Here is a 461,373-nt window from a genome sequence, read left to right on the forward strand (position 1 = left end):
TCCATCTCCGAAATCATGCGCGAGGCGGCCGGCTGTGAGATGTTCATCACCTGGGCGGCGGCGCTTACCCGGCCGTGATCGTCAAGCGCTGCGATCATGCGCATGTGGCGCAGGCTGAGCCCGCTGCGCAGAAGCGTTTCGCCGTCGCCCGGAAGTTCGTCGTAAGTGCCTGATACGCCATCAGGATTGCGCAGTGCCGCCATGCTTTGTCTCCGCTCCCGCGACGCCTTCGTCGACTTTCGCTATATACCAGTTTCGGTATAGCAACCATCAAAGATCGCATTTGACAGTTATGTCAAAGGGACACACCCTTCGCGCGTCCCGTGGCATGACGGTCGATGACGAGGGAGATCGTGTCGATCGAAATCAGCGTCGCGGGGCCGATTGGGAGGATACCGGAGATCGATAGACGACAGCAGCGCAGCTTGCGCTTCTGCTCGCCTGCGCGGCCCGCGAAGCCCCGAGGTGTCGCGTCCATCAACCAGGGAGAGTTACTGTGAAAATCATCAAGACACTGGCCGCCGTGGCGGCCCTTGGCATCGCGGCCATGACGCTGCCGGCGCATGCCGGCGAAGGCCTTGTCGGCGTGCTGATGCCGACCAAGACCTCGCAGCGCTGGATCAATGACGGCGATGCCGTCAAGTCGCAGCTCGAGGCTCTCGGCTACACCGTCGACCTGCAGTACGCGCAGGACGACATTCCGAACCAGCTCAGCCAGCTGGAAAACGAAATCACCAAGGGCCCGAAGGCGCTGATCATCGCCTCGATCGACGGCACCACCATGGCCGACGCGCTGCAGAAGGCCAACGACGCCGGCGTCGTCGTCGTCGCCTATGACCGCCTGATCAAGAAGACCGCCAACGTCGACTACTACACCACCTTCGACAATTTCGGCGTCGGCGTGATCCAGGCGAATTCCCTGGTCAAGGGTCTCAAGGAGCGCTTCCCGAACACCAAGCCGTGGAACGTCGAGCTGTTCGGCGGCTCGCCGGACGACAACAACGCCTTCTTCTTCTACAACGGCGCCATCTCCGTCCTGCAGCCGCTGATCGACGACGGCTCGATCAAGATCAAGTCCGGCCAGACCGGCATGGACAAGGTCGGCACGCTGCGCTGGCTCGCCGCCACCGCCCAGGCGCGCATGGACAACCTGCTCTCGGCCAACTACTCGGACGGCAGCCGCGTCGATGGCGTTCTGTCGCCCTATGACGGCCTGTCGCGCGGCATCACCGCCTCGCTGCGCGCCGTCGGCTACGGCACCGACGCTCAGCCCTGGCCGATCGTGACCGGCCAGGATGCCGAGACCGCCTCGGTCAAGCTGATCATCTCGGGCGAGCAGTACTCGACCGTGTTCAAGGACACCCGCGAACTGGCCAAGGCCACCGTGCAGCTGGTCGACAAGGTGCTCTCCGGCGGCAAGCCGGACGGACTCGACGAAAAGACCTACAACAACGACGTCAAGGTCGTTCCCTCGATCCTGCTGACGCCGCATGACGTCGACAAGTCGAACTACCAGGCGCAGGTCGTCGATTCCGGCTACATCAAGGCCGACGAACTGAAGTAATTTCGGTTGCAAAGACAGGGGTCCTGCGCAACGCAGGGCCCCTTTTCGTTAACCAGCGGGACCGGTATTGTTTTTGCCGACCTGGTAGGAGTTTATTTCCCGATGACCTCGACGATTTTGGAGATGCGCGACATCACCAAGACGTTCCCCGGCGTGAAGGCGCTGTCGAACGTCAACCTCAGCGTCGAGGAAGGAGAGATCCACGCCATCGTCGGCGAGAACGGCGCCGGCAAATCGACCTTGATGAAGGTGCTGTCGGGGGTCTATCCGTCCGGCACCTATGAGGGCGACATCGTCTTTCGCGGCCAGGAATGCCACTTCAAGGGCATCCATGACAGCGAGCACATCGGCATCGTCATCATCCACCAGGAGCTCGCCCTGGTGCCGATGCTCTCGATCGCGGAGAACATCTTCCTCGGCAACGAGCACGCGACCTATGGCGTCATCGACTGGAACGCCAACGAGAAGCGCACCAAGGCGCTGCTCGACAAGGTCGGCCTCAAGGAAGACCCCAAGACGCTCATCACAAATATCGGCGTCGGCAAGCAGCAGCTGGTCGAGATCGCCAAGGCGCTGAGCAAGGAAGTGAAGTTGCTGATCCTCGACGAACCGACGGCTTCGCTCAGCGAAAAGGACAGCCAGGCGCTGCTCGACCTTCTGCTCGAGTTCAAGCGCCAGGGCATGACCTCGATCCTGATCTCGCACAAGCTGAACGAGGTGAACCGGGTCGCCGACAAGGTCACGGTGATCCGCGACGGACGCACCATCGAGACCTTGCCCAGGAAAGACATCAGCGAAGACCGCATCATCACCTCGATGGTCGGCCGCTCGCTCGACGACCGCTATCCGCCGCGCGAGCCGCAGATCGGCGAGGTCGTCTTCGAGGTCAAGGACTGGTCGGTCTACCATCCGATCCACGCCGAGCGGCAGGTGATCAAGAACGTCAACCTCAATGTGCGCAAGGGCGAAGTGGTCGGCATCGCGGGGCTGATGGGCGCCGGCCGCACCGAATTCGCGATGAGCCTGTTCGGGCGCTCCTATGGCCGGCACATCACCGGCGAGGTTTTGCTCGAAGGCAAGCCGATCGACATTTCGTCGGTGAGCAAGGCGGTGGAGAACCGCATCGCCTATGTCACCGAGGACCGCAAGACCTACGGCCTCAACCTGATCGACCATATCAAGCACAATGTGACTTTGGCCAATCTGGGCGGCGTCTCGAGCCGCGGCGTCATCGACGACATGCGCGAAATGAGCGTCGCCAACGACTATCGCAAGAAGACCAACATCCGCGCGTCCAGCGTCTATCAGCTGACCGGCAATCTTTCGGGCGGCAACCAGCAGAAGGTGGTGCTGTCGAAATGGCTGTTCGCCGACCCGGAACTGCTCATCCTCGACGAGCCGACGCGCGGCATCGACGTCGGCGCCAAGTACGAAATCTATACGATCATCGCCCGTCTCGCCGCCGAGGGTAAGGCGATCATCGTCATCTCGTCGGAAATGCCGGAGCTGCTCGGCATCACCGACCGCATCTATGTCATGAACGAAGGGCGAATGGTCGGCGAAATGGCGGCAAGCGACGCCAGCCAGGAAAAGATCATGCGCGCCATCGTTCGCGGAGAAGGAAAAAAAGCATCATGAGCACAGAAAGCGCTCCCGCGCCGCAGAGCGGCGCAGCCGAAGACGTCAAGCAGGGTCCGCGCATCGCCGTCTCGGCGCTGACGACGAACCTGCGCGAATACGGCCTGATCATCGCGCTGATCGTCATCATGCTGTTCTTCCAGTACACGACCTCGGGAACGTTGTTCAAACCGGTCAACCTCTCCAACCTTGTGCAGCAGAACTCGTTCATCATCGTGATGGCGCTGGGCATGCTCTTGGTCATCGTGTCCGGCCACATCGACCTCAGCGTCGGTTCGGTGGCGGGCTTCATCGGGGCGCTGGCGGCGATGATGATGGTCATCTGGCCGCTCGGCCCGCTCAGCAATCCGCTGGTGGTGTCAATCATCTGCCTGATCGTCGGCGGCGCCATAGGCGCAGCACAAGGCTACTGGATCGCCTATCACCGGATACCGAGCTTCATCGTGACGCTGGCGGGCATGCTGATCTTCCGCGGCATCTGCCAGGCGCTGCTGGGCGGCGGCTCCTCGGTCGGCCCGCTTCCCGACAGCTTCAAGGCGCTGAGCTCGGGCTTCATTCCCGACGTGATCGGCCCGCTGACGCTAATCCCGCCGACGGTGAATGCCGCCGGCAAGACCATCCTCGGCAGCGGCCTTACGCTGCACATGACGACGATCGTGCTCGGACTGATCGCGGTGCTCGCCTATGCCTATTTCGGGCTGCGGGCCCGCCGCAAGCGTGAGCGTCACGGCTATGAGGCCGAACCCTTCCCGCTGTTCGTCATCAAGACCCTGGTCGGCAGCGCGCTGGCGCTGTTCCTGGTCGTCCAGTTCGCGAGCTACAGGGGCCTGCCGGTGGTGCTGCTGGTGATGGGCGTGCTGATCTCGCTGTTCGTCTTCGTCACCAAGCGCATGACCATCGGCCGCCGCATCTATGCGATGGGCGGCAACGCCAAGGCGGCGCAGCTCTCGGGCATCAACACCGAGCGGCTGACGCTGCTGGTGTTCATCAACATGGGCGTGCTGTCGGCGCTCGGCGGCCTGATCATCGCGGCGCGCCTCGGCCAGGCGGTGCCCGCCGCCGGCCTCGGCAGCGAGCTCGACGTCATCGCGGCCGTCTTCATCGGCGGCGCCTCGGCGATGGGCGGCGTCGGACAGGTCATCGGCGCCGTAGTCGGCGGCTTCATCATGGGCGTCATGAACAACGGCATGTCGATCATGGGCGTCAATGTCGACTGGCAGCAGGTGGTCAAGGGCCTGGTGCTGCTCGGCGCCGTGATCTTCGACGTCTACAACAAGAACAAGGCCTGACAGGAAGCAATTCCGGGAAAAGCGCATAGCGGTTTTCCCTCGGGATTGCGCAGAGACAAAATATTGGGAGCGGGTCGGCAGCTCAAAGCCGAACCGCTCCAGGCGAGGAAGGCAGGAGGCATACGGGTCTAGATCGCGATGCTGCCGGCAACCCGCCGGCGCCAAGAAGTCCCTGAGGACCGGGGCTCGCGAGCGCAATCCGGACGAGCAGTTTCAACCGTGGCGCGGAACCGTTCCGGGCCGCGACGGTCAAGGTCTGCCGATCGGCGGCCGGGCCAAGGCAAAAGAGAGAGGGTTCATCATGCTGATCTCCCAGATCCTCGACGACGCCGAGACGATCCGCGTCGTCGCCCGCAACGGCGGCAAGACCCGGATCATCAACGGCGCCCGCAGCGTCTATTCGCTGGCGATGGAGGCGGCGCGCACCGGCACCGGCCTCGTGGCGCTGATCGAGCGCAAGGGTCTTGGCGAAACCATCGACCTCGACGCCGCCTACAAGAAAGGCCGGGTGGTGTCGCCGATCAATCATCCGGATCCGGCGCATCTGCATCTCACCGGCACCGGCCTGACGCATCTCGGCTCCGCCGCGACCCGCGATTCCATGCACAAGAAGCTGAGCAGCGACGGCGAGGAGCAGCTCACCGATTCCATGAAGATGTTCCGCATGGGGCTGGAAGGCGGCAAGCCGGCGAAAGGCCAGATCGGCGTCCAGCCGGAATGGTTCTACAAGGGCAACGGCACGATGGCGGTGGCGCCGGGCGCCGCGCTGATGTCGCCCGCCTTCGCGCAGGACGCCGGCGAGGAGCCGGAGATCGCCGGCATCTACGTCATCGGCGACGACGGCGCGCCGTTCCGCGTCGGCTTCACTTTGTCGAACGAATTCTCCGACCACGTCACCGAGCGCGTGAACTACCTGTTCCTCGCGCACTCCAAGCTGCGCAACGCCTCGTTCGGACCGGAGATCCTGATCGGCGACCTGCCGGCGGACATCAGGGGCTCATCGCGCATCTGGCGCGACGGCAAGCTGCTATGGGAAAAGCCGTTCCTGTCGGGCGAGGCGAACATGTCGCACACCATCGCCAATCTCGAGCATCACCACTTCAAATATTCGGCCTTCCGCCAGCCAGGCGACGTGCATGTGCACATGTTCGGCACCGCGACGCTCTCCTTCGCCGATGGCGTCAAGACCGAGGCGGGCGATACTTTCGAGATCGAGGCGAGCGATTTCGGCCTGCCGCTGCGCAACCCGCTGGAAATCGAGAAGCCGGTGAAGGTGGCGGTGAAGGCGCTTTGAGCGCATTCTCCTTCTCCCCTTGTGGGAGAAGGTGGCCTCGCGAAGCGAGGTCGGATGAGGGGTGCTCCAGCTTGGCAAAGACGGGTGATCCGTCACCTACCCCTCATCCGTCTCGACGCTGCGCGCCGATCCACCTTCTCCCACAAGGGGAGAAGGCAAGGCCTGCGGCAGCTCCAACCTCAATAAATATCGAAGTCGAAGTACTTAGCCTGGATCTTCTTGTAGGTGCCGTCGGCGACGATGGCGTCGATCGCCGCGTTGAGCTTGTCGCGCAGCGCGGTGTCTTCGAGACGCACGGCGATGCCGGCTTCCGTCTCGGTGCCCTTGACGTCGCCGACCAGCTTGCAGCAGCCGTCGCTCGACTTCTTCAGCCAGTCCACCAGCACGAACTTGTCCGAGATGACGGCATCGAGCCTACCGTTCTGGAGATCGGTGATCGCCTCTTCCTGGGTCGGATAGAGCTTGGCTTCGGCGCCGGCCTTGCCGTAGACGTCCTGGGCGAAGTCGGCCTGGGTGGTCGATGCCTGGGCGCCCACCGTCTTGCCGGCGAGCGCCGCCGGGTCGGTCGAGGTCAGTTCGCTGTCCTTCGGCGCGACCAGCGCAAGCGGCGTCGTATAGTATTTGTGGGTGAAGGCGACCTGCTTCTTGCGTTCCTCGGTGATGCTCATCGAGGCGATGATGGCGTCGAATTTCTTGGCCTGGAGGGCCGGAATGATGCCATCCCAGTCCTGGGTGACGATCTCGCATTCGACCTTCATCTGCGCGCACAGCGCATTGGCGATGTCGATATCGAAGCCCTCGACCTTGCCGTCCGGCGTAATGGTGTTGAACGGCGGATAGGCGCCCTCGGTGCCGATCTTGATCTTTTCGGCGGCCTGCGCCGACAAGGCGCCGGCGCCGAGCGTCAGCATGGCGGCAGCGGCTGCCGATAGGATCCATCTGGATATCTGCATTTTCGTCTCCCTCTGTCAGGTTCTGGACCGGTGGCGCCAGCCAAGCATGGCGCGCGGGACCGGGCAAGCGGAGTCTGACGCGGGCGACGGGTCAGCGCGCGGCGCGGAAATGCTTGGAGAGCTTCAAGCCCTGCGCCTGGTAGTTGGAGCCAAGGTCGGTGCCGTAAAGCGCCTGCGGCCGCTTCAGCATGTGCTCGTAGACCAGCCGCCCGACGATCTGGCCGTGATCGAGGATGAACGGCACCTCGTGGCTGCGCACTTCGAGCACCGCCCGGCTGCCGGTGCCGCCGGCCGCCGAATGGCCGAAGCCCGGATCGAAGAAGCCGGCATAGTGAACGCGGAATTCGCCGACCAGCGGATCGAAGGGCGTCATCTCGGCGGCGTAGAGCGGCGGCACATGCACCGCCTCGCGGCTGACCAGGATGTAGAACTCGTCGGGATCGAGCACCAACTCGCCGGCGCCGCTCTTGTAGAGCGGCTCCCAGAAGTCGACGACGTCCTGCGCGGCGCGCTTGTCGACATCGACGAGGCCGGTGTGGTGCTTGCCGCGATAGCCGACCAGCCCGTCCTTGTCGCCGTCGAGATCGATCGACAGCGCGATGCCGCCGCCGGAAATGTTGGGCGGCTCGGTGGCGACCAGCATCTCGGCATGGTGGAGATCGCGCAACTCGCTTTCCGACAGCAGCGCATTGCCGGTACGGAAGCGTATCTGCGACAGGCGCGAGCCGGCGCGCACGACGATCGGGAAGGTGCGCGGGCTGACTTCGAGATAGAGCGGGCCATGATAGCCGGCGGCGATCTTGTCGAACTCGTGGCCGCGATCAGTCATCACCCGGGTGAAGATGTCGAGCCGTCCGGTCGAGCTCTTCGGATTGGCCGAAGCGGACACGTCCGAGGGCAATGCCAGGCCTTCCAGCAGCGGCACGATATAGACGCAGCCCGTCTCCAGCACAGCACCGTCGACGAGATCGATCTCGTGCAGCTTCAGCCGGTCGAGCTTGTCGGCCACCAGATGATCGGGGCCGGGCAGGAAGGAAGCGCGCACGCGGAACGCCTTGTCGCCCAGCCTGAGGTCGAGGCTGGCCGGCTGGATCTGGTCGGCATCGAGCACGCGCGGCGACTTCAGCGCGCCGGACTGGAACAGCGCGGAAATGTCCTGATCGGGAAGAATGCCTGTCTGCCGCAAGGCTCCGCTCCAAGGCCGCTGGTACAAACCTCTTAATGAAGCCGGCAATTGACGCAAGCGCGGCGCGGGTCTAAAGGGTCGTTATCCCGTGGTGATTTGGCCGGTCGGCTTGCAGCCACGTTAAACAAGTCGCTAAAGGACCGTCGGGCCGCAAGGCCGTATGGACCGGTTGCGACTTTTCGCGGCCGGTTTTTTTGTATCTGGAAGTAGAGCGATGACCAAGAAGCGTGACTGGAAGCCTCAGACGGCACTCGTGCATGGCGGAACGCTGCGTTCCGGCTTCGGCGAGACATCAGAAGCGATGTTTCTCACCCAGGGCTATGTCTACGAGACGGCGCAGGCCGCCGAAGCCCGCTTCAAGGGCGAGGAGCCGGGCTTCATCTACTCGCGCTACGCCAATCCCACGGTCGACATGTTCGAAAAGCGCATGTGCGCCCTGGAAGGCGCCGAGGACGCGCGCGCCACGGCCTCCGGCATGGCGGCGGTGAGCGCCGCGCTGCTGTGCAGCGCCAGGGCGGGCGACCATATCGTGGCGGCGCGCGCGCTGTTCGGCTCCTGTCGCTGGGTGGTCGAGACGCTGGCGCCGAAATACGGCATCGAGGCGACGCTGGTCGACGGCACCGATATCGCCAACTGGGAAAAGGCGGTGCGGCCGAACACCAAGCTGTTCTTCCTGGAAAGCCCGACCAACCCGACGCTGGAAGTGGTCGACATCGCCGCTGTCGCCGCGCTCGCCAATTCGATCGGCGCCAGACTGATCGTCGACAACGTCTTCGCCACGCCGCTGCAGCAGAAGCCGTTGCAGCTCGGCGCCCACATCGTCGTCTATTCGGCGACCAAGCACATAGACGGACAGGGGCGCTGCCTCGGCGGCATCATCCTGTCGGACAAGAAGTGGATCGACGAGAACCTGCACGACTATTTCCGCCACACCGGGCCGAGCCTGTCGCCGTTCAATGCCTGGACGCTGCTCAAGGGCCTGGAGACGCTGCCGTTGCGCGTGCGCCAGCAGACGGAGAGCGCCGGCAAGATCGCCGACTTCCTCGCCGAACGGCCGGAGATCGCCCGCGTCATCTATCCGGGCCGCGCCGACCATCCGCAGGCCGAGATCGTCAGGAAGCAGATGTTGGGCGGCTCGACGCTGATCTGCCTCGACGTCAAGGGCGGCAAGCAGGCGGCCTTCGCCTTCCAGAACGCCCTCGACATCGTGCTGATCTCCAACAATCTCGGCGACGCCAAGAGCCTGATCACCCACCCGGCGACGACCACGCACAAGAACCTCAGCGACGAGGCGCGCGCCGAGCTCGGCATCGGCCCGGGCACGCTCAGGCTCTCCGTCGGCCTGGAGGACACGGACGACCTGCTTGCCGATGTCGAGCAGGCGCTGAAGGCAGCGAAATAGAGGACCTGGGCGAAGGCCCGGTCAGGCGCTCGAGGGCGTCTCTTCCAGTTCGGCCACCTTGGTGCCGATGGTCATGGCGTTGCCGCGCCAGTCGACGGCGCCGCCCAGCCAGCCGCGCGCCCATATCGCCGGCAGCATCGCGTCGCGCACGATCATCGCCGCGACCGTGCGCGGCGACAGGTGCCAGCCGTTGGCCCATGCGAGGGCGCATTCCGGCAGGTAGGCGAGTGCCAGCACGCAAAGCGTTGTGGCCGGCAGGCTGATGCCCAATTGGGCCGCCGCTACCAGTGCCAGGACAAGCGGCACCGCCGCACCGGTCAGGATCTCGGGCGCGAAGAACAGCGGGAAGGTGACGCGGCGCAGCCGCGCCCAGCGCGCCTGGCGCGACCAGATCTCGCCAAGCCTGCGCTCGCCGAGCGGCTGCTCGAAGGGCGAGGCGACGAGATGGACGCGAAGGCCAATGCCGTTGACCAGCTTGGTCGCCGCGGCGTCCTCGGCGATCTCTGCGGCAAGCGCGCGGATGCCGCCATTGGCGTCGAGCATGGGCTTGTTCCACAGCATGCTCTTGCCCTGGGCGAAGCCGAGGCCAAGCGCCTCGCCGGCATATTGCCAGCGCGCCTGCAGCGTGTTGAGGAAGGCGCATTCGACCTCGGCCCAGAAGCCAGCCGGCCGTGAGCCGACCGGGGTCGAGCAGACGAGGCCGGTATCGGACCTCCACGCGGCCATCAGCTTATGGATATAGTCGCGCGGCATCAGCACGTTGGAATCGGCAAGGATCACCCAGTGGTGGCGCGTCGCCTCCCAGCCCTTGACGCAATTGTTCAGCTTCGGATTGGCGCTGACGCGGTCGTCGCCGACCAGCAGCCGGGCCGGCACCTCGGGAAACCGGGCAATTGCCCTGTTTATCAGCTTGACCACCGGATCGTCGGCATTGGCGACGCAGAAGATCAGCTCGTAGCGCGGCCAGTCGAGCGAGAAGGCGCGCTGCAGCGTCTCCGCGGTAAACGGCTCGATGCCGCGCGAGGGAATGACGATCGACACCGGCGGCGTCCTGCCCACGGGCGCGGCCATGCCGCGCGGCGGCTTCAGCCGGCGCGCAGCAAGCAGGATGCTGGCGAGATTTGAGAGAAGCAGGGCTATGGAAAGCAGGGCGGCGGCCATGGCGATCAGTTCCATCGAGATCTGGTCACTCCGGAAAAGCCGGCCAGGAGATGGCCATTTTGAACAGGTCGACAGAGCGCTTGAGTCGCCCAGCACGGTCCGTGCACACCATCATTGTCGTGTGTCACTTAAATGACATTGTTTGCCGGCAGGTGCGCATAAGGCGGAAGGGACAGGCGTCACGCATCGTTGACCCGACAGCGGAGTGCGCCGAAAGTTCCCGAATTGTTGGGGTAGCTCATGTATCGCGCCGTCACGCGCAACATCGAAGTGCAGGTCAGGCCGTTCTATCTGGAGGATCGCTCCGATCCTTCGGAGAACCGCTATGTCTGGGGCTACCAGGTGACAATCGACAACCGCTCGGACGAATTCGTGCAGCTGCTCTCGCGCTACTGGCACATCACCGACGGCAGCGGCCGGGTGGAGGAGGTGCGCGGCGCCGGCGTCGTCGGCGACCAGCCCGAACTCAATCCCGGCGACAGCTACCAGTACACCTCGGGCTGCCCGCTTTCGACGCCGTCGGGCATCATGGTCGGCCACTATACGATGCGCAACAAGCGCGGCGAGACGTTCAATGTCGCCATCCCCGCCTTCTCTCTCGACCTGCCGGGCACGCGGCGGACGGTGAACTAGTGGCCGCGTACGCTTGGCCGCCACCCCAACCGCACGCCAGGCAGCGGCTTGATGCACAGAATTGAAACAGGGTTGTTTCTGGGTCGGCTGCCGTTCGCAAGAGTTGGACAAGGACCGGAAAGCCTTCTCATCATCAACGGCGGTCAGGGGTTCATGATGAAACCCCGGCCATCCAGACTGGAAAAGGATGCCGGACGGCTCATCCGTATCCTTCCACCCAACACGAGCTTCGTGCTGATTGGCTACGATCCCGCTCCAAAAGCCGATCCATCGCTCGAGGGCATGGCCAGAGACATCGCGGAGAGATCATCGGCGCCGACTTCAAGGAGCCAGCGAGCCTAATGGGCATTTCCTATGGCGGCGTTGTCGCCACGCAGGTGGCCGCGCGGTACCCGGACCTTGTAGGCAAGCTGATCCTGCTGGCGAGCGCGCATGGCTTTTCGGCCGATGGAAAAAGGCGGCTCAGGAAACAGATGCAATTCGCACAGGCCGGACAGTTTCACGCTTTGCTGAAGGAATTCGCAACGGTGTTCCGGCGGCCCTGGCTGAACCTTCTTTTGCGTCTTCGACTGAGGTTCGAAGCACGCAGCCTGGTTGCGCGGATGGGGGCGCCGAGCACGATCGTCCGCTATCTCGAAGCAATGCTCGACGACGGTGTGACGGAAGAAGACCTCCGCAACATCTCGGCGAGGACTTTGATCCTCGGCGGTGAAAGGGACCAGTTCTTCGGCGGGATGATGGAAGCCACCGCGAGCGCGATCAGCGGCGCGAAGCTCATGGTGCTCGGAAACGAAACCCACATGGCTCCCGTCGAACGAGCCTCGGATGTGCGCAGGCACCTCCAGGAATTCATTTCACGCGGAGATCGGTGCGGCGCCTAGAGCGCGTCGCGCTGAAATAGATCAGGCGACGCGCTTGGTCTGGAAAGTGACCCTATTGAGCCGCGGCGAACTCTGCCGGGTCGAAGTCGTACTGCGTCGAGCAGAACTCGCAGGCGACATGGATGCCGCCCTCCTCGGTGCTGTCCTTGATCTCCTGGGCGGAGAAGCCGGCGAGGATGCCGCGGATCTTCTCGCGCGAGCACGAGCACTGGTCGGCAACCGGCACGCCGCCGAAGACGCGCACGCCGTGTTCGTGGAACAGCCGGTAGAGAAGGCGTTCGGCACCGACAGTCGGATCGATCAGCTCGGTCGGCTCGATGGTGCCGAGCAGCGCGAGCAATTCCTGCCAGGAATTGTCGGCCGGCTCATGGACCGCTTCGCGCGGATCGCCGTCGCCGCCGGAAATGTCCGGCACGCGCATGCGTTCCGGCGCCTTCGGCAGGAACTGCGCCAGAAGGCCGCCGGCGCGCCATTGCTCGCGGGCGCCACCGGGACCGGGCGTAACCAGCTTGGCCACCGACAGCCTGATGTCGGTCGGGATCTGCTCCGACTGGCGGAAATAGGTGCGCGCGGCCTCCTCCAGTGAGGAGCCGTCGAGCTGGACGATGCCCTGATAGCGCTGCGTGTGAACGCCCTGATCGATGGTCAGCGCCAGCACGCCGTTGCCGAGCAGCGTCTGCTGCGAGACCTCGCCGGCGGCGGCCAGCGCCTGCAACCGGTCGGCATCGAAGCGCGCATAGCCGCGCAGCGCATGCGGCGTTGAGAAATCTGCCACCAGCATGTCGACCGGCCCGTCGGTGCGGGTCTGCAGGATGAACTTGCCCTCGAACTTGAGCGAGGTGCCGAGCAAAACCGTCAGCACGCAGGCTTCCGCCAGCAGGCGCGCGACCGGCTCGGGATAGTCGTGGCGGGCAAGAATGGCGTCGAGCATCGGCCCGAGCTGCACGGTGCGGCCGCGCACGTCGAGCGGCGCGACCTCGAAGGGCACGACGTGATCGTCGCCGGCGTAGCCGAATTCGCCGAGTTGCGGGTGATGTTCAGTCACTTGACGGGTTTCCAACATGACAAAGCTCCGGGGCGCGGCCATGCCACCCTTTGGGGTGCATGCGTCCAAACGCGCTCGATTTGCGTGATGCGCCGCAGATAGGCATCACACCTCCGGAGATCAAGCTCCCAGACACCAGGCCAAAACCGCCTTCTGGGCATGCAGGCGGTTCTCGGCCTCGTCGAACACCACCGAATGCGGCCCGTCGATGACCTCGTCGGTCACCTCCTCGCCGCGATGCGCCGGCAGGCAGTGCATGAACAGCGCGTCCGGCTTTGCCTTCGCCATCAGCGCCGCATTGACCTGATAGGGCAGGAAGACGTTGTGGCCGCGCGCGCGATGTTCCTGGCCCATCGACACCCAGCAGTCGGTGACGACGCAGTCGGCCTGATGGACGGCCTCCTCGGCCGAGCGGGTGAAGTTGAGCTTGCCGCCATTGGCCTTCGACCAGCCGATGTGCTTCTCGTCCGGCTCGCTGCCTTCCGGCACCGCGACGTTGAGGTTGAAGCGGAAACGCGCCGAGGCTTCGAGCAGCGAATGCAGCACATTGTTGCCGTCGCCTGTCCAGGCGAAGGTCTTGCCGGCCACCGGACCGCGATGCTCCTCGAAGGTCATGATGTCGGCCATCAGCTGGCACGGATGGGTGTCGTCGGTCAGCCCGTTGATGACCGGAACGGTGGCGTTCTCGGTCAGCTCCAGCAGCCGCTCATGCGAGGTGGTGCGGATCATGATGGCGTCGACATAGCGCGACAGCACCTTGGCGGTGTCGGCGATGGTCTCGGAGCGGCCGAGCTGCATCTCGGTGCCGGTCAGCATGATGGTCTCGCCGCCGAGCTGGCGCATGCCGACGTCGAAGGACACGCGCGTGCGGGTCGAGGGCTTGTCGAAGATCATCGCCAGCACCTTGCCCTCGAGCGGCTTGGTGTGCTCGCCGGCCTTGAGCCTGGCCTTTCGCACCATCGCGTCGTCCAGCATGACGCGCAAATCGCCTTCGGAAACGGCGGACAGGTCGGTAAAATGGCGAACGGACATCGGCAATGGTTCCGGAACTACTTCGCGGCGGCCGAGGCGATGGCATCCGCCAGGCCCTGGGCGCCGGCGCGGATGCGGTCGAGCGCTTCGCCGATCTCGGCATCGGTGACGGTGAGGGGCGGCAGCAGGCGAATGACGTTGTCGCCGGCCGGAACTGCGAGCAGATGCTGGTCTCGCAGCGCCATGTTGACCTTGGTGTTGGGCATCACGCATTTGAGGCCGAGCATCAGGCCAGTTCCCCTGATGCCTTCGAGGACCTCGGGGAACTCGTCGGCGACGCCGGCCAATCCCTGCTTCAGGAGCAGTGCCTTGCGCTGGACATCCTCGAGGAAGCCTTCCTCCAGCACCACGTCGAGCACCGCGTTGCCGACCGCCATCGCCAGCGGATTGCCGCCGAAGGTGGTGCCGTGCACGCCGGCGGTCATGCCGACCGCAGCCTCGTCGGTGGCGAGGCACGCGCCCAACGGGAAGCCGGCGCCGATGCCCTTGGCGATCGCCATCAGGTCCGGGGTGACGCCGGACCATTCATGCGCAAACAGCTTGCCGGTGCGGCCGATGCCGCACTGGACCTCGTCGAAGATCAGAAGCAGGCCATGCTGGTCGCAAAGCTGCCGCAGCCGCTTCAGCGACTGCGTCGGCACCGGGCGGATACCGCCCTCGCCCTGCACCGGCTCGATCAGGATGGCGGCCGTCTCCGGCGTGATCGCCTTCTCGGCCGCGTCGATGTCGTCGAAGCCGACCTGGTCGAAGCCTTCGACCTTGGGGCCGAAGCCTTCCAGATATTTATACTGGCCGCCGGCGGCGATCGTCGCCAGCGTGCGGCCGTGGAAGGCGCCTTCGAAGGTGACGATGCGGAAACGCTCGGGATGGCCCTTGACGAAATGGTAGCGCCGCGCCGTCTTGATGGCGCATTCCAGCGCCTCGGCGCCCGAATTGGTGAAGAACACCTTGTCGGCAAAGGTCGCCTCGACGAGCCGCTCGCCGAGCCGGCGCTGCTCCGGAATCTCGTAGAGGTTGGAGACATGCCAGAGCTTCGCCGCCTGCTCGGTCAGCGCGGCAACCAGATGCGGATGGCTGTGGCCAAGTGAATTGACGGCGATGCCGCCGGCGAAATCGAGATATCGCTCGCCCTTGTCGGTGACCAGCCAGGTCCCCTCCCCGCGGTCGAAGGCCAGGGGTGCGCGAGCAAAGGTCTCGTAAAGCGCCGAACCGCTCATTATATGCGTCTCCGGAACCGGAAAATCAAAAAAGCCGCCAAAGCGGCGGCCTTTGCGGCTTATCGTGTTTTTCGGCCATGAAGTCAACGAAAACGTCGCGCATAGGCGCGCGGCACGCCCCCGACGGGATGCCGGTTCATAAGCAGCCGGCAAGTTGGGGAAAACCGGAAAAACCGATTCGTGTTGCCCTGGGGACTCTTGTCACCGAGTCAGCGCATGAGGTATTTGTAGTCGAGAAATAACTAGATTTCGTGCGGCGGACCTAATCACCCGATATATGTGGTGTTGTCTGCCCGGCGGGAGCCGGGACGGGAAGGGATTCCGATCGCCGCACGCCTCAGCAGGAGCGCGGTCTCATGAACTGGACTGACGAGCGGGTAGAACTTCTCAGGAAACTGTGGTCGGAAGGGCTGAGCGCCAGCCAGATTGCCGCACAGCTTGGGGGCGTCAGCCGCAACGCGGTCATCGGCAAGGTGCATCGCCTGAAGCTGTCGGGCCGCGGCCGCGCGACGGCAAGCCCGGCGCGCCAGAAGAAGACCGTGCAGGGATCGTCCATCCAGAAATCGGTATCGCGGGCGGCGACCGCCACGCGCCACGTCACCACCTCGATCGGCGCGACCGCGCTGCAGGCGCAGTTCGACGCCGAGCCGGTGGCGCGGCACTATATCCGACCGGTGGAAAACGTGGTCGTGCCGATCTCGCGGCACCTGCAGCTGGTCGAGCTGACCGAGCGCACCTGCAAATGGCCGAATGGCGACCCGCTGTCGGAAGACTTCAACTTCTGCGGCAACGACGCCGCCGAGACCGGCCCGTACTGCAAATACCACTCCCGCGTCGCGTTCCAGCCGGCGGCGGAGCGGCGCAGAAGCCGCTGAGCGAATAGCGAATAGCGAATAGCGAATAGCGAATAGGAACGGCTTGGCTTCCGTGACAGGGAGCAAGCCGTTTTCGGTGTTCTCTATTCGCTACTTCCTGTTCGCTGTTCGCTCTGCCTTCACAGCCATCCATTCTTCCTGAACCGCCAGTACAGGAACGAGCAGATCAGCGCGATCGCAACCAGCACGGTCGGGTAGCCATACTCCATATGCAGTTCCGGCATGTCGTTGAAATTCATGCCGTAGATGCCGGCGAAGGCCGTCGGCACCGCCAGGATGGCGGCCCAGGAGGCGAGTTTTTTCGAGATCGCCGTTTCCTGGCTCTGGCCGACCAGAAGACTGGCTTCGAATGCGAAGGCCAGCACCTCGCGCAGGCTGTCGATCTTTTCCTGGACCGTGCGGATATGGTCGGTCACGTCGCGGAACAGCGGGTGCATCGAAGCATTGATCTGCGGCAGATCGGCGCTGGTCAGCCGGCGGCAGACCTCGACCAGCGGCAGAGCCGCGTTGCGCAGCCGCAGGAGATCGCGGCGCAGCATATAGAGCCGCTCGATGTCGGAGCCGGTCATCGGCCTCAGCAGGACCTTGTCCTCGATCGCCTCGACCTCGTCCTCGATCTGCTCCAGCACCGGCATGTAGTTGTCGACGATGAAGTCGAGAATGGCATAGAGGACGAAGTCCTCGCCTTTGGCGAGCGAATGCGGGCAGGTTTCCCAATGCTGACGGACCGCGGCATAGGATGTCGAGGGTCCATGCCTGACGCTGACGATGTAGCCGGCGCCGACGAACAGATGCGTCTCGCCGAAGGTGACGCGGCCGTCGATGAGCTGGGCGGTGCGCGCGACGATGAACAGGGCATCGCCATATTGCTCGATCTTCGGCCGCTGATGCGGATGCTCGGCATCCTCGATCGCCAGATCATGCAGATGGAACTGCGCCTGGACGCGCAGCAGAAGATTGCGGTCCGGCTCCAGAAGTCCGATCCAGACGACATGGTCCGGCTTCTTGGCCCAGTCGCCGGCCTCCTCGATCGGAATGTCCGCGACGCGGCGGCCGGCCGTATAGACGCTTGACGCGATAATGCCGGACGTCGGCGCAGGAGCCGGCGTGAGGTTCCGAACGTTTTCCATGGCAACCTCCTGAGGCACGGCCACTGAGCAGGATTCAGGAACGTTCGCGGGAGCTTAGCCTAAATTAGCGCGGTGTTCGAGAGGCGGCCGTTCACTTCACCGGCAGCGTGCCGGGAAGCACGATCTTGTCCGTCTTGTCGCCCTTCGGCCGCTCAGCCGGCATCTGGTCGCCGGTGACGATGTAGTAGATGGTCTCGGCGATGTTGGTGGCGTGGTCGCCGATGCGTTCGATGTTCTTGGCGCAGAACAAAAGATGCGTGCAGGGCGTGATGTTGCGCGGATCTTCCATCATGTAGGTCAAAAGCTCGCGAAACAGCGAGGTGTACATGGCGTCGATCTGGTCGTCGCGGTCACGCACGAAGCCGATCTTCTCCACCGAGCGCGAGGCATAGACGTCGAGCACTTCCTTGAGCTGCGTCAAGGCGAGGTCGGCGAGCGCCTCGAGGCCGCGGAACAGGCTGGTCGGCTGGCGCCCGTCGATGACGGCGGCGACGCGCTTGGCGACGTTCTTGCCGAGGTCGCCGACGCGCTCGAGGTCGGCCGAAATGCGGATCGCGCCGACGATCTCGCGCAGGTCCGTCGCCATCGGCTGGCGCTTGGCGATGATGACGATCGCCTTGTCGTCGATCTCGCGCTGCCCCTCATCGAGGACCACATCGTCCCGGATGACCTTCTGGGCGAGGCCGGGATCGGCATTGACCAAGGCGGTGATCGCCTGCTCGACCATGCGCTCGGCATGTCCACCCATCGCAGCGATCCGCTTCGACAGGTATTTCAGCTCTTCGTCATAGGCGCTGACGATGTGCACGGACTGCATGGACGAAATGCCTTCCCCATGGTCTTGCGACCGAGTCGTTTCCTCGAATCCTGCGCTGATACGCTAGCCGGATGACAGAAAAAAGAAATGGCCGGTTAGTAGATAGTACGACCTCAGGCGGCCGGCAAATGGACCGAGAACGCCGCGCCCTTGCCGACTTCCGACTTGATCGACAGCCTGGCATTGTGGCGCGTCAGTATGTGCTTGACGATCGACAGGCCGAGGCCGGTGCCCTTCTGGGTGCGGCTGCTCTCGACATCGACCCGGTAGAACCGCTCGGTGATGCGCGGGATATGCTCTTCGGGAATGCCTGGACCGTAATCCCTGATGGTGACGTCGATCCCCGGTTCGGGGCCGGTCCCGTCGCGCTCGATCGACACCGTGACGCGCCCGCCCGACTGGCCATACTTGCAGGCGTTCTCCAGGAGGTTCTCGAAGACCTGGAAAAGCTCGTCGCGGTCGCCCGGCACGTCGAGCGGGCCATCGACGAAATCGCGCTCGATGGCGACGCCGTTCTCGCGCGCAAGCGGCGCCAGCGAGTCGATGACGCTGTCGATGGTCTGGCGCAGATCGACCTCGGTTCCCGGCTTCAGATAGGGCTTCATCTCCAGCCGCGACAGCGACAGGAGATCGTCGATCAGGCGCGCCATGCGGCCGGTCTGGTTCTGCATGATCTGCAGGAACTGGTCGCGCGCGGCGGGATCACCGCGGGCCGGCCCGCGCAGCGTCTCGATGAAGCCCGAGATCGAGGCAAGCGGCGTGCGCAGCTCATGGCTGGCGTTGGCGATGAAATCGGCCCGCATCCTGTCGATCCGGCGCGCCTCGCTCTGGTCCTTGAACACCAGCACATAGAGGTCGGTGGCATGACCGACAGAGGAGGCGCTGACGCGGTAGGCGCGCTCGACCGGCAGCTTTTCGGTGTAGTCGACAATTTCGGATGCGACCGTGCCCGACAGGACGCTGTCCAGCAAGGCCTGCATTTCCGGGGCGCGGAACTTCAGCGACAGCGACATGCCCGGCGCGAGGCCGCCGAAGGCGGCGAAAGCGGCGGCGTTGGCATGGACGATGGTGGCGGTGCGGTCGAAGATGATCAGGGGATCGGCGACGGCGGCGGCGAGATACTCGCCGGAAAGGCGCTGCAGCCCGCCCGCTTCCATGGCCGCGGCGTCCTCGATCGATTGACGGGCGCCGCCCGACGGCAGCAGCGCCGCCGCCAGCAGCAGGACAATCGCCGCCAGCACCACATAGGCCGAAGCGCCGGCAAGACCATGAACGGCGAGGACGGCGACGATGCCGGCGGCGAGCAGCCAGCGGTTCGCCCACAGCCGCGCGGCCGCCGGTTGCACCGTGCCTTTGTGCTCCGCGTTCAGCTCAGCCATTCGCGCGCTCGCGCCCCATGCCTTTACCCCCTGTCGCCGGTCGCGAAACTTCCGCTCGACCGGCCTGGAGTGCTACAGCGTCATTTGCGCATCCAGACGGGGGCGCGGCGCCGTTGAGGCTCCCAATAGCATGAGTCCGCAAGCTGGAAAGGTTCGTCTCGATGAAAAAAGCCAAGGAAAGCCCGGCACCGGCACCGGCACCGACACAGGGCCCGCTGAAAATCAGGATTGGCGGCAAGGAGCGGGAGTTCGACATCGAGAACCCGGTGCTTCCCGACTGGATCGAGGACAACAAGCTGACCGCCGGCGGCTATCCTTACGACAAGAAGATGAAGAGCGAGGAGTATGACGAGACGCTCGAGCAGTTGCAGATCGAGCTGGTCAAGGCGCAGGCCTGGCTGCAGGCGAGCGGCAAGCGGGTGATGGCGCTGTTCGAGGGCCGCGACGCGGCCGGCAAGGGCGGCACGATCTTCGTGCTGCGCCAGTACATGAACCCGCGCACCGCGCGCAATGTGGCGCTGACCAAACCGACGCCGACCGAGATCGGGCAGTGGTATTACCAGCGCTATGTCGCCCACTTCCCGACGTCGGGCGAATTCGTCACCTTCGACCGCTCCTGGTACAATCGCGGCGGCGTCGAGCCGGTGATGGGCTTCTGCACGCCCGAGCAGCACGCGAAATTCCTCGACGAGACACCGCATTTCGAGCGGATGATCTGCAACGAAGGCATCCATTTCTTCAAATTCTGGCTGAACATCGGCCGGGAAACCCAGCTCGAACGCTTCCACGACCGCCGCTGGAGCCCGCTGAAGAACTGGAAGTTCTCGCCGATCGACGTCGCCGGCATCAACAAATGGGACGACTACACGAAGGCGCGCGACCTCATGGTCGAACGCACGCACAAGGAGTTCGCGCCCTGGATCGTCGTGCGGGCCAACGACAAGCGACGGGCGCGACTGGCCGTGATCAGGCGCATCCTGTCGTCGCTGCCCTATGACGGGCGCGACCTCGAAATCGTCGGCAAGGAAGACAAGAAGATCATCGGCGAAGGGCCATCATTCCTGGAGAAGTAGGCCCCATTTCGCCGACGATACGGTGGCTGGCGGCCTAGAGCCGGATGATTTCAGGTCGACTCGACCTGAAATCTGAATCCGGCTCTAATCAAAGAGATAGAGCATGATGTCGTCCGAAAACCGCTTCACACTTTTCGGCATCATGCTCTAGGCCGCCAGCCGGGCAATGCGCTGCAGCCGCTTCAGGGTCGTATCGTCCTGCAGCGCCTGCTGGAACAGCGATATCTCCTGGTCGATGCGGTCGCAGAGCGCACCGGTGTCGCCCTTGAGCAAGCCGCGCGTCTGCAGGAGTGCCGCGACCGGCTTCTTGGCAAGCTGCCTCGCCCTGAGAAGGGCCGCTTCCTCGGCGCTGCCGTCGGCCACGATCTCGCCGACCAGGCCGAGCGCCTTGGCATCCTCGGCATGCAGCGTGTCGCCCAGGCAGAAGAAGCGGAAGGCGCCGGCATAGCCAAGCTTCTGCGGCGCCAGGATGCTGGTTGCCGCGTCAGGCACCAGGCCGAAATCGACGAACGGCACCCGGAACGTGCTTGCGCGCGAGGCGATCACCATGTCGCAGTGGAACAGGATGGTGCAGCCGACACCGACGGCATCGCCGTCGACACAGGCAAGGACGGGTTTTGGAAAGGTCGCCAGCGTGCGGAACATGTCTGTGACGGCGGCGATCAGCTCCCGATGCTTGGTGGCGTCGAGGAATTCGGAAAAGTCGCCGCCAAGGCAGAAACAGCCTGCCAGGCCGCGCAGCACGACGACACGCACATCATCGTTCACGGCGGCTTCGTGGAAGGTCCTGGCCAGGCTGGCATAGGCGCGTCTGTCCAGCACCGGCCGGCCGTCGTGCGAGGAGACAGTGACGACCAGCGTGTGGCCGCGTAATTCTGGTTGCGGGTGGATACTCATAACAAAACTCCAATTACGATGCCTGCCGCAGGCCGAGCCTGTCGGGATATCCTCTGGCCAGCACAGGGGCGAAATGGTTGCGGCGCGCGCGGACCACGTCCAACGTGTGTTCGGTGAAGGTGAGCAGCGTGGCGACGACCTGCTGGTTGCCGTAGGTGCGCTGGTAACCGAGGGGTGTCGCCAGGAAGTGCAGTTGCAGCGCGCGCAGCACCCACATCGGCTCGAACTCGATGATGACCTGGTTGATGTTGCGCTTGAGACCCCATTCGACGAAGCCGGCGATCAGCTCCGTGCCGACCGTCGACACGCCGCGCTTGCCGTCCCGGAAGCCTGGCGCGACCGCGTAGCGGGTCAATTCCCAGACACCCGGTCCCGAGGGCGGGGTGCCTTCATAGAGGTCCTGCAGCACGTCGGTCAGCAGATGTGCCCGTGTCGTCGGCAGCATCCGCTGATAGCCGGCAAGCTCGCCATTGCGGATGACGAGTTGATGCACCGCTTCGTCGTGGTCGAACTGGTCGATCTCGAGGCCGTCGGGACGCTCGAGATCGGTCCAGCCCATCTCCTCGACGAAGATCCTGTAGCGCAACCGATGGACGGCTTCCCAAAGGTCGGGACGCTCCATCAATTCCTGGGTTGTTAGGGAAAAAAGCATTAGCCGTCTCCTGGTTTGAATAGGAAGATACGGCCGGGCTTTCCCGAAAAAATTACGCGATCGCGTAGGCAAGAATTTCTAGGCCAGCTCGGCCGACCTAGCTAATATAGCCGCGCCTAATCGCTTCGGCGACGGCTTGCACCCTGTTGACGGCACCGAGTTTGCTTTTGGCGTTAAGAAGGTGTTTCTCGGAAGTGTGTTCCGAAATGCCTAGAATTTGAGATATTTCCCATTCGGACTTGCCGACGGCAGCCCATTGCAGGCATTCGCGCTCGCGCGGCGTCAATTCGATGTGATCGATGGTCTTGGCGGCCATCGTATGGAGCTGCATGGCGCGGCCGATCGCATAGGTCGACGCCAGCGACACCATCCCGAACTCCGCTTCCGACAGCTCGACCGCCTCGCCGCCGAGCGACACCATGACGATCTGGCCGTCGAGCGTGATCAGCGGGAATGCCAGGCCGTCGCGCAGCTTGAACTCCCTGGCGTCGCCCATCACCTCGCCGCTGCTCTTGTCGATGCGGATGCTTTCCGAGGCCTCACGCCACTGGAACGGCGCCTGAAGCTGCTTCATGTGGCTGACGACGGGATCGTGGTCGACGTAGTTGCGCGCCACATAGCGCTCCAGCCATTCGCCCGGCCAGTCGCAGAGCAGCACGTGGTCCTTCTGCTGGCCGCGCGGCGTGCCCGGATGCGGCACGGTTCCGGCCATCAGCGCCGTCAGGCCGAAATTCGACGTGACGCCAAGCAGCCTTTCGCAGACCGCGGCCGCCGTGTTGGCATGCTGCAGCTGATCGATGTATTCCAGTGTGCGATCAAAATGACCCATCGCAACATCTACCCCATGTTGCCTTCCGCATCAGAGATCGATGGTAGATGCCTGACCCGCGCTTCGCCATCAACCCCGGATTGCAAAGCTGCACCGCTTTAGCGACCGGGTGATTGACCCCCTTTCAGCCGGCGCCGCGGAGCGTATTTGCAAACTACCTAAACCATACGCTTAAATTCGCAGGTTGAAATCAAAAACCATTGTGCCGGCGCTATTTTCGTACGAAAAGCCCAAGGACATGACTGGGCGGAGCCTTCTTGTGACATTGCGACGGATGGTCATCGCCCTGTCGATGCTGGCGGCGGCGCAGTTTTTTGCCGGCGTTACATTTGCCGCCGAGCCGCAGGTGCCGGTGCTGTGGGACGCCAAGGAGCGGTTGCCGAAGCCCGACCTCTCGGCGTTGCCGCGCCTCAGGTTCCTTACCACCACCGACTTTCCGCCGTTCAACTTCCTCGACAGCGCGGGCAAGCTGTCCGGTTTCCATGTCGACCTGGCGCGCGCGATCTGCGCCGAGCTCGGCATCGCCGAGAAGTGCCAAATCCAGGCGCTGCCCTGGGGCGAGCTCGACGAGGCGCTGCAGAAGGGCGAAGGCGAGGCGATCATCGCCGGCATCGCCGCGACGCCGGAGACGCGGACGAAATACGCCTTCTCGCGCTCCTATCTGCAGTTCCCGGCGCGCTTCATCATGCCGAAGGCGAAAGCCTTCGCGGAGCCGATCCTCGACAAGTTGCGCAGCAAGCGGGTCGGCGTCATCGCCGGCTCGGCGCATGAGAAAATGCTGCGCGAGTATTTCGGCACCGTTCAGGTCGTGCCCTTCGACGCGCCGGAAGCGCTCTATGGCGACCTCAAGTCCGGCAAGATCGACGCCGCCTTCGGCGACGGCATGCGCTTTGCCTTCTGGCTGGGCGGCACCGATGCCTCCGGCTGCTGCCGCTTCGCCGGCGGACCCTATCTGGCCCCGGAATATCTGGGCTCGGGCATGGCGATCGCCACCCGCGTCGGCGATCCGGCGCTGGCGGCGGCCATGGACTACGCCTTGCAGGAGATCTCGGTGAAGGGCACCTTCGCCGAATTCTACCTCCGCTATTTCCCGGTCAGCTTCTTCTGAGGACCGCAGCACGGCCAGGGCTTGTTGAGGTTGAGCTCAGGCCGCGCCGATAGTGGTGGCTTCCGAGAACCGGAGCGGAGCGTACTTGAGTACCTGAGCACCGGAAGCGCTGGAGACCGCCATTCGCAGGCCGGCCTCACCTGAATATCGACCAAACCTAAGTCAGCGTGCGCAGACGCGCCTTCGCCGCGCGGGCGATCGCGGCGACGGTCAGCGTGTCGAGATCGAGCTTGAGGCGGATCAACTGCAGCACCCGCACTTCTTCCATGCGCATTTCGAGATCGACGGCGGCGACCTCGAAAGCGGCGGCATAAGCGGTGTCGCGCAGCCGTTCGGGCAGCGCCCCTTCGACAAGTTCGAGCACGCCTTCCAGTCCGTCCTCGGCGTTCAACGCCTTCTGGCAGGCCTGAGCGACGGCAACCAGCCTGTCCTGGTTGAAATCCACGAATACCGGCCATGAGCGGACGACGTCGCCGATGCGCGCAAGCTCGACATCGGTCATGTCGCGGTCGGAAGCCGAAGTGATGACCATCAGGTAGATCAGGGCTTCGTGTGGCGTCAAAGGCATTCAAAACTCCTTGATAATGCGCCCCGAAGGTAGGGTCGCCAGGTGGACGCCGCAAGGAAAACCGCCGCAAATCGTTGACGCTCCGGCCTGTCGCGCCTAGAGGACCGGTTGAAAATCTTACCTCCGCCGGCAAGCCGGCCGATAGCTGGAACTTTTGACATGACGGGATCAAACATCATCGATCTCAATCCCGAGATGCTTGCGGCCGCCGCCGAGAGCAAGGCCTGGCCGTTCGAGGAAGCCAAGAAGATCATCGCGCGCTACAAGAACGCCGCGTTTCCGGACACCGTCCTGTTCGAGACCGGTTACGGCCCGTCCGGCCTGCCGCATATCGGCACGTTCGGCGAGGTGGCGCGCACCTCCATGGTGCGTCACGCCTTCCGCGTGCTGACGGAAGACAAGGTCAAGACCAAGCTGCTCTGCTTCTCCGACGACATGGACGGCATGCGCAAGATCCCCGACAACGTGCCGGACCGCGCGGCGTTGGAGCCGTATCTGCACATGCCGCTGTCGTCGGTTCCGAATCCGTTCGGCGGCGACTATGCGAGCTTTGCCGACCACAACAACGCGATGCTGTGCCGCTTCCTCGACACGTTCGGCTTCGACTACGAGTTCGCCAGCGCGACGCAGTACTACAAGGCGGGCCGCTTTGACGAGGTGCTGCTGCGCGCCGCCGAGCGCTACGACGAGATCATGGCCGTCATGCTGCCGACGCTCGGCGAAGAGCGCCAGGCGACCTACAGCCCGTTCCTGCCGATCTCGCCGAAGAGCGGCCGCGTGCTCTACGTGCCGATGAAGCATGTCGACGCCAAGGCCGGCACCATCACCTTCGACGATGACGGCACCGAGACCACGCTCTCGATCAAGGGCGGCAAGGTGAAGCTTCAGTGGAAGCCGGATTTCGGCATGCGCTGGGCGGCGCTCGGCGTCGATTTCGAGATGTTCGGCAAGGACCATCAGACCAACGCGGTGATCTACGACCGCATCTGCAACATCCTTGGCGGACGCGCGCCGGAGCATTTCGTCTACGAGCTGTTCCTCGACGAGAACGGCCAGAAGATCTCGAAGTCGAAGGGCAACGGGCTGACCATCGACGAGTGGCTGACCTATGCGCCGACCGAGAGCCTCGGGCTCTACATGTACCAGCGGCCACGGCAGGCCAAGAAGCTCTATTTCGACGTCATTCCGAGGGCCGTGGACGAGTACTACACCTTCCTCGGCGCCTATCCGCGGCAGGACTGGAAGGAACGGCTCGGCAATCCGGTCTGGCACATGCATGACGGCAACCCGCCGGCCATCGACCTGCCGGTGCCGTTCGCGCTGCTGCTCAATCTGGTCAGCGCCTCCAATGCGCATGACAAGGCGGTGCTGTGGGGCTTCATTTCGCGCCACGCACCTGGCGTGACGCCGGCGACGCATCCCGAGCTCGACCGGCTGACAGGCTACGCGATCCGCTATTTCGACGATTTCGTGAAGCCGACCAAGGTTTTCCGCGCCGCCGACGACGTGGAGCGCGACGCGCTGGCGAAGCTTTCGGACGCGCTCGGCGCGCTGCCGCAGGGCGCCGACGGCGAAGCGATCCAGAACGCGGCGCTCAACGTGGCGCGGCGGATCGAGCGTTATCAGGACCATTCCAAGCAGAGCCCGGAAGGCGGGCCCGGCGTTTCGGTCGCCTTCTTCCAGATGATCTACCAGGTGCTGATCGGACAGGAGCGCGGTCCGCGCTTCGGCTCCTTCGCCGCCCTCTACGGCATCGCCGAGACGCGGGCGCTCATTGAGCGGGCGCTGGCTGGTCAGCTAGCGGCGTAAGGATCCCATCCTCTTCCTGCAGGATCGAACTCGGCGCGGAGGGCGCCGGGGGCAGGGCGGCAGGAAGTGACGGCACGCCCGAAAGATCCGGAGCCGCGCCGAAGATGCCTTTCCTTGCGGTGCGCGCTTTCTCGCCCGCCTCGACATAGGGCCCGCCTGCGGCGGCACGCGCCCAGCCGTTTTGCACCAGCCATTCGCCGACATCCTGATTGCCGACGCGGCATTCGGCGGAAATGGTGTCGCGGCCGCCCTCGGGCGGCACCGTGCAGACCACCGTGCGGCCGCGCAGGAAAGCGCGGAACGCCGTCCTGGCGCGGATGCCGCAGGCCCAGGATTTGCCCTCGTCGCCACAGGTCTCGTCCTGCCTGAGGACATCGACGCCCGAGACGGCGACGGCGTAGCCTTTCGCCTCCATCAGGCCGGCGGCGGCGGCAACGGGCTGGAACAGCTTGGTCCCGTTCCAGTCGTCCGGCATCTTCAACTTGGGCGGCTTGAGCGGGCCGGCGAGCGCGAGATCGCTGAGCGGCGCGCGGGGCTCGACCCGCTCGAGCGCTTCGGCGGAAAGCTGCGGCGGCGCCACGACATCGGGATCGATCGCCCTGGAATGGGCGGGAGTCCTCACCGGCTGCGGTGCCGGAATGGCTGCCGTGGCCGGTGCTTCGGGCTGCATGTCGGCGCCCTGCCCGGCGATCGTGCCGGCGGCCGGATCGATCCGGTCAATCGTGACGATGCTTTCGTTGCCCTGCAGCGTGCGGCCTCCGGCGGCGACGAGCGCCGCCATCGCCGGCACCGCCAGAACCGCCACGGCAAGGTGAGGTAGCCGCACCTACTGGCTGGCCCAGACGATGCGCGCCACCCATTCGACGTCGCGCATCGGAATATCGCGGTCGGGATGATCGGGATTGAGGGAGACCAGCAGGATCGACTTCGCGGTCTGGCGATCGAGCACCTTGGCCATCACCTCGCCCGCGGCGGTCTTCACGACGACGCGGTCGCCCTTGCGAGTGGCTGCCCCCGGCTCGACGATCAGCACGTCGCCGTTGCGGTAGAGCGGCAGCATGGAATCGCCCTGCACTTTCAGCGCATAGGAGGTCGCGGTCGCCCGCGCCGGCAATTCCACCAGATCCCAGCCCTGCCCCGCCGGATAGCCGGCATCGTCGAAGAAGCCGCCGGCGCCGGCTTGGGCAAAGCCGAGCAGCGGCACCGAAGACCTGCGTGGCTGCGAAGCGGTCCCACCGAGGCCTTCGACCAGCCCGGTGAACTCCTCCAGCGAGGCGCCGGTGGCCTCGATGATCTTGGCCAGCGATTCGGTCGAGGGCCAGCGTGGCCGCCCGTCCGAGGACAGGCGCTTCGACTTGTTGAAGGCGGTGGAGTCGAGACCGGCGCGCCTTGCCAGACCTGACGCCGACAGCGAATAACGCTCGGCGAGTGCGTCGATGGCAGCCCAGACACGGTCGTGCGAGAGCAATCGAGCTCTCCTTCAAAACAGGAAAAAATGCCTCTTCCTGTCTACCGCGCAACCGCCCCAATGTCCACCGAGGAAGCGCGGGATCGCCAACGATCAGGCCTTTTTGGCAAGTTCCCGCAAATTCCGGTGCGACGCCATGAATGCCTGCTCGGCCTCGGTCGGTGGGCGCGGCTGAGCAGAACGGCCAAGCGCGGCGACAACCTCGGCGATGTCGAGAAAGCGGCGATTGCGGCGGTCGTAGACGCCGCCGGTGGTCATGATCAGCGCGGCCGTATCGCCGCTGTCGAGGACGAAGCGGTGCCTGCCGATCACCGAGGTTCCCTCCCAGGTCTCGATCGAGGATATGACCTCGAAGCGCCGCCACAGCCGGATCTCGCGCACATAGGCCACCTGCAGCCCGCCGATCATCGGCGCCCAGCCGTTCTTGCGCGCCAGCGCGATCAGGCCGGCGCGCAGGAAGATGTCGATGCGGCCGAGGTCGGCGAGCATCATGTAGCGGGCATTGTTGAGATGCAGGTTGAAATCGATGTCGGTCGGCAGGCAGCGGAAGGCAAGCCGGCTGTCGCCGCCGACAAGGTAAGGGCCACGGCTTCGCGCCGTGGCCATCATGCGCGCCATGCGCGCCCAGACATACATCCGCGTCGGCCGTCAGGCTGCCTGCTTGACCTCGCCCTTCGCGTACGGGTCGAAGCGCTGGTAGAAGGTTTCGCCCTTTTCGGCCATGTCGAGGAGCAGCTTGGGCGCCTTGAACTCGGCGCCGTACTTCTTCTGCAGGCCCTTGGCGATCTTGACGAACTGCTGCGCACCGATGCCGTCGATGTAGGACAGTGCGCCGCCGGTGAAGGGGGCGAAGCCGAAGGCGAGGATCGAGCCGACATCGGCCTCGCGCGGATCGGTGACGATACCCTCTTCCATCACCCGCGCCGCTTCCAGTGCGATGGTGACCAGCAGGCGCTGCTTCAGCTCCTCATAGTCGATCTTCTCCGGCTTGAGCTGCGGGTAGAGATCCTTGAGGCCCGGCCACAGCTTCTTCTTCGCCGGCTTGGCCGGATAGTCGTAGAAGCCCTTGCCGTTCTTGCGGCCGAAGCGGCCATGCGTGTCGACCATGGTGTTGATCAGCGCCATCTGCTTCGGATCGACTGCCTTCTCGCCGATATCCCTGATCGTCTGCTTCATGATCTTCTGGGCAAGGTCGATCGCCGTCTCGTCGGTCAGCGCCAGCGGACCGACCGGCATGCCGGCCGCCTTGGCGGCGTTCTCGATCATCGGTGCCGGGACACCCTCGATCAGCATCTTGTAGGCTTCCGACATGTAGCGCAGGACGCAGCGGTTGACGTAGAAGCCGCGCGTGTCGTTGACGACGATCGGCGTCTTCTTGATGGCCCGCACGAAATCGATGGCGGTCGCCAGCGCCTTGTCGCCGGTCTTCTTGCCGAGGATGATCTCGACCAACATCATCTTGTCGACCGGCGAGAAGAAGTGGATGCCGACAAAATTCTTCGGTCGCGCCGAATTCTTCGCCAGCGAGGTGATCGGGATGGTCGAGGTGTTGGAGGCGAAGATCGCCGACGACTTCAGCACCGCTTCGGCCTTTTCGGTGGCGCTCTTCTTGACGGCGGAATCCTCGAACACGGCCTCGACCACCAGATCGCAGCCGGCGAGGTCGGCATAGTCGGCCGTCGGCGTGATCAGCGACAGCAACTTGTCCTTCTCTTCGGGCTTGGCGCGGCCCTTCTTGACCTGATCAGAAATCAGGCTGTCGGAATGCGCCTTGCCCTTTTCTGCCGACTCCATGTCGCGGTCGAGCAGCACGACGGGAATGCCGGCCTTGGCCGTGACATAGGCGATGCCGGCGCCCATGAAGCCGGCGCCGAGGATGCCTATCTTCTTGAACTTGGTGTCCGGCACGCCGGCCGGACGACGCGCGCCCTTGTTCAGTTCCTGCAGCGACACAAACAGCGAGCGGATCATCGCCGCCGCTTCCCTGGTCTGCATGATCTCGGTGAAATAACGCTGCTCGATCCTGAGCGCGGTGTCGAACGGCACCAGCAGGCCCTCATAGACGCATTTCAGGATCGCCGCGGCGGCCGGATAGTTGCCGAAGGTCTCGCGGCGCAGGATGGCGATGGCCGGCGGCCAGAGATTGGCGCCCGCCGCCGAATAGACCGGGCCGCCGGGCAGCTTGAAGCCCTTCTCGTCCCAGGGCGCCACCGGCTTCAGGCCGTTCTTGATCATCGCCTTGGCGGTCTCGACCAGCTTCGAAGGCTCGGCGATCTCGTGGATCAGGCCCATTGCCTTGGCCTTCTGCGGCGTGAGAGTCTGGCCGGTGGTCAGCATCTGCAGCGCCTGCTGCGGGTCGGTCAGTCGCGGCACGCGCTGGGTGCCGCCGGCACCCGGGAAGATGCCGATCTTCACTTCCGGAAGCGCCATCTTCACCTTGTCGGAATCGGCAGCGACGCGGCCGTGGCAGGCGAGCGACATCTCGAAGGCGCCGCCCATGCAGGTGCCGTTGATCGCCGACACCCACGGCTTGCCGGAAGTCTCGATCTTGCGGAACAGGCCGGTCATGACGCCGGCATTGTCGAACAGGGCTTTGGTCGCCTTGCCCAAATCCTTCGCCTTGTCGGCGGCGAAGGCGCCCAGCATCTTCTGCAGCAAGGTGATGTCGGCACCGCCGGAGAATGTATCCTTGCCGGAGGTGATGACCGCGCCCTTGATGGCCGCGTCGCCGGCGACATGGTCGACGATGGCGTTAAGCTCCCGCATCACCTCTTCGGTGAAGACGTTCATCGATCGATCCGGCATGTTCCAGGTGACCAGCGCAATGCCGTCGGCGTCGATGTCGAGGGTGAAATTGGTGTAGCTCATCTTCTCTCTCCCCGTCAGACGCGTTCGATGATGGTGGCGGTGCCCATGCCGGCGCCGATGCAGAGCGTGACCAAGGCGGTGTTCAGGTCACGCCGCTCGAGCTCGTCGAGCACGGTGCCGAAGATCATGGCGCCGGTGGCACCGAGCGGATGGCCCATGGCGATCGCGCCGCCGTTGACATTGATCTTGTCGTGCGGGATCTCGAAGGCCTGCATGTAGCGCAGCACCACCGAGGCGAAGGCCTCGTTGAGCTCGAACAGGTCGATGTCCGACAGCTTCATCTTGGCGCGCTGCAAGAGCTTTTCGGTGACGTCGACCGGGCCGGTCAGCATCAGCACCGGCTCGGAGCCGATGTTGGCGAAGGCGCGGATGCGGGCGCGCGGCTTGATGCCCATCGCCTTGCCGGCCTTCTTGGAGCCGAGCAGGACGGCAGCGGCGCCATCGACGATGCCGGACGAGTTGCCGGCATGGTGGACGTGGTTGACCTCCTCGACTTCCGGGTGCTTTTGCACGGCAACCGCATCGAAGCCGCCCATTTCGCCAGGCATGACGAAGGACGGGTTGAGCGAGGCCAGCGATTGCATGTCGGTCGCCGGTCGCATGTGCTCGTCATGGTCGAGGATGGTCAGCCCATTCTGGTCCTTGATCGGGATCACCGAATTCTGGAAGCGGCCCTCGGACCAGGACTTGGCGGCGCGCTTCTGGCTCTCGACGGCATAGGCATCGACATCGTCGCGGCTGAAGCCATACTTGGTGGCGATCAGGTCGGCCGAAATGCCCTGGGGCACGAACCAGCCGGGCAGGCCGACGGACGGATCCATGAACCAGGCGCCGCCTGACATGCCCATGCCGACGCGCGACATCGATTCGACGCCGCCGGCGATGACGATGTCGTCGGCACCCTGCGCGATCTTGGCGGCGCCGAAATTGATGGCGTCGAGACCGGAAGCGCAAAAGCGCGAGATCTGCATGCCGGGCGCCTTGGTGTCGTAGCCGGCCTCGAAGGCGGCGGCGCGCGGAATTACCGAGCCCGCCTCGCCGACCGGGTCGACGCAGCCGAAGATGATGTCGTCCACAGTGCCGGTGTCGAGGCCGTTGCGGTCGCGCAGCGCCTCGAGCGTTTTGGCGGCGAGCCGCACCGCCGGCACCTCGTGCAGCGAGCCATCCTTCTTGCCCCTGCCGCGCGGCGTGCGCACGGCGTCATAGACGTAAGCTTCGGCCATTTTCCTGCTCCTTGGGTTTGCCGCTCGGCGCGCTCAGAGCGAGCGCCCGATCAGCAATTTCATGATCTCGTTGGTGCCGCCGTAGATGCGCTGGACGCGCGCGTCGCGGTACATGCGGGCGATCGGGTATTCATTCATGTAGCCATAGCCGCCGTGCAATTGAAGGCACTCGTCGACCACCTTGCCCTGCAGGTCGCTAAGCCAGTATTTGGCCATCGAGGCGGTGACCGGATCGAGGCCGCCATCGATGTGGCGGGCGACGCAGTCATTGTAGAAGACGCGGCCGATCGTGGCCTCGGTCTTCAGCTCGGCCAGCTTGAACTGGGTGTTCTGGAAATCGATGACCGCCTTGCCGAAGGCCTTGCGCTCCTTGACGTAGTCGATGGTCAAGGCGAGCGCGCGTTCGATCATGGCGATCGCGCCGGTACCGATCTGCAGCCGCTCCTGCGGCAATTGCTGCATCAGCTGGACAAAACCCTTGCCTTCCTCGTGGCCGAGCAGGTTCGAGGTCGGCACGCGCACGTCGTTGAAAAACAGTTCGGAGGTATCGTTGGCCTTCAGGCCGATCTTATCGAGGTTGCGGCCGCGCTGAAAACCTTCGACCTGGTCGGTCTCGACGACGATGAGCGAGGTGCCCTTGGCGCCCTTTTCCGGATCGGTCTTGGTGACGACGATGATCAGGTTGGCGAGCTGGCCGTTGGTGATGAAGGTCTTGGAGCCGCTGATCTTGTAGTGGTTGCCGTCCTTCTCGGCGCGCGTCTTGACGCCCTGCAGGTCGGAGCCGGCGCCGGGCTCGGTCATGGCGATGGCGCCGATCAGTTCGCCGGTCGCGAGCTTGGGCAGCCATTTCTTCTTCTGCTCCTCGGAGCCGTAATGGAGGATGTAGGGGGCGACGATCGAATTGTGCAGGCCGATGCCGAAACCGTCGACGCCGACATGGCCGATCGCCTCGATGATGGCGCTCTCATGCGCGAAGGTACCGCCGGAGCCGCCATACTCCTCCGGCATCGAGGCGCAGAGCAGGCCGGCCGCGCCTGCCTTCAGCCAGCTCTCGCGGTCGACCATCTCGTTCTTCTCGAACTCGTCGTAGCGCGGCGCGATCTCTTCCGACATGAAGCGCGACGCCATGTCGTAGAGCATGCCGACCTCGTCCGCCGCCCAGGCGGGTTTTGGCAAGCCAAGAATTTCGGCTGGATTTGTCGCCACGATTTCCTCCGCGTTCCGACAGTTGTGGGCCGGCCTTGCCGGCCCGCCGAACCTAGAACGCTTCCGCCGGCAGCGCCATTAGCGTGTCCGCGCCACTGGAAATGCGGGCAAGCCGCGTCGCCGTCTCCGGCATGATCCGCTCCATGAAGAAGCGCGCGGTCGCCAGCTTGTTGTCGTAGAAGGACGCGGCGCCATTGGCGCCTTCCGCCAGCTTGACGCCCGCGGCCCTGGCCATCTGCGCCCACATATAGCCCAGCGCCACCAGGCCGAAGAGATGCATATAGTCGGTCGAGGCGGCGCCCGCATTGTCAGGCTTGGCCATGGCGTTCTGCACCAGCCACATGGTCGCCGCCTGCAGGTCGTTGAGACCTTTCTTCAGCGCCTTGGTGAAGGGCGCCAGCTTCTCGTCGGCGCGGTTCTCCTCGCAGAACTCGGCGACCTCCTTGAAGAAGGCCTGCACCGCGCGGCCGCCATTCTGCGCCAGCTTGCGGCCGACGAGGTCGAGCGCCTGGATGCCGTTGGCGCCCTCGTAGATCATGGCGATGCGGGCATCGCGCACGAACTGGCTCATGCCATGCTCTTCGATGTAGCCATGGCCGCCGAAGACCTGCTGCGCCATCACAGCGTGGTCGAAGCCCTTGTCGGTGAGCACGCCCTTGACCACCGGCGTCAGCAGGCCGGTGTAGTCGTCGGCCGCCTGGCGGTCCTTGTCGTCGCCGGCGCGATGGGCGACGTCCGACTTGATCGCGGTCCACAGCGCCAGCGCGCGGCCGGCCTCGTTGAAAGCCTTCATGGTCATCAGCGAGCGACGGATGTCGGGATGGACGATGATCGGGTCGGCCTTCTTGTCCGGCGCCTTGGCTCCGGACAGCGAACGGCCCTGCAGCCGGTCCTTGGCGTAGGAGACGGCGTTCTGGTAGGCGATCTCCGACAGCGAAAGCCCCTGCAGGCCGACGCCGAGCCGGGCCTCGTTCATCATCGTGAACATGGCCTTCAACCCGCCATTGGCCTCGCCGAGCAGCGTGCCTTCGGCCTCGTCATAGTTCATGACACAGGTCGAATTGCCGTGGATGCCCATCTTTTCCTCGATCGAGCCGCAGGAGACGGTATTCCTCTGGCCGGGGTTGCCCGAGGCATCGAGCTTCAGCTTCGGCACGATGAACAGCGAAATGCCCTTCACGCCTTCCGGCGCCCCTTCGATGCGGGCCAGAACCAGGTGGACGATATTGTCCGACATGTCGTGCTCGCCGGCGGAGATGAAGATCTTCTGGCCGGAGATCCTGTAGGTGCCGTCGCCGTTCGGCACCGCCTTGGAGCGCAGCAGGCCGAGATCGGTGCCGCAATGCGGCTCGGTGAGGTTCATGGTGCCGGTCCAGGCGCCCTCGACCAGCTTCGGCAGCCAGGTCGCCCTCTGCTCGTCGGTGCCGTGGGTGATGATGGCGGCGATGGCCCCTTGCGTCAGGCCCGGATACATCATCAGCGCCATGTTGGCAGAGACCATATATTCGGAGACCGCCGTGTGGACCGTGTAGGGCAGTCCCTGGCCGCCGAACTCGGCAGGCGCGGCGAGCCCCATCCAGCCACCCTCGCGATACTGGTCGAAAGCCTCCCTGAAGCCCTTGGGCGTCGTCACCGAGCCGTCGTCATGGCGCACGCAGCCTTCCATGTCGCCGACACGGTTCAGCGGATGCATGACGTTCTCGGCAAGCTTGGCGCCTTCGGCAAGGATCGCCTCGAGGACATCGGGCGTCGCGTCGGAGAAGCCGGGAAGGTTGGAATAGCGCTGATAGCCCAGCACGTCGTTGAGCACGAACAGCGTGTCCTGGATCGGCGCCCTGTAGATCGTCATGCCTTCCTCCACCCTTGCGGTCTGGCCCTGCCTAGCAAGTTCTCGATCAAAGCGCAGATCGGAGGCTGAGCCAATGTCGACGCCCCGATAGCAAATATTGACGTTTGCGTAAACGTCAATCTTGTCGCAGCCGGAAAATTTTCGATGCGTGGCCAGCAAAAGATAAAGAGCCGCGCGACCCAGGTCGCGCGGCTCTCATTCGTCATCTGCTTTGCCGGAAAGCGGCGAAGCGATTAACCGGCGGCGCTCGCCTGCGGCGCGCGATCCATCAGCATCTGGCGCACCGCCGTCATCGACGTGCTCAATTCGTTGATGGCGTCATCGATCAGCGCCCGCTGCTTCTGCAAGCGGGCGAGCTGCTTCTCGGACTTGTCGAGCGCCAGCCGCAACTGCTTGGTGTTGGAGCCGGTCGGATCGTAGAGATCCATCATCTGCTTGACGTCGCGCAACGAGAACCCGACCTTGCGGCCGAGCAGGATCAGCTTCAGCCGTGCCCTGTCCCGGCGCGTGTAGAGACGGGTCGAACCGTCGCGCTTCGGGTTGAGCAGGCCCTTGTCCTCGTAGAAACGCAGCGTGCGCAACGTCACGCCGTATTTCTTGGCCATCTCGCCGATGCGGACAAGGTCCTCGCCGGTTTCAGTCGATATGTCATTGGTGTTGGCCGCGGCTTCGCCGGCCGAAACAAGTTTCATGGTCACTGGCTTTCCCCGTCTGGTGGCGCCGCGGTCCCGGACCTTGCGTCGCCTGAGTGGAAGCGGGGGCGTGCTTCCAGTCGTGGTTTCAACAAAAAAATCGCAAAAGGCGGGATCTGCGCACCTCTTACGTTTACGTCAATTCTATACCGATTGCCGGCTCATGACGCAAGGGCGTTCTAGGCTAAGAACGTTATGCCGCACCCATTGGCGCGCGATCCTGAAATCCGGAACGGTTTTTGCGGAGGCGCTCCGGGAACGGAAAGGCATATGCAAGTTCTTAAGCTTGGTTAACGCGTTGTTTACCACGTTGGGTGAAATGTGCGCATGTCGGTCACCCGTGGTTATCCTGTAGCGAATTTTTCACGGTTTTCGAAGCGCGGGCGAAAGCCCGGGAGGCTTGGCCTCCGCCGCAGCAGAACCGCGCGGTCGCCTTCGTCCCGGCGGGACTTTGGGGAATCCGGCCAGCAGCCGGCCATTCTGAACACGGGCGCATCGATGAACAGCAAGCGGTCCTATCTCGATACTCTCAATGCCGGCAGGCAGCGCAGGCCGCACACCACGCTCGAGCAGCTGAACCGCTCGCTGGAAACGCTGGAGCAGCGGCTGGAGCGGACGCGCGAAGACACGGCCGAGCGCCTCGACCCTCGCCGCCAGCCGGAACCGCGCTACGCCAGCGCCCAGCCCTTTGGCCAACAGCCGCGCTGGTATGACGACCCGCAGCCGGCACCGCGGCCAAAAGCGCCGGCGCCGGCGGCGCCCGCCTTCGAACAGAACTACCAGGCGATCGCCCGCGACATCGACCGCGTGCGCGGCCAGGAGGACAGCGTCGCCGTGGTCGGCAAGATCGCCGGCGAGCTGCGCGGCCTGCGCGAGGAATTGCGTCACCAGATGACCGCCGGGCTGAAGCGCGAATTCGACGCGCTGCGCCAGGACATCGAGCGCGCCTTCCAGGCAAATGGCCAGGCAGGCAAGGGCAGCGCCGAGCTCGGCCTCGAATTCGAGCGGCTGTCCGGCGCCATCCAGACGCTGGCCGAGAAGAGCGACGACCGGAGCGTCAACCTGCTCAGGCTCGAGCTGGAGCAGGTCAAGGGCGCGCTGGACACGCTGGCGCGCGAGGAAAGCGTGCGCGCGGTCGACCGCCGCTGGGACGATTTCGACCGCCGCTGGAGCGCCTTCGAGGATCGCGTCGACGCCGACCAGCGCCAGCGCTCGGACAATCCGGGCCTGTCGGCGCTGACCGACCGGCTCGAGCAGATCAGCACTGCCGTCAACAACCTGCCGGAATCGCTGTCGCTGCGCTCGCTGGAAGAAAAGGTGCGCACGCTTGCCGGCGCCGTCGACCAGTTCGCCAGCCAGCAGGGCAATCGCGCCAGCGATACGTTCGGCATGATCGACGAGCGGTTGGACGAGATCTCGCGCGCCATCGTCGCCTCGACCGTCGCCGCGCAGGCCAATGCCTTCGACCCCGAACCCTTCGAGCGCATCGAGAAGCGGATCGCCTCGCTGGCGCAGCAGATCGAGGAAGTCACCCAGGCTCAGCCGGGCCGGGAGGTGATGGATCGGCTCAATCTCCTGTCGAGCCGCGTCGATGAGCTGGCCGCCCGCGCCAACCTGCCTGAGCAGGCGATGGACCGGCTCGGCAAGCAGATCGCGATGATCGCCGACAAGATCGACCACGCGCCGGCCATGCCCGACGCCGACTACATCTTCCAGGGGCTGGAACAGCGCTTCGACGCGCTGTCGGGGATGATGGAACGCCGGCAGGGCGACGCGATCGAGCAGGGCAACATGCTGTTTCGCGATCTCGAACGGCGGCTGGACGAAGTTGCCGACAGGCTGGATCAGCGCATGCCGCAGGCCGACAGCGCCGGCATCATGGACGCCATCGATGCCCGCTTCACCGCGCTCGCCAAGCGCCTGGAGACGCGCACGCCAGACCCCGCCAGCGAATTGGCGATCCGGGGCCTGGAAAGCCGGCTCGAAGACATCTCCAGCCGGCTGGAAACATCCGCCGCGCAGGTCGCCGGTATCGACCCGGCGCTGATCCGCAGCCTGGAGGCGCAAGTTTCCGGGCTTTCGGCGCATCTCACCAAGCCGGGCACGCCGCTGCCGGAATTCGAGGACATCAGCCCGCGCCTCAACGAGATCGAGAAGTCGCTGGCCGGAACGCGCGATTCGATCCTCAGCGCGGCCCGCGAGGCGGCCGAGAGTGCTGTGCGTTCGATGGCTGACACCAGCGCCAACACGGCGGCGGTCAGTGGCCTCGCGCAGGACCTCAAGACGCTCGAAGCTTTGACGCGCCGTTCCGACGAACGCAATTCGCGCACTTTCGAGGCCATCCACGACACGCTGCTCAAGATCGTCGACCGGCTGGGGTCGCTGGAGACCAGCGAGCCGGTGGAAGCCGTCAGCGAGCTCATCGATCCGCAGCCGATGGGCAAGCGCGCAGGACGCGGTTCCAAGATCGCGGTGCAGGATGCGCCGTCGATGGATATCGACCAGCCGCTGCCACTGGCCGGAGATATCGCGGATCTCGACACCCGCGCCGCCGCGATCCTGCGCAACGAACCGGTTGCGCGCGAAGAGCCGGCGCCACGTTCGCCGGCTGAAGCGGCGGCGGCCGCCGCCATGGCGGCGCTCGGTTCGGACACGATCACCGAAAAGAGCGAGAAGGCCGGCAAGAAGTCGATGTTCGGCGGACTGGCGCGCGCCTTCAGGGGCAAGAAGCAGGCGGAGACGCCGCCGCTTGCCGGTTCGGCGCCCGACGTCGACGCCCCGAGCGTCGACCTCGACGAACCGCTCGATCCGAAATTCGCCAACCGCCCGCTGGAACCCGGTTCCGGCGCACCCGATCTCACCGCCATCATGAAGCGCGTGCGCGATGAGCGGGGTCCGCCGGTCAAGCGCAACGAGAGCGATGCGGCAAAGTCCGACTTCATTGCCGCGGCAAGGCGCGCAGCGCAAGCCGCTGCCGCCGAGGCCGACGCGCTGAAGCGCCAGTCGACGATGGGCGGCCCGGTCAAGGCGCTCAGGATCGGCGACCTGCTCAAGGCGCGGCGCAAGCCGATCCTGATGGCAGCGGCCGCGATCATGCTGGCGCTTGCCGGCCTGCAGCTTGGCAAGGCCTTCTTCTCCGATCCCGCGCCGGTCGCCAGCAACGATGCCGCGCCGATCGTTGCCGCGCAGCCCGTGGAGACCGCTTCGCTCAATGCCACGGCCGAACCGAAGACCAACGCCGCGCCGAAGATAGAGACCGCCGCCGAGGACGCGCCGGCGCGCGCCGTGCGGCAAGCGGAACCGGTGAAGGATGCGCCGCCGGCGCAGACCGCCGCCGCGCTGCCGATGGACGCAAATACGGTGATGGATGCCGCGCCCGCCGCCGCTGAACCGGCGCCGGCGCCGATGGTTTCGGCCGCGCCGGCTGCGACCACGGCACCTTCACCGGATGTCACCGCCTCGGCGCCTGCGATGCCGGCTACGGATGCCGACGCCGACACCGCGCCGATGGCCACGGCGCCGGCCGCCTCGCCGACGACCCCCGACACCACGGGCGCTGTTCCGCCCGCCGGCAGCACGCCCCAGGCGGCCGCGAAGATCGACATTCCGGCCGACGCCGGTCCTCCGGCCCTGCGCGACGCCGCCGCCGGCGGCGATGCCAAGGCGCTGTTCGAGGTTGGCTCGCGCTATGCCGAATCGCGCGGCGTCAAGGAGGACATGAAGGCCGCGGCCAAGTGGTACGAGAAGTCCGCCGAGCTCGGCTTCGCGCCGGCCGAATACCGCATCGGCAATTTCTACGAGAAGGGGATCGGCGTCACCCGCGACATCAAGAAGGCCAAGACCTTCTACCAGCTTGCCGCCGAACAGGGTAACGCCAGCGCCATGCACAATCTCGCCGTGCTGTTCGCCATGGCGGCGGATGGCGTGACCGACAATGAATCGGCGGCGCACTGGTTCCAGGCGGCGGCCGACCTCGGCGTCAAGGACAGCCAGTTCAACCTTGGCATCCTGGCGGCCAAGGGCGTCGGCATGAAGCAGAACCTGGAGGAATCCTACAAATGGTTCGCGCTCGTCGCCAAGACCGGCGACAAGGATGCTGCGTCCAAGCGCGACGAGATCGCCAATGCGCTGCGTCCGGAGCAGTTGGAGCGGGCGCGCGCCGCCACGGAGCTGTGGAAGCCGAAGCCGATCGACCAGGCGGCCAACTCGGCCGACATCCCCGAATCCTGGCAGGACGGCACGCCGCAGACGACCGCCAGCATCGACATGAAGAAGGCGGTCAAGAACATCCAGCTGATCCTCAACAAGAACGGCTATGAGGCCGGTGGCGCCGACGGCGTGATGGGCGACAAGACCAAGACCGCGATCATGGCCTTCCAGACCGACAACAAGTTGAAACCGACCGGCGAGGTCGACGAACAACTGGTCAAGGCGCTGCTGGCGCGCAAATAACGGCAGATGCGTCGCTTCCGCGATGCCTTGCCACACATTTGCCTGTTAACTGATTGAGATGCTTTTTTGTTTCGACGCGGCGGCGGGGTTTGCTCCCGCCGCCGCGTCGGCGCAAGAAAAAATTGGCTTTTCGGTGCGAGACTGCACGCTGCGGCTGCATCGCCGACAGGCAAACTGATCGAGACTGACGGGTGGGCATCTATCTCCCGATCGCGGAAATTTCCGTCAACGTCTTCGTGCTGCTGGCCATGGGGGCGGCGGTGGGTTTCCTGTCGGGCATGTTCGGGGTGGGCGGTGGCTTCCTCATCACGCCGCTGCTGATCTTCTACAACATCCCGCCGGCGATCGCCGTCGCCACCGGCGCCAACCAGGTCATCGCCTCCTCCTTCTCCGGCGCGCTGTCGCACATGAAGCGCGGCACGCTCGACTTCAAGCTCGGCGGCGTGCTGCTCGCGGGCGGTATCGTCGGCTCGACCGGCGGCGTCTATGTCTTTGCCGTGCTGCGCCGGCTCGGCCAGCTCGATCTCTTCATCTCGCTGCTCTACGTCGCGCTGCTGGGCACCGTCGGCGGGCTGATGCTGGTCGAGAGCGTCAATGCGCTGCGCGCCACCCGCAGCGGCGCCGCGCCAGTGCTGAAGAAGTCCGGCCAGCACAACTGGATCCACCGGCTGCCGCTGAAGATGCGCTTCCGCGCCTCGAAGCTGTTCGTCAGCGTCATCCCGGTGCTCGGGCTCGGCGCCGGCATCGGCTTCCTGTCGTCGATCATGGGCGTCGGCGGCGGCTTCATCATGGTGCCGGCGCTGATCTATCTCTTGAAAGTGCCGACCAACGTCGTCATCGGCACCTCGCTGTTCCAGATCATCTTCACCTCGGCCTACACCACCCTGGTGCACGCCACCACCAACCAGACGGTCGACGTGATGCTCGCCTTCCTGCTGATGGCGGGCGGTGTCGCCGGCGCGCAATATGGCGCCAAGGCCGGCCAGAAGCTGCGCGGCGAGCAGCTCAGGGCATTGCTGGCGCTGTTGGTTCTCGCCGTTGCCATCCGCCTGGCGATCGATCTCTTCGTCACCCCGCCCAATCTCTATTCGCTTTCCGCGGCGGGCCTGAACTGATGGCGGGGAGGAAGGGGTTTGCGGCCGCCGCCTTGCTTCTGCTCGTCGCTGCCGCGTCGCCGACGGCGGCGCAAACCCCGCCGGTCGAAGGCATCCAGATCGGCCTGTCGACCGACGCCGTCTCGATCACCGCCGGGTTTTCCGGCGCCGACCTCACCATCTTCGGGTCGCTGGAAAATCCCGATCCGCTGGTCGCGCGCCAGGGGCGCTACGACGTCATCGTCGTGCTCGAGGGGCCGCCGCGACCGGTGGTGGTGCGGCGCAAGGACCGGGTGCTCGGCGTCTGGATCAATCTGGAGTCCGAGACGTTCGAGAATGTGCCGGTGTCCTATTCGGTGGCCACGACGCGGCCGCTGCAGGACATAACCGAACCGAACAGCTACAAGCAGCTGTCGCTCGGCTCGGCCAACCTCTACATGAAGCCCGCCGACGAGACCGACAGCCCAGCGACGATCGAGGAGTTCACCGCCGCGCTGCGCGATCGCAAGAAGGCGACCGGGCTCTACAGCGAAAATGTCGGCGGCGTGCAGTTCCTGTCGCAGAACCTGTTCCGCGCCACGGTCAGGCTGGCGCCCGACGTTCCGGTCGGCACCCACAAGGCGCGCGCCTTCCTGTTCAAGAGCGGCATGTTCATCAAGGAAAGCTCGGCCCAGCTCGAAATCCGCAAATCCGGTTTCGAGCAGTCGATCTTCCGCGTCGCGCACGATTATTCCTTCCTGTACGGCGTGTTCGCCGTGTCGCTCGCCATGCTCACCGGCTGGCTCGGGCGGCTCGTCTTCCGCAAGGATTGATACAGACGCGGGAAAGGGGCTTTCCCTTTTCCCGGTTTTGCGATAAATCGCCGCCTCCCAAGTCAGGGGCAAGCACACACATTCATTTTTTGGCAGAGCGGTCCGGCCACCCGGATGACGGCGCGTTTTCCGATGCCGGCGACCCGCTGCGGCGAAACCAATGACAGGAGGCTGCTATGCAATCAGCATTCGGCGGCATTGATTTCGGCACGTCCAATTCCACCGTGGGCGTGATCCGGAACGGGCAGGCGCGACTGGTGGCGCTGGAAGGTGAACAGCCTACATTGCCAAGCGCTGTCTTCTTCAACTTCGAGGACGGCCATACCTATTTCGGCCGCCGCGCCATCAGCGACTACACCGACAGTATCGAGGGGCGGCTGATGCGGTCCCTGAAGAGCGTGCTCGGCAGCTCGCTCGCTCACGAGAAGACCCGCATCAAGGCACGCCTGATCGGCTTCACCGACATCATCGGCTTCTTCATCGCCCATCTGAAGCAGCGGCTGGAAGAGGATGCAGGCTCTTCGGTCGAGACGATCGTGCTCGGCCGCCCCGTGCAGTTCGTCGACGATGACGCCGAGGCCGATGCGAGAGCGCAGGGCGAGCTTGAAAAGGCGGCGCGGGCGCAAGGGTTCAAGCACATCGCCTTCCAGTTCGAGCCGATCGCGGCGGCGCTCGACTACGAACAGAAGGTTGCACGAGAGGAACTGGCGCTGATCGTCGACATGGGCGGCGGCACGTCCGACTTCTCGGTGGTCCGGGTCTCGCCCGAACGCGCGCGCTCGACCGATCGCAAGGGCGACATCCTGGCCAACCGCGGCATCCATATCGGCGGCACCGATTTCGACCGGCTGCTCAGCATCGCCCATGTCATGCCCGAGCTCGGCTATCTGACGCCGACCAAGGACGGCAAGCGCAACCTGCCGGCGAGCTATTTCATCGACCTGGCGACCTGGCAGCGCATCAACCTCGTCTATACTGCGAAGGCGATGACGGACCTGAGGCAGATCCGCTTCGAGGCCGAGCGCGCCGATCTCGTCGGCCGATTCATCCATATCGTCGAGCACCGCTACGGACACGCGATCGCAGGCCTGGTCGAAAGGGCCAAGATCGCGCTGACGGATCAGTCCTCAGCCGAGGTGAGGGTCTCGCTGCCCGGCGCACGCTTCGCGGCCGAGATCACGCGCGGCGGCCTGGAGGCGACGATAGGGGACGACATCGAGCGGGTGACCGCGACAGTCCGGCAGACGATCGCCGACGCCGGTGTCGACGCCTCCGCCATAACCGCCGTGTTCCTGACCGGCGGCTCGACCGCGATCCCGCTCGCCAAACGCCAGATCCTTTCGCTGGTGCCGCAGGCCTCCGTCATCGAGGGCGACATGTTCGGCTCGGTCGGGCTCGGGCTGGCGCTGGATGCGCAGCGGAAATTCGCCTGAGACGCTTCTTCCCGATCAGCCCCTGCTCAGCGGCGGCAAGTCCGCTTTTCCACCCAGATGCGCCCGCAGCGCCATCTGGGCGAGGCTCGGCTGGCGGTCGCGGTGGGTGATGATGGCGAAGTCGCGCTTCGGCAGGTCGATCGGCACCGACCGCAAGCTGCCTTCGGCCACGGCGCGGCCGACGACGAGTTCCGAGATGATGGTGGCGCCGGCGCCCGCCTCGACCGCCTGGCGGATCGCCTCGTTGCTCGGCAGGACGAGGAATATCCTGAGATCGGCGAACGGCACCGCCTCGCGGCGCGCGAGGTCTTCCAGCGCCTCGCGCGTGCCGGAGCCGCCTTCCCTGATGATCCAACGCAGCTCCCTGATATCGGGGTGGCCGCGCCCATGTTCGGCGATTTTCGGGTGCGTGGGGGCGACGACCAGCAGCAGCCGATCCACATCGACCTTGGCGCGGCGCAGGATGTCGGATTCGGTGCGCCCCTCGACCAGGCCGAAATCCGCCGTGCCGTCGAGCACATGGGTCTCGACCTGGCTGGTGTTGCCGATGCTGACATTCAGCCTGACGGCAGGATAGGCCTCGTGGAAGGCAGCCAGCCGGCGTGGCAGCCAGTAGCTGGCGATGGTCTGGCTGGCAGCGATCGACAGGCTGCCGGTGACCGTCTGAGAGACATGCTCCAGCACATTGCTGGCGGCGGCAGCGCGCTCCAGCACCGCCTTGGCCTCGGGCAGGAACCTGCGCCCGGTCTGCGCCAGCTCGATGTTGCGGCCGACGCGGTCGAACAGCCGCACCCCATGCTGCTGCTCGAGCGCGCGGATGGCAGCCGAGGCGGCCGACTGCGAGATGCCCAGAAGCTCGGCCGCCTTGGTCATGTGGCCGCGTTCGGCGACGGCGACGAAGATGCGCAACTGTTCAAGAGTCATGCGCAATTAAGAAGCAAAATCGATCGGAATTACAAGAGCAACTTGTTAGACAGATCGATTGCTTTGTTCTAAGTTTTCACTGGAAGTTGGAAAAAATTGGCGGCCGCGCCGCAAGAGTTGGAAATGATGGGGCGCTTCAAATCGCTGTTCGCGCACTGGACCCGTGGCCTCAAGCGGCGGCTCGCCAGCGATCGCTACCACCCTGAACAGCACTATATGCGCGGTCCCGGACCGAAGACGAAAGCCAAGATCGCGAGCCGCCAGAGCATCCGGGAACAATGAGCCACGGCGCGCCGCGCGGCGCAAATTCCGCCCCGTCGCAGCGGCCGCTGGCCGACACGCGTGCGCCCGACGAGGGCGACGGCGTCGACACCTCGCCAGGCGTCTCCGACCGGATCGCCAAGACCACTTGCTATATGTGCGCCTGCCGCTGCGGCATCGACGTCCACATCAAGGACGGCAAGGTCCGCTACATCAACGGCAACAAGGACCATCCGGTCAATCGCGGCGTGATCTGCGGCAAGGGCAGCGCCGGCATCATGCAGCACTACAGCCCGGCGCGGCTGAAGAAGCCGCTGTTGCGCAGCGGCCCGCGCGGCTCGGGCGAATTCCGCGAGATCGAATGGGAGGAAGCCTTCTCGATCGCGACCGAGCGGCTCTCGGCGATACGCCGGAGCGATCCCAAGAAGCTCGCCTTCTTCACCGGACGCGACCAGTCGCAATCGCTGACCGGCTGGTGGGCAAGCCAGTTCGGCACGCCGAACTTCGCCGCCCATGGCGGCTTCTGCTCGGTCAACATGGCGGCCGGCGGCCTCTACACGATCGGCGGCTCGTTCTGGGAGTTCGGCGAGCCCGACTGGGACAACACGAAGTACTTCATGCTGTTCGGCGTCGCCGAGGACCATGATTCCAACCCGATCAAGATCGGCCTCGGCAAACTCAAGGCGCGCGGCGCCAAGGTCGTCTCGATCAATCCGTGCCGCACCGGCTACAACGCCATCGCCGACGACTGGATCGGCATCAGGCCGGGCACCGACGGCCTGTTCGTGCTGGCGCTTGTCCACGAGCTGCTCAAGGCCGGCCGCGTCGATCTCGACTATCTGCTGCGCTACACCAACGCCCATGTGCTCGTCATCCAGGAGCCGGGGGCGGCCGATGACGGGCTGTTCGTTCGCGACGCCGCCGGCCATCCGCTCGCCTGGGACAGGGTTGCGAAGACCACGGTCCGGGCTGCCGACCCCAACGCGAAACCGGCGCTGACCGGCAGCCATACGGTCAACGGCCGCCGCTGCGTTCCGGTCTTCCAGCTCCTTGCCGACCGCTATCTCAACGACAGCTATTCGCCCGACGCCGTCGCCGGCCGCTGCGGCGTCAGCGCCGACACGATCCGCCGGATCGCGGCGGAGCTGGCGCATGTCGCCTTCGAGCAGGCGATCGAACTGCCGGTGGCCTGGACAGACTGGGCCGGGCGCCGGCACGAGACGATCAAGGGGCGGCCGATCTCCATGCACGCCATGCGCGGCATCTCGGCCCATTCCAACGGTTTTCACACCTGCCGCGCCATTCATCTGCTGCAGGTGCTGCTCGGCACCGTGGACGTGCCGGGCGGCTTCCGCTTCAAGCCGCCCTATCCGCGCCCGGCGCCGCCCGGGCCGAAGCCGGCCGGCAAGGACGTGCGGCCGATGACGCCGCTGGAAGGCATGCCGCTCGGCTTCGTCTGCGGGCCGGATGACCTGTTGGTCGACGGGGCCGGCACGCCGACACGCATCGACAAGGCCTATTCCTGGGAGGCGCCTTTAGCCGCGCACGGCCTGATGCACTCGGTCATCCGCAATGCCTGGGCGGGTGATCCCTACCCGATCGACACGCTATTGATGTACATGTCGAACATGGCTTGGAATTCCTCGATGAACACGGTCGAGACGATTCGTATGCTGACCGACAAGGATGCGTCGGGCGACTACAAGATCCCCTTCATCATCTATTCCGACGCCTACTACTCGGAGACCGTGCCGTTCGCCGATCTGGTGCTGCCGGACACCACCTATCTCGAGCGGCATGACTGCATCAGCCTGCTCGACCGGCCGATCAGCCATGCCGACGGGCCAGGCGATGCGATCCGCCATCCCGTCGTCGAGCCGGATCGCGACGTCAGGCCGTTCCAGTCGGTGATGATCGAGCTCGGCGCGCGGCTCGGCCTGCCCGGTTTCGTCAACGCCGACGGCTTGGCCAAGTACCGCGACTATGCCGACTACATCGTCAACCACGAGCGCACGCCGGGCATCGGTCCGCTCGCCGGCTGGCGCGGAAAGGACGGAAGCTCGATCGGCAGAGGCGAAGCCAATCCCGATCAATTGCAGCGCTACATCGACAATGGCGGCTTCTGGCACCACGATTTTTCCGCCGACCAGCGTTATTACAAGATGGGCAACCGCGCCTATCTCGACTTCGCGGCTGAGATGGGCTTCATCGCCAAGGCCGAGCCAATCGTCTTCCAGCTCTATTCCGAGCCGATGCAGCGCTTCCGGCTGGCCGCGCGCGGCCATGGGAAAGTGCAGCCGCCGGCGGCTGAACGCGGCCGCATCGAAGCCTACATGGACCCGCTGCCGTTCTGGTACGCGCCATTCGAGGAAGACGCCGTCGACCTCGAACAATATCCGCTGCATGCGCTGACGCAGAGGCCGATGCACATGTACCATTCCTGGGGCTCGCAGAATGCGTGGCTGAGGCAGATCACCAGCCAGAACCGGCTGTTCGTGCATGCCAAGACCGCCGCAGATCTCGGCCTTGTCGACGACGACTGGGTATGGATCGAGAGCGTCAACGGCCGGGTGAAGGGACAGATCAAGCTGGTCGACGGCGTCAACCCCGACACGGTGTGGACCTGGAACGCCATCGGCAAGCGGCGCGGCAGCTGGGGACTGAAAGACGATGCGGCGGAGAGCAATCGCGGCTTCCTGCTCAACCACATCATCGGCGACCAGACCGCGGCGGACGCCAGCGGCAAGCGCTATTCGAACTCCGATCCCGTGACGGGACAGGCGGCATGGTTCGACGTCCGGGTGCGGATCGTCAAATGCGCGGCGGAGGAAGCGGGCTTCACCGAGCCGCAGTTCGAGCGCTTCCGAGAGCCGCCGCGCTTCCAGCCCTCGCCTGACATGCTTCAGTTCGGCGCCGAATTCCGCATGAAGAGGGAAGCCGCCGAATGACCTGCCTTCCCGCGCAAACCGACAAGAAGCTCGGCCTGGTGATCGACCTCGACACCTGCGTCGGCTGTCAGGCCTGCGTCACCGCCTGCAAGGAATGGAACACCGGCGGCCATATGGCGCCGCTGACCGATATCGATCCCTATGGCGGACATGTCGACGGCGTCTGGTTCAACCGCGTGCACGCTTATGAGCACACGACCGAGATGGGCGGGCGCACCGTCAACTTCCCGCGCTCCTGCCTGCATTGCGAGACGCCGGCCTGCGTCACCGTCTGCCCGACGGGCGCCTCCTACAAGCGGGCGTCGGACGGCATCGTGCTGGTCGACGAGGACAAATGCATCGGCTGCAAACTGTGCAGCTGGGCCTGCCCCTACGGCGCGCGCGAGTTCGACACGCAGGTCGGCGTGATGAAGAAATGCACGCTCTGCGTCGACCGCATCTACAACGACAATCTGGCCGAGGAGGACCGCGTGCCGGCCTGCGTGGCGGCCTGCCCGACCAGCGCCCGCCATTTCGGCGATCTCGGCGATCCGGCGTCAGCCGTATCGCAGCTGGTGACGGCGCGCGGCGGCGTCGACCTGATGCCGGAACTCGGCTACCGCCCGACCAACAAGTATCTGCCGCCGCGCGCCCATACGGAACGCGCCGCCAAGGTGCCGGCGCCGGCGCTGGAGCCGGTGCGGGCCGAAGGCGGCTTCCTCGGCTGGATCGACCGCATGCTTTCGAACTAGCATCCCGGCCATGCATCCCGCTTTCTCCGTCGTCTTCTTCACCACTGCCACAGGCGCCGGCTACGGCCTGCTGGCGCTGCTTGGCGTGCTCGGCGGGCTGGGCTTTGTCGAACCCGACTTCTGGCTCGGGCTCGTCGGCATGGGACTGGCGCTCGGCCTGATCGCGGCCGGCCTTCTGTCGTCGGCCGGCCATCTCGGACGACCGGAGCGCGCCTGGCGGGCGTTCTCGCAATGGCGCAGTTCCTGGCTGTCGCGCGAGGGGGTCTCATCGGTGGCGACTTTCATCCCGGCGGGACTGTTCGGCATCGGCTGGGTGTTCTTGGGCCGCAGCGGCGGCTGGGTGGCGGTCGCCGGATTGCTGGCGGCTGTCGGCGCGGTCGCCACGGTCTGCACCACCGGTATGATCTATGCCTCGCTGAAGCCGATCGCGCAGTGGCACAGCCGCTTCACCCTGCCCGGCTACCTGATCTTCTCGGCGATGACCGGCGGCGTGCTTTTCAACGCGTTGCTGCAGGGTTTCGGTGGCGGATCGAGAGCCGTGCTGGCGTTCGCGCTGGTCCTAACCTTGCTCGGCTGGGGCTGGAAGCTGGCGACGTGGCGGCACAACGACGAACTGGAAATCCCGACCACGGCCAACACCGCGACCGGGCTTGCCGGCGGCACGGTGCGGTCGCTCGAGTGGCCGCATACCGAAGAAAACTATCTGCTTAAGGAAATGGGTTTTCGCATCGCGCGCAAACACAGCGCGAAACTGCGGCGGATCACGCAGGCCCTGGCCTTTGCCCTACCGGCCCTGCTGCTTGCCGGAGCGTTCGTTCTGACCTGGCCGGCTGCCGCTGTGCTCTCGGTGATCGCCGCTCTGCTGCAGCTCGCCGGCATGCTGGTCGAGCGCTGGCTGTTCTTCGCCGAGGCGAAGCACACGGTCACCCTCTATTACGGCCGGTAGCGCGTTCTCCCCGTCATGCGGCCCGTGCCCGTGACGCAGCCGGCAAGTCCTTCAGCAATATTTCGATCGCGGCATCGACGACGGCTGTCCGTCGGTCGTGTGCGTAAAGACCGTATTGGACCGTAAGCGTGTCGGGAACGCCAGCCGATGTCTTCAGCACCCGCATCGAAGCAGAGCGCACCGATTCGGGTGGAAGCAGACCGACGCCCAGCCCATTCTCGATCGCTGCCTGCAGGCCGGTGACGCTCTGGCACGACAAGCCGATCCTGTGCTCCCTGCCGGCGGCAAGCAGCGCCTCAATCATGCGCCTGCGCCAAGGGCAGGTCGCGCCAAAGGCGACGAGATCGAGCGGCCGCTCCGCATCCAGTTCGTAGTCCTGGGCGCAGACCCACTGCAGTTCGACGTTCCACGTCGTCAGGGCATCGGCCGCGACGACGGACGTCGGGGCGATCATGACGTCCAGCGCATCCTCACTCCAAAGCCGTCCCAGCGCGACGCTGTGCTCGACCGTCGCGTCAATGCTGATGTCGGGATAGGTGCGATGAAGCCGACCGAGCGCTGCCGACAGCGCCGCCGTCGTGACCTCCTCGGCGAGGCCGATGCGCACCCCGCCGCCTATGCCGGCCTGCTGCAGGCGCGCCACCGCCTCGTCGCCCAGAGCCAGGATGCGGGTCGCGTATCCCAGAAAAAGTTCCCCCTCCGCGGTTGGCACGACGCCGCGGCCGGTGCGTCGGAACAGGTGCCGTTGCAGCAATCCTTCGAGCCGCCGCATCTGCATGCTCAGCGACGATTGGGTTCTGCCGGTCTGCGCCGCGACCCTGCTCAGGCTGGCCTGCCGGCAGACCGCCACATAGGTGCGAAGAAGGTCGATGCCAATCTGGTCAGATATCATGATCCTTGAACTCTGATGTCATGGGTATCAGCCTACAATGATATCGCGCCACGCGCTATCTCCCTGCCACGAGACAGCGCAAGGAAGAAATCCATGAAAGCGATCCGCGTCCACCGCCATGGCGGCCCAGATGTGCTTGCCTATGAAGATGTCGACATCGTCCAGCCCGGACCCGGCGAGGTCCGCGTGCGCAATCGGGCGGTCGGCCTCAACTTCGTCGACATCTATTTCCGCACCGGCGAATATGCGCCGCCCGCTTTGCCATTCACGCCGGGCAATGAAGGCGCCGGCGAGATCGTCGCCGTCGGCGAAGGGGTGAGCGGCTTTGCGCCCGGCGATCGTGTCGCCTATGTCGAGACGCTGGGCGCCTATGCCGAGGAACGCATCGTGCCGGCGCATTTTGTCGTTCACCTGCCCGACGCCATCGACTTCGAGACCGGCGCGGCGATGATGCTGAAGGGGCTGACGGCGCAATATCTGCTGCGCCGCACGTTTCGCGCCGAGGTGGGCCACACCATCCTCGTGCAGGCCGCGGCGGGCGGCGTCGGCCTCATCCTGACGCAATGGGCAAAGCATCTCGGCGCCACCGTCATCGGCACGGTCGGTTCGCCAGAGAAGGCTGAACTCGCGCGCGCCAATGGCTGCGACCATGTCATCGACTATGGCAGGGAAGACCTTGCCGCGCGGGTGAGGGAGATCACTGGCGGCGAAGGCTGTCACGTCGTCTACGACGGCGTCGGCAAGGCGACCTTTCCCGCCTCGCTCGATTGCCTGCGGCCCTTTGGCACCTTCGTCAGCTTCGGCACGGCGTCAGGATCGATCCCGCCGTTCGACATCATGCTGCTGATGCAGAAAGGCTCGCTGTTCGCCACCTGGCCGTTGTTGTTCCATCATCTCGCCAGGCGCGAGGACGTCGTCACCATGAGCGAAGAACTCTTCCGCGTCGTGCTGAGCGGTGCCGTGAAAATCCCCGTGCACGCCCGGATGCCGCTCGCCGAAGTGGCCGAAGCGCATCGCCGGCTCGAAGCGCGGCAGACGACCGGCGCAACCGTGATGCTTCCCTAAAGCAATTTTCAGCTCAGCCCGGCCGCAGCATCGAGCCGGCAATGGCGAAGGTGCGCTCGGCGCCGAGCATATAGGCCATCAGTGTCTCGCGACGGAACAGGCCGGCATAGGCGCGGTCGAGCACGTTGAGCGAACCGGTATAGGCGCCGAAGGCCGGCATGATCATGCGGCCGCCGTCGGCGGCGAAGCAGCGCCGCCGCACCGAGCGCCCTTGCTGGACGATCCGGGCGCAAGGATGGAGGTGGCCTGATATCTCGCCCTCCACGCGCACCTTGGACGGCTCGTGCCTGAAGAGCAGAGACCCGATGGCAAGCTCGCGCACGGTCTCGCCGGGCAGGTCGGCCGGCGCGTCCGGATCGTGGTTGCCGGCGATCCAGAACCAGTCGCGGCCCGCGATCAGGCTTTCCAGTCGCTCGCGGAAGCTTTCGTGCATACGCGCCGCGCCGCCGCCGTCGTGGAAAGAATCGCCAAGGCTGATGACGATCGCCGGCTGGTAATCGGCGATCACCGCCTGCAGCCTGAGCAGCGTCGCACCGGTATCGTAGGGTGGGATCAGCGCGCCGCGCCTGGCGAAGGAGGAGCCTTTCTCCAGATGCAGATCCGACACCGCGAGCAGCCGCAGATCGGGGAAATAGAGCACGCCGCGCGGATCGCAGACCGCGCGTTCGCCGGCGATGCCGACAAGATCGGCCTCGGCGATCAGCGATGCGCGTGTCAGCGAAAAATTCATGCCTCGCTCATTCCCGGCCCCATGGCCTCCTCGACCAGCGTCGCCGCATCCATCAGCAGTGTTTCGTCCGCTTCACCATGCACCGGCATCTTGCCGATCTCGAGCATGATCGGCACGGCAAGCGGCGATATCTGCTCGAGATTCTTATGCACGATTCGACCCTTGATGCGCGAGAGCATCTCGGCAAGCCTGCTGACATCGAGCAAACCGGTCGCCGCATCGGCACGCGTCGCCTGCAGCAGGATATGATCGGGCTCGTGGCTGCGCAGCACATCATAGACGAGATCGGTCGATACGGTGACCTGACGGCCGCTCTTCTCCTTGCCCGGGTGGCGTTTCTCGATCAGTCCCGAGATCAGCGCGCAATTGCGGAAGGTGCGTTTCAGCAGCCAACTGTCGGCGAACCACGCCTCGAGATCGTCACCCAGCATGTCCTGGTCGAAGAGGGTGGGCAAGGAGGGTGTTTTCGCCCTGAACATCATGCCCATGTCGGCCAGCGACCATATCGCAAGCGCATAGTCGGTGGCGACGAAGCCGAGCGGCCTGGCGCCCGCCCTGTCGAGCCGGCGGGTGAGCAACATGCCGAGCGTCTGGTGCGCCAGCCTGCCCTCGAACGGATAGGCGACGAGATAGTGGCGGTTGCCGCGCGGAAAGGTTTCTATCAGGAGATCATCGCGTTTGGGCAGCACCGACTTGTCGGCCTGGAAGCGCAGCCAGTCGGCGACCTGCTCCGGCAGCTTCTTCCAACGCTGCGGATCGTCCAGCATGGCGCGCACCTGCTCGGCGAGATAGGTCGAAAGCGGAAACTTGCCGCCGCCATAGTAGGGCACCTTGGCATCGCTGCCGGGCGCGTTCGACACGAAGCATTCATTCTCGCGAATGCCTTCGAAGCGCAGCACCTTCCCGGCAAACATGAAGGTATCGCCATGGGTCAGCGTCTCCAGGAACGCCTCCTCGATCTTGCCGAGGACCCGGCCGCCGCGCGAAGCCGACCCTTTGCTGCCGGCCTGCACGTAGCGCACGTTGAGCGCCGGCACCTCGATGATGGTGCCGACGTTCAGCCGGTACTGCTGGGCGACGCGAGGATTGGATACGCGCCACATCCCGTCCTTGTTCAGGCGGATGCGGGCGTAGCGCTCGTAGTTCTTCAAGGCGTAGCCACCGGTGGCGACGAAATCTATCACCCGGTCGAATGTCGGCCGGTCGAGGCTGGCATAAGGCGCCGCCGATCTGACCTCCTCGAACAGCGCGTCGGCGTGGAATGGCGCGCCACAGGCGCAACCCAGGACATGCTGGGCCAGCACGTCGAGCCCGCCATCGACCAGCGGCGGCGTGTCCTGCGCGCCAAGATAGTTGGCGTCGAGGGCGGCCCGGCACTCCAGCACCTCGAAGCGGTTGGCGGGGATCAGGATCGCCTTCGACGGTTCGTCCATACGATGGTTGGCGCGGCCGATCCGCTGCGCCAGCCGGCTGGCCCCCTTCGGCGCGCCGACATGAACGACCAGATCGACATCGCCCCAGTCGATGCCGAGATCGAGCGTCGAGGTGGCGACGATGGCGCGCAGCGCATTCTCGCCCATCGCCTTCTCGACGCGGCGGCGCTGCGCGACATCCAGCGAACCGTGGTGCAGCGCGATCGGCAGCGTGTCCTCATTGACCCGCCATAATTCCTGGAACAGCAGCTCGGCCTGGCTACGCGTGTTGACGAACAGCAAGGTCGTCTTGTGGCGCTTGATCTCGCGATAGATCTCCGGCGTGGCGTAACGGGCGGAGTGTCCCGCCCACGGCACGTGCTCTTCCGAATCGAGGATGGAGATTTCCGGCTTGGCGCCGCCGGTGACAACGATCAATTCGGCCATGTCATCGGGTGGATTCTGGCTGACCAGCCAGCGCCGCAACTCGTCCGGTTCGGCCACCGTTGCCGACAATCCGATCGTCTGCAGTCCGGGCACAAAGTTGCGCAGCCTGGCCAGGCCGAGCGCTAGGAGATGGCCGCGCTTCGAAGTCACCAGCGAATGCAGCTCGTCGAGCACGACATAGCGCAGATCCTCGAAGAAGCGCCGGGCGTCGCCGGCCGCGATCAGCAGCGCCAATTGTTCGGGCGTGGTGAGCAGGATGTCGGGCGGCGCCAGCTTCTGCCGATGGCGCTTGTGCGAGGGCGTGTCGCCGGTGCGGGTCTCGATGGTGACAGGCAGGCCGATCTCCTCGACCGGCTTGCCGAGATTGCGCTCGATGTCGACGGCGAGCGCCTTGAGCGGCGAGATGTAGAGCGTGTGGATGCCGCGATGCGCCTGGCCGGGTTTCCGCCTGGGACGGTTGGCGAACTCAGTGAGCGAGGGCATGAAGCCGGCCAGCGTCTTGCCGGCGCCGGTCGGCGCTATCAGCAGCACCGACTGGCCGGCCTGAGCCCGCGCCAAAAGCTCGAGCTGATGGGCACGCGGCGCCCAGCCCTTTTCAGCGAACCATCTGACGAATGGTTCGGGCAGGACCACTGCGGCATTCTGTTCGGCAAGGCGCGGCTGCTCTGTCACCCGCCAGAGGTAGCGCGACGGCGCGCGAACGCCAAGGAAAATCGGAACAAAAGGGGATCATCCTTCCTCGCCCCGTTTACGGGGGGAGGATGCCGGCAGGCAGGTGAGGGGCGGCGCCGGCGATCAGAGGTTGGTCGTCAGCGCGAACAATCAGGGGTTCGCGCCGCCCCTCATCCGCCCTTCGGGCACCTTCTCCCCGTGAACGGGGAGAAGGAAAGATCACGGTCGCCGGAACCCCGTCGGACCGCCATAGAGATAGCCGATGCGGGCGACGGCGTCCTTCAGTCCCTCGCGCGAGACCAGCATGGTGTGGCCGTTGGCGTGGATCATGGTGGAGGCATCGGTCATGATCGCGACATGGCCTTTCCAGAAGACGAGGTCGCCGCGCCGCATGCCGGTGAAGTCCGGCCCCGGATCAAGCGGCTTGCCGATCGAGGCCGCCTGCATGTCGGAATCGCGCAGCACGTCCCTGCCGGCCATGCGCATCGCCAACTGTACGAGGCCGGAACAATCGATGCCGAAGCCCGAGACCCCGCCCCACAGATAGGGCGTGCCGAGAAAACTTTCCGCCACCGAAACATAGTCGGCCGCAGTCTCGCCGGCAGGCTGCAGATGGGCCGCGATGAGCGCCTGGCCCGACGACAAGAGAGCATAGTGCGTGCCGCGCGTTTCAGCGGCGCCGGTCACTGTCACCGCCGATCCCATCGACAATTGGGCGGTCACCGGGAAGCGCAGGTCGGGGCCGGGATACAGAAACGTGCGCGGCACCGAAACGATATGGGTCGGCGCCTGCTCGCGTGGACCGAGCACCGTGTCGGCGACATAGCCGACATAGCCGTCACGCTCGGCCTGGATCCAGGCCCAGCCTGCGCTGTCCTCGAAAACGAGCACGTCGTCGCCGAACAAGGCTTGCGTGTTGACGCCGGCATCCGGGCGCGGGGCCTTGCGCAGGTCGGCGACGGACACCGAGATCCGTGCCGGCCGGCCGGCGACGAAACGATCGGCTGAAACCTCTCCCTTCAGCCTGGCATCGGCGAGATCGGAACGGAAGGCGTGAAGGCGGGCATCCCTGGCGGTCAAATCGAGCACTCGGTCAGATGGACAATCGGTCAGATGGGCAGTTCATGGGCCCTGGCGATGATACCATCGCCGAAACGCTCGACAAAGAGCGCGCCCTCGACCGTGCGCCGGATCAGGACGTTGCGCTTGTCGAGTTCGTCGCGGTGGCGCGACACCAGCTTCAGCGCCCCCATCGTGTCGAGCGCGCGGGTGATGACCGGCTTGGTGACGTTTAGCCGGGCGGCCAGCCCACGCACCGTGTGCGGCGGCGGGTCGAGATAGATGGTGAACAGGATCGCCGTCTGGCGCATGGTAAGATCGGGCGAGCCGTCGCGCACCTGCGACAGCATCACCTGCTGCCACAGTCTGAGGGCCTGGCTCGGGCGCATCGAGATCGACATCGCGCCAGCATGCCGGCAAATTGTTTCGGTTCCGTTTCAGTGGCGGCATCTTGCCGGCCGTCCCGGATGCGTCACGCAAATCGCTTCGAGATGATCCGCTCCAGCGCCCGGATGCCTTGCGCCTCGCCGCCGGTGATGCCGTATGGGCGATCGGACGGGTTCCAGGCGAAGATGTCGAAATGCGCCCAGCGCGGCGTCTTCTCGACGAAGCGCTTGAGGAACAGCGCCGCCGTGATCGAACCGGCGAAGCCGTCGGTGGTGACGTTGTTGATGTCGGCGATCTTCGACGACAGCTTTGCATCGTAAGGCCGCCACAACGGCATGCGCCACAGCGGATCCTCCACGGCGACGGCGGCCGCCGACAGCTCGGACGCCAGCGTATCGTCGCCGGTGTAGAAAGGCGGCAGGTCCGGGCCGAGCGCGACGCGAGCGGCACCCGTCAACGTCGCCATGTCGACCAGCAGCTCGGGCTGCTCGTCGTCGGCGAGCGCCAGCGCGTCGGCCAGCACCAGCCGCCCTTCGGCATCGGTGTTACCGATCTCGACGGTGATGCCCTTGCGGCTCGTCAGCACGTCGCCCGGCCGGAAGGCGTTGCCGGCAATCGAATTCTCGACCGCCGGGATCAAGACGCGCAGCCGCACGTTGAGCCTGGCAGCCATGATCATCGAGGCCAGCCCAAGCACGTTGGCGGCGCCGCCCATGTCCTTCTTCATCAACAGCATGCCCGCGGACGGCTTGATGTCGAGGCCGCCGGTGTCGAAGCAGACGCCCTTGCCGACCAGCGTCACCTTCGGCGCATCCGGCGAGCCCCAGAGCAGGTCGATCAGCCGCGGCGCGCCGGATGAGGCGCGGCCGACGGCATGGATCATCGGGAAATTCTGCTTCAAGAGATCGTCGCCCTTGATCACCGACACCTCGGCGTCGTGCGCCGAGGCCAGCGTCCGCGCCGCCCTTTCCAGCTCGTCCGGCCCCATGTCGCTGGTCGGCGTATTGACCAGATCACGGGTCAGGAAAACGCCATCGGCGATGCGGCGGACATGCGCGGCATCGGCACCCGCCGGCAGCACGAAGCGCAGCGCCTTGCCGGGCTTCTTGCCGTAGCGGGTGAAGGCATAGCCGCCAAGCACCAGCCCGGTCGCGGCCAGATCCGGCCAGGCCGGCTCGGTGGCGAAATGCCAGTCGCCTTCGGGCAACGCCCTCGCCAGGGCGCCAACGGCAAGCGTGCCCTCGCCGTCGCCAAGGCCGAACAAGGCGCCGGCGAGCGCGCCGTCTTCGCCGGGCAGGGTCAGCGTCCTGCCGGCCTCGCCGGAAAAGCCGTTGGCCCTGGCCCAGGCAATCGCGGCCGGCACGAGGCCGGCGGCCTCGAGGCCGCCGCCGGTGACCAGATGAACCGGCAGCGCGGCCGTGGATTTCGTCTCGACGAGTTCGACTGGCATTCGATGGTCTCCGGCTAAGGACGCTTGGTCATTGTTCACTGGCAGAAGCGCCAGAAAAATCCAACGAGAATTCGGGCGACGGCGCCGGCCAGCGTATCGTCCGTTCGACCCCGCGCAACGGTGGGCCTGCCCCAACAGCAGGGACAATGGGAGCTTCAGGGGCCTTTCTTAACTGTCCGTTAGGGTTAACAGAATATTTCTTCGGGAGGGAAGACGGCCACGCAAGGCCGCAGATGGATGGAGGCCGCAGGCCGATGCTGATCAACGGTTTGATGAACACCACGGGCAAGCGGCTGATCACCACGGTCTTCATGGCAGCACTCGCGGCAAGTGTCGCCGGCTGCGGGACCAGCAAGTTCACCACCGGCTCGATAACGCGCTCCAACAGCAAGCCGCTGGAGACCATGTCGGCGACCGAGTTGCACAGCGCAACGACCAGGCTTGGCGAATCCTATGCCAAGAACCCCACCGACAAACGGATCGCCACCAACTACGCGGCGGCGCTGCAGATGGACGGCGATGCCGACCAGTCGCTTGCCGTCATGCGCAAGCTGGCGATCGCGCTGCCCAAGGACCGCGACGTCCTCGCCGCCTACGGCAAGGCGCTCGCCGCCAACGGGCAGTTCGAGCCGGCGCTGGACGCCGTGCGCCGCGCGCAGACGCCGGAATATCCGGACTGGCGGCTGGTGTCGGCGGAGGCCGCGATCCTAGACCAGCTCGGCCAGCGGGACGAGGCGCGCCAGGACTATCGCAAGGCGCTCGACCTCAAGCCGAACGAACCGTCGATCCTGTCCAATCTCGGCATGTCCTATGTGCTGGAAGGCGATTTGCGCACGGCCGAGACCTACATGCGCTCGGCGGCCCAGCAGCCCAACGCCGACAGCCGCGTGCGCCAGAACCTGGCGCTGGTCGTCGGCCTGCAGGGCCGCTTCGACGAGGCCGAGAAGATCGCCTCGCAGGAACTCTCGCCCGACCAGGCGCAGGCCAATGTCGCCTATCTGCGCCAGATGCTCGCCCAGCAGAACGCCTGGAGCCAGCTGAAGGACCAGGACAAGGACAAGGCCGCGACCAACTGACGGCAACGCCAGCGCGTCAGCCGATTCTTCAAGGTCATCAAATGCAAAAGCCGCGCGACATCGTCAGCGCGGCCTTTTCGTCAGCTTGCGAGCTGTTCCTGCCCTACTGGCTGCTGGTGTTGTGCTGATCGCCGAAGATGCCGCGCTGGCTGACCTGGATGCCGGCCGGTCCCAGGATGATGGCGAACAGCACCGGCAGGAAGAACAGGATCATCGGCACGGTGAGCTTGGGCGGCAGGGCGGCTGCCTTCTTCTCGGCCGCATTCATGCGCATGTCGCGGCTTTCCGAGGCCAGCACGCGCAGCGCATGCGCGACCGGCGTGCCGTAGCGTTCGGCCTGGACCAGCGCCTGCGTCACCGACTTGACCGATTCCAGGCCGGTGCGGCTGGCGAGGTTCTCGTAAGCCACCTTGCGCTCCTGCAGATAGGAGAGCTCGGCGTTGGTAAGCACGAATTCTTCCGCGAGCGCCACCGACTGCCCGCCGATCTCGTCGGCGACCTTGCGCAGCGCCGCCTCGACCGACATGCCCGACTCGACGCAGATCAGCATCAGGTCGAGCGCGTCGGGCCAGGCCAGCTGGATCGACTGCTTGCGCTTGGTGGCGCGGTTGTTGACGTAAAGGATCGGCGCGTAGAAGCCGCCATAGGCAACCACGACACAGACGAACAGCTTGATGAAGGGCGGCTGCAGGGGCAGGCCGCCGAGCACGAAAAGGTAGACGGCCGCCAGGGCGAAACCGACAAAGGGCAGAACCAGGCGGAAGAAGAGAAAGCGCGTCAGCGGATTCTGGCCACGAAAACCCGCCACCTTGAGCTTCTGCAGCGTTCCCTCATCGGCCAGCGCGCGCCGGAGATCCAGCCGCTCGACGATGTTGCGCATGCCGATCGACTGTTCCTCGCGCAGGCCCTTGCGGCGGCGATCGGCTTCGTTGGCCAGCCGCACGCGCTGCTTGGCGCGCAACTCCTCGCGCTCGAGCGCCACCGATTTCATGCGCGACTTGAGCTGGTTGCCGCCGAGCGCGGGCAACAGCGTGAAGACCGTCGCGAACACCGCGATGCCGACCAGCAAGGCGATCAGGAAGGCGGGATCGGTAAGCGATTTGACGACCTGGTCCGTCATGGACGCCCCCTAGACTTCGAAGTTCATCATCTTGCGCATCACCAGGATGCCGATCGACATCCAGACCAGGGAACAGCCGATGATCAGGTTGCCTGTGCTGGTGGTGAACAGCGGCATGATGTAGTTCGGGCTCGACAGATAGACGAGGAAGGCGACGACGAAAGGCAGGGCGCCGATGATGACGGCCGAAGCCTTCGCCTCCATCGACAGCGCCTGCACCTTGGCCTTCATCTTCTTGCGGTCGCGCAGCACGCGCGAGAGATTGCCCAGCGCCTCGGAGAGGTTGCCGCCGGCCTGCGACTGGATCTGGATGACGATGCCGAAGAAGCCAGCCTCCGCGCACGGCATGGTTTCGGACATGCGCATGGTGGCATCGGGGATCGACATGCCCATCTGCTGCGAATCGATGATGCGGCGGAACTCGGTCCTGACCGGCTCCGGAGATTCGTTGGCAATCAGACGGATGGCGTCGTTGAGGGGCAGGCCCGACTTGACGGCGCGCACGATGATGTCGAGGGCGTTGGGAAACTCGTTGAGGAATGCCTTGACCCGGCGGGTCCGGCGGAACGAGACGAACCAGCGCGGCAGGCCGAGGCCGCCAGCCAGCAATGCGCCAGGCAGCACCAGCAAGGGCGCGGTGGCCAGATAGGCGAGCACCGTGAGCACGATGCCGCAGATCGCCGAGTAGATGTAGAAGCGTTCGATGGAAACCTGCATGCCGGCCTGGCGGATCTGCACCTTCAGCGGCGGCTTCTTGACGATGCGATCGTTGGATCGCTGCTTCTCGTCGAGCTGCTTCAACGAATCCTGGAGGGATTTTCGCCGCTTGACCGCCTCGGCGGCGCGGTCGCGCGAGGCCTTGACGACGGAGCGGTCGGTCTCGGCGGTCTTGATGGTCTCAAGCCGCTTGCCGACCTGCTTCTCGTTGCTGATGCGGTTGAACAGGAAAGCATAGGCCACCGCCCCGGCGCTGAAGCCGGCCAGCACGACAAACGCCAATACGGTGCTGTCAATTCCGAACATCGACCAGAGCCCCTACGCCTCCAGATACCTCAGCCAGCGTTTTTCTCCATGGCCTCGAGCGCGGTCGCGAGGCGCTGCTCCTCGCCATAATAGCGGGCACGATCCCAGAAATGCGGGCGGCCGATGCCGGTCGATACGTGCTCGCCGATAAGCCTGCCGCTCGCGTCCTCACCCTTGATGTTGTAGAGGATGAGGTCCTGGGTGATGATGACGTCACCCTCCATGCCGATCACCTCGGTGATGTGGGTGATGCGCCGCGATCCGTCGCGCAGGCGGGCTGCCTGGATGATCACGTCGACGGAGCCGACGACGATTTCGCGCACGGTCTTCTGCGGCAGCGAGTAGCCGCCCATCGCGATCATCGATTCGATACGGTTCAGGCACTCGCGCGGGCTGTTGGAGTGGATCGTTCCCATCGAGCCGTCGTGACCGGTGTTCATCGCCTGCAGCAAGTCGAACACTTCCGGTCCGCGCACTTCGCCGACGATGATCCGCTCGGGCCGCATGCGCAGGCAGTTCTTGACCAGGTCGCGCATGGTGACCTCGCCCTCGCCTTCAAGATTGGGCGGACGGGTTTCGAGGCGGACCACGTGCGGCTGCTGCAGCTGCAGTTCCGCCGAGTCCTCGCAGGTGATGACCCGCTCCTCGCGATCGATGTAGTTGGTCAGGCAGTTGAGCAGCGTCGTCTTGCCCGAGCCGGTGCCGCCCGAGATGACGACATTGCAGCGGACGCGGCCGATGATCTTGAGGACCTCGGCGCCCTGCGGCGAGATCGCGCCGAACTTGACCAGCTGGTCGAGCGTCAGCTTGTCCTTCTTGAACTTGCGGATGGTGAGCGCGGTGCCGTCGATGGAGAGCGGCGGCGCGATGACGTTGACACGCGAACCGTCGGGAAGGCGGGCGTCGCAGATCGGGCTCGATTCGTCGACGCGGCGACCAACCTGGCTGACGATGCGCTGGCAGATGTTGAGGAGCTGCTGATTGTCGCGGAAGCGGATGCTGGTCTGTTCGACCTTGCCGTTGACTTCGATGTAGACGTTCTTGGAGCCGTTGACCATGATGTCGGCGATGTCGTCGCGGGCAAGCAGAGGCTCCAGCGGACCGTAGCCGAGCACGTCGTTGCAGATGTCCTCGAGCAGTTGTTCCTGCTCGGCGATCGACATCGCGAAATTCTTGATCGCGATGATGTCGTTGACGATGTCGCGGATTTCCTCGCGCGCGCTTTCGGGATCGAGCTTGGCGAGCTGCGACAGGTCGATCGTGTCGATGAGGGCGGAAAAGACCTGGCTCTTGGTGTCGTAGTAGGTCTCGCTGCGCTCGCGCTGGACCTTCTTCGGCTCCGGCGCCAGCGGCGGCGGCTCGACCGGGCGACGGGCGGGCTGGGCGGCCAACTCTCCCGACTGCGCCGGCGCGGCGGGGCGCGCAAGAACAGCCGTATCCGCCGATCCCGGCGCCGCGGGGCCCGGTGCCGGCTGGCGAAATTCCGGCTTGGACCGGTTGCCGTCGTCAGAGCCTCTCTTACCAAACATGATCGACTACCAATTCCGCCCGGAGCAGGATGCCGAAAAGTGTGAAGCGGCTTTCGGACGACATCATGCTCTACTTTCTTCGATTTAGAGGCGGATTCAGATTTCAGGTCCATTCGACCTGAAATCATCCGCCTCTGGGTGCGTCACTTCTTGTTGCGCGAGAGCTTGCCGAGAAGCGAGCCGAGGCCCGCCTTCTTCTTGATCTTGATTTCGCTGCGCCCGGTCAGCACATGCGCGATCTCGTCGATGATGCCGACGATCGGGCTCTTGGCGTCCATCTCGCCCAGCATGCGGCCGTTGTTGGCGGCGTTGCCGAACAGCAGCGGTTCGAATTGGATGACCGCCATCGGCGTGATGCCGAGCGGTTCGGAAAAGTCCGTCGGTCCGATCTCGGGACGCTTCGGAACGCCTGCCTGATTGATGACAAGCCTTGGCGGCGGATCGTTCGGGCGCAGCCGTTTCAGCATGTCCACCATGTTCTTGGTGTTGCGCAGATTGGCCAGTTCCGGCGTCGCGGTGATGACCACCTCATCCGCCTTGACGAGGATGCTCTTGCTCCAGCCTGACCAGATATGCGGCACGTCGAGGACCAGGAGCGGTGCGCTGCGCTGGGCGGTGTCGATGAGCTGCGAGAAGGCATCGGGATCGAAGTCGTAGACCCGTTCGAGCGTGGACGGAGCGGCGAGCAGCGACAAATGCTCGGCGCATTGCGCAAGCAGCCGGTCGAGATAGACCTCGTCGACACGCTCAGGCGAAAACACCGCCTCGGCGATACCTTGCGCCGGATCCTGATCGAAATTGATGTTGGCGGTTCCGAAAGCAAGATCGAGATCGGCGACGACCACCTCGGACTTGAACAGCGACGACATCGCCCAGGCGACATTGTGCGCGATGGTCGAGGAACCGACGCCGCCCTTGGCGCCGATGAAGGCGATCGAGCGGCCGATCGGTTCGGCCTCCGGATCGACGAAGATTGACGAGACCACGCTGACGATGTCGGTCATCGACACCGGCGCGATGACATATTCGGAAATGCCGGAGCGGATGAGCTCGCGATAGAGGCCGACATCGTTGTAGTGGCCGATCACGACGACCTTCGAGGACGGATCGCAATATTCGGAAAGCTGGGCGAGCTGCTCCAGCAGCTGCTTCGGCTCGCTGCGCGATTCCAGCAGGATCAGGTTCGGCGTCGGCGCCGACTGGTAGAACTCGATCGCCGTGGCGATGCCGCCCATATGAACCTTCAGATGGGCCTTCGCCATGCGCCGGTCGTCGCCGGCGAGGCGGACCGGACTGGCGACGCCCTCGGTCTCGCAAAATGCCTGGATCGAGATGCGCGGCACCGGCCGCAATGCCTGCATCGCGGCGATGTCCTGTTGCGATGTATCGCCGCCATCCACAGGCGCGTCATAGGCAAGATTGCTCATTGTCATGCTCTCTTCCTGACTTGCGCCACTCAGTAGGTCACTTCCGAGTTGCCGAGGAATTCGTTCGAAATGCCTCTTGAGCGGTAAAGGTCGATCACCGCGCCGCGATTTTCGGCGTCGATGTCGGATTGCTTGCGCGGCCCGAGCAGATCGTTGGGATTGGCCATCTGGGCGGCGAGGTTGTTCTGGTACGAGCAGCCGAAATCGGCGTAGTGCTTGTTTTCCGAATTCTGCAGCAGGTCTTCCGGCCAGCGGCCGCATCTGTCCGTCTGCGCCCTCACCGCCACGAAGGCGACGCGCACCGGCGCCGAAGCTTCCGGAACCGCCGACTGATACGACGTCATGACGATGCGGCCGCGCTTGACGCCGGAGGCGGCGGCGACCCGCGCGAAATCGCGACCGGCCACCAAGGCCGCCACCTCGTTGGCCGAGCCTCTCGGGACGGCGATGGTCAGCGACGGGGCCGCACTCTTGTCATAGCCGTCGAGGAAGCCGAGCAGCGTGTCGCGCTGGGCGCCGGTCATGCCGCGATCGCCGGCGCCGACGGGAAGATCGATCTTCTGGTTCTTTTCCGCGATGACGATCGGATGGGTGGTGCGATAGTCGTCGGGGATGGCGCCGACCGTGACGCTGTCGCGTTTCCAACCGGCGCAGCCGGCGAGCGATGCGGCGAGCAGGACGGCCAGGACCGGGGCTACGGAGCGGCGGATCCGCTCGCGACCGGACCTTGCCGGCGCCGCGGTGGTGTTCGATGTCGACTGAAACATGTCCGCTTCCCCGCTCACTTGTAGATGAACCCGACAACGCCGTGATAGCGGCCGGCGGGTCTGTCGGTCTGCATGGTGCCGTAGACGCGATTGACGCGGCCAAGGAACATGCCTGCGCCGTCGCTCGGGGCGTTGAAGTTGTCGTCCGGCTTGGCAAGTTCGTTGCGCGCGACCGGCTTGGCCAGATAGGGCGTGATGATGATGACGAGCTCGCTCTCGTTGCGGACGAAGTCGCGGCTGCGGAAGAGCGTGCCGAGCACCGGGATCTTGGTCAGGCCGGGCAAGCCGTTGACGGCCTGCCTGACGTCGTCGCGGACGAGGCCGGCGATCATCATCGACCCGCCGGACGGCAGTTCCACCGTCGTATCCGCCAGGCGCTTGCGCAGCGACAGCGCATTCATGCCCTGGCTCCTTCCGCCGGCCGACAGCGACACCGATCCCTCCGTGGTCGGCTCCGATACGGAGGTCCTGACCTTCAGGCTGATGCGACCGGGCGACAGCACCACCGGCTGGAATTCCAGGCCGATGCCGTATTCGATCTTCTCGATCGAATAGGTTCTGTTGCCCGTCTGGTTGTCGGTCGAAACGTTGGCGCTGACGCTGTTGACCATGTTGTACTCGCCGCCGACCTTGAAGGTCGCCTTCTCGCCGGATACGGCGGTCAGCGTCGGCTCGGCCAGGGTCTTCATGACGCCGGCCTGTTCCATGGCGTTGATGTAGGCCTGGATCGCCGAGGTGCCGACGTTGAAGCCCGAGTTCGAGATCGGCTTGCCGAGGCCGCTGAACGTATCGCCCAGCGCGCCCCAGGAAATGCCGTTGCTGCCGCCGCTGCCGACCATGTTGACGCCGAGCTGCTTCATCACCGAGCGGCTGACCTCCGCCACGGTCACCTTCAGCGTCACCTGGTCGTCGCCGATGATCTGCAGCAGGTTGACGATCTTCGAGACGCGGCGGTCCTGGTCGGGGTTGTTGATGTCGACGCCGCCATTGGCCGATCCGCCGGCGGCGGTCTGCGAATACTGGCCGGTCGTGGCTTCACCGCCGGACACGAAGATGGTGGCCAGGTCGACGGCGCGCTTGGCGTCAAGAGGCGTGTCCACGCTTCCCGTCAGAACGACGTTGTCGTTCAGCAGTTCGACCTTGATCTCGGACGTCGGCAGGAAGCGCTTGAGGTAGTCCTCCAGCCCGGCAACGTCGCGTTCGACCGCCAGATCGAGGCTGACGATCTGCTCGCCATTGGGGCCGAAGACAAAAATGTTGGTCTCGCCCACGGCCTTGCCGAACAGATAGATGCGCCGCGCGGTGCGGGTGACCGCATCGGCGACCGCGGGATTGGCGACCAGGATGTCATAGGCATCGCTCGGCAGGTCGATGACCACCGACTTGTTGAGACCGAGCTTGACGCGTTGTGTGGCGGTGGACGCCGACACCTGGGCGTTCCGGTTCGCGGCCTTCGCCTCGACCATGCCGGGCGCGTTGGTGCCGAGCAGGAACAGGCCGATCGCCGCTGCCGCCATGAAGGGCAGTTTACCCTTTAGCCTCATTTCCTTGCTCCCACTTCGGAAACTTCGCCCGACTTGATCATCCGCACCGTGCCACGCCGGCCGTTGCCGGAAACGAGATAGTCGGCCTCGCCCAGATTCTTTTCGTGAGCGTCCGTGATCGGACGCAGCGCCAGGGTCAGGCGATCGGCCATCTGCTGCGCGACCGTGATGATTTCGGCCTGCTGCGGCGACAGCTCAAGCGTGGCGGTCTGACCGACCCTGGTCTTCTTGCCTTCCTCATCCTCCTGGATGGTCTGGTCGATCGCCAGGACGCGGATGTTCTTCAGGATGGTCTCGGTGGTGAACCCGCTGCCGCCCGTTCCGGTGTCGGAACGGCGGGTCATGATCACGTCGACGAAATCATTGGGGAGGATGAAGCCGCCGGCCGATGTGTCGGCCGATATCGCGGTGGCGACGGCGCGCATGCCGCTGGGCAGGATCGACGACATGAAGCTCTGGCCCTCGCCGATCAGCTTGGAGCGCCTGAGCGGCTCGCCCGTGTACATCGCCACGCGGGCAACGGAGCCCTTCAGCTTGTCCACGGCATCGGGCTCCGCGGCGCGGGTGATGAAATTCGCGTTGATGCCGTCGGCCGGCCACGACTCCCAGCTGATGTTGTTCTCCAGCGGGCTGCCCATGGCGACATCGCCGGACAGAACGAGCACGTCCTGCAGCGCTATGGCCGGCGCCTGGGGGCTATCGACGACGACCCGGGGCGGCGGAACCGCCACCATGTTCTTCGCGACATAACCCGCGCCGCCCGCCGCGGCCACCGCCACGCTCAGTATTATAAGTCGGGATGCTGGCATCTGTCCGAACCCTCGCCTATGGCAAACCACCTAGCCAAGGCGGACTTTGCAGCCGCAATCGTCAAAACAAGGTTAATGCAATGCTTACGATCGTGATTAATTTAAGGTTTACATAAATTAGAACGAACCCCCCTCCGGGATGCGAAAAGGGCGGCCAAGCCGCCCAGTCCAAAATCGGATAACTCGTACGCGCGATGGCAGGGCGGCTAGGCGGCCAGCCTTTCCAGCGCCCATACCATCAGCGGAGAATCCGGAAAAACGATCAGACCGCCGATGCCGAGCGCGATGCCGTAGGGAACGCCGGTCGTCTGGTCGGCGAAATGGCGCAGGAAGGGATTGTGCCCGGTAAAGTCCGCCAGTGCCGATTTCCGGTAAGCAAGGATGGCGACCGTCAGCAGCCCGCCGATGAAGGTCGAGATCACCAGATATTCGACAAGATGGATGTTGAAGCCCATCCACAGCGCGGTGGCGGCAAGCAACTTGGCATCGCCGCCGCCCATGCCGCCGAGCGCGAACAGGCCAAAGGTCACGGCCAGCACCAGGAAGCCCGCCGCGAAATGCCAGCCATAGGCGGCCCAATCCATCCCCGTCAGCGGCGCCACCAAGGCAAAGACCACCACCAGCAGCACCGACACGCGATTGGCGATCGTCATCGACAGCATGTCGGAGATCGCGGCAAACAGCATGCAGAACGGAAAGACGACGAAGATGAGGGCTTCAAGCATGGGCGCGGTGCCTGCGGTCGAGTTCTAGCCGGTACAGCCTAGGCATGTTCGATTAACGATTGATGAGGCCGGCCAGTCAAAATCGCCCGCCTCGATGAAAACGCGAATGACGAAAAAAGGGCCGCCAGACGAGGCGGCCCTTTCGCTTGAAGAAGCTAATTCGCTTCAGGTATCAGGAACCTTCAACCTTGTTGGCGATGGCGTCGAACTTGTTGTTCAGCGCATTGCCGAGGGCGCCGGCGCCGACCATGATGGCGAGCGCGATGAGAGCGGCGATCAAGCCATATTCGATGGCGGTCGCACCGGACTCGTTCTTCACAAAACGTGCAATGAGGTTAGACATTCGAGAGCTCCTACTCCACGTGTTACAGCACTTCCGTCAACTTCTCTTGCCGGTTGATCGGATGCTGCCAATCTAGGGAGAAGGCCTTTCGATCGGCTTAATAAACAGCCTTACCGATTCCTTTCCGGTCTCGAACCCGTTGCTTGGTTAATCGTCAGCTAAAGTACCGGCGAGCCGCCTCGCCGCCCGCAAAGCAGCGGCAGAGGCGGATTCCCGGCGACTGTCGCAGGGAGGGCCATCGCCCGCCGCGGCAGGCAGTCGAACGCCGGCCTTAATCGTGCTGAGCAGGGGCTTAACCGTTGGTTCACCAATCTCGTTCATGTTCCGTTGAACAGTTTGCCGCCTTGGAGCGTCCAGATGACCGGGTTGAGATCGTCGTTTCCAGTTGCCGTGCTTGTCGCCGCCGCTGCCTTCGTCCTGCCGGCCAAGGCTGGGCCCGGCATCGAAGTCACCATGAACCAGGCCAAGATCGTCAAGCTGTCCCGTTCGGCCGACACCATCGTCATCGGCAATCCGGCGATTGCAGACGCCTCCGTGCAGGATGCCTCGACCATCGTGCTGACCGGCAAGGGATTCGGCGTCACCAATCTGGTCGTCCTCGACCAGGACGGCAGCCCGATCATCGACGAACAGGTCACCGTCGTGCGGCAGGATGCATCCTCGGTCAGAATCTACAGGCGCTCCGAAATCCAGACCATGTCCTGCACCCCGTATTGCGAAAGCTCCTACAAGAGCGACAGCGAGAAGGCCTCGGAAGCCGAGATGAGCGCCGGCCACTGAGCTGCCGGCCTATTTTGGCGACTACGGTTAGCGGCCGGCTAACGGCGCTTCGACGAATTTAACGGTCATCCAAACCGGGCTTCAATGGGTTTTCGTTAATGTCCCGGCCGACATCACAAGGATCGGCAGGGAGTGGGCATGAACAGGAAGCGAGCGCCCGAGGACGACAATCGCGGCAACGGGTGGACACGGCTCCGCGCCCGCTTTCTTGGTGATCGGCGCGGCAGCACGGCGATGGAATTCGCGATGCTTGCCTTGCCTTTCGCCCTCCTCGTCTTCGCCATCCTCGAAAGCTGCATTTCATTTGCCGGCCAGGAAGTGATGGCCAACATCACCGACGACATCGCCCGCAAGTTGCGCACCGGCCAGCTGAGGCCGGCCGACGTGAGCGGCACCAAGTTGCAGGACATGATCTGCGCCAAGCTGGAAATCATTGTCGCCAACAAGTGCCCGGGACTATCCGTGGACTTGCGCGAATATGCGACCTTCGCGGACGCCGCCACGGCGAGCTACAAGATCGTGAACAACCAGATCGTGCTGACTCAAGGCGCGAACTCGACGGCTTTCGGCGTATCGCCCGGGCTGGCGGAAACGAAGAACATGTTGCGCGTCTTCTACAAATGGCCGGTCATGACCGACTTCATGTCCAAGTCGATGACCAATATGACCGACGGCACCGCGCTGCACTTCGCGTCCGTGACGTGGCAGAACGAGCCGTTCGACAACTGAGATTGCGGGCATGCTTCGGCAAAACGGGGGTAAGGGCATGTATCGTGCGGGGGCACATCGGGGAATTTTGGCGGTCTGGACACGAGCGGTGCGGTTTGGCGCCGATCGCCGCGGCATCGCGGCGATCGAGTTTGCCTTCATCGTGCCGCTGCTGCTCGTCATGTATTTCGTGACCATGGAGGCCTCGCAGGCCATCGAGACCAGCAAGAAGGTCAGCCGCATCGGCAGCATGGTGGCGGACCTCGTCACCCAGCAGAACACCATCACCAAGGCCGATCTCGATGCGATCATGAAGATCGGCAACTCGACCCTGAAGCCCTACAACCGGTCGGATCCCAAGATCGTCATCACGGCGATAGAGGTCACCACCGATACGACGCCTAAGGTGCAGGTCGTCTGGTCGCGCAAGCTGCTCAACGGGGCCACCAGCCCCGATGCCGCGAAGACCAGCACCACCACGATTCCCACCGCGCTCAATGTCAAGGGCACCTTCCTCATCCGCGTCGAGAGCGACCTCGCCTATGAGCCGATCATCACCTGGGCGGCGGACAGCAAAGAGCGGCTTGGGCTGACCTCGGCTTTCAGCCACATTTCGATGAGCGAGACCTACTATCTGCGGCCGCGCCGGAGCACGACGATCCCTTGCGGCGACTGCTGAGAATTGCACGGCGCCGCTTCGCCGGGATTATTGCCCGCCCTCTTTGCCCGACACCATGCGCACGATCGCAGCCGCCATCGCATAGTCCTTTTGCGAGGAGACGGTGAAGCCGCCCGAATGCGTCGTCTCCAGAAGATCGTAGACATCGGGCGTCATCGACTTCAGGTTGGTGAGAAACACGGTGAGCCGGCGCTTGGCCTCGGGATCGAGATCGCTGCGCACGGCATGCGGGCCGTATCTGAGCAGGCCTGACGTCCACACGATCCGCAGCGCCGCCTTCGAAACACCCGCCGCCTCAAGCCGCGCCATCGTGCCGTTCGGATCGGCCGAGTGATCGCCCGCGCCGGCCGGCTGGCCTGCCGGAAGGGCCGGCGGACTGTCGGCCGCGGCCGGATTGCCGTCCGCCAGCGCCGCTTCCCAGCCGAACAAAGCATCGGCCTCCCCGTCGACCAGCATTGCCTCGGCGGCTGCGGCCGTGCCGGCATGCACGAGATAGGGTGAATCCTCGCTGATCCCGACGCCTGCCGCCGTCAGGCCGGCGAGCGGCAAAAGCGAGCCGCCGACGCTGTCGGCAGGCGCCATGGCGATGCGATGGCCCGGCATGGCCGCGAGATCCGACACCTTGCCGTCGCGCGTCACAAGGAGCGAGCGGATGCCGGCGGCGCCATCGGTATCGACCGGCGCCACCAGCGGCTCGACGCAGCCGCAGCGCTCGGACGCGGTCGCATAGGCGACGGCTGAATAGACGGCATACTGAATCCGTCCCTCCACCTGCGCCTCGATCAGCGCCCGGTAGTCGCGGGCGACGACAAACTCGACCTTCATGCCGAGTGCCTTGGTGTAGGCGTCGGTGAGCAGCGCCAGGCCCGGAACGGTGTTGCCGGCTCCAGGTTCGGCGACGATTCCGACGCGGAATGTGCCGATGTCGTCGCGCCAGTCGGCGCTGGCCGTATCCGGCCAGGACGCGGCCAGCAATGCCAAAGCAGCCATGCAGGCAGGCCTTGCCGAAAATCCGCCGCGCCTTCCCATCCCTGCCCCGCCCGTACCGGCATCCCGTCTCGCCCGACTATCGCGCCGAGCGGTTGCCGTTTGGTTTCCGAATTGCCAATGGCGATGCGGAACCCTATGTCTGGAGCCGCAGACAGGCAACAATGATCCCTTTGATGGCGCGCGCTTTCCTCTTTGTCCTCGACTCGTTCGGCATCGGCGGCGCCGCCGATGCCGAACGCTATGGCGATGCCGGCGCCGACACGTTCGGTCACATCGCGCTCGCCTGCGCCGAGGGGCGCGCGGATCGCGAGGGCCTGCGCAAGGGACCGCTCGCCGTGCCCAACATGGTCTCGCTTGGGCTGGCGGGCGCGGCGGAAACCGCGACGGGGTTCCGCTTCGGCAATGGCGGCACGGCGCCGATCGCGGCGGCTTTCCATGGCGCGGCGCAAGAAGTGTCGAGCGGCAAGGACACACCGTCCGGCCACTGGGAGATAGCCGGCCTGCCGGTGCGTTTCGACTGGGGTTATTTTCCGCAGACGGTGCCCGCCTTTCCGGCCGAACTGACCGAGGCGATGATCAGCGAGGGAAAGGTGCCCGGCATTCTGGGCGATTGCCACGCGGGAGGAATCGAGATCATCGAGCGGTTCGGCGAGGAGCATATCCGGACCGGCAAGCCGATCTGCTACACCTCGGTCGATTCCGTGCTGCAGATCGCCGCCCACGAAACGCATTTCGGCCTCGAACGGCTCTACGAATTCTGCAAGACGGTGCGCAGGCTGGCCGATCCGCTGAACATCGGCCGGGTGATCGCGCGGCCTTTTGTCGGGGAAACCGTCGCCACCTTCGAACGGACATATAACCGCCGCGACTATGCCGTGCCGCCACCCGAACCGACGCTGCTAGACCGGCTGACGGGGCGCGGCAGCAAGGTCATCGCGGTCGGCAAGATCGGTGACATCTTCGCGCATCGCGGCATCTCGGAGGTGCGCAAGGCCGCCGGCAACATGGCGATGTTCGACAAGGCGCTCGGCGCGATGGACGATGCCGACGACGGCGACCTGGTGTTCGCCAATTTCGTCGATTTCGACACCGAGTTCGGCCACCGGCGCGATGTCGCCGGCTATGCCGCGGCGCTGGAGGCGTTCGACCGGCGCCTGCCCGAAGCGCTGGCGAAACTGCGACAGGGCGACCTGCTCATCCTCACCGCCGACCATGGCAACGATCCGACCTGGCGCGGCACCGACCATACGCGCGAACGCATCCCGGTGATCGGCACCGGACCGGGGCTGGCAGGCGGCGACATCGGCCTCAGGCCGACCTTCGCCGATATCGGCGACACCGTCGCCGAGCATCTCGGGCTGGCGCCCGGCCGTCACGGCACCTCCTTCAACAAGGCGATCGGCGGTCATGCCCGAACTGCCTGAGGTCGAAACCGTCCGGCGCGGGCTGCAGCCGGTCCTGGAAGGCGCTCGCCTGGTCAGGGTCGAGGCGCGCCGGCCCGATCTCAGGTTTCCATTTCCCGCGCGTTTCTCCGAACGCCTGACCGGCAAGACCATCACCGCGCTCGGCCGTCGCGCCAAATACCTGACCATGCATGTGGATGGCGGCCCGGTGCTGATCTGCCATCTCGGCATGTCGGGCTCGTTCCGCATCGAAGCCGCCGATGGCGACGAGACGCCAGGCACCTTCCATCACGAGCGGTCGAAGAGCTCCACGCACGACCATGTCGTTTTCGATGTCGAGACGGCCGCGGGCGCCCGCTCGCGCGTGATCTTCAATGATCCGCGCCGTTTCGGCTTCATGCTGTTTGCCGAAGGCGTGCCCGATACCCATCCGATGCTGACCGGCCTGGGCGTCGAGCCGACAGGCAATGCGCTGGACGGCGCCCTGCTCGCCTCGCTGCTCAAGGGCCGCAGATCGCCGTTGAAGGCAGCGCTTCTCGACCAGCGGCTGATCGCCGGGCTCGGCAATATCTATGTGTCCGAAGCGCTGTGGCGCGCCGGCCTGTCGCCGCTGCGCGAAGCAGGCACCATCGCCAAGGCCGGCAAGAAGGCCAGCGAGCAGGCCGAACGGCTGGCCGAGGCGATCCGGTCGGTCATCGCCGATGCGATCGCCGCCGGCGGATCGTCGCTGCGCGACTATGTGCAGACCGATGGGTCGCTCGGCTATTTCCAGCATTCCTTCGCCGTCTACGACCGCGAAGGCGAGCCATGCCCGAAGCCTGGCTGCGGCGGCCATATCGAGCGCATCGTGCAGAGCGGCCGCTCGACCTTCTATTGCCGGACCTGTCAGCGGTGAGCTAGACCGATCTCCTTAATCGGAACGAGGAGGCGATGCCATGACCTATGAAACCATCATCGTGGAGACGCGCGGCAAGGTCGGGCTGATCACGCTGAACCGGCCGAAGGCGCTCAATGCGCTGAACACCGAGGTCATGAGAGAAGCGGTCGAGGCGGTGAACGGGTTCGGCGCCGACCCCGGCATCGGCGCGATCGTCATCACCGGTTCCGAGAAGGCCTTCGCCGCGGGCGCCGACATCAAGCAGATGCAGTCGATCGCCTTCGTCGATGCCTACACGCAGGACTTCTTCGTCGGCTGGGAGGAGCTTACGCGCGTGCGAAAGCCGATCATCGCGGCGGTCGCGGGTTACGCCCTTGGCGGCGGCTGCGAACTGGCAATGATGTGCGATTTCATCATCGCCGCGGACACCGCCAGGTTCGGCCAGCCCGAGATCACGCTCGGCGTGATGCCCGGCATGGGCGGATCGCAGCGGCTGACCCGGTTCGTCGGCAAGTCGAAGGCCATGGATATGTGCCTGACGGGGCGGATGATGGATGCGGCGGAGGCAGAGCGCTGCGGGTTGGTCTCGCGAGTCGTGCCCGCCGGCGACCTCGTCGAGGAGGCGCTGAAGGCCGCGGCAAAGATAGCGGAATTCTCGCTGCCCTCTGTGATGATGACGAAAGAGGCCGTCAACCGGGCCTATGAGACGACGCTTGCGGAGGGTTTGCGGTTCGAGCGGCGGCTGTTCCATTCGCTGTTTGCGCTGGACGACCAGAAGGAAGGCATGGCGGCCTTCGCCGAGAAGCGGAAGCCCAATTTCACCAATCGATAAGATGGCCGGGCGCCAGCCTCAAAAAGAAGGCAAAGCGGCGTTGACGCGCCGGAAAAGCTGAACTATAAGCCGCACCAACCGAGGCGGCCTGTGGCTGCCCGTTTGTTTTTTGCGCCCTGCGATACTGCTGGCGCCCACCAGATCAGAAGAGAGGCATCATGGCCAATACCTCCTCGGCCAAAAAGGCAACGCGCAAGATCGCCCGCCGCGCCGCGATCAACAAGAACCGCCGCTCGCGCGTCCGCACCTATGTGCGCCAGGTCGAAGAGGCGCTGGCCTCGGGCGACAAGGCCGCAGCACTCGCCGCCTTCAAGGCCGCCGAGCCGGAATTGATGCGCGCCGCGACCAAGGGCGTGATCCACAAGAACACGGCATCGCGCAAGGTTTCGCGGCTGGCGCACCGGGTCAAGGTACTGACCGCCTGATACGCCTACCCTAGACTAGCGTTCTTCGAACCCGGCGGATGACGCCGGGTTTTTTCGTTTGCCGGCAAGTACTTAAAAAGAACGCCCGGAGATCGCATCCGGGCTGGATTTCAAAATCCAGATTGTTTTGCCGGCATATACATGCGCACTGATATTCCGTTATGTCGAAAGCGGGTGCGCACCCAGATTCAGCTGTCAGAAATTATCCATACATTTCAGTCACTTGCAGACGGTGATCCACAGCTTGTTCACATCGAGTTCGAGCTGCGGGGGACAAGTAGCTGTCAAGCGAATTATTTCAGAAAATTTCCTGCCGGGTGGCCTTTTTCATATTCGCCGGAAAAGGGTTTGAATCACAATGGCTTTGTCAAAATATGCCGTTGCGGCACCTGTTGCAGACCCGCCTCCGCTAACCAGATTTGTTAAAAATCCGTTAGTCGTGGCCTTGCCCTATCCACAGCGATTTCGGTAATGTCCATCCATCGAAGGGACGGGCTCTTGGCCCCCAAACCCAGCCTGAATTGGCCACCACAAAATGGCAGAATTCATGACGTGGAGCAATTCCGCGAACGGGTTTGATTTGTCTTTTCGATGCGGGTAGGGGACTGGCGTAATTTTTACATGGCAGGTCGATGGCGCGCCGGCGTTTTCGCCGGGCGGTAGAGCTTTGCCTTGTTCAGAAAAACGACCCGGCTTGCAAGGGCCGGGACCGGTCCCTTGTGTAGAACGAGGCGGCATTCACCACCAGCGGCGGTGGCAGTGTCGCAGCGAAGATACGGTCGCCGGAAACATGGATGCAGGAGGCGCATCCCCGGCGGGAAACAGGTACAAACAGGCAAGGAACGCGGTCATGCAGAGCGGCATCGAAAGGGAGCTAACGAGCGAACTCCCATTTCAAGCAACTTTTGTCGGAGGGGGCGACATGGTGGCATCCAGCGACGCGGAACAGAAGTTCGAGCGGGTCAAGACCCAGCTGAAGGCGCGCTTGGGAGCCGAGGTGTATTCCAGCTGGTTCGGCCGGATGAAGGTCGCCGAGGCGTCCCGGGGCATTGTCCGCATCTCGGTGCCCACGGCCTTCCTGCGGTCGTGGATCAACGGCCACTATCTCGATCTGATCGCGGAACTGTGGAAGCACGAGGATCCCGAGGTCCTGAAGATCGAGATCGTGGTGCGCACCGCCACGCGCCAGACGCGCAACGGCGTCGAGCCCGAAGTGGCGCCGGCGCGCAAGATGACCAGGCAGACGCAAACGGCGCTCGCCGCCGGCACCGCCGGATCAGGCAGGGTGGAGCGGGCACCGGCGCCGCGCCAGGGCGCGCCCGCCGAAACGGAGTTCCGGCACAATGTGCTGGGGTCGCCGCTCGATCCGCGCTACACGTTCAATTCCTTCATCGAAGGCCCGTCGAACCGGGTGGCTTTCGCCGCGGCAAAGGCGGTGGCGGAATCGCAGTCGAGCGCGGTGCGCTTCAACCCGCTGTTCCTTCATGCCACGGTCGGTCTCGGCAAGACGCATCTTCTGCAGGCGATCGCGGCGGAATCGCTGATGCACAACCCGAAATCGCGCGTCGTCTATCTGACGGCCGAGTATTTCATGTGGCGCTTCGCTACCGCGATCCGCGACAACAACGCGCTGACGCTCAAGGAGCAGCTGCGCGACATCGACCTGCTGATTATCGACGATATGCAGTTCCTGCAGGGCAAGTCGATCCAGCATGAATTCTGCCATCTCATCAACATGCTGCTCGACAGCGCCAAGCAGGTGGTGGTGGCCGCCGACCGGCCGCCGTCGGAGCTGGAATCGCTGGAGCCGCGCGTCCGCTCGCGCCTCAATGGCGGCGTGGCGCTGGAAATGTCGGCGCCGGACTTCGCCATGCGGCTCGGCATGCTGAAGCTGCGTCTTGCGACGGCCAAGGTCGACGACACCTCGCTCGATATTTCGGAGGAGATCCTCAACCATGTCGCGCGCACGGTGACGGGCAGCGGGCGCGAGCTGGAGGGCGCCTTCAACCAGCTCCTGTTCAGGCAGTCCTTCGAGCCGCAGATCAGCATCGACCGCATCGATGAGATCCTCGGCCACATCTATCGCTCGGGCGAGCCGAAGCGGGTGCGCATCGAGGACATCCAGCGCATCGTGGCGCGTCACTACAATGTGTCGAAGACCGAGCTTCTGTCCAACCGGCGCACGCGCACCATCGTCAAACCGCGGCAGGTCGCCATGTACCTGTCGAAGGTGATGACGCCGCGTTCGCTGCCGGAGATCGGACGGCGGTTCGGCGGCCGCGATCATACGACGGTGCTGCACGCGGTGCGCAAGATCGAGGACCTTTCGGGCGCGGACAACACGCTGGCGCAGGAACTGGAACTCTTGCGAAGGCTGATCAACGACCAGGCTTGAGCGCCCGGGAAAAGCCGGATCGGGGACTTCGCCGGCTTTATCCCCAGAAAGCCCGCGCAACCGGTCCTAACCGGTGGCGCGGGCTTGCGTTTGCAGGCTTTTTCCTGTCAGCTTAAGCAGATTCTGAGCCTGTTCAGACCTTTCGCGGGGCGCCGCTCGCCGGAGACCCGCTCATCCATTCAAGCGAGCCTGTTTCGTCATGCGTGTTATCCTGGAACGGTCAAATCTCCTGAAGTCGCTCAACCATGTCCACCGCGTGGTCGAGCGGCGCAACACCATACCGATCCTGTCCAACGTGCTGCTCAGCGCCGAGGGCGCCAGCCTCGAGATGAAGGCGACCGACCTCGACCTGGAAGTGACCGAAGCGACGCCCGCCAAGGTCGAGCGCGGCGGGGCGACGACCGTTCCGGCGCATCTGCTCTACGACATCGTGCGCAAGCTCGCCGACGGGGCGGAGGTGATGCTGAAGACCGACGAGGACGGCAATGCGATGACGGTCACCTCGGGCCGTTCGAGCTTCCGCCTGCAGTGCCTGCCGCAGTCCGATTTCCCGGAGCTTTCGGCCGGTTCCTTCTCGCACATCTTCCGGCTCGATTCGCTTGACCTGAAAGGCCTGATCGAAAAGACGCAATTTGCCATCTCCACCGAGGAGACGCGCTACTACCTCAACGGCATCTACCTGCACACGCACGAAGCCGGCGGCAAGCTGAAACTGCGCTCGGTGGCGACCGACGGCCACCGCCTGGCGCGCGCCGAGATCGACGCGCCGGCAGGGTCCGAAAGCATGCCGGGCATCATCATCCCGCGCAAGACGGTGAGCGAGCTGCAGAAGCTGGTCGACGACCCGGATGTGGCCGTGACCACCGAACTTTCCGACACCAAGATCCGCTTCACCATCGGCAGCGTGGTTCTGACCTCGAAGCTGATCGACGGCACCTTCCCGGACTATCAGCGCGTCATTCCGACCGGCAACGACAAGAAGCTGATCATCGACCGGCAGAGCTTCGCCGCGGCCGTTGACCGCGTCTCGACCATTTCGTCGGAGCGCGGCCGGGCGGTGAAACTGTCGATCGCCGAGGGCCAGCTGACGCTGGCCGTCAACAATCCGGATTCCGGCAGCGCCACCGAGGAACTGGCCGCCGACTATTCGGCCGATCCGATCGAGATCGGCTTCAACGCCAAGTATCTGCTCGACGTCGCCGCGCAGCTCACCGGCACGGAGGCGAAATTCATGCTCGCCGACGCCGGCTCGCCGACGCTGATCCACGACATGGCCGACGAGACCGCGCTCTACGTGCTGATGCCGATGCGCGTCTAGAGCATGATGCCGAAAAGTGTGAAGCAGTTTTCGGACGACATCATGCTCTATCTCTTTGATTTAGAGCCGGATTCAGATTTCAGGTCGATTCGACCTGAAATCATCCGACTCTAGGCTGCCAACGAGGCGATTTTGCTGCCGTGACCGCAGGTGCAACACAGCTCCAGCAACAAACGCATATAAGTAAGCTTACACTTACGAATTTCCGCAACTATGCGGCGCTATCCATCGGCCTGTCGCCCGGAGCGGTGGTGCTGTCCGGCGACAATGGCGCCGGCAAGACCAATCTGCTGGAAGCGATCTCGCTGCTGACGCCCGGGCGCGGACTGCGCCGCGCACCCTATGCCGACCTGGCGCGCGAAGACGGCGATGGCGGTTTTGCGCTGCATGCCCGCATCGAAGGGCCGGAAGGCCAGGCCGAGATCGGCACCGGCATTGCGGGCGGCGACAGCGGCGAGAGCGGCAGACGGGTGCGGATCAATGGCGCCGCGGCGCGGTCGTCCGAGGATATGCTGGAGTGGCTGCGTGTCGTCTGGCTGACGCCGGCGATGGACGGACTGTTCCCCGGGCCGGCGGCCGACCGCCGGCGCTTCCTCGACCGGCTGGTGCTGGCGATCGATCCCGGCCACGGCCAGCGCGCGCTCGACTACGAGAAGGCGATGCGCGGGCGTAACCGCCTGCTTACGGAAGGATCTCGCGACGGCAGCTGGTTCGATGCCATCGAGACGCAGATGGCCGAGACCGGCGTGGCGATCGCGGCGGCCCGCGCCGAGCTGGCGCGCCTGCTTGCCGCCATGATCGAGAGGCTGCCGTCCAGCGGACCGTTTCCGCAAGCCGACATCAGCCTCGACGGCGATCTGGAAAACGCGCTCGGCAGCGCGCCGGCGGTCGATGTCGAGGAGCGGTTTCGCCGCGCGCTGGCCGATGGCCGCGATCGCGACCGCGCCGCCGGCCGCACGCTGGACGGCCCGCATCGCTCCGATCTCGTGGTGCGGCATAGGCCCAAGGCAATGCCGGCCGAACTCTGCTCGACCGGCGAGCAGAAGGCGCTCCTGGTCGGCATCGTGGTCTCGCATGCAAGGCTGACCGGCGAGATGTCGGGGATGACGCCGATCCTGCTGCTCGACGAAATCGCGGCGCATCTCGACGCCGGCCGGCGCGCCGCCCTGTTCTCGATCCTGGAGGAGCTGAACTGCCAGGCGTTCATGACCGGAACCGACGCGGCGCTGTTTTCCAGCCTCGAAGGCCGCGCGCAGTTCCTGACGGTCGACCACGGCACGGTTGGGCCAACCGAAGACCCCTGACAAGGTTTTTGCGCCACGATAAGGTCTGGCCATGACCACGCTTTCCGACGAAGAACTCGAGCGTTACGCGCGCCACATCGTGCTGCCGGAGATTGGCGGCGCCGGCCAACAGAAACTGAAGCGGGCGCGGGTGCTGGTGATCGGCGCCGGCGGGCTCGGCGCCCCGGTGCTCGAATATCTCGCCGCCGCCGGCGTCGGCACGCTCGGCATCGCCGACGACGACACGGTCTCGCTGTCCAACCTGCAGAGGCAGGTGATCCACGGCACGGACGCGATCGGCATTGCCAAAACCGACAGCGCGTCCGCGGCGATAATGCGCATCAACCCCAATGTGGCGGTCGAGCCGCATCAGCTCAGGCTGACGGCGGAGAATGCCCCTGCCCTCGTCGCACGATACGACATCGTGGTCGACGGCTCCGACAATTTCGAGACGCGTTATGCGGTGGCCGATGCCTGCGCCGCGGAAGGCAAGCCCCTGGTGCACGCCGCCGTCGGCCGCTTCGACGGCTCGCTGACGGTTCTGAAACCGTTCGAGACCGGCGCCGACGGCAAGCCTAACCCCGGCTACCGCGACCTTTTCCCGGAAGCACCGCCGGAAGGACTGGTGCCGTCCTGCGCCGTCGCCGGCGTAGTCGGCGCGCTGACCGGTGTGATCGGAACGCTGCAGGCGATGGAGGCGATCAAGCTGATCACCGGCATTGGCGAGCCGCTGGTCGGCCGGCTTTTGCTTTACGACGCGCTCAGCGCGCGCTTCGACACGATCCGCTACAAGAGAGCCTGATCGCATGGACCGGCCGACGGGCGTCTTCGTCACGCAAATTCCTCCCGATTTCGGGCAATGGGACGAGTTGCATTCGCTGATCATGCGCGCCTTTGCCTATATGGACGGCGTCATCGATCCGCCGTCCTCGGCGCATCTGCTGACCGCGGCAAAGCTCAAGGAAAAGGCAAAACAGGAGACGGGTTTCCTGGCCCTGCAAGGTGCGAGGATCGTCGGCTGCGTTTTCGTGCTGGAAAGGCAGGACGATTTCTACATCGGCAAGCTCGCGGTCGAGCCGGACTTTCAGGGGCAAGGCATCGGCAGGCTGCTGATGCGGGCCGCCGAGGAAATTGCTGTGAGCCGCGGCAAGGGCGCCATCGAACTGCAGACGCGCATCGAGCTCTCCACAAATCACAGCGCCTTCGCCCGGCTGGGCTTTGGCGAGACCGAACGCACGGCGCATGAAGGCTACGATCGGCCGACCTCGATCACCATGCGCAAGGTGCTGCCATGAGCCTCGCCCTCAGCGCGGAAGAACAGGCGATCGCCGCCGGCAAGGACGGCGCCGCGATGGCGATGCGCATCGTCGCCGAAAGCGCCCGGCTGCTCGGCGCGCCGCGACTGATCCCGATTGCCTCGACGCATATAGACGGGGCGCTCTATCACGGCGATTCCGGCACGCTGTTCGCCGAGAGGCTGGTCGAGGGCGGCGCGCGCGTCGCCGTGCGCTCGACGCTCAATGTCGGCGCGCTCGACCTGATGGGCTGCGCGCGCATCCGCCTCGAGGAGCCGGCGCGCGGCATGGCGCGGCGGATGATGGAGGCCTATCGCAAGCTTGGCTGCGAGCAGAGCTGGACCTGCGCGCCTTACCAGGCCGGGCACAGGCCAGCGCTGGGCAGCGACGTCGCCTGGGGCGAATCGAACGCAGTGGTTTTCTGCAATTCTGTGCTGGGCGCGCGCACCAACCGCTATGGCGATTTCCTCGACATCGCCTGCGCCATCACCGGCCGCGCCCCGGACTACGGCCTGCATCGCCTCGAGAACAGGCGGGCGCGACTGGTGTTCGATGTCTCCGGCCTCTCGCCTTCCTTCCTGGCATCCGAAATCGCCTGGCCGGTGCTGGGCAGCCTCTATGGTCGCGAGGTCGGCAACGCCGTCGGCGTCGTCACCGGCGTAGCCAAGCACCCCGGCGAGGATGCGCTCAAGGCATTCGGCGCCGCCGCGGCCTCATCCGGCGCGGTCGGCCTGTTCCACATTGCCGGCGCGACGCCGGAAGCGCCCGATGCGAACACCATTCTCGCCGGCACGACGGCGGAGACGGTGATCCGCGTCACGTCTGAAATGGCCGCGAAGGCACGTGCCGGGCTGTCGACGGCGGCGGCATCGAAAACGATCGATGCGGTTGCAATCGGCAGCCCGCATCTGTCGCTCGCGGAATTCGACGCGCTGGAGCGGCTGATCGCCGGCCGCCGGCTCCTCGTGCCGATCTATGCCTGCACCGGCCGCCATGCGCTGTCCGGCCTCGAGCAAGGCGGCCGGCGCAAGGCGCTCGAGGCAAGCGGGGTGATCATCGTTGCCGACACTTGCGTGGTGGTGACGCCGATCATGCCGGAGCTCAGCAACGGGGTGCTGATGACGAATTCGGGCAAGTTCGCGCACTACGCGCCGGGCAACACCGGCTACTCCGTGCTCTACGCCTCGCTGGCCGACTGCGTCGAAAGCGCCGTTCTTGGTAAGCCACGATTTACGGATATCGCAGCATGAACGCCCGAGCCGAGATCCTGGTGCCTGGCAAGGGCGGCGAAGGCGAGGCGCTGGTGCTGACGGCGCCGATCAGCTTCTGGGGCGGCGTCGACCCGAAGAGCGGCCGCATCGCCGATGTCCGTCACCCACAGCATGGCGAGACGATTTCCGGCCGCGTGCTGTTCCTGCCGGGCACGATCGGCTCGTCCTCGGCTTCTGCCGTGCTGATGGAGCTTGTCCACAATGGCCGGGCGCCGGCCGCACTGGTGCTGCACGAGCCGGACGCGATCCTCCTGCTCGGGCTGATCGTCGCCAGGGAAATGGGCTGGGAAACGCCGATGGCGGTCCAGCTCGAGCGCGATATCTTCGAGACCTATCGCGGAAGCATTGCGAAAATCGCTGAAGACGGCGCCCTCACCATCGCCGGCTGAAGACCGCAAGTCGTCAGGTCCTCAGCGGCAGCACCCGGTCCGGCGGACGGTGGCCGTCGAAGAAGGCGCGGATGTTGATGATCACCTTCTCGCCCATGTCGATGCGGCCTTCGAGCGTCGCCGAGCCCATATGCGGCAGGAGCACGACCTTGCCCTTTGCGGCGAGCTTCAGCAGCTTGCTGTTCAGCGCCGGCTCGTGTTCGTAGACGTCGAGGCCGGCGCCGGCGATCTTGCCGTCATGGATCAGCTTGATCAGCGATTCCTCGTCGATGATGTCGCCGCGCGCGGTGTTGACGATGTAGGCCGACGGCTGCATCAGCGCCAGCCGCCGCGCCGAAAGCAGATGGAACGTCGCCGGCGTCGACGGGCAGTTGACCGAGATGATGTCCATGCGGGCCAGCATCTGGTCGAGGCTCTCCCAATAGGTCGCTTCCAGCTCGTCCTCGACCGCCGGCAGCACGCGGTGGCGGTTGTGATAGTGGATCGACAGACCGAAGGCCTTGGCGCGCCTGGCAACCGCGGTGCCGATGCGGCCCATGCCGACGATGCCTAGCCGTTTGCCCCAGATGCGGCGACCGAGCATCCAGGTCGGCGACCAGCCGGCCCATTTCTTGTCGCCGGTGAGCACGTTGGCGCCTTCCGCCAGCCTGCGCGGCACGGCCAGCATCAGCGCCATGGTCATGTCGGCCGTGTCCTCGGTCAGCACGTTCGGCGTGTTGGTGACGGTGATGCCCTTCTTCGCCGCCGCCGCGACGTCGATCTTGTCGACGCCATTGCCGAAATTGGCGATCAGCTTGAGATTGTCGCCGGCCTGGGCGATCAGCGCCGCATCGATATGATCGGTGATCGTCGGCACCAGCACATCGGCTTCCTTGACCGCGGCGACCAGCTCCGGCTGCGTCATCGGCCGGTCCTCGACGTTCAGGCGCGCGTCGAACAGCTCGCGCATGCGGGTTTCGACCGGGTCGGGCAGCTTGCGTGTGATGACGACGAGGGGCCGTTTTTTGCCTGCCATTTTATCCCCGAAGCTTCCTCGTAACCGATCTCGTTGAGACCTCTTTAACCAAGACAGGCGAAACTTGGAGCCAATCGCGGTATCCGCCCACTCCTGTAACAAGCGGTGCTGCCGAAGACAAAGAAAAAGGGGCGCCGGGGCCGACGGGCAGGCGCCGAAAGGAAACAAAGTGTCTGGTTTCGCGACGCTCCGCCTGGCTTTCAGCGCAGCAGTCCTCGGCGCTCTTCTTTACTCTCCGCAGCAAGTGTCGGCACAGGGCGCCGCCGCTCCCGGGCAGACGATCACGCTCGGACCGAGCGGCCTGCCGCTGCCGCGCTTCGTCAGCCTGAAATCGGGTCGCGTCAATTCGCGCGTCGGCCCTGGCGCCAACTATTCGGTCGACTGGATGTACATGAAGGCCGGCCTGCCGATGGAAATCATCCAGGAGTTCGACACCTGGCGGCGCGTGCGCGACGCCGACGGCTCGGAGGGCTGGATCAACCAGTCGCTGCTGTCGGGACGCCGCACGGCGATCGTCGCGCCCTGGCAGCGCGGCAAGGGCGGCCGAATCAACCTGCTCGACGATAAGGACAAGGACGCCGGCGTGGTGGCCATCGTCGAACCCGGCGTCATGGGCGCGATCAAGGCCTGCGACGGGCAATGGTGCGAGATGACCTTCGAGGGCCATACCGGCTGGCTGCCGCAGTCGGTCGTCTGGGGCGCCTATCCAGGCGAACGGGTCAAGAACTGATCCGGCCTGACACTAATCCGGCGTGACAGGCGCCGGAAGTTCGCGGCGTCCGATACGGCCGAGATGGGTATCCTGAAAACCGCTGGGCAGCTTCAGGCCGTAGCCGAGCGCGCGGTCGATAGCGATGTGGGCGATCCAGATCAGCGCGACCGCTGTGGTCATCGAGCTGCCGAGGACGTGGCCGCCCAGCGCCAGGACGAGCGGGACAATCAGCATGTGCAGGGCGTTATAGGCGACGGCGCCGACACGCGGTCCCGCCAGGTACCCCAGCATCGACAGATCCGGCGCCAGGATGAGCAGCGCGAACAGCCACCAGGAAGCGCCAGTCATCGCATAGAGGACGACGGAAGCCGCCGCGGCGACCCACCATTCCAGCTTTACCGCGAGATCGACAAGCCGCATCGCAAACGGATCAGTCGCGGCGCTTCGGGCGCAGCCTCACCACGATATCGACATTGGCGATTTCCATGCCCTGCGGAGGCTCCGGCAGGTTGGAGACCGTCACCGGGCCGCTGGCGATATCGAAGATCCTGTTCTCGCCTTCGATGTAGAAATGATGGTGGTCGGAGGTGTTGGTGTCGAAATAGGTCTTCGACCCCTCGACGGCGAGGATGCGCAGCAGACCCGCCTGGGTGAACTGGTGAAGGGCGTTGTAGACGGTGGCCAGCGACACCGGCACGCCGGCGGCGATCGCCTCCTCGTGCAGCTCCTCGGCCGAAAGATGGCGGTCGCCCTTGGCAAAAAGCAGATCGGCCAGCGCAACGCGCTGACGTGTCGGCCTCAGGCCGGCCTCGCGAACCCGCTTGTCCACAGCGACATTGTCCTTCCGGCTGCCCTGATCCATCTATCCCGTCGAAGCTCGCGCTTTCGGCCCAAAAACACGTCCAGAGTGGCGAAAAGACGTCATCGGCCGAAACTGGACACGTTCCGACATATATTCTGTCGGCCGAATGCGATCAATAGAGCAAGACGCTTGTGCGCAGGCGCGCATTGACCCGGGCAGACGGGCAGGTTAAGCGCAAACGCCGGTTTCCGGCCTTGGAAAGATTGTGTTAGGAAGCCAACGACAAGGGCGCCCCACCGCCCGGGACGATCACGGGGACGAAATTCATGGCGGGTTCGAAGTCCAGCTACGAGTATGAAGAACTGCTTGCCTGCGCCCGCGGCGAGCTGTTCGGACCGGGCAACGCGCAGTTGCCCTACCCGCCGATGCTGATGTTCGACCGCATCACCGAGATCAGCGAGACCGGCGGCGCCTTCGACAAGGGCTTCATCCGCGCCGAGTTCGACATCAAGCCGGACCTTTGGTTCTTCGCCTGCCATTTCATCGGCAACCCGATCATGCCGGGCTGCCTCGGTCTCGACGCCATGTGGCAGCTGACAGGGTTCTATCTCGGCTGGCTCGGCGAGCCGGGCAAGGGGATGGCGCTGTCGACCGGCGAGGTGAAATTCAAGGGCATGGTGACGCCGTCGGTCAAGAAGGTGGAATACGGCATCGACTTCAAGCGCGTGATGCGCGGGCGTCTGGTGCTCGGTATCGCCGATGGCTGGCTGAAGGCGGATGGCGAACCCATATACGCGGCGACGGATCTGAAAGTGGGTCTGTCCAAGCAATCGGCGGCGGCTTGACCGGCGCCACCACCGCGCCATGCACCCTTTGCATGCGGGACCGCATGGCGCTTTGATTTTGCGTATGATCGTTTGCGAATTCCGATCACGGTTTTCGACATCATGCGCCGGAAGGAGTTGCGAATGAGACGGGTCGTAGTGACGGGCCTCGGCATCGTGTCGTCGATCGGCAACAACGCCAACGAGGTGCAGGCCTCGCTGCACGATGCCAAATCAGGCATCAGCTTTTCCAATTCCTTCGCCGAACACGGTTTCCGCTGCCAGGTCTGGGGCGCGCCGACGCTCGATCCGTCGGCCATGATCGACCGGCGCGCCATGCGCTTCCTGTCGCAGGGCGCGGCGTGGAACCACGTCGCCATGGACCAGGCGATTGCGGACGCCGGGCTTGGCGAGAGCGACATCACCAACGAACGCACCGGCATCGTCATGGGCTCGGGCGGCCCCTCCACCCGGACCATCGTCGAGGCGGCCGAAACCACGCTCAAGAACGGCAGCCCCAAGCGCATCGGCCCGTTCGCGGTGCCGAAGGCGATGTCGTCGACCGCATCGGCGACGCTTGCCACCTGGTTCAAGATCCACGGCGTCAACTACTCGATCTCGTCGGCCTGCTCGACCTCCGCGCATTGCATCGGCAACGCCTATGAGCTCATCCAGTGGGGCAAGCAGGACGTGATGTTCGCCGGCGGCCACGAGGATCTCGACTGGACGATGTCGGACCTGTTCGACGCCATGGGCGCGATGTCGTCGAAGTACAACGACAAGGCATCCACCGCTTCGCGCGCCTATGACGTCAACCGCGACGGCTTCGTCATCGCCGGCGGCGCCGGCGTGCTCATCTTGGAGGAGTTGGAGCACGCCAAGGCGCGCGGCGCCAAGATCTATGCCGAGATCGTCGGCTACGGCGCGACCTCCGACGGCTACGACATGGTGGCGCCGTCGGGCGAAGGCGCGGTGCGCTGCATGCGCCAGGCGCTCGCCACGGTGTCTACGCCGGTCGATTACATCAACACGCACGGCACCTCGACGCCGGTCGGCGATTCCAAGGAGATGGGCGCCATCCGCGAGGTGTTCGGCGACAAGATGCCGTTCATCACCTCGACCAAGTCGCTGACCGGCCATTCGCTGGGCGCGGCCGGCGTCCAGGAATCGATCTACTCGATCCTGATGATGCAAGGCGGCTTCATCGGCGAGAGCGCGCATATCGAGGAGCTCGACCCGGAATTCGCAGGCATGCCGATCGTGCGCAAGCGCATCGACAACGCCAGGATCGACACCGTTTTGTCGAATTCCTTCGGTTTCGGTGGCACCAACGCAACGCTGATTTTCCAGCGCTATTCCGCATAAGGATCGCCAGTCATGGACGGACTGTTGAAGGGCAAGCGCGGGCTTGTCATGGGTGTCGCCAACGATCATTCGATCGCCTGGGGCATTGCCAGGAAATTGTCCGAACACGGCGCCGAACTCGCCTTCACCTATCAGGGCGACGCTTTCGGACGCCGGGTCAAGCCGCTTGCCGACAAGCTCGGCGCATCGCTGGTGGTGCCTTGCGACGTCGAGGACAGCGCGTCGGTCAGCGCCACGTTCGAGACGCTCGGCAAGGCTTGGGGCGGGCTGGATTTCGTCGTCCATGCCATCGGCTTTTCAGACAAGAACGAGCTCAAGGGCCTCTACGCCGACACCAGCCGCGACAATTTCGTCCGCACCATGGTGATCTCCTGCTATTCCTTCACCGAGGTGGCCCGCAACGCCGCGCCGCTGATGACGGATGGCGGCTCGATGATCACGCTGACCTATGCCGGCTCGGTGCGGGTCATGCCGAACTACAACGTCATGGGCGTCGCCAAGGCCGGGCTGGAAGCCAGCGTGCGCTATCTCGCCAATGACTACGGCCCCCGCGGCATCCGCGTGAACGGGATTTCGGCAGGCCCGGTGCGCACGCTCGCCGGCGCCGGCATTTCCGACGCCCGCCACATGTTCTCCTACCAGCAGCGCAACTCGCCGCTGCGCCGCACGGTGACCATCGACGAGGTCGGCGGCTCGGCGCTCTATCTGCTGTCCGATCTCTCTTCCGGTGTCACCGGCGAGATCCACTATGTCGATTCCGGCTATCACATCGTTTCCATGCCGACGCTCGACGAATTGAAGCAGACCGACGGCGCCCGGGAATAATCCCGCGGGAAATACTCGGCTTCCGGTAAAATTGGATGCATTGGCGGAAACTCATTTTAAGGAGATTTCCGCTAGAACGTCCCGCAACTTAGGGACTCTGCATGTCTGCTGCTGCCAGCAACCCGAAGCGAACACCGTTGTTCCGGCTGCTCACCATAGCAAGCTCGGGCATGGGCAGCTTTATCCTCGGCATCTGGGGGCTGAAATTCGGTTTCGGCGACGGTCTTGCCGGCATGCCGGCGGAAACGATGGCCGGCATCATCGCTGCGCTTTGCGCGCTGGCGGCGGCGGGTGCCGCCCTCTCTTTCTTCGCCGGTGTCGATGAATCGGAGCAGTATGTCTTCAACGAGACCAATTTCGACAAGCTGACGGGCCTGCTGGCGCGTCCGGCGATGGTCGGCAAGATCGCCGAGGCGGCCTCGGCGACGATCCGCACCGGCGAGCCGGTGTTCCTGATCGACATCGACATCGACCGCTTCAAGCACATCAACGACGCCATCGGCTACAGCTATGGCGACGAGCTGATCCGCGCCTTCGCCGAGCGGCTCAGGGACCGCATGCCGGAGGGCGCGGTGCTTGGGCGCATCGGCGCCGGCGAGTTCGCGGTGCTGCTGGCGGACCGCGAGCTGAAGGGCTCGGTCGAGAAGACGATCGAGAAGCTCATCGACGAGATGATGGAGCCCTATCAGCTCAATTCGCATCAGCAGTCGGTCAGCCTGTCGGTCGGCATCGTGGCGATGCCCAAGGACGGCGTCGACCCGGTCCTGGTGCTGCGCCGTTCCAATCTGGCGCTGCAGAATGCGCGCGCCGGCGGCGTCGGCAACTGGTCGGTCTTCCATAGCGACATGGGCCGGGTCGCCGACTATCGCCAATGGATCGAATCCGAACTGCATACCGCGTTCGAGCGCGGCGATTTCGACCTCCACTACCAGCCGCAGCTCGACCTTCCGAGCGGCCGCATCATCGGCTACGAGGCGCTTATCCGCTGGAAGCACCCGGAACGCGGCATGATCCCGCCGATCGAGTTCATACCGATCGCCGAAGAGACGGGCATGATCAACCCGATCGGCGAATGGGTGCTGCGCAAGGCCTGCAGCGACGCCCAGTACCTGCCCGAGGACTGCTTCGTCGCCGTCAACATCTCGCCGGTGCAGTTCATGACCAAGGATTTCGTCGGCCTGGTGCGCGAAACGATGGTCGCCACCGGCATCAAGCCGTCGCGGCTCGAGCTGGAAGTCACCGAGACCGCAATGATGCAGGACCGCGACCGCGCCGCCGTCATCCTGCAGCAGCTTGCCGAGATGGGCATCTCGGTGGCCGTCGACGATTTCGGCACCGGCTATTCCAATCTCAGCTACCTGATCGATTTCTCGTTCGGCAAGCTTAAGATCGACCGTTCCTTCGTCAGCCGCATCGACACCGATTCCAACTCGGGCGCGGTGGTCTCGACCATCGTCGGGCTGTCGCGCGCGCTCGGCGTCGGCATCATCGCCGAAGGCGTCGAGACCGAAAACCAGGCGACGCTGCTCAGGGCCGCCGGCTGCGAGGTGGTGCAAGGCTACCTGTTCGGCCGGCCGGCGCCGCTCAAGGTCGGGATGGGCGAAGCGCGCTTCGTCGAAAAGCGCGAGGCGCGCATCGTCAGCGTACATTAAGGCGTCCGTTATCGGCGCCCCGACAGCACCTTGAACATGCCGTCGCGGGCGATCTCGGCATGGCTTGAGAAGGCCGCCGCCAGCACCGCTTCGTAAGGCAACTGGCGGTTCGCCACCATGAACAAGCGTCCGCCCGGTTTCATCGCCTTCGCCGCCGCCCGGATCATGCCGGCGCCGATCTCCGGCTCAGCCGCCCGACCGCGATGAAACGGCGGGTTCATGAGGATGGCGTCGTAGCGCCGCTCGACCGGCTCGCCGAGCAGATCGGTCCAGAAGAAACGCGGCTCGACCGACGTGCCGGCCACATTGGCCTTCGCCGCCTCCAGCGCCTCGAAATCCGCCTCGAAAAGATCGAGCCCGGTGAGCCCCGGGAAGCGCGACGCCGCCTCGGCCGCCACATAGCCCCAGCCGGTGCAGAAATCGGCAACGGCGCCCTTGATGTCGCCCGGCAGGCTATCCACCAGCAGTTTCGAGCCGGCATCGACCCGATCGAAGGAGAACATGCCCGGGGCCGTATGGAAGCGGCCTTCTACGACAACCGCCGGATTGGCCGACCGCAGCACGGCCGCCGCGCCGACGTCCGCGGGCCGGCGGAACCAGAAGGCGACGCCGTGATGCTTCGGCAAATGGCCGTCGAGCGGCACAAGCTCGTCGACACGCTTGCGCAGGCTAGCGATACCATCCTCCTTGCCGCCCGCGACCAGGATCAGCCCACCCGACGCCACGCGTTCGATCGCTTCGGCGACCCGCAGCTCGTTCTGGCCGCGGTGACGGCCGGCGATCACGAGCGCGGCATCGAAGCCAGCGCCGTCCGCTCGCGGCGTGACGTGAAAACCCGCCGCCTGCAGCGCGCGAAAATGCGGGCGAAAACCCTGCACGAGATGGAGCGCGGCTGCGAAGCCCCCGGGCAAGCGGAAACCGGGTTCGGCGCCGAGGAAAAGCACGCGCTCGCCCTCTTTCGGCAAGTCGAGGGCCTCAGCCTCATACGAATGGAACAGCGTCTTCAGCGGCTCTGCCGACATTTCCTTGCCCCGCGGGAAACACGCCCCCTAAACGAAAACGGGCGCGACATAAGCCGCGCCCGTCTCAACTGTCTGGTCAGCCCGATCAGGCAGCGTCTTCCTCGCCGCCTTCAGCCTTCTTCTCGCGCACGATTTCCTTGCCGGTGGCCTGGTCGACGACCTTCATCGACAAGCGGACCTTGCCGCGCTCGTCGAAGCCCATCAGCTTGACCCAGACCTTGTCGCCTTCCTTGACGACGTCGGAGGTCTTGGCGACGCGCTCGTTGGCCAGCTGCGAAATGTGAACGAGGCCGTCGCGCGGACCGAAGAAGTTGACGAAGGCGCCGAAGTCGGCGGTCTTGACGACCGTGCCTTCATAGATCTCGCCGACTTCCGGCTCGGCAACGATGGTGTGGATCCACTTCTTCGCCGCCTCGATCTCCTTGGCGTTGGCCGAAGCGATCTTGATCGTGCCGTCGTCCTCGATGTTGATCTTGGCGCCGGTCTTCTCGACGATCTCGCGGATGACCTTGCCGCCGGAACCGATGACGTCGCGGATCTTGTCGGTCGGGATGTGCATGACTTCGATGCGTGGCGCGAACTCACCGAGTTCGGGGCGAGCGCCGGTCAGAGCATGCGCCATCTCGCCGAGGATATGCTGGCGGCCATCCTTGGCCTGGTCCAGCGCGATCTGCATGATCTCCTCGGTGATGCCCTCGATCTTGATGTCCATCTGCAGCGAGGTGATGCCGTTGGCTGTGCCGGCGACCTTGAAGTCCATGTCGCCGAGATGATCTTCATCGCCCAGGATGTCGGAGAGCACCGCGAAGCGCTCGCCTTCCTTGATCAGGCCCATGGCGATGCCGGCAACCGGCTTGGCCAGCGGCACGCCGGCATCCATCAGCGCCAGCGAGGTGCCGCAGACGGTCGCCATCGAGGACGAACCGTTGGACTCGGTGATCTCCGAGACGACGCGCAGCGTGTAGGGGAACTGGTCGGCGGAGGGCAGCATCGGCCGGATGGCGCGCCAGGCAAGCTTGCCGTGGCCGATCTCGCGGCGGCCCGGCGAGCCCATGCGGCCGGTCTCGCCGACCGAGTAGGGCGGGAAGTTGTAGTGGAGGAGGAACTTCTCCTTGTACATGCCGGTCAGCGAGTCGACATACTGCTCATCCTCGCCGGTGCCGAGCGTGGCGACGACCAGCGCCTGGGTCTCGCCGCGGGTGAACAGCGCCGAACCGTGGGTGCGCGGCAGGACGCCGACTTCGGAGACGATCTTGCGGACCGTCTTCAGGTCGCGGCCATCGATGCGCGAGCCGGTGTCGAGGATGTTCCAGCGCACAACCTTGGCCTGGAGTTCCTTGAACACGGAGCCGATCTGCTCCGACGTGTACCTGGCTTCCTCGCCTTCGGCCGGCGCGAACGCCGCCTTCACCTTCGCCTTGACGGCGTCGACGGCGGCATAGCGGGCCTGCTTGTCGGTGATCTTGTAGGCATCGCGAAGCTCGTCGCCGACGATCTTCAGCATTTCGCCTTCGAGCGCGGAATAGTCCGGGGCGGTGAAGTCGCGCGGATCCTTGGCAGCGACCTCGGCCAGCTTGATGATGGCCTCGATCACCGGCTGGAAGCCCTTGTGGCCGAACATGACGGCGCCGAGCATCAGCTCTTCGGAGAGTTCCTTGGCCTCGGATTCGACCATCAGCACGGCATCGGTGGTGCCGGCGACGACGAGGTCGAGCTTGGATTCCTGCATCTCGTCGATATGCGGGTTAAGCACGTACTCGCCGTTGATGTAGCCGACGCGGGCGCCACCGATCGGGCCCATGAAGGGGACACCGGACAACGTCAGCGCGGCCGAGGTGGCAACGATCGACAGGATGTCCGGATCGTTCTCGAGGTCGTGCTGGACGACGGTGACGACGATCTGGGTGTCGTTCTTGTAGCCATCGGCGAAGAGCGGGCGGATCGGGCGGTCGATCAGGCGGGAAACCAGCGTTTCCTTCTCGCTCGGACGGCCTTCGCGCTTGAAATAACCGCCCGGGATCTTGCCGGCGGCGTAGGTCTTTTCCTGGTAATTGACGGTCAGCGGGAAGAAATCAAGGCCGGGCTTCGGCTCCTTCATCGAAACGACGGTGGCGAGGACCTTGGTCTCACCGTAGGTGGCGAGCACCGCGCCGTCAGCCTGGCGCGCGATCTTGCCGGTTTCCAGAACGAGCGGACGGCCGCCCCACTCGATTTCCACTTTGTGGTGATTGAACATGTCTTGTCCTTCATATGCGGAAAGGGTCGCGCGGCTTGTCGTGCGCGGATGCCCTTTCCCCTGGCTTCTTTTCTCGGGCAGCCACGGGCAAGACAACGGGACGCTCGCATCAATCCCGGCACGCTGGCCGCACGAGCATCCTGCAATCCTGCCCCATGACCGTCCATGGGCGGTTCCAAGCAGCCCTTTGCTGGCTCGAAACCGGGTCTGGCCGATCGATCCGACCGGCCTTGCGCATGACCTGAAAGCCGCGGCTCTCGGAACGGCCCTGCGCAAATGCCAACTTCGCGAAGCGTCCGTTTGCGTATCCGATCGATGCGCGGCGCTTCATCCTGTCACTGGTGCACTGGAGCGATCCGATGCACCAAATGCGCGACCGGCGGGCTCTCCCGAGGAAAGCCCGCCGGTCAATTCGTCAACGGCGCAGACCGAGCTTCTCGATCAGCGTCTGATAGCGCGCGTCGTCCTTGCGCTTGAGATAGTCAAGCAGGCTGCGGCGCTGGGAGACGAGAGCGAGCAGACCACGGCGGGAATGGTTATCCTTCTTGTGGTCCTTGAAGTGGTCGGTCAGGTTCTTGATGCGCTCGGAAAGGATGGCCACCTGGACTTCCGGAGACCCGGTATCGCCCTTGGCGGTTGCGAATTCACCCATCAATTCCTTCTTGCGCTCGGCAGTAATCGACATCGTGTTTTTCCTTATCTGTTGGAGGAAACGGGACGCCCTCAGCCGGGATGTCGTCCAGCAGGGGCCGGTGCAAGCAACGCGACAGGGCGCGAAGCTGCCGGGCATATAGTGCAATTCCCCGGAAAAGACCAGCCCAATTCACAAGCCGGCTTGTCGCAGGCCTTTTCCCTGAAAACTGAAGATTTGCGTTCGACTACAACCACTTCTTCCACTTGAAGAAAGCAATCAGCCCGGCGGCAACGAGGGCCATGAACAGCAGCGCCGTGGGGTAGCCGTAATAGGCCTTCAGCTCCGGCATGTTCCATGGCGAGGTATCGGGGTCGAAGTTCATGCCCCAGACGCCGACCAGGAAGGTCAGCGGCATGAAGATCACCGAGACGATGGTCAGATAGGAGATGACGTCGTTGGTGCGCGCCTGGCTCAGCGACAGGTGCATCTCGATCAGCCCGGTCAGCATGTCGCGCTGGGTTTCGACCAATTCGATCAGGCGCAGCGAATGATCGAGCGTGTCGTTGAAGAAGACCTTGGTCTCGGCCTTCACGTAGGGCACGTCGTTGCGGATCAGCGTCGCCAGCGCATCGCGCATCGGCCAAAGCACACCCTTCAGCACGTTGGCGTCGCGCCGCAACTCGTGCAGTTGCCGCATCTGCTGCTTGTGCGGCGCGCGCAGCATCTCGTCCTCGATGCCGTCGACCAGTTCGCTGGCGGCCTCGATCGGCGGGAAATAGCTGTCGACGATGGCATCGATCAACGCATAGGCGAGATAGTCGGCGCCGCGCGCGCGCAGCCGGTTCGGCACCGAGCTGGCGATTCGCTTGCGAACCGGATTGAACGGATCGCCCTCGCGCTCCTGGAAGGTGACGACGAAGTTGCTGCCGAAGAAGACCGCGATCTGCTCGTAGCGATGGGCCGTGACATCGTCGATCATACGCATAACGACAAAAGCATGGTCCTCGAAGAAGTCCACCTTCGGCCGCTGGCCAGTGTTGACGACATCTTCAAGTGCCAGCGGATGCAGGCTGAAGATGCGGCCGATCTCCTCGATCAGCGGGATGTTGGCGAGGCCGGTGCAATCCAGCCAGACGACGGGCCACTGGTCGCAATGGGCATTGAGATCATCGATGCTGGCGTTCTCGATGGTCTCGAATTTGTCGGGCGAGATCAGCGTCAGCCGAAGCTCGCTGCGCCGTGCCGCCGGATCGGCGATCAGTGTGCCCGGCGAGGCGCCGACTGGTGGCCGGCGCGTCTTCATCGGCCCGCGCTTCGTTGCCGTCTCAGCCTTTGCCATTTCCCCCTGCCCCCAATGCCGAACCGAAACTAGCCGAGCGCCGTCATCCGGCAAAGACCCGCTTGGGCTTGAACATGCCCTGCTCGATGGCGCCGATGGCGACCAGCCTGCCACGCACCGTGGCGCAGGCTTCCTCGGCCTCGACCGGAGCGTCGCGGCCGCGGATGATGACCGGATTGCCGAGCCGGATTCTGGTCGCCGCGTCGTCGCTGACGGTGACCTGCGGCAGGCACTCGAGCGCTGCCGCGGTGTCGACCAGCAGCGCGTCGATGGCATCGAAGTCGACCGGCGCGTCGGATGCGTCGTCATCGCCCGCCACCTCGCCGCGTTCGCCGAAACGGGCGGCTTCGAGTTCGGCGACGGTGACGAAGTCCTCCGGCGTGAACGGCTCGACCTCGACACGGCGCAGCTCCGCGATATGGCCGAAGCAGCCGAGGTCGCGGCCCATGTCGCGGGCGAGCGAACGCACATAGGTGCCTTTGCCGCATTCGACCTCGAAAACGGTGCGGCCGGCGTCGTGCTCGACAATATCGAGGCGGCCGATCTCGATCTCGCGCGCGGGGATGTCGACCGTCTCGCCCTCGCGGGCGAGGTCATAGGCGCGCTCGCCGGCGATCTTGATGGCGGAGAACTGCGGCGGCGTCTGCATGATGACGCCGGTGTATTTCGGCAACAGCGCCTTCACCTCGGCCTCGGCCGGACGGCGCTCCGAGCTGTTGGTCACCGGGCCCTCGAGATCATCGGTCGAGCGCTCCTCGCCCCAGGCGACGGTAAAGCGATAGACCTTGGCGCCGTCCTGCACGTAGGGCACGGTCTTGGTCGCTTCGCCGAGCGCGATCGGCAGCATTCCCGACGCCAGCGGGTCGAGCGTGCCGGCATGGCCGGCCTTCTCGGCCTGGAACAGCCATTTGATCTTGGAGACAGCCTCGGTCGAGCCCATGCCGACCGGCTTGTCCAGAACCACCCAGCCGGAAACCGGCCTGCCCTTCTTCTTGCCGCGACGGCCCACTATTCGCTGTCCTTCTTGTCGTCTTTGTCTTTGTCGTCGTCGTGGCTGAGATCCCGCGCCACTTCCGGCGACTTCAGCAAATCGTTGATGCGGGCGAAATTGTCGAAGGACGTGTCCAGCCGGAAGCGAAACTCCGGCATGTACTTCATCTGCCTCAGCGCGCCCGAGACACGGCCGCGGATGAATTTCGCATGCTTGTTGAGCGCTTCGACCACTGCATTGTCGTCGCTGGCGCCGAGCGGCGAGACGAAAGCGGTGGCGATCTTCAGATCGGGCGACATGCGGACCTCGGAAACCGAGATCACGCTGTTCTCGACCAGCGGATCGATGATCTCGCCGCGCTGCAAGGTTTCGGACAGCGCGTGGCGCACCTGCTCACCGACACGCAGCATGCGCTGGGACGGGCCTGACGTGGTTGAACGGGACATTTTCCTCGGTCCTGAAATCGTGATGCGCGGGATGGGACCGCGCCGCATGTCTCATGTGATGTGGGCGGCGGCCTTGCGACCACCGCCCGGACTTCTCGATGCGATGCTCGAACTCAGAGCGTGCGGGTTACCATCTCGATGCGGAAGCACTCGATGACGTCGCCGACGCGCATGTCCTCGTAGTTCTGGAAGGCCATGCCGCACTCCTGGCCGCCCGGCACTTCCGAAACCTCGTCCTTGAAGCGCTTCAGCGTCTTCAGCGTGCCTTCGTGGATGACGACGTTGTCGCGGATCAGGCGCACGCCGGCGCCGCGTTCGACCTTGCCTTCGGTGACACGGCAGCCGGCGATCTTGCCGACCTTGGTGATGTCGAAGATCTCGAGGATCTCGGCATTGCCGATGAAGGTCTCGCGACGCTCCGGCGAGAGCATGCCGGAGAGAGCCGCCTTCACGTCATCGACGAGATTGTAGATGATCGAGTAGTAGCGGATCTCGATGCCGGCGGCCGCGGCGGCAGCACGTGCCTGCGTATTGGCGCGGACATTGAAGCCGATGATCGCGGCACCGGAGGTCTCCGCCAGCGACACGTCGCTTTCGGTGATGCCGCCGGCTCCGGCATGGACGATGCGCGCGCGCACTTCGTCGTTGCCGAGCTTCTCGAGCGCGGCGCTGATCGCCTCGATCGAGCCCTGCACGTCGCCCTTGATGACCAGCGGGAACTCCTTCAGCCCGCTCGTCTGCAACTGCGACATCATCTGCTCCAGCGAGCCGCGCTGGCCGGCATGCTTGGCCACCGCCTTCTCGCGCGCCAGGCGCTGACGGTATTCGGTGATCTCGCGGGCGCGGGCCTCGTTGTTGACGACGGCGAAGCGATCGCCGGCCTGCGGGGTGCCCTGCAGGCCCAGCACCTCCACCGGCATCGCCGGCGGCGCTTCCTTGACGTGCTCGCCACGATCGTTGACCAGCGCGCGCACCCGGCCCCACTCGTTGCCGGCGACGAGGATGTCGCCCGGCATCAGCGTGCCGGTCTGCACCAGCACGGTGGCGACGGGGCCGCGGCCCTTGTCGAGCTGCGCCTCGATGACGACGCCCTCGGCGGTGCGGTCCGGATTCGCTTTCAGGTCGAGGATTTCGGCCTGCAGCAGGATCGCTTCGAGCAGCTTGTCGAGATTGGTGCCCTTGGTCGCCGACACTTCGACGTCCAGCACCTCGCCGCCCATGGATTCGACGAAAACCTCATGGCGCAGCAGTTCGGAACGCACCTTTTGCGGGTCGGCGTCACGCTTGTCGATCTTGTTGATGGCCACGATGATCGGCACGCCGGCCGCCTTGGCATGGCTGATCGATTCGATCGTCTGCGGCATCACGCTGTCGTCGGCCGCAACCACCAGCACGGCGATGTCGGTCGCCTGGGCGCCGCGGGCGCGCATCGCCGTGAAGGCGGCGTGGCCGGGCGTGTCGATGAAGGTGATCTTCTGACCGTTCTTCTCGACCTGGTAGGCGCCAATGTGCTGGGTGATGCCGCCGGCTTCGCCGGAGACGACATTGGCGTTGCGAATGGCGTCGAGCAGCGAGGTCTTGCCGTGGTCGACATGGCCCATGATCGTGACCACGGGCGGACGCGCCACCAGGTCTTCGGCACGGTCGGCGATGTTGAACAGGCCTTCCTCGATGTCGGACTCGGCGACGCGGCGCACAGTGTGGCCGAATTCAGTGGCCACCAGTTCGGCGGTGTCGGCGTCGATGACGTCGCCCGGCTTCATGATCTGGCCCTGCTTCATGAAGAACTTGACCACGTCGACGGCGCGCTCGGACATGCGCTGCGCCAGTTCCTGGATGGTGATGGTTTCGGGCAGGATCACTTCGCGCATGACCTTCTCGCGCGGCTCGTTATGCATCGCGCGCTTGAACTTCTCTTGACGGCGGCGCATCGACGACAGCGAGCGAGCGCGCGCATCCTCGTCGGACAGCGCCGAATTCAGCGTCAGCTTGCCGCGGCGACGATCTTCCTCGCCCTTGGTCGGCTTGGCTGGACGTGCCACTTCGGGCGTAACCAGGCGGCGCACGGGGGCGCCTGCGCCACTGGTGCGCTTCGGCTTGACCTCTTCCTCATCGTCCGGCGTCGCCAGCTCGGCGGCCTGCGGCGCGCGGCGGCGCGCCTCTTCCTCGGCGCGACGCCGGGATTCGGCCTCGGTCTGCAGTCGCGCTTCTTCCTCGGCCTGGCGGCGCGCGGATTCCTCACGCTCGCGACGGCGACGTTCCTCGTCATCGGCGCGGCGCTTGGCATCTTCCTGGGCACGCTGGCGATCTTCGATCTCGCGCGCCTTGGAGCCTTCGAGCGCCCTGCGGCGGGCTTCCATCTCGCCGCGCGACAATTCGTTGAGCACCATGCCGCCACGCTCGGCTGGAGGCGGCGGCGGTGGCGCCTTCGGCGCTTCCTGGACAGCGGGCGCCGCCGCGGCGGCGGGCTTCGGCGCGAAGACGGACACGGGAGCGGCCGCCGGCTCCGGCTTGTCGCCGTGCAGCGAGAACTTGCGCTTCTTGGTCTCGACGACGACCGCCTTGGTGCGGCCGTGCGAGAAGTTCTGGCGCACAGTGCCCTGTTCCATGCCGGGGCGCTTCAGCGTCAAGGTCTTCTTCGGCGTAACGCTCAACGTCTTGTCGTCGCCCGATTTCGTATCGCTCATTCCATATCCTCTGCGGCATCATCTTCGTCAGCAACGTCCGCAAGCATTGCCAGATCGTCCGGGGTACCGCCCCGATACCGGTCGAGCGCAACCATGCGCTTCTCAACCGCCCTTCCCGCGTCTTGCGCGAGGACGGCAGCATGTATCACATTTGTACCCCCCAATGCCAAGCTCAACTCGGCCTCGGGGAAAAGTTTGTAGGCAGGGATGGCGGGGCCGCCGAGATGAACGGTCGCCCGCCGCGCCTGGCTGATCTTGCGAACGCCGTCATCCGATGCTTCGGTCGCATGAAGCACCAGCAAAGCCTGACCGTCGCGCACCGCGTTCTCGACCTTGGCAGCGCCGAGCACGACCGCGCCGGCCTTGCGGGCTAGGCCCAGCATACCCAGCGCGGATCGGGAAAGCAGCCCGTCGACCATGCCGCCGAGATCGGCGGGAACGTTCACCTGCGCCTTGAAGGCGCGGGCAAACAGGTTTTTCGCCGCTGCCTTGTCGACATGTAGGCGTTCGGCGCTGACCCAGCAACCGCGGCCGGGCAGATTTCTCTTGAGGTCCGGGACGACGGCCGAATCCGGGCCGACGACGAAACGGATCAGTTCATCCGGTTCGGCCTGCTTGCGGGTGACGATGCAGGTGCGATCGTTCATCTCGTCCGGGGGCGGGTTCTGTGCGATGCGGTTTCACCTCACGCACCGACGGCTTCGTCAGCCGGCGCTTCCTGCGCGGCAAGCTCGTCCTCGGTGATCCAGCCGGCCTTGAGGCGCGCAGCCAGAACCATCTGCTCGGCATCGGCGCGCGACACGCCGTGGCTGGCGAGCACGCCCGGATAGACCTTGGTCTCGCCGTCCTTGCGTTCCTTCCAGCCGGTCAGGTCGTCCGCGGCATAGCCGGCGAAATCCTCGATCGTCTTCACGCCGTCCTCGCCGAGCGTCACCATCATGGCGGTGGTGATGCCGGGGATCTCGCGCAGTTCGTCCTCGACGCCGAGCGCCTTGCGCTTGTCGTCATGCTCGGCCTCGATCTTCTCCAGATATTCGCGGGCGCGGGTCTGGATCTCCGAAGCGGTGTCCTCGTCGAAGCCATCGATGGAGGCGATTTCGCCGGCATCGACATAGGCGACTTCCTCGACGCTGGTGAAGCCCTCGGAGGCCAGCACCTGGCCGACCATCTCGTCAACGTCGAGGGCTTCCATGAACAGCGCCGAACGCTCGACGAATTCCTTCTGGCGGCGCTCGCTCTCTTCCTGCTCGGTCAGGATATCGATGTCCCAGCCAGTGAGCTGCGAGGCAAGGCGGACGTTCTGGCCGCGACGGCCGATGGCCAGCGACAGCTGGTCGTCCGGCACCACGACCTCGATGCGCTCGGCATCCTCGTCGAGCACCACCTTGGCGACCTCGGCCGGCTGCAGCGCGTTGACGATGAAGGACGCGGCCGACGGCGACCACGGAATGATGTCGATCTTCTCGCCCTGCAGTTCGCCGACCACCGCCTGGACGCGGCTGCCGCGCATGCCGACGCAGGCGCCGACCGGATCGATCGAGCTATCGCGCGAGATGACGGCGATCTTGGCGCGCGAGCCCGGATCGCGGGCCACCGACTTGATCTCGATGATGCCGTCGTAGATTTCCGGCACTTCCATGGTGAAGAGCTTGGCCATGAACTGCGGATGGGTTCGCGACAGGAAGATCTGCGGGCCGCGCTGCTCGCGGCGCACGTCGTAGACATAGGCGCGGACGCGGTCGCCGTATTTGTAGTTTTCGCGCGGAATCAGCTCGTCGCGGCGGATGATCGCCTCGCCGCGGCCGAGATCGACGATGACGTTGCCGTATTCGACGCGCTTGACGGTGCCGTTGACGATCTCGCCGATGCGGTCCTTGTATTCGTCATACTGGCGGTCACGCTCGGCCTCGCGCACCTTCTGGACGATGACCTGCTTGGCCGACTGGGCGGCGATGCGGCCGAAATCCATCGGCGGCAGCTGTTCGGCGATGAAGTCGCCGAGCTGGGCGTCGGGGTTACGCTCGCGGGCCGAGGAAATGGCGATCTGCGTGGCGTAGTCCTCGACCTTCTCGACCACTTCCATCAGCCGCTGCAGCTTCATCTCGCCGGTGTTGGCGTTGATGTCGGCGCGGATGTTGGTCTCCTGGCCATAGCGCGAGCGCGCAGCCTTCTGGATCGCATCGGCCATGGCGGCGATGACGATCGACTTGTCGATCGACTTTTCACGCGCGACCGCGTCGGCGATCTGCAGCAGTTCCAGTCTGTTGGCGCTTACAACCATTGTCTTTCTCCCGAGCCTGTTGCCGGACCTGTCGCCGGGCGGCTCAAATCAATTGTCCTGTTCGGTTTCGTTTTCCGTATCCGCGGCAGCGTCTTCCGCTTCGCCGCGACGCTTCTTGGCTTCCTTGCGCGCCCTGTTGTCCTTCGACAGGGCGTCGCGGATGAGATCGTCGGTCAGCACCAGCCGGGCATCGGCGATCGCATCGTAAGGCACGCGCACCGTCGGCTCCTCGCCATAGGCAGCCTTGTCGCGGGCGATCAGCACGCCATCATCGTCGCTCTCGGCGATCTTGCCCTTGAAGCGCTTGCGGTCGCCGACCAGAACCGAGGTCTCCATCTTGACCAGATGGCCGGTCCAGGTGGTGAAATCCGACTTGCGCACCAGCGGCCGGTCGATGCCGGGCGAAGACACTTCGAGATGATACGCCTTTTCGATCGGATCTTCGACATCGAGTGCGGGCGAGACGGCGCGGCTGACTTCCTCGCAATCCTCGACCGTCATGGTGCCGTCCTCGCGTTCGGCCATGATCTGCAGCGTCAGCCCGTTCTGGCCCGACAGATGCACCCGCACCAGGCGAAAGCCGATCCCGCGCAGCACCGGCTGCACGATCAGCGCTATGCGCGCATCGATCCCGCTTTCGCGGATGATACGGTCGTCGGCGTCGATTGCCGCTGCGCTCATCAGGTCCCTGTCGCTCTTTTTCGTGGCTGGCCGGCAGGTAATAAAAAAGAGCGGGACCGGGTGGACCCACTCTTCGTCATACCGACCAAGAATTTGAGGCTGATATAAACGATCCCGCTCGGCGTTTCAAGCCTGCCGTGAGGAGCGTCGCAAACGCGGCGCTCTTGCTGCTTACCACCGGCAGATGGAGGCCGGCACAGGCAGCCTTGCGCCCGGCGCATGGCGTCCATGCGGCAACGCCTCTGTGATCCCAGGCGCGACGTGCCTATCTATGTTGCATCGCACAACAAGAGAAATTGCGCGCGGTGGCGCGCGAAAGGTTGAAAATCATGGGTAGCCGCAAGCTGTTTTCCGCCATCGGCGACATCTTCACCACCTTCGGCAGTGCCGTTGCCGCGTCGCGGTCCGTCGAAGCCGGACGCAGGCCGCGCGCCAGCGATCTGCGCAAGCTCGGCATGGACCCGGCCGCCTTCGGCAGGATGGGCCGCTTCTGAAAGATCGGGCGCTTCTGAAGCCCGCCTGGCGCGGTTAACCGTATCGCGCCGGGCCTACGTCCTGACGAAAGTCAGATAGGCGGGCCGGCGGCCCTCACGCAGCGCCTTGGCCTCATAGCGCGTGCCCGGCCAGCCATCATAAGGCCGATGCCAGTCTGCCGCTTCGCGCGCCTGCCATGCAAAGGCGCCGTGCGCCCGGCAATGCAAAAGCGTCCAGTTCACATAAGTGTCGATGTCGGAGGCGAAGCGGAATTTTCCGCCCGGCTTCAGCACATGGGCGAAACGGTCGAGATTGACCGGACCGACGAAGCGTCGCTTCCAGTGCTTCTTCTTCGGCCAGGGATCGGGATAGAGCAGGTCGATGCCGTCGAGCGAAGCCGGCGGCAGCCAGTCGAGCAGCCGCGTGGCGTCGTCGTCATGAACCCTGAGATTGGCCAGCGGCTTTTCCCGTACCGCCATCATCAGCTTGGCCATGCCGTTGACGAAGGGCTCGACGCCGATGAAGCCGGTCTGCGGAGCCGCCGTCGCGCGATGCAGCAGGTGCTCGCCGCCGCCGAAACCGATCTCGAGTTGGACGGCGGAAACGTCGGCGGCAAACAGCGTCCGCAATTCGGCCGGCGGCGCGGCCGCCAGATCAAGCCTGTAAGTCTGAAACCCGCTTTCCAGCGCCGCGGCCTGCTGCGGACGGATGGTCTTGCCGCGCCGGCGACCGAAAAAAGCTTCGGTCGCGCGGCTCGGTCTGTCTTTTGGATCCATGGACAGGTCTGCAGTCGCCGTCAGGCGGCGACCGCATCCTTCAGCGCCTTGGCGAGATCGGTCTTCTCCCAGGAGAAGGAACCGTCGCGGCCGGCCTTGCGGCCGAAATGACCATAGGACGAGGTTTTCGCGTAGATCGGCCGGTTGAGGTCGAGGTGACGGCGGATGCCGGATGGCGACAGGTCCATGACCGAGCGCAGCGCATCCTCCAGCCTCGCCTCGTCGACCTTGCCGGTGCCGTGCAGGTCGACATAGACCGACAGCGGCTGGGCGACGCCGATGGCGTAGGACAGCTGGATGGTGCAGCGGTCGGCGAGCTTGGCGGCGACGACGTTCTTGGCGAGGTAGCGCGCCGCATAGGCTGCCGAGCGGTCGACCTTGGTGGTGTCCTTGCCGGAGAAGGCGCCGCCGCCATGCGGCGCAGCGCCACCATAGGTGTCGACGATGATCTTGCGCCCGGTGAGGCCGGCGTCACCATCCGGACCGCCGATGACGAACTTGCCGGTCGGATTGATGTACCAGTTGCAGTCCTCGGCGATCTTGAGATCGCCCAAGGCCTCGCGGATATAGGGCTCGACGACCTTGCGGACCTTCTTGGAATCCCAGGTCGCATCGAGATGCTGGGTCGACAGCACGATCTGCGTCGCTTCCGCGGCCTTGCCGTCGACATAGCGCACGGTGACCTGGCTCTTGGCGTCCGGCCCGAGCTTGCCGGCATCGCCGTCGCCTTCATGGCGCGCGGCGGCCAGGAGTTCGAGTATCTTGTGGCTGTAGTAGATCGGCGCCGGCATCAGGTCCGGCGTCTCGCGGCAGGCGTAGCCGAACATGATGCCCTGGTCGCCGGCACCTTCCTCGCCCTGGCGGTCGGCGGCGCTGTCGACGCCCTGGCCGATGTCGGGCGACTGGCCGTGCAGCAGAACATCGATCTTCGCCGTCTTCCAGTGGAAGCCGGCCTGCTCGTAGCCGATCTCGCGGATCGCCTTGCGGGCAACCGACTTGAACTTCGCCGGATTGACGACCGGATGACCGGCAGCGTCCTTGAGGATGTTGCCGGCCTTGTCTTTCTTCAGCAGCGTCTCTGGAACCCGGACCTCGCCGGCGATGACGACGCGGTTGGTCGTCGCCAGGGTCTCGCAAGCGACACGGACTTTCCACGGGTCCATGCCGGTCTTCTTGGCCTCGCGATAGACCAGATCGACGATTTCGTCGGAGATACGGTCGCAAACCTTGTCGGGATGGCCCTCGGCAACGGATTCCGAGGTGAAGAAGTAGTTCAGCCGCGTCACGGGTGTCCCCTCTTGAAGAAAGATCGGCAGGTTGCCGATTTTTGGCGCGCCACGTGTTAGCGGTGCCGGGCGCCGCTCGTCAAGCGCTGCCGCGGTTCCGGCATGAATGTGAGCACAGTTTGTCTTGTGCCACCACCAGCGGGGCGCCGCCGGTGGCACAAGTCCCCTGGATCAGTCGGCGTCGTCGGTAGAAAGCGATTTCACCAGATCAATGATCCTGCGACGCACCTTGACGTCGGCAATCTTGACGAAGGCGCGGTTGAGCTGAAGCCCTTCCGGACTGCCGCAGAACTCGACGGCGAATGCCATCGACGGGTCTTCGGCGAATCCTCGGTTGCCCACGGCCTCCTGACCCGGGGCATCCTCGAAAAAGAAGGCTACGGGCACGCTGAGGATGGACGCTATGGCCTGCAAACGGCTGGCGCCGACCCGGTTCGTGCCTTTCTCGTACTTCTGGATCTGTTGAAACGTGATGCCGAGATTCTCACCCAGCTTCTCCTGGCTCATTCCAAGCATATTGCGCCGAAGCCTGATGCGACTTCCGACATGGATGTCGATCGGATTCGGTTTTTTCTTATTTTCTTCTGTCATTTTCTCCTCGCCGAATTTTTCCGGCTTTTTCTATTTTTTCTTGCCCAAACGAAGCCGGAGCCAACTGCCCCAACAGAACCTCCAACCGACTTCGAGAAATTTCAGGCGCTTACAGTATGAGTTTCTAATGTGTCGGCTGTCAATTCACCCGTAGCCGTAGCCTTACATTCGATAGGAGTGCTCCCAGCGCGAACAGGAACATGATCATCAATCCGTTAATTCGCCGCTGGCGGGCGGAAATGAGGGCGCGCCCAGAAATCGGCACATGCGCATCGATTGCGCCGCGCGCATTGACGGCGAGCGCGTCGACAATACGGCCGCGCGGATCGACAATGGCGGAAATGCCATTGTTAGCCGCACGCAACAAAGGCAATCCATTCTCCACCGCGCGAATCTGGGCCTGCCTGAAGTGCTGGTATGGGCCCGGCGTATCACCGAACCACGCATCGTTCGTGACGTTCACAATAAGCTGAGCTGACGTTGCGTCAACTGCCACAAGGTCGGGGAAGATGACCTCGTAGCAAATGAAGGGGAGCGCGCGGACGCCATCCGGCAATACGATCGGATGGCGCTCGTTGCCGGGCGCGAAATTCATCGGGCCGGCGACCAGCTGCTCGACCCCGAAGCGGTCGAAAACGTCGGCGAAAGGCAGATATTCGCCGAACGGCACCAGATGGATCTTGTCGACGGCGTCGGCGATCTCGCCCTTGTCGTTGATCGCCACCACGGAATTGTAATAGCGGCTGCCGGCGCCTGCCGCCGAGCCGCCCTCCTCGCGGACGACGCCGGCGATCAGCATCTGGCCTTCGCCGAGCATGTCGCCCAGCGCCGTCAGCGCGTCCGGGCGCTCGGTGAACAGGAACGGCACCGAGGTCTCCGGCCACAGGATCAGCTGCGGCCTGGCATGGCCGGGTTCCGGCGCCTTGCCCGACAGGCCGAGCAAGGTGGCGAAGATGCGGTCGCGAACCGAAGCGTCCCATTTTTCGCTGAGGTCGACGTCCGGCTGGACGATGCGGACATCGACCGAACGGGTCGCCGGCTCGAGCGGAGCGGCAAGCCTGACATAGCCGAAGCCGACATGGGCGGCGACGAGGATGCCGAGCAGCGCGAAGCCCAGGCGAAGCTGGCGCCGCGCAGCGACCAGCGCGGGCAGCGAAAAGACGAAGACGGCGAGCGCGTTCATGCCGATCATGCCGGTCACGGACACACTCTGCATCAGCAGGGGAACCGGCATCGCCGCATAGCCGACGGCGTTCCAGGGGAAGCCGGTGAACAGGAAATCGCGCAGCCATTCCGCCAGGCCGAAGCCGAAGGCCAGTGCCGCGATGCGGCCGATGCCGTTGCTCCACAACAGCCGCGCCACGACCGTGGCGAAACCGTAGAAGAAGGCGAGCCCGAAGGGGATGCCGACCACCGCGAAGGGCAAGGCCCAGGCGAAGCTGTCGGCCTCGACAAGCAGCGCCTGGCCGATCCACCACAGGCCGGCGAGAAAATAGCCGAAGCCGAACCACCAGCCGATGGCGAAGGACGGCTTCAGCCGCCTCAGCCAGCCGTCGGAAGCCTCGCCGGTGGCGCCGTCGAGCAGCCAGACCAGCAGCGGGAACGAGATGAAGCAGACGGCGAAGAAATCATAGGGCGCCTGGGCGAGGACCGCCAGCGCTCCGGCGAGAAACGCCACCAGCGCCCGCCGCCACCCCCAGAGCAGAATTATCCGGCCGGCCAGGCGCTGCATTGAGGCTTCCGAGTCGCGCGAATCACGGCAAAAGATTTATCAGGCCGCGGTCCGCGCTCCAAACATCGATAAGCGCAATCTGATGTTATCGGTGCCAGCCCTCGATGCTGAGGCCGCTCAGCCGCTCAGCCTCCTCGCGCGGCACCGCGCGCAAGGTCTGCGTGAAGGTCCAGACATGGCCTTCGGGGTCGCGGGCGCGGTATTGCCGTTCGCCATAGAACTGGTCGGTCGGTTCCTGGATGATCTCGGCCCCGGCCAGCCGCGCCTGCTCGCAATGGGCGTCGAGCCCGTCCTTCAGCCGGATATAGACAGACTGGGTGTTGCGGCCACCGACGGAAGCGGGGCTGGCGACATGGTCGGCCCACTCTGAATCGACGACGATGTAGCCGTCGCCGAAGCGCATTTCGGAATGGACGAGGCGGCCCTCGGCATCGCTGACGACCATGCTCGGCTCGAAACCGAAGGCCGCTTCAAGCCAGGTCAAAGCCGCACGCGGGTCCTTATAGAATATGCCGGACCCAAGGACGGCATGCTTGAACGGATCCTCGGCCGTCATCAGGCGGGTTTCAGGCCTGCTCGGTGCGGGCGGCGCGGCGGCGGCGCTCGCCCTTCTGGACCTGCACGATGCGCACGCGCTTGACGCGGCGCGGATCGGCGTCGAGGACATGGAACTCGAAGCCGGGTATGGCCTGCACCACCTCGCCGCGGGCCGGCACGCGGCCGAGCGTGTTGAAGATCATGCCGCCGATGGTGTCGACATATTCGCCATGCTCACCGGCGGTGAAATCCTCGCCGATCATCTTGGCGACCTCGTCGATCTCGGCCTTGCCGTCGACGATGAAGTTGCCCTCGCCGGACTGGGTGATCATCGGCTCATCGTCGTCATGCTCGTCCTCGATGTCGCCGACCACCATCTCGACGATGTCTTCCAGCGAGGCGAGGCCGTCGGTGCCGCCATATTCGTCGATGACCAAGGCCATCTGGGTGCGCGTCGTCTGCATGCGGCCCATCAGGTCGGAGGCAAGCATGGAGGGCGGCACGAACAGCACCGGGCGGATCAGGTTGAGGTCGCCGATGGTGCGGGCGAGATCGACCTGGGCGAGGTCGAGAAGCGCCGCGGCCGGCGTCTTGCGGCTGGTGCGACCCTTCTTGACGCGGGCAACCTTGGTGATGTGGGCGAGCACGTCGCGGATGTGGACCATGCCGCGCGGATCGTCCAGCGTCTCGGAGTAGACCGGCATGCGGGAATGACCGGACTGCTCGAACAGACCGAGCAGATCGCCCAGCGTCGTCGTGATCTCGACCGCCTCGATGTCGGCGCGCGGCACCATGACGTCCTCGACGCGGACTTCACGCAGCCGCAGGATGTTGTTGAGCATGGCGCGCTCGCCGGGGGAGAAGGCGCCGGCATCGCTCGCCGTTTCGGCAAGCGCGCCGGCGATCTCCTCGCGCAGGCTGGTGCCGTTGCGCTGCCTGAACAGGCCGAGCACGCGATCGAACAGGGAAGGACCGGCAGGCGATGGCTCGCTGGCGATGCTGCCGGTCGTGGTACTCGGACTCGAGCCCTCTTCCGTCTTTTCGGAAGGCTTGGCCGCACTGCCGGCGTCGGGGCGGGCGGCAGTCTCTGGTTTGTCGTTCATCGTCGTCCGGTCAATTGGTCTTTTTAGTTACGCGTAGGGATCGGGAATGGCAAGCCTTGCGAGCGCCGCGCGCTCGATCGCTTCCATCTCCTCGGCCTCGGCGTCGGTCTCGTGATCGTGGCCCAGAAGATGCAGCAGGCCATGGATGACGAGATGGGTGATATGGTTCGCCAGCGGCTTGTCTTCCAGTGCCGCTTCCCGCGCGACCGTCTCGGCGGCGAGCACGATATCGCCCAGCATCGGCGGCAGCGGAGCGCCCTTCGGGAACGGAAAAGCCGGGAAAGACAAAACGTTGGTCGGCTTGTCCTTGCCGCGCCAGCCGGCGTTCAGCGTGCGGATGTGGGCGTCGTCGGAAAAGACGATGCTGAGCTCGGAAGCGCCGTCGACGCCGGTTTCGGCAAAGGCGGCAGCCACGGCGCGATCGACCAGGCGCGTCAGCCCCGCCTCGTCGGGCCAATCGCCAGCCTCAATCGAAATATCGATGTCGACGGGCAGGCCGCCGCCTGGTTTCCTGTCTTCAGCCATGCGGCTTTTTCGTCAGCTTTCCGCGCCCAGGCCCCTGGCCAGCTTGCCGTCGCGGTCATAGGCCTTGACGATCTCGGCGACCAGCGGATGCCTGACGACGTCGCCCTCGTTGAAGCGCACCGTCACCATGCCGGTGACGCCGTCGAGGATGCGAAGCGCCTCGACCAGGCCGGACTTGGTGTTCGGCGGCAGGTCGATCTGGGTCGGATCGCCGGTGACGATCATGCGCGAATTCTCGCCGAGACGGGTGAGGAACATCTTCATCTGCATCGGCGTCGTGTTCTGCGCTTCGTCGAGGATGACGGCGGCGTGCGCCAGCGTGCGGCCGCGCATGAAGGCCAGCGGCGCGATCTCAATCACTTCGGCCGCGATCGCCCGCTCGACCTTGTCGGCCGGCATCATGTCGTAAAGCGCGTCGTAGAGCGGCCGCAGATATGGATCGACCTTCTCCTTCATGTCGCCGGGCAGGAAGCCCAGCCGCTCGCCGGCCTCGACCGCCGGCCGCGACAGCACGATGCGCTCGACCATGCCGCGTTCGAGCAGCATCGCGGCATGCGCCACCGCCAGATAGGTCTTGCCGGTGCCGGCCGGGCCGATGCCGAAGACGAGCTCGGAGCGCTCCAGCGCCCGCATATAGGCGTCCTGGTTGAGCGAGCGGGCGTAGATGGTCTTCTTGCGCGTCGCTATCTGGGCGGCGGACATCTTGCCCTTGCGCTCCAGCGTCGGCAGCGTCAGCTGGTCGTCGGCGGCGATCGCCATGCGCACGGCGCCGTCGACGTCGGACTGGCCGATGTCGACGCCCTTCTGGAGGATGCCGTAGAGGTTGTCGAGGGCGCGGCGCGCCTGCTCGGCGGCCGAGGCCGAGCCCTTGATCGTCAGCTGGTTGCCGCGCGAGCGGATGTCGACGCCGAGCTTCTGCTCGAGCCGCGCCAGGTTCTCGTCGAACTGGCCATACAGGGCGCTGGCAAGCTTGTTGTTGTCGAAGGTCAGAACGATGTGCGCCATGTCGGAAGCCCCGGATGCCTGGTTCGGGGGCAGGTTCTTCAGTTCAGCAGCGCTCAACCGTCTCTCCTCATCTGCCGAGGCTTGTGGCTATGCATGTCGTTGTCCCAACGGGCACAATTCCAGCGACATGCATCAGGCCAACTCGGCGAACAGGCTATTGTAGCCCGTCCTTGTGATTCGTACCTCGATAATGTCACCGATTTCGCCGGCCTTTTCATCAACAATAACGGGCTGCAGCCAGGGCGAACGGCCGACCTTCTGGCCAGCCTGGCGGCCGGGCTTCTCGATCAGCGTGCCGATGGTCCTGCCGACCAGGCTGGCGCCGAAATCCTGCTGTTGCTTCAGGAGCAGGGCCTGCAGGCGCTGCAGGCGATCGTCCTTGACCGCTTCCGGCACGTGATCGGGCATTTCGGCCCCTGGAGTGCCCGGACGCGGCGAATATTTGAACGAGAAGGCCGAGGCATAGTCGACCTCGCGCACCAGCTGCATGGTCGCCTCGAAATCGGCTTCCGTCTCGCCGGGGAAGCCGACGATGAAATCGCCGGACATGGCGATATCGCCGCGCGCGGCGCGAATGCGATCGATCAGCGCCAGATAGTCGCGCGCCGTATGCCTGCGGTTCATCGCCTTCAGGATGCGGTCGGGGCCCGACTGCACCGGCAGATGCAGATAGGGCATCAGCGCCGGCAGGTCGCGATGGGCAGCGATCAATTCGTCATCCATGTCGCGCGGGTGGCTGGTGGTATAGCGCAGCCGCGCCAGGCCAGGGATCTCGGCCAGCCTGAACAGCAGGCGGCCCAGCCCCCATTCCTCGCCCTTTTCGCCCTCACCGTGCCAGGCATTGACGTTCTGGCCGAGCAGCGTCACCTCGCGCACGCCGGCCTCGGCCAGGCGTTCGGCCTCGGCAACGATCTGCGCCACCGGTCGCGAGACTTCGGAGCCGCGCGTATAGGGCACGACGCAGAAGGTGCAAAACTTGTCGCAGCCTTCCTGGACGGTGAGAAAGGCGGTGACGCCGCGCCTGGCGACCTCGGCGCGCTTCGGCTGCGGCAGATGCTCGAACTTGTCCTCGACGGCGTAGTCGGTCTCGACGATCTTCTCGCCGCCGCGCACCCTTGCCAGCACGTCGGGAAGCCGGTGATAGGTCTGCGGGCCGATGACCAGGTCGACGGCCGGCGCGCGGCGGATGATCTCGGCGCCTTCGGCCTGCGCGACGCAGCCGGCGACGCCGATCAGCAGCTCGCGGCCGGTGCCGGCCCGTTCGGCCTTCATGTCGCGGATGCGGCCAAGCTCGGAATAGACCTTTTCCGCCGCCTTTTCGCGGATATGGCAGGTGTTGAGCAGCACCAGGTCGGCATCATCGACCATATCGGTCGCGACATAGCCGTCGGCCGCCAGCGCATCGGTCATGCGCTGCGAGTCGTAGACGTTCATCTGGCAGCCATAGGTCTTGACGAAGACCTTCTTCGCCGCCGGAGCGGCAGCCAGGCTGTCGGCAGCGATGCCGATCTCGTTGCGTTCTGTCGTGTTCAGGTCCATCGGGCGGCTTCTAACGCCTTTCAGTGACAAAAAACAGACGATTCTGCGCCCTTGCGCCGTGCCCCGAGCGCGCGAAGGGTCGCGTCAGCGGCTCGGGCGCGGCTCGGCAAGCGCCGCCTGCACCATCTCGCGCACCCGGCTTTCCATCAGCCTTGCCGTCTCCTTGCGGTTCGAGCCCTTGGAGAAGGCAATCGGCTCGCCGAAATGCAGCTCGACATCGAGCGCGCCTTCGGCGAGCAGCACCTTGAGATGCGGCATCAGGTCCTCGTCACCGATCCAGGCGGCGATCGGCCGGTGGCGGCGGCCGAGCGGCACGCCATGCAGCCTGGTGTAGACGATCGCCACCGGCTGGATGAACACTTGCTCGGTCGCCCCTTCCGAAATCGCCATCGAGGCGGCGCCGAACAGCGTGCTCTTGAAGGGCAAAAGCAGGTTGCCGTCGCCGGTCGAGCCTTCGGCGAACAGTACCATGGCGTCGCCATTGGCCATGCGCCCGGCGATCTCGCTGGCCTGGTCGCCCGAGCTGCGCTTGCGCTCGCGCTCGATGAAGACGGTGCGCTGCAGCTTCGACAGCATGCCGATCATCGGCCAGTTCGCCATGTCGGCGCGGGCGATGAACTTCACGTCGACCCTGGAGCCGAGCACCATGATGTCGGTCCAGGAGATGTGGTTGGACGCGACCAGCAAGGGGCGCCTGGCCGACAGCGCGCCCTTGACGTGGATGCGCAGGCCGAGCGCCCTGGCGATCATCCGGTGCCAGATCTTGAGGATGAAGGTTTCCGGCCACAGCCCGGTCTTCATCGACAGGATCTGCAGCGGCACCAAGACCAGCGAGCCGGCGACGACCAGAGCAAGCGCCAGGAAAATCCGTAATTTCTTGATCATCAGCGCGCAGGCCCTGTCCCGGCGTGTCGCTAGCGAAGATCGCGGCGCATGACAAGCGCGCCGGTCGGGCCGCGCTCGGGCGATCTGTAGTAGTTGGCGCGCTTGCCGACCTCACGGAAGCCGAGCCGCCGGTAGAGCGCGATGGCCGCGACATTGGTCTCATCGACCTCGAGGAACAGCGCCTCGGCGCGCTGCGCGTGCAATTCGCGCAGCACCGCGTCCATCAATTGCCAGCCAAGCCCCTGGCGGCGGTGGGAGCGGGCGACGGCTACGGTGAGAATCTCGCCCTCGCCTGCCGCCAGCCGCGCCAGCACGAAGCCGACCGGTGGCTTGCCGCCCTGTCCGGTTTCGCGCGCGGCATAGCCGAATACGGTGTCCTGTTCGAGCAAAGCCGCGAACTCGCCGTCGCTCCACGGCCGCACAAAGTCCTCCTGATGCAGCACCGAGACAGCCTCGCTGTCGGCAACCGTCAGCGGCTGAAGCGCATAGTCCCTGCGGCGCGGCTGAAAGAAGGGAATGCGCATCAGCTCTTTTTTCCTTCCGGACCATGATCTTGCCCAAAAACCGGGGCCCGCTTTTTGGGATCATGGTCCTGTCTTGGAAGAATGAAGCCGGCCTGCGGCCTGGCATCGGCGCCGCGCAGATAGAGCGGCTTGGGCTTGTCGCCCACGCCCTTTTCAGCGGCCAGCCGGGCATAGGCGGCGATGTCGGCGGTGGCGCCGGTCGGCCCGATGTCGAAGGCGCGGCCGGCCGAGGCGGCGATCTTCTCCGCGGCGGTGCCGGCCAGCACGGTGGACGTCTCCACGGCAATGGCGGTGGCTTGCGCGAGCGTGGCCACCGCCGGACCGTAAGTCAAAACTAACGCTTTGTCATAGGCGGCAACATGGATCTCCTCGCGCCCGGCGTCGAGGGCGGCGAGCACGGCACGACCGGGAAAGAACTCGGCCGCCTCCGCCGCCAGGGCCTCGAGAGTGGTCACGCCGATTGCCGGGATCTTCAGCGCCAGCGCCAGGCCGCGCGCGGTGGAGACGCCGACGCGCAGGCCGGTGAAGGAGCCGGGCCCGACGGAGACGGCTATGGCGTCGAGGCCTGCGTAGCCCGTGCCGGCCGCTTTCAGCGCCGCGTCGATGACCGCCATGAGATGCTCGGCATGGCCCTTGCCGAGGTCGAGCACCTGGCGGCCAAGCTCGCGCCCGGCCGCGGCGTCATAGACGCTGGCGGCGCAGAGAGTGGCGGCACAGTCGATGGCAAGCAGCTTCATGGTTCGCCGGTTAACGCCCTGGGTCGAAAAACAATTCCCTGTGCCCGCCACGGCCCGTCCCCGCAAGGGGCAAGGTGGATATTTGTTATGCGGCTTGGCATGGCCAGGGTCGGGAACGTCCCTTCAACGATTCGCGGTGGCTACGCCGGCTCTGCGATGCGCAGCATGTGATTGTCCCAGACATAGTCGGGCTCGGAGCGCCTGGCGCCATTGTCCTCGACGATCTCGCCGGCGCCTGTGCTGGCGATGAAACCGGTGCCGTCGGGCGCCAGGCCGCAGACCTCGACCAGCGCCGTGGTGGCGACGACGTCGCCGCTGGCGGCGTCGATGACGGCGAGCGAGTTGCCCTCAGGCGAGGTGACGGCGACCGTGCCGGCAGCCGGATTGGCGGCGACCGAGCCGATATAGTTGCGGAAGCCCGCGAGCACGTCCTGCGGCATGTCGAGCAACTGCAGGTCCTTGCCGCGCGCCGCGCGGCCGATCAGCAGCGGCCGGTCGGCCGCCGGGCCGCGATACTGGCAGCCGAACCAGACCGTGCCGGCCTGGTCGCAATCCATGTGGCGGATCGACAGCTGGTGGAGCGCCGACGGCAATTCGTGCTTTTCGATCAGATCGCCGGTGATGCGGTCGACCAGCACATAGGACGGTTTCATGGTGGCGATGTTGAGCTCGGCGCGGCCGTAGTCCGGATGGGTCTCGATGCCGCCATTGGCGACCGCGATCGTCCGGCCATCGCCGAGCAGAAGCAACTCATGCGGCCCCATGCCGTAGGTCGGGAATTCGCCGATGCGCTTGAAGCCCGAGCGCGCGTCATAGACGCCGACGACGCCGGCGGCATTGTCGAAATCATTCTCGGTGGCATAGAGCAGAGCGCCGTCGGGCGAGAAGACGCCGTGGCCGAAGAAATGCCGTCCGGCGACGCTGGCGATGGTCAGCGGCTTGTCGCGGCCGGTGTGGTCGAACACCACGGCAAAGGTGCCGGGCTGCCGGGCAAAGACCACAGAGCGCTTCGAGACCGGGTCGAAGGTGACGTCGTGGCCACGGTCGGGCAGGTCGATCGCATGCAGCACATCGCCTGCCTCGGACAGCACGGCGGCGCCATAGCTGCCGTCGCGCTTGACGAAGGCGGTGGCGAAGACCGCGTCGGCATCAAGCGTCTTCGCCCAGGCACGCGGCGTCATCGCCGCCATGAAGCCGGCGCCGGCGGCCCTCAGGAAATCGCGACGGTCGAGCAGCGGCGTGCGTACCGCAGTCATGGCTCAATCTCCGTCCAGGGACGAAAACCCGGCGGTGAGGCCGAACTCAGAGGTCAGCCTGGTGCCGATCAGGGTGGTCAGGCTGGAGGTGATAAGCGCGAAATGATCGAGCTTGCCGCGCAGCACCGGATCGGCGAGCGCCTTGTCGATCGGACCGGTGACGGATTTGGCGGTCGCGACGCCGTTGGCGAGCTGGATGTGGATGGACTCGGCCATCCATTGCGCATCGGCCGGAAGCGCATCGCCAAGCTTCGAAGCCACGAACAGCGCATCGATACCGGACAAATTGCCGGCCAGGGAATTCGTCGTATTTTGCGAGCGCCAATAGATCGCCTGCCTGGGCTTGTCGCCTTCCGGCTTGCCGCCCAGGAACCCTTTGAGGCGCACGTCGCGGACCATCTCCAGCTCGTTGATGAAGTCGCCGACAAGTTCGGTCACAGCTTCGGTGCCGTCGCGGTAGAGCGGGTTCTGCGGTCCCGGATTGGCCCAGAGTGCTGCAAATCCGTCGGGCTTCCTCCAGGCCTCGTCAACCTCGGCGGCCATGGTTTCGATATTGCCTGCGACGGCCGCGCCATAGCCGCAGCGATAGGGATCGTCCTTACCGGCAAGAGCGTCGCCGCCGTCGCCGTAAAGCACGAACTCGAGCGCGCCGAGTCCCTGCATGGCGACGCTCTTGCCCGCCAGCTGCGCCGGATCGCTGGCGGTTGAGTCCTTGCCGGCCAATGCCGCCTGCACCTGCTTCAGGCCGATACCCTTGCGGTCCGGCCAGTAGAGCATGCGCTCCAGCCGGTTGTTCTCCTTGATCGGCCCGAAAGCGATGATTTCAGCCGATGACCAGGCTTCGACCGTGGCCGAAAACTCGGCACGCGCCGCCTCGAGGCCGCTTTGCGACGGCGCATCGCAGAGCGCCCGCACGGCCTTGGTCAAGCTGCCGGCATGGTCGCGCAGGTTGGCATAGGCAGGACGGATAAAACCATCGATCGCCCGCTGGATGACAGCGGAGGCCCTCACCTCAGCCGATGCCGGGGATGGGCCGACCATCGCCAGGGGAAGAAGGAGAGCAAACGCAAGACGCTTCGACATCACAGGGACTCCAGGAATTTGACCAGCGCATCGCGGTTCGCCGCATCGGCGGCGGCAAAGCGGTCGCGCGCCTTCTGCCCCTCGCCGCCATGCCAAAGGATCGCCTCGGCGAGGGTGCGGGCGCGCCCGTCATGCAAGAAGAACATATTGCCGTTGACCGTTCCGGTCAGGCCGATGCCCCACAGCGGCGGTGTGCGCCATTCGCTGCCGGTCGCGTCGCCGACAGCCTGTCCATCGGCGAGACCCGGCCCCATGTCGTGCAGCAGGAAGTCGGAATAGGGCCAGATCAGCTGGAAGGCCTGCGCCTTGTTGGGCGTGCCGCGCAACGTGACGAATTTCGGCGTGTGGCAGGAAATGCAGCCCATCTCGTAGAACTGCTTCTTGCCGGCGAGCACCTGGCTGTCGTCGATGTCGCGCCGGGCCGGCACGGCGAGGTTCTGCGAATAGAAGGTGACGAGGTCCATCACCGGCGGCGGCGCCTCGACCGGGCCGAGCCGCTGCTGCACGCCGTTCGGCATGGCCAAGCAGGCCTTTTCGGCCGCGGTGCAGTCGCCCCAATGCTTCGGCGCCTCCGGCGTCGAGATGCCGATGTCGCCGGCGAAAGCGTCCGCCGCCTGCTCGCGAATGGACGGCGTCTCAGCCTTCCAGCCGAAGCGGCCGAGCGTGAGCCCGCCGCTGGCGCCATCGCCCACGATGTTGGGACGGCCGGAAATGCCGTCGCCATCGCGGTCATCCGGATCGGCGCGGGCGAGGATGTCGGCGGGCGCGATCTGCTCGATCAGGCCGAGGCCGATCATCGGCGGCGTCAGGCGCGGCGACAGCGTGGTACGCGGATCGAGCTGACCGTAGCCGAGGCCGTCGACGGAATAGCCCGGCTTGCGCAGTGAGACCACGGAGCCGCCGGCGAGCGTCACCTTCTCTTCCTGGTAGTCGACGCGCATGCGGCCTTCGCCCTTGAGGCCGGGAACCGCCAGCCCCTGCAATTGCGAGCCGTAGACCGGATCGGGGAAGTTCCGCAACTTGCGGGCGGCAAGCTCGGCTCTCTCTTCCTCGTTGCTTGCATCGCGCGCCAGGCGCAGGAACATCGAGGTGGTGCCGGCGCCGCCTTCCGGCGGCCGCCCGCGGCCGTCCTTCAGATGGCAGTTCTGGCAGGCGCGCTCGTTGAACAGCGGCCCAAGGCCGTCCGATGCCTGGGTCGAGGAGGGTGAGGACACCCAGTTCTTGCGGAAAAGCGCATTGCCGAGCCTGAAGGTGCCTTCTTCCTCGAAGGTGATGTTGGCGGAGGGCTGCGAGAAGGCGTCGCGGCTGACGTCCTTGCGCGACGTGCCGGCGCCACCCTGCATCAGCTCGAACGGCTCGGGTTTGGAGAAATCCGCGGTTGGCCTGGTGACGGCGATGACACGCGCCAGGTCCTTCGGCGCCAGATCGCTGCGCGCGGTGGCAAGGCCCGCGGGCAGCGGGTCTCCAGCCAGCGCCGAAGCGGTGGCCACCACGGCGGGAATGAAAGAAAGCCCGCGAACCAGCCAGGCCAGCGAGCTTTTCCTGGAAAGCGAGGAAGGCGAGCCTTCGGCCCGCAGCGAGCGGCGCTGGAAATCTAGGCGGCGCCGCATTCCCGCATGTCCTTACTCCGCCTCGTTGGCCGAGTCGGCATTGAGCTGGCCGTATTTCTCCTCGCCGATCGAGGCGAGCAGGTCGAGCTGCGTCTCGAGGAAGTCGATGTGACCTTCCTCGTCGGCAAGCAGTTCCTCGAACAGTTTCATCGACACGTAGTCGCCGGCCTCCTGGCAGATCTCGCGCGAACGCTTGTAGGCGGTGCGCGCGTCATACTCGCCGGCAAGATCGGATTCGAGCACTTCCTTCACGTTCTGGCCGATGCGCAGCGGCGCAACTGACTGAAGGTTCGGATGCCCCTCGAGGAAGATGATGCGGGCCACCAGCCGGTCGGCATGCTGCATTTCCTCGATCGATTCCGCCCGTTCCTTCTTCGCCAGCTTGGTGTAGCCCCAGTCCTCGAGCAGCCGGTAATGGACCCAGTACTGATTGACGGCGCCCAGCTCCAGAAACAGGGCTTCGTTAAGCCGCTCGATGACCTGCGGTTCGCCTTTCATGGGTTCTGCTCCCGTATTGGCCGCGCAAGCCTCTGACGCGGTCCAGGTGTGAAACGATGTCGGCGCCGCTCGCCTCCGAACGGGCGTGGTAGTGCTCGGTGACCCGAATGATCGTTTCCACCACATTTGGGAAGCAGCCGCAACAGCGACCGCGCTTGCGCATGGCATGGTAGACTTTCGCCGGCACGATCAGCTGCCAGGGATCCTCATCCAGCAGGCCGACGATCGTCTGCTCGATCTCCTTCTCAGTGATGATGTTGCAATGGCAGATCAGCATTCACTTGCCCTGGCTGACGGCGCCGCTCCGGCGCCGTTTGGCTTGTTTCTCATTCGAGCATGATCTTGTCCAAAAACCGACTACCCCTTTTGGGGATCATGCTCGCGCCTTACTTGAACACCTTGTCCGGCGCGTCGAGGCTGTCGGAACCTTCGAAGGCGATGTCGTTGAGCTTCAGGGAGCCGACGGCGCGCTCGATCGACTTGGTCTGGTCGATCAGCGCATCGATCGCCGCCTGCACGGTGGCGTTGCCTTCGGCGTTGCCCTCGGCGATCTGCTGGTCATAGGCCTCGCCGGCGCGCGCGCGCGCCTTTATCGCCTCCATCCTGGCGACGGAGACGTCGAGCTTGTCCGACAGTTCCTTGCCGATCGCCGGGTCGGCGGCCTTGACCATGTCGGACACGGAAGGTCCGGAAACCACCGTGCCGTCGAGCCGCGTGTAGCTGGCATGGTAGGCGGCGCGGATGCCGACGGCGTCATAGAGGTGCGAGTTGTAGGTGTTGTCAGAGAAGCAGTCGTGCTCCTCTTCCGGATCATGCAGCAGCAGGCCGAGCTTCATGCGCTCGCCGGCGAGTTCGCCATAGGACAGCGAGCCCATGCCGGTGAAGATGGTCGAGATGCCGGCATTGGCGTCGCCATCGACCAGGTTCTTGCGGGCAGCGCCGCCTTCCTTCCAGTTGTCGACCATCTCCTGCAGGTCGGAGACCAAAAGGTCGCTCGCCGACTTCAGATATTCAGCGCGGCGGTTGCAATTGCCGCCGGTGCAGTTGGCGAGGTCATAGTCCGTGTAGGGTCGCTCGCCGGCGCCGGGACCGGTGCCGTGCAGATCCTGGCCCCAGAGCAAGAACTCGATGGCGTGATAGCCGGTCGCGACATTGGCCTCGACGCCGCCAGCCTCCTGCAGCGTGCCGGACAGGAATTCCGGCGTCAGCTTCGAGGCGTCGACCTTCTTGCCGTCGATCTCGATCTCCTTGTTGGCGATCACGTTGGCGGTATAGAGCGAATTGGTGTCGGACTCGCTGCCGTAGCTCTTGGCGACATAGTCGATCAGGCCTTCGTCCAGCGGCCAGGAATTCACCTTGCCTTCCCAGTCGTCGACGATCTTGTTGCCGAAGCGGTAGACCTCGGTCTGCTGGTAGGGAACGCGCGATGCCTTCCAGGCTTCGCGGGCGGCGTTCAGCGTCTCCGCCGACGGCTTGGCGAGCAGCGCGTCGACGGCCTTGTCGAGCGCCTGCGCGGTGGTCAGCGAATCCTCGTATTTGGCGAGCGCGATGTCGGCATAGGTCTTGATGACCGCCTTGGCGTCGGTTGCGGCCTTGGCCGGCAGCACGAACACCGCAGCGGTCAGCGCGGCAGTCGCGCAGATAGCAGCGAGCCTGCCGCCATTACGTGCTGTCATCATCGTTCTCCAGTTCCTTGGGAATTCGCTAAAGGGCGCGCGTGCCAGCCCGCGCCGAGGCATGGGCATGCCGCCGGGCACAACATGGACCGCGCCGTTGCGCGGCTCGTGGAAGAAAGACACCGAAATGCCTCCAATCGAAAGGGTTCAAGGCCCAGACATCAAAGGGATGCGCTCGTCGCGCGAGCCCCCATAAAGCGGCGAAGGGGTTGGAAGTCAACAGGCCTATCCAAGAAAATTCAATTGAAACAACTGTTTAGAATAATTCTAAACTGTAACTATCAACTTTAAGCCTTTGCCGACGCGACGTAATCGTGGAATGCGGCGATTGACAGGTGACCATTCCGGGTGCGACCCGGACCGGGGCGATTGCGGCGGCGGCAGACAATCGCCACCTGGCGGAAGATCCTAGATTTGAACGCAAAAAGGGCTGCGATGAAGAACGGGGTGGTCATTGTTGGTGCGGGTCACGCTGGCGTGCAAGCGGCGGCGAGCCTGCGCGAGGAAGGTTACGACGGCCCGGTCATCCTGATCGGCGACGAGAGCGAACTGCCCTACCACAAGCCGCCGCTGTCGAAGACCTTCATCAAGGACCCGAACGCAAAGCCGCAGCCCCTGCGCGGCGAAGCCTTCTATTCGGGCAGCGCCATCGACTACCGGCCGGGCGTCCGCATCGAGGCCATCGATGCCGGCGCCCGGAGGCTGGACCTATCGGGCGGCGGATCGCTCGCCTTCGATCACCTTGTCCTGGCGACCGGCGCCCGGCCGCGCCTGCTCAAGCTGCAAGGCTCGGAGCTTTCCGGCGTGGTGTCGCTGCGATCGCTGGCCGATGCGCGGCTGATCCGCGAGTTCAGCGCCCAAAGCGAGGATGTCGTCATCCTCGGCGGCGGCTTCATCGGCCTCGAGATCGCCGCCACGCTCAGGGCGGCAGGGCGCAATGTCACCGTCGTCGAAGCCGTCGACCGGCTGCTCGGGCGGGCGGTGGCGCCGGTCATCGCCAGTCATGTCAGGCAGCGCCTGGAAGCGATCGGCGTGCGGATTCTTACCGGCACCACCGTTGCCGGCCTGGAAGGCGAAGGCGGCCGTGTCTCGGCCGCGATCACATCCGGCGGCGAAAGGCTGCCGGCGCAGATGGTCATCATCGGCATCGGCGTGGTGCCGAATGTCGAACTGGCCGAGTCCGCCGGCATCGCGATCGCCAACGGCATCCGCGTCGACCAGCAGATGCGCAGCTCGGTACCGGATATCCTCGCCATCGGCGACGCCGCCTCCTACCGGCACTGGTTCACCGGCGCCGATGTGCGGCTGGAATCGGTGCAGAACGCCACCGACCAGGCGCGGCTTGCCGCGCGCACCATCCTTAACCACGCGGACGCCTATTCGGCAGTACCCTGGTTCTGGTCGGATATCGGCGACATGAAGCTGCAGATGGTCGGGCTGACCTCGGGCGGCGACAGCCATGTGGTGCTGGGCGACCTGGCCGAGAACAAGTTCTCGATCTACCACTATGCGGGCAGCCGGCTGCTCGGCATCGAATCCGTCAACCGCCCCGGCGACCATATGCTTGGCCGCAAGATGCTCGGCGCCGGCTTCTCGCCGACGCCGCAGGCCGTTGCCGGCGGGCCCGATGCGCTGAAGGCGGCGCTTGCCGCCTTCCAGGAGGAGCCCGCCAGGGCTGCAGGCTAGACGCTCCAACCTCTCCCCGTGGAAGGGTCGCTGCGAAGCGACGGGGGGCATCAGCCCCACCCGGACCTTCGGTCCGACCTCCCCACAAGGGGGAGGCAGGGTTGGCGCTACGCGGCGCGCGCCTCGCGGATCGAGCTTTCCAGAATGTCGAGCGCCTCGTTCATGACGCTATCCTGGATGGTGATCGGCGACAGGAAGCGGATGACGTTGCCGTAGACGCCGCAGGTGAGCAGGATCAGGCCCTTGTCGAGCGCCTTGAGGCGCACCGCATTGGCGATTTCGGCCGAAGGCAGGCCCTTTTTCACATCGTTGAACTCGACCGCGTTCATGAAGCCGGGCCCCCTGATGTCGACGATCTCCGGCACGTCCTCGCGGATCGACTGCAGCCGCTGCTTCAGCCTGCTGCCCAGCGCATTGGCGCGGTCGCAAAGCTTTTCCTCCTCGATGACGTCGAGCACGGCGTTGGCGGCGGCGACGCCGATCGGGCTGCCGCCATAGGTGCCGCCGAGTCCGCCGGGGCCGGGCGCATCCATGATTTCGGCGCGTCCGGTGACCGCCGACAGCGGGAAACCGCCGGCCAGGCTCTTGGCCATCGTGGTGATATCGGGCGCCACCTCATGATGGTCCATGGCGAACATCTTGCCGGTACGGGCAAAACCGGTCTGCACCTCGTCGGCGATCAGCAAAATGCCGTGCTGGTCGCAGACCTTGCGCAGCGCGGTCATGAAATCACGGGGCGCCTCGTAGAAACCGCCCTCGCCCTGCACCGGCTCGACGATGATGGCGGCAACGCGGGCGGGATCGACATCGGCCTTGAACAGCCTGTCGAGGGCGGCGAGCGAATCGGCGACCGTGACGCCATGCAGCGCCACCGGGAACGGCGCGTGGAAGACATCGGCCGGCATGGCGCCGAAGCCGACCTTGTAGGGCACCACCTTGCCGGTCAGCGCCATGCCCATGAAGGTGCGGCCGTGGAAGCCGCCGGAAAAGGCGATGACGGCCGGGCGGCCAGTGGCGTTGCGGGCGATCTTGACCGCATTCTCGACCGCCTCGGCGCCAGTGGTGACGAAGATCGTCTTCTTGTCGAACTTGCCGGGCAGCAGGCCGTTCAGTCGTTCGGCCAGCCTGACATAGCTCTCATAGGGCACGACCTGGTGGCAGGTGTGAGTGAAGCGGTCGAGCTGCGCCTTGACCGCCTCGATCACCTTGGGGTGGCGGTGGCCGGTGTTGACGACGGCGATGCCGGACGCGAAGTCGATGTAGCGGCGTCCCTCGACATCCCAGATTTCCGAGTTCTCGGCGCGATCGGCATAGATCTGCGTGGTCATGCCGACGCCGCGCGAGATCGACTGGTTCTTGCGTTCGGAAATGGCTGAATTTTTCATCTCATCCCTCATCGGGCCATCCCTCGTCGAGACTAGGCCCGTTCTCGTTTGATGCCGTTGGCACCCGTTCTCGCCTTATTTAGCGTTTTCCTCAAGTCGGCACCATCGCCGGGCAATTGGGCCTGCTCGGCACGGTCGCTTGAACATAACCAGTCCGCCCCTGCGGCAGGACAGAGGTTTTCTTTTTTCGGAGATCGACTATCCTCGCGATCGTCCGCGGCGCCTGCCGTACCGGAGCGGCCCGCGCGGTTGAGGGAACCATGAGCAGGAACGCGACGCCTTCCGTCCGGCCGCTTCCGGTCAACGCCTTAAAACTGTTTTCTTTTCCTGGTTCCACGATGCTCGCCTGCGCCCTGGCGGCGCTGTCGCTCGCTGGGTGCCAGAAGCAGGAGGCAGCGGCAAAGAAATTGCCGATCATGGTGCGCGCCGAAACGGTCAGGATCGCCGACTACGCGCCACGCACCTCGCTGACCGGCGTGATCGCCGCGCGCACGCTGAACAACCTGTCTTTCCGGGTCGGCGGCCGGATCGCCGAGCGGCTCGTCGACGTCGGCCAGCATGTCGACAAGGACGCGGTGCTGGCCCGCATCGATCCGCAGGAGCAGGAATCCGACCTGCGCTCGGCGCAGGCCGATCTCGATGCCGCGCAGGCGCAGTTGACGCAGGCCGCCGCCGCCTTCGAGCGCCAGAAGACCTTGCTCGGCCAGGGTTTCACGACGCGGCGCGACTATGACACGGCCGACCAGACGCTGAAGGTGGCGCAAGGCAGCGTCGATGCCGCGCAGAGCGCCTTCGCGAATGCCAAGGAGAACCTGTCCTTCACCGAGCTCAAGGCCGGCGCGGCGGGCTTCATCACCGCCCGCCAGGTCGAAGCCGGGCAAGTGGTGCAGGCGGCGCAGACCGTCTTCACCATCGCCGAGGACGGCGATCGCGACGCGGTGTTCAACGTCCAGGAAACGCTGGTCGCGCGGACGCCGCAAACGCCGGCGGTGACGATCACGCTGTTGTCCGACCCGCAGGTCAGGGCGATCGGCAAGGTGCGCGAGATCTCGCCGGCGGTCGATCCGGCCTCGGGATCGATACGGGTCAAGGTCGCGATTCCCGACACGCCCGCCGCCATGCCGCTGGGCGCGGCCGTGATCGGCTCGGCCAGCGCCAAGCCGATCAAGGCGATCCTGCTGCCCTGGCAGGCGCTGACCTCGACCGACGGCAAGCCGGCGGTCTGGGTGGTAGACCCATCGACCAAGGCGGCGACGACGACGCCGGTCGTGGTGCTGGCCTTCGATTCCGGTGTGGTCGTCATCAGCAGAGGGCTTGAGGCAGGCCAGAGTGTCGTCACCAATGGCGGCCAGTTGCTCAGCCCCGGACAGGCGATCGAGATCGCGGGAGCAGGCCAATGAAGCGGCTGCCGCCCGTGCTTGTGCCGGTCCTGCTGTTGCTTGCGCCGCTCGCCGGCTGCTCGCAATCGGAAGACAAGCCGCCCGAGATCATCCGGCCAGTGCTGTCGGTGGTGATCGAGCCGCGCACCATCCAGACCTTCGGCTTCGCCGGCTCGATCGAGCCGCAAGTCAGCGCCGACCTCTCCTTCCGCCTGCTCGGCCGCGTCGTCGCCCGCGACGTCAAGGTCGGCGACATCGTCACCAAGGGCACGACGATCGCAGCCCTCGACCCGACGGCGCTGGAGCTTGCGGTGCAGGCGGCCAAGGCCGAGCTTTCCAACGCCGAGGCGCAGTTCGCCAACGCCGCCGCCAGCGAGGAGCGCCAGCGCCAGCTGCTGGCCGCCGCCAACACCTCGCAGGCCGTCTTCGATGCCGCCCAGCAGGCGCGCAAAGCGGCCGAGGCCGGCGTCGAGCGGGCCAAGGCCTCGCTTGCCAAATCGCAGGAGCAGCTCGGCTATGCGCGCCTGTTCTCGGATTTCGACGGTGTCGTCACCGCCGTCGGCGCCGAGGTCGGCCAGACCGTGTCGCCGGGTCAGACGGTGGTCACCGTGGCGCGCTCGGACCTGCGCGAAGCGGTGGTCGACATCCCCGACCAGCTGACCGGCGACCTCGCCGCCGGCACGCCGTTCGAGGTCATCCTGCAATCGCTGCCGACCATCCAGACCGAGGCTAAGCTGCGCGAGATGGCGCCGCAGGCCGAGGGCTCGACCCGCACCCGCCGCGTCCGCCTGACGCTGACCGATCCGCCGGTAGCGTTCCGGCTCGGCTCGACGGTGACGGCGACACGCATGACCAAGGTCACACCGACGATCGAACTGCCGCTGTCGGCGCTGCTCGAGAAGGACGGGGCCGCCAAGGTCTGGATCGTCGACCCGAAGACGTCGAGCGTCAGCGCGCGCGAGATCAAAGTGGCTGCCAAGGGCGCCGCCACCTTCACGGTCAGCGAAGGGCTCGAGGCCGGCATGCGCGTCGTCACCGCCGGCGTCCACAGTCTCGCCGAAGGACAGCTGGTCAAGCTACAAGAAGGGGGAGCCATATGAAGGGCTTCAACCTCTCCGACTGGGCGCTCAACCATCGCTCGCTGGTGTGGTACTTCATGCTGGTCTTCGTCGCGGCCGGCGTGTCCGCCTATCTGAACCTAGGCCGCGAGGAAGATCCCGCCTTCACCATCAAGACCATGCTGATCCAGGCCAATTGGCCCGGCGCCTCCGTCAACGAGACGGTGATGCAGGTGACGGATCGCATCGAGAAGAAGCTCGAGGAGCTCGACAGCCTCGACTATACCAAATCCGTCACCACCGCCGGCAAGACCGTCATCTTCGTCAACCTGAAGGACACCACCAAGGCGCGCGATGTCGTGCCGACGTGGATTCAGGTGCGCAACATGGTCAACGACATCTGGCCGCAATTCCCGCAGGGCGTGGTCGGGCCGTTCTTCAACGACCGTTTCGGCGACGTTTTCGGCAACATCTACGCCTTCACCGCCGACGGGCTGACGCCGCGCCAGCTGCGCGATTATGTCGAGGATGTCCGCACCAAGATCCTGACCGTGCCGAACGCCGGCAAGGTCGACCTTGTCGGCGCCCAGGACGAGGCGATCTACCTCGAATTCTCGAGCCGCCAGATCGCGGCGCTCGGCCTCAACCAGCAGGCGATCGTGGCGAGCCTGCAGGCGCAAAACGCCATCACGCCGTCCGGCGTCATCCAGTCCGGACCGGAGCGCATCAGCGTGCGCGTCGGCGGCCAGTTCACCTCGGAAGAGAGCCTGCGCGCCATCAACCTGCGCGTCAACGACCGCTTCTTCCGGCTGAGCGACGTGGCGACGATCAGGCGCGGCTATGTCGACCCGCCGACGTCGCTGTTCCGCTTCAACGGCCAGGACGCCATCGCGCTCGCCATCGGCATGAAACCCAACGCCAATCTGCTGCAATTCGGCGAGGCCTTGCACGAGGAGATGAATAAGGTGCTGGCCGACCTGCCGGTCGGCGTCGGCGTGCATCTGGTCGCCGACCAGCCGGTGATCGTCGAGGAAGCGGTGTCGGGCTTCACCCGCGCCCTGTTCGAGGCGGTGGCCATCGTGCTTGCGGTGTCCTTCATCAGCCTCGGCATGCGCGCCGGCTTCGTCGTGGCGCTGTCGATCCCGCTGGTGCTCGCCATCACCTTCACCGTCATGGCCTATCTCGGCATCTCGCTGCAGCGTATCTCGCTGGGCGCACTGATCATCGCGCTCGGCCTGCTGGTCGACGACGCCATGATCGCGGTCGAGATGATGGTGGCGCGGCTGGAGGTCGGCGACAACCTGCGCAAGGCGGCGACCTACGTCTACACCTCGACCGCCTTCCCGATGCTGACCGGCACGCTGGTGACGGTCGCCGGCTTCATCCCGATCGGCCTCAACAACAGCGCCGCCGGCGAATACACCTTCACGCTGTTCGTCGTCATCGCCGTGTCGCTGCTGGTGTCATGGATCGTGGCGGTGCTGTTCGCGCCGCTGCTCGGCGTCACCATCCTGCCGGCGACGATGAAGGCCAAGCATCACGACCAGCCCGGACGCTTCACCTCGATGTTCCGGCGCGTGCTCGTCCTTTCGGTTCGCCGGCACTGGCTGACCATCATCGCGACGGTGCTGCTGTTCGCCGCCTCCATCGCCGGCTTCGGCCTCGTCCAGCAGCAGTTCTTCCCGCCGTCCGACCGGCCGGAGCTGATCGTCGACTGGAACCTGCCGCAGAATTCGTCGATCACCGAGACGCGCGACCAGATGGAGCGCTTCGAAGGGCGCGCGCTGGTCGGCAATCCCGACATCGACCATTTCTCATCCTATATCGGCCAGGGCGCGGTGCGCTTCCTGCTGGCCTATGACGTGCAGCCGGCCAATCCCTATTTCGGCCAGACGGTCATCGTCACCAAGAGCATCGAGGCGCGCAACCGGGTCAAGCCGGCGCTGGAAAAGCTGCTGCGCGAGGAGTTCGTCGGCACCGATGCCTTCGTCAAGCCGCTCGAGCTCGGGCCGCCGGTCGGGCGCCCGGTGCAGTACCGTGTCGGCGGTCCCGACATCCAGACGGTGCGGGACCTGGCGCAGGAGTTCGCCGGCATCATTTCCGCCAACCCGCAGCTGGCGGCGCCCACTTTCGACTGGAACGAGCCGCAGCGTATGCTGAGGGTCGACGTGCTGCAGGACAAGGCGCGCCAGCTCGGCATCACCTCCTCCGACATCGCCAGCGCGCTGAACAGCACGGTCGGCGGCGCCACCATCACCCAGCTGCGCGACGCCACCTATCTGATCGATGTCGTGACGCGCTCGCGCGAGGCCGATCGCGGCTCGGTCGCAACACTGCAGAACATGCAATTGCCGACCGGGACCGGCGATGCCATCCCGCTCGCCGCGGTGGCCAACATCCGCTACGAGCTCGAGCAGCCGACAGTGTGGCGGCGTGACCGGATTCCGACCATAACCGTGCGCGCCGGCCTGGTCGGCGACGTGCTGCCGGCCACTGTCGTCAACGAGCTGAAGCCGTCGGTCGACGCGTTCATCGCCAAGCTGCCGCCGGGCTATTCGGTCGAGACAGCGGGCTCTGTCGAGGAAAGCGCCAAAAGCCAGGGGCCGATCGCGGCCGTCGTGCCGTTGATGCTGTTCGTCATGGCGACCATACTCATGGTGCAATTGCAAAGCTTCCAGCGCCTGTTCCTGGTCGTGGCGGTGGCGCCGCTCGGCCTGATCGGCGTGGTGGCGGCGCTGGTGCCGAGCGGCGCGCCGCTCGGCTTCGTCGCCATCCTCGGCGTGCTGGCGCTGATCGGCATCCTGATCCGCAACTCGGTGATCCTGATCGTGCAGATCGAGGACCTGGTCGCCGAAGGCAAGGACCGCTGGGCCGCCGTCATCGAGGCGACCGAGCACCGCATGCGGCCGATCGCGCTGACGGCAGCGGCGGCCAGCCTGGCGCTGATCCCGATCGCGCGCGAGGTGTTCTGGGGACCGATGGCCTATGCCATGATGGGCGGCATCATCGCCGGGACGGCGATCACGCTGCTGTTCCTGCCGGCGCTTTACGTGACGTGGTTCCGGATCAAGGAGCCGAAAGACCGGCGGCAAGACGGCGTGCATAGCGAGACGGTGTCAGAGAGTGGTGCGGCGCATTTGTGAGTCAAGTTGCGCGGCACAGAAGCTACGCCCTCACAAACCCCTCACTCGCCCTCAGCAGGTTGCGCGTATAGTCCTCGCTGACCCGGTGGCCGATCAACTGGCTCGCGGTCAGCGTCTCCACTGCCTCGCCATTCTGCATCACCATCAGCCGCTCGCACATATGGGTGATGATGGCGAGGTCGTGGCTGACCATCAGGAAGGTCAGCTTGCGCCGCCGCCGCACCTCTTCGAGCAGGTTCAGCACCTCCGCCTGCACCGAGGCGTCGAGCGCCGAGGTCGGCTCGTCGAGGAGCAGGATCGAGGGTTCGAGGATCAGCGCGCGGGCGATGGCGACGCGCTGGCGCTGGCCGCCGGAGAGCTGGTGCGCGTAGCGGAAGCGAAAACCATTGCCGAGACCGACCTCGTCCAGCGCGCGTTCGATGCGCTTCTCGCCGTCGGCAAAGCCGTGGATGGCGAGCGGCTCCTGCAGCAGGCGGTCGACTGTCTGGCGCGGATGCAGCGAGCCATACGGATCCTGGAAGACCATCTGCACCTCGCGGTAGAAGCCCTTGTCGCGTTTCTTGCCCAGGGTCTTGCCGTTGACGGTGATGCTGCCGGAGGCGATCGGCGCCAAGCCGGCGATTGCCCTCAGAAGCGTCGATTTGCCGGAGCCGCTCTCGCCGACCAGCCCGTAGGACTCGCCTTCCCTGACCTCGAGGCTGACGCCCTTCAGCGCGCGAAAGCGATCGAAGATCACTTCCACTCCGTCGACGGAAAGCGCCGCGGTCATGCAGCCCACTCCGGCTTGCGGTCGAGCACCGGCAGCGGATGGCGCTCGAAGCCGATCCTCGGCATGCAGTTGAGCAGGCCGCGCGTATAGGGATGCCGGGCGTCGCGCAGCTCGGAAGCCTTGAGCTGCTCTACCACCTTGCCGGCATACATGACGATCACCCGGTCACAGAAGGACGAGACCAGGCGCAGATCGTGCGAGATGAAGATCAGGCCCATGCCGCGCTCGGCGACCAGCCTGTCGAGGATGTTCAGCACGTCGAGCTGCACGGTGACGTCGAGCGCCGAGGTCGGCTCGTCGGCGATCATCAGCTCCGGCCCGGCGATCAGCATCATGGCGATCATGGCGCGCTGGCCCATGCCGCCTGACACCTCGTGGGGGTGGAGGTCGAAGACGCGTTTGGGATCGCGGATCTGGACCGCCTCCAGCATGGCCAGCGCCCGCTCGCGCGCTTCGGCCCTGGATACGCGCTCGTGCGTGCGCAGCGTCTCGACGATCTGGCGGCCGATGCTCATCACCGGGTCGAGCGAATATTTCGGATCCTGCAGGATCATGGCGATGCGGTTGCCGCGCAGCGCCCGGCGCTGGCGCGACGGCATGGATAGCAGGTCGATGCCGTCAAAGCTGAGCTTCTTGGCCGAGACCTCGGCCTGCGGCGCGGTCAGGCCCATGATGGCGCGGCCGGTCTGCGATTTGCCGGAACCGCTCTCGCCGACGATGCCCAGCCGCTCGCGGCCGAGCGAGAAGGTGACGCCGCGCACCGCCTGGACCAGGCCGGTGCGGGTCGGGAAGGTGACCCGCAAATCGTCGACGTCGAGGAGTGGCCCCTTTGACTGCGCGCTCATTGGTCGCCGCTCCTCGGATCGAGCGCGTCGCGCAGGCCGTCGCCGAGCAGGTTGAAGCCGAGGCTGACGATAAGGATGGCGGCACCCGGCGCCGCGGCCACCCACCACTGGTCGAGGATGAAGCGCCGGCCGGACGCGATCATCGCGCCCCATTCGGGCAGCGGCGGCTGCGCGCCGAGGCCGAGGAAGCCGAGGCCGGCGGCAGTCAGGATGATGCCGGCCATGTCGAGCGTCACCCGGATGATCAGCGAGGAGATGCAGAGCGGCATGATGTGGCGCAGCACGATGCGGAACGGCGAGGCGCCCATAAGTTGCACCGCCTTGATGAAATCCGAATTGCGCACCGTCAGCGTCTCGGCGCGCGCGATGCGGGCGTAAGGCGGCCAGGAGGTGATAGCGATCGCCAGCACGGCGTTCTCGATGCCGGGGCCGAGCGCGGCGACGAAGGCCAGCGCCAGCACCAGTTTCGGGAAGGCGAGGAAGATGTCGGTGATGCGCATCAGGACGGCGTCGGTCCAGCCGCCGGCGTAGCCGGCGACCGTGCCGACCAGAAGGCCAATCGGCGCGGCGATGATGGCGACGAGGATCACCACATAGAGTGTCCAGCGCGAGCCGTAGACGATGCGGGAGTAGATATCGCGACCGAGGTCGTCGGTGCCGAACCAGTGCGCGGCGCCGGGCGGCAGCAGGCGCGCATTCTTGAGGTCGCCGACGGTCGGCGAATAGGGCGCCAGCACGTCGGCGAAGGCGGCGACCACCAGCAGGGCGATGATGATCAGCAGGCCGAGAACCGCCAGCCGGTTGGCGGAGAAGCGCCGCCACGCCACATAGGCGCGGCCGAGCCTTGCCTGCATGCGCGAGGCCGGCCGCTCGCTGAGCAGCCATTCGCGACGGCTCTGGATGGTCTCGGCGCTCATGCAGCCTTGGTCCTCGGGTCGAGAAGGCGGTAGAGCAGATCGGAGAGAAGATTGATGCCGATGAAGACCGAGCCGATGATGATGGTGCCCCCGAGCACCGCATTCATGTCGGCGTTCTGCAGCGAATTGGTGATGTAGAGGCCGATGCCCGGCCAGGAGAACACGGTCTCGGTCAGCACCGAGCCTTCGAGCAGGCTGGCATAGGAAAGCGCGATCACCGTCACCATCGGCACCGCTGCGTTGCGCAGCGCGTGGCCCCAGATGATGCGCGTTTCCGACAGGCCCTTGGCCCGCGCAGCGACGATATATTCCTGCGCCATCTCGTTCAGCATGAAGGAGCGGGTCATGCGGCTGATGTAGGCGAGCGCGAAATAGCCGAGCAGCGAGGCCGGCAGGATGATGTGGCGGAAGGCGTCGTAGAAGACATCCCATTGCCCCTGCATCGCCGCGTCGAGGAGGTAGAAGCCGGTGATCGGCGTGAAGGTGTATTCGTAGACGACGTCGAGCCGCGCAGGAAAGGCCACCCATTGCAGCTTGGCGTAGAACAGGACGAGGCCGAGCAGTCCCAGCCAGAAGATCGGCACGGAATAGCCGATCAGTCCGATAATACGCACGATCTGGTCGATGAGACTGCCCCGCTTCACCGCGGCCAGCACGCCGAGCGGCACGCCGATGACGGCGCCGATGATCGTGCCCAGCGTCGCCAGTTCGATGGTCGCCGGGAAGACGCGGCGAATGTCGGACATCACCGGATTTGTGGTCAGCACCGATGTGCCGAAATCGCCGCTGAGGGCGCTTTTGACATAGATGAAGAACTGCTCGATCAACGGCAAATCGAGGCCCATCTCGCGACGCGTGCGCTCGACGACGGCGGTGGGAGCCCGGTCGCCGAGCACGGCCAGAACCGGATCGATCGGAATGACGCGGCCAATGAAGAAGGTCACCGCGAGCAGACCGAGATAGGTCGTCACCGCGATCACCAGGAAACGGCCGAGCGACGACAAAACGGCTCGGGCGCTGCCGCGCCCCGCCGCCGCCTGGGTTTCAGCCGCGCTCACGCGGCGTCCGCCGACACTATTCCTTCGAGACTGCGCCGACGAAATTGGTATCGAAGCTCGGGCCGAGCGCGAAGCCCTTGATGCTCTTGCGCAGACCAGCCACTTCCAGTTGCTGGTGGATGATGACGAAGGGGCTGGTGTCGACGATCTTCTTCTGCAGGTCCTTGTACATATCTGCGCGCTTGCCCGAATCCTTCTCCAGAAGTGCTGCCTCAGTCTCCTTGGTCAGGTCCGGAATGTCCCAGGCATTACGCCAGGCGAGCGTCTTGATCTTGGCCGCGTCGGAATTGTCCGGGTTCGAGGCGAAGGTCTGGGCGTTGGAGTTCGGATCGAAATAGTCCTGGCCCCACTGGCCGATATAGATGTCATGGTTGCGGGCGCGATACTTGGTCAGCGTCTGCTTGCCGTCGCCCGGAATAATCTCAAGCTTGATGCCAACCTGACCCAGCGTCTGCTGGATCGACTCGGCCATGCCTGTCTCCGGCTGTTTGCTGCGCACGTCCATGGTCACGCTGAAGCCGTCCGGCAGGCCCGCCTTGGCCAGGAGTTCCTTGGCCTTGGCGACATCGAGCTTGAACGGATTGTCGTCGATGGCGCCGAGGTCGCCCTTGGGCAGGAAGGACTGGTGGATCTCGCCGATGCCCTTGAGGATGGTCGAGCTCAGGGCATCGTAGTCGACCAGATATTTGAACGCCTGGCGAACCTCCGGCTTGGCGAGGTTCGGGTTCTTCTGGTTGAGGCTGATGTAATAGACCGTGCCCTTGGGCGCGCTGGTGGTGGTGAGGTCGGCGTTCTTGGCGACGGCGTCGAGGTCGTTCGGCTCGAGGTTGCGGGCGACGTCGATATCGCCGGCCTCAAGCGCCAGACGTTGCGCCGCGCTTTCCTTCATGTAGCGGTAGATGACGCGGGCGAGCTTGGCCTTCTCGCCATTGTAGTTGTCGTTGCGCTCCAGAACGACGGCCTCGTTGGCGCGCCATTCACGCAGCTTGAACTGGCCGGAGCCGGCGTAGCCGGTCTTCAGCCAGGCATTGCCGAAATCATTGTCCCATTTGTAGTCGGCGCTGGGGGTGGCGGCGGCGACATGTTCCTTGACCAGCTTGCTGTCGACGACTGAGGCGACGGTGGCCGACAGGCAGTTCAGGACGAAGCTTGGCGCATAGGCCTTGTCGACCACGAACTGGAAGGTGGTGTCGTCGACGGCCTTGGCCTTTTCGGTGACATTATCGCCGCTGATGCCGAACTGGTTGATGATGAAGGCCGGGCTCTTGTCCAGCTTAATGGCGCGCTCGAAGGAATAGGCGACGTCGGCAGCAGTGATCGGGTTGCCGGAGGCGAACTTCATGCCGGGCTTGAGTTTGAAGGTATAGGTCAAGCCGTCATCGGAAACGGCCCAGCTCTCGGCGAGATCGCCCTTGACCTTGGAGGTGTCGCTGAGGTCGAGGCGGACAAGCAGATCATAGGTGTTGCCGGTGACCTCGGCGGTCGACAGTTCGAACGCCTCGCCCGGATCCATGGTGATGATGTCGTCGAACGCGAAACCTTCGACCAGCGTGTCGGCGGGCGTCACGGCGAAGGCGGGCGCGGCGAGCAGCGCAGATATCGCCACACCCGCAAGCAAGCTACGCAGAGCAAACTTTTCCAGCATCATGGTGATCGTTCCCTGTTCTGTTGGTTGTTGACCTGAGTTCCCGGCTCAGGATTGCGAAATTCTTTTCTAGGTCGCGCGTTTTCCGGGCGCTACCGTCCTGTTTTTTGTCCAGTTGGTCAACACCATATCGGGCGGTGCCGAAGCCCGCAACGCGCATTTGCGGACCTCTCTATTGGACCAGAACGGGTGGTGGCCGGGCGACGCATGAGCCGGCCAATTGGCGCCGCCAAGGGGGAAAATCTTGCTATTTTTGCCGCTACTTCAGCGCGGCGACCAGGGCGGCGTCGGGGAAGCAGGTGGCGGCGCGACCGTTCTTTGCCTGCCAGTCGCCGATCGAGCGGCGCGTCTTGAAGCCCGGCAGGCCATCGGCGCTGCCGACGTCGTAGCCCTTGGCCTCCAGCGACCTCTGCAGGGCGGCGATGTCGGAGCGGTGGAGGTCGCCGACCGGCCCCCAGTTTGCGGTAAAGGTGGCATCCCCCCTGGCGATGCGATCGGCGGCATGACCGATGAACAACGCGTAGAGGTCGCTGGTGTTGTATTGCTTGAGCACATAGAAATTCGGCGTGACAATGAAAGCCGGTCCGCTGCGGCCGGCCGGCATCAGAAGTAAGCCTTCGGCCTTGAGCTCGCTTGCCTGGAACGCCTTGTTGTCGGCGCGCCTGATGCCCATCGCCACCCAGTCGGCAATCTTCTTGCCTTGGTCGGGTCCTTCGAGCGAGCAGGATACTTTGGCAGGCACGATCACCTCGGTTCCCCAGCCGCGGCCCCTGACCCAGCCATAGTGGACGAGATAGTTGGCGATCGAGGCCAGCACATCCGGCGTCGAATTCCAGATGTCGGGCCGGCCGTCGCCGTCGAAATCGACGGCATGCTTGAGGAAGGAGGTCGGCATGAATTGCGGCTGGCCGAGCGCGCCGGCCCAGGACGATTTCATCGCGTTGACCGGTGCCAGCCCGCGCTCGACGATCGCCAATGCCGCCAGCACCTCGGTGCGGAAGAAATCCTTCCTGGTCGACATGAAGGCCTTGGTGCCCAGCACCTCGAAGGCGTCATAGGGCATCTTGGCCGCGCCGAAGCCGGTCTCGCGGCCCCAGATCGCCAGAAGCACCTCGCCCGGCACGCCGTAGCGTTTCTCGATCAGCCCCAGCACCCTCGCATTGGCGCCCTCGCGGGTCCGTCCGCCGGCGGTGACGGCGCGAACGGTCTTCTCGGCGAAATAGGCGCCGGGCGGCCCGAACTCGGCCTGGTGCTGCTTCTCGGGCGTCGTCGGCTTCTCGCCGGGCATGACGAGGTCGGGCAGCTTCAGGTTCGGCTTCACGCCGATGAAGGCCTCGTCGAAGGTTTTCCTGGAGATGCCCTTGGCCTTGGCTTCCGGCCAGAGGTCGCTCTGCAGCCAGGAGCGAAACTGGTCGTCGACGGAAGCGGCGCGGGTTGGGAAGGTGAGGAGGAAAATGAACAGAGCCGCGAAGAGGGAAAGCGCAGCCAGTTTTGAATGTTTGCGTTCTGTCGCGCCCCCCTCTGTCCTGCCGGACATCTCCCCCACTTGGGGGGAGATTGACCGTCGCCTTGACTTTCGCCAATCGCCAACGCTGAAGGAAGAACGCCGCGAGCGAAGCTGCCAATCTCCTCCCTTGTGGGGGAGATGTCCGGCAGGACAGAGGGGGGCGCGAAGGAATGCTGTCATTTCCAGGCTACCTCCTCGTTGAAGCCCTCAAAACGCTGTCCTGGACCTCAGCGCGGCGGCCAGCGTGCCTTCGTCGAGATAGTCGAGTTCGCCGCCGACCGGAACGCCATGCGCGAGCCTTGTCACCTTGACCTCGAAGCCGGAGAGCTGGTCGGTCAGGTAGTGCGCCGTGGTCTGGCCTTCGACCGTGGCGTTGACGGCGAGGATCACCTCCTTGACCTCGCCGCCGGCGACGCGGTCGACCAGCGCGCGGATGTTGAGCTGGTCGGGGCCGATGCCGTCGAGCGGCGACAGCGTGCCGCCGAGCACGTGGTAGCGCACATTCATCGCCGCCGCGCGCTCCAGCGCCCAGAGGTCGGAGACGTCCTCTACGACGATCAGCGTGCCGGCATCGCGGCGCGGATCGGTGCAGATCATGCAGGGGTCGGAGGTGTCGACATTGCCGCAGGTCGAGCAGATGCGCACCTTGTCGACCGCCTCGCCCATGGCGGCGGCGAGCGGCTCAAGCAGCTGCTCCTTCTTCTTGATCAGATGGAGCGCGGCGCGCCTGGCCGAACGCGGCCCCAACCCCGGCACCTTGGCCAGGAGCTGGATCAGGCGTTCGATCTCTGGACCGGCGATTCGTTTCGACATCGCACTGATCTAGGATTTTTCAGAGCGGTTTGGAACATGCACCAGCGGGAATGATCCGCCATGCTGCCAGGCGGACCATCGATTGCCGGTCAGATCAGTAGGCTTCGAGCGGCCGGCTCTGGCTGACGATCATCGCGCCGATGGCATCGGTGTTCTCGGGCGTCGACTGGAAACCCATCGCGGCTTCCTGCGGCGCGCTCGGCACCGAGGTGATGTAGCGGTTGTTCAGGGCGCCGCCGAAACGCGAAGCATCCGGCTCCGCCATCGGCTCCTGCATCGCCACCACAACCGGTTTCGCCGCGACGCGGCCCGCCTTCGCCGCAGGCGCAATGGCGGCGGTCACATAGGTTTGCTCGGCAGCACCGGCTCGGTTCGTTGCCGTCCGGGCCGCGGACGCGGGCTCCACGGCAGCGGTCATCAAGGCCTGCTTGGCCGGATCCGGACGGACAATCGTCTTGACCACCGGCTCGGCGGACGCGACCAGCACCGGGGCGGTGGCAGGCGCCGGCTGCCTTGGCGTGGCCGAGGCCATGGCGATCATCGGCTCGTCCGGCAGCGGCTGCCAGTTGCGGCCGCGCTTCTCGTAGAAGGCGTTGCCGCCGGCGACCATCGTGTAGTGCATGTTCTTGTAAGGGAAGCGCAGGCCGGCGGTGTGGAAGAACATGGTGTTCTTCAGCTTGGCGTTGCGCTCGCCCTTGAGCACGGCGTCGGCGGCCTCCTCGACATCGGGCATCGCCCTGGAATTCATCGGCCGCGTCATCACGCCGGGGGCGAACTGGCCCCGCTCGCCGACGACCTCGCAGATCGTGCTGCCGTGCTGACCCGAGCGCAGCCGGTTCATGACGACCGTGCCGACGGCGATCATGCCGTCGCGGCTCGACCGGTTGGATTCGAAGAACATCGCCCTTTGAAGGCATTCCCTGTCCTTGGGGGTGGCGCCGTAGGAGCGCGAGCTCAGGAAACTCGGCGTGATGGCATCGGTCAGCTTGGCCACCGACATGCCGTGCGAAGTGGTCTGGCTGCAGCCGGCCAGAAGCAAGGGGGAAGTGACGATGCCGAGGAACAGCAGCGGCGTCTTCCATCGCGTCGCGATCAACAAAAAAGCCTCATTTCCAGATGCCAGCCCGCCCCGAGATGTGGCAAGAATGAGACTCTTAAAGGCAAAAAGATGGCTAAAGGATTAGCATTCGTGCAGCATAGGTAAAACTTTATGAATGGCTGGAAACGACCGCGTGAACAAAGCCGGGGAATGTCTTAACAACTGCCCCGGCGCCCGATTTCCGTTCACAATCAATTAACTGGAGGCAGCCGGCTCAGAACGGCAATTTCATTCCGGGCGGGATCGGCAAGCCTGCCGTGAGCGCCTTGGTCTTTTCCTGCATGACCTGCTCGACCTTATTTTTGGCGTCATTGTGGGCGGCGAGAATGAGGTCCTCGACGATCTCGGCCTCATCCTCCTTGAGCAGCGACGGATCGATCTTCAGCACCTTCATCTCGAACTTGCCGGTCAGCGTCACGCTGACCAGACCGCCGCCCGCCTGCCCGGTGGCTTCGAGCGTAGCGATCTCATCCTGCATGGCCTGGAACTTGGCCTGCATTTCCTTCGCCTTGCCCATCAGGCCGAGAAGATCCTTCATCCAAATGTCCTCTTCAGTTCATTGTTGGAGCATGATCTTGTCCGAAAACCGGTTCCCACTTTTCGGGATCATGCTCTAGATTTCGTCGTCATCCGCCGCCGGATCGACCGCCAGGTCGGCCTCGGCCTCTTCCACTTCCGGCACGTCCGGAATGCGCACATCGATGATCTTGGCGCCGGGGAAGCGGGCGAGGATGGCGGCGACCGTCGGGTCGCTCTTGGCATCAAGGAAGGCGATCTCGCGCTTCGTCGTTTCCATCTCCGCCAGCGTCTGCCCGCCATCTTCCTTCGACAGCGAGACCAGCCAGTTGCGGCCGGTCCAGGCACGCAACTTGGCGGTCAGGTCGTTGAGCAGCATCTTCGGCGCATCTTCGGTCAGGCTGACGTCGAGGCGGCCGGGCTCGATGCGCACCAGCCGCACGCAGCGCTTGATCAACACCTTGAAGGCGATGTCGCGATTGGCATCGGCAAGGGCGGCAATGTCGGCCAAGGACTTCACCGGCACGGCAGGCGTTTCGACGACCGGTTCCGGCGCCGCGACAAAGGCCGCGGGCACGGGCTGCGCCTCGACCAGCCGCATCGTCTGCGCGCCGCCGCCGGCGGACGGCATGCGCGCCTGCGCCACAGCGCTGGCGCCGCCATTGCCGGGGCTTGCCGGCGCCCCGTTGGCGCGCGGCGCGCCATTCGGAACCGGCGAAGCGCCCTCCAGCGATTTCAGCGCCTCGTCCAGCGTCGGCAGGTCGGCGGCATGCGCGAGCCGGATCAGCACCATCTCGGCGGCGCTCACCGGCCGGTTCGAAGACTGCACTTCGGGGATGCCCTTCAGCAGCATCTGCCATGTCCTGGACAGCACGCGCACCGACAGCGTCCCGGCGAAGTCGCCGCCGCGCCGGCGCTCATCCTCGGAGAGCGATGCATCGTCGGCAGCCGTCGGCACGAAGCGCAGCCTGGTGACGAGGTGGTTGAATTCGGCAAGGTCGGTGAGCAGCGCGGCCGGATCGGCGCCGGTGTCGTACTGGGCGCGGAATTCGGCCAGGGCCGCCGCGACGTCGCCCTTCATGACATGCTCGAACAGGTCGACGATGCGGGCGCGGTCGGCGAGGCCGAGCATGGCGCGCACGGCCTCGGTGCTGACCGTGCCGCTGCCATGGGCGATCGCCTGGTCGAGGATGGAGAGCGAATCGCGCGCCGAGCCTTCGGCGGCGCGCGCGATCATCGCCAGCGCGTCGTCGTCGACCGAAATGCCCTCCTTGGCGGCGATCGCCGACAGATGCGCGACCAGCGCGCCGGCATCGATGCGCCTCAGATCAAAGCGCTGGCAGCGCGACAGGACCGTGATCGGCACCTTGCGGATCTCGGTGGTGGCGAAGATGAATTTGACGTGCGGCGGCGGCTCTTCCAGCGTCTTCAACAGGCCGTTGAAGGCCTGGGTGGAGAGCATGTGCACTTCGTCGATGATGTAGACCTTGTAGCGGGCCGAGACCGGCGCGTAGCGCACGCGCTCGATGATGTCCCTGATGTCGTCGATGCCGGTGTGCGAGGCGGCGTCCATCTCGATGACGTCGACATGGCGGCCCTCCATGATCGCCTGGCAATGCTCGCCTGGGATCGAAAGATCGACCGAAGGCTGGTCGACGGTGGCGGTCTTGTAGTTCAGTGCCCTGGCCAGGATGCGCGCCGTGGTCGTCTTGCCGACACCGCGCACACCGGTCAGCATCCAGGCCTGGGCGATGCGCCCGGAGGCGAAGGCGTTGGTCAGCGTGCGGACCATCGGCTCCTGGCCGATCAGCTCGGAGAAATTCGAGGGGCGGTATTTGCGGGCCAGAACCCGATAGGCGCCTGCCTTATCCGTCCCCAAGTTTCCGGCTTCGCTCATTCGCCGTCAAAGCTCCCAGGACCACGACGGAAGGCGGTCCGATACCTGCGCATAGTTTCGCCCGCACGGCTTGGCGCCGTCAATGTCGCGAGAGAAAGGCGAAGAGGCGGGAGGCTGGAACAATGACCCGTTCCGGGCTCGTTAGGGCTGCTTCCTTCCGGACCTGACCCGGTTGGCGAGTGGATCGTCCACCACCAACCTCCCGCGCTCCATATCGGCAATTCGGCGATGAAATGCAAGGGCAGACCTGATTGAGCAGCCCAAACCGGATGTGCCGCGGGGCAGCAAGACCTTCAAATCCGCAATATCGGCCAATGATTCGCTTGCAGCCCCATTGCAGCCGCTCTAGCGTTCATGGCTCAAAAGACGCTGCAATGCCCACAAAAGTGAAGGAAACGCCAATGCTGCCGGGCCTCAAGGCCGGATTCACGCTCGACGCCAGGCTGGAGGCGGACAGCGAGCAGCTGATGTGGCTCGGCCTGTGCGAACTCAGGCTGATGAACGATTGCCGCTGGCCATGGCTCATCCTGGTGCCGCAGCGGCCGGGCGTGGAGGAAATCCATGACCTGACGCCGCTCGACCAGGCGATGCTGACCTTCGAGACCAACATGGTGGCGCAAGCGCTGAAGAAGGCGACAGGCTGCACCAAGATCAATACCGGCGCGCTGGGCAACATCGTGCGCCAGCTGCACATCCATGTCATCGCCCGTTCGGAGGGCGATGCGGCCTGGCCAGGGCCGGTCTGGGGGCATGGCCTGCGCGAGCCCTACAGCAGTTCCGAGATCCGGCGGTTTGCCGAAACGATCAAGGCGGCGCTATAAGCTGACCTCGTGTCCATCCCCGAAGCCCTGAGTCCCCATGACCTTCCGCCTGTTTGACGCGCCCTTGCGGGAGCCGAGCCAATTCGTCGGCTTCGCCGGCAACACGATCGACCGGCAGTCGGAGACGCGCGCCGACGACTCGGTCGAACAGGCGCTCGCCGATGCCGCGACGCGGCTTCTCTTGATGCATGGCGGCCGGCTCTACCTGAAACTCGACGGCGACAGCTTCGACCCCTGGTTCGCGGCACCGGAAAGCCAGCCGTTCAAGGTCTCGCTCGACCAGGGTGTGCTGCTCGGCTTTTCCGACGCCGGCCCGGTGCTGGCGGTGCCGGCGGGCATCGAGCCGGAAGAGCTTCCCGAGACCGTCAAAGCGATCGACTACCGCTCCGTCTACATGCAGGGCCTGATCGACGAGGCGGCGGCCGGCGCTCTGGCGCAAGGGGCGGCTCTTCTTGCCTGGCATGCCAGCCACGCCTTCTGCTCGAAATGCGGCAACCGTTCGGAAATGCGCGCCGGCGGCTACAGGCGGCACTGCCCGGCCTGCGGCACCGATCACTTCCCGCGCACCGATCCGGTGGCGATCATGCTGACGGTGACGGCGGACAAATGCCTGCTCGGGCGCGGCCGGCATTTTGGGCCCGGCATGTATTCAGCACTTGCCGGCTTCATCGAGCCCGGCGAAACGATCGAGGCGGCGGTGCGCCGCGAAACGCTGGAGGAGGCCGGCATCCGGCTCGGCCGCGTCGTCTACCACGCCAGCCAACCCTGGCCGTTCCCCTATTCGCTGATGATCGGCTGCTTCGGCGAGCCGCTCAACGACGACATCCAGGCCGATCTCAACGAGCTGGAGGACTGCCGCTGGTTCTCGCGCGACGAGGTGCGCCTGATGCTCGACAGGACGCATGCCGATGGCTTGATCACGCCGCCCAAGGGGGCTATCGCGCATCACCTCATCCGCGCCTGGGTCGACAGCGAATAGGAGCAGAAGAATGATCCGTCACACCGTTGTGTTCACGCTGAAGCATCCCTTGCAGTCGCTGGAAACGAAGCGCTTCCTGCACGACGCCAAAAAGATCCTCACCGGGATCAAGGGCGTCACGCATTTCGAGCAGTTGCGGCAGGTGAGCCCGAAGAACGACTACCAGTTCGGCTTCTCGATGGAGTTCGCCGACCAGGCGGCCTATACCCGCTACAACGAACATCCCGACCATGTCGCCTTCGTCCGCGACCGCTGGGTGCCCGAGGTCGAGAAATTTCTCGAAATCGATTATGTGCCGCTTGGCTTTGGCTGAGATTGGATCGAGCGCCAACGTCTGAGATTAGCCCGGACCTTCATGAGGTCGTCATCCCAGGGCGGAGCGACGCACCAAAGGGCAGCGCTCGACTGTAACGGCATGGATCCTCGGGTCTGCGTGCGTCGCTTCGCTCCTTGCTTCGCCCGTGGATGACGAAGCGTCTCGCCTGACCTCGCAGGCGCAGCCAGCTAATCCGCGACCTTCCACTGCTCGCGCGACGCGCTTGCCGGATAGACGCCGAGGATGCGCATCTCGCGCGAGAAGAAGCGCAGCTCGTCGAGCGCCATCTTGACCAGCGGATCGTCCGGATGGCCCTCGATGTCGGCGTAGAACAGCGTCGCGGTGAAGGCGCCGAGCTGGTAGCTCTCCAGCTTGGTCATGTTGATGCCGTTGGTGGCGAAGCCACCCATCGCCTTGTAGAGCGCGGCCGGCACGTTGCGGACGCGGAAGATGAAGGTGGTCATCATCTTGGCATCGGCAGACGGCCGCTCGGCCCACTGCTTGTTCTTGGTCAAAACGACGAAGCGGGTGACGTTGGAGTCGGTGTCCTCGACGTTCTTCTCGATGATGTCGAGGCCGTAAAGCTCGGCGGCGAGCGCCGGCGCCAGCGCCGCCATGGTGCGATCCTTGACCTCGGAGACCATCTTCGCCGAGCCGGCCGTGTCGCCGGCGACCACCGGCTTCCAGCCATTCTTGCGGATGTATTTGCGGCACTGGCCGAGCGCATGAATGTGGCTGTGCACGGTCTTGATCTCTTCGCGCTTCACCCCCGGCAGCACCATCAGCTGGAAATGGATCGGCAGGAAATATTCGCCGACGATGTGCAGCTTCGATTCCGGCAGCAGGTGATGGATGTCGGCGACGCGCCCGGCAATCGTGTTCTCGATCGGGATCATGGCGAGCTCGGCCTTGCCGGTCTCGACCGCGTTGAAGGCATCCTCGAAGGTCGGGCACGGCAACGGCTCCATCGACGGGAACATGTTGCGGCAGGCGGTGTCGGAATTGGCGCCCGGCTCGCCCTGGAAGGATATTCTGTTGGTCTTTTCAGGCATGCCCAATATCTCAGTTTGAAAGGATTTCCCTGGCGCGCTCCAGGTCGTCGGGCGTGTCGACGCCGAGCGGCACGGACTGCACGATCTCGGCATCGATGCGCATGCCGGCCTCTAGCGCCCGCAGCTGTTCCAGCCGCTCGCGTCGTTCCAGCGGCGACGGCTTCAGCGCGACGAAGCGCTCGAGCGCGGCTCGCCGATAGGCGTAGAGGCCGATATGGTGATAGAGCGGCCCCTCGCCCCAGGGGGCGGTGGCGCGGGTGAAATAGAGCGCCCTGAGCCGTGTCGCAGACAGCGGCGAACCGACGATCTTGACGACGTTCGGATTGGTCTTCTCCTCGTCGCGGACGATCTCGACGCCGAGCGTGGCGATGTCGACCGATTTATCCTCGAGCGGCCTCAGCGACGCGCCGATGATCTGGGGATCGATGGTCGGCAGGTCGCCCTGCACGTTAACGATGGTTTCGACCTTTTTCTCCGGATCGAGCGCATTCAGCGCCTCGAAAATACGGTCGGAGCCGGACTGGTGATCGTCACACGTCATCACGGCCTCAAAGCCGTGCGCGCGCACCGCTTCCGCCACCGCCTCGGTGTCTGTCGCCACCACGACCCGGCCAAGCCCGGCCTCGGCGCCGCGGCGGGCGACATGGACGATCATCGGCGCGCCAGAAATGTCGGCCAGCGGCTTGCCCGGCAGGCGGGTCGAGGCCATGCGGGCCGGGATAAGGATGAGCGTGGACATCGGTGCGACGGGGCGTTGGAAAAGGGGGCTGGCGAAAGTGGCAAAAGGTCTCACTGGAAGCGCCCTTATAGGTGTTGCAACGCCGGAGCAAAAGACCTAGTTTCCGCCCGATTTGACCGGCCTGAGAGGTCGGTTCGGGATACCGACGGACGGAGTGGACGGATCGGTCCGCCGGAAAAGGGAGCAAGGGGCGTATGGATTCCAACGAAGTCAACAAGCTGCTCGCCGGTCTCCTTGGCACCGTCTTCGTCGTCTTTTCGGTCGGCATCGTGTCCGACGCACTGTTTGCCTCGCCCGCACCCGAGAAGCCCGGCTTCGCCATTGAGGCGGCAGAGCCCGCCGAAGGTGGCCCGGCCGCCCCGGCCGCTGAAGCCAAGCCGATCGCCGACCTGCTCGCCACCGCCAATGTCGAGGCGGGCGCGGCCGTGTTCAAGAAATGCCAGGCCTGCCATTCCGGCGAGAAGGGCGGCCCGAACAAGGTCGGCCCCGATCTCTGGGACATCGTCGACCGTCCCGTCGCCGAGCATGAGGGCTTCGCCTATTCGGCCGGCATGAAGGATTTTTCCAAGGGCGGCGCCGAGAAGTGGACCTACGACAACCTCAACCACTTCATCACTTCGCCGAAGAAGTTCGTGAAGGGCACGGCGATGGGTTTTGCCGGCCTGCCGAAGGACGAGGACCGTGCCAACGTGATCGCCTATCTGCGCACGCTGTCGGACAGCCCCAAGCCGTTGCCGGCGCCGGGCGCTGCGGCCGAAGCCAAGCCTGCTGAAGGTGCCGCGCCGGCCAAGCCGGCCGAGGGCGCAGCCCCCGCCAAGCCGGCGGCACCCGCTCAATAAACAATTTGTCATAACACATCCTCAGAAAAGCCGGGTTCGTCCCGGCTTTTCTGTTAGGAAAACCGCATGTGTGGCGACAAAGCCTGCGCATTGCGGTTTTCACGGTCGTCAAATGATCTAGATTGCCGGTGGGGATTGTTCGCTAGAGGAGAACGCATGACGGTTGGCCGAACTGTTCTCAAATCCGCACTGATCGCGGCCGCCCTTGCTGGCAGCCTGCAGGCCGGCTTCGCGGATGAATGGCGCACCACCTCCTCGCTGATCGGCGACTCCAAATACGGCGACAACTTCCAGCACTACGATTACGTCAATCCGGACGCGCCGAAGGGCGGCACCTACAATTCCGTCGTTCTCGGCACCTTCGACAGCTTCAACCCCTACATCGTGCAGGGCTCGCCGGCCGCGGGGCTGGTCGGCTTCGGTGGCGGGCTGCTCTACGACACGCTGATGGAGCAGTCGACCGACGAAGGCAGCACCAGCCATCCGCTGATCGCGGACGCTTACAAATATCCGGCCGACTATTCCTCGGCGACCTACCGGCTGGACCCGAGGGCAAGATGGCATGACGGCCAGCCGATCACCACCGACGACGTGATCTGGTCGTTCCAGGTGCTGAAGGCCAACAGCCCGCAATACAGCCGCTATTTCGAGAACGTTACCGACGCCGTCGCCATCTCGGACCGCGAGGTCGAGTTCCATTTCAACCAGAAGGGCAATCGCGAGCTGCCGAAGATCATCGGCGACCTCGCCGTGCTGCCGAAGCACTGGTGGGAAGGCACCGACGCCAACGGCAAGAAGCGCGATGTCACCAGACCGACGCTGGAACCGCCGCTCGGCTCGGCCGCCTACAAGATCGCCAGCTTCAAGCCGGGTTCGGAAATCGTCTGGCAGCGCGTGCCGGACTATTGGGCCGCCAAGCTGCCGGTGAAGATCGGCCGCGAGAATTTCGATACGCAGCGTTTCACCTACATCCTCGATGACAATGCCGCCTGGCAGGCCTTCACAAAAGGCGGACTTGACGACATCAAGCCGGAAAACAGCTCGAAGCGCTGGAAGACGTTCTATAATTTCCCGGCGATCCAGGCCGGCGACGTCATCAAACAGGAGTTCAAGACCACCTCACCCGAGCCGATGCAGGCCTTCATGCTGAACCAGCGGCGTCCCCTGTTTGGGGATCGCCTGGTGCGCGAGGGACTGACCTATCCGTTCGATTTCGAGACGATGAACCGCACGCTTTTCTATGGTTTCAACACCCGCACGCAGAGCTATTTCCAGGGCACGGAACTGGCATCCAGCGGCCTGCCGCAGGGCAAGGAGCTGGAAATCCTGGAAAAGTACCGCGACAAGCTGCCATCCGAGCTCTTCACGCAGGAATTCAAGCTGCCGGTCTATGATACCCCTCAGGCCGAGCGGAAATATCTGAAGCAGGCGGTCGAGCTGTTCGCCAAGGCCGGCTGGGTCATCAAGGGCGGCAAGATGGTGAATGCCAAGACCGGCGCGCCATTCAAATTCGAGATCCTCGGCTGGAACGATACCGACCAGGTCATCGCCAGTCCCTGGATCGCCAATCTGCGTAAGATCGGTGTCGATGCGACGCTGCGCATCATCGACCAGACCCAGTATGTCAACCGCGTCAACAATTTCGATTACGACGTCATCATAGGTCAGCTCGGGCAGTCTGAATCGCCCGGCAACGAGCAGCGCGACTTCTGGAGCTCGAAGGCCGCCGACAAGCCTGGGTCGCGCAACTATGCCGGCATCAAAGATCCGGTCGTCGACGCGCTCGTCGACCGCATCATCTTCGCCACCGACCGCGACGACCTCGTCGCCGCCACCCACGCGCTCGACCGGGTGCTGCTGTGGAACTTCTATGTGGTGCCGCAATACTACCGCGCCGTGCTGTGGCTCGCCTACTGGAACAAGTTCGGCATCCCGGAAAAGCAGCCGACCTATAGCGGCGCCGACCAGAGTTCCTGGTGGATCGACCCGGCGAAGGAAAAGGCGCTGGCCGCCAAATACAAGAGCAGCAATTGATGGGTCGACAACCGACGATGGCGCTCTCCCGCCGCGATGTCCTGGCGCTCGGCGCCGCCGCCACGGCCGCCGCGCTATTACCCGGCCGCGCCTTCGCCGCCACTCCGACGGGCGTGAAACTGCACGGACTGTCGGCGTTCGGCGACTTGAAATACAAACCCGACTTCACGCATTTCGGCTACGTCAATCCGGACGCGCCGAAAGGCGGCCAGATGAATTTCGCGCCGCCGAACGCCACCCTGAATCAGAGTTTCCTGACGTTCAACACGTTGAACTCCCTGGTGCTGAAGGGGGATTCGCCACCGCGAACCGAACTCTGTTTCGATTCGCTGATGACAAGCGCGCTCGATGAACCGGACGCGGTCTATGGCCTGCTTGCCGAGACCGTCACCTTGTCGCCGGACCGCAACGGCTTCCGCTTCAACCTGCGGCCGCAAGCGCGCTTTCACGACGGTTCGCCGCTCACCGCCGCCGACGTAGCCTTCGCCTTGAAGCTCTACAAGGAGGCCGGCCATCCGAATCTTTCCCAGCCGCTGCGGTTCATGACGGACGCGATCGCCCCGGATCCCGTCACCCTGGACTTGACCTTCAACGGCGAACAGTCCGCGCAGAACATCCTCTCGGTCGTCGCGATGCCGATCGTGTCCAAGGCCTTTTACACCGCCAATCAATTCGATGCCTCGACGATGACGCCGCCACTGAGTTCCGGACCATACAGACTGGGACGCGTGGTGGCCGGACAAAGCGTCGAGTATGACCGCGTCGCCGACTATTGGGGTCGCGATCTCGCCGTGAACCGTGGTCTCAACAATTTCGATCGCATCCGCATCGACTTTTACCTCGACCGCCAGGCGGCGTTCGAGGCCTTCAAGAAGGGCGACACGCATTTTCGCGAGGAGTTCACCTCGCGGGTATGGGCAACCGGTTATGATTTTCCGGCGCTCAAGGACGGCAGGGTCGTCAAACGGGAATTTCCCGGCGAGAAGACACCCGACATGCAGTCCGTCGCGCTGAACCAGCGCCGTCCGCAATTCCGCGATGTTCGCGTGAGACTGGCGATCGCCAATTGCTTCGACTTCGAATGGACCAGGCGCGCCCTGTTTTTCGGTTCCTACGAGCGTTCGCAATCGAATTTCGAACGCTCGGACTACAAGGCCGAGGGTCTGCCCTCGCCTGAGGAATTGGCCTTGCTGGAACCGTTCCGGGCCGAGTTGCCGCCAGAAACCTTCGGCGAGCCGGTCATGCAGCCTGTATCCGACGGTTCGGGCCGCGACCGCAAACTGCTCGGCAAGGCCTCGACGCTGCTTGCCGAAGCCGGCTGGAAGCGGACGGGCGACTTCGTCGTCAATGAAAAGGGCGAGCGCCTGCGTGTGGAAATGCTGGCCGAAGATGATGGCATCGTCCGTCTCTTGACCAAATGGTCCGAGAACATGAAGGCTATCGGGATCGACGCGTCGATCCGGCAGGTCGATTCGACACAATATGAACAGCGGCAGAGTGATTTCGACTTCGATTTCAACCTTCTCCATTGGTCGATCGGGGCAACGCCCACTGCCGATGGACTGGAGATGCTCTACGATTCCCGAATGGCGAAAACGCCGGGGCAGCGCAACTATCCGGGCACCGAAAGCAAGGCCATCGACGCGCTGATCGTGGCCGCAGGCAAGGCGAAAACCAGAACGGAACTCGTCACGGCGCTGAGGGCGCTCGACCGGGTCTTGCGCGCGCGGCTAGACTGGATTCCAACATATTATCTCGCGAATCACCGCGTCGCCTATTGGGACATGTTCGGCTTTCCGGAACAGAAACCCGATTTCGGCTTTCCGGTCGAAACGCTGTGGTGGGTCGACAAGGGCAAGGCGGCAAAGATTGGCAAAGGGTGAATTTCTTGCGGGCGTTGGCGCCGCCCCTCACCTGCCTGCCGGCATCCTCTCCCCGTATGGTAACGGGGAGAGGGAGGCCTTCACCAATGGTTTCGCCAATCGCAAGCGTCGCAGCGAAAGCGCCGAGATTGGGGCCAGCCCCTTTCTCCCCGTCTCTATACGGGGAGAAATGTCCGGCAGGACAATGAGGGGCGGCGCCGGCGTCGACAATTGGTCTGAAGCGACTGCCTTGGCGACGCTTTCAGGTACGGCGGGCCTACTCAAGAAGGACGATGCCTGATGGGCGCCTATATACTGCGCCGCATCCTGTTGATGATCCCGACGTTGTTCGGCATCATGGCGATTTCCTTCGCCGTCATCCAGTTCGCCCCCGGCGGGCCGGTCGAGCAGGTCATCGCCAGGCTCACCCACCAGGGCGGCACCGACCGCCTGGGCGGCGGCGGTGGCGATGCCGGCGGCGGTGGCGGCAATGTCGATGTCGCCGGCGACGTCAGCTCGAAATATCGCGGCGCGCAAGGGCTCGATCCGGAATTCATCAAGAAGCTGGAAAAGCAGTTCGGCTTCGACAAGCCGCCGCTCGAGCGCTTCGGCATGATGCTGTGGAACTACGCCCGCTTCGATTTCGGCGACAGCTATTTCCGCGACATCTCGGTGCTCAAGCTGATCCTGGAAAAGATGCCGGTGTCGATCTCGATCGGCCTGTGGATCACGCTTCTGTCCTACCTGATCTCGATTCCGCTCGGCATCCGCAAGGCGGTCAAGGACGGCTCGGCCTTCGACGTCTGGACCAGCGGCGTGGTCATCGTCGGCTACGCCATTCCCGGCTTCCTGTTCGGCATCCTGTTGATGGTGCTGTTTGCCGGCGGCTCGTTCTGGGACTGGTTTCCGCTGCGCGGCATCGTCTCGGACAATTGGGACCAGCTCTCCTGGCCGGACAAGATCGTCGACTATTTCTGGCACATGACCTTGCCGCTGACGGCGCTGGTGCTGTCAGCCTTCGCCACGACGACGCTGCTGACCAAGAACTCCTTCCTTGAAGAAATCCGCAAGCAGTATGTGGTGACGGCGCGCGCCAAGGGCCTGTCGGAGCGCAAGGTGCTCTACGGCCACGTCTTCCGCAACGCCATGCTGATCGTCATCGCAGGCTTTCCCGGCGCCTTCATCTCGGCCTTCTTCACCGGGTCGCTGTTGATCGAGAACATCTTCTCGCTCGACGGGCTCGGCCTGCTCGGCTTCAAGTCCGTCGTCGACCGCGACTATCCGGTGGTGTTTGCCAACCTCTACATCTTCTCGCTGCTCGGCCTGTTCATCAATCTTCTGTCCGACCTCATCTACACATGGGTCGATCCGCGCATCGATTTCGAGCGGAGGGACGTCTGATGGCGGAAGCCGCTGCCGCAACGACGCCCGCCCGCATCGCCCGCCCCTGGCTGTCGCCGCTCAACCAGCGGCGCCTGCAGAACTTCAAGTCGAACCGGCGCGGCTTCTGGTCGTTGTGGATCTTTCTCATCCTGTTCGTGCTGTCGCTGTTTTCCGAGTTCATCGCCAACGACAAGCCGATCATCGCCTCCTACAAGGGCGAGATCCTGTTTCCGGTGCTGGTCGCCTATCCGGAAGAGAAATTCGGCGGCTTCTATGCCGTGACCGATTATCGCGACCCCGTCATCCAAGACGAGATCAACGCCAATGGCTGGATGATCTGGCCACCGGTGCGCTACTCCTACCAGACGGTCAACAACGCCATTCCCGAGGCGGCTCCGACCAAGCCGTCCTGGCTCTACGACAAGAAGACGCTCTGCAACCAATACCCGCAAGGCGCGGCCGACCCGAACTGCTCGGTCGGCAACTGGAACTGGCTGGGCACCGACGACCAGGCGCGGGACGTGCTGGCGCGGCTGATCTACGGCTTCAGGATATCCGTCCTGTTCGGCCTGATCCTGACCGTGGGATCGTCGCTGATCGGCGTGGCGGCCGGCGCCATGCAGGGCTATTTCGGCGGCTGGACGGACCTTCTGTTCCAGCGCTTCATCGAGATCTGGTCGGCAATCCCGGTGCTCTATCTGCTCCTCATCGTCGCCGCCATCTTGCCGCCCGGCTTCTTCATCCTGCTCGGCCTGATGCTCTTGTTCTCCTGGGTGGCGCTGGTTGGCGTGGTCAGGGCCGAGTTCCTGCGCGCCCGCAACTTCGAATATGTCAACGCCGCGCGCGCCCTCGGCGTGCCCAACCGCACGATCATGTTCCGGCACCTGTTGCCCAACGCCATGGTGGCGACGCTGACCTTCCTGCCCTTCCTGCTCTCCGGCTCGATCTCGACGCTGACCTCGCTCGACTATCTCGGCTTCGGCCTGCCGCCGGGCTCGGCCTCGCTCGGCGAAATGCTTAAGCAGGCGCAGCGTAACCTCAACGCGCCGTGGCTCGGCATTTCCGCCTTCATCGTCATCTCGCTGATGCTGTCGCTGCTGGTTTTCGTCGGCGAGGCGACGCGCGACGCCTTCGATCCGCGCAAGACGTTCAAATGAGCGAGCCCCTGCTTTCCGTCCGCGATTTCAGCGTCGCCTTCGCGCAAGGCGGCAAGCAGTCGCTGGCCGTCGACCACATCTCCTTCGACATCGCCAAGGGCGAGACGGTGGCGCTGGTCGGGGAGTCCGGTTCCGGCAAGTCGGTCTCGGCGCTGTCGGTGCTGAAGCTCCTGCCCTACCCGACGGCCAGCCACCCGTCCGGACGGATTCTGTTCCAGGGCGCCGACCTGTTGGCCATGGACGAGAAAGCGCTGAGGCGCGTGCGCGGCAACAAGATCACCATGATCTTCCAGGAGCCGATGACCTCGCTCAATCCGCTGCACACAATCGAGCAGCAGGTCGTCGAGGTGCTGAAGCTGCACCAGGGGCTCGGCGACAGGCAGGCTCGAGCGCGCACGCTGGAACTGCTCAACGAGGTCGGCATACGCGACCCGGAAAAGAGGCTCGACGCCTATCCGCACCAGCTTTCCGGCGGCCAGCGCCAGCGTGTCATGATCGCCATGGCGCTGGCCAACGAGCCGGAGCTTCTGATCGCCGACGAGCCGACGACGGCGCTCGACGTCACCGTGCAGGCGCAGATCCTCGAGCTGCTTGCGAAGCTCAAGGCCCGCAAGGGCATGTCGATGCTGTTCATCACCCATGATCTCGGCATCGTCAGGAAGATCGCCGACCGCGTCTGCGTGATGACCAAGGGCAAGATCGTCGAGAGCGGCCCGACCAAGGACATCTTCGCCAATCCGCAGCATGCCTATACCAAGCACCTGCTGGCGGCCGAGCCGAAAGGCAAGCCGCCGGCTGCGAATACCGACGCCAGGGCGGTGATGATGGGCAAGGACATCAAGGTCTGGTTCCCGATCAAGCGCGGCTTCTTCCGCCGCACCGTCGACAATGTGAAGGCGGTGGACGGGATCGACGTCACCGTGCGGGCCGGCCAGACGCTCGGCGTCGTCGGCGAATCCGGCTCGGGCAAGACGACGCTTGGGCTGGCGCTTGCCAGGATGATCTCGTCGACCGGAACCATCCAGTTCGACGGGCGCGACATCAACCAGCTCTCCTTCAATGCCATGCGGCCGCTCAGGCGCGAGCTGCAGATCGTTTTCCAGGACCCGTTCGGCTCGCTCAGCCCGCGCATGTCGATCGCCGAGATCATCGAGGAAGGACTGAGGATCCACGAGCCGAAGCTCACGCCCGACCAGCGCGACGACAAGGTCGTCGACGTGCTGAAGGAGGTCGGGCTCGATCCCGAGACGCGCAACCGCTATCCGCACGAATTCTCCGGCGGCCAGCGCCAGCGCGTGGCCATCGCCCGCGCCATGGTGCTCAACCCGCGCTTCGTCATGCTGGACGAGCCGACCTCGGCGCTCGACATGAGCGTGCAGGCGCAGGTCGTCGACCTCCTGCGCAGCCTGCAGGCCAAGCACGATCTCGCCTATCTGTTCATCAGCCACGACCTGAAAGTCATCCGCGCGCTTGCCAACGACGTCATCGTCATGCGCAATGGCCAGATCGTCGAAGCCGGGCCTTCCGAACAGATTTTTGGCAGCCCGCAAACCGACTATACTCGGGCACTGATCTCGGCCGCGTTCCGGATCGAGACGGCGCCGACCGGCGTGGTCAGCGAATAGGCAGGGCCAAAGCTGAAATGACAGGGAAGAAAAATCCGCACATGGAAAAAGGCCGCGTCCTGCTTGCCGTCACCGGCTTTCATCCGCAGCGCTGGCGCGAGCTGCTCTCGGCCCAGCGCGAGGTGGTGCTGGAGCCGGACGGCGCCAGCGATCCCTCGATTACCTATGCGGTGGTGTGGAAGCAGAAGGCCAACCTGCTTTCGTCCCTGCCCAATCTGCGCGCCATCTTCTCGATCGGCGCCGGCGTCGACCATATCTTCGCCGATCCCGGCCTGCCCGACGTGCCGATCGTCAAGGTGGTCGCCGACAACCTCACCCAATACATGACCGAGTATGTGGTCTGGCGCGTGCTCGACCATCACCGCCAGGGCATGCTCTATCAAGCGCAGCAGAAGAAGAAGACCTGGCACGAACCGCCGCAGCGGCCGGCCGGCGACATCTCGGTCGGCATCATGGGGCTCGGCAATCTCGGCCGCGCGGCGGCGTCGGTGCTGTTGTCGCTGGGCTTCGCGGTCAATGGCTGGTCGCGGACGGAGCGGCCGATGAAAGGTGTTTCCACCTATGCGGGCGAGGTCGGGCTGATCCCTTTCCTCAACGCCACCGACATATTGGTGGTGCTGCTGCCGCTGACGGCCCAGACACAAGGCATCGTCAACTACAGTCTTCTGAAGGAACTGCGCAAGCGCAACGGCCTCGGCGGCTCGGTGCTGATCAATGCCGGACGCGGACGCCTGCAGAAGGATGCCGACATCCTGCGCGCGCTGGAGGACGGCACGCTGAAGGAGGCGAGCCTCGACGTGTTCGAGGTCGAGCCGTTGCCGAAGACCAGCCCGCTATGGGCGCATCCGAAGGTGTTCGTGACGCCGCATGCGGCGGCGACCTCCGATCCTGTGCATCTGGTGCCGATCATGCTGCGGCAGATGGCGGCTTACGAGCGCGGCGAGAAGCTCGACAATATCGTCGACCGCGAGGCCGGATACTAGAGCGGTTCAGCGTTTCATGAATCGCCGAACCGCTCTATCTATTTGTTTCTACGCAATTCCGGACGGAAAACCGTTACACACTTTTCCTGGAATTGCTCTAAATCCTCAAGACGGCTTCGAGCCGGGCAGCTCGAACTTGTTCTTCTTTTTCGGCTGGCCGCAGTCGCGGCGCTCGATCGACCGGTTCATGGCGTCGATCTGGCCGCTTGCCCTGTCGCTGTCGCGCGTCGCCTTGGAGCGCATGTCGGGCGTGAACGGACCGAAACCCATGGCCGGGTTGGAGAAGGTCGTCTTGGCGGTCGTCGGCAGGTGATTTTGCTCGGCCAGCCCATTGCGCTGGGCAATCAGCTGATCGCACGGCACGCTGTCATATTGCAGCGAGGACTGAACGTCCTCGTCCTGGCGTTCCGCCATCGAGGTGCCGCCGACGCAGCCGGCCATTGCCAGGCACGAGGCCAAGGCCATCATGTTCCAGCGCATGGTGTCCCTCTCTTTCTGTGTCCGCCCCGTACAACCCCGACACGAGATTCGGGCTTTTTCGCAGCAGGAACCTGGCGCAGGTTCACGACGTCGACGATTTCCCCGCCACCACGGCGAGGCCATCGATCGGCTCGTGGCGGTCGTGGCGGACGATCGTGCTGTCCAGCGACAAGATCGAAAAGCCGCTGGCGGCCAGAACGCCCCGCACGTAGCCTTGCGAATGCGCATAGCGGCGGGACGGGCGCAGCGCGAAACCGTTGCCGCCGCCCAGTTCTCCATCAGCCAGCGTCTCGACGGAGAAGGCAAACAATCCATCCTCGGAAAGCATGCCGGCGACGGTGCTCACAATGCCTTCGAGCGCGCCGACATAGATGAACACGTCGGCCGCCACCACCAGATCGGCCTTCGGGCCGGCAAACGCAAAGTCCTGCAGGTCGGCCTTGACGAGCCGGTCGTAAATGCCCTTGGCCCGCGCCTGCTTCAGCATGGCCGCCGAGATGTCGCAGCCCTCCAGCCGGTCGGCGATCGGCCGCAGCCTTTCGCCCATCAGGCCGGTGCCGCAGCCGAGGTCGACCGCCAGAGAGAAGCGGCCCGGCCGGACCGATCGAATGGCGTGATCGAGGAATTCTGGCATCCGGTAGCCGAGCTTGCCGACGAGCGACTCCTCAAAGGTAGCTGCATACTGGTCGAACAGGGTCTCGACGAAGGCGCTGGGCGGGGCTGCCGCAGCCGGCGCCTTGCCGATTAGTTGCAGCTTCAGCGCGGCGCCCAGCCGGTCCGCAGGCTCCAGCCGCATCGCCATCGCCCAGGCCTGCGCGGCCTGCTCGGGCTGGCCGGCGGCTTCCTGCATCTCGCCGAGGCGGAACCAGCCGGCCGACCATTGCGGCGCCAGCTCGAGCGCGCCGAGCAGCAGCTCCGCCGCAGCAGTGGGATCGCCGGAGGCGCCGAGCATCTCGGCGAAGTCGGCGCGGCGGTCGGCGGTCAGGTCGCCGGACGAGGCCTGGAACGGTTTCATGGTGCAAGGATCCCACCGGCGATCGGACCGGCGACTGGCTGTAGGATGAGTCAGCAGTCTCTGGCAACAGGCTTCCCGCGCCGGATTTAGCCACTATCTTGAAGCCATGCGCGCCAGCGACCTGCTCAAGCCCCGCCCCGAGGGCCTCTACTGCCCGCCCGGCGATTTCTTCATCGACCCGGTGCGGCCGGTGGCCCGCGCGCTGATCACGCACGGCCATTCCGACCATGCGCGCTCCGGCCACGGCTCGGTGCTCGCGACCCGGCAGACGCTCGACATCATGGCGTTGCGTTATGGCGAGGATTTTGCCGGGGCCACGCAGGCCGCCGTCCTCGGCGAGACGATCGACCTCAACGGCGTGTCGGTCAGCTTTCATCCGGCGGGCCATGTGCTGGGCTCGGCGCAGATCGCAGTCGAGCATCGGGGCATGCGCATCGTCGCTTCCGGCGACTACAAGCGCCAGAAGGACGCCACCTGCCAGCCGTTCGAGCCGATCCCTTGCGACATCTTCATCACCGAGGCGACGTTCGGCCTGCCGGTGTTCCGCCATCCGCCGGACACCGAGGAAATCGTCCGGCTGCTGAAATCGGCGGCGCAGTTTCCGGAGCGCTCGCACCTGATCGGCGCCTATGCGCTCGGCAAGGCACAGCGCGTCATGCGGCTCTTGCGCGACTGCGGCTACGACAGGCCGATCTATATCCATGGCGCGCTGGCGAAGCTCAGCGAATATTACCAGAGCCAGGGCATCGACCTCGGGCAGCTCGACCCAGCAACGGTCGACAGCGGCGGCAAGGACGATTTCGCGGGCGCCATCGTCGTCGGTCCGCCGGCGGCCTTCGCCGACCGCTGGGCGCGGCGATTTCCCGACCCGATCTCCTGCTTCGCCTCGGGCTGGATGCGCATCCGCCAGCGCGCCAAGCAGGGCGGCGTCGAACTGCCGCTGATCATCTCCGACCATGCCGACTGGGACGAGCTGACCGCCACGATCAAGGAGACGGGTGCTGCGGAAATCTGGGTGACCCACGGCCGCGAGGAAGCGCTGGTGCGCTGGTGCGAGCTGGAAGGCATCGCAGCGCGGCCGCTGCATCTGGTGGGCTATGAGGACGAGGGCGATTGAACGTGACTGAGCCAATCCTCGATGCAGCGCCCTACGGCGCCCCCCTCTGGCCTGCCGGCCATCTCCCCCACTTGGGGGGAGATCAGATGTCACGCCGACCTTCGCCAATCACCGACGTTGCAGGAGATGAGCCGGCAGCCGAACTGCTGATCTCCCCCCTTGTGGGGGAGATGTCCGGCAGGACAGAGGGGGGCGCCACAGAACGAGACGCTGCCCCATTGGCGCCCCCATGAACCGCTTCGCCGAGCTCCTCGACCGCCTCGTGCTGACGCCGTCGCGCAACGGCAAGCTGACGCTGCTGACCGACTATTTCCGCAGCGTCGAAGACCCGGACCGTGGGCTGGCGCTGGCCGCGATCACCGGGGACCTGTCGATCGCGGCGGTGAAGCCGGCGATGCTGCGGGCGCTGGTGGTCGAGCGCATGGACCCGGTGCTGTTCGGCTATTCCTACGACTATGTCGGCGACCTCGCCGAGACGGTGTCGCTGGTCTGGCCGCAAGCGCCCGGAAATATCCCGAACCACGCGCCGACGCTGGCCGAGGTGGTCGGCAAGCTGCAGGCGGCGAGCCGCTCCGACGGTCCGAAGGTGCTGGCGAGGCTGCTCGACAGCGCCAGCATCTCGGCGCGCTTCGCCATCATCAAGCTCGTCACCGGCGGCCTGCGCATCGGCGTTTCGGCGCGGCTTGCCAAACAGGCGCTGGCCGATCTCGGCCAGGTCGACGTCACCGAAATCGAGGAGCTGTGGCACGGGCTGACGCCGCCCTACACCTCGCTGTTCGCCTGGCTGGAGGGCAAGGCCGGCAAGCCCGAACGGACCGCGCTGGCGCTGTTCAGTCCGGTGATGCTGGCCAATCCGGTCGGCGACGGCGATCTCGAAAAGCTCGACCCGGCCGACTACGCGGCCGAATGGAAATGGGACGGCATCCGCGTCCAGGCGGTGTGCGAAGGCGGCATCCGCCGGCTCTATTCGCGCACCGGCGACGACGTCTCCGGCGCCTTTCCCGACCTCGCCGCGGCGATGGATTTCTCCGCCGCGCTCGACGGCGAATTGCTGGTCGGCGATCCGCGTGAAGCGACAGGTACCTTTTCCGACCTGCAGCAGCGGCTGAACCGCAAGAGCGTGTCGTCGAAAATACAGCAGCAATACCCGGCCTTCATGCGTTGCTACGATGCGCTGCACATCGGCGGCGAGGATTTGCGCGCCCTACCTTTGCGCGAAAGACGGGATCGCCTCGAAGCCTTCATCGGCACGCTCGATCCAAGCCGCTTCGACCTCTCGCCGCTGGTCGAATTCCCCGACTGGCAGGCGCTGGAAGAGCTTCGCCAGGCGCCGCCGCATCCGATCATCGAAGGGGTGATGCTGAAGCGCTGGGATTCGCCCTATCTCGCCGGCCGGCCGAAGGGTCCGTGGTTCAAATGGAAGCGCGATCCGCACACGGTCGACGCGGTGCTGATGTATGCGCAGCGCGGCCATGGCAAGCGCTCGAGTTTCTACTCCGATTACACCTTCGGCGTCTGGTCGGGCCCGGAAGGCGCGGAAGAGCTGGTGCCGGTCGGCAAGGCCTATTTCGGCTTCACCGACGAGGAGCTGAAGCAGATCGACAAATATGTCCGCGACAACACTGTCGAGCGCTTCGGCCCGGTGCGCTCGGTTCGCGCCGACCGCGACAACGGCCTTGTGCTGGAGGTGGCGTTCGAGGGGCTCAACCGCTCGACCCGACACAAATCGGGCGTCGCCATGCGTTTTCCGCGTATTTCACGGCTGCGCTGGGACAAGCCGGCGGCCGAGGCGGACCGCATTGAGACGCTGCAGGCGTTGCTGGATTAGGAAATCCGACGCTACTGCGCGATCGAGACGCGGACCTCGTAGATATCGACCGACTTGCCCTGCTTGTCGAAGTCGGAGTTGATGGCAATGGTGCCGGCCGCGCCCGGCTGCTTGTCCGGGAACTGCACGTCGAACAGATATTCGTTGCGCTCGTGACCGACGGCATAGCGCTTGCGGCCGCAATCGCCGAGCTCGCCGAAATTGCAGTCGACCGAGATCTGCGTCTCCTTGCCCTCTTCCGAGCGGGCGACGATGTCGAACATGGCATGCTTGCCGACGAGCTTTTCCAGCACGCCCTGGCCGACGTCGAAGGCGATGGCCGAACCGGAAGCGCCGGAGCGGATGCGCAGGAACGAGCCGGTGTCGTCCTGCATCACCTCGGCCTTGGCGTCGGCGGGCGCCGCGACATGGGTCGGGTCGGCCGGTGAGAAGACACTGATCCAGTCGCGCTGCTGCGCGGCCTCGCCCTGTTTTTCCGGCGACCCGGCAGGCGGCTCGGCCGCCTCGTCGTCCTCGACCGTCGGCGGCGCCTGGGGCGGGCCGGTGTCGAGTTCGGCCGCGGTCTTGAAGACGCCGGTCTGCTTGGCGAAATAGAGCCCGATGCCGGCGGCGGCCAGCAGCGTCACGCCGAGGAAGATTGCCGTCAGCGGCAGGCGACGTCCCCTGATCCGCCGCTCGTCGCGATCCGGCGCCACCTCCGCCTCGCCGTCTTCCGCCGCGGCGGATGCCGGCGAATCGAGCGTCGGCGCATCGGGAAGGTCGCCGGGCATGATGTCGGGGACGACTGGCAGCACGCGCGAGCGTGGCGCATCGGAAGCTGAAGGCTGAACCGGGCCATCGACCACGATCGCCGGCGACGGCTGAGCGGGCGCGGCTTGCGTCGGCGGTTCCACTGTGGGCGCCGGCGCGGCGGTCTCGGCCGACACGGCGATTTCAGGGGCAACCGCCGCCGCCGTGTCACTGTCGTCCAGCGCGGCGACATCGGGGACCGCCGGCAGGAACTCCGATTCGATCTCGGCGATCTTGGCCTGCACCGCCTTGCGGCGCTTGATGGCCATTTCCACGGTCACGTTCGGATTGGCCTGCAGCACGCGGTCGAGCGCGGCAAAGGCCGAGCGATAGACCCGCTCGCGAAAGACGCGGTCCTCGGCATTGCCCTTCTCGAAGGCGTTGCGGATCGCTTTTTCGATCGCGTCCAAGCCAAATCCCTCTGCACATTCCTGCCATGATCGTTAGCGGCAGGCGGCCAATCAATCAACGGGCCGGCGGCCGCATTCTGCGCGGCGCAACCGGACAAACCGGATTTCGGCGGTTTTTTTCAAGGAAATCAATCTATTTCGCCGAGGCGGTCTCGCACCAGCCGCCAAGCGCCGTGCTTCGGACCGGCGTCGCATTGCTCCTGCGGCTGCTTTGAGGCAAGCCCGGAGCCGGCGCGAATTGCCAGTTCCGGCCCGAATTCGCGGTTGCTTATTTGAATTCGCCGCAAGCCATCTTGAATTCGCGGCGGGTTGAGTCTATCACGCAGCCCATCTTGGAGGCCTAGCGCTTCCCGGGCCGCTTTAGCTCAGTTGGTAGAGCACATCATTCGTAATGATGGGGTCGCGTGTTCGAGTCACGCAAGCGGCACCAGTTCCTCTGCTGAAATGCTTTATTTCCAAGAGGATACACAGGAGCGCGGTGGCATTCCAACCAACCGAAAATCCGCCTCGGATGACTTCGTTGGCAGGTCGGGTCGTGTCTCCATTTTGAAATCTGGCCGTTGTCTCGCCAGCTTTCCCAGCCATCCGGTGCAGACGCTGCTGAGGTTTGAGCGATCTCTGGCGACGATGGCCGATACAAAAGCACCGCCACGGTGGCGTCAGCCGGTTACACAGAGCGGGAAATATCTCCGGCCTTCTGGGCGTGGTGCGTCAGCGTCCCAGGGATAGGCAAGGTCAAGCTGCGTTCCGCATCGGCGAAGGGCGGAGGACTGGGAGAGATGGGAACCATGCGCGCGGCGCGTCTGGAAGTCGGCAGGACATGGACGGGAGGCGGTCCGCGTGCGGACGCCTGGCCGACGGGTGCAACGACCACGCAGCGTCACCTCGCGGCGATCCTAGCTTGCGACGTGGTCGGCTATTCGCGCCTGACGGAACGCGATGAGCGAGGCACGCTCGAACGGCTGAAAATCTACCGCAAGGATCTCCTCGAACCACTGGTCTCCGAGCACCGGGGTCGGATCGTCAAGCGCACCGGCGACGGCATGCTGTGCGAGTTCGCCAGCGTCGTCAACGCAGTGAACGCGGCGATCGCGATCCAGCAGGCCGTGGCGGACCGCGAGGCGGAGACGGCCGAGGACGAGCGGATTCACTTGCGCATCGGCGTCAATCTCGGCGACGTGGTCTGCGAGGAGGACGGCGACCTCTACGGCGACGGGGTCAACATCGCCGCCCGCCTCGAAGGCATCGCCGATCCCGGCACCGTGGTCGTCTCGGGTACCGCCTACGACCACCTTCAGGGCAAGCTCGACTGCGGCTTCACGCCGCTCGGCGAGCTGCGTCTGAAGAACATCGAGCGGCCCGTGCGCGCCTACCGCGTCGAGACTGACGCCAGCGCCGCGGTGGCTGCACCGCCTCCCTTGCCCGAGAGACCCTCGATCGCAGTCCTGCCTTTCACCAACATGAGCGGCGACCCCGACCAGGAATACTTCGCCGACGGGCTGGTCGAGGACATCATCACCGGATTGAGCCGGGTGAATTCCTTCTTCGTGATCGCCCGCAATTCGTCCTTCACCTACAAGGGCCGGGCGGTGGACCTGCGCCAGGTCGGGCGCGAGCTGGGCGTCCGCTACGTGCTCGAGGGCAGCATCCGCAGAGCAGGATCGCGGGTGCGCATCAGTGGGCAGTTGGTGGACGCGATCAGCGGACACCATATCTGGACCGACCGTTTCGAGGGCGACCTGAGCGACATCTTCGACCTGCAGGACAAGGTGACCGAGAGCGTCGTCGGCGCTGTCGAGCCGAGCATCCGGCTGGAGGAGATCAAGCAGGCGCGCATGAAGCCGACCGACTACATAAGCGCCTACGACCTCTACCTTCGCGCGCTGCCGCGCTTCTACAGCATGACGCGCGAAGGCTTTGCCGACGTGCGCCGGCTCACCAACGAGGCGCTCAGCATCGACCCCGGCTTCAACCTGGCGAAAGGACTCGGCGCCTATATCCGCAGCCTGTCCGTGAGCCAGTGCTGGCATGAGCCGGACGATACCCGCGTCGCCGCGCGCATGGCGCGCGAGGTGCTGGCGGAAGCGCGCGACGACCCCACGAGCCTGCGCTTCGCCGCGCAGGTGATCGCCTACAGCGCGAAAGAATACGAGATGGCGCTGCGCACGATCGAACGATCCCTGCTGCTCAACCCCAATTCGGCGCAGGGCCATACGGGTTGCGGCTGGGTGAACGCGCATTCCAGCCGCCCGCTCGTCGCGATCGAGCACTTTCACAGGGCGATGCGGCTGAGCCCGGTCGATCCCGAGAAGGGCATCGCGCTCTCCGGCATCGGCATGAGCTACCTGATGCTCGAGCGCTACGAGGAAGCGCTGGCATGGGGAGAACGCGCGCTGCACGAGATGCCGAACTACGGCTCGTCGCACCGGGTGGTTATCATGGCGCTGGTCAAACTGAACCGGCTTCACGAGGCGCAGGCGGCGGCGCGGCGGCTGATGGAGGCTTTCCCGACATACACGCTCACCCGGCAGAGGCAGATCAACCCGTGGCTGGACAAGGTGTTCGCCGAGCGTTACGTCGAGGCGCTGAGCATCGCCGGCGTGCCGGAGTGATCGTCGCGGCTGCAAGGATGCGCTCTCCCGCGCGTCACGCCGCCAAGTCAGACAGCGTGCCGCAGGTCCGGGTCCTTGTCGAAAAGGTCTCGGGACGCGAGGCAAATGCATAGGCTGTGTGGATCGCCGGCCCGAGCGATCCAGCTTTTCGCGCCTAACCCTGCGATCATCACCGAAGCGGCAGTCGAAACGCCCGCGCGGTTTCCAACGCGGGCGCTGCCGATCGGTGCGGTTTGGCACGGCATTCGCCCCATAACGAATTTGATCCATAGCAGTGAGCGAGGACGTATCCTGCGCTAATATCGGCAAGAACCGATCGGCAGAAATTCGCGAGGCCGAAGCCGGCTGAAAAAGGGAGGTCACACAGATGATGATCCGCACGCTCTCCACCCTGGAATGCACGAAAATGCTGGCGGCCAACCGCACCGGACATTTGGCTTGCGCGAAGGACGGACAACCCTATGTCGTGCCTTTCAACTACGCCTATGCCGACAGCCACCTCTATGCCTTCTCGCTGTTGGGCAAGAAGGTCGACTGGATGCGGGAGAATCCCCTGGTGTGCGCCCAGGTGCAGGAACACACGCAGGGGCGCGGCTGGAAAAGCGTGATCGTCGAGGGCCGCTATGAGGAACTGCCGGACCGGATCGGCCACAAGGTTCAACGCGACCGTGCCTGGGCAGTGCTGAGCAAGCACGCGGGCTGGTGGGAGCCCGGCGCGCTCAAGCCTGTCACGCCTCCTCTTTCAGATAGCCTGCCGCATGTCTTTTTCCGGATCCTCGTCGAGCAGGTCTCGGGACGGGAGGCAACTGAATAGCCAGCGTCCACGGCAGCAACCGGAGCATCTCCGGAGCCTATCCGCCCAGCGTCGCCACCGTCTTCAGCGCGCCATCCAGCATGTCGCCCTTCTCGTCCTTCAGCGCCGCCTCGCGCAGGCGGCGGATCCAGTCGGCGGCATCGCCGCGAGGCCTAGCGCTTCCCGGGCCGCTTCAGCTAAGTTGGTAGGACATCATGGGGGTCGCGTGTTCGAGTCACGCAAGCGGCACCAGTTTCCCCTCCAATCGAAATTGTACCACCGCGGCGCGTCAAGCCGTATTTGGCGACGTCAATGTTGTGAAGTCTTGGCCCGCTCACAGCGGTCAATGCCAGAATCCATCAGACCGCATGTCGACTACAAATCTTCATCTTCGCAAACATCCGTTGGCATATTAGTATCGAATATTAGATTACTCTAATTTAGCTGCATATACTTCAAGTTACTAGTTTCAAACAACTACAACTTCTGCGTTCAATGTTAATTATTGTCTTTCATAGTGACATCCATATGGAGTCACACATGAGCGACATCTCGGCATCAAGGTACATTCTGAGCGGATTGACGGCTTTTTCCTATGTCGTCGTCTATTCACTCGCGTCAGCACTCGGCCTGAAAGTCGAAAACGTTCTGGGCGTCCCTGAAGCTCTTTTGCTCGTTGCGGCCATCGTGGCGAGTGCCAGCCTTCTGAACAGGGCACCTCTGTTCAGGGCCGCACTGGAAAATTTTCTTTACGGGACGCTGCTCGTTTTCCCGATCACAATCGCGGTCTATCTCGCCGCACGCTCGAACGTGCCTTGGGCCGACGAAGAGCTGCGGCAGATGGATCAGGCGCTGGGCATCAACTGGCCAGCCTTGATCGCTTTCGTGGACAGCCGAAAAAATCTCTCATTCGTCCTGAACATCGCCTACAGAAGCTTCCATTTCCAGCTCCTGATTCTGCCCTTTATGTTGGCATCGACCGGGCATGTCCTGCGGTCGTATCAGATGACAATTGCGTATGCCGTCATCTGCTTCGTTTCCTGCGTCATTTCTATCTGGTACCCAGCGCTAGGCACCTACAGTGTCTACCATATGGACCCCAGCAATCTAAAATACATCGACGGAAAGCTGGCGACCGTCTTCCTTGATGAACTGATTGGGATCCATTCAAATTCCAACTTTGTTTTCGATTTTGGGCGAGCCGAAGGGATCATGACTTTCCCTTCCGTCCACGCCGCCATTGCGGCCCTCTGTGCATGGGCCGCGTGGGATGCGAAATGGCTCCGCTACCCCATGCTCCTCCTGAACATACTGATGCCAGCTTCCGCCGCCATCGTATCGAACCACTACGTGGTGGACGTCATCGCCGGCATAGGGGTCGCCGGGTTTTGTATTTCAGCGGTGTCGTTCGTTACCCGACCGAGGCGTTCGGCAATTGGCTCGCGCCCGCAAGGCCTCAACGCTCTACCCGTTCCGTCAATCTCCGACATATCTGCGTGATCTCGGCCCCGGCCATCTCCCAAAGTGCCAAGAACCGTTCCTTGGAACCCGCATTGCCGTCTTGGCGAGCCGCAATCCACGATTTCCAAAGGCGCGGCTGCAGCCTTGCTGTCCCCCCTATCCCAGCGTCGCGACCGTCTTCAGCGCGCCATCCAGCATGTCGCCCTTCTCGTCCTTCAGCGCGGCTTCGCGCAGGCGGCGGATCCAGTCGGCGGCATCGTCGCGGCCCTTCAGCATATCGAGCGCTGAGAGCACGCGGTCGAATTTCGACTGCGCGCGGGCGTGGGTGTCGCTGTAGCCCTTGATCAGCCGGCGGCAGTTCAGGATTTCCGTGCCAAGCGCGTAATCTTCGCGGGCGTGGGCGAGCGCCAGTTCGTACCAGCGTTCCAGATGCTCGACCTCGACTTTGTGGCGCAGCAGGCTGCGGCGCCAGCGGCGCAGGCCGCCAATGACCCACAGCATGGCGAAGCCGGTGAAACTGTCGGTGCGGATGTGGCGGCCGCGATTGATGCGGCGGTCGAGGAAAGCGGCAAGCTTCGGCCTGTCCTCGATATAGCTGCCCAGCCCGGCTGGCAGCGTACCGCAGAATTCCTCGATGCGCGGATGGAAGTACTCGGTCACCTGCAAGACCGTTCCGTCCTTGACGCCGACCTCCTTGCGCACGCGCCTGTCGCGGGTTGAACGGGTCTTCAGATCGGCGACGCGGATCATGTCGTCGTAGCACATGGCGTTGGCGAGATGTTTCGCCGCGGATATCGACAGCGCGTAGGCGTGTTCCGGGCCATCCAGCGCGACGGCCTTGTCCAGCCGGTCGAGATATTCGCCGCCATAGGCGATGTCCTGGTAGTCGACGACCTTTTTCAGGCCGCGTTCGGCCATGTCGCGCACCGGCTCTGGCAAGGCACCCACGCGGGCGGCCAGCTCCTGCCAGCCCTTCAGCAAGATTTCCGGTCCACGGACCTTCGCCATTGACTTGGCTTCGGTGACGGCATGTTTCGCCGCCTGCTCGCCTGCCGGTGCAGCCGCGATGCCGCGCGCGCGATCGTAAGCGGCGGCGAAGGCGGCGAGGCTGGCCTTGACGCCGCGGCCGCCGGCGCCGATCGCCTGCTCATAGTTCTCGCGCGCAAAGGGCAGCGCATCGGAACCGGCCAGCGCGCCGAGCAGGCTTGCCGAAATCATGGTGCCGTTCTCGGCGGCGATCTTTTCCATGTCGAAGGCGATGAATCGCCTGGCCGCGGCTTGCGCCGTCGCGTGCACCTTCTCCGACGAGGCGCGGCCGTCGCCCGGCTCGATCTTTTCCGACACCGCGGCAATGCGATGCGAGGAGGCGATCAGCGTCGTGCGCTCGGGCGTCACGAATCCCCTGATGATGGCGCGGCCGGCTTCCATCAGCTCGGCGGCGATCAATATGTCGACGTCGCCCTGCGAGGGCGACAGCGCGAAGACCGGCAGCCGGCCGGTGTCGCGGGCCATCTCGATGTAATAGATCGTAGCACCCGTGCGCTGGGCGACGCCTGCCACCGAGGTCGACTGGGCGATGTAGCCACTGCGCTCGGCGACATCGGTGATCCAGTCGGCGAGCACGCCGCCGCCCTGGCCGCCGACGGCGAGCACGGCGAGCTTTATCACCCGCTCGTCGTCAGAGGCGCCCGCCTTCGGGCGCAGCGCTGCGTTGTGATCAAGCATCGGCAAACACCAGCCGGCGGCTTTCACGGCGGCGCTGCAGACGCCCGATCACCGCACGCCGCGCGCTTTCGAGGAAACGGTCCCAGCGGCCGGGATTGTGGACGACATCGGCGCGGTAGAAGGACGGGCAGAGCACGGCGGCGTCCGCCACCTCGCCGCAATTGCCGCAGCCGACGCAATTCTGGTCGATCGATGCCACCGGATCGTCGCGCAGCGGGTCGTCGAGCGATTTGACTGACAGCGAGGGGCAGCCCGAGAGCCGCATGCAGGCGTGGTCGCCGGTGCAGATGTCCTCGTCGACGCCGAACTTCGGCTTGACGATGCGCTCGCCGCCCTTGATCGCCTTGTCGACCAGCGGCTTCTCGCGGCGCTGGCGGTTCAGCATGCATTCGGACGACGCAACGATGACTTTCGGCCCCTTCTCCTCGGTCGTCAGCGCCTCCCGCAGCGTCGCCTGCATCTTGCCGACATCGTAGGTGCGGTCGATATGGCGCAGCCATTTGACGCCCATGCCCTTCACCGCCTCGGTGATCGGATGTTTTGTGGATTTGGTGCGGTTCGAGGCGCGCGAGGACAGGATGTCTTGGCCGCCGGTGGCGGCCGAGTAGAAATTGTCGACGATGACGATGACGCCGTCGTTCTTGTTGAACACCGCATTGCCGATCGAGGAGGTCAGGCCGTTGTGCCAGAAGCCGCCGTCGCCGACGAAGGAGATCGAGCGGCGTTTTGCTTCAGGCGAATTGAACGCCGAAGCCGAGGCCGGCCCCAGCCCGTAACCCATGGTGGTGGCGCCAAGCTCGAAGGGCGGCATGATCGAGAACAGATGGCAGCCGATGTCGGAGGCGATGTGGTGCTTGCCGAGTTCCTGCTCGACCAGCCTGGTCGCGGCGAAGATCGGCCGTTCCGGGCAGCCGATGCAGAAGCCAGGCGGGCGACCGGGAACGACATTAATCAGGTCGGTCGTATCGACGCCTTCGCCCGATTTGTTCGGCGCCCTCACCTCGCCCGGCAACAGATGCGGAGCGTTCGCGCGCAGGAAGGAGCCGATGCCGTCGAGCATGACCTGGCCGGTATATTCGCCGGCCATCGGCAAATGCTCCTTGCCGACCAGCCTGGTGCCGCGGCCGGCCTTGTGCAGCATGGCGGCAAAAGCCTGTTCGATGTAGTTGGGCTGGCCTTCCTCGACGACCAGCACCGCTTGCTTGCCCTCGCAGAAAGCGAGGAACTCGTCGTCGACAAGCGGATAGACGGCGTTCAGCACATAGAGCGACACGTCGGTGTCGCCATAGGTGTCGGCGAGGCCGAGCCGCTGCAGCGCGCGGATGACCGAATTGTACATGCCGCCCTGCATGACGATGCCGACGGAGCCATGATCGGAGCCGAAGATCTCGTTGATCTTGCGGCTCCTGATGAAATCGACCGCCGCCGGCCAGCGCTTCGCCACCTTCTCCTTCTCATGCAGGAAGGAGGCGGGCGGCAGCACGATGCGGCCGGTGTCGCGGCGCGGCGCTTCCAGCGCATCGGCCACCGACATTGGCGGCCGCTTGTTGTCCTTGGCAACAAAATGGCCGTGGACGTGGCAGCAGCGGATGCGCACCTGCAGCATGACCGGCGTGTTGGAGGCTTCCGACAGCTCGAAGCCGTCCTCGACCGCCTTGACGATCGAGGGCAGGTTCGGGCGCGGGTCGAGCAGCCAGACCTGGCTCTTCATGGCGAAGGCGTGGCTGCGCTCCTGCATAATGGAGGAGCCCTCGCCATAGTCCTCGCCGACGATGATCAGCGCGCCGCCGGTGACGCCGCCGGACGCCAGATTGGCCAGCGCATCGGAAGCGACATTGGTGCCGACCGTCGACTTGAAGGTGGCGGCACCGCGGATCGGGTAGTGCACGGAGGCCGCAAGCATGGCGGTGGCGGTGGCTTCCGAGGCACTCGCCTCGAAATGCACGCCGAGTTCTCCGAGAATGTCCTGCGCGTCGGCGAGCACGTCCATCAAATGGCTGATCGGCGCACCCTGGTAGCCGCCGACATAGCCGACGCCGCATTGCAGCAGCGCCTTGGTGATGGCGAGAATGCCCTCGCCGGCAAACTCCTGGCCGGCGCCGAGGCGGAGCTTCTCGACTTCCTTGGCAAAAGACCGTTCGGCCATGGTGGCCTCCTTCCGTTGCCGCCGGCATCCGGCGGCGCGTACGTCTAGATGTCGTGCTTGCGGATGTTCTTGAGCATCTTCTGCAGTATGGCGATCAGGGCCGCGTATTCGGCGTCGTCGACGCCGTCGAACATGGCCTCGAAGGCATCGTGCATGGCCGGCCAGGCGCGGGTGAACAGAGCCCGGCCGTCATCGGTCAGGAACACATGGCGGAAGCGGCTGTCGGAGACACCCTGCTCGCGCCGCACCAGGCCCTGCCCCTCCAGCGTGTCGAGCGTCCGACTCAAGGTCGACTGCTCGATCACCGTGTAGACCGAGAGGTCATTGACGGTGACGCCGTCGGTCACCGACAGCACGGCCAGCGTGCGGACCTGCGGAATGGTCAGGCCCTGCTTGCGGAAATCCTCGCGCAGCGTGGCGTTGTAGCGGCCCATGATGCGGTTCATCAGGTAGGGCGCGAATTGCTGCAGGCCGATCTCGCCCAGGGTCGAGATGCGCTGGCGCTTCTGCTGGACCTTCTCCTCCATCACAGCCTCCCCGCCAGCAGGAAGCCGGAGCCGCCGCCAAGCCCGGCGCCGGGATGGGTGGAGGCGCCGATGTGGTAGAGGTTCTTGATGGCGGTCGCATGGTTGCGGCTTGCCTTGAACGGCCGCCACAGGAAGGCCTGGTCGATGGTCGACGAGCCGCCATAGGGATCGCCGCCGACCAGGTTGATGTTCATCGCTTCGAGGTCGGCCGGCGAATAGGCACGACGCGCGATCACACTGCCGCTGAAGCCGTCGATGTGGTTGGCGAGGATCGCTTCGACGCGGTCGGCATAGGCCTCGCGCAACTCGGCGGTCCATTGCCCGTCCGCCGGAGCCGCGAGCTTGCCGGCGGCATCGCCCTTGATGTGGCGCGGCGACTCGGGCAGCTGCAGCCAGAGGATCGCCTTGCCCGCCGGGCAACGCGACGGATCGAGCGCGTGCGGCTGGCCGACGCAGATGGTCGGCACTTCCGGCAGCAGGCCGCGCAGCGCTTCGTTGCAGGCTTTGGAGACGCCGTCGAGGCCGGGCGTCAGATGCAGCAACGCCACCTTGTCCAGCCCCTCGCCGCGCCAGGCCGGCGGCTTGTCGAGTGCATAGTGGATCTGGAAGTTGCCCTTGCCGTAGCGATATTCGCGCGTCGCATCGACGTCGCGCTTTGGGGCAGCGTCGCCGAGCAGGCGGCCATAAAGCTGGGTCGGCGTGACCGAGCAGATGACGCTCTTTTTCGCGTGCACTGTTTCGCCAGAGGCCAGCCGCACACCGGTGGCGCGGCCGCCTTCGAGGATGATGGAGGCGACGTCCGCGTCGGTGGAGATCACGCCGCCGCGCTCCTTGATCAGCGCCTCGAAGGCGGCGAGCAGGTTTTTCGCGCCGCCCTTGACGATCGGCGCGCCGGCAGCCTCCAGCGCAAACGCAATGACCTTGGCGATCTGACCGGAAAAGGCGTCTTCCGGCCCGAGGCCGGCATGCAGCACCCAGGGCGCCCAGAGCGCACGGATCGTCTCGGATGTGTAGGCCGTCTCCAGCCAGCCGCGCGCCGGCGCCAGCGCCTCGCCGAGGAAGGCGGCGAGGTTGCGCGGCCCGCGCCGCCAGGCTTCGCCGGTGAGCAGCTTGGTCGTCGGATAGGACCACAAGGCGCCGCCGAGCAGGCCGAACAGCAGGCCGGCATTGCGCTCGACGCCGCCGACATCGTTGCCGTGGCGGACGCCGTCGCCCGAGGCGACCTTGTTGAGCGCCGCGATGTTGGCGGCGCGGTCGGTGCTGAGCACGGCATGGCTGCCGTCGGGCCTCAGGACGCCGGTCGGGGTCGCGGTGTGGCAGAACTCCAGCCCATGCCGCGCCAGGTCCTTGCCAAGTGCGGCAAAGGCCGGCGAGGTGATGAACAGCACGAAGGTGGTCGCCATCACGTCATGGACGAAGCCGGGCGCGGTGATCTCTTCGGTGCGCATGCAGCCGCCGATGCGGTCGTTGCGCTCGAGCACGAGCACATTCGCCCCCTTGCCGCCCAGCATCGCCGCACAGACGAGAGCGTTGATGCCGCTGCCGACGATGATGTGATCGGGGGCGTTCATTGGATGCTCCCGGGTGCTGGCAGTTGAAGGTCAATCGCGCAAAGCCGCGTTCCTTCGCGCCCCCCTCTGCCCTGCCGGGCATCTCCCCCACAAGGGGGGGGATCAGCTTGCATCACGGCTTTCGCCAATTGTCCTCGTTGCAGGGTTGAGCGGGGCGCCGAAACTGCCAATCTCCCCCCAAGTGGGGGAGATGTCCGGCAGGACAGAGCGGCGCGCCGCAGAGCGCTGACGCTCCAAGACGGCCGTCTCGACTTCATCATCACGACATTGCCTGCGAGCATGATCTTCTCCCGAAGACCGCCACCTCGCCCTATTTGCCCGGCACCAGCGCCAGGGCGCGGATCGGGCTGCCGGTGCCGTGCTCGATCTTGAGCGGCGCGGCGATCAGGATCGCGCCTTTCGGCGGCAGCTGGTCGAGGTTGCAGAGGCTGGCCAGACCATAGCGGTTGGCCTTGTGCATCAGCGTGTGCGCCGGGAACGGCGGCTCCATGCCGCCGGCCTTGCCGGCATCGGTGCCGATGGTCTCCGAGCCCCAGCCCTTGATGTCCTTGCTTATCAGGAACTGGATGGCTTCCGCCGTCGGGCCGGGCGTGTGCGGGCCGGTCTCGTTGGCGTTGAGGAACTCGGCCTCCGAGCCGTTGCGCTTGTACCAGTCGGTGCGCATCACCACCCACTCGCCGGGATTGATGGCGCCATGCTTGGCTTCCCAGGCCTTGATGTGGTCGACGGTGAGAAGGAAATCGTGGTCGGCGGCCGATTCCTTCGAGCAGTCGATGACGTTGACCGGGCCGACGAAATTCTGCGCCGGAATGGTGTCGGTGGCGCCGTCCGGATAGTCCTTGCCGGTGATCCAGTGCTGCGGCGCATCGAAATGCGTGCCCGAATGCTCGCCGAGCTTCAGCCAGTTCCAGGCCCACCACGGCCCGTTCTTGTCATATTTGGAGATGGCGTGGATCTCGACCTTCGGCGTGTCGACGGCGAGCTCCGGCGGCAGCTTGATCAGCGGCGTGTTCGGCCCGAGCGGCGCCGACAGGTCGACCACGCGGATGGCGCCCGAAAGCAGCTGGCCGGCGACCTCGCCTAGGAGTTTTTGCGTGTCCATGGTCTCAGTTCCCTCTTTGTCGATGAAGATCGAGGCTCGTTGCGGCCCTTAATATCCTACTAGACGAAAACATATGCATCTGCAATTATCTTTAAGCATAAAGCATTTTGGGGCGAGGCGTGAGCGAGTTCGACGCCATCTTTGTCGGGGCGGGCCACAACAGTTTGGCATGCGCCGCGCATCTGGCGCGCAAAGGCTGGAAAACGGCCGTTTTTGAACGCAGTGCAGCAATCGGCGGCGCGGTGCAGACCCGCGAATTCACCTTACCCGGCTTCCGCCACGATTTCGGCGCGATGAATCTGAGCCTGTTCGCGGGCTCGGCCTTCCACCGGAAATATGCAAATGAATTGAAAAACCACGGGCTGGAATTCGCTCCGGTGGCGGACTGTTTCGCCAGCGCCTTCCCGGACGGCAAATGGTTCGGCGTCAGCAACGACCTGGAGAAGACCGCCGCGCGGCTGGCCGCCTTCTCCGCAGCGGACGCCGATACATGGCGGCGTCTTGTCGCCGCCTTTCCGGGCGAAGCCGAGCATCTGTTCCGGGTTTTGGGCTCGCCGATGAGCGCCCGCGCGCTGGCCGGCACGGCCTGGAAGCTCTGGCGCAAGAAGGGCATCGCCGGCGCGCTCGACACCGGCCGGCTGCTGCTCTCCTCGCCGCGCGCGTGGCTGGAAGAAAACTTCGAGACGCCGCATGTGCGCGCGACGCTCGCCGCCTGGGGCATGCATCTCGACTTCGCGCCCGACATCGCCGGCGGCGCCGTGTTCCCCTATCTGGAATCGATGGCCAACCAGAGTTTCGGCATGGTGCTGGGCAGGGGCGGCGCCGACACCATGATCCGCGCGCTTGCCGGCATGGTGACGGCGGCTGGCGGCAAGATCGCAACCGGCGCCGAGGTCGCCGAGATCACGGTCGCCGGCGGCCGGGCGACAGGCGTGCGGCTCGCGTCCGGGGATTTCCACGTCGCCAGCAAGGCAGTGATTGCCGGCGTCGCGCCGAAGGCGCTGCCGGGCAAGCTTCTGCCCGACGGTTCGGGCGATGCCGGCTTCGACGCGGCGATGAAGAAATTCCGTTACGCGCCAGGCACGATGATGATCCACCTGGCGCTGGACGACCTGCCCGACTGGAGCGCCGGGGCCGAGCTGCGTCAGTTCGCCTATGTGCATCTTTCGCCCTCACTCGACGCCATGTCGCGCACCTACCAGCAGGCGACAGCGGGCATGCTGCCGGACCAGCCGGTGCTGGTCGTCGGTCAGCCGACGGCCGTCGATCCGTCCCGCGCGCCAGCAGGCAAGCATGTGCTGTGGGTGCAGGTGCGCATGCTGCCGGCCGGAATCCTCGGCGACGCGGCCGGCAGGATCGAGCCTGGTCCGTGGGACGCGATCAAGGACGCCTATGCCGAGCGCGTGCTCGAGATCATCGAGAGTTACGCGCCGGGCCTGCGCCAAAAAATCCTCGGCCGCGCCGTCTTCTCGCCGCTCGATCTCGAGCGCGAGAATCCGAACCTCGTCGGCGGCGACCAGGTCTGCGGCAGCCATCATCTGGCGCAGAATTTTCTCTTCCGCCCGGCCCGTGGCTACGCCGGCTGGAACACGCCGGTCTCAAACCTCTACCTCACCGGCGCCGCGACATGGCCCGGCGCCGGCACCGGTGCCGCCTCGGGCTTCATGCTCGCTGAACAGCTAGGCGGGAGGTAGGAGCGACGATCTTTCCGGGATGCAGGGGGCAAGGCGCGGTTGCCCAAGGAGCCTGAACCCAACGATCGAATGAGAATGCCGCGCGAAGAAACACAACCACAGGGGAACGACCATGACCATCAACAGACGTGACTTGCTCGGATACGGCGCGGCGGCGATCGGCGCGACCGCGCTCGGCCTGCCGAAGGCAGCCAAGGCGGCGGGAGAACTGACCATCGCCTACAACGTCAATTTGCCGTCCTGGGACCCGACGACCGGGCCTTCGGCCGTCAACCCGACGATCCAGGGTCTCTACCAGTCGGTGTTCGACCAGTTCATCCCGCAGAAGCCCGACCTTTCCTTCACGCCCGGCCTGCTCACCGAATGGGGCTGGAACGAGGACCGCACCAAGGTGACGATGACAGTGCGCGAGGGCGTGAAGTGGCATGACGGCTCGCCGTTCACGCCTGAGGACGTGGTCTGGTCGCTGCAGCGGGCCGGCGACGAGAAGACCGGCAACCCGATCCAGTTCGTCTGGAAGAACGTCAACAACTTCAAGATCGACGGCAACAAGATCACCGGCGACGTCGTGCAGTTCGACCCGGTCTATTTCAAATGGATGTCGTTCCTGACCGGCTACATCATGCCGAAGGCCTATTACGAGAAGGTCGGCGCCGAAGGGTTCGAGAAGGCGCCGATCGGCACCGGCCCGTACATGGTCGACAAGTTCGAGCGCAACGCCTTCCTGCGGCTCAAGGCCAATCCGAACTACTGGGGCGCCAAGCCGGCCTTCGAGAACGTGACGATCAAGTTCGTCACCGACGCGGCGAGCCGCGTTGCCGAGATCGAGTCCGGTTCCTCGCAGGTGACGCTCGAGATCCCCTATGAGGAATATGACCGGCTGATCACCAAGGACGGGCTCGCGGGCTCGATCAAGAACGTCTCCGACATCGGCATGATCTTCTTCAACGACATCGAGGCGATGCTGGACAAGAACGTCCGCCAGGCGGCGGTGATGGCGGTGGACAAGGAGCTGCTTGTCAAGCGGCTGCTGCGCGGCCACGGCCAGCCGATCGCCACGCTGGAGACGCCGGAATACACGGCCTTCGATGCCTCGATCAAGGTCGAGCACAATCCGGAAAAGGCGAAAGAACTGCTCGCCGCTTCCGGCTTTTCGCCGGAGAAGCCGGTCAAGTTCACGATCCAGACGACCAAGGGCTTCAAGCCCAAGGATTATGAGATGATCCAGGCCATCGTCGGCATGTGGCGCAAGGTCGGCATCGAGGCGACGATCGAGGTCTACGAGATCGCCAAGCACTATGAGCTGCGCGCCGCCGACAAGCTGGCGCCGGCGGCCTTCTACAACTGGGGCAACGCGATCGGCGATCCGACGACGTCGACCGGCTTTGCCATGTACGGCCCGAGCCCGCATTCGGTCTGGGACAGCAAGGACCTGATCGACATGATCAACCCGCTGTGGGGCGAGAAGGACGAGGCCAAGCGCATCGCCGGCTGGAAGGCGGTCGACAAGTACATCGCCGAGCAGGCCTATGTGCTGCCGCTGATCCAGTATGCGCAGCCGATCGTGCACGCCAAGGGTGTCAATGTGGTGCAGCACGTGTCGGGTGCCTTGCTGCCGGCGCTGATGACCCCGGCCTGATCATCGGCCTTGGATTGCCGCGCGCCGTCGCGAAGACGGCGCGCATTTTTTCATCCGGGCATACAGGCTGATGCTGCTGCAAAGATTCCTCGTTCGTCTGCTGACGATGCTGGTCACGCTGTTCGGCGTGGCTGTGGTCGTCTTCGTCGTCATCCGGGTGGCGCCCGGTGATCCGATCGCGATGATGCTGCCGCCCGGCGCCAGCGATGACGATATCGCGCGGCTGCGGGCGCTCTACGGGCTCGACAAGACCATCGTGCAGCAGTTCTTCATCTGGCTCGGCGGCGTCCTGCGCGGCGATTTCGGCACCTCGATATCGCTGCGGCAGGATGTGCTGGGGCTGGTCTTCGACCGGCTGCCGGCGACGCTGGAGCTTGCGACCGTGGCGCTTCTGATGGCGGTGGCCATCGGCGGCACGGCGGCGATCCTTGGGGCGCGCGAGCGCGGCACGGCGTTCGAGGCCGGCATCGACATCGCCAGCGGCACGGCGCTCTCCATCCCCGATTTCCTGTGGGGGCTGGTGCTGATCCTGCTGTTCGGCGTGCTTGTCCCGGTCTTCGACATTTCCGGCCGGGTGTCGCCGCAACTCGACCTGCCCTTCGTCACCCAGTTCTATCTCGTCGAGAGCTTGCTTCGGCTTCGCTTCGATCTCACCTGGGACCTGCTCAAGCACATGCTGATGCCGGCCGTGGCGCTGGCGCTGCCGCTGGCCGCGATCATCGCGCAATTGCTGAAACAGTCGCTGAAGGAAGTACTCGACCTCGACTATGTCGTGCTGGCGCGCGTGAAGGGCTTTTCGGAGACGCAGGTCATCCTGCGCGAAGCGCTGAAGAACGCGGCGCTGCCGACGTTGACGCTGGTCGGCGTGCAGTTCACCTTCCTGATCGGCGGCACCGTCATCGTCGAGCGGCTGTTCTCCTACGAGGGCCTCGGCAACATGGCGATCGACGCCGTCATCAACCGCGACCTGCCGCTGATCCAGGGCATCGTGCTGGTCTTTGCGCTGCTCTTCGTGCTGATCAATCTCGCCGTCGACATGATGTACGCGCTGCTTAATCCGAGGCTGCGCCATGGATGACGCCCGCATCTCCCGAAGCGGATCGAGCCCGAGGCTTTGGCTGGCCGGCGGCTGGCTGCTGCTCGCGCTGCTGGCGGCAGTCCTTGCGCCGCTGATCGCGCCGCAGGACCCGTTGGCGCAGGACTTGATGCTGGAGCGCCTGCCGCCCTTCTGGCTGGACGGCGCCGAGCCCGGCTATTGGCTGGGCACCGACAGCCTCGGCCGCGATCTGCTCTCACGATTGATCTTCGGCGGCCGCATCGCCTTCATCGTCGCCTTCGCCGCCGCTTCGGCCGCTTGCGTGGTCGGCTCGGCACTGGGGCTGATTGCCGGCTATTTTGGCGGCTGGGCCGATCGCATCATCTCGCGCATCGTCGACATCTGGATGGCCTTCCCGCCGGTGCTGTTCGCCATCCTTCTGGTGGCGGTGCTGGGCACCGGCCTCAGCTCCGTCATCATCGCCATCGCCGTCATCGACTGGACGCGCTTCTGCCGGGTCATCCGCGCCGAGGCGATGGGCCAGGCGCGCATGGACTATGTCGAAAGCGCGCGCATCGCCGGCTATGGCCGTATCGGCATCATGCTGCGCGAGGTGTTGCCCAACGTGCTGCCGTCGATCGTCGCGCTGCTGTCGCTGGAGATGGGCATCGCCGTCATCGTCGAGGCGATCCTGTCCTTCGTCAACCTGTCGATCTCGACCGACGATCCGACCTGGGGCGGCATCATCGCCGAAGGCCGGCTGTCGATCCACCAGGCCTGGTGGGTGCTGGTGTTTCCGCTGATCACGCTGATCCTCACCGTGCTGTCCTTCAGCCAGTTCGGCGAAGCGCTGAAGGCGCGTTTCGATCCGGTGCTGCGATGAGCGCGGCCTGTCTCGACATCCGCTCGCTCAGCGCCGTGCTGCCCAACGGCCAGCGCGTGCTGCGCTCGGTGTCGCTGTCCGTCCAGCCGGGCGAGGTGCGCGCGCTGGTCGGCGAAAGCGGCGCCGGCAAGACGATGATCGGCAAGGCGGTGCTCGGCGTGCTGCCGACCAGCGTGCGCGTCGTCGACGGCGACATGCTGCTGGAAGGCGAGGATCTCGGCGCCCTGCAGCCCAAGGCGCGGCGCAATTTGATCGGCGCCCGCACGGCGCTGATCCCGCAGGATCCGCTGACCGCGCTCAACCCGTCGCGCCGCATCGGCCCGCAGATGACCGACAGGCTGGTCCGCATCCTCGGCTGGAGCGGCGAGCGAGCCGACAGCCGCATCCGCCAGTTGCTCGACGAGGTGCAGATACGCGACCCCGAGCGCGTGCTGAAAAGCTATCCGCACGAACTGTCCGGCGGCATGCGCCAGCGCGTGCTTATCGCGGCAGCCTTCGCCGCCGAGCCGAGGCTGATTGTCGCCGACGAGCCGACGACGGCGCTCGACGTGACGGTGCAGAAGCAGATCCTGCGGCTGATCGCGCAGCTGCAGCGCGACCACGGCACGGCGATCCTGTTCGTCACCCACGACCTCGGCGTCGTCGCCAAGATCAGCCAGAAAGTGTCGGTGCTCTATGCCGGCAAGGTGGTCGAGGAAGCCGACACCGCCGAGCTCTTCGCAGCACCCCGGCATCCGTACACACGGGCGCTGATCGCGGCGACGCCGCGCTACACGGACCCCTACGCATCGCTGAAGCCGGTGGACGAAACGGTGCTCGCCGGGCTGGCAGCGGAGATCGCTGCCGCCGACCAGTCCTGGAGGCCAGGCCATGGCTGAGCCGCTGTTTTCCGTGCGCGGGTTGAAGGTGGCGCTGCCCGACATGACGCGCAAGCCGCTGATCGGCCGCGCGCCACTGGCCGAAATCCTGAAAGGGCTGGATTTCGACCTGCCGAAGGGATCGGTGACTGGCATTGTCGGCGAGTCCGGGTCGGGCAAGTCGACGCTCGGCCGTACCCTGGTGCGGCTGCTGGAGCCGAGCGCCGGCTCGATCAGCTTCGAAGGCCGCGACATCAGCAATCTGTCGGAAGCCGAACTGAGGCCGCTGCGTCGCGACCTGCAGATGATCTTCCAGGACCCGATGTCGTCGCTCAACCCGCGCCATACGATCTTCAACATCATCGCCGCGCCGCTGAGGCAGAACGGCCTCGGCGACAGGCTGAAGGAACGCGTGGCGGAAGCGCTGCAGCGGGTCGGCCTGCCGCAGAATTTCGCCAGCCGTTACCGCCACCAGCTCTCGGGCGGCCAGCGCCAGCGCGTCGGCATCGCGCGAGCGCTGGCGCTGTCGCCGAAATTCGTGCTGGCCGACGAGATCGTCTCCGGCCTCGACGTGTCGACGCAGGCGCAGATCCTGACTCTGCTGGAAAAACTGGCGGCCGAAATGGGGCTGACGGTAGCCTTCATCAGCCACGATCTGTCGGTGATAAGGCGGCTCTGCCAGCAGGTCATCGTCATGCGCGAGGGCAGGATCGTCGAGGCCAGCGCCACCGATGCGCTGTTCGAAAATCCGAAGCAGGCCTACACCCGCGATCTGCTCGCCGCCATCCCGCTGCCCGAGATCGATCCGGACTGGCTGCGACCGCCCGAAAAGGCTTCGGCATAGACCTCTCCGCACGCCGAACAGCGGGCCTCGGATGTGCGTCTTCAGGTCAGCCCGCGAATGGAGGGTGACATGAACTTCGCAAAGCGCGGCGCGCTGCTTGCCGCAATCCTGCTCGGCTCAATGGGAGCGGCCGCGGCAGATTCGATCCCCGGCATGCGCGGCCACGACCACACAGGCATCACCGTGCCCGACATGAAGCAGGCCGTCGATTTCTTCACCAATGTCGTCGGCTGCAAGAAGGCGATGGCGTTCGGCCCGTTCGCCGACGACAAGGGCACGTTCATGCAGGATCTGCTCGGTGTCGACCCGAAGGCGGTGATCGAGGAGATCACGCAGATCCGCTGCGGCTACGGATCGAACATCGAGCTGTTCAAATACACCGCGCCCGACCAGAAGGACCTGACGCCGAAGAACAGCGACATCGGCGGCTTCCACATCGCCCTCTATGTCGACGACGTCGCCGCCGCGAAGGCCTACCTCGACGGCAAGGGCGTCAAGACGCGCATGGGGCCGCTGCCGGTCAAGGAAGGGCCGGCCGCCGGCCAGACCATCCTCTATTTCCAGGCGCCCTGGGGGCTGCAGCTCGAAGCGATCAGCTATCCCGACGGCATGGCCTACGAGAAAGGCGCCGAGACGGTGCTGTGGAGCCCGAAGGATCCGGCCAAGTGACCGATCCGCAGGGCGCGCAGGCAATTATTCAATCATGAAACTTCAAGCTTGAAATAATTTCGCTTCGGCGCGATACTAGGAACCGGGACCGCCGTAGCGGCCCCGGAAGCGAAGAGGAGATCGCAGGCATGAAGGTTGCGGTTCTCGGCGGCGGGCCGGCCGGGCTCTACTTTGCCATCTCGATGAAGCTGCGCGACGCCGGCCATGAGGTGACGGTGTTCGAGCGCAACCGCGCCGACGACACGTTCGGCTGGGGCGTGGTGCTGTCGGCCGAGACGCTCGATAACCTCAGCCGCAACGATCCGGTCAGCGCGGTCTGGATCAAGAAGCATTTCGCCTATTGGGACGATATCGCCGTCATCCATGACGGCGTGCGCACCGTCTCCTCCGGCCACGGCTTCTGCGGCATCGGCCGCAAGCGGCTCCTGATCCTCTTGCAGCGGCGGGCACACGAGCTCGGCATCAAGCTGCAGTTCGAAACCGATATCGCCGACCCCAGGCCGTTCATGGAAACGCACGATCTGGTGGTGGCGGCGGACGGGCTGAACTCGAAAGCGCGCGGCGCCTTCGCCGAAATCTTCAAGCCCGATATCGACACCCGCAAATGCAAATTCGTGTGGCTGGGCACGAACCAGAAGTTCGACGACGCCTTCACCTTCATCTTCGAGAAGACGGAGCATGGCTGGGTGTGGGCACACGCCTACCAGTTCGACAGCGAGACCGCGACCTTCATCGTCGAATGCAGCGAGCAGACTTGGGATCGCTTCGGCTTCGGCGCGATGTCGCAGCAGGAATCGATCGCGGTCTGCGAACGCATCTTCGCCAAGCATCTCGGCGGCCATGCGCTGATGACCAACGCCAACCACATCAGAGGCTCGGCCTGGATCAACTTCCCGCGCGTGCTGTGCGAGCGCTGGTCCTACAAGAACCTGGCGCTGATGGGCGATGCGGCGGCATCGGCGCATTTCTCGATCGGCTCCGGTACCAAGCTCGCGCTGGAAAGCGCCGTAGCGCTGGCCGACTATGTCGAGTCCGAGCCCGACCTCGAGGCGGCATTCCGCAAGTACGAAGACGCGCGGCGCACCGAGGTGCTCAAACTGCAGTCGGCGGCGCGCAACTCGCTGGAATGGTTCGAGGAGGTCGAGCGCTATCTCGGCCTCGATCCGGTGCAGTTCAACTATTCGCTGCTCACCCGCTCGCAACGCATAAGCCACGAGAATCTTAGGTTGCGCGACGCCGAGTGGCTGGGTGGCGCCGAAGAATGGTTCCAGCGCCAGGCGGGCGCCGGCGGCAACAGGCAGCGCCGGGCGCCGATGTTCGCGCCATTCAAGCTACGCGACATGGCGCTCAACAACCGCATCGTCGTGTCGCCGATGGCGCAGTACAAGGCCGTCGACGGCTGCCCGACCGACTGGCATTTTTCGCACTACGCCGAGCGCGCCAAGGGTGGCGCCGGGCTGCTATACATCGAGATGACCTGCGTCAGCCCCGAAGGGCGCATCACGCCCGGCTGCCCAGGCTTTTACGCGCCCGAACATGAGGCGGCCTGGAAGCGGCTGGTCGACTTCGTCCACATCGAGACCGAGGCAAAAATCTGCGCCCAGATCGGCCATTCCGGCGCCAAGGGCTCGACCCGCGTCGGCTGGCAGGGAACGGACGTGCCGCTGCCCTCAGGCAACTGGCCGGTGATGGCGCCGTCGGCCGTGGCGTGGTCACCCGAGAACCAGGTGCCGAAGGCGATGGATCGCGCCGACATGGACAGGGTGCGCGGTGAGTTCGTCGGCTCTGCCGAGATGGCAGCCCGCTGCGGCTTCGACATGCTGGAAATCCATGCCGCGCATGGCTACCTGCTCTCCTCCTTCATCACGCCGCTGACCAACCGGCGCACCGACAACTATGGCGGTTCGCTGGAGAACCGCATGCGCTATCCGCTGGAAGTCTTCCGCGCGGTGCGCGCCGTGTGGCCGGCGGAAAAGCCGATCTCGATGCGCATCTCGGCCAATGACTGGGTCGGCATCGAGGGTGTCACCCCATCCGACGCGGTCGAGATCGCAAAACTGCTGCATGAGGCCGGCGTCGACCTTTGCGACGTGTCGGCCGGGCAGACCTCGATCGCGGCAAAACCCGTCTACGGCCGCATGTTCCAGACACCGTTCTCCGACCGCATCCGCAACGAGGTCGGCATGGCGACGATGGCGGTCGGCAACATCTACGAGCCGGACCATGCCAATTCGATCCTGATGGCGGGCCGTGCCGATCTGGTGGCGCTGGCCCGGCCGCATCTCACCGATCCCTACTGGACGCTGCATGCGGCGGTGGCGCTCGGCGACCGCGGCGTCAAATGGCCGGATCCCTATTTGCCTGGCCGCGACCAGCTCTACCGGCTGGCCGAGCGAGAGGCGGCCGCGGGGCTGAAAGTATGAGCGCGGCTCAAGCAATCGCCGGCAGGCACGCGCTGGTCACTGGCGGCGGCTCAGGCGTCGGCAGAGCCATCGCACTGGCGCTGGCGGAAGCGGGCGCCAACGTCACCATTTGCGGGCGGCGCGAGGCGGCGCTTGCCGAAGTCGCGAAGGAGAATGATCGCATCTTTGGCCTCGCTGCCGATGTCACGAACGAAGCCGAGATGACGGACGCCTACCAAAAGGCGGAGGCCGCACGCGGGCCGGTGGACATCGTCGTCGCCAATGCCGGCATGGCCGGCAGCGCGCCGGCGCACAAGACCTCGCTCGCTGACTGGCAGCGCACGCTCGACGTCAACCTCACCGGCGCCTTCCTGACGGTGAAGCCGGCGCTGGCCGGCATGCTGGCGCGCAAGTCGGGACGCATCGTCTTCGTCGCTTCGACTGCCGGGCTGAAGGGCTACGCCTACGTGGCCCCTTACGTCGCGGCCAAGCACGGCGTCGTCGGCCTGATGCGGGCGCTCGCGGCCGAAACCGCCAAGTCCGGCGTCACCGTCAATGCCGTCTGCCCGGGCTTCGTCGACACGGAGATGCTGGAGCAGTCCATCCAGCGCATCGTCGACAAGACCGGCCGGGCTGCCGATGAAGCACGCGCAAGCCTTGCGGCGACGAACCCGCAAGGGCGCTTCATCCAGCCTGAAGAGGTCGCCGAAGCGGTGTTGTGGCTGTGCGGCGACGCCGCCCGCTCGATCACCGGACAGGCGATCTCGGTTTCGGGAGGCGAGACATGGTAGCCGGTCCGCTGCCCACGCACTCCGGTCCCGGCAAGGACAGGCTGCGCCTGTGGATCAGGCTGCTGCGCGCCTCGCGCACGATCGAGGCCGAACTGCGCGAACGGCTGAAGACGGAATTCAACACCACGCTGCCGCGCTTCGACGTGATGGCGGCGCTCTACCGGTCGCCCGAAGGCATGCTGATGAGCGACCTGTCGCGCTTCCTGCTGGTGTCGAACGGCAATGTCACCGGCATCGTCGACCGGCTGGTGTCGGAAGGGCTGGTGACGCGGGCGCGCCGCAACGGCGACCGCCGCACCTCGATGGTGCGGCTGACCGAGGACGGCTCGAAGGCATTCGCGGAGATCGCCACCGCGCATGAGAATTGGGTCGGCGAACTGCTCGGCAACGTCAGTGAGGAAGAGGCGCGCCGGCTGACCGGCATGCTGACTTCGTTCCGCAGCAATTGGGAGGGACGCGAATGAGCGCCATGGCCAATCTCAAGCCCAAGCATTTTCTCTGGGATGTCGAAGGCAAGGTCGCCAGGGTCCGGCTCGACCGCCCCGAGCGCAAGAACCCGCTGACCTTCGACAGCTATGCCGAATTGCGCGACACGTTTCGAGATCTCGTCTATGCCGACGATGTCGACGCCGTGGTGTTCCTGCCCAATGGCGGTAATTTCTGCTCGGGCGGCGATGTCCACGACATCATCGGTCCACTGGTCAAGATGGACATGAAGGCGCTGCTCGCCTTCACCCGCATGACCGGTGACTTCGTCAAGGCGATGCTCAACTGCGGCAAGCCGATCATTTCCGCTGTCGACGGCGTGGCGGTCGGCGCCGGCGCCATCATCGCCATGGCCTCCGACATCCGCATCGCCACGCCGGAAGCCAAGACCGCCTTCCTGTTCACCCGCGTCGGTCTTGCCGGCTGCGACATGGGCGCCTGCGCGATCCTGCCGCGCATCATCGGCCATGGCCGCGCCGCGGAGCTGCTCTACACCGGCCGCACCATGAGCGCGGCCGAAGGCGAGCGCTGGGGTTTTTACAACCGGCTGGTGGAGCCGACCGCGCTCGAGGCCGACGCACTCGACCTAGCGGCACGCATCGTCTCCGGCCCGACCTTCGCGCACGGCATCACCAAGACGCAGCTCAACCAGGAATGGTCGATGGGGCTCGACCAGGCGATCGAGGCGGAAGCGCAGGCGCAGGCGATCTGCATGCAGACCGGCGATTTCGAGCGGGCGTACAAGGCGTTCGTGGCGAAGGAAAAGCCGGTGTTCGAGGGGAATTAGCGATGAATGGTTTTCGCCCAGGCACCCCCCTCTGGCCTGCCAGCCATCTCCCCCGCAAGGGGGGAGATTGGCTGCCTCCACGCCGCCGCCCATCCTGCAATGCCGGTGATTGGCGAAAGCATAGCTTTCAGCTGATCTCCCCCCTTGCGGGGGAGGTGTCCGGCAGGACAGAGGGGGGTGTGAAGGAACGCGACGCAGGAGGCTTTCGCTATGCCTGACCGTTCCTTCCTCAACTGGCCCTTCTTCGAGGAGCGCCATCGCCAGCTCGCCGACCAGCTCGACGCCTGGTGCGCGAAGAACCTGCCGGTCGACCATCACGATGTCGACGCCGCCTGCCGGGAGCTGGTGGCCAAGCTCGGCCGTGACGGTTGGCTGAAGCCGACGGCGCTCGACACGGACAATCCCGGACCGCTCGACGTGCGCACGCTCTGCATCACGCGCGAGACGCTGGCCCGCCACGACGGGTTGGCCGACTTTTCCTTTGCCATGCAGGGGCTCGGCACCGGCGCGCTCAGCCTGTTCGGCACGCCGGACCAACAGCATTGGCTGGACCAGACGCGGGCCGGCAAGGCGATCTCGGCCTTCGCGCTGTCGGAGCCGCGCTCCGGATCGGACGTCGCCAACATGGAAATGACGGCCACGCGCGACGGCGACGATTATCTGCTGACCGGCGAGAAGACCTGGATCTCCAATGGCGGCATCGCCGATCTCTACATCGTCTTCGCCCGCACCGGCGAGGCGCCTGGCGCCAAGGGGATTTCGGCCTTCATCGTGCCGGCCGAGACCGAAGGCCTGAGCATTGCCGAACGGCTGGAGACGATCGCTCCGCACCCGCTGGCGCGGCTGTCATTCGACAACGCCCGCGTCCCCGCTTCCGCGCTGATCGGCAAGCCCGGTGACGGCTTTCGCATCGCCATGTCGGTGCTCGACGTGTTCCGCTCGACCGTGGGTGCCGCGGCACTCGGTTTTGCCCGTCGTGCCCTGGACGAGAGCGTCAGTCGCGCCGCAGAGCGCGAACTGTTCGGCGCGCCGATGGCGGACCTGCAGATGGTGCAGGGCCACATCGCCGACATGGCGCTGGACGTCGACGCCGCGGCGCTTCTCGTCTACCGCGCCGCCTGGACCAAGGACATGGGCGCCCCCCGCGTCACCCGCGAGGCGGCGATGGCGAAGCTGTTCGCCACCGACCGCGCGCAGGAAGTGATCGACACGGCCGTGCAGCTGCATGGCGGCGACGGGGTACGCAAGGATCACATCGTCGAAAGCCTCTATCGCGAGATCCGTGCGCTGCGCATCTATGAAGGCGCATCCGACGTGCAGAAGGTGGTGATCGCGCGGCAAGTGATGGGAGCGGCGTGAAATTGGTCCATGCCCTGCAAACCGCATTTGAATTAGGGGGAGTCTAGTCATGCACACCATCCTGCAGCCGGAAGGCTGGGCAAAGCCCATCGGATACGCCAACGGCGTCGCCGCGCGCGGCCGGCTGGTGTTCGTCGGCGGCCAGGTCGGCTGGAACGCCGAGTGCCGTTTCGAGACCGACGATTTCGCTGGCCAGGTGCGCCAGACGCTGGCCAACATCGTCGCGGTGCTGGCGGAAGCGGGCGGCGAGCCGCATCACATCACTTCGATGACCTGGTATTTCACCGACAAGGCCGAGTATCTCGCCAACCTCAAGGGGATCGGCGAGGCCTACCGCGCGGTCATCGGCCGACACTTCCCGGCCATGGCCGCCATGCAGGTGATGGCGCTGGTCGAGGACCGCGCCAAGGTGGAGATCCAGGCGACGGCGGTCATACCGGAGTGAATTGCGCCAAGTCGACAGGCGCGCCGAAAACTCGCCTCTCCCCGTATAGTGACGGGGAGAGGGGTGCTGTCGCCGGCGGTTTCGCCACTGACCAACGTTGCGGGATGGGCGCCTAGCTTGCGACCGCTCCCTTCTTCCCGTCATTATACGGGGAGAAGGTGCCGGCAGGCGGATGAGGGGCAGCGCTGTCGTTTGAAGGCATAGGCCCGATTCGATCAGAGATCATCGCCTTGACTATTCGAACAGCCGCTTGGCTCTAAACACAAACTGTGATCAGATGATCACGCTTGCTTCGGCGGGCGCACTCGGCATCGCACATAGCTTCTGCCGGCATCTGAGGAAAGCAAAACCGTGGCTCTGGGCTTCGAACCCGTATCGGGACGCATCACCGTCCAGGATGGCGTCTACCAACAGCTCCGCCATGCCTTGATGGTCGGCAGCTTCGATCCGGGACAGGTGCTGACAATCGCCGCGCTGGCCGAGGCGTTCGGCACCTCGAACATGCCGGTGCGCGAGGCCTTGCGGCGGCTGGCGGCGGAGAACGCGCTGGAGATCTCGCAGAACGGCTCGGCCTGCGTGCCCGTCGTCACGCGGGCGCGGCTCGACGACCTCTGCCGTGCCCGCCTGGCGGTCGAAGGGCTGGCGGCCGAGCTCGGCGCGCCGCGCCTGACGGCGGTCGAGATCGCCAGCCTGCAGCGTATCACCGATGACCAGCAGGCGATCGGCCGCGACGGCAGCATCTTCGAGCTGATCGCCAAGAACCAGCAGTTCCATTTCATCATTTACCGCGCCTCAGGCTCGGACGTGCTGTTTCAATTGATCGAAACGCTGTGGCTGCGCTTCGGCCCCTATATGCGGCTGTTGTCCAACCACGTGGCGCCGCTGATGCGCGCCGGAACCATGGAACCGTCCGGCCGGCATATCGCGATCATCGCCGCGCTGAAGGACAAGGACTTTGCCCGCGCCCGCGACGAGGTGGTGGCCGACATCACGGCGACCCAGATGACGCTGCGCGCCATCTGCCCCGATGTGCCAGAGCCCAAGACGGTCGACTTCACCGGTTTCGGCAAAGCTTCCTGATCTTCCTCAGCTTGGGCTGACCCAAAGACCGAGAAGGTCCTGTCGCGGCCGCGCTGGACCAAAGCAATCGGCTGCTTTTTGGCACCTTTCCGTTTTTCTTTAGCCTTAAAGGATTGATCCTCGCTCCGTTTTGTGATCACATGATCACAAGGGAGCGAGACAGAAGATGTCCGGCTATTTTCTCTACCACTCGATCGGCACTTTCCCCGGCAAAGCCGAGCGGATGGCTGCCGCGCTGGCGGACTTCTCCGGCATCTGGTCGGCGGAAGACGATGGCCAGTGGCCGGCGGCGCTCGCCGCGCGGCAGCGCTTCATCGATGCCTGGATCCGGCTGATCGAAGCACCACACGGCACGCTCACCACGGCCGAGAATGTCACCGCCGCGCTCTACAGCCTGATCGGCGCCTTGCCCTCCGAGCGTCTGGCGGGAAAGCGCCTGCTGGTTGCCGCCGACTGTTTTCCGAGCCTGCATTTCCTGCTGGCAGGCTTGGCCCAACGTTTCAATTTCACGCTCGACACCGTGCCGCTCAGGCCTGGCGAAAGCTGGGTGCGCGACGAGGATTTCGTCGCCCGCTGGCAAGAGGATGTCGGGCTGGCGCTCATCACCTTCGTGACCTCGACGGCCTCGCACCGCTGCGACGTGGCGAAGCTCGCGGCGCATGGCCGGGCGATGGGCAGCATCGTCGGCGTCGACATCACGCAAGGGGTCGGCGTCGTGCCATTTTCCGTTGCCGCGACGCCGGTCGATTTCGTCGTCTCGACCTCGCTCAAATGGCTGTGCGGCGCCTCCGGCGCCGGCATTTTGCAAGTCGCGCCCGACCTTCTTTCGACATGCCGGCCGGAGCTGCGCGGCTGGTTCAGCCAGCCGAATCCATTCTCCTGGGATCTCGACGCTTTCAGTTACGCAAGCGACGCGCGCCGCTTCGACCACGGCACGCCGGCGATCCTGGCCAGCGTCGCCTCGCTGCCCGGCCTGCAATGGCTGGAGGGAACCGGCATCGACGCCATCCGCGCGCAGAACGCGGCGCATGTCGGGCGCATCATCGACGCCGCGATGAGCAATGGCTGGACGATCCGCTCGCCGCTCGATGCGGAGAAACGCGGCGGCAGCGTGATGATCGGCCTGCCGCAAGGGGTCGAGACGGCGAAGCTCGTTGCGAAGCTGCGCGACGAGCAACTTTACTGCGACGCGCGCGGCACGACGCTCAGGCTGTCGCCCGGCATGGTCACGACGAGCGCGGCGGTCGATGCGCTGATCGCGCGGCTGCGGGAGCTGATCGGCTCGCGCCAGCGCCTCGCATCCTGATTTCAGGCGCCGCCTCGCCTGCGGCGTCCGGGAGCTGGACGCCGAAAGGGGCGGAAGAGGAAATGCGCCACGCGAAGTGGCCGAACCAGAGGGAAGCAACATGTTCAAACGTCTAGGACTGATTGGCGTGGTCATCGCTGCCAGCGTCGCCTTCGCCGCGCCCGCCTTCGCCGACAAGATCATGGTCGGCGCCTACCCGGCCAACCCGCCATGGGAATACAAGACCGATTCCGGCGGCTTCGAGGGTTTTGAGGTCGATGTCGCCAACGACGTCGCCAAGCGCATCGGCGCCGAGGTCGAGTTCCAGGATCTCGGCTTCCAGGCGCTGTTCGCGGCGACCGCTTCCGGCCGCATCGACTTTGCCGTGTCGTCGATCTCGATCACCAAGGAGCGCCTGCAGAACCAGGGCTTCACCCAGGCCTATTACGACAGCGACGGCACCATCGTCGGCAAGGCGGACTCGACCATCAAGTCGCTCGACGACTTGAAAGGCAAGACCATAGGCGTCATCGCCGGCTCGACCGGCGAGGCCTATATGAAGGAGAACGCCGGCAAGCTCGGCGTCGCCGAAACCAAGAGCTACAACGCCCAGCAGGACCTGCTGCTCGACGTGCAGAACGGCCGCATCGACGGCGGCGCCGGCGAGCTCGCCGGCTTCCTGTTCGCCATCAAGCAGATGCCGGCGCTGAAGATCCTGGTGCGCATTCCGACCGGCGAGCGCTTCGCCATGATGACCAAGAAGGGCCACCCGCTGCTCGAAAAGGTCAATGACGCCATCACCGCGATGAAGAAGGACGGCACGATGGCCGCGATCCACAAGAAGTGGTTCGGCGTCGATCCGGAAGCCGGCACCAGCACGGTGACGCCGGGGCCGATCCCGCAATAGGGCCAGCAGTCGCAAACTCGCACGAGAGCGCCGGTCACGGCCGGCGCTCTCGCTTCGACCATTCGGATCCGCCTGCGCGGCGGGCCGCGTCTAACGGGTGACGCCGATGGAGCTGATCGACACCTTCTTCAACTGGGGCATCCTCGTCCGATCGTTTCCGATCCTCATCCGCGGGCTCGGCAACACCATCCTGCTCGGCTGCGCCGCAATCGTCTTCGGCACCATTGCCGGGCTGGCGATCTGCCTGATGCGGCTCTATGCGCCGAAGCCGCTGAGGCGGCTGGCGATCCTCTACATCGACATCTTCCGCGCGCTGCCGATCCTGGTGGTGCTGATCCTGATCTATTACGCCCTGCCCTTCGTCGGCATCCGCCTGTCGTCCTTCGTGTCGGCGGCCCTTGCGTTGTCATTGGTGCTTGCCGCCTTCACGGCGGAAGTCTGCCGCGCCGGCATCGAGAACATTCCCAAGGGCCAGTTCGAGGCTGCCGCAGCGCTCGGCCTGCCGTTCTGGGTCGCCATGCGCAAGGTGATCCTGCCGCAGGCGATCCGGGTCGTCATCCCGCCGCTGACCAGCAACTGCGTCTCGGTGTTCAAGGACACCGCGCTGGCCTCAGTGGTGGCGATGCCCGACCTTCTGAAGCAGGCCACCGACGCGCAGGCGCTGATGGCCAATCCGACGCCGCTGATCGGCGCCGCAATCATCTATCTCGCCTTCCTGTGGCCGCTGGTGCGGCTGGTCGGCTACCTCGAAGAGCGCGGCAAGGCCCGGTCCGGCGCGCACTGATCCCACCTTGAACGACATCGATACACTGAAGGAGACGTCCGTGAACCAACACCATATCTCGAAGGCGCAGGACGCCGCCGCTTCGTTCCCGGTGGAAAAGATCCGCGCCATGTTCCCGGCGCTCAGCCAAGCGGGCGAGTTCATCTTCATGGACAATGCCGCCGGCGCGCAGATCCCGCAAAGCGTGCTCGACGCGGTGACCAACCATCTGGTCGGGCACAATGTGCAGCGCGGCGGCCGTTATGGCCGCAGCGTCACCGTCGACCGGTCGGTCGCCGAGGCGCGCGACAGCGTGGCGCTTTTGATCAACGCCTACAGTCCGTCGGAAATCTGCTTCGGCATGAACGCCACCTCGTTCATCCGCCTGGTCAGCCTCGGCATCGGCCAGATGCTTTCGGAACGCGACGAGATCGTCGTCACCGACATGGACCATGACGCCAACATCGCCACATGGCTGGCGCTGGAGCAGGCCGGCGCCAGGTTCAAATGGTGGCGCATGCGCGAGGACGGCAATCTGCATGTCGACGATCTCAAGCCGCTGCTGTCGGAGCGCACCCGCCTCGTCGCCTGCACGGTGACCGCGCATTCGATCGGCTCGATCGTCGATGTCGCCTCGGTGGCGAAGATCGCGCATGCGGCGGGCGCCGAGGTGTTCCTCGACTGCGTGCATTACGGCCCGCACGGTCTGATCGACGTGCAGGCCTGGGACTGCGACTACCTCGTCTGCTCCGGCTACAAGAATTTCTCGCCGCATATGGGCTTTCTCTGGGGCCGCTTCGAGACGCTGAAGCGGCTGCCGACCTTCCGCGAGGATTTCATCCCCGACGAGCCGCCCTACAAGGTCGAGGCCGGCACCTTCATCTACGAGAACGTCTCCGGCATGGACGCGGCGGTGCGTTATCTGGAATCGGTCGGCCGCAATTTCCTGGCCGAGAACAACCGCTCGCGCCGCGACAACATCGTTGCCGGCATGAACGCCATCCGCGATTACGAGCTGATGCTGGCGCGCGAGATGCTGAAGGTGCTCAAAGACTGCGGCGCCACCATCTACGGCGTCGCCGACGAAGCGCGCCTGCATGAGCGGGTGCCGACCTTCTGCTTCAACATCGGCAAGCTGTCGCCGCAGCGGATCGTCGAGGAGATGGCCGAGCTGCAGATCGGCATCCGCGACGGCCACATGTACGCGCCACGGCTGATGAAGCGGCTCAACCTGTCGATGGACAGCGGCGCCATCCGCGCCTCGCTGGTGCACTACAACACGGTTGAGGAAGTGCACAAATTCGGCGAGGCGCTGCGCGCGATTATCGCCAAGCTGTCGTGATCTGACGACCTTTGATCCGAGCCTGCGCAGGTCATCGGGAGGGGCTACCTCCGCGTCGTCATCCATAGGCGGAGCAAGGAGCGAAGCGACGCGGCGCAGACCGAGGATGACGAAGGGACGTTTACGCCGCCTTCTTCTTGGCCAGCCTTGCCTTGATCGAACTGACGTCGGCGCGCGGCGTCGCGGCGAACAGGGTCTTGGTGTAGCTGTGCTTGGGGTCTGCAAAGACCTCGTCGCGCGGGCCGTATTCGACCGCCTCGCCGAAATACATCACCATGACGTCGTCGGCGATGTAGCGCACCACCGACAGGTCGTGGCTGATGAAGACATAGGTGAGCTGGAACTCGTCCTGCAGGTCGGCGAGCAGGTTGAGCACCTGCGCCTGCACGGAAAGGTCGAGCGCCGAGACCGGTTCGTCCAGCACCAGCAGGCTGGGATTGAGCATCAGCGCGCGGGCAATGGCGATGCGCTGGCGCTGGCCGCCGGAGAACATGTGCGGATAGCGGTTATAGTGCTCGGGTCCGAGGCCGACCTTCTTCAGCATCTTCATGGCGAGGTCGCGCCGTTCCTCGGCCGGCTTGTCGGTGTTGATCAGCAGCGGCTCGCCGAGCACGTCGCCGATCTTCTGGCGCGGGTTGAGGGAGCCATACGGATTCTGGAAGACGATCTGCACCTTGCGGCGCATCTCCTTCGACAAACCGTCCCTGGCGATGTCGACCTTGTTGCCGTCGATGAACAATTCGCCCGATGTCGCCGGATCGATCAGCGTGATGATACGGGCGAGCGTGGACTTGCCGCAGCCGCTTTCGCCGACGATGGCAAGCGTCTTGCCCTTGTCGACGCTGAAGGAGACGCCCTTGACCGCATGCACGGTGCGCGCGCCGCGGAACAGGCCGCCACCGACATGGTAGTCGCGCACGATGTTCTTGCCTTCGACGACCCTGGTGCTCATGAGGCGGCTCCGGTACTTGCCCCCTGGGGCGCCGGTTCGAACAGCATGTCGGAGACGGTCGGCAAGCGGTCGCCGACGGCGTTCTCCGGCAGCGCCGAGAGCAGCGCGCGCGTGTAGTTGCTCTTCGGGCTCTCGAACAGCGACAGCACGTCGGCCTCTTCCATCTTGCGGCCCTTGTACTGGACAATGACGCGGTCGGCGGTCTCGGCCACCACGCCCATATTGTGGGTGATCATGATCAGGCCCATGCCATATTTGGCCTGCAACGAGACCAGCAGGTCGAGGATCTGCTTCTGGATGGTGACGTCGAGCGCCGTGGTCGGCTCGTCGGCGATCAAGAGCTTCGGATTGCAGGCAATGGCAATCGCGATCATGACGCGCTGGCACTGGCCGCCCGACATCTGGTGCGGGAAGGAGTTCAGCCGCTCCGCCGGCTCGGGAATGCCGACCTGCTTCAGGAGTTCGATGGCGCGCGCCCGGCGCTGCGCCCGGTCCATGCCCATATGGAAGCGCAGCACTTCCTCGATCTGGAAACCGATGGTGAAGCACGGATTGAGGCTGGCCATCGGCTCCTGGAAGATCATCGACATGTCCTTGCCGACGATCTTGCGCCGCTCGGCAGGACTGAGCTTCAGGAGATCACGGCCGGCGAAACTCATGCGATCCGCGGTGACGGTGGCCGTCCAGGGCAGCAGCCCCATCACCGCCAGCATCGACACCGACTTGCCGGAGCCGGATTCGCCGACGATCGCCAGCACCTCGCGCTCGTCGACATGGAGCGAGACGCCGTCGACGGCGCGGAACGGACCCGATGCGGTCTGGAATTCGACGACGAGATTCTGGATGTCGAGCAGCGCCATCACGACCTCCTGAGCTTGGGATCGAGCGCGTCGCGCAGGCCGTCACCGATCAGGTTGATGGCAAGCACCGTGATCAGGATGGCAAGACCGGGGAAGGTCACCACCCACCAGGCGCGCAGGATGAACTCGCGCGCCGAGGCGAGCATGGTGCCCCATTCGGGCGTCGGCGGCTGGGCGCCGAGGCCGAGGAAGCCGAGGGCGGCGGCTTCGAGGATGGCGTTGGAGAACGACAGCGTGCCCTGGACGATCAGCGGCGCCAGGCAGTTCGGCAGGATGGTGGCGAGCATCAGCCGGAGATGGCCCGCGCCGGCGACCTTGGCGGCCACGACATACTCACGGCTTTTCTCGGCCATCACCGCGGCGCGCACCAGGCGGGCGAAATGCGGCTGCAGCACGAGCGAGATCGCCAGCATCGCATTGAACAGGCCGGGGCCGAGGATGGTGACCAGCACCAGCGCCAAAAGCAGCGACGGGAAGGCGAGGATCAAGTCCATGACGCGCATGATCGCGACGTCGACCCAGCCACGGAAGTAGCCGGCCAGCAGGCCGAGCGTGATGCCGCCGGTGAGCGCCAAAGTCACCACCACCGCGCCGATCAGCAGCGAGAAGCGCGCGCCGTAGAGCAGGCGCGAGAGGATATCGCGGCCGACCGCATCGGTGCCGAGCAGATACTGGGCGCTGCCGCCGGCCTGCCAGGCCGGAGGCCTCAGAAACGCGGTCTTGTCCTGGACGTCGGGCGCATAGGGCGCGAGCAGTGGCGCGAAGAGCGCCGCCAGAACCAGGAGGATGAAGACGAACAGGCCGATGACGGCGCCGCGGTTCACCGAGAAATAGTGCCAGAAGGTCCTGAAGCCGGTGAGGCGGTCCGGGCTGCCGCTGGCCATCGGGGCGATTTCGGTCGACTGGCTCATCACGCGGCCCTGATGCGCGGGTTGATGACGGCATAGAGCACGTCGACGATCAGGTTCACGGCCATGACGATGAGGGCGATCAAAAGTAAGCCTGACTGCACGACGACGTAGTCGCGCTTGAAGATGGAATCGACCATCCACTTGCCGATGCCCGGCCAGGCGAAGATCGTCTCGGTGAGGATGGCGCCGGCAAGCAGCGTGCCGACCTGCAGGCCGATGGTGGTGACCACCGGGATCAGCGCGTTGCGCAAGGCATGCACGCCGATAACCCGCGCCGACGACAGGCCCTTGGCGCGCGCAGTGCGGACATAGTCCTCGCCCAGCACCTCGAGCATGGCCGAGCGCGTCTGGCGGGCGATCACCGCCAGCGGGATGGTGCCGAGCACGATCGCCGGCAGCACGAGGTGACTCAGCGCCGAGCGGAAGGCATCCCATTTGCCGTAGAGGATGCTGTCGATGGTCATGAAACCGGTGATCGGCTTGAAGAAGAACTGCAGGCCCATGCGGCCGGAGACCGGCGTCCAGCCGAGATAGCCGGAAAAGAAGATGATCAGCAGCAGGCCCCACCAGAAGATCGGCATCGAATAGCCGACAAGGGCTGTGCCCATCAGCGACTGGTCGAACCACGAGCCGCGCTTGACGGCCGCGAAGATGCCGGCCGGGATGCCGAGCACCATGGCGAAGATCATGGCGAAGAACGACAGTTCCAGCGTTGCCGGGAAGAGCGTCTTGAACTCCTCGATAACCGGCCGCTTGGACGAGATGGAAACGCCGAAATCGCCGGTGGCGACCTCGCCGACATAGCGCGCATATTGCTGCCAGATCGGCAGATTGTAGCCGAACTGTTCCTTGAGCTCTTCATAGCGCGCGGGCGTCACGCCATGCTCGCCGGCCATGGCGAGGATGGGATCGCCGGGCAGCAGCCTGACGAAGGCGAAGGCACAGATGGTGATGCCGACCAGCGTCGGGATCAGAAGTGCGATTTTGTTGAGAAGATATCGGAGCATCTTGAAAAAAGGGGCGGCGCCGAACGGCGCCGCCCGCTCTAGAGTTCTATTCGGCCTTGTCGGTGCCGTCGAAGCGGTGGATGCCGAGCGGGTCCATCATGAAGCCGCTGACATTCTTGCGCACGACCGCATAGACCTGGCTGTGCGCCAGAAGGAAGGCCGGGGCCTGCTTCTGGAAAACAACCTGCGCCTGCTCGTAGAGCTTGGTGCGCTCGGCCAGGTCGCTGGTCTTCTTGGCCTTCTGGATCAGGTCCTCGAAGTCCTTGTCGCACCAGCTGGAGTAGTTCGACACGCCAATCGCCGAGCAGGCGAAAAGGGTGGCGAAGAAGTTGTCCGGATCGCCATTGTCACCGGTCCAGCCGATCTGGAAGGCGCCGGGGCGTTCCTTCTTCTTGCCTTCCTCGCGGTACTTGGTCCACTCGTAGTTGACGATCTCGGCCTTGACGCCGACCTTGGCCCAGTCGGCCTGGATCAGCTCGGCGGCGCGCTGGAAGTTCGGGTTGTACGGGCGAACGCGGTCGGAAGCCCAGAGCTGGATTTCCTTCAGCCCGGCGTCGGCCAGCACTTTCTTGGCGGCTTCCGGATCATAGGAATCGAACTTCACGTCCTTGTTCCACGACCACATGGTCGGCGGGATCAGGTTCTGGGCAGCCGTGGCGCCGGCGTCCTGGAACAGCGACTTGATCAGCGCTTCCCGGTCGATCGCCTGGTTGAGCGCGTGGCGAACCTCGGGCTTGTCCAGCGGCGGGATCGTCGTGTTGTAGCTCATGTAGCCGATGTTAAGGCCGGCCTGGTCGAGCAGGGTGACGTCCTGGTTGGCCTTGATCGTGCCGATGTCGGCGGGGTTCGGATAGGGCGCGACGTCGCATTCGCCGGCCAGCACCTTCTGGATGCGCGCGGTGGCATCGGGCGTGATGGCGAAGACGAGATCGTCGATCTTTTCCTTGCCCTTGAAGTAATCCGGGTTGGCCGCGTAGCGGATGACCGAATCCAGCTGGTAGTCGACGAACTGGAACGGACCGGTGCCGATCGGCTTGGTCGAGAAGTCGGCCATCTTGCCGTCCTTCGCGAGCTGGTCGGCATATTCCTTCGACACGATCGAGGCGAAATCCATGCCGAGATTGGCCAGCATCGGCGCGTTCGGCTCGGTCAGCGTCAGCTTGACGGTCAGGTCATCGACCTTTTCCCACTTGGCGACGTATTTCGGCATGTCCATGCCGGTGTAGTAGTCCCAGGTCAGGTTCGGCAGATACTTCTCGCCGTTCCAGGGGTTTTCCTTGTTGAACTGGCGATCGAAGGAGAAGACGACGTCGTCGGCGTTGAGGTCGCGGGTCGGCTTGAAATAGTCAGTGGTCTGAAACTTCACGCCCGGATGCAGGTGGAAAGTATAGACCAGGCCGTCGTCCGAGATTTCCCACTTGTCGGCGAGGCCGGGCTCGATCTCGGTGCCGCCATGCTTGAATTCGACAAGGCGCGAATAGACCGTGCGCGAAGAAGCGTCGAAATCGTTACCGCCCGTCGTCGTACCCGGGTCGAAATTGGCCGGCGATGCTTCCGAGCAATAGACCAGCGTCTTGGCGTTGGCCACGCCACTGAGGACGCTTGCAGCCAGCAACGCGGCTGCAAAAGTCAGTTTCTTTTTCATTGAGCACTCCCTGATGTTCTGCCAAGCCCCTCTAGCAGGCTCGCGAAGCGCGCATATAAGCACCGTTTTTCTGGCTTTGGAACACCCCGTTTGCGTACCCCATGGGAAGCAGGAAAAGAATCCGAAATCTCCTAAAATGCCGAAAGAAATTAGCATGATTTTCCGCTCACGTTAATGTTAACGATCGCATTTTTTTATTGATCGGCGCCTTCGCGAAATCGGCGCGGCGCGGCTTCCTTCGCGCGGGCCGCTGTTCGGGAAGCTGCGTTCCGGGCGCGGGAGGACGGAAGGATTTCGACGGCAAATCTTTGGGCTTCTGCCGCAAGGGCAAGACTTGCACGGCCAAGGATAGTCGCAATACATAGACGGCACGCCGGATTTCTTGAGGAATCCGCAACCATTGCGGCGGAGGACGCTTCTGTCATTCAGAGGCGGCGCGGCACGAGTGAACGACGACGGGAGGGACAGGGTGGCGAAGGCAGCGAAAACCACGGCTCCGGCCAAGACGAAGGCCGCGTCAAAGCCGGCCGCCGGGTCCGGCAAGACGGCGCCTGCGGCCAAGGCGAAGGCGGCCACCCCCGTGAAGCCCGCCGCAAAAGCCCCGGCCAAGGCCGCCGCGGGAAAGGCCGCCAACCCTGCCACAACGAAAACTCCTGTCGCGACGAAAACTCCAGCCGCGGCCAAGCCGGTGCCGGCCAAATCCGCTGCGAAAAAGCCCGCTGCCGCAAAGCCGGCCGCGAAGGCAGTTCCGACAAAGGCGGTCCCGCCAAAGCCGGCCGTGAAACCGGCGCCGGCCAAGAGGTTGCCGAAGGCGCTGACGGAGCTTGCCGCCGGCCTGCCGGAAAAACCGTGGCTGTCGAGCTACTCGAAGAACATGCCAGCCGAGATCGGGCCCTTGCCCTACGGCTCGATCGGCGACTTCCTGGTCGGCGCCTGCAAGCAGTTTGCCGGCCAGCCGGCCTTCGTCTGCATGGGCAAGGCCATCACCTATGCCGAGCTCGAGCAGCAGTCGGCCGCCTTCGGCGCCTATCTGCAGTCGAAGGGCCTGCAGAAGGGGGCGCGCGTGGCGCTGATGATGCCCAACGTGCTGCAATACCCGGTGGCGATGATGGCGGTGCTTCGCGCCGGCTTCACCGTGGTCAACGTCAACCCGCTCTATACGCCGCGCGAGCTCGAGCATCAGCTGAAGGATTCCGGCGCGCAGGCGATCGTCATCCTCGAGAATTTCGCCAACACGCTGCAGGCGGTGATCGCCAAGACCTCGGTCAAGCACGTCGTCGTCGCCGCCATGGGCGACATGCTCGGGGGCCTCAAGGGGACGCTCGTCAACTTCGTCGTGCGCCGGGTGAAGAAGCTGGTGCCGGCCTGGTCGCTGCCGGGCCACGTCAAGTTCAACGCCGCCCTGAAGGCCGGCGCCGGCCTCGCCTTCAAGCCTGCCAGCGTCAGCGCCGACGACATCGCCTTCCTGCAATATACCGGCGGCACCACCGGGATCTCGAAGGGCGCGATCCTCTTGCATTCCAATGTGCTTGCCAATGTCGCGCAGAACGCGCTCTGGCTGCAGGACGCCTATGCGGTGAAGCCGAAGCCGGCGCATCCCAATTTCATCTGCGCGCTGCCGCTCTACCATATCTTCGCGCTGACGGTGAACGCGCTGATGGGCATGCAGCAGGGCGCGCAGAATGTGCTCATCCCCAATCCGCGCGACATTCCAGGCTTCGTCAAGGAGCTGGAGAAATACCCGGTCCACATCTTCCCAGGCCTCAACACGCTGTTCAACGCGCTGCTCAACAATGAGGATTTTCGCAAGCTCGACTTCAAGCCGCTGATCCTGACGCTGGGCGGCGGCATGGCGGTGCAGAGGGGTGTGGCCGAGCGCTGGAAGGCGCTGACCGGCTGTCCGGTCACCGAAGGCTACGGGCTTTCGGAAACCTCGCCGGTGGCGACCGCCAACAAATTCAGCGGCGGCGACTTCACCGGCACGATCGGCCTGCCGCTGCCGTCGACCGAGATCGCCATCCGCGACGACGACGGCAACAACGTGCCGCTCGGCGAAGTCGGCGAAATCTGCATCCGCGGGCCGCAGGTGATGGCGGGCTACTGGAACCGGCCGGACGAGACCGCCAAGGTGATGACCAAGGACGGGTACTTCAAGTCCGGCGACATGGGCTTCATGGACGAGCGCGGCTACACCAAGATCGTCGACCGCAAGAAGGACATGATCCTGGTCTCCGGCTTCAACGTCTATCCGAACGAGCTGGAAGAGGTCGTTGCCCAGCATCCGGGCGTGCTGGAAGTGGCGGCGATCGGCGTGCCGGACGAGCATTCGGGCGAAGTGCCGAAACTGTTCGTGGTCAGGAAGGATCCGGCGCTGACCCTCGAGACGCTGACCGCCTATTGCCGCGAGAATCTGACCGGCTACAAGCGGCCCAAATACATCGAGTTCCGCACCGAATTGCCGAAGACACCGGTGGGCAAGATCCTGCGGCGGGCGCTGCGGGGATAGGCACGAGCTTGAACGATCATCCTGCAGGCAAGGCGACGCCTACCCGTCCCGATCCGGCGGGGTTTATCAAGGCGAACATGCGCCTTGCGGCTGTCGCCGCGCTTCCGGAAATCCAGATCTTCAGCGCCCATCCCGGCAGCGGGCTGCGGCGGCTCGTCGATCCTGACGACGAAGACGCTGCCGCGCCAGAGCCGCAGCCGCCCTATTGGGCCTATGCCTGGGCCGGCGGCACCGTCCCGTTACATAATCGACCGGCCGCAAACGGTTGCGGGGCGCCGTGTGCTCGATCTCGGCGCCGGCTCGGGCCTGGTCGGCATCGCCGCGGCAAAGGCCGGAGCGCGCGCGGTGATCGCCGCCGAGATCGACCGCAACGGCATCGTCGCGCTCGGCCTCAACGCGGCGGCGAACGGCGTCGCCATCACGGTGATCGGCGAAGACGTCACCGCCGGGCCGCCACCGGCAGTCGACCTGGTGCTGGCCGGCGACGTGTTCTACGGGCATGAGGTGGCGAGGCGCGTGATCCCCTTCCTCGACCGCTGCCTTGCCACCGGCATCGAGGTGCTGGTCGGCGATCCGCGCCGCACCGACCTGCCGCTCACGCGGCTCAAACTTCTTGCCGAATATAGGGTGCCGGATTTCGGCGATGCCAAAGGCACGGCGTCGAGCCCGAGCGGGGTCTTCTCGTTCGAGGCGGTCAGATCGTCTCCTTGACCCTCGCGGCGAGGAAATCCGGCAGGTCGGCAACCGAGTTGAGCACGACATCGGCGATCGCCGACAGCGATTCACGCGTGCCTGTGCCGGAAAGCACGCCGACCGCCAGCCCGCAGCCGCCGGCCCGCGCCATTTCGAGATCGTGGCGATTGTCGCCGACCATGGCGATCTCGGCCGGCTTCAGCCCGGTCAGGTCGGAGAAGGCGAGGATGGTGTCCGGCGCCGGCTTCGGCCTGGCCACCGAATCATAGCCATAGGCGGCGTCGAAAAGCTGCGCCACGCCGAGCGTCACCAGCGTCTTTTCCGCGCCACTGGTCGAATCGTTGGTGGCGACGCCAAGCCGGTAGGATCGCCTGTGCAGGACGGCCAGCGTCTCGACGATGCCCGGCAGCGCCACCGCCATGCTGGAGCCTTGCACCGAGGTGATCTCGTTGAAGCGGGCGACGGCCAGCATCTGGTCCTCCTCGGAGAGCCGCGGGAACCAGAGCTCGACGACATCCATGTTGGTGCCGGAGGCAAAGATCGAATCGGGCTTGAAGCGCTTGCTGAGGAAATCGAAGCCGGCTGCCGCGAGCAGCCTGTCTGCCTTCCAGCGGTCGCCCTCGGCGGCATCCATGGCCATGAAGTCGGCAATGCCGAGCCATGTCGCGTTGAAATCGACAAGCGTTCCGTCCTTGTCGAACAATATGCCTTTGATCTCCGCCAAGCCTGTCACTCCGATCCGCGCAATCGGTGAATGTGTCCCACCAGACCAGCAGTCGAGGCATCCCGCTTTGCGGCATTCTCCTTGCCTTCCACGACAGGCAGCAGACCGGTTGCCAGTTCCTTGCCGAGTTCGACGCCCCACTGATCGAAGGAATTGATGTTGAACAGCGTGCCCTCGACGAAGACGCGATGCTCGTAGAGCGCGACCAGGCGGCCGAAGGTGCGCGGATCGACCTTGCGGTAGAGAATGGTCACAGAGGGGCGGTCGCCGGAGAAGACCCGGTGCGGGGCGATCCTGTCGACGTCGGCCGGCTTCATGCCCTTGGCCAGCATCTGCGCGCGCGCCTCCTCCAGCGTGCGGCCCTTCATGAACGCTTCCGACTGCGCCAGGCAGTTGGCGAGCAGGAGATCGTGGTGATGCTTCAGCTCCGGCTCGTGGCCGACAGCGGCGGCGAGGAATTCGACCGGGATGAAGTCCGTGCCCTGGTGCAGCAGCTGGAAGAAGGCGTGCTGGCCGTTGGTGCCGGGCTCGCCCCAGACCAGCGGGCCGGTGGGCGTGGTGACCGCGCCGCCATCCAGCGTCACGCTCTTGCCGTTCGATTCCATGTCGAGCTGTTGCAGATAGGCCGGCAGCCTGGAGAGCCGCTGGTCGTAAGGGATCACGGCGCGGGCCGGATATCGGCAGACGACCCGGTGCCACCAGCCGATCAGGCCCAGCAGCGCCGGCAGGTTCTTCTGCAGGGGTGCGGAGCGGAAGTGCTCGTCCATCTCGTGCGCGCCGTCGAGGACGGCGCGGAAATTCCGCGGGCCGATGGCGATCATCACCGGCAGGCCGATCGCGCTCCAGACCGAATAGCGGCCGCCGACCCAGTCCCAGAAGCCGAACACGCGATCGGACGCGATGCCGAACTTCGCCACCAGGTCGAGCGCGGTCGAGACGGCGGCGAAATGCTTGCCGACGGCTTCCTTGCCCAGCGCCTTCTCCACCCATCGGCGCGCCGTCTCGGCATTGGTCATCGTCTCGACCGTGGTGAAGGTCTTGGAGGCGACGATGAACAAAGTGGTTTCGGCCGACAGGTCCTTCAGCGTGTCGTGGATGTGGGCGCCGTCGATGTTGGAGACATAGTGCGCGCGCGGGCCGTCATGATAGGGCGCCAGCGCCAGCGTCGCCATCACCGGGCCGAGGTCGGAGCCGCCAATGCCGATGTTGACGATGTCGGTGATCTTCTTGCCGGTGGCGCCGGCCGCCTTGCCGGAGCGGATGGCATCGGCGAAGGCGCCCATGGCGTCGAGAACGGCGAGAACCTCGGCCTTGGTATCCTGGCCATCGACCACGACGCCCTTGCCGGTCAGGTTGCGAAGCGCCGTGTGCAGCACGGCGCGGCCTTCGGTGATATTGATCTTCCTGCCTTCGAACATGGCGGCGCGGCGACCCGCCAGATCGGCGGCTCCGGCGAGCTTCTCCAGCATCGCCATCGTGTCGGCGTCGACCGCGCATTTCGACCAGTCAAGCAGGAGATCGCCGTCGCTGGCGGAAAACGTCTCGAAGCGTTTGGGATCAGCCGCGAAAGCTTCACGCATCGTGCCTTTGGCCGCCGCGCGATGTTCGCGCAAGGCGGCGACTTGCTTGTCGAAGGATGATTGATCCAATGCGGGCTCCTGGCGGGTTTTTGAACCTATCTTAACAGGCCGGATGTTTCCGGCGCATGTCGTCGCGACATTCTATCGAGCCGATTCCATTTCATTCAAGGGCGGCATTGCCGCACTGCATCACGCTTTGATGACGGACTGCATCACGCTTTTATGATGCCTTGCATTACCCGGCGACGGAGGATGCGACGACGCTGCGCGTCGCTCACCAACCGGCAGGCCGCGACGCAGGCGACGACGCTGCGCGTCGCGCAATGGATCACATTCGTGACCAATGGATCACTGGCATAAATCCCAGCGATCAGAAAAATTGATTGGCGCAACCCCTTGTGCCACCCCTACACTCGACTGGTCCAGCCAAATACAAAAAGCTGGCCATCGAGGAAACTCTTCCATGCCACAGCGCAACGACACGGCCATATGGTCCGGCCTGTTCCGGATTTCGGCTGAATCCGGCCAGACCCTGCAGGCGCAGATCCGCCAGGCGATCGTCGCCGCCATTCTGGACCGGCAGATCGCCGCTTCCATGCCGCTTCCTTCCTGCCGCATCCTGGCCGAAAAACTGGGCGTCGCCCGCGGCACCGTGGTGCTCGCCTTCCAGCAGCTCGTCGACCAGGGCTTTCTGGTGGCGCGCGAGCGGCGCGGCCATTTCGTCAATCCGGACGTGCTGGCCACCCCCGCCAAGCCGCACCAGAAGGCGCCCGACCAGCAGAACGAGATCGACTGGAAGGCGCGCCGGCAGATCGCCGCCAGCGACATGCCGCCGCCGGCCAAGCACGACAACTGGATCAAGTCGTCCTACCCCTTCGTCTACGGCCAGTTCGATCCGGCGCTGTTCCCGACGGCCGAATGGCGCGAATGCAACCGCATGGCGCTCGCCGTGCTGGAGATCCGCAACTGGGCATCCGACATGGTCGACCGCGACGATCCGCTCTTGATCGAGCAGATCCAGGCGCGGCTCTTGCCGCGGCGTGGCATCTTCGCCAATCCGGACGAGATCATCGTCACGCTCGGCGCGCAGAACGCGCTTTACATGCTCGCCTCGCTGCTGATGACCAAGGGCTCGAAGGTGGCGATGGAGGATCCGGGCTATCCCGACGCGCGCTCGATCTTCCGGCTTGCGGGCGCCGACATCCAACCGGTTCCGGTCGACCAGTCCGGCATCGTGACCTCTTCGATCCCGCAGGATTCCGGCTTCGTCTTCGTCACGCCCAGCCACCATTGCCCGACTATGGTGCCGTTGTCGGCCGAGCGCCGGCAGGACCTCCTGGCGCGGGCCAACCGCCACAACCAGATCATCATCGAGGACGGCTATGACAGCCAGTTGCTGGACGAGGCGCCGCAGCAGGCGCTGAAGAGCCTCGATCGCTCAGGCCGCGTCATCTATGTCGGCTCGATGTCGAAGACCCTGGCGCCGGGCCTCAGGCTTGGCTACATCGTCGCCTCGGCCGGGCTGATCGCCGAGTTGCGCGCGCTGCGCCGCTTCATGCTCAGGCACCCGCCGGCCAACAACCAGCGGGCGGTGGCGTTGTTCCTGTCGCTCGGCCATCACGAGGCGCTGGTGCGGCGCCTGTCCAGCGCCTTCGACGAGCGGCGCAAGCGTCTGGTCCATGCGATTTCCGCTTTCCTGCCCGAGTGGCGCTCGACCGACTCGGCCGGCGGCACATCGCTCTGGCTCGAGGGGCCGCGCGGCACCGACTCGCGGGGCCTCGCCGAAGCGGCCGCCTCGCGCAGCGTCATCATCGAACCCGGCGACCGCTTCTTCGACCGCACCGAAAAACCGTCGCGTTTCATGCGCTTGGGCATTTCCTCGATCGCGCTGCAACACATCGAGCCCGGCATTCGGGAACTCGCCACCGCGGCCGGCCGCAGACCCGCGGCCGCCTGATCATCAACTGACGCTGAATTCCCAAAGAGAGCCGGCCTTCGCCGGCTCTCTTTGCTTTAGCGCTCTGGCATATTCGACGGAGCTGGCTGGCTCATAGGCTGTGCCAATGCCGGCGGCATAGTCGAGCCATAAGGGGACGAAGCAGGGCCGATGGTGGACCAACCGCCGCGTCCCGCCTCGCAGCAAAAGGTGGAGTGCTTCCATGTCAGTGGCTCTTGAGAAGCAGGACGCTTCGGCCGACCAGCGGTCGCGGCGATCCGGCGGGCGCGAAGCGCGCCGTGCGATGCGGGCGGCACCGCTTGCCGACGACATCAGGCCGGTGCGGCCGGGCCTCGAAGGCGGCAGCTATGGGCCGCTCAGCGAAAACGACCGAGAGCGCATCCATGAGGCGGTGCTGACGCTGCTGGAAACGGTCGGCTTCGCCAACGCGATACCCTCCTGCATCGAGGCGCTGACCAGGATTGGCGCGACCTATGGCGACGATGGCCGCATCCGCCTGCCGCGGGCGCTCGTCCTCGACACGATCAAGAATGCGGCCCGGCATTTCACGCTGCACGGCCAGGACCCCAAGCACGACATGGTGATCCAGGGCAAACGCGTGCATTACGGCACGGCGGGCGCGGCCGTGCATCTGGTCGACGTCGAGAAGCGCGAATACCGCGAGTCCCAATTGCAGGACATCTACGACGCCGCGCGCCTGGTCGACGGCCTCGACAACATCCATTTCTTCCAGCGCACCATGGTGCCGCGCGACATTCCCGATCCGCTGGAGATGGACTTCAACACGCTCTACGCCTGCGTGATGGGGACCGCCAAGCATGTCGGCACCTCGTTCACGGTGCGCGAGAACGTCAAGCCGGCGCTGGAGATGCTCTATGCGATCGCCGGCGGCGAGGAAAATTTCCGCGCACGCCCCTTTGTGTCGAATTCCAACTGCTTCGTCGTGCCGCCGATGAAGTTCGCCGAGGACGCCTGCGGCGTGCTCGAGGCCTGCGTCGAAGGCGGCATCCCGATCCTGCTTCTGTCGGCTGGCCAGGCCGGCGCCACGGCGCCGGCGGCGATTGCCGGGGCGGTGGTGCAGGCGGTCGCGGAAGTGCTGATGGGCCTGGTTTATGTCAACGCCATCAAGCCCGGCCATCCGGCGATCTTCGGGACCTGGCCGTTCGTCTCCGACCTTCGGACCGGCGCCATGTCCGGCGGCTCGGCCGAGCAGGCCGTGCTGACCGCCGCCTGCGCGCAGATGGCGCAATATTACGACCTGCCGGGCGGCTCGGCGGCCGGCATGACGGATTCGAAACTGCCCGACATCCAGTCCGGCTACGAGAAGGGCATCACCAATGTGATGGCCGGCCTCTCCGGCCTCAACCTGGTCTATGAGTCGGCCGGCATGCATGCCTCGCTGCTCGGCTTCTGCCTGGAAAGCCTGATCATCGACAACGACATGCTCGGCCACTGCCTGCGCTGCGTGCGCGGCATCGAGGTGACCGACGAGGCGCTGTCGATCGACACCATCGCCGATGTCTGCCTGAAGGGCCCCGGCCACTATCTCGGCAACGAGCAGACGCTGAAGCTGATGCAGACCGAATATTTCTATCCGGCCATCGGCGACCGCTTCTCGCCGAAGGAATGGAACGAGAAGGGCCGGCCCGACATCCTGCAAAGGGCGATCGCCGAGAAGAAGCGCGTGCTTGCCGAGCGCTTCCCGCGCCACGTGCCGAAAACGGTCGACGACAAATTGCGCGCCCGCTTCGGCGAGATGATCAAGCTGCCGCGCGGCGGCATGGGCGGCTAGGCCGGGTTGAGCATCCTACTCCGCGCTTAGGCCGAAGCGCTCCACCACCTCGGCGCTGATCAGCTTTGCATGCAGCGCCATCAGCACGATCTGCGCATCGAGGCTGTCGCCGGTCTCGAGCGCGTCCTCGATGCGGCGCTCCGCGTCCAGCCTGCGCTCGCGGCCATTGGCCTGTTCGAACGTCTCCGGCCCGGCAACGCAATAGCCGAACAGCTGCGCGAGCGAGGCGTAGGCCTGCGCCGGCGGCTCGTCCGGCCAGTGATCCTTCATCAGATTGACGATGGTGAGCTTGACGCCCTCCGGCACGAGCGCGGGATGGAGGTCGGCGCCGCGCAAGGCGGCATCGAGCGTCCGCAGATCGCCCGAGCGGCCGAACATGCCGAGGAAGCCTAGGGAAGAGCGCCGTTTCGTCATGGATGGTCCTGTCCGTTTGCCAGCATATGGCATCGCGCGCGCCGTTTTGCACAAGACGACGTATTGCCCAGAGGAGCCGGGCGCCTATCTGGCGGGGCTATGGTCACAATCTGATCTGGTTTCGCGGAGGCCACAGAGGGACCAGAGCAAATTCTGTGAGGAGTGCCATGAAGAAGACCTATCACGGCAGTTGCCATTGCGGCGCTGTGCATTTCCAGGCCGATCTCGACCTCGCCGAGGGCATTCGCAAATGCAATTGCAGCTTCTGCTGGAAACTTGGCTACCGCAAATCCTTTACCGCCTACCAGGCGCTCAGGGTGACGGAAGGCAGTGACCGGATGCGGGACTACAAGGCTAGCCCGTCCAACTGGCCGGAAGGCGACATCAACCACTATATGTGCCCGAACTGCGGCGCGAATGTCTTCTCGCGCGGCTATCTCGATTTCATGGGCGGGAATTTCTGGGCTGTGAACGTCGCCTGCCTGGACGACGTCAGCGAGGAGGAACTCGCTTCCGCACCGATCATCTACGAGGACGGTAAACGCAACAGGCAGGACCAGGCGCCGGAGATCACCGGTTACCTGTAAGCACAGCGGGACAGCAGCCCTGGGTAAGCAAAAACGGCGGCTTGATCCACGATCAAGCCGCCGTTCGCGCGAGCGAGGTTGCCGGCGCTCAGTGGTTGTCGCGGGGCACACCCCTGGTGTGCGCGACATCCTGGTACTTCACCGCCGGCTTCAGCACCATGCCGGCGTCAAACTGGTCGACGATGCCGCGCTGGATCTCCTGCCACGGCGTCTGGTGCTGGGGATAATGGAAGCCGCCATTGCCCTGGAGCGCGGCGCGCCGCCTGGCGATCTCCTCGTCGCTGACGAGGATGTTGGCCGAGCCCTTCTTCAGGTCGATGCGGACGCGGTCGCCGCTCTTGAGCAGCGCCAAGCCACCGCCTATCGCCGCCTCCGGCGAAGCGTTGAGGATCGAGGGCGAGCCTGACGTGCCCGACTGGCGGCCGTCGCCGATGCAGGCCAGCGAATGGATGCCCTTCTTGATGAGGTAGGCCGGCGGCTGCATGTTGACCACCTCGGCGCCGCCGGGATAGCCGACTGGGCCGGCGCCGCGCATGAACAGGATGGTGTGCTCGTCGATGCCTTGCGCCGGATCGTCGATGCGGGCGTGGTAGTCCTCCGGGCCGTCGAAGACCATGGCGTTGCCCTCGAAGGCTTCGGGATCCTTCGGGTTGGACAGATAGCGCTGGCGGAATTCCGGCGAGATGCCGCTGGTCTTCATGATCGCGGAGTCGAACAGGTTGCCCTTCAGGTTGATGAAGCCGGCATTGGCCTTCAGCGGCTTGTCGACGCTGTGGATGACCTCCAGGTTTTCGTTGGCGGCATCGCGGCAATTGTCGCCGATCGACTTGCCGTTGGCGGTAACCGCATCCGGATGCGGCAAAAGCCCGCCCTTCAGCAGTTCGGCGACGACCGCCGGAACGCCGCCGGCGTGGTGATAGTCCTCGCCGAGATATTCGCCCGTCGGCTGCAGATTGACGATGAGCGGCACGTTGAGGCCGACCTTCTGCCAGTCGTCATTGTCGAGCGGCACGCCGAGATGGCGGGCAATGGCGTTGAGGTGGATCGGCGCATTGGTCGAGCCGCCGATGGCCGAGTTGACGACGATGGCGTTCTCGAACGCCTGGCGCGTCATGATGTCGGACGGCTTGAGGTCCTCATGCACCATGTCGACGATGCGCTTGCCGGTCTCGTAGGCGATCTGGCCACGCTCGCGATAGGGCGCGGGGATGGCGGCCGAGCCCGGCAGCTGCATGCCGAGCGCCTCGGCCAGCGAGTTCATGGTGGTGGCGGTGCCCATGGTGTTGCAGTAGCCGGTCGACGGCGCCGAGGAGGCGACGATGTCCATGAACTCGTCGTAATTGATCTCGCCCGCCGACAGGCGCTGGCGCGATTCCCACACGATGGTGCCGGAACCGGTGCGCTTGCCCTTGTGCCAGCCATTCAGCATCGGGCCGACCGACAGCGCGATGGCCGGGATGTTGACGGTGGCGGCGGCCATCAGCAGCGCCGGCGTTGTCTTGTCGCAGCCGATGGTCAGCACGACGCCGTCGAGCGGATAGCCGTAGAGCACCTCGACAAGGCCGAGATAGGCAAGGTTGCGGTCGAGCGCCGCGGTCGGGCGCTTGCCGGTCTCCTGGATCGGATGGCACGGGAACTCGAAGGGAATGCCGCCCATCGAGACGATGCCCTCGCGCACGCGCTTGGCGAGCTCGAGATGATGCCGGTTGCAGGGCGACAGATCCGAGCCGGTCTGGGCGATGCCGATCAGCGGCTTGCCCGACATCAGCTCGGCGCGCGTCAGTCCGTAGTTCAGGTAGCGCTCGAGATAGAGCGCCGTCATGCCCGGATTGTCGGGATTGTCGAACCACTCCTGCGAGCGAAATTTTTTCTTCTTGGTGGGGGCGCCGGCCATCGTGGTCTCCGTATTTGTATGACAAATCGATATGACAATGCGCGGATGCAGGCAAGGGGCACGCGCCATCCGAACCCGCACTTTGGTGCGATAGACATAAGTCTGCCCCTGCGCTAGGGCTTCCGGGCAGTCTTTCCGGGAGGTTCTTGATGGCTTTGGTGATCGAAGGCGAGGAACGGATTGCCGCACCCCTGCAAAAAGTATGGGAAGCGCTGAACGACCCGGACATTCTGAGGGGCAGCATCCCCGGCTGCCAGAGCCTGGAAAAGAAATCCGACACCGAAATGGCGGCAACCGTCGTGCTGAAGATCGGGCCGATCAAGGCGACGTTCAACGGCGAGGTCGTGCTCAAGAACCTCAAGCCTCCGCATTCCTACACCATCCAGGGCGAGGGCAAGGGCGGCATTGCCGGCTTCGCCAAGGGCGGCGCCGACGTGACGCTCACCGCCGACGGCGCCGACACGACGGTGCTCAAATATGCGGCCAAGGCCGATGTCGGCGGCAAGATCGCCCAACTCGGCAGCCGCCTGATCGAATCGACGTCGAAGAAGCTCGCCGGGCAGTTCTTCTCGACGTTCGGCGGGAAGGTCGGCGGCTGACCCTCGCGCCGAGGGATCACTCGAACACGATCGAGGGCACCGCGGCTTCCGCCGCGCCACGCTCCTCATTGACCCTGTCCCAGACCTTTGCCGCAATGTCGCGGTAGATCTTCGCCTCGGCGCCTTCCGGCTTCGAGACCACCACCGGCGCGCCGGCATCCGAGCTTTCGCGAATGCCCATTTCCAGCGGCACCTCGCCGAGGAAGGTGACGCCCAGCCGCTCGGCCTCGCGCCGCGCCCCGCCATGGCCGAAGATGTCGTAGCGCTTGCCGGTGTCGGGGGCGAGGAAATAGCTCATGTTCTCGACGATGCCGAGCAGCGGCACGTCGACCTTCCTGAACATGTTGAGGCCCTTGCGGGCATCGATCAGCGCCAAGTCCTGCGGCGTCGAGACAATGACGGCGCCGGCGAGCGGCACCTGCTGGGCCATGGTCAACTGAGCATCGCCGGTGCCGGGCGGCATGTCGACGACCAGCACGTCGAGCGGGCCCCATTCGACCTCGCGCAGCATCTGGGTCAGCGCCGACATCACCATCGGGCCGCGCCAGATCATCGGCGTTTCCTCATCGACGAGGAAGCCCATCGACATCACCTTCAGCCCATAGTTCTGCATCGGCTTCAGGATCTTGCCGTCGACCGTCTGCGGCCGGCCGTGGATGTTGAGCAGCCTTGGCATGGACGGGCCGTAAATATCGGCGTCGAGGACGCCGACCTTGAGGCCGTTGGCGGCAAGACCGAGCGCCAGGTTGACCGCTGTGGTCGACTTGCCGACGCCGCCCTTGCCGGAGGCCACCGCGATGATCGCGTCGATGCCGGGCACGCCGCGCTTGCCGTGGCTGTGCGATGCCGGCGCCTGCGGCACGGGGCGCTGCGGCGCGGCAGCCGGCGCCGGCCTCGGCGCGGGACGCGGCGGCACCGGCGCTTCCATGCCGCCGCCCTTCTTCTCCGCCGTCAGCGCCACGACGGCGCCGGCGACGCCCGGAATGGCCTTGACCACGCGCTCGGCGGCGGCGCGCAGCGGCTCCATCTCCTGGGCGCGGGCGGCGGGCACGGTGATCGAGAAGAACACCTTCGAATCGGCAATGAAAATCTCCGAGACCAGGCCGAGGTCGACGATGTTGCCGGTGAAATCCGGCCCGTTGACCGTTTTCAGGCGCTCGATGACGGTTTCCTTGGTGACGGCCATGGTGTTTCCTCGGGGTTTTGGCGATGCAGATAGTGCAGTTTCCGGCAAGAACCAAGCCGTGGAGCAAAGGCTTGCCCGGCGTGCCACGGAAAACGACCGGCAGTGTCGGATTTGCCCGATGACGTTTCCCGGTCGACCGGCAGTTCAACGCCTGCCCATGGCCAATCGATCCACGGGCCCTATCTCGCTTGCCATGAGCGGCGACACAACAAATCCGGGAAGGAGACTGTCATGCTCGCAAACAGCAATGCAGCAGCCAATCTGGCGGTGAAAGACCTGGCGAGAGCCAAGACCTTTTATGAGGGAACGCTGGGTCTCAGGCAGGTGGACGACATGGCTGGCGAACTGGTCGTCTACAAAAGCGGCGACACGGTCATCAACGTCTATCATTCGGATTTCGCCGGAACCAACAAGGCAACGGCTGTGACCTGGAACGTCGGCGACGAGATCGCTCCTGTCGTCAAGTCGCTGAAATCGAAGGGCGTCGCCTTCGAGCACTATGAGATGCCCGGCCTGTCGCTGGACGGCGACATCCATGTCGGCGACGGCATGAAGGTCGCCTGGTTCAAGGATCCGGACGGCAACATATTGTGCCTCGCGGGCGAGTAGGTCTTTGCGCCCCGCTCCGCGTCAGCCCACCAGGCGCGTGGCGAAATAGGTGAGCGCTGAAATGGCGGCGGTGGCCGGCAGGGTGACGACCCAGGCGACGACGATGTTGCCGGCAATGCCCCAGCGCACGGCTGAGACGCGGCGGGCAGCGCCGACGCCGATGATGGCGCCGGTAATGGTGTGCGTGGTCGAGACCGGAACGCCGAGCCAGGTGGCGGCGAACAGCGTGATGGCGCCGCCGGTCTCGGCGCAAAAGCCCTGCATCGGGTTCAGCCGGGTGATCTTCGAGCCCATCGTGTGGACGATGCGCCAGCCGCCGAACAAGGTGCCTAGCGCCAGCGCCGACTGACAGGTGATGACCACCCATAGCGGCACGTGGAAGGTGCCGCCGAGCATGCCTTGCGAATAGAGCAGCACGGCGATGATACCCATGGTCTTCTGCGCGTCGTTGCCGCCGTGGCCGAGCGAATAGAGCGAGGCGGAGAAGAACTGTAGGACACGGAAGCTGTTGTCGACGGCGAATGGCGTCTGGCGCACGAACAGCCAGGAGACGATGAGGACGAGCAGGAGCGCCAGTAAGAAACCCGTCGCCGGCGAGAGCACGATGGCCGCGACGGTCTTGCCGAGGCCCGACCAGACGATGGCGCTTGTGCCCGCCTTGGCGACGCCGGCGCCGACCAGCCCGCCGATCAGCGCATGCGAGCTGCTGGAGGGAATGCCGGCGATCCAGGTGACGATGTTCCAGACGATGGCGCCGACCAGCGCGGCAAAGATCACGGCCGGCGTGACGATGCTGGCGTCGACGATGCCCTTGCCCACCGTCTCGGCGACATGCAGGCCGAAGAACATGAAGGCGATGAAGTTGAAGAAGGCCGCCCAGAACACCGCATAGTGCGGCCTCAGGACGCGCGTCGAGACGATGGTGGCGATCGAATTGGCGGCGTCGTGCAGGCCGTTCAGGAAATCGAAGAACAGCGCCACGGCAACGAGGCCAACCAGCAGGGGAAAGGTGATGGTGGCGTCCATCGCCTAAACGTTCTCGATCACGATGCCGCTGATCTCGTTGGCGACGTCCTCGAACCGGTCGACAACCTTCTCCAGCTCACCATAGATCTCGGAGCCGATCAGATAGGCCATCGGATCGCTGCGGCCGTGCCGTTTGAACAGATCCTTCAGCCCCTGCTCGTGCAGGTCGTCGGCGCGGCCCTCGGCGCGCATGACCTCCTCGGCAATGGCGTTGAGACGAACGCTGTGGGCGCCGACCTTGCCGAGCAGCGGGATCGCCTCGGCGACCAGCTTGGCGGCGTCGACGATGACGGCGCCCATCTCCTGCATCAGCGGGTCGAACTCGGTCTTCTCGAACAGCTTCACCGTCTTGACGGTCTTGTGCATCATGTCGATGGCGTCATCCATCGACTGGATCAGGTCCTTGATGTCGCCGCGATCGAAGGGGGTGATGAAGGAGCGGCGCACGGCCAAAAGCACCTCGGCGGTGATGCGATCGGCCTCGTCCTCGAGATCGATGATCTTCTGGCTCCAGCGGTCGATGTCCTTGCCCTGCAGGAGCTGCTGCAGCGCCTCGGCGCCGCCGACCACCGTGCGGGAATGGCGTTCGAACAGGTCGAAGAAGCGATCTTCGCGCGGCAGCAGCTTGCGGAACCAGCCCAGCATGTCGATCTCCCGTCGTGTCTACACCCGTCACTGACATAACGCCGCAAGGCGCCTCGGGAAACAGTAAGCCGGCTGAAAGATGTGGATGCCGGGCGACGGCAGATGCGACTTGCGGCGCAGGACAATTTCCCCGACCCTGCGCGGAACGCGGACAGAAGGTCCGCAACAGGCATCAAAGGCATGATCGACAAGCTGGAATTCTTCATCGCGCTCGCCAGGGAGGAGCATTTCGGCCGGGCGGCGGAAGTGTGCGGCGTCACCCAGCCGACGCTGTCGGCGGGGATCAAGCAGTTGGAGGAGCAGCTCGGCGTCATGCTGGTGCTGCGCGGCTCGCGCTTCCAGGGGCTGACGCCGGAAGGCAAGCAGGTGCTGGTGTGGGCGCGCCGCATCGTCGGCGACAGCCGCACCATGCGCGAGGAGATGCGCGCGGCCCGGCACGGCCTGTCCGGCCGCATCCGCATCGCCGCCATCCCGACAGCGCTCGCAATGGTGGCGCGGCTGACGACGCCGTTCCGGGCCAAGCATCCCGGCGTCACCTTCTCGGTGCTGTCGCGCACCTCGATCGAGGTGCTGTCGCTGCTCGGCAATTTCGACGTCGATGCCGGCATCACGTATCTCGACAACGAACCGCTTGGACGCGTGGTGAGCGTGCCGCTCTATGACGAGCGCTATCAGCTGATCACCGCGGTCGGAAATCCCTTTTCCGACCGCGACAAAGTGACGTGGGCGGAGATCAGCCAGCTGCCGCTCTGCCTGTTGACGCCCGACATGCAGAACCGCCGCATCATCGACCAGCATCTGGCAGAGGCCGGAGTGCAGGTGCGGCCGACGCTGGAGTCGAATTCGATGATCGTGCTGTTTTCGCACATCCGGACCGGCAAATGGTCGTCGATCATGCCGCTCAACCTTGCGGAAACATTCGGCTTTTCCGAACCGATCAGGGCCATTCCGATCGTCGATCCGGACGCCAGCCACACGGTCGGCCTGGTGGCGGCGCCGGGCGAGCCGCACACGCCCTTGGTGCAGGCGCTGCTGGACGAGGCGATGACGCTTGCGGACGATTTCCGCGCCCATCGCTAGGCTAGACAATGCAGGTCGAGCGCGCTTGATAGAAAATTTCTATCAAGCAACGGGACAGCTTTATTGATTTCGGAGGTTTCCTCTGATTTCGTAAGGACTTAGCGATATTGCGCCGGGTGCGTGTCGTTGCCCCAAAACCGCTCTATATTTTGGGTGACACACATCGGGTCACCACGACCAGGGAGGGCGCTGCATGCCAATGCAGCCTGCAAGTACCGAGATCGCATCGCGCGCCGCCGCGATCATAGATGAATTGAAGGACCTCGAAGGTCCGCTGCTGCCGATCCTGCACGAGATCCAGGAAGAATTCGGCCATGTGCCGCAGGCAGCGCTGTCGGTCATTGCCGACGGGCTGAACCTGTCCAGGGCCGAAGTGCACGGTGTCGTCACCTTCTACCATGATTTCCGCGCCCGCCCGGCCGGCCGGCATGTGCTCAAGCTGTGCCAGGCGGAAGCCTGCCAGTCGATGGGCTCGGATGCGGTCGCCGCCAAGGTCAAGCAGTTGCTCGGCATCGGTTTCCACGAGACCACCCGCGACGGATCGGTTACACTGGAGCCGGTCTATTGCCTCGGGCTTTGCGCCTGTTCGCCGTCGGCGATGCTGGACGGCGAGGTGATCGGGCGGCTCGATGACGAGAAGATCGAAGAGATCGTCGCGGAGGTACGCTCATGATCCCGCGCATCTATATCCCCGGAGATTCCGGCGCGCTGGCGCTCGGCGCCGAAAAGGTCGCCAAGGCGATCGAGAAGGAACTCGCCGAGCGCGGCGTCGAGGCCAAGATCGTGCGCAACGGCTCGCGCGGCGCCTATTTCCTGGAGCCGATGGTCGAGGTTGCGACGGCCGAGGGCCGCGTCGCCTACGGGCCGGTCAAGCCTTCCGACGTCAAGAGCCTGTTCGACAGCGGCTTCCTCAAGGGCGCGCCCCACAAGCGCTGGCTGGGCGCGCCGGACAAGATCCCCTTCCTCGCCAAGCAGACGCGGCTGACCTTCGCGCGCTGCGGCGTCATCGATCCGCTCTCGCTCGACAATTACAAGGCGCATGGCGGGCTGAAGGGCCTGCACAACGCCGTCGCCATGGCGCCCGCGGACATCGTCAAGCAGGTCACCGAATCCGGGCTGCGCGGCCGCGGCGGCGCCGGCTTCCCGACCGGCATCAAGTGGAAGACGGTGCTCGATACCGCTTCGGACCGCAAATACATCGTCTGCAACGCCGACGAGGGCGACAGCGCCACCTTCGCCGACCGCATGATCATGGAGGGTGACCCCTTCGTGCTGATCGAGGGCATGGCGATCGCCGGCATAGCCACCGGCGCGACCAAGGGTTTCGTCTATATCCGCTCAGAGTATCCGCATGCGGTGGCGACGATGAACAAGGCCGTCGAGATCGCCCGCAAGCACGGCGTGCTCGGCGTCAATGTGCTGGGCTCGCCCAACGCCTTCGACATGGAAATCCGCGTCGGCGCCGGCGCCTATGTCTGCGGCGAGGAAACCTCGCTTCTGAACAGCCTGGAAGGCAAGCGCGGCGTGGTGCGCGCCAAGCCGCCGCTGCCGGCAATCCAGGGCCTGTTCGGCAAGCCGACGGTGATCAACAACGTGATCAGCCTGGCCTCGGTGCCGATCATCATGGACAAGGGTGCCGCCTTCTACAAGGATTTCGGCATGGGCCGCTCGCGCGGCACGATCCCGATCCAGATTGCCGGCAACGTCAAGCATGGCGGCCTGTTCGAGACGGCCTTCGGCCTGACGCTGGGCGAGATCGTCGACGACATCGGCGGCGGCACGGCTTCCGGGCGTCCGGTGAAGGCGGTGCAGGTCGGCGGTCCGCTCGGCGCCTATTTCCCGCGCGCGCTGTTCGACACGCCGTTCGACTATGAGGCCTTCGCCGCCAAGGACGGGCTGATCGGCCATGCCGGCCTCACCGTGTTCGACGACACCGCCGACATGCTGAAGCAGGCGCGCTTCGCCATGGAGTTCTGTGCCATCGAGAGCTGCGGCAAGTGTACGCCGTGCCGCATCGGGTCGACGCGCGGGGTGGAGGTTCTCGACAAGGTCGCCTCCGGCATCGAGGCGGAGAAGAACCTCGCTCTGGTCACCGACCTCTGCAACACGATGAAGTTCGGATCGCTGTGCGCGCTGGGCGGCTTCACGCCCTACCCGGTGATGAGCTCGATCACGCATTTCCCCGAGGATTTCAAGCCGGCGCCGACGCGCGTGGCGGCTGAATAGGAGCTGGCAGATGAACATCAAGGCCGACTTCCCGTCGCTCATCGAAGAGATCGACTACGGCACCCCGGAGTCGAGGGCGGAAAAACAGATCACGCTGATCGTCGACGGCCGCAGCATCACGGTGCCGCAAGGCACCTCGATCATGCGCGCGGCGATGGAGGGCGGGGTCGAGATTCCGAAGCTCTGCGCCACCGACATGCTGGATTCGTTCGGCTCATGCCGCGTCTGCCTGGTCGAGATCGACGGACGCGGCGGCACGCCGGCTTCCTGCACGACGCCAGTCGGCGAAGGCATGGTGGTGCGCACGCAGTCCGAGCGGCTCGATGCGATCCGCCGCGGCGTCATGGAGCTCTACGTCTCCGACCATCCGACCGGCTGGAATGAGACGGCCGGCACCGGCGCCAGCGAATTCGACGTGGTGGCGAAGTCGGTCGGCCTGAGCGAGAACCGCTACGGCGTCGAGGGCCGCAACCACGTCAAGGAAGAGAACGGCGTCGCGCCAGGCCATGGCTCGCTGGCCGTCGACTATATCGCCCGCGACGAATCCAACCCCTATTTCACCTACGACCCGGCGCAGTGCATCGTCTGCTCGCGCTGCGTGCGGGCGTGCGAGGAGGTGCAGGGCACCTTCGCGCTGACCATCGAGGGCCGCGGTTTCGAATCGCGCATGGTCGCCGGCATGCACGAGGATTTCATCGCCTCCGAATGCGTGTCCTGCGGCGCCTGCGTGCAGGCTTGCCCGACCGACGCGTTGCGCGAGAAGACGGTGCTCGAGAAGGGCATGCCGGAGCGCTCGGCCGTCACCACCTGCGCCTATTGCGGCGTCGGCTGCTCGTTCAAGGCCGAAGTGAAGGGTGACGAGGTCATCCGCATGATGCCCTACAAGGACGGCAAGGCGAACCACGGCCATAGCTGCGTGAAGGGCCGCTTCGCCTATGGCTACGCCACCCACAAGGACCGCATCCTGTCGCCGATGATCCGCGACAAGATCTCCGATCCGTGGCGCGAGGTGAGCTGGGAAGAGGCGATCGCCCACACGGCCAGGGAATTCCGCCGCATCCAGTATCAGTACGGCCGCACCGCGATCGGCGGCATCACCTCCTCGCGCTGCACCAACGAGGAGACCTATCTCGTCCAGAAGCTGGTGCGGCAGGGCTTCCGCAACAACAATGTCGACACCTGCGCCCGCGTCTGCCATTCGCCGACCGGCTATGGGCTTGGCCAGACCTACGGCACCTCGGCCGGCACGCAGGATTTCGACTCGGTCGAATTCACCGACGTCGCCGTCGTCATCGGCGCCAATCCGGTTTCCGCCCACCCGGTGTTCGCCTCGCGGCTGAAGAAGCGCCTGCGTCAGGGCGCCAAGCTGATCGTGCTCGATCCGCGCCGCACCGAGATGGTCAAATCGGCGCATATCGAGGCGGACTATCACCTGCCGCTGAAGCCCGGCACCAACGTTGCGGTGCTGACGGCGCTGGCGCATGTCATCGTCACCGAGGGCCTGTTCGACGAAGCCTTCATCCGCGAGCGCTGCGACTGGGCCGAGTTCCAGGACTGGGCGTCCTTCGTCGCCCTGCCGGAAAACAGCCCCGAGACCGTCGGCAAGCTGTCCGGCGTCGACCCCGAGTTGATCCGGGGTGCGGCGCGGCTCTACGCCAAGGGCGGCAATGGCGCGATCTACTACGGCCTCGGCGTCACCGAACACAGCCAGGGCTCGACGACGGTGATGGCGATCGCCAACCTCGCCATGGCCACTGGCAATATCGGCCGTCCGGGCGTCGGCGTGAACCCGCTGCGCGGTCAGAACAACGTGCAGGGCTCGTGCGACATGGGCTCCTTCCCGCATGAGCTGCCCGGCTATCGCCACATCTCAGGCGAGGCGGTGCGCGACATCTACGAGAGCCTGTGGGGCGTCAAGCTCGACGACGAACCGGGCTTGCGCATCCCCAACATGCTGGACGCCGCCGTCGACGGCTCGTTCAAGGGCATCTACATCCAGGGCGAGGACATCCTGCAGTCCGATCCCGATACCAAGCATGTCGCCGCTGGTCTCGCCGCGATGGAATGCGTCGTCGTGCACGACCTCTTCCTCAACGAGACGGCGAACTACGCGCATGTCTTCCTGCCGGGCTCGACCTTCCTCGAGAAGGACGGCACCTTCACCAACGCCGAGCGCCGCATCAACATGGTGCGCAAGGTGCTGGAGCCGAAGGCGCGCTACGCCGACTGGGAGGCGACGCAGGAGCTTGCCCGCGCCATCGGGCTCGACTGGAACTACCAGCATCCGTCCGAGATCATGGACGAGATCGCCCAGACGACGCCGAGCTTCGCCAACGTCTCCTTCGAGATGCTCGACCGCGTCGGATCGGTGCAGTGGCCCTGCAACGACAAGGCGCCGCTCGGTACCCCGATCATGCATGTCGATGGCTTCGTGCGCGGCAAGGGCAAGTTCATCCGCACCGAATATGTGGCGACGGACGAACGGACCGGCCCGCGCTACCCGCTGCTGCTCACCACCGGCCGCATCCTGTCGCAGTACAATGTCGGCGCGCAGACCAGGCGCACCGAGAACGTGATGTGGCATGCCGAGGACCGGCTGGAACTCCATCCGCACGACGCCGAGAATCGCGGCATCCGCGAGGGCGACTGGGTGCGGCTGGTGAGCCGTTCGGGCGAAACGACGCTGCGCGCGCTGATTACCGACCGCGTCTCGCCGGGCGTCGTCTACACGACCTTCCACCACCCGGACACCCAGGCGAACGTCATCACCACCGACTTCTCGGACTGGGCGACCAACTGTCCGGAATACAAGGTGACCGCCGTGCAGGTGGCGCCGTCCAACGGCCCGACCGACTGGCAGAAGGACTATAACGAGCAGGCGCGGCAGAGCCGCCGCATCGCTCCGCTGGAAGCGGCGGAGTAATTGTGTCGAGACATCGTCGACCCCCACTCCGTCGAGCTTCGCTCGACACCTCTCCCCCGATCGACGGGGGAGAGGAAAGGCGCGAGCCTTGGTCGGGAGTCGCCCCTCCTCTCCCTCCGGATGGGGGAGAGGCGGCGCTGCGAAGCAGCGACGGAGTGGGGGAAGGCCCGGAAGAACCATCGCCCATTGAAGCAAGGTGCTTCCTAAGTGAGATAGCTGGCAGGCCAGAGGTTGGCGCCTCGTGACCCGCCCTCCTGTCTCTCAGACCTCTCGCCTCGCGCACCGCGCCAGCGGCACGACTGCCGCGAACCGCATGGTGCCGGAGGAGACGCCGGTGGCATTCTCCTATGCCGGCACCACCCATGCGGTGATGATGGCGAGCCCCGCCGATTTCGAGGATTTCGCGCTCGGCTTCTCGCTGACCGAAGGCATCGTTGCCGACCCGCAAGAGATCGAGGCGATCGAGGTCGAGGATCTCGGCGCCGGCATCGACATCCAGATCAGGCTGAAGGACAAGGCCAACACGCGCTTCCAGGCAAGGCGGCGCAGGCTCGCCGGGCCGGTCGGTTGCGGGCTGTGCGGCATCGAATCCATCGAGGAGGCGATGCGTTCGGTCGACGCGGTCGGTTCGTCAAAGCTTACGCTTGACGCCGACGACATCACCCGCTCGGTCAAGCTTCTGTCGAAGGTGCAGCCGCTGCATACCGAGACCGGTGCCGTGCACGCCGCCGGCTTCTACGTGCCGGGCCAGGGCATCGTCATGGCGCGCGAGGATGTCGGCCGCCACAATGCGCTGGACAAGCTGGCCGGCGCGCTGGCCAAGGCCGGCATCGACGGCGCGACGGGCGCCGTCGTGGTGACGTCACGCGTGTCGGTCGAGATGGTGCAGAAGACGGCGGCCATCGGTGCGGCCATCATCATCGCCGTTTCGGCGCCGACGGCACTTGCCATCCGCACGGCCGAGGCCGCCGGCATGACGCTGGTGGCGCTGGTGCGCGGCGAAGATTTCGATATTTTCACCCACCCCGACCGGGTGGTTTCCGGAGTTGCCAAGCATGTCGCATGACGAAGACCACATCACGAGCACCAGGGAAAAGCTGGTGCGCATGGCCAACCAGATCGCAACCTTCTTCGATTCCAAGCCGCGCGAGGAAGGCATCACCGGCGTCGCCGAGCACATCAACAAGTTCTGGGAACCGAGGATGCGGCGGCAGCTGTTCGAGATGCTCGACGACGGCACCGAGACGTTCAACGAGCTGGTAGTGGCCGCCTCGGCAAAGATCAAGCGGCCCAAGACGTCCGAACAGGCCGACACGAGCATCGGTTACACCGGGCCTGCGCAAGGCGAGAACGGTGCCTTGCACAAGTAACGCGGCCGTCGCTCCCGTTCAACAAAGGCCTTATATTTTAGCTCTCTAAAGTTTGTCTGCCGCGGACGGCATAGCTCTGCTATGGTCGACGACAAGAAATCGTCTGGCCGGCGGGGTGTTGCGTGAGGCCGATCGAGACCCGGTACGCCCGTAGCGGCGATGTGCGGATCGCCTATCAGGTGGTCGGCCAGGGCTCGTTCGATCTCGTCTTCGTGCCGGGCTTCATATCCAACCTCGACCTGCAGTGGGAGGATGAGGGCTACAGCCGTCTGCTGAAACGGCTTTCGGCCTTCTCGCGGCTGATCCTGTTCGACAAGCGCGGCACTGGTCTCTCCGACCGCGTCGACAGCCGCCACCTGCCCAGCCTCGAGACCCGCATGGACGACGTGCGCGCGGTGATGGACGCCGCCGGCAGTGGCCGCGCGGCGATCCTCGGCGCCTCGGAAGGGGCGCCGATGGCGATGCTGTTCGCGGCCACCTATCCGGAGCGGACACGGTCGCTGGTGCTTTATGGCGGCTATGCGAATTTCCACAGATGGGTGATGCCGCCAGAGCGTCTCGAGGCCTTCATCGAGACCGCGGAAACGGCGTGGGGGACCGGCGCCACGCTGCCCAATTTCGCGCCGGGCCGGATCGACGACCCGCATTTTTCGCAATGGTGGGCGCGCTTCGAGCGGCTGTCGGCGAGCCCGACGGCGGCGGCCGCGCTGGCCCGCATGAATGCCGGTGTCGACGTGCGCGGCATCCTCAGCACGATCAGCGCGCCGACGCTCCTGATCCATCGCCGCAACGATGTGCGGGTCGACCCCGAGGCGAGCCGCTTCCTTGCCCGCAAGATCCCCGGCGCCCGGCTGGTCGAGATAGCCGGGCGCGACCATCCGGTGTGGACCGGCGACGTCGACCGCGTGGCCGACCTGATCGAGGAGTTCCTGACCGGGGAACCGGCGGTGGCCGACACCGAGCGCGTGCTCGCCGCACTGCTGGTGACGCGCATCTACGACACCGCCAAGCTCGGCGACCGCATGTGGAGCGAGCGCAGCCAGCGCTTCCAGGAAACCTGGCGGCTGCTGGTCGGCCGCCATGGCGGGCGTGCGGCCGGCACGCATGGCGAGTTGATGGTCTCGCGCTTCGACGGGCCGGGGCGCGCCATACGCTGCGCGGCGGCGCTGCGCGAGGCGGCGCAGCAGATCGGCGTGGCGAGCGCGCAAGGGGCGCATGTCGGCGAGATCGAGCTGCGCGGCCAGCCGGTCGGGCTCACGGCGCGCGTGACCATGCAGCTCGCCAGCCATGCCGGGCGCGGCGGCATCCTTGCCTCGCGGCTGGTTGCCGACCTCACCGTCGGCTCGGGGCTGCATTTCACTGAGGCCGGCCGCATCAGCCTCGACGAGCTGGACGAGCCGCTGCCGGTGGTGCACGCGACCTCGGAACAGCATCTGGAACCAGCCTGCCGGCCGAAGGCCAGGCCAGCCGAGCCGGCGACGCTGACGGCGCGGGAAAGCGAGGTGGTGAACCTGATCGCCGACGGAAAGAGCAACGCTGCGATCGCCGCAGAGCTCAGCCTCAGCGAACACACGGTCAAGCGTCACGTCGCCAACATCCTGCTCAAGCTCGACCTGCCGTCGCGGGCGGCGGCGGCGGCGTTTTCGGCCAGGCACACTGGCCCGGACGGGCCATGAGAGCCATGGCGCTTTTGGGCGAAGCGGCGCGGCGCGGCAGAGCGCTAGGATTTTCTTCATGCAGGCCAGGCGGATTTCGCCGCGAAGCACCTGCCAATGGAGGATGAGATGGAGAAGTCGAACCGGACACTCAAATCGCTGGTGATCGCGGCAGGCGTTGGCGCGATCTTCACGCTTGCTCCCGCCAAAGCCGAAGATTCCTCGGCCACCGCTGCCTACAAAGACATCCAGGCGACGCTCGGTTCAGTGCCCGACATGTTCAAGACGCTGCCTGACGTGGCGGTCGCCGGCGCCTGGGCCGAGATCAAAGGCGTGCAGCTCAATCCCAACACCGCTCTCGACGGCAAGACGAAGGAGCTGATGGGGCTTGCGGTGGCGGCGCAGATCCCCTGCCAGTACTGCATCTACTTCCACACCGAGGCGGCCAGGCTCAACGGCGCGAGCGACGAGGAGATCAAGGAGGCGATCGCGATGGCGGCCATCGTGCGCCACTGGTCGACGATGCTCAATGGCAGCCAGGTCGATCTCGCCACCTTCAAGAAGCAGACCGACGACGTATTCGCCGCCGTCAAGGCGAAGTCGCAGTGAGGAATGCATCTGCCCGGCGCTTGAGCCGGGCAGCGCCCCCGATCAATCGAACGTCCCGCCTTACGGCGGGCCATGGAGGAGAAAATGTTGACCAAGACTCAACTGGTGGACGGCGCTGCCATCAAGAAGGCAATCGAGGGCCGTGACGGCAAGCTGCTGGCGAGCTTCTACACCGACGACGCGCTGGTGCGGGTGATCGACCGCAACAATCCGCCGAGCAAGCCGCGCGAAATCCGCGGCCGCGCGGCGATCACCACCTTCTGGGACGACATCTGCAGCCGGGCGATGACCCATAAGGTCGACACCACCATCGCCGATGGCGACAACCTCGCCTTCACCCAGGCCTGCGCCTATCCCGACGGCACCAAGGTGTTCTGCGCGGCGATGCTGGAGCTCAAGGCCGGCAGGATCGCGCGACAGACCGTGGTGCAAGCCTGGGACGAGTAGCAAGCAGATCAACAGCGGCTGGGCCGCAAACTCGCAGGAGAACGACAATGTTCAGCGCCAGATGGCAGATCGACGCCAAGTTCGGCCACAAGCAGACCGTGCTCGACATGATGCGGCAATGGGAACGCGACGTCGGCTCGCAGGTCGGCATCTCAGATCTGAACTTCCAGATCATGACCGGATCGATCGGCGCGCATGAATCGAGGATCGAGTCGCATCACCAGGTCGAAAGCCTGGCCCAGCTGGAAGCGTTCTTCGCCAAGCTCGGCAAGATCGAAGCGCACGCCAAATGGGGCAAGGCGCTGGAGCCCTATGTCGTGTCGGGCACCAATGTCTGGCAGATCTTCCGGATCGTCGAATAGCGGCGGCCCCAATCGGCATGCCTGTCGCCCGCAACCGCTCCGGGGCGACAGACGTTGGTCCGGCCGTCAGCTCTTGCGGCCGAAACTGCTGCGCTGCCCCGAAAAGCGCGCCTCCCTGGCCAGCCCCGCTGCCGCCTGGCGGCCGGCCGGACCCTGATTAGGCAGGGTGGCCTGCTTGGCCAACGCCGCAGCGATCATGGCGTCCGCCTGGCGCGCGCGCTCGGCGGCATTGCCTCCCGGCAAGCCTGCGGCCGCGGCATTGGCGGACGACGGCCGCGGGCGCCTGAACGCGAGGAACAGGAGCAGGGCGCCGAGCGCCGCCGCGCCGGCGGCCAGCATGACACGCGTGCCGGTCATTCCGGCCCGCTCGATCTGTGTCGCCTTGGCGGGATTCTGAACAACCACGAGCTTGTCGCCAACCTGCGGCTCACGGCCTCCGCTCTTGTTCAGGTCCATGGTCGCCTCGACGGCGTCCGCGCCGGCGCCGACGCGCAAGATGCCGGTGAATTTCTGTTTCACCGTCCATTCCTTGTCGGCATGGACCGACTTGAATGCTTCCACCAATTCGCATGGGATCGAGGCGCTGCTGACTGTCTTGTAGACGATCCTGTGCTGGGTCGATTCCATCAGGCATTCGACCGTGACCGCCGTGATTTCGGCCGGCACCTGCGGCCAGCCGCTCTTGGCGATGATGTCCTTGGCACAGAAGAAGGCGACCAGCAGGCAGAAGCCGCCGATCATTGTCAGCTTGATCTTCGAGACAGTCATGCGCGAACCCCCTCGCTGCGTGGTTTCCCGTCAGCGAAGCTGCTCGCACAGGTTGAATATTCAGTAAATCGGCAACCGTCGCCACGCGGCGGCAGTTCAACAGACTTAACGGATGACAACCGGTGAACTGAATACTTTAAGGATGGCAGTCCCGCCGCCATCCTTTTTTGCCCGAAGCCGCAACCTACATCAGGCCAAGCTGCTTGTAGAAACCGAGCGCATCGTAATAGTCGCTCTGGGTTGCGATCTTGCCGTCCTTGAGTGAAAACATCGAGGCCCCGGTGAAGGAGAACTTCTTGCCGGTTGCGGCGGTGCCGTCGGCCCAGGGGCCGGTGTTGGTGCCGGAAAACTCCCATTCGAAGGAGGCGCGGTCGCCCTCGATCACAGGCGCGCCCTTCATCGTCCAGACGGCGTCGGGGACGGCCTTGAGGAAATTGTCGATGACGCCGGTCTTGGCCGCTTCCTTGCCCTTGACCGGCGTGCCGACCGACGCGTCGTAGTAGGTGACGTCGTCGGCGAAATAGCCCGCGGCCTTGGCGGAATCATGAGCGTTCCACGCGGCGAGGTATGCTTCGATAACCGACTTCGCGCTGTCGTCGGCAAAGGCCGGCGCGACGGCAAGGAGCGTGGCGGCAATGGCTGCTGATGTCAGAAACTGGCGGCGATGCATCTTCTTCCTCCCTGGTTTTGAATGGTAGGTTCCCTGCGAATGGCGCTAGCCGTGGGCCACCATGACATGGCGGACGGCGGTGTAGTCCTCCAGCGCGTAGAGCGACATGTCCTTGCCGTAGCCGGACTGCTTCAATCCGCCATGCGGCATCTCGTTGGTCAGCATGAAGTGGGTGTTGATCCAGGTGCAGCCATATTGCAGGCGGGCAGCCGTCGCCATGGCGCGCGACACGTCCCTGGTCCACACCGACGAGGCCAGCCCATAATCGCTGTCGTTCGCCCAGTTCACCGCTTCGTCGACCTCCGAGAAGCGCGTGACCGAGACAACCGGGCCGAACACCTCGCGGCGCACGATCTCGTCCTCCTGCAGCGCGCCGGCGACGACTGTCGGCTGGTAGTAGAAGCCCGAGCCCTCGCCCGGCTTGCCGCCGGTGGTGATCTCGATGTGCTTCAGTTCCGAGGCGCGCTCGACGAAGCTCGACACGCGGTCGCGCTGCCGGCGCGAGATCAGCGGGCCGATCTCGTTCTCGGTGTCGTCCGGCCGGTTGTACTTGATGGTCGAGACGGCGGAGGAGAGGTCGGCGACCAGCTTGTCGTAGACCTTCTTGCCGGCGTAGATGCGGCAGGCGGCGGTGCAGTCCTGGCCGGCATTGTAGTAGCCGAAGGCGCGCAGGCCGCTGACCACGGCGCCGAGATCGGCGTCGTCGAAGACGATGACCGGCGCCTTGCCGCCGAGCTCGAGATGCGTGCGCTTGACCGACTTGGCGGCCGCCTGCAGCACCTTCTTGCCGGTGGCGACATCGCCGGTAATCGAGATCATGTTGACCTTGGCATGGTTGATCAGCGCGTTGCCGACGCTTTCGCCACGGCCGAGCACGACATTGACGACACCTTCCGGCAGGATCTCGGCCAGGATCCTGGCCAGCTTCAGCGCCGTCAGCGGCGTCTGCTCGGACGGCTTGAAGACGACGGTGTTGCCGCCGCCGATCGCCGGCGCCAGTTTCCAGGCCATCATCATCAGCGGATAGTTCCACGGCGCGATCGAGGCGACGATGCCGATCGGGTCGCGCCGGACCATCGAGGTGTGGCCGGGCAGGTATTCACCGGCGACCTGGCCGGGCATCGAACGGACGGCGCCGGCAAAGAAGCGGTAGCAGTCGACGATCGCCGGGATCTCGTCATTGAGCACGGAGTTGATCGGCTTGCCGCAGTTCAGCGCCTCCAGTGCTGCAAACTCCTTGGCCTCGGCCTCGATGCGGTCGGCGATCTTCAGCAGATAGCCGGAGCGCTGCGCCGGCGTGGTGCGCGACCAACTGACGAACGCTTGTTCGGCGGCACTGACAGCAGCCTCGATCTGCGCCGGGCTGGCTTCAGGCAGGCTGAGAATGGTCGCCCCGGTCTTTGGATTGAGGATCGGCTCCTCGGTCTCGGTGCCCTTCTCGAAGGTCGAGCCGATCAGCATCTGGGTGTCCATAAGATTTCTCCTTGATCAGGAGCGAGTAGCGAATAGCGAGTAGCGAATAGGGTTGGCGGTCGACTTTTCCCTTATTCGCTATTGGCTATTCCCTATTCGCTGTTCTTCATTTGCCCGAACCAGCGATCTGGTCGCCGTCGCGGGTCAGGTAATAGGCAAAGAGGATCGGCAGCAGCGTCACCAGAACCACGACCATGGCCACGACATTGGTGACCGGACGCTGGCGCGGGCGGATCAGTTCCTCGAGCATCCAGATCGGCACGGTCTGCTGCTGGCCAGCGGTGAAGGTGGTGACGATGACCTCGTCGAAGGACAGCGCGAAGGCGAGCATGCCGCCTGCAAGCAGCGCGGTGGCGATGTTGGGCAGCACGACATGCCTGAAGGTCTGGAAGCCGTCGGCGCCGAGATCCATCGAGGCCTCGATCATCGAGCCGGAGGTGCGGCGGAAGCGGGCGACGGCATTGTTGTAGACGACGACGACGCAGAAGGTGGCGTGGCCGAGCACGATCGTCCAGAACGAGAAGGGGATGTCGGCCAGCGCGAAGGCCGAGCGCAGCGCGATGCCGGTGATGATGCCGGGCAGCGCGATCGGCAGGATGACCAGCAAAGAGATGGTCTCGCGGCCGAAGAAGCGCGTGCGCGAGACGGCGGCGGCGCACAGCGTGCCGAGCACCAGCGCGATCGCCGTCGAGATGGCGGCGACGCGGATCGACAGCGACAGCGCCTCCCACACATCCGGCCGGTTCCAGGTGACGGCGAACCATTGCGTGGTCAGCCCCGGCGGCGGCCAGACGAAGCTCTTTTCCTCCGTCGTGAAGGCGTAGACGAAGATCAGCAGGATCGGCAGGTGCAGGAAGAGCAGGCCGCAGGCGGCGGCGATCTTCAGGCCGAGCGGGGCGGAAGGCGAGCCGTCAGAGCGCATCGAAGGCCCCCATGCGCTTGGCGCCCCAGAGGTAGAAGCCCATGATGACGATGGGCACCACGGTGAAGGCGGCGGCGAGCGGGATGTTACCGGCCGTGCCCTGCTGCGAATAGACGGCCTGGCCGATGAACAGGCGCGAGGTGCCGATGATCTGCGGGATGATGTAGTCGCCCAGTGTCAGCGAGAAGGTGAAGATCGAGCCGGCGACGATGCCGGGCAGCGCCAGCGGGAACAGCACGTTGCGGAAGGTCTGGCCGGGCGAGGCGCCGAGATCGGACGAGGCCTCGACCAGATTGCCCGGCACGCGCTCGAGCGCCGCCTGGACGGGCAGGATCATGAACGGCAGCCAGACATAGACGAAGGCGATGAAGGTGCCGGTGAAGGACACCGACAGCGAGTTGCCGCCGACGATCGGCAGCGACAGCCAGGCGTCGAGCAGCCACAGAAGGTTCAGCTTGCCGAGCAGCCAGGTGAGGATGCCCTCCTTGGCGAGGATGAGCTTCCAGGCATAGACCTTGACCAGGTAGCTCGACCACAGCGGCAGCATGACGCCAAGATAGAACAGCGCCTTCCAGCGGCCGCGCGCGTAGCGCGCCGCGTAGTAGGCGATGGGGAAGGCGATGATCGCCGAGGCCAGCGTGACGAGCGCGGCCATCGTCACCGTGCGCAGGATGATGTCGAGATTGGCGGCCTGGAGCAGGTCGCCATAGGTCTTGAGCGTGAACTCGCGGTTGATGAGGCCCGAGAACTCGTCGATGGAGAAAAAACTCTGCGCCAGCAGGGCGAACAGCGAGCCGATATAGACGATGCCGAGCCACAGCACCGGCGGCAGCAGCATGAGGAGCAGCAACAGCTTCGGCCGGCGCCAGAACAGGTCGGAGAGCGCGCCGCGCAGGCCGCCGCTGCCCGGCAGGATGGCAGGCGCGGCGGGGTTGGAGTTGAGGGCGGCGATGGTCATGGGGCCACCGCTTGTTGTTGACTAATTGAGAGGTTGAGTTCCCGCCCACCCCCCTCTGTCCTGCCGGACATCTCCCCCGCAAGGGGGGAGATCAGCAGCTTGTCTGTCCTGCCGGTTCTGACGCGTTGCAAATTGGCGAAGCCGGTGGCGATAGCAAATCTCCCCCCGTGCGGGGGAGATGTCCGGCAGGACAGAGGGGGGTGCTTCGCGCAGACCTCAATCATGCCGGCTCATCCATCAGATGCAGGTGCTCGCGATTGAACGTCAGCGCCACCGCTTCGCCTTCCGCCGGCAGTTTTGTGACGGCCGGTACGATGGCGTGCAGCCTCAAGCCGTCGACATCGAGCGCCAGTCTCGTGGTGGCGCCGAGATAATTCGTCCCGACCAGGCGCGCGGTAACGCCATCGCCTTTCGCTGCGCGGCCTATGCGGATGGATTCGGGGCGCAGACTGCCCCAGCGATGCTGGCCGCAATAGCGCTGGACGAAATCCGGCGGCAGCACGTTGGACGAGCCGACGAAGTCGGCGACGAAGCGTGTCCTCGGGCGCTGGTAGATGTCTTCAGGCGTGCCGATCTGCATGATCCTGCCGTCGTTGAAGACGGCGACGCGGTCGGCCATCGACAGCGCCTCGCCCTGGTCGTGGGTGACGAAGACGAAGGTGATGCCGAGCGCCTTCTGCAGCGACTTCAACTCCTCCTGCATGTTCTCGCGCAGCTTGAGGTCGAGCGCGCCGAGCGGTTCGTCGAGCAGGAGCACCTTGGGCTGGTTGACGAGCGCGCGGGCGAGCGCGACGCGCTGGCGCTGGCCGCCGGAGAGCTGGCCGGGACGGCGGGCGCCATAGCCCGGAAGCCTTACCAGCGACAGCGCCTCTTCCGCCGCCTTATGGCGCTCCGGCTTGCCGACGCCCTTGACCATCAGCCCGTAGGCGACGTTGTCGAGGACGTTCAGATGCGGAAAGAGCGCGTAGTCCTGGAAGACGGTGTTGACGTTGCGGCGGTAGGGCGGGACGCCCTCGGCGCGCTCGCCGAAAATGGAGATCGAGCCCGAGGTCGGCTGCTCGAAGCCGGCGATCAGGCGCAGGCAGGTGGTCTTGCCGGAGCCCGACGGGCCGAGCATGGCGAAGAACTCGCCGGGCGCGATGTCGAGATCGACGGCGTCGACGGCGCGAACGCTGCCGAAATGGCGAGAGACTTTTTGAAAGGATACGGCCGAGGTCATGGGCTGTCAGTCAGTTGCCGGTTTGGTTCTGTCGGATCGCGATAGCGCGCTGCTTCACCTCCCCCTCCATGGGGAAGGTCGCGGCGAAGCCGCGGGTGGGGGTGGCTGGCACGGACCGCCACCCCGACGCTGCGCGTTTACCCTCCCCACAAGGGGGAGGGTAAAGCATCACCGTCCGCCGATGACGCCGATATAGTCAGACACCCAGCGGTAATAGGGGACGCACTGGTTGTTCTCGCTGGCGCATTTCGACACCGGCGTCTTCCAGAACTTGATCTTGTCGAAATTGTCGTAGCCGTTGGTCTTGCAGCCTTCGTCGCCGAGCAGTTCATTGCCCTTGCAGGCGGCGGGCACCACCGGCAGCGAGCCGAACCAGGCCGAGACATCGCCCTGGACCTTGGGCGACAGCGAGTGCTCGAGCCACATATAGGCGCAGTTCGGATGGGCGGCGTCGGCCTCCATCATGGTGGTGTCGGCCCAGCCGGTGACGCCTTCCTCCGGCACGGTCGAGGAGACCGGCTTCTTGGCGGCGACCAGCGTGTTGACCTGGTACGGCCACGAGCCCGAGGCGACGACGCCCTCGTTCTGGAAATCGTCGACCTGGATCGCGGCATCGTGCCAGTAGCGGCCGACCAGCGTGCGCTGGACGCGCAGCAGGTCGAGCGCCGCCTTGTACTGGTCCTCGGTCAGCTCGTAGGGATCCTTGATGCCGAGCTCCGGCTTGTGGAACATCAGGTAGTTGGCGGCGTCGGCGATGTGGATCGGACCGTCATAGGCCTGGACGCGGCCCTTGTTCGACTTGCCGTCGGGCAGGTTCATCTCCTCGAAGACGACGTTCCAGCTCTTGGGCGCTTCCTTGAAAACGTCGGTGTTGTACATCAGCACGTTCGGGCCCCACTGATAGGGAACGCCGTAGTGCACCTTGTCGACCGTGAACCAGGGGGCGTCCTTCAGCCGGTCGTCGACGCTCTTCCAGCTCGGCACGAGATCGGTGTTGATCGGCTGCACGCGCTTGCCGGCGACGAGGCGCAACGAAGCATCGCCCGACGCGGTGACGAGGTCGAAGCCGCCCTCGTTCATCAACGAGACCATCTCGTCCGACGTGTTGGCGGTCTTGACGTTGACCTTGCAGCCGCTCTCCTTCTCGAAGGAGGTGACCCAGTCATAGCCCTTGTCGGTTTCGCCGCGCTCGATGTAGCCCGGCCAGGCGACGATGTTGACCTCGCCCTCGCCCTTGCCGAGCTCCTTGACCTGGGCGACGGCCTGGCCGGAGAAGGTCAGCGCGACCGTCAATGCAGTGCACGACTTCAGGAATGAATTCATCATCGATCTCCCATTTTGGCGCATGTCTCCGATAAGATCATGCTCACCCTCAAAACATTGAAGCGTCCACCGACCAGGAAAATGGGCGGCGCTCCAAGGGGCCGCACTCTGCGGCGGCTTTGGTTCCCTAACCGGAGGTTGCTGCGAAATTCCCGGTTTCGCAAATTCATTTATCAGAAAGCCGATATCGGTTTTTCCGATAGATAAATGCGCGAGCTTGTCAGGGGCGCTGGCGGACCATACGCTGCGACTGGGCAAGGCCGATGAAGTCGCGCGCGGCCTGCGGCAGGCTGGAGCCGCGGCGCCAGACCATGCCGACCTGGACCACCGGCAAGGCGCCGGAAATATCGCGCGATTCGATGCGGTCGCCTTCCAGCGACCATGGCCGGTAGACGAGGTCGGGCAACAGCGCCACGCCGGCGCCGGTGGCGACGAGGCTGCGCACCGCCTCGACCGAGCGGGTGCGGAAGGCGACATGCGGCCTGGCGCCGAGCGCCGCGAGCAGCTTGCCGGTGTTCTCCTCGATCTCGTCGACGGTCAGCATGATCAGCGGCTCCGACACGATGTCGCTGAGATCGATGATGTCGGCGCTGGCGAGTTTGTGGCTGAGCGGCACCCACAGGCGATAGGCCGAGACCTCGAGGATTTCCGACTGCAGCGCGGTGCGGTCGCGCAGGTTCGAGGTGACCATGACGGCGATATCGAGCTTGCCGCCGATCAAAAGGTGCTCGAGATAGTCGCCATTGTCCTCGATGGCCGAGACCTCGACACCGGGATAGGCACGACGGTAGCGGGCGAGAAGATCGGACAGCACATAGCCGGCGACCAGCGAGGTGACGCCGAGCTGGAGGCGGCCGCCGGCCACCAATTGGTCGCCGAAGAAGGCGCGGCGGGCGTCCGACACATCGGCGAGGATCTTGGTCGCGTGGCGCAGGAACTGGTGGCCTTTGTGGGTGATGTTGAGGCCGCGCGGATGGCGCTCGAACAGTTCGACGCCGAGGTCGCTTTCCAGTTCCTTGATCGCCTCGGTGACCGAGGATTGGGAGATGGAGAGGTTCTGAGCGGCGCCGGACACGGTGCCCTGCTCGGCGACGGCGACGAAGAACTGCAGCTGGCGGATGGTGAAAGCCATGGCGGGACTAAACACTGGCGCAGGGCGGAAGGAAAGCGGGCCACTTGGCGGCCCACAACATCGCTGTCCCGGTCTTAGCTGTCGTCGCCACCGGCTATGCTGATCCGCCCGCCGGCCGCGGCGAGCGCGGCGGCGATGTCGCGCGGCGGCGGCAGGTCGGTGGCGAGTTCGGAAAAGCCGTCGAAGCCGCAGACCCGGACCAGACCCTGGCGGCCGAACTTGCTTTGATCGGTGACCACCACAGAGCGCTGGCCGCGCGACAGCACCATGCGGGCGAACTCCGCCTCTTCCAGATCGTAGTCCATCAGGCCGGCAATGGCGTCGACCGCGCCGATGGAGATCACCGCGTGGCTGACGGAGAAGCGGCTGACGAAGTCGATGGCCGAGACGCCGAAGGCGGCGCCGGAATCGCTGCGCAACTCGCCGCCGGCCATGTAGACCTTGTTGCCGTTGACGGTGGCGAGCGTGCGGGCGATGTCCGACGAATTGGTGACGACGGTGAGCCGCCGGTGGCCGAGCAACTCGCGGGCGAGGAACGAGGTGGTCGTGCCGGTATCGAGCATGACCGACTCGCCGTCGCGGATGGTGGCTGCGACCATGCGGGCGATGGCGCGCTTGGCGTCTGCATTCTCGCGCATGCGCCGCTCGAACGGCGCTTCGCCCGCCATTGCCGGCAGACTGACGGCGCCGTGCATCTTCAGGATCGAGCCGTCATTGGTGAGCGGCTTGACGTCGCGGCGCACGGTCTCCAGCGAGACTCCCAGCCGGTCGGCCAGGCTGGCGATGGTGATGGTGCCCTCCTCGTTGAGGAGCCGCAAAATCTCGCCATGCCGTTTCGAATGGATCATACGGGCTTCCAGGATTTTGACCGATTCTAAGGCAATCCTGCCGTTTTTAAAGGAAGCGCTTATACTTTCGGGCAAAACACCCAAAAAAAGTCACGGCTTTTGATTGACAGCCGACCAACACTGGCGTGAGATCGAAGAAAGGTGACAGGCTCGAAAGCGCCACGGGAAGGTGATGGCGGAGCCGCAATTCACGGACCAGATCGCCCGGAACGGGCCTGGTGCAAGGAATTTTCAGATCCGCGGGGGCGGATGCCGGGATCACAAACCTGGCCAAGGGGCTCGTCGGTGCGGTGCGGGATACCGGTCCTGGCGTCCCGCACCGACGAGATTTTCCCACTCCCCTCCGCCGTCGCCGCCCTGTCCGTGGCGCTTTGTCGAAGCTCAGCCTAACCAGGGATAGACCGTGACCGTCGAAGACCGCATCCGCGCCCTGCCCTGCTGGACCGGCACGATCGAGATTGAGCCGCTGCCGGGCGGCCTGAGCAACGCCAACTACCTGGTCCAGGACGCGGCCGGACGGCATGTGGTGCGCTTCGGCCAGGATTTTCCGTTCCACCACGTCTTTCGCGAGCGCGAGGTGATGACCTCGCGCGCGGCGCATGCCGCGGGCTTCGCGCCGGCCGTCCGCTATGCCGAGCCGGGCATCATGGTGACGCAGTATCTCGGCGCCAGGACCTATACCGCCGAGGACGTGCGCGCCAACATCGGCCGCGTCGCCGCCCTGATGCGCGGCTTCCACCGCGAAATGCCCAATCACGTCTCCGGCGCCGGTTTCATGTTCTGGGTGTTCCACGTCATCCGCGACTATGCGCGCACGCTGGATGAAGGCGGCAGCCGCAAGCGGGACGAATTGCCCCGCTACCTGACGCTCGCCGATGAACTGGAACGCGCGCAAAAACTGCTGCCGATCGTCTTCGGCCACAACGATCTTTTGCCGGCCAATATTCTCGACGACGGCAACAGGCTGTGGCTGATCGACTTCGAATATGCGGGCTTCAACACGGCGATGTTCGACCTTGCCGGCTCGGCCTCCAACGCCGGCCTGAGCGACGAGGAATCCTTCGCCCTGCTCACCGCCTATTTCATGAAGGAGCCCGACGATGCCATCCGCCGCTCGCATGCGGCGATGCAATGCGCCTCGCTGCTGCGCGAGGCGATGTGGAGCATGGTCTCCGAACTCTATCTCGACGCGCCCGGCATCGACTACGTCGCCTACACCGAGGAGAACCTGACGCGGCTCGACGCGGCGCTGGACCACTACCAAACCAAATACGGAAGGCTGAGCCCATGACCTTGCCCAGCCAGGCCGGGATCGTCGTCATCGGCGGCGGCATCATCGGCTGCTCGACGGCCTATCATCTGGCGCGCGACCACAAGGCCGATGTCGTGCTCCTGGAGCAGGGCAAGCTGACCTCGGGCTCGACCTGGCACGCGGCCGGGCTGGTCGGCCAGCTGCGTTCGTCGGCCTCGATCACGCGCGTGCTGAAATACTCCGTCGAGCTCTACAAGGGGCTGGAGGCAGAGACCGGGCTCGCCACCGGCTGGAAGATGACCGGGTGCCTCAGGCTGGCCACCAATGCCGACCGCTGGACCGAGTTCAGGCGGCTGGCGACGACGGCGAAAAGCTTCGGCATGGATATGCAATTGCTGTCGCCGGACGAGGTGAAAAAGATGTGGCCGCTGATGGAGACCGGCGACCTCGTCGGCGCCTCCTGGCTGCCGACCGACGGCCAGGCGAGCCCCTCCGACATCACCCAGTCGCTGGCCAAGGGCGCGCGCATGCATGGCGCCAAACTGTTCGAGGAGGTGCGCGTCACCGGCTTCGCGATGAAGGACGGCCGCATCACCGCGGTGAAGACCGACAAGGGCGACATCGCCTGCGACAAGGTGGTGAACTGCGCCGGGCAATGGGCCCGCCAGGTCGGCGCGATGGCCGGCATCAACGTGCCGCTGCAGCCGGTCAAGCACCAGTACATCATCACCGAGAAGATCGACGGGCTGGCGACCGACGCGCCGACGATCCGCGACCCCGACCGCCGCACCTATTTCAAAGAAGAGGTCGGCGGGCTGGTGATGGGCGGCTATGAGCCGAACCCGCAAGCCTGGACGACGGGCGACGTTCCCAACGACTGGGAATTCCGGCTGTTCGACGACGACTACGATCATTTCGAGCAGCACATGGCGCAGGCGATCGCGCGAGTTCCAGCCTTGGAAACCGTCGGCGTCAAGCAGATGATCAACGGGCCGGAAAGTTTTACGCCGGACGGCAATTTCATCCTCGGCGTGGCACCCGAATGCGCCAACATGTTCGTCGGCGCCGGCTTCAACGCCTTCGGCATCGCGTCTGGCGGCGGCGCCGGCTGGGTACTGGCGCAATGGGTGGTCGACGGCGAGGCGCCGCTCGACCTCTGGGTGGTCGACATCAGGCGTTTTTCCAACCTGCATCGCGACCGGCAATGGGTCTGCGACCGCACGCTGGAGGCCTATGGCAAGCACTACACGATCGGCTTCCCGCATGAGGAATATCTCTCCGGCCGGCCGCGTATCGTGTCGCCGCTCTATGAACGGCTGGGCGGGCACCGCGCCGTGTTCGGCTCGAAGCTCGGCTGGGAGCGGCCGAACTGGTTCGCGCCCGACGGCGTAGAGCCCGAGGACGTCTATTCGATGGGCCGGCAGAACTGGTTCCAGGCAGTCGGCGAGGAACATCGGCATGTGCGCGAGAAGGTCGGCATCTTCGATCAGTCGTCCTTCGCCAAATACGAGATGACCGGCGCGGATGCCTTGAAAGCGCTCGACTGGATCTGCGCCAACGACGTCAACAAGCCGGTCGGCCGGCTGACCTATACGCAGCTTCTCAACACGCGCGGCGGCATCGAAGCTGACCTGACCGTGTCGCGGCTCGGCGAGGACAGGTTCTACATCGTCACCGGCACCGGCTTCCGCACGCACGATCTGTCGTGGATCGAGGACCATGTCGGCAAGGGGCTCGACGTGGCGCTGAATGATGTCACGGAGGATTTCGGCACGCTGACGCTGATGGGGCCGCGCGCCCGCGACGTGCTGTCGGCAGTGACGGACGCGGATGTCTCCAACACCGCCTTCCCGTTCGGCCATGCGCGCGAGATCCAGATCGCCGGCCATACGGTGAAGGCGCTGCGCGTCACCTATGTCGGCGAGCTCGGCTGGGAACTGCATGTGCCGATCGCGGCGACCGGCGAGGTGTTCGACGCGCTGATGACGGCGGGCGAGGCGCACGGCATCCGCCCGATCGGCTACCGGGCGCTGGAATCGCTGCGGCTGGAGAAAGGCTACCGCGCCTGGGGTTCCGACATCACGCCCAACGACACGCCGCAGGAGGCTGGCCTCGGCTGGGCGGTGAAGCTTCGCAAGAACACCGACTTCGTCGGCCGAAGGGCACTCGAGAACGCCGCCGGCGAGGCGCTGAAGAAACGCTTTGCCGGCTTTACTGTCGACGACCCCGCGATCGTGCTGGTCGGACGCGAGACCATCCTGCGCAATGGCGAGCCGGTCGGCTACCTCACCAGCGGCGGCTATGGCTACACGCTGGGCAAGAACATCGGCTACGGCTATGTGCGCAACGCGGCCGGCGTCGGCGACGATTTTCTCGCTTCCGGCGACTATGAGCTGGTGGTGGCGATGGAGCGGACGCCGGCAAAGATCCATCTCGAGCCGATGTACGATCCGGCCGGGGAAAAAATCAAAGCCTAGGGCCTCAGATCACGCGCAGGACCAGGCCGCGGCTGGGCACGGTGTCGGCCTCGCCGGGCATTGAGACATAGGGCGCGGTCTCTTCGACGCGGACGACCGTGCGCCCTGCCTCGAGCGCGGCGACGCGCTCAGCAAAGCCGGCCTCCCACAGCGTGTTCTTGACCGTGAGCACGATCACCCCGCCCGGCCGGCAGATGCGGATCAACTCGTCCAGACCCTCGGCGCCGACATGGCCTGAAGTGAAGACGCCTGCCGAGACGATGCCGGCATAGGCATTGTCCGCGAAGGGCAATGGCCCACCCATCGCCAGGCAGTGAAGCGCCGTGTAGACGCCTTTGGCGGCAGCCTTGTCCAGCATGCCTTGCGAAATATCGAGCGCCTCGACCTTGGGATAGCCGGTGATGGCGAGCCATTCGCCGATCAGGCCGGTGCCGGCGCCGGCATCCAGCAGCGGCGCGGCGCCGCGCGGCAGATGGCGGGCGATCAGCGCCAGACAGATCGTCGGATGGCGGTAACCGGCCGCCGACATGTCGGCGTCGTAGGTCTCGGACCAGCGGTCGTAAAGCGCTGCCACCTCTTCCGGCCGCTTCGCCGCGTAGGCCGCGGTGAGCGGTCCAAGATGCTTGCTGTCTGCCATCTTTCTGTTGCCGCCGCCTGATCGAGTCGACTTTGATCGGATGATAGCCAAATGGCGAAAATTGTGGAACCGTTCCTCCATAAACAAGGTGAGAAGGTAAACACGGGGGCATAATGACGGACGAGGCACGCGCGGCATTGGCCGCGATTCCGGTGCTGGCGGGCTATCAGGGACCGCTGGAACGGCTCGGCGGCCTGACCAATCTCGTCTACAGGGCCGGCGATCTTTGCCTGCGCATCCCCGGCAAGGGCACCGAGGAGTATATCAACCGCGCCAATGAGGCGGTGGCGGCGCGCGAGGCGGCCAAGGCCGGGGTCAGCCCCGAGTTGCTGCATGCCGACGCCGGGACGGGCGTGCTGGTGAGCCGTTACGTCGCCGGCGCCGAAACGATGTCGCCGGAGAAGTTCAAGACGAGGGCCGGCAGCCCGGCACGCGCCGGCGAGGCCTTCCGCAAGCTGCATTCATCCGGCGCGGTGTTTCCCTTCCGCTTCGAGCTGTTTGCGATGATCGACGACTATCTCAAGGTGCTGTCGACCAAGAATGTGGCGCTGCCCGCCGGCTATCACGACGTGGTGCGCGAGGCCGACAGCGTGCGCGCGGCGCTTGCAACCCACCCCATTCCAATTGTCGCCTGCCACTGCGATCCGCTGTGCGAGAATTTTCTCGATACCGGCGACAGGATGTGGATCGTCGACTGGGAATATTCGGGCATGAACGATCCGCTCTGGGACCTCGGCGATCTCTCCGTCGAAGGCAAGTTCGACGCCGCGCAGGACGAGGAATTGATGCTCGCCTATTTCGGCCGCGCGCCGAAGCCCGCCGAGCGCGGCCGCGTCGTCATCTACAAGGCGATGTGCGACCTTCTGTGGACGCTGTGGGGGCTGATCCAGCTCGCCAACAACAATCCGGTCGACGATTTCCGCGCCTATGCCGACGGCCGCTTCGCCCGCTGCAAGGCGTTGATGGAGACGGCGGAGTTCTCGCTGCACCTAGCGGCGATACGCAAGGGCTAGCCGCCCGAACTGCGAGCCCTAGTTCACGCCCTTCGGCACGTTCTCCGGGGGAACCACTGTCTCCACCACCTTCTGGCGATGGAAGATGAAGATGCCGGCGAGCACGACGATCGCCGAGCCGACCAGGATACGAAGGCTCGGCACGTCGCCGAAGAAGGCCAGACCGAAGACGATCGCCCACAGAAGCAGGCTGTAGTGCAGAGGCGCCAGCGTCGAGGCCGGCGCCAGCTTCAGCGCCCTGGTGATCATCAGATGGGCGGCGCAGGAGACGACGCCGAGCAACAGCATGGCGCCGAAATCGAGCGCGGACGGTGTGCGCCAGGCGCCGATGGTCAAGACCCCGCCGACAACCAGCGTGCCGATGGTCTGCCAGGTGACGAGCGTAGTGTCGCTGGTGCCGCGCAGACGACGGCCAAGGATGATGGCGAAGCCGAAAGCGATGCTGCCGACCAGCGCAAAGCCGGAAGACATTGAGAAGGCGGCAGAGGACGGCTTCAGGATGATGAGCACGCCGCAGAAGCCTACCAGGATCGCCAGCCATCGCCGCCAGCCGACCTTCTCGCCGAGCAGCAGGTGCGACAGCGCCGCGACATAGATCGGGCCGGCCATGTAGAAGCTCATCACGTCGGCGAGCGGCAAATAGACGACCGCGGCGTAGAAGAACCCGGTATCGAGCGTGGTCGCCACGACGCGCAGGACCTGCAGCATCGGCCGGTCGAGACTGAACAGCTTGCCCGTGCCCTGGTTGGCGATCATCGGACCGAGCACGATGAAGGCGCCGATCGAGCGGATCAGCACCACCTGACCGACCGAGAAGGAGGCGACCAGCCATTTGCCCATCGCGTCGTTCAGCGCGAACATGAAATCGCCGGCCAGCATCAGGAGGATGCCGGCGAGAAGCATGTTCTTGATCGTAAAGCCACGGGCGAAAGACTGAGCCATGGCGGGCGTCCTAGCTTCAAGCCGGGGATTTGACGAGCAAAATCCCGGCAATCCGTAAGACCAGCGGCGAAAATCGGCTGGTTCTAGCTGGATTTATGCCTTCGGTTGACACTTTGCGGCCTGCCCGCGATCGACAGGCGCGTTTCCTGCTTTGTCCGCTCCGCCACCACCTTGCCCCGGGCGATGACGCAGAGCCGTTCGGCGCGCAGGCGCACCGCCTCGATCGGATTGCCGGCATCGAGGACGACGAGGCTGGCGCGCTTGCCGACGGCCAGCCCGAGGTGGTCGAGGCCCATGATGGCGGCGTTGACGTTGGTGACCATGTCGAAACAGCGCGCCATGTCGGCCGGGCTCGACATCTGGGCGACATGCAGGCCCATGAAGGCGACGTCGAGCATGTCGGCGGTGCCCAGCGAATACCAGGGGTCGAGCACGCAGTCCTGGCCCCAGCCGACGCGGATGCCAAGCGCCAGCATCTCCTTCACCCGGGTCAGGCCGCGTCGCTTGGGGAACGTGTCGTGGCGGCCCTGCAGCATGATGTTGATCAGCGGGTTGGGGATCGCCGACACGCCGGCCTCGGCGATCAGCGGCAACAGCTTGGAGACGTAGTAATTGTCCATCGAATGCATGGAGGTGAGGTGCGAGCCGGCCACCCTGCCCTGCAGGCCGAGCCGCTCGGTCTCATAGGCAAGCTGCTCGATGTGGCGCGACAGCGGATCGTCGGTCTCGTCGCAGTGCAGGTCGACCATGAGGCCGCGTTTGGCGGCGATTTCGCAGAACTCGGTTACCGAGCGCGTGCCGTCGGCCATGGTGCGCTCGAAATGCGGGATGCCGCCGACAATGTCGACGCCGAGATCGAGCGCGCGGACGGTGTTTTGACGCGCCGTCGGCGAGCGGTAGAGCCCGTCCTGCGGGAAGGCGACGAGCTGCAGGTCGATATAGGGCGCGACGGTCTTCTTGACCTCGAGCAGCGCCTCGACCGCCAGCAGCCGGTCGTCGCAGACATCGACATGGGTGCGGATGGCAAGCAGCCCCATCGACACCGCCCAGTCGCAATAGGCAAGCGCCCGCTCGCGCACCGCCTCATGCGTCAGCAGCGGCTTCAGTTCGCCCCACAGCGCGATGCCTTCGAGCAGCGTGCCGGAGGCATTGATACGCGGAATGCCGTAGGAGAGCGTGGCGTCCATATGGAAATGCGGATCGACGAAGGGCGGCGAGACCAGATTGCCACGCGCGTCGATCACCGTGCCCGCGGCGGCGGTCAGTTCGGGCTCGATCGCGGCGATCGTCTCGCCGGCGATGCCGATATCGGCAACCCTGCCGTCAGGCAGCGTGCCGCCGCGTACGATCAGGTCGAAATCCATCTTCCGTCATCCCCTTGGTAGAATCAGCGCCATCCTGGCGCAAAAGAGGGTCTGCCGCAGCCGTTTCGTTCCGCAAGCGCGAAAGGTTCCATCCGGCGGCAACTCGCTCTATAAGCCGCCTCTCGCCCTCGTGGCGAATCCGAAATTCGCTCAGAGACTCCAGCCAGGCACGGGATCAGCCGTTTGTTTCGTTTCTTCCGTTCGTCGGAAAACCAGAGCCTCATCGCGAGGTTGGTGAGGGAATCCTTTCACCAACACAAGTTCGGCTATGGCGCCGCCATAGTGTCGATGCTGGTGGTGGCCGCCACGACCGCCGCCAGCGCCTGGATCCTCAGCGTAATCACCAATGAATTCGTGATCTACAAGAGAGTCGAACGCGTCAACTGGATAGCCTTTGCGGTCGCCGCAATCTTCATCGCCAAGGGCATCGCCAACTTCGTCCAGGCCTATTTCATGAGCCGGGTCGGCAACGCCATCATCGCCGACCGCCAGCGCAAGATCTATGACCGGATCTTGGCGCAAGGCATCGAGTTCTACCATTCGACCTCGTCATCCGACCTGATCACGCGCATGACCAACAACGCGCAGGCCGCACGCAGCGTCCTCGACCTCGTCGTCACATCCTATGTGCGGGACCTGGTGACCTTGATTGCCTTGGTGGCCGTCATGGTCTGGAAGCAACCGGCGTTGTCCCTGATCTGCTTCGTCGTCGGGCCGGTCGCGATCTACGGCGTCAACCGCATCCTGAAGCGCATCCGCAAGATTGCGTCGATGGAATTTCGCTCGCTCGGCCAGATCGTGCATGTGATGCAGGAGACGGCGATCGGGGTGCGTGTCGTCAAATCCTTCAACCTCGAAGGCGCGATGCGCAAGCGCATGTACAAGGCGGTCTCCGACGTCGAGAACCGCGCCAACAACATCGCCACACTGGAAGCCGCCACCAGTCCGGTGATGGAAACGCTTGCCGGGCTGGCGATCGCCGGTGCGATCTTTGTGAGCGGTTTCCTGGTTTTGCAGGGCGGTCAGATGCCGGGCAACATCATGGCTTTCATCGGAGCGCTACTGCTGGCCTATGAGCCGGCCAAGCGCCTGGCACGCGTGCGCATCTCGCTTGAGACCGGGATCGTCGGCGTGCGCATGATGTTCCAACTCGCCGATCGGCCGCTGACCCTTGCCGAAAAGCCCGACGCCACACCGCTGCGACCGGGGCCCGGCGAGATCAGGTTCGAAGACGTAACTTTCGCCTATCCCGAGAGCGCGCCGGTCTTCAAAGACTTGAACCTCACCCTGGCGCCCGGCAAGATGACGGCGCTGGTCGGGCCGTCGGGCGGCGGCAAGTCGACGATCCTCAATCTGATCATGCGCATGTACGACCCGCAGAGCGGCAAGGTGGCGTTCGACGGCCAGGACATCTCGCATGCCACGCTCGCCTCGCTCAGGCAGAAGATCGCCTATGTCAGCCAGGACACGTTCCTGTTCGCCGGCACCGTCATGCACAACATCCGCCTCGGCCGTCAGGATGCGACCGAAGCGGAGGTGATCGCCGCCGCCAAGGCCGCCAACGCCCACGACTTCATCAGCGCCATGGCCAAGGGCTACGAGACAGAGGTAGGTGAGAACGGCTCGCTATTGTCCGGCGGCCAGCGCCAGCGCATCTCGATCGCGCGCGCCATGCTGCGCAATGCCGAAATCCTGCTGCTCGACGAGGCGACCAGCGCGCTCGATGCCGAGTCGGAAGCGCTGTTCCGCGACGCGCTGCAGCAGCTCACGGTCGGGCGCACAACCATCGTCATCGCGCACCGGCTATCGACCGTGCATCAGGCCGACACGATCGTGGTGCTGGAGAACGGCAAGGTGCAGGAAAGCGGCCCGCACAAGACCCTGCTCAAGCAGGGCGGGCTGTATCAGAAGCTTTATGAGTATCAGCTGATGCCGTGAGCTTACCCTCCCCCTTGTGGGGAGGGTAAGCTGCGAAGCAGCGGGGCGGGGGTCGGCGCCGCCCCCCACCCGGACCTTCGGTCCGACCTCCCCACAAGGGGGGAGGTAGGGGTCGCAGCTTAACCCTACTCCGGCACTTTCCGCACCGCACCCTTGTCGGCGCTGGTGGCGAAGGCGGCGTAGGCGCGCAGCGCGGTCGTGACCTTGCGCTTGCGCTTTTCCTCCGGCTTCCAGGCATCCGCGCCCTTCGCCGCCATCGCCGCGCGGCGGGAATCGAGCTCGGCTTCGCTGACCGCCAGATGGATCTTGCGGTTCGGGATATCGATCTCGATCGTGTCGCCTTCCCGAACCAGGCCGATCAGCCCGCCTTCGGCGGCTTCCGGTGAGACATGGCCGATCGACAGGCCCGACGTGCCGCCGGAGAAGCGGCCGTCGGTGATCAGCGCGCAGGCCTTGCCGAGGCCCTTCGACTTCAGATAGCTGGTCGGATAGAGCATCTCCTGCATGCCGGGGCCGCCGCGCGGACCCTCATAGCGGATGACGACGACATCGCCGGCCTTGATCTCATTGCCGAGGATCGCCTTGACCGAAGCGTCCTGGCTTTCGAACACGCGCGCCGGGCCGGTGAACTTCAGGATCGACTCGTCGACGCCGGCGGTCTTCACGATGCAGCCGTCGAGCGCAAGGTTGCCTTTCAGCACGGCAAGGCCGCCATCCTTGGAGAACGGCGTCTGGGCCGAGCGGATGACGCCCGTTTCACGGTTCGTGTCGAGGTCGTCCCAGCGGCGGTCCTGGCTGAAGGCGACCTGCGTCGGCACGCCGCCGGGGGCGGCGAGGAAGAAGTCGCGCACGTTCTGGCTGGAGGTGCGGGAAATGTCCCAATGGTCGAGCGCCTCGCCCAGCGTCGCGGTGTGGACCGTCGGCAGGTCGCGGTTGATCAGCCCGGCATTGTCCAACTGGCCGAGGATGGCCATGATGCCGCCGGCGCGGTGGACGTCCTCCATGTGCACGTCGGACTTGGCCGGCGCCACCTTGCAAAGCACCGGCACCTTGCGCGACAGCCGGTCGATGTCTTCCATGGTGAAGTCGACCTCGCCCTCGTGGGCGGCGGCCAGGATATGCAGAACCGTGTTGGTCGAGCCGCCCATGGCGATGTCGAGCGCCATGGCGTTCTCGAAGGCGCCCTTGGAGGCGATGCTGCGCGGCAGGGCGCTTTCGTCCTCCTGCTCGTAGTAGCGCTGGGCGAGGTCGACGACGAGATGGCCGGCCTCGACGAACAGGCGCTTGCGGTCGGCATGCGTTGCCAGCGTCGAGCCATTGCCGGGCAGCGACAGGCCGAGCGCCTCGGTCAGGCAGTTCATCGAATTGGCGGTGAACATGCCCGAGCACGAGCCGCAGGTCGGGCAGGCCGAGCGCTCGATGACCTTCACGTCCTCGTCGGAAATCTTGTCGTCGGCGGCGGCGACCATGGCGTCGACGAGGTCGAGCGCCTGCGTCTTGCCGGCCAGCACCACCTTGCCGGCCTCCATCGGTCCGCCGGAGACGAAAACGGTCGGGATGTTGAGGCGCAGCGAGGCCATCAGCATGCCGGGGGTGATCTTGTCGCAATTGGAGATGCAGACCATGGCGTCGGCGCAATGGGCGTTGACCATGTATTCGACGGAGTCGGCGATAAGCTCGCGCGACGGCAGCGAATAGAGCATGCCGTCATGGCCCATGGCGATGCCGTCATCGACAGCGATGGTGTTGAATTCCTTGGCGACGCCGCCCGCCTTCTCGATCTCGCGCGCCACCAGCTGGCCGAGATCCTTCAGATGGACATGGCCGGGCACGAACTGGGTGAAGGAGTTGACGACCGCGATGATCGGCTTGCCGAAATCCGAATCCTTCATGCCGGTGGCACGCCACAGGCCGCGGGCGCCGGCCATGTTGCGGCCGTGGGTGGTGGTGCGGGAACGATAGGCGGGCATGCAATTTTCCTTAGCTGGCTGGCTGCGCCCGGTGCGGAGCGCGGCGGCGCTGAATTCAGGTCGCAGGCGTTATAGACGCCGAAGCCTGGTCTGGCCACAATTTTGCGGTGCGCCAGATTTTCCAGGAAAATTCGATGCCATTGTCGGATCGCGCGCCGCACGGCCGTCCTTGGACAGACGGCACGGAATGGCACCATTCCCGCAGTCAGCCGTTTCATCGTAATAAGCAACCCGAGGAGCACGAGATGCAAAAGATCACCACCTGCCTGTGGTTCGACGATCAGGCCGAAGAGGCGATGAATTTCTACGTGTCCATCTTCAAGAATTCGAAGGTGCTGAGCGTGATGCGTTGGCCCGAAGGCCACGCCGATGAAGGCAAGGCGCTGGTGACCACGTTCGAACTCGACGGCGTGCAGTTCCAGGCGCTCAACGGCGGACCGCAATTCAAGTTCAACGAGGCGATGTCACAGTCGATCGACTGCAAGACGCAGGAAGAGGTGGACTATTTCTGGGACAGGCTCATCGAAGGCGGAGGCGAACCGTCGCAATGCAGCTGGCTCAAGGACAAGTTCGGAGTGTCCTGGCAGGTCGTGCCGGAGCAGTTGCCGCGGCTGCTTCTCGACCCGGACAGGGCCAAGGCCGGCCGCGTGATGTCGGCGATGATGGAGATGAGCAAGATCGACATCGCCAAGATCGAGGAAGCGGCCCGAGGCTGAATGAAATCTCAAACGCCGGCGCCGCCCCTCATCCGCCCTTCGGGCACCTTCTCCCCGTGAACGGGGAGAAAGGAAAAAGGAGTGACTACGCCGCCTTGTCGCGGACCTGGTAGTCCTTCACCGCGGCGAAGCGGATCGCCTTCCAGCGCTCGGCTTCGTAGTTGAGCGAAAAGGCGTGCTGGGCGAGGAACACCGGATCGTTGTCGAGATCGCGGGCGATGTCGCCGCGATGCGCTTCGATGAAGCGCTGCACCTCCGCTCTGTCGTCGGCCGAGATCCAGCGACAGACGGAAAAGCGCGACATTTCGAAGTCGACCGGCAGCGTGTACTCGATGTTCAGCCGTTCCTTGAGCACGTCGAGCTGCAGGGCGCCGACGACACCGACGATGGCTGGCGAGCCGTCCTCGGGCGAGAACAGCTGCACCACGCCTTCCTCGGCCATCTGGTGCAGGGCTTCCTTCAGCTTCTTGGCCTTCATGGCATCGCCGAGGCGGACGCGGCGCAGGATTTCCGGGGCGAAGTTCGGCACGCCGCGGAACAGGATCTCCTCGCCCTCGGTCAGCGTGTCGCCGATGCGCAGCGTGCCGTGGTTGGGGATGCCGACGACGTCGCCGGCGAAGGCCTCGTCGGCCGTGACGCGGGTGCGGGCGAAGAAGAACTGCGGCGCCGACAGGCTCATCGGCTTGCCGGTGCGCACCAGCTTGGCCTTCATGCCGCGCTCGAGCTTGCCCGAACAGACGCGCACGAAGGCGATGCGGTCGCGGTGGTTGGGGTCCATGTTGGCCTGGATCTTGAAGACGAAGGAGGTCATCTTCTCCTCGGTCGCCTCGACCTTGCGGCTGTCGGCCTCCTGCGCGCGCGGCGGCGGCCCGAAGGCGCCGAGCGCCTCGATCAGGTCGCGCACGCCGAAATTGCGCAGCGCCGAGCCGAAATAGACCGGCGTCAGATGGCCCTCGCGGAAGGCGTCGATATCAAGGGGTCTGCACGCTTCCCGCGCGAGCTCCAGCTCCTCGATGAAGGCTTCCCGCTCATTGTCGGGCAGCAGCCCGGCAACGCGGTTGGAATCGGGACCGTTGACCGGCGTGCGCTCCTTCTCGTCATCGCTCTTGCGCACGGCGTTCAGCGCCAGATGATAGGTGCCCGAAAAGGTCTTGCCGCGGCCGATCGGCCAGGTGACAGGCGCGGTGTCCAGCGCCAGCTTCTGCTCGATCTCGTCGAGGATCTCGAAGGGATCGCGGCTCTCGCGGTCCATCTTGTTGACGAAGGTGATGATGGGGATGTCGCGCAGCCGGCAGACCTCGAACAGCTTCAGCGTGCGCGGCTCGATGCCCTTGGCGGCATCGATGACCATGACGGCCGAGTCGACCGCCGAGAGCGTGCGATAGGTGTCGTCGGCGAAATCCTCGTGGCCGGGCGTGTCGAGCAGGTTGAAGACATTGTCGTCATACTCGAAGGTCATCACCGAGGTGACGACCGAAATGCCGCGCTCGCGCTCGATCTTCATCCAGTCGGACCGGGTCTGGATGCGGTCCTTCTTGGCCTTGACCTCGCCGGCAAGCTGGATCGCGCCGCCGAACAAAAGCAGCTTTTCGGTGAGCGTGGTCTTGCCGGCGTCGGGGTGGGCGATGATCGCGAAGGTGCGACGGCGCGATACCGCGTTTTCGATGTCTTCTGCCAAGTCGTGGAATCCTGTCTGTGGCGCGGGCTTCTAGCAGCGCTTTTCCGGCCTGTCGACAGTTTCGGGCCGATCGGTCCGAGACGACCGGAAATCGGCCGCGCAGATCAGTTCCACAGCCAGCCGCGACCATTCTTGCTGCCGTAGCGGGTGACCAACGCGATCTCGGAGCGATCAATGCCGATGTCGCGCAGCAGGTGGTCCGGAAATTCGTGAAGCCGCGCCCGGTCCCTGCGAATGCGGATGATGCGGGCGAAGGCTCCGACGCCGAAACGATCGATGGCCGTCACGAAGAAGCGCCAGCCGAAGGGCCGATCGACCGTGAATTCCAGTTCTTCAAGGGATGACATTGTCGTGTTCCTTCTGTTTGAACGATGGGAGATCGGGAGGGCCATGCAATGACCCTCCCGATGCGGTGCCGGGTCTTGGCTGCGTCAGGACTGATCGTTGGCGCAGCTCACGTAGGGGTTCCAGTCGGCGAACATGCCGGCCGGATTGTGCCGCCAGTGCCAGACATGCAGCTCGTAGTAGGGGTCCACCGGATGGACGCCCACGGTCGTCTTGCGCTGCAGGGTGCGGCCGAGGAACTCGGGAACGCCCTTGCCCTTCCAATCCTTCTCGAAGACGATGTATTCCATGCCGACGAGCTGCATGGAGCCGTCCGGCTCCGGCTCGTAGGTCAGCACGTCCGGCTCGGCGAGCACGAGCTTGCCATCGCCGGCACGGCCCGGATGGATGAAGTGGACCCCCATCGTGCCGTGCTCGTCATGCGTCGTGCATTCGAAGAGCTGCTGGTAGCCTTCGGCCTTGGCGACCTCGATGTTGACGTACCTGGCCGCCATTTCCCGAGACCGGTTGAGCACCGGGTCCGGCGTATCATGGGCATCCGCGGTGCCGCAGGCGAGCGCGGAGGCCCAGATGGCGCCGGACAACGCCGTGCCGAGGACGAGATTTGCGAAGAGTTTCACCACCCGTGCCTCCCCGTCAGGCGCTGGCGTGCGCCGTCGTCGGATCGAACAGGCGCTTCACCTGCGTGATCTTGGTGGCCGGGAAGCCGCTCATCTTGGCGTGGCGCTGGATGATCGCCTCGTCCTTGGCGAGATAGACGCAGAAGGTCTTGTCGTCGGTGACGAACGACTCCACCCACTGGATCTCGGGGCCAAGATCGGCGAGGACGGCGTTCGAGGCCTTGGACGCGTCGCGGAGCTGCTCGCGCTCAAAGGTGCCGACCTTGGGAATGTCCCGCTCGATGATGTACTTCTGCATTGTCGTAGTCTCCTCATCTTGGCTTCAAAAGCCGGCTGGCGGCCCGACCAGGTCGCTGCCGGTGACATGCCTGGGGTTGCTGGGCTAAAGTGCCGCTTGGCTCGCCAGGCACGGGAAGAATGACAGGAGGGGGGGCCGACAGTCCTTACGCCGCGCTTATCTTCTCCTGATCCTTTGCCCATTGTCGTTGGAGGGAATGCTGCCGATGGGGGTCTATTGCTTCGGCGACTTCGAGCTGAACGAGGAATCCCGCGCCCTTCGCCTCGCCGGCAGGGAGGTCGAGGCGCAGCCGCTGGTCTTCGACTTCCTCGCCATGCTGCTGCGAAATCAGGAGCGGGCGCTGAGCAAGGACGAACTGCTCGAAACGCTGTGGCCGGGCGTCACGGTGACGGAGGCCTCGCTGCAGCGCGTGGCGAGTCTCGCTCGCAGCATCCTTCGCCAGGGCGGAATTGAAACGGCGCTGCGCAACCTGCCGCGGTTTGGCTACCGGATCTACCTGGATTCACCTGCCGCTCCGGAAAACAAGATCGTTCCGGCCGGCGAGGTGAGCAAGCCTTCGAGCCCCGGCTCGCCAATCCTTTTGGCACGCGCGGCCGTTGCGGCCAGAAAATGGCGTGAGGCCGCGGCCTCCTTCGCCGAAGCAGACGCCACCGACGAGTTGTTGACGGCCGATCTCGAAGAATGGGCATTGGCACTGGAGTGCATGGGACGGCCAGCGGAAGCCATTCCGCTCCTGGCGCGCGCGGTGACGGAGTACGGCGTCGCCGGCGAACGCCTGCGCGCGGCTTCTCCGGCAATCACCCTTGCCATGATCCATCTGGAGAGAGGAGAGCTTGCCGCCGCCAATGGCTGGCATAAGCGTGCCGCGCAGTTGATCGATGGCGCCACCGAGAGCAGGGAGCATGGCCTCTGGTGCTGGATGGGCGCGCGCATCAAGGGCGCGGAAGCCGAGCCGGAGCACGCGCTTGCGCTCGCCGAGCAGGCTTTCGAGGTCGGCAAGCAGCTCGAGGATCCGGTCGTCGAGTCGCTCGGTCTCATCTATCGCGGCTTCTTCAAGCTTTGCCTTGGGGAAACAAGGTCCGGGCAGGAAGACCAGGATTTTGCCGCAGCGCTTGGTCTCTCCAGCGATGTCGACCCGATCGTCGGCGGTATCCTCTACTGCAACATTCTCTGGGCCTGCCGAAATTTCGGCGACTGGGCGAGAGCCAACCAATGGACCCTCAGCTACGAGGGCTGGTGCAGAGGACACGGGCTGGAGGAACTCACGGGCTCGTGCCGGCTGCATCGGGCCGAGGTGCTCGGCGTCCATGGCACGCTGAAAGAGGCGGAGACTCTGGTGCGTGCCGCGCTCGACCAGCTTGCGCTCGACGCGCCTTGGGCCACTGGCGATGCGCTGCGCGTCCTGGGTGACATTCATCTTGCCGCCGGCGATTTCGCCGAGGCCGAAACAGCCTATCGCGCGTCCCACGCCGCGGGCTGGGACCCGCAGCCCGGCCTTGCGCTGCTGCAGCTCGAGCAGGGACAGGCGGAGGCCGCCTTCAGCGCGCTCGAGCGGTCCCTGGTTGGGAACCGCTGGCCAACCCTGCAGCGGCGCGGCATGGTCCTTGCCACGCTCGCCAAGGTGGCGGCGCGGACCGATCGGCTGGAGCGCGCGAAGCAGGTGATCGCCGAACTGGAAAGCGAGCCGCAACGTTGGCCGATGGCCTCGATCCGGGCGTTGACTGCCGAGGCCAAGGCGGAACTGTTCATGCGGGAAGATCGCCTTGTGGAAGCGGCGTGGGAGCTGCAGACCGCATGCTCGCGCTGGGCAGAGATCGGCTCGCCGACCAGCTGCGCGGATGCCAGGCTTTCGCTCGCGGCGCTGCTCATCCGGCTGGGTGACCGCACCGGCGCGGAGCTGGAGCTCGGCACGGTGCTCGCGGTCGCGAAGAAAGTCGACTCGCCGCGCCTCATGCGGCGGTACGACGAGTTGAAAGGGCTGCTCGCCGGCGCCAAGCAAGAGGCGCTTGGCTAGCGCATAGACGCCTTCTCGCTTGAGGTTGGCTCGGTGCGATGGCATGACGGGAAACCCCAATGGAGCCCGGCATGAGCAGCGCGAAAGAAGTCATCGTCATCGGCGCCGGCATCATCGGTGCCTCGATCGCCTGGCATCTGACGGGAGCCGGGGCGCGGGTGACGGTGATTTCGGATAGCGGCGCGGGTGGCGTCGCGACACCCAATTCGTTTGCCTGGATCAATGCCAGCTGGGGCAACCCCGAGACCTATTTCCGGCTGCGCCGGCGCGCCATGACCGAATGGACAAGGCTGGCGAAGGATCTGCCCGGCCTGCCGCTCGCCTGGTGCGGCGGCCTGTGCTGGGACATGCCGGCGGACGAGCTGGAGGCCTATGCGGCCGAGCATTCCTCCTGGGGCTATGGCATCGAGCGCGTCGACCGCGACCGGGTGGCCCGCATCGAGCCCAATCTCACCGAGCTTCCGGAGCTTGCGCTCTATGTGGCGGAGGAAGGCGTCGCCGAGCCGGTTGCCGCTACCAGGGCGCTGCTGGCCGATGCCGAGCGGCGCGGCGCGAAGTTGGCAACCGGAACCGTCACCGCCCTGGTGCGATCCAATGGCAAGGTCACGGGCGTGGAGATGTCCGGCGAGCAGCTTACCGCCGACGAGGTGGTGATCGCGGCCGGCGCCGGAGCTCCGGGGATCGCCGAAACAGTCGGGGTCAAGCTGCCGATCGAAACACCGCCCGGCCTGATCGTTCATTCGCGCCCTTACAAGAAGCTGCTCAACGGGCTGGTGCTGGCCGAGCGGCTGCACATGCGCCAGACGGCCGAGGGCCGCATCATCGCCGGCTCGGATTTCGGCGGCGCCGATCCGGGCGAGAATGCGGAGGACACGGCGCGCGAGCTGTTCAAGGCGACGAAGGCGATGCTGGGCGGCGCCGAGGGGCTGGAGCTCGATTTCCACACGGTCGGCTACCGGCCGACCCCGGTCGACGGCTTCCCAATCATCGGCCGCGCCGAGGGGATGGACGGGCTCTATGTCGCCGTCATGCATTCCGGCATCACGCTGGCGCCGGCGGTCGGTCTTTTTGCCGCCCGCGAAATCCTCGACGGCGAGCGCGATCCATTGCTTCAGTCTTACGGGCTTGGCCGCTTCTCTTAATAGCCGGTCGGCCTGCGAAAGCCGCCAGCGAGTGGCGCGATCGCTGACGCAATGCCGAGCAGCCGCGATTCCGACCAGCGACTGCCGATCAGTTGCAGGCCGATGGGCAGGCCCTTGCTATCGTACCCGCCGGGTATCGTCAGCGCCGGATGGCCGGAATAATTGAACACTGCGCCATAGGCCGGCAGCATCCAATAGTTTTCCCCTCTGCCGTTGACCTCGATCGCCGTTCCCGGCGCGCAATGCGGGAAGGCGGTGGTCATGGCGACCGGGCAGAGCAGCGCATCGCAGCTTTCGAAGAACCGGTCCCAGGCGAGAATCGAGCGGTCGCGGCGGGCGAGCGCCGCGAACCAGCGCGAGATCGGCGTCGGCTGCTCCGGCGGGTCCGGCTGCGCGGCCTCCAGCATCATGCCGATCAGCGCGCCGCCCTCGGCGAGATCGTCGTGCAGATCGACCCGGGGCAATTTTGCCTCATCGACCATGGCGCCTGCCGATCCGAGCTTCTCGCCAAGCTTCTCGACGGCGGCGCTGATCTCGTCAGCCACCGGGAAGCCAGGGAAGGTCGTGGCGACGGCGATGCGCAGCGTGCCGACGTCCGGCGTCTCCGTAGCCTCGACCGGCACCGGCGCAAGGTCGGTGTCGCCTCCGTCCGGTCCGGCGATGATCCGGTAGATCAGTGCCAGGTCCTCGGCGCTGCGCGCCAGCGGGCCGAGGCACGACATCAGCCGGACGCTGCGCGCCGTCCCGCCCGGATCGGGAAAAGCGCCGGCCAGCGAAACGCGGTGCTCGGTCGGCTTCAGACCGTAGACACCGCAGAAGGCAGCCGGCAGCCGGATGGAATCCTGCATGTCGGTGCCGATCTCGAACGGCGTCATACCCGCTGCAACCGCCGCCGCCGCGCCGCCGCTGGAGCCGCCGGCGGTGCGCGACAGATTCCAGGGGTTGCCGGTGCGGCCGAACAGTGGATTGTCCGATTGCCAGTCGCTGAGCATGGTCGCGACATTGGTCTTGCCGATCAGTATTGCGCCAGCCGCCTTCAGCCGCGCCACGACCGGGCTGTCCTTTTTCGCCACATAGTCGGCAAACGGCGGGAAGCCGACCGTGGTCTTCATGCCGGCCGTGTCGTGCGTATCCTTCAGGGTGAAGGGCACGCCGTGCAGCGGACCCAGCGCATCGCCGCGCGCCAGCGCAACGTCCGCCTGCCTGGCGCGCTCGCGAGCCCCTTCCCTGTCGAGGGTGACGATGGCGTTGACCGCCCCGTTGCCCCTGTCGATCTGCGCAAGATGCGCATCCAGCGCCACCACGGCCGAGATTCTTCGCGCGGCGATCGCGGTGGCGAGATCGATGGTCGAGGCGAAGGCGATGTCCATGACGAATGCTCCGGCTTGCTGGCCGCGCCTGCTGATCAAGATGGCGGACTGTGGCGCGGCTTCAAGCCGAGTTCAGCATCCGAGGATCGGCCTCGCTTGATCGGGATTGCGCTGGTATGCGCGGCCGGATGGTTCAGCTCGCGAGCGCCAACTCCGCCAGAGCCGGAGTAAAGGGCCGAACGACCATGCCATCGCGTGTGATGGTGACGAAGCTCGATGGCGGGATCGCCTGCCACTCGCCGCCTTCGCGGTCGAAGGGCTCCGAGACGATGCAGCGGCCCCTTCCAAAGGCCGAGGTGTAAAGCGTCGGCGCATGATCGTCGGTGGCGTAGCGCACGGCGTGCAGTGCCTTGCCGTCCGAGAAGGCGGCGGTGAGCTTCAGCGCCGGGTCCAGACCGGCGCGGCGCGAGGCGTCGAGCACGCGATTGGCGGCGCGCGTTGCCGCGCCATGCGGATCACGCGACAGGCCCTCGTCGATCATCAGCAGGAAGAACAGCTCGGAATCGGTGCTGCCCGAGCGCCGGTCGTAGACGGCGTCCGAAAGCGAGTTCTCCAGTCCGCGGCGTATCCTTTCGAAGCTGTGGATCTGGCCGTTATGCATGAACGACCAGCGGCCGGAAATGAACGGGTGGCAGTTCATGCGGCTGGTGCCGCCACCGGTCGAGGCGCGGACGTGGGCCAGGAAAAGGCCGGATCTGATCTGCTGGCACAGGCTTTTCAGATTGGGGTCTGACCAGGCCGGCAGAATATCGCGATAGAGCCCAGGCTCGGGCCGCCCGCCATACCAGGCGAGACCGAAGCCGTCGGCATTGGTCGGCGATTTCGCCTCCCGCGCGTCGCGGCTCTGAACGATCAGCGAGTGGGAAGGTGCGGTGACGATCTCTTCAAGGAATATCGCTTCGCCGAGATAGGCGGCCCATCTGCACATTGTCGCGTCATCCTCTTTTGCCCATCCAACCGGGGCCGCGAATGAAAACCATTCGCCGCCGGTGAGGCGCCAGAGATGACAGGAGGACGGTTTGGCGTCCTTACGTCGCGCTGATGTTTTGCTGATCCTTTGCCCAAGGCAGGCCGGAAAGATGGCGGCGATCGCCGGGCGATTCCGGCCCGGACCGCACCGGTCTCGACGGATCGAGATCGTGTTTAGCCGACCAGCGCCAGCTTGTTCGCTGCAGGTGCAAAAGGCCGAATGCCCATGCCGTCCGCCGTCATGGTGACGAAGCTCGACGGCGGGATCGCCTGCCACTCGCCGCCGTCGCGGTCGAAGGGTTCGGAAACGATGCAGCGGCCCGCGCCGTTGCGGAAGACGGAGGTGTAGAGCGTCGGCGCATGATCATCGGTGGCGTAGCGCACGGCATGGAGCGCCTGGCCGTCGGAGAAAGCAGCCGTCAGCTTCAGCGCCGGCTCGAGGCCAGCGCGACGCGAGGCTTCCAGCACGCGACTGGTGGCGCGCGACACCGCGCCTTGCGGGTCTTCGGACAGACCCTCGTCGATCATCAGGAGAAAAAAGAGCTCGGAATCTGTGGTGCCCTCGCGCTGGTCGAAGACGGCGTCGCAGAGCGAATTCTCCAGCGCGCGACGGATCTTCTCGAAACCACCGATCTGGCCGTTGTGCATGAACGACCAGCGGCCGGAGATGAAGGGATGGCAGTTCATGCGGCTGGTGGCGCCGCCGGTCGAGGCGCGCACATGGGCGAGGAACAGGCCGGACTTGATCTGCCGGCACAGGCTCTTCAGATTGGGGTCCGACCAGGCCGGCAGGATGTCGCGATAGAGGCCGGGCTCGGGCCGGTCGCCATACCAGGCAAGCCCGAAACCGTCGCCATTGGTCGGCGACTTGGCTTCCTGGGCGCAGTGGCTCTGGGCGATCAGCGAATGGCAGGGCGCGGTGATGATGTCTTCGAGGAAGACCGCTTCACCAAAATAGGCCGCCCACCGGCACATCGCATTCCACCGTTGCTAGGCGCGGTCCATCAGAGCCTTGGGCTCCTTGACCGCGTGTGAGCCTCTGTTGTGCGTCCGCTCATAGAGCTCGCGGACGATTCGGCTGGCGGTAGTCTCGAACAGAAATGGCAAGAAAGCGTGAACGAGCGCTGCGCCCGCGGCCATCGACAGGCGCGAGCAGAACCAGGCGGCGAAGGCCATGTGGCTGAAATAGGTCTCGCCCACCTTGGCCGGGTGAGAGGTGAACAGCTTCGAAAACGTCGTCATGGTGATCCCTCCTGCCGGGATGAGCCCCGATGCTGGGTATCGTGCCACGGGTCAAAGGTTCATCGATCCCAAATTGTCCTTGCGATGAGCAACAATTTGGGACATTCATCCCATGATGAGCATAGAAATCGATGAAATCGATCGAAGATTGCTGGCGGAGCTGCAACGCGACGGCACGTTGTCGGTCGATCAGCTGTCGGAGCGGGTGGCGCTGTCGCGCAATGCCTGCTGGCGGCGGGTCAAGCGGCTCGAGGAGGACGGTGTCATCACCGGGCGCGTAGCGCTGGTCGATGCCGACAAGCTCGGGCTCGGCCTCTCCGTGTTCATCCTGGTCCGCACCTCCAACCACGATCCGGACTGGCTGCAGAAATTCCGCGCGGCGGTGACCGGCTTTGCCGAGATCACCGGCGTCTACCGCATGTCGGGCGATCTCGACTATGTGCTGAGAGCCCGCGTCGCCGACGTGAAGGCCTATGACCGGCTCTACCAGCGGCTGATCGCCAAGGTGGCGTTGTCGGATGTCTCGGCCTCCTTCGTCATGGAGGAGATCAAGGAGACGACCGTCGTACCGGTAGAGCTGCGCTGAGCAGGAACCGCCTCGAAAGAAAGGCGTTGACAGCGTTGCTGCCGGGTTGACCTTTCCGGCACTCGCGCCGATAGGAATGGGCTCATGCGCACAGCTGTCTATCCCTCCTCCGTCATCGGCCCCTCCGTCGGTTTCGTCCGGCTTCCGCATGGCGAAGGCCTGCCACTGCCGGCCTATGAAAGCTCAGGCGCCGCCGGCATGGATTTGCGCGCCGCGGTGCCGGAAGACCGGCCTTTGCTGATCCTGCCCGGTAAACGCGCGCTGGTGCCGACCGGGCTGATCGCGGAAATTCCCGAAGGCATGGAAGGCCAGGTCCGGCCGCGCTCGGGCCTCGCTTTCAAACACGGCCTTACCGTTCTCAATTCACCCGGCACCATCGACAGCGATTATCGCGGCGAGGTGAAGGTGCTGCTGGTCAATCTCGGCGACGAGGACTTTGCGGTGACGCGCGGCATGCGCATCGCCCAGATCGTCTTTGCCGCGGTGACTCAGGTGGCGGTGGAAGAACGTTCCCTGGCTGGCAGCACGACGCGCGGCGGCGGCGGTTTCGGGTCTACCGGCACCGCTTGATGCGTGGGCCCTTTCCAAAGCTGGTCATCTTCGACTGCGACGGGGTCCTGGTCGACACCGAGAACCTTGCCAACCGGCGCCTCGCCGAGTGGCTGAGCGGCGCCGGCTTCGCCACCACCTTCGAATATTGCCGCAAGAACTTCTCCGGCCGCAGCATGGCCTCGGTGCAGAAAGAGATCGAAGCGGCGACCGAGGTCAGGCTCGGCGTCGATTTCGTCGACCGTTGGAACGCCGGCCTGCCGGACCTGTTCGCGCATGGCGTCGAGGCAATCCCTCATGTTCGCGACTTCGTCGAGAAGGTGCGGGCCGCCGGCATCGCCTATTGCGTCGCCTCCTCGGCGCGGGTGTCGAAGATGCACATCACGCTGGGCCAGACCGGGCTGTTGCCGCTGTTCGAGCACGCCATGTTCTCCTCGACCATGGTCGGGCGCGGCAAGCCGTTTCCGGACCTGTTCCTCTACGCGGCAAAGACCATGGGCTTCGCGCCGGCCGACTGCATCGTCATCGAGGACAGCGTCGCAGGCACCGAGGCCGGCATCGCCGCCGGCATGCGCGTCTTCTCCTATCACGCGGACCCCTATTCCGATCCGCACGGCCTGGAAGAGGCCGGCGGCATCCTGTTCGACGACATGCGCGAGCTGGCCGGGCTGGTGCCGATCCCCTGAGCCTATGTTCGACCTTGCCCCCGGCTGTGCGCTGCAAAACTCCGTGCTAGCGTGCGCTCTTTCGAGGGCACCCGCACATATGATTTCCATTTTGTTTCGCTTCATTCTCGCTTGCCTGTTCTTGCCCTGGCTGTGGGCAGCGGCAGGCGCACAGAACGCCAGCTTCCCGGAACTGAGCAGCGCCGTCCCTGGCCATAAGGGCATCACCTATCTCGACCTTGCCAACATGGTCGTTCCGGTTCTCGCCGGCACTTCGCCGATCAAGATCCGCCCCATCAGCGGCGAGGCCGATGACGAGGCGCCGCCTGCGACCGGCGACCTGTCGAGCGCCGCCGTGCTCGACATCAAAGCCGGCGGCGGGGAGCGGCTGACGATGCTGTTCGACCTCGGGCAAGCCTCCGACAGCGCCGAGGGTTTCGCTGTGCTGGCGCTCTACGACCTCAGCGGCGAGCCGAAACTGCTCGATGCGGTCAATGTCGCCACCGATCGGAGCACGTTTTTTCGCGAACCGGCCAGGCTTTCGATCAGCGCCGGCGATGACGCCGTCGTCATCACCAGCACGCATTTCAATTCGAACCAGGGCTATGTCAGCACGTTGCTGCTCATGGTCCGCAACGACCGCTTCGAGCTGGTCGACACCATCAACACATTCGATGAAAACTACTGCTACAAGCGGACGCAGGATCTTGCCTTCAAGACGCTCGCGGACGGCCGGCGCTATGCGGCGATCAAGGCGACGGTCACAGACGCCACCGTGCCGGGCGAGGACTGCGAGGGCGAGCAGCCCAAGGCCTCGTCGCACAAGATCTCCGTGACCTACCGCTGGAGCAAGAAAGCGTCGCGCTACGTGCCTGGCTCCAAGGCGTTCGAGCGTTTGTCAGCAGAGAACGAGAAACGCTTCTGAGCCAAACGCATTCGTTTGCCCGGCGAAAATCGGCGCGATAGACTTTCCCGGCAATTCGATGTCTGGAGGGAAGCATCCATGGACAAGGGCAAGATCTTTCGCGACCTGCACGCCTCGACCTTCGTCATGCCCAATCCCTGGGATATCGGCACGACGAAGCTTCTCGCCTCCTTCGGCTTCAAGGCGCTGGCGACGACGAGCGCCGGCTTTGCCTTCTCGCGCGGCCTGCCCGACGGCGCGGTGACGTTCGACCAGATGATCCATCATTGCCGCGAAGTGACGGCGGCGACCAGCCTGCCGGTCTCGGCCGACCTCGAGCGCGGCAAGGGCGACAGCCCGGAACAGGCCGCCGAGACCATTTTCGCAGCCGAGGCGGCCGGGCTTGCCGGCTGCTCGATCGAGGACCACACCGGCGATCCGGAAAAGCCCATCTATGAATTTTCGCACGCGGTCGAACGCGTCGCCGCCGCTGTCGAGGCGGCGCGGGCGCTGAAGCATGACTTCGTCTTCACCGCGCGGGCCGAGAATTTCCTGTGGGGCCGGACCGATATCGACGATACGATCAAGCGGCTGCAAGCCTTCGAGCAGGCCGGCGCCGACGTGCTCTATGCGCCAGGGTTGAGCGACGTCGAGACGGTGCGGATCGTCTGTTCGTCGGTGAATAAGCCCGTCAATGTCATGGCGCGGCCAGGCTTCACCACCGCCGACCTCGCCCAGGCGGGCGTCAAGCGTATCTCGCTCGGACCGTGGCTGACCAACTTCGCCTTCGGCATGCTGGAGACGGCGGCGCGCGAGATCCAGCAGGACGGCACGTTCGGCTTCACCCGCTCCGCGATGCCGTTCGGCAAATTGCAATCGCTGTTTGGCAAGCTGGGCGACTGACGGCCGGATAGAGTTACGCCTTTTCCCGTGCCGATACCGCCTTGTGCAGGTTGACCATCATGGCGGCGGCGAAGAGCGGGGTCAGCAGATTGAGCAGCGGCACGGCGAGGAAGGCGGCAATGATCAGGCCGGCCAGGAACACCGTGCCGGCATGTTTCCTGCGCAGCGCCTTGGCCTCTGCCTCCGGGCGGAAGCGCATGGCGGCGAATTCGAAGAACTCGCGCCCGAGCAGGTAGCCGTTGACGATGAAGAACGCGGCGATGTTGATGCCCGGCACCAGGAGCAGCAGCAGGGCGACTATGTTGCCGAGCACAACGACGCCGAAGAATTTTATCGCCAGCGCCAGCGAGTGCAGCGCTGGCACGGGACGGCCCGGCGGATCATCCAGATAATCGGTACGCTCGACCACTTCGGCGATGTCGTCGAGGAACAGGCCGGCGATCACGGCCGTCACCGGCGCGACAAGAAGAGCCATCCCCATCGCCAGAAGGATGCCGGCGACAATGGCGCCCAGCCATCCGGCCCAGGACGGCAGGCCGGGCCCCTGCAGCCACGGCCAGGCCAGCCATTCGAGCAGGCTCTCGATGCCGAACCAAAAGGCCACCAGCGCCAGCAGGGTCAGCCCCAATGTCTTAAGGAAGACGGAGCGGAATTCGGGCGAGAACAGCCGGCTGGCGGCGGCGCGGGCAGCGTCGAGGATCACGGCGTCTCCAACCTCTCATCGACAAAGACGCTTCCGAGATAGGCACCCTTGTCGAGCAGCGCAACTATTGCGCAAGCTTCCTCTGCCGCGCGGGGATGGTCATCGCCGCGACGCCGACGACCACGAAACCCATGCCGAGCCAGGCCGTCGGACCGAGGCTCTCGCCCAGGAAGAGCGCGCCGATGCCGACGCCGATCGGCACGCGCAGATAGGCCTGCGACGTGGTGCCGACCGAGCCCAGCGTGTGGATGAGGCGGAAGAAGATCGAGAAGGCGAGCGCGGTCGAAAAGACCGAAAGTCCAATCAGCGCAAGGATCGATGCCGTCGATGGCGAGAGCGTCCACGGCCGGTCGAAAACAAGGCTCAGCGGGATCAAAATCGCGGCGCCGCAGATCATCGAGCCGGCGGCCGGCAGCATCGGGTCGAGCCCCCTGAAGTTGCGCCCGAAAATGGCGGCGCCCGCATAGCTGACGGTGGCGGCGATGACGGCAAGCTGCGCCCAGAGCTGATGGCCGAGGCCGCCGAGCGCCTCCGTGCCGACGATCAGGCAGATGCCGGCAATGCCGGCGCCGACGCCGACCAGCTTGCGCAGCGTAACCGGCTCGTGGCGGGTGATCAGCGCCGTCAGAAGGAAAGTGAAGATCGGCGATGTGGCGTTGAGGATGGTGGCAAGGCCGGCATCGATGGAGCGCTCGGCGGCGGCGATCAGGGTGAAGGGCACGACGCTGTTCAGGCAGGCCTGGAAGGCGAAGCGACGCCAGGTTGCGGCCTCCCTCGGCATGGCGAGGCCGCGCCAGCGGATGATGGCGAGCAGGATGGCGCCGGCGATCAGGGTGCGCGCGGCGATGAAGGTGACCGGCGGGATCGTCTCGACGCCGACCTTGATGAAGCTATAGGACGCGCCCCACAGCACGGCCAGCACGCCAAGAAGGGCCAGTTCGGTGGTCATGTCGGTCTTTGCGGGCATTGCCGGTTCGCGCTTTTCAGAAACTTCGATCGGATCGCTTCTAGCCGACGGCCAGGCGGAAATGTTTCGATCCCGATGCAACCATAGCCGCCATCTTCACGGCCGATATGGTCCAGTTTGATGCGATGGCTGCAGCAGCCGGCGAATAAACGCGGCCATTGGCCGGAATGGCGGAACCCGATGCCGATTTTCGGGGTAGGCAAAAGGGCGGCAACTCGCTAGACCCGCGCCCGGCCGGCATGGCAGAAAGCCGGCAGGTTCCCAGGCGGAGAGATTGATGCCGGACTATGACGTGCTTTGCATCGGCAATGCCATTGTCGATATCATCGCCCAGTGCGACGATGCCTTCCTCGAGACCAACGGCATCATCAAGGGCGCGATGAACCTGATCGACACCAGGCGCGCCGAATTGCTCTACAGCCGCATGGGCCCGGCGATCGAGGCGTCCGGCGGCAGCGCCGGCAACACGGCGGCCGGCATCGCCAGCTTCGGCGGCCGCGCCGCCTTCTTCGGCAAGGTCTCGAACGACCCGCTCGGCGAAATCTACACCCACGACATCCAGGCCCAGGGCGTCGCCTTCGACACCAAGCCACTCCAGGGCCAGCCGCCGACGGCGCGCTCGATGATCTTCGTCACGCCGGACGGCGAGCGCTCGATGAACACCTATCTCGGCGCCTGCGTCGAGCTCGGTCCCGAGGATGTCGAGGCCGACAAGGCCTCCGGCGCCAAGGTTACCTATTTCGAGGGCTATCTGTGGGATCCGCCGCGCGCCAAGGAAGCGATCCGGCAGACGGCGAAACTGGCGCATGAAGCCGGACGCGAAGTGTCGATGACGCTGTCGGACTCGTTCTGCGTCGACCGCTACCGCGACGAGTTCCTCGACCTGATGCGCTCGGGCACCGTCGACATCGTCTTCGCCAACAGCCACGAGATCAAATCGCTCTACCAGACCTCGTCTTTCGAGGACGCGCTGGCGGCGATCCGCAAGGATTGCAAGATCGCAGCCGTCACCCGCTCGGAAAAGGGCTCGGTCATCGTGCGCGGCGACGAGACCGTCACCATCGAGGCAACGACGATCCGCGAACTGGTCGACACCACCGGCGCCGGCGACCTCTATGCCGCCGGCTTCCTCTATGGCTACACTGCTGGACGCAGCCTGAAGGATTGCGGCAACCTCGGCTCGCTGGCGGCTGGGCTGGTGATCCAGCAGATCGGGCCGCGGCCGCGGCAGAATTTGCGCAGCGCGGCCCAACTGGCGGGGTTGCTGTAGCGCCTCTGCCTCTCCGCTTGTGGGAGAGGTCGGATTGCCCCGATTTGTCCTTCATAAATCGGCTGGCAATCCGGGTGAGGGGGTATGCTGGCGCCAAGCCGGAGCACCCCTCAACCGTCCCGACGCTGCGCGCCGAACCACCTTCTCCAACAGGGGAGAAGGAAGAACGCGATTTGTCGCACGCCTGTCATAGAGCACACCTACACGCAGACTGAGGCGTCCCGTGACTGACATTTCGGGATGTCCAGTTGGGGTGCAAGAAATGCAAGACAGCAACCTGTCGGGTCGCTGTGTTTGTCGTTGCTGCCATTTTCGCTTCCTGCTGTAGCCATTTCAATCGGCCGCAGCTGGGGAGGAGCGCGCGTGGCCTGCAAGACAGATACATGACCAGATTTCAAAATCCAACGGATGCGATATCGCAGGATGCCCTGGCGGGCCTCGTGGCCGAGGCGGTGCAACAGGCGCTAATCCAGCATGGGGTCGTTCTTGACGCACAGACCCTGGGTTCAACCAGCGCCTTCGCCGGCAATGTTGCCGCAAGCCTGCCTTTCCTTCCGCAGGCACAGCGGCTCGCGATTGGCTCTTTCAAGGGCGAATGGAGCGCCTTGGCCTCGGAGTTGGTCCATGCAGTAACGGCCGCACAGCGCGACATGGCGAATACCTCGGATGACATCGCTGCTTTGGCATCGGCAGGCGACAGCCGGAAACCCGCTTCCCCCGACCCGCGCGAGCGAACCAACGATCTACAATCGGTGCTGATCGAGGATTGGGCCGGCGAGGTCGCAGGGTCGACCTATCTGGAAGAGAATTTCCGCATACCGCGCTCGACCCTGCATCGCTGGCAACGGCGAAACGAGGTCATTGCCTTGCGCAAGGGTGGCCGCAAGCATGTCTTCCCGCTCGCCCAGTTCGTCGACGGCAGGCCGGCGCCGGGGATCAGCGAGGTGCTTTCGCTAATTGCCAATCCAAGGCTGGCCTGGTTCTGGCTGATCCGCCCTTCGCCCGATCTCGGTGGTCGCACTCCAGTTGAAATGCTCAAGCACGACATGGTGCGCGAGGTGGTGCAGGCCGCACGCGAGTTTACATCGGCGGACAGTCTCAGCGGCGCTTCAGTCTGATTTTCGGCCTTCAAATCAAACGGTTGGCCAATTCTTGATGCCTCGTTCGTTAATCGACTAAATTCCTCTCATCAGATAGTCATATTTACGCTTACTCTAGGTTGTGCAAATCTATCTAAGTGTTTCATTTGTACTGTTTGTTCCGTTTGTGCCAAATTCGTTGAGATATTCGTGGTATTTGCGCAACAATACTTTTCGAAGAATCCAAAAGCTCTTTTTCAAACATGATCTCTGTTGAATAGCGCTCCCGCTTGGGCCATGTCGGGGACGAAAAGGGCGGCGCGATGCGCGTCATTTTCAACAGTGGGGAGGGGGCGGCAACGCTTGCCCTTCAGCAAAGATATCAAACCCGTTTAACTTTTGTCTGGAGATCAGAAAATGAACATCAAGAGCCTTCTTCTCGGCTCAGCTGCGGCCCTGATCGCAGTTTCCGGCGCGCGCGCCGCCGACGCCGTTGTCGTCGCCGAGCCGGAACCGGCTGAATACGTCAAGATCTGCGACGTGTACGGCTCGGGCTACTTCTACATCCCCGGCACCGAAACCTGCCTGCGCATCGGCGGCTATGTCCGTTACGACGTCGGCATGGGCGACGTCGGCTCGTTCGACGGCGCGAAGTCATTCGACCACCAGGACGGTGACCAGCAGGACACCTGGAAGAAGAATGCCCGCTTCACCTTCAAGACCTGGACCGGCCAGGAAACCGAACTCGGCACCTTGAAGACCTACACCGAAATGCGCTTCAACTTCGGCAACAGCAACGGCTATGGCACCCTCGCCTCCGGCAATCCCGCCGTCGACAAAGGCGTCTCGGTGAAGTTCGCCTGGATCCAGCTCGGTGGTCTGCGCGTCGGTAAGGACGAATCGGCCTTCGATTCGTTCATCGGCTACGCGGGCGCCGTCATCCAGGATACCCTGGTTCCGTACGGCGATTTCGACACCAACGTCGTCCAGTACTACTTCGACGCCGGCAACGGCTTCTCGGCCGTGGTCTCTCTCGAAGAAGGCTCTGGCGTCGTCGGGACGATCGACAGCTATGTTCCGCATGTCGTCGGCGGCGTGAAGTACACGCAGGGCTGGGGCGCCATCACCGGCGTCGTCGCCTATGACAGCAACTATGAAGAAGTCGCCGGCAAGGTCCGTCTCGACGTCAAGCCGATGGACAACCTGTCGCTGTTCATCATGGGCGGCTACGGCACCGACGACAATCTCAACGACGACGCCGGAAACGTCATCGACGCGCACGGTCGCGGCTTCTACAAGCAGTGGAGCGGCAACTGGGCAATCTGGGGCGGCGGCACCTATACCATCAACGAGAAGACCTCGTTCAACGCCCAGCTCTCCTATGACGAAGGCAAGAACTTCGGCGTCGCGGCCAACATTGCCTATGAAATCGTCAAGGGCTTCAAGATCACGGCCGAAGTCGACTACCTGCATGTCGGCGAGGACACCGTCACCAACTGGACCAAAGCCGACAAGGAAAACAGCGTCGGCGGCATCCTCCGCTTCCAGCGCTCGTTCTGATCGGTCCTACAGTCTCGAAAGAAGGGCCCGCAGCACGTCGCTGCGGGCCTTTTCGTTTCAACCCAACCCGGCCTGCCTTAGCGCTGAATAGACCCGCTGGCGCAGATCGTCCGGCACCTGGCCGACGACCGCGTCGAACGAAGCGACCGTCAGCCCCTGGTCCATGCGCCTTGCCTCGGCGATGACCGTCATGGCTTCCTCCGCGCGGCCGAGCGCGACGAGGGCGGCGGCCAGTCCCAGCCTCGACCAGGTCTCGCGCGCATTGAGCGCGGTGGCGCGCCGGGCGGCGGCCTCGGCGGCGGCGAAATCGTCCAGCCAATAGTGGCAGAACGACTGCAGCGTCATGAACATTGAGCCAAGCGGATCCCTGGGGTTCAGCCGCACCGCCTGGCCGATATGATGCAGCGCCTCGCGCGGCCTGCCCGACCAGAAATGCAATTGCGCCATTCCGAAATAGGCCTGCGCGAAACTCGGGCTGAGATCGATCGCCATCGAAAGATGATGGGCGCCGCGCGGCCGTTCGCCGATGAAGGTCAGCAGGCGTCCGAGCACGACATGGCTGAAGGCGTCGCCGGCATCTAGCGCCAGCGCCTTCTCGGCCTGCGCTATGCCGGCGCCGAGCGTCTGCCCGACATCGGTAGTGAAGTGCCAGGTCACCGCCGACAGGCAGACATAGGCGAGGCCGGCATAGGGCAGGCTGAACCCCGGCTCCAGCTCGAGGGCACGCTCAAAATGCCCCTGCGCCAGCTGATGATCGTCCCTGGTGAACCGGTAGGCATGCCACATGCCGCGATGGAACAGTTCCCAGGCATCGAGATTTTCCGGCCGCTTGCGCGCCGCGCTTTCGCGCTCCGCCGCCCGCACCTCGGCGTCGATGTTGGCGATGATGCGCCTCACCACCTCGTCCTGCAGGTCGAAGACGTCCTGCGCCGGCCGGTCATAGCGCTCCGCCCAGACGCAGCGGTCGCCGGACGCATCGATCAGTTGCACGGCAACGCGAAGCTGGTCGCCGCCGCGCCGCACGCTGCCGGCAAGGATGTATCTGACGTCGAGGTCGCGCGCGGCGATGCCGGCCTCGCCGGCGCCGCTCCCATAGCCGACCGTCGACTGCGGCGCGATGACCAGGAAATCGCGCTGCCGCGACAATTCCGTGATGATGTCCTGCGAGATGCCGTTGGCGAGGAAATCCTGCTCGCCGTCGCTCTTGCCGGCAAAGGGCAGGACGGCGATCGACAGGCCGCGCGGCCGCTCGGTCGGCCAGCTTGGGGCTGTCTCCCGGGCCGCTGGTGAACCGGAGCCGTCCGCCGGACGGACGGCCGCATCCCCCGCCGAGGCAGCATCGGACGCGATCTGGCGCGAAAGCCGCACTGTTTCCTGCGACGGCTCGACGCCGAGCTCGCGCTTGAGCAGTTCGCGGCAACCCTGGAACTGGGCCAAGGCACGCGAGCGTTCGCCTGCCCTGGCGTAGAGGCGCATCAGCAGCCGGTGGCTTTCCTCGCGCAGATTGTCGATGGCGAGCAGGCGCTGGCCGACGGACTGTGCCTGCGAAAGGTCGCCGGCATCGGCCAGCCGGAGCGCCATGCCTTCGAGAACGGTCTGCGCCAGATTGCGGCAGCGGGTGCGTTCGAAGGTCAGCCAGTCGGAGAACTCGGCGCTGGCCGACGGACGGCTTTCGAGGAATTCGCCGTAGCGCCAAAGCGGAGCAGCGCCTTCGACTATCCCGGCCGGGTTGCTGGCAAGGCTGGCGAGCCGGTCGGCGTCGACGGCAAGCGCGGCCGGATCGAGGGTGACGGCATCGCGGTCTCCGCCGAGCGCTTGCGGTCCGAGCGCGGCGCGCAGCGACGACAGCGCCTTCCTCAAGCTGCCGCGCGCCTGCTCCTCGTCGCGATCGCTCCAGAACAGCGCCGCCAGCTTGTCGCGGCCATGCAGCCGCCCGGCGGGCATGGCCAGATAGGCCAGCAGCAATTCGCATTTGCGTGTCGGCAGTTCGACAGGCTGCCCGGCCGCGTCGCGCAGCGAAAACCCGCCCAGCAGGCACAGTTCGAACGGCCCGCGATCGGTCGTCGGGCTCGCCCTGTCATGCGCCGGGACGCTTTCCCCCACCCGCCACAGCTCCTTTTCGCGACGATTTCCCGAAGATTTCACGCTTCGCGAACGCCGGCTTCCCGGCCGTCGCCGATATCCGGCCCATAGCGATCACGGAGATCGCGCCAAACCGGAGAAGACCAATGACCCTGCATAGCATGAAAGACACCCTGCCCCTAGCCGCGACGCCGGCCGGATGGATGTCCGGCATCCTGCGCCGCACCATCACGCGCTCCGTCAGCGACGCGGCGCGGGATGAAGCCGTTCGCCGCAGCCTGCGCCATGTCGGCGGCTTCGACGACCGCCTGCTCCGCGACATCGGCGTTGGCCGCGACGAGATCTTCAACGTCGTCGCGCTCGGCATCAAGCCGGCCAGTCGCCTCGGCTGAGCCAACCAAACAAACAAATCCAAGGAACGATGAGATGTTCACCAAGACAAATACGTCCAACCTCGCCGGCGCCGTCATCGTGCTGGCGGCGATCGCCGGTGCCGGCGCGCTCACGAGCGGCGCCCATGCCGGAGATTTCAAGGTCAAGCACGGCATCGCGCATGCGGTGACGCAGGGCGGCGGGGTAAAGGTGCATGGCCGCCCTGCACCCAGCCCCGGCGGCTTCAAGGCGGCGAGCAGACTGCCGTCGCTGGTCGACAGGGTGCAGCCGCGCATCCACGCCAAGATCGACTGCGTGCCCAATGGCTGCAAGTCGGGTCCGCCCGACCTCTACAAGCACAAGAAGCTGCCGTGCGAGCTCTTCGGCTGCAAGCCCGACCATGGCGGCCACCATCACGGCCACCACAAGCACGGCGCCTGGGGCTGGGGCGGAGTGACCATCGTGGCCTCCGACCACGGCGGCTGCGGCTATGAATTCTGGAAGTGGAAGGTGACCGGCTGGCGCTTCTGGAAGCACGCCTATCTCGCCTGCCGCGACTGGGAATAGGGTTTCGCAACGCCTTCAAATGCCTTGCCTTCCCCTCGCCTTGCGGGGGGAAGGTTTTCGGCCGGTCCGTCCTGCTCGATGGATGCCCCGCCCGTCGGGGCTAGGCGATGCGACGCTGGCGGCGCGACGACTGGCGGCCGCTGGCCCCGGACTGCTCCAGCGCCAATTGGTCGGAAGTGACCAGCCGGCCACGGCCTTCCTTCTTACCGACATACATCAGCCTGTCGGCGAGCGCGACCAGCGCGTCGGGATCGGCGGCTTCCGTCGGATAGATGGCGACACCAACGGTGCAGCCGACCTGGATGTCGCCGTTCGGGGCCGGAACCTTGATGCGCAGCCGCTCCAGCACGCGCTCCGCTACGCGCACCGCCTTCTCCCTGGCCAGATCCGGCTTGCCTGAGAACAGGAAGGCGAACTCGTCGCCGCCGAGCCGCGCGACAAAGTCGGCGCTGCGCAGGATCGTGCGCAGCTTGTCCGACACGCGCTGCAAGAGCGCATCGCCGGCCTCGTGGCCAAGCGTGTCGTTGACTTCCTTGAAGCGGTCGAGGTCGATGAACAGCAGGCCCGCCGCATCGCCGGTTGCGGCGCAGCGGCCGATCACCGATTTGAGCTCGTTGTGAAAGGCGCGCCGGTTGGGCAGGTCGGTCAGGAGATCGTGGTTGGCCGAATGGTCGCTCTGCTGCTTGGCCAGCTCGATCTCGCGCTTTTGCACCGACAGTTCCTCGTTGGCGGCCTTGAGGTCGAGCAGCAGCTGGGCGTTGAGGTCCTCGACGACCTTGCGGTCGCTGATGTCGACGACGAAACCCTCGAGGAATTCGAGCTCGCCGGCCTCGTCCCAGACACCGCCGCCGATCTCGCGGACCCAGAGCGGCTCGCCGACCCTCGGCACGATGCGGTAGTCGACGTTCCAGTTGCAGCGCGCCTCGAGCGCGTTGTCGACGGCGGCGTAGACTGCGGCGAGATCGTCAGGATGGATGGCCGAGACGTAGTCGCGCACCGCATTGTGGATGAAATCGCTCGGCCGGTAGCCGCTGACGGTGAAAATGCCGTCGCTGATATAGAGCATCGTGTAGGACTGGTCGTTGCGGCAGCGGTAGAGATAGCCGTCCATGCGACCGGTGATGCTGAGCAGCGCGTCCAGCCGCTCGTCGTGGTGGCCCCCCTGGCCGACCGCGGATGCAGAAACCCCGTCATGCTTCATGGCCGCACCCCCGAGTTGGCGGTCTGAGCGCGCCGTAGATGCCGTTACGGCAAGTCGGCAAGAGGCCTTCTATATCAGGTGAGTATTATCAATCTGTTATGGCGATGCGCCCTTAGTGCACCGCTTCTCAGTTGCCCGCCGTGTAGGCCGCGATCGCCGCCATGTTGACGATGTCTGAATCCTTGGCATTCAGCGAGACGATCTGCACCGGCTTGTTGAGGCCGACCAGCAGCGGGCCGATGACGGTCGAGCCGCCGAGCTCCTGCAGCATCTTGGTCGAGATCGAGGCCGAGTGGAACGCCGGCATGATCAGCACGTTGGCCGGGCCGGTCAGCCGGATGAACGGGTACTGCGCCATGGCGCGGGCGTTGAGCGCCACGTCGGCCGCCATCTCGCCGTCATACTCGAAATCGACGCGGCGCTTGTCGAGGATGCGCACGGCCTCCTGCACGCGCTCGGAGCGCTCGCCCTGCGGATGGCCGAAGGTCGAGTAGGCGAGCATGGCAAGTCTCGGCTCGTAGCCCATGCGGCGGGCGAAGCCGGCCGCCTCCTCGGCGATGTCGGCGATCTGCTCGGCGTTCGGCATGTCGTGCACGGCGGTGTCGGCGACGACGACGGTGCGGCCCCTGGCGAGCACGATCGAGACGCCGATGACGCGGTGGCCGGGCTTGGCGTCGATGACGCGGCGGATGTCGTCGAGCGCGGTCGAATAGTTGCGGGTGACGCCGGTGACGATGCCGTCGGCATCGCCCAGCGCCACCATGCAGGCTGCGAAATGGTTGCGGTCGTTGTTGATCAGGCGCTGGCAGTCGCGGAACAGGAAACCCTTCCGCTGCATGCGCTCATAGAGATAGTCGGTGTAGATGCCGTTGCGGCGCGACAGCCTGGCATTGATGATCTCGATGCCCTGCTTGTTGAGCTCGATGCCGGCGTGCTTGGCGTTTTCCTTGATGACGTCGTCGCGGCCGAGCAGGATCGCGGTGCCGAGGTTCTGGTTCACATAGGAGACGGCGGCGCGCATCACCTGCTCCTCCTCGCCCTCGGCGAAGACGATGCGTTTGGGCTGGCGGCGCACGCGGTCGTAGATGCGCTGCAGCGTCGAAGCGATCGGATCGCGGCGGGCGGAAAGCTCCTGCGCGTAGCGGCCGAGATCGAGGATCGGCTTGCGGGCGACACCGGACTCCATCGCGGCCTTGGCGACAGCCAGCGGGATCGCCGCGATCAGGCGCGGGTCGAACGGCACCGGGATGATGTAGTTGGGGCCGAATTTCGGGCGGTTGCCCTGATAGGCGGCGGCGACGTCGTCGGGCACGTCCTTGCGCGCCAGCTCGGCCAGCGCGCGGGCAGCGGCAATCTTCATCTCGTCATTGATGGTGGTGGCCCTGACATCCAGCGCGCCGCGGAAGATGTAGGGGAAGCCCAGAACGTTGTTGACTTGGTTCGGATAGTCCGAACGGCCCGTGGCCATGATGGCGTCGGTGCGGATTTCGGCCACTTCCTCGGGCGTGATCTCGGGATCGGGATTGGCCATGGCGAAGATGATCGGGTTCTTGGCCATCGACTGCACCATGGCGGTGGTCAGCGCGCCCTTGGCGGAGAGGCCGAGGAAGACGTCGGCGCCGTCCAGCGCCTCGGCCAGCGATCGCGCCTCGGTCTTCACGGCATGCGCCGACTTCCACTGGTTCATGCCCTCGGTGCGGCCCTGGAAGACGACGCCCTTGGTGTCGCACAGGATGATGTTTTCCGGCGAAAAGCCCATCGCCTTCATCAGCTCGATACAGGCGATGCCTGCCGCGCCGGCGCCGTTGCAGACCATCTTGGTGGTCCTCATGTCGCGGCCGGTGATCTCCAGCGCGTTGATCAGGCCAGCGGCGGAGATGATCGCGGTGCCGTGCTGGTCGTCGTGGAAGACGGGGATGTCCATCAATTCCCGCAGCCGCTGCTCGATGATGAAGCATTCCGGCGCCTTGATGTCTTCCAGATTGATGCCGCCGAAGGAGGGGCCGAGGAAGCGCACGCAGTTGATGAACTCGTCGGCGTCCTCGGTGTCGACCTCGAGGTCGATGGAATCGACGTCGGCGAAGCGCTTGAACAGCACCGACTTGCCTTCCATCACCGGCTTGGAGGCGAGAGCGCCGAGATTGCCGAGGCCGAGAATGGCGGTGCCGTTGGAGATGACGGCGACCATGTTGCCGCGCGTCGTGTAGTCGAAGGCGCGGCTCGGATCCTCGGCGATGGCGCGAACCGGAACGGCGACGCCCGGCGAATAGGCGAGGCTGAGATCGCGCTGCGTCGCCATCGGCTTGGTGGCGACGATCTCCAGCTTGCCGGGGCGGCCCATGGCGTGGAATTCCAGCGCCTCCTGCGCGCTGACGGACGGACCGCTGTTTTCGGTTTTCCTGGCCATGATCTCTTGATTTCCTCACCGGTGCGGCGCCCTTGAGATGGGCGCCATGTTATTGAGCTTCCGGATTAAGGCCAGAGGCCGCCGCTGTAAACCGGCAAGCTCGGCAAAGCTCGCCCTACGCCGACGAAGCCGCTCAGGAACGTCCCGCAGCCGCCGCGGGTGCCGCGATCTCGCGCGCATGCTGGCGTACCGTTCCGTAGCGCCGCAACGACCCGGTTCCGGGAAAGGGCCATTGCGAAAGCATTGGCTCGGCGCTTCCCATGCGCTCGCGCAACGCCGACAGGAATTCCATCAGCTCCCGCCGCTGCGGCCACACCTTGGCCATGGTGCGGCTGCGGATCTCGTCGCGCGGTATGGCGCGGTCGCGCAAGGTTTCGACGGCGCGCCTGATCGCCGCCGGTTCGGGCTCGGCGATGATGCAATAGTCCGGATCGAAATAGACATCGCGGCCGCCGACGCTCGGCGTGCTCACCACCGGCAGCCCGGCCATGAGATATTCCATGCTCGAGCACATCGCCCCCTCGACGGCCGACAGGCAGAGCCCGACCGCGGCCTGAGCGTAGACGCGATTGACTTGTTGCGGCGTCAGCCGGCCGGTCCGGCCATCGACGATCGGATTGGCGATCCGGTGCAGCGGCGACTGCGCCTGCAGGCGCCGGATGAAGGCGCGGTCGCCGGCCGGCGGCAGTTCTCCGATCGAGATGGCAATATGGACCAGCCTTTCGATGTCGAAGCCGAGATAGTGGCGCTTGGTGTTCGAGATGCGGCCGTTGTAGACGGCATCGAATTCGACCGGGACATCCGGCAGCGGCCGGAAGATGTCCTCCGAGACCATCAGATTGTGGTTGGAGAAAATCGCCGTGCCCCCGACCGCGGCAACGAGGCGGCGCTCCGCCTCGTTGTTGCAGAGAAAAATCAGCTCGTGGAGCGGGAAGTGCTCGCGATACCAGGCGATGTCCTGGCCGAGCCTGGCGATGACGTGCGGCCGTTCGAGTGTCCAGCTCGGCATCAACAGGAATGCGGCGCGGCGCGAGGCGAGGTGCCTGCCGATCGCCGCAGTCAAGCTGAGCGGTCGCTCGCCGCCGATCGGCATGTAGATCAGCAGCGGATCATGGCTGAGCACATAGATCGCGACCTTCATGCCGCCGCCGAGGCCGGACAGCGGGCCGTGGCCGGGAAGCAGGAAAGGCAATCGCTTTTGCACCGACTGATTGAGACGGCCAAGCCTGTGGCCGGCGCGCCGACGCAAGCGGTCGAGCGGCGTGCCGGCCGACCCGACCATTTCCTCGAATGATTCCTGACCGAACCTGTCCATCGACCCCGCCCCCGAGCTCCGTGGATGACTTATGCTGGCCGCCGGCGCGTTGCAATGCCGGCACGCCTTGGCCCCCGCTGGCCGGAGCGACGCGGTCTTCCCCTGCTTTTCGAGCGGCCGGCATTAAACCCGGCAACCACATCTGCTAGCGTGCCCCAATGAACATGCACATGCCGACCGATAACGACGCTCCGGACACGATGGCGCCGGCGCCCGCCCTGGGCGGCGTCACGCCGATGATGGAGCAGTATATCGAGATCAAGGCGGCGAACCCGGATTCGCTCCTGTTCTACCGCATGGGCGATTTCTACGAGCTGTTCTTCGACGATGCCGAGAAGGCAAGCCGCGCGCTCGGCATCGTGCTGACCCGGCGCGGCAAGCACCAGGGCCACGACATTCCGATGTGCGGCGTGCCGGTGCATGCGGCGGATGACTATCTGCAGAAGGTGATCGCGCAAGGCTTCCGCGTCGCCGTCTGCGAGCAGACCGAGGACCCGGCGGAGGCCAAGAAGCGCGGCTCGAAATCGGTGGTGCGGCGCGACGTGGTGCGGCTGGTGACGCCCGGCACCATCACCGAGGACAAGTTGCTGGCGCCTTCCGAATCGAGCTTCCTGATGGCGCTCGGACGCGTGAAAGGTGTGGCGGAGCATGCCTTCGCGCTGGCCTGGATCGAGATCTCGACCGGGGTCTTCCGCGTCGCCGAGACCACCGCCGACCGGCTGCTCGCCGACATCTTCCGCGTCGACCCGCGCGAGCTGATCGTCGCCGAGCCGGTGTTTTACGACCCCGAGTTGAAGCCGCTGTTCGACGTCATCGGCCGCGTCGCCAGCCCGCAGCCGCCGTCGCTGTTCGATTCGGCTTCTGCCGCGGGACGCATCGCACGCTTTTTCGCGGTGGCGACGCCGGACAGTTTCGGGACGTTTTCGCGCGCCGAGCTGTCGGCGATCTCAGGCACCATCGCCTATGTCGAGAAGACGCAGAAGGCCGAGCGGCCGCCGCTGTCGCGGCCGGAGCGCGAGGAGAGCGGCTCGACGCTGTTCATCGACCCGGCGACGCGCGCCAATCTGGAGCTCTTACGCACGCTGTCGGGCAGCCGCGACGGCTCGCTGTTCAAGGCGATCGACCGCACGGTGACCGGCGGCGGCGCGAGGCTCTTGGCCGACCGGCTGATGGCGCCGCTGACCGATCCGGCAGCGATCGGCGCCAGGCTCGATTCGGTGTCGTTCTTCCGCGCCGAGACGCGGCTCTGCCAGGCGGCGCGGACGAGCCTGAAAAGCGTCGCCGACATGCCGCGCGCGCTGTCCAGGCTGGCGCTCAATCGCGGTGGTCCGCGCGATCTCGGCGCGTTGCGCGCCGGCTTCGAGGCGGCCGACGCAATCGTGCATCTGTTTGCGGCGACCACCCTGCCGCGGGAACTTGCGGCGGCGCTGGCCTCGATCAGGGCCTTGCCGCGCGATCTGCGCGACCATCTCAGCCAGGCGCTGGACGAGGAATTGCCGCTGTTGAAGCGCGACGGCGGCTTCGTGCGGTCGAGTTACAATGCCGAGCTCGACGAGATGCGGGCGCTGCGTGACGAGTCGCGCAAAGTGATCGCCGGGCTGGAGCGCTCGCTGATCGAGGAGACCGGCATCCGCTCGCTGAAGATCCGGCACAACAACGTGCTCGGCTACTACATCGAGGTCACCGCCAATCACCATGCGGCGATGACCGGCAGCGACGAGGCCAAGGGGCGCTTCATCCACCGCCAGACCATGGCCAACGCCATGCGCTTCACCACGACGGAGCTGGCCGAGCTGGAATCGAAGATCGCCAACGCCGCCGACCGGGCGCTGAGCATCGAGCTCGCAGCCTTCGACCGGCTGACGGCCGAGGTGGTCGGCGAGGCCGACAGCATCCGCGCCGGCGCCGAGGCGCTTGCCGCGCTCGACGTGTCGGCCGCGCTTGCGCTGCTTTCGGAAAGCGAGGCCTGGTGCCGGCCGGAAGTCGATTCCAGCCTCGCCTTCGAGATCGAAGGCGGCCGGCATCCGGTGGTCGAGCAGGCGCTGCGGCGGTCGGGCGAAGGCCCGTTCGTCGCCAACGACTGCGACCTTTCGCCGGAAGGCGGCGCCAAGGCCGGCGCCATCTGGCTGCTGACCGGTCCCAACATGGGCGGCAAGTCGACTTTCCTGCGGCAGAACGCGCTGATCGCCATCCTTGCCCAGACCGGCTCCTTCGTGCCAGCCGAGCGCGCCCATATCGGCGTCGTCGACCGGCTGTTCTCGCGCGTCGGCGCCTCCGACGACCTGGCGCGCGGCCGCTCGACCTTCATGGTCGAGATGGTCGAGACGGCGGCGATCCTCAACCAGGCCGGCGAGCGGGCGCTGGTCATCCTTGACGAGATCGGCCGCGGCACGGCGACCTTCGACGGCCTGTCGATCGCCTGGGCGGCGGTCGAGTATCTGCACGAGAAGAACCGCTGCCGCGCGATCTTCGCCACCCATTTCCACGAGATGACGGCGCTGGCCGGCAAGCTCCCGCGCCTCTCCAATGTCACCATGCGGGTCAAGGAATGGGAAGGCGAGGTGGTGTTCCTGCACGAGGTCGGCAAGGGCGCGGCGGACCGTTCCTATGGCGTGCAGGTGGCGCGGCTCGCCGGCCTGCCGGAAGCGGTGGTCGCCCGCGCCAAGGAGGTGCTGCACCAGCTCGAGGAAGGCGAGGTTTCGGGCAAGGCCAACCGGCTGGTCGACGACCTGCCGCTGTTTTCGGTGGCAGTGAAGCGGGAGGCGCCGAAGCCGGCAAAGAACGATGCGCTCAGCGAAGCGCTGGGCACGATCAACCCGGACGAGATGACGCCGCGCGAGGCGTTGGAAGCGCTCTACCGGCTGAAAGGATTGATCGGCAGTTAGCGCGAGAAGTCTCCGATCAAAGAGATTTTTGACGGCCGCCGCCTTGGTGATTTAATATATCTTCACAAGAAGACATGAGCGCTCTTACGTTCTTTTCCGAGAGGATGTGCGTTCTCGCGACCTCATCCGCCAGATACATGAAAAGGATGCGATCCTCGCTATCATTGTTTTCATTTACGATACTTATCGAGGCATAATTCGTATTTCTTATGTCGTATAGATTTTCTGTTTTTATAAAATTGTATCCGTATCTTTTGAAGATCGACCTGATAACTTGTTTCAGCACAACAGCGCTCCAGACAGACAGTCAGGCAGGCAGGCAAATTTGGTCCTCATCCGAGTCGGCGTGCAAAAACCCTCGACGAGAGGCGACAAAGCCATAGCACGCTATTCGACTTGACGTCATTGTACCGGTCGGTACAATCTCTCATCGAAATTGCCCAATGGAACACCGCCATGAGCCGTCCGCCGCTGCCGCCCTTTACCGCCGAAACCGCCGCACAGAAGGCGCGCATGGCCGAAGACGCCTGGAACAGCCGCGACCCCGAACGGGTCTCGCTCGCCTATACTGAGGACAGTACCTGGCGCAATCGCGCCGAGTTTGTTTCAGGCCGCAGCGAGATCGTCGGTTTCCTCACCCGCAAATGGGCGCGCGAACTCGACTATAGGCTGATCAAGGAGGTCTGGACCTGGAACGAGAACCGCATTGCGGTGCGCTTTGCCTATGAATGGCGCGACGACAGCGGCCACTGGTTCCGCTCCTACGGCAATGAGAATTGGGAGTTCGACGCGGCCGGGCTGATGCGCCGGCGCGTCGCCAGCATCAATGACCTGCCAATCACCGAGGCCGAGCGCAAATATCACTGGCCGCTCGGCCGCCGGCCCGACGATCATCCGGGCCTGACCGAACTTGGCTTGTAAGGCGCCTATGCGCAGGATCGCGCCCGAGCGCGCCGATCTGCTCTCCATCATCGGCGAGGTCTTTCGCGAGCACGGCTATGAAGGGGCGAGCCTGGCGCTGATCGGCGCGGCGACGGGATTGGGCAAGGGCAGCCTCTATCACTTCTTTCCCGGCGGCAAGGAGGAGATGGCGAGAGCCGTCATTGCCCATATCGACGGCTGGTTCGAGGACAATGTCTTTGCGCCTTTGCGCGACAACGCTGATCCGCGGGCCGGGATCGAGCACATGTTCGAGGCGACGGACAGCTACTTCCGCTCGGGGCGCCGGGTTTGCCTCATCGGCGCCTTCGCGCTGGATGATTCGCGCGACCTGTTTTCCGGCCAAATAAGGGACTATTTCGGCCGCTGGATCACGAGTCTCGCCGAAGCGCTGACGCGATCCGGGTATCGACCGGGCGAGGCCAGCGAGCTGGCCGAGGAAGCAGTCGCCGTCATCCAGGGTGCGCTCACGCTTGCCCGCGCCGCCAGCGACCTCGATATATTTTCAAGGGCATTGCGGCGAGTGCGCATGCGGCTTGAGCCTCCGGCCAAGATTTAGCCGGAACCCCTACAAAGGCTCGAAGCGGAAGGCTGTTTCGGTTCGAAAAATCCGACCGACGCCCGGTGAATCGAGATGCGCTCCCGCCACGCACCAGGCATTGTCGGCGGCAAGGGCCAAGATATGCAGCCGGCTCGCCCGCGCCTGCTCCTGGTTAGCGTCGAATTCCCATGCGACCTCCGGCCGATCGAACTGAAGCGACGGCACATGCACGAGGTCGCCCCAAACCAACAATGTTCCGCCGTCGCTCGTGACACGAAAGCATGTGTGACCAATTTCGTGGCCCGGCGCCGCGACCGCCTCGACATTCGCGCTCAGGCGCTGCCCGGGGTCCAAAGGTTCTGCTCGATCATGGAAGCGGCTCAACCTCGCTACCGACCGGAACATGTCGAGCTCGGCTCGAGGCACGAGCAGCCTGGTGAGTTGCGGGAAACCGTCCCGGCCATCCGGATGGACGATCCCGTGGATATGATCGAGATGGGTGTGGGTGAAAGCGACCGTCCGAACTCGGTCAATGGCGATCCTCGCCTCGCTCAGCGCCTGCGGAAGAAGCCCCATCGTCGGGTGCCAGGCGTTCGAGGACCCCGTGTCGATCAGCATGATGTCTTGGCCGTCGTCGATCGCAAAGGCATTGACCGACAATCTCAGCGCGCCGTCGAAGAGCGGCACCTGCGACGGGAGATCGTCGCCAAAGGGCTCGTCTCCCGGATGGCGCAGTCGGCGGATCGGCATGTCGACATAGCCGTCGCGCAACGACGTGACGCTAATGCCCCCGATCTTGTACGCCGTGTGATGCAGCCCGGCTGAGATTCGTTCCAACGCTTGCTCTCTTTACCACGATTGCGAATGCAGATTTCGGTCAGATCATTTCCAGCCCGCGCTTGCGCGTCGGCGGCGGGAAGGCGCGGTCGAAATCGGCGAAATCCTCGGGCGTCAGCTTGATATCAAGCGCGGAGGCGTTCTGGCGGACATGCTCCTGCCGACTAGCCTTCGGAATGGCGATGACGCCTTCCTGCGCCATCACCCAGGCGAGCGCGATCTGCGCGGCCGTCACGTTGTGGCGGGCGGCGATAGCTTCCAGCCTGGCATTGCGCGCCAGCGCGCCCTGCTCGACCGGCGAATAGGCCATCAGCGGGATGCCGCGCTCTCGGCTCCAGGGCGCGAGATCGAACTCAGGGCCACGGCGCGAGAGATTGTAGAGCACCTGGTTGGTCTGGACGTTGCCGCCGTCCCGCAGGCTGACCAGTTCCTCCATCTCATCCGTGTCGAAATTGCTGACGCCCCAATGGCGGATCTTGCCGGCCGCCTTCAGTGCCTCGAAGGCCTCGACGGTCTCGGTCAGCGGCACGCTGCCCGGCCAGTGCAGCAGATAGAGGTCGATGCGGTCGGTGGCGAGGCGCTTGAGGCTGTTCTCGCAGGCCCGCCGGACGCCGGCGCGCGAGGCGTTGGAGGGCAGCACCTTCGAGACCAGGAAGGTCTCGTCGCGGCGCCCGGCGATGGCCTCGGCCACCACCTCCTCGGCGCCGCCGCTGGCATACATTTCGGCGGTGTCGATCAGCGTCATGCCGAGATCCAGCCCGAGCCGCAGGGCCTTCACCTCGTCGGCGCGGCGACGGGCGTCCTCGCCCATCTTCCAGGTGCCCTGGCCGAGCACAGGCAAGGGTTCGCCCGAGGGCAGCGTGGTGGTTCTGATGGTAGATGCCATGGCAGGCTCTCATTGACGGCGGGATCGCATCACAGGCGAAGCAAGAAATCCAGTCCCAAGCCCCGCCCGGACTTCCGGCGTGCTAAATCTAGTCCGCCTGATGGGCCGCGAGCCAGGCCCGCATCTCCTTGACCTCGGCCTCCTGCGCCTTGATGACCGCTTCGGCCATCTTGCGGATCTCCGGGTCCTTGCCGTTGGCCAATTCCACCTTGGCCATGTCGATCGCGCCCTGATGATGCGGGATCATGCCGCGGACGAAGTCGACATCCGGATTGCCGGAATAGGCATTTGCCATCATGTCGGCATGCATCTTGTCCATCGCCGCCTTGTAGCCGGCGGTCGATGGGCTCTCCGCGCCCATCGCCATGCCAGACATGTCGTGCTTCATCTCCTGCGATTGCGCCGGAACGCTTTCGAGGAAGACGGCGAGCAGCATTCCCGCCGCCATCAAGAGCAGCACAATCTTCTTGGCCAAGGTCATCCATGATCTCCTGTTGATGGACTGTCGTATTTGGGGGCTTCGCTCAGAGTTTCAACGTTCTGAGGCGCAAGGCGTTGCCGATGACCGAGACCGAGGACAGGCTCATCGCCGCCGCGGCCAGCATCGGCGACAAAAGCGTGCCGGTGAGCGGATAGAGCACGCCGGCAGCTATCGGCACGCCGAGCACGTTGTAGAGGAAGGCGAAGAACAGGTTCTGGCGAATGTTGCGGATCGTCGCCCGGGCCAGCGTGCGCGCCCTGACGATGCCGTTGAGGTCGCCCTTGACCAGGGTGATGCCCGCGCTTTCGACCGCGACATCGGCGCCGGTGCCCATGGCGATGCCGACATCGGCGGCGGCCAGCGCCGGCGCGTCGTTGACGCCGTCGCCGGCCATGGCGACGCCGGCGCCCTTGGCGCGCAGTTCCTCGACCAGCGCTCCCTTCTGCTCGGGCAGCAGGCCGGCGCGCACCTCGTCGATGCCAAGCTTGCCGGCGATGGCGCGCGCCGTGCGCTCATTGTCGCCAGTCGCCATGATGATCCGCAAGCCGCTGTCGTGCAGCGCGCCGATCGCCGCAGCCGTTGTCGGCTTGACCGGGTCGGCGACGGCGACGAGGCCGGCGAGCACGCCGCCGACGGCGACGAACATCGCCGTCTTGCCCTCGCCCCGCAGCGCGTCCGCCTGCGCTGAAATCGAGACCGTGTCGACGCCGAGGTCGGCCATCATCGCCGCATTGCCGAGCGCGACCTTGCTGCCGGCCACCGTGCCGGACACACCCTTGCCGGTGACCGCCTCGAAATCGCCGGCATCGGCGACCGTCACGCCGCGTTCGACCGCGCCCTCGACGATCGCCTCGGCGAGCGGATGCTCCGAACCCTTCTCAAGCGCGGCGGCCAGCGCCAGCAGTTCGTTTTCCGCGATGCCCCCGGCGGCGAAGACGTCGGTGAGCTTTGGCCGACCCTCGGTCAAAGTGCCGGTCTTGTCGACGATCAGCGTATCGACCGAAGCGAAGCGCTCGAGCGCTGCCGCCTCCTTGATCAGCACGCCGGCATGGGCGCCGCGCCCGGTCGCGGTCATGATCGACATCGGCGTCGCCAACCCCAGCGCGCAGGGACAGGCGATGATCAGCACCGACACCGCCGAGACGATGGCGAAGATCAGGCTTGGCTGTGGGCCGAGGATCGCCCAGGCGGCGAAAGCGGCGAGCGCGACCAGCACAACGGCCGGCACGAAATAGAAGGAAACGCGGTCGGCCAGGCCCTGGATCGGCGCCCGCGAGCGCTGCGCCTTGGCGACCAGTTCGACGATGCGCGACAGCGTCGTCTCGGCGCCGATGCGCTCGGCGCGCATGACCAGCGAGCCGTTCTTGTTGAGCGTGCCGCCGGTCAGGACGTCGCCCCCGGTCTTCTCGACCGGCAGCGGCTCGCCGGTGATCATCGATTCGTCGATGGCCGAGCGTCCCTCGAGCACGACACCGTCGACCGGAACGGCATCGCCGGGACGGATGCGCAGCCGGTCGCCGGCCTTGACCGTGTCGAGCGGCACGTCGCTTTCGGAGCCATCAGCGCCGATCAGCCGCGCCGTCTTCGGCGCTAGGTCGAGCAAGGCGCGGATGGCCGAGCCGGTGCGCTCGCGGGCCCTGAGCTCCAGCACCTGGCCGAGGAAGACCAGCGCGACGATGACGGCGGCGGCCTCGAAATAGACCGGCACGGCGCCGCCATGGCCGCGGAACTGGTGCGGGAAGATGTCCGGGAACAGCGTGGCCGCGATGCTGTAGAGATAGGCCGCGCCGACGCCGAGCGAGATCAGCGTCCACATGTTGGGACTGCGGTTGAGGATCGACTCCCAGCCGCGATGGAAGAAGGGAAAGGCCGCCCACAGCACGACCGGGCTCGCCAGCGCCAGCTCGGCCCATGTCTTTGTCCGGTCGTCGATGAGGCTGTCGAAGCTTAGGCCGAGCATCGGCGCCATGGCGATGACGAGCAGCGGCAGGGACAGCACCGCGCTGACCCAGAAGCGCCGCGTGAAATCGACCAGTTCGGGGTTCGGCCCTTCCTCGCCGGTCGGCACGCCCATCGGCTCCAGCGCCATGCCGCAGATCGGGCAGGCGCCCGGCTTGTCGCGGATGATCTCGGGATGCATCGGACAGGTGTATTGCGTGCCCTTCGGCATCGGCTGTGGTGCCGGCCGGTCGCCGAGATAATGGGCCGGCGCGGCCTCGAACTTGCCCTTGCAGCCGGCCGAGCAGAAATAGAAACCCTGGCCCTCATGGCGGACGAAGTGCCTGGCGCTGGCGCGATCGACGCTCATGCCGCAGACCGGATCGGTGGCGGTCAGGTATTTTTCCGGCTCGGCGACGAATTTGGCGCGGCAGCCCTCGCTGCAGAAATGACGGATGTGGCCACCATGCTCGGCCGTCGGCTTGCCGGCGGCCGGATCGACCGTCATGCCGCAGACCGGATCGCGAACGACCGCCTCCGCGACAGGCGCGGCGGCCTTGGCGGAGCAGCAGCCGCCGGTATGCGCGTGGTGTTCATGGTCGGAATGGGCCATCTGGAATGCCTCTGATGTCTTGATCTGAGGCCGAGGTAGGGCTTCCAGTAACTGGAAGGTCAAGGGTCGGCCGCAATTTTTCTCGCCAGGCGCATTGTCGGACGGTAAAGGCAGGGCAGATCATGCGGTGTCGTGACAGGGGCTCCCCATACCCAGCACCGCGAAAACGCGCTATAGACGCCGCCCGAAAGGCGAGGCCGACCTCAGCATATGGCAAAAATCTCCCTGAAACTCGACGAGCTGATCGACGGCGTGATGCTGCGCGGCGACATGACGAAGCTGACCGCGGCCCATGCCGGCGACGGTTCCGGTCAGGCGACGCGCGGCGCCGTTCTGCAGCTGCTCAAGGCTCGGCTGGCCGATGGCCGCAAGATCGCGGAAGCCATGCTGAGGGAGGATGGCGGCGGCACCGCCTGCGCTGCCCGGCTGTCGCATCTCATGGACGAGATCATCCGGGCGCTCTACGATTTCGCCGCGACCCACGTCTATCGCGTTAAGAACCGCTCCGCGGCCGAGCGCATGGCGGTGGTGGCGGTCGGCGGCTACGGCCGCGGCACGCTGGCGCCTGGCTCCGACATCGACCTTCTGTTCCTGCTGCCCTACAAGCAGACGCCCTGGGGCGAGCAGATCGTCGAATACATGCTCTACATGCTGTGGGATCTCGGGCTGAAAGTCGGCCATGCGACGCGCAACATCGACGAGTGCCTGAGGCTGTCGCGCACCGACGTCACCATCCGCACCTCGATCCTGGAGGCGCGCTTCCTGTGGGGCGAACAGAAGCTCTATGACGAGCTTTTGACGCGCTTCGACCATGAGGTGGTGCGCACCACCGGGCCCGAATATGTGCAGGCCAAGCTTGCCGAACGCGACGATCGCCACGCCAAGGCCGGCGAAAGCCGCTATCTGGTCGAACCCAACGTCAAGGACGGCAAGGGCGGGCTGCGCGACCTGCAGACCCTGTTCTGGATCGGCAAATATTTCTACCGGGTGCGCACCGGCGAGGAACTGGTCGAGAAGGCCGTCTTCACCGAGGCCGAATACCGGGAATTCCTCAAGGCCGAGGACTTTCTCTGGGCGGTGCGCTGCCACATGCACTTCCTCACCGGCAAGGCCGAGGAGCGGCTGCATTTCGACATCCAGCGCGAGATCGCCGAGCGGCTCGGCTACACCAGCCATCCCGGCCTGTCGGCGGTCGAGCGCTTCATGAAGCACTACTTCCTCGTCGCCAAGGATGTCGGCGACCTCACCCGCATCTTCTGCGCCGCGCTCGAGGAAGAGCAGGCCAAGCACGTGCCTGGCTTCAACCGCATCTTCCTCACCTTCCAGCGTCGCAAGCGCAAGCTGGCCGGCACGTCCGATTTCATCGTTGACAATCACCGCATCAACGTCGCCGACGACATGGTGTTCGAGCGCGACCCGGTCAATCTGCTCAGGCTGTTCTGGTTCGCCGACAAGCATGGGCTGGAGTTCCACCCCGACGCGCTGAAGCTACTCACCCGTTCGCTCGGCCTCATCGGCAAGGCGCTGAGGCGCGACGAGGAGGCCAACCGGCTGTTCCTCGACATTTTGACCTCAGACCGCTACGCCGAGCTCAATCTCAGGCGCATGAACGAGGCGGGGCTGCTGAGCAAGCTGATCCCGGACTTCGGCAAGATCGTCGCCATGATGCAGTTCTCGATGTACCACCACTATACGGTGGACGAGCACCTCATCCGCTGCATCGGCGTGTTGGCCGAGATCGAGCGCGGCGACGGCGAGAAGGTGCACCCGCTGTCGCATTCGCTGATGCCGGGGCTGAAGAAGAGCCGCGAGGCGCTCTATGTCGCCGTGCTCCTGCACGACGTCGCCAAGGGGCGGCCGGAGGATCATTCGGAAGCCGGCGCCCGCATCGCGCGGCGCATCTGCCCGCATATGGGGCTGTCGGCCGCCGACACCGAGACGGTGGCCTGGCTGGTCGAGAACCATCTCGTGATGTCGATGACGGCGCAGACGCGCGACCTCAACGACCGCAAGACGATCGAGGATTTCGCCTCGATCGTGCAGTCGGTCGAGCGGCTGAAGCTGCTGTTGATCCTCACCGTCTGCGATATCAGGGGTGTCGGGCCGGGCGTCTGGAACGGCTGGAAGGGGCAGTTGCTGCGCACGCTCTATTACGAAACCGAGCTGCTCTTGACCGGCGGCTTCTCCGAAGTGTCGCGCGCCGAGCGCACTTCCGCGGCGCGCGAGCGGCTGGCCGAGGCGCTGGCCAACTGGCCGGCAAAGGAGCGCAAGCGCTATGTCGCCCAGCACTACGAGAACTACCTGCTGACCGTCGATCTCGCCGACCAGCTGCGCCATGCCGAGTTCGTCCGCGAGGCGGACGCCGCCGACAAGAAGCTCGCGACCATGGTCAAGACGCATGAGTTCGAGGCGGTGACCGAGATCACCGTCCTGGCGCAGGACCATCCACGCCTGCTGTCGGTGATCGCCGGCGCGTGCGCCGCCGCCGGCGGCAACATCGTCGATGCGCAGATCTTCACCACCTCGGACGGCCGGGCGCTGGACACGATCCTGATTTCGAGGGAATTCGACCTCGACGAGGACGAGCGCCGGCGCGCCGAACGGGTCGGCCGGCTGATCGAGGACGTGCTGTCGGGCAAGACCTGGCTGCCGGAAATGATCGAGAAGCGCACCAAGCCCAAGCGCGGCGCCAAGGTCTTCCGCATTCCGCCGCGCGCCGAGATCCGCAACACGCTGTCGAACCGCTTCTCGGTGATCGAGATCGAGGGGCTCGACCGGCCCGGCCTGCTCTCCGAGATCACCGGGGCGCTGTCCGATCTGTCGCTCGACATCGCATCGGCGCACATCACCACCTTCGGCGAGAAGGTCATCGATACCTTCTATGTCACCGACCTCACGGGACAGAAGATCGACAGCCCGACGCGCATGGCCACCATCCACAAGCGGCTGATCGAGACCCTGGACGGCACCGCGCCGGAGCGCGGCGGCAAGGCCAGGGCGGCGGCCGAGTGACCATCACTTTGTCCCAATCGCACAGGCAGTCTCCCCGCGCATGAGCCTTGTCAAGAAATTCGCCACGGTCGCCTCCGGCACGCTGATGAGCCGCGCGCTCGGCTTCGGCCGCGAGATGCTGATGGCGGCGGCGCTGGGCACCGGGCCGATCGCCGACGCCTTCAACGCCGCCTTCCAGTTCCCCAACACCTTCCGCCGGCTGTTCGCCGAGGGCGCCTTCAACGCGGCCTTCGTGCCGCTGTTCGCCAAGGAGATCGAGACGCATGGCACCGAGGGCGCCAAGCGCTTCTCCGAGGAAGTGTTCGGCGTGCTGTTCACGGCACTGCTGGCGCTGACGATCGCTATGGAGTTCGCGATGCCGCTGATCGTGCGCTACCTGGTGGCACCGGGCTTCGCCGACACGCCGGGCAAGTTCGAGACGACGGTCACGCTTGCGACCATCATGTTCCCGTATCTCATCTGCATGTCGCTCGGCGCCATGATGGCCGGCATGCTGAATTCGCTGCGCCGCTATTTCGCGGCTGCGGTGGCGCCGGTCTTCCTCAACATCATCCTGATCGGCGTGCTCGGATACGCCTGGTACAATGGGCTGGATGCGCACGACGTCGGCTTCGGCCTGTCCTGGGGCGTGCTGGCGGCGGGGGTGGTGCAACTCGCCATCGTCTGGGTGGCGGTGCGCCATGCCGGCATCTCGATCGGCTTCCGCAGGCCGAAGATGACGCCGAGCGTCAAGCGGCTGTTGATCCTGGCGTTGCCGGCCGCGATCACCGGCGGCATCACCCAGATCAACCAGCTGATCGGCACGGCGATCGCCTCGGCGCAGGACAGCGCCGTGTCCTCGCTTGCCTATGCCGACCGCATCTACCAATTGCCACTCGGCGTCGTCGGCGTGGCGGTGGCGATCGTGCTGTTGCCGGAACTGTCGCGGGCGCTGAAGTCGGGCAATCTGATCGAGGCAGCCAATCTGCAGAACCGTTCGGTCGAGTTCACGCTGTTCATGACCTTGCCGGCGGCGGCCGCGCTGTGGGTGATGTCGGAGCCGATCGTGCGGCTGGTCTACGAGCGCGGCGCCTTCGCCGCCAACCATTCGACGCCGATCGTGGCCTCGATCCTGGCGATCTTCGGTCTCGGCCTGCCGGCCTTCGTGCTGATCAAGGCCTTCACCCCCGGCTATTTCGCGCGCGAGGACACGCGCACGCCGATGATGTTCGCCGCCATCTCGGTCGGCGTGAATGTCGCCACCGCGCTGTCGCTGTTTCCGTCGATGGGCGCGCCGGGCATCGCGGTGGCGTCGGCCGTCGCCGGCTGGGTCAACGCCATGATGCTGCTTGCCGTGCTGATCCGGCGCGGCCATTGGGGCCGCGACATCCCGCTGTTGAAGCGCATTCCGAGGCTGGTGCTGTCCGCCGTGATCATGGCGACCGCGCTTTACTTCGCGGAGCGGCATTTTGCGACGCAGATCGGACCCGGCTCACCGCTGGTCGTGAAAGCAACGACGGTGCTTGCACTGGTCGCCGGGGGTGCTGCGCTCTATTTCATCGCCGCCTTCGCGACCGGCGGCGCCGATTTCGGCATGATCCGCAGGAATGTGAAGCGCGGCGAGGCAAAGGCAGCGCCGCCGGTTACGGAACAGTCTCCAGATCCGTGAGCCTGAATTCGTCGGCCGTGGAAAGCATCGGAACGGCGTAGTGGCGTGCGCAAGCGTAGTGGAAACAGTCCGCCAGGTTCAGTCGGATGGCGTTGTTGCGAAACCGCGACGCGGCCTCGATGGATAGGGATGCCGCGTCCAGCGCCGGCGGCAGCTCGCGCAAGGCAATTGCGCGCTCTTCAAGAAAACGGGTCACAATCTCAGCGCTTCTGGCAACCGGTATTGCCAGCTTTTCCGGCCGGGATAGGGCCATTGAGGCTTCCCAGACAGCGATTGCGGAGGTGAATGGAGCCGAGGCGTCCACGACCGCTTGCGCGCAGCGTTCGGCCTCAGCTTCATTGCTCAGCATCGCAACGATAGCGGCTGCATCGACGAACATCAGTCCTCGCCGGACAGTTCATCATAGACCGAGCGGGGCAACGGCCTGCGCGCCTGCTCGCCCAACTCAATTCCAAACTCGGCCCTCAGCCGGGCTGCCGTCTCCAACGGCGTCTCGCGGTTGCGCCGCCGTTCGAGGGCTTCGCGCATGGCGATCACGATGGCCTCGGTGATGCCGACGCCCTCAGCTTTGGCGAAGGCGCGGGTTAGCCTGTCGGCTTCCTTGTTGTTGATATTGATGGTCATGACTGCATTCTTTCGTGTAGCTTGAAACATGTAGCCACCGCATGCCAATGTCAATAGCCCGTTAATCGGCACGTTGGGTGCCTCTTGATCGGATGCCGGGCTTCGTCCATAAGCGCGCCCGTCGAAAGACTTTCGCCGCGCGCGAAACGGCCCTCCACAAGCCATGAGGACATCATGACCGCCTTCAAGCCACTCGTCTTTTCCGGCGTCCAGCCGACCGGCAATCTGCATCTCGGCAACTATCTCGGCGCCATCAAGAAATTCGTCGCGCTGCAGGACCAGTCCGACTGCATCTATTGCGTCGTCGACCTGCATTCGCTGACGGCGCAGCTCGTCCATGACGACCTTGCCGACCAGACCCGCTCGATCACCGCCGCCTTCCTCGCCTCCGGCATCGACCCCAAGAAGCACATCGTCTTCAACCAGTCGCGGGTGATGCAGCACGCCGAGCTCGCCTGGATCTTCAATTGCGTGGCGCGCATCGGCTGGATGAACAAGATGACGCAGTTCAAGGACAAGGCCGGCAAGGACCGCGAGAACGCCTCCCTCGGCCTTCTCGCCTATCCAAGCCTGATGGCCGCCGACATCCTGCTCTACCGCGCCACCCATGTGCCGGTGGGCGAGGACCAGAAGCAGCACCTCGAGCTGACCCGCGACATCGCCCAGAAATTCAACAATGACTTCTCCGACCGCATCGCCGCCCTTGGCGTCGGCGTCGAGATGCAGGTCGGCGAGGAGACGGTGAACGGCTATTTCCCGATCACCGAGCCGGTGATCGGCGGGCCGGCGGCGCGCATCATGAGCCTGCGCGACGGCTCCAAAAAGATGTCGAAGTCGGACCCGTCTGACCTGTCGCGCATCAACCTGACCGACGATGCCGACACCATCTCGAAGAAGATCCGCAAGGCCAAGACCGATCCCGAAGCCTTGCCGGGCGAGGTCGACGGGCTGGCCAGCCGTCCCGAGGCGGAAAACCTGGTCGGCATCTATGCCGGGCTTGCCGAAATCTCGAAGGCCGACGTGCTGAAGGAGTTCGGCGGCCAGCAGTTCTCGGTGTTCAAGCCGGCGCTGGCCGACCTCGCGGTGGAGAAGTTGGCGCCGATCGCCGGCGAGATGCGCCGCATCGAGGGCGACCGCGCCTATGTCGACGCGGTGCTGAAGGACGGCGGCGAGCGCGCCGGCGCGCTGGCGGAATCGACGATGCGGACAGTGCGCGACATCATCGGCCTGTTGCAGGACTGATCGATCCAATCTCGTCGATCGCTACCGCCATGAAGGCCGGCGGCTTGCCGCCGGTCTTTGGCGGTGGCAGATTGCGGCCGAATTGATACCGAGCAGACAGACATGGTCTCCAAACGTCTCAGCCGCGAAGTTGGCCACCGCCGCAAGTTCCTGGCGATCATCGACGACACGCCGGAATGCGAGCGCGCCGTCGCCTATGCCTCGAAGCGGGCGCAGAGCACCAGCGGCGTGCTGGTGCTGCTCTATGTCATCGAGCCGGACGATTTCCAGCACTGGCTGGGGGTCGAGAAGATCATGCGCGAGGAGGCGAACGCCACGGCGCGCGCCGCGCTCGATACCTACGCCAACAAGGTGCGCCAGAAGCTCGGCATCGAGCCGGAACTGGTGGTGCGCGAGGGCAAGCCGACCGAAGAGATCCACAAGCTGATCGAGGAAGACCAGGACATCGCCATCCTGGTGCTGGCGGCAGGCGCCGGCAAGGAAGGCCCCGGACCTCTGGTCAGCGCCGTGGCCGGCAGAGGCGCCGCCTTCCCCATCCCGGTTACCGTGGTGCCGCAGAATCTGTCGGATGAGGAAATCGACAGCCTCGCCTGAGGCGTGCTGATATCCAGGTGAGGCCGGCCTGACCTGAATCTCGACACGCCTCGCCCCATGTACCGGAGGCATGGCAAAAACATTCCGCCAGCCAGCCGTTGCGGCGACGCGTTTCGCTTGAATGTCCCGCCGATAGCGCCTATTTAGAACCATTCCAAACTATCCGCCCGAAACGGGCATGGAGACCGCCATGTTCATCCAGACCGAATCGACGCCGAACCCGGCAACGCTGAAGTTTTTGCCTGGCAAGGAAGTGCTGCGCGAAGGCACCGCCGATTTCCGCGACGCCGACAGTGCGGCGAGCGCCTCGCCGCTGGCCGGCCGGCTGTTCGAGATCCCAGGCGTCACCGGCGTCTTCTTCGGCTACGACTTCATCACCGTGACCAAGGACGGTCCCGACTGGCAGCATTTGAAGCCGGCGATCCTCGGCGCCATCATGGAGCATTTCATGTCGGGCGCGCCGGTCATGACCAAGGCCGGCCCGGCGGCCGAGACCAGCGAGACCGGTGAATTCTACGACAAGGCCGACGAGGAGCTGGTCATCACCATCAAGGAACTGCTCGACACCAGGGTGCGCCCGGCGGTTGCCCAGGACGGCGGCGACATCACCTTCCGCGGCTTCGAGAACGGCACCGTGTTCCTGCACATGAAGGGCGCCTGCGCCGGCTGCCCGTCGTCGACGGCGACGCTGAAGCACGGCATCCAGAACCTGCTTCGTCACTTCGTCCCCGAGGTGCAGCAGGTCGAGCAGGTCGCTTAAGCGTAAAGCTCTTCCGTCAGCAGGCAACAAAAAACCGGGCCGAATTGCCCGGTTTTCTGTTTTGGGACGTCCATTTGTTGCCTAGACGGTCCGCGTACTCAACTTTTCAGGTGAACCATGACCCCCGAAATACGGGGATCGCGGTCCCTACATCACGATGACCTTGGCGCCGACAGAGGTGCGGTTGTAGAGGTCGATGATGTCCTGGTTCATCAGCCGGATGCAGCCCGACGACATCGCCTTGCCGATCGAATTCCATTCCGGGCTGCCATGCAGGCGGTAGCCCATGTCGCCGCCCTTGTTGAACAGGTACATGGCGCGGGCGCCAAGCGGGTTCTTCAGGCCCGGATCCATGCCGCCAGCGAATTTGGCGAGTTCCGGCTGGCGCTTGATCATCTGCGAGGGCGGCGTCCAGGTCGGCCATTCGCGCTTCAGCGCGATGCGCGCTGTGCCGTGCCACTCGAAGCCTTCACGGCCGACGCCGATGCCGTAGCGTATCGCCAGCCCGTCGCCCTCGACGAAGTAGAGGAACTTGTTCTGGGTATCGACGATGATCGTGCCCGGCTTTTCCCTGGTGTCGTACTCCACTTCCTGCCGATGGAAGCGCGACGGAACCTTCTCGATCGGGATGCGCGGCAATTGATAACCCGCATCGGTGACCGCGCCATAGTCGTTGGTGAACAGTCGCGCGCCGATGGTGCTGCAACCACTGATCGCGGTCGACATCGCCAAAGCAGCGACGATTGCAAGAGACTTCAAGCGCATGAATAGGTCCGATGCCCAGCCCGTTGATCGCGGCACGAGTCGGCCGCTTTTCCTGAAATCATTCATGCTGGCATTTCTTTTGCTTGCCAAGCGCGCGATGCCTATATGCAGGACCTTACCTGCCGGTAGATGCACAACTGCGTCTTTTCGGCAACAGGGCTCACAGGATTGTGAAGCAAAATCAATGGGGCCTCCGACCGGGGTCCGGATTGTGGAGAGCGCCATGAATGTCGGAGACGCCGCCGAGCGGTCCGGCTTGCCGGCCAAGACCATCCGCTACTACGAAGAGATCGGCCTGATCCGGCCGGCGCGGGCCGAGAACGGCTATCGCGACTATTCCGGTGACGATATCCACCGGCTGGCCTTCCTGCGCCGCGCCCGCAATCTCGGCTTCTCCATCGACGACTGCCGCCAGTTGATGGCGCTCTACAAGGACCGCGACCGCGCCAGCCACGACGTGCGCGAGATCGCCGCCGCCCATGTCAGGGCGATCGAGGAGAAGGTGCGCGAGCTGCAATCGATGCGCGCCACGCTGCAGACGCTGGTCCGCGCCTGCCACGGCGACCACCGGCCGGACTGCCCGATCCTGGACGACATGGCGGGCTTGACGGCGGACGGCGAGCACAGCAAGACGGCGAACTGATCGCCGCAGCCACGACAGGATCGCCCGCTGCGGCAAGGCGGTGAACCCGCGTCATTCCTTAGAGGGGAAGACGCGGGCCAGGTTGCCACCTGTTGCAATCACCAGCGGCGAATGCAACCGGACACAACCATTAACGATGGCTAATGTCTAGGGTGGACCGGCGCGACCCCTACAGCCGGCGCGATCAGTTCGCATTCATCGCAGCCGTTGCTTTAAGGGTCCCTGTTGGGTTCGACATGTATCCGCCGGGAAGGATGCGTCATTCATCCGGTGGAACGGGACAGGGCCGGTGAATTAGGCGCGAAGCTGCGCTCTCGCTTCCTGAGCGGCTTCGATAAGGAGGTCTAGGTCGTCTGTCCGCATCGGGGAGAAGGTCGAATCTTCGCCCGACTGTACGCTCATGCGGCACGTCCGTTCGCCATCATCTGACTGGTAGATTTTGAACGAGATCGTGAGCCATTGGGCCCTAACGTTGTACTGGGCGATGAGCTTGCGCGACCAGAACCGCCGCCAACCGTTTACCAGCGATTGAAAAAGCAAGACGACCCCCGTTTCCCCCGAGATTGGAAGCTATCGCCGGGCGCTTGGGGTTTGTCAAAGATACAATCGCCCCCATGAGGGCGATTGTATATTTAACAGACCCAATGCAGTCGAGGAATACAATCCGGACAGGCCGGCGCCTACATAGGACTCGCGAAATACGCAGTACGGAGTATGATTCGCCATGCGGGCGGGGAATGGTTTTCGCCCCCGCTCATGGTGTGAGGGAAACGATGGCGAAATCGCACCTAACGGCGTTCGACGCCGACATCATACGGACTACCTTCCTAAAGGAAGTCCACGAAAGCAAACTGCCAAAAAGCGAATGGCAGAACTTGGCCAGAAGGCTGGTCGAGGCCTACACCGGCCAACAGGAGGTCGATCCCCAATTGGTGGATTGGATCGTGCAGGGAGGCACTTAGGCCGGCTCTGCCTTTGCCAGCAGTCGCGACAGATGCAGTTCGTGAAGGTCCTGCATGCTTTCAAGAAGTTCGAGGAATTCAAACGCCTTGGCGGTGGGCATCTCTATCTGTTGCAGGTGGGCGATGCGCGCCCGTTGCAGGGCAAGATGGTGTCTGCCCAATTCTACATGCCCTCGCACCGTGCGGATGTCATCAGCAAGTGCCATCGGAGGAAACGGCCTAGCGGCAGAAGCGTTCCCGGCGACCCAGCCCCAAACCAGCGGATGAATGCGGCAAGCGGGAGTGACTATCCCGTGATTGGTCTGTGAAAAGCGGGTACGGAAGCGCTACCTACATTAGGAATCGCTCTGGTTGTGTTACCTTGCGGAACTCGAATCGAGGGTTGCCGATCCCCCTTGAAAACCGGCCACCCTATTTGTCAAAAGGATCAATGACTTAATGGCAAATTCATCCCGACTTCCGGCCACCCCGAAACAGCTTCCGCTTGACCTTGGAATTGAGGTTGAAAAGGACGTGAACGGCATCGAAATGGGCGTGCTTGAAAACGGCATGGCCTACCTCACACAACGCGGCCTTTCTGCCATCTGTGGCGCGGCCCGATCCACTATCCAGGAAATCACCAAGGAATGGGAAGACAACTTCGGCCTCGATCTTCAGCGCGGACGATCGCTCTATTTTTCCGAGTATCTGCGGCAAGCCGGCTACGACGAACCGACGCTTTACATGGAGATACAGCACAACGGGACCACCCATTACGCCTACCCTGAAGTCGTGTGCATGGCCTTCATTGAGTTCTTTGCGTTCGAAGCCCAAAGGACGAACGATACCGCTCTTCTGAACTTCCGCAAGCTTGCGCGGTATGGTCTCAATCAATTCATCTACGATGCCCTTGGGTACTCGCCGACCGACAAGTGGGTCTATTTCAATGACCGCGTGTCGATCCTTCAAGACAGCTCGCCGGATGGCTATTTCATCGTTTTCAAGGAAACCACCGGCATGGTGGTTGACCTCATACGGGCCGGTCTACCGGTTAACGACAAGACGATCCCAGATATCAGCGTGGGCAAGTGCTGGAGTAAACATTGGGAAGAAAGCGGCCTTAGCGGAGACCATGACGCGCGCATCAAGTTCGAACACAACTATCCAAGATACTATCCCCAGTCGGCCAGCAATCCGCAATTGCCGTGGGCCTATCCTGATAGTGCGCTAGGCGAATTCAGGCGCTGGTTTCGGCATGACTATCTGCCGACCAAGTACCCGGCCTATATCTTGAGAAAGGCGAACGTTCTGTCGGGTGGCATGGATCATGCCGAACAGATTGCGGCGCTTTACGAGCCAAAAAAGATCGCCGGCGGAAAGTAGGCGCTACTTCTCCGCCGCCTTTGGCTTGTCCTTGGGCGGCGGCGACTTCGCCACCTTCCTAATTGCCGCGTTCAACGGCTCTTCGGAATCGACCGTTTCGATTTCGCGCGCCAGTTTGCGGAACTTCTCTATTTGCGCCACTGACTCTTTAGCCTTTGCCATGATAAATCTCTCCATAAATGGCGCACACATACGTAGCATACATCGATGAGTCTGGCGACGACGGCCTAGATAAGCCGTTTCGCCAAGTCGGCAATGCTGGCGGCTCATCGAAATGGCTGATTATCTCTGCCTGCCTTTTTCGCCAGACGCACACCTTAGACGCGGTTCGCTGGCGTGACGAGATCAATGCAAAGATGCCGGAACGACAATCCCGAACATTGCACTTCGCCAAGCTACACCACGGGCAGAAGCTCGCAGCCGTGCAGACGATAGCCAGCAAACCATTGCGAGCGCTTAGCGTCGTCGCGGCCAAAGAGCCCATCCCGCCTGACATCTACGTCGAAAAGAACCAGCTCTATTTTTATATGACGCGCTACCTTATCGAGCGCCTATCCTGGCTCTGCCGCGATCACCGCCCGCAAGCGGCAGAAGGTGACGGCAGGGTTGCTATAACCTTCTCTCGCCGTGGCGGCATGCAGTACGACGAATTTCGCGCATACCTTGAGCGCCTGAAAGCCGACGAGTCTGGCGAAGTTCGCATCCATTGGCCCGTCATCGACATCGGCGCGGTCTCGGCGGCCGACCACAGCAAAAGCGCAAGCCTACAGCTTGCGGACGCAATCGCTTCCGCAATGGCGGCCGGATTTGAGCCAGATAGGTATGGGAATTGCGAACCGCGATACGCGGAAACGTTGAAGCCGATCACCTATCACCGAAAAAAGAACTATCTCAGCTATGGGGTTAAGATCGTGCCGCCGCATGATGAGTGCGGCCTAAATCAACAGCAACTAAAGATGGTCGAGATCTGGAAATGAAGGCGGCAGCCCCCCGGCCCATAATTGCGATTTCTCGCCTGCAATCTCTCGACTGCTTTGGGTGGTTCCGGCGCATGGCTGCCTGTAACCAATATGGCACCGTTCTCGTTCTGTTTCAAGGGTGTTTCACAGGAAAAGGTTTTGAAATCAAACTGTTACAGTAGTCGCTTTGCTGGGAAACGCGATAAGTCATTGAAAACGAGTCACTTTTGCCTGCGACGTTGGTATCGCCAAAGAGGCAATTCTAGTTGGACTGGCTTACGATGGTGATGCCTCCTAGCCTCAATAAGCTCTCCGATAGGTAAGGCGCTTGCCCTTGGCACCTTTCAAGGCAATGAGCGAACGAACGTTGTCGTCAATGCCCATGGCAACGCGGTTGCTGTAGCGGAAATCGAACTCCGCCAGATAGCGGTGCAGATGGTGTTCGGCGCAATGCTGATAGACGCCCTTCATGCCGCGCTTGAAGATCGAGAAATAGCCTTCAATCGTGTTGGTGTGGACGTTGCCGCGAACGTATTCGTCCTTGGAGTGCGTGACGAATTCGTGCGAGGCGAAATCCTGGCTGGCGCGGCGATAGATACCGCTCTCATCGGTCATCAATGCGCTTTCGCGGGCGATGTTGGCGCGGACGATAGGCATGACGTTACCCATGCGGGCAGTATCCACGTGGAAGGAACGTGCCTTGCCGCCACGCTCGACCAGCGTGACGACAGTGTTCTTGTGCGCGCTGCCGCCCTTCTTCACAGGCGTACCGGCGAGACGGCCAATGTAGGTCTCATCCACTTCAACGAACTTGCCAGCGCCACCCATGGGCGTGAAGTCATCCGAGCGCATGGCTTCGCGGATGCGATGGCACAGGAACCACGCCGTCTTGTAGGTGATTTCCAGAGCGCGGTGCAGCTGATGGGCCGAAACACCCTTCTTGCTGGCGCACATGGCATGCAAGGCCTGTAGCCAGATGTGCAGCGGAAGTTTGGACTCCTCGAAGATGGTGCCCATACGGACGGTGAACTTCTTGCGGCAATCCGAGCACTTGTAGAGGCCATGGATTTCGAGGCCGTGCGGGTGCTTCTTGGAAGGCTTCGTGCGACCGCCCTTCAAGGCATAGTGCTTTTCCATGGAGTCGCAATGAAAACAGACCGGACCCTGCGGCCATAGCATGCCCTCGACATGCTCAAATGCGGCGGCTTCGTCATGGAAGTAGGGGCGGGACAGGACGGACATAGCGATAACTCCTTGGATTCGTTATCGCATATCCGTTTGGGTCTGTCAAATATATAATCGCCCCCATGAGACGGGTTCAAACCGTGAACAAAATCTGGCATGGTGCCGGCCATGCCCATCATCTCACCGATTCCCCTTAACCCCTTGATCGACGGTCGCCAGTCGGAGCGCGCCATGCTGGTGCGACGCGGGGTGCAGCGGCTGCTTGCCGCAATGGGCGCGCATGTGCTGCCGGAACTGTCGCTCGCAACCGGCCGCCGCGCCGACCTCGTCGCACTGACCCGGCAGGGAGACATCTGGATCATCGAGATCAAATCCTCGATCGAGGATTTCCGCGTCGACCGCAAATGGCCGGACTATCGGCTGCATTCCGACCGCTTCTTCTTCGCCACCCATCCCGGTGTGCCCTCGGAGATCTTTCCGCAGGAATGCGGCTTCATCCTCTCCGACGGCTATGGCGCCGAGATCCTGCGCGAGGCGCCTGAGCACCGGATGGCGGCGGCGACGCGCAAGGCGCTGATGCTGCGGATCGCGCGGGCGGGCGCGGCGCGGCTTTTGGCGGCGGAGCTTGCCGGCGTTTCCGTGCCGGCGCTGGATGGCGAGAGCGAGTAGCGGCCGCTTACGCTTGCTATGAATTTCCACCGTTTGCGCCGCCCCTCATCTGCCTGCCGGCATCTTCTCCCCGTGAACGGGGAGAAGGGGCGTCGTCGCGCAGGATTTCGCCAATCACCAGCGCGGCGGGAGTTGAGCGCCGACGTGGTCCCAAGCCTCTTTCTCCCCGTTCACGGGGAGAAATGCCCGGCAGGGCAATGAGGGGCAGCGCGACGCTGGAAATTTCCCATCTGTTGGCGGGAGCCCGAAGCGCTATTCGATTTCCTCCTCCACACCCCCCGCCGGCGCCATGACCAGCACTGCCGCGCCGAGCAGCGCGGCGACCAGCGAGCCGGCGAGGATGCCGACCTTGACCGCGTCTTGCAGTGCTGCATCGCTGGCGAAGGCGAGCAGGCCTATGAACAGGCTCATGGTGAAGCCGATGCCGCACAGCAGCGATATGCCGATCATGTGCAGCCAGCCGGCATTGGCCGGCAAATCGGCGAGGCCAAGCCGGATGGCGAGCGCCGACGAGCCGAACACGCCGACCAGCTTGCCCAGCACCAGGCCGGCGGCGACGCCCAATGTCAGCGGCTCGACGAGGGCGGCCATGCTCAGGCCAGCGAGCGAGACGCCCGCATTGGCGAAGCCGAAGATCGGGATGACGATGAAAGGCACTAGTCTGTGCAGGCCGTGCTCCAGCCTGTGCAGCGGCGAATGTTCGATATCGTCGCCGATGCCGGCGGCGCGCTCGAGCGGGACGGTGAGCGCCAGCGCCACGCCGGCGAGCGTCGCGTGCACGCCAGATTTCAGCACCAGCACCCAGAGCACGGCGCCGAGCACGAGATAGGGGATCAGGTTCATCACCCGCATGCGGTTGAGCGCGACGAGCGCGGCAATGACCGCGAAGGCGGCGCCGAGATAAGCGAGCGAAAGACCGCTTGTGTAGAACAACGCAATGATGATGACGGCGCCGAGATCGTCGATGATGGCGAGCGCGGTGAGGAAGATTTTCAGCGAGGCCGGCACGCGGTTGCCGAGCAGCGAGAGCACGCCGAGCGCGAAGGCGATGTCGGTGGCTGTCGGGATCGCCCAGCCGGAGAGCGCGGCCGGATTGTCGCGGTTGATCAAGACATAGACCAGTGCCGGCACCACCATGCCGCCGGCAGCCGCGATACCAGGCAGCACGCGGCGCGGCCAGGTCGAGAGCTGACCGTCCAGCATCTCGCGTTTGATCTCCAGGCCGACCAGCAGAAAGAACACCGCCATCAGCCCGTCATTGATCCAGTGCGAGACGCTGAGCGGCCCGAGATAGGCGTGGAGGAGGGCGAAATAGGATCCGGCGAGCGGCGAGTTGGCGACGATGAGGGCAAGCGCCGCCGCCGCCATCAGGATGATGCCGCCGGCCGCCTCGCCGTCGAGGAATTCGCGCAGGATGGATTTCGGCCGCTGCTCCAAATCCTGCACGTCGCCCTCCCTAATGCACTGTCCACCGCGCGATGATGCGCAAACTTCAAGGACCGGGCAAGCATCGATCCGGCAAACGGTTCGGCTTCAAAGCCCCATCTCCTTTCCGAACGCCGGCGCTGCCCCTCATCGCCCTGCCGGGCACTTCTCCCCGTATAGAGACGGGGAGAAGGGGCTGGCCGCAGCCTCGGCGCCCATTCTGCAACGCCGAAGATTGGCGAAATCGGGGATGAGAGCGCCCCTCTCCCCGTCACTATACGGGGAGAGGATGCCGGCAGGCAGGTGAGGGGCGGCACCAACTTTCGAGAATTGGCAGCCTGCACCAAAAGTTGGAAACTCCGGAGCTGTTGCCCTGGCTCTGTCCGGGACTCCCAGTCACCGTGGCGCGCGCTTGGCGAGGATCCGCTGCAGGGTGCGGCGGTGCATGTTCAGCCGGCGCGCGGTTTCCGAGACGTTGCGGTCGCACATTTCGTAGACGCGCTGGATGTGCTCCCAGCGCACGCGGTCGGCCGACATCGGATTTTCCGGCGGCGCGGCGCGTTCGCCGGAGGTGCGGGTGAGCGCGGCGAAGACGTCGTCGGCGTCGGCCGGCTTGGAAAGATAGTCGATGGCGCCAAGCTTCACGGCGGTCACCGCGGTGGCGATGTTGCCGTAGCCGGTGAGGATGACGGCGCGGGCGTCGTCGCGCTTCTCGCGGATGGCGGCGATGACGTCGAGGCCGTTGCCGTCGCCGAGCCGCATGTCGACCACGGCGTAGGCCGGCGGATGGGCGCGCGCCTTGGCCACCGCCTCCTCGACGCTGTCGGCGGTATCGACCGCGAAGCCCCTGGTTTCCATGGCGCGGGCAAGCCGGGTCAGGAACGGCTTGTCGTCGTCGACGATGAGCAGCGAGGTGTCCTCGCCCTCAACCATTGCGCCAGTCGTTTCGTCTCCACTCATGGTGTCCAGAATTCCTGCTGACTTAAGCTTACGCAGATACAGTTCCGCGCCACTATTGTCCAATTTTTCGCGCCTGCAACGGGCACCGATGAGGCCACGATGCAGGTTAAAGCCGGGTTTCAGGCGGTATCGAACATGCTGGAGGACGATTCGGGGTTGAGAAAGACGCCGCGCGGCCAGGATATCTGCACCACCGCACCCTCGCCCAGCCCGCTCGAATTGCGGAAATCAAGCGTCGCGCCGGAGCGCTCCAGCAAGGTCTTGGCGATGAACAGGCCAAGGCCGAGGCCGCCGCCGGCCTCGGTGCCCTGGCGCGTCGACATATAGGGCTCGCCGATGCGGTCGATGATCTCCGGCGGGAAGCCCGGCCCATCGTCGGTAATCGAGAAGACGACGTCGGCGTCGTCCCAGCTCCAGCTGACGGTGACGGTCTTGCGGGCGAAATCGACGGCGTTCTCGACAAGGTTGCCCAGGCCGTAGATGACGCCGGGGTTGCGCCGCCCGACCGGCTCGGGGCCGATGCGCTCGCCCGGCCGCAGCTTGATCGAGATGCCGAAATCGCGATGCGGCGCAGTCACCTCTTCGACCAGCGAGGTCAGCGGCAGGCGCGACAGATGCGCTTCGCCTTCGGACGAAAGGCTGGTTAGCCGCTTCAGGATCTCGCGGCAGCGCTCGCTCTGCGAGCGCAGCAGTTTCACGTCCTCGCCGAATTTCTGATCCTTGCCGAGCGCCTTCTCCATCTCCTTGGCGACCAGCGTGATGGTGGCGAGCGGCGTGCCGAGCTCGTGCGCAGCGGCGGCGGCGAGCCCGTCCAGCGCCGACAGATGCTGCTCGCGCTGCAGCACCAGCTCGGTGGCGGCGAGCGCGTTGGCGAGCAGGCGCGCCTCCTCGGCGACACGGAAGGCGTAGATGGCGGTGAAGGCGATCGAGGAAAACACCGCCATCCACATGCCGGCGACGTAGATGAAGGGCATTTCCAGCGGCGCGCCGTCATACCAGGGCAGCGGCTGGTGGAAGAAGACCAGCAGCGTGGCCGTCACCATGACCAGCGCGCCCAGCACCGCGGTGAGGCGCAGCGGCAGCGACGCCGCCGAGATGACGACGGGCACGGACAGCAGCACCGAGAACGGATTGGTGAGACCGCCGGTCATGTAGAGCAGGCCGGCAAGCTGCAGACTGTCGAAGGTCAGGATGACGAAGGCCGAGAGCGGGGTGAGCCGATGCGCCGCCGGATAGCGAAAGGTCAGCCACAGGTTCATCCACGCCGAACAGGCGATCAGCGCGAAGCACATGCTGACCGACAACGGGAATTTCAGCCCGTAGGCGACGACAAGCACCGTCAGGCTCTGGCCGACGATGGCCAGCCAGCGCAGCCGGATCAGCGTGTTGAGGCGCAGCCGCTGGCTTTGCTGGAAGTGTGGTGAGCGCAGGATGTTGATCATCGGCTTACGATTATAGCCGCAGGAGGGTAAGCGCTAGTGGCGCCAATCGGCAACGCGTGTCGTCAACCAGGAGGCCCGTCAAAGCTTCTGCCAAGACTAGGTACCGCGCGGCTTGGCGCGGCTGGTGGCGGCGGCGGCGAGCGGGTTCTCCGGCCAGACATGACGGGGGTAGCGGCCGCGCATGTCGGTGCGCACATCGGCCCAGGAGCCGCGCCAGAAGCCCGGCAGGTCGCGCGTCGTCTGGATCGGCCGGTGCGCCGGCGACAGCAGCTCGAGCGTCAGCGGCACGGTTCCATTGGCGATCGCCGGGTGCTTGTCGAGGCCGAACAGTTCCTGCACGCGCACCGCCAGCACCGGCCATTCGCCGTCATAGCGGATCGGCACGTGGCTGCCCGACGGCGCATCGAAATGGGTCGGCGCCAGCGCGTCGACCTTGCGCTGCAGATCGTGCGGCACCAATGACGTGAGGCCCGCCGACAGGGCGCCGGAATTGATCGCGGCAAAGGACGCCGCGCCCGTCAGAAACGGCAGCAGCCAGTCGTCGAGACGGTCGAGAAGGGCGGCGTCGGACACATCGGGCCAAGGCGCGCCGAGGCCGCGATTGAGCCAGCCGAGGCGCTGGCGCAGCGTCTCCGCCTCCTTGCCCCAGTCGAGCAGCGACAGGCCATGCTCGCGCAGGGCATCGAGGATCGCGCGATCCGCGTCGGCGCCGGACGGCGCCGGCAGCATGCGTTCGGCCAGCGTGATGGCGCCGAGCCGGGCCGTCTCGCGCACGCGCACGGCGCGCCGGTCGCGGTCGAAGCTCGTCTCGCGGCGGGTCTCGATACTATCGGCTAACGCGGCGCGGATGTCGGCCTCGTCGACCGCAGCGGCGGCGGTGATGCGGGCATTCTGCGCCTTGCCCTGCAAATCGGCGACGACCAGCCAGGTTTCGCCGGCCAGCGGATCGGCGGCGTCGAGCATGGCGCCCGAGCCGTTGGCCAGCACGAAGCGGCCGCGCTCGCCGCGCGCTCGCGCCACCCGATCCGGCCAGGCATGGATGAGGAGCGCGCCGGCGGAAGCCGGTTCGCTGCTCCTTCCTCCGCCGGCCTGCCTTGCCAGCCGTTCGGCAAGCTGGCGGGCCGAGACGGAACGCGGCGACTTCTCGGTGCGAAAGCGCATCAGACGGCGTTCGAGATCGGCGCCGTCGCCGCCGAGCCCGCGCTCGGTAAGCAGCACGGCAAGGGTGGCCGCCGCCGGCGCATGGCCGGTTGCGGCGGCTTCGGCGACCATATGGGCAAGCCGCACCGGCAGCGCGAGCTTGCGCATGGCGGCACCGGCGTCGGTGAGACGCCCGGCGTCGTCGATGGCATGCAGGGCGACCAGCAGGGCCCTCGCTTCGTTGAGTGCCGGAACCGGTGGCGGATCGAGGAAGGACAGGCTCGTGGGATCGGCGACGCCGAAGGCTGCGCAGTCGAGCAGCAGGCCGGAAAGATCGGCCTCGAGGATTTCAGGCGGGGTGAAGGCGGGAAGTGCTGCCGTCTGCTCGGCCCGCCACAGCCGGATGGCCACGCCTGCTTGCGTGCGCCCGGCGCGGCCGGCTCGCTGGTCGGCCGAGGCCCGGCTGACGCGCACCGTCTCCAGTCTGGTCAGGCCGCTGGCCGGCTCATAGCGCGGCAGCCGCGACAGGCCGGAATCGATAATGACGCGCACGCCGTCGATGGTGATCGAAGTCTCGGCGATCGACGTCGCCAGCACCACCTTGCGGCGGCCCGGCGGCGACGGCCTGATCGCGGCGTCCTGCGTCTTGTTGTCGAGCTGGCCATAGAGCGGCACGATGTCGGTGTCGGCAGCGACGCGGTCCCGCAGCCGCTCCGCGGTGCGCTCGATCTCGCGCTGGCCGGGCAGGAAGGCAAGCAGGCTGCCGCTCTCGTCGGCAAGCGCCGAGCGGATCGCCCTGGCCATGGCATCCTCGATCGCGATGCCCGGCGCCCGCTCGTGATAGCGGATGTCGACCGGGAAGGCGCGGCCCTCGCTCTCGATCACCGGCGCGCCGGACAACAGTCTCGCGACGCGCGCGCCGTCGAGCGTCGCCGACATGACCAGCAATCGCAGGTCCGGTCGCAGCGCGCCCTGCACGTCGAGCGCCAGCGCCAGGCCGAAATCGCCGTCCAGCGAACGCTCGTGGAATTCGTCGAAGATGACCGCAGAGACGCCCGGCAGTTCCGGGTCGTCGAGGATCATGCGCGCGAGAACACCCTCGGTGACGACGAGGATTTTCGTCCGCGCCGAGGTGCGGTTCTCCATGCGCATCGCGTAGCCGACCGTTCCGCCGGGCTCCTCGGCGAGCAGCTCGGCCATGCGGCGGGCGGCGGCGCGGGCGGCGAGCCGGCGCGGCTCGAGCAGGACGATCCTGCCGGCGCCGAGCCACGGCGCGTCGAGCAGCGCCAGCGGCACCAGCGTCGTCTTGCCGGCACCGGGCGGCGCTACCAGCACGGCGCTGCTCTTTGTCGCCAGCGCTTCCCCGAGCGCCGGCAGCACGGCTGAGACCGGAAGCTCCGGCAAAGGGTTTGTCCTCATCGCGCCCGCATATCAGCGCCCATGGCCGGCGCGCAACAACGCGCTGCCGGCGCCTCAAAGCCTGGTGCGCGAAAACGGGTTCCAGCGCACCGTGCCCAGCCGCACCTCCTCACGCACCATTGTGAGCAGGCCGGATGCGCCGACGACGGCGAGACCGGTGAGCGTCAGCACGTCGGGATCACCGCCCGCCGACCCATTTCCCAACGATTTCAAGCCTCGGGCGCTCCATGTTGCAACGCAGCAACGAATTCGCTTGCGTTGTTTAGTAAAACGAGCATTACTAAACAAATTACTAAACATCGCCGGCGCTGGAGCGTGGCCAAGTTTAGGCCCCGGAGGAGAGGGGTTGAGGGCTCTTGAAACCGTCATCCGGACGTGTTTCGCAAATGGGAGGAAGGCATGAAATCGACCATGAAACTGACGTTGGGTCTGGCCTCGGCGATGCTTGCGTCGACCGCCGTCTCGAACGTCGCGCATGCGGAAGACCTGACGCTTTGCTGGGCCGCCTGGGACCCGGCCAACGCACTCGTGGAACTGTCCAAGGACTTCACCAAGGAAACCGGCATCGGCATGAAATTTGAGTTCGTGCCGTGGACCAATTACGCCGACCGCTTCCTCAACGAACTCAACTCGCACGGCAAGCTCTGCGACCTGATCATCGGCGACAGCCAGTGGATCGGCGGCTCGGCCGAGAACGGCCACTACGTCAAGCTGAACGACTTCTTCGACAAGGAGAAGATCAGCATGGACGACTTCGTGCCGGCGACCGTGGTCGGCTATTCGGAATGGCCGAAGAACACGCCGAACTACTGGGCCTTGCCGGCAATGGGCGACGTCGTCGGCTGGACCTACCGCAAGGACTGGTTCTCCAAGCCGGAACTGCAGAAGGAATTCAAGGAGAAATACGGCTGGGATCTCGGTCCGCCGGCGACCTTCGACCAGCTCAAGCAGATCGCCGAGTTCTTCCAGAAGCGTGAGATCGACGGTAAGACCGTCTATGGCGCCTCGATCTACACCGAGCGCGGTTCCGAAGGCATCACCATGGGTGCTATGGATGTGCTCTACAGTTTCGGCTTCCAGTACGAGAACCCGAAGAAGCCCTACGAGATGGAAGGCTTCGTCAACTCCGAGAAATCGGTGAAAGGGCTGGAGTTCTACAAGGCGCTCTATGATTGCTGCACCCCGCCCGGCGCCTCCAACAGCTATATGGGCGAAGGCGTCGATGCCTTCAAATCCGGCCAGGTGGCGATGCACATGAACTTCGCCTTCACCTGGCCCGGCCTGCAGAAGGACGAGAATGTCGGCGGCGACAAGATCGGCTACTTCGCCAATCCCAAGGGCCCGGACGGCGACCAGTTCGCCCAGCTCGGCGGCCAGGGCATCTCCGTGGTCTCCTATTCCGACAAGCAGGAATCGGCGCTGAAATACATCAAGTGGTTCGCCAACAAGGACGTTCAGGCCAAGTGGTGGTCGCTGGGCGGCTTTTCCTGCCTGAACGCCGTGGTCAAGGATCCCAAGTTCCCGGCCAGCCAGCCTTACGCACAGACCTTCCTCGACTCGATGGCCATCGTGAAGGATTTCTGGGCCGAGCCAAGCTACGCGCCGCTGCTGCAGGCCTCGCAGAAGCGCTTCCATGACTATGTCGTGGCCGGCCAGGGTTCGGCCAAGGACGCGCTCGACGGACTGGTCAAGGACTGGACGCAGGTCTTCCAGGACGACGGCAAGATGTAAGGCTCCTCCCGAGCTTGACCCCAGAGCCGGATGATTTCGGGTCGAATAGACCTGAAATCATCCGCTCCGGACCAAAGAGTGGGTGAGCATGATGTCGTCCGAAAACCGCTTCACACTTTTCGGCATCATGCTCGTGGTCCCGTGCCGCCCTTGGCACGGGACGCAGTTCAGATAAATTCCATCGTCGAGACATCCAAGTGACCGAAGCAGGACTCACCATGCTCAATCGGACTGCGGACAACGTTGCCCGGGCCACGCCGGAGCCGTTGGCCCGCCGGGTCCGGGGCATCAGCGACAAGGGCCTCGCCTGGCTGTTCATCTCGCCGACGATCCTGCTGCTGCTCGCCATCAACATCTTCCCGCTGTTCTGGGCGATCTATCTGTCGTTCACCAACTTCCGGGCCAACCGCCCCAATGAGGTGGTGAAGAACCTCGGCCTGGCCAACTACAAGCGCATCCTGACCGACCAGGACATCTGGATCGCGATGCAGACGACGGCGCATTTCGTCTTCTGGACGATCCTTTTGCAGACAGTGATCGGCTTCACGCTGGCCTGGCTGATCGACCGCAAATTCCGCGGCCATGCCTTCTGGACGACCATCATCCTGGTGCCGATGATGCTGTCGCCGGCGGTGGTCGGCAATTTCTGGCGCTTCCTCTACGAACCGCAGATCGGCCTGTTCTCCTATGTCATCTCCTTCGTCACCGGCATCCCGCCGACGAATGTGCAGATGCTGTCGAATGTCGACCTCGCGCCGTGGTCGATCATCATCGTCGACACCTGGATGTGGACGCCTTACGTGATGCTGATCTGCCTCGCCGGGCTGCGCTCCATCCCCGAATACATCTACGAGGCGGCCGAGGTCGACCGCGCCTCCAACTGGCGGCAGTTCTGGTCGATCACCCTGCCGATGGCGCTGCCCTTCATCATGCTGGCGGTGCTGTTCCGCGGCATCGAGAACTTCAAGATGTTCGACATGGTCAATCTCCTGACCGGCGGCGGGCCGGGCTCGACCACCGAGGTCGCGTCGATCACGCTGAAGCGGCAGGCCTTCGAGAGCTGGCGCACCGGCTATTCCTCGGCCTTCGCCATCATCCTTTTCGTCGCCGTGTTCGGCCTCGCCAACATCTACGTCAAGGCGCTCAACAAGGTGAAGCAGAGATGAGCCTGACATCAGCCCATTCCGTCGTCGCGCCCTCGGCGAATTCGAAGCTGGTCGCCGGCACGATCATCGTCGCTTATGCGCTGATCTCGATCGTGCCGCTGCTGTGGATCTTCGCCACCAGCTTCAAGACGCCGCCGGATTCGATCGCCTATCCGCCGAAGATCGTGTTCCAGCCGAGCATCGAGGGCTATTGCAACCTGTTCACGACGCGCACCCGGCAGACGCCGGAATACATCAACTCGCTCGGACCGGCGACCGGCTTCTGCGACGAGACTGTGCGCAAGCGCAACATGGTGATCGCCGGCCCGTCCAACTTCCTGCCGCGCTTCGTCAATTCGCTGATCATCGCCTTCGGCTCGACCTTCTGCGCGGTGTTCCTTGGCACGCTGTCGGCCTACGGCTTCTCGCGCTTCAAGGTGCCTTTAGCCGACGACCTTCTGTTCTTCATCCTGTCGACGCGCTTCATGCCGCCGATCGCGGTCGCCATCCCGATCTACCTGATGTACCGCGAGCTCGGCCTCTCCGACACCGCGCTCGGCATGATCCTCCTCTACACGGCGGTCAACGTCTCGCTCGCGGTGTGGCTGCTCAAGGGCTTCATCGACGAGATCCCGCGCGAATACGAGGAAGCGGCGATGATCGACGGCTATACCAGGCTGCAGGCTTTCTGGCGCACGGTGCTGCCGCAAGCGACCACCGGCATCGCCGCGACCGCCATCTTCTGCCTGATCTTCGCCTGGAACGAGTACGCGTTCGCGGCGCTGCTGACCTCCGGCTCCGCCCAGACCGCGCCGCCCTTCATCCCGACCATCATCGGCGAAGGCGGCCAGGACTGGCCGGCGGTGGCGGCGGGTACGACGATCTTCCTGGTGCCGATCCTGGTCTTCACCATCCTGCTCCGCAAGCAATTGCTGCGCGGCATCACCTTCGGCGCGGTGCGCAAATGATTGATGTGGGAATAAGTCGACCCCCGCTCCGTCGAGCTTCGCTCGACACCTCTCCCCCGATCGACGGGGGAGAGGAAGGGCGCGAACTTCATTCAGTGAGGCTCCCTTCCTCTCCCTCCGGAGGGGGGAGAGGTGGCGCTGCGAAGCAGCGACGGAGTGGGGGAACCACCTGGCAACCATCTCTCCCCTTGCACGGGGAGAACGACGGGAGGAACGCATGAGCCGCACTGTTGTCTCCAAGCGCTCCTCATGGCCCCGCTGGGCGCGGCGCGGCATGCTGGAGAATATCGCCACGGCGATCATCGCCATCGGCTTCCTGATGTTGTTCCAGCCCTTCGCGCTGTCGCTCTACACCTATTCCTTCATCACCATGCTTGCAGGCACCTTGATGTTCATCATCGTCTCGAAATTCCCGGAGTAGGACGATGGCCGAAATCCGCGTCCAAAATCTCAGGAAAGCCTTCGGCGATTTCGTCGCCGTGCAGGATTCCAACTTCGTCGTCGAGGACGGCGAGTTCTTCGTCATGCTGGGGCCGTCCGGCTGCGGCAAGACCACGACCTTGCGCATGATCGCCGGGCTGGAGTTGCCGACCGGCGGCAAGATCCTGCTCGGCGGCGAGGACGTCACCATGCGCCGGGCGCGGGAGCGCGACATCGCCTTCGTCTTCCAGCTGTTCGCGCTCTACCCGCACATGAATGTGCGCAAGAACATCGGCTTCCCGCTCTTGGCGCAAGGCATGCCGTCGGCCGAGATCCGCCAGCGGGTGGAGGAGACGGCGAAGCTGCTTCGCATCGATCATTTGCTCAACAAATCGGTCTCCGGCCTTGCCGGCGGCGACCGCCAGCGCGTCGCGCTCGGGCGCGCCATCGTGCGGCGGCCGAAATGTTTCCTGATGGACGAGCCGCTCGGCACCCTCGATACCGAGTTCCGCGATCTGATGGTGCATGAACTGCGCGAGCTGCACAGCCGCATCCACGCCACCACTGTCTACGTCACGCACGACCAGATGGAAGCGATGTCGATGGCCGACAAGATCGCCGTCATGAACCACGGCATCATCGAGCAGTTCGGAACCCCGCGCGAGATCTACGACCGCCCGGCGACGATGTACGTCGCCGAGTTCATCGGCTCGCCGCCGATGAATTTCCTCAGGTTCGGCGGCGGACTTGCCAAGGGCGCGAAGGAGATTCTCGTGCAGGGCGCCAAGGTCACCGTGCCGGAGGTGCGCGAGGACATCGCACCCGCCGACATGGCGCTGGGCATCCGTCCCGAGCACATCCGCTTTGACGACGCCTCGAAATTGCGCGGCGCCATCTACGGCACCGAATATCTCGGTACCACGCAGATCGTGGCGGTGGAGACGGCGGACGGCATCATCAAGGCGCGGGTGCCGGCCGAGATCCGGCTCAATTCGGGCGAGCCGGTCGGCCTGTCGCTCAGCAGCGCCAGGCTGTCGCTGTTCGAGAAGGGCTCCGGCCGCGCGGTGAAGACCGCCATGTATGACAAGGCAGCGGAGGCGCGCCATGGCTGACGTGCACATCAAGGGCGTGAGCAAGAGTTTTGGCGAGACCGTCGCCGTCGACAATCTCGACCTGCAGATCAAGGACGGCGAGTTCGTCGTGCTGCTCGGCCCGACCGGCGCCGGCAAGACGACGACGCTCAGGCTGGTCGCCGGGCTGGAGCGGCCGGACAGCGGCACGATCCACATCGCTGGCCGCGACGCCACGGTGCTGTCTCCGGCCGAGCGCGACACGGCCTTCGTCTTCCAGCAATATTCGCTCTATCCGCACCTCTCGGTCTTCGACAACCTCGCCTTCCCGCTGCGCTCGCCGGCCCGCAAGCTCAGCGAGGACGCGGTGCGACGCCGCGTCGAGGAGGTGGCGAGGCTGGTGCGCATCCACCACAAGCTCGACAACCGCTCGACCAAGCTCTCCGGCGGCGAGATGCAGCGCGTCGCTATCGGCCGGGCGCTGGTGCGCAAGCCGTCCATCTATCTGATGGACGAGCCGCTGTCTTCGCTCGACGCCAAGCTGCGCGCGGATCTCAGGCTCGAGCTGAAGCGCATCCAGTCCGAACTCGGCGCCACCATGCTCTATGTCACGCACGACCAGATCGAGGCGATGACCATGGCCGACCGCATCGGCATCCTCTCGGAAGGAGAGTTGGTGCAGATCGGCACGCCGCGTGCCATCTACTCCGAGCCGGCAAACCTTCATGTCGCCGCCCGCCTCGGCCAGCCGGCGATCAACCTTCTGCCTGCAGGGCTGCTGCCGGATGGCGGCGCGCCAACCGGTACCAGGACGATCGGCGCCCGCACCGAACACCTGTCGATCGAGAAGGCGGCGAACGGCCATGGCGACGGCGTCGTCGACTGGGTCGAGCATCTCGGCGACCAAAACCATCTGCATGTGACGGTCGGGCCGAAGAAACTGGTCACGCTGACCGATCCCGACACGCCGCTCGAGAGGGGAGATCTGGTGACGATCCGCTATCGCATGCCGCTTTATTTCGGTTCGGACGGACAGCGGCTGACGTAGCTGGCTCGATCGCAACATTCGCCAAACACCTATTGACGACCGCAGATACGGACTGGACGAAATCCATGAAGCACTTTTTCAACCGCAAGGACTCGATCGTCACCGAAGCGCTGGACGGCTTTCTCGCCACCGCGGGCTCCGGCACGCTGGCGCGCCTCGACGGCTATCCGGAGATCAAGGTCGTGCTGCGCGCCGACTGGGACAAGACCAAGGTCAGCGTGGTTTCCGGCGGCGGCGCCGGGCATGAGCCGTCGCATGCCGGCTTCGTCGGCGCCGGCATGCTGACGGCGGCAGTCTCCGGCGAGGTCTTCGCCTCGCCGAGCGTCGAGGCGGTGCTGGCGGCGATCCGCGCCATGACCGGCCCGGCCGGCTGCCTGCTGATCGTCAAGAACTACACCGGCGACCGGCTCAATTTCGGCCTCGCCGCCGAGAAGGCGCGCGTCGAAGGCTTTGCGGTCGAGATGGTGATCGTCGGCGACGACATCGCGCTGCCCGACATCGCGCAGCCACGCGGCGTCGCCGGCACGCTGTTCGTCCACAAGATAGCCGGGCATCTTTCCGAAACCGGCCGTGACCTGGTGTCGGTAGCGGCGGCAGCGCGGGCGGCGGCAAAGGACATTTTTTCGCTCGGCATCTCGCTCTCCTCCTGCTCGATCCCCGGACAGGCGCATGAAGACCGCTTCGGCGCCGAAGACGGCGAGCTCGGCCTCGGCATCCATGGCGAGCCGGGCGTCGAGCGCATCGCCTTGCAGAGCGCCAGCTCACTCGTCGCCATCATGGCCGAGCGCCTCGCCGCGCGGCTCGATGCCGGCAGCCGCTACGCGCTCCTGATCAACAATCTCGGATCGGTGCCGCCGCTCGAAATGTCGCTGATCGCCAATGCGGTGCTCGCCTCGCCGCTGGCGAAGGCGGTGACGCTGACGATCGGTCCCGGCCATCTGATGACCGCGCTCAACATGAACGGCTTCTCGCTGTCGCTGATCAGGCTGGATGCCGAACGCGAGGCGGCGCTGCTGGCGCCGGTCGGTCCGCATGCCTGGCTGCCGGCGAAGCCGGTCCGCCAGCCGCTCGTCGTGGCGGCGGCCAAGCCGGCGGTTCACGCCACCGCGAAGGCGCCGAGTCGCGACGCCGCCGCGGAGCGGTTGATCACCGTCGTTTGTGAGAAGCTGATCTCGCTGGAGGAGCCCTTGAACGGGCTAGACGCCAAGGCCGGCGACGGCGATACCGGGTCGACGGTGGCGACCGGCGCGCGCAGCGTGCTCGAGCGTCTCGACACGCTGCCGCTTGCCGACCGGGCGGCAACGCTGGCGGCAATTGGCGATACGCTGGGGACCGCGATGGGCGGTTCGAGCGGTGTGCTTTTGTCGATCTTCTTCACCGCAGCGGCGCAGACTTTGGGTTTTGGCGCGACTCTGCCCAAGGCGCTGCTCGCCGGCCTCGACCGGATGACCTTCTACGGCGGCGCCAAGGTCGGCGACCGCACCATGGTCGATGCGCTGGAGCCGGCGCTCAAGGCGCTCGATACGGGCGGGCTGGAAGCAGCCGCGACGGCCGCGCGGCATGGCGCGGAGGCCACGGCCGCGATGCGCAAGGCCAAGGCCGGACGCTCCGCCTATATCGGCCGGCAGCTTGACGGCGTCGCCGATCCCGGTGCCTTTGCTGTAGCGGAAGTGTTCGCGGCCGTTGCCGCCATGTTCGCCCCGGCTTGAAGGACAGGCAATGGCCGCATCCGATTTCTCCAGCTTGATCGCGGCGGCGGCGGACACGATCGCGGCGCATGCCGAAGAACTAACCGCGCTCGACCAGGCGATCGGCGACGGCGACCATGGCCTCAACATGAAGCGCGGTTTTGAGGCCGTGCGCGCCGAGGCGGACGCTTTCGCAGCAAAGCCGCTGCCCGACGCGTTGAAGGCGGTCGGCACCAAGCTGGTGATGACGGTCGGTGGCGCCTCCGGCCCCTTGTTCGGCACGCTGTTCATGGCGCTGGGCAAGGAATTGCCGGCGGCGCCGGACCGCGACGGGCTGACGGCGGCTCTGGGCAAGGCGATCGAGGCGGTTGCGGCGCGCGGCAAATCGCAGCCGGGACAAAAAACCATGCTCGACGTGCTGCAGCCGGTGTATGAGGCGCTGGCGCAAGGCAGGACCGGCAAGGAGATCGCCAATGCCGCCGACAAGGCGGCGGACGCCACGGTGCCGATGAAGGCGTTGCGCGGGCGGGCCTCCTTCCTGGGCGACCGCTCGATCGGGCATATGGACGCCGGGGCGCGCTCGACCGCGCTGCTGGTGCGCGCAATCGCTGAAGCCGTCGAGGACCACCAATGAGCAATGTCGGTATCGTCATCGTGTCGCATTCGCCGCTGGTCGCCGAGGGCACAGCCGACATGGTGCGCCAGATGGTGGGTGACGAAGTGCCGCTTGCATGGTGCGGCGGAAACGGCCATGGCGGGCTCGGCACCAGCGTCGAGGCGATCATGGGCGCGATCGAAAAGGCATGGTCGGAGGCAGGCGTCGCCATCCTCGTCGATCTCGGCGGCGCCGAGACTAACTCAGAGATGGCGGTCGAGATGATCGGCGAGCCGCGCTCGCATAAGATCGTGGTCTGCAACGCGCCGATCGTCGAGGGCGCGGTGATGGCGGCGACGGAAGCGTCCGGCGGCGCCTCGCTCAAGGAAGTGGTGGCGACGGCGCATGAATTGTCGCCGTCGTGAATGAACGGGAACCGACTGAATGTCCGCATCCGCCGAAGCCACCGTCCTGATCACCCACACCGTGGGTCTGCACGCGCGCCCTTCGGTGAAGTTCACCAAGCTCGCCAAATCGTTCGCGGCCGAGGTCGAGGTTGCCGTCGCCGCCAACGGCCCCTGGTTCGACGCCAAGAGCATCGTCAAGGTGATGGCGGCCAAGGCGCCTAAGGGAACGCTGCTGCACATCCGGGCCAAGGGCGACCGCGCGAGCGAGGCGGTCGACGCGCTGGTCGACCTGGTGCAGCGCGATTTCGACGAGGATGCGGACCATGCCCGGTCCGCTTGAGACCGACTTGCATGTCCGTCCGGCCGCAAGGAATGCGGACGATGCGCATTGAGGGTATCCCGGCTTCCGCCGGCTATGCCGAAGGGCCGCTGTTCGATCTCGACCGGCCGCCTGCCGCCTACACAAGCAAGTCGAGCGCGGCGGAGGAGATTGCGGCGCTGGAGACCGCGATCGGCAAGGCGGTAAGCCGGCTCAGCGCAATGATCGAAACCGCCGACGGCGATGCCGCCGACATCCTGGAATTCCATATCGCCATGCTGCAGGACGATGCGCTGAGCGCGCCGGCCTTCGCCTCGATCGGCGCCGACCAGGCCGCCGATGTCGCATGGCGGGCGGCGCTCGACGCCGAAATCGCCGGCTACGACGCGTCAGACCAGGACTATTTCCGCGCACGCGCCGCTGATCTGCGCGACATACGCGACCAGGTCTTGCGTGCGCTGAGCGAGGACGGCGAACCCACGGCACCCCTCGGCGCCATCTTCCATGGCGAGGACGTCGCGCCGACGCGCTTCCTCGAAATCGACTGGAGCGCCGGTGGCGGCATCGCGCTCAGGGCCGGCAGCACCGCCAGCCATGTCGCCATGCTGGCGCGTGCGCGCGGCGTGCCAATGGTGGTCGGGCTCGGCACCTTCCCGGGCAGCCTCGCAGGCATGGCGTTGCTCGATGCCGAGCATGGCGGGATGGTGCTCTCGCCCTCACCGGCCGAGATCGACGCCTTCCGGCAATCATCGTCCGCCTTCGCCGCGCGCCAGGGCGCGGCGCAGTCTTTCCTGACCCGGCCGGCGGTGACCAAGGCGGGCACCGCCGTGCGCGTGCAGGTCAACATCGCCAACCCTTCCGATGTCGACGGCATCGACATCTCGACCTGCGACGGCGTCGGGCTGATGCGGACGGAGTTCCTGTTCGGCAAGACGCTTCCCGACGAGGAGACGCAGTATAATGCCTACCGCAAGGTGCTGGAATGGGCAGGCGACAAGCCGGTGACCATCCGCACCGTCGACGCCGGCGGCGACAAGCCGCTTGCCGGCTTCACCGTCGAGGAGACCAACCCTTTTCTCGGCCTGCGCGGCATCCGGCTGTCGCTCAAGCGGCGCGACATTTTCCGGGTGCAGATCAGGGCATTGCTGCGCGCCGCCATCCACGGCAATCTGAAGGTCATGTTTCCGATGATCGCCACGCCCGAGGAATACAGCCAGGCCGCCGCGCTGTTCGCAGAGGAGCAAGCCGGGCTTGCCGCGCGCGGCGTCGCGCACACGATGCCGCCGCTCGGCATCATGGTCGAGGTGCCTTCTGTGGCGATTGCGCCGGAAGCTTTCGCAAACGTCGCCTTCTTCTCGATCGGCTCCAACGACCTGACGCAATATGTGATGGCGGCGGCCCGAGACAATGCCGCCGTCACCTACCTCAACTCGGTTCGGCATCCGGCGGTTCTTAGGTTGATGGAAGCGGTGGTGCGCTTCGGACGCGAGACGGAGATCCCGGTCAGCCTGTGCGGTGATGCCGGCGGCGATCCGGCCGCCATCCCGGCGCTGCTCGAAACCGGCCTGCGCGACCTCTCGGTCGCCCCAGCCCAACTCGCAATGGCGAAAGCGGCCATTGCGGAAGTCCCGGTCTAGGCGCGGCATGGCCGAGGCGGAGAAGATACCCGAAGCCGGCTCGGAAGAGGCGATCCGCGCCTACAAGACGATCCTGTCGCACGTCATCGACCAGCGGCCGTCCGGCATGCGCCAGCGGCTGGCGGACGCGCTCGGCAAGCATCGCAGCTTCGTCACCCAGATCTCCAGCCCGGCCTATTCGATCCCGATCCCGTCAAAGCATCTGCCTTCGATCTTTTCCGTCTGCCATTTCAGCCCTGCCGAGCGCGACCAGTTCCTCGCCGCCTATCACCAGGCACATCCGGGCAAGATGTCGGCGGCCTCCGGCCTGCGCAAGACGCGCCATGTCTCGCTCATCGTGCCGGATTTCGGCGACGACAAACAGAATGCGGCGCTCGACCGGGCGATCAACGACTTCATCCAGAAGATCACCAGCATCGCCGGCAAGGGCAGCGGCTAACCAGGCAATTCCAGGAAAAGCAGCGGTTTTCCGTTCGGAATTGCATAAAAATACGAGACTGTTCCGGGAGGACAGCCATGAAGAAATTCATCAATGCGGTGGACACGGTGCTGACCGAGAGCCTCGACGGCTTCGTCGCCGCCCATTCGGATATCCTTGTGCTGGGTGATGAGCACAAGTTCGTCCGCCGGAGGGCGCTGAAGCCGGGCAAGGTGGCGCTGATCTCGGGCGGCGGCTCGGGCCACGAGCCGCTGCATGGCGGGCTGGTCGGCCACGGCATGCTGGACGCGGCCTGCCCCGGACAGGTGTTCACCTCGCCGACGCCCGACCAGATGCTGGCGGCGGCCGGGGCGGTCGACACCGGCGCAGGCTGCCTGTTCATCGTCAAGAACTATGAAGGCGACGTGATGAACTTCGACATGGCGGCCGAAATGTCGGAAGGCGTGCTGCAGGTAGTGACCAATGACGACGTCGCGGTCGAGAACTCGTCCTACACCACCGGCCGGCGCGGCGTCGCCGGCACGCTGGTGGTGGAAAAGATCGTCGGCGCGGCGGCCGAGCAAGGCATGGCGCTGAAGGAGCTCAAGGCGCTCGGCGAGCGCGTCAACGGCGCGACGCGCTCGATGGGCGTGGCGCTGACCAGTTGCACCGTGCCGGCGGCGGGCAAGCCGACCTTCGAGATCGGCGACGGCGAGATGGAATTCGGTGTCGGCATCCATGGCGAGCCCGGCCGGCGGCGCGACGCCCTGAAGAGCGCCGACGCCATCGCCGAGGAAATCTGCGCGGCGATAACAGGCGATCTCAGCGGCCGCGCCAGAGGGCCGGCGCTGCTGTTCGTCAACGGCTTCGGCGGCACGCCGTCGATGGAGCTCTATTTGATGTACAACAGCGCCCGCAGGATCTTCGAGACAAGCGGTGTGAGCGTTGCCCGCTCGCTGGTCGGGTCTTATGCCACGTCGCTCGACATGGCCGGCTGCTCGATCACGCTGACCATGCTCGACGACGAGATGACGACCCTGTGGGACGCGCCGGTGCATACGGCGGCGCTGCGCTGGGGGATGTAGCCTCGAGGGATACCTCTTCGCCAAGTCAAATCAGGCGTGAGGTTCGTTGCCGTCGCACTGGTTTCCATGGTGCTTTTCTGCAACCATATTGGCGACACAAGTCCTCCATCGCGCAACACCGAACGGGTTGATGCTGCCACCACTTGCGCCTGCCGACGAAAAACTGCTGCTGAACTACGCCGATCCGGAGGCGCGCATGGCCGTGGTTCCGGCGGCGGGAACCCTGCTGGCCCTGCTCGACAATGCCGAATTCCACGGCGTTCTGCCGATCATGCTGCGCAAGCTTCGGGAAGCAGGCGATGCGCATCTGCCGCAAGATCCGGCCCTGCAAGCGAGATTGACCGAACTGCGCGAGGCATCGACGCTGGTCACCGGCCAGTCCATGCTGCTGCAATATCATGGCGAGCGCATCATGAAGGCGCTGGCGGCGAAGGACATCCCAGCGCGGATCGTCAAGGGTCCGGTCTTCGCGCGCAAGCTCTACAAACATGTCTCGGATCGGCCGTTCACCGACATCGACATCCTGGTCGAGCCGGCCAGCATCAACGACGCCAATCAGGTGATCGCGGCCTCCGGCTTCGAGCTCCACAGCGGCGAAGCCCAGTCACACGATTTGCAGGAGTTCAAATGGCTGGAAAAGGAGAATTCGAGCCTGCTGATCGAACTGCACGGCAATCTGGTGCATGATTCCGGCATGCGGCGGCGGCTGTCGCTGGGTTTTCGCGAATTGCAGGCCATCGACGGCGCCGGGACCGACACGCCGGCGGCGCTGCTGACCATCGCCATCGTGCATGCCGCCGGCGGACACAAGTTCCACCGGCTGCAGCTTTGCGTCGACGTGCTGCAGGGCGTGCGGGCTTTGCCATCACCGGAAGCGGAAGCACAGTTGCTGGAGGCCGCGCGCATGACCGGCATCGAACTCGAACTGGCGACGGTGCTCGACGTGACCGGCCGGCTTTTCGACGAGGCGCGCGCGCTCGACCTGGCCGACCGGATCAAGCCTGATCTCGGCATCCGGCTGGCCAGGCGGCTGATCACCCGCGAGACCCTGCTCGGCGTCAATTCCAGGGACAAGATGCGCTCGCGGCTTCGTCGCGACGCATTCCGCTGGATCCAGCGGCTGGCGAGGCCGAGGCCGTATCGTGCCTGATCACGCAGCAGCCCCGGACAAGCCGATCTCGGCCGTGTTCATCATCGAAATCACGCCGATCACCGCCCCGATGCTCGCCGGCTGGCTGGAGAAGGGCCACCGCATCGCCGCGATCGTCGTGCCTGGACCGCGGCCCGGCAAACAGTCGAGCTTCGGCACATGGCGGCGACGCTGGAGGCGCAGGCTTGTGCTTAGGCAGCATCTCGTTCGCGCCGAAGTGCCGCTGATCGAATTCGGCCGCCCGCATGACTGGGCGGCACTGTGCCAACGCCTCGCCGGTTTCAACGCGGACGTCCTCATCACTTTCGGGTTTCCTACCCTTATTCCGAAGACCGTGCTGAAGCTGTTCGCGAAGGGCGGGCTGAACCTGCATCCGGCGCTGCTGCCCAACTACAAGGGCCCGCATCCGATCGCGCGGCTCGTCCTCGATGGGCAAGATGAGACGCATGGCGGGGTCAGTCTGCACAAGATGACGTCCGGCTTCGACGAGGGCGACATCCTGGCCCAGATCGCGTTTTCTCCCGGAGATTGGCAGTCGACGGCGACACTGTCGCGGGCGCTGGCCAGCGGAATGAAAATGCTGGTGGCGGAAGCCGCGCCCGATCACAGCGCCGGCGTGCTCGAAGGCATGCCGCAGCCGGAGGGCACCTTCACCTGGGCGCAAGTCGGCCGCACGCCGGTAGTGGTCGGCAGTCAATGGTCGAGCGCCCATGTCGCCAAGATCTGGCGCGTCGTCGGGCGCGCCGTCGCCCTCTATGTGCCGATAGACGGCAAGCTCGCCCGGCTGGCGCACCCGATCCGCCGGCTCGGACCGGCGACAGGCGAACCGCCGGCGAGGCGGTGGGGCATGATCGAATTCGATTGCGCCGACGGCCGCGTCGCGCATCTTGCCTATAGCGGCTTCGCGCGGCAGCTGACGCGCTGGCAACGCGCGTTCGGCCGGGTCCGGCTCGGCCAGCGGTTCTTTGAAATACGCCGCTTTGGGGAGCGGACCGAAGGATCGCGCTGATTCAGGCCGCGGACAGGGTGGACTGGATCAATCGCGCCGCATCGGCCGGCCGCGCGCCAACCTCCAGGGTGAAGGTCGGCACTGTGGTGACCAGCCTGGCGATCGTCGCCAGCCGGTTTTTCTGCACCTGCAGCAGGCCGGTCATGCCGGTCCTGACATTGTCGGCGGCCAGCGCGACCATGGCGTCGGTCCTGGCCATGGGATGAAGCCTGCTCTCGCCATCGGCGGAGCGGGCAAGATGCAGCAGCGCCGAGACCGGCCTGGCGACAATGCTTTCGACGCGCAATATCTCGCCGAGGCGCTCGAGCGACACGGCCTGTTCGCCATTGCGGTCCCAGGAGGGGCCGAGGCAGGGCAAGACGAGCGGGACAAGTTCGGCCGTCTTGCGGTGGATCTTCACATGGCGAGGCAGGCCCCAGGCAACGGCCTTGTCCGGCGCCACGTCGAGGATCATGGAGTCGTCGGCGCAGAGGCCAAAGCCTTGCGAGGCCAGCGCCAGCGATGTCGTGGTCTTGCCGGTGCCGCTCGGCGCGTGGATGAGGACCACGGCATCGCTGCCCGGCAGCGTCAGGCCGGCGGTGTGCAGCATATACTGCCCACTGGCGTCGAGCGCGGCATCCAGCACCAGCATCCACGCCGTCCAGGTGACCCTGACGCCCGGGCCGGTGCGGATTTCGGCCCGGCGCTGGCCGGCATGGATGGAAATCGTCTGCCGGCCGGGAAAGACCAGGTGGACGATGTCGCCGCCATCGATCATCCGGCAATGGCCGTCCTCGGGCACTTCGCCGTCGAAAGCAAGCGTTCCCTCAGGCGTCTCGGGCAGCGTCGGTGTCTCGACGATGTCGATGCGAAAGCCGGCATCGACGGGTTCGGTGGCGCTCAGGCCCGAGAGCATCCGGTCGAGATCGCGCCAGAGCTCGGCGCGTTCGGCCGATATGCCGACGACCTGACCGTTGAGGGCGTAGCTGACGGAAGCGGTCAAGCGGCGCGCGCCTTTCCGGGCTCGGCATGATGGCGGTAGATTTCGACCATACCGGGAAGGCTGTCGCTGACCACCGGCCGGCCCTCGAGGCAGACCCAGCAATGCGCCGACAGGCGCGGCGCATGCAGCGATTGCGGATCGACGCCGAAGCGCAGGTCCGGATCGAAGCCGGCGAGACGCAGGAAGCGATGGGCAAGCAGGCCCTCCCTCAGGCATCTGCGGTCGCGCATCAGCCAGGGATGCCTGACCGCGCGGTTGACGCTGGCGACGATGTAGGCGGACGGCAGGCCGCGATAGGGAGTCGGCGATGTCAGCGGCGCCCATTTCAGCACCGCTTCGAAGTCGCGCTTGCCGACGAGGGCCGGCATCAGCCGCGCGCTGGCCCACAGATGGGCGCGAAACAACGCCCGCAGCAGCGGCCCGTCAGCCATCATGCACCGGGGTCGGCGAGGATGCCTTCCGCCACCAGTTCCGCGGCAAGCGCCGCCATGTCCTGGTCGAGCATATCCTTGTCGACCTCGAACTCGTCGGAAAGCAGATCGACGATCTGGTCGAGGCTGCGCGCGCCGTCGACCTTGTCGAGAAAGGCTTCGGTGGTGCCGTTGCAAGTATAGAGCTGGCCGCTGCGCGCCAGAAGCACGACGGCGCCATCGCCGACATGCTGCACCGAGGCGTCGTCGGCCAGCCGCAGAACCATCTCAGATGCGATTTCGACCATGGGCCATCTCCAGTCCATGCAAAAATGCTGGAGAGCCATTAGCGCGGCTAGGCGGTGCTGTCCATTGCTCTGACGGCCTGCCCGCGACGGGCTGCGGCCCGGTTGGCGAGGAAAATCACGCGCGTGAGGGTTGCGGCGCAGCGGTCACGGCGGACAGCTTTTCGCGCTTGCTCCACACCGCCCTTTGGTAGACCTCTTCATGGCGACCCCGGATACGACCGACGGCCGCAACTGACAATGAACGCCATTGCCCGGCAAGCTGGCAAAAACCGGGGGTGTTGCCTTCTTTCCCCTAAGTAAGCTATGGAATCGCCGGGGTTTGGGGAAAGGGTGACGAGTATGCGTTACAATTGGGATCGGGCTCCGACGGCGTTCGAACGCCATCGGAAAGCACTTGCGGCAGCGATACTGATCGCCGGCGGCGTCGGGTTGATGCTCGCGGCCTTGCCGCTTTAAGCCGGCAAACAGTGCCGATAGTGAGGAACGGTGCCGTGGCACCGTCGCCAGGGTTTGCCTGCCCCGGCCGGGCCGGCGCTGTTCAGCGTCTGGCCTGCTACCGCGATGAAGCCGCCGGTCGCGACCTTCGAAGCCCTGGCTGAAGCGGAGCACGCATCCCCTATGCCCAATACACGGCCGAGCGGCCCGATCGCGCAGCCAGCGAGCCGCTTTCGGCGGCGATCATATCTTTCACCAACCCACGTTCTGCGGTTGGGGCTACCTCTCCGCGACGGGGCCGCTTGAGCCAGTCGCATCATTGGCGTTGCCATTTCTTCCCTCATCTCTTTTGGCCTGGAAGAATTTGCGCTGCGCACGAGCCATTCTATTGTTAAAGCTTGCCAAGAGAGCCCCTGCGGGCAATACGCAGATTATCCCAGCCACTACGTTTTTTTGGAAGAATAGATATATGACCGTAGCGCCTATACAACCAACAACAATTATACCTATAACCGTGACAAATGCATCTTGCCACATACGATCTACTGGAAGGAATTGCTCCATCCATGGCATTGCCAATGGGTTCTTATCCCAAAACTGATCAATTCGAATGGGGTCCTGTGGCATTACTCTTTGCGATCCGCAGGCCGCGATTGACCCAAGGCCACCATGCGCCCCGATGAAAGGATAGACCAATCACAACATCGAGCACGGGTTTGTCCAGTATATGATCGCCCTTTCTGCATGCCATGGGCCTGGATATCTGCCGCCAAGGCGAGATCGGCCATCGACGAAATTCGGGGAAGACATGGCCGGCCGGAAGGGCATAGGCTATTTGGGGGTGGCAAATTTTCCGGGGAGGAAGCTGGATGGCGTCACGCTACCACGAGGTCTATGAGAGCTGGAGCCGCGACCCCGTAAGGTTCTGGGCCGAGGCGGCCAAGGAGATCGACTGGTATTCACCGGCCGAACGCGTCTTCGACGCCGACGCCGGCGTCTATGGCCGCTGGTTCACCGGCGCGACCTGTAACACCTGCTTCAACGCCATCGACCGCCATGTCGCCGGCGGCCGCGCCGACCAGGTGGCGCTGATCCATGACAGCGCGATCACCGGCACGATCCGGAAATACACCTATGCCGAACTCAAGCGCGAGGTGGTCGCGCTTGCCTCGGTGCTGAAGAACCGGGGCATCGGCAAGGGCGACCGCGTCATCATCTACATGCCGATGGTGGCGGAGGCGGCCATCGCCATGCTCGCCTGCTCGCGCATCGGCGCCGTGCATTCGGTGGTCTTCGGCGGGTTTGCCTCGCATGAGCTTGCCACCCGCATCGACGACGCCAAGCCGAAGCTGATCATCTCGGCATCCTGCGGGCTCGAGCCCGGCCGTGTCGTGCCCTACAAGCCGCTGCTCGACAAAGCGATCGAGATGTCCAGGCATAAGCCCGATGCGTGCCTGATCCTGCAGCGCGAGCAGCTGCGCTGCGAGCTGAAGGACCACTACGACATCGACTATGCCGACGCGGTTGCGCGCGAGCGGGCCGCCGGCGCCAATGTCGACTGCGTTCCGGTGCTGGCCACCGACCCGCTCTACATCATCTACACATCGGGCACGACCGGCCAGCCGAAGGGCATCGTGCGCGACAATGGCGGCCACATGGTCGCCTTGAAATGGACGATGGAGAACGAGTTCGGCGTCAAGCCGGGCGAGGTGTTCTGGGCGGCCTCCGATGTCGGCTGGGTGGTCGGCCACTCCTACATCGTCTACGGCCCGCTGCTGCATGGCGCGACCAGCATACTTTTCGAAGGCAAGCCGATCGGCACGCCGGACGCCGGCACCTACTGGCGAGTGATATCGCAGCATGGCGTGGTGGCGCTGTTCACCGCGCCGACGGCGTTCCGCGCCATCAAGGGGCAGGACCCGCGCGGCGAGTTCGTGCCGAAATACGATTTGTCGAAATTCCGCACGCTGTTCCTCGCTGGCGAGCGCGCCGATCCGGAAACCATCAAATGGGCCGAGCAGAAGCTCGCCGTGCCGGTCATCGACCACTGGTGGCAGACCGAGACGGGGTCGCCGATGACCATCAATCCGGCCGGTCTGGGGCTCTTGCCGGTCAAATACGGTTCGCCCGGGGTACCGATGCCGGGCTACGACATCCGCGTGCTCGACGATGCCGGCCACGAAGTGGCGCGCGGCACGCTGGGCAATGTCGTGGTCAAGCTGCCGCTGCCGGCCGGCTGCCTGCCGACGCTGTGGAACGCCGACGGCCGTTTCCGTCAGGCCTATCTCGAGGAGTTCCCCGGCTTCTACAAGACGGCCGACGCCGGCATGCTCGACGAGGACGGCTACCTCTATGTCATGGCCCGCACCGACGACATCATCAACGTCGCCGGCCACCGACTGTCGACCGGCGCGATGGAGGAAGTGCTTGCCGCGCATCCCGACGTCGCCGAATGCGCCGTCATCGGCATCGCCGACGCCATGAAAGGCCAGGTGCCGCTCGGCTTCGTCGTGCTCAACGCCGGCGTTTCGCGCGATACCGCCCTCATTGAAAGCGAGGTGGTGGGACTGGTGCGCGAGCGCATAGGCCCGGTCGCCGCCTTCAAGACGGTGGTGACGATCAAGCGCCTGCCCAAGACCCGCTCCGGCAAGATCCTGCGCGGCACCATGCAGAAGATCGCCGACAAGGAGGAATGGACGATGCCGGCGACCATCGACGACCCCGTCATCCTCGACGAGATCAGCGCGGCGCTGAAGGGGCGCGGCATCGGGGTTTAGCCGGCCTGCATCATCGCCTGCAACTGCGGGGGACCAGGCCAGGCGCAAAGGGCGATTGCCGGCCGATGACAGCGAGGCTCAAGACGGCTTAACTGCCGGTTCCCCATGCCTGAATTAACGAACGAGTAATGTTCGCGCCGGTATGGAAATTCCGGCCGAGCATGATATCGAGGCTTCATGCGTGCCGTGTGACATGCTCCCTGAAACTGGGATAGACCCCTAGCGAGCATCGAGCCTCAATCCGTGAGCCTGTTCCAGCGATCGAGACGACCCCGGACCGCGCCGCGCGACCGCCTGGAAATGGATATGCAGGACACGGTCGTCTATGCAATCGGCGACGTGCACGGCTGCTACAACGAATTGCGGTCGCTGGAGCAGAAGATCCTGCTCGATGCGCTGCCCTTTCGCGGCCGCAAGATCATCATCATGCTCGGCGACTATGTCGACCGCGGCCCGAACTCGAAGCGCGTGCTCGATCATCTCGTCGCGCCGGCGCCGAAAGGTTTCCTGCGCGTCTGCCTGGCGGGAAACCACGAGGTCGCGATGCTCGGCTATCTCGACGGCCATCTGTCGCGCGAGCTGTGGCTGGCGATCGGCGGGTTGGAGACCCTCTATTCCTACGGAGTCGACCCGGCGCGGCTCTCTGACCTCTACGGCTCAAGCGACGAGGTCGACCGGCGCATCCGCGAAGCCATTCCCGCCAGCCATGTCTCCTTCATGCGCACACTGCCGGTGATGGTCTGCTCGCGGAAATTCGTCTTCGTCCACGCCGGCATCAGGCCCGGCATCGACCTCGTTGACCAGGACGAGGACGACCTGCTCAACATCCGCACGGAGTTCTTCGAGCAGGCTCACCTCCTCGACCGCTGGGTGGTGCATGGCCACACGATCGTCGAGGCGCCGAAGTTCGAAGGGCACCGGCTCGGCATCGATACCGGCGCCTTCCGGAGCGGCCGGCTGACCGCGGTCAGGATCGTCGGCAAGCACGGCAAGCTGCTGTCTTCGGCGAGTTAAGGAAGAGCACAGCGTCGCCGCTCTCAGATCGGCGCAAGCTCGGCCTCGGCGGCGGCGCCATAGGACAGCAAGTCGCCCTGCCATTTGCTGCGCTTGAGGAACTGTTCCCAGGTCAGCGCATTCGGATCGATCTTCCGACTCCAGGTCAGATCGCGCCCGGGAGCGTAGTAGCCATATTCGACGGCATATTCGACCATGCCCACCAATTCGCGCACCAGATGCTCGTTGCCGGCGAAACCCGGAAAATGGCGCAACAAGTCTTCGCGCGAGTATGCAGAGGCGTAGCGCGCGCGCTTGCCGGTGACGCGCACAAACGTGTCCACCATTTGCTGCGCCGAGATAAACTCGCCGATCACGGGCAGCGCCTCCCCGGCGTATCGCGCGGGGTGATCGAAGATCTCGCGCACCGCTGGACCGGCCGCAGTGAGCGGGTCGCAGAACGGCACGGGGACGTCCGGAGGCAAGTATATGGCGAAATCTATGCCGTCCTCCACACCTTGCGGCACGTAGTATTCCAGGAAGTTGGTGTAATAAAACGCCAAGTATACAAACGAGCTGCGAATGGGTAAGCTGCGGATGTAATCCTCTACCTTTGCCTTGTCCGTGAAATGCGGTGCCCACTTGGTGCCGCCGGTGATCGCTTCGACATTTTCGAGCCCGCTGAAAACCGCGTGTTCGACACCAGCGGCCACTGCCGCGTCGGCCAACTCCTTTCCGAGGTCGAGTTCGGGTTCCGCCGGCGGCACCTTGACGATCGGCGGCGTCATCAAGAACGCCCCGGCCGAACCTTTCAGCGCTTCGGTCAGTTCGGCCTGCCGGCCGAGTTCCAGGGGCGCCACCACGACCTCGGCCCCCTTCTTCGCCAAGGCTTGCGCTGGTTGGCTGTCGAGACGGCGAGTCAGGGCGCGCACGCGGTAGCGTCCACTGTCGAGCAGGGACTTGGCGACGCTGCGACCCTGCTTGCTCGAGGCCCCGACAACTGTGATTAGAGGTTTGGAGGTATCGATCTGGCTCATGCTGATTATATCCCGGCTTGAGGGCGAAATTGCTTCGGCCCCGGACAAACGACCACGCCTGGCCGCCGAAAAGCGTGCCGCGACGTTTGGCTCAGCAAGAGTCTCGGACGATTCTACGTATTTTTGAAATCGCATAAGTGATCGGCTACTATCCATTCCATGGATACCAAACGCCTTGATCTCAATCTGTTGGTTACGCTGGAGACGCTGCTGATCGAGCGCAACGTCACGAAGGCGGCTGCCCGACTGCATCTGAGCCAGCCAGCGGTAAGCGCCCAGTTGAACCGCCTCAGACAAGAGTTCGACGACCAACTGCTGATTCCCGCCCAGCGAGGGATGACGCCGACGGCCAAAGCAATGGAACTGCTCGACCCGTTGCGCCAAACCCTTGATCAAGTTCGCGCCACGGTCAGCTCGCATCGGAACTTCAATCCGGCGAAGGCCAGGCTGATCTTCGCGATTGCCTGTACGGACTATCTGCAAGCTGCGATCGTCAGGCCGCTTGTCGTGGAGCTCAGGACGCTAGCACCGGGCGTTCGCGTTGCGATACGCAATCTGGACCTGCCGCAATTGGAAGCGCAGATGGCGCGCGGTGATGTGGATTTGGCACTGATGACGCCGCAGGAGGCCCCGCAAGGTCTTCGCGCTCGACATCTATTCGATGAGCGCTACGTGCTTATCGGCCGCAAGAAGCATCCGCGGCTGCGGGAAGGAATCACGGTCGCTGAATTTGCCGAGTTGGAGCACGTGGTCGTGTCCCTGGAAGGCGGCGGCTTCGCGACACCGGTAGACAGTGCTTTGGCCGCTCTCGGACACAAGCGTAATGTCGTGCTCTCCGCGGCTTCGTTCCTGTTCGTCCCCGAGATCGTGTCTCGCTCGGACTTCGTCGCGCTGGTCCCGGAACGGCTGGTGCGTGATTCCACGGACAAGCTTGACGTGATGGACTGTCCGTTTCCCGTTGAAGGCTTTGCGGTGGGAATGGTGTGGCATGAGCGCAGCCATGGACACAGCGGCCAGCGCTGGATCCGTGAGACCGTAGTCTCGCTTGTCGCGCATGAATCCGCGTCTCGGGCGCGCCACGGTTCCAACTAGACCGGTTCGGCGTTCATTGAAACGCCGAACCGCTCTGTCTCTTTGGCGCGATTTTTCGGACGGAAAACCGTCCACGCCTTTTCAGGAATTGCGTCACGCAGCCTGTTTGGTGCGCGCGTCCGACTTCTCCAGATAGTAGGTCGAATAGCGGTCGAAGAATTTCTCGGAGCCACCGAGCGATCCGTATTTCGCCAGCCGCTTCAGATCGACCTTGTTGAGCACGGCGCCAATGATCTTGTTGGCGACGTAGGGCTCCGATTCCAGCATCGAGCGCACCATGGCGCGCGGCGTGCGGCCCCATTCGGTGACCAGCACGAATCCGTCGACGAGCGGCGCGAAGGCCTTGGCGTCAACCACGGGACCCAGCGGCGGCAGGTCGACGACGATGTATTCGAACGTCTCCTTGGCGTTGTCGATGAAGCGGCGCATGCCGGCCGAGGAGAGCAGCTCGCTGGTGTGCGAGAACTGGCCGCGCAGCACCGCCGGGATGATCGCCAGCTTGGTCTGCCGGTCGACCTTGCCGACCGACTGCCAGGTCTGGCCGCTGACCACCGCTTCCATCAGCCCTTGCTCGGTTTCCATGCCAAGGCTGCGGCTGAGCCCGGGATTGCGCAGATCGCCATCGATCAGCAGCGTCCTGGCGCCGTTGGCGGCCAGCAGCCCCGCCAGGTTCGCCGCCACCGTCGACTTGCCCTCGCCGGGCAGAAGCGAGATCACGCCGATGACACGGCTGCCCTGGCCTTCCATCACCACGTCGAAGGCGATCTTGGCGTTGCGCAGCGTTTCGGCGAACATCGATGCCGGCGCATCGATGCTGACCCGCATGCGCGCCCGTTTCTCCGCCGCCGACAGGCTGGCGACCTTGGGATCGGTTTCGGCGTCGTCGGGCTTGTTGTCCTTGCCCGACCTGCCGCCGCCGATCGTCGGCAGGTAGCCGAGGAATTTGAGGCCGACGCGGTCGCGGATGTCGTCGCCGGTCCTGAAGAAGCGCTCGTTGAACTCGTTCAGGCCGCCAAATCCGGCGCCAGCCAGCACGCCAAGCACGAGGAAGAGCGCCAGCACCTTGGACGTGCGCGGGCTGGCGGCAGAGAGCGGCATCGTCGCATCGGAAATGATGCGCACCTTGCCGACCGGGAAGGACTGCTGCTGCGAGGCCTCCTCATAGCGGCCGAGGAACGTCTGGTAGAGCGTGGTGAGCGCCGTCGCCTGCTGGGTCAGATCGCGCAGCTTGACCTGCGACTGGTTGTCGATGGAGCTCTTGCCGGCCGCGTCGGCGATCTTCTGCCTGAGCGCCGTCTCACGTGTCTGAGCCACCTCATACTCGTTGCGGTAATTTTCGGTAAGCTGCTTCAACTCGCCGAAGATCTGCGCCGACACATCGGCCTTCTCCTTGGCAAGCGCCACCGCCTGGGGATGGTCCGCGCCATAGTTGGCCGAAACGTCCTGCAGCCGCTTGGCGATGGCGAGATAGCGGGTCTTGAGCGTCGTGATGACCGAGCTGCTCGGCTGATCGCTCGCGATGGCGGAATCGTTGAAGGCGTTGTCGGAGCCGCTGTCGACGATCGCCTTGTATTGCTGATAGCGGGCGCTGGCGCGAGCCGTGTCGGCCTGCGCGACGATGAGCTGGGCATTCAGGTCGGCGAGCTGCTTGTCGCTCATCAGCTGCCCGTCGCTGTTGGCGGACAGTCCGTGCTCGGCCCGGAACATCTCGACCGCCATCGACGCCTTCTGCGAGCTTTCGCGAAGCTCCGTCAAGCGGCCCTGCAGCCAGACCGCCGCGCGTTCGGTGGCGTCGAAGCTGGCGTTGAGCTGGTCGGCCAGATAGGCCTCGGAATAGGCCTTGGTGATCGCCGTCGCCAGCGCCGGATTCGGCGACTGGTAGGCGATGGCGATGACGTAGCTGCGGCCATTGCGCTGCGCCAGCACCTCGTTCTGCAGCTTCAGCACGGCGTAGTCGTGGCTCGCTTCCTTGATCATGGCGTCGCGCGTGGCGGCGTCGACATTCTCGATGCCGGGGAGCTGGTCGGCGGAGCTGCTGCGGAAATAGCCGATCACGCCGCGCACGAAACCGATGCCCTTGGCCAGAGCCGATTGCGGCGGGTTCATGAAGTCCTGGTTCTGGTCGAGCTTCAGCTTGTCGACCACCACCGAAGCCAGGCGCGCCGAGTTGATGATCTCGATCTGGCTGAGCAGGGCGGCGTCCGTCTGCATGGTGACGGAAGCGGCGGAGATGTCGTCGACGACCTTGTTCAATCCCTCGTCGATCAGGACGCTGGCGACCGACATGTACTGCTTGGGCGTGGTCTGCAGATAGAGCACGCCGAGGAACAGGCCGATGACGGCGCACACCGCCACCACCTTGACCTGCCGCGCGGCCATGCCGAGCAGGCGTTCGATGTCGATGAAGTCCTCACCTTTTTCCGCGTCCGCGCTGGGCAATGGCATCCTCTTGTCGAGGGGAAAATTGGCATAGTTCATCGTCGGTCCAATTCCAGGTTGCAGGCTCTATCGGCCTTCGAAGATTGGCGTCGTCACCAGAAAAGACCACGCAACATTCATGCCAGAAAGCGCTTGGCCGGGTCGGCCAAGCGCGGCGGCGTTTGTCGCGCCATCATCGATACGCATATGCACCCAAAAGATGGGCATTATGCGGCTTCTTCCCGGCGCTCATGCGTCCGGACGAATTGCTGCAGCATCTCGAAGACCGGTCCTTTCATGTCGTCGCGCGCCAGCGCAAAGGCGATGGTGGCCTCGATGAAGCCTTCCTTGGAGCCGCAGTCGAACATGCGGCCATTGAAGGGCTGGGCATAGAAGGACTGGCTCTGCGCCAGCCGCACCATGGCGTCGGTGAGCTGGATCTCGTTGCCGGCGCCGCGCTGCTGGTTGCCGAGCAGGGCGAAGATCTCCGGCTGCAGGACGTAGCGGCCGTTGATGTAGAAGTTCGACGGCGCATTGGCGGGCGCCGGCTTCTCGACCATGGCGGTCACCTCGAAGCCGCTGCCGATCTCGGCGCCGCGGCCGACGATGCCGTATTTGCTGGTCTCGCTCGGCTCGCAACGCTCGACGGCGATGACGTTGCCGCCGGTGCGCTGATAGAGGTCGACGGTCTCGGCAAGGCAGCCGCGGCCGCCGAAGGAGACCATGTCGGGCAGGAGCAGGGCGAACGGCTCGTCGCCGATCACCTCGCGCGCGCACCACACCGCATGACCAAGGCCCTGCGGCGACTGCTGGCGGATGAATGAGGTGGCGCCGGCGACGGGCAGCAGGCTTTCCAGCGACTGCAGCTGCGCCTTCTTGCCGGTCTGCTCGAGGGTCCCGATCAATTCAGGATGCAGGTCGAAATAGTCCTCGATGACCGCCTTGTTGCGGCCGGTCACGAAGACGATGTGCTCGATGCCTGCCTCGAAGGCTTCGTCCACCGCATATTGGACGACCGGCTTGTCGACCACGGGCAGCATTTCCTTCGGCATCGACTTGGTCGCCGGCAGGAACCGCGTTCCAAGCCCCGCCACCGGTATGACTGCCTTCCTGACTTTCTTCATCGCATAGTCCTTTTGAGAAGATCGATTTCAATATGCCGCAGGCTCCGAACCCACTCTCCGTCAGCCCGCACTCTCACCTCCCCGCCCCACGGCAAACTGTGCCGCAACCCTTCGCAGCCGGACGGCGATCGGCATGCTCATATGCCTGACCGCCGCCGGATCACTGAGCGCCGTCCATATCGCCTTGAGCGGCGACCGCGCCTTGATGTGCTGGACCAATGACAGGAACGAGGCCGCCCTGCGCAGGCTGCGGCCGCGCCTCAGGAACGCGGCCTGCGCCTTGCCTTCCATGGAATTGGAATAAGTGCTCGCGAAAGCGGCATCCGCCCCAAGCATCGCCTGGACATGATGCAGCTCCAGCACGCGGGAGATCGATCCGGTACGGATGTGGTAGACGTAGCCGGTCGTCGGCTCGACCACACATTTGCCGCCCCTGGCGAGCGCGCTGGCGAGCAGGATGTAATCCTCGCCGATGATCAGCTTCTCGTCGTAGCGAAGGCCGTTCTCCTCGAGGAAATCGCGCTGGAAAATTGGCTTGAGATAGCCGAGATTGAAGCGCGACTCGAAGACGATGTTGCCGGCGATGTAGTCGGCGAGCGAGATTTCGGCCAGGCCCTCGAGATAGTCGGCCGGGAACATCGTGTCCTCAGCCACGCCGTCCTCGCGCACGACCTGGAGATTGTCGACTGCGATCACCGCGCCGGCCTTCTCGGCCCGCGCGATCATCGTGCATATCCGGCCGGGATAGACGGCATCGTCGGAATCGAGCACCGCCACCCACCGGCCGCGCGCGGCCTCGAGGCCGGCGTTCCTGGCGCCACCGGGGCCGCGATTGCGCTGAAGCGCGACGACGCGCACGATGTCCTCGGGGTAGGAGCGCGCCACGTCGAGCGTCCGGTCGCGCGAGCAGTCGTCGACGACGATGACCTCCACGGAAACGTCGCGCTGGGCCATGGCGCTGGCGATCGCCCGGTCGAGCGTTGCCTCGGCATTGTAGGCGGCGATGACGAAGCTGACGTCAGGCTGCATGCTTGCCCCCTTGCTGCGGCGAGGACAGGCCGTACTGGCGGATCTCGCGCACGCCGACGAGGCCGCTGACGACGCCGACATGCATGATGCCGCGCAGCACGCTGCGGTTCCTGCGCACCGGGCTGATCGCGGTCAGCGCCGCCATGGCGAAGCAATAGGCGGCCTTGGCCGAAGCGAGGCCGACTTGCGCGACGCGCCTGATGCCGCTCGCGCCGTGCCCGATGAGGTGTCCGTGCGTCTGCCCGAAGCGGAAGCGGCGGCGGCGCAGCCAGTCGAAGGCCGCCCTGGCATGCGGCACGACTTCCTCGACCAGCGCATCCGGCGCAAAGGCGATGCGGCCGCCGTCCCTGACCATGGTGTCGAAGAACTCGGTGTCCTCGCCGCCGGTCTGGCCACGCGCCAGGCTGAAGCGGCGGCCGCGCAGGCTCGCTTCGCTGGTTCTCAAGAGGACATTGCAGGTATAGCCGGTGCGGATCTCGCCGCGCACCCAGACCGGCAAGGTCGAGTGGAAATCGCCCTTGCGCATCCAGGCCGGCGCATCCGATCCGTAGCGCGCCCGCACCGGTCCGAGCACGGCGGTGGCGCCGCTCGCCTCGGCAGTCGCCACGAGCTCGGCCAGCCAGCGCACCGAAGCGGTCTCGTCGTCGTCGATGAAGGCGACAAGATCCGACACGCTGGCGTCGAGGCAGGCGTTGCGGGCGATCGAGATGTTGCGCGCCGGCGCGTGGCGGTAGCGGATCGGCAGCTTTAGTTCCTGCGCAAGCGCCTTCACCAGCGGCTGGGCGCTCGGCTGGTCGTCATTGTCGGCGACGACCACGCCGATCTCGAAGCCGGCGGGCCTGTCCATGGCGGCGATGGAGCGCAGCGTGTCGGCAAGCTCGGGCCGCCGGAACGTGCAGACGCAGATATCGATGGAGCGGGTGTTGCCGGCCATCACGCCACCCCGCGCTGCGATCGTCGCCCGAGGAGCTGCAGCCAGAAGCCGACGGACCAGCCGAAATGCATGACCATCGCCGACACGCCGACAAGCGTAAGTCCTGGGTTACGCTGCCGGATGGCGGTCGCGAGGCCGTAGCCGAGGCAGACCGCCGCCCACACCATGAACGGCACCGCCGCCAGCCAGTGGACGAAGGAGAAGGCGGCAAGCAGGACGACCGGGAACACCAGCAGCGGGATCATCTGCCGGAGCTTCGGCACCATGCGGTGCTTGAGCACGTTCCTGGCGCGGCCGCGGCCGTAGCCGAGATACTGGAAATAGAGGCTCTTCAGCGACGAGCGCGGATAATAGATCATATGCGTCCTGCCGCTCATCCAGATGCGGTGACCGGCCTGGCGCAGCCGGTAGTCGAGCTCGGCATCCTCATTGTGGCTGAAGGTCTCGTCATAGCCGCCGACCGCAGAGAAGGCCGCTATGCGCATCAACGCGTGGTGGCCGTGATCGACCCATTCTCCGGCCGACTGATGCCGGTGCTTGGAGCCGCCGGTGCCGAGCTTGGAATTCTGTGCCGCCGCCACCGCCTTCTGGACCGCGCCGGTGCCGCTGGTCAGCATGGAGACGACGACCGAATCGGCGCCGGTGGCCGAAGCCTCCTCAACCAGCCGGTCGCAATAATCGTCAGGGTAGCCGCCATGCGCATCGATGCGGATGAGGTAGCGCGCGCCATCGCCATGGCTGGCGACCGCGAGATTGATCGCGGCACTCTGGATGCGCTTCGGATTGTGCATGAGCACGACCCGCGCATCGTGCCGGGTGATCCCCTCGACGATGCCAAGCGTGCCGTCGGCGCTGCCGCCGTCGGCAACGACGATCAGGGCGCCGAGCCTTTGCGCGGCGGGTCGCAACTGCTCGAGCAGCGCTCCGATATGGGCGGCCTCGTTCAGGCACGGAATCACGATCAGACTCGATGCTGGCACTGCGTTAGACGTCATGCGGTTCTTTCCATCCTATGCCAGCGCTTCGGCCGCAAAGGGCCCGGGCGCCGCCACAAGGCCGCGCAGCTTGTCGACGAAGGCGCGGCAGTCGCTGCGGTCGTAGCTCCAGGTCCTCGGATTGCGGGCCAGCACGCGGGTCTTGAGCTTGCCGAAGCGTTCCTGCTCCATCCGTCCGAGCGCCGTTTCGAGCCCTTCGGGCGTGGCCTCGGACAAGAGGACGCCGATGTCCTGCTGATTGAGGAAACGGCCGGTTTCGGTGTGGCCCATCGAGATGGGCACGGCGCCGAAGCGGCAGCCCTCGTAAAGGCGGTTGGGCAGCAGCCATTCGGAGTTCTGCCCGGCTTCGAAGAAGTCGATGGCCCAGGAAAAATGCACGTCGCCATAGATCGCCGCCATGTCCTCCGGGTTGCGGTAGGGTCCGCGAAAGGAGAGCCAGGGCTCGGCCTCGACGAAAGCGTGGAAATCGGGAAATTCGGAGAGCGCCGGACGGCCGCGCAAGACGACCTCGAAACGTCCTTCGAGACGGCGGGTGAACTCGGCCAACAGCTCCAGCGAGCGGCGGCAGCGCAGGGCGCCGAACCAGCCGATGCGCCAAGGGGGTGCGGCGGGATTCTGCGCCTTCAATCGTTCATCAACGGCCACTGACGCGGTGTCGAAATATTTGTTCTCGACCAGTTCGACGGGCGCGGCGACCTGACCGAACGGCTTGAAATAATTGGCGATGAAGGCCGGAGAGGAGGTCACGAGGAGCTTAACGTCGCGGGCGAGATAACGTTCCGCGCCGCGCAGCGCCTTGCCGACCAGATCGTCGCGCAGCACCAGGCGATGGATGTCGAGGCATTCGTAGACGAGCGGAACCCTGGCGCCGAGCGCGGCCTTGGCGCGGCGGGCAAGCGCCAGCATTTCGAGGTTGCGCGCAATGATGAGGTCGGGCCTCGGCATCGCCGCCAGCTTCGCGCCGATCCCGAACGCCGCCTTGGCGACCGCCGCCAGACGCTGGCCGAATCGGCCATCGCGCGTCGCGCCGAGATCGATCGGGCGCAATCCTTCGATGTCGGCAACCGGGCTGGTGGTGCGGCGGAAACCCGCCAGCGTCACCTTGGCGCCGCCTGCCCTGAGCATTGTGATCCGCCGGCGGACCGCCGGGTCGGATACGTCATGCACAAGGTACAAGACATGCAGCATGAAACTCGACCGCTGTTGGCCCACCCACGGCGAAGTTAGTACAGCTCTTGCTGCATCGCAACATTTTTGGTGCAGTGTAGCAAGAAGGCGAGCATTTTTGTTGCGCTGCAAAAAACATCCGTTAATCTTGGCTGTGCTCGAGCGCCAGCCAACCGTTGGCCCTATGCCGCGCTTGGACGGCTACACGGATGCCGACCAGATCCAGCTGCCTGACCGTAGAACCAACTCACGAATGGGGTGATACGATGAACATCGTCGTTGAAAACACAGTCTGCCTGAATACCGGGGATGCAGCAATTCTGCTGGCGATCCGCCATATCCTCAAGGCAGTTGTCGGCGACGAACCGCGGTTCTTCGTCTTCGACAGCCAGCCTGAAGTCGCCGCAAAACTCTACCCCAAGAAGGACTACCCGGACTTGGAATTTCACAAGCTGCTGTCGGAAACCATGTTCCGTTACAGCTACGGCAGCGGGCTGAAACACCGGCTAAAGCCGCATTATAACCGGCTCGTTCTTGGGGTTTTGCAGCGTTTCGGCACCGAAAGCTTCATTAGCCGCATCTTGTTCGGCGAAAGCGCCCGCCGCAGCCTCGAGATCTATCGGAACGCCGATCTCGTGGTCACGACAGGCGGCACCTATCTGGTCGAGAATTACAATCTCGAAAGGCGCCTGAACCAATTCCGTGTCGATGCGATCCTCGGTAAGGATCCGGTTTTCTTCACGCAATCCCTCGGTCCGTTCAACAAAAGTTACAATCGACAGGAACTGGGCCCGATCTTCGACCGGAGCCCGCTCATCCTGCTTCGCGACGAGCGCTCCAGAAACCACATACTGGACATGGTGAAGGAGCCCGGTAAGTGCCACGTCGTGGCCGATGCCGTCTTTGCGCTCGCCGACACGGACAGGATCGGGAAACGGCTGGCTTCCGCCCAACCGCCGGTGGAAACGGGCCGCGTCGCCATCTCCGTCCGCCACTGGAACTATGTCAATGACGGTGAAGGCGGCATGCGCCGCTATCTCGATTCGGTGCGCGAAATCGCAACCATCCTCGTCAGGGATCACGGCAAGGAAGTGACCTTCGTCTCCACCTGCCAGGGCGTGCCGGAATACGCGCATGACGATTCCAAGACGGCGCGCGCAATCGTAGCCGAGCTTGATCCGGAGATCGCCAAGCATGTCAGCGTGGACGCTTCGTTCCACACCCCGGACCAGTTGATGGCGCTGGTGAAAGGCTTCGACTTCGTCGTCGCGACGCGCATGCACATGATGATCATGTCGCTTTGCGTCGGCACGCCGGTGCTGCCGATCGCCTATGAATTCAAGACCAAGGAAGTCGCCAAGCGCGTCGGTGTCGCAGACCTGTTGCTCGACATCGACACGGTGACGCCGCAGGAGGCAGCCGAAAAGCTCGGCAGGTTTGCCGCCAACCTCGACCAGTATCGCCGTACCAGCCTGCAGGCCGTGCTTGAAGAGCATGCTTCGGCAATGTCGGCCACAGGCTTGCTGAAGCCACTTGTTCCAGGTGCTTCAGCGGATGTTGCGCGCGATGTTGGGAAGGGTGGCGGAAAGCATCCTGCGCGATTGGGGAAAGATCAGCATCAGGACGAGGGCAAACCCGTAGTTGAGGCATAGCGCCAGGGCCACGGCGAGAAGGTCTGATTGGCCCGCGAGCGACGCCGGCAGCCCGAGATAGGCCAGCCAGGCGAGCAGGGACGAGACGATGAAGAGCCCCTGCATGATCAGGAAGTCGCCGGCAGTCACCGGGCCGACACGGTGGACCAGCACGGCAAGCACCGGAACGCGCAGCACGTAGCCGCTAATCGCGTAGGCGGCCGCGACGCCGACAGCGCCCCAATGCAGGCCGACGATGAAGGCGGCGACCGTCGTCAGCGACGAGTAGATGCCCCACTGAAACATGGTCTTGGTCTTGCCCTGGCAGATGAATATCCACCCCGTGGTGCTTGAGACGGACTGCGTCAGGCTGGCGATGCCGAGCCAGGCAAAAATAGGCGCCACGGCGGTCCAGCGCGGCCCGAAAAGGAGCGCGACCACCTGATCCGAGGTCAGCGTCAGCGCCGCGATACCAGGCATGGTTACGGCCGCCAGCATCCAGTTGGTTCGCACGTAAAGGTCGCGAAACCGTGCCTTGTCGTCGTGAATTCGGCTGAGCAGAGGCACCATCACGCGCGTCAGCGGCTGGGTGATGTTCTGCAATGGGAACAACAGCAGCTTGTAAGCGCGGTCGTAATAGCCGAGCTCGATTGCACCGGAATATTTTCCGATGAGGATGTTGTCGAGATTGCGCGAGAAAAAGTTGACGAGGTTGAAGCCGGTCAGATTGGCGCCGAACGACAATATATCGCCGTCGACTTTCAGGTCCGGCCGCGACGGCGTCCAACGGACCACCAGCCATGCTGCCGCCAGCGCAACGACTGCCGCGACAGCCGGCCCCAACACCAGCGACCAGTAGCCCATTCCCGCCCAGGCCGCGATCGCGGCGGCGAGAAGTCCGGCAGCGGCGGTTACGACATCGTTGAGCGCCAGCTGGCCGAATTGCAGGTGGCGGTTCATCAGCGCCAGCGGCACCGCGGCAATACTGCCAAGCAGCAGCGGCAGAGCAGAGGCAAGGGTGATGCCGAGCATGCGCTGATCGCCGTAGAAGGCGGCAATGGCCGGCGCGAGGGCTGCAACCACCACGGAGCTGCCCAATCCGACAAGCGCGCTGACCCAGAAAACCTGATTGAGCTGTCGGTCGCTGATGTCCTTGCGCTGGACCAGCGCCTGCTGCAGGCCAAGGTTTTGCAGCAACCCGACGAAGGCGACGATCGGTCCGACGGACGCCACCAGGCCGAAATCCTCGGGCACAAGAAGTCGGGCGAGGATGATGACCGAGATGAACTGGATCACCATCTTGAAGCCTTGCGAGCCGGCCGTGACCAGCCCGCCTCGCAGGGCGACGCGGCCGAACTGAGGAGGCGGGTTGGCATTCATACGGGTGATCTCATCTTACAAAGCTGCGTTGCCATCTGCGCGAACCGCTCGTTGAGCATGTCCGCATTGAAATCCGCCTCGATCTTCTTTCGCGCAGCGAGCGCGATCGGCTCACACAGCTTTGGGTTCTCGGCGATCCAGGTGAGTTTGCCGGTCAGCGCCGCGACGTCCCGCTCGGGCGCGAGAAAACCTGTCTTCTGGTCCTCGATCAGCTCGGGAATGCCCGAATGATAAGTGCTGACCACGGTCAAGCCGGCGGCCATGGCCTCCATCAGGGCAACCGGTATGCCCTCGAGATCGCCATCGCGCGCGCCGACGCTCGGCAGAACAAACACATGGGCATCGCGCAGGCGCTGCTTGACCTCGGCATGCGGGCGTGGGCCGAGGAAAGTCACCCTGTCGGCGATGCCGAGATCGGCGGCAAGCCGCTTCAGCTCTTCCAGCAGTTCGCCGCCGCCGATCACCGAATAGCTCCAGTCGCGGCGCGGCAGGGCGGCAAGCGCACGAAGCGCATACTCGATGCCCTTCTTCTCGGTCAGACGGCAAACAGAGATGAATGACAGCGTGTCCCGCTCCCAGGACCGCCACCGGTACTCTATCTCGCCAGGCCGCACGCCCATATGGTGCACCACGACCTTCGCTGGCGGTGCCCCGACATCGATCAGGGCGTTGCTGAAAAAGGCATTCACCGGCAGTTGGAGAACGCCTTCTTCGAAGACGGTCTTGTAGCGTGCAAGCGTATTGTCATGCATCGGCCCGCCGACATCATTGCCATGGAATATCGTCACCAGCGGTGCGGAAATCCTGCCCCGCTTGATGACGCGGGCGACGCGCAGGCCGTTGGTGCCGAAATGCGCAACGATGACGTCGGCCTTCCGCAATTTGTGCGCGTTGACGAGATCGAGGGCGGTCGAGAGCTTGTCCCACAGCCTGCCTGACCATTTCCTGAGGAGTGGCCGATGGCGGCCGAGGCTACCCCACCAGCACACGACCTTGCCGGGCAGCGCCTGCCAGCGCCGATCGTCGATATTGTGTTCCTTGCCGAAGGTCGTCTCGTTGCAGACGACGCCGACTTCCATGCCGTGTTCAAGGCATCCGGCTATCTGGTCGAGGACGAAAGTCTCGGACAATGAAGGAAACTTGTCCACCACGAAGCAAATCTTCATCGGCAGGATGCGCTCGCGCGGATATCGACCAGGCGCCCCGTTCCGCACGACCACGCGGGACGTGCGCAAACCTTGCGGGATGGCTGTGGGAAATCATCTTCGACCGCGCCGGGAGCCGGTGTGCTCTCAATGACAGCCGGGCCGGAAACGTCGTGCCCGAGGCACAAGACATGCAGCATGAAACTTGACCGCTGTTAGGCCCACCCGCGGGGGACGTTAGTACAGGTCTTGCTGCACTGCAACATTTTTGCTGCAGCGTAGCAAGATTTCCCGCAACTTCACGCCGCCGTTGAATCAATCACTGAGGCGCAGTGTCAGCCGGCAGGCTGCCCGTAAGGACCTTGGCAAAGCTGATATGCCTGGTGGATTCATTTGCTGACCCTAGCGCGGCCAGTTGGGTAACGATCTGCGCAAAACGTTCATTCAGCATATCTGCGTTGAACTCTTCCTCGACCTTGCGACGAGCGGCAAGCGCGACAGCTTCGCATTCCTTCGGGTGTTCGGCGACCCAGGCAAGTTTGCCGGCAAGCGTCGAAACATCCCGCTCGGGTGCGAGAAATCCTGTCTCCAGGTCCTGGATGAGCTCGGGGATCCCCGAGTGAACCGTGCTGACCGCAATCAGCCCGGCGGCCATGGCTTCCATAAGCGCGACCGGGATGCCCTCCATGTCCCCGTTGCTGGCGGTGATACTCGGCAGCAAAAAGAGATGCGCCGCGCGAAGCCGTCGTTTCACCTCCATGTGGGGAAGACTGCCAAGGAATGTTACGCGTCCCGTCAAGCCCAGCTCCGCGGCCAGCCTCTCCAAATCCATCCGCAGTGGACCGTCCCCGATAATATCGTAGCGCCAGTCTATCTGCGGATGGGAGGCCGCGAGTGCGGCCAAGGCACGCAAGGCGAACTCGACGCCCTTCTTCTCCACCAGGCGGCAAACCGTTGTCACGATCAGCGGGGTGCCCTCCCACGATTCCCAGCGGTAGCTGATCTCGCGGGCATCGATTCCCATGTGGTGGACCGTAGTGCTTGCCGGGGACATGCCGGCTTCGAGAAGAAGCCCGCGGAAGAAATCGTTGACCGTCAGGTTCAAGGTCCCATGCTTGACGAGCCCAGCATATTGTGTTGCAAGCACTGCCTGCCGCGACGGGATGGCGACATCTGCGCCGTGAAAGATGGTTATGACCGGCGGCTTGAGGAACTTCCATTTCTTCAGCGCAGCAGCTCTCTCGCCGTTCTGTCCGAAGTGAGCGACAATCACGTCACAGCGGTTCAGGCGGCGCGCAAAAACCATATCAAGAGCGGTCGAAACCTTGTATCGCAGGCCCGGCGGCAGCCGCCGTACGAATTCGCGGATTCCAGCGGCCCAACTCCACCAATGCCGGGTTCTGGCCAGCAGCGTCGCCATCGGCTCGCTTTGCCGGTCTATTCGGTCGTCACCTTTCATCCTGTCGCACACGACCTCGACCTCGAAGCCGCGCTCCAGCAGCCCAGCCATCTGGTCCGCAACGAAAGTTTCCGAGAGAAGTGGGAATTCGCCCACGACAAAGCCCACGCGCATCGCCCGCCTGCAAGGTTGGGACTTGGCCAGACCCCCAAGCGGTCCGCGTCGCGCAAGCCCTAATGTAGACGGACAGAATACACGTTGATTGCTGCGATGCCACAAGAATATTGCACTGCAACATCACAAACGAGATAGCCAGGCAATGCCTGGAACCGGGGGCATGAGGCCTTGCGCAACAGCCCGCGCCCGCGGCGCTAGCGAGGCCTATCTGCGAGCGCGGATCCGGCTAGTGCATGTCGCCCCCAGGACGGGTTTCAGGCGGCACGCTCCAGCCCGCTTCGCCTGGCATTGTCGAGGACATTAAGGAATGTCGCGAACTGTTTGTCCGGATTCATCTGCGGCCGTTCTGAAAACAACAGCGCCGCTGCTGAAAGCCGGTCGTACTCGGCCTTGTCGTTCCACAATCGCCTGATCGTCGCAACCCAGTCGGCGAGCGGAGCGTCGTAGTCGAGCACGACGCCACCGGCGCCGATCGCTTCCGGCAGCCCGCCGCGCCGGGACCCGACGACAGGGATGCCGCTGCAATGGGCCTCGGATGCTACCCTGCCCCAGGCCTCTTCCCATTTGCTGGGCGCAAGCAGAATCTTCGTGCGGCCGTAGACCGTCTTCATATCGCTGGTGCGGCTTTCCAGGGTGGCGTTGCCCAGCGGAGCAATGGTTCTTTCGATCTCGGCCCGGTGGTCGTCGTCAAGCATCCAGCTCTCGACGAACAGGAACGGAATTTCAGGGCATTCGCCGGCAATGCGGACCGCCAGTTCGAATCCCTTTTCGTTGTAGGGGTTGATCATCGTCACGAACTCGCGGGTCGTCGGCGTGCTGTAAGTTCCGGGATTGATGGTGGGCGGAATCACCGTCGAATCGATGCCGAATTTTTCCTTGTAGGTGCGGGCGGTGAACTCCGAATTGGCGATGTAGAGCGCCGAGCGCAGTTCGCGCAGGTCGCCAGCCAGTTCATGGAATTCGACATTCCTCAGATAGACAACCAGCGGCACGCCCAGCGCCTGCAGTTCCCTGCCAATCGGCACCGACTTGTGGCACTGGACCACCGCGACATCGGGCTTCAACCGTTCGACCGCGAAGCCCGCCGCCTCCCAGGGGAACCATGCCCGCACCACCGGGTAACCGGGAAAGGTGTCGATGACGGCGCGCTGGCGGAGCAGTTTCATCTTGGCGCGCGCCTTGAAGCCGAACATGCCGTCGCCGAACAGCGCCGCCAGGACCGAGGCCTCATGACCGTTTTCGCGCAGCTGCTCGACCAGATGGTGCGTGCTCGACTGAACACCGCCGCTGAATTGTGGCGTGTAGCCGTTGCCGCCTGCAAACAGAACTTTCATGGACCCTGGCTCCTTGTTGTGCCGCCCTGCCCTCACGCCGCCATCCTGCCGATGCTGAAATATTCGATGCCGTAGCGGGCGATGACCTTGGGATCGTAGAGGTTGCGGCCGTCGAAGATCACCGGCGTGGTCAGCGCATCCTTCAGCGCATCGAAGGAGGGCGCGCGGAAGCTCTTCCATTCGGTGCAGATCAACAGCGCGTCGGCGCCGCGCAGCGCCGCTTCCTTGGTGCCGCACAGCAAAAGGTCGTCGCGCAGGCCGTAGATGGCCTGGCATTCCTGCATTGCCTCGGGATCGTAGGCCTGCACGTTGGCGCCGGCCTGCCACAGCGCCTCCATAAGCGTGCGCGCGGGCGCCTCGCGCATGTCGTCGGTGTTGGGCTTGAAGGCCAGGCCCCAGAGCGCGAAGGTCTTGCCCTTGAGGTTGCCCTTGAAATAACGGTGCACCTTGTCGAACAGCACCGACTTCTGCTCGTTGTTGCGCTCCTCGACGGCGCGCAGCAGCTTGGCGTCGAACTTGACACCTTCGGCGGTCTTGATCAGCGCGCGCACGTCCTTTGGAAAGCACGAGCCACCATAGCCGAGGCCGGGATAGATGAAGTGGTAGCCGATGCGCGGATCGGAGCCGATGCCTTTGCGCACCTCCTCGATGTCGGCGCCCAGCTGCTCGGCCAGGTTGGCCATCTCGTTCATGAAGCTGATCTTGGTCGCCAGCATGCAATTGGCGGCATATTTGGTGAACTCGGCGCTGCGCACGTCCATCACGATCATCTTCTCGTGGTTGCGGTTGAACGGCGCATAGAGTTCGCGCATCACCGCCTCTGTATCCTCGCTGGACGTGCCGACGATGATGCGATCGGGCTTCATGCAGTCGGCGACGGCCGAGCCTTCCTTGAGGAATTCCGGATTGGAGGCGACGTCGAAAGCGAGATCCTCGCGTCCTCTCGCCTTAAGCGTTTCGGCGATCCGGGCCTTGATCTTCTCGCAGGTGCCGACCGGCACCGTCGACTTGCCGACGACGATCTTGGGCGCCTCCATCTCGCGGCCGATGGCCTCGGCGACGGCGAGCACGTATTTGAGATCGGCCGAACCGTCCTCGCCGGGCGGGGTGCCCACGGCGATCATCTGGATCTGGCCGTGCTTGACCGCGGCGACGGCGTCGGTGGTGAAGCGGATGCGGCCGGCCGCGTGGTTCTCCTTGACGAGCGCTTCGAGCCCGGGCTCGAAGATCGGGATCAGGCCCTGGTTGAGCCGCTCGACCTTTTTCTCGTCGATGTCGACGCATACCACCTGGTGCCCGACCTCCGCCAGCACCGCGGCCTGCACGAGGCCGACATAGCCAATTCCAAAGACGGTCAAATTCATTCGGTTTTGTTCCTGTTCAGGGCCGTCTTCGGTCCGGCCGGTTCAATGTTGCCTGGCCGTGATCCCCACGGCTGTTCCTGTTTGAGCGAACCCAAGGCCTGCGCGGCAAAATCGGTTCCTGGCTTTGCCGCGTCGACCTTGGGTTCGGATGATAACCCTAGTTGCTGTTGGCGCCGCTATTTATGCCGCACGCCAGCGATTCCTTGAACTGGCATGGTTCGCCCAATGCCGTGAACGCGACGCGCTCGACCTGCATTGTGACCTTGCGGCCAGGGTCCGAAAAGGGGCCCATCCAGTTGGTCAGCTTTTCGCTGCCCCAGAGGCTGAAGAATATCTTCTGCGAATGGGTCGGCAATTCCGCGGGGTTGGTCACTTCCTGGACCAGCTTGCCGTTGACGTAGAAGCGCAAGCGCTCCTTTTCCCAGACAAAGCCGTAGTCGTTGAAGCCCTTGTCGGTGCCACCCTCGACATCGGCGAGCTTCTCGTTCTTCGGCTTGCCGGAAATGTAGGTGTTGACCTGGACCTTCGAGGTGTCCTTGGTCAGGACCTCGAAGTCGATCTCGTCCCAGGGCTGCTTGTCGGCGGGACCGATGTAGGAAAAGAAGGCGGCGTTGAGGCCGGATCCGGTGTCGGTCTTCATGCGCGCTTCATAGGTGCCGTAGCCGTAGCGCTTCTTGGTCTGGACCTCGCCGCAGGCGAATTCGCGGTCCTTCACCTGGCGCTTCTCGAAACCGAGCGTCAGCACGCCGTCGGAAAGCTCGACCAGGCTCTTCGACCAGGTGCAATTCTGGTGGGGGCCGTTCGACCAGCCGTCGGAAACATACCAGCGCGAATGATCGAAACTGGTGAAATCATCGACGAATGACGGCGCGCTCTGCACGTCCTGCGCATGCGACGGATGCGGGGCTGCGACCAGGCTTGCGGCAACGGCCAGAAGAAGCGCGCCTGCCGAGCAGAACCGCCGCAGGGCCGCTTGCCGTTGTGACGGCATGGCATCGGCCGCGACGATGGGGGTAGTCTTCGGATATGCGTTCATACCAACTCACCTTTGTGCTGTCCGCCCCAACCCAAAAGTCACCAAATGGCCCGCCCGCGCGAGCCGCTTGAACCTCCGCCCCTAGAACTCCTTAACTGTGCCTCGTACCAAACCTGTGCCTGCGGACCCGTGTTCGCGCCGTCAGCGTCCGCCTGCCGACTTGACGAAACCGGTCCGCGAATCGCGACCTTGCGCACTCTCGTCGACAATCGCGTCGATCGAATGACGCAGTTCCTTCATCACGCCGTTCTGGCGGGCAAGCTCGGCAATGCGCCGCTCGCAATTCAGGATCGACTTCGTCAATTCGCTGACTTCCGACGACTTGCCTGTCGACGCCGAACCGTTCTCCATCGCCTCGACCAGGAAAGCGGCATTCGTCGCCTTCGTCCGGTAGCGATTCTCAAGCCCGGTCTTCTCCGCCTCGATCTCGCCGGCAATCTGATCGAGCAGCCTTGCCAGACGATCGAAGCGCTGGAGATCGGTCTGCCGGTCCCGGGCCGGATCCCTGGATCTGAAGCCGAATATCGAAGCCATCCGGTTGGCCTTCCAAAATTGCTGCACCGCAACATACACTGCCATTCCGAGGACGAGTAAGCAACCTCGGAGTTTGGCAATGGCGATTTTTTCGCGTTTTGGCCCACCGCGGCGCTGCGGTCCGGCTTACTTTTCAACAGCTTGCGCGTTGGCGGCCATGAGGAAGCGCATCGGCGGCACCGGCCGCTTGGGGGCAAGGCCGGTCTGGCGAAACAGCGCCTCGAACTTGTCGGCGGCAACGCCCAGGACGATAGGCAAGAGGTTCGACTGGCTGGCCAGCGCGTAGGCGGCGGCCGATGCCAGACCGCGCTCGGCCTTCACGTCGAGGAAATTGCGCAGCCGGTATTTGTCGCGCACGTGACGCTCGTGCTTTCTCAGCGCCGCCTTGGACGTTTCCGGCAGGCTGTCGATCGCAAGCAGCGCCAGGTCCGCATCGGCCAGGCGCTTCAGATCCTGCGTCTTGTGGCGACCGCTGAGCGAATCGGCGCGCACGATGGCGCCGTAGCCGCAGGACCTGATGACCTTGAAGCGCGCGCCGCAGGCGACCGCCCGGGCATAGAGCTCATAGTCCTCGCCGAGGCGCAGCTTCTCGTCGTAACGCAGCCCGTGGCGATCGAGGAAGGCCCGGCTGATGACGGGCTTCAGGAAGCCAAGTTCGCCGCGCTGCACGCGGCGCCTGGAGATGTTGCCTTCGACGAAGCGCTCGAAGTCGAGGAACTCCGGATCGGCCGAAAAGGGCGGGGCGACGACCTTGGAGACGTCGGTGGCCGTATCGTCCCTGATCAGCATGATGTTGTCGGCGGCGAAATCCCAGTCGGCGCTGGCGAACAGCCTGCGAAAGCGGCCCTCGAGGAAGAAATCGTCGGCGTCGAGAATGCTGATGAACGGCGCGCTGGAGCCGGCAATCGCGGCGTTGCGGGCAAAGGACGGACCACGGTTGACGTCGAGACGCATGACCTTGAGCCTGTCGCTGCCGTCATCGGCGGCGCGCGCGACCTCGGCGGTGTCGTCGGTGGACGCGTCGTCGACGACGACGACTTCGGCCACCTCCGGTTCGCGCAGCGCCGAAGCGATGGCGGCCGGGATGGTCCGGGCGGCGTTGCGGGCGGCGATGATCACGCAAACCCGGGACATTGTGCTGGACATCAATTCACCTCTCGATTGAACGAGTTCTTCCAAATTTGCTGCCCCTTGATGCCCAAGACGTTCGTCACCGGCTGCCCGCCTCGCCGACTGCCGGCCGTTCGAAAATGCGCCGGCTGAGATCGGCCGAGGCTGCCCAGCCGGCCTCGGCCAGATAGCGCACCGGCGCGCGGCCGCACAATTCCCAAAGCACCGTGCGGCGCTGCGGCCAGCGCAACGACGACAGCCAGGGCGCGATCACCATGTGGAGCAGGTCGGCATTGTCGATGCGCGACAAGATCCGCGTGGCGCGCTCCGACAGCAGCGTGCCCGCTCCACCAAGCAGCACGTCGGCGGCGCGAAGGCCAAGCAGCAGCGTGTCCGCCAGCCCCTGCTCGATTGCGTAGTCGAGCACGTCCCGCTGCTCGGCCTCGCTCAGGCGACCGGCGCTCGCCCTGACGTCGCAGACATAGCCGGCGCAGGGTTCGCGGTTGAAGAACGCCTTGGCGACGCTGATGCAGGACAACAGCAATGTGTCGGAAGCCGAGATGAAGGGCACATGACCGCCGGCGATCCCGACCTCGCGCTTGCGCCGCAGGAAACCATCGGTGTCGCGGGGGCTTGGCGAGCCGGGCTGCTGCAGCCGGTAATGGAGGTCGACGGTGGACGCCTTAGCGTCACCGCCGCGGATCATGTGCTGCTCGCCGAGAAAGCGCAGCCACCACAGCGAGCGCGACTGGCCGGCGACCTCGTAGCCGATCGCGCGCAGCGCCTCGCGCGCCTTGGCGAAGCCCGCCTGCGAGACGAGGATGTCGACATCGCCCGACGGCTTCATGAAGTGATCGCCATAGAGCAGTTGCTGCTGGAACGGTCCCTTCAGGAACACGAAATCGATCTGCCGGTCGCGCAGCACCTGGTGGATGGCCAGCGAATCCATGATGCCGGACGAGTTCATCGAGACCGTGCGGCGGCGGTAGGTGTCGAGCCAGCCAAGCAGTTCGGACGACCCCCCGCCGGCCCCCGCACGGGACAAGGCCTTGAGGACGAAGATCGCGACCTTGTTCAGCCTGGCGATGTCGGCAACCCTGGCTATGGAGATGGACGGCGCCGACGCCCCGCCTGCCACCGCGTCCGTGGCTGGCGAGAAGAACAGCCTCAGGCAGGCCTGCACATAGGCGACCTCGTCGGCGCAGTCGGCGGCGCGCAGCCTTTGGTAAGCACTTTCCTGCACGGCCATTCCCGACAAGGTCCTCGCAAAAATCCGTCCGACGCGTCATATTGCAACTGCGAAGGAAAGCATCGCTAAAATCATCGCCGCCGTCCAGCTTTTCCTCCGGCGGGGCGGCCGTCTGCAACTGTAGCGTTTACACGCCATCGCACGGCGGCGACCCGGCTGACGGTCCGGCCCAGGGTCCGGGACCGACAGGAGTTCGGCACCTCGCGCACAAAATTCTACATGCCTACAATGCAGGCATGTGAGTCAAAAAATTTATCATAATTAAATCATATGCTTAAATAGGCGTCACGGACGCGTCGTTAAATTCCGTTATGAGGCAAGGCCAGGATGGCGCGTGCAAAAGGTTTGATCACCAACCAAGGCAAGCGCAACCAAGAATTGATTAATGGTTGGTAAATCAGGCTTGACTCATTTAGGGTGCCATGCAGCTATTGCGTTGCAGCATAGAAATGTGCTGCCGGCACTCGACAGGCCGTTTCCAGTCCTATCGGAGAGTAAAATGGAACAGAATGTTGAAAAGCAAGAGTACGAGACGCCAAGCCTGACGGTTCACGGTTCGATCGAAACGATCACGCAAGGCGGCTCGGGTACGACGGCGCTCGACGCGGCATTCCCCGCGCACACGCCTTTCGACCAGCTTACGTTCTCTTGAGCTTGACTGTGTTCCGGGGCGAAGAAGTTGGGGCTCCGAATACATCTTCTCGGAGAGCCGGGGGATCCAATCCCCCGGCTTTCTGCCCGGAGCCAGAACTGTCCCGGTGAACCGGGAGGAGACCTCGGCTTCTGTTCGATCATGACCTCTCCTGGACGGATCGGCTGAGATCGATCGATCCTGTCCCGGAAACTGACGAAGCGTAGCGTTTTGTAGGGAGGTTTAGGATGACCTGGGATCCGGCGGATCAAGACCGCGTAACCGCCACCAGCGATGCGGTGGCTTGCGAATTCGGCAGCGGACTGGCGTTGCTCAACCTGAAATCCAACATCTACTACAGCCTGAACAGCGTCGGCGCCTATATCTGGGAACTGATCCAGGAACCGCGGCCGATCGCCGACATCCGCACCGCGGTGCAGACGCGCTACGACGTCGATCCGGAGCGCTGCAAGGCCGATGTCGACGGGTTGTTGAAAGGCCTGGCCGAGGCAGGGCTTGCGAGGCTGCACCATGAGGAACTTGTCTAGGCTCCTCTCGCTGAGCGGCCCGCAGATGCTGTTTCTGGCGCGCTGCCTGCTGGTGGTCGCCGCCGCGCGGCTGGGGCTGACGCTGTTTTCCTTCAACCGTGTTCGGAGCCTGGTGACGCGGCTCGACGCGCGCGAGGCGGCCAGCGTCGCCGATCTGAGACACATCGCCTGGGGTGTCGCGGCGGCCGCTCGCCTTGTCCCCCACGCAAGCTGCCTCACCCAGGCGCTGGCGGGCCAATACCTTCTCGCCCGCAAGGGCAAGGCCTCGAACATACGCATCGGCATCGAGCAGAACACGGGCGCCGAGCTGAAAGCGCATGCCTGGCTGATGAGCGGCAACCACATCGTGCTGGGCGGCTCGCTTGCCGGGTTCGCCCATCTCGTCGACCACGGTCAGTAGACGATGAGCGGCGTGGCCGGAATCCTGTCCAGGCGCAATGGCAAGCCCGCCACCGCGGCCGACATCCAGCAGATGCTGGCGCGCATGCGGCACCGCGCCCGCGACGGCGCGTCGTGGTGGTCCGACACGATTATCACGCTTGGCCACGCCTGGCTGAACACGACGGGCGAGGGAGGACCGGGCCCGCTGACGATGGCCGGCGGCAGGCTGGCGATCACCGCCGACTGCCGGCTGGACAACCGCGACGAATTGCTGGCCAGGCTCGGTATCCGGGACAGGTCGGTCGCCGACGCCACGCTGGTGATGCGCGCCTATCTCAACTGGGGCGAGGCCTGCCCCACCTATCTGCAAGGCGACTTCGCCTTCGCCATCTGGGACAGCGAACGCCAGGCGCTGTTTTGCGCTCGCGACCATTTCGGGGTCAAACCCTTCTACTATCATGCGAGCGACCGGCGGTTTGCCTTCGCGTCGGAGATCGGACCGCTCCTCGGCCTCGATGAGGTCGGCAGCCGCCTCAGCGAGCACCAGATTTCCGGCTTTCTCGCAGGGCTGCCGGATGATCCGCAATCCACGGCTTACACCGACATCTTCCGCTTGCCGGCCCGCCACAGCCTGACGGTGACGGACAGCCAGGTGGCGCTGCGCCGCTACTGGCAGATCGAGCCGTCGCGACGGCCGCTTCGATCGGATGCCGCCGAAGAATTCCGGCACCTGTTTTCGCAATCCGTCCGCAACCGCATGCGCGGCACCGATGCGGTTGGCGCGATGCTGAGCGGCGGCCTCGATTCCTCCTCGATCGCCTGCGTGGCCGGGCTGGAGAATACGGCGCGGAGAAAGCCGAAACTGCCGACCTTCTCGCTGATCTTCGAGAAGGGATCCTCGATGGACGAAAAGCCCTTCATCGACGCGGTGCTTGGCAAGCCGAGCCTCGACGGCACGTTGATGCCCGTGGGCAACTATGCGCCGTTCGCCGAGTTCGAACGCATCCTGGAGGAGCAGGAAGGCACCTTCCTGGCGCCCGGCCTGTCGCTGACCCGCAGCATCTACCGGACCGCGGGCGCGAAGGGCATGAAAGTGCTGCTCGACGGTCATGGCGGCGACGAGGTGGTGTCGCAGGGCCACGGCCTTCTGCACGAACTGGCCATAGCCGGCAGGTGGATGGAGCTGTGGCGCGAATTGCGCGGCGCCTCCAACACCTATGGCGACGGCATGCTCGGCATGTACTTCAAATTCCTGACCGTCTACGGACCAGCCTGGCGGATCGCCAAACTGCGCGGGATGGCCAAGCGTATCGTCGGCAGGCTGCGGCGCGGGCCGGCGCCGGCGCCGCGCGGCTGGGGCGGCCTGGTCAATCCGGAGCTTGCGCGGCGCACCGAGCTTGCCGCGCGGTTCCACAGGGCCGGCTACATGCCGTCCAGCGTCAGCGCCAGCGAGGCGCTGACGCATCGCTGGATCCTGTCGACGGGACTGGTGCCGCACGCCTTCGAGGTGCTCGACAAGGCGGCCGCCAATTTCGGCGTCGAGCCGCGCTATCCGTTCTGGGACAAGCCGCTGGTCGAGTTCTGCCTGGCGCTGCCGGGCGAGGAGAAGCTGAACCGGGGCTTTGGCCGCTACGTGCTGCGCCGCGCCATGGACGGCATCCTGCCGCCCGCTGTGCAGTGGCGACGCGACAAGATCGATTTCACGGCCAACCTGGTCAAGGGCATGGTCGGCAACCACCGCGACCTGCTGGACAGGGTGCTGGTGTCGGACGCCGGCCTGATCGCGCCCTATGTCAATCTGCCGGAGGTGACCGCCGCCTATGCCCGCATCCTGCGGCGGCCGGACGAGGCGGAGCCGCTGGACGTGCAATATGTCTGGCGCTCGACCTCGCTGTCGCTCTGGCTGCGTCAGGTCAAACTCGGCGGGAGCCACGCATGATGTCGTTCAACGGTTCGCTTGCGCCCGATCTTCGACAGGACCCGGCCCGGCCGGCGGCCGAGAGCAGCCGGGAGCGCCGCTTCTACCGCGCCTATGGGCTGACGATCAGTTCGGAGGTGGCCTTGCCCGAGCTGGAGGCAACGGCGCCGGCAGCCGCCGACGTGGTGATCGCGGTCGGCCCGATCGACTATCCAAAACCCCGCTCCGAGGCCGGAACCGCCTTCCGCTTCGAGCCTTCGCGCCAGTATCTGGCCTGGGACGCGGTTGGCGCCTTCCTGGTCAGCGATGCCCGCCGCATCGACATCGAGCCGGCGCCCGGCATTGACGACCAGCTGATCGCCTTCCCGCTGCTGGGACCGGTCATGGCGCTGCTGCTGCATCAGCGCGGCCTGCTCGTGCTGCACGCCAGCGCGATCGCCGTCGGCGGCAGCAGCGCGATCTTCATGGGCGACAAGGGCGCCGGCAAGTCGACCACCGCCGGCGCCATGATCAGCGCCGGACACGGGCTGCTGACTGACGATGTCGTGGCGCTGGACCTCTCCAGGCCGGACGAACCGGTGATCGTTCCCGGCTTTCCGCAGCTGAAGCTCGCCGCCGATGCCGCCGCCGCCATCCCGATCCGGCAAGCGGAAGTGCGTCCGCAAGCGCATCCGGCGATCGACAAGGCGCAGCATCGCCTGCATGGCGGATTTGCCGGCGACGCGGTTTTGGCAACGCGGATCTACATCCTGCAGCGCGGCGACAAGGCCGCGGCCTCGCGCCTGCCCGGGCCAGGCGCCCTGTCGGCGATCATCAAATTCTCCTACGTGACGCGCTTCGGCCGCGCGGCGCTGGTCGGCGACTTCGCCGCCACGCATCTGCGCCAATGCGCGGCGCTCGCCAGCCAGATCGGCGTATACCGCCTCGAAGTGCCGACCGGGTTGGAGCGCATCGGCGAGGCCGTCGCCCTGATCGAGCGCGACCTGGCGGTCGGCGACGGGTCCCGGTGAGGCGCGCCGTGGCTTCGATCCTTCGCCTGTCGCTGTTTCGGGATATCGCCGGCTTCGGCGCCGTCATGGCCGGCATCGGCGGGCGTCGGACATGGATCGCGCTCGCCTTCCTCGTCCTCGGCAGCCTGACCGAAGGCGTCTCGATCCTGCTGCTCATCCCGTTGCTGCATCTGATCGGCAAATCCGACCAGGATTTCGCCATCAGGCTGCCCGACAATGCGTTGCTGCACTGGCTGGCGCCTGGCGGGACGCTTGGGCTGGCGACGGTGCTTTGCCTGCTCGTCGGCCTCGTCGCGCTGCAGGCGGGCTTCAACCGCTTCAAGTCCGTTTACATGGCGCGGCTGCTCTACGACTTCGTCAACCGACTGCGCATGGATCTGTTCGAGGCCATCGGCAGGGCGCGCTGGGGCATCTTCGCGCGCACGCGCAGCTCCGATCTCGACCACGCGCTGACCGGCGACATCGACCGCGTGCAGGCCGCCGCCTTCTCGCTGCTGATGCTGGCGCAGACCGCCGTGCTGCTGGCCGGTTATCTGGTGGTGTCGCTGTTCATATCGCCGGTGATGACCTCGTTCGCCATCGTCATCGGCGTGCTGATGTTCGTTGCGTTGCGGCCCTTCCGCTCGCGCGCGACGGCCTATGGCCGCGTGCTCACGGCCAATCGCCAGGACCAGTACCGCACGGTCTCGGAGTTCCTCGGCGGCATCAAGGTGGCCAAGAGCCTGAATGTCGAGGCGAGCTACTTCGCGCAGCTGCGCGCGACGCTGGAGAAGATGAAGGCCGACAACCTCAACTATGTGCGCAACAGCACGATCGGCACCGCTTTGTTCCAGGTGGCGAGCGTCATCGGCCTCAGCCTGTTCATCTACATCGCGCTCACCCGCTTCCACCTCTCGCTGGCCGAGATCGTCGTGCTGCTGCTGGTCTTCATGCGCATCGCCCCGCGCTTCATGGACATGCAGACGCAGGCGCAGCAGCTGCTGATCAACCTGCCGGCCTACGCCTCGATGCAAGGCCTGCAGACGCGCTTCGACGCCGAGCGCGAGCCGGCGGGAAGCCAGAGCACGCAAGGCGCGAGGCTCAGCCTCGATGTCGGGCTCAACATACGCGATGTCTCGCTCGCCTATGGCGGCCTTGCCGATGCCGTGGAGGGCAAGGCGGTCGTCAGCGGCATCACCTTCGGCCTTCCCGCCGGCAAGGTCACCGCGCTGATCGGCCCCTCTGGGTCGGGCAAGAGTACGATCGCCGACATGCTGCTTGGCCTGCTCGAACCGTCGCAAGGCAAGATCCTCGCCGACGGTGTCGAGATCGGGCCCGGAAACCGCAGGCTTTGGCGCGACCAGGTGGCCTATGTGCCGCAGGACGTGTTCCTGCTGCACGATACGATCGCGGCGAACCTCCGGCTCGCCGCGCCGCAAGCCAGCGACGCGGAGCTGTGGACGGCGCTGCGCTCGGCGCATGCCGCCGATTTCGTCGAGCGGCTGGAGCAGCGCCTGGACACCGTGGTCGGCGACCGCGGCATCCGGCTCTCCGGCGGCGAGCGCCAGCGGATCGCGCTGGCGCGGGCATTGCTGCGCAAGCCGTCACTGCTCATCCTCGACGAGGCGACCAGCGCCCTCGACTGGCAGAATCAATCGCTGATCGCCAAATCGATCGACGGGCTGCGCGGCACGATGACGATCCTGACCATTGCGCACCGGCCTTCGATGATCGCTTTCGCCGATTGGGTCGTGGCCATCGAGAACGGCCACATCGTCGAGGTCGGGCAGTATCAGCGCTTGAAGGCGAAATCCGGCAGCCGGCTGTCCAGGATGCTGTCGGGCGAGCAAGCGGAACGAGAGGTAGCCGACGCCGGCTGAGGGCGCTCGGTCGGCCGTTGCTGCGGGACGCCGCATTGGAGCGGTTCAGCGTTTCATAGAATCGCCGGCCCGCTCTACTCGCTACGCAATTTACCTGAAATTGTTCTAGCGGATGCTGCGCCTGGCGCTGAACTTCTCCCCTTCGGCAGCCTTCGGTGCGCCCAGGCTTCTTTCAGCCTCGCGCATCCTGTCGGCCGTGGTCGGCACGCTCCTGGCAACCATGAGAAAGACCAGCACAAAATAGCCGGCCTGGATAATGGCGGCGCAGATCACGGCGCGCAGCACGATCGTGCCGAGCGAGGCGCCTTCGAAATAGGACCACGAGATCACGATCGCGAGGGCGAACAGCATCCCGAAGATGAATTTTGGCAGTGACATCTCCGTCGATCCATCAACCGACGCGAGCATGCAAAAGTGACGGCTTACCCACCCGAGTATCTCCCCATGCGCCACGCGAGCTATTCCTGCTGCTCGCTTTCGACCGGTTGCTTCCGGCCTTCCCAACCTATCCAAACTCTAACAGGAACATTTTGCGACTCTATTAAGGCGGGGACGCGCGGGCAAGGCCAACGGCAAATAATTTCGAATGGGTTTTCGGCTTCGACTCTGCCATGCTGCGTCGCACACGCAGGCTTCACAGCCGATTGCGAAAAGCGGATTATGCTGCAGTAGAATTTACAATATTAATTAGTATTTTACTGGAATAACTTGCCCATGCGAGTGATTCGGAGGTGAGTTTAAGCGATCCCCTCTGCGACAAGGAACGATCCGCCCAAAAATGGCCTCAAAAAGGCACTACATTTCCTGGTGTTGCTCATATCTTGTCACAAACGTGCCATAAAGGTGAATTTTTGGGCAGCGCACGTTTATTATTTAGTCAATTCATGACGTGACTATTTCATCGCGATGGGAAATTGTGTGTTGCGCTGCAGCATTTTTTTGATATCGTGCCGTAAACCATTCGTTCAACGTATGGAGTTGCGGCATGAGGGATATTGCCAAGTCGGCCGATGCGGGTTTCTCGCATGCCGGCATTGATTTTCCGCCACCGATCGGCGGCCTGCTTAAGCGCAGTTTCGACATCGTCGGCTCATTGGCCGGGCTGGTGCTTCTCAGCCCGCTGTTCCTGATGGTCGCGATGCTCGTGAAGCTGTCCGACGGCGGGACTATCTTCTATGGCCACAAGCGCATCGGCCGCGGCGGCCGCATCTTCCCCTGCCTCAAGTTCCGCACCATGGTCCAGGACGGCGAGCGGGTGCTGGCCGCGCATCTTGCCGCCAATCCGGAGGCCAACGCCGAATGGATCGCGACGCGCAAGCTGAAGAACGACCCTCGCGTCACGCGTGTCGGCCAGGTGCTGAGGAAGCTCAGCCTCGACGAGCTGCCGCAGATTATCAACATCCTGCAGGGCGACATGAGCCTGGTCGGACCGCGCCCGGTCGTGCGCGACGAACTGGAGATCTATGGCAGCGCGGCGGTCTACTATTTGAAGTCGCGTCCGGGACTTACCGGGCTGTGGCAGGTCAGCGGCCGCAACGACGTGTCCTATGACAGCCGCGTTGCCTTCGATCGGCACTATGTCGAGAACTGGTCGCTGTTCGAGGACATTCGCATCATCTTCAAGACAGTGCCTGCAGTATGGATGTCACGCGGCAGCTACTGAGCCGCAAAGCCGGGCTCCGCAAGGAGCGCGGCACCTTCGATTGGGACGCCGTTTCGCATCGGATCGAGCGTCCGGCAGCAAGCTCATCGGGCGATGGGGCAAGCGGATCGGAAACGTTCAGTTGAAAACAGACATATTCGGACTCCTTCGCGACAGCCGTCTGTCGCGCCCCATGATGCCGGCGCGGCTTGCTGTCGCCGGCCTTGCGCTTCTGCTTGCCGTCCCGGCGATCGCCGGCGACTACCAACTTGGACCGCAGGACAAGCTCAACATCCGCATCGCCGAATGGCAGACCGTGGAGGGCACCTTCCGCGACTGGTCGGCCATCAACGGAGAGTATTCGGTCGGCCCCGCAGGAACGCTGTCGGTGCCGTTCGCGGGAGAATTGCCGGCCGTCGGCAAGACCACCGCCGAAATCGCCGCGGCGATCAGCGAGACGCTGCAGCGTAAGCTTGCGCTTTCCGACAAGCCGGAAGCCTCGGTGGAAATGGTGCAGTTCCGGCCGTTCTACATTTCTGGCGAGGTGCAGAGCCCCGGGCAATTCCCGTACGTGCCGGAACTGACCGTATTGAAGGCGATCAGCGTCGCCGGCGGCATCCGCCGCAACGCGGAAAATGGCCCGCAGCAGGATCGCGACCTGATCACCGCCAAGGGCAATTTCGACATCTACGACGACCAGCGGCTTCGGCTCGTCGTCAGGCGCGCCCGCATCGACGCCGAGCTCGCCGACAAGACGACATTCGAGGCGCCGAAGGAAGTCGCCGACGATCCGAAGGTGGCGACGATCGTCGCCGACGAGATGGCGGTGCTGACCTCTGACCAGAAGAAGCTCAAGCTGAAGCTGCAGGCGCTGGACGATCTGAAGAACCTTCTGCAGAACGAGATCGAGTCGCTGCAGAAGAAGATCGTCAACCAGCAACGCCAGGTGGACCTCGCCAAGGAGCAGCTCGACAGCGTCGGCGCGCTGGCGCAGAAGGGCCTCGTCGTGCAGACGCGGGTGCTGAATTCGGAACAGACCATCGCCGACCTGCAGGGGCAGATCCTGGACTACGAGACGGCGATCCTCACTGCCAAGCAGTCGATGAGCAAGGCGACGCAGGACGCCACCGACGCCGAAAACACGCTGAGATCGAGCCTCGCTTCCGACCGGCAGCAGGTCGAAACCGACCTGAAGGAAGCAGAACTCAGGGTCGGCATGCAAAAGGGCCTGATGACCGTGGCCTCGGACCCCGCGACGCAGGCGGCCATGACCAACAGCGATCAGCCCGCGCTTCAGTATGTGCTGGTTCGGGTGGTCGACGGCAAGACGAGCGAGATCGCGGCGACCGAGGAGACCCCGGTGCTGCCTGGAGACGTGATCAAGGTGAAGCTGGCGCCGATGACCAGCCAGTAATGCATGCCGCCCAAAAGCGCGCAGCGATTTTGGGACAACGACATGCATAGGAACAACACCTGAGGCGCGACGCGGCTCAGGTGTTCGGCAGGCCGGACGAGTGGGGCGCCGGCAAGAGTTGAAAAAGGCAGCATCGAGTGCCGCCCGGCGGGCGCAGGAGAGCCGCTGAAGAAGTCGCGGAGCGATCCGCTGATGAAGGCCACGAATGCAGCCGGCAACCCGTCACGTCTACCTCAATCTCGACGCGTTGCGCGGTGTGGCCGCGATCTGCGTGATGCTCTACCACTTTTCGCCGTTCCTCGCCGACGGCAAGGTGCTGCCGTCGAGCTACCTGGCGGTCGACCTGTTCTTCCTGCTCAGCGGTTTCGTCATCCCCCACGCCTATGACCGGAAGATCGAGGCGGGGATGGGATTCGGATCCTTCCTGCTGGTGCGGCTGATCCGGCTCTATCCGCTCTACCTCGCCGGCACCTTGCTCGGCGCCTTCTACCTGCTGATCAAGAACACGCTGATGCCCGGCGACTACATGCCGATGTCCGACATCGCCATGATGCTGACGACGGGCATGCTGTTCATCCCGCTGGTCGGCAACGCCTATCACACGATCTTCCCGCTCAATCCGGCCTCGTGGTCGCTGTTCTTCGAACTGCTGGTGAACATCGCCTATGTGCTCCTGTTCTTCGCCCTGTCGAAGCGTGTGCTCTCGGCGCTCGTCGCCGGCAGCCTCGCGCTGTTGATCGTCGCCGCGGTGTTTTCCGGCACCCTCGATTTCGGCATGACCGGCGCGACCATCGCCAGCGGCCTGCCGCGCGTCGCCTTCTCGTTCTTCCTAGGTGTCCTCATCTGCCGGTCGATGGCGCAGGGAGGCACCGGCTTCCTGCAGAGCGGCTACTGGGCCGAGATGGCGCTGCTTCTGACGCTGGTGATCTTCGCCATAGCGCCGGCCGGCGGCGGCGCGCGCGCTGGCTATGATCTGATCTGCGTGGTGCTGCTGTTCCCGGTCATGGTGACGGTCGGGGCGGCGGCGCCCACCCGGCCCGGCCTGGCGAAGCTGTTTGGCTGGCTCGGGCGGATCTCCTACCCGATCTACATCATCCATACGCCGATGCTGATGATCATCGCGGGAGCGGGCAAGGCCGCCTCCATCGATCCGTTCGCCAACCATCCCTGGTTCGGCATCGCCATGGCGGGCGCCGTGATCGTCATCGCCGACGTCGCGACACGCATCTATGACGAGCCGGTACGGCGCTTCCTGCAGCGGCTGACCCAGCGCTCTCGCGCCATCGCCTGAGTTTTTCTCAACGAGAGCAGGCGCTCAGCCGCTTGCGGGCTTCGCTTCCTGGATAGCGACGCGCGTGCGGTGCGGCCGCGCCGCCACGGGCGCCGGGCGCAACTTGAACAGGCCGTAATAGACGACGAACGAGGCCGTGAAATACGGGCCGAGGATCTCGACCTCGAAGAAGGAGCGGAGCAGCATCAGGCCCACCGCGCCGGCAAGCACGACCGAATCGACGCGCCAGTCGCGGAAGATCACCGACGAAACGTGTCCCCAGAAGGACCGCAGGATGACCAGGGCAATGAGCGTCACCCCGACGAAGCCAAGCTCGACCAGCGTCTCGATATAGGTGTTGTGGAAGTGGAAGCCGGTGCGGGTGGTGATGTAGAACTCGGCCCACAGCCGCTCGGCCTCGGCGAAGCCCTGCACCCAGTAGGCGGCGTAGCCATAGCCGAGAATCGGGAATTGCTGCGCGGCCTCCCAGCCCTGCTCCCACAGATAGGTGCGGCCGGTAAGCGTCGAGTCCTTGCCGAAGAGGCCGAGCACGAAGTCGAGCAGGCCGAGATTGAGCGCAGCCATGACCGCGCCGACCAGCGCGCAGGTGCCGACCGTGAACAGCACCCGCCGATAGCGGCGCGACAGGACCTTGCTCACGCCGAGCAGCAGGACGACGCCGACGGCCGCCGGCAGCGACGCCACCGAGGTGGCGGAATGGGCGATCGCCAGCATATAGAGGGACAGCAGGCCGATCGGCGCCGTCCACACCAGGCTCTGCCAGCCGCGCCGGTAGAAGATGGCAAAGACAAAGCAGAAATAGAGGCCGAGCGAGGCGAAGAAGCCGACCTGGTTCTTGGAGCCGAAGGCGCCGACGAAATTGGTGGTCCCGTCGATGGTGTCGAGCGCGTAGCCGCCGACGCGCAGCGAATAGAGCAGCACGAGGAAGATGCCGATCAGCGAGCCGACCACCAGCGTGCGGACACTGACCGTGCGCGCGGCGACATAGGCGCACAATATGTGCGAGAAATACTGCAGCGCCGCCCGCGCCGTTGTGCCGGGCGCATGCGACCAGAACACCGAGAAGCAGATATAGGCGGCGAACAGCAGCGGCAGCCAGGCGTCGGAGAGATGCCGCAGGAACCGCCGGTAGTCGACCAGGATCAGCGGCAGCCAGACCGCATAATAGGCGAGGATGAGAACCTTGCCGAAATTCGTGGAATAGGCGAAGGCGATGACCGAGATGGCAACGGCAAAGGCGCCGTAGACGGCATTCCTGTCCGGATCGATCAACAAGGATTTTGGAATCTTCATACCCCTACCGGATATCTCTTTCGCTGAGCCCTCGGGAGCGGGCTGTCAAAGGCCGGTGCGAAGCCCCGGGGCATTCCCGATCCGGGCTTCCATTGTGCAGTGCAATATAACTTACCGTCCTATCGTGCGGCACTCAACGACAAATGTTGTCGCGGGCAAATGAGCGCCTGCAAGCCATATGGCACAAACGCATGGCGCGAATGCGGCGACGGCGCGTGTCGAGGCGCTGCCGGCCACCCTCGCGCGCCGGCGCTACCACAAGGCGCCGCCGGTGATCTGGATGTTTTCCATGGTGATGCCCCTGGCGGCGTCCGAGCACAGGAACACCGCGAGCGCGGCGATCTCCTGCGGCTGCAACATGCGGCCCTGGGGATTGCCCTTCCTGAGTTCGTCCATCGCCTCCTCGACGCTGCGGCCCTTGCCTTCGCGCGCCACCACCTGGGCGACGTTGCGGCGCATCAGCTCGGTCTCGACCCAGGTGGGGCTGATCATGACGCAGGTGACCCCGTGCGGCGCGCCTTCCAGCGCGACGCACCGGGTGAGGCCGAGCAGGCCGGCCTTGGAGGCGCAGTAGGCGGGATTGTCCTTCCAGCCGACGGTGGCGGCGGTGGAACCGATGTTGACGATGCGGCCCCAGCCGCGCTCGATCATGGCGGGCAGCACGGCGCGAGTGACGCGGAAGGCGCCAGTCAGGTTGGTGTCGACGATCTTGTCCCAGAGCGCGTCGGAATGACCGCAGACCGGCTGCTCGGCGGTGGTGCCGGCAGCGTTGACGAGGATATCGATCGGCCCGAGCGCGCCTTGCGCCTCGGCAACGAAACGGTTGGTGAGATCGCTGTCGCGCACATCGAGATGCGCGGCGTGCACCCTGGTGCCATGCGCGGCCAGCGCCGAGCGGACGCGTTCTATCTCTTCGGCGCCGGGATAGTAGGCGGCATCGGTCCCGCCCGAATCTGGAGCGGCCACGTAAGAGCCGACGGCGACGCTTGCCCCGGCCTGGGCGAGCGCGGCGGCGATGGCGAAACCCATGCCGGAAAAACCGCCGGTGACGATCGCGCTGCGGCCGGACAGATTGGTCATCGAGCACCTCCGGGATCAGACGGCTGCATAACCTCCCCGCCCATCGCCATCAACCTCCCTTGCTTGACGGCTCCAGCGGCTTGCCCAGCCAGTCGCGATAGAAGCCTTCGAGGTCCGGCTCGAAATCATGCACGATCGGATAGCCGGGCGCCGCCGCCTCGACCTCGTGCAGGGTACCGCATTCGGGGCAGATGAATTCCCGGATCTCCATCCATTCGGGATCCGGCAGGTCGCTGTTCGGGTAGATTTCGCGCAGCGTCTCCTCTGTGTCGCGCACGATGATCGCGGCCTTCAGCTTCCAGTTCCGGCGGTAGTCGCCGAAGGAATGGCCGCATTCGCATTTCGTCACCCGCTCGCCACCGCTCTGGCAGATGAAGAGGTGGTCGCCGACCGGCAGCAGGATCGGATCCTTCCAGCCGACGCGATCCTGCAGCACCGCGACATACTTGAAGAAGCGGTCGTCGTCCTTGTAGGCGCTCATGATGCGACGCGTCTGCGGCCAGGGCAGCGTGCCGGCTACCAGATCGGCGATGACTTCCTTGCTGTATGAGGTCATGTCCCCTACTCCACGCCGAAGGTCGATTGGGCATCGACATCCCAGAAGGTCGAAAAATCCCTGGTGAAGCGCGCGGAAAGCTTGATCGCGCTGGCATACATCTTCTTCACCTCGGGCGCGAAATCGGCGGCCTTTACCCGCTCGCGCTCCTTGGCCATCCACTCGGAAACGGGCTTGGCGCGCGCCAGCCGCTTGGCCCGCATCTCGGCGCGGTGGCGCTTGGTGGCCTCGATATTGGCGACCGGGAAGCCCTCCCCGTCCTCGTCGAGCACGATGCCGAAGATGCCTTCCGCCGCTTCCCTGGTGAGAAAACCGTTCTCGACGTCCCAGGCGGTCTTGAGCGGATCACGCTCCAGCACGTCGCCGTAACCGCCGCCGCCATTGTAGGAATGGGTGAAGACGTCGCCGGTCTTGTGCGGCGCGGTGATGTATGGCCCTTCCATCGTCACATGCTGGCCTTCGAGCCGCACCTCCAGTTCCGAGCGATACGGATTGGTGCCGGTGTGGTGCGCCAGCGGCGCGCCTTTTTCGGCAAGCTCGAAGATGTTGGTGTCGCGCACCGCGCGATGTTTCTGGCAGGTCGGCGCCGGATAGCCGCCGCACAAGCCGCCATTGTCGAAGACGCGCGAGGAGTGCTCGGAGGTGACCAGCCGCAAATGGTCGGTCTTCGAAACCAGCCAGGTCGACAGGAAGGAACAGCCGCCGCGATATTTGCCGGCGCCGCCGGAATTGGGAACGATGGAGCGGCCGATATAGAGCATCGGCATGTTCTGTTCCCAGATCTCGATATTGCCCATGTCGGATTCCGGGTTCCAGCCGACATAGGCGGTGTCGAGACCGTCCTTGATGGCAAGTGCGCCGGAGCCGGCGGCGGCGCATTCGAAATGCGCCATGCCGAACAGCGTGCCGTACTGGCTCTGGCCGCCCATCTCGATCATCGGGCTGTTGACCTGACCGACGAAAGCCTCCTCGACGAAGCCGCGGGCGATGAAGGAGCGCGACAAGAGCCGCTGGAAGACGCCATAGGCGGGCAGCAGCAGCGCCCAGGAGGTGGCGGTCGCCACCATCTCGTTGTCCGGATTGGTCCAGGTGCCGTGCGGCAGCTTCAGCTCCGTCGCCATCCAGGCGCCGTCATTGACAAGACCCTCGAAATTCATGTGCTGGGTCAGGGTCACGAACATGCCGCCATCCATGCCGGCCGGCGTGCAGTTCATCGAATGGTAGCCCCAGGGCTGGGTGCCCTCGAAGTCCATGATGATCTTGCCGTCGGTGGTGATCTCCATCTCGATCGGCATGTTGTAGAGCCAGTCGGGATCGCCGAGCGGCTGGTAGCCCGGCTTGCCGGCGGTGACGTGGCCGTAGAAGGTGTGGCCGCGATAGATGCCGGGCACGGTAAGCTGGCGGGTGCGGGCGAGCTGGGCTCGGCGGCCCTCCTCGATGAATTCCTTCGACACCTGCATCCAGTAGTCGAGGCCGATCTCGTCGATCAGCGCCTTGACGCTCTCGCGCATGTCGATGCAGGAGGCGACCTTGGCCTTCTCGTCCAGCACCCAGTAGATCGGCATGCGCAAGTTGCGCTCGCAGCGGATGACATAGTCGCGGCGCAGCTCATCGTTCTCGCCGACCTTCTCGGCGCAGACGAACAGGCCTTCGGTGAAGCGCTCCTGCGCCAGCGCCACGTCGCCGCCGGGGGTGATGCCGCCGGCCTCGAGCTCGTGGCAGACGGCGCCGGCCCAGCCAACGAGCTTGCCGGAATGGAAGATCGGCACCACGTCCATCACATCTGGCACCTGGACGGTGCCGATGAAGGCGTCGTTGTTGGCGAAGATGTCGCCGTCGCGGATCTGCGGGTTCTCCTCGTAGCCGTTGCGGATCATCCATTTGATGAAGCGGCTCATCGTGTGCACATGCACCATGATGCCGTTGGAGAGCGCGATCGCGTCGCCTTCCGGCGTGTAGATGGCGACGACCATCTCGCCGACTTCGCGCACGCCGGGCGAGGCCGAGATGCGGCGGGCCATCTCGCGCGCCGACACGCAGTAGGCGCGCAGCTTGGTGTGCAGCGTCTCGAACTTCAGCGGGTCCTGGTTGCGCAGCTCGAGCTCGGTGATGCCGTCATAGCAGCCGGTCTCTTCCATCAGCCTTTCGGATTCGATCAGCCGCTCGCGGATGCGGAGCGCTGAGGCGGGTTTGTCCAGCATGGCGTTCGGCCTTCTCAAGCGTGGGAGTAGTGGAGCAGCGTCCATTCATCGACGAAGACGCGGTCCTGCGGGTGGACGACGAGCGTCGTCGCCGGATGTTCGATGATGGCCGGGCCGATGACTTCGTGGCCGGGCTGCAGCAGGTCCATCTCGTAGAGATTGGCCTTGTGCCAGCGGCCGCCGATATAGGCTTCGCGCACGCCCTTGTGGGCAGAAGCCGGATCCGGCTTGCCGAGCGGCCGCTTGACCAGCATCGGTTTGACCTTGTCGGCGGTGGCGATCAGCCCGAGCTCGGTGATCGAGAAGCCGGCTTCGCCATAGCGCGAGACGCGGTGGTTGACCTTGGCGTAGACCGCCTCGAACTCGGCGATGACCCTGCGCATGTCGTCGGCCGAAGCGATTGCCGACAGCGGCGCCATCACCTCGACATCCTCGAGCTGGCCGGTGTAGCGCATCATCAGGAACGGCACGGTCCTGACCTTGTCCAGCGCATGGCCGTCGGCAACCATTTCGTCGACCGCCGCCCTGGTCAGATCGTTCCAGACGGCCGTGACCTTGGCGCCGAAGGCCTGCAGCTCGTCGTCGCTGGCGCGCGCGCCGATGTCGATCTGCGTCGACACCGAATGGCGGCGCATGAAGTCGGCGGTGGTGCAGCCGAAGGCCGAGAAGGCTGCGGCGAACTGGAAGGTGAGGATGTCCTTGAAGCCGATGCCCCTGGAGCAGCCGGCAAGATGCAGCGGCCCGGAGCCGCCATAGGACAAGAGCGTGAACTCCGACGGATGGATGCCTTGTCCGGAGATGACGCGGCGCAGCGCGTTGTTGGCGTCGGCCTCGAGCATCTCGATCATGCCTTCGGCGGCTTCCTCGACGCCGACGCCGAGCACCCGCGCGCATTTCTCCTCAAAGGCCTTCCGCGCCTTCTCGACCTGCAGCACGACCTTGCCGCCGAGGAAGTAATGCGGGTTCAACCGGCCCAGAATGGCGTCGCAGTCGGCGATGGTCGGCTCGGTGCCGCCCTTGGCGAAGCAGATCGGTCCGGGATCGGAGCCGGCGCTTTCCGGTCCGAGCGAAACCTTGCGGGTGAGCGGATCGACCTTGAGGATCATGCCGGCGCCGGCGCCGATCGTATCAAGATGCAGCGTCGGCACGTTGAGCTTGAAACGGTCCATCAGCGGCTCGTTCTCGATCCGCGTCTGGCCGCGCGTGATGACGCCCATGTCGAAGGAGGTGCCGCCCATGTCCGAGCAGATCAGCGAGTCGTTGCCGATCAGCTTGCCGACATAGGCAGCACCCAGGATGCCGCCGATCGGCCCGGAGATCATGGTCTCGTGCAGGCGAGGATGGTTGATCGAGGTCAGGCCGCCGAAAGAGAGCAGCGTCTGCACGCCGTATTTGAAGCCGTATTTCTTGGAGACGTCCTCGATGCCCTTGAGCTGCCTACGGCCGCGCGAGGTGGCGTAGGCCTCGATCAGCACCGAGTTCAACCGCGACTGCTCGCGGACGACCGGACGCACCTCGTGACTGGTGTAGACGAGGATGTCGGCGCCGGCGGCGGCGATTTCCTCGCGGCAGATTTCGGCGATGCGCTTCTCATGCGCCGGATTGACGTGCGAGAAGACGGTCATGATGCAGATCGCCTCGACCTCGTCGGCAATCAGCTTCTTGGCCGCCGCATGCACCTCGTGCTCGTAGAGCGGCAGGATGACGTCGCCGAACTGGTCGATGCGTTCGGTCACGCCATGGGTGCGGCGGCGCGGCACCAGCGGATCGGGATGGTGATGGGTGACCGCATGCAGGCGGTCGGCATAGGAATAGTCCGCCCAGGCCTGCAGGCCGCGGCCCATCAGGATCATGTCCTCGAGGCCTTTGGTGGTGATCAGGCCGAGCTTGCGGCCGGTGCGCGACAACAGCGTGTTGAGCATGCCGGTGCCGGAGTAGAGCACCACGTTGACGCCCGAAAACAGGTCCTGCAGCGAGATGCCCCAGGCATCGGCCGCGTCCTCTGCCGAGGCGAGGAAGCCCTCGGCCTCGTTCCTCGGCGTGGTCGCCGACTTGCCGATCTTGAAGTGACCGTCCTGATCGACAAGGATCGTGTCGGTCATGGTGCCGCCGGCGTCGATGCCGATGACGATGGGATTGGTGGTGATCTGGTCCACGGGTCGCTTTCCCTTGCCGAGAATGACCGCAGGCTAGATTCGATCGGCCCGATCGCGCCATATGCCTAAAGACACAATGACGCTTGGGCCGGGTTCGCCGAGAAAAGGGCATGCGCATGGGCACTATCTGGGCGCCGCTGGCCAGGGCGATCGCCGCCACCGGCACGGACCGGCATGTCGACTGCCTGATCGACCTGATCGGCGCCGACATCGCGCATGACCTGGTCACGGTCACCCGCTATTCGGCGACGACGACGCCCGAATTCGTCAAGCATCGGCGCTTTTCGGACGAGATGGTGCGACGCTATCTCGCCAGCTACTACATCTTCGACCCCTTCTATGCCTCCTGGCGGCAGGAGCGCCGGCTGGGCATCCTGCCTCTGAAGCATTTCGCCGACGACAGGGCCAAGCGCGGGCAATACATAGCCGGTTTCCTGGCGCAGTCGGAGATCTGCGACGAGGTCGGCATCATGCTGTCCGACGGCGGCGACTGGTGCCTCGGCATCTTCCTCGATCGCTCGACCGCGTCGTTCAAGGACAGTGAGATCGCGCTGCTCGTCGAGCGGTTGCCGGTGTTCGAGGCACTGCATGCGCTGGACATCAAGGCGCGCGGCAGCGCGTTTTCCCGAACATCGACCCCCACAGGCCCCGGTGCCTCGCCTCAGCAGAAACCGACTGTCCCGGCGAGCCTCTGGCCGGAACTTTCGCTGCGCGAAAGAGAGCTGGTCCAGCTGGTGCTGGCCGGGCATCCGACCGCCAACATCGCCGAGCGCCTCGGCATCACCGTCGGCACCGTCAAGAACCATCGCCGGCGGATCTATGAGAAGCTCGACATCACCACCGAGCGCGAGCTGTTCCTGCAGTTTTTCCAGCACCCGACAGAGAGATAGCGGCAAACTCCGCATCGCACTGCCGTCGTTGCAATGAGATAGGTCATCCGCCTACGCTATGGGGAGTGTTCGTTGCGCCGGAGGGAACGGAATGGCCAAACCTCGTATCTTTCTCGGTTCGTCGGGGAAACAGAAGAAGCTGTTGCAGGCGCTGACGCGCGGCCTCGAGGACATCGCCCATGTCGAGCCGTGGACGACGGTTTTCAATCCCGGAACGACAACGCTGGGACGCCTCCTCGAGCTGACGCGCGAGGTCGACTTCGCCGCGTTCGTGTTCGCTCAGGACGACTGGACGAGCGCGGGCCAGCCGGAATCGACCGCCACTGTTCCCGCCCAGGCTTCGCCGCGGGACAATGTGGTGTTCGAGGCTGGGCTGTTCGGCGGGGTGCTGGGGATGCGGCGGACATTCATCCTGCATGCCAATGGCGCCAAGCTGCCCAGCGATCTGCTCGGCCTGACGTCGGTCCGCTATGGCGAGGCAACGAGCGCCGCGGAGACGCGGGCGATCAACCAAAAACTGCGTAACGCCATCGAAAATGAAGGACGGGTCGCCCGTATCGAGGGATTCTGGTGGCAATTTTCCCTGACGGAGCGCACAGCGAGGGAGCCTTCCGCCGTCAGTCTGCTGAAAGTTTCGCGGGACCGCAATGGCGCGCTGGAGCTGAACGGCCGCTCATGGCAGGAGAATGGCAGCCTGTCAGCCAGATACTGGAGCGAGGCGACGAAGGAGAAGGGCGAGTCTGCTGGCATCTTCTACTATTGGAACGGCGAACGGCCGCTGGACGCAAATGCGCCGCAGCTGTACGGGACGGGCGAGATAAAGCTGGAGTCCGCCGATCGCGCATCCGGGTACTTCACAACGCGTTCGGACACCAACTCGGAGGTGAATGCACGAACCTCCGGCGTCTATCTGCGCGCCGATCCGGAGGACCTGACCATCCTGGACGGAAACGACAATCAGCGGCGCGTGGAATTGATCGCCGAGCGCCTGAACCACTGGAAATCGATCAAGAACATTTGAAGTTGGGTTCTCCCCCGGTCCACCCGACAGCTATAGACGGCGGACTGAACGCGGTCGCGCCCGATCGAGATGCCTGCACAATCGCGTGAAGGGACCGGAAGCGGAAAGGGGCCAGGCGGCAGCGAATGCGCCAATGCTTGACGAACGGGCTGTTCGGCTAAAGAGATTGGGCAGGGAATTTCATGGTCGCGGAACATTTGTCGGATGCAGCCCCGAATACTGACCGACTACGCAGTCCGGCTGCTGACGCAGGGCTATGTCTGCCTGCCGCTTCGTGCCGGCGGCAAGCATCTCGACCTCGCGGCGATGGGCTATGAACCCTTGCATCTGCCCAGCCAGCGCAAGGATCTGAAAGAGCTTGCCTTCTGTTCGATAAGCTTTCAGCTGTCGCAGAAACCGCCAAGCGCCGACGATGTCGGACGCTGGTTTGGCGACTTCTCCGGCAATGTCGGCCTGCTTGCGGGCCTGGCCAATCTGTTGATCCTGGATTTCGACGACATTGCCGCCTACCTGAGCTGGCGGCGCCGCTATGACGCCGTGGCAAGCCGCACACCGGTGGCAAGATCGCCGAGCGGTTTCCATGTCTATCTGCGGACACGCGAGCCGATGGTGTCGTCGAGCCTCTATTGCGGCTTACGCAGGATCGGTCACCTCAAGGCGCTTGGCGGCTATATCGTCGCCAGCCCCTCCGTGCTGAGGGACGGCTCATCCTATAGCTGGCTGGAGGGCCAGTCGCCCTTCGATGTCGAGCCGCAGCTGATCGAGAGCCTTGCCAGCCTGTCGCTGCGCCAGGTCTCGCCGTTCAAGCACTACTACGACCACATGCTGAAGCGCGGCTTCTTCGAGCGGCAATGAGCAGGGAAGCAGCCGCTGATATCACGGTCGTCATTCCGGCGAAGAACGCCGTCGCGACGATCGACGCCGCGCTGGGCAGTCTTGCCCCCGACGGCGCGCTGATCCGCGAGGTCCTGCTCGTCGACGATGGTTGCGACGATCGGACGGCGATTGTCGCGGCCGAAAGCGCGGTGCGGCACGGCTTGCCGCTGGAGGTCGTAGCCGGGCGCTTCGGCGGGGCGGGCGCCGCGCGCAATGCCGGCATGGCGCGCGCATGCGGCCGGTTCCTGTTCTTCCTCGACGCCGATGACGAGGTGATCGAGGGCGGCCTGACGCAACTGCGTGAGGCGTTCGAGCGCCATCCGAAAGCAGGCGTCGCGGTCGGGGCCAGCATCCGGCGCACGGCTGGGCGACCGGACAAGATGAAGACACCGCACGGCTACGGCAGCGACAGGACCGAGAATACCCGGCGCTACCTCCGCAACGAGCTGTGGCCGATCGCCATGGGGAGCGCGCTGGTGGCGCGAGCGGCGACGGCCGGCATCCGCTTTCCGGAGGCGATCGGCCTCGACGAGGACACGTGCTTCTGGACAGCCGTTCTGGCGCGCGCCGACGTCATCAGCATCGCGGCGCCGGTGCTCCTCTATCATCTCGATGAAACCAGGATGGCGCGGCGCTTCATCACGGCGCCGCGCGCGACGTTCCTTGCCGTAGCGCTGGCGCTGAACCGGCTCGCGGCTCACGGCGTCGACCGGAAGGCGCTGCAGTGGCGAAAGGCCTGGATCGCGCAGCGGATCGCGCGCCAGCTGATCAAGCAGAGGATGATTGCCGACGCGGGCGGCATGATGCGGGCCGTGCGCGCGCACGAGGCGTTGGGCCGAGCCCGGAAGGCATGGCAATACCGCGCCCGCATCCGCCTGGCGCGGCTGGCCCCGGCAAGGCCCCCCGCGCCATCGCTTCCGGCATCCGGCAGACCGAGGCGGACCCTGGTGGTTTGCCACGAACCGGCCTTTCCGCCGGTGTCGGGCGCCGATCTGCGAAATTACGACAATGCCATGGCGGCGGCCGAACTCGGACCGGTCCGCCTCGTCTCGATCCAGCCACGGGCCGATGATGCGCAGCCGCTCCCCAGCGCTATCAGCGTGGCCGCGCTGACGAATGCGGACGAACCGCGCGCTCCGGCGCTCGGCTGGCGGCGAGCCAGGGGCGAGGGCCGGATTCCGCGCCCGGCGCTCACCCGCCTCAAGGCGCTCGTTCGCGAGTTCCGCCCCGACACCATCATCGTCGAGGGCATTGCGCTGTTCCGATTGCTTCGGCCGCTGCGACCGCTGGCCGGGCAGCTCGTCCTCGACATGCACAATGTCGAATCGGATCTCGCCGGACAATTGGAGCGGGCCGATGGTTCGCGGGTCAGCGTGCCCGGCCTCAAACGCCTCGAGCGAAAGGCCGCCGGGATCGTCGACAGGATCTGGGTCTGCTCTCGTCTCGACCGTGAAAGGCTGTCTTCCGGAACGGCGCCGATCGACGTCGTTCCGAACGGCATTCCGCGGGCCGAGGCCATGCCGGCGGCGTTGCCGGCGCAGCCCACGTTTGCAGACGGGTTTCCGGTTGTTCTGCTTGTCGGCCATCTCGGATACAGGCCGAATGTCGAAGCCGCCGAGCGGCTGGTGCGCAATATCCTGCCGCGCATCCGGCAGGCGCTGCCAGCGGCGAGCGTTGTCCTTGCCGGCCGTTCGCCCAAGCCGGCCGTGCGGGCGCTCGCCGGGCTGGACGGCGTTTCGCTCGTCGAGGAACCGAGCGACACCAGGCCGCTCCTGGCAAAGGCTCACCTCAGCATCGTTCCGCTGTCGTCGGGCGGCGGCACGCGCATCAAGATCCTCGAGGCGATGGCCTGCGGCGTTCCCGTGCTGGCGACGCCGCTGGCCGTGGAGGGCCTCGACCTGATCGAGGACGAAGAGGTGCTGCTGTCGGAGTCGGACGAGAGACTGGCGGAGATGGCGATCGCCCTGTGCAGCGACCCGGCCCGCCTTGCCCGACAGCGCGCTCGCGCGCATGCGACCGTCTGGGCACGATTCGGGCCGCAAGCCACAAGAGACGCCGTCCGCGACGGCCTTGGACCGGACAGAGCCGGCCAATGACGACAACAGCGTCTCCAACGTCCCGCCCGATGAGCCGCCGATGATCCCCAAGATCCTGCACCAGACCTGGAAGACCGACAGCATCCCGGCCCGCTTCCAGGCCTATGTCGAGAGCTGGAAGCGGCTTCATCCCGGCTGGACGGTGATGTTCTGGAACGACCGGATGCTGCTTGAATTCGTCGCCCGGCACTATCCGGACTTCCTGCCGACCTTTTGCAGCTATTCGCAAGGCGTGCTGCGCGCCGACGCGGGACGCTATCTGCTGCTGCATCATTTCGGCGGCGTCTATGCCGACATCGACTGCGAATGCGTGGCACCCTTCGACCTCTTGACGGGCGAGGATCGCATCGTGGTCTGCAGGGAGCCGGACACGCATGCGCGGGTGCAGGCGGGTTTCCGCGGACTGCCTTACCTGTTGTTCAATGGTACGATCGCCAGCCCGCCCGGTCACCCGTTCTGGCTGCATCTCCTGTCCTTCCTGCCGGGATTGGCCCACGCCAAGGAAGCGATCGACGCGACCGGTCCCAGCGTGATGACCTCCGCCCAGCTCTGCTATGGCGATCAATCGGCGTTCGCCATCCATCCTTCGGCGCTGTTCGCGCCGGTGGACTCGTCGGGGTGCAGAGACGGCGACGACGGGCCGACGCTGTCCATTCACCATTGGGCGGGCACATGGTGGACGCCCATGCCGGCGCCGCGATGGCGGGACAGGGTCCGCACTCAGGTCTACCGGTCCTGGCACCAACTGACCCGTGGCGCCTATCTGGATGAGGGGACGGCCAAGCGCAGCGTCGGCCAGGCGGTGCTTTCGGCGCCGCCGCCGACGGGCCGTAACGTCGCCATGCTGGTGCCGCTGCGCGACGCCGCCGACCATATCCGGCCATTTCTCGACGCCGTCGGCGCGCTCGACTACCCGAAGGACAGGATCAAGCTGGTCTTCTGCGAGGGCGACAGCGCGGACGGAAGCTGGGAACGATTGCAGCGGGCGGTGGCGCCGCTTGCCGGGACATATCGCGACATCGTCCTGCTGCAGAAGCAGACGGGCACCAGCCTCGACCGCGCGAAGCGCGCGCGGCCAAAGCTGCAGCGCGCGCGGCGCGGCGCCATCGCCAAGGTGCGCAACCACCTGATCGACCATGGCCTGGCGCCGGATGATGACTGGGCGCTCTGGGTGGACATCGATGTCTGGCGGTTCCCGGACGATGTTCTAAGCCGGCTTGTCGGAACCGGTCATCGCATCGCGGTCCCGCATTGCGTGAAGATAGCCGGCGGCGACAGTTTCGACCTGAACTCCTTCATCAGCGTTCGGCCGGAAAAGGACTATCGCTACTATCGCCAGATCCATGGCGGCCTCTACCAGCCGCCGGCGCGGTCCTACAGCCGCCTCCATCTCAGCGATCTCAGGCATCTCGACATTGTCGGGCTCGACGGTGTCGGCGGAACCATGCTGCTCGTCGACGCGGCCCTGCATCGCGGCGGTCTGCGCTTTCCCGAAATCCCCTATCACGACCTGATCGAGACCGAAGCCTTCGGCGTGCTGGCCAACGAGCTGGGCATCCGGCCGGTCGGCCTGCCCAAGCTCGAAATCCTGCACGTGCCTTGGTGAACGGCCGTGCCCGCCCCGCATTCAACGGCGACGGTGCGCCTTCCGCCAGCGGCGCAGCCTGGTGCGCAGGAAGGAGAGGCCGCCAAACGGCAGTGACGGCCGGCCGGCCGACAGGCCCTGATCTTGCTGAAGGCGCTGATGTATACGCTCGGCCAGCCGGCATTTTGCCGGCGTTTCCAGGAGCGCCAGACGGCTGGCGAGGGGTCCCGGCAGCGGTTGCGAGCGCCAGGCGAAATAGGCCTCGTAGGCCTGAGGCGTCTCCAGCAGATGGCGGAGATAGGCGGCAAGCTCGGCCGGCGTGCCGAACGCCGTCGCGTCGATGTAGGAATTGGCGGGGACGAACTCGCCGACATTGGGGGCGCCGAGATAGACCGGCACGCTGCCTGCACAGAGCGGATCGAAGATCTTCTCGGTGACATAGTCGGGCGCGATCGAATTCTCCAGCGCCAGGCAGAAGTGGTATCGCCCTATGGTCTCGATCTTGGTCCGCGATCCGAGATCGGGGCCTTCGATCTGTCGCGTGGGACGATAGCGGCCATAGGAATCGACGCCGATATGCCCGGCAAGCTCGGCTGCGAACGCCCCACGGCCGCTAAGGTCGATGCTTGCGGACTGGAAACGCACCACCGGGGCGCTCTCGGTCTTGGACGGTATCGCGCTGTTGCGTATCGCCTCCCACCAGCTCGCCTCCTGAAGATAGGGTGTCCAGATGTCCGATCCGGACTCGTGCGTCATCGTGAGATCGAAATGCCGCATGAAGCCGGGAGCGGCGGCGCGTGGATAGTTCTGCGGGTTCTCCATCGACCACGCGACCCATGTCTGGCCGGTATATTTGCGGGCGTCGCCGATCTCGCGGTAATCCGGAAGGTGGAACACCACCGCCGCGGCTTCGGCAAGGCGGCGGCGGTCATTGGTCCATTCGACTGGCACCGCGCAAGCGGGGATGGCCGATATGTCGACCGGCTTGCCGAAGAAGGTCGTGTAGAAAAGGATGAGCGGTTGGTTCGATGGCATGAAGACGCTTTCAAAGCGCGGGAACCGCTTCCGTATACGCTTTGGACCCAGCTTCGGGGAAGGACCTCCGATTATCCGCTCGGCCAAGCCGGCCCTAGTCGTGAAGCTCCCTGGCAATGGGCGGACCGATCGAAAAATCCGAAAAGGTGACCTCGAAGCCTTCACGCTGCGGCGAGCAGCACATCATGCCGACATCGACCGATTTCGAGGCCGGGAAATAGGCGAGCCGCACCGGCTTCCAATGGCCGTCGGCGGCGTCCAGATACTGGATGCGGATAGCCTCGGCGTGGCGGGTCAAACGGATCCTGACGCCGTTGGGATCGGCAGCAATGCTGACCAGCGACCAGTCCGAGGTATCGTTGGTAACGACGACCGAGAAATAGGCCAGCCCGTCGGTGTATTCGATGCCCGCCTTGATCCAGAGCGTTTCGCTCAGCCGCACCATCAGCCCGGCCTGGTCGTAGAGCACCCGATAGTCGCCCTTGACCGTGACCTCGGCGCTGAAATCGCCGGCGACCGGCCGATAGAGGAAATGGCCGTTGTCGCGCCAGAAGCCATAGAAGGTCTCGCGCCAGAAGTCGGTCTCCTTGCCGGTGCGCACATGCACGGTGCCGCCGGCAAAGTCGTGGTGCGGCGGCGGGTTGAGCCAGGTCAGGTCCGCTTTCCAGTCTGTCGTCGACATGCTCGCCTGCCTGGTTCCTCCCGTCGTCGCCAGCTTGCCTTATTGTTTAGACGCAATTCCGTTACGGAAGGCTACGGCGACGTCGCCGAGCTCAACCGTTTCACACTTTCCTGGAATTGCTTTAGCCAGCGAATGTATAGGCCGTCTTCACCGTGGTGTAGAACTCCATGGCGTAGCGGCCCTGCTCGCGCGGGCCGTAGCTCGAGCCCTTGCGACCGCCGAACGGCACGTGAAAGTCGACGCCGGCGGTCGGCAGGTTGACCATGACCATGCCGGCTTCCGAATTGCGCTTGAAATGCGTGGCGTGCTTGAGGCTGGTGGTGCAGATGCCGGAGGTCAGGCCGAACGGCGTATCGTTGGCAACAGTCAGCGCCTCGTCATAGTCCTTGACGCGGATGACGTTGGCGACCGGCCCGAAGATCTCCTCGCGCGAGATGCGCATGGCATTGGTGGCGCCGACAAACAACGCCGGCTGCAGGTAGAAACCCGGCGTCTCGCGGCCCAGCCGCTCGCCGCCGAAGGCAAGCTCGGCGCCTTCCTGGCGGCCGATGGCGATGTAGTCCTCGTCCTGTTTCAGCTGCGTGGCGTCGACGACCGGTCCGATCTGGGTCTTGGCGTCGAGCGCATCGCCGATGACGAGCTTCTCCATGCGCTCCTTCAGCGCGGCAACGAAGCGGTCGTGGATGCCGTCGGTCACGACGAGGCGAGACGAGGCCGTGCAGCGCTGGCCGGTGGAGAAATAGGCGCCGTTGAGCGCGCAATCGACGGCGACCGCCAGATCGGCGTCATCGAGCACGACGAGCGGGTTTTTGCCACCCATTTCGAGCTGGAACTTGCGCATGTGCTCGACGCTGGCGGCGGCGACGCGTTTTCCCGTGCCGACCGAGCCGGTGAAGGAGATGGCGTTGACGTCCGGGCTGTCGAGCATGGCCTGGCCGACCACCGAGCCTTTGCCCATGACCAGGTTGAGCACGCCCTTGGGCAGGCCGGCGCGGTGCAGGATGTCGACGATGGTCCAGGCGCTCTCCGGCACCAGCTCGGCCGGCTTGAAGACGATGGTGTTGCCGTAGGCCAGTGCCGGCGCGATCTTCCAGGCCGGGATCGCGATCGGGAAATTCCACGGCGTGATGATGCCGACCACGCCGACGCCCTCGCGGGTCATCTCGACGCCGACGCCCGGCCGCACGCTCGGCACCAGCTCGCCCGCCAGACGCAGCGTCTCACCGGCGAAGAAATCGAAGATCTGGGCGGCTCTGATCGTTTCGCCGATGCCTTCGGCCAGCGTCTTGCCTTCCTCGCGGGCGAGCGCGCGGCCGATCTCGTCTTTGCGCGCGGTGATCTCGTCGGCAGCCTTCCTCAGCACCGCGTGGCGGACGAGTGGCGCCGAGCGCGACCAGACGGGGAAGGCCGCCTTGGCGGCGGCGATCGCCTGACGCGCCTCATCCGGTCCGGCAGAGGCATATTCGCCAACGACATCGCCGGTGTTGGAGGGGTTGATGTTGCGGGAGCCGGCCTCGCCCACCCAGTCGCCATCGATGAGGTTCTTACGAAACAGGGTCATGGTCTTTCCTTGTGAAGCTTTGCTGGCGGCCTTGTCCGCCGCGGTCATCTCTCAGTCAAGCCATTTATCAGACAAATGATGACAGCGAGAAGGCGGGCATGGATCGGAATAGCCGATGGCGCGGGCCGATGAAAGCCCGCGCCTGTCCGCCTTGCCGAACCGACATATGGGTGGTCAGGCCGGGAAGGTCCAGAACAGGCAGGCCAGCGTCGCCGCGGCAAAGACGACGAAGAACAGGCTTCTCAGCAGGATATTGCGGCGCAGCTCGTTCATGGCGAGGTGGGCCGCGACGATGGCCGCGACGAACAGGAAGCGCCAGTTGACCAGCGCCCACAGCACGCCGCCCTGGCCGAAGGCCCATCTGGCGACGAGGCAGCCGACGATGGTGGCAAACAGCGCGACCGTCGCCCAGAACAGCGCATCGGCGGCGTTGGTAAGCACGATGCTGGCGGCGCGCAACGGCAGGATCATCATCAAGAGCGCGCTGAAGAAATAGACGGCGGCTAGCGGAATGAAGGAGCCGGCATCGGCGATGCCGTCGAGGCGCTTCACGCCGAAAGCGCCGTAGGGATAGCCGTGCCTGGCGACCGCCAGCGAAAGCGCCATGAGCAGGGCGGTGAGCACCGCGACCAACGCGAAAGTGGTAAGAGCCTTGCTCATGCCGTTCCTGCTCCTGCTCTCCGGGCCATGACCGGGGACGAATCAAACAGGGACGATCTTAATCGAATGCGCTCGTAAAATTACCCGCAAGCTTCAAGGCAGCGGCAGGTCTTGAGACTGCCACTCAGGGCTTCTGCGTCGCCGTGACCAGCTCGGCCTTGCGCCGCGCCGTCTCCAGCCCGACCGCGATGAAGCGGCGGGCATGGCGGGCGAGCTCCATATTGTCGGTCCACAGATTGCGCCAGATCGCCGTCTTCTTCGACAGGTTCTCGTCGACGATCTCCGAGGAAAAGGATTCGAAGCTGAGGTCGTCGTCGTAGCCGATGGCGGTCAGCGCATCGAAGATCCCAGCGAAATCGATGCTGCCGGTGCCGAGGAAGCCGCGATGGCTCTCGCCGATATGGACATAGCCGATCTTGCCCACGGCGTTGCGGATGGCCAGGGCGGCATCGGCCTCCTCGATGTTCATGTGGAAGGTGTCGAGGTGCAGGAAGATGTTGTCGGAACCGGTGTCCTCGATGAAGGCCAGTCCCTGCGCGGCGGTGTTGAGCAGATTGCTCTCGAAGCGGTTGACGATCTCAAGGTTCAGGGTGACGCCGGCGGCCTTGGCCGTCTCGGCCACCTTGGCCAGCGTTGCGGCGCTGCGGTTCCACTGGTCGCGCGTCGGCGCCTCGGTCTGCAGGCCGTGGCTGGTCGACAGTATGCCGCCCACCTTGCGGCCGCCGAGATCGCGGGTGAGCGCGATGGTGCGGTTGAGGATGTCGACGCCGCGCGCGGCAACCGCCCTGTCGGCGCTCGAGATATCGCCGTTGGCCGGCAGCCCGATGCTGATCGCGACGCCAAGATCGAGATCGGCGATGCGCCTGGCGAGCCGGCCGATATCGACATTGGCGGGGTCGAGATAGGAGAACTCGATCAGCTCGAAGCCGGCTTCCTTCGTGTTGGCCAGCGTGCGCTCGAGATCCGCTTGCGCCGAGCTCGCCGACCAGACGAAGGAGTGGATACCAATGCGCGCCATGATCGTCTCCATCTGCTCAAATCTATCGTGCCGCAGTGCGGCCCTTGCCGTTCTCGGCGCCGATCGCAAGATCGCGCCAGCGATCACGATAGCCGGCTAACTCGGCAAAGTGCGCGGCATCAACGGGCTCCGGCGTTTCGGCCGCCATGCCGCGACCGGCGCTCTCGAAGGCGAGCGCCGCGGCGCCCGTGGCGCTGCCTTCCAGCGTGGCGCCCTGCAGAAAGGGCTGGCCGGGCCGTAGCTGCGCCAGCAGGCTGGCGAGCAGGCCGCCCGCGTTCAGCCCGCCATCGACGATGACGGTGTCTTTGGAATGGATCAGGTCGAGCGACAGATCGACCATCAGCGCCACGTAGAGCAGCGCCACCGCAGCGCGTTCTTCGCTGTCGGGCGCGCCGCCGATCACTTCGCCGACGCGATCAGGCATCGGACCGCCCGGGGCGAAGCTGGGCAGGGCCATTATGCCGGCGTCGATCACCCGCTGTATCGAAGCCGGCGATATCGCGCCTTGCCAGCCGGCGCTGATCACCGCGAATTCGCGCCCACCCATGAAGCGGATGGTCGGCACCGGACCGCCGTCGACATCGACATTGACCAGCATGTCGCGGTCACGGTCGAGCACGTCCAGCGGACAATCGGGGTTGAGCACGACCACCCAGGTGCCGGTCGAGACCACGGTGAGCGATCCAAGCTGTTGCCGGCGATAGGCATGGAGCGCGGCATTGGAGTCATGGACGCCGTTATGGATGGCGATCGGCCTGCCGGCCTTGCCGAAGTTCCGCTCGCCGATAACGGCGCCGGCGCGCCCGAAGCCCGGCATGCGGCCGCGCCAGCCCTCGGCATCGACCAGCGAGGAGAAGTCGCGCCGGCGCGGCGCCCACAGATGCGAATGGCAGCCGAGATAGGACACTTCCGAGACGGCGCGGCCGCCGAAACGCCAGCTCCAATATTGCGGATAGCCGAGGATCGATGTCGCCGAGGCGAAGGCGCCGGGCTCGACCTCGTTCAGCCACAGCATGTGGCGGCCATAGTTGAAGCCGAGCGGCAGTCGCGGCGAGAAGGTCTCGGAGAAATCCGGGATGCGGCGATCGATGCGCGCCGCGACCTCGGCAGGCGGTTCCTGCTCGTAGTCGAGGATCGGGTGCGTCAGTGCCGTATCATCGACCAGGGCGAAGGTGCAGCCATGGCCAGAGACCATCAGCCCTTCGACGCCGTGACTGTCGACCGCTTCGTCGACGGCAGCGAGCGCCCAGTCATGGAGTGCCGCCTCGTCGAGCACGCTGAAGTTGCCCGCATGTGTCCAGACCGGCTTGGTCCGGCGCTCGCCGAGGATGCGCCCGTCCTCATCGAAGACGAACAGCTTCGAATTGGTCTTGCCGAAATCGAGCACGGCCAGTTTCACCGGATGGCTCCCGAGGACGTGGCGATGCGGACCGTGACGCCGGCAGCTTCCAGCATGCGCGCGTCGGTGTCGGACAGGCCGTCATCGGTCACCAGCGTGCCGATGCGCGACAGCGGCAGCGCGACATTGCGGGCATGGATCGACAGCTTGCGGCTGTCCGCCAGCACCACGATCTGGTCGGCGCACAGGCTCAAATCGACGATCGAGCGGACCAGCAGCGGGTGCGATTCCAGCACGCCTTCCTGGCTGAGCCCCTGGGCGCCGAGGAATAATTTCGAGGCGTAGAAAGGTGCCGCCTGGGCGAGCGAATGGATGATGCCGGGCTCGCGATGCAGGTCGCCGCCGGCGATCGTCAGGCTGCAATGGCCGTGATCGCTGAGATAGGCGGCGAGCGGCATGGAATTGGTGAAGAGGCGGATGTTGCGGTCGGCAAGCCTGACGCCGAGATGGAAGCAGGTCGAGCCGCCGTGGACGATGATCGCCTCGCCGTCGCGCACCATAGTCGCGGCAAGCGCGGCGATGCGCCGCTTGGCCTCGACCGCGAGATCGCGGTTCTCGTCATAGGGCCTGGCGTAGGCGATGCCGGCCTGCGCGGCGCCATCGAGTGCCGAGATGCCGCCATAGACCTTGCGCGCCTCGCCGGCGCCGTCAATCTTGTCGATGTCGCGCCGGATCGTCGCCGCCGAAACGCCAAGCCGCTGCTGCAACTCGCGCACCGAGGCGAACGGGCGGTCCCGCAAGATCTCGACGATCTGACGTTGGCGGCCGGAGTCGCTCAACTTTTCCTCCCGGATGTCGCTTGGCGTAACTTACTCAAGCTGTACGTGACAGCAAGGCCATTTCTGACGAAGGAAGATCATGATTGACGTAGATCGCTCGCATCTGCGATACCGACGTGGGTTCCCTTGCAGGGATTTCGAGCGGAAAGCGCGACGCGGCCGGCAGTTGCGAAGGACAGCGACATGGCGCCATTGGCCATAGGCATCGACATCGGCACCTCGGGCGCGCGCGCCGTCGCCATGCGTCCGGATTTCTCCATCGCCTCGCGCGCCGCCGTGCCGCTCGACCGCTTTGGCGCCAACGGCCGCGACCCCGCCGTCTGGTGGGCGGCGGTCGAGGCGACATTGAAGGAACTGCTCTCCGGCATCGATCGGACGTCGGTGCGCGCGATCGCCGTCGACGGCACCTCGGGCACCGTGCTGCCGGTCGACTCCGCCGGGCGGCCGCTGGCCGAGCCGCTGATGTACAACGACAAGGTTTTGGACGACGCGATCCTCGCCGTGATCGCCCGCGAGGCGCCGGAAGCAAGTGCGGCACATGGCGCGACATCGGGCCTCGCCAAGGCGCTGGCGTTCCAGCTCGTGCCCGGCGTCGCCAGGATGCTGCACCAGGCCGACTGGATCGCCGGGCAATTCTCGGGCCGCTTCGATGTCAGCGACGAGAACAACAGCCTCAAGACCGGCTACGATGTCGAGACCGGCCGCTGGCCGGACTGGATCGCGGCGACCGGCATGCGCACGGAACTGCTGCCCGAAGTCACCAGGCCGGGCAGCGTGGCCGGCTGGCTCACCGCCGGCGCCGCCGGGCTGTTCGGCCTTGCGCGAGACGTCGTGGTGGTTGCCGGTACGACGGATGGCTGCGCCTCGTTCCTGGCCACCGGCGCTACGGACGCCGGCGAAGGCGTCACCGCGCTCGGCTCGTCGCTCACCATCAAGATCCTCTCCGACCGGCCGATCTCGGCGCCACGCTACGGCATCTACAGCCATCGTCTCGGCGACGCCTGGCTGGCTGGCGGCGCGTCGAACTCCGGCGGCAAGGTGCTTGCCCAGCATTTTTCCGTTGCGCGCATCATCGAGCTGAGCGCCGCGATCGACCCGGCGACCGAAACCGGCCTCGACTACTATCCGCTCGGCATACCCGGCGAGCGCTTCCCCATCGCGGATCCGGCGCTGCCGCCGCGGCTCGAGCCGCGACCCCAATCCGAAGCCGACTATCTGAAAGCCATGCTGGAAGGCATCGCCGGCATCGAAGCGCTCGGCTATAGAAGGCTTGCCGAGCTCGGCGCGCCAAAACTGACCTCGGTGCGCAGCGTCGGCGGGGGCGCCGCCAATGCCGCCTGGACCGCGATCCGCCAGCGCAAGCTTGGCGTCGATTTCCTGGCCGCGCTGTCCGACGAAGCCGCCGCCGGCACGGCGCGGCTGGCGCTCAAGGGCGCAAGCGAAGCGGGGCTGCTGTGAGCGCGAAACAAGCCAGACATCTCGACGGGGTTGCCGCGCTGGCCGAGTGCTACAGCATGTTCCTGCTCGACCAGTTCGGGGTGCTGCACGACGGACAGCAGCCGTATCCCGGCGCGGTGGAGACCCTGTCCGCGCTGAAGCGCGCCGGCAAGACGGTGACCCTGATCTCGAATTCCGGCAAGCGGGCGGCGCCGAACGAGCGCCGCCTGCTGAAGCTCGGCTTCGAAGCTGGAAGCTGGGATCATTTCGTCTCCTCCGGCGAGGTGGCATGGCGCAGCTTCCATGACATGGCGGCCTCGGGCACGCTCAAGGCCGGCACCAAATGCCTGCTGATCAGCCGCGACGATGACCGCTCGGCGATCGACGGGCTGCCGCTTGCTCTGACCGACAATGGCAGCGACGCCGAGCTGGTGCTGATTTCCGCCAGCGAAGGCGATCGCTACGACCTCGAGCACTATCGCACTCTGCTCGGTCCGGCTGCGGCGCGGCGGGTGCCGTGCTTCTGCACCAATCCCGACCGGATCATGCTGACGGCGGTCGGGCCGCGCTTCGGCGCCGGCGAGCTCGCCGATCTCTATGAAAGCCTCGGCGGCAACGTCACCCGCATCGGCAAGCCCTATCCGGCGATCTATGAGGCGGCGCTGGCGCTGGCCGGCAATCCGGATCGCGGCAGCGTGGTCTGTGTCGGCGACAGCGTCGAGCACGACATCGCCGGCGGAGCCGGCGCAGGCGTCGCGACCGCGCTGGTGCGCTCTGGGATATTGGCCGACGTCGACGACCTCAGCGCGCTCTTCGATCGGGAAGGCGCGTACCCAGACTATACGCTGGACGCGTTCCGCTGGCGCTGATCGGCCGGCTTACTCGATCCGGTTTCCATCTTTCGGATCGAACAGGTGCAGCGCCGCCGGATCGGCCGACAGCCGCACAATGTCGCCCGGCCTGACGTTGCTGCGCCCCATGACGAAGACGCAGGCCTGCTGGTTGGCGAGCCTGACATAGAACTGCGTCGACAGGCCGAGCGGCTCTACCACCTCGACCTCGCCTTTCAGCGCGCCATCGTCGGCCAGTCTGATGTGTTCCGGGCGCAGCCCGATGGTGAGCGCATCGCCATCCTCCAGAGGCAGCCCGTCCGGCAGCCTGAGCTTCTGGCCGTCGGCGAGCACGGCATCGACCTTGCCGGCCTTGGCGACCTTCGCCGGCAAGAAATTCATGCCGGGCGAGCCGATGAAGCCGGCAACGAAAGTGTTGACCGGCCGGTCGTAGAGTTCGAGCGGATGGCCGACCTGCTGCACATAGCCGTCATGCATGACGACGATGCGGTCGGCCATGGTCATCGCCTCGACCTGGTCGTGCGTCACATAGACCGAGGTGGTCTTGAGCTGCTGGTGCAGCGCCTTGATCTCGGCGCGCATATGGACGCGCAGCTTGGCGTCGAGATTGCTGAGCGGCTCGTCGAACAGGAAGACTTTCGGATCGCGCACGATGGCGCGGCCCATGGCGACGCGCTGGCGCTGGCCGCCGGAGAGCTGGCGCGGCAGGCGGCCGAGGAAACTGTCGAGGCCGAGGCGTTTGGCGGCAGCGCCAACCCTGCCATCGATGGTCGTCTTCTCGGCCTTCTTCAACAACAGGCTGAAGCCCATGTTCGACGACACGTCCATATGCGGGTAGAGCGCGTAGGACTGGAACACCATGGCGATGTCGCGGTCCTTGGGCGCCACATCGTTGACCAGCCGCTCGCCGATGCGGATCTCGCCGCCCGAAACCTCCTCCAGCCCGGCGATCATGCGCAGCAAGGTCGACTTGCCGCAGCCGGACGGGCCGACCAGCACGACGAACTCGCCATCGGCGATCTCGAGGTCGACGCCGTGCAGGATGCGCAGCGAGCCATAATCCTTCTCGACATGTTGCAGCGTGACGGAAGCCATCGATTATCCTTTGACCGCGCCGGCGGTGAGGCCGGTGACGAGATAGCGTTGCAGGAAGGCGAAGAAGATGCAGACCGGGATCAGCGCCAGGATGGAGGCCGCCATCATCTGCCCCCAGTCGACGGCGAACTTGCCGATGAAGGTGAGCAGGCCGACGGCGAAGGTTTTCTGGTCGTCGCTCGAGATCAGCATCAGCGCGAACAGCAATTCGCTCCAGGCGGCGGTGAAGACGAAGCCGAGCGTCGCCCCCATGCCGGGCAAAGTCAGCGGCACGATCACACGGCGCATTGCCTGTGCGCGCGTGCAGCCGTCGATCATCGCCGCCTCCTCCAGATCCTTCGGGATGCCGTCGAAGAAGGACTGCATGAGGAAGGTGGCGAAGGCGGTGTTGAAGGCGGTGTAGATGATCATCAGCCCGGTCAGGCTGTTGGTCAGGCCGAGATCGCCCATGATGCGGTAGATCGGCGGGATGACCATGACCAGCGGGAAGGTCTGGGTGAGCAGCAGCAAGATGGCCAGCGTCGCCTTGCCGCGGAAGGTGAAGCGCGACATGGCGTAGCCGGCGAGCGTGGCGATAACGGTCACGAGCGCCGCCGTCGACACCGAGACGATGACGCTGTTCAGGAAATAGCGCGGGAAGTCGGAGGCTTCGAGCACGGTAACGAAATTCTGCAAGGTCGTCTCGGACGGCCAGAAGGTGATGCCTTCGGAATAGAGCAGGCGTTCCGGCGTCACCGAGATCTTCAGCGTCCAGAAGATCGGGAACAGCGCAAAGATCATGTAAGCGGCGATTGCCGCGTAGAGGCCGATGCCGCCGGCGAGGCGCGAGGAGGTGGAGCGTCCGGCGATCATCAGACGTGCCTCACAAGCGAGCGGCGGATGGCGATCAGCCCGATAGCATAGGCAATGAGCAGCACCAGGAGCAGCACGGCGACCGCCGAGGCATAGCCCTTGTCGAGCGACTTGAAGGCGCTGACATAAATGTAGACCGGCACCGTGCTGGTCGATCCCGCCGGTCCGCCTTCGGTCATGACGAAGATCAGGTCGGCGAAGGTGGCGATCCAGATCGTGCGCAACATGACGGTGATGACGATGGTGGGCGCCAGGAACGGCAGCGTCACCTTGGTGAAGCGCTGCCAGGGCGACGCGCCGTCGATTGCCGCGGCCTCGTGCAGTTCCGACGGGATCGACTTCAGCGCGGCAAGCAGAGTGATGGCGAAGAACGGGATGCCAAACCAGATGTTGGCGACAATCGGCCCCCACATGGCGGTGGCCGGATCGGAGAGCACATTGGTCGGTTCGGCCTTCAGCCCGAGCGCGAAGAGCCAGTGCGGCAGCGGCCCGATAATCGGGTTGAACAGCCAGGCCCAGGTGAGGCCGGAGAGGAAGGACGGCACCGCCCAGGGCAGGAACACCACCGCTTGCACCACCTTGCGGCCGACGAACGGCTTGTCGAGCAGCAGCGCCAGGCCGAGGCCAAGAAAGAACTGGAAGAACAGGCTGGCGACGGTCCACCACAGCGTGTTGATCAGCGCCTGGCCGAGCACGGCGTCCGAGAGCATCGTCTGATACTGGCCGAGCCCGACATATTCCGACTTGAAGGCCGAGAATTTGCGGAAGGAATAGCTGATGCCGATGATCAGCGGCACCAGAAGCACAACGACAAGCAGGACGATAGCCGGCGAAAGATAAAGCCAAGGCTCGATCGCGGCCTTGCTCAGCCCGCTCTTGCGCGACCGGGCGGCGGATCGGATTTCGGACACTGCGTAGGTCATACGGTGCTCGCGTTGGAGGGTGGGTGCCGGCGTTAGCGACAGCGTCCTTCTCCCCGTTCACGGGGAGAAGATGCCGGCAGGCAGATGAGGGGCGGCGCGAACCTTTCGGAAGTGGGCGCTGCCCCTCATCCGGTCCTTCGGACCACCTTCTCCCCGTGAACGGGGAGAAGGAAGAAGGGTCACTTCTTGTTCTTAGCCATCCAGTCCTGCTGTTCCTTGGTCAGGAACGCGGCCCATGCGTCGGCCGCCTCCTTGGCCGTCTTCTGGCCGAGCAGCACTTCCTGGAAGTTCTTGATCGCCACCTGGTCGACGAAGTTGCCGAGGTTTTCCAGATGCGTCGGCGGCGTGACCATTTCATATTTGGAGCTGTCGCTGAGCTCGGTGAACCAGCCCTTGAACTGCTCGGTCTTGAAATGGGCATCCTGGTCGGCGCCGTTGTGGATCGGCACGACGCCGACTTCCTTGGCCCATTCCAGATTGTCCTTCGGCGACAGCAGGGTGGCCATCAGCTTCCACGCATCGTCCTTGTGCTGCGAATTGGCAAACATCGCCCAGCCGGCATAGCCCAGCGTCGGGTAGGACTTGCCGCTCGGTCCGACCGGCAATGGCGCGACGGCGAAATCATCGGCGCTCATCTTGTCGGCGATGCCGAGCAGCGCGTCGGGATCCTGGTTGAGCATGGCGCAGGTGCCGGAATAGAAGCCGGTGACGGTCTCGTTGAAGCCCCAGCTCACGGCATCCTTCGGCGCCAGGCCGTTCTTGTACATGTCGGCCAGCATCTGCAGGCCCTTGACCGAGCCTTCGTCGTTGATGGTCGAGGTGCCGTCTTCGTTGAAGTAGCCGCCCTTGCCGGCGGCGATGTTCATGAACATGTGCATGCCGTTGAAGGCGCCCGGGCCGCCGCGCAGGCAGTAGCCATATTTGCCGGGGATGGCCGAGATCTTCTTGGAGTCCTCGACGAACTCGTCGAGCGTCGCCGGCGGGCCGTCGAGACCGGCTTCCTTGAACAGCTTCTTGTTCCAGAACAGCGCGTTCACATAGTAGCCGTAAGGGATCATGAACTGGGTGTTGTTGACGGTCGAGCCGAACTGCTTGGCGCGATCGCCGAGCGTCTTGGCGTCGTCCCACTTGGCCATGTAGGGACCGAGGTCTTCGAGCTGGCCGTTGTTGGCATAGAGGCCCATCCAGCGTTCCGGCATCTCGACGACGTCGGGCGTGTCGCCGGCCTGGACCATGGTGAGGAATTTCTCAAAAGCCTGGCCCCAGGGCAGCGAGACGAGCTCGACCTTGACGCCCGGATTGGCGGCCTCGAATTCGGCGATCTGCTTCTTGAGGAATTCGGTGCGCGGCGGGCTGGTGATGACCTCGACCATCTTGATTGTGCTGTCGGCCAGCGCGCCGCTGGCGGAAATCGCCAGGCCGGCGACGGCGGCAAGCATCAGCGTCAGTCTCTTCATGTTCAGGACTCCCATTTTGAACGCTCAGTTTATTTTTTTGCTTTGTCGAAGGCCTGGGCGATGTCGGCCCAGAGATCCTCGACGCTTTCCAATCCGACATTGAAGCGGATGGTTCGGGGGCTGACGCCGAAGCGCGCCATCGAATTCAAGCCCGGCGTCTGCTCGAGCGAGGCCTTGGCCGGCACGACCAGGCTTTCATGACCGCCCCAGCTGACGCCGATGCGGAAGAATTTCAGCGCATCGACGAAAGCGGGAATGTCGACATCCTCCGTCACCTCGAAGGAGAACAGCCCGGCATAGCCGGCAAGCGTCTTCTTGCCGGGATGGTTGGAATAGGCGGGATGGTTGACGCGCTCGACCTTGCCATGCGCCTTCAGCCGCTCGGCGAGGATGAGACCGCTTTTCATGTGATGCGGCAGCCTGAGCGGCAGGGTGCGCAGCCCGCGCAAAAGCAGCCAGCCTTCGAAGGGCGACAGCTTGCCGCCGAGCGAGGAATAGGTCTGCTCGTTGATGTGCCTGATATGCGCGGCCGATCCCGCCACCACGCCGGCGACGGTGTCGCTGTGGCCGCCGAGATATTTCGAAGCCGAGTGCAGGACGAGGTCGACGCCGTGCGCGATCGGCTTCTGGAACACCGGCGTCGCCCAGGAATTGTCGATGGTGGTGACGATGCCCTGCTCCTTGGCCAATCGCGTCAGATGGGCGATGTCCTGCAGTTCGAACATCATCGAGGTCGGGCTCTCGAGGTAAAGCAGCTTTGCGCCGGGGAGTGCCGCCGCCACCCCGTCCGGGTCCGAGCCGTCGACATAGTCGACCTTGATTTGCAGGCGCGGGAACAGCCGCTCGAACAGCCGGTAGGCATCGCCATAGCAGTTGCGCACGGCGACGATGCGCTCGCCGGCGCCGACAAAGGCGAGCACGGTGGCGCTGATCGCCGCCATGCCGCTGGAGAAGCCGCGCGCGGCTTCGGCGCCTTCCAAAGCCGCGACACGCGCCTCGAACTCCATCACCGTCGGATTGTCGCCGCGCGAATAGATCGGTTGCTTTCTGCGGCCGGCGAATGTGTCGGCCATGTCGGCATAGCTGGCGAAGGTGAACAGCGAGGTCTGGTAGATCGGCGGCACCACCGGACCACCCGGGAACGGATCGTCATGCGCCAGCAGCGTCGCCGCCTCGGCCAGATAGTCGCTGCTGGAAAGGCCCGGGTCGAAACCGGTCGGGTGCTCGTTCATTTGCGGTCCGAAAGCTTGAGGTTGGCGGCGCCGCGCTTCAAATCGTCCTCGACGGTGGCGATGAGCTTCAGCGCCTCGACGCGGGCGCCGTCGGGGTCACGCGCGGCAATGCAATTGAAGATGCTGCGGTGATAAGGAAAGCTGGCATGGCCGAAATCGCGCACGCCCAGAGGATGTTCCCAGAAGCGGTGAAACATCTCGTACATGGCGGCGATGATCTGCTCGAACAGCGGATTGCCGGAGGCGCGGAAGATCGCCTGATGGAATTCCCAGTCCTCCTCCGACGACATGCCGGCGCGGGTCTGGAAGGCCTCCTCCATCAGGTCGAGCTTGCGCTCGATCTCGGCGAGCTCGGCCTTGCCGGCACGAATGGCGCAGAGCGCGGCGGCCTCCGCCTCCAGCGCGCGGCGGATCTCCAGCGTGGACATCAGGCCGGCGAAATCGTTACCGCCGGCAAGCGTCAGCGGCATGTGCAACATGTCGGGCGAGACCGCGGCCTTGAGATAGGTGCCTGAGCCCTGACGGCGCTCGACGAGGCCGAGGCCCTCCCAGCGCGTCAACGCCTCGCGCACCGTGTTGCGGCTGACCTTGAGGCGCTCGGCCAGAATGCGCTCGGTCGGAAGCTTCTCACCGGGGCCGAGCGCTTCCTGCCTGACGAACCCCGCCAACGCCTTCAGCACCGCGTCGTCGCGGGCCGTCGTCTGGATGGGGGGCAAGAGATCGGTCACGCCGGCAGGGCCTAAAGTGGTTCAATGGTCCAACCAATTTCTGCACAGGCCGACGGGCGAGTCAACAGCCGAGACGAGACAGGCCGAACGGCGCATGGATGCGCCATTCGGCCGGAAGGTTCAGCCGTGGGCGCGCACCGGGGCATTGCGCCAGCGCGCGAACATTTCCTCGCGGACCCGCCGCGACGCCGAGAGCCGCTCTTTCGCCTCCGCCAACACGGCAGGCGATGCCTCTGCGGGCGTGCCTGAGCGGAACGGAGGTGCCGGCGCATATTCGAGTGCAAGCTGCACGGTTTCGGCTTCGGCCTTTCCGAGCAGCCTCGCGACCAGGAGAAGACCGAAATCGATCCCCGATGTGACGCCCCCTGCGGTGATCAGCTTGCCGTCCTCGACGATCCGCTCGTCGACAGGGATGGCGCCGAATTCTTCCAGGAAATCATGCGCATACCAATGCGTTGTCGCGCGCTTGCCCTTCAACAGCCCGGCCGCGCCGAGCACCAAAGCGCCGCTGCACACCGAGGTGATGTAGCGCGCCTGCACCGCGCGCTCCCAGACGAAGTCGAGAACTGTCTGATCCTCCAGTAGTGCGTTGACGCCGCCGCCGCCAGGAACGCACAGCACGTCGAGAGGCCGGCAATCGTCGAAGGTGGCTGTCGCGGTAAGGGGCAGCCGCGTCGACGACATCACCGGATCGCGATCCTTCCAGATCAATTCCACCTCGGCGCCCTTTGCCGATGCCAGGACTTCGTAGGGGCCGGTGAGGTCGAGTTGCTGGACGTTGGGGAACACAAGGATGCCGAGACGAAGGACCATGGAAATCTCCTCAGGTTGACTCCGGCCAAGCTAAGGCATCATGCTTTGGCAAGATCGCCAATCACCCCTCGTTTCAAGCCAAAGCCATGCGCCGTATCGAAATCCTTGCCTATCCCGACGTCCAGCTCCTCGATGTCAGCGGGCCGCTACAGGTGTTCGCCAGCGCCAACGACTTCAAGATCCAGGCCGGCGAACCGGCGGCCTATGAGGTCATGGTCGTAGCCGCCTCGCCGCGGATCAGGACGTCGGCTGGCCTCGTGCTCGAGGCCACGCTGCTGCCGCCGCATGGGTCCGGGATCGACACGCTGATCGTGCCGGGCGGATGGGGCGTCAACGCGGCCTGCGAGGATCGCGAGCTCCTGCAATGGGTGATCGGCCGCTCGCGCGATGCCACGCGAACAGCCTCGGTTTGCAGCGGCGCCTTCCTGCTAGCGACCGCAGGCCTGCTCGATGGCCGTCGCGCGGTTACCCATTGGGGACGCTGCGCCGAGTTTGCACGGCGCTTTCCAGCGGTCCGGCTCGAACCCGACCCGATCTTCATTCGTGACGGCAATGTCTGGACATCGGCGGGGGTCACGGCGGGCATAGATCTCGCGCTGTCCTTCGTCGAGGCCGATCTTGGCCGACGCATGGCGCTTGCCGTGGCACGCCAGCTGGTGGTGTTCCTGAAACGTCCCGGCGGCCAGGCGCAATTCAGCCAGACGCTCAAGCTGCAGGAAGGCGACGAGCGCTTCGACCGGCTGCATGGCTGGATCCTGGACAATCTGGACGGCGACCTTTCGCTGCCGAATTTGGCCGACCGCGCCAACATGAGCCCGCGCAGCTTCTCGCGGCATTATCGCGAAGCGACGGGTCGGACACCGGCCCGCGCCATCGAAGAGATCCGAATCGAGGCAGCGCGGCGAATGCTGGAACGGGGACAGGCGATCAGCCAGACGGCCCGGCGCTGCGGCTTCGGCTCGGAAGAAACGATGCGGCGCGGCTTTCTACGCGTCCTCGGCACCAACCCGCGCGACTATCGCGAGCGTTTCTGATCGCGCCTTCTCGCCCTGAATGTTCGCTACAACGGGCTCTCGACCAGCCGATGTGACTGCACGGCGGCGCGACCGATTTCGGTCAGCGCGTAGATGCCGCGTTCGGCCCTGGCGAACCAGCCATAGTAATTGTGCAGCAGGATGCTCGCCGCGCGCGGCGAAAGCACTTTCAGGTCGCGCGGCCGCTTGGGACCATCGGCCATGGCGGCGGCACAAGCGAGCGCCTCCTGCCGGTAGGCGGTCATGATGGGCGTGCGCGTGCTGCCGCCGGTAGCCGGGTCGCCCTTGCGGCGATGATGCTCCTCCATCAGGCGCGAGCGCCGCCTGGGATCGCGCCTCGGCGGCAGGGCGGCGGGACTGAGCAGGAGTTCGACCTCGCCCTTGCCGCCGACGCCGAGCAAGCCGAAGCCAAGTCGCCGGCACAGGGCCCGGAAGCGGCGGTCGTGCTCGCGGCCCTTGCCGCGCGCCGACATGCGCGCGGCAAGCCAGACCTCGTCGCAGGCGGCGGCGCGATCGACCGCCTGGAGCACAAGCTCGAGATTGAACTGCAGTTTCAGTTCGCAGATGACGACCACCGGCGGCTCGCCTTCGCGCAGCCCGACCACGTCGCAGCCGCCGACTTCGCCCTTGACGGTGAAATCCAGGCTCTCGAGGAACCGCTTCACCGGGACGTAGAGGGACGTTTCCTGCATGCGGCGAGACATAGCCGATTCGGCCCGGGCCCGGACAGCGCCGCCAAAGTGAAGCCGGCCCGCACTATCGTGAAGAACCGCAGCGCGCGTTCGGGCTTGGATCGATTGCGGCCAACGCCGCGACGGCCATTCACTTCGCCAGAAGGCTACTGCCTGGTGAACGAACCGGTGTAGGTCTGGCCGGCAAGCGCATAGCTGGTGGCCAGCGTTCCGTCGGGAAGCATTGTGGCGGTGACGTCGGCGCCGTTCGGCAGGCGCCCGAGCTTCAAAGTGCTGCCGACGATTTTCCCGGCACCATCGGCCACTCCCGGCTTGTTGTCGGCCAGATCGCCCCACGCATAGGTGACGGTCACCTGCCCGCGCGGAGAAACCGTCAGCACGGCGAGCTTGCCTTCGTACATCCCGTCCAGCTGTCCGGCCCATATGCCCGAAAATGCGGCATACTTTGCCGGAACGCCCTTGCCGGGGGGCGTGACCACCACTGATGGATCCAAGACCGCCGAACCCTGGGGAGCAGGAACAGCAACCGCGGCAGCCAAGGCAGGCTGGGGAGGTGGCGGTGGCGGCGCTTCAGGCGCCGACTGGCAAGCAGCGAGCGCGAATGCCGCGAATCCGAGCATCGGAAAAAGACTGTTTGGTGGAGCCAATCGGAATCGAACCGACGACCTCTTGAATGCCATTCAAGCGCTCTCCCAACTGAGCTATGGCCCCACTCCCGGCAGTCAGCCGGCGCCGTTTCCGGCGAAGAGATCCGGCGCGGGTTTGGATCCGCGCCGTCAAGTGCAGGCGGCTTCTAACCCCGCCTTCGGTCAAGATCAAGCCTTCAACGACCGCTTTTTCGTCACAGGCCAAAAAGGCCGGCAAACGGTCGCGCCCGGGGCCTGATCAGACCTCGTCGTCGTCGTCGCCGACGCCGATCATGTCAGAGACATCGTCGTCCTCTTCCTCTTCATTGGCAAGGAAGGTGTCGTCCTCGTCGTCGCCGAGGTCCACATCGTCCTCGTCGTCGCCGAGATCGGGAAGATCGTCGCCGCCCTTGGCCTCTTCGTCGGCCTCCTCGAGCGAAACGACCTCGGCGCCCTCTTCGTCCTCGCCGTCGACTTCCTTGTCGGCAACTTCCTCGTCCTCTTCGAGGGCAGAAATCTTGCCATCCTCGAAATAGGAACGCGGATAGCTCTTGCCGGTATAGGGCGAGACAATCGGGTCCTTGTTCAGGTCATAGAATTTCCGACCCGTTTCCGGGTCGATGCGTTTGGTGCCAAGTTCAGCTTTTGCCACAGCAGGCCTCGTAGATAGAAGAGTGGTCCCCTTAACCGCAGTTTACGGCGCTGTCAAAGCCAAAAGCCGGCTTCGGGCCGACGCCGCAAAAGCCCGCAATCGCAGGCGTTGCACCAAGGGGATGACCATTCCCGTCCGCCGTGATACGAGACCGCCGCAACAAAAGAAAAGTGCCGGTGCGCCGGCGTTCCATCCAGGGAAAACCATGTCTCACGCTGCCGCTCCGAAACCGGCCACGGCCCGCAAATCATCAGCGCTCTCCGGCACGGCGCGCGTGCCGGGCGACAAGTCGATCTCGCACCGTTCCTTCATGTTCGGCGGCCTCGCGTCCGGCGAAACCCGCATCACCGGCCTGCTCGAGGGCGAGGATGTCATGCGCACCGGCGCGGCCATGAAGGCGATGGGCGCGCATATCGAGAAGCGCGGCGCCGAATGGGTGATCCGCGGCACCGGCAACGGCGCGCTGCTCCAGCCCGATGGCCCGCTCGATTTCGGCAATGCCGGCACCGGCTCGCGGCTCACCATGGGCCTGGTCGGCACCTATGACATGGAAACGACCTTCATCGGCGACGCCTCGCTGTCGGGCCGGCCGATGGGCCGGGTGCTGGAGCCGCTGCGCCAGATGGGCGTGCAGGTGTTGAAGGCGACGCCCGGCGACCGCATGCCGATCACGCTGCGCGGCCCCAAGCACGCCGCCCCCATCACCTACCGCGTGCCGATGGCCTCGGCGCAGGTGAAGTCGGCGGTGCTGCTGGCGGGGCTCAACACGCCCGGCATCACCACCGTGATCGAGCCGGTGATGACGCGCGACCACACCGAAAAGATGCTGAAGGGATTTGGCGCCAATCTCACGGTCGAGACCGACGAGCGCGGCGTGCGCCACATCTTCATCGAGGGCCAGGGCAAGCTCAGCGGGCAGACGATCGCAGTCCCCGGCGACCCGTCCTCGGCCGGCTTCCCGCTGGTGGCGGCGCTCATCGTGCCGGGCTCGGACATCGTCATCGAGAACGTGCTGATGAACCCGACTCGCACCGGCCTGCTCCTGACGCTGCAGGAGATGGGCGGCCGGATCGACATCCTCAACCCGCGCAATGCCGGCGGCGAGGGCGTCGCGGACCTGCGCGTGCGCTCTTCGGAGTTGAAGGGCGTCACCGTGCCGCCGGAGCGGGCGCCGTCGATGATCGACGAGTATCCGGTGCTGGCGGTTGCGGCGAGCTTCGCCGAGGGCGAGACGCTGATGCAGGGGCTGGAAGAGCTGCGCGTCAAGGAATCCGACCGGCTTTCGGCCGTCGCCAACGGGCTGAAGCTCAACGGCGTCGACTGCACGGAAGGCGAAGCGACGCTTGCCGTGCGCGGCAGGCCGGGCGGCAAGGGGCTGGGCAGACACCCCAACGGGCCGGACACGACGGTAAAGACGCATCTCGACCACCGCATCGCCATGAGTTTTCTGGTCATGGGGCTGGCGAGCGAAAAGCCGGTGACCATCGACGATGCCAACATGATCGCGACGAGCTTTCCGGAGTTCATGGGGCTGATGAAGGGGCTGGGCGCGGAGATCGAGTGATGGCGATGAGCTTGAGCCGACCTGAGACGCTGGCGGGACAGCGCCCGCCTCTGTCCTGCCGGACATCTCCCCCACGAGGGGGGAGATCAGCCGTCGCCGCGGTTTTCGCCAATAACCAACGTCGCAGAATTGAGCGAGGCGCCCAAACCGCCAATCTCCCCCCTCGTGGGGGAGATGTCCGGCAGGACAGAGGGGGGCGCGAAGGATCGCCGCGCTTTTCGTTGGCCCGCCAATGACCCACACCTTCACCATAGCCATCGACGGGCCTGCAGGCGCGGGCAAAGGCACGCTTGCCCGCCGGCTTGCCGACCACTACCGGCTGAACCTGCTCGACACCGGCCTCACCTATCGCGCTGTCGCGCATGCGCTGCTGCAGCTCGGCCTGCCGCTCGACAATGTCTCGGCGGCGGAAACCGCGGCGCGGCAGGTGGACCTTTCGAAACTCGATCGCGCCGTGCTGTCGGCGCATGCGGTGGGCGAGGCCGCTTCCAAGGTCGCCGTCTTCCCGACTGTGCGGCGCATCCTGGTCGAAAAGCAGCGCGCCTTCGCCAAAACGCCGCCGGGCGCCGTGCTCGACGGGCGCGACATCGGCACCGTCGTGTGCCCCGACGCCGACATCAAGCTTTATGTGACGGCAAGCGCCGAGGTGCGGGCGAGACGCCGGCTGGCGGAGATCGAGAGCATCGGCGGCAGCGCCGATTTCGCCACCATTCTGGCCGACATCGAGCGGCGCGACGAGCGCGACATGGGCCGCGCCGACTCGCCGCTCAAGCCGGCCGCCGACGCGCACTTGCTTGATACGTCCGAAATGGCTATAGAGGCCGCGTTCCTGGCGGCTATGGCGATCATCGACGACGTTCTGGCCAAGAGAAACAAAGCCTGAGCCGGGTTTTTCCTCGTGTTTCCGTTGCCGGAGGCGAAGAAAATACCCATATCGGGCACGAACCAGCCTGCCAGCATTCTTCATGCGCCGGACTTGCCGCTTTGAGCGGCCAAGGGCTCTTCAGCCCGGAACGCCGGCAGGCTCACGCAACGCTAACCCACGGCGCCCGTCCCGCTCGATATGCGGGGCACTTCAGGAGAAACAATGTCAGCTGCTAATCCGTCTCGCGACGATTTCGCGAGCATGCTCGAAGAATCATTCACCGCCGGCCATTCCGGCGAGGGCCAGGTTGTCCGGGGCACGATCACCGCGATCGAAAAGGACATGGCCATCATCGACGTCGGCCTCAAGGTCGAAGGCCGCGTGCCGCTGAAGGAATTCGGCGCCAAGGGCAAGGAGTCGTCCCTCAAGGTCGGCGACACCGTCGAAGTCTATGTCGAGCGCATCGAGAACGCGCTTGGCGAAGCCATGCTGTCGCGCGAGAAGGCGCGCCGCGAGGAGAGCTGGGTGCGCCTCGAGGAGAAGTTCACCAAGGGTGAGCGCGTCGAAGGCGTCATCTTCAACCAGGTCAAGGGCGGCTTCACCGTCGACCTCGACGGCGCCGTGGCGTTCCTGCCGCGCAGCCAGGTCGATATCCGTCCGATCCGCGACGTCTCGCCGCTGATGCACAACCCGCAGCCCTTCGAGATCCTCAAGATGGATCGCCGCCGCGGCAACATCGTGGTGTCGCGCCGCACCGTGCTCGAGGAGAGCCGCGCCGAACAGCGTTCGGAAATCGTGCAGAACCTCGAAGAGGGCCAGGTGGTCGAAGGCGTGGTCAAGAACATCACCGACTACGGTGCGTTCGTCGACCTCGGCGGCATCGACGGCCTGCTGCATGTCACCGACATGGCATGGCGCCGCGTCAACCATCCGACCGAGATCCTCAACATCGGCCAGACGGTCAAGGTGCAGATCATCCGCATCAACCAGGAAACCCACCGCATCTCGCTCGGCATGAAGCAGCTCGAGAGCGATCCGTGGTCGGAGATCGGCACCAAGTTCCCGATCGGCAAGAAGATCAAGGGCACCGTCACCAACATCACCGACTACGGCGCGTTCGTCGAGCTGGAGCCGGGCATCGAGGGCCTCATCCACGTTTCGGAAATGTCGTGGACGAAGAAGAACGTGCACCCCGGCAAGATCCTGTCGACGACGCAGGAAGTCGACGTGGTGGTGCTCGAGGTCGATCCGGCCAAGCGCCGCATCTCGCTCGGCCTCAAGCAGACGCTCGAGAACCCGTGGGAGGCCTTCGCGCGCACCCATCCGGTCGGCAGCCAGGTCGAGGGCGAGGTCAAGAACAAGACCGAGTTCGGCCTGTTCATCGGCCTGGAAGGCGACGTGGACGGCATGGTCCACCTCTCCGACCTCGACTGGACCCGTCCGGGCGAGCAGGTGATCGAAGAGTACAATCGCGGCGACGTGGTCAAGGCGCAGGTGCTCGACGTCGACATCGAGAAGGAGCGCATCTCGCTCGGCATCAAGCAGCTGGCCCGTGACACGGTCGGTGAAGCGGCGACTTCGGGCGAACTGCGCAAGAACGCCGTCGTCACCTGCGAGGTCATCGGCGTCAAGGATGGCGGTCTGGAAGTGCGGCTGGTCGACAGCGGCATCGAGACCTTCATCAAGCGCTCCGATCTCAGCCGCGACCGCGACGAGCAGCGCCCCGAGCGCTTCACCGTCGGCCAGAAGGTCGACGCCCGCGTCATCGCCTTCGACAAGAAGACCCGCAAGCTGCAGGTCTCGATCAAGGCGCTGGAAATCGCCGAGGAGAAGGAAGCGGTCGCCCAGTACGGCTCGACCGACTCCGGCGCCTCGCTGGGCGATATCCTGGGCGCGGCGCTGAAGAAGCAGGGCAACTAAAGCATTCCAGGAAAACCGCGCAGCGGTTTTCCGTCCGGAATTGCTTGAGCCTCTTCGCCCAAGCCAAACAAAAACCCCGCCGGAGCGATCCGGCGGGGTTTTTCTTTTGGCCGCTCGACCGACCGATATCAGAGCAATGCCAGGAAAAGTGTGAAACGGTTTTCCGTCCGGAATTGCGTCAAAACAAAGAGATACGGCGGTTCAGCGTTTCAATGAAACGATGAACAGCTCTAGGCCCTGCCGTAGAGCGGCACCAGCGTGCCGCTCATGGCCATATTGGTGGGCGAGGCGAGATAGGCGATCGCCTCGGCGGCGGCTTCGAGGCTCACCCATTTGGTGAAATCGGCGTCCGGCATGTCGGCACGGTTGGCCGGCGTATCGAGCGTCGAAGGCGCCACTGCGTTGACCAGTATGCCCTTGTGCTTCAGCTCCTCGGCCATCGCCACCGTCATCGCCGCGACCGCCGCCTTGCTGGCGGCATAGGCGACCATGCCCGAACCGCGCCGCGGATCGAGCCCGGCTCGCGCCGTGACGTTGACGATGCGCCCGGCCGTGCCCGAAGTCAGCATCGAGCGGATCGCGGCACGGCAACAGAGAAAGGTGGTGCGGGCGTTGGTGTCCATCATCTCGGCGAAGGAGGCCGATTCGATCTTCTCCACCGGCGCCATGGCAAAGCCGCCGGCGAGGTGAATCGATCCCCACAGGTCCGTCACCTGGTTGTAGAACGCCTCGACCTTGGTCGAATCCGACAGGTCGACATTGTGCGCCAGCCTGACGCGATCATGGGCGGCGAACGGAAAGTGCGGCGGCGCCGCGGCATGGGCGTTGGGGACATGGCAGACCGCGCCCTGCTCCAGGAGCTTGCCGACAACCGCGCCACCCAGCGCCCCCGTGCCGCCGGTCACCACGATATGCCTGCCGTCCAGTGTTTCCGTCATATTCGACTGCTCCAGTCCATTTCACGCTTGCGCCACGCCGGCGCCGAACCTCGCGCCTTTCGCGCCGTCACTCAACTGAAATTTCGTTGACGCTAATTCACCGTTTCAGTTCGCCGGCCAACCGTCGAGGATCGCATCCCAGAGCAGGCGTTTCTCGGTCGGCGGACGCTCGGCCTTGTGCGTCAGCTTGTGCAGCCAGAAACGATCATGGACCGCGCGATGCGCCGCCTCGTCGAGCGGCTCGAAGAGCAGCCATTGCAGCTCGTGCGGCCGGACGGCGCCGACCTGCGGCCTGGCCAGGAACTCACGCCGAAGCCGCCGATGCAGGAGAAGCGCAGCCTCGAAATGGTAGGGGAACATGAAGTAGTCATGGAGCCCGTCATGGGCCTTCCAGTAGTCGGCCAGGCCGCAAAGAACGGTCTCGACCAACGGGTGCCCCTTGCGGGCGTGAATGAACCAGGTCTCCACGAGCCGGGGATGGCGACCGGTCTCGCGCAGGATGTAGAAATCCTCGCGCTCGATCTCCGGCGGCACAGGCTGCCGCAGCAGGATCGTGGCATCGAGCCATGTCCCGCCATGCCGGGCAAGCAGATCCAATCGGATGAAGTTGGAAAAATGCTGGCTGTTCATCAGCCCACGCCGCCGCTTGTCCCAGATATGGCCGGGCAGGTCGACATGGTCCTCGACGGTCCTGTCGTCGAGGATGACGAGCTGGCGCTCGCCCCTGTGGCGGGCGACCGAGCGCAGGCATGCCTTGACCACCAGCGGCGCCGCCTCGACGCCTTGCGCCCAGTATTGCCAGATCGGACCAAGATCGCCAGGCGCGCCGGAGGAGCACCACCGCGAATGATCGACGGCGATGTGCCGCACCCGATGCAGCCGCTTGCGGGACCAGGTCATGCACAGCTTGGCGGCGCGCTTGCGCAGCGGCCAGGGCAAGAGGCGCGAAGACGCTGCCAGGCGCAGCGGCGCAAGATAGGGAAGCCTGAGCGGGTCGCGGAACGGCACTGCCTCGCTGAAGAACGAGCCCGCCGGGCCATCGCCTGACATCATGGCGCTCAATCCACCGTGACTTCGATGACCCGTGGCTTGCCTGCCGCGCGGGCGCGCCTTAGCGCATCCGCCAGGCCTTCCGTGCCGGCAAGCCGCTCGGCGACGATGCCATAGGCCTCGGCCAGCTTGCAGAAATCCGGCGGCGCGGGAGACACGCCGACCGGCTCGACGCCGACGTCGAGCATCGAGGTCTCAATCTCGCGATAGCCGCGATTGTTCCAGACGACGAAGATGACAGGCGCATCGGCATCGAGCGCCGCGCCGAGTTCCGGCAGGGTGAACTGGAAGCCGCCGTCGCCGGTCAAGCAGACGATGGAGGCCTCGGGCACGGCGAGCGCCGCGCCGATCGCCGCCCCCGGCCCGTAGCCCAGCGCGCCGAAGCCGGTCGCGGCGTTGAACCAGCCGCCCGGCCGGTCATGGTCGTAATAGAGGTTGGCGGCATAGATCGGCTGCGTCGAGTCGCCGACGATGATCGCGCCGGGCAAGGTGTCGCGGATCGTCTCCACGGCGTGCATCTGGCCGGTCAGGGCCGGGCTCAGTTCGGCGAGCGCGGCCTTTCGCACGGCAGCCGCTCGGGCATCGCCGTCCTTTGCGGCGACATGAGCGGTACCGAGCTCGCCCAGCAGGGCACGAAGAGCCTCGGCGCAGTCGGCCTGAATCCCAACCGTCACCGGGCGGCGCACGATCTGGTCGGCGCCGATGTCGATGCGGATCAGATTGGCGGGCAGGACAAAGCCGCCATCGCCATAGCCGTCATAGTCGGTCGGGCCGAACTCGGTGCCGGCGGCAATGACCAGGTCGGCGTCCGCCATCAGCGCGCGCACCGGCTTGAGGCTGGGGCTCGCCGGCACGCACAGCGCGTGGCCGTGCAGCAGGCCGCGTGCGTTGGTCGTCTCGACGACCGGGGCGCCGAGCCTCTCGGCCAGCAGCCGCAACGGCGCCTCGGCCCATTTGGCGCCGCCGCCGGCCAGGATCAGCGGACGGCTTGCGGCCTTGCAGAGCCCTGCTGCCTGCTCGATCGCCGCCGCATCGGGCGACGGCGGCGGCGCATTGCTGAGCGAGGCGACGATGCCATTGCCGGGCTTGACCATGACGTTGGTCGGGATCTCGATATGGACCGGACCGGGACGAGATGACGAGAACAGCGCGAAGGCGCGCGCCAGCACGCCAGGAAGCTCCTCGGCCTCGGTGATCCGGTGCGAGAACAGCGCCACCTTCTCCATCATGCCGCGCTGGTCGGGCAGTTCGTGCAGGAAGCCGAGGCCCTTGCCAAGCGTGTCGGTGGCATTGACGCCCGAGATCACCAGCATCGGCACCGAATCGGCGCGCGCCTGGCCCATGGCGGTGATGGTGTTGGTCAGACCCGGGCCGGTGATGACGAAGGCGACGCCCGGCCGGCCGCTGGCGCGGGCATAGCCGTCGGCCATGAAGCCGGCGCCCTGCTCGTGGCGCGGCGTGACATGGCGGATCCGCGAACGCGCGAGGCCGCGATAGAGCTCGACGGTGTGGACCCCGGGAATGCCGAAGACCGTGTCGACGCCATGCGCCTCGAGCAGTGTTATGAGCGCTTCGCCGATGGTGGTCATTGTTCTCCTCTTTCCGGCGCAAGGCCGAGTTCGGCCTCGACAGCCCTGATGCCAATCGCCGCCAATTCGCCGGGCGCGAAAATCTCGCCGGCCAGGCAGCCTTCGATCCAGAGCCCGTCGATGAGCGCGTTGATCGCGATGGCATGGCGGCGCAGCTGGCTTGCGTCCGGTTTGCGCTGTTCTGCAGCGAGCACCTCGGCCACAACCGCTTCCACCTCGTTGCGAAAGCCAAGATAGCCCTCGCGGTGGGCATGGGCCAAGGTCGGATCCGCATTGGCGCGGCCGATGAACGTTGCCCAGAGCGAAAACACCCGCGCGTCGATGATCGGCGTGCTGAGGTTGGCGGTGACGAAAGCCGCAAGACGCCGGCGCGGCGAGGCACCTTCCATGACCAATGCTGCTTTGGCCTGCTCGGTCATGCGGCCGACCAGCGCCGCATATGCCGCCTGCAGCAATTCTTCCTTGCCGGGAAAATAATGCCGGATCAGCCCGGCAGTGACGCCGGCCCGCAGCGCGATGGTGCGCAAGGTGGCGCCCTGCAGGCCATATTCCGCCACGCTGTCCAGGGTCGCTTCGATCAAATCCTGCCGCCGCCGGTCCTCGCCTTCGCGACGGAACTTGCGGCGGGATGGCGCATTCATTGGCGCAGGATCGGCCGCGTCAGGCATGTCGGCCCGCCTTCGCAAGCGATGCAGAGCGCGTCCGCCTCGAAGATCTCTACCGTGCAGCCGGCGGCTTCCATCGCGGCCTTGGTCTTGGGAAAGCCGGCAACGGCAATGACTTTGAGCGGACTGGTGGGCAGCACGTTCAGGCTGAGGCCGTTGGACGCGGCGAACTCTTCGGCGTCGCCTTCGACCAGCCGGATGCCTCGCGCCTTCAGCATCTGATAGAACGGGGCCGGCAAAAGCGGTGAATAGACCAGTGCGAGGTCGTCGGCCAGCGGGCTGATCACCGACATCAGATGCAGGCAAGCCTCTTCGCCCTGCCACAGCGGCAGATCAAAACCGTAGACGGAAATGCCAAGCGGCGTCAGCAGGTTTGAAACCTGCTGGATGCCTTCCTGGTTGGAGCGCACACCGCGCCCGATCGCCAGCGTGCGGCTGTCCACCCATACGCAATCACCGCCTTCGACCTGGCCAGGGGCCTCGACGCGGCCCAGGATCGGAATGCCCAGTCTCCTGTAGGTTTCCTCATGCAAAGAGGGCTCGCTGGCGCGCAATGACTTGCCCATGGACAGGATCAGCGCGCCGCGGTCGGTCATCAGCGACGGGTCGTGGGTGAACACCGAATCCGACAGGCCGTCGGGCTTGTCCTCTATCCATTCGATTTCGGCGCCGGAAGCTGCCACAAGTTCAGCAAGGACCGCGTGCTGCAAGGCCGCTTTCGCCGGGTTGAAGCCCGCGCCATAGTGCCAGGCAGCCCTGTTGGCGTCACGCATGGCGTTGGCCGCCGACCGCATCAGCACGCGCCGCAGCGGCGCCGCCATGGACTGTGATCCGAAAGCGCTCATCGATGCCCTTCTAAGATGAAAAAAACCGAGAAAATTTCATGAAAGGCTATTTATACACTTGCGCAACAAGGCCGCAAGTGCCGTAATGAGCGGGATTGACGGGCTCGCGCTGTTGGGTCCATGCTGAAGTCTGGAGCGGGACAGTGCAGCGTATGTTGATTAGCCGGATGGACGTTCGACGACCTGCCGTAGCCCCTGCAGAGGCCACCTGGTGAGCGCGGTGGAAGCTGCCGCAGTGCGATCCGGCGAGGCGCAGAGCGGCGCCGCGGAAGCCATCCATGTCGAAAACCTGCACAAGAAATTCGGCCAGCTGCATGTGCTGAAGGGCGTGTCGCTGTCGGCGCGCGACGGCGAGGTGATCGCCATCATCGGCGGCTCGGGCTCGGGCAAGTCGACGCTCTTGCGCTGCATCAACTGCCTGGAGAACCCGACCAGCGGCATCATCCGCGTCAATGGCGAGGAGATCAAGCTGAAGGCCGACAGCCACGGCCACACGGTTCCCGCCGACCGCAAGCAGATCGAGCGCATTCGCTCCAGGCTGGGCATGGTGTTCCAGAACTTCAACCTGTGGAGCCACATGACGCTGATCGAGAACGTCATCGAGGTTCCGGTGCATGTGCTGGGCGTCAAGCGCGACGAGGCGTTCGCCCAGGCCGAGAAGCTGCTCGCCCGCGTCGGGCTGGCCGAGAAGCGCGACGTCTATCCTGCCTATCTGTCGGGCGGCCAGCAGCAGCGCGCAGCGATCGCCCGGGCGCTGGCGATCAATCCGCGCGTCATGCTGTTCGACGAGCCGACCTCGGCGCTCGACCCGGAACTGGTCGGCGAGGTGCTGAAGGTGATCGGCGACCTGGCCCGCGAAGGCCGTACCATGGTGCTGGTCACCCACGAAATGAAGTTTGCCCGCGAGGTCGCGACGCATGTCGTCTATCTCTACAACGGGCTGGTCGAGGAGGAAGGACCGCCGGAACAGCTGTTCGGCGCGCCCAAATCCGAAAGGCTCAAGCAATTCCTCCGCAACGTCGGCTAGTGCTGGCGTGAAGCGGGGCGAAAACCGGGAACACAACAAAATGGGAGTCCTGAAATGAAAACTGTTCTGAGAGCATTTGCCGCGGCACTGCTTCTCGGCGTCGCCGCGATGGGCGTGGCCAAGGCCGATCCGGTCAAGATCGGCGTCGCCGCCGAGCCCTATCCGCCTTTCACCTCGCCGGATGCGTCGGGCAAATGGGTCGGCTGGGAGATCGATTTCATCGACGCCGTCTGCGCCGAGGAGAAACTTGATTGCGTGATCACGCCTGTCGCCTGGGACGGCATCATTCCGGCGCTGACCACCAAGAAGATCGACCTGATCGTCTCCTCGATGTCGATCACCGACGAACGCAAGAAGACGATCGACTTCTCGGACAAGTACTATAACACGCTGCCGGCGATCATCGGCCCGAAGGACAAGAAATTCGGCGCCACGCCGGACGACCTCAAGGGCAAGGTGATCGGCGTCCAAGTGTCGACCACACACGCGGTGTACGCTAAGAAGCACTTCACCGAGGCGCAGGAAATCAAGGAATACCAGACCCAGGACGAAGCCAACCAGGATCTCGCCGCCGGTCGCCTCGATGCGGTGCAGGCCGATTCGATCGCGCTTGTCGAATACCTCAAGTCGGACCAGGGCAAGGCCTGCTGCGACCTGAAGGGCATGGTGGCTCCGGACGACGAAGTGCTGGGGCCGGGCATCGGCGCCGGCGTGCGCAAGGAAGACACCGACCTGAAGGCAAAGATCAACGACGGCATCAAGGCGATCCGCGCCAACGGCAAGTATGACGAGATCACGAAGAAGTACTTCGATTTCGACATCTACGGCGGCCCTGCGCAGTCGAACTGACCGCTGATGAGCGAATGACCACGCGGCGCCTTTGCGCGCCGCGTGGGTTCGCCGCAACCTGTCCATGCAGGCTTTCCGCAGGTGTATCCACCGGGCGGTCCTGGCTCCAGCAATCCGGGGGCGAAGCTGATCGACGCATTTCTTCCGGCCTCGGCGGCCGGCATCATGGAACTCCTCTCACCCGTGCCGCCGGGCTGGGGCGGAACTCTGTTGGTCGGGCTGCTGCATTCGATCGAGATCGCGGTCGGCGCCACCTGCCTCGGGCTTCTGATCGGCACCGGCGGCGCCTATGGCAAGCTCTATGGCGGTCCGGTGGTGCGCGATCTGCTCGCCGTTTATACGACGGTGGTGCGCGCCGTGCCGGAACTGGTGCTGATCCTGCTGCTCTATTATGCCGGCACGGACCTGATCAACCAGGTGCTGACGGCGATGGGCTATCAGCGCGTCGACATCAGCGGCCTTGCGGCCGGCATTTTTGTGCTCGGCTTCGTGCAGGGCGCCTATTCGACCGAGGTCATCCGCGGCGCCATCCTGTCTATCCCGCAGGGTCAAATCGAAGCCGCCCGCGCATATGGCATGCCGCCAAGCCTGCTTTTGCGACGCATAACGCTGCCGGCGATGCTGCCGTTCGCCATTCCCGGCCTTGCCAATCTGTGGCTGATCGCCACCAAGGACACGGCGCTGCTGGCGGTCGTCGGCTTCTTCGAGCTGACGCTTGCCACGCGGCAGGCCGCGGGCGTCACCAAGGCCTATCTCACCTTCTATGTCGCGGCGGGCGCTCTCTACCTAATGCTGTCGCTGTTCTCCAACTTGATCATCGGCCGAGTCGAGGCGTGGGCGCGGCGTGGCATGCCTTCGGTCAAGGAGGCGCGCTGATGGCCAACGAAGCCGTCGTCATCAACGCCGTGGCGCGCGCCTCGCTGTGGCTGCAGCCGCATCGCGTTGTGCTGATCCTGATCGCGCTGGGCCTGGTCCTCGGTGCCGCCTTCTTCATGCGCTGGGACTGGCTGCCGCAATATTGGGAAATGGGTCTCATCGGCATCTGGCGGGGGCTGTGGATCCTGGCCGTCACCTGCACGCTGGGCTTCCTGCTGGCGGTGCCGCTCGGCCTGGCGCAGGCCGGCGGCCCGTTCTGGTTCGCCATGCCGGCCAAGGTGTTCTGCACCATCATCCGGGGCACGCCGCTGCTGCTGCAGCTCTGGCTGCTCTACTACGGCCTCGGTTCGCTGTTTCCGCAATATCCATGGATTCGCGACTCCTGGATGTGGCCCTATCTCAGGCAGGCTTGGCCCTATGGCGTGTTGGCGCTGACCTTGTCCTTCGCCGGCTATGAGGGCGAGGTCATGCGCGGCGCCTTCGCCGGCGTGCCGAAGGGGCAACTGGAAGCGGCACGCGCCTTCGGCATGAGCCGCTGGAAGATCTTCCGCCGCATCTGGCTGCCGCAGGCCTTCTACAGGGCGCTGCCGACGCTGACCGGCGAAACGGTGCTGCAGTTGAAGTCGACGCCGCTGGTGGCGACGATCAGCGTCATCGACATCTTCGCCGTCTCGTCCAAGGTGCGGCAGGATACCTACCTCACCTATGAACCCTTGCTGCTGCTGGCGTTGATCTATATGGCGATCACCGGCATTCTCGTCTTCGCCTTCAGCCGGATCGAGGCGCGGATTCCGGTCAAGATCGGGTAGGCATTAGTGGGTAGTCATTAGGGAGTAGGACGCAGGCGCTCGCTTCCACTACTCACTAATCCCTACTCGCTACTCACTAAAGGCACTGCAATGCAACTCAGTCTCGACCAGGCAACAGGACTGTGCCGGATGGCGGCGCTCGGCGCCGGCGCCAATGAGGAAAACGCACAGTCGCTCGCCGCCTCGATCGTCGCGGCCGAGGCGGAAGGGCTTGTCGCTGTCGGGCTGTCGCATTTCATCGATTATCTCGAAGCGATCGAAGCCGGTCGTATCGACGGCAATGCCGATCCGGTCATCACCAGGCCGGCGCTCGCGGTCTATCTTTCCGACGCACGCGGCGGCCTCGCCCACACCGGCTTCGACCGTACGATCGAGGACCTCGCCAAGGCGGCAAAACTGTTCGGCGTCGCCATCTTTTCGCAGAAGAACGCCTATACCTGCGGCGCGCTCGGCTACTTCACCGGGCGGCTGGCGGCACAGGGGCTGGTGTCTTTCGCCGCCACCAACGGGCCGGCGGTGCTGGCCGGCTCCGGCTCGGTGAAGCCGGTCTACTGCACCAATCCGATGTCGTTTGCCGCTCCGTCCGCCGACGGATCGCCGCTCGTCATCGACCAGTCGTCAAGCGCCACCGCCTTCGTCAACATCCGCAAGGCGGCCGAGGAGGGCAGGAAAATCCCCGAAGGCTGGGCGCTGGACGCCACTGGCAACCCGACCACAGACCCGGCGGCCGCCATGAAAGGCGCCATGCTTGCCTTCGGCGGCCAGCGCGGCGCCAACATCGCGCTGATGGTCGAAGTCTTGGCAGCGGGCCTTTCCGGTGCCAACTGGTCGCTCGACGCGCCCTGGTTCACCGGCGGCCCGGACAGCCCGGGAACGGGCCTGTTCGTGCTCGCCGTCGAGCCCAAGCTGCTCGACCCCGATTTCGAGCAGCGCATGCGTGACCAGCTCGACCGCCTGCGCCGCCGCTATGGCGTGCATGTGCCGGGACGCGCCCGCGCGGACGCGGCGGAGAAGGCCGTGGCGCGCGGCATCAATGCGCCCAAGGCGGTGATCCAGCGCATCTCCGAATTCGCCGAGCGCTATTCGGCTTGAGCAAGTCATCAAACGGCCTAGGCCTGCCGGCGATAGGCACCCTTGCAGCGGCTTCGGTCTGTGCCTAACATAAGCACAGACAGAAAAGACTGTTTCCATGAATACCCGCTTTGCCGTTGCCGTCCATATTTTGACGTTCCTTGAGAGCCAGGCCGGCGCGCCGGCTACGTCGGAATTGATCGCGTCCAGCGTCAACACCAACCCAACCCTGATCCGTCGGCTTCTGTCGCAGTTGGCCAAGGCGGGACTGACAACATCGCAGATGGGGTCCGGCGGCGGGGCGCTGCTTGCCCGACCGGCGAGTTCCATCACACTTCTCGATGTCTGGCGCGCAATGGATGCGGCGCAGGAAGTGTTTGCCATGCATGAGGCGCCGAACCCGATGTGTCCTGTCGGCAGAAACATCAAAAGGACGCTCGGACTAAGAATCGCGAGGGTCCGCTCGGCAATCGATGCCGAACTGGCCAAAACCACGATCGCCGCGATGGCCAGCGATGTTTCCCTGAACGCAGAAGAGCGCCTCACAGCGCTGCCCTGACCCGGCCGTCACGCTGAGAAATCGGCTTGACGCCAATATGTATCCATATTAGTCACATAAATGTGCAACTAAATTGGATACATATATGACTCCCTTAGCTCGCCGACACATGGCCGCCCTGGCGCTCGGCATCACCGCCCTTGCCACGCTTTCGGCCGTCATACCCGCAAACATCGCCCTTGCTCAAACGGAGACCGCTATGTCGATTCAGAAGAAGCAGGTCGTGGACCTGCTCAAAGCCATTGAAACCGCGGCCGCCGAGCCGGTCGGCGTGATCAATCCCGACAAGTACATCCAGCACAATCTCGGCGCGGCCGACGGCCTTGTTGGCTTCGGCGCCCTGCTTGCGGCGCTGCCTCCGGGCTCGGCGAAAGTGAACACGGTACGTGTGTTCCAGGACGGCGATCTGGTCTTTGCCCACACCGCGTACGACTTTTTCGGTCCGAAGATCGGCTTCGACATCTTCCGCTTCGAGAACGGCAGGATCGTCGAGCATTGGGACAATTTGCAGGAGACCGCCGGTCCCAATCCGAGCGGCCGTACGATGATCGACGGGCCGACCGAATTGAAGGATCTCGACAAAACCGAAGCCAACAAGGCGCTCGTCAACGCATTCGCCTATGACATTCTTGTCAATGGCCGCATGGACAGGCTTGCCGGCTATTTCGATGGCAACGGCGAAAGCTACCGCCAACATAATCCGCAGATCGCCGACGGCCTTTCGGGGCTTGCCGCGGGGTTCGCGGCCTTGGCGAAAGCCGGAATTGCAATCAAATACGATCGCATCCACAAGGTGCTTGGAGAAGGCAATTTCGTCCTGGTCGTGAGCGAAGGCTCTCTCGGCGGAAAGCCGACTTCCTACTACGACCTGTTCCGCGTCGAGAATGGCAAGATCGCTGAGCATTGGGACACGATCGAGGCGATCCCGCCGAAGGCTGAATGGAAGAATGGCAACGGCAAATTCTGAGATCGCCTAGCAGTTGAACCTTTTTGCCCGACGCCACGACCCATGCATGCCGGGGTGGATGCCCGGCCGGTGGCATACAATCGAATGTGTCCAGGGCTGAGGCGGGGCGTGTTTGCTTCACGCCAAACTTGATGCCGTCTCAGGTCAGGCCGTCTCGTCAGACCCTGTTTCGGCGCGTTCGTCACCCGGAAAACCCCGCTTCGGCGGGGTTTTCTGCGTTTCGGGCCTGACGCTTCTTCGTCATTCGCGGCGGCAACGGCCAATCGGTCGACGCGCGCATCGGCAGGGCGTTCTGACGAGGGCCGAAACAAGCTCGTGATTGGCTCCGCCTGGCCTTTGCCTTTGGCGCGAAACCGACTATGAAACGGCTTCAGCCAGCCCCAGTATCTGGGCCCAATACCCTCGGGAAAGCGCGCCGGAGCCAGCCATGACCGAAATCCTGCAGATCCCAAAGCTCGTCGTCGTCTTCGGCGGCTCCGGCTTTGTCGGCCGTCATGTCGTGCGGGCGCTGGCCAAGCGCGGCTATCGCATCCGGGTGGCGTGCCGCCGTCCCGACCTGGCCGGCCATCTGCAGCCGCTCGGCAATGTCGGCCAGATCCAGCCGGTGCAGGCCAATGTGCGTGTGCGCTGGTCGATCGACCGCGCCGCGCAGGACGCCGACCATGTCGTCAACCTTGTCGCCATACTGCATGAGAGCGGACGGCAGAAATTCGGCGCCGTGCACGAATTCGGCGCCCGCGCCGTGGCCGAGGCCGCGCGCTCGGTCGGCGCCGGCCTCACCCATATCTCGGCGCTGGGCGCCGACCTCAATTCGGCATCCGTCTACGCGCGCACCAAGGCGCTCGGCGAGAAGGCGGTACTGGAGACGATCAGCGACGCCGTGATCTTCCGGCCCTCGATCAATTTCGGCCCGGAGGACAGCTTCTTCAACCGTTTCGCCAACATGGCGCGCTACTCGCCGGTGCTGCCGCTGCTCGGCGGCGGCCAGACCAAGTTCCAGCCGGTCTATGTCGGCGATGTCGCCGAAGCCATCGCGCGCTCCGTTGACGGCAAGGTCGAGGGCGGCCGCGTCTATGAACTCGGCGGGCCGCAGGTGCTCACCTTCAAGCAGTGCATGGAAGAACTGCTCACCGTGATCGACCGCAGGCGGATCCTGGCGCCGGTGCCGTGGTGGGTGGCGAACCTGCAGGCCTCGATCCTCGGCCTGCTGCCCAACCCGCTGCTCACCAAAGACCAGGTGCTGCAGCTTCGCGAGCACAACATCGTGTCCGACCAGGCCGCTAGGGAAAACAGGACGCTTGCGGGCCTTGCCATCCAGCCGCAGTCGATCGGCACCATATTGCCGAGTTATCTCTGGCGCTTCCGCGCCGCCGGCCAGTTCCAGCGCAAACCCGCGGCCTGACCACAAGTCTAGACGGCTACGAGCCTCGCGCGGTGACCTGCATCGGCAGGCCGCCCTGCGGCTGCGTCGTCAGCTTCTGCACCGGCCATGGCCTGGTTTCGGCGGTGCTGTCGAAACGGAAGCGCGACAACAGGATGGCTAGCGCGATGATCGCTTCCTGCATGGCGAAGCTGGCGCCGATGCAGACGCGCGGGCCGGCGCCGAACGGCAGATACTGGAAGCGGTCGATCCGGTCGCGGTTTCCGGGATGGAAGCGCTCCGGCATGAAGGCGTCCGGCCTGTCCCACAGCTTGCGGTGCCGATGGACGACCCAGGGCATCACCAGCACGGCGGCGTATTTGGGTATGTGCAGGTCGTTCCAGGTCTCCGGCTCGATCGGCTCGCGGTTGATCGACGGCGCCGGTGGATAGAGCCTGAGCGCCTCCTCGAAGGCGGCGCGGGTGAGCGGCATGGCGTCCAGCCATTTCGTCGGATCGGGCTCGCGCGCCAGCACGTCGTCGATCTCGCGCTCGATCTTGTCGCGCTCCCAGGGCGCCTCGGCCAGGCAATAGAGTGTCCAGCCGAGCGCGCGGGCCGTCGTCTCGTGGCCGGCGCCGATGAAGGTGATGATGTTGTCCTCGACTTCGGCGCGGGTCAGCCCGTCCGGCCCCTCGGCCTTGAGCAGAAGCGTCAGGAAATCCTGCGGCGCATGATCGGGGTCGCGCTTCAATCGCTCCTCTCGCATCCTGACGGTGCCGGCGACGATGTCGCGGAAGTAGGCCATGGTCCTGCGGCCGCGGATCCGGGTGAGGCGCGGCAGCCAAAGCGGAGCGCGCAAGAGGTCGAGCGGATCGACGCGGCCCATGGTCTCGAACAGGCGGTCGATCTCCTTGGCGAAGCTGCCGGGCTCGCCGGCGATCTCGCCGGAAAACAGCGTCTCGGCGAGGATGTCGAAGGTGAGCAGCGTCATGTCATGGGCGACGTCGGTGGTGCCGCCCGCCTCGTAGCGGGCGACGAACTCCAGCGTGCGCTTCAGCATCGGCTGGGCGAAGCCGAAAATGTGACGCGGCGTGAACACCGGCGCCATCGCCTTGCGCGAGCGCTTCCACACCTCGCCCTCGGCGGTGAGCAGGCCGTCGCGCAGGATCGGACGCAGGATCATCTGGCGCACCGTCGCCATCTTGTAGTTGCGGGCATTGTCGACCAGCACATGGCGGATGAGGCCGGGGTCGTTGGCGATGACCAGCGGCCCGCCGACGCCGTTCACCGAGATCCAGGGTTCGTTGTAGGTCGGCTCGCCCCACAGTTCGAGCGGATTGCGGTAGACGATGCGCATCATCTGCAGCGTCGAGGGCGGCGAGGTACGCGGCTTCGGCGCCGGCGGCACGAAGGGGGCGGGCTGGGTGTCCATCGGCTTGCTCCGCTTGTCGCCTCGAATGTAGTGCCTGCCCCGCCCCGCGTCCATGCGGCCGAAGGGCCGGCCGTGATCGCCCTCGCCTCGGCAATGTCCGCTCTCCGGAATGTGACCGTCCGCTCGCCACGGCTTCTTGCCGCCCGCCGCCGCATGCCTTAGGGGGCAGTCACCGACAGATACTTGGCCGCGGGAGCCCGACTTGAAACACCGGCTGAACATCATCATCGGCAGCACGCGACCCGGCCGTGCCGGGCCGGTCTTCGCCCATTGGCTGGACGGCTTCGCGCGCGAGCATGGCAAGTTCGAGCCGGTGCTGACCGACATCGCCACATTCGACCTGCCGATACTGGATGAGCCGCACCACCCGAGGCTTGCCAAATACGAGAAGGACCACACCAAGGCATGGTCGAAGGCGATCGATGCCGCCGACGCTTTTGTCTTCGTGGCGCCGGAGTACAACTATTTCGTTGCGCCGGCGATCGTGAATGCGGTCGACTATCTCTCGCGCGAGTGGAAGTACAAGCCCGCCGCCATCTTCAGCTATGGCGGCGTCTCCGGCGGCCTGCGCGCGGCGCAAGCCGTCAAGCCGCTGCTGACATCGGTGGGCGTAATGCCGATTCCCGAGGGCGTTGCCCTGCCGCTCTACCAGAAGCTGCTCGAGAGCGACGGCTCTTTCCGGCCGAGCGAGCAGGTGCAGGGCGGCGCCAAGGCCATGCTGGACGAGCTGTTGCGCTGGAGCGAGGCGCTGAAGCCGCTGCGCGCCGGCTGAGGCTCATTCAAGGCCGAACTACCCGGCTTGTTCGCGCCATAAAGAGATGAAATGCTCCGGCAGATGACCGGCCGGGGCGGTTTGGACTTTGCGTTTTCTCCTTGCGCTATTGCTGATCCTTTGGACGAGCGCCGCCGCCCTGGCGGAGCGGCGCGTGGCGCTGGTCATCGCCTATGACGACTACCGGCTGATCCGGCCGCTCGCCAACCCCGTCAATGACGGCGAGGCGATGGAAGGCGCGCTGAAGAAGCTCGGCTTCGAGGTGGTGCTCGAGACCAACCGGGGCCTGCGCCGCACGCGCCGCGCGCTCGACGATTTCCGCGAGGACGCCAGGGGCGCCGACGTGGCGCTGGTCTATTTCTCCGGCCATGGCGTCGAGATATCCGGCGACAACCGGCTGCTGCCCGTCGATGCCGATGCCTCCTCGCTCGACGCGCTGGAGAAGACCAGCCTGCCGCTGGAGGAGGTGCGCGAAGCGGTCGCCGCCACGGCCAAGGTCGGGCTGATCGTGCTCGACGCCTGCCGCAGCGATCCCTTCGCAGGCGCGGGCAGCGAGGGGCGTGGCGCGACGTCGCTGGCCAAGGACGCAGCCGACAAGGTCCGGCCGGGCCTCGGCCGCGTCGGCCGGGCGGAGAACATCCTGTTCGCCTTTGCCGCCGCCCCCGGCGAGACGGCCGCCGACGGAACCGGCCAGAACTCGCCCTTCACCGCGGCGCTGACGAAATATCTCGGCACCGACGGGCTCGAAATCCGCTCGGTGCTGACGCTCGTGCAACAGGAAGTCTACGACCTCAGCCGCGGCAGGCAGCTTCCCTATGTCGAAAGCGGCCTGCCACAGCTCTTCTTCGCCGCCTCGACCAAGGAGCAGTTGCCGGAGCGCGAGCGGCTGCTGCTGGCCATGGCCGACGTGACGCCGCAGATGCGCGGCGAGGTCGAGCAGATCGCCAGCGACGCCGACATGCCGCTAGCGCCGCTCTATGGCGCGCTGATCAGCACCGACACCAGCCACCTTTCCGCCGAAAGCCTGAACGCCAGGCTGCGCGAGGCGGCGGATGCCTTCGTCAAGGTGCGCGGCGAGATGAAGACGCTCGCCTCGGACGACCCGCAGGTGACGGCGCTGCGCCGGCAGGCCGAGGAGCAGCTCTCGCTCGGCGCGTTCGACGCGGCGCGTGAAAAACTCGCGGCGGCGGCCGAGATCGACAGCACCTCGCGCAAGGCGCTGAAAGCCAATTTCGTCAGCCGCACGCTGTCGGAAGCCGCAACGCGCTATCTGTCGGCGGGCGCGGCGCGCGCCGACCTCGACTACACCGCGGCGATCAGGGACTACGAGGAGGTGCTGTCGCTTTTTGGCGAGGCCGGGCAGTCGGCGCTCAAGCTCGACGATGCCGACCGCCAGATCCGCACGCTGGACGAGCTCGGCAAGCTCTACATCACTGTCGGCAACACTGCCGCAGCCGGTCGCGCCTACGAGGCGTTGCTGGCCAATCTCGAACAGCGCGTGCGGCAGGAGACCGACCCCAGCGTGCGGCGGGACCTCGCCGTCAGCCACACCAAGCTCGGCAATGTCAGGATGACGCAAGGCGACCTGCCGGGGGCGCTGGAGAACTACCGGGCGGCGCGAACGATGCTGTCGGAGCTGACGGCGGCCGATCCCGGCCGTCTGGATTGGTTCGGCGACCTTGCCATGAACGACGACAAGATCGGCAATGTGCTGGTGACGCAGGGCAATTTGGCCAGTGCTGCGCAGGTCTATCAGGAAAGCCTGTCGATCAAGAAGGAACTGGCCGGCCATGAGCCGGAGCGTGACGACCTGCAGCGCGAACTGACGATCTCCTATGACGAAATCGCCGGCCTCGCCCGTACAGCCGGCCGGCTGGACGATGCGCAGACGTCCTATGAGGAAAGCCTGCGGATCCGGCTGGCACTGGCCGCGAAGCAGCCGGACGACGCCGAGCGGCAGCGCGACGTCTCGGTCAGCCATGACACGATCGGCGACTTGAAGCGCGAGCGCGACGATGCCGCCGGCGCGCTCGCCGCCTACCGGGACAGCCTGGAGATCGTCGAGCGGCTGGCAAGCCGCGACCCCGACAATACCGAACTGCAACGCGACCTGTCGGTCGGCAACACCAAGGTCGGCAATGCGCTGAAGGACCAGGAGAACTGGCCGGCGGCGCTTTCTGCCTACCGGCAGGCGCTGGCTCAGGCCCAGGCGCTGGCCGACAGCGATCCGGACAATACGGAGTGGCAGCGCGACCTATCGGTCAGCCTGGAAAAGGTCGCCGGCGTGCTCGCCATCCAGGGCGACCGCAAGGGCGCGCTGAAACTCTATCTCGACAGTTTCACCATCGTCGACAGGCTGGCCAGGCTCGATCCCGCCAATTCCGACTGGCAGCGCGACCTGTCGATAACGCTGTCCGAGATCGGCATGCTGAAGGCCAAGCAGCGCGACATCAAGGGTGCGCGCAAGGCCTTCGAGGACAGCCTGGATATCCGCCAGCAGCTTGCCCAATCCGACCCCGAAAACGCCACCTGGCAGCGCGACCTGGTGGTCGCGATGATCGACTATTCTCAGGTCGCGACGAACCCGAAGGCCGTGCTTTCCGAGGCGCTCGAGCGGACGCTGGAGCTCGATCGCAGCGGCCGGCTGGCGCCGCGATACAAGTTCATGATCAAGTTTCTCCAGGATCGGCTGGCCAGGACAAAATAGCCTGCGGCGGGGCTAGCTCCGGACAGCCGGCTTTCCCGCCCGGAAATGCCGGCAAACCTTGGAAAAACCGGCATTTGCGCCTATATCTAGGACATCAAAACGGCGCGATTCGGAGCCAGTTTCCAGCGCTGGACCAGCAGCCATCAATCAGACAGGTTTTCATGAGCGATCAGACTGAAAGCGCCAATGGCGCGGAAGCCGAGTACGGCGCCGATTCCATCAAGGTTTTGAAGGGGTTGGATGCCGTCCGCAAGCGGCCGGGCATGTATATTGGCGACACCGACGATGGCTCTGGCCTGCATCACATGGTCTATGAGGTGGTGGACAACGCCATCGACGAGGCGCTGGCCGGCCATGCCGACCTGGTCTCGGTGACGCTCAACCCCGACGGTTCGGTCACCGTCATCGACAATGGCCGCGGCATTCCGACCGACATCCACCCCAGCGAAGGCGTCTCGGCGGCCGAAGTGATCATGACGCAGCTGCATGCCGGCGGCAAATTCGACCAGAACTCCTACAAGGTATCTGGCGGCCTGCACGGCGTCGGCGTCTCGGTGGTCAACGCGCTCTCGGCCTGGCTGAAGCTCAAGATCCGCCGCAATGGCGAGATCTTCGAGATGGGCTTCACCCACGGCAATGCCGACGCGCCGCTGAAGGTCACCGGCAGCTACGCGCAGGACAAGCAGCCGGGTACCTATGAGGGCCGCAGCGGCAGCGAGATCACCTTCTTCCCGTCGGCCGAGACCTTCACCATGGTCGAGTTCGACTATGGCACGCTGGAGCACCGGCTGCGCGAGCTCGCCTTCCTCAATTCAGGTGTACGCATCGTGCTGACCGACGCCCGCCATGCCGACCTGGTCCGTCACGAGTTGCACTATGACGGAGGCCTCGAAGAGTTCGTCAAATATCTCGACCGGGTCAAGAAGCCGCTGATCCAGACGCCGATCGCGATCCGCGCCGAGCGCGACGGCATCACCGTCGAGGTGGCGATGTGGTGGAACGACAGCTACCACGAGAATGTGCTGGCCTTCACCAACAACATCCCGCAGCGCGACGGCGGCACCCATCTGGCCGGCTTCCGCGCCGCGCTGACCCGGCAGATCACCGGCTATGGCGAATCCTCCGGCCAGACCAAGAAGGAAAAGGTTTCGCTCACCGGCGACGACTGCCGCGAGGGCCTGACCGCCGTTCTCTCGGTCAAGGTTCCGGATCCGAAATTCTCCTCGCAGACCAAGGACAAGCTGGTCTCCTCCGAAGTCCGTCCGGTCGTCGAAAGCCTGGTCAACGAAGCGCTGGGCACCTGGCTCGAAGAGCATCCGAGCGAAGGCAAGGTGGTGGTCGAGAAGGTGATCCAGGCGGCGGCTGCCCGCGAGGCGGCGCGCAAGGCACGCGACATCACCCGCAAGAGCACGCTCGGCGTCACCTCGCTGCCCGGCAAGCTTGCCGACTGCCAGGAACGCGATCCGGCGAAGTCCGAGATCTTCATCGTCGAGGGCGACTCGGCCGGCGGCTCGGCCAAGGGCGGCCGCTCGCGCCAGAACCAGGCGATCCTGCCGCTGCGCGGCAAGATCCTCAACGTCGAGCGGGCCCGCTTCGACCGCATGCTCTCGTCCGACATGATCGGCACGCTGATCACCGCGCTCGGCACCTCGATCGGCAAGGACGAGTTCAACGCCGACAAGCTGCGCTACCACAAGATCATCCTGATGACCGACGCCGACGTCGACGGCGCGCACATCCGCACGCTGCTGCTCACCTTCTTCTTCCGCCAGATGCCGGAGCTGATCGAGCGCGGCCATCTCTACATCGCCCAGCCGCCGCTCTACAAAGTGACGCGGGGAAAGAGCTCGCAATACCTCAAGGACGAAAGCGCCTATGAGGAATACCTGATCGATTCCGGGCTGGAGGAAGCCTCGCTGACGCTGGGCTCGGGCGAGGTGCGGACCGGCCAGGACCTGCACAGCGCCATCGACGATGCGCTGGCGGTGCGCCAGCTGATCAACGGCCTGCACACGCGCTATAACCGCAGCGTGGTCGAGCAGGCGGCGATAGCGGGCGCGCTGAATGCCGATGTGCTTGCCGATCTCGGCCGCGCCAACGCCATGGCCGAGCGCGTCGCCAAGCGCCTCGACCTGATCGCCGAGGACACCGAGCGCGGCTGGACCGGCCGGCTGTCGACTTCCAATGACGGCGTCGGCGGCTATGTGTTCGAGCGCACGGTGCGCGGTGTGAAGGAATTCGTGCAGCTCGACGCCGGGCTGATCAATTCGGCCGACGCGCGCCAGCTCGACCGCTATGCCTCGCGCCTTACCGAGGTCTACAGCGAGCCGCCGGTGCTGCGCCGCAAGGAGGTCTCCGAGACCATTGCCGGGCCGCTGGCGCTGCTCAACGCGGTGTTCGCGACCGGCCGCAAGGGCCTGACCATGCAGCGCTACAAGGGCCTGGGCGAGATGAACGCCGAGCAGCTGTGGGAAACCACGCTGGACCCGAACGTCCGCTCGCTGCTGCAGGTCAAGGTCACCGACGCCACCGACGCCGACTCGCTGTTCTCGCGACTGATGGGCGACGAGGTGGAACCGAGGCGCGAGTTCATCCAGGACAATGCGCTGTCGGTCGCCAATCTGGACATCTGAAGCCGGCTTATCTTCGTGCCTCGGCGAAGCAAATTGCTCGCCGAGGTACCGATTTAACTAACGGGTCGACTTCTCGATTGCGCTCAAGGTGGAGAGTCGGCCGGCCGGTCTACCAGCCCTATCCTGCATCGACGCCGAACATCTCCCTCGCCTGCTCGGCCGTATAGTAGCCCAGCCTGACATCCTCGGCGACCAGCTTCGGGTCACGCTCGCCCGGATCGCCATAGCCGCCGCCTCCCGGCGTGCCGACGCGCACGCGATCGCCAGCCTTGAGGGAAATGTCCTGCTCCTTGGACAGATGCGGCGGCACATGCGCCTCGCCGCCTCGGAACACGGTCACCGTATTGGGCGCGCCGTCCTTGCCGCCGAGCGCGCCTTGCGGGCCGAAGCGGCCATGGTCCATGACGAAGGAGGCGCGGGCATCGCCGCGCAGGATCTCGACCTCGTAGGCCAGACCGAAGCCGCCACGCTGCTTGCCGGCGCCGCCCGAACCTTCGCGCAGCGCATAGTGGCGGTAAAGCACCGGAAAAGCCTGCTCCATGATCTCGACCGGCGGCGATTTGGAGATGCCGATCGTCGAGCAGCCATTGGTGAGGCCGTCATGGCCGGCATTGCCGCCATAGCCGCCGCCGGAGATCTGGTACATGACATAGTCGCGACCGCGCGCCGGATCGTTGCCGCCGAGCGCGAAATTGCCGCTGGAGCCGGCGGGAGCCGCCGTCACCTTGTCGGGCAGCGCCTGCACCATGGCCGCGAACACGGCCTCGGCGATGCGCTGTGAGACCTCCGCCGCGCAGCCCGAGACCGGACGCGGATAGCGGGCGTCGAGGAAGGTCCCCTCCGGCCGCTTGACGTCGAGCGGCTCGAAGGCGCCGGCGCTGATCGGCACATCCGGGAAGATATGGCGCATGGCGAGATAGACCGACGACAGCGTCGTCGCCAGCACGCTGTTCATCGGCCCGGCGCAGGGTTTCGAGGAGCCGGCGAAGTCGAAGGTGAGCGTGTCGCCCTTTTTCTCGACGGCGAGCGCAATCGTCAGCGGCTCGTTTACCACGCCGTCGGAATCGACGAAGGCCTTGGAGCGGTAGACGCCGTCCGGAATGGCGGCGATGTTGGCGCGCATCTGGTCGGCGGCGCGGCGGCGCAGCTCGGCGATCGCCTCGACAACCGTTTCATCACCGTAACGATCGAGGATTCCGTTGAGCCTATCCTGCCCGATCAGCAGTGCCGCGGCCTGGGCGCGGATATCGCCGATGCGCTGGTCGGCGACGCGGATGTTGGAGCAGATGATGGCGTAGATCTCCGGGTCGAGCACTCCCTTCTTGAACAGTTTCACCGGCGGCAGCCGCAACCCCTCCTGCTCGACGGCGGTGGCCGAAGCGGAAAAGCCGCCCGGCACCGAGCCGCCAATATCCGGCCAGTGGCCGGTGTTGGACAGCCAGCAGAAGATCTTGTCGCCGCGGTAGACGGGCATGACGAAGCGCACGTCCATCAGATGGGTGCCGCCGAGATAGGGATCGTTGACGATGTAGATGTCGCCCGGTTCGGGCGCCAGGCAGCGGCCGTCGGCGATCATCTCGATCACGGTTTTCGTCGAATACTGCATGACGCCGACGAACACCGGCAGGCCCTGGCTGCCCTGCGCGATCAGCGAACCGTCGACCGCCGAATAGATGCCGTCGGAGCGGTCGTTGGCCTCGGCGATGACCGGCGAGAAGGCGGCGCGGGAAAACGTCAAATCCATCTCGTCGCAGACCTGCTGCAACGCGGCCTGCAGGACCGAAAGCGTGATGGTGTCGAGCTTTGCCATATCAAGCCTCGCCGATGTCGATGATGATGTTGCCGTCGGCATCCGAACGTGCGCGGTCGCCGGGCTCCAGCACCGTCGTGGCGTCCATCTGTTCGAGGATCGCCGGCCCTTCGATGACGGCGTCGAGCGGCAGTTTTTCGCGGGCGTAGACCGGCGTGTCGTGCCAGGTGCCGTGATACCATACCGGCCTGGTCTCGCGCCGGGCTTCCTCGAGCGTCGCCGCGCGCCCCGCCGGGTCGATCAGCCGCGACAGATCGATCGCCGGGCGCACGCCGGTGACCGAGGTGTTGAGGTTGACGAGGTTGGCGCGGATCTCCGGCAACTCGACCTTGAAGCGGGCGAAATAGGCCTTTTCGAACAGAAGCTGTAGCGTGGCGCGGGTCACGGTAGACGATGGCAGCGGCACGTTGATGATGTGCGTCTGGCCAACGAACTGCATGTCGGCTGAGTGGGTGACGCGGATCGTGTCCGGCTTCACCGCTTCCTTGGCAATCAGTTCCTCGCCTTCGCTCCGGTGCCGTTCCAACACCTTGTGAAGCAAGGCTTCATCGAGCAGCGCCACCGGCTGGTTGATCGTGTTGACGAAGTCATGCCGGAGATCGGCGACGACGCAGCCGAGCGCGTTGGTGATGCCTGGCCGCGCCGGAACCAGCACCTTTGGCAGGCCAAGCTCGCGGGCGAGTGCCGTCGCGTGCAGCGGCCCGGCGCCGCCGAAGGCGAACAGCGCGAAATCGCGCGGGTCGTGGCCGCGCGCCACCGAGACCATGCGGATGGCGCCGGCCATCTTGATGTTGCCGAGCCTCAGGATTGCGCCTGCCGCCTCGACGCCGGAGAGGCCGGTGGGCCTGCCGATCCTGTCCTCGAATATGCCGGTGACGCGCTCGACGGTGACCGGATTGTCGACCGCGAGCAGCTTCTTCGGCGCCAGCCGCCCCAGCACAAGATTGGCATCGGTGATGGTCGGCTCGGTGCCGCCGCGCCCGTAGCAGATCGGGCCCGGATTGGCGCCGGCGCTTTCCGGGCCGATCTGGATCAGGCCGGCCGCGTCGACACGCGCGATCGAGCCGCCGCCGGCGCCGACCGTATGCACCGCCACCATCGGCACGTGGATCGGCATCGCATATTCGATCTCGATCTCGTTCGACACCGCGGGCTCGGCGTTGCGGATCAGCGCCACGTCGGTCGAGGTGCCGCCCATGTCGTAGGTGACGAGGTTCTCGAAGCCGGCGCGCTTGCCCGTATAGGCTGCGGCGATGACACCGGAGGCCGGGCCGGACATCACCGTCTTTGCCGATTCCCGGGTGACGAAGCGGGCCGAGATCATGCCGCCATTGCCGTTCATGATCAGGAAATCGCGGGCATAGCCCTTCGCGGCGAGCTCCTTGCGCAGCCTCTCGACATAGCGTTCCAGGATCGGCTGCACCGAGGCGTTGACCGAGGCCGTCACGCCGCGCTCGAACTCGCGCGCTTCCGACAGCAGCGCATGGCCGGTGGTGATGTAGCCGTTCGGCCAGATCTCCCTGGCGATCTCGGCCGCGCGCCGCTCATGCGCCGGGTTGGCGTAGGAATGCAGGAAGTGGATGACGAGAGACTCGCAGCCGGCCTCCAGCAGCCTCTTCACCGCGTCGCGCATGCCGGCCTCGTCGAGCGCGACGCGCACCGCTCCCGAGGCCTCGACGCGCTCCGCGACTTCAAGCCTGAGATCGCGCGGAATGACCGGAATGAATGTCCCCGTCATGCCATAGGGCTGCGGCCTGGTGCGCCGGCCAAGTTCGATCACGTCGCGAAAGCCGAGCGTGGTGATCATGCCGGTCCTGGCCAGGCGGCGCTCCAGCACGGCGTTGGTGGTGGTGGTCGTGCCGTGCACGATGAGGTCGATGCCGTCGATCGCAAAGCCGGTGGCGCCGAGCGCCGAAACGACGCCGAAAGCCTGGTTTTCGACCGTCGTCGGGGTCTTGGCGATATGCACCCTTCCGCCGTCCTTGCCGTCGATCAGGATGAGGTCGGTGAAGGTGCCGCCAACATCGATGCCGGCAACGACGCTGCCCAGGGAATCCCGCGGTTGCGCCGAAAAATTCTCTTTCATTGTCGAAACCCGAAATGCGCGGCCTACGGATATGGCTTGGTTTGGAACGGTGTTTTACGCTCGCATCTTGACGCCGAGATCATTTGTATACTAATAAATTTCCGACACAAGAGCTTACCGCTTGGCAGTGTACAAGGAGCGCATCGGAACCTGACCGGTTCGGGCGCGTAGGAGTAGGTTTGGCGTCAGCGCCGTGAGCCTGGGCCAGAAGGTTGGATTTGATGAACACGACATCCGCGTTGAACGCCGCCGGCGCCAAGCCGCTGCAGTTCCCTATCCCGGCCAATGTCTATGCCGAGACCGTCGTCTCGGTGAAGCATTACACCGACCGCCTGTTCTCGTTCCGCATCACCCGGCCGCAGTCGCTGCGCTTCCGTTCCGGCGAGTTCGTGATGATCGGCCTGCCCAATGCCGAGAAGCCGATCTTCCGCGCCTATTCCGTTGCCAGCCCGGCCTGGGACGACGAGCTGGAATTCTTCTCGATCAAGGTGCCGGACGGTCCGCTGACCTCCGAGCTGCAGAAGATCCAGGTCGGCGACACCGTCATCATGCGTCAGAAGTCGACCGGCACGCTGGTGCTCGACGCGCTGACGCCCGCCAAGCGCGTGTTCATGATCTCGACCGGCACCGGCATCGCGCCCTTTGCCAGCCTGCTGCGCGATCCCGACACCTATGAGAAGTTCGACCAGGTCATCCTGACCCATACCTGCCGCGACAATGCCGAGCTCACCTATGGCCAGGAACTGGTAGCGGCGCTCGAGAGCGATCCGCTGATCGGCGAACTGACCGGCGGCCGCGTCACGCTTTACAACTCGACCACGCGCGAAGAGTCGGCGCGCATGGGCCGCATCACCGCGCTGATCGGCTCCGGCAAGTTCTACACCGACCTCGGCATCGACAAGCTCAATCCCGAGACCGACCGCATCATGATCTGCGGCTCGATGCACATGCTGAAGGACGTCAAGGAACTGGCCGAAAGCCTCGGCTTCCAGGAAGGTTCGCTCAGCCATCCCGCCAGCTTCGTCGTCGAGCGCGCCTTCGTCGGCTGAGCCGTAGCCGGGACGCTTCAGCTCCCCTCAAATCCGTTTTGACCATGCGGTCAAAAATCAGCTGCTTTCGCGGCCTTTTTCCGCTATGAGCCTTTTGAGGACTCGTGGAGCACTGCTTCACGGGCTATCTTCGTGCGTGTCACCCAGAACCGTCGAGTGGTCTTGGGGAACGACGCGCACGAAGCATTAAGCGCAAGCCGCTGAATGGAAGGGCAGGAGATGAGCAGCACAATCCGCGACGCCGACCTCGGCACGTCCAAGGTCACCTCGCTGCCGGCGCGCGCCGCCGCCAACACGCCCGCGCCGCAAGGCCATATTGCGCGCAATCCCGGCATGCGGCTCGATCTCGGCTTCCTGGAATCGGTGCGCAGCGTCAACCGCTCGGCGCTGGAGCGCCGCGTCGCCACGCTGACCAAACGCCGCTCGATCAAGGCCGACAACCAGGCGGCGTGGCTGCTGCGCGCCGTCGCATGCATGGACCTGACGACGCTGAACTCCAACGACACCGACGAGCGTGTGCGCCGGCTCTGCGCCAAGGCGATCAACCCGTTCCGGCGCGACATCGTCGAGGGGCTGGGCATTGAAGGCGAAACCATCCGGCCGGCCGCGGTCTGCGTCTACCACCCCTTCGTCGCCACCGCCGTCGATGCGGTCCGCGGCACCGGCATCCATGTCGCCGCCGTCTCCACCGCCTTCCCGCACGGTCTGGCACCGCTGTCGACGCGCCTGCAGGAGATCGAGGCCTCGGTCCGCGACGGCGCCGACGAGATCGACGTCGTCATCCCGCGCGGCTTGGTCTATGGCGCGAAATGGCAGGAGCTGTTCAACGAGATCGTCGCCATGCGCGAAGCCTGCGGCGATGCGCATCTCAAGGTCATCCTCGGCACCGGCGACCTCGCCACGCTGCGCAACGTCATGCTGGCCTCGATGGTGGCGATGATGGCGGGCGCCGACTTCATCAAGACCTCGACCGGCAAGGAGAGCGTCAACGCCACGCTTCCCGTCGGGCTTGCCATGGTGCGCGCCATCCGCGCCTATTTCGAGGAGACCGGCTACCTCATCGGCTTCAAGCCGGCCGGCGGCATTTCCACGGCCAAGGTCTCGCTCGACTGGCTGGTGCTGATGAAGGAAGAGCTTGGGCGACCGTGGCTGGAGCCGGAGCTGTTCCGCTTCGGCGCGTCGAGCCTGCTCACCGACATCGAGCGTCAGCTCGAGCATCATTTGACCGGGCACTATTCGGCCAACCATCGCCACGCGATGGCCTAGCCCGCGAAGTCGCCCGCCAAGAACCAAAAACCTCCTGCGGTAGGAGCGCCCCATGAACATTCTCGAACGCTATCACGCCATGGAGTACGGCCCGGCGCCGGAGGCGCGCAACGAGGCCGATGCCTGGCTCGCCGCGCGCGATTTCTCAAAGGCGCTGTTCATCGGCGGCGAATGGAAGGCCGCCGCCGGCGGCAAGACCTTCGAGACCAGCGAGCCGTCCTCGGGCAAGCTGCTGGCCAAGCTTTCGGATGCAGGTGCGGCCGATATCGATGCCGCCGTGGCTGCGGCCGCCAAGGCGCTGCCGAAATGGAGCGCCAGCTCTGGGTACCAGCGCGCCAAGGTGCTCTACGCCATCGGCCGCGCCATGCAGCGCCACCAGCGCCTTTTCGCGGTGCTTGAGTCGATCGACAACGGCAAGCCGATCCGCGAGAGCCGCGACATCGACGTGCCGCTGGCCATCCGGCATTTCATCCACCATGCCGGCTGGGCGCAGGCGCTGGACAGGGATTTTCCCGATCACAAGGGTGTCGGCGTCGTCGGCCAGATCATCCCGTGGAATTTCCCGCTGCTGATGCTGGCGTGGAAGATCGCGCCGGCACTCGCCGCCGGCTGCTCCGTGGTATTGAAGCCGGCCGAGTTCACGCCGCTCACCGCCGTGCTGTTCGCCGAGATCTGCGAACGCGCCGGCGTGCCGAAGGGCGTCGTCAACATCGTCCAGGGCGGGCCGGAAGCGGGCGCGGCCATCGTCAATCATCCCGGCATCCAGAAGATTGCCTTCACCGGCTCTTCCGAGGTCGGCAAGATCATCCGCAAGGCGACCGCCGGATCGGGCAAGAAACTGTCGCTGGAACTCGGCGGCAAGTCGGCCTTCATCGTGTTCGAGGACGCCGATCTCGACAGCGCCGTCGAGGGCCTGGTCGACGGCATCTGGTTCAACCAGGGCCAGGTCTGCTGCGCCGGCTCGCGGCTGCTGGTGCAGGAAGGCGTCGCCGATGCCTTCATCGCCAAGGTCAAGGTCAGGATGAGCCGGCTGCGCCTCGGCAGCCCCCTCGACAAGAACACCGATATCGGCCCGCTGGTCGACCGCAGCCAGCTCGACCGGGTCAAGGGACTGGTCGCCGAAGGAGCAAAACAGGGCGCCGTCTGCTGGCAGCCGGACGCGGCCTTGCCGTCTTCGGGCTACTACCACCTGCCGACGCTCGCCACCGGTGTTTCGCCGGCTAATATACTTGCCCAGGAAGAAGTCTTCGGCCCAGTGCTGGCAGTCATGAGCTTCCGCAACACCGAGGAAGCGATCGAGCTCGCCAACAACACACGCTACGGGCTCGCCGCCTCGGTGTGGAGCGAGAACGTCAACCTTGCGCTGCATGTCGCGCCGCAGCTCAAGGCCGGCGTCGTCTGGGTCAACGGGACCAATATGTTCGACGCCGCCTGCGGCTTCGGCGGCTATCGCGAAAGCGGTTTTGGCCGCGAGGGCGGACGCGAGGGCATGTATGAATATCTGGCGGCGAAGCTGCCGCTCGGGCCGGTCATCAAGGCAGCGGCTGCCGCGTCAGCTCAGCCCGTTGAACAGGCCGATGGCACTGTCATCGACCGCACGGCAAAGCTGTTCATCGGCGGCAAGCAGGTCCGGCCGGACGGCAACTATTCGCTCGCCATCGCAACCGCCAAGGGCAGGCTTGCCGGCGAAGTCGGTCTCGGCAACCGCAAGGACATCCGCGATGCGGTTTCCGCAGCCCGAGCATGCAAGGCGTGGCCGGAGGCGACCGCGTTCAATCGCAGCCAGGTGCTTTACTATCTGGCTGAAAACCTGTCCGGCCGCGCCGACGAGTTCGCCGCCCGACTCGTCCAGCTGACCGGCGTGACGGCGAAGGCCGCGCGCGAGGAGGTCGAGCAGTCGATCGAACGATTGTTCCTCTATGCCGGCCTGACCGACAAGTTCGAGGGCCGCGTGCACCAGCCGCCGGCCCGGGCCGTGACGCTTGCCCTGCACGAGCCGGTCGGCGTCGTCGGCGTCGTGGCGTCCGACAATCAGCCGCTGCTCGGCTTCATCTCGCTGGTGGCGCCGGCGCTCGCCATGGGCAACACCGTGGTCGCCGTGCCCTCGGAGCGCTATCCGCTGCTGGCCACCGATCTCTATCAGGTGATCGAATATTCCGACATTCCGGCCGGCGCCATCAACATCGTCACCGGCCGCGGCGCCGAGCTCGCCGGCGTGTTGGCCAAGCATGACGATGTCGATGGGCTGTGGGTGTTCGCCGATGCCGAGACCTGCGCCAAGGCGGAGGCCGACTCCATCGGCAACCTCAAGCGCGTCTGGAGCGGCAACGGCCGCGGCCTCGACTGGGCCTCGGACGATTCGGCCGGCGAGGCGTTCCTGCGCCGCGCCATCGAGGTCAAGAACGTCTGGGTGCCCTACGGCGATTGACACCTGACAGGTGCCGCGTTTGTCGCAGCCTTCGGGGTTGACGGGTTCACAAATGTTCTTTAACGAGAAAAAACAATTGGCCTCCAGCAGACAGCGGCTCAGGCGGGACCATAGTGTCCGCCTGGCACATTGCGTCCCGCCTGGCTGCCGCTAAAACGCTCGCGAGAACCTGGAGAGAAACGATGGCGGATCTGGCAGGCAAGGTGGTTGTCGTCACCGCGGCGGCGCAAGGCATCGGCCGGGCGAGCGCGCTGGCGTTCGCCAAGGCCGGCGCCACGGTCTATGCCACCGACATCAACGAGGCGCCGCTGGCCCAACTCGCCAAGACGCCGGGTATCAAAGCCCGCAAACTGGACGTGCTCGACGACGCGGCCGTCAACGCCGCGTTCGCCGAGATCGGCCCGGTCGACGTGCTGTTCAACTGCGCCGGCTTCGTCCATGCGGGCTCGATCCTCGAAATGAAGGACGCCGACCTCGACTTCGCCTTCAACCTCAATGTGCGCGCGATGATCCGCACCATCCGCGCCGTGCTGCCGGGCATGCTGGAGCGCGGCGACGGATCGATCATCAACATGTCTTCGGTCGCCGGCGCCGGCAAGGGCGTGCCCAACCGCTTCGCCTATGGTGTGACCAAGGCCGCAGTCATCGGCCTGACCAAGGCGATCGCCGCCGACTATGTCGCCAAGGGCATTCGCTGCAATGCCATCTGCCCGGGCACGGTCGAGAGCCCGTCGCTGCAGGACCGCATGCATGCGCAGGGGGATTACGAAGCGGCCCGCGCCGCCTTCATCGCCCGCCAGCCGATGGGACGCCTCGGCACGCCGGAAGAAATCGCCGATCTCGCCGTCTATCTGGCCGGCGCCACCTACACGTCGGGGCAGGCCTACAATATCGACGGCGGCTGGTCGATCTGACCTCAGTCCGGCGCGGTCCGGATCGAGAAGTCTGAAAATCCCGCGCGCCGGCGGCCAGACGCAGTGACCGTGCTTGCCCGGGACCGGGGCGATGGGTACGGTCCGCCCGGTTTCCGCAAGGGAGCCGTCGCTTCGGCGGAGAGTTTGCAAACGGCCACGGGCCGCAAGTAGGAGAAGGATTTAGATGAAACTGCTGCGCTATGGCGAGGTGGGGAGCGAACGTCCCGGCCTGCTCGATGCGGATGGGACCATCCGCGACCTCTCGGCCCACGTCGCCGACATTGGCGGCACGGCGCTTCATCCGGCTTCGCTGGACATGCTGGCGAAGCTCGATGCGAAATCGCTGCCGGCGGTTTCCGGCAGCCCGCGCATCGGCGCCTGCGTCGCCGGGACCGGCAAGTTCATCTGCATCGGCCTGAACTATTCCGACCACGCCGCCGAAACCGGCGCCACGGTGCCGCCGGAGCCGATCATCTTCATGAAGGCGAGCTCGGCGATTGTCGGGCCTGACGACGACGTGCTGATCCCGCGCGGCTCGGTCAAGACCGACTGGGAGGTCGAACTCGGCGTCGTCATCGGCAAGACCGCGAAATATGTCTCGGAAGCCGACGCGCTGGATTATGTTGCCGGCTATTGCGTCTCGCACGACGTGTCCGAGCGCGCCTTCCAGGCCGAGCGCCAGGGCCAGTGGACCAAGGGCAAGAGCTGCGACACGTTCGGCCCGATCGGCCCGTGGCTGGTCACCAAGGACGAGGTGGCCGACCCGCAGAACATCAAGATGTGGCTGACCGTCAACGGCAAGACGATGCAGAACGGCTCGACCAAGACCATGGTTTACGGCGTCGCCTATCTGGTCTCCTATCTCAGCCAGTTCATGTCGTTGCATCCAGGCGACATTATCTCCACCGGCACGCCGCCCGGAGTCGGCCTGGGCATGAAGCCGCCGGTGTTCCTCAAGGCCGGCGACGTGGTCGAGCTCGGCATCGAAGGGCTGGGCCAGCAGAAGCAGACGTTCAGGGCGGACGCGTAGTGTGCTTGTTCGGATAAGTTTGCGCTGCCCCTCACCCCTACCCTCTCCCGTGAAGGACGGGGAGAGGGGGACGCCAGCGCTGGAGCTTGTTCCTTCTCCCCGTTCCTCACGGGGAGAAGGTGCCGGTAGGCGGATGAGGGGCAGCGCCGACCTTCGTAGAGAATCTACTTTATGACTCTCCCATCCGCTCCGAACCGATACGTCTTCGCCGGGTCCGGCGTCGCGTAGAGCGTCGAGCCTGGTTCGGCGTTGTAGACGCCGAAGATGCGCACGGTGAGCAGCCCGGCCTTCTCGCAATCGAGATAGAGGTTGGTGTCGGCGCCAAGATGCTCGGCGTGCACCACCGTGCCCTTCCAGGCGCCTGATGTCGTGTCGACGGTCAGGTGCTCGGGCCGCACGCCGACGGTCTTGGCCGTCTCGCCGAGCTTGGCGCCGTCGATGAAGTTCATCTTCGGCGAGCCGATGAAGCCGGCGACGAATTCATTCGCCGGCGAATTGTAGAGCTCCATCGGGCCGCCGATCTGCTCGATGCGGCCGGCGTTGAGGACGACGATCTTGTCGGCCAGCGTCATCGCCTCGACCTGGTCGTGGGTGACGTAGATCATCGTCGCCTTCAGGCGGCGATGCAGCTGCGCGATCTCCAGCCTGGTGTTGACGCGCAGCGCCGCATCGAGGTTCGACAACGGCTCGTCGAAGAGGAACAGCTTCGGCTCGCGCACCACGGCGCGGCCGATCGCGACGCGCTGACGCTGGCCGCCCGAAAGTTCGGCCGGACGCCTTTCCAGATAGGGCTCCAGCGACAGCATCGAGGACGCGATGCCGATGCGGCGGTCGATCTCTGCCGCCGGGGTGCCGGCCTGCTTGAGGCCGAGGCCCATATTGTTCTTCACCGTCAGATGCGGATAGAGCGCATAGGTCTGGAAGACCATGGCTATGCCGCGCTTGGCGGGCGGCGTGACGGAGACGTCCTGGCCATCGATGACCACCCGGCCGGAGGTCGAATCCTCAAGCCCGGCGATGACCCGCAGCAGCGTCGACTTCCCGCAGCCGGAGGGGCCGACGAAGACGACGAACTCGCCGTCATTGACCTCCAGGTCGATGCCTTTCAGCACCTCGACCGGCCCGAAAGCCTTTTTCACATTCTCGATGTTCAGCGAACCCACGGCGTCGTCCCTGTTTTGACTGGTTCTAGAGTTTGACGGCGGCGCCGCTGCGCACGCTTTCGTCGGCGGCGAGGCAGACGGCGAGCGACTTGACCGCGTCGTCCATATGCCGGGTGAGGTCGATGTCCTCGCGGATGGCCTTGAGCAGGAAGGCCTGCTCGAGATCGCAGAGTTCCTGATGGCCGGGCTCGCCCTCCATCGACAGCAACTCGTCCTGTTTCGCAAACCTGCCGTCCGGCCCGGTCGCGGCGCTGTGCAAGCGGATGGTCGAGGTCTTGGTGTGAGTGTCGATGTCGTCGGACTTGATGCCTTCCTTCATGACGATCGACACGCAGCCCTTGGGCGAGATGACGTCCTTCACGAAGAAGGCGGTCTCCGAGATCATCGGGCCCCAGCCGGCCTCATACCAACCGACCGAGCCGTCCTCGAACAGCACCTGCAGGTGGCCGTAATTGTACATGGAAGGGGCGACCTCGTCGGTCAGCCTGACTCCCATGCCGCGCACTTCCACCGGATTGGCGTCGGTGATCTGCAGCATCACGTCGAGATAATGCACACCGCAGTCGACGATCGGCGACGTCGTCTGCATCAGCTGCTTGTGCGTGCCCCAGGTGTGGCCTGACGATTGCTGGTTGAGGTTCATGCGGAACACGTAAGGGCCGCCGAGCTTGCGCGCCTCGGCGATCAGCCTGACCCAGGACGGGTGGTGGCGCAGGATGTAGCCGATCACCAGCTTCCTGCCGTTGGCCTTGGCGGCGGCGACGACGCGCCTGGCGTCCGCCACGGTGGTTGCCAGCGGCTTCTCGACGAAGACATGGCAGCCGGCCTCGAACGCCCGCACGGCGTAGTCGGCATGGCTGTCGGAATAGGTGGCGATCGCGGCGACGTCGGGCTTTTCCTCGCGCAACGCATCCTCGAAGGATCGCCTTATGCCGTAGCCGGCGAGCCCGTCCTGCAGCGGCACGTCGGAGCGATTGACGAGTGCTGCGATCTCGAAGCCCGGATTGGTGTGATAGGCCAGCGCATGGCTGCGGCCCATATTGCCGAGCCCGGCGACGACGACGCGAAGGGGTTTGTCGCTCACCTGGTTGCTCCACTTTTTCTTGAGAGGGTGTCACCCCACCCGGCGCTTCGCGCCGACCTCCCCATCAAGGGGAGGTAGAGCGTTGGCGTGAACATCCTCATTGCCGAAGAAGTTGCTCTGAATAGAAACGAGGGGCGGTCGATGAAAAAGCGACGACCTTCTACCTCCCCTCGATGGGGAGGTCGGCGCGCAGCGCCGGGTGGGGTGAGGCACGGCCCCACGGAGAATTGGCGGTCCGCATTCACTTGACGGCTCCCGACGTGATGCCGCGGATCAGCTGCCGCGAGAAGATGACGTAGAGGATCAGCACCGGCAGGATCGCCAGCGACAGCGCCGCCAGGATCGCGTTCCAGTTGGTGACGAACTGGCCGAGGAAGAGCTGCGCGCCGAGCGTCACCGTCTTGGTCTCTTCAGATGGCGCCAGGATCAGCGGGAACCACAGATCGTTCCAGATCGGGATCATGGTGAAGACGGCGACGGTCGCCATCGACGGGCGCACCAGCGGCAGCACCAGCCGGAAGAAGATCGTGTATTCCGACAGGCCGTCGATGCGCCCCGCGTTCTTCAGGTCGTCCGACACCTGCTTCATGAATTCCGACAGGATGAAGATGGCGAGCGGCAGGCCTTGCGCGGTGTAGACCAGGATCAGCGCCGTCAGCGTGTTGACCAGCCCGCTCGCCACCATCAGCTGCAGGATGGCGACGGTACCGAGGCGGATGGGGATCATGATGCCGAGCGCCAGGTAAAGCCCCATCATCGTGTTGCCGCGGAAGCGGTATTCCGACAGCGCGAAGCCGGCCATGGCGCCGAACAAAAGCACGAAGAACAGCGAGGCGACGGTGACGACGAGGCTGTTCTGGAAATAGTGGATGAAGTCGCCCTGGCCGATCACCGTGGTGTAGCCGATCAGGTCGAAGGTCTTCGGCGTCGGCGGCGTCAGCGGCGCGCCGAAGATGCCCGCGCGGGATTTGAACGAATTCATGATCACCAGGATCACGGGAAACAGCGCGATGGCCGTATAGGTCAACAGGACCGCGTGGGCACCGATGGTGCGGGGAAGCGAATGGGTTGCAGTGCTCATGGCTCGCCTCCTCAGAACTGGTAGCGACGCAGGCGCGTCTGGATGAGGAACAGATAGACGCAGACGCCGCCAAGGATGATCAGGAACATCATCGTGGCGATGGCAGCGCCCATGTTGGGATCGCCGATCTGCAGTTGGAAGCCGAAGAAGGCGCGGTAGAGGAAGGTGCCGAGGATGTCGGTCGAATAGTTCGGCCCGGCGAGCGCCCCTTGCGCGGTGTAGATCAGGTCGAAGGCGTTGAAATTGCCGACGAAGGTCAGGATCGAGATGATGCCGATAGACGGCAGGATCAGCGGCAGCTTGATCTTCCAGAACTGCGCCATGCCGGTGATGCCATCGCATTCGGCCGCCTCGATCACCTCGTCGGGGATCGACAGCAGCGCGGCGTAGATCAGCATCATCGGGATGCCGACGAACTGCCACACCGAGATCAGGCTGAGCGCGGTCAGCGCATACTCTTCCTTGCCAAGCCACGGCGTGAACAGGCTTTTCAGGCCGACAAGGTCGAGCAGGTGCGGCGCCACGCCCCACAGCGGCGACAGGATCAGCTTCCAGGCGAAGCCGACGATGACGAAGGACAGGATGGTCGGCACGAAGATCGCCGTGCGGTAGAAGGCGGCGAACCTCAGCCGCGGGCTGGAGAGAAGTGCCGCCAGCAGCACGCCGATCGGGTTCTGCACCAGCATGTGGATGATGAAGAACCAGACATTGTTCCTCAGCGCATTCCAGAAGCCCGCGGACCAGTTAGGGTCGCCGAACAGCGTGCGGAAATTGGCGAGTCCGACGAAGACCTGGGACTGCTCGATGTTGCGGAACAGCGAGAGCTGCAGCGTGCCGGCAAGCGGCAGGATCATGATTGCCGTGTAGACGAGCACGGCCGGCGCCAGGAAGACGGCGATGTGCCAGCGGATCGGTCTTTTCGGTCGTGTTTCTGCGGCCATGAGTTCGGTCCCCGCCGTTCAACGTCTTGGCGAAATGGTTGACGGCAGCGCTGCCCCTCACCCTTACCCTCTCCCCGTGAAGGACGGGGAGAGGGGGGCGCCGGCGGTGCGGCAAGTCCCTTCTCCCCGTCACTATACGGGGAGAAGGTGCCGGCAGGCGGATGAGGGGCGGCGCCGTCGTTTGCGGTCGATGCTATTGAAAACCGCAGGGCCATCCACTCGGAACGACCCTGCTTGCTGCCTGAGGCTTTACTTCGCCGGCTTGTACCAGCTGTCGAGACCGTCCTGCAGCTTCTTGGCGGCCGCTTCCGGCGTGTCGGTGCCGTTGATGACATTGGCCGATTCAACCCAGGTCTCGTTCTCGAGGTTCGGCGTGCCGCGCCCCAAAATCTGGTAGGTCGAGCGGATCGTGGACTTGCACTTGCCGCGCCAGGAGACGAATTCCTGCGCCAGCGGGTCTTCCATCTTCACCGGCGTGTTGTTCAGGCTGAAGAAGCCCGGCAGCGCGTTGGCGTAAATGGTGGCGAAGTCCGGCGAGGCGACCCAGGACAGGAACTTCTTGGCCGCATCGGCGTTCTTCGACGCTGCATTCAGACCCATGCCGATGTCGGTGTGGTCGGAGATGTAGCAGGTGTCGCCGGCCTTCTGCACCGGCGGCGGGAAGGCGCCCATCTTGAACTGCGCCTGGGTGTTGAACAGCGCGATTTCCCACGAGCCGGCCGGGTAGATGGCGGCGCGGCCGAGCGTGAACAGGTTCTGGCTGTCCGGATAGGTCTGGGCCTCGAAGCCATCGCCGAGATAGGGCTTCCACTTGGCCAGTTCCTTGTAGGGCTCGACCCAGTCGGCGTCGGTCAGCTTCTGCTCGCCCTTGATCAGTGCCTGGCGGCCTTCCTCGCCCTTCCAGTAGTTCGGGCCGATGTTCTGGTAGCCCATGGTCGCGGCTTCCCAGAGGTCCTTGGTGCCCATCGCCATCGGGATGTAGGTGCCGTCGGCCTTGATCTTGTCGAGCGCGGCGTAGAACTCCTCATTGGTGGTCGGCACCTTGATGCCGAGCTTGTCGAAGGCGTCCTTGTTGTAGATGAAGCCGTGGATGACCGAAGCCATCGGCACGCAGAACGTCGCCTTGCCGTCGTCGGTCTGCCAGGCAGACTTGGCCACGGGAGAGAAATTCTCCATGCCCGGCAGCGCCGACAGATCGGCGAGATTGCCCTTCTGGTAGAGCACCAGCGACTTGTCGAACGGGCGGCAGGTGATCAGGTCGCCCGCCGAGCCGGCGGTGAGCTTGGCGCCGAGCGCGGCGTCATATTCGGTCGGCGCCGACGGCGCGAACACCACCTTGATGCCGGGGTTCTTGGCTTCGAAGGCCGGGATCAGCTTGTCCTTCCAGATGGTCAGGTCGTCGCCGCGCCAGCTTTCGATGTTGAGGGTTACGTCTTCGGCATAGGCCACCCCGGCGGAGCCGAGGATGCTGGTGCCGAGCAGAAGGGCCGTCAGTAGTTTGGTCGTCATTTTCAGTCTCCCTGTTGACCTTTTTCAGGTTCGGTTTGATGAGAACGGGGGGCTAGCGCCCCTTGCTCCCCTCGATCGCGGAAAGGGCCGGCCGGAGCTTCCGCCCGGTCCCTTCCAGTATCTTCTCGGCCGTGTCGGCGTTGGCGGCGCCGGCGGCGAGCAGAATGGCGGTCTTGACCACGCCGCCGCTCTGTTCGAGCAGGCGCGCAGCATCGTCCCGGCCGCGCCCGCTGATGGCGGCGACGATGCGGATGGCGCGGTCGCGCAGCTTGATGTTGTCGGCGGTGAGGTTGACCATGTAGCCGTCATGGACATGGCCGAGATGGATGGCGGCCAGCGTCGACAGCATGTTGAGGGCGATCTTCTGGGCGGTGCCGGCGCCCATGCGCGTCGAGCCGGCAATCAGTTCGGGCGGCGTCTCGAGCACGATCGCGACATCGGCCGACCGGAACAGCGGCACGTCCCGGTTGTTGGCGATGGCGATGGTTGCGGCTCCCCGGCTCCGTGCGTGCTCAAGTGCGGCGACCGCATAAGGCGTCGAGCCGCTGGCCGAAATCGCGATCAGGCAGTCGCGCTCGCCGATGCCGGCGGCGGCGACGGCGGCCGAGGCTTCATCGGTGTCGTCCTCCGGCCCGCCGGCAAGGGTGCGGAAGGCCTCGTCGCCGCCAGCGATCAGGATGGCGATGCGGTCGCGCCCGATGCCGAAGGTGCCGGGCAGTTCCAGCGCGTCGGCCAAGGCCATCAGACCCGAACTGCCGGCCGCCGCATAGGCGAGCCTGCCGCCATCCTTCAGCCGCTCGGCGACGATTTCGGCTGCAGCGGCTATGGCGGGGATGGCGCCGCGCACGGCCTTGGCGGCCTCGATCTGCGCATCGGCAAGAAAGGAAAGGATGGCGTCCGGAGCCTGGATATCCAGCCCCTCGGCATTCTGGTGATGCGCTTCGGTGCGCTTCTCGGCCATCCGTTGTCCTCCAACTGACGAAACAATACCAAAAAAATACCACTTGTCCACACGGATTAACGAATTCGCCGCGCGAAATTCGCCTTGACGGCAAAATATCGTGGTTTTTCAATAAAATACGCCTTAATCTTTTTGAAAGCGAAATTAACTCTTGGCTATTGGTATTTTATTGGTATTATCCGTCCGGAGGAGAAATCGCGTGAATTTCGTACTTGGCATCGATGGCGGCGGCACCAGCTGCAGGGCGGCCCTTGCGACCGCTGACGGCGTCGTGCTCGGCCGCGCCAAAAGCGGCGCCGCCAACATCCGCACCGACCTCACCGGCGCCAGGACCAACATTGTCGAGGCGGCACGGCAGGCCTTCGTCGCCGCCGGCAAGAATCCGGAACTCATCCCGCAAACGCCCGCCATTCTCGGCCTCGCCGGTGCCAATGTCGGCACTTACAGGCAGCAGCTCGAGGCGATCCTGCCGTTCAGCGCCAGCCGCGTCGAGACCGACGCCGAGATCGCGCTGGAGGGTGCGGTCGGGCCCAGCGACGGCGCCATGGCCATCCTCGGCACCGGCACCGCCTATATGGCGCGCAAGGCGGGCAAGTCACGCGCCATTGGCGGCTGGGGTTTTCAGGTCGGCGACCAGGGCAGCGGCGCGCGCATCGGCCGCGACCTGCTGGAGCAGACACTGCTCGCCTATGACGGCATCCGTCCGGGCTCGCCGCTGACCGAGGCGATGCTCGCCGTCTTCCGCAACAACCCCGAGGACGTCGTCGAGTTCACCACCAATGCCAAGCCCGGCGATTTCGGCGGTTTCGCGCCAAAGGTCTTCGACCATGCCGCCAAGGGCGATCTTGTCGCCAACTGGATCCTCGACAAGGCGGTTGCCGATGTCGACGCCTCGCTCGGGGCGCTCGATCTTGCCGGCAATGCGCCGCTCTGCCTGCTAGGCGGCCTGGCGCCGCTCTACGCGCCGCGGCTTTCGGCGCGCTACCAGGCGCTGCTGAAGCCGGCGCTCGACGATGCGCTGGGCGGCGCCGTGCAGATGGCGGTACGCATCTTTGCGCGCGGTTCGGAGGGTGCCCAATGAGCGCCGCCGACCAGATCTTCGCCATGCTGAAGGAATCGTCGCAGAGCGGCGCGCCGCTCTATCTGCAGCTCAGGAAGAGCATCGAGGAAGCGGTCAATCGCGGCCTGATCGGGCCGGGCGACGCGCTGCCGTCGGAGCGCGACATCGCCAGCAAGGCCGACATCTCGCGCGTCACCGTGCGCAAGGCGGTGCAGGATCTGGTCAAGGGCGGCATCCTCGTCCAGCGTCACGGTTCCGGCACCTTCGTCGCGCCGCGCATGGAGCGCGTCGAGCAGTCGCTGTCCAGGCTCACCTCGTTCACCGAAGACATGGCGCGGCGCGGCATGGTGGTGCGCTCGGCCTGGCTCGATCGCGGCCTCTACGCGCCTTCGCCCGACGAGACGATGGTGCTCGGCCTGTCGTCGAACGAGCTGGTGGCGCGGGTGGCGCGCCTGCGCATCGCCAACGACACGCCGCTGGCGATCGAGCGCGCGTCGCTCTCGGCCAGCGTGCTGCCCGATCCCGAGGCGATCGGCTCCTCGCTCTATGCCGCGCTGGAACTGACCGGCAACCGGCCGGTGCGGGCGGTGCAGCGCATCTCGGCCGCCAATCTCGGTGATGGCGATGCGCGCCTGCTGGAAGTGCCGCCGGGGGTTGCCGGCCTGCATATCGAACGTATTTCCTATCTTGCGAGCGGCAAGGTGATCGAATTCACCCGCTCGATCTACAGGGGCGACGCCTATGATTTCGTCGCCGAACTCCGGCTGACCGGGCCGGGAGAGGAGAGCCGGCCATGAGCGCGAACCCCACCCATATGCGGCGCGAGATCGAGGAGATCCCGGAGGCCACGGCCCGCCTGCTCGATGGCTCGGCCGACGTGCTGAGCGAGGCCGGGCGCGGCATCCGCGAGCGCGATCCGAGCTTCGTCGTCACCGTGGCGCGCGGCTCGTCCGACCATGCCGCCACCTTCATGAAATACGCCGTCGAACTGACCGCCGGCCTTGCCGTCGCCTCGGTCGGCCCGTCCATCGCCTCGATCTATGGCGCCAGGCTGAGGCTCGCCGGCTCGGCCTGCCTGGCGATCTCGCAATCGGGCAAGAGCCCCGACATCGTCGCCATGGCGGAGACGGCGCGGGCCGGCGGCGCACTCACCGTCGCCATCACCAACACCGCCGATTCGCCGCTGGCGCGGGCATCGGACTTTGCCATCGACATCCTGGCCGGGCCGGAGCGCAGCGTCGCGGCGACCAAGACCTTCGTCAATTCGGCGGTCGCCGGCCTGGCGCTGATGGCGCATTGCACCGGCGACGATGCGCTGCTCGCGGCATTGGCGCGCCTGCCGGAGCATTTCGAGAAGGCAATCGCCTGCGACTGGATGGCGCTGGCCGGCGCGCTGGAGACGCCGCGGTCGCTGTTCATCCTCGGCCGCGGTCCGTCCGCGGCGATGGCCAACGAGGCGGCGCTGAAATTCAAGGAGACCTGCGGCATGCATGCCGAGGCCTACAGCGCGGCCGAGGTCATGCATGGGCCGCTGGCGCTGGTCGGGCCGGGCTTCCCGGTGCTGGCGCTCGCCGCGCGCGACGCTTCCGAACCGTCGGTCGCCGAGGCGGCCGACAATCTGGCCGGCAAGGGCGCGGCTGTGTTCGTGACATCGGGCAAAGCGACCAAGGCACGGGCCCTGCCCTATGTGGCGACCGGCCATCCGCTGACCGATCCGCTGGCGCTGATCGTGTCGTTCTATGGCTTCGTCGAGGCCTTTGCCCGCCATCGCGGCCTCGACCCCGATACGCCGCGCAATTTGCGCAAGGTGACGGAAACCGTATGAGCGACCGTTTCGCCCTCACTGGCGCCCGCATCTTCGACGGCGCCGACTGGCACGACAATGCGGCCCTCGTGGTGAGCGGCGGCCTGGTCGAGGCCATCCTCCCCACCGGCGCCATTCCGACCGGTGTCGATCGCATCGAGACCGACGGCCTGCTGGCGCCGGGCTTCGTCGACCTGCAGGTCAATGGCGGCGGCGGCGTCATGCTCAATGACCATCCCGACGTCGCCTCGATCGAGACCATTTGCCGGGCGCACGCCCCGTTCGGCACCACGGCGCTGTTGCCGACGCTGATCACCGATACGCCAGCGATCACGGCGGCTGCCGTCGCGGCCGGCGCCGCGGCGGCGCGGCAGAAGGTGCCGGGCTTCCTTGGCCTGCATCTCGAGGGCCCGCATCTGTCTGTCGCCCGCAAGGGCGCGCATGACCCGGCGCTGATCCGGCCGATGACGGACGTGGACCAGGCGGCGCTGATCGCGGCGCGGAAAGACCTGCCCGTGCTGCTGACCACGATCGCGCCCGAATCGGTCGAGCCAGCGCGTGTCGCGGCCCTGGCAAAGGCCGGCCTCATCGTCAGCCTCGGCCATTCCGACACCGGCTATGCCACGGCGAGCGCCTTCGCCGCGGCCGGCGCGACGGTGGTGACCCATCTCTTCAACGCCATGAGCCAGATCGGCAACCGCGAGCCGGGGCTGGCGGGCGCGGCCATCGACACAGGCGGGCTGTCGGCCGGCATCATCGCCGACGGCATCCATGTCGATCCAGCCACCATGGCGATCGCGCTGCGCGCCAAGAAGGGGCCGGGCAAGATCGTGCTGGTCACCGACGCCATGGCGACGATCGGCACCGACATGACGTCGTTCACGCTGAACGGCCGCACCATCTACCGCAAGGACGGCAGCCTCAGGCTGGCCGACGGAACCTTGGCCGGGGCCGATCTCGACATGATCTCGGCCGTGCGCTTCATCCACCGCGTCGTCGGGCTGGAGCTTGGCGAGGCGCTGCGCATGGCTTCGCTCTATCCAGCCGAGGCGATCGGCCAGGCGCACCGGCTCGGCCGCTTCGCCAACGGCACGGCCGCCGACATCGTGGGGCTATCTGAGGGGCTGGACGTGAAGAGCGTCTGGATCGGCGGTAAGAAGGTGTTAGGGGCGTAGGCCCTCGTACCCACCGGCAATCAGGAAACCAACGTTTTCGCAATTGGCGGGTGCCCGCCGCGCATCGTCATCGAAAACTATTGGCCGTAGAGATCTCTGTAGGTCTCGCGCAAAAGGTTCTTCTGCACCTTGCCCATCGTGTTGCGCGGCAGCTCGTCGACGAAGATCACCTGCTTTGGGTGCTTGTATTTCGCCAGCCGACCCGCGATGGCGTCGAGGACATCGGCCGCGCCGATGGCCGAGCCCGGCTTGCGCACCACGATCGCAGTGACACCCTCGCCGAAGTCCGGATGGGCGACGCCGATCACCGCGCTTTCGCTAACGCCGGCAAGCGCATCGATCTCGCCCTCGATCTCCTTGGGGTAGATGTTGTAGCCGCCGGAAATGATCAGGTCCTTGCCGCGCCCGACGATATGCACGTAGCCGTCCTGATCGACGAGGCCGAGATCGCCGGTGATGAAAAAGCCGTCGGGACGGAATTCCGCCTTGGTCTTTTCCGGCATCCGCCAGTAACCCGCAAAGACGTTCGGACCCTTCACCTCGATCATGCCAACCTCGCCCTGTGCGAGCGACCCGCCGCCGTCGGGATCGGCGATGCGCAGCGAAACGCCCGGCAAGGGAAAGCCGACCGTGCCGGCGCGCCGCTCGCCATCGTAGGGGTTGGAGGTGTTCATGTTGGTCTCGGTCATGCCGTAGCGCTCGAGGATGGCGTGGCCGGTGCGCTCTCGCCAGGCGGCATGCGTCTCGGCCAGCAAGGGCGCCGAGCCGGAAATGAACAGGCGGATGGTTTTCGCCGCCTGGGCGTCCAGGCCCTGCTGCTGCAGCAGGCGCACGTAGAAGGTCGGCACGCCCATCAGCGCGGTGGCGCGCGGCAGCAGCGAGACGATGCGGGCCGGATCGAATTTTGCCTCGAACAGCATCGAGGCGCCGGCCATCAGGATCACGTTGGTGGCGACGAACAGGCCATGCGTGTGGAAGATCGGCAGCGCGTGGATCAGGACGTCTTCGGCGCTGAAGCGCCAATGCTCGACCAGCACGCGCGCGTTCGAGGCGAGGTTCTCGTGGCTGAGCATGGCGCCCTTCGAGCGGCCGGTCGTTCCCGACGTGTAGAGGATCGCGGCAAGGTCGTCCGGTCCGCGCGCCACATCGTCGAAATCCGCCTGATTTCCGGAAGCGCTTTCGGGCAGCGAACCGTCGCCGTGCTGGCCAAGCGTCGCCAGCGCCGCGCCGGACGCCTGCGCCAGCGGGCCGATATCGGCCGCTCTTGCCGGGTCGCAGACCACCAGCCGCGGTTCGGCATCGCCAAAGAAATAGCGGAGTTCCGGCAGTGTGTAGGCGGTGTTGAGCGGCAGGAAGACGGCGCCGGCGCGCAGGCAAGCAAGGTAGAGCAGCACCGCTTCCGGGCTCTTCTCGACCTGCACGGCGACGCGGTCGCCCGGCGCCACGCCGGATTGCACCAACGCATGCGCCAGCTGCGCCGAGCGCGCCAGCATGTCGCCATAGGTGAGGGATCGCCCGTCATCCGTCTGCATGAGCAGCCGCCGAGGTGCCGTGACGCGGACGCGAAAAGCGTCGAAGAGGTGATTGCTCATTGTTGCTCCCGCGTGGCGCGGCGAATCCTGAATTCGCATTGTTTCGGCGAGAGCGAATATCAGATTTGAGCCTGGAAGAGCAGCTATTTGCGGCCGCGCAACGCCTTGGCCGCGGTTGCCTTGGGATCGCCGTCCTGGCTGAAACGCGCCATGCACATGGCCGCCGTCAGCCGGTAATGGTTGAGCAAGGCCTCGACCGCGCCGTCGGCGTCGCCATCGAGGGTGCGTTCGGCGATCTGGCGGTGTTCGGCAAGGTCGTCGCGTTCGTCTCCCGGGCCGTGCTGCGAGATCAGCCGGTAGCGGGAAGCCTGGTCGGAAAGCTGGTCGCAGAAACCGACCAGCCAATGCGACCGGCAGCCCGCGATCAGCGCGCGATGGAAGGCGCGATGCAGCTTCTCCCAGTCCGGATTGTTGGTCGAGGGCTCACCCGGCAGGCGGCGCTGGGCGCGCGCCAGGCGATGCAGCGCCAGCACCAGCTGCTCTTCCCATTCGCCGGTGCGGTGCTCGATCGATTCGCGCAGCGCCCTTTCCTCCAGCCAGCAGCGGGTGCGGGTCAGCTCATCCAGCTCCTCGGCGCTGACCGGCATGAGGAAGAAGCCGCGCTGGTCGTGGCGGCCGAGCAGGCCTTCCGAAGCCAGACGGTTAAGCGCCTCGCGCACCGGCGAAGCGCCGGCGCCATATCGCGAAACCACCCATTCGACCCGAAGCTTGCTTTCGGTCTCCAGCACACCGCGCAAGAGATCGTCCCGAAGTTGATGATAGACCGTGCTGGCAAGGGTGCTCTTGGGTCCGGCACCTTCATCGCCCGGATCGGCGGTTCCGTACGTCAATATCGCTCCTGTTGCCTGCCTTGGCCTGTTGTTGGTTCTTGTTGCGAAGCAGTCTCAATCCCGTACGCGTACTATACCGTGCCACACTTCGCGGCCTCAAGCGGAAGATGATGGTATTGGACTTAAAGAGGATAGAGCGCAGTGGCTCGCCGAAGTAACGGGCGGCTCAAGAATATTGAATTTTCTGAGAAGCTTGAGGCGCTGGACAGCGAAGCTACTCATTTCGGCTATCAATCAGACTGGGTATCCAGCCGAGATACGGTCAACGGCCAGGATCAGGCGGCGGCGCTGTCCGCCGCGGCTCTGATCGCCTCGATGTTGGCCCGGTAGGCCTCGACGCTGTCGCCCTTGAAGATGGCGGCGCCCGCGACCAGCACATCGGCGCCCGCCGCGGTGACCAGCGGCGCCGTCTCCGGCGACACGCCGCCGTCGATCTCGATGCGGATCGGACGGTTGCCGATCAGCGCCTTCACCCGCTTCACCTTGTCGACCATTGCCGGAATGAACGCCTGACCGCCAAAGCCCGGATTGACGGTCATGATCAGGATCAGGTCGAGCCGGTCGAGCACGTATTCGACAGCGCTTTCGGGTGTCGCCGGGTTGAGCGACACGCCGGCCTTCTTGCCGAGGTTCTTGATGGTCTGAAGCGAGCGGTCAAGATGCGGGCCGGCCTCGGCATGTACGGTCAGGCCGTCGCAGCCGGCCTCGGCGAAGGCGGCCAGATAGGGATCGGCCGGCGCGATCATCAGATGGCAATCGAAGAAGGCCTTGGTACGGTTGCGGATCGCCTTCACCACCGGCGGGCCGAAAGTGATGTTGGGGACGAAATGGCCGTCCATGACGTCGAGATGGATCCAGTCGGCGCCGGCCGCCGCGACGGCTTCGACCTCGTCGCCGAGCTTCGAGAAATCCGACGCCAGCACCGATGGCGCGATCAGGGTTTTCTTGGCCATGTCCGCTTCCCGTTCTTCAAGTCCGCTCCGCCCTAGCGCATCGGCTGCAAAATCGGAACCGATTTTCGGAAAGGACATGCCCGATTATGTGTTGGAGGGCAGCTAGCGCCAAAAGGACGCACGTCGCTGTAGACCAGGATGACGTTTAGTGATCCCCGCAAAGGAGAGAGGCGGCACCGCCTCTCTCCTGATTTGCAGCGGGATTCAGTTCACCTGAAGCCGTGACCTGGCCTGCCCCGGCAGAAACGACTGGCCTCTGCCTTGCTTCAACTTCTGCAGCCCAAGCGTCTTCGAAGCCGGCCTGGGCACGCAATGTCCGCGCACCGTCATTTCGGTTGGCCGGCAGCCCGTGGTGATGATTGCGTCCCTCACACATGCCTTGCCGACCAGATGGTAGCCGCGTTTGCAGTCGATGATGATGGAAGGCTTGCGCACGCATTCGCCATTGACGCGCTGTTCGTCACGCCGGCATTTCCCGGCGATCACGGCATTCTTCACGCATTTCAGGCCGACCTGATGATAGCCGGGCAGGCAGTGGATGCTGACGCCGATGCACCGGCCGTCGACCAGCTTCTCGGTGTTCTTGCATGCGGCCACCAGCGGCCTGTCGACACATTTGCCGCGCAGCAGACTTTGGCTGGGCAGGCATTTGCGGCCGGGATCAACGACGACCGGCGGCAGCCTGGGCTTGCCGAAGTCGGGTCGCGTGCTTGAGACCAGATCGTCGACCTTGGGCTCGATAGTCCGTTTTATGCAGGTGAAATCCTCCGCATCCATGTCGATGGTGGCGATGGATCCATTCGGCTTGATCTCCTGCAAGGTGCACTGGATCGAGCGGGTCCTGCTAATGCTGAGATCGTGCGCGGCACTGGCCTTGAACACACCGCCTTCGTTGAAGGCGACCGCGGTCCCGGTGAAGAAGGCGCCATTCGAGCAACCGATCCGATAGTGCAACGCGCCGGGAGCATCGCGGCTCGCTTCGAACGCGACCTGGCCTTTGCGCGGGCAAAGTTTCCTGGATCCGGCGCTGTCGGAAACGGTCACTTCGCCTTGCCAGTCGGCCTTTGCCGGCGGGTTGTCGGGATCGGGCTGCGGTCCATCGGTGAAGCCGCCGCCGCCCGCGCCAGTGCAATGGACGGTGATGTCCTTCCAGCCGTCGAAGGGCTCGAACGGGCCGTTGCCGACTATTTCGGTCTTGTACTGGAAGTACGCGGTCGCTCCGACATTCTCCCATTTCTCATAAGTGGCGAAATAGCCGTTCTTGCCCGCGTCGAAGGACGCCCAGACCTGCTTGAACTCCGATGTGATCGGCCCATTGTCCTTCTGCCGCCAGATGCGCATCGATACCGGCCCGGCCTTGTTGGCCTGCGCGCGGCTGGTCACCTTGAGCGCCGGGCACACTGTGCCGGGTGTCGAGCCGGGCTGGTTCGAGCGGTAGGTGGTCAGGAACAGCTTGACGTTCTTTGTCTCGAATTCGCCGAAGTCGACGGCGATGTCCTGAGCCGCCGGTTTGACGACGGGATCGCAGGCGACCTGAACGTCGAACGAACCGTGTTCGGCATAGTGCGATTCGTAGATCGGATAGGGCCAGCTGCCGCCCGTCACCTCGGTGGCGGCATTGTGCATGTCGAGCGCCTTGTCGGTCAGCGCCGAAAAGGTCGCGTGAAAAGTGTGTGTGAACGAGTAGGACTTCGTCGGCCCATCGGGCTGGAGGTGCTGGTTGCACTTGGCGATAATCTGATCGCCATAGGGCACCGACACGATGTCCGCATTCGAAGACAGCGCCATGATCGAGGGATCGAAGGAGAAGTTCTCCTGGTGATCATAGTCGCGGCTGACCGGCGATGCGCTCCAGATCGGCGGAAACGCCCCGCACTGGCTGGGGCCGCATACGCCGAGCGATACACCGACCTGCTGCACGTAGCCTGGCCAGCGTGTGTCGATCTTCATGTGGCCCCAGAACTGGACCGTGCCGCTTTTCAGCCTGTCCCATTTCTGTTTGTCGCTCGAAACGACATGTAGCGTGGTGTTGACGCCCTGCGTGTCGAACGACATCGACTTGATGTTGGCCTGTGCGGCGAAAGCGGAGGTGCTGACTAGTCCGGCTGCGAACAGCGCAACAGTCGCAACCGTATTGCGAAAGGCATAGCTGACTGAAGACATCTCTCTCTCCTGATGTGTTCCTTCAGCGATTGGTCGCCGCTCGCGGCATCAAGGTTCACGCGGGCGATCCCGCCAACGAAAAACCCCGCCGGATTGCTCCGGCGGGGTTCTGGTTTTCCTATGCTAGATCACGGCTTGGAGTTCTGGATGTTCGCACCCGCCGGATCCTGCTGCACCTGCGGCGTACGTCTCGGCACCAGCTGCTGCAGGATGTTCGGATTGAGCAGCAGGTTCGGGTTGACCTCCACGCCCGGCTTGCGGAGCGGGACGCAGTTTGGATATTTTCCGGTCGTCCCGGTCGGGCAGCGCCGCAGGATGATGATCGGCTGGCACTGGCCGTTGATCAGCTGCGAACCCGGCGCGCATTCCTGCCGGACCCTGCGGCAGGCGCCGTCACGGACCTCGGTGCCACGCGGGCAGACGCACTCGCCACGCTTGTTGTGGACCTGGCCGCGAATGGTGCACTGCTCCAGTTCGGGCTTCTTTTGCCGGCAGGCGCCGTCGCGGATCTCCGTACCCCTCGGGCAGACACAGTTGCCGTTGGCGTCGTGGATCTGGCCGCGGATCGTGCACTGCTCGGGCTGTGGCCGGATCGGCCGGCAGGCGCCGTTGCGCAGCTCTGTCCCCTTCGGGCAGACGCAATCGCCATCGGCATTGCGGACCTGGCCGGGGATGCGGCACTGCTCCGGTTTCGGCCGGATCGGCCTGCAGGCGCCATTGCGCACCTCGGTTCCCTTCGGGCAGACGCAATCGCCGTCCGCGTCGTGGACTTGGCCGCGAATGGTGCACTGCTCGGGCTTCTGCTTGTCCCGCACGCAGGCATTCGCGATCCTGTCGAGATGCGTGCCCTTGGGGCAGTAGCAGCTGTCGCCGTCCGCCGACGGCACCGAGCCGGGTATGGTGCACCCTTGCGTGATCTTCACGCAGGCGCCGTTCTCGAGCTCGGTTCCGCGCGGACAGACACAGCGCCCGTCCTCGGTGCGGATCTGGCCCTTGAGCAGCACGCAGGGCTTGGGCTTCGGCTCGACGATGACGCCGCCGCCCGTGCACTGGCCGTTGCGGTAGGTGGTGCCTTCAGGGCAGACGCAGCGGCCGGCATCGTTCATGACGAAACCTGCCGAGCACTGCTTCTTCACCTCGTTCCTGATGGTGAAGGGATGGCACGCATAGGCCCTGCCGCGATTGCCCTGGATGTTGGCCTGATCGCCGGAAAGCACGTCGCCGCCGCCCTGCACCCGCGTATCCGGGGACAGGACGCCAACGCAGTTCTGACCGTTGACCGTGCCCTGCAGATTGGCCAGGCGGCCGTCATCGGGGATGACCACGGTGACATTGTGCACGTGGCTTTCCCCGGCGCCGAGCGTCAGGTTGGCAATGCAGGACAAAGGCAGCGTCGTCGGTTCGGGCGAGCAGCCGAAGGGCGGCTCGATCGACGTGATCTCGACGCCTTCCAGCCTGCCCAGTCCTTCCACGCCGATCGCATCGCCGATCCGGACCGGACCGGAGAAGGCGCTCGGCCCATCGTTCGTGATGGTGATCTCGAAGGAGCAGGGCTGGCCGGGCTGGCATTCGCTGTCGCCGGTCTTCTCGACGCGGATGGTCGGAGCCCCGCCGCCCTTGGCGCAAGCCTGGCCGATCGGATAGACGATGTCGTCTCCCGGCGCCGGCCCGTAGGATCCGCGCGCGCAGTTCTCGAACTCGCCATTGGCCGAGACCGTCACGTCGAAGTGCCTGGACGTTCCGGGCGTCATCACGGCGCCGGGAATCTGACACGACAGCGTGTTGGCCGGAACCGGTCCGCAGGCCCATTCCGCGCCGTCGGGAGTGACGGTCTGGATCTGGACCGGCGCGCCACCGGCCACCAGCGTGGCGGCATCGTTGACCCGCACCGGACCGGTGGGGGCCGCCGTGCCGGCATTGCTGACGGTGATGCGGCAGGAAACCACCGCGGCACCGGCCAGCGAGCCGTTGCACACCTTGGTGATACGCAGGCCGGGCTTGCCGCCATTGGGATGGCGGAAGCGTTCCTTGGCGCAGGCCTTGTTGTTGGTGAGGTCGACCTCACCGGGGATCGCCCTGACCTCGGCGCAGTTCTCGACGCTGTCCGACTGGTAGTTTGCCGGCATCACCGCCTTGACGACGATCGACGTCGAGGCGCCAGGCATCAGCACGATGCCGGGATTGTCGCAACGGAACTGGCCGGGGCCGTTCGGTCCACAGCTCCAGGGCGGAGACGGGCCGAAGGTCGAGGAGGCCGGCGCACCGCCGGGATAGCTGTCGATGACCGTCAGCGGTCCGTTATAGGGGACGCTGCCGTTGTTGATGAGGTCGATGACGAAGTAGCAGATGCCGTCAGCCGTGCAGACCGGGATGCGGGCACGCTTCTTCAGGATCAGGTCGACCTTCTTCTCGACCGGCGGCCGGCACTCGGGGTCGCGATCGCCACGCCGGCAGATCGGGATCGAGGCGCAGCCGCGATCGTTCTGCTGGCTGCCGAACAGCGGCTTGCCGCTGGCCTGGTAGTCGTAGATGGCGCAGTTGCGCAGCACGCGTCCCTGCCAGCCCGGCGCCGGCTTGAAGCCGAGCTTGAGGTCGACAAAGGCGCCTGGGTTGAGCGTGGTCACCGGATGGGTGCAGGTCATCGGCGTGACGCCGGGCACGCAGACCCAGGGCGGGTTCGGGCCGGAATCCAGCACCGAGCCGGCCGGCAACGTCACCTCGTCGAGCACGATCTTGCCGTGATAGGGGGTGCCGCCGACATTGCTGACCCTGATGGTGAAGTCGCAGCCGCCGGCCATCGTGCAACGCGTGACATCGGCGCGCTTCTCGACCTTGAGGTCCGGCTCCTTGTCGGGCGGGCATCTGAGATCGCGCGGGATGACAATGTCGATGGTCTGCGTGCAGCACAGGCCCCAGCCCTCCTCCGGACCGGCATAGGTCTCGATGCCGGTGACGATGAGGTGGATGACATCACCGGGCGATGCGCCGACGATCTTCCAGTTGAGCACGCCGCCGCCCGCCGGCACCAGCTGCGTGTCGGGGATGATGGTGATGCCGGGCGTGGTCGTCGAGACCTGCACCCACTTGCCGCCCATCTCCGGGCCGACAGGCATGTGGTAGATGAAGGCGCCGCCGCCGGGCACGCAATCGACCGTGCCGCGCTCCACCTTGAAGCATTCCTTGCCGGGAGGTGGTGGTGGCGGATTACATTTGGTCAAGTCGATGCGGATCGAGGTCTTCTCGCCGGTGAGGAAATCGCCGTCATCCGGCTTGCCCGGATCCTGCGACGGGATGATGGTCCCCGGGCCGCCTCCCATCGACACTTTGATCGTGCCCTGGTTGTCGACCATGGCCGGCGCGGGGAACGCCGCGTGGTCGATCTTGGCCACGATCTGGAAGGTGATGGTGCGTTCGTTCGCGGCGCCCATGCCGTCGAGATCGCTGGCGGAAATCCGGAAATCGGAAACCGTCGCGGTGTCGTTCGGGTCCGCCGAGGTGCTGATCACCGCACCGGGCAGAGCGCCGCCGCCGGCATCGGTGCCGTCGCCGGACACATGCACGCTGACGATCTGCAGGCCATGCGGAAGCTGGTCCTTGAAGTCGAGCCTGGCGTTCTTCAGCGCATTGGCAAGCACGGGATTGGCAAAGGCTTGCGCATTGCCGCGCAGGCCGAACGTCAGCGTGTAGAAGGCATAGTCGCAACTTCTCTGGCCGCCCTTCTTGGTGAAGAACGGCACGATGCGCCCCGGCTCGGGATTGACGACACGGGGATTGTCGAGCTCAAGCCTGGGTTCCGGGCCTGCGGCCTCGACGATCTTGGCCGGGATGGGGTCCTCGGCGAAGGCCGGCAGTGCCGGCATCATGGCGACCGCGATACCGGCCGCCATCAGCCAGCGCGCGCCGCGCCTGGCATATGACAGGGGTTTCATGATCGTCTCCATGACGGTGGGTTTGCTGCTGCTCGGAGCAAGCGGGGAAAGCGCGGAAATGGTCATCTTTCCCTCCCTCACGGTTCGCAGCTGACGGCTGGGGTTCTGAGCGGCAGGGTCATTTTGCAGCAAGGGTAGTAGCCGCCCTTGTCGCGGTCTGACTGCCTGTAGAAGCAGAGCCCGACATCGACCGTGTCGCCCGGATAATGGCCGGTGATGCCGATCGTGTATGGCGTGCCCGGCGCATGCGACATGGGTGAGGTCACCCCGACGCCTGGCGTCTTGGACAGAGCCTTGATCGAATCGCCGCCGAAGCCGGCATGGTCATGGAGATAGAGATCGGCCTCGAGGCCCGAGGGCGTGCAGAAGTACTGGACATCCTCGACATCGAGACAGGGAGGCAGATTGCCGGGCGGTGGAAAGTCCGGCGGATAGAATGGCGGCAGGTAACCGCCAGGAATTTCCTCATAGTAGCCGGCACGGCCCTCGCAGGGACGCCAGACCCTGACGTCGCCGACATGGCCTTCCACTTCCGGGTCCTCGAAATAGCTGTCGAAGTCGACGAACCAGGAGCCGAAGGGCGGCACGTTGGCCGGCTTGACCAGTGGGGTCGGTGTGAACTGGACGCCATGCACGGCAAAAGGCCCGCCAGCGGCGAGCTGCTCGGCAAGCGCCGGATTGTCACGCAACTTATCGCCGGTGTTGACCAGCGTGTCGGTGCAGACACTGGTGTCGAGATTGCCCTCGGCGTCATAGCCATATTGCAGGTCGACGCCGCCGGCCGACTGGCGGTTGCCTTGCGGGAAGCCGATCGCATATTCCTGCGGCTCTTCCACCCAGACCGATTCCGTCGCCGGATCGTCGGGATTCTCGCGCCAGTAGCGGATGACCTCGCCCTTGCCGGAATCGGCGAAGCGGCTGTAATCGTAGCGGTTTTCCACCGGGCCGCGCTGGGCCAGGTACATGAAGCCCTTGTTGTCGAAAGCGATGCCGGTGACGGCGTAGTCCTTGTCGGCCTTGACCGTCAGCTCCCAGCGCGGATCGCCGGCGAAGCGGCCGTCGCGGGCAATGCCCACCGACCAGACCTCCGCCTTTTCGCCGACCGTATAGTAGATCCGGCCGCCGTGATAGGCGACCGCCCAGACGCGGCGCTCGTCCTGGGTGTAGCCCCATGTGTCGGGGTCTTCGCTGTCGAAGGCGGCGCCCTGGATGTCCATGACGGCGCCGTCGTCGGCGACCGGGTCGAGCCCGTGCGCCGGGCGTCCGGCGACGCCATGGTCGAACGTGTCGATCAGCATGCCGTTGGCGTCGATGCGATGGATCAGGCCAGTGTCGAGATCGGAGGCGAAGAACTGGCGATGGATGGGGTCGAAGGAAAGGTTGCCGATGCCGGGCCCGCTGTTGGTGTCGATATCGGCGAATTTCGCAACGGCGCCGGTAATGCCGTCGATCTTCCAGATCGTGCCCGGCCCGCCGCCATTCTCGGTGCCGAACTGGCCTTCCATGAAGGCAGCACCGGCAGCGCCGCGGCGCTCTCGCTCGGGCCGTCCGTCACTGTCGGCGTCGGGCGTGACGATCTCGATGCCGTGCAGCGAAGTCGCGGCGGCATAGAGGTTCGGGATGCCCGACGGCACGCCATCACGCACGCCGTCGTCATAGGTGAGGCCGAAGACCTCGCCGATCTGGCCGGCCGTCACCTCGAAGGGCGGCGGCGTGTAGACGAGCTGGCCCGAGGCCGGGCCGCCGAGATGCGAGACGTCGAAGACGCGCAAGGAGGCGCGGCTGGTGTCGATGAAGGTTTCGTCGACCGGATCGACGCCGGGCGGAAGGCCCCCCTCTTCGGACTCGGAAGAGTCGAAATTGGGGATGACGGTGCCGGGGAAGCCGGTCACCGCCATCGAGCCAGGATAGATGATCTGGGTTTCCTGCGCGCCGGCAGGGCTGCCGAGCCACAGGCCGGCGCTGAGCGCAAGAGCAAGAAATCCGCTGGTTGCCTTTGCCGCGCGGCGCAAACGGCCGGCACGAGCGTGCGCAAGAGCGCCTTGGTCGCAGGACATAGAACTCCCCCCGAAGTCTATGGAAGAACCATCCGGCATTGCCGCGCGAATCAGGGCAAGGCTCGGCGTTCCGGCACGTTCTTCCCTGATCGAATTGTCTGCTTTCCTCATGCTCACGATACGCCGGCTCTTACGCAGGGTCAACGGAATCAGCGGAAAGCCCAGCGCATCGACCCTGTCCCGAAGACGGTGGTCGCGCCGAGCTTCTGTTGTTCCCGGAGACCGTGGAGCCTCTGGGTTTCTGGTCATTGGGTTTTCCTTTCCCGGGCCGCACCATGCGGCGCCTGAGCGTCAGTCGCGGGCTGACGCGGAAAGGTTCATGCCGCCGCCGATGGAATCCTGCGGCCGGCTTTCCGCCACGGCGGCCTTCTGTTAGCGTTGGTGCGGATAAGGGTTGGATAGTCAGGGAGGGGGCATGACAGGCAAGCGCCTCATACTGCTGCTGGCGTCGCTCGTCCTTTCGTCGCCGGCATTGCCGTCGGCGGCCAAGACCCTGGTCTACTGCACCGAGGCCAGTCCCGACACATTCGATCCGGCACTTGCCTCCGGCACCCGCGATGCGTCGGCGACCGCGCTCTACAACCGCATTGTCGAGTTCGAACCCGGCACGACCAAAGTGCGTCCCGGCCTCGCCGAAAAATGGGAGGTCTCCGACGACGGGCTGACCTACACATTCCATCTGCGGCGCGGCGTGCGATTCCACAGCATCGAAGGCTTCACCCCGACGCGCGACTTCAATGCCGACGACGTGCTGTTCACTTTCGAGCGCCAGGGCAGCGCCGGGAACCCTTTCCACAACTATGCCGGCCGCCAGTACATCTATTTCGACGGCATCGGCATGCCGGACCTCGTCGTCGGCTGGCGCAAGCTCGACGACTACACCGTCGTCATGACGCTGAAGGCGCCGCACTCGCCGATGCTGGCCGATCTGGCGCTGGATTTCGCGTCGGTCGTCTCGAAGGAATATGCCGACAGGCTGCTGGCGGAGAAGCGTCCGCTGGACCTGGCGACAAGGCCGGTCGGAACCGGTCCGTTCCAGCTTGTCGACTATCAGCAGGATGCGGTCATCCGCTACAAGGCCAATCCGGACTACTGGCGCGGCCGGGCGAAGATCGACGATCTGGTCTTCGCCATCACCACCGATGCCAGCATCCGCATGGCAAAGCTGCGCGCCGGCGAGTGCGATGTCATGCCCTATCCCAATCCGGCCGACCTCGAGGCGATCAAGGCCGCGCCCGGCATCAGGCTGATGCAGCAGGAGGGCCTCAACACCGGCTATCTCGCCTTCAATACCTTGCAGAAGCCGTTCGACGATCCGCGCGTCAGGAAGGCGATCGACATGGCCATCGACAAGAAGGCGATCGTCGATGTCGTTTTCCGCGGCACCGGCGAACTGGCTCGCAATCCGCTGCCGCCGACCTCATGGGCCTATGACAAGTCCGCTCCCGGCGATGGCTACGATCCCGATGGCGCCAGGCGCGAGCTCGCCGCCGCCGGCGTCCATGATCTGCGCATGAAAGTCTGGGCGATGCCTGTGCAGCGGCCCTACAACCCCAACGCCCGGCTAATGGCCGAGATGATCCAGTCGGATCTCGCCAAGATCGGCGTCGGTGTCGATATCGTCACCTATGAATGGGCCGAGTATCTCGCCCGCTCGAAGGCGCGCGACCGCGATGGCGCCATGCTGTTCGGCTTCACCGGCGACAATGGCGATCCGGACAATTTCCTGTCAGTGCCGCTCGGCTGCGCCGGCGTCGGCACCACCAACCGCGCCAACTGGTGTTTTGCCGCTTTCGACGCGCTGCTCAAGCAGGCGGCGGCCATCGTCGATCCCGCCGCCCGTGCGAAGCTCTATGTCGAGGCGCAGCGACTGTTCCGGGAACAGACGCCATGGGTGGTCATCGCGCATTCGGTGGTGTCGATCCCGATGCGCGAACGGGTTCGAGGCTACGTCATGGATCCTTTCGACCACCATGACTTCTCCGGCGTCGACATCCAGGACTGACCGCCCGGTGGCGGCCGCGGACCTCGACGTCTATGTGGAGAGCCTCAGCAATTTCGGCTCGTCGCGGGAATACTCGATCCAGTCGCTGCTGCCTCATGTGGAAGAGGCCGGGCTGAAGGTGCGCGTGCTCGATCGTCCGGCGGGCGGCAGCCGTGCGCCGGCCGCCCTGCTGCATGTCGACCTGACGGAAGTGCCGCAAGAATATTCCCAGATCGGCATTCTCTACCAGCGCACCATCAACGGCCGCGCCCTCTCCATCCACCGGCACCTCTATTCGACGCTCAGGCTGAACTACGGCGACAGCCACCCGGGCCCGGTCGTCGTCAAGACGGTGCTCAACAGCCGGGGCCGGCCCGAGCTGCGCTGGCGGCAATACCGCAATGGCTGGACGCGGGCAGCGCATGCGTTGCGCAAGATCGCGACGCCGGACTACAAGGAGCGCCTGTGCCCGCGCTACCGCGTCTACGGCACGATCGCCGAGGTTCCGGCGGAGGTCTGGCGCGACGAGAGGCTGATGGTGGAGAAATTCGCTTTCGACAGCCTCGACCTGCCGATCGTGAAACATCGCTACATGTTCCTGCTCGGCGCCGAACTCAACATGCGGCAGGTCTACGAAGACGTGCTGTGCGCGGGCGCCAAGATTGTCAGCAACGAAGTGGGCGGCGCGGTTCCCGACGAGGTCAGGGCGGTGCGGGAGAAGCTCCACCTCGATTACGGCGCGATCGACTATTTCATCGTCGACGGCAAGGGCATCGTTGTCGATGCCAACAAGACGGTCGGTTCCAATCCGAGCTGGCTGAAGCGCAATTTGTTTCGGCAGGAATTCGACCACCGCATGGCCGAGGCGCTGATCGGCTTCATCCGCGGCTGAGCGAAGGACGCCGGCTCACCAGATCCAGTCGCCCTTGCCGAGCGCTGTTGCGGCCTCGACGACGCGGGTGAAGCTGGCGCGCGCCCGGCCGACCGTGTGCCGGGCCCTCAGGTAGCCATGCACAAGTCCCGGTTCCTCGAACCAGTACGCATGTCCGCCGGCCGCGACGACGCGGTCGCGATAGGCCTCGCCGTCGGAGGACAGCGGGTCGCATTCGGCGGTGATCAGCACGGTCGGCGGCAGGTAGGCGAAGTCGGCATCGGCGAGCGGCGCCAGCGTGATGTCGCCGGTGCGGTCCTCGCCACCGGTGCGGATGTGCTTGTAGAATTCGAGGTCGCGCACGGTCAGCATCGGTGCTTCGGCATGCGTCACATAGGAGCCACGAGACCGGTCGCCGCCGAGGCCGGGATAGATCAGCAGCTGGCCGACCGGTCTTTTGGCATGGCCGCGCGTCGCATGGCTGACGGCGGCGCAAAGATTGCCGCCGGCGCTGTCGCCGCAAAGCAGGACGGGGCGATCGTAAGCAGCGGCGGCCCATTCGAAGGCTGCCATGACATCGTCGAAGGCGGCCGGGTGCAGGTGCTCCGGCGCCAGCCGATAGTCGACGGAAACCACCTCGAAGCCGGTGCGGGCGCAGAGCTCGGCGCAGACATCGTCATGGCTGTCCAGCCCGCCGAGGATGAAGCCGCCGCCATGGACGTAGAGCACCATCGCCGCCGTCTGCGGTTTTGCGTTGCGATAGAGGCGGATCGGGATGTCTTGCGCGGGCGCCGGGATGGCTGTGGTCTCGACCGTCACGCCTTGCGGATAGCCGGCAAAGAATTCCCGGCACATGCGGTCATAGATCGCGCGCTGCTCTGCGATCGTGTAGTCGATCGTATCCGGCGGATAGTAGGAGTTGGTCTTCTCGATGAAGGCGCAGGTCTCGGCGTCGATGAGGGTTTTGTAGTTGGTCATGCAGGATGACCAACTTTCGGTGATGGCGCCCAGGCCCCCCTCTCTGTCCTGCCGGACATCTCCCCCTCAAGGGGGGAGATCAGATGTCGCGAAGGCTTTCGCCAATCTTCTACGCTGGAAGAAAAGCGTAGAGGCTGAAGCTGCCGATCTCCCCCCTTGAGGGGGAGATGCCCGGCAGGGCAGAGGGGGGTGGGAGGGAACGCCATCGGCCGCGAGACTATCTGCCCTTCCACACCGGGTCGCGCTTCTCGGCGAAGGCCCGGAACCCTTCCATATTGTCTTCCGACCCATAGAGGATATCGACGGTCGGCAGCTGGCGGCGTGTCACCTTGTTCATTGCGTCCTGGAAGGTGAGCGCCTCGGCCACGCGCGCGGTCTCCTTGATCGCGGCGAAGACCAGCGGCGGGCCGCTGGCCAGCATCCGCGCGATCTCCCAGACGCGGTCCTCGAGCTTGTCCTTGGGCAGCACCTCGTTGACCAGGCCCCAGCGATGCGCTTCCGCGACATCCATCCAGCGGCCGGTGAGCAAAAGGTCCATCGCGACATGGTAGGGAATGCGTTTCGGCAGCTTGATCGTCGCAGCGTCGGCCAGCGTGCCGGCGCGGATCTCGGGCAACGCGAAGGAGGAATGGTCCGAGGCGTAGATCAGGTCGCAGGACAGCGCCAGCTCGAAGCCGCCGCCGACCGCCATGCCGTTGACGCAGGCGATGACCGGCTTGTTGAGGTCGCGCAATTCCTGCAGCCCGGCGAAGCCGCCGACGCCATAATCGCCGTCGACCGCGTCGCCGCCGGCCGCCGCCTTGAGGTCCCAGCCGGCGCAGAAGAACTTGTCGCCGGCGGTCTTGACGATGGCGACGCGCAGGTCTGGATCGTCGCGGAACGCCTTGAACGTCTCGCCCATCAGCCGCGACGTCTTCAGGTCGATGGCATTGGCCTTCGGCCGGTCGAGCGTGACTTCGAGGATGGCACCCTCGCGGCGGGTCGAAATGACGTCAGACATTCTTCTTTTCTCCAAGCACCAGCAGCGCGTCGGCGATCCAGGCGCCCTTGCCTTCGGCGCAGACGATGAGCGGATTAATGTCGAGCTCCTCGATCTCGCCGGCATTCTGCTGCACGAAGCCGGCGATGCCGGCGATGGCGTCGATGGCAGCCTGAACATCGGCCTTGGGCCGGCCGCGATAGCCTTCGAGCAGCGGATAGAGCTTCAGTCCACGCAGGGCCGCTTCGATGTCGTCGCGGGTCGCCGGCAGCATCAAAGTGACGCTGTCTCGCAACAATTCGACCAGCACGCCGCCGGTGCCGAGCGTCATCACCGCGCCGAACATCGGGTCGCGGGTGAAGCCGACGATCAGCTCGGCGACGCCGTCGCGCACCATGCGCTCGACATAAAGGCCGGTGCCGAGCGGCAGGAGGTCATGGGCGGCATTGCTGACGGATTCGGCATCCTTGAGGTTGAGGATCACCGCGCCGACTTCCGATTTGTGGGTGACGCCCAGCGCCTTCAGCGCCACCGGGAAGCCGAGCGCCATGGACGAAATCACCGCCTCGACCGCATTGGCGGCGCGCTCGCCCTTCGGCACCGGCAGGCCGGCCTTGATCAGCCGCGCCTTGGCCTCGGCCTCGTCGGGCGTGACATGGCCGCCGCTGGCGACGCCGGAAGCAGACGTGTCGACCGGCTGCGCCTCGGGCTCGCGCCAGGCCCAGCCGATGAAGGCGGCGGCTTGCGCGGCATCCATGGCTTCCGAGATGCCGAACAGCGGCACCATGCCGCGCGCCATCAGCCCGGCGGTGTATTCCTCCGGCAAGTTCTCCGGCAGCGAGGAGACGATCGCGCCTTGCGCCTTATTGGTCTTCAGCGCCGCCTCGAAGGCGCGCAGCGTCGTCCACCAGTCGGTGTCCGAACAGCGGTCGGGACGGGGGAAGTCGAGCACCAGCATGTTGAGGTCGAAGCCGCCCGACACCATGGCGGTGAAGGTCGCCGTCATCGCCGGCTCGTTGTTCCAGATGAAGGTGTGGTAGTCGAGCGGATTGGCGACCGCGACCAGCGGCCCGAGCGTCGATTTCACATGGGCGCGGTGCTTGTCGGTGAGTGCAGGGAAATGCACCCAGCGCCCTTCGGCGCTGTCGGCCATCACCGAGGCCTCGCCGCCCGAGCAGCTCATCGAAGACAGCTTGTAGCCGGGCAGTGGCCCGGTGATGTGCAGGAGCTTCAGCGCCTCGATGAAGGCCGGAATGGAATCGACGCGGGCGATGCCGAGCCGCTTCAGGAACGCGCCCGAGGCGGCATCCGAGCCGGCGAGCGAGGCGGTGTGCGACACCGTCGCCTGTCGCGCCTGTTCCGAACGGCCGACCTTCATGGCGATGATCGGCTTCCTCAGCTCGCGGGCCCTGGCCGCCAGCCGCTCGAAGCCGGCTACTGAGTCAAAAGCCTCGATGTGCAGGCCGAGCGAGGTGACGCGCTCGTCCTCGATCAGGCCGAGCGCCATTTCCGAGAGGCCGGTCTGCGCCTGGTTGCCAGCGGTCATCAGGAAGGCGATCGGCAGGCCGCGCTTCTGCATCGTCATGTTGATGGCGATGTTGGACGACTGGGTGATGATGGCGACGCCCTTGCCGCCGTCGGGCAGCCTGATACCGCCATGCTGGTCGGGCCACAACAGCGCGCCGTCGGCATAGTTGATGAGGCCATAGCAGTTCGGACCGATGATCGGCATCTGGCCGGCGGCGGCGACGAGCTCGGCCTGCAGCCGTTCGCCGTCCTCGTCATAGGCCTCGGTCTCGAGGAAGCCGGCGGCGAAGCAGACGGCGCCGCCGGCGCCGCGCTCGGCCAGTTCCCTGATCACCTCGATGGTGAGATGGCGGTTGACGCCGACAAAGGCGGCGTCCGGCGCGCCGGGCAGGTCGGCGACGGAGCGGTAGGCTTTGCGCCCGGCGACCTCGTCCTTTGTCGGATGCACCGGCCAGATTTCGCCGGCAAAGCCCATCTTGATCGATTGCGCTACGACGGCGGCGGCCTGCGCGCCGCCGAACACGGCGATGGACTTCGGGCGCAGGAGACGTTCGAGTTTATGCATGGTCATCTTTTCGTTTGAGCATGATCTTCCCCCCAACCGGACCCCGGTTTGGGGCACATCATGCCCTAAGCCCCGAACGGACGCAGCAGCGCCCGCGAAATGATATGTCGCTGAATCTCCGAAGTGCCTTCCCAGATGCGCTCGACGCGGGCGTCGCGCCAGATGCGCTCCAGCGGCAGGTCGTCCATCAGCCCCATGCCGCCATGGATCTGGATCGCCTCGTCGGCGACGAAGGCTAGCATCTCCGTAGCCTTCAGCTTGGCCATGGCCATGTCCTGATCGGTGACGGTGCCCTGATCGTACTTCCAGCCGGCTTCGAACACCATCAGGTCGGCGGCCTTCAGTTCCGTCGCCATGTCGGCGAGCTTGAACGACACGCCCTGGAATTTGCCGATCTGCTGGCCGAACTGCTGGCGCTGCGCGGCATATTCGATGGCGTGGCCGAGCGCACGCTCGGCGCGGCCGAGGCAGGTGGCGCCGACCTGCAGGCGGGTGGCGCCCAGCCAGGAATTGGCGACCTCGAAACCCTTGTGGACCTCGCCAAGGACCTGGCTCGCCGGCAGCCGGCAATCGTCGAATTCGAGAATGGCGTTGGTGTAGCCGCGATGCGAGACGTTGCGATAGCCGTCGCGCACCGTAAAACCCTTGGTGCCCTTGTCGACGAAGAAGGCGGTGATCTTCTTGCGTTTGCCGCGCGGCGAATCTTCTTCGCCGGAGGCCATGAAACAAATCGCAAAGTCGGCGATGTCGGCATGGCTGATGAAGTGCTTGGTGCCGTTCAGCACCCAGTCGTCGCCGTCCTGCACCGCGGTGGCCTTCATGCCGCGCAGGTCGGAGCCGGCGCCGGGCTCGGTCATTGCCAGGCAGTCCCATTTCTCGCCGCGGATGCAGGGGAAGAGGTATTTCTCGCGCTGCTCCGGCGTGCCGGCGAGCAGGATGTTGGACGGGCGCGCGACGCAGGTCCAGTGCAGCGCGTAGTTGGCGCGGCCAAGTTCCTTCTCGTAGAGCAGCCAGCTCACCGTATCCAGACCCGCGCCGCCGACATCGGCCGGCATGTTGGCGGCGTAGAGGCCGGCTTCGATCGCCTTGGCCTTGATCTCGTCGACAAGCTCGCGGCGCAGCACGCCGGTCCGCTCCACCTCGCTCTCATGCGGGTAAAGCTCGTTCTCGACGAAGGCGCGCGTCGTCTCGACGATCAGTTTTTGTTCCTCGGAGAGACCGAAATCCATCGCCTCAGCCCTTCTTCTTGCTCTTCTTCGACTTTTCGGCCTTTGCCGGTTTCGCGGCCTTCTTCACCGGCTTGGCAGCCTTGGCCTTCTCGGCCGCCTTGGAGACCGGCTTCTTCGCCGCCAGCTTGGCGAGCTGCCTGGTATAGTCCTTGTGCAGCGCGCCGGCGCCCCAGCCCTTGCCCTTGTTCTGCTTCGACAGCGCATCCATGATCGCGACCAGATTGTCGTCGCGGATCTTTTCCAGCTCGCGGATCGACAGGCCGTGCGCCTGCTCGTCCGACTGGGTGGCGATGAGATCGACCAGCTCGTCGTTGAACTCCGGCACGTCCATCAGCTTGGTCCACGGCCATTTCAGGCACGGGCCGAACTGTGCCATGAAGTGGCGCATGCCGGCCTCGCCGCCGGCGACGCGGTAGACCTGGAACATGCCCATCTGCGCCCAGCGCAGGCCGAAGGAATAGCGCATGATGTCGTCGAGTTCCTCGACGGTGCAGATGCCGTCCTTGACCAGCCACAGCGCCTCGCGCCAGGCGGCTTCGAGCAGGCGGTCGCCGACGAAGGCCTCGATCTCCTTGCGCACCACCACCGGTTTCATGCCGATCGAGGCATAGAGCTCCTTGGCGACCTCGATCGCCTCCGGGAAGGTCTGCTCGCCGCCGACGATCTCGACCAGCGGCAGGAGATAGACCGGGTTGAACGGATGGCCGACGACCAGCCGCTCCGGGTGCTTCTTCATCGCCACCTGCATGTCGGTCGGCTTGATGCCGGAGGTCGACGAGCCGACGATGGCATTGGCCGGCGCATGGGCGTCGATCTCGGCCAGCACCCTGTGCTTGAGGTCGAGTCGCTCCGGCACGCTTTCCTGGATGAAATCGGCGTCGGCGACCGCCTCGGCGATGGTCTTGGCGAAGGTCAGCTTGCCTTCCTTGGGCAGGCCGCCGGGCAGCATCTGCTTATAGGCGCGGCGGGCGCCCTTCATCACCTCGCCCACTTTGCGCGAAGCTTCGGGATCCGGATCGAAAATCGACACATCGATGCCATTGAGCAGAAGCCGCGCCACCCAGCCGGCGCCGATGACGCCGCCGCCTATGGCGGCTGCCTTGTTGATGATGCTCATGCGGAAGCTCCGGTTCTGGTCTTGGCGATTTCGGGATCGGTAAGCGGCACACGCTCGCCGGCGCGGATCACGGCCGGGTCGTAAGCCTTGCGGGCGAAGACCTCGAGCACGAAGGGCCGGAAGAATTCGATCGGCAGCGTGTCGTAATCGGGGTCGAAGCTCGACTGGTCCCAGCGCTCGCAGAACCGGTCGCAGTCGTCGAAATAGGGATGGCCGGCGAAGCGGTCACGGGCGTGGCGGTTGCCGCCGAGATGATGCGCGTAATAGAGGCGCTGGAAATCGCCGTGCTTCTCCACCACCCAGGTGCACTGCTCGCGCACGAAGGGCTTCAGGATCGCGGCCGCGTATTCGTCGTGATTGTAGGGCGCGTAGATATCGCCGATGTCGTGCAGCAGCGCGCAGGCGATCCAGTCGGTGTCGGCGCCGTCGCGCCAGGCCCGAGTCGCCGCCTGCAGCGAATGGCCGAGCCGGGTGATCTTGTAGCCGGAGAGGCCCTCGTCGAGCTGCACCAGCGCGGTAAGCAGCCGCTCGCCGGTTTTCGCAGCATAGTCGACCTCATGGGCGGTCAGGAATTCGTAGTCTTCCCTGTCGCCATCCTTCATCGCGGTGAATTTGACGGTAGCCATTTCCGACTCCCCAAATCAAGCGGCTATCGGCGCCCGCTTGGTGAGGTTGAGCTTCTTGCGCACTTCCTCCGGCCCGAGGATCCTGGCGCCGAGATTGGTGACGATGCTGGCGGCACGCTCGACGAGCTGCGCATTGGTCGCCAACACGCCCTTGTCCAGCCAGAGATTGTCCTCAAGGCCGACGCGGACATTGCCGCCGGCCAGCACCGCGGCGGCGGCATAGGCCATCTGGTTGCGGCCGATCGAGAAGGCCGACCAGTTCCAGGTCGACGGCACGTTGTTGACCATGGCCATGAAGGTGTTGAGATCGTCGGGCGCGCCCCACGGCACGCCCATGCAGAGCTGCACCAGCGCGTCCAGCTTCAGCACCTGCTCCTCGACCAGCTGCTTGGCGAACCACAGATGGCCGGTGTCGAAGGCCTCGATTTCCGGCTTGACGCCAAGCGCCGTCATCATGCCGCCCATGGCGCGGAGCATGCCGGGCGTGTTGGTCATGACATAGTCTGCCTCGGCGAAGTTCATCGTGCCGCAGTCCAGCGTGCAGATCTCCGGCAGGCACTGGCGCACATGCTCCATGCGGTTGGTGGCGCTGCCCATGTCGGTGCCCTTCTCGTTGAGCGGCAGCGGCGCCTCCGGCGAGCCGAACACCATGTCGCCGCCCATGCCGGCGGTGAGGTTGAGCACCACGTCGACATTGGCCTCGCGGATGCGCTCGGTCACCTCGCGGTAGAGATGGATGTCGCGCCTGGGCTTGCCGGTCTCGGGATCGCGGACATGGCAGTGGACGATCGCCGCACCCGCCTTGGCGGCGTCGATCGCCGAATCGGCAATCTGCTTGGGCGAGCGCGGCACATGCGGGCTGCGGTCCTGCGAGCCGCCGGACCCGGTCACGGCACAGGTAATGAAGACCTCACGGTTCATTGCGAGCGGCATTGGACTTCCTCCCAATCAAGACAGACCCAACAATGACCGACTTGCCGGAAACTGTTTTGCGCTTTACGAAGCTGACATGACTAAAAGCGAAAAGCCGACGATCTTTCGCGCCGAGCACGAAACGCTCAAGGTGACGTTCCTGGTGTTCTCCGGTTCGTCGATCATGTGCGTGGCCTCGGCCGTCGACCCGCTGCGCGCCGCCAACCGCATCTCCGGCGAGACGCTGTTCGACTTCAAGCTGGTTTCGGTGACGGGTGAGGCGCCGGTCACGACTTGTGGCCTGCCGGTGGCGGTCAGCGGCCGCTTCGATGCCGCGGAGCCGACCGATGTGTTGGTCGTCGTCGCCGGCTTCGGCACGCAGAATTATGCCACGTCGGCGCTGCTTGCGGGGTTGCGGAGGGCAGCACGTGCGGCCCGCGCTTGCGGCGGCGTCGAGGCCGGCACCTGGCTGGTGGCGCGGGCCGGCCTGCTTGAAGGGCGAAGCGCCACCACGCATTGGGAAGACATGGAGGATTTTTCCGCCGCCTTCCCGGGCGTCGACGTGCGTCCGGACCGGTATGTCATCGACGGGCCTGTCTTCACCTCCGGCGGCGCCTCGCCGACCTTCGATCTGATGCTGCATCTCGTGCGGACCAGGCTCGGCATGGCCGTGGCGCTCGATGTGGCGAGCGTGTTCATCTACGACCAGGCGCGCGCCGCGACTGATGCGCAGCCGCTGGTCTCGCTCGGAAGGCTCGACGGCTACGACCCAAGGCTGGCGCAGGCGATCCGGCTGATGGAATCGCATGTCGACCAACCGCTGACCATCGACGCCGTGGCCAAGCGCGCCGGAGTGACAGCGCGGACGCTGGAAAGCATCTTCCGCAAGTCGATCGGCGAGACGCCCGGCGCCTATTATCTGCGGCTGCGCCTCAGCGCCGCCCGGCGCCTGGTGGTCGACACGCGGATCGCCATGGCCGACATTGCCGGGCGCACGGGATTCTCCTCCGCTGCGGCATTCTCCAGGGCATTTTCGAGGGCTTTCGGCGAAGCGCCGGTGAGGCTCCGCCGGGGATAGACTACGCGGCGTTCTGCCGGGTGCTGGCGCTGTCGATCTCGGAGCGCATCTGTCTTGCAATATGGGTCTCGAAGCGGCTGGCGACCGCGCGATCCCATTCGGTCGCGCCGCGCGAACCGGCCTTGCCGTGCGGCAACGCCATCAGCCGGTCGATGATCGAGCCGGCCTCGCCAGATGAGAGCAGGGCGTCGATTTCGCGTTCGTGCTGCATATCGTTTCGCCTCCTTCTTCCTGATTCCCGCCACGAGCCGACACTATACGAAATCCGTGACGGCTGTTTGAAGGCAAGAGAGAGGCGATTGAGGGGCGGCGCGGGGCAAAACCTTGTCGTCGGTTTCTGCCCCGCGCAAAGCCGTTTTATCTTAGCAATTGCTTGAGTTAGAGCAATTCCAGGTTTTCCGTCCTGAATGCGCCAGAACAAATAGATAGGGCCGGCGCCGGCCCTCACACATAGCGGTTGACGATGTTCTCCAGCAGTTCCTGGCGGCCGGAGCGCGGCTGCGGCTCGATCTTCTTCTTGACCACGCGCTCGGCGATCTCTTCCAGCGTGCGCTTGCCCGACAGCATCGCCTTGCCCTCGGCCGTGCTCCAGCCGGCATAGCGCTCGGCCAGCGGGCCCGACAGCGCCTTGTCCTCGATCATTTTCGCCGCCGCCTTGAGGCCGCGCGCGCAGGCATCCATTCCGCCGATATGGCCGATCAGCAGGTCCTGCGGATCGAGCGACTGGCGCCGCAGCTTGGCGTCGAAATTGGTGCCTCCGGTCTTGAAGCCGCCGCCCTGCAGGACCTGGTAATAGGCGAGCGCCATTTCCGGCACGTTGTTGGGGAACTGGTCGGTGTCCCAGCCCGACTGGTAGTCGTTGCGGTTCATGTCGATCGAGCCGAAGACGCCGAGCGCATTGGCGAGCGCCAATTCATGCTCGAAGGAATGGCCGGCGAGGATGGCGTGGCCCTGCTCGATGTTGAGCTTCACTTCCTTCTCCAGCCCAAAGCGCTTGAGGAAGCCGTAGACGGTGGCGACGTCGTAATCGTACTGGTGCTTCGTCGGTTCCTGGGGCTTCGGCTCGATCAGGATGGTGCCCTTGAACCCGATCTTGTGCTTGTAGTCGACGACCAGGCTGAGGAAGCGCCCGGCCTGCTCCTGCTCGCGGCCAAGGTCGGTGTTGAGCAGCGTCTCGTAGCCCTCGCGGCCGCCCCACAGCACGTAGTTCTCGCCCTTCAGGCGCTTGGTGACGTCGATGCAGCTTTTCACCGTCGCCGCCGCATAGGCGAAGACATCCGGATCGGGATTGGTGGCGGCGCCCGACATGAAGCGGCGGTGCGAGAACAGGTTCGCCGTGCCCCACAGCAGCTTGACGCCGGTCTTCTTCATCTTGGCGGCAAAATAGTCGGCGATCTCGTCGAGGCGCGCGGCGCTCTCGGAAAAGTCCTTGCCCTCGGGCCGGACGTCGGCGTCGTGGAAGCAGAAATAGGGCGCGCCGAGCAGCGAAAACATCTCGAAGGCGACATCGGCCTTGAGCTTCGCCAGCTCCATCGTGTCGATGCCGCCCGGCTTGGCGAACCAGGGACGATCGAAGGTCTGGCCGCCGAACGGGTCGCCGCCGGGCCAGGCGAAGGAATGCCAATAGGCGACGGCAAAGCGCAGATGGTCTTCCAGCCGCTTGCCGGCGACCACCTCGTCCGGATTGTAGAACCGGTAGGCCAGCGGATTGGTCGAATCCGGCCCCTCGTACTTGATCGTCTGGATGTCGCCGAAAAATCCGCTGCCCATGATTCTTTCCTCTCGCAAGTTTCTGTCCGCCATTACCTCAGGCGTAATTGGTTTCATGTTGGCGCTGGCCGAAAAGGGTCATGTCGAAACGATCCAACGAAGGATGAAGACCATGACCGACCTCAACACGATCGCCCGGAACTACATCACCGCCTGGAACGAGAGCGATGCGGGCCGCCGCAAGGCCCTGCTCGAAGCGGCCTTCACCAGCGACGTCAGCTACCGCGATCCGATCATGCAGGGCGACGGCCACGCAGGCATCGCCGCGCTGATCGACGGCGTGCAGCAGCGCTTCGCCGGGTTCCGCTTCTCGCTGAAGGGCCAGCCGGACGGATTTGCCGATCAGATCCGCTTCTCGTGGAATCTCGGTCCTGAAGGCACGGAGCCCGTTATCGAAGGCACCGACATCGGCGTCATCGAGAACGGCCGCCTGAAGAGCGTCACCGGCTTCCTCGACAAGGTGCCGGCGCAGTGAGACTAGTCGGGTAGGAGAGGCGCGAGGCCCCCCTCTCTGCCCTGCCGGGCATCTCCCCCTCAAGGGGGGAGATCGGCTGTCGCGCCGGCCTTCGCCAATTTCCAGCGTTGCAGAAATGTGCGAAGCGCCTGAACTGCCGATCTCCCCCCTTGAGGGGGAGATGGCCGGCAGGGCAGAGAGGGGGGCCTCGCGCATACTCACGCGGTTGCCGCCCTGATCGCCGGGTAAAGCGCCCTGTATCGCTGATAGGCGTCGGCGAAAGCCCCGCCAAGCCCGCCGTCCGGATCGATCGTGGCGTCGGTCGCCGGCGCGGTGCACACGGCGAGCGGATCGGCGCCGGTCGCGGCGACCAGGCCGAGCCGGGCGGCGCCGAAGGCGGCGCCGAAGTCGCCGTCGGCAGGGATGTCGACCGGCACCTGCAACGCGGTGGCGATCGCCTTCAGCCAGTAGCGCGAGCGCGAGCCGCCGCCGATCGCGGTCACCCGGGTCAGTGTCGTGCCGGCCGTTTTCAACGCTTCGAGACTGTCGCGGAAGGCGAAGGCGACGCCTTCGAGCACGGCCTGCGTCAGCACGGCGCGGCCGGATTCATGCGCCAGGCCGGTGAACGATCCGCGAATGGCGGAATCATTGTGCGGCGTGCGCTCGCCCGAGAGATAGGGCAGGAAGGAAACGCCGGTCGGCGCCTTGAGCGTATCGCCGAGCTCGGTGGTCAATTCGCCGGCGCTTTTGCCGGTGATCTCCGACAGCCAGTTGAGCGAATCGGTGGCCGACAGGATAACGCCCATCTGGTGCCAGGTGTCGGGCAGCGCATGGCAGAAGGTGTGCACTGCGCTTGCCGGATTGGGCAGGTAGGCGGCGTTGGCGGCGAACAGCACGCCAGAGGTGCCGAGCGACACAAAGGCGTGGCCGGCGCCGACCGTGCCCATGCCGCAGGCCGAGGCCGCATTGTCGCCGGCGCCGCCGGCGATCGGAATGCCGGCCGCAACGCCCCATCTGGCGGCAAGCTCGGCGCGCAGGGCGCCGGCCTTCGCCGTGCCCTCGACCAGCGACGGCATGTGCTTCTCGTCGAGTGAGGTGGCTGCCAGCAGATCAGCGGACCAGCGCCGCCTGCCGACGTCGAGCCAGGAGGTGCCGGCGGAGTCGGACATTTCCGAAATTTGCTCGCCCGTCAGCCAGAGCCGCAGGAAATCCTTGGGCAGCAGCACTTTCGCCACGTTGGCGAAGATCCTAGGCTCGTTGTTCTTCACCCAGGCGAGCTTCGGCGCGGTGAAGCCCGGAAAGACGATGTTGCCGGTGAGCTTGCGGAAGCGCGGATCGGCGTCGAGCGCGGCGGCCTCGACATGGCTGCGCGTGTCGTTCCAAAGGATGCAGGGGCGCAGCACCTTGTCGCCGGCATCGAGCAGAGTAGCGCCATGCATCTGGCCGGACAGGCCGATGCCCTTGACCGCCGCGAGTTCCTTCGGATGCGCGGCCTTGAGCTCGGCAATCGCTGTTTCGCAGGCCGCGATCCAGTGCGCGGGATCCTGCTCGGACCATCCGGGATGCGGCCGCGAGACATCGAGCGAGCCGTGGCCGGAGCCGATGACGGTCTGCCCGGCATCGATCAAAAGCGCCTTGACGCCCGACGTGCCCAGATCGAGGCCGAGATACATGATGTCCTCCCAATGCCATTAATTTTTTCGGATCTCGAAAAAATCTGGCTGGGCCAGTTCTTATGCCAAGATCCGCTTCGGGTCAATTCTCGGACAAATCGGCGGCGCGGCGCGAAAACAGCGCCGACAGCGGACTGTCCGGCCGCGCAAAGGCGCGTTCGCCCGTCAGCGCCCGCGCCAGCGGTCCATCGCCGGCGCGCAAGGCGGCCTCGATCAGCGTCAGGTCGATGACGTCGCGCTGCGCATGGCTGCCGCCGAAGCGGTTCGCGATCGACCGTATGGGGCGGATCAGGCGCGCCGCCTCGGTGTAGTTTGCTTCGCCGAACGCCTTGATCGCCAGCGTCAGCGGATGGCCGACATCGCGGGTGAAAGCCGCATTGTCGTCGTTGCCGCGCATCGCCTCGCGCTGCGCGTCGAGCAGGCCCTCCGCCCGCGCCTCCTGGCCGGCGCCGACGAAGGCCATCATCGCGTGGGCATCGTTGAAGGCATAGTTGCCGCCGCCGGCCTTGTGCCAGTTGTCGGCCAGAGCCGTCCAGCGCCCGCCGACATCGACGCCGCCGAGACACAGCCGCCACAGGATTGCCGAGGCATCAACCATGTTGAGCGCCATCGTCGAGGCCTCGCCATAGATCGGGCCGTCATAGAGCGCCAGCACCTCATCGACCTCGCCGAGGTCGTAATGGAACAGCGCCAGGTGCCACCAATTGTGCACCTTGAGGAA

Annotated in this window: 406 protein-coding genes, 3 tRNA genes, 1 other RNA gene, 2 pseudogenes and 1 riboswitch (2 of these 413 running past the window's edge); of the genes and pseudogenes, 191 read left to right on the forward strand and 221 right to left on the reverse strand. The window is 65.0% G+C overall.

Annotated elements, in window-relative coordinates:
- Positions 1–203 carry the beginning of a LysR family transcriptional regulator gene (locus tag EN846_RS00550; protein ID WP_128272426.1) on the reverse strand. The gene continues 787 nt to the left of window position 1, outside the view, so 203 of the gene's 990 nt are visible here — the first part of the coding sequence; the start codon lies at positions 201–203; the stop codon falls past the left edge of the window.
- Positions 204–496: 293 nt separating this feature from the next.
- On the opposite strand from EN846_RS00550, the gene chvE reads away from it, so the two are divergent.
- From chvE to araD1, 4 genes are all read left to right on the forward strand, one after another.
- On the forward strand, positions 497–1,564 hold the full coding sequence (gene chvE, locus EN846_RS00555) for a multiple monosaccharide ABC transporter substrate-binding protein (RefSeq protein ID WP_127286060.1): 1,068 nt from the start codon (positions 497–499) through the stop codon (positions 1,562–1,564).
- Positions 1,565–1,666: 102 nt separating this feature from the next.
- Positions 1,667–3,202, forward strand: a complete 1,536-nt coding sequence (gene mmsA, locus EN846_RS00560) for a multiple monosaccharide ABC transporter ATP-binding protein (protein WP_127286059.1) — start codon at positions 1,667–1,669, stop codon at positions 3,200–3,202.
- Positions 3,199–4,491: a multiple monosaccharide ABC transporter permease gene (gene mmsB, locus EN846_RS00565; RefSeq protein ID WP_128345974.1), complete on the forward strand. Its 1,293-nt coding sequence runs from the start codon at positions 3,199–3,201 to the stop codon at positions 4,489–4,491. The genes mmsA and mmsB overlap by 4 nt, the downstream gene beginning before the upstream one ends.
- Before the next feature lie 301 nt (positions 4,492–4,792).
- On the forward strand, positions 4,793–5,785 hold the full coding sequence (gene araD1 / locus EN846_RS00570) for an AraD1 family protein (protein ID WP_127393684.1): 993 nt from the start codon (positions 4,793–4,795) through the stop codon (positions 5,783–5,785).
- A 179-nt stretch (positions 5,786–5,964) separates the two neighbouring features.
- Here the strand turns inward: araD1 and EN846_RS00575 are convergent, their stop codons facing one another.
- Complete coding sequence (locus tag EN846_RS00575) at positions 5,965–6,738, reverse strand: ABC transporter substrate-binding protein (protein WP_127309986.1); 774 nt, start codon at positions 6,736–6,738, stop codon at positions 5,965–5,967.
- A 91-nt stretch (positions 6,739–6,829) separates the two neighbouring features.
- Entirely contained in the window at positions 6,830–7,924 is a 1,095-nt protein-coding gene (locus tag EN846_RS00580) for a 2'-deoxycytidine 5'-triphosphate deaminase (protein WP_127393685.1), read from the reverse strand.
- Between the two features lie 78 nt (positions 7,925–8,002).
- A riboswitch (SAM riboswitch) is annotated at positions 8,003–8,080 on the forward strand.
- Between the two features lie 58 nt (positions 8,081–8,138).
- Here EN846_RS00580 and EN846_RS00585 point away from each other — a divergent pair.
- Positions 8,139–9,326, forward strand: coding sequence for an O-succinylhomoserine sulfhydrylase (locus EN846_RS00585; protein ID WP_128345975.1), 1,188 nt, complete (start codon positions 8,139–8,141; stop codon positions 9,324–9,326).
- Between the two features lie 21 nt (positions 9,327–9,347).
- On the opposite strand, the gene EN846_RS00590 is transcribed toward EN846_RS00585, so the two are convergent.
- Positions 9,348–10,502 (reverse strand): ceramide glucosyltransferase, encoded by a 1,155-nt coding sequence (locus EN846_RS00590; RefSeq protein WP_127394360.1) that lies wholly within the window; start codon positions 10,500–10,502, stop codon positions 9,348–9,350.
- Positions 10,503–10,727: 225 nt separating this feature from the next.
- On the opposite strand from EN846_RS00590, the gene apaG reads away from it, so the two are divergent.
- From apaG to EN846_RS00605, 3 genes are read left to right on the forward strand one after another with little or no spacing between them, the layout of a single operon-like run.
- Positions 10,728–11,120 carry a Co2+/Mg2+ efflux protein ApaG gene (gene apaG, locus EN846_RS00595; protein ID WP_127285232.1) on the forward strand — a complete coding sequence of 131 codons (393 nt, stop codon included), beginning with the start codon at positions 10,728–10,730 and terminating at the stop codon, positions 11,118–11,120.
- A gap of 51 nt (positions 11,121–11,171) precedes the next feature.
- Positions 11,172–11,462 carry a hypothetical protein gene (locus tag EN846_RS00600; protein WP_127222580.1) on the forward strand — a complete coding sequence of 97 codons (291 nt, stop codon included), beginning with the start codon at positions 11,172–11,174 and terminating at the stop codon, positions 11,460–11,462.
- Positions 11,462–12,001: an alpha/beta hydrolase gene (locus tag EN846_RS00605; RefSeq protein WP_127391906.1), complete on the forward strand. Its 540-nt coding sequence runs from the start codon at positions 11,462–11,464 to the stop codon at positions 11,999–12,001. Before EN846_RS00600 ends, EN846_RS00605 begins: the two co-directional genes overlap by 1 nt.
- Before the next feature lie 52 nt (positions 12,002–12,053).
- Here EN846_RS00605 and EN846_RS00610 read toward each other — a convergent pair whose 3' ends face one another.
- The 3 genes from EN846_RS00610 to EN846_RS00620 all read right to left on the reverse strand — a co-directional run bounded on the left by EN846_RS00610 (position 12,054) and on the right by EN846_RS00620 (position 15,295).
- Complete coding sequence (locus tag EN846_RS00610; RefSeq protein WP_127285234.1) at positions 12,054–13,088, reverse strand: Hsp33 family molecular chaperone; 1,035 nt, start codon at positions 13,086–13,088, stop codon at positions 12,054–12,056.
- Positions 13,089–13,166: 78 nt separating this feature from the next.
- Positions 13,167–14,078 carry an ornithine carbamoyltransferase gene (gene argF / locus EN846_RS00615; protein ID WP_127285235.1) on the reverse strand — a complete coding sequence of 304 codons (912 nt, stop codon included), beginning with the start codon at positions 14,076–14,078 and terminating at the stop codon, positions 13,167–13,169.
- A 17-nt stretch (positions 14,079–14,095) separates the two neighbouring features.
- Positions 14,096–15,295, reverse strand: a complete 1,200-nt coding sequence (locus EN846_RS00620) for an aspartate aminotransferase family protein (RefSeq protein WP_127285236.1) — start codon at positions 15,293–15,295, stop codon at positions 14,096–14,098.
- Between the two features lie 356 nt (positions 15,296–15,651).
- Between EN846_RS00620 and EN846_RS00625 the strand changes: the two genes are divergently transcribed.
- The gene (locus tag EN846_RS00625; protein ID WP_126056595.1) at positions 15,652–16,170 is read left to right on the forward strand and encodes a GcrA family cell cycle regulator; all 519 of its coding nucleotides are present in this window, start codon (positions 15,652–15,654) and stop codon (positions 16,168–16,170) included.
- Positions 16,171–16,289: 119 nt separating this feature from the next.
- Here the strand turns inward: EN846_RS00625 and EN846_RS00630 are convergent, their stop codons facing one another.
- From EN846_RS00630 to EN846_RS00640, 3 genes are all read right to left on the reverse strand, one after another.
- A complete protein-coding gene (locus tag EN846_RS00630) occupies positions 16,290–17,300 on the reverse strand; it encodes a magnesium and cobalt transport protein CorA (RefSeq protein ID WP_127285237.1) in 1,011 nt (336 codons plus the stop codon).
- A gap of 91 nt (positions 17,301–17,391) precedes the next feature.
- Positions 17,392–18,117, reverse strand: a complete 726-nt coding sequence (gene phoU / locus EN846_RS00635) for a phosphate signaling complex protein PhoU (protein WP_127391907.1) — start codon at positions 18,115–18,117, stop codon at positions 17,392–17,394.
- A gap of 113 nt (positions 18,118–18,230) precedes the next feature.
- A complete protein-coding gene (locus tag EN846_RS00640; RefSeq protein ID WP_127391908.1) occupies positions 18,231–19,496 on the reverse strand; it encodes an ATP-binding protein in 1,266 nt (421 codons plus the stop codon).
- A 161-nt stretch (positions 19,497–19,657) separates the two neighbouring features.
- On the opposite strand from EN846_RS00640, the gene ppk2 reads away from it, so the two are divergent.
- Positions 19,658–20,569 carry a polyphosphate kinase 2 gene (gene ppk2 / locus EN846_RS00645; protein ID WP_127391909.1) on the forward strand — a complete coding sequence of 304 codons (912 nt, stop codon included), beginning with the start codon at positions 19,658–19,660 and terminating at the stop codon, positions 20,567–20,569.
- Positions 20,570–20,716: 147 nt separating this feature from the next.
- Here the strand turns inward: ppk2 and EN846_RS00650 are convergent, their stop codons facing one another.
- From EN846_RS00650 to EN846_RS00660, 3 genes are all read right to left on the reverse strand, one after another.
- Positions 20,717–21,466, reverse strand: a complete 750-nt coding sequence (locus tag EN846_RS00650; protein ID WP_127286298.1) for an enoyl-CoA hydratase-related protein — start codon at positions 21,464–21,466, stop codon at positions 20,717–20,719.
- Positions 21,467–21,479: 13 nt separating this feature from the next.
- Complete coding sequence (locus EN846_RS00655; protein WP_127286297.1) at positions 21,480–22,118, reverse strand: acyl-homoserine-lactone synthase; 639 nt, start codon at positions 22,116–22,118, stop codon at positions 21,480–21,482.
- Between the two features lie 97 nt (positions 22,119–22,215).
- A complete protein-coding gene (locus EN846_RS00660; RefSeq protein WP_127286296.1) occupies positions 22,216–22,947 on the reverse strand; it encodes a LuxR family transcriptional regulator in 732 nt (243 codons plus the stop codon).
- A 274-nt stretch (positions 22,948–23,221) separates the two neighbouring features.
- Here EN846_RS00660 and EN846_RS00665 point away from each other — a divergent pair, with 274 nt between their 5' ends.
- Positions 23,222–24,055 carry a transporter substrate-binding domain-containing protein gene (locus tag EN846_RS00665; RefSeq protein ID WP_245493230.1) on the forward strand — a complete coding sequence of 278 codons (834 nt, stop codon included), beginning with the start codon at positions 23,222–23,224 and terminating at the stop codon, positions 24,053–24,055.
- 157 nt (positions 24,056–24,212) lie between these two features.
- Here EN846_RS00665 and EN846_RS00670 read toward each other — a convergent pair whose 3' ends face one another.
- Positions 24,213–24,623, reverse strand: coding sequence for a tellurite resistance TerB family protein (locus EN846_RS00670; RefSeq protein WP_127222598.1), 411 nt, complete (start codon positions 24,621–24,623; stop codon positions 24,213–24,215).
- Between the two features lie 159 nt (positions 24,624–24,782).
- On the opposite strand from EN846_RS00670, the gene EN846_RS00675 reads away from it, so the two are divergent.
- Entirely contained in the window at positions 24,783–26,432 is a 1,650-nt protein-coding gene (locus EN846_RS00675) for a lysine--tRNA ligase (RefSeq protein ID WP_127391910.1), read from the forward strand.
- Here the strand turns inward: EN846_RS00675 and EN846_RS00680 are convergent.
- The 8 genes from EN846_RS00680 to EN846_RS00715 all read right to left on the reverse strand — a co-directional run bounded on the left by EN846_RS00680 (position 26,395) and on the right by EN846_RS00715 (position 35,738).
- The gene (locus EN846_RS00680) at positions 26,395–27,258 is read right to left on the reverse strand and encodes a thermonuclease family protein (protein ID WP_245493229.1); all 864 of its coding nucleotides are present in this window, start codon (positions 27,256–27,258) and stop codon (positions 26,395–26,397) included. The two genes, EN846_RS00675 and EN846_RS00680, sit on opposite strands and share 38 nt — an antisense overlap.
- Entirely contained in the window at positions 27,259–27,900 is a 642-nt protein-coding gene (locus tag EN846_RS00685) for a helix-turn-helix transcriptional regulator (protein WP_127285343.1), read from the reverse strand.
- A gap of 93 nt (positions 27,901–27,993) precedes the next feature.
- Positions 27,994–28,536 (reverse strand): thioesterase family protein, encoded by a 543-nt coding sequence (locus EN846_RS00690; protein ID WP_127393391.1) that lies wholly within the window; start codon positions 28,534–28,536, stop codon positions 27,994–27,996.
- 12 nt (positions 28,537–28,548) lie between these two features.
- Positions 28,549–30,768: a 3-hydroxyacyl-CoA dehydrogenase NAD-binding domain-containing protein gene (locus tag EN846_RS00695; RefSeq protein ID WP_127393390.1), complete on the reverse strand. Its 2,220-nt coding sequence runs from the start codon at positions 30,766–30,768 to the stop codon at positions 28,549–28,551.
- A gap of 14 nt (positions 30,769–30,782) precedes the next feature.
- Entirely contained in the window at positions 30,783–31,991 is a 1,209-nt protein-coding gene (locus EN846_RS00700) for an acetyl-CoA C-acetyltransferase (protein ID WP_127393389.1), read from the reverse strand.
- Positions 31,992–32,024: 33 nt separating this feature from the next.
- Positions 32,025–33,197, reverse strand: coding sequence for an acyl-CoA dehydrogenase family protein (locus tag EN846_RS00705; RefSeq protein WP_128275837.1), 1,173 nt, complete (start codon positions 33,195–33,197; stop codon positions 32,025–32,027).
- A 52-nt stretch (positions 33,198–33,249) separates the two neighbouring features.
- The gene (locus EN846_RS00710; RefSeq protein WP_127393130.1) at positions 33,250–35,046 is read right to left on the reverse strand and encodes an acyl-CoA dehydrogenase; all 1,797 of its coding nucleotides are present in this window, start codon (positions 35,044–35,046) and stop codon (positions 33,250–33,252) included.
- Between the two features lie 233 nt (positions 35,047–35,279).
- Complete coding sequence (locus EN846_RS00715; protein ID WP_127285335.1) at positions 35,280–35,738, reverse strand: MerR family DNA-binding transcriptional regulator; 459 nt, start codon at positions 35,736–35,738, stop codon at positions 35,280–35,282.
- A 498-nt stretch (positions 35,739–36,236) separates the two neighbouring features.
- On the opposite strand from EN846_RS00715, the gene EN846_RS00720 reads away from it, so the two are divergent.
- From EN846_RS00720 to EN846_RS00735, 4 genes are all read left to right on the forward strand, one after another.
- Positions 36,237–40,190 carry a peptidoglycan-binding protein gene (locus tag EN846_RS00720; protein ID WP_127393131.1) on the forward strand — a complete coding sequence of 1,318 codons (3,954 nt, stop codon included), beginning with the start codon at positions 36,237–36,239 and terminating at the stop codon, positions 40,188–40,190.
- Between the two features lie 191 nt (positions 40,191–40,381).
- Positions 40,382–41,305, forward strand: a complete 924-nt coding sequence (locus EN846_RS00725; protein WP_126056615.1) for a sulfite exporter TauE/SafE family protein — start codon at positions 40,382–40,384, stop codon at positions 41,303–41,305.
- Positions 41,305–42,096, forward strand: a complete 792-nt coding sequence (locus tag EN846_RS00730) for a TIGR02186 family protein (RefSeq protein WP_127309933.1) — start codon at positions 41,305–41,307, stop codon at positions 42,094–42,096. Before EN846_RS00725 ends, EN846_RS00730 begins: the two co-directional genes overlap by 1 nt.
- A gap of 176 nt (positions 42,097–42,272) precedes the next feature.
- The gene (locus EN846_RS00735) at positions 42,273–43,529 is read left to right on the forward strand and encodes an Hsp70 family protein (RefSeq protein ID WP_127393352.1); all 1,257 of its coding nucleotides are present in this window, start codon (positions 42,273–42,275) and stop codon (positions 43,527–43,529) included.
- Between the two features lie 15 nt (positions 43,530–43,544).
- Here the strand turns inward: EN846_RS00735 and EN846_RS00740 are convergent, their stop codons facing one another.
- Positions 43,545–44,453 carry a LysR family transcriptional regulator gene (locus EN846_RS00740; RefSeq protein ID WP_127393354.1) on the reverse strand — a complete coding sequence of 303 codons (909 nt, stop codon included), beginning with the start codon at positions 44,451–44,453 and terminating at the stop codon, positions 43,545–43,547.
- 96 nt (positions 44,454–44,549) lie between these two features.
- Between EN846_RS00740 and EN846_RS00745 the strand changes: the two genes are divergently transcribed.
- The 4 genes from EN846_RS00745 to EN846_RS00760 are packed head-to-tail and all read left to right on the forward strand — an operon-like array spanning position 44,550 to position 49,339.
- Positions 44,550–44,735, forward strand: a complete 186-nt coding sequence (locus tag EN846_RS00745) for a hypothetical protein (RefSeq protein ID WP_127285692.1) — start codon at positions 44,550–44,552, stop codon at positions 44,733–44,735.
- Positions 44,732–47,662, forward strand: a complete 2,931-nt coding sequence (locus EN846_RS00750; protein ID WP_128346343.1) for a molybdopterin oxidoreductase family protein — start codon at positions 44,732–44,734, stop codon at positions 47,660–47,662. Before EN846_RS00745 ends, EN846_RS00750 begins: the two co-directional genes overlap by 4 nt.
- Positions 47,659–48,393: a 4Fe-4S dicluster domain-containing protein gene (locus EN846_RS00755; RefSeq protein ID WP_127391119.1), complete on the forward strand. Its 735-nt coding sequence runs from the start codon at positions 47,659–47,661 to the stop codon at positions 48,391–48,393. The genes EN846_RS00750 and EN846_RS00755 overlap by 4 nt, the downstream gene beginning before the upstream one ends.
- Before the next feature lie 10 nt (positions 48,394–48,403).
- Entirely contained in the window at positions 48,404–49,339 is a 936-nt protein-coding gene (locus tag EN846_RS00760) for a DmsC/YnfH family molybdoenzyme membrane anchor subunit (protein ID WP_127391118.1), read from the forward strand.
- Positions 49,340–49,352: 13 nt separating this feature from the next.
- On the opposite strand, the gene EN846_RS00765 is transcribed toward EN846_RS00760, so the two are convergent.
- Positions 49,353–50,231, reverse strand: a complete 879-nt coding sequence (locus EN846_RS00765) for a LysR substrate-binding domain-containing protein (RefSeq protein ID WP_127391117.1) — start codon at positions 50,229–50,231, stop codon at positions 49,353–49,355.
- 93 nt (positions 50,232–50,324) lie between these two features.
- Between EN846_RS00765 and EN846_RS00770 the strand changes: the two genes are divergently transcribed.
- Positions 50,325–51,296: a quinone oxidoreductase gene (locus tag EN846_RS00770; protein ID WP_127391116.1), complete on the forward strand. Its 972-nt coding sequence runs from the start codon at positions 50,325–50,327 to the stop codon at positions 51,294–51,296.
- Between the two features lie 13 nt (positions 51,297–51,309).
- On the opposite strand, the gene pdeM is transcribed toward EN846_RS00770, so the two are convergent.
- The 5 genes from pdeM to EN846_RS00795 form a co-directional block, all read right to left on the reverse strand.
- Positions 51,310–52,026, reverse strand: coding sequence for a ligase-associated DNA damage response endonuclease PdeM (gene pdeM / locus EN846_RS00775; RefSeq protein WP_127391115.1), 717 nt, complete (start codon positions 52,024–52,026; stop codon positions 51,310–51,312).
- Entirely contained in the window at positions 52,023–54,557 is a 2,535-nt protein-coding gene (locus EN846_RS00780) for a ligase-associated DNA damage response DEXH box helicase (RefSeq protein WP_127391114.1), read from the reverse strand. Before EN846_RS00780 ends, pdeM begins: the two co-directional genes overlap by 4 nt.
- Before the next feature lie 219 nt (positions 54,558–54,776).
- Positions 54,777–55,637 (reverse strand): NlpC/P60 family protein, encoded by an 861-nt coding sequence (locus tag EN846_RS00785; protein WP_189379621.1) that lies wholly within the window; start codon positions 55,635–55,637, stop codon positions 54,777–54,779.
- Between the two features lie 29 nt (positions 55,638–55,666).
- Entirely contained in the window at positions 55,667–56,017 is a 351-nt protein-coding gene (locus EN846_RS00790; RefSeq protein WP_127285600.1) for a MarR family winged helix-turn-helix transcriptional regulator, read from the reverse strand.
- 71 nt (positions 56,018–56,088) lie between these two features.
- Entirely contained in the window at positions 56,089–57,453 is a 1,365-nt protein-coding gene (locus tag EN846_RS00795) for a leucyl aminopeptidase family protein (RefSeq protein ID WP_127391112.1), read from the reverse strand.
- Between the two features lie 254 nt (positions 57,454–57,707).
- Between EN846_RS00795 and EN846_RS00800 the strand changes: the two genes are divergently transcribed.
- A complete protein-coding gene (locus tag EN846_RS00800) occupies positions 57,708–58,529 on the forward strand; it encodes a tetratricopeptide repeat protein (RefSeq protein WP_127285598.1) in 822 nt (273 codons plus the stop codon).
- 103 nt (positions 58,530–58,632) lie between these two features.
- On the opposite strand, the gene EN846_RS00805 is transcribed toward EN846_RS00800, so the two are convergent.
- From EN846_RS00805 to EN846_RS00845, 9 genes are all read right to left on the reverse strand, one after another.
- A complete protein-coding gene (locus EN846_RS00805) occupies positions 58,633–59,649 on the reverse strand; it encodes a type II secretion system F family protein (protein WP_127285596.1) in 1,017 nt (338 codons plus the stop codon).
- Between the two features lie 9 nt (positions 59,650–59,658).
- Positions 59,659–60,672: a type II secretion system F family protein gene (locus tag EN846_RS00810; protein WP_127285595.1), complete on the reverse strand. Its 1,014-nt coding sequence runs from the start codon at positions 60,670–60,672 to the stop codon at positions 59,659–59,661.
- Between the two features lie 29 nt (positions 60,673–60,701).
- Positions 60,702–62,201 (reverse strand): CpaF family protein, encoded by a 1,500-nt coding sequence (locus EN846_RS00815; protein WP_127285594.1) that lies wholly within the window; start codon positions 62,199–62,201, stop codon positions 60,702–60,704.
- A 143-nt stretch (positions 62,202–62,344) separates the two neighbouring features.
- The gene (locus EN846_RS00820; RefSeq protein ID WP_189379817.1) at positions 62,345–63,628 is read right to left on the reverse strand and encodes a CpaE family protein; all 1,284 of its coding nucleotides are present in this window, start codon (positions 63,626–63,628) and stop codon (positions 62,345–62,347) included.
- Between the two features lie 29 nt (positions 63,629–63,657).
- A complete protein-coding gene (locus EN846_RS00825; protein ID WP_127391110.1) occupies positions 63,658–64,395 on the reverse strand; it encodes a CpaD family pilus assembly protein in 738 nt (245 codons plus the stop codon).
- A 14-nt stretch (positions 64,396–64,409) separates the two neighbouring features.
- The gene (locus EN846_RS00830) at positions 64,410–65,939 is read right to left on the reverse strand and encodes a type II and III secretion system protein family protein (protein ID WP_127309939.1); all 1,530 of its coding nucleotides are present in this window, start codon (positions 65,937–65,939) and stop codon (positions 64,410–64,412) included.
- A complete protein-coding gene (gene cpaB / locus EN846_RS00835) occupies positions 65,936–66,748 on the reverse strand; it encodes a Flp pilus assembly protein CpaB (RefSeq protein ID WP_127285904.1) in 813 nt (270 codons plus the stop codon). Before cpaB ends, EN846_RS00830 begins: the two co-directional genes overlap by 4 nt.
- A gap of 206 nt (positions 66,749–66,954) precedes the next feature.
- Entirely contained in the window at positions 66,955–67,473 is a 519-nt protein-coding gene (locus tag EN846_RS00840; protein ID WP_127285905.1) for a prepilin peptidase, read from the reverse strand.
- A gap of 172 nt (positions 67,474–67,645) precedes the next feature.
- The gene (locus tag EN846_RS00845; RefSeq protein WP_127285906.1) at positions 67,646–67,816 is read right to left on the reverse strand and encodes a Flp family type IVb pilin; all 171 of its coding nucleotides are present in this window, start codon (positions 67,814–67,816) and stop codon (positions 67,646–67,648) included.
- 357 nt (positions 67,817–68,173) lie between these two features.
- Here EN846_RS00845 and EN846_RS00850 point away from each other — a divergent pair, with 357 nt between their 5' ends.
- The 3 genes from EN846_RS00850 (at position 68,174) to EN846_RS00860 (ending at position 69,983) form a co-directional block, all read left to right on the forward strand.
- Complete coding sequence (locus EN846_RS00850; protein WP_127285907.1) at positions 68,174–68,596, forward strand: pilus assembly protein N-terminal domain-containing protein; 423 nt, start codon at positions 68,174–68,176, stop codon at positions 68,594–68,596.
- A gap of 138 nt (positions 68,597–68,734) precedes the next feature.
- Entirely contained in the window at positions 68,735–69,325 is a 591-nt protein-coding gene (locus EN846_RS00855; protein ID WP_127285908.1) for a TadE/TadG family type IV pilus assembly protein, read from the forward strand.
- A 37-nt stretch (positions 69,326–69,362) separates the two neighbouring features.
- A complete protein-coding gene (locus EN846_RS00860; RefSeq protein WP_127391109.1) occupies positions 69,363–69,983 on the forward strand; it encodes a TadE/TadG family type IV pilus assembly protein in 621 nt (206 codons plus the stop codon).
- Between the two features lie 27 nt (positions 69,984–70,010).
- On the opposite strand, the gene EN846_RS00865 is transcribed toward EN846_RS00860, so the two are convergent.
- Positions 70,011–70,973, reverse strand: coding sequence for a PhnD/SsuA/transferrin family substrate-binding protein (locus EN846_RS00865; protein WP_135913817.1), 963 nt, complete (start codon positions 70,971–70,973; stop codon positions 70,011–70,013).
- A gap of 173 nt (positions 70,974–71,146) precedes the next feature.
- Between EN846_RS00865 and EN846_RS00870 the strand changes: the two genes are divergently transcribed.
- From EN846_RS00870 to EN846_RS00920, 11 genes are all read left to right on the forward strand, one after another.
- Positions 71,147–72,397 (forward strand): phosphopentomutase, encoded by a 1,251-nt coding sequence (locus EN846_RS00870; RefSeq protein ID WP_127391120.1) that lies wholly within the window; start codon positions 71,147–71,149, stop codon positions 72,395–72,397.
- Positions 72,381–73,271 (forward strand): bifunctional DNA-formamidopyrimidine glycosylase/DNA-(apurinic or apyrimidinic site) lyase, encoded by an 891-nt coding sequence (gene mutM / locus EN846_RS00875; RefSeq protein WP_127391107.1) that lies wholly within the window; start codon positions 72,381–72,383, stop codon positions 73,269–73,271. The genes EN846_RS00870 and mutM overlap by 17 nt, the downstream gene beginning before the upstream one ends.
- Before the next feature lie 40 nt (positions 73,272–73,311).
- On the forward strand, positions 73,312–74,085 hold the full coding sequence (locus EN846_RS00880; RefSeq protein WP_127285913.1) for an enoyl-CoA hydratase: 774 nt from the start codon (positions 73,312–73,314) through the stop codon (positions 74,083–74,085).
- A 158-nt stretch (positions 74,086–74,243) separates the two neighbouring features.
- The gene (gene rpsT, locus EN846_RS00885; RefSeq protein ID WP_127285914.1) at positions 74,244–74,510 is read left to right on the forward strand and encodes a 30S ribosomal protein S20; all 267 of its coding nucleotides are present in this window, start codon (positions 74,244–74,246) and stop codon (positions 74,508–74,510) included.
- Positions 74,511–75,432: 922 nt separating this feature from the next.
- Positions 75,433–76,905 (forward strand): chromosomal replication initiator protein DnaA, encoded by a 1,473-nt coding sequence (dnaA, locus tag EN846_RS00890; RefSeq protein ID WP_245493350.1) that lies wholly within the window; start codon positions 75,433–75,435, stop codon positions 76,903–76,905.
- Between the two features lie 199 nt (positions 76,906–77,104).
- A complete protein-coding gene (gene dnaN / locus EN846_RS00895; protein WP_128346291.1) occupies positions 77,105–78,223 on the forward strand; it encodes a DNA polymerase III subunit beta in 1,119 nt (372 codons plus the stop codon).
- Between the two features lie 140 nt (positions 78,224–78,363).
- Entirely contained in the window at positions 78,364–79,527 is a 1,164-nt protein-coding gene (gene recF / locus EN846_RS00900; protein WP_127390831.1) for a DNA replication/repair protein RecF, read from the forward strand.
- Between the two features lie 31 nt (positions 79,528–79,558).
- On the forward strand, positions 79,559–80,308 hold the full coding sequence (locus EN846_RS00905; RefSeq protein ID WP_127286506.1) for a molybdopterin-synthase adenylyltransferase MoeB: 750 nt from the start codon (positions 79,559–79,561) through the stop codon (positions 80,306–80,308).
- A 4-nt stretch (positions 80,309–80,312) separates the two neighbouring features.
- The gene (locus tag EN846_RS00910; RefSeq protein WP_127390832.1) at positions 80,313–80,801 is read left to right on the forward strand and encodes a GNAT family N-acetyltransferase; all 489 of its coding nucleotides are present in this window, start codon (positions 80,313–80,315) and stop codon (positions 80,799–80,801) included.
- Positions 80,798–82,051, forward strand: a complete 1,254-nt coding sequence (locus EN846_RS00915; RefSeq protein ID WP_127390833.1) for an aconitase X catalytic domain-containing protein — start codon at positions 80,798–80,800, stop codon at positions 82,049–82,051. Before EN846_RS00910 ends, EN846_RS00915 begins: the two co-directional genes overlap by 4 nt.
- Complete coding sequence (locus tag EN846_RS00920; RefSeq protein ID WP_127390834.1) at positions 82,048–82,461, forward strand: DUF126 domain-containing protein; 414 nt, start codon at positions 82,048–82,050, stop codon at positions 82,459–82,461. The genes EN846_RS00915 and EN846_RS00920 overlap by 4 nt, the downstream gene beginning before the upstream one ends.
- A 13-nt stretch (positions 82,462–82,474) precedes the next feature.
- Here the strand turns inward: EN846_RS00920 and EN846_RS00925 are convergent, their stop codons facing one another.
- Positions 82,475–83,476, reverse strand: coding sequence for a D-glycerate dehydrogenase (locus EN846_RS00925; RefSeq protein WP_127286510.1), 1,002 nt, complete (start codon positions 83,474–83,476; stop codon positions 82,475–82,477).
- Between the two features lie 169 nt (positions 83,477–83,645).
- Here EN846_RS00925 and EN846_RS00930 point away from each other — a divergent pair, with 169 nt between their 5' ends.
- Positions 83,646–84,206 (forward strand): SH3 domain-containing protein, encoded by a 561-nt coding sequence (locus EN846_RS00930; RefSeq protein ID WP_127286511.1) that lies wholly within the window; start codon positions 83,646–83,648, stop codon positions 84,204–84,206.
- Between the two features lie 12 nt (positions 84,207–84,218).
- Here the strand turns inward: EN846_RS00930 and EN846_RS00935 are convergent, their stop codons facing one another.
- Positions 84,219–84,608: a DUF4260 domain-containing protein gene (locus EN846_RS00935; protein WP_127390835.1), complete on the reverse strand. Its 390-nt coding sequence runs from the start codon at positions 84,606–84,608 to the stop codon at positions 84,219–84,221.
- A gap of 10 nt (positions 84,609–84,618) precedes the next feature.
- Complete coding sequence (irrA, locus tag EN846_RS00940) at positions 84,619–85,050, reverse strand: iron response transcriptional regulator IrrA (protein ID WP_127390836.1); 432 nt, start codon at positions 85,048–85,050, stop codon at positions 84,619–84,621.
- Positions 85,051–85,316: 266 nt separating this feature from the next.
- On the opposite strand from irrA, the gene fabA reads away from it, so the two are divergent.
- The 4 genes from fabA (at position 85,317) to EN846_RS00960 (ending at position 89,656) form a co-directional block, all read left to right on the forward strand.
- Positions 85,317–85,835, forward strand: a complete 519-nt coding sequence (gene fabA / locus EN846_RS00945; RefSeq protein WP_127390837.1) for a 3-hydroxyacyl-[acyl-carrier-protein] dehydratase FabA — start codon at positions 85,317–85,319, stop codon at positions 85,833–85,835.
- Between the two features lie 123 nt (positions 85,836–85,958).
- Positions 85,959–87,179, forward strand: coding sequence for a beta-ketoacyl-ACP synthase I (gene fabB / locus EN846_RS00950; RefSeq protein ID WP_127312204.1), 1,221 nt, complete (start codon positions 85,959–85,961; stop codon positions 87,177–87,179).
- 12 nt (positions 87,180–87,191) lie between these two features.
- Positions 87,192–88,004 (forward strand): enoyl-ACP reductase FabI, encoded by an 813-nt coding sequence (fabI, locus tag EN846_RS00955; RefSeq protein ID WP_127390838.1) that lies wholly within the window; start codon positions 87,192–87,194, stop codon positions 88,002–88,004.
- Positions 88,005–88,105: 101 nt separating this feature from the next.
- On the forward strand, positions 88,106–89,656 hold the full coding sequence (locus tag EN846_RS00960) for a bifunctional diguanylate cyclase/phosphodiesterase (RefSeq protein ID WP_127390839.1): 1,551 nt from the start codon (positions 88,106–88,108) through the stop codon (positions 89,654–89,656).
- An 8-nt stretch (positions 89,657–89,664) separates the two neighbouring features.
- Here the strand turns inward: EN846_RS00960 and EN846_RS00965 are convergent, their stop codons facing one another.
- The 10 genes from EN846_RS00965 to rimP form a co-directional block, all read right to left on the reverse strand.
- Entirely contained in the window at positions 89,665–90,678 is a 1,014-nt protein-coding gene (locus EN846_RS00965; RefSeq protein WP_127390840.1) for a class I SAM-dependent methyltransferase, read from the reverse strand.
- 85 nt (positions 90,679–90,763) lie between these two features.
- Positions 90,764–92,914, reverse strand: a complete 2,151-nt coding sequence (pnp, locus tag EN846_RS00970; protein ID WP_127282767.1) for a polyribonucleotide nucleotidyltransferase — start codon at positions 92,912–92,914, stop codon at positions 90,764–90,766.
- 415 nt (positions 92,915–93,329) lie between these two features.
- Positions 93,330–93,704: a 30S ribosomal protein S15 gene (rpsO, locus tag EN846_RS00975; RefSeq protein ID WP_281015709.1), complete on the reverse strand. Its 375-nt coding sequence runs from the start codon at positions 93,702–93,704 to the stop codon at positions 93,330–93,332.
- 88 nt (positions 93,705–93,792) lie between these two features.
- Positions 93,793–94,887 (reverse strand): magnesium/cobalt transporter CorA, encoded by a 1,095-nt coding sequence (corA, locus tag EN846_RS00980; RefSeq protein ID WP_127282766.1) that lies wholly within the window; start codon positions 94,885–94,887, stop codon positions 93,793–93,795.
- 43 nt (positions 94,888–94,930) lie between these two features.
- Positions 94,931–95,896, reverse strand: a complete 966-nt coding sequence (truB, locus tag EN846_RS00985; protein ID WP_127282765.1) for a tRNA pseudouridine(55) synthase TruB — start codon at positions 95,894–95,896, stop codon at positions 94,931–94,933.
- Positions 95,896–96,324, reverse strand: coding sequence for a 30S ribosome-binding factor RbfA (rbfA, locus tag EN846_RS00990; RefSeq protein WP_127390841.1), 429 nt, complete (start codon positions 96,322–96,324; stop codon positions 95,896–95,898). The genes truB and rbfA overlap by 1 nt, the downstream gene beginning before the upstream one ends.
- A gap of 113 nt (positions 96,325–96,437) precedes the next feature.
- Positions 96,438–99,011, reverse strand: a complete 2,574-nt coding sequence (gene infB, locus EN846_RS00995; protein ID WP_127282763.1) for a translation initiation factor IF-2 — start codon at positions 99,009–99,011, stop codon at positions 96,438–96,440.
- A complete protein-coding gene (locus EN846_RS01000) occupies positions 99,008–99,658 on the reverse strand; it encodes an RNA-binding protein (RefSeq protein WP_127390842.1) in 651 nt (216 codons plus the stop codon). Before EN846_RS01000 ends, infB begins: the two co-directional genes overlap by 4 nt.
- 38 nt (positions 99,659–99,696) lie before the next feature.
- Complete coding sequence (nusA, locus tag EN846_RS01005) at positions 99,697–101,292, reverse strand: transcription termination factor NusA (protein WP_127282761.1); 1,596 nt, start codon at positions 101,290–101,292, stop codon at positions 99,697–99,699.
- Positions 101,293–101,340: 48 nt separating this feature from the next.
- Positions 101,341–101,973: a ribosome maturation factor RimP gene (rimP, locus tag EN846_RS01010; RefSeq protein ID WP_127282760.1), complete on the reverse strand. Its 633-nt coding sequence runs from the start codon at positions 101,971–101,973 to the stop codon at positions 101,341–101,343.
- A gap of 329 nt (positions 101,974–102,302) precedes the next feature.
- Between rimP and EN846_RS01015 the strand changes: the two genes are divergently transcribed.
- A complete protein-coding gene (locus EN846_RS01015; protein WP_127390843.1) occupies positions 102,303–102,467 on the forward strand; it encodes a hypothetical protein in 165 nt (54 codons plus the stop codon).
- A 54-nt stretch (positions 102,468–102,521) separates the two neighbouring features.
- Here the strand turns inward: EN846_RS01015 and EN846_RS01020 are convergent, their stop codons facing one another.
- The 18 genes from EN846_RS01020 to EN846_RS01105 all read right to left on the reverse strand — a co-directional run bounded on the left by EN846_RS01020 (position 102,522) and on the right by EN846_RS01105 (position 119,810).
- Positions 102,522–103,223 (reverse strand): tRNA (guanosine(46)-N(7))-methyltransferase TrmB, encoded by a 702-nt coding sequence (locus EN846_RS01020; protein WP_127390844.1) that lies wholly within the window; start codon positions 103,221–103,223, stop codon positions 102,522–102,524.
- A gap of 20 nt (positions 103,224–103,243) precedes the next feature.
- On the reverse strand, positions 103,244–104,509 hold the full coding sequence (gene metK / locus EN846_RS01025) for a methionine adenosyltransferase (RefSeq protein WP_127390845.1): 1,266 nt from the start codon (positions 104,507–104,509) through the stop codon (positions 103,244–103,246).
- A 171-nt stretch (positions 104,510–104,680) separates the two neighbouring features.
- On the reverse strand, positions 104,681–105,100 hold the full coding sequence (locus EN846_RS01030; RefSeq protein ID WP_127282756.1) for a helix-turn-helix domain-containing protein: 420 nt from the start codon (positions 105,098–105,100) through the stop codon (positions 104,681–104,683).
- A 139-nt stretch (positions 105,101–105,239) separates the two neighbouring features.
- On the reverse strand, positions 105,240–106,832 hold the full coding sequence (gene lnt / locus EN846_RS01035; RefSeq protein ID WP_127390846.1) for an apolipoprotein N-acyltransferase: 1,593 nt from the start codon (positions 106,830–106,832) through the stop codon (positions 105,240–105,242).
- An 85-nt stretch (positions 106,833–106,917) separates the two neighbouring features.
- Positions 106,918–107,388, reverse strand: a complete 471-nt coding sequence (locus EN846_RS01040) for a VOC family protein (RefSeq protein ID WP_127390847.1) — start codon at positions 107,386–107,388, stop codon at positions 106,918–106,920.
- 10 nt (positions 107,389–107,398) lie between these two features.
- Positions 107,399–108,472, reverse strand: coding sequence for a hemolysin family protein (locus tag EN846_RS01045; RefSeq protein WP_127282753.1), 1,074 nt, complete (start codon positions 108,470–108,472; stop codon positions 107,399–107,401).
- 27 nt (positions 108,473–108,499) lie between these two features.
- On the reverse strand, positions 108,500–108,997 hold the full coding sequence (gene ybeY / locus EN846_RS01050) for an rRNA maturation RNase YbeY (RefSeq protein ID WP_127390848.1): 498 nt from the start codon (positions 108,995–108,997) through the stop codon (positions 108,500–108,502).
- Between the two features lie 12 nt (positions 108,998–109,009).
- Positions 109,010–110,059, reverse strand: a complete 1,050-nt coding sequence (locus EN846_RS01055) for a PhoH family protein (RefSeq protein WP_126056677.1) — start codon at positions 110,057–110,059, stop codon at positions 109,010–109,012.
- 75 nt (positions 110,060–110,134) lie between these two features.
- Positions 110,135–111,541, reverse strand: a complete 1,407-nt coding sequence (gene miaB / locus EN846_RS01060) for a tRNA (N6-isopentenyl adenosine(37)-C2)-methylthiotransferase MiaB (RefSeq protein ID WP_135913818.1) — start codon at positions 111,539–111,541, stop codon at positions 110,135–110,137.
- Between the two features lie 84 nt (positions 111,542–111,625).
- A complete protein-coding gene (locus tag EN846_RS01065) occupies positions 111,626–112,426 on the reverse strand; it encodes a 1-acyl-sn-glycerol-3-phosphate acyltransferase (RefSeq protein ID WP_127390851.1) in 801 nt (266 codons plus the stop codon).
- Positions 112,427–112,455: 29 nt separating this feature from the next.
- Positions 112,456–112,950, reverse strand: coding sequence for a ribosomal protein S18-alanine N-acetyltransferase (rimI, locus tag EN846_RS01070; RefSeq protein WP_127282749.1), 495 nt, complete (start codon positions 112,948–112,950; stop codon positions 112,456–112,458).
- The gene (gene tsaB, locus EN846_RS01075) at positions 112,950–113,687 is read right to left on the reverse strand and encodes a tRNA (adenosine(37)-N6)-threonylcarbamoyltransferase complex dimerization subunit type 1 TsaB (protein ID WP_127282748.1); all 738 of its coding nucleotides are present in this window, start codon (positions 113,685–113,687) and stop codon (positions 112,950–112,952) included. The genes rimI and tsaB overlap by 1 nt, the downstream gene beginning before the upstream one ends.
- A 140-nt stretch (positions 113,688–113,827) precedes the next feature.
- On the reverse strand, positions 113,828–114,943 hold the full coding sequence (locus EN846_RS01080; RefSeq protein WP_127390853.1) for a DUF1513 domain-containing protein: 1,116 nt from the start codon (positions 114,941–114,943) through the stop codon (positions 113,828–113,830).
- A gap of 3 nt (positions 114,944–114,946) precedes the next feature.
- Positions 114,947–116,026 carry an imelysin family protein gene (locus tag EN846_RS01085; RefSeq protein WP_127390854.1) on the reverse strand — a complete coding sequence of 360 codons (1,080 nt, stop codon included), beginning with the start codon at positions 116,024–116,026 and terminating at the stop codon, positions 114,947–114,949.
- Positions 116,026–117,636: a di-heme oxidoredictase family protein gene (locus EN846_RS01090; protein WP_128346020.1), complete on the reverse strand. Its 1,611-nt coding sequence runs from the start codon at positions 117,634–117,636 to the stop codon at positions 116,026–116,028. The genes EN846_RS01085 and EN846_RS01090 overlap by 1 nt, the downstream gene beginning before the upstream one ends.
- Before the next feature lie 12 nt (positions 117,637–117,648).
- Positions 117,649–118,134: a bacterioferritin gene (bfr, locus tag EN846_RS01095; RefSeq protein ID WP_126056685.1), complete on the reverse strand. Its 486-nt coding sequence runs from the start codon at positions 118,132–118,134 to the stop codon at positions 117,649–117,651.
- Entirely contained in the window at positions 118,100–118,411 is a 312-nt protein-coding gene (locus EN846_RS01100) for a (2Fe-2S)-binding protein (RefSeq protein ID WP_126056686.1), read from the reverse strand. The genes bfr and EN846_RS01100 overlap by 35 nt, the downstream gene beginning before the upstream one ends.
- 109 nt (positions 118,412–118,520) lie before the next feature.
- A complete protein-coding gene (locus tag EN846_RS01105) occupies positions 118,521–119,810 on the reverse strand; it encodes an imelysin family protein (RefSeq protein WP_127390857.1) in 1,290 nt (429 codons plus the stop codon).
- Between the two features lie 435 nt (positions 119,811–120,245).
- Here EN846_RS01105 and EN846_RS01110 point away from each other — a divergent pair, with 435 nt between their 5' ends.
- On the forward strand, positions 120,246–121,496 hold the full coding sequence (locus tag EN846_RS01110) for an FAD-dependent oxidoreductase (RefSeq protein WP_127390858.1): 1,251 nt from the start codon (positions 120,246–120,248) through the stop codon (positions 121,494–121,496).
- A 107-nt stretch (positions 121,497–121,603) separates the two neighbouring features.
- Here the strand turns inward: EN846_RS01110 and EN846_RS01115 are convergent, their stop codons facing one another.
- A complete protein-coding gene (locus tag EN846_RS01115; protein WP_127390855.1) occupies positions 121,604–122,881 on the reverse strand; it encodes a 4-aminobutyrate--2-oxoglutarate transaminase in 1,278 nt (425 codons plus the stop codon).
- A gap of 91 nt (positions 122,882–122,972) precedes the next feature.
- The gene (locus tag EN846_RS35730) at positions 122,973–123,299 is read right to left on the reverse strand and encodes a hypothetical protein (protein WP_245478460.1); all 327 of its coding nucleotides are present in this window, start codon (positions 123,297–123,299) and stop codon (positions 122,973–122,975) included.
- Here EN846_RS35730 and EN846_RS01120 point away from each other — a divergent pair.
- From EN846_RS01120 to EN846_RS01130, 3 genes are read left to right on the forward strand one after another with little or no spacing between them, the layout of a single operon-like run.
- On the forward strand, positions 123,298–124,281 hold the full coding sequence (locus EN846_RS01120) for an efflux RND transporter periplasmic adaptor subunit (protein ID WP_245493268.1): 984 nt from the start codon (positions 123,298–123,300) through the stop codon (positions 124,279–124,281). The two genes, EN846_RS35730 and EN846_RS01120, sit on opposite strands and share 2 nt — an antisense overlap.
- Entirely contained in the window at positions 124,278–125,360 is a 1,083-nt protein-coding gene (locus EN846_RS01125) for an efflux RND transporter periplasmic adaptor subunit (RefSeq protein ID WP_128346022.1), read from the forward strand. The genes EN846_RS01120 and EN846_RS01125 overlap by 4 nt, the downstream gene beginning before the upstream one ends.
- A complete protein-coding gene (locus EN846_RS01130; RefSeq protein WP_128346023.1) occupies positions 125,357–128,461 on the forward strand; it encodes an efflux RND transporter permease subunit in 3,105 nt (1,034 codons plus the stop codon). The genes EN846_RS01125 and EN846_RS01130 overlap by 4 nt, the downstream gene beginning before the upstream one ends.
- A 22-nt stretch (positions 128,462–128,483) precedes the next feature.
- Here EN846_RS01130 and EN846_RS01135 read toward each other — a convergent pair whose 3' ends face one another.
- The 11 genes from EN846_RS01135 to ffs form a co-directional block, all read right to left on the reverse strand.
- Positions 128,484–129,230, reverse strand: coding sequence for an ABC transporter ATP-binding protein (locus tag EN846_RS01135; RefSeq protein WP_127393447.1), 747 nt, complete (start codon positions 129,228–129,230; stop codon positions 128,484–128,486).
- Positions 129,227–130,075: an ABC transporter ATP-binding protein gene (locus EN846_RS01140; protein ID WP_127393448.1), complete on the reverse strand. Its 849-nt coding sequence runs from the start codon at positions 130,073–130,075 to the stop codon at positions 129,227–129,229. Before EN846_RS01140 ends, EN846_RS01135 begins: the two co-directional genes overlap by 4 nt.
- Positions 130,072–130,992, reverse strand: a complete 921-nt coding sequence (nikC, locus tag EN846_RS01145; protein ID WP_127393449.1) for a nickel transporter permease — start codon at positions 130,990–130,992, stop codon at positions 130,072–130,074. Before nikC ends, EN846_RS01140 begins: the two co-directional genes overlap by 4 nt.
- Positions 130,989–132,050 (reverse strand): ABC transporter permease, encoded by a 1,062-nt coding sequence (locus EN846_RS01150; protein WP_128346024.1) that lies wholly within the window; start codon positions 132,048–132,050, stop codon positions 130,989–130,991. The genes nikC and EN846_RS01150 overlap by 4 nt, the downstream gene beginning before the upstream one ends.
- Before the next feature lie 16 nt (positions 132,051–132,066).
- The gene (locus EN846_RS01155) at positions 132,067–133,698 is read right to left on the reverse strand and encodes an ABC transporter substrate-binding protein (protein ID WP_128346025.1); all 1,632 of its coding nucleotides are present in this window, start codon (positions 133,696–133,698) and stop codon (positions 132,067–132,069) included.
- A gap of 256 nt (positions 133,699–133,954) precedes the next feature.
- The gene (locus EN846_RS01160) at positions 133,955–135,232 is read right to left on the reverse strand and encodes a lytic murein transglycosylase (protein WP_128346026.1); all 1,278 of its coding nucleotides are present in this window, start codon (positions 135,230–135,232) and stop codon (positions 133,955–133,957) included.
- A 177-nt stretch (positions 135,233–135,409) separates the two neighbouring features.
- Positions 135,410–136,015 carry a recombination mediator RecR gene (gene recR, locus EN846_RS01170; RefSeq protein WP_127391810.1) on the reverse strand — a complete coding sequence of 202 codons (606 nt, stop codon included), beginning with the start codon at positions 136,013–136,015 and terminating at the stop codon, positions 135,410–135,412.
- A 94-nt stretch (positions 136,016–136,109) separates the two neighbouring features.
- Positions 136,110–137,111, reverse strand: a complete 1,002-nt coding sequence (locus EN846_RS01175; RefSeq protein ID WP_127391809.1) for a cell wall hydrolase — start codon at positions 137,109–137,111, stop codon at positions 136,110–136,112.
- A 217-nt stretch (positions 137,112–137,328) separates the two neighbouring features.
- On the reverse strand, positions 137,329–137,652 hold the full coding sequence (locus EN846_RS01180) for a YbaB/EbfC family nucleoid-associated protein (protein WP_127310768.1): 324 nt from the start codon (positions 137,650–137,652) through the stop codon (positions 137,329–137,331).
- Between the two features lie 75 nt (positions 137,653–137,727).
- Positions 137,728–139,527, reverse strand: a complete 1,800-nt coding sequence (locus tag EN846_RS01185) for a DNA polymerase III subunit gamma/tau (protein ID WP_127391808.1) — start codon at positions 139,525–139,527, stop codon at positions 137,728–137,730.
- A 106-nt stretch (positions 139,528–139,633) separates the two neighbouring features.
- Positions 139,634–139,730: signal recognition particle sRNA small type (gene ffs, locus EN846_RS01190), an RNA gene on the reverse strand.
- Positions 139,731–139,928: 198 nt separating this feature from the next.
- On the opposite strand from ffs, the gene EN846_RS01195 reads away from it, so the two are divergent.
- Genes EN846_RS01195 through EN846_RS01205 form a run of 3 tightly spaced genes read left to right on the forward strand, consistent with a single transcriptional unit; the run spans position 139,929 to position 141,640 of the window.
- A complete protein-coding gene (locus EN846_RS01195) occupies positions 139,929–140,348 on the forward strand; it encodes an HIT family protein (RefSeq protein WP_127285627.1) in 420 nt (139 codons plus the stop codon).
- 37 nt (positions 140,349–140,385) lie between these two features.
- The gene (nudC, locus tag EN846_RS01200; protein ID WP_127285626.1) at positions 140,386–141,327 is read left to right on the forward strand and encodes an NAD(+) diphosphatase; all 942 of its coding nucleotides are present in this window, start codon (positions 140,386–140,388) and stop codon (positions 141,325–141,327) included.
- Between the two features lie 10 nt (positions 141,328–141,337).
- Positions 141,338–141,640, forward strand: a complete 303-nt coding sequence (locus EN846_RS01205; protein ID WP_127285625.1) for a Dabb family protein — start codon at positions 141,338–141,340, stop codon at positions 141,638–141,640.
- Between the two features lie 191 nt (positions 141,641–141,831).
- Here EN846_RS01205 and EN846_RS01210 read toward each other — a convergent pair whose 3' ends face one another.
- Positions 141,832–142,695 carry a prephenate dehydratase gene (locus tag EN846_RS01210; protein ID WP_127391807.1) on the reverse strand — a complete coding sequence of 288 codons (864 nt, stop codon included), beginning with the start codon at positions 142,693–142,695 and terminating at the stop codon, positions 141,832–141,834.
- A 10-nt stretch (positions 142,696–142,705) separates the two neighbouring features.
- Positions 142,706–143,434: a 3-deoxy-manno-octulosonate cytidylyltransferase gene (locus EN846_RS01215; RefSeq protein WP_127391806.1), complete on the reverse strand. Its 729-nt coding sequence runs from the start codon at positions 143,432–143,434 to the stop codon at positions 142,706–142,708.
- Between the two features lie 194 nt (positions 143,435–143,628).
- On the opposite strand from EN846_RS01215, the gene EN846_RS01220 reads away from it, so the two are divergent.
- The 8 genes from EN846_RS01220 (at position 143,629) to EN846_RS01255 (ending at position 153,317) form a co-directional block, all read left to right on the forward strand.
- Entirely contained in the window at positions 143,629–144,273 is a 645-nt protein-coding gene (locus tag EN846_RS01220; protein ID WP_127310765.1) for a cytochrome c family protein, read from the forward strand.
- 156 nt (positions 144,274–144,429) lie between these two features.
- Entirely contained in the window at positions 144,430–146,307 is a 1,878-nt protein-coding gene (locus tag EN846_RS01225; RefSeq protein ID WP_127391805.1) for an extracellular solute-binding protein, read from the forward strand.
- Positions 146,307–148,190 carry an extracellular solute-binding protein gene (locus EN846_RS01230; protein ID WP_245493373.1) on the forward strand — a complete coding sequence of 628 codons (1,884 nt, stop codon included), beginning with the start codon at positions 146,307–146,309 and terminating at the stop codon, positions 148,188–148,190. Before EN846_RS01225 ends, EN846_RS01230 begins: the two co-directional genes overlap by 1 nt.
- Positions 148,177–148,470 carry a hypothetical protein gene (locus EN846_RS01235; RefSeq protein ID WP_127391804.1) on the forward strand — a complete coding sequence of 98 codons (294 nt, stop codon included), beginning with the start codon at positions 148,177–148,179 and terminating at the stop codon, positions 148,468–148,470. The genes EN846_RS01230 and EN846_RS01235 overlap by 14 nt, the downstream gene beginning before the upstream one ends.
- Entirely contained in the window at positions 148,470–149,570 is a 1,101-nt protein-coding gene (locus EN846_RS01240) for a microcin C ABC transporter permease YejB (protein WP_128274875.1), read from the forward strand. Before EN846_RS01235 ends, EN846_RS01240 begins: the two co-directional genes overlap by 1 nt.
- On the forward strand, positions 149,570–150,709 hold the full coding sequence (locus EN846_RS01245; protein WP_127393953.1) for an ABC transporter permease: 1,140 nt from the start codon (positions 149,570–149,572) through the stop codon (positions 150,707–150,709). Before EN846_RS01240 ends, EN846_RS01245 begins: the two co-directional genes overlap by 1 nt.
- Positions 150,706–152,334, forward strand: coding sequence for an ABC transporter ATP-binding protein (locus tag EN846_RS01250; protein WP_127393952.1), 1,629 nt, complete (start codon positions 150,706–150,708; stop codon positions 152,332–152,334). The genes EN846_RS01245 and EN846_RS01250 overlap by 4 nt, the downstream gene beginning before the upstream one ends.
- 41 nt (positions 152,335–152,375) lie before the next feature.
- Positions 152,376–153,317: a glyoxylate/hydroxypyruvate reductase A gene (locus EN846_RS01255; RefSeq protein WP_128275637.1), complete on the forward strand. Its 942-nt coding sequence runs from the start codon at positions 152,376–152,378 to the stop codon at positions 153,315–153,317.
- Positions 153,318–153,422: 105 nt separating this feature from the next.
- Here EN846_RS01255 and EN846_RS01260 read toward each other — a convergent pair whose 3' ends face one another.
- A complete protein-coding gene (locus tag EN846_RS01260) occupies positions 153,423–153,797 on the reverse strand; it encodes a hypothetical protein (RefSeq protein WP_127286553.1) in 375 nt (124 codons plus the stop codon).
- Positions 153,798–153,879: 82 nt separating this feature from the next.
- Entirely contained in the window at positions 153,880–154,812 is a 933-nt protein-coding gene (locus tag EN846_RS01265) for a methyltransferase domain-containing protein (protein WP_127286552.1), read from the reverse strand.
- Between the two features lie 106 nt (positions 154,813–154,918).
- Here EN846_RS01265 and EN846_RS01270 point away from each other — a divergent pair, with 106 nt between their 5' ends.
- Both EN846_RS01270 and EN846_RS01280 read left to right on the forward strand, forming a co-directional pair.
- Positions 154,919–155,929 (forward strand): ligase-associated DNA damage response exonuclease, encoded by a 1,011-nt coding sequence (locus tag EN846_RS01270; protein WP_127391289.1) that lies wholly within the window; start codon positions 154,919–154,921, stop codon positions 155,927–155,929.
- A 229-nt stretch (positions 155,930–156,158) separates the two neighbouring features.
- Positions 156,159–157,757 carry a cisplatin damage response ATP-dependent DNA ligase gene (locus EN846_RS01280; protein ID WP_127391288.1) on the forward strand — a complete coding sequence of 533 codons (1,599 nt, stop codon included), beginning with the start codon at positions 156,159–156,161 and terminating at the stop codon, positions 157,755–157,757.
- 11 nt (positions 157,758–157,768) lie between these two features.
- On the opposite strand, the gene EN846_RS01285 is transcribed toward EN846_RS01280, so the two are convergent.
- Positions 157,769–158,956, reverse strand: coding sequence for a hypothetical protein (locus tag EN846_RS01285; protein WP_127391287.1), 1,188 nt, complete (start codon positions 158,954–158,956; stop codon positions 157,769–157,771).
- Positions 158,957–159,310: 354 nt separating this feature from the next.
- On the opposite strand from EN846_RS01285, the gene EN846_RS01290 reads away from it, so the two are divergent.
- From EN846_RS01290 to EN846_RS01310, 5 genes are all read left to right on the forward strand, one after another.
- Positions 159,311–159,386, forward strand: a tRNA-Thr gene (locus tag EN846_RS01290).
- A 358-nt stretch (positions 159,387–159,744) separates the two neighbouring features.
- Positions 159,745–161,568, forward strand: a complete 1,824-nt coding sequence (locus EN846_RS01295) for an adenylate/guanylate cyclase domain-containing protein (protein ID WP_135913819.1) — start codon at positions 159,745–159,747, stop codon at positions 161,566–161,568.
- A gap of 367 nt (positions 161,569–161,935) precedes the next feature.
- Positions 161,936–162,382 carry a pyridoxamine 5'-phosphate oxidase family protein gene (locus EN846_RS01300; protein WP_127391286.1) on the forward strand — a complete coding sequence of 149 codons (447 nt, stop codon included), beginning with the start codon at positions 161,936–161,938 and terminating at the stop codon, positions 162,380–162,382.
- Between the two features lie 166 nt (positions 162,383–162,548).
- A tRNA-OTHER gene (locus EN846_RS01305) sits at positions 162,549–162,613 on the forward strand.
- Positions 162,614–162,901: 288 nt separating this feature from the next.
- On the forward strand, positions 162,902–163,861 hold the full coding sequence (locus tag EN846_RS01310; protein ID WP_189379568.1) for a phosphatase PAP2 family protein: 960 nt from the start codon (positions 162,902–162,904) through the stop codon (positions 163,859–163,861).
- Between the two features lie 117 nt (positions 163,862–163,978).
- On the opposite strand, the gene EN846_RS01315 is transcribed toward EN846_RS01310, so the two are convergent.
- From EN846_RS01315 to EN846_RS01340, 5 genes are all read right to left on the reverse strand, one after another.
- Positions 163,979–165,547 (reverse strand): indolepyruvate oxidoreductase subunit beta family protein, encoded by a 1,569-nt coding sequence (locus EN846_RS01315; RefSeq protein WP_127391284.1) that lies wholly within the window; start codon positions 165,545–165,547, stop codon positions 163,979–163,981.
- Positions 165,540–167,693: an indolepyruvate ferredoxin oxidoreductase subunit alpha gene (locus tag EN846_RS01320; RefSeq protein WP_127391283.1), complete on the reverse strand. Its 2,154-nt coding sequence runs from the start codon at positions 167,691–167,693 to the stop codon at positions 165,540–165,542. Before EN846_RS01320 ends, EN846_RS01315 begins: the two co-directional genes overlap by 8 nt.
- Positions 167,694–167,737: 44 nt before the next feature.
- Positions 167,738–168,220 (reverse strand): MarR family transcriptional regulator, encoded by a 483-nt coding sequence (locus EN846_RS01325; RefSeq protein ID WP_127284494.1) that lies wholly within the window; start codon positions 168,218–168,220, stop codon positions 167,738–167,740.
- Complete coding sequence (locus EN846_RS01330; RefSeq protein WP_127391282.1) at positions 168,220–169,791, reverse strand: NAD(P)/FAD-dependent oxidoreductase; 1,572 nt, start codon at positions 169,789–169,791, stop codon at positions 168,220–168,222. Before EN846_RS01330 ends, EN846_RS01325 begins: the two co-directional genes overlap by 1 nt.
- A gap of 310 nt (positions 169,792–170,101) precedes the next feature.
- On the reverse strand, positions 170,102–170,893 hold the full coding sequence (locus EN846_RS01340) for a cyclase family protein (RefSeq protein WP_127310356.1): 792 nt from the start codon (positions 170,891–170,893) through the stop codon (positions 170,102–170,104).
- A gap of 119 nt (positions 170,894–171,012) precedes the next feature.
- Between EN846_RS01340 and EN846_RS01345 the strand changes: the two genes are divergently transcribed.
- From EN846_RS01345 to EN846_RS01435, 18 genes are all read left to right on the forward strand, one after another.
- The gene (locus tag EN846_RS01345; protein ID WP_127391281.1) at positions 171,013–172,587 is read left to right on the forward strand and encodes an NAD(P)/FAD-dependent oxidoreductase; all 1,575 of its coding nucleotides are present in this window, start codon (positions 171,013–171,015) and stop codon (positions 172,585–172,587) included.
- Between the two features lie 112 nt (positions 172,588–172,699).
- Entirely contained in the window at positions 172,700–174,226 is a 1,527-nt protein-coding gene (locus tag EN846_RS01350; protein ID WP_127391280.1) for an ABC transporter substrate-binding protein, read from the forward strand.
- Between the two features lie 70 nt (positions 174,227–174,296).
- Positions 174,297–175,304, forward strand: coding sequence for an ABC transporter permease (locus EN846_RS01355; RefSeq protein WP_128346162.1), 1,008 nt, complete (start codon positions 174,297–174,299; stop codon positions 175,302–175,304).
- Complete coding sequence (locus EN846_RS01360) at positions 175,297–176,145, forward strand: ABC transporter permease (RefSeq protein ID WP_127391693.1); 849 nt, start codon at positions 175,297–175,299, stop codon at positions 176,143–176,145. Before EN846_RS01355 ends, EN846_RS01360 begins: the two co-directional genes overlap by 8 nt.
- On the forward strand, positions 176,142–177,023 hold the full coding sequence (locus EN846_RS01365; protein ID WP_127391692.1) for an ABC transporter ATP-binding protein: 882 nt from the start codon (positions 176,142–176,144) through the stop codon (positions 177,021–177,023). Before EN846_RS01360 ends, EN846_RS01365 begins: the two co-directional genes overlap by 4 nt.
- A complete protein-coding gene (locus EN846_RS01370; RefSeq protein WP_127391691.1) occupies positions 177,016–177,846 on the forward strand; it encodes an ATP-binding cassette domain-containing protein in 831 nt (276 codons plus the stop codon). Before EN846_RS01365 ends, EN846_RS01370 begins: the two co-directional genes overlap by 8 nt.
- A gap of 69 nt (positions 177,847–177,915) precedes the next feature.
- On the forward strand, positions 177,916–178,515 hold the full coding sequence (locus tag EN846_RS01375; protein WP_127285421.1) for a VOC family protein: 600 nt from the start codon (positions 177,916–177,918) through the stop codon (positions 178,513–178,515).
- 128 nt (positions 178,516–178,643) lie between these two features.
- On the forward strand, positions 178,644–180,938 hold the full coding sequence (locus tag EN846_RS01380; protein WP_127391690.1) for a bifunctional salicylyl-CoA 5-hydroxylase/oxidoreductase: 2,295 nt from the start codon (positions 178,644–178,646) through the stop codon (positions 180,936–180,938).
- Positions 180,935–181,708 carry an SDR family NAD(P)-dependent oxidoreductase gene (locus EN846_RS01385; RefSeq protein WP_127391689.1) on the forward strand — a complete coding sequence of 258 codons (774 nt, stop codon included), beginning with the start codon at positions 180,935–180,937 and terminating at the stop codon, positions 181,706–181,708. The genes EN846_RS01380 and EN846_RS01385 overlap by 4 nt, the downstream gene beginning before the upstream one ends.
- Positions 181,702–182,172 (forward strand): MarR family transcriptional regulator, encoded by a 471-nt coding sequence (locus tag EN846_RS01390; protein WP_127391688.1) that lies wholly within the window; start codon positions 181,702–181,704, stop codon positions 182,170–182,172. Before EN846_RS01385 ends, EN846_RS01390 begins: the two co-directional genes overlap by 7 nt.
- Entirely contained in the window at positions 182,169–182,981 is an 813-nt protein-coding gene (locus EN846_RS01395) for an enoyl-CoA hydratase family protein (protein ID WP_127391687.1), read from the forward strand. The genes EN846_RS01390 and EN846_RS01395 overlap by 4 nt, the downstream gene beginning before the upstream one ends.
- A gap of 210 nt (positions 182,982–183,191) precedes the next feature.
- Positions 183,192–184,340, forward strand: a complete 1,149-nt coding sequence (locus EN846_RS01405; protein WP_127391686.1) for an acyl-CoA dehydrogenase family protein — start codon at positions 183,192–183,194, stop codon at positions 184,338–184,340.
- A 49-nt stretch (positions 184,341–184,389) separates the two neighbouring features.
- Positions 184,390–184,785, forward strand: coding sequence for a RidA family protein (locus EN846_RS01410; RefSeq protein ID WP_127285415.1), 396 nt, complete (start codon positions 184,390–184,392; stop codon positions 184,783–184,785).
- A gap of 351 nt (positions 184,786–185,136) precedes the next feature.
- A complete protein-coding gene (locus tag EN846_RS01415) occupies positions 185,137–185,865 on the forward strand; it encodes a GntR family transcriptional regulator (RefSeq protein ID WP_127391685.1) in 729 nt (242 codons plus the stop codon).
- Between the two features lie 166 nt (positions 185,866–186,031).
- Positions 186,032–187,171 (forward strand): aminotransferase class V-fold PLP-dependent enzyme, encoded by a 1,140-nt coding sequence (locus EN846_RS01420; protein ID WP_127391684.1) that lies wholly within the window; start codon positions 186,032–186,034, stop codon positions 187,169–187,171.
- A 100-nt stretch (positions 187,172–187,271) separates the two neighbouring features.
- Positions 187,272–188,057: an ABC transporter substrate-binding protein gene (locus tag EN846_RS01425; RefSeq protein WP_127391683.1), complete on the forward strand. Its 786-nt coding sequence runs from the start codon at positions 187,272–187,274 to the stop codon at positions 188,055–188,057.
- Between the two features lie 106 nt (positions 188,058–188,163).
- A complete protein-coding gene (locus EN846_RS01430) occupies positions 188,164–188,841 on the forward strand; it encodes an amino acid ABC transporter permease (RefSeq protein ID WP_127282835.1) in 678 nt (225 codons plus the stop codon).
- A gap of 40 nt (positions 188,842–188,881) precedes the next feature.
- Positions 188,882–190,162, forward strand: a complete 1,281-nt coding sequence (locus EN846_RS01435) for a cysteine desulfurase-like protein (protein ID WP_127391682.1) — start codon at positions 188,882–188,884, stop codon at positions 190,160–190,162.
- A gap of 121 nt (positions 190,163–190,283) precedes the next feature.
- Here EN846_RS01435 and EN846_RS01440 read toward each other — a convergent pair whose 3' ends face one another.
- The 5 genes from EN846_RS01440 to EN846_RS01460 are packed head-to-tail and all read right to left on the reverse strand — an operon-like array spanning position 190,284 to position 195,537.
- Positions 190,284–191,114 (reverse strand): dipeptide ABC transporter ATP-binding protein, encoded by an 831-nt coding sequence (locus tag EN846_RS01440; RefSeq protein ID WP_126056740.1) that lies wholly within the window; start codon positions 191,112–191,114, stop codon positions 190,284–190,286.
- Positions 191,111–191,974, reverse strand: a complete 864-nt coding sequence (locus EN846_RS01445; protein ID WP_127282837.1) for an ABC transporter ATP-binding protein — start codon at positions 191,972–191,974, stop codon at positions 191,111–191,113. The genes EN846_RS01440 and EN846_RS01445 overlap by 4 nt, the downstream gene beginning before the upstream one ends.
- The gene (locus EN846_RS01450) at positions 191,974–192,858 is read right to left on the reverse strand and encodes an ABC transporter permease subunit (RefSeq protein WP_245478370.1); all 885 of its coding nucleotides are present in this window, start codon (positions 192,856–192,858) and stop codon (positions 191,974–191,976) included. Before EN846_RS01450 ends, EN846_RS01445 begins: the two co-directional genes overlap by 1 nt.
- A 26-nt stretch (positions 192,859–192,884) precedes the next feature.
- Positions 192,885–193,892 (reverse strand): ABC transporter permease subunit, encoded by a 1,008-nt coding sequence (locus EN846_RS01455; protein WP_126056743.1) that lies wholly within the window; start codon positions 193,890–193,892, stop codon positions 192,885–192,887.
- A gap of 46 nt (positions 193,893–193,938) precedes the next feature.
- Positions 193,939–195,537, reverse strand: coding sequence for an ABC transporter substrate-binding protein (locus tag EN846_RS01460; protein ID WP_127282839.1), 1,599 nt, complete (start codon positions 195,535–195,537; stop codon positions 193,939–193,941).
- A 469-nt stretch (positions 195,538–196,006) separates the two neighbouring features.
- Here EN846_RS01460 and EN846_RS01465 point away from each other — a divergent pair, with 469 nt between their 5' ends.
- Together EN846_RS01465 and EN846_RS01470 are read left to right on the forward strand one after the other, a co-directional pair.
- On the forward strand, positions 196,007–198,043 hold the full coding sequence (locus EN846_RS01465) for a long-chain fatty acid--CoA ligase (protein ID WP_135898882.1): 2,037 nt from the start codon (positions 196,007–196,009) through the stop codon (positions 198,041–198,043).
- Positions 198,044–198,120: 77 nt separating this feature from the next.
- A pseudogene (locus EN846_RS01470) lies at positions 198,121–198,754 on the forward strand (50S ribosomal protein L11 methyltransferase).
- Here EN846_RS01470 and EN846_RS01475 read toward each other — a convergent pair.
- Together EN846_RS01475 and pgi are read right to left on the reverse strand one after the other, a co-directional pair.
- Entirely contained in the window at positions 198,738–199,460 is a 723-nt protein-coding gene (locus EN846_RS01475; RefSeq protein ID WP_127282841.1) for an HAD family hydrolase, read from the reverse strand. The pseudogene EN846_RS01470 and the gene EN846_RS01475 overlap by 17 nt on opposite strands.
- A 5-nt stretch (positions 199,461–199,465) precedes the next feature.
- Complete coding sequence (pgi, locus tag EN846_RS01480) at positions 199,466–201,109, reverse strand: glucose-6-phosphate isomerase (RefSeq protein WP_127393562.1); 1,644 nt, start codon at positions 201,107–201,109, stop codon at positions 199,466–199,468.
- A 394-nt stretch (positions 201,110–201,503) separates the two neighbouring features.
- On the opposite strand from pgi, the gene EN846_RS01485 reads away from it, so the two are divergent.
- Both EN846_RS01485 and EN846_RS01490 read left to right on the forward strand, forming a co-directional pair.
- The gene (locus EN846_RS01485) at positions 201,504–202,997 is read left to right on the forward strand and encodes a PLP-dependent aminotransferase family protein (protein WP_127309567.1); all 1,494 of its coding nucleotides are present in this window, start codon (positions 201,504–201,506) and stop codon (positions 202,995–202,997) included.
- A gap of 202 nt (positions 202,998–203,199) precedes the next feature.
- Positions 203,200–204,789, forward strand: a complete 1,590-nt coding sequence (locus EN846_RS01490) for a trimethylamine methyltransferase family protein (protein ID WP_127392617.1) — start codon at positions 203,200–203,202, stop codon at positions 204,787–204,789.
- Positions 204,790–204,804: 15 nt separating this feature from the next.
- On the opposite strand, the gene EN846_RS01495 is transcribed toward EN846_RS01490, so the two are convergent.
- Complete coding sequence (locus EN846_RS01495; protein ID WP_127392618.1) at positions 204,805–205,203, reverse strand: hypothetical protein; 399 nt, start codon at positions 205,201–205,203, stop codon at positions 204,805–204,807.
- A gap of 167 nt (positions 205,204–205,370) precedes the next feature.
- Between EN846_RS01495 and EN846_RS01500 the strand changes: the two genes are divergently transcribed.
- Positions 205,371–205,790 carry a GFA family protein gene (locus tag EN846_RS01500; RefSeq protein WP_127282846.1) on the forward strand — a complete coding sequence of 140 codons (420 nt, stop codon included), beginning with the start codon at positions 205,371–205,373 and terminating at the stop codon, positions 205,788–205,790.
- An 88-nt stretch (positions 205,791–205,878) separates the two neighbouring features.
- On the opposite strand, the gene EN846_RS01505 is transcribed toward EN846_RS01500, so the two are convergent.
- On the reverse strand, positions 205,879–207,684 hold the full coding sequence (locus EN846_RS01505; protein WP_127309569.1) for an IlvD/Edd family dehydratase: 1,806 nt from the start codon (positions 207,682–207,684) through the stop codon (positions 205,879–205,881).
- A 149-nt stretch (positions 207,685–207,833) separates the two neighbouring features.
- On the opposite strand from EN846_RS01505, the gene EN846_RS01510 reads away from it, so the two are divergent.
- Positions 207,834–208,283, forward strand: a complete 450-nt coding sequence (locus EN846_RS01510; RefSeq protein WP_127392619.1) for a carbon monoxide dehydrogenase subunit G — start codon at positions 207,834–207,836, stop codon at positions 208,281–208,283.
- Positions 208,284–208,299: 16 nt separating this feature from the next.
- On the opposite strand, the gene EN846_RS01515 is transcribed toward EN846_RS01510, so the two are convergent.
- A complete protein-coding gene (locus tag EN846_RS01515) occupies positions 208,300–209,469 on the reverse strand; it encodes an Mrp/NBP35 family ATP-binding protein (RefSeq protein WP_127392620.1) in 1,170 nt (389 codons plus the stop codon).
- Between the two features lie 231 nt (positions 209,470–209,700).
- Between EN846_RS01515 and EN846_RS01520 the strand changes: the two genes are divergently transcribed.
- Positions 209,701–210,078 (forward strand): VOC family protein, encoded by a 378-nt coding sequence (locus EN846_RS01520; RefSeq protein WP_127282850.1) that lies wholly within the window; start codon positions 209,701–209,703, stop codon positions 210,076–210,078.
- A gap of 21 nt (positions 210,079–210,099) precedes the next feature.
- Here EN846_RS01520 and EN846_RS01525 read toward each other — a convergent pair whose 3' ends face one another.
- Positions 210,100–211,104, reverse strand: a complete 1,005-nt coding sequence (locus EN846_RS01525; RefSeq protein WP_127392621.1) for an inorganic phosphate transporter — start codon at positions 211,102–211,104, stop codon at positions 210,100–210,102.
- Positions 211,105–211,107: 3 nt separating this feature from the next.
- Positions 211,108–211,749 carry a DUF47 domain-containing protein gene (locus EN846_RS01530; protein ID WP_127282852.1) on the reverse strand — a complete coding sequence of 214 codons (642 nt, stop codon included), beginning with the start codon at positions 211,747–211,749 and terminating at the stop codon, positions 211,108–211,110.
- Positions 211,750–211,929: 180 nt separating this feature from the next.
- On the opposite strand from EN846_RS01530, the gene EN846_RS01535 reads away from it, so the two are divergent.
- From EN846_RS01535 to EN846_RS01580, 10 genes are all read left to right on the forward strand, one after another.
- Complete coding sequence (locus tag EN846_RS01535) at positions 211,930–212,829, forward strand: LysR family transcriptional regulator (protein ID WP_127282853.1); 900 nt, start codon at positions 211,930–211,932, stop codon at positions 212,827–212,829.
- A gap of 193 nt (positions 212,830–213,022) precedes the next feature.
- On the forward strand, positions 213,023–213,502 hold the full coding sequence (locus EN846_RS01540) for a formate dehydrogenase subunit gamma (RefSeq protein ID WP_128346251.1): 480 nt from the start codon (positions 213,023–213,025) through the stop codon (positions 213,500–213,502).
- Positions 213,499–215,055, forward strand: coding sequence for an NADH-quinone oxidoreductase subunit NuoF (locus tag EN846_RS01545; protein WP_127309573.1), 1,557 nt, complete (start codon positions 213,499–213,501; stop codon positions 215,053–215,055). The genes EN846_RS01540 and EN846_RS01545 overlap by 4 nt, the downstream gene beginning before the upstream one ends.
- 10 nt (positions 215,056–215,065) lie before the next feature.
- Positions 215,066–217,978 carry a formate dehydrogenase subunit alpha gene (fdhF, locus tag EN846_RS01550; protein WP_127309574.1) on the forward strand — a complete coding sequence of 971 codons (2,913 nt, stop codon included), beginning with the start codon at positions 215,066–215,068 and terminating at the stop codon, positions 217,976–217,978.
- 241 nt (positions 217,979–218,219) lie between these two features.
- Positions 218,220–219,044 carry a formate dehydrogenase accessory sulfurtransferase FdhD gene (gene fdhD, locus EN846_RS01555; RefSeq protein WP_127309575.1) on the forward strand — a complete coding sequence of 275 codons (825 nt, stop codon included), beginning with the start codon at positions 218,220–218,222 and terminating at the stop codon, positions 219,042–219,044.
- A complete protein-coding gene (locus EN846_RS01560; RefSeq protein WP_127309576.1) occupies positions 219,034–219,348 on the forward strand; it encodes a formate dehydrogenase subunit delta in 315 nt (104 codons plus the stop codon). The genes fdhD and EN846_RS01560 overlap by 11 nt, the downstream gene beginning before the upstream one ends.
- A gap of 122 nt (positions 219,349–219,470) precedes the next feature.
- Positions 219,471–221,024 (forward strand): alpha/beta fold hydrolase, encoded by a 1,554-nt coding sequence (locus EN846_RS01565; RefSeq protein ID WP_128346250.1) that lies wholly within the window; start codon positions 219,471–219,473, stop codon positions 221,022–221,024.
- 108 nt (positions 221,025–221,132) lie between these two features.
- The gene (locus tag EN846_RS01570) at positions 221,133–221,612 is read left to right on the forward strand and encodes a carboxymuconolactone decarboxylase family protein (protein ID WP_127309814.1); all 480 of its coding nucleotides are present in this window, start codon (positions 221,133–221,135) and stop codon (positions 221,610–221,612) included.
- Positions 221,613–221,696: 84 nt separating this feature from the next.
- Complete coding sequence (locus EN846_RS01575) at positions 221,697–222,059, forward strand: nuclear transport factor 2 family protein (protein WP_127282448.1); 363 nt, start codon at positions 221,697–221,699, stop codon at positions 222,057–222,059.
- Between the two features lie 47 nt (positions 222,060–222,106).
- On the forward strand, positions 222,107–222,421 hold the full coding sequence (locus tag EN846_RS01580; protein WP_127282449.1) for a hypothetical protein: 315 nt from the start codon (positions 222,107–222,109) through the stop codon (positions 222,419–222,421).
- Between the two features lie 66 nt (positions 222,422–222,487).
- On the opposite strand, the gene EN846_RS01585 is transcribed toward EN846_RS01580, so the two are convergent.
- From EN846_RS01585 to EN846_RS01625, 9 genes are all read right to left on the reverse strand, one after another.
- Entirely contained in the window at positions 222,488–223,189 is a 702-nt protein-coding gene (locus EN846_RS01585; RefSeq protein ID WP_127393762.1) for a hypothetical protein, read from the reverse strand.
- Between the two features lie 184 nt (positions 223,190–223,373).
- Complete coding sequence (locus EN846_RS01590; protein WP_127282451.1) at positions 223,374–223,859, reverse strand: nuclear transport factor 2 family protein; 486 nt, start codon at positions 223,857–223,859, stop codon at positions 223,374–223,376.
- A 45-nt stretch (positions 223,860–223,904) separates the two neighbouring features.
- On the reverse strand, positions 223,905–225,332 hold the full coding sequence (locus EN846_RS01595) for a gamma-aminobutyraldehyde dehydrogenase (RefSeq protein ID WP_127309810.1): 1,428 nt from the start codon (positions 225,330–225,332) through the stop codon (positions 223,905–223,907).
- A gap of 106 nt (positions 225,333–225,438) precedes the next feature.
- On the reverse strand, positions 225,439–226,254 hold the full coding sequence (locus tag EN846_RS01600) for an ABC transporter permease (protein WP_127282453.1): 816 nt from the start codon (positions 226,252–226,254) through the stop codon (positions 225,439–225,441).
- Positions 226,244–227,212, reverse strand: coding sequence for an ABC transporter permease (locus tag EN846_RS01605; RefSeq protein ID WP_127394280.1), 969 nt, complete (start codon positions 227,210–227,212; stop codon positions 226,244–226,246). Before EN846_RS01605 ends, EN846_RS01600 begins: the two co-directional genes overlap by 11 nt.
- Before the next feature lie 220 nt (positions 227,213–227,432).
- The gene (locus tag EN846_RS01610; RefSeq protein WP_127393328.1) at positions 227,433–228,431 is read right to left on the reverse strand and encodes an ABC transporter ATP-binding protein; all 999 of its coding nucleotides are present in this window, start codon (positions 228,429–228,431) and stop codon (positions 227,433–227,435) included.
- 168 nt (positions 228,432–228,599) lie between these two features.
- The gene (locus EN846_RS01615; RefSeq protein WP_127282456.1) at positions 228,600–229,754 is read right to left on the reverse strand and encodes an ABC transporter substrate-binding protein; all 1,155 of its coding nucleotides are present in this window, start codon (positions 229,752–229,754) and stop codon (positions 228,600–228,602) included.
- A gap of 220 nt (positions 229,755–229,974) precedes the next feature.
- Positions 229,975–230,886 (reverse strand): LysR substrate-binding domain-containing protein, encoded by a 912-nt coding sequence (locus EN846_RS01620; protein WP_127282457.1) that lies wholly within the window; start codon positions 230,884–230,886, stop codon positions 229,975–229,977.
- 74 nt (positions 230,887–230,960) lie between these two features.
- On the reverse strand, positions 230,961–231,734 hold the full coding sequence (locus EN846_RS01625; RefSeq protein ID WP_127393327.1) for a DeoR/GlpR family DNA-binding transcription regulator: 774 nt from the start codon (positions 231,732–231,734) through the stop codon (positions 230,961–230,963).
- Positions 231,735–232,137: 403 nt separating this feature from the next.
- Between EN846_RS01625 and EN846_RS01630 the strand changes: the two genes are divergently transcribed.
- Complete coding sequence (locus tag EN846_RS01630; protein ID WP_127282459.1) at positions 232,138–233,025, forward strand: phosphotransferase family protein; 888 nt, start codon at positions 232,138–232,140, stop codon at positions 233,023–233,025.
- Positions 233,022–235,463, forward strand: a complete 2,442-nt coding sequence (locus EN846_RS01635; RefSeq protein ID WP_128346677.1) for an FAD-dependent oxidoreductase — start codon at positions 233,022–233,024, stop codon at positions 235,461–235,463. Before EN846_RS01630 ends, EN846_RS01635 begins: the two co-directional genes overlap by 4 nt.
- Before the next feature lie 4 nt (positions 235,464–235,467).
- Here EN846_RS01635 and EN846_RS01640 read toward each other — a convergent pair whose 3' ends face one another.
- Positions 235,468–236,100: a class I SAM-dependent methyltransferase gene (locus EN846_RS01640; protein WP_127393070.1), complete on the reverse strand. Its 633-nt coding sequence runs from the start codon at positions 236,098–236,100 to the stop codon at positions 235,468–235,470.
- 110 nt (positions 236,101–236,210) lie between these two features.
- Between EN846_RS01640 and EN846_RS01645 the strand changes: the two genes are divergently transcribed.
- Positions 236,211–237,113 (forward strand): phosphotransferase family protein, encoded by a 903-nt coding sequence (locus EN846_RS01645; protein WP_127393071.1) that lies wholly within the window; start codon positions 236,211–236,213, stop codon positions 237,111–237,113.
- Positions 237,114–237,131: 18 nt separating this feature from the next.
- Here EN846_RS01645 and EN846_RS01650 read toward each other — a convergent pair whose 3' ends face one another.
- Both EN846_RS01650 and EN846_RS01655 read right to left on the reverse strand, forming a co-directional pair.
- Positions 237,132–238,055: a DMT family transporter gene (locus tag EN846_RS01650; protein ID WP_127309804.1), complete on the reverse strand. Its 924-nt coding sequence runs from the start codon at positions 238,053–238,055 to the stop codon at positions 237,132–237,134.
- A gap of 83 nt (positions 238,056–238,138) precedes the next feature.
- Entirely contained in the window at positions 238,139–239,419 is a 1,281-nt protein-coding gene (locus EN846_RS01655) for an amidohydrolase family protein (protein ID WP_127393072.1), read from the reverse strand.
- A gap of 183 nt (positions 239,420–239,602) precedes the next feature.
- On the opposite strand from EN846_RS01655, the gene EN846_RS01660 reads away from it, so the two are divergent.
- Positions 239,603–241,357, forward strand: a complete 1,755-nt coding sequence (locus EN846_RS01660) for an ABC transporter ATP-binding protein (protein WP_128346844.1) — start codon at positions 239,603–239,605, stop codon at positions 241,355–241,357.
- Positions 241,358–241,482: 125 nt separating this feature from the next.
- On the opposite strand, the gene ilvD is transcribed toward EN846_RS01660, so the two are convergent.
- Entirely contained in the window at positions 241,483–243,327 is a 1,845-nt protein-coding gene (gene ilvD, locus EN846_RS01665) for a dihydroxy-acid dehydratase (RefSeq protein ID WP_135898884.1), read from the reverse strand.
- 245 nt (positions 243,328–243,572) lie between these two features.
- On the opposite strand from ilvD, the gene EN846_RS01670 reads away from it, so the two are divergent.
- On the forward strand, positions 243,573–244,043 hold the full coding sequence (locus EN846_RS01670; RefSeq protein ID WP_127282467.1) for a VOC family protein: 471 nt from the start codon (positions 243,573–243,575) through the stop codon (positions 244,041–244,043).
- 85 nt (positions 244,044–244,128) lie between these two features.
- Here the strand turns inward: EN846_RS01670 and EN846_RS01675 are convergent, their stop codons facing one another.
- The 4 genes from EN846_RS01675 to EN846_RS01690 form a co-directional block, all read right to left on the reverse strand.
- Complete coding sequence (locus EN846_RS01675) at positions 244,129–245,721, reverse strand: peptide chain release factor 3 (RefSeq protein ID WP_127282468.1); 1,593 nt, start codon at positions 245,719–245,721, stop codon at positions 244,129–244,131.
- A gap of 104 nt (positions 245,722–245,825) precedes the next feature.
- Positions 245,826–246,113: a DUF1127 domain-containing protein gene (locus tag EN846_RS01680; protein ID WP_127391724.1), complete on the reverse strand. Its 288-nt coding sequence runs from the start codon at positions 246,111–246,113 to the stop codon at positions 245,826–245,828.
- Positions 246,114–246,152: 39 nt separating this feature from the next.
- Complete coding sequence (locus EN846_RS01685; RefSeq protein WP_127391725.1) at positions 246,153–246,686, reverse strand: hypothetical protein; 534 nt, start codon at positions 246,684–246,686, stop codon at positions 246,153–246,155.
- Between the two features lie 16 nt (positions 246,687–246,702).
- A complete protein-coding gene (locus tag EN846_RS01690; RefSeq protein ID WP_127391726.1) occupies positions 246,703–246,984 on the reverse strand; it encodes a DUF4242 domain-containing protein in 282 nt (93 codons plus the stop codon).
- 196 nt (positions 246,985–247,180) lie between these two features.
- Here EN846_RS01690 and EN846_RS01695 point away from each other — a divergent pair, with 196 nt between their 5' ends.
- Entirely contained in the window at positions 247,181–248,998 is a 1,818-nt protein-coding gene (locus EN846_RS01695) for a winged helix-turn-helix domain-containing protein (protein WP_127391727.1), read from the forward strand.
- Between the two features lie 71 nt (positions 248,999–249,069).
- Positions 249,070–250,140, forward strand: a complete 1,071-nt coding sequence (locus EN846_RS01700; protein ID WP_127391728.1) for an FAD-binding oxidoreductase — start codon at positions 249,070–249,072, stop codon at positions 250,138–250,140.
- Here the strand turns inward: EN846_RS01700 and EN846_RS01705 are convergent.
- The 4 genes from EN846_RS01705 to EN846_RS01720 form a co-directional block, all read right to left on the reverse strand.
- Positions 250,137–251,510, reverse strand: coding sequence for an amidase (locus EN846_RS01705; protein WP_127391729.1), 1,374 nt, complete (start codon positions 251,508–251,510; stop codon positions 250,137–250,139). The two genes, EN846_RS01700 and EN846_RS01705, sit on opposite strands and share 4 nt — an antisense overlap.
- A gap of 133 nt (positions 251,511–251,643) precedes the next feature.
- Positions 251,644–252,438 (reverse strand): class II glutamine amidotransferase, encoded by a 795-nt coding sequence (locus EN846_RS01710; RefSeq protein WP_127282475.1) that lies wholly within the window; start codon positions 252,436–252,438, stop codon positions 251,644–251,646.
- Positions 252,439–252,653: 215 nt separating this feature from the next.
- Positions 252,654–253,454 carry a class II glutamine amidotransferase gene (locus EN846_RS01715; protein ID WP_127282476.1) on the reverse strand — a complete coding sequence of 267 codons (801 nt, stop codon included), beginning with the start codon at positions 253,452–253,454 and terminating at the stop codon, positions 252,654–252,656.
- A gap of 15 nt (positions 253,455–253,469) precedes the next feature.
- Complete coding sequence (locus EN846_RS01720; protein WP_127391730.1) at positions 253,470–253,721, reverse strand: DUF6356 family protein; 252 nt, start codon at positions 253,719–253,721, stop codon at positions 253,470–253,472.
- Between the two features lie 115 nt (positions 253,722–253,836).
- On the opposite strand from EN846_RS01720, the gene EN846_RS01725 reads away from it, so the two are divergent.
- From EN846_RS01725 to EN846_RS01745, 5 genes are all read left to right on the forward strand, one after another.
- Positions 253,837–254,307, forward strand: coding sequence for an Lrp/AsnC family transcriptional regulator (locus tag EN846_RS01725; RefSeq protein WP_127311402.1), 471 nt, complete (start codon positions 253,837–253,839; stop codon positions 254,305–254,307).
- 84 nt (positions 254,308–254,391) lie between these two features.
- Positions 254,392–254,877, forward strand: coding sequence for a dUTP diphosphatase (gene dut, locus EN846_RS01730; RefSeq protein ID WP_127311403.1), 486 nt, complete (start codon positions 254,392–254,394; stop codon positions 254,875–254,877).
- Complete coding sequence (locus EN846_RS01735; protein WP_127391731.1) at positions 254,877–255,542, forward strand: HAD family phosphatase; 666 nt, start codon at positions 254,877–254,879, stop codon at positions 255,540–255,542. The genes dut and EN846_RS01735 overlap by 1 nt, the downstream gene beginning before the upstream one ends.
- 79 nt (positions 255,543–255,621) lie before the next feature.
- Positions 255,622–256,446, forward strand: coding sequence for a hypothetical protein (locus EN846_RS01740; RefSeq protein ID WP_127391732.1), 825 nt, complete (start codon positions 255,622–255,624; stop codon positions 256,444–256,446).
- Positions 256,447–256,524: 78 nt separating this feature from the next.
- A complete protein-coding gene (locus EN846_RS01745; RefSeq protein WP_127391733.1) occupies positions 256,525–257,328 on the forward strand; it encodes an oxaloacetate decarboxylase in 804 nt (267 codons plus the stop codon).
- A gap of 13 nt (positions 257,329–257,341) precedes the next feature.
- Here EN846_RS01745 and EN846_RS01750 read toward each other — a convergent pair whose 3' ends face one another.
- Both EN846_RS01750 and EN846_RS01755 read right to left on the reverse strand, forming a co-directional pair.
- Positions 257,342–258,031 (reverse strand): sulfate transporter family protein, encoded by a 690-nt coding sequence (locus EN846_RS01750; protein WP_127391734.1) that lies wholly within the window; start codon positions 258,029–258,031, stop codon positions 257,342–257,344.
- A gap of 64 nt (positions 258,032–258,095) precedes the next feature.
- Positions 258,096–258,998, reverse strand: a complete 903-nt coding sequence (locus EN846_RS01755) for an EamA family transporter (RefSeq protein WP_128346137.1) — start codon at positions 258,996–258,998, stop codon at positions 258,096–258,098.
- A 277-nt stretch (positions 258,999–259,275) separates the two neighbouring features.
- Here EN846_RS01755 and EN846_RS01760 point away from each other — a divergent pair, with 277 nt between their 5' ends.
- From EN846_RS01760 to EN846_RS01770, 3 genes are all read left to right on the forward strand, one after another.
- Positions 259,276–260,268, forward strand: coding sequence for an adenosine kinase (locus EN846_RS01760; protein ID WP_127282484.1), 993 nt, complete (start codon positions 259,276–259,278; stop codon positions 260,266–260,268).
- A gap of 383 nt (positions 260,269–260,651) precedes the next feature.
- Complete coding sequence (locus tag EN846_RS01765; protein ID WP_128346136.1) at positions 260,652–261,386, forward strand: antitoxin Xre/MbcA/ParS toxin-binding domain-containing protein; 735 nt, start codon at positions 260,652–260,654, stop codon at positions 261,384–261,386.
- Between the two features lie 378 nt (positions 261,387–261,764).
- Positions 261,765–262,907 carry a porin gene (locus EN846_RS01770; protein ID WP_127393840.1) on the forward strand — a complete coding sequence of 381 codons (1,143 nt, stop codon included), beginning with the start codon at positions 261,765–261,767 and terminating at the stop codon, positions 262,905–262,907.
- Positions 262,908–262,964: 57 nt separating this feature from the next.
- Here the strand turns inward: EN846_RS01770 and EN846_RS01775 are convergent, their stop codons facing one another.
- Positions 262,965–265,010, reverse strand: coding sequence for a BTAD domain-containing putative transcriptional regulator (locus EN846_RS01775; protein ID WP_135913820.1), 2,046 nt, complete (start codon positions 265,008–265,010; stop codon positions 262,965–262,967).
- 125 nt (positions 265,011–265,135) lie between these two features.
- On the opposite strand from EN846_RS01775, the gene EN846_RS01780 reads away from it, so the two are divergent.
- Together EN846_RS01780 and EN846_RS01785 are read left to right on the forward strand one after the other, a co-directional pair.
- A complete protein-coding gene (locus tag EN846_RS01780) occupies positions 265,136–265,381 on the forward strand; it encodes a DUF1127 domain-containing protein (protein WP_127286075.1) in 246 nt (81 codons plus the stop codon).
- A 34-nt stretch (positions 265,382–265,415) separates the two neighbouring features.
- Entirely contained in the window at positions 265,416–265,928 is a 513-nt protein-coding gene (locus EN846_RS01785; RefSeq protein WP_128346134.1) for a hypothetical protein, read from the forward strand.
- 100 nt (positions 265,929–266,028) lie between these two features.
- On the opposite strand, the gene EN846_RS01790 is transcribed toward EN846_RS01785, so the two are convergent.
- The 3 genes from EN846_RS01790 to EN846_RS01800 form a co-directional block, all read right to left on the reverse strand.
- The gene (locus tag EN846_RS01790) at positions 266,029–267,129 is read right to left on the reverse strand and encodes a sensor domain-containing diguanylate cyclase (protein ID WP_127393117.1); all 1,101 of its coding nucleotides are present in this window, start codon (positions 267,127–267,129) and stop codon (positions 266,029–266,031) included.
- Between the two features lie 127 nt (positions 267,130–267,256).
- Entirely contained in the window at positions 267,257–269,536 is a 2,280-nt protein-coding gene (locus EN846_RS01795) for an NADP-dependent malic enzyme (RefSeq protein WP_127393118.1), read from the reverse strand.
- A gap of 133 nt (positions 269,537–269,669) precedes the next feature.
- Entirely contained in the window at positions 269,670–270,851 is a 1,182-nt protein-coding gene (locus EN846_RS01800; RefSeq protein WP_127393119.1) for a glycosyltransferase, read from the reverse strand.
- A gap of 170 nt (positions 270,852–271,021) precedes the next feature.
- Between EN846_RS01800 and mutS the strand changes: the two genes are divergently transcribed.
- The 3 genes from mutS (at position 271,022) to EN846_RS01815 (ending at position 275,234) form a co-directional block, all read left to right on the forward strand.
- Positions 271,022–273,736: a DNA mismatch repair protein MutS gene (gene mutS, locus EN846_RS01805; protein WP_245518501.1), complete on the forward strand. Its 2,715-nt coding sequence runs from the start codon at positions 271,022–271,024 to the stop codon at positions 273,734–273,736.
- Positions 273,737–274,192: 456 nt separating this feature from the next.
- On the forward strand, positions 274,193–274,657 hold the full coding sequence (locus tag EN846_RS01810; protein WP_127391416.1) for a nuclear transport factor 2 family protein: 465 nt from the start codon (positions 274,193–274,195) through the stop codon (positions 274,655–274,657).
- 7 nt (positions 274,658–274,664) lie between these two features.
- The gene (locus EN846_RS01815; RefSeq protein WP_127391415.1) at positions 274,665–275,234 is read left to right on the forward strand and encodes a TetR/AcrR family transcriptional regulator; all 570 of its coding nucleotides are present in this window, start codon (positions 274,665–274,667) and stop codon (positions 275,232–275,234) included.
- A gap of 9 nt (positions 275,235–275,243) precedes the next feature.
- Here the strand turns inward: EN846_RS01815 and EN846_RS01820 are convergent, their stop codons facing one another.
- The 4 genes from EN846_RS01820 to EN846_RS01835 form a co-directional block, all read right to left on the reverse strand.
- The gene (locus EN846_RS01820; protein WP_127391414.1) at positions 275,244–276,053 is read right to left on the reverse strand and encodes an MBL fold metallo-hydrolase; all 810 of its coding nucleotides are present in this window, start codon (positions 276,051–276,053) and stop codon (positions 275,244–275,246) included.
- A gap of 40 nt (positions 276,054–276,093) precedes the next feature.
- Positions 276,094–276,939, reverse strand: coding sequence for an aldo/keto reductase (locus EN846_RS01825; RefSeq protein WP_127391413.1), 846 nt, complete (start codon positions 276,937–276,939; stop codon positions 276,094–276,096).
- Between the two features lie 88 nt (positions 276,940–277,027).
- Positions 277,028–277,420, reverse strand: a complete 393-nt coding sequence (locus tag EN846_RS01830; protein ID WP_127391412.1) for a DUF305 domain-containing protein — start codon at positions 277,418–277,420, stop codon at positions 277,028–277,030.
- Positions 277,421–277,463: 43 nt separating this feature from the next.
- Positions 277,464–279,971: a heavy metal translocating P-type ATPase gene (locus EN846_RS01835; protein WP_127283980.1), complete on the reverse strand. Its 2,508-nt coding sequence runs from the start codon at positions 279,969–279,971 to the stop codon at positions 277,464–277,466.
- A 210-nt stretch (positions 279,972–280,181) separates the two neighbouring features.
- Here EN846_RS01835 and EN846_RS01840 point away from each other — a divergent pair, with 210 nt between their 5' ends.
- Both EN846_RS01840 and murJ read left to right on the forward strand, forming a co-directional pair.
- Positions 280,182–282,983, forward strand: coding sequence for a [protein-PII] uridylyltransferase (locus tag EN846_RS01840; RefSeq protein WP_127283979.1), 2,802 nt, complete (start codon positions 280,182–280,184; stop codon positions 282,981–282,983).
- Between the two features lie 40 nt (positions 282,984–283,023).
- Complete coding sequence (murJ, locus tag EN846_RS01845) at positions 283,024–284,631, forward strand: murein biosynthesis integral membrane protein MurJ (protein ID WP_128346694.1); 1,608 nt, start codon at positions 283,024–283,026, stop codon at positions 284,629–284,631.
- On the opposite strand, the gene EN846_RS01850 is transcribed toward murJ, so the two are convergent.
- Positions 284,606–285,010, reverse strand: a complete 405-nt coding sequence (locus EN846_RS01850) for a type II toxin-antitoxin system VapC family toxin (RefSeq protein WP_127283977.1) — start codon at positions 285,008–285,010, stop codon at positions 284,606–284,608. The two genes, murJ and EN846_RS01850, sit on opposite strands and share 26 nt — an antisense overlap.
- Positions 285,010–285,255 (reverse strand): type II toxin-antitoxin system VapB family antitoxin, encoded by a 246-nt coding sequence (locus EN846_RS01855; protein ID WP_127283976.1) that lies wholly within the window; start codon positions 285,253–285,255, stop codon positions 285,010–285,012. The genes EN846_RS01850 and EN846_RS01855 overlap by 1 nt, the downstream gene beginning before the upstream one ends.
- A 174-nt stretch (positions 285,256–285,429) precedes the next feature.
- Between EN846_RS01855 and trpS the strand changes: the two genes are divergently transcribed.
- From trpS to EN846_RS01870, 3 genes are all read left to right on the forward strand, one after another.
- Positions 285,430–286,497, forward strand: a complete 1,068-nt coding sequence (gene trpS / locus EN846_RS01860) for a tryptophan--tRNA ligase (protein WP_127391410.1) — start codon at positions 285,430–285,432, stop codon at positions 286,495–286,497.
- 102 nt (positions 286,498–286,599) lie between these two features.
- On the forward strand, positions 286,600–287,091 hold the full coding sequence (locus tag EN846_RS01865; RefSeq protein WP_127283974.1) for a universal stress protein: 492 nt from the start codon (positions 286,600–286,602) through the stop codon (positions 287,089–287,091).
- Positions 287,092–287,281: 190 nt separating this feature from the next.
- Positions 287,282–287,851 (forward strand): NifU family protein, encoded by a 570-nt coding sequence (locus EN846_RS01870; RefSeq protein ID WP_127391409.1) that lies wholly within the window; start codon positions 287,282–287,284, stop codon positions 287,849–287,851.
- A 147-nt stretch (positions 287,852–287,998) separates the two neighbouring features.
- Here EN846_RS01870 and EN846_RS01875 read toward each other — a convergent pair whose 3' ends face one another.
- A complete protein-coding gene (locus EN846_RS01875) occupies positions 287,999–288,616 on the reverse strand; it encodes a L,D-transpeptidase (protein WP_127391408.1) in 618 nt (205 codons plus the stop codon).
- 223 nt (positions 288,617–288,839) lie between these two features.
- Between EN846_RS01875 and cueR the strand changes: the two genes are divergently transcribed.
- A complete protein-coding gene (gene cueR, locus EN846_RS01880) occupies positions 288,840–289,259 on the forward strand; it encodes a Cu(I)-responsive transcriptional regulator (RefSeq protein ID WP_127391407.1) in 420 nt (139 codons plus the stop codon).
- Between the two features lie 958 nt (positions 289,260–290,217).
- Here cueR and EN846_RS01885 read toward each other — a convergent pair.
- Positions 290,218–290,427, reverse strand: coding sequence for a hypothetical protein (locus EN846_RS01885; protein WP_127391405.1), 210 nt, complete (start codon positions 290,425–290,427; stop codon positions 290,218–290,220).
- Between the two features lie 232 nt (positions 290,428–290,659).
- Here EN846_RS01885 and EN846_RS01890 point away from each other — a divergent pair, with 232 nt between their 5' ends.
- A complete protein-coding gene (locus tag EN846_RS01890) occupies positions 290,660–291,583 on the forward strand; it encodes a hypothetical protein (protein ID WP_127391404.1) in 924 nt (307 codons plus the stop codon).
- A gap of 3 nt (positions 291,584–291,586) precedes the next feature.
- Here EN846_RS01890 and EN846_RS34960 read toward each other — a convergent pair whose 3' ends face one another.
- Complete coding sequence (locus EN846_RS34960) at positions 291,587–291,745, reverse strand: hypothetical protein (protein ID WP_189379710.1); 159 nt, start codon at positions 291,743–291,745, stop codon at positions 291,587–291,589.
- A gap of 17 nt (positions 291,746–291,762) precedes the next feature.
- Between EN846_RS34960 and EN846_RS01895 the strand changes: the two genes are divergently transcribed.
- The gene (locus EN846_RS01895; protein WP_127391403.1) at positions 291,763–292,560 is read left to right on the forward strand and encodes a DUF3800 domain-containing protein; all 798 of its coding nucleotides are present in this window, start codon (positions 291,763–291,765) and stop codon (positions 292,558–292,560) included.
- A 282-nt stretch (positions 292,561–292,842) separates the two neighbouring features.
- On the opposite strand, the gene EN846_RS01900 is transcribed toward EN846_RS01895, so the two are convergent.
- Entirely contained in the window at positions 292,843–293,784 is a 942-nt protein-coding gene (locus tag EN846_RS01900; RefSeq protein ID WP_128346580.1) for an IS1595 family transposase, read from the reverse strand.
- Positions 293,785–293,895: 111 nt separating this feature from the next.
- Between EN846_RS01900 and EN846_RS01905 the strand changes: the two genes are divergently transcribed.
- Complete coding sequence (locus EN846_RS01905) at positions 293,896–294,396, forward strand: MmcB family DNA repair protein (protein WP_187331495.1); 501 nt, start codon at positions 293,896–293,898, stop codon at positions 294,394–294,396.
- 252 nt (positions 294,397–294,648) lie between these two features.
- On the opposite strand, the gene nhaA is transcribed toward EN846_RS01905, so the two are convergent.
- From nhaA to EN846_RS01935, 5 genes and pseudogenes are all read right to left on the reverse strand, one after another.
- Positions 294,649–295,842 (reverse strand): Na+/H+ antiporter NhaA, encoded by a 1,194-nt coding sequence (gene nhaA, locus EN846_RS01910; protein WP_127311438.1) that lies wholly within the window; start codon positions 295,840–295,842, stop codon positions 294,649–294,651.
- Positions 295,843–296,217: 375 nt separating this feature from the next.
- Positions 296,218–296,781, reverse strand: coding sequence for an ActR/PrrA/RegA family redox response regulator transcription factor (locus tag EN846_RS01920; protein ID WP_127283968.1), 564 nt, complete (start codon positions 296,779–296,781; stop codon positions 296,218–296,220).
- A 119-nt stretch (positions 296,782–296,900) separates the two neighbouring features.
- Positions 296,901–298,223, reverse strand: coding sequence for an ActS/PrrB/RegB family redox-sensitive histidine kinase (locus EN846_RS01925; protein WP_127394108.1), 1,323 nt, complete (start codon positions 298,221–298,223; stop codon positions 296,901–296,903).
- Positions 298,224–298,319: 96 nt separating this feature from the next.
- Positions 298,320–300,782, reverse strand: a complete 2,463-nt coding sequence (gene hrpB / locus EN846_RS01930) for an ATP-dependent helicase HrpB (RefSeq protein WP_135898893.1) — start codon at positions 300,780–300,782, stop codon at positions 298,320–298,322.
- A 54-nt stretch (positions 300,783–300,836) separates the two neighbouring features.
- Positions 300,837–300,959: pseudogene (locus tag EN846_RS01935) on the reverse strand (EamA/RhaT family transporter); the annotation flags it as partial.
- A gap of 222 nt (positions 300,960–301,181) precedes the next feature.
- On the opposite strand from EN846_RS01935, the gene EN846_RS01940 reads away from it, so the two are divergent.
- The 15 genes from EN846_RS01940 (at position 301,182) to EN846_RS02010 (ending at position 315,472) form a co-directional block, all read left to right on the forward strand.
- Positions 301,182–302,513, forward strand: coding sequence for an ABC transporter substrate-binding protein (locus tag EN846_RS01940; protein WP_127311667.1), 1,332 nt, complete (start codon positions 301,182–301,184; stop codon positions 302,511–302,513).
- A 218-nt stretch (positions 302,514–302,731) separates the two neighbouring features.
- The gene (locus EN846_RS01945) at positions 302,732–303,679 is read left to right on the forward strand and encodes a sugar ABC transporter permease (RefSeq protein WP_127393862.1); all 948 of its coding nucleotides are present in this window, start codon (positions 302,732–302,734) and stop codon (positions 303,677–303,679) included.
- A complete protein-coding gene (locus tag EN846_RS01950; RefSeq protein WP_127286270.1) occupies positions 303,676–304,626 on the forward strand; it encodes a carbohydrate ABC transporter permease in 951 nt (316 codons plus the stop codon). Before EN846_RS01945 ends, EN846_RS01950 begins: the two co-directional genes overlap by 4 nt.
- A gap of 217 nt (positions 304,627–304,843) precedes the next feature.
- On the forward strand, positions 304,844–305,047 hold the full coding sequence (locus tag EN846_RS01955) for a hypothetical protein (protein ID WP_127311618.1): 204 nt from the start codon (positions 304,844–304,846) through the stop codon (positions 305,045–305,047).
- 4 nt (positions 305,048–305,051) lie between these two features.
- Positions 305,052–306,158: an ABC transporter ATP-binding protein gene (locus EN846_RS01960; RefSeq protein WP_127286268.1), complete on the forward strand. Its 1,107-nt coding sequence runs from the start codon at positions 305,052–305,054 to the stop codon at positions 306,156–306,158.
- Positions 306,151–307,164, forward strand: coding sequence for an ABC transporter ATP-binding protein (locus EN846_RS01965; protein WP_127393950.1), 1,014 nt, complete (start codon positions 306,151–306,153; stop codon positions 307,162–307,164). Before EN846_RS01960 ends, EN846_RS01965 begins: the two co-directional genes overlap by 8 nt.
- A 65-nt stretch (positions 307,165–307,229) precedes the next feature.
- A complete protein-coding gene (locus tag EN846_RS01970; RefSeq protein WP_135898895.1) occupies positions 307,230–308,873 on the forward strand; it encodes a dihydroxyacetone kinase subunit DhaK in 1,644 nt (547 codons plus the stop codon).
- Positions 308,874–308,883: 10 nt separating this feature from the next.
- On the forward strand, positions 308,884–309,486 hold the full coding sequence (dhaL, locus tag EN846_RS01975; protein WP_127287339.1) for a dihydroxyacetone kinase subunit DhaL: 603 nt from the start codon (positions 308,884–308,886) through the stop codon (positions 309,484–309,486).
- Positions 309,483–309,872 carry a dihydroxyacetone kinase phosphoryl donor subunit DhaM gene (dhaM, locus tag EN846_RS01980; RefSeq protein WP_127287338.1) on the forward strand — a complete coding sequence of 130 codons (390 nt, stop codon included), beginning with the start codon at positions 309,483–309,485 and terminating at the stop codon, positions 309,870–309,872. The genes dhaL and dhaM overlap by 4 nt, the downstream gene beginning before the upstream one ends.
- A 19-nt stretch (positions 309,873–309,891) precedes the next feature.
- Positions 309,892–310,194, forward strand: coding sequence for an HPr family phosphocarrier protein (locus EN846_RS01985; protein WP_127287337.1), 303 nt, complete (start codon positions 309,892–309,894; stop codon positions 310,192–310,194).
- A 41-nt stretch (positions 310,195–310,235) separates the two neighbouring features.
- Positions 310,236–311,810 (forward strand): phosphoenolpyruvate--protein phosphotransferase, encoded by a 1,575-nt coding sequence (ptsP, locus tag EN846_RS01990; protein WP_189379769.1) that lies wholly within the window; start codon positions 310,236–310,238, stop codon positions 311,808–311,810.
- Between the two features lie 7 nt (positions 311,811–311,817).
- Positions 311,818–312,249: a hypothetical protein gene (locus EN846_RS01995; protein WP_127284758.1), complete on the forward strand. Its 432-nt coding sequence runs from the start codon at positions 311,818–311,820 to the stop codon at positions 312,247–312,249.
- A 77-nt stretch (positions 312,250–312,326) separates the two neighbouring features.
- The gene (gene dhaK, locus EN846_RS02000; protein ID WP_127284759.1) at positions 312,327–313,313 is read left to right on the forward strand and encodes a dihydroxyacetone kinase subunit DhaK; all 987 of its coding nucleotides are present in this window, start codon (positions 312,327–312,329) and stop codon (positions 313,311–313,313) included.
- Positions 313,314–313,443: 130 nt separating this feature from the next.
- A complete protein-coding gene (locus EN846_RS02005; RefSeq protein WP_128272506.1) occupies positions 313,444–314,463 on the forward strand; it encodes a nucleotidyltransferase family protein in 1,020 nt (339 codons plus the stop codon).
- Complete coding sequence (locus EN846_RS02010; RefSeq protein WP_127391429.1) at positions 314,456–315,472, forward strand: formyltransferase family protein; 1,017 nt, start codon at positions 314,456–314,458, stop codon at positions 315,470–315,472. The genes EN846_RS02005 and EN846_RS02010 overlap by 8 nt, the downstream gene beginning before the upstream one ends.
- 1 nt (position 315,473) lies before the next feature.
- On the opposite strand, the gene EN846_RS02015 is transcribed toward EN846_RS02010, so the two are convergent.
- From EN846_RS02015 to EN846_RS02025, 3 genes are read right to left on the reverse strand one after another with little or no spacing between them, the layout of a single operon-like run.
- The gene (locus tag EN846_RS02015) at positions 315,474–316,454 is read right to left on the reverse strand and encodes a serine kinase (RefSeq protein ID WP_127391428.1); all 981 of its coding nucleotides are present in this window, start codon (positions 316,452–316,454) and stop codon (positions 315,474–315,476) included.
- Positions 316,451–316,885 carry a lasso peptide biosynthesis B2 protein gene (locus tag EN846_RS02020; protein ID WP_127284769.1) on the reverse strand — a complete coding sequence of 145 codons (435 nt, stop codon included), beginning with the start codon at positions 316,883–316,885 and terminating at the stop codon, positions 316,451–316,453. The genes EN846_RS02015 and EN846_RS02020 overlap by 4 nt, the downstream gene beginning before the upstream one ends.
- Positions 316,885–317,172 carry a PqqD family protein gene (locus tag EN846_RS02025; RefSeq protein ID WP_127309337.1) on the reverse strand — a complete coding sequence of 96 codons (288 nt, stop codon included), beginning with the start codon at positions 317,170–317,172 and terminating at the stop codon, positions 316,885–316,887. Before EN846_RS02025 ends, EN846_RS02020 begins: the two co-directional genes overlap by 1 nt.
- Positions 317,173–318,476: 1,304 nt before the next feature.
- Between EN846_RS02025 and EN846_RS02030 the strand changes: the two genes are divergently transcribed.
- Both EN846_RS02030 and EN846_RS02035 read left to right on the forward strand, forming a co-directional pair.
- Entirely contained in the window at positions 318,477–320,384 is a 1,908-nt protein-coding gene (locus EN846_RS02030) for a propionyl-CoA synthetase (protein ID WP_127391427.1), read from the forward strand.
- A gap of 306 nt (positions 320,385–320,690) precedes the next feature.
- The gene (locus EN846_RS02035; RefSeq protein WP_245493416.1) at positions 320,691–321,398 is read left to right on the forward strand and encodes a metallophosphoesterase family protein; all 708 of its coding nucleotides are present in this window, start codon (positions 320,691–320,693) and stop codon (positions 321,396–321,398) included.
- A 23-nt stretch (positions 321,399–321,421) separates the two neighbouring features.
- Here EN846_RS02035 and EN846_RS02040 read toward each other — a convergent pair whose 3' ends face one another.
- Positions 321,422–322,414, reverse strand: a complete 993-nt coding sequence (locus tag EN846_RS02040) for an NmrA/HSCARG family protein (protein ID WP_127391425.1) — start codon at positions 322,412–322,414, stop codon at positions 321,422–321,424.
- Between the two features lie 159 nt (positions 322,415–322,573).
- On the opposite strand from EN846_RS02040, the gene EN846_RS02045 reads away from it, so the two are divergent.
- Positions 322,574–323,506, forward strand: a complete 933-nt coding sequence (locus EN846_RS02045) for a LysR family transcriptional regulator (RefSeq protein ID WP_127391424.1) — start codon at positions 322,574–322,576, stop codon at positions 323,504–323,506.
- Between the two features lie 93 nt (positions 323,507–323,599).
- On the opposite strand, the gene EN846_RS02050 is transcribed toward EN846_RS02045, so the two are convergent.
- The 6 genes from EN846_RS02050 to EN846_RS02075 form a co-directional block, all read right to left on the reverse strand.
- Positions 323,600–325,984: a polysaccharide biosynthesis tyrosine autokinase gene (locus EN846_RS02050; RefSeq protein ID WP_127284768.1), complete on the reverse strand. Its 2,385-nt coding sequence runs from the start codon at positions 325,982–325,984 to the stop codon at positions 323,600–323,602.
- Between the two features lie 167 nt (positions 325,985–326,151).
- Positions 326,152–327,048 (reverse strand): UTP--glucose-1-phosphate uridylyltransferase GalU, encoded by an 897-nt coding sequence (gene galU, locus EN846_RS02055; protein ID WP_127391423.1) that lies wholly within the window; start codon positions 327,046–327,048, stop codon positions 326,152–326,154.
- 60 nt (positions 327,049–327,108) lie between these two features.
- Positions 327,109–328,077: a glycosyltransferase family 2 protein gene (locus EN846_RS02060; RefSeq protein WP_127391422.1), complete on the reverse strand. Its 969-nt coding sequence runs from the start codon at positions 328,075–328,077 to the stop codon at positions 327,109–327,111.
- Positions 328,067–329,011: a glycosyltransferase family 2 protein gene (locus tag EN846_RS02065; protein WP_127391421.1), complete on the reverse strand. Its 945-nt coding sequence runs from the start codon at positions 329,009–329,011 to the stop codon at positions 328,067–328,069. Before EN846_RS02065 ends, EN846_RS02060 begins: the two co-directional genes overlap by 11 nt.
- Positions 329,011–330,006 carry a glycosyltransferase family 2 protein gene (locus EN846_RS02070; RefSeq protein WP_127391420.1) on the reverse strand — a complete coding sequence of 332 codons (996 nt, stop codon included), beginning with the start codon at positions 330,004–330,006 and terminating at the stop codon, positions 329,011–329,013. The genes EN846_RS02065 and EN846_RS02070 overlap by 1 nt, the downstream gene beginning before the upstream one ends.
- A 15-nt stretch (positions 330,007–330,021) precedes the next feature.
- On the reverse strand, positions 330,022–331,194 hold the full coding sequence (locus EN846_RS02075; protein ID WP_127309332.1) for a glycosyltransferase: 1,173 nt from the start codon (positions 331,192–331,194) through the stop codon (positions 330,022–330,024).
- A gap of 245 nt (positions 331,195–331,439) precedes the next feature.
- Between EN846_RS02075 and EN846_RS02080 the strand changes: the two genes are divergently transcribed.
- Positions 331,440–332,825, forward strand: coding sequence for a polysaccharide pyruvyl transferase family protein (locus EN846_RS02080; protein ID WP_127391419.1), 1,386 nt, complete (start codon positions 331,440–331,442; stop codon positions 332,823–332,825).
- Here EN846_RS02080 and EN846_RS02085 read toward each other — a convergent pair.
- The 9 genes from EN846_RS02085 to EN846_RS02125 form a co-directional block, all read right to left on the reverse strand.
- Complete coding sequence (locus tag EN846_RS02085) at positions 332,721–334,184, reverse strand: lipopolysaccharide biosynthesis protein (protein WP_127391418.1); 1,464 nt, start codon at positions 334,182–334,184, stop codon at positions 332,721–332,723. The two genes, EN846_RS02080 and EN846_RS02085, sit on opposite strands and share 105 nt — an antisense overlap.
- On the reverse strand, positions 334,181–335,314 hold the full coding sequence (locus EN846_RS02090; RefSeq protein ID WP_245493370.1) for a glycosyltransferase: 1,134 nt from the start codon (positions 335,312–335,314) through the stop codon (positions 334,181–334,183). Before EN846_RS02090 ends, EN846_RS02085 begins: the two co-directional genes overlap by 4 nt.
- 334 nt (positions 335,315–335,648) lie before the next feature.
- Positions 335,649–336,902 (reverse strand): glycosyltransferase, encoded by a 1,254-nt coding sequence (locus tag EN846_RS02095; protein ID WP_128346382.1) that lies wholly within the window; start codon positions 336,900–336,902, stop codon positions 335,649–335,651.
- A gap of 257 nt (positions 336,903–337,159) precedes the next feature.
- Positions 337,160–338,239, reverse strand: a complete 1,080-nt coding sequence (locus tag EN846_RS02100; RefSeq protein WP_127391467.1) for a glycosyltransferase — start codon at positions 338,237–338,239, stop codon at positions 337,160–337,162.
- Between the two features lie 32 nt (positions 338,240–338,271).
- Entirely contained in the window at positions 338,272–339,603 is a 1,332-nt protein-coding gene (locus EN846_RS02105; protein WP_127286256.1) for a UDP-glucose/GDP-mannose dehydrogenase family protein, read from the reverse strand.
- A gap of 157 nt (positions 339,604–339,760) precedes the next feature.
- A complete protein-coding gene (locus EN846_RS02110) occupies positions 339,761–340,594 on the reverse strand; it encodes a family 16 glycosylhydrolase (protein ID WP_245478379.1) in 834 nt (277 codons plus the stop codon).
- Positions 340,595–340,780: 186 nt separating this feature from the next.
- Positions 340,781–341,173 carry a hypothetical protein gene (locus EN846_RS02115; protein WP_127286258.1) on the reverse strand — a complete coding sequence of 131 codons (393 nt, stop codon included), beginning with the start codon at positions 341,171–341,173 and terminating at the stop codon, positions 340,781–340,783.
- A gap of 126 nt (positions 341,174–341,299) precedes the next feature.
- The gene (locus tag EN846_RS02120; protein ID WP_127286259.1) at positions 341,300–342,319 is read right to left on the reverse strand and encodes a glycosyltransferase family 2 protein; all 1,020 of its coding nucleotides are present in this window, start codon (positions 342,317–342,319) and stop codon (positions 341,300–341,302) included.
- 64 nt (positions 342,320–342,383) lie between these two features.
- The gene (locus tag EN846_RS02125; protein WP_127391466.1) at positions 342,384–343,532 is read right to left on the reverse strand and encodes a nucleotidyltransferase family protein; all 1,149 of its coding nucleotides are present in this window, start codon (positions 343,530–343,532) and stop codon (positions 342,384–342,386) included.
- Between the two features lie 499 nt (positions 343,533–344,031).
- Between EN846_RS02125 and EN846_RS02130 the strand changes: the two genes are divergently transcribed.
- The 6 genes from EN846_RS02130 to EN846_RS02155 all read left to right on the forward strand — a co-directional run bounded on the left by EN846_RS02130 (position 344,032) and on the right by EN846_RS02155 (position 349,879).
- A complete protein-coding gene (locus EN846_RS02130) occupies positions 344,032–344,184 on the forward strand; it encodes a lasso peptide (RefSeq protein ID WP_126056859.1) in 153 nt (50 codons plus the stop codon).
- A gap of 227 nt (positions 344,185–344,411) precedes the next feature.
- Entirely contained in the window at positions 344,412–344,711 is a 300-nt protein-coding gene (locus EN846_RS02135; protein ID WP_127311118.1) for a PqqD family protein, read from the forward strand.
- Positions 344,695–345,111 (forward strand): lasso peptide biosynthesis B2 protein, encoded by a 417-nt coding sequence (locus EN846_RS02140; protein WP_127391465.1) that lies wholly within the window; start codon positions 344,695–344,697, stop codon positions 345,109–345,111. The genes EN846_RS02135 and EN846_RS02140 overlap by 17 nt, the downstream gene beginning before the upstream one ends.
- A 3-nt stretch (positions 345,112–345,114) precedes the next feature.
- Positions 345,115–347,031: a lasso peptide isopeptide bond-forming cyclase gene (locus tag EN846_RS02145; protein WP_127391464.1), complete on the forward strand. Its 1,917-nt coding sequence runs from the start codon at positions 345,115–345,117 to the stop codon at positions 347,029–347,031.
- Positions 347,028–348,020, forward strand: coding sequence for a serine kinase (locus EN846_RS02150; RefSeq protein ID WP_245509001.1), 993 nt, complete (start codon positions 347,028–347,030; stop codon positions 348,018–348,020). The genes EN846_RS02145 and EN846_RS02150 overlap by 4 nt, the downstream gene beginning before the upstream one ends.
- Positions 348,021–348,085: 65 nt before the next feature.
- A complete protein-coding gene (locus EN846_RS02155) occupies positions 348,086–349,879 on the forward strand; it encodes an ABC transporter ATP-binding protein (protein ID WP_127391472.1) in 1,794 nt (597 codons plus the stop codon).
- Between the two features lie 105 nt (positions 349,880–349,984).
- On the opposite strand, the gene EN846_RS02160 is transcribed toward EN846_RS02155, so the two are convergent.
- A complete protein-coding gene (locus EN846_RS02160; protein ID WP_127391471.1) occupies positions 349,985–350,257 on the reverse strand; it encodes an exopolysaccharide production repressor exox in 273 nt (90 codons plus the stop codon).
- A gap of 607 nt (positions 350,258–350,864) precedes the next feature.
- Between EN846_RS02160 and EN846_RS02165 the strand changes: the two genes are divergently transcribed.
- The 3 genes from EN846_RS02165 to EN846_RS02175 all read left to right on the forward strand — a co-directional run bounded on the left by EN846_RS02165 (position 350,865) and on the right by EN846_RS02175 (position 354,226).
- Positions 350,865–351,542, forward strand: coding sequence for a sugar transferase (locus EN846_RS02165; protein ID WP_127283223.1), 678 nt, complete (start codon positions 350,865–350,867; stop codon positions 351,540–351,542).
- 172 nt (positions 351,543–351,714) lie between these two features.
- A complete protein-coding gene (locus tag EN846_RS02170; protein ID WP_127391470.1) occupies positions 351,715–352,935 on the forward strand; it encodes a polysaccharide biosynthesis/export family protein in 1,221 nt (406 codons plus the stop codon).
- Between the two features lie 205 nt (positions 352,936–353,140).
- The gene (locus EN846_RS02175; protein ID WP_135913821.1) at positions 353,141–354,226 is read left to right on the forward strand and encodes an acyltransferase; all 1,086 of its coding nucleotides are present in this window, start codon (positions 353,141–353,143) and stop codon (positions 354,224–354,226) included.
- A 24-nt stretch (positions 354,227–354,250) separates the two neighbouring features.
- On the opposite strand, the gene EN846_RS02180 is transcribed toward EN846_RS02175, so the two are convergent.
- The 5 genes from EN846_RS02180 to EN846_RS02200 form a co-directional block, all read right to left on the reverse strand.
- Positions 354,251–355,519: an O-antigen ligase gene (locus EN846_RS02180; RefSeq protein ID WP_127391364.1), complete on the reverse strand. Its 1,269-nt coding sequence runs from the start codon at positions 355,517–355,519 to the stop codon at positions 354,251–354,253.
- A gap of 252 nt (positions 355,520–355,771) precedes the next feature.
- Positions 355,772–356,599 (reverse strand): SDR family NAD(P)-dependent oxidoreductase, encoded by an 828-nt coding sequence (locus tag EN846_RS02185; protein WP_127391363.1) that lies wholly within the window; start codon positions 356,597–356,599, stop codon positions 355,772–355,774.
- Between the two features lie 49 nt (positions 356,600–356,648).
- Positions 356,649–357,155 carry an acetone carboxylase subunit gamma gene (locus EN846_RS02190; protein WP_127391362.1) on the reverse strand — a complete coding sequence of 169 codons (507 nt, stop codon included), beginning with the start codon at positions 357,153–357,155 and terminating at the stop codon, positions 356,649–356,651.
- Between the two features lie 5 nt (positions 357,156–357,160).
- Positions 357,161–359,356, reverse strand: coding sequence for a hydantoinase B/oxoprolinase family protein (locus tag EN846_RS02195; protein WP_127283218.1), 2,196 nt, complete (start codon positions 359,354–359,356; stop codon positions 357,161–357,163).
- Positions 359,357–359,370: 14 nt separating this feature from the next.
- Positions 359,371–361,512, reverse strand: coding sequence for a hydantoinase/oxoprolinase family protein (locus EN846_RS02200; RefSeq protein ID WP_127391360.1), 2,142 nt, complete (start codon positions 361,510–361,512; stop codon positions 359,371–359,373).
- Positions 361,513–361,622: 110 nt separating this feature from the next.
- Between EN846_RS02200 and EN846_RS02205 the strand changes: the two genes are divergently transcribed.
- From EN846_RS02205 to EN846_RS02225, 5 genes are all read left to right on the forward strand, one after another.
- Complete coding sequence (locus EN846_RS02205) at positions 361,623–362,402, forward strand: LuxR C-terminal-related transcriptional regulator (RefSeq protein ID WP_127391359.1); 780 nt, start codon at positions 361,623–361,625, stop codon at positions 362,400–362,402.
- Between the two features lie 91 nt (positions 362,403–362,493).
- Positions 362,494–363,423 (forward strand): TIR domain-containing protein, encoded by a 930-nt coding sequence (locus tag EN846_RS02210; RefSeq protein ID WP_127283226.1) that lies wholly within the window; start codon positions 362,494–362,496, stop codon positions 363,421–363,423.
- Between the two features lie 204 nt (positions 363,424–363,627).
- Positions 363,628–364,278 (forward strand): bifunctional DNA primase/polymerase, encoded by a 651-nt coding sequence (locus tag EN846_RS02215; protein WP_127391358.1) that lies wholly within the window; start codon positions 363,628–363,630, stop codon positions 364,276–364,278.
- Positions 364,275–366,395: a glycosyltransferase gene (locus EN846_RS02220; protein ID WP_127391357.1), complete on the forward strand. Its 2,121-nt coding sequence runs from the start codon at positions 364,275–364,277 to the stop codon at positions 366,393–366,395. The genes EN846_RS02215 and EN846_RS02220 overlap by 4 nt, the downstream gene beginning before the upstream one ends.
- Positions 366,370–368,001, forward strand: a complete 1,632-nt coding sequence (locus tag EN846_RS02225) for a glycosyltransferase (protein WP_245508997.1) — start codon at positions 366,370–366,372, stop codon at positions 367,999–368,001. The genes EN846_RS02220 and EN846_RS02225 overlap by 26 nt, the downstream gene beginning before the upstream one ends.
- 21 nt (positions 368,002–368,022) lie before the next feature.
- Here the strand turns inward: EN846_RS02225 and EN846_RS02230 are convergent, their stop codons facing one another.
- The 7 genes from EN846_RS02230 to EN846_RS02260 form a co-directional block, all read right to left on the reverse strand.
- Positions 368,023–369,015, reverse strand: coding sequence for a glycosyltransferase family 10 fucosyltransferase (locus EN846_RS02230; protein ID WP_127391356.1), 993 nt, complete (start codon positions 369,013–369,015; stop codon positions 368,023–368,025).
- A gap of 94 nt (positions 369,016–369,109) precedes the next feature.
- The gene (locus EN846_RS02235) at positions 369,110–369,697 is read right to left on the reverse strand and encodes a DUF1349 domain-containing protein (RefSeq protein ID WP_127391355.1); all 588 of its coding nucleotides are present in this window, start codon (positions 369,695–369,697) and stop codon (positions 369,110–369,112) included.
- Positions 369,698–369,818: 121 nt separating this feature from the next.
- Positions 369,819–371,258 carry an aldehyde dehydrogenase family protein gene (locus tag EN846_RS02240; protein WP_127391354.1) on the reverse strand — a complete coding sequence of 480 codons (1,440 nt, stop codon included), beginning with the start codon at positions 371,256–371,258 and terminating at the stop codon, positions 369,819–369,821.
- A 174-nt stretch (positions 371,259–371,432) separates the two neighbouring features.
- Positions 371,433–371,918: a hypothetical protein gene (locus tag EN846_RS02245; RefSeq protein ID WP_127283209.1), complete on the reverse strand. Its 486-nt coding sequence runs from the start codon at positions 371,916–371,918 to the stop codon at positions 371,433–371,435.
- Between the two features lie 124 nt (positions 371,919–372,042).
- Positions 372,043–372,936 carry a sugar phosphate isomerase/epimerase gene (locus EN846_RS02250; RefSeq protein ID WP_127391353.1) on the reverse strand — a complete coding sequence of 298 codons (894 nt, stop codon included), beginning with the start codon at positions 372,934–372,936 and terminating at the stop codon, positions 372,043–372,045.
- A 22-nt stretch (positions 372,937–372,958) separates the two neighbouring features.
- On the reverse strand, positions 372,959–374,335 hold the full coding sequence (locus EN846_RS02255; protein WP_127391352.1) for an FGGY-family carbohydrate kinase: 1,377 nt from the start codon (positions 374,333–374,335) through the stop codon (positions 372,959–372,961).
- Positions 374,332–375,114: a DeoR/GlpR family DNA-binding transcription regulator gene (locus EN846_RS02260; protein WP_127391351.1), complete on the reverse strand. Its 783-nt coding sequence runs from the start codon at positions 375,112–375,114 to the stop codon at positions 374,332–374,334. Before EN846_RS02260 ends, EN846_RS02255 begins: the two co-directional genes overlap by 4 nt.
- Positions 375,115–375,297: 183 nt before the next feature.
- Between EN846_RS02260 and EN846_RS02265 the strand changes: the two genes are divergently transcribed.
- Positions 375,298–376,572, forward strand: coding sequence for an FGGY-family carbohydrate kinase (locus EN846_RS02265; RefSeq protein ID WP_128346379.1), 1,275 nt, complete (start codon positions 375,298–375,300; stop codon positions 376,570–376,572).
- Positions 376,569–377,420, forward strand: a complete 852-nt coding sequence (locus EN846_RS02270; RefSeq protein WP_127391267.1) for a TIGR01459 family HAD-type hydrolase — start codon at positions 376,569–376,571, stop codon at positions 377,418–377,420. Before EN846_RS02265 ends, EN846_RS02270 begins: the two co-directional genes overlap by 4 nt.
- A gap of 9 nt (positions 377,421–377,429) precedes the next feature.
- Here EN846_RS02270 and ugpC read toward each other — a convergent pair whose 3' ends face one another.
- The 7 genes from ugpC to EN846_RS02305 form a co-directional block, all read right to left on the reverse strand.
- On the reverse strand, positions 377,430–378,497 hold the full coding sequence (gene ugpC, locus EN846_RS02275) for a sn-glycerol-3-phosphate ABC transporter ATP-binding protein UgpC (protein WP_127391266.1): 1,068 nt from the start codon (positions 378,495–378,497) through the stop codon (positions 377,430–377,432).
- 3 nt (positions 378,498–378,500) lie between these two features.
- A complete protein-coding gene (locus tag EN846_RS02280; RefSeq protein ID WP_127391265.1) occupies positions 378,501–379,349 on the reverse strand; it encodes a carbohydrate ABC transporter permease in 849 nt (282 codons plus the stop codon).
- Positions 379,349–380,272, reverse strand: a complete 924-nt coding sequence (locus EN846_RS02285; protein ID WP_127391264.1) for a sugar ABC transporter permease — start codon at positions 380,270–380,272, stop codon at positions 379,349–379,351. The genes EN846_RS02280 and EN846_RS02285 overlap by 1 nt, the downstream gene beginning before the upstream one ends.
- 179 nt (positions 380,273–380,451) lie before the next feature.
- Entirely contained in the window at positions 380,452–381,729 is a 1,278-nt protein-coding gene (locus EN846_RS02290; RefSeq protein WP_127284408.1) for a sugar ABC transporter substrate-binding protein, read from the reverse strand.
- A gap of 29 nt (positions 381,730–381,758) precedes the next feature.
- Positions 381,759–382,961, reverse strand: coding sequence for a PLP-dependent transferase (locus tag EN846_RS02295; protein WP_127284409.1), 1,203 nt, complete (start codon positions 382,959–382,961; stop codon positions 381,759–381,761).
- Positions 382,958–383,689: a FadR/GntR family transcriptional regulator gene (locus tag EN846_RS02300; protein ID WP_127284410.1), complete on the reverse strand. Its 732-nt coding sequence runs from the start codon at positions 383,687–383,689 to the stop codon at positions 382,958–382,960. Before EN846_RS02300 ends, EN846_RS02295 begins: the two co-directional genes overlap by 4 nt.
- Positions 383,690–383,809: 120 nt before the next feature.
- Positions 383,810–384,502: a DJ-1/PfpI family protein gene (locus EN846_RS02305; protein ID WP_135913822.1), complete on the reverse strand. Its 693-nt coding sequence runs from the start codon at positions 384,500–384,502 to the stop codon at positions 383,810–383,812.
- An 86-nt stretch (positions 384,503–384,588) separates the two neighbouring features.
- Here EN846_RS02305 and EN846_RS02310 point away from each other — a divergent pair, with 86 nt between their 5' ends.
- Positions 384,589–385,536, forward strand: coding sequence for a GlxA family transcriptional regulator (locus EN846_RS02310; RefSeq protein WP_127391263.1), 948 nt, complete (start codon positions 384,589–384,591; stop codon positions 385,534–385,536).
- Between the two features lie 26 nt (positions 385,537–385,562).
- Here EN846_RS02310 and EN846_RS02315 read toward each other — a convergent pair whose 3' ends face one another.
- From EN846_RS02315 to EN846_RS02330, 4 genes are all read right to left on the reverse strand, one after another.
- Positions 385,563–386,228: a DUF2161 family putative PD-(D/E)XK-type phosphodiesterase gene (locus EN846_RS02315; RefSeq protein ID WP_127391262.1), complete on the reverse strand. Its 666-nt coding sequence runs from the start codon at positions 386,226–386,228 to the stop codon at positions 385,563–385,565.
- Between the two features lie 146 nt (positions 386,229–386,374).
- Positions 386,375–386,710, reverse strand: a complete 336-nt coding sequence (locus tag EN846_RS02320) for a hypothetical protein (RefSeq protein ID WP_245493369.1) — start codon at positions 386,708–386,710, stop codon at positions 386,375–386,377.
- A 153-nt stretch (positions 386,711–386,863) separates the two neighbouring features.
- Positions 386,864–386,939 (reverse strand) — tRNA-Ala (locus EN846_RS02325).
- 174 nt (positions 386,940–387,113) lie between these two features.
- Positions 387,114–387,506 (reverse strand): TIGR02300 family protein, encoded by a 393-nt coding sequence (locus EN846_RS02330; protein WP_127284414.1) that lies wholly within the window; start codon positions 387,504–387,506, stop codon positions 387,114–387,116.
- Between the two features lie 205 nt (positions 387,507–387,711).
- Here EN846_RS02330 and aroA point away from each other — a divergent pair, with 205 nt between their 5' ends.
- From aroA to rpsA, 3 genes are all read left to right on the forward strand, one after another.
- Complete coding sequence (gene aroA / locus EN846_RS02335) at positions 387,712–389,070, forward strand: 3-phosphoshikimate 1-carboxyvinyltransferase (RefSeq protein ID WP_127391261.1); 1,359 nt, start codon at positions 387,712–387,714, stop codon at positions 389,068–389,070.
- A gap of 232 nt (positions 389,071–389,302) precedes the next feature.
- Positions 389,303–389,953 carry a (d)CMP kinase gene (cmk, locus tag EN846_RS02345; RefSeq protein WP_127391260.1) on the forward strand — a complete coding sequence of 217 codons (651 nt, stop codon included), beginning with the start codon at positions 389,303–389,305 and terminating at the stop codon, positions 389,951–389,953.
- 204 nt (positions 389,954–390,157) lie between these two features.
- Positions 390,158–391,855 (forward strand): 30S ribosomal protein S1, encoded by a 1,698-nt coding sequence (rpsA, locus tag EN846_RS02350; RefSeq protein WP_127284419.1) that lies wholly within the window; start codon positions 390,158–390,160, stop codon positions 391,853–391,855.
- 230 nt (positions 391,856–392,085) lie between these two features.
- Here the strand turns inward: rpsA and EN846_RS02355 are convergent, their stop codons facing one another.
- The 5 genes from EN846_RS02355 to EN846_RS02375 all read right to left on the reverse strand — a co-directional run bounded on the left by EN846_RS02355 (position 392,086) and on the right by EN846_RS02375 (position 396,942).
- A complete protein-coding gene (locus EN846_RS02355; RefSeq protein ID WP_127284420.1) occupies positions 392,086–392,793 on the reverse strand; it encodes an SDR family NAD(P)-dependent oxidoreductase in 708 nt (235 codons plus the stop codon).
- A 105-nt stretch (positions 392,794–392,898) separates the two neighbouring features.
- Complete coding sequence (locus EN846_RS02360; protein WP_127391259.1) at positions 392,899–393,846, reverse strand: capsular polysaccharide synthesis protein; 948 nt, start codon at positions 393,844–393,846, stop codon at positions 392,899–392,901.
- A gap of 5 nt (positions 393,847–393,851) precedes the next feature.
- Positions 393,852–395,432, reverse strand: coding sequence for a 5-guanidino-2-oxopentanoate decarboxylase (locus tag EN846_RS02365; RefSeq protein WP_127391258.1), 1,581 nt, complete (start codon positions 395,430–395,432; stop codon positions 393,852–393,854).
- Complete coding sequence (locus tag EN846_RS02370) at positions 395,429–396,073, reverse strand: TetR family transcriptional regulator C-terminal domain-containing protein (RefSeq protein WP_187331350.1); 645 nt, start codon at positions 396,071–396,073, stop codon at positions 395,429–395,431. The genes EN846_RS02365 and EN846_RS02370 overlap by 4 nt, the downstream gene beginning before the upstream one ends.
- A complete protein-coding gene (locus tag EN846_RS02375; protein ID WP_127391256.1) occupies positions 396,070–396,942 on the reverse strand; it encodes a dimethylarginine dimethylaminohydrolase family protein in 873 nt (290 codons plus the stop codon). Before EN846_RS02375 ends, EN846_RS02370 begins: the two co-directional genes overlap by 4 nt.
- 211 nt (positions 396,943–397,153) lie before the next feature.
- Here EN846_RS02375 and EN846_RS02380 point away from each other — a divergent pair, with 211 nt between their 5' ends.
- The 8 genes from EN846_RS02380 to EN846_RS02415 all read left to right on the forward strand — a co-directional run bounded on the left by EN846_RS02380 (position 397,154) and on the right by EN846_RS02415 (position 404,502).
- A complete protein-coding gene (locus EN846_RS02380; RefSeq protein ID WP_127391255.1) occupies positions 397,154–397,969 on the forward strand; it encodes an ABC transporter ATP-binding protein in 816 nt (271 codons plus the stop codon).
- Between the two features lie 54 nt (positions 397,970–398,023).
- On the forward strand, positions 398,024–398,818 hold the full coding sequence (locus EN846_RS02385; RefSeq protein WP_127310146.1) for a transporter substrate-binding domain-containing protein: 795 nt from the start codon (positions 398,024–398,026) through the stop codon (positions 398,816–398,818).
- A gap of 210 nt (positions 398,819–399,028) precedes the next feature.
- Positions 399,029–399,694, forward strand: coding sequence for an ABC transporter permease (locus EN846_RS02390; protein ID WP_127286876.1), 666 nt, complete (start codon positions 399,029–399,031; stop codon positions 399,692–399,694).
- Positions 399,694–400,503, forward strand: coding sequence for an ABC transporter permease (locus EN846_RS02395; protein WP_128346089.1), 810 nt, complete (start codon positions 399,694–399,696; stop codon positions 400,501–400,503). Before EN846_RS02390 ends, EN846_RS02395 begins: the two co-directional genes overlap by 1 nt.
- A 90-nt stretch (positions 400,504–400,593) precedes the next feature.
- Positions 400,594–401,595, forward strand: coding sequence for an Ldh family oxidoreductase (locus tag EN846_RS02400; RefSeq protein WP_127394034.1), 1,002 nt, complete (start codon positions 400,594–400,596; stop codon positions 401,593–401,595).
- Between the two features lie 97 nt (positions 401,596–401,692).
- Positions 401,693–402,133, forward strand: coding sequence for an Rrf2 family transcriptional regulator (locus EN846_RS02405; protein ID WP_127286875.1), 441 nt, complete (start codon positions 401,693–401,695; stop codon positions 402,131–402,133).
- 85 nt (positions 402,134–402,218) lie between these two features.
- Complete coding sequence (locus EN846_RS02410) at positions 402,219–403,100, forward strand: nuclear transport factor 2 family protein (RefSeq protein WP_127394033.1); 882 nt, start codon at positions 402,219–402,221, stop codon at positions 403,098–403,100.
- A 427-nt stretch (positions 403,101–403,527) separates the two neighbouring features.
- Positions 403,528–404,502 (forward strand): complex I NDUFA9 subunit family protein, encoded by a 975-nt coding sequence (locus tag EN846_RS02415; protein WP_128346088.1) that lies wholly within the window; start codon positions 403,528–403,530, stop codon positions 404,500–404,502.
- 16 nt (positions 404,503–404,518) lie between these two features.
- Here the strand turns inward: EN846_RS02415 and EN846_RS02420 are convergent, their stop codons facing one another.
- Entirely contained in the window at positions 404,519–405,892 is a 1,374-nt protein-coding gene (locus EN846_RS02420; RefSeq protein WP_127393931.1) for a cytochrome P450, read from the reverse strand.
- A gap of 202 nt (positions 405,893–406,094) precedes the next feature.
- Between EN846_RS02420 and EN846_RS02425 the strand changes: the two genes are divergently transcribed.
- The 3 genes from EN846_RS02425 to gyrB all read left to right on the forward strand — a co-directional run bounded on the left by EN846_RS02425 (position 406,095) and on the right by gyrB (position 412,004).
- A complete protein-coding gene (locus EN846_RS02425) occupies positions 406,095–406,664 on the forward strand; it encodes an NADPH-dependent FMN reductase (RefSeq protein WP_127393930.1) in 570 nt (189 codons plus the stop codon).
- Between the two features lie 88 nt (positions 406,665–406,752).
- Entirely contained in the window at positions 406,753–409,371 is a 2,619-nt protein-coding gene (locus EN846_RS02430) for a caspase domain-containing protein (RefSeq protein WP_128346087.1), read from the forward strand.
- A gap of 161 nt (positions 409,372–409,532) precedes the next feature.
- Positions 409,533–412,004 (forward strand): DNA topoisomerase (ATP-hydrolyzing) subunit B, encoded by a 2,472-nt coding sequence (gene gyrB / locus EN846_RS02435; RefSeq protein WP_127283418.1) that lies wholly within the window; start codon positions 409,533–409,535, stop codon positions 412,002–412,004.
- A gap of 118 nt (positions 412,005–412,122) precedes the next feature.
- On the opposite strand, the gene EN846_RS02440 is transcribed toward gyrB, so the two are convergent.
- Both EN846_RS02440 and EN846_RS02445 read right to left on the reverse strand, forming a co-directional pair.
- Positions 412,123–413,814: a hydantoinase B/oxoprolinase family protein gene (locus EN846_RS02440; protein ID WP_128346086.1), complete on the reverse strand. Its 1,692-nt coding sequence runs from the start codon at positions 413,812–413,814 to the stop codon at positions 412,123–412,125.
- A 1-nt stretch (position 413,815) separates the two neighbouring features.
- A complete protein-coding gene (locus tag EN846_RS02445) occupies positions 413,816–415,900 on the reverse strand; it encodes a hydantoinase/oxoprolinase family protein (RefSeq protein ID WP_127393234.1) in 2,085 nt (694 codons plus the stop codon).
- A 221-nt stretch (positions 415,901–416,121) separates the two neighbouring features.
- On the opposite strand from EN846_RS02445, the gene EN846_RS02450 reads away from it, so the two are divergent.
- The 5 genes from EN846_RS02450 to EN846_RS02470 all read left to right on the forward strand — a co-directional run bounded on the left by EN846_RS02450 (position 416,122) and on the right by EN846_RS02470 (position 422,587).
- Positions 416,122–416,949 carry a ferredoxin--NADP reductase gene (locus EN846_RS02450; protein WP_127393233.1) on the forward strand — a complete coding sequence of 276 codons (828 nt, stop codon included), beginning with the start codon at positions 416,122–416,124 and terminating at the stop codon, positions 416,947–416,949.
- Positions 416,950–417,168: 219 nt separating this feature from the next.
- Positions 417,169–418,215: a deoxyribose-phosphate aldolase gene (gene deoC / locus EN846_RS02455; protein WP_127393232.1), complete on the forward strand. Its 1,047-nt coding sequence runs from the start codon at positions 417,169–417,171 to the stop codon at positions 418,213–418,215.
- 52 nt (positions 418,216–418,267) lie between these two features.
- Positions 418,268–420,643, forward strand: a complete 2,376-nt coding sequence (locus EN846_RS02460; RefSeq protein ID WP_128346084.1) for an aldehyde dehydrogenase family protein — start codon at positions 418,268–418,270, stop codon at positions 420,641–420,643.
- 182 nt (positions 420,644–420,825) lie between these two features.
- Positions 420,826–421,557, forward strand: coding sequence for an SDR family oxidoreductase (locus EN846_RS02465; RefSeq protein WP_127393008.1), 732 nt, complete (start codon positions 420,826–420,828; stop codon positions 421,555–421,557).
- Between the two features lie 184 nt (positions 421,558–421,741).
- Positions 421,742–422,587 carry a fumarylacetoacetate hydrolase family protein gene (locus EN846_RS02470; RefSeq protein WP_127283411.1) on the forward strand — a complete coding sequence of 282 codons (846 nt, stop codon included), beginning with the start codon at positions 421,742–421,744 and terminating at the stop codon, positions 422,585–422,587.
- A gap of 164 nt (positions 422,588–422,751) precedes the next feature.
- Here the strand turns inward: EN846_RS02470 and EN846_RS02475 are convergent, their stop codons facing one another.
- The 6 genes from EN846_RS02475 to EN846_RS02505 form a co-directional block, all read right to left on the reverse strand.
- Positions 422,752–423,750 (reverse strand): ABC transporter ATP-binding protein, encoded by a 999-nt coding sequence (locus tag EN846_RS02475; RefSeq protein ID WP_127393009.1) that lies wholly within the window; start codon positions 423,748–423,750, stop codon positions 422,752–422,754.
- 25 nt (positions 423,751–423,775) lie between these two features.
- The gene (locus EN846_RS02480) at positions 423,776–424,834 is read right to left on the reverse strand and encodes a Gfo/Idh/MocA family oxidoreductase (protein ID WP_127393010.1); all 1,059 of its coding nucleotides are present in this window, start codon (positions 424,832–424,834) and stop codon (positions 423,776–423,778) included.
- Between the two features lie 241 nt (positions 424,835–425,075).
- Complete coding sequence (locus EN846_RS02485) at positions 425,076–425,915, reverse strand: carbohydrate ABC transporter permease (protein WP_127393011.1); 840 nt, start codon at positions 425,913–425,915, stop codon at positions 425,076–425,078.
- Positions 425,916–425,926: 11 nt separating this feature from the next.
- Positions 425,927–426,856: a sugar ABC transporter permease gene (locus EN846_RS02490; protein WP_127393012.1), complete on the reverse strand. Its 930-nt coding sequence runs from the start codon at positions 426,854–426,856 to the stop codon at positions 425,927–425,929.
- Between the two features lie 249 nt (positions 426,857–427,105).
- The gene (locus tag EN846_RS02500) at positions 427,106–428,365 is read right to left on the reverse strand and encodes an ABC transporter substrate-binding protein (RefSeq protein WP_127393014.1); all 1,260 of its coding nucleotides are present in this window, start codon (positions 428,363–428,365) and stop codon (positions 427,106–427,108) included.
- A gap of 52 nt (positions 428,366–428,417) precedes the next feature.
- Positions 428,418–429,326, reverse strand: a complete 909-nt coding sequence (locus EN846_RS02505) for an N-acetylmuramic acid 6-phosphate etherase (RefSeq protein WP_127311309.1) — start codon at positions 429,324–429,326, stop codon at positions 428,418–428,420.
- Between the two features lie 199 nt (positions 429,327–429,525).
- On the opposite strand from EN846_RS02505, the gene EN846_RS02510 reads away from it, so the two are divergent.
- Genes EN846_RS02510 through nagA form a run of 4 tightly spaced genes read left to right on the forward strand, consistent with a single transcriptional unit; the run spans position 429,526 to position 433,365 of the window.
- Positions 429,526–430,407 carry an N-acetylglucosamine kinase gene (locus EN846_RS02510; RefSeq protein ID WP_127391739.1) on the forward strand — a complete coding sequence of 294 codons (882 nt, stop codon included), beginning with the start codon at positions 429,526–429,528 and terminating at the stop codon, positions 430,405–430,407.
- The gene (locus EN846_RS02515) at positions 430,404–431,183 is read left to right on the forward strand and encodes a GntR family transcriptional regulator (RefSeq protein ID WP_127287221.1); all 780 of its coding nucleotides are present in this window, start codon (positions 430,404–430,406) and stop codon (positions 431,181–431,183) included. Before EN846_RS02510 ends, EN846_RS02515 begins: the two co-directional genes overlap by 4 nt.
- Positions 431,180–432,211, forward strand: coding sequence for an SIS domain-containing protein (locus tag EN846_RS02520; RefSeq protein ID WP_127391740.1), 1,032 nt, complete (start codon positions 431,180–431,182; stop codon positions 432,209–432,211). The genes EN846_RS02515 and EN846_RS02520 overlap by 4 nt, the downstream gene beginning before the upstream one ends.
- On the forward strand, positions 432,208–433,365 hold the full coding sequence (gene nagA / locus EN846_RS02525) for an N-acetylglucosamine-6-phosphate deacetylase (protein ID WP_127391741.1): 1,158 nt from the start codon (positions 432,208–432,210) through the stop codon (positions 433,363–433,365). The genes EN846_RS02520 and nagA overlap by 4 nt, the downstream gene beginning before the upstream one ends.
- A gap of 77 nt (positions 433,366–433,442) precedes the next feature.
- On the opposite strand, the gene EN846_RS02530 is transcribed toward nagA, so the two are convergent.
- From EN846_RS02530 to EN846_RS02555, 6 genes are all read right to left on the reverse strand, one after another.
- A complete protein-coding gene (locus EN846_RS02530; RefSeq protein WP_127391742.1) occupies positions 433,443–434,957 on the reverse strand; it encodes a malonyl-CoA synthase in 1,515 nt (504 codons plus the stop codon).
- Between the two features lie 83 nt (positions 434,958–435,040).
- Complete coding sequence (locus EN846_RS02535) at positions 435,041–435,787, reverse strand: GntR family transcriptional regulator (protein ID WP_127391743.1); 747 nt, start codon at positions 435,785–435,787, stop codon at positions 435,041–435,043.
- A 275-nt stretch (positions 435,788–436,062) separates the two neighbouring features.
- Positions 436,063–436,740: a ribulose-phosphate 3-epimerase gene (gene rpe / locus EN846_RS02540; RefSeq protein ID WP_127391744.1), complete on the reverse strand. Its 678-nt coding sequence runs from the start codon at positions 436,738–436,740 to the stop codon at positions 436,063–436,065.
- A gap of 204 nt (positions 436,741–436,944) precedes the next feature.
- Positions 436,945–438,903 (reverse strand): EB domain-containing protein, encoded by a 1,959-nt coding sequence (locus EN846_RS02545; RefSeq protein WP_127391745.1) that lies wholly within the window; start codon positions 438,901–438,903, stop codon positions 436,945–436,947.
- Positions 438,904–439,031: 128 nt separating this feature from the next.
- The gene (locus EN846_RS02550; RefSeq protein WP_127391746.1) at positions 439,032–442,898 is read right to left on the reverse strand and encodes a hypothetical protein; all 3,867 of its coding nucleotides are present in this window, start codon (positions 442,896–442,898) and stop codon (positions 439,032–439,034) included.
- Between the two features lie 11 nt (positions 442,899–442,909).
- Positions 442,910–444,889 carry a hypothetical protein gene (locus EN846_RS02555; RefSeq protein WP_127391747.1) on the reverse strand — a complete coding sequence of 660 codons (1,980 nt, stop codon included), beginning with the start codon at positions 444,887–444,889 and terminating at the stop codon, positions 442,910–442,912.
- A 415-nt stretch (positions 444,890–445,304) separates the two neighbouring features.
- Here EN846_RS02555 and EN846_RS02560 point away from each other — a divergent pair, with 415 nt between their 5' ends.
- Together EN846_RS02560 and EN846_RS02565 are read left to right on the forward strand one after the other, a co-directional pair.
- Complete coding sequence (locus EN846_RS02560; protein WP_127283445.1) at positions 445,305–446,894, forward strand: ABC transporter substrate-binding protein; 1,590 nt, start codon at positions 445,305–445,307, stop codon at positions 446,892–446,894.
- A 7-nt stretch (positions 446,895–446,901) separates the two neighbouring features.
- Positions 446,902–447,765 carry a hypothetical protein gene (locus EN846_RS02565; protein WP_127394082.1) on the forward strand — a complete coding sequence of 288 codons (864 nt, stop codon included), beginning with the start codon at positions 446,902–446,904 and terminating at the stop codon, positions 447,763–447,765.
- Between the two features lie 15 nt (positions 447,766–447,780).
- Here EN846_RS02565 and EN846_RS02570 read toward each other — a convergent pair whose 3' ends face one another.
- The 7 genes from EN846_RS02570 to EN846_RS02605 all read right to left on the reverse strand — a co-directional run bounded on the left by EN846_RS02570 (position 447,781) and on the right by EN846_RS02605 (position 455,698).
- A complete protein-coding gene (locus EN846_RS02570; protein ID WP_127394083.1) occupies positions 447,781–448,722 on the reverse strand; it encodes an alpha/beta hydrolase in 942 nt (313 codons plus the stop codon).
- A gap of 217 nt (positions 448,723–448,939) precedes the next feature.
- Positions 448,940–449,722 carry a carnitinyl-CoA dehydratase gene (locus tag EN846_RS02580; RefSeq protein WP_127392483.1) on the reverse strand — a complete coding sequence of 261 codons (783 nt, stop codon included), beginning with the start codon at positions 449,720–449,722 and terminating at the stop codon, positions 448,940–448,942.
- Complete coding sequence (locus tag EN846_RS02585; RefSeq protein WP_127392489.1) at positions 449,715–451,793, reverse strand: acetate--CoA ligase family protein; 2,079 nt, start codon at positions 451,791–451,793, stop codon at positions 449,715–449,717. The genes EN846_RS02580 and EN846_RS02585 overlap by 8 nt, the downstream gene beginning before the upstream one ends.
- 65 nt (positions 451,794–451,858) lie before the next feature.
- A complete protein-coding gene (locus EN846_RS02590; RefSeq protein ID WP_127392484.1) occupies positions 451,859–453,022 on the reverse strand; it encodes an acyl-CoA dehydrogenase in 1,164 nt (387 codons plus the stop codon).
- Positions 453,023–453,026: 4 nt separating this feature from the next.
- On the reverse strand, positions 453,027–454,139 hold the full coding sequence (locus tag EN846_RS02595) for a carnitine 3-dehydrogenase (RefSeq protein ID WP_127392485.1): 1,113 nt from the start codon (positions 454,137–454,139) through the stop codon (positions 453,027–453,029).
- Positions 454,136–454,765, reverse strand: coding sequence for an HD domain-containing protein (locus EN846_RS02600; protein ID WP_127392486.1), 630 nt, complete (start codon positions 454,763–454,765; stop codon positions 454,136–454,138). Before EN846_RS02600 ends, EN846_RS02595 begins: the two co-directional genes overlap by 4 nt.
- Positions 454,766–454,780: 15 nt before the next feature.
- Positions 454,781–455,698 (reverse strand): 3-keto-5-aminohexanoate cleavage protein, encoded by a 918-nt coding sequence (locus tag EN846_RS02605; protein WP_127392487.1) that lies wholly within the window; start codon positions 455,696–455,698, stop codon positions 454,781–454,783.
- A gap of 76 nt (positions 455,699–455,774) precedes the next feature.
- Here EN846_RS02605 and EN846_RS02610 point away from each other — a divergent pair, with 76 nt between their 5' ends.
- The gene (locus EN846_RS02610) at positions 455,775–456,755 is read left to right on the forward strand and encodes a GlxA family transcriptional regulator (protein WP_127283454.1); all 981 of its coding nucleotides are present in this window, start codon (positions 455,775–455,777) and stop codon (positions 456,753–456,755) included.
- Between the two features lies 1 nt (position 456,756).
- On the opposite strand, the gene EN846_RS02615 is transcribed toward EN846_RS02610, so the two are convergent.
- On the reverse strand, positions 456,757–456,966 hold the full coding sequence (locus EN846_RS02615) for a hypothetical protein (RefSeq protein WP_127283455.1): 210 nt from the start codon (positions 456,964–456,966) through the stop codon (positions 456,757–456,759).
- A 233-nt stretch (positions 456,967–457,199) separates the two neighbouring features.
- Positions 457,200–458,525 carry a xylose isomerase gene (gene xylA / locus EN846_RS02620; protein WP_127283456.1) on the reverse strand — a complete coding sequence of 442 codons (1,326 nt, stop codon included), beginning with the start codon at positions 458,523–458,525 and terminating at the stop codon, positions 457,200–457,202.
- A 112-nt stretch (positions 458,526–458,637) separates the two neighbouring features.
- Here xylA and EN846_RS02625 point away from each other — a divergent pair, with 112 nt between their 5' ends.
- Complete coding sequence (locus tag EN846_RS02625; RefSeq protein WP_127283457.1) at positions 458,638–459,000, forward strand: nuclear transport factor 2 family protein; 363 nt, start codon at positions 458,638–458,640, stop codon at positions 458,998–459,000.
- Between the two features lie 197 nt (positions 459,001–459,197).
- Here the strand turns inward: EN846_RS02625 and xylB are convergent, their stop codons facing one another.
- Both xylB and EN846_RS02640 read right to left on the reverse strand, forming a co-directional pair.
- A complete protein-coding gene (xylB, locus tag EN846_RS02635) occupies positions 459,198–460,652 on the reverse strand; it encodes a xylulokinase (RefSeq protein ID WP_128346643.1) in 1,455 nt (484 codons plus the stop codon).
- An 82-nt stretch (positions 460,653–460,734) separates the two neighbouring features.
- Positions 460,735–461,373, reverse strand: partial view of a tetratricopeptide repeat protein gene (locus EN846_RS02640; RefSeq protein ID WP_127393431.1) — the 3' portion only. The gene runs 684 nt beyond the window's last position; the window shows 639 of its 1,323 coding nt (coding positions 685–1,323); its start codon lies beyond the right edge, outside the window; its stop codon occupies positions 460,735–460,737.

It is taken from the genome of Mesorhizobium sp. M4B.F.Ca.ET.203.01.1.1 (assembly GCF_004791025.1).
GTDB classification, from domain to species: domain Bacteria; phylum Pseudomonadota; class Alphaproteobacteria; order Rhizobiales; family Rhizobiaceae; genus Mesorhizobium; species Mesorhizobium abyssinicae.

Bases quoted from the DNA above. Each gene is read 5' to 3' on its own strand.
- EN846_RS01365 (WP_127391692.1), top strand. From the start codon at position 176,142: ATGAGCGCGGCCTGTCTCGACATCCGCTCGCTCAGCGCCGTGCTGCCC.
- EN846_RS01840 (WP_127283979.1), top strand. From the start codon at position 280,182: ATGGCAAAAATCTCCCTGAAACTCGACGAGCTGATCGACGGCGTGATG.
- EN846_RS02020 (WP_127284769.1), bottom strand. From the start codon at position 316,885: ATGGCTGACGGGCCGCTGCTGCGGGCGTTGTTTCGCGCCCATCTGTGG.
- dhaL (WP_127287339.1), top strand. From the start codon at position 308,884: ATGGCCGCATCCGATTTCTCCAGCTTGATCGCGGCGGCGGCGGACACG.
- EN846_RS00910 (WP_127390832.1), top strand. From the start codon at position 80,313: ATGGACCGGCCGACGGGCGTCTTCGTCACGCAAATTCCTCCCGATTTC.
- pnp (WP_127282767.1), bottom strand. From the start codon at position 92,914: ATGTTCAATCACCACAAAGTGGAAATCGAGTGGGGCGGCCGTCCGCTC.
- EN846_RS02420 (WP_127393931.1), bottom strand. From the start codon at position 405,892: ATGGACACCCAGCCCGCCCCCTTCGTGCCGCCGGCGCCGAAGCCGCGT.
- fabI (WP_127390838.1), top strand. From the start codon at position 87,192: ATGGACGGACTGTTGAAGGGCAAGCGCGGGCTTGTCATGGGTGTCGCC.
- EN846_RS00805 (WP_127285596.1), bottom strand. From the start codon at position 59,649: ATGACGGACCAGGTCGTCAAATCGCTTACCGATCCCGCCTTCCTGATC.
- deoC (WP_127393232.1), top strand. From the start codon at position 417,169: ATGAGCAGCACAATCCGCGACGCCGACCTCGGCACGTCCAAGGTCACC.
- xylA (WP_127283456.1), bottom strand. From the start codon at position 458,525: ATGGGCAGCGGATTTTTCGGCGACATCCAGACGATCAAGTACGAGGGG.
- dut (WP_127311403.1), top strand. From the start codon at position 254,392: ATGCGCACAGCTGTCTATCCCTCCTCCGTCATCGGCCCCTCCGTCGGT.
- EN846_RS01790 (WP_127393117.1), bottom strand. From the start codon at position 267,129: ATGAAGCATGACGGGGTTTCTGCATCCGCGGTCGGCCAGGGGGGCCAC.
- EN846_RS01450 (WP_245478370.1), bottom strand. From the start codon at position 192,858: ATGGCCAGCGGCAGCCCGGACCGCCTCACCGGCTTCAGGACCTTCTGG.
- EN846_RS01575 (WP_127282448.1), top strand. From the start codon at position 221,697: ATGTTGACCAAGACTCAACTGGTGGACGGCGCTGCCATCAAGAAGGCA.
- EN846_RS01955 (WP_127311618.1), top strand. From the start codon at position 304,844: ATGAGCCGCACTGTTGTCTCCAAGCGCTCCTCATGGCCCCGCTGGGCG.
- EN846_RS01040 (WP_127390847.1), bottom strand. From the start codon at position 107,388: ATGACGGCCGAGGATCCGTTCAAGCATGCCGTCCTTGGGTCCGGCATA.
- EN846_RS02305 (WP_135913822.1), bottom strand. From the start codon at position 384,502: ATGGTCCTTCGTCTCGGCATCCTTGTGTTCCCCAACGTCCAGCAACTC.
- EN846_RS01225 (WP_127391805.1), top strand. From the start codon at position 144,430: ATGACGGTTGGCCGAACTGTTCTCAAATCCGCACTGATCGCGGCCGCC.
- fdhF (WP_127309574.1), top strand. From the start codon at position 215,066: ATGAACATCAAGGCCGACTTCCCGTCGCTCATCGAAGAGATCGACTAC.
- EN846_RS02110 (WP_245478379.1), bottom strand. From the start codon at position 340,594: ATGCCGTCACAACGGCAAGCGGCCCTGCGGCGGTTCTGCTCGGCAGGC.
- EN846_RS02375 (WP_127391256.1), bottom strand. From the start codon at position 396,942: ATGAGCGCTTTCGGATCACAGTCCATGGCGGCGCCGCTGCGGCGCGTG.
- EN846_RS01030 (WP_127282756.1), bottom strand. From the start codon at position 105,100: ATGACAGAAGAAAATAAGAAAAAACCGAATCCGATCGACATCCATGTC.
- EN846_RS01320 (WP_127391283.1), bottom strand. From the start codon at position 167,693: ATGGCCGAACGGTCTTTTGCCAAGGAAGTCGAGAAGCTCCGCCTCGGC.
- EN846_RS02445 (WP_127393234.1), bottom strand. From the start codon at position 415,900: ATGAAAGAGAATTTTTCGGCGCAACCGCGGGATTCCCTGGGCAGCGTC.
- EN846_RS01490 (WP_127392617.1), top strand. From the start codon at position 203,200: ATGTCAGTGGCTCTTGAGAAGCAGGACGCTTCGGCCGACCAGCGGTCG.
- aroA (WP_127391261.1), top strand. From the start codon at position 387,712: ATGTCTCACGCTGCCGCTCCGAAACCGGCCACGGCCCGCAAATCATCA.
- EN846_RS01430 (WP_127282835.1), top strand. From the start codon at position 188,164: ATGGAGCTGATCGACACCTTCTTCAACTGGGGCATCCTCGTCCGATCG.
- EN846_RS02410 (WP_127394033.1), top strand. From the start codon at position 402,219: ATGACTCCCTTAGCTCGCCGACACATGGCCGCCCTGGCGCTCGGCATC.
- EN846_RS01695 (WP_127391727.1), top strand. From the start codon at position 247,181: ATGCTGCCGATGGGGGTCTATTGCTTCGGCGACTTCGAGCTGAACGAG.
- EN846_RS01300 (WP_127391286.1), top strand. From the start codon at position 161,936: ATGATGATCCGCACGCTCTCCACCCTGGAATGCACGAAAATGCTGGCG.
- rbfA (WP_127390841.1), bottom strand. From the start codon at position 96,324: ATGTCCCGTTCAACCACGTCAGGCCCGTCCCAGCGCATGCTGCGTGTC.
- EN846_RS01130 (WP_128346023.1), top strand. From the start codon at position 125,357: ATGAAGGGCTTCAACCTCTCCGACTGGGCGCTCAACCATCGCTCGCTG.
- EN846_RS01045 (WP_127282753.1), bottom strand. From the start codon at position 108,472: ATGAACGACAAACCAGAGACTGCCGCCCGCCCCGACGCCGGCAGTGCG.
- EN846_RS02405 (WP_127286875.1), top strand. From the start codon at position 401,693: ATGAATACCCGCTTTGCCGTTGCCGTCCATATTTTGACGTTCCTTGAG.
- EN846_RS01205 (WP_127285625.1), top strand. From the start codon at position 141,338: ATGATCCGTCACACCGTTGTGTTCACGCTGAAGCATCCCTTGCAGTCG.
- EN846_RS01825 (WP_127391413.1), bottom strand. From the start codon at position 276,939: ATGGCATCTACCATCAGAACCACCACGCTGCCCTCGGGCGAACCCTTG.
- EN846_RS00865 (WP_135913817.1), bottom strand. From the start codon at position 70,973: ATGGCTGCTTTGGCATTGCTGGCCGCGTCCTGGCCGGATACGGCCAGC.
- EN846_RS01315 (WP_127391284.1), bottom strand. From the start codon at position 165,547: ATGCTTGATCACAACGCAGCGCTGCGCCCGAAGGCGGGCGCCTCTGAC.
- EN846_RS02530 (WP_127391742.1), bottom strand. From the start codon at position 434,957: ATGAGCAATCACCTCTTCGACGCTTTTCGCGTCCGCGTCACGGCACCT.
- EN846_RS02460 (WP_128346084.1), top strand. From the start codon at position 418,268: ATGAACATTCTCGAACGCTATCACGCCATGGAGTACGGCCCGGCGCCG.
- ugpC (WP_127391266.1), bottom strand. From the start codon at position 378,497: ATGGCTTCCGTCACGCTGCAACATGTCGAGAAGGATTATGGCTCGCTG.
- EN846_RS01830 (WP_127391412.1), bottom strand. From the start codon at position 277,420: ATGACCTTGGCCAAGAAGATTGTGCTGCTCTTGATGGCGGCGGGAATG.
- fabA (WP_127390837.1), top strand. From the start codon at position 85,317: ATGGCGGGTTCGAAGTCCAGCTACGAGTATGAAGAACTGCTTGCCTGC.
- EN846_RS00920 (WP_127390834.1), top strand. From the start codon at position 82,048: ATGAACGCCCGAGCCGAGATCCTGGTGCCTGGCAAGGGCGGCGAAGGC.
- EN846_RS02220 (WP_127391357.1), top strand. From the start codon at position 364,275: ATGAGCAGGGAAGCAGCCGCTGATATCACGGTCGTCATTCCGGCGAAG.
- EN846_RS02560 (WP_127283445.1), top strand. From the start codon at position 445,305: ATGACAGGCAAGCGCCTCATACTGCTGCTGGCGTCGCTCGTCCTTTCG.
- EN846_RS01535 (WP_127282853.1), top strand. From the start codon at position 211,930: ATGATCGACAAGCTGGAATTCTTCATCGCGCTCGCCAGGGAGGAGCAT.
- EN846_RS02250 (WP_127391353.1), bottom strand. From the start codon at position 372,936: ATGGCGCGCATTGGTATCCACTCCTTCGTCTGGTCGGCGAGCTCGGCG.
- EN846_RS02240 (WP_127391354.1), bottom strand. From the start codon at position 371,258: ATGACCCTGTTTCGTAAGAACCTCATCGATGGCGACTGGGTGGGCGAG.
- EN846_RS00670 (WP_127222598.1), bottom strand. From the start codon at position 24,623: ATGCCTTTGACGCCACACGAAGCCCTGATCTACCTGATGGTCATCACT.
- EN846_RS01455 (WP_126056743.1), bottom strand. From the start codon at position 193,892: ATGCTCCGATATCTTCTCAACAAAATCGCACTTCTGATCCCGACGCTG.
- EN846_RS01090 (WP_128346020.1), bottom strand. From the start codon at position 117,636: ATGCGGCGCCGCCTAGATTTCCAGCGCCGCTCGCTGCGGGCCGAAGGC.
- EN846_RS00695 (WP_127393390.1), bottom strand. From the start codon at position 30,768: ATGAGCTACACCAATTTCACCCTCGACATCGACGCCGACGGCATTGCG.
- EN846_RS00765 (WP_127391117.1), bottom strand. From the start codon at position 50,231: ATGATATCTGACCAGATTGGCATCGACCTTCTTCGCACCTATGTGGCG.
- EN846_RS01140 (WP_127393448.1), bottom strand. From the start codon at position 130,075: ATGAGCGCGCAGTCAAAGGGGCCACTCCTCGACGTCGACGATTTGCGG.
- EN846_RS01795 (WP_127393118.1), bottom strand. From the start codon at position 269,536: ATGGCCAGGAAAACCGAAAACAGCGGTCCGTCCGTCAGCGCGCAGGAG.
- EN846_RS01600 (WP_127282453.1), bottom strand. From the start codon at position 226,254: ATGCGCTCTGACGGCTCGCCTTCCGCCCCGCTCGGCCTGAAGATCGCC.
- nudC (WP_127285626.1), top strand. From the start codon at position 140,386: ATGACCTTCCGCCTGTTTGACGCGCCCTTGCGGGAGCCGAGCCAATTC.
- EN846_RS02095 (WP_128346382.1), bottom strand. From the start codon at position 336,902: ATGCGCGTGGGCTTTGTCGTGGGCGAATTCCCACTTCTCTCGGAAACT.
- EN846_RS01350 (WP_127391280.1), top strand. From the start codon at position 172,700: ATGACCATCAACAGACGTGACTTGCTCGGATACGGCGCGGCGGCGATC.
- EN846_RS01385 (WP_127391689.1), top strand. From the start codon at position 180,935: ATGAGCGCGGCTCAAGCAATCGCCGGCAGGCACGCGCTGGTCACTGGC.
- EN846_RS00610 (WP_127285234.1), bottom strand. From the start codon at position 13,088: ATGGCCGCGCCCCGGAGCTTTGTCATGTTGGAAACCCGTCAAGTGACT.
- EN846_RS02550 (WP_127391746.1), bottom strand. From the start codon at position 442,898: ATGACCATTTCCGCGCTTTCCCCGCTTGCTCCGAGCAGCAGCAAACCC.
- EN846_RS01670 (WP_127282467.1), top strand. From the start codon at position 243,573: ATGCAAAAGATCACCACCTGCCTGTGGTTCGACGATCAGGCCGAAGAG.
- EN846_RS01000 (WP_127390842.1), bottom strand. From the start codon at position 99,658: ATGAACGATCGCACCTGCATCGTCACCCGCAAGCAGGCCGAACCGGAT.
- EN846_RS00655 (WP_127286297.1), bottom strand. From the start codon at position 22,118: ATGCTTTTTTCCCTAACAACCCAGGAATTGATGGAGCGTCCCGACCTT.
- EN846_RS02490 (WP_127393012.1), bottom strand. From the start codon at position 426,856: ATGGCCGCAGAAACACGACCGAAAAGACCGATCCGCTGGCACATCGCC.
- EN846_RS02030 (WP_127391427.1), top strand. From the start codon at position 318,477: ATGGCGTCACGCTACCACGAGGTCTATGAGAGCTGGAGCCGCGACCCC.
- EN846_RS01680 (WP_127391724.1), bottom strand. From the start codon at position 246,113: ATGGCCCTCCCGATCTCCCATCGTTCAAACAGAAGGAACACGACAATG.
- EN846_RS01735 (WP_127391731.1), top strand. From the start codon at position 254,877: ATGCGTGGGCCCTTTCCAAAGCTGGTCATCTTCGACTGCGACGGGGTC.
- apaG (WP_127285232.1), top strand. From the start codon at position 10,728: ATGTATCGCGCCGTCACGCGCAACATCGAAGTGCAGGTCAGGCCGTTC.
- EN846_RS00640 (WP_127391908.1), bottom strand. From the start codon at position 19,496: ATGGCTGAGCTGAACGCGGAGCACAAAGGCACGGTGCAACCGGCGGCC.
- dnaA (WP_245493350.1), top strand. From the start codon at position 75,433: ATGGTGGCATCCAGCGACGCGGAACAGAAGTTCGAGCGGGTCAAGACC.
- EN846_RS02605 (WP_127392487.1), bottom strand. From the start codon at position 455,698: ATGCCGCTCGCAATGAACCGTGAGGTCTTCATTACCTGTGCCGTGACC.
- nusA (WP_127282761.1), bottom strand. From the start codon at position 101,292: ATGGTTGTAAGCGCCAACAGACTGGAACTGCTGCAGATCGCCGACGCG.
- EN846_RS01770 (WP_127393840.1), top strand. From the start codon at position 261,765: ATGAACATCAAGAGCCTTCTTCTCGGCTCAGCTGCGGCCCTGATCGCA.
- EN846_RS01360 (WP_127391693.1), top strand. From the start codon at position 175,297: ATGGATGACGCCCGCATCTCCCGAAGCGGATCGAGCCCGAGGCTTTGG.
- EN846_RS02365 (WP_127391258.1), bottom strand. From the start codon at position 395,432: ATGACCACCATCGGCGAAGCGCTCATAACACTGCTCGAGGCGCATGGC.
- EN846_RS01540 (WP_128346251.1), top strand. From the start codon at position 213,023: ATGCCAATGCAGCCTGCAAGTACCGAGATCGCATCGCGCGCCGCCGCG.
- EN846_RS02150 (WP_245509001.1), top strand. From the start codon at position 347,028: ATGATGTCGTTCAACGGTTCGCTTGCGCCCGATCTTCGACAGGACCCG.
- EN846_RS00700 (WP_127393389.1), bottom strand. From the start codon at position 31,991: ATGGCCGAAGCTTACGTCTATGACGCCGTGCGCACGCCGCGCGGCAGG.
- EN846_RS02005 (WP_128272506.1), top strand. From the start codon at position 313,444: ATGCTGCCACCACTTGCGCCTGCCGACGAAAAACTGCTGCTGAACTAC.
- EN846_RS02175 (WP_135913821.1), top strand. From the start codon at position 353,141: ATGCAGCCGGCAACCCGTCACGTCTACCTCAATCTCGACGCGTTGCGC.
- EN846_RS02310 (WP_127391263.1), top strand. From the start codon at position 384,589: ATGCGCCGTATCGAAATCCTTGCCTATCCCGACGTCCAGCTCCTCGAT.
- EN846_RS02295 (WP_127284409.1), bottom strand. From the start codon at position 382,961: ATGAACGAGCACCCGACCGGTTTCGACCCGGGCCTTTCCAGCAGCGAC.
- EN846_RS02485 (WP_127393011.1), bottom strand. From the start codon at position 425,915: ATGAGCACTGCAACCCATTCGCTTCCCCGCACCATCGGTGCCCACGCG.
- miaB (WP_135913818.1), bottom strand. From the start codon at position 111,541: ATGGACCTGAACACGACAGAACGCAACGAGATCGGCATCGCTGCCGAC.
- EN846_RS01395 (WP_127391687.1), top strand. From the start codon at position 182,169: ATGAGCGCCATGGCCAATCTCAAGCCCAAGCATTTTCTCTGGGATGTC.
- EN846_RS02545 (WP_127391745.1), bottom strand. From the start codon at position 438,903: ATGTCTTCAGTCAGCTATGCCTTTCGCAATACGGTTGCGACTGTTGCG.
- pdeM (WP_127391115.1), bottom strand. From the start codon at position 52,026: ATGAATTTTTCGCTGACACGCGCATCGCTGATCGCCGAGGCCGATCTT.
- EN846_RS02160 (WP_127391471.1), bottom strand. From the start codon at position 350,257: ATGTCACTGCCAAAATTCATCTTCGGGATGCTGTTCGCCCTCGCGATC.
- EN846_RS01690 (WP_127391726.1), bottom strand. From the start codon at position 246,984: ATGCAGAAGTACATCATCGAGCGGGACATTCCCAAGGTCGGCACCTTT.
- EN846_RS02285 (WP_127391264.1), bottom strand. From the start codon at position 380,272: ATGACCTACGCAGTGTCCGAAATCCGATCCGCCGCCCGGTCGCGCAAG.
- mmsA (WP_127286059.1), top strand. From the start codon at position 1,667: ATGACCTCGACGATTTTGGAGATGCGCGACATCACCAAGACGTTCCCC.
- EN846_RS02610 (WP_127283454.1), top strand. From the start codon at position 455,775: ATGACTAAAAGCGAAAAGCCGACGATCTTTCGCGCCGAGCACGAAACG.
- EN846_RS01270 (WP_127391289.1), top strand. From the start codon at position 154,919: ATGCGCGCCAGCGACCTGCTCAAGCCCCGCCCCGAGGGCCTCTACTGC.
- EN846_RS01715 (WP_127282476.1), bottom strand. From the start codon at position 253,454: ATGTGCCGGTGGGCGGCCTATTTTGGTGAAGCGGTCTTCCTCGAAGAC.
- EN846_RS01720 (WP_127391730.1), bottom strand. From the start codon at position 253,721: ATGACGACGTTTTCGAAGCTGTTCACCTCTCACCCGGCCAAGGTGGGC.
- rpsO (WP_281015709.1), bottom strand. From the start codon at position 93,704: ATGCCCGGCAGCTTCGCGCCCTGTCGCGTTGCTTGCACCGGCCCCTGC.
- EN846_RS01180 (WP_127310768.1), bottom strand. From the start codon at position 137,652: ATGAAGGATCTTCTCGGCCTGATGGGCAAGGCGAAGGAAATGCAGGCC.
- EN846_RS02385 (WP_127310146.1), top strand. From the start codon at position 398,024: ATGAAAACTGTTCTGAGAGCATTTGCCGCGGCACTGCTTCTCGGCGTC.
- EN846_RS02625 (WP_127283457.1), top strand. From the start codon at position 458,638: ATGACCGACCTCAACACGATCGCCCGGAACTACATCACCGCCTGGAAC.
- EN846_RS02195 (WP_127283218.1), bottom strand. From the start codon at position 359,356: ATGCTGGACAAACCCGCCTCAGCGCTCCGCATCCGCGAGCGGCTGATC.
- mmsB (WP_128345974.1), top strand. From the start codon at position 3,199: ATGAGCACAGAAAGCGCTCCCGCGCCGCAGAGCGGCGCAGCCGAAGAC.
- EN846_RS00830 (WP_127309939.1), bottom strand. From the start codon at position 65,939: ATGAGGCTAAAGGGTAAACTGCCCTTCATGGCGGCAGCGGCGATCGGC.
- EN846_RS01605 (WP_127394280.1), bottom strand. From the start codon at position 227,212: ATGACCATCGCCGCCCTCAACTCCAACCCCGCCGCGCCTGCCATCCTG.
- EN846_RS02215 (WP_127391358.1), top strand. From the start codon at position 363,628: ATGCAGCCCCGAATACTGACCGACTACGCAGTCCGGCTGCTGACGCAG.
- EN846_RS00740 (WP_127393354.1), bottom strand. From the start codon at position 44,453: ATGACTCTTGAACAGTTGCGCATCTTCGTCGCCGTCGCCGAACGCGGC.
- EN846_RS00575 (WP_127309986.1), bottom strand. From the start codon at position 6,738: ATGCAGATATCCAGATGGATCCTATCGGCAGCCGCTGCCGCCATGCTG.
- EN846_RS01110 (WP_127390858.1), top strand. From the start codon at position 120,246: ATGAAGAACGGGGTGGTCATTGTTGGTGCGGGTCACGCTGGCGTGCAA.
- EN846_RS02140 (WP_127391465.1), top strand. From the start codon at position 344,695: ATGAGGAACTTGTCTAGGCTCCTCTCGCTGAGCGGCCCGCAGATGCTG.
- EN846_RS02615 (WP_127283455.1), bottom strand. From the start codon at position 456,966: ATGCAGCACGAACGCGAAATCGACGCCCTGCTCTCATCTGGCGAGGCC.
- bfr (WP_126056685.1), bottom strand. From the start codon at position 118,134: ATGAAAGGCGAACCGCAGGTCATCGAGCGGCTTAACGAAGCCCTGTTT.
- EN846_RS00770 (WP_127391116.1), top strand. From the start codon at position 50,325: ATGAAAGCGATCCGCGTCCACCGCCATGGCGGCCCAGATGTGCTTGCC.
- EN846_RS01230 (WP_245493373.1), top strand. From the start codon at position 146,307: ATGGGTCGACAACCGACGATGGCGCTCTCCCGCCGCGATGTCCTGGCG.
- EN846_RS01405 (WP_127391686.1), top strand. From the start codon at position 183,192: ATGCCTGACCGTTCCTTCCTCAACTGGCCCTTCTTCGAGGAGCGCCAT.
- EN846_RS02400 (WP_127394034.1), top strand. From the start codon at position 400,594: ATGCAACTCAGTCTCGACCAGGCAACAGGACTGTGCCGGATGGCGGCG.
- EN846_RS01515 (WP_127392620.1), bottom strand. From the start codon at position 209,469: ATGGCCGTCACCAAGGAAACCGTCATCGAGCGCCTGAAAACGGTCAAC.
- EN846_RS02465 (WP_127393008.1), top strand. From the start codon at position 420,826: ATGGCGGATCTGGCAGGCAAGGTGGTTGTCGTCACCGCGGCGGCGCAA.
- rpsA (WP_127284419.1), top strand. From the start codon at position 390,158: ATGTCAGCTGCTAATCCGTCTCGCGACGATTTCGCGAGCATGCTCGAA.
- EN846_RS00585 (WP_128345975.1), top strand. From the start codon at position 8,139: ATGACCAAGAAGCGTGACTGGAAGCCTCAGACGGCACTCGTGCATGGC.
- EN846_RS01260 (WP_127286553.1), bottom strand. From the start codon at position 153,797: ATGCGCTGGAACATGATGGCCTTGGCCTCGTGCCTGGCAATGGCCGGC.
- EN846_RS02205 (WP_127391359.1), top strand. From the start codon at position 361,623: ATGCGCATGGGCACTATCTGGGCGCCGCTGGCCAGGGCGATCGCCGCC.
- mutS (WP_245518501.1), top strand. From the start codon at position 271,022: ATGCCGACCGATAACGACGCTCCGGACACGATGGCGCCGGCGCCCGCC.
- EN846_RS02595 (WP_127392485.1), bottom strand. From the start codon at position 454,139: ATGAGCATCATCAACAAGGCAGCCGCCATAGGCGGCGGCGTCATCGGC.
- EN846_RS02470 (WP_127283411.1), top strand. From the start codon at position 421,742: ATGAAACTGCTGCGCTATGGCGAGGTGGGGAGCGAACGTCCCGGCCTG.
- EN846_RS01460 (WP_127282839.1), bottom strand. From the start codon at position 195,537: ATGAAAAAGAAACTGACTTTTGCAGCCGCGTTGCTGGCTGCAAGCGTC.
- mutM (WP_127391107.1), top strand. From the start codon at position 72,381: ATGCCCGAACTGCCTGAGGTCGAAACCGTCCGGCGCGGGCTGCAGCCG.
- EN846_RS01325 (WP_127284494.1), bottom strand. From the start codon at position 168,220: ATGGAGGAGAAGGTCCAGCAGAAGCGCCAGCGCATCTCGACCCTGGGC.
- EN846_RS00840 (WP_127285905.1), bottom strand. From the start codon at position 67,473: ATGCTTGAAGCCCTCATCTTCGTCGTCTTTCCGTTCTGCATGCTGTTT.
- EN846_RS00880 (WP_127285913.1), top strand. From the start codon at position 73,312: ATGACCTATGAAACCATCATCGTGGAGACGCGCGGCAAGGTCGGGCTG.
- EN846_RS00850 (WP_127285907.1), top strand. From the start codon at position 68,174: ATGACCGGGTTGAGATCGTCGTTTCCAGTTGCCGTGCTTGTCGCCGCC.
- EN846_RS01755 (WP_128346137.1), bottom strand. From the start codon at position 258,998: ATGCCCGCAAAGACCGACATGACCACCGAACTGGCCCTTCTTGGCGTG.
- EN846_RS00915 (WP_127390833.1), top strand. From the start codon at position 80,798: ATGAGCCTCGCCCTCAGCGCGGAAGAACAGGCGATCGCCGCCGGCAAG.
- EN846_RS01245 (WP_127393953.1), top strand. From the start codon at position 149,570: ATGGCGGAAGCCGCTGCCGCAACGACGCCCGCCCGCATCGCCCGCCCC.
- EN846_RS01765 (WP_128346136.1), top strand. From the start codon at position 260,652: ATGACCAGATTTCAAAATCCAACGGATGCGATATCGCAGGATGCCCTG.
- EN846_RS01870 (WP_127391409.1), top strand. From the start codon at position 287,282: ATGTTCATCCAGACCGAATCGACGCCGAACCCGGCAACGCTGAAGTTT.
- EN846_RS02505 (WP_127311309.1), bottom strand. From the start codon at position 429,326: ATGGCCGAGAAGCGCACCGAAGCGCATCACCAGAATGCCGAGGGGCTG.
- EN846_RS02590 (WP_127392484.1), bottom strand. From the start codon at position 453,022: ATGGATTTCGGTCTCTCCGAGGAACAAAAACTGATCGTCGAGACGACG.
- recR (WP_127391810.1), bottom strand. From the start codon at position 136,015: ATGTCGAAACGAATCGCCGGTCCAGAGATCGAACGCCTGATCCAGCTC.
- murJ (WP_128346694.1), top strand. From the start codon at position 283,024: ATGAGCCTTGTCAAGAAATTCGCCACGGTCGCCTCCGGCACGCTGATG.
- EN846_RS02155 (WP_127391472.1), top strand. From the start codon at position 348,086: ATGGCCGGCATCGGCGGGCGTCGGACATGGATCGCGCTCGCCTTCCTC.
- EN846_RS01585 (WP_127393762.1), bottom strand. From the start codon at position 223,189: ATGACTGTCTCGAAGATCAAGCTGACAATGATCGGCGGCTTCTGCCTG.
- cmk (WP_127391260.1), top strand. From the start codon at position 389,303: ATGACCCACACCTTCACCATAGCCATCGACGGGCCTGCAGGCGCGGGC.
- EN846_RS00625 (WP_126056595.1), top strand. From the start codon at position 15,652: ATGAACTGGACTGACGAGCGGGTAGAACTTCTCAGGAAACTGTGGTCG.
- EN846_RS01160 (WP_128346026.1), bottom strand. From the start codon at position 135,232: ATGTCCGGCAGGACAGAGGGGGGCGCGACAGAACGCAAACATTCAAAA.
- EN846_RS01580 (WP_127282449.1), top strand. From the start codon at position 222,107: ATGTTCAGCGCCAGATGGCAGATCGACGCCAAGTTCGGCCACAAGCAG.
- EN846_RS01810 (WP_127391416.1), top strand. From the start codon at position 274,193: ATGAGCCGTCCGCCGCTGCCGCCCTTTACCGCCGAAACCGCCGCACAG.
- irrA (WP_127390836.1), bottom strand. From the start codon at position 85,050: ATGGATCAGGGCAGCCGGAAGGACAATGTCGCTGTGGACAAGCGGGTT.
- EN846_RS01410 (WP_127285415.1), top strand. From the start codon at position 184,390: ATGCACACCATCCTGCAGCCGGAAGGCTGGGCAAAGCCCATCGGATAC.
- trpS (WP_127391410.1), top strand. From the start codon at position 285,430: ATGACCGCCTTCAAGCCACTCGTCTTTTCCGGCGTCCAGCCGACCGGC.
- EN846_RS01785 (WP_128346134.1), top strand. From the start codon at position 265,416: ATGTTCACCAAGACAAATACGTCCAACCTCGCCGGCGCCGTCATCGTG.
- rimP (WP_127282760.1), bottom strand. From the start codon at position 101,973: ATGAGCGCAGCGGCAATCGACGCCGACGACCGTATCATCCGCGAAAGC.
- EN846_RS01655 (WP_127393072.1), bottom strand. From the start codon at position 239,419: ATGGATTTCGACCTGATCGTACGCGGCGGCACGCTGCCTGACGGCAGG.
- EN846_RS00590 (WP_127394360.1), bottom strand. From the start codon at position 10,502: ATGGAACTGATCGCCATGGCCGCCGCCCTGCTTTCCATAGCCCTGCTT.
- EN846_RS00935 (WP_127390835.1), bottom strand. From the start codon at position 84,608: ATGCGGCTTGTCGATCTCGCGGTAAAGCTGGAATGGTGGGTCGCCGCG.
- EN846_RS00855 (WP_127285908.1), top strand. From the start codon at position 68,735: ATGAACAGGAAGCGAGCGCCCGAGGACGACAATCGCGGCAACGGGTGG.
- EN846_RS01640 (WP_127393070.1), bottom strand. From the start codon at position 236,100: ATGGCAGACAGCAAGCATCTTGGACCGCTCACCGCGGCCTACGCGGCG.
- EN846_RS00870 (WP_127391120.1), top strand. From the start codon at position 71,147: ATGGCGCGCGCTTTCCTCTTTGTCCTCGACTCGTTCGGCATCGGCGGC.
- EN846_RS01610 (WP_127393328.1), bottom strand. From the start codon at position 228,431: ATGACCTCGGCCGTATCCTTTCAAAAAGTCTCTCGCCATTTCGGCAGC.
- EN846_RS01370 (WP_127391691.1), top strand. From the start codon at position 177,016: ATGGCTGAGCCGCTGTTTTCCGTGCGCGGGTTGAAGGTGGCGCTGCCC.
- EN846_RS01850 (WP_127283977.1), bottom strand. From the start codon at position 285,010: ATGTTCGTCGATGCAGCCGCTATCGTTGCGATGCTGAGCAATGAAGCT.
- EN846_RS01875 (WP_127391408.1), bottom strand. From the start codon at position 288,616: ATGCGCTTGAAGTCTCTTGCAATCGTCGCTGCTTTGGCGATGTCGACC.
- EN846_RS01855 (WP_127283976.1), bottom strand. From the start codon at position 285,255: ATGACCATCAATATCAACAACAAGGAAGCCGACAGGCTAACCCGCGCC.
- EN846_RS01375 (WP_127285421.1), top strand. From the start codon at position 177,916: ATGAACTTCGCAAAGCGCGGCGCGCTGCTTGCCGCAATCCTGCTCGGC.
- EN846_RS02120 (WP_127286259.1), bottom strand. From the start codon at position 342,319: ATGTCCAGCACAATGTCCCGGGTTTGCGTGATCATCGCCGCCCGCAAC.
- ptsP (WP_189379769.1), top strand. From the start codon at position 310,236: ATGCGCATTGAGGGTATCCCGGCTTCCGCCGGCTATGCCGAAGGGCCG.
- fabB (WP_127312204.1), top strand. From the start codon at position 85,959: ATGAGACGGGTCGTAGTGACGGGCCTCGGCATCGTGTCGTCGATCGGC.
- EN846_RS02025 (WP_127309337.1), bottom strand. From the start codon at position 317,172: ATGGTCGAAATCGCATCTGAGATGGTTCTGCGGCTGGCCGACGACGCC.
- EN846_RS02570 (WP_127394083.1), bottom strand. From the start codon at position 448,722: ATGACCAACTACAAAACCCTCATCGACGCCGAGACCTGCGCCTTCATC.
- EN846_RS02165 (WP_127283223.1), top strand. From the start codon at position 350,865: ATGAGGGATATTGCCAAGTCGGCCGATGCGGGTTTCTCGCATGCCGGC.
- EN846_RS02210 (WP_127283226.1), top strand. From the start codon at position 362,494: ATGGCCAAACCTCGTATCTTTCTCGGTTCGTCGGGGAAACAGAAGAAG.
- EN846_RS02100 (WP_127391467.1), bottom strand. From the start codon at position 338,239: ATGAAAGTTCTGTTTGCAGGCGGCAACGGCTACACGCCACAATTCAGC.
- EN846_RS02280 (WP_127391265.1), bottom strand. From the start codon at position 379,349: ATGATCGCCGGACGCTCCACCTCCTCGCGCCTCGCCGGCGGCATCGGC.
- EN846_RS01330 (WP_127391282.1), bottom strand. From the start codon at position 169,791: ATGAACGCCCCCGATCACATCATCGTCGGCAGCGGCATCAACGCTCTC.
- EN846_RS01265 (WP_127286552.1), bottom strand. From the start codon at position 154,812: ATGAAACCGTTCCAGGCCTCGTCCGGCGACCTGACCGCCGACCGCCGC.
- EN846_RS02580 (WP_127392483.1), bottom strand. From the start codon at position 449,722: ATGTCTGACGTCATTTCGACCCGCCGCGAGGGTGCCATCCTCGAAGTC.
- EN846_RS00790 (WP_127285600.1), bottom strand. From the start codon at position 56,017: ATGTCGATCTCGATGCGCCCGAGCCAGGCCCTCAGACTGTGGCAGCAG.
- EN846_RS01900 (WP_128346580.1), bottom strand. From the start codon at position 293,784: ATGTCCGTCCTGTCCCGCCCCTACTTCCATGACGAAGCCGCCGCATTT.
- EN846_RS00825 (WP_127391110.1), bottom strand. From the start codon at position 64,395: ATGTTTCAGTCGACATCGAACACCACCGCGGCGCCGGCAAGGTCCGGT.
- nagA (WP_127391741.1), top strand. From the start codon at position 432,208: ATGAGCGACCGTTTCGCCCTCACTGGCGCCCGCATCTTCGACGGCGCC.
- EN846_RS01155 (WP_128346025.1), bottom strand. From the start codon at position 133,698: ATGATGCTGGAAAAGTTTGCTCTGCGTAGCTTGCTTGCGGGTGTGGCG.
- EN846_RS01015 (WP_127390843.1), top strand. From the start codon at position 102,303: ATGGGTAGCCGCAAGCTGTTTTCCGCCATCGGCGACATCTTCACCACC.
- EN846_RS02105 (WP_127286256.1), bottom strand. From the start codon at position 339,603: ATGAATTTGACCGTCTTTGGAATTGGCTATGTCGGCCTCGTGCAGGCC.
- EN846_RS01355 (WP_128346162.1), top strand. From the start codon at position 174,297: ATGCTGCTGCAAAGATTCCTCGTTCGTCTGCTGACGATGCTGGTCACG.
- EN846_RS01970 (WP_135898895.1), top strand. From the start codon at position 307,230: ATGAAGCACTTTTTCAACCGCAAGGACTCGATCGTCACCGAAGCGCTG.
- EN846_RS01295 (WP_135913819.1), top strand. From the start codon at position 159,745: ATGCGCGCGGCGCGTCTGGAAGTCGGCAGGACATGGACGGGAGGCGGT.
- EN846_RS01725 (WP_127311402.1), top strand. From the start codon at position 253,837: ATGAGCATAGAAATCGATGAAATCGATCGAAGATTGCTGGCGGAGCTG.
- EN846_RS02075 (WP_127309332.1), bottom strand. From the start codon at position 331,194: ATGCTGCATGTCTTGTACCTTGTGCATGACGTATCCGACCCGGCGGTC.
- EN846_RS02355 (WP_127284420.1), bottom strand. From the start codon at position 392,793: ATGACGGAAACACTGGACGGCAGGCATATCGTGGTGACCGGCGGCACG.
- EN846_RS01710 (WP_127282475.1), bottom strand. From the start codon at position 252,438: ATGTGCAGATGGGCCGCCTATCTCGGCGAAGCGATATTCCTTGAAGAG.
- EN846_RS00620 (WP_127285236.1), bottom strand. From the start codon at position 15,295: ATGAGCGGTTCGGCGCTTTACGAGACCTTTGCTCGCGCACCCCTGGCC.
- EN846_RS02170 (WP_127391470.1), top strand. From the start codon at position 351,715: ATGATGCCGGCGCGGCTTGCTGTCGCCGGCCTTGCGCTTCTGCTTGCC.
- EN846_RS01920 (WP_127283968.1), bottom strand. From the start codon at position 296,781: ATGAGTGGAGACGAAACGACTGGCGCAATGGTTGAGGGCGAGGACACC.
- galU (WP_127391423.1), bottom strand. From the start codon at position 327,048: ATGAAGAAAGTCAGGAAGGCAGTCATACCGGTGGCGGGGCTTGGAACG.
- EN846_RS01960 (WP_127286268.1), top strand. From the start codon at position 305,052: ATGGCCGAAATCCGCGTCCAAAATCTCAGGAAAGCCTTCGGCGATTTC.
- EN846_RS34960 (WP_189379710.1), bottom strand. From the start codon at position 291,745: ATGGCAAAGGCTAAAGAGTCAGTGGCGCAAATAGAGAAGTTCCGCAAA.
- EN846_RS01950 (WP_127286270.1), top strand. From the start codon at position 303,676: ATGAGCCTGACATCAGCCCATTCCGTCGTCGCGCCCTCGGCGAATTCG.
- EN846_RS01925 (WP_127394108.1), bottom strand. From the start codon at position 298,223: ATGATCAACATCCTGCGCTCACCACACTTCCAGCAAAGCCAGCGGCTG.
- EN846_RS00735 (WP_127393352.1), top strand. From the start codon at position 42,273: ATGCAATCAGCATTCGGCGGCATTGATTTCGGCACGTCCAATTCCACC.
- EN846_RS01560 (WP_127309576.1), top strand. From the start codon at position 219,034: ATGTCGCATGACGAAGACCACATCACGAGCACCAGGGAAAAGCTGGTG.
- EN846_RS01425 (WP_127391683.1), top strand. From the start codon at position 187,272: ATGTTCAAACGTCTAGGACTGATTGGCGTGGTCATCGCTGCCAGCGTC.
- ilvD (WP_135898884.1), bottom strand. From the start codon at position 243,327: ATGCCCGCCTATCGTTCCCGCACCACCACCCACGGCCGCAACATGGCC.
- EN846_RS00860 (WP_127391109.1), top strand. From the start codon at position 69,363: ATGTATCGTGCGGGGGCACATCGGGGAATTTTGGCGGTCTGGACACGA.
- EN846_RS35730 (WP_245478460.1), bottom strand. From the start codon at position 123,299: ATGATCGGCAATTTCTTTGCCGCTGCCTCCTGCTTCTGGCACCCAGCG.
- EN846_RS00795 (WP_127391112.1), bottom strand. From the start codon at position 57,453: ATGCCAGTCGAACTCGTCGAGACGAAATCCACGGCCGCGCTGCCGGTT.
- EN846_RS02265 (WP_128346379.1), top strand. From the start codon at position 375,298: ATGGCGCCATTGGCCATAGGCATCGACATCGGCACCTCGGGCGCGCGC.
- EN846_RS02115 (WP_127286258.1), bottom strand. From the start codon at position 341,173: ATGGCTTCGATATTCGGCTTCAGATCCAGGGATCCGGCCCGGGACCGG.
- EN846_RS01215 (WP_127391806.1), bottom strand. From the start codon at position 143,434: ATGTCCACGCTCATCCTTATCCCGGCCCGCATGGCCTCGACCCGCCTG.
- EN846_RS01195 (WP_127285627.1), top strand. From the start codon at position 139,929: ATGCTGCCGGGCCTCAAGGCCGGATTCACGCTCGACGCCAGGCTGGAG.
- EN846_RS02600 (WP_127392486.1), bottom strand. From the start codon at position 454,765: ATGGCTACCGTCAAATTCACCGCGATGAAGGATGGCGACAGGGAAGAC.
- EN846_RS01835 (WP_127283980.1), bottom strand. From the start codon at position 279,971: ATGGCCCATTCCGACCATGAACACCACGCGCATACCGGCGGCTGCTGC.
- EN846_RS02440 (WP_128346086.1), bottom strand. From the start codon at position 413,814: ATGGCAAAGCTCGACACCATCACGCTTTCGGTCCTGCAGGCCGCGTTG.
- EN846_RS00675 (WP_127391910.1), top strand. From the start codon at position 24,783: ATGACGGGATCAAACATCATCGATCTCAATCCCGAGATGCTTGCGGCC.
- EN846_RS01020 (WP_127390844.1), bottom strand. From the start codon at position 103,223: ATGGATCCAAAAGACAGACCGAGCCGCGCGACCGAAGCTTTTTTCGGT.
- EN846_RS02185 (WP_127391363.1), bottom strand. From the start codon at position 356,599: ATGACCAATCTGTCCGGCCGCAGCGCGATCGTCACCGGCGGTTTTTCC.
- EN846_RS01530 (WP_127282852.1), bottom strand. From the start codon at position 211,749: ATGCTGGGCTGGTTCCGCAAGCTGCTGCCGCGCGAAGATCGCTTCTTC.
- EN846_RS01895 (WP_127391403.1), top strand. From the start codon at position 291,763: ATGGCGCACACATACGTAGCATACATCGATGAGTCTGGCGACGACGGC.
- EN846_RS00715 (WP_127285335.1), bottom strand. From the start codon at position 35,738: ATGAAACTTGTTTCGGCCGGCGAAGCCGCGGCCAACACCAATGACATA.
- EN846_RS01905 (WP_187331495.1), top strand. From the start codon at position 293,896: ATGCCCATCATCTCACCGATTCCCCTTAACCCCTTGATCGACGGTCGC.
- EN846_RS02395 (WP_128346089.1), top strand. From the start codon at position 399,694: ATGGCCAACGAAGCCGTCGTCATCAACGCCGTGGCGCGCGCCTCGCTG.
- hrpB (WP_135898893.1), bottom strand. From the start codon at position 300,782: ATGAGGACAAACCCTTTGCCGGAGCTTCCGGTCTCAGCCGTGCTGCCG.
- EN846_RS00820 (WP_189379817.1), bottom strand. From the start codon at position 63,628: ATGAGCAATCTTGCCTATGACGCGCCTGTGGATGGCGGCGATACATCG.
- EN846_RS01120 (WP_245493268.1), top strand. From the start codon at position 123,298: ATGGTGCGCGCCGAAACGGTCAGGATCGCCGACTACGCGCCACGCACC.
- EN846_RS00815 (WP_127285594.1), bottom strand. From the start codon at position 62,201: ATGTTTGGTAAGAGAGGCTCTGACGACGGCAACCGGTCCAAGCCGGAA.
- EN846_RS01135 (WP_127393447.1), bottom strand. From the start codon at position 129,230: ATGACCGCGGCGCTTTCCGTCGACGGAGTGGAAGTGATCTTCGATCGC.
- EN846_RS02050 (WP_127284768.1), bottom strand. From the start codon at position 325,984: ATGAACTATGCCAATTTTCCCCTCGACAAGAGGATGCCATTGCCCAGC.
- EN846_RS02415 (WP_128346088.1), top strand. From the start codon at position 403,528: ATGACCGAAATCCTGCAGATCCCAAAGCTCGTCGTCGTCTTCGGCGGC.
- EN846_RS00965 (WP_127390840.1), bottom strand. From the start codon at position 90,678: ATGTCGGCAGAGCCGCTGAAGACGCTGTTCCATTCGTATGAGGCTGAG.
- EN846_RS01520 (WP_127282850.1), top strand. From the start codon at position 209,701: ATGCTCGCAAACAGCAATGCAGCAGCCAATCTGGCGGTGAAAGACCTG.
- EN846_RS02450 (WP_127393233.1), top strand. From the start codon at position 416,122: ATGAACACGACATCCGCGTTGAACGCCGCCGGCGCCAAGCCGCTGCAG.
- EN846_RS01635 (WP_128346677.1), top strand. From the start codon at position 233,022: ATGACCTTGCCCAGCCAGGCCGGGATCGTCGTCATCGGCGGCGGCATC.
- EN846_RS00665 (WP_245493230.1), top strand. From the start codon at position 23,222: ATGGTCATCGCCCTGTCGATGCTGGCGGCGGCGCAGTTTTTTGCCGGC.
- EN846_RS00960 (WP_127390839.1), top strand. From the start codon at position 88,106: ATGTCTGCTGCTGCCAGCAACCCGAAGCGAACACCGTTGTTCCGGCTG.
- EN846_RS00845 (WP_127285906.1), bottom strand. From the start codon at position 67,816: ATGTCTAACCTCATTGCACGTTTTGTGAAGAACGAGTCCGGTGCGACC.
- EN846_RS01380 (WP_127391690.1), top strand. From the start codon at position 178,644: ATGAAGGTTGCGGTTCTCGGCGGCGGGCCGGCCGGGCTCTACTTTGCC.
- EN846_RS01310 (WP_189379568.1), top strand. From the start codon at position 162,902: ATGAGCGACATCTCGGCATCAAGGTACATTCTGAGCGGATTGACGGCT.
- EN846_RS01940 (WP_127311667.1), top strand. From the start codon at position 301,182: ATGAAATCGACCATGAAACTGACGTTGGGTCTGGCCTCGGCGATGCTT.
- EN846_RS01615 (WP_127282456.1), bottom strand. From the start codon at position 229,754: ATGAATTCATTCCTGAAGTCGTGCACTGCATTGACGGTCGCGCTGACC.
- xylB (WP_128346643.1), bottom strand. From the start codon at position 460,652: ATGTATCTCGGCCTCGATCTGGGCACGTCGGGCGTCAAGGCGCTTTTG.
- EN846_RS01590 (WP_127282451.1), bottom strand. From the start codon at position 223,859: ATGCATCGCCGCCAGTTTCTGACATCAGCAGCCATTGCCGCCACGCTC.
- EN846_RS01760 (WP_127282484.1), top strand. From the start codon at position 259,276: ATGCCGGACTATGACGTGCTTTGCATCGGCAATGCCATTGTCGATATC.
- tsaB (WP_127282748.1), bottom strand. From the start codon at position 113,687: ATGAAGCTGCTTGCCATCGACTGTGCCGCCACTCTCTGCGCCGCCAGC.
- EN846_RS01485 (WP_127309567.1), top strand. From the start codon at position 201,504: ATGCCACAGCGCAACGACACGGCCATATGGTCCGGCCTGTTCCGGATT.
- EN846_RS01595 (WP_127309810.1), bottom strand. From the start codon at position 225,332: ATGGACACCCAGATGCTGATCGGCTCGACCTTCGAGAAGGGCACCGAG.
- EN846_RS01340 (WP_127310356.1), bottom strand. From the start codon at position 170,893: ATGGACACGCAAAAACTCCTAGGCGAGGTCGCCGGCCAGCTGCTTTCG.
- EN846_RS02190 (WP_127391362.1), bottom strand. From the start codon at position 357,155: ATGACCTCATACAGCAAGGAAGTCATCGCCGATCTGGTAGCCGGCACG.
- EN846_RS01085 (WP_127390854.1), bottom strand. From the start codon at position 116,026: ATGTCGAAGCGTCTTGCGTTTGCTCTCCTTCTTCCCCTGGCGATGGTC.
- EN846_RS01570 (WP_127309814.1), top strand. From the start codon at position 221,133: ATGGAGAAGTCGAACCGGACACTCAAATCGCTGGTGATCGCGGCAGGC.
- EN846_RS02145 (WP_127391464.1), top strand. From the start codon at position 345,115: ATGAGCGGCGTGGCCGGAATCCTGTCCAGGCGCAATGGCAAGCCCGCC.
- EN846_RS01125 (WP_128346022.1), top strand. From the start codon at position 124,278: ATGAAGCGGCTGCCGCCCGTGCTTGTGCCGGTCCTGCTGTTGCTTGCG.
- EN846_RS02135 (WP_127311118.1), top strand. From the start codon at position 344,412: ATGACCTGGGATCCGGCGGATCAAGACCGCGTAACCGCCACCAGCGAT.
- EN846_RS00690 (WP_127393391.1), bottom strand. From the start codon at position 28,536: ATGTATGTCTGGGCGCGCATGGCGCGCATGATGGCCACGGCGCGAAGC.
- nikC (WP_127393449.1), bottom strand. From the start codon at position 130,992: ATGAGCGCCGAGACCATCCAGAGCCGTCGCGAATGGCTGCTCAGCGAG.
- EN846_RS01890 (WP_127391404.1), top strand. From the start codon at position 290,660: ATGGCAAATTCATCCCGACTTCCGGCCACCCCGAAACAGCTTCCGCTT.
- EN846_RS02370 (WP_187331350.1), bottom strand. From the start codon at position 396,073: ATGAATGCGCCATCCCGCCGCAAGTTCCGTCGCGAAGGCGAGGACCGG.
- dhaK (WP_127284759.1), top strand. From the start codon at position 312,327: ATGAAGAAATTCATCAATGCGGTGGACACGGTGCTGACCGAGAGCCTC.
- argF (WP_127285235.1), bottom strand. From the start codon at position 14,078: ATGTCCGTTCGCCATTTTACCGACCTGTCCGCCGTTTCCGAAGGCGAT.
- EN846_RS01210 (WP_127391807.1), bottom strand. From the start codon at position 142,695: ATGCCTGAAAAGACCAACAGAATATCCTTCCAGGGCGAGCCGGGCGCC.
- EN846_RS00650 (WP_127286298.1), bottom strand. From the start codon at position 21,466: ATGAGTATCCACCCGCAACCAGAATTACGCGGCCACACGCTGGTCGTC.
- EN846_RS00905 (WP_127286506.1), top strand. From the start codon at position 79,559: ATGACCACGCTTTCCGACGAAGAACTCGAGCGTTACGCGCGCCACATC.
- EN846_RS02035 (WP_245493416.1), top strand. From the start codon at position 320,691: ATGCAGGACACGGTCGTCTATGCAATCGGCGACGTGCACGGCTGCTAC.
- EN846_RS01100 (WP_126056686.1), bottom strand. From the start codon at position 118,411: ATGCTGATCTGCCATTGCAACATCATCACTGAGAAGGAGATCGAGCAG.
- EN846_RS01250 (WP_127393952.1), top strand. From the start codon at position 150,706: ATGAGCGAGCCCCTGCTTTCCGTCCGCGATTTCAGCGTCGCCTTCGCG.
- rpsT (WP_127285914.1), top strand. From the start codon at position 74,244: ATGGCCAATACCTCCTCGGCCAAAAAGGCAACGCGCAAGATCGCCCGC.
- EN846_RS00660 (WP_127286296.1), bottom strand. From the start codon at position 22,947: ATGGGTCATTTTGATCGCACACTGGAATACATCGATCAGCTGCAGCAT.
- EN846_RS00600 (WP_127222580.1), top strand. From the start codon at position 11,172: ATGCACAGAATTGAAACAGGGTTGTTTCTGGGTCGGCTGCCGTTCGCA.
- EN846_RS01445 (WP_127282837.1), bottom strand. From the start codon at position 191,974: ATGGCGCTGCTCGACATCCAGAATCTCGTCGTCGAATTCCAGACCGCA.
- EN846_RS00730 (WP_127309933.1), top strand. From the start codon at position 41,305: ATGGCGGGGAGGAAGGGGTTTGCGGCCGCCGCCTTGCTTCTGCTCGTC.
- EN846_RS01650 (WP_127309804.1), bottom strand. From the start codon at position 238,055: ATGGCTCAGTCTTTCGCCCGTGGCTTTACGATCAAGAACATGCTTCTC.
- EN846_RS01220 (WP_127310765.1), top strand. From the start codon at position 143,629: ATGGATTCCAACGAAGTCAACAAGCTGCTCGCCGGTCTCCTTGGCACC.
- EN846_RS02180 (WP_127391364.1), bottom strand. From the start codon at position 355,519: ATGAAGATTCCAAAATCCTTGTTGATCGATCCGGACAGGAATGCCGTC.
- EN846_RS01255 (WP_128275637.1), top strand. From the start codon at position 152,376: ATGGAAAAAGGCCGCGTCCTGCTTGCCGTCACCGGCTTTCATCCGCAG.
- EN846_RS02290 (WP_127284408.1), bottom strand. From the start codon at position 381,729: ATGAAGAGACTGACGCTGATGCTTGCCGCCGTCGCCGGCCTGGCGATT.
- EN846_RS02070 (WP_127391420.1), bottom strand. From the start codon at position 330,006: ATGACGTCTAACGCAGTGCCAGCATCGAGTCTGATCGTGATTCCGTGC.
- EN846_RS02245 (WP_127283209.1), bottom strand. From the start codon at position 371,918: ATGAGCAAGGCTCTTACCACTTTCGCGTTGGTCGCGGTGCTCACCGCC.
- EN846_RS01965 (WP_127393950.1), top strand. From the start codon at position 306,151: ATGGCTGACGTGCACATCAAGGGCGTGAGCAAGAGTTTTGGCGAGACC.
- EN846_RS02130 (WP_126056859.1), top strand. From the start codon at position 344,032: ATGGAACAGAATGTTGAAAAGCAAGAGTACGAGACGCCAAGCCTGACG.
- EN846_RS02080 (WP_127391419.1), top strand. From the start codon at position 331,440: ATGAACATCGTCGTTGAAAACACAGTCTGCCTGAATACCGGGGATGCA.
- dhaM (WP_127287338.1), top strand. From the start codon at position 309,483: ATGAGCAATGTCGGTATCGTCATCGTGTCGCATTCGCCGCTGGTCGCC.
- cueR (WP_127391407.1), top strand. From the start codon at position 288,840: ATGAATGTCGGAGACGCCGCCGAGCGGTCCGGCTTGCCGGCCAAGACC.
- EN846_RS01065 (WP_127390851.1), bottom strand. From the start codon at position 112,426: ATGATCAAGAAATTACGGATTTTCCTGGCGCTTGCTCTGGTCGTCGCC.
- EN846_RS01495 (WP_127392618.1), bottom strand. From the start codon at position 205,203: ATGACGAAACGGCGCTCTTCCCTAGGCTTCCTCGGCATGTTCGGCCGC.
- EN846_RS01420 (WP_127391684.1), top strand. From the start codon at position 186,032: ATGTCCGGCTATTTTCTCTACCACTCGATCGGCACTTTCCCCGGCAAA.
- EN846_RS01500 (WP_127282846.1), top strand. From the start codon at position 205,371: ATGAAGAAGACCTATCACGGCAGTTGCCATTGCGGCGCTGTGCATTTC.
- EN846_RS01865 (WP_127283974.1), top strand. From the start codon at position 286,600: ATGGTCTCCAAACGTCTCAGCCGCGAAGTTGGCCACCGCCGCAAGTTC.
- corA (WP_127282766.1), bottom strand. From the start codon at position 94,887: ATGGCAAAGGCTGAGACGGCAACGAAGCGCGGGCCGATGAAGACGCGC.
- EN846_RS01440 (WP_126056740.1), bottom strand. From the start codon at position 191,114: ATGAGCACCAGGGTCGTCGAAGGCAAGAACATCGTGCGCGACTACCAT.
- EN846_RS01985 (WP_127287337.1), top strand. From the start codon at position 309,892: ATGTCCGCATCCGCCGAAGCCACCGTCCTGATCACCCACACCGTGGGT.
- infB (WP_127282763.1), bottom strand. From the start codon at position 99,011: ATGAGCGATACGAAATCGGGCGACGACAAGACGTTGAGCGTTACGCCG.
- EN846_RS01885 (WP_127391405.1), bottom strand. From the start codon at position 290,427: ATGGCACTTGCTGATGACATCCGCACGGTGCGAGGGCATGTAGAATTG.
- EN846_RS00750 (WP_128346343.1), top strand. From the start codon at position 44,732: ATGAGCCACGGCGCGCCGCGCGGCGCAAATTCCGCCCCGTCGCAGCGG.
- EN846_RS01240 (WP_128274875.1), top strand. From the start codon at position 148,470: ATGGGCGCCTATATACTGCGCCGCATCCTGTTGATGATCCCGACGTTG.
- EN846_RS02060 (WP_127391422.1), bottom strand. From the start codon at position 328,077: ATGCAGCCTGACGTCAGCTTCGTCATCGCCGCCTACAATGCCGAGGCA.
- EN846_RS01780 (WP_127286075.1), top strand. From the start codon at position 265,136: ATGACCCTGCATAGCATGAAAGACACCCTGCCCCTAGCCGCGACGCCG.
- rpe (WP_127391744.1), bottom strand. From the start codon at position 436,740: ATGGCCAAGAAAACCCTGATCGCGCCATCGGTGCTGGCGTCGGATTTC.
- EN846_RS01945 (WP_127393862.1), top strand. From the start codon at position 302,732: ATGCTCAATCGGACTGCGGACAACGTTGCCCGGGCCACGCCGGAGCCG.
- EN846_RS01705 (WP_127391729.1), bottom strand. From the start codon at position 251,510: ATGGACATCGCCTTCGCCTCGACCATCGATCTCGCCACCGCGATCGCC.
- EN846_RS02515 (WP_127287221.1), top strand. From the start codon at position 430,404: ATGAGCGCCGCCGACCAGATCTTCGCCATGCTGAAGGAATCGTCGCAG.
- araD1 (WP_127393684.1), top strand. From the start codon at position 4,793: ATGCTGATCTCCCAGATCCTCGACGACGCCGAGACGATCCGCGTCGTC.
- EN846_RS02500 (WP_127393014.1), bottom strand. From the start codon at position 428,365: ATGACGACCAAACTACTGACGGCCCTTCTGCTCGGCACCAGCATCCTC.
- EN846_RS01510 (WP_127392619.1), top strand. From the start codon at position 207,834: ATGGCTTTGGTGATCGAAGGCGAGGAACGGATTGCCGCACCCCTGCAA.
- EN846_RS01745 (WP_127391733.1), top strand. From the start codon at position 256,525: ATGGACAAGGGCAAGATCTTTCGCGACCTGCACGCCTCGACCTTCGTC.
- EN846_RS02065 (WP_127391421.1), bottom strand. From the start codon at position 329,011: ATGGCCGGCAACACCCGCTCCATCGATATCTGCGTCTGCACGTTCCGG.
- EN846_RS01620 (WP_127282457.1), bottom strand. From the start codon at position 230,886: ATGGCTTTCACCATCCGCCAGCTGCAGTTCTTCGTCGCCGTCGCCGAG.
- EN846_RS00800 (WP_127285598.1), top strand. From the start codon at position 57,708: ATGCTGATCAACGGTTTGATGAACACCACGGGCAAGCGGCTGATCACC.
- cpaB (WP_127285904.1), bottom strand. From the start codon at position 66,748: ATGCCAGCATCCCGACTTATAATACTGAGCGTGGCGGTGGCCGCGGCG.
- lnt (WP_127390846.1), bottom strand. From the start codon at position 106,832: ATGCAGCGCCTGGCCGGCCGGATAATTCTGCTCTGGGGGTGGCGGCGG.
- EN846_RS00630 (WP_127285237.1), bottom strand. From the start codon at position 17,300: ATGGAAAACGTTCGGAACCTCACGCCGGCTCCTGCGCCGACGTCCGGC.
- EN846_RS01800 (WP_127393119.1), bottom strand. From the start codon at position 270,851: ATGGACAGGTTCGGTCAGGAATCATTCGAGGAAATGGTCGGGTCGGCC.
- rimI (WP_127282749.1), bottom strand. From the start codon at position 112,950: ATGCGCATTCCCTTCTTTCAGCCGCGCCGCAGGGACTATGCGCTTCAG.
- EN846_RS01740 (WP_127391732.1), top strand. From the start codon at position 255,622: ATGATTTCCATTTTGTTTCGCTTCATTCTCGCTTGCCTGTTCTTGCCC.
- EN846_RS01280 (WP_127391288.1), top strand. From the start codon at position 156,159: ATGAACCGCTTCGCCGAGCTCCTCGACCGCCTCGTGCTGACGCCGTCG.
- gyrB (WP_127283418.1), top strand. From the start codon at position 409,533: ATGAGCGATCAGACTGAAAGCGCCAATGGCGCGGAAGCCGAGTACGGC.
- ybeY (WP_127390848.1), bottom strand. From the start codon at position 108,997: ATGGCTGAAGACAGGAAACCAGGCGGCGGCCTGCCCGTCGACATCGAT.
- EN846_RS02360 (WP_127391259.1), bottom strand. From the start codon at position 393,846: ATGATGTCAGGCGATGGCCCGGCGGGCTCGTTCTTCAGCGAGGCAGTG.
- EN846_RS02040 (WP_127391425.1), bottom strand. From the start codon at position 322,414: ATGAGCCAGATCGATACCTCCAAACCTCTAATCACAGTTGTCGGGGCC.
- EN846_RS02045 (WP_127391424.1), top strand. From the start codon at position 322,574: ATGGATACCAAACGCCTTGATCTCAATCTGTTGGTTACGCTGGAGACG.
- EN846_RS02555 (WP_127391747.1), bottom strand. From the start codon at position 444,889: ATGTCCTGCGACCAAGGCGCTCTTGCGCACGCTCGTGCCGGCCGTTTG.
- EN846_RS01995 (WP_127284758.1), top strand. From the start codon at position 311,818: ATGGCCGAGGCGGAGAAGATACCCGAAGCCGGCTCGGAAGAGGCGATC.
- EN846_RS02085 (WP_127391418.1), bottom strand. From the start codon at position 334,184: ATGAATGCCAACCCGCCTCCTCAGTTCGGCCGCGTCGCCCTGCGAGGC.
- EN846_RS00710 (WP_127393130.1), bottom strand. From the start codon at position 35,046: ATGACGATCTACAGGGCGCCGATCCAGGACACGCTGTTCGTGCTCAAC.
- EN846_RS02235 (WP_127391355.1), bottom strand. From the start codon at position 369,697: ATGTCGACGACAGACTGGAAAGCGGACCTGACCTGGCTCAACCCGCCG.
- ppk2 (WP_127391909.1), top strand. From the start codon at position 19,658: ATGAAAAAAGCCAAGGAAAGCCCGGCACCGGCACCGGCACCGACACAG.
- EN846_RS00925 (WP_127286510.1), bottom strand. From the start codon at position 83,476: ATGGCAGGCAAAAAACGGCCCCTCGTCGTCATCACACGCAAGCTGCCC.
- EN846_RS01080 (WP_127390853.1), bottom strand. From the start codon at position 114,943: ATGACTGCGGTACGCACGCCGCTGCTCGACCGTCGCGATTTCCTGAGG.
- dnaN (WP_128346291.1), top strand. From the start codon at position 77,105: ATGCGTGTTATCCTGGAACGGTCAAATCTCCTGAAGTCGCTCAACCAT.
- EN846_RS01105 (WP_127390857.1), bottom strand. From the start codon at position 119,810: ATGACAGCACGTAATGGCGGCAGGCTCGCTGCTATCTGCGCGACTGCC.
- EN846_RS01115 (WP_127390855.1), bottom strand. From the start codon at position 122,881: ATGAAAAATTCAGCCATTTCCGAACGCAAGAACCAGTCGATCTCGCGC.
- EN846_RS01700 (WP_127391728.1), top strand. From the start codon at position 249,070: ATGAGCAGCGCGAAAGAAGTCATCGTCATCGGCGCCGGCATCATCGGT.
- EN846_RS01815 (WP_127391415.1), top strand. From the start codon at position 274,665: ATGCGCAGGATCGCGCCCGAGCGCGCCGATCTGCTCTCCATCATCGGC.
- phoU (WP_127391907.1), bottom strand. From the start codon at position 18,117: ATGCAGTCCGTGCACATCGTCAGCGCCTATGACGAAGAGCTGAAATAC.
- EN846_RS01525 (WP_127392621.1), bottom strand. From the start codon at position 211,104: ATGGACGCCACCATCACCTTTCCCCTGCTGGTTGGCCTCGTTGCCGTG.
- EN846_RS00760 (WP_127391118.1), top strand. From the start codon at position 48,404: ATGCATCCCGCTTTCTCCGTCGTCTTCTTCACCACTGCCACAGGCGCC.
- EN846_RS00605 (WP_127391906.1), top strand. From the start codon at position 11,462: ATGGGCATTTCCTATGGCGGCGTTGTCGCCACGCAGGTGGCCGCGCGG.
- EN846_RS00720 (WP_127393131.1), top strand. From the start codon at position 36,237: ATGAACAGCAAGCGGTCCTATCTCGATACTCTCAATGCCGGCAGGCAG.
- EN846_RS01185 (WP_127391808.1), bottom strand. From the start codon at position 139,527: ATGAGCGAAGCCGGAAACTTGGGGACGGATAAGGCAGGCGCCTATCGG.
- EN846_RS02585 (WP_127392489.1), bottom strand. From the start codon at position 451,793: ATGCATAAACTCGAACGTCTCCTGCGCCCGAAGTCCATCGCCGTGTTC.
- EN846_RS01390 (WP_127391688.1), top strand. From the start codon at position 181,702: ATGGTAGCCGGTCCGCTGCCCACGCACTCCGGTCCCGGCAAGGACAGG.
- EN846_RS00755 (WP_127391119.1), top strand. From the start codon at position 47,659: ATGACCTGCCTTCCCGCGCAAACCGACAAGAAGCTCGGCCTGGTGATC.
- EN846_RS02230 (WP_127391356.1), bottom strand. From the start codon at position 369,015: ATGCCATCGAACCAACCGCTCATCCTTTTCTACACGACCTTCTTCGGC.
- EN846_RS01545 (WP_127309573.1), top strand. From the start codon at position 213,499: ATGATCCCGCGCATCTATATCCCCGGAGATTCCGGCGCGCTGGCGCTC.
- EN846_RS02520 (WP_127391740.1), top strand. From the start codon at position 431,180: ATGAGCGCGAACCCCACCCATATGCGGCGCGAGATCGAGGAGATCCCG.
- EN846_RS01505 (WP_127309569.1), bottom strand. From the start codon at position 207,684: ATGGCCGGCGCCCCCACCAAGAAGAAAAAATTTCGCTCGCAGGAGTGG.
- EN846_RS01625 (WP_127393327.1), bottom strand. From the start codon at position 231,734: ATGATCCATTCGAAACGGCATGGCGAGATTTTGCGGCTCCTCAACGAG.
- EN846_RS02125 (WP_127391466.1), bottom strand. From the start codon at position 343,532: ATGGCCGTGCAGGAAAGTGCTTACCAAAGGCTGCGCGCCGCCGACTGC.
- EN846_RS02315 (WP_127391262.1), bottom strand. From the start codon at position 386,228: ATGCAGGAAACGTCCCTCTACGTCCCGGTGAAGCGGTTCCTCGAGAGC.
- EN846_RS00810 (WP_127285595.1), bottom strand. From the start codon at position 60,672: ATGTTCGGAATTGACAGCACCGTATTGGCGTTTGTCGTGCTGGCCGGC.